At 63.5% G+C, this 458,146-nt stretch carries 422 protein-coding genes, 1 tRNA gene and 7 pseudogenes (2 of these 430 running past the window's edge); 178 read left to right on the top strand and 252 right to left on the bottom strand.

Annotated features, from left to right (window positions below):
* The 3 genes from AB7245_RS19660 to guaB form a co-directional block, all read right to left on the bottom strand.
* Positions 1-158, bottom strand: the 5' portion of a protein-coding gene (locus AB7245_RS19660; protein WP_085402226.1) for a hypothetical protein. The gene continues 139 nt to the left of window position 1, outside the view; the window shows 158 of its 297 coding nt (coding positions 1-158); its start codon is at positions 156-158; its stop codon lies beyond the left edge, outside the window.
* Between the two features lie 243 nt (positions 159-401).
* Positions 402-1,424, bottom strand: coding sequence for an NADP-dependent oxidoreductase (locus tag AB7245_RS19655; RefSeq protein WP_439034705.1), 1,023 nt, complete (start codon positions 1,422-1,424; stop codon positions 402-404).
* A 253-nt stretch (positions 1,425-1,677) separates the two neighbouring features.
* Complete coding sequence (guaB, locus tag AB7245_RS19650) at positions 1,678-3,171, bottom strand: IMP dehydrogenase (protein ID WP_028150953.1); 1,494 nt, start codon at positions 3,169-3,171, stop codon at positions 1,678-1,680.
* A 469-nt stretch (positions 3,172-3,640) separates the two neighbouring features.
* On the opposite strand from guaB, the gene AB7245_RS19645 reads away from it, so the two are divergent.
* The 3 genes from AB7245_RS19645 to AB7245_RS19635 all read left to right on the top strand — a co-directional run bounded on the left by AB7245_RS19645 (position 3,641) and on the right by AB7245_RS19635 (position 6,926).
* Positions 3,641-5,131 carry an MFS transporter gene (locus AB7245_RS19645; protein ID WP_071914852.1) on the top strand — a complete coding sequence of 497 codons (1,491 nt, stop codon included), beginning with the start codon at positions 3,641-3,643 and terminating at the stop codon, positions 5,129-5,131.
* A 239-nt stretch (positions 5,132-5,370) separates the two neighbouring features.
* On the top strand, positions 5,371-5,988 hold the full coding sequence (locus AB7245_RS19640) for a VIT1/CCC1 transporter family protein (protein ID WP_439034704.1): 618 nt from the start codon (positions 5,371-5,373) through the stop codon (positions 5,986-5,988).
* 5 nt (positions 5,989-5,993) lie between these two features.
* The gene (locus AB7245_RS19635) at positions 5,994-6,926 is read left to right on the top strand and encodes a TorF family putative porin (protein ID WP_439034703.1); all 933 of its coding nucleotides are present in this window, start codon (positions 5,994-5,996) and stop codon (positions 6,924-6,926) included.
* A gap of 1 nt (position 6,927) precedes the next feature.
* On the opposite strand, the gene AB7245_RS19630 is transcribed toward AB7245_RS19635, so the two are convergent.
* The 3 genes from AB7245_RS19630 to AB7245_RS19620 all read right to left on the bottom strand — a co-directional run bounded on the left by AB7245_RS19630 (position 6,928) and on the right by AB7245_RS19620 (position 10,668).
* Complete coding sequence (locus AB7245_RS19630) at positions 6,928-8,784, bottom strand: hypothetical protein (protein WP_439034702.1); 1,857 nt, start codon at positions 8,782-8,784, stop codon at positions 6,928-6,930.
* A gap of 116 nt (positions 8,785-8,900) precedes the next feature.
* Entirely contained in the window at positions 8,901-9,593 is a 693-nt protein-coding gene (locus AB7245_RS19625; RefSeq protein ID WP_439034701.1) for an RlmE family RNA methyltransferase, read from the bottom strand.
* A gap of 1 nt (position 9,594) precedes the next feature.
* The gene (locus tag AB7245_RS19620; protein WP_439034700.1) at positions 9,595-10,668 is read right to left on the bottom strand and encodes a Ppx/GppA phosphatase family protein; all 1,074 of its coding nucleotides are present in this window, start codon (positions 10,666-10,668) and stop codon (positions 9,595-9,597) included.
* A 212-nt stretch (positions 10,669-10,880) separates the two neighbouring features.
* Here AB7245_RS19620 and AB7245_RS19615 point away from each other — a divergent pair, with 212 nt between their 5' ends.
* Complete coding sequence (locus AB7245_RS19615; RefSeq protein ID WP_208071887.1) at positions 10,881-13,253, top strand: xanthine dehydrogenase family protein molybdopterin-binding subunit; 2,373 nt, start codon at positions 10,881-10,883, stop codon at positions 13,251-13,253.
* Between the two features lie 55 nt (positions 13,254-13,308).
* Here AB7245_RS19615 and AB7245_RS19610 read toward each other — a convergent pair whose 3' ends face one another.
* On the bottom strand, positions 13,309-14,733 hold the full coding sequence (locus tag AB7245_RS19610; protein WP_439034699.1) for a DUF5107 domain-containing protein: 1,425 nt from the start codon (positions 14,731-14,733) through the stop codon (positions 13,309-13,311).
* 18 nt (positions 14,734-14,751) lie between these two features.
* The gene (locus tag AB7245_RS19605; RefSeq protein ID WP_439034698.1) at positions 14,752-15,552 is read right to left on the bottom strand and encodes a hypothetical protein; all 801 of its coding nucleotides are present in this window, start codon (positions 15,550-15,552) and stop codon (positions 14,752-14,754) included.
* Between the two features lie 107 nt (positions 15,553-15,659).
* Here AB7245_RS19605 and AB7245_RS19600 point away from each other — a divergent pair, with 107 nt between their 5' ends.
* The 3 genes from AB7245_RS19600 (at position 15,660) to AB7245_RS19590 (ending at position 19,165) form a co-directional block, all read left to right on the top strand.
* Positions 15,660-16,163, top strand: a complete 504-nt coding sequence (locus tag AB7245_RS19600) for a YaiI/YqxD family protein (protein WP_439034697.1) — start codon at positions 15,660-15,662, stop codon at positions 16,161-16,163.
* Between the two features lie 2 nt (positions 16,164-16,165).
* The gene (locus AB7245_RS19595) at positions 16,166-17,977 is read left to right on the top strand and encodes an ABC-F family ATP-binding cassette domain-containing protein (RefSeq protein WP_439034696.1); all 1,812 of its coding nucleotides are present in this window, start codon (positions 16,166-16,168) and stop codon (positions 17,975-17,977) included.
* 108 nt (positions 17,978-18,085) lie between these two features.
* On the top strand, positions 18,086-19,165 hold the full coding sequence (locus AB7245_RS19590) for a D-TA family PLP-dependent enzyme (RefSeq protein WP_439034695.1): 1,080 nt from the start codon (positions 18,086-18,088) through the stop codon (positions 19,163-19,165).
* On the opposite strand, the gene AB7245_RS19585 is transcribed toward AB7245_RS19590, so the two are convergent.
* Positions 19,162-20,064 (bottom strand): LysR family transcriptional regulator, encoded by a 903-nt coding sequence (locus AB7245_RS19585; RefSeq protein ID WP_439034694.1) that lies wholly within the window; start codon positions 20,062-20,064, stop codon positions 19,162-19,164. The genes AB7245_RS19590 and AB7245_RS19585 overlap by 4 nt on opposite strands.
* 93 nt (positions 20,065-20,157) lie before the next feature.
* Here AB7245_RS19585 and AB7245_RS19580 point away from each other — a divergent pair, with 93 nt between their 5' ends.
* Entirely contained in the window at positions 20,158-21,375 is a 1,218-nt protein-coding gene (locus AB7245_RS19580) for an MFS transporter (protein ID WP_439034693.1), read from the top strand.
* On the opposite strand, the gene AB7245_RS19575 is transcribed toward AB7245_RS19580, so the two are convergent.
* From AB7245_RS19575 to AB7245_RS19540, 8 genes are all read right to left on the bottom strand, one after another.
* Entirely contained in the window at positions 21,376-22,596 is a 1,221-nt protein-coding gene (locus tag AB7245_RS19575) for an NAD(P)/FAD-dependent oxidoreductase (RefSeq protein WP_208089382.1), read from the bottom strand.
* Positions 22,593-23,510 (bottom strand): SDR family NAD(P)-dependent oxidoreductase, encoded by a 918-nt coding sequence (locus AB7245_RS19570; protein ID WP_439034692.1) that lies wholly within the window; start codon positions 23,508-23,510, stop codon positions 22,593-22,595. The genes AB7245_RS19575 and AB7245_RS19570 overlap by 4 nt, the downstream gene beginning before the upstream one ends.
* Positions 23,511-23,629: 119 nt before the next feature.
* Positions 23,630-24,109 (bottom strand): MaoC family dehydratase, encoded by a 480-nt coding sequence (locus AB7245_RS19565; protein WP_439034691.1) that lies wholly within the window; start codon positions 24,107-24,109, stop codon positions 23,630-23,632.
* Positions 24,110-25,825, bottom strand: coding sequence for an AMP-binding protein (locus AB7245_RS19560; RefSeq protein ID WP_439034690.1), 1,716 nt, complete (start codon positions 25,823-25,825; stop codon positions 24,110-24,112).
* Positions 25,825-26,721 (bottom strand): 3-hydroxyisobutyrate dehydrogenase, encoded by an 897-nt coding sequence (gene mmsB / locus AB7245_RS19555; protein ID WP_354117636.1) that lies wholly within the window; start codon positions 26,719-26,721, stop codon positions 25,825-25,827. Before mmsB ends, AB7245_RS19560 begins: the two co-directional genes overlap by 1 nt.
* A gap of 24 nt (positions 26,722-26,745) precedes the next feature.
* Entirely contained in the window at positions 26,746-27,813 is a 1,068-nt protein-coding gene (locus AB7245_RS19550; RefSeq protein WP_439034689.1) for an enoyl-CoA hydratase/isomerase family protein, read from the bottom strand.
* A complete protein-coding gene (locus tag AB7245_RS19545) occupies positions 27,810-28,955 on the bottom strand; it encodes an isobutyryl-CoA dehydrogenase (RefSeq protein WP_439034688.1) in 1,146 nt (381 codons plus the stop codon). The genes AB7245_RS19550 and AB7245_RS19545 overlap by 4 nt, the downstream gene beginning before the upstream one ends.
* Positions 28,956-28,978: 23 nt before the next feature.
* Complete coding sequence (locus tag AB7245_RS19540) at positions 28,979-30,475, bottom strand: CoA-acylating methylmalonate-semialdehyde dehydrogenase (RefSeq protein WP_439034687.1); 1,497 nt, start codon at positions 30,473-30,475, stop codon at positions 28,979-28,981.
* 101 nt (positions 30,476-30,576) lie between these two features.
* Between AB7245_RS19540 and AB7245_RS19535 the strand changes: the two genes are divergently transcribed.
* The gene (locus AB7245_RS19535) at positions 30,577-31,491 is read left to right on the top strand and encodes a LysR family transcriptional regulator (protein ID WP_439034686.1); all 915 of its coding nucleotides are present in this window, start codon (positions 30,577-30,579) and stop codon (positions 31,489-31,491) included.
* Positions 31,492-31,584: 93 nt separating this feature from the next.
* Here AB7245_RS19535 and AB7245_RS19530 read toward each other — a convergent pair whose 3' ends face one another.
* Together AB7245_RS19530 and AB7245_RS19525 are read right to left on the bottom strand one after the other, a co-directional pair.
* Positions 31,585-32,205 carry a TetR/AcrR family transcriptional regulator gene (locus tag AB7245_RS19530; RefSeq protein ID WP_028153393.1) on the bottom strand — a complete coding sequence of 207 codons (621 nt, stop codon included), beginning with the start codon at positions 32,203-32,205 and terminating at the stop codon, positions 31,585-31,587.
* 69 nt (positions 32,206-32,274) lie between these two features.
* Entirely contained in the window at positions 32,275-32,805 is a 531-nt protein-coding gene (locus AB7245_RS19525; protein WP_439034685.1) for a PaaI family thioesterase, read from the bottom strand.
* A gap of 156 nt (positions 32,806-32,961) precedes the next feature.
* Between AB7245_RS19525 and AB7245_RS19520 the strand changes: the two genes are divergently transcribed.
* From AB7245_RS19520 to AB7245_RS19510, 3 genes are all read left to right on the top strand, one after another.
* Positions 32,962-33,732 carry an enoyl-CoA hydratase gene (locus AB7245_RS19520; RefSeq protein WP_439034684.1) on the top strand — a complete coding sequence of 257 codons (771 nt, stop codon included), beginning with the start codon at positions 32,962-32,964 and terminating at the stop codon, positions 33,730-33,732.
* Positions 33,733-34,055: 323 nt separating this feature from the next.
* Positions 34,056-35,252 (top strand): acetyl-CoA C-acyltransferase, encoded by a 1,197-nt coding sequence (locus tag AB7245_RS19515; protein ID WP_439034683.1) that lies wholly within the window; start codon positions 34,056-34,058, stop codon positions 35,250-35,252.
* Positions 35,253-35,365: 113 nt separating this feature from the next.
* Entirely contained in the window at positions 35,366-36,661 is a 1,296-nt protein-coding gene (locus AB7245_RS19510; RefSeq protein ID WP_439034682.1) for an MFS transporter, read from the top strand.
* On the opposite strand, the gene AB7245_RS19505 is transcribed toward AB7245_RS19510, so the two are convergent.
* The 3 genes from AB7245_RS19505 to AB7245_RS19495 form a co-directional block, all read right to left on the bottom strand.
* On the bottom strand, positions 36,658-38,061 hold the full coding sequence (locus AB7245_RS19505; protein ID WP_439034681.1) for a carbohydrate porin: 1,404 nt from the start codon (positions 38,059-38,061) through the stop codon (positions 36,658-36,660). The two genes, AB7245_RS19510 and AB7245_RS19505, sit on opposite strands and share 4 nt — an antisense overlap.
* Before the next feature lie 21 nt (positions 38,062-38,082).
* Complete coding sequence (locus AB7245_RS19500) at positions 38,083-39,099, bottom strand: transporter (RefSeq protein ID WP_028157684.1); 1,017 nt, start codon at positions 39,097-39,099, stop codon at positions 38,083-38,085.
* 115 nt (positions 39,100-39,214) lie between these two features.
* The gene (locus tag AB7245_RS19495) at positions 39,215-39,997 is read right to left on the bottom strand and encodes an acetoacetate decarboxylase (protein ID WP_063983825.1); all 783 of its coding nucleotides are present in this window, start codon (positions 39,995-39,997) and stop codon (positions 39,215-39,217) included.
* Between the two features lie 226 nt (positions 39,998-40,223).
* Here AB7245_RS19495 and AB7245_RS19490 point away from each other — a divergent pair, with 226 nt between their 5' ends.
* Positions 40,224-41,399 (top strand): patatin-like phospholipase family protein, encoded by a 1,176-nt coding sequence (locus AB7245_RS19490; protein ID WP_135214333.1) that lies wholly within the window; start codon positions 40,224-40,226, stop codon positions 41,397-41,399.
* Positions 41,400-41,866: 467 nt separating this feature from the next.
* On the top strand, positions 41,867-42,667 hold the full coding sequence (locus AB7245_RS19485) for a type 1 glutamine amidotransferase domain-containing protein (protein ID WP_439034680.1): 801 nt from the start codon (positions 41,867-41,869) through the stop codon (positions 42,665-42,667).
* A 117-nt stretch (positions 42,668-42,784) separates the two neighbouring features.
* On the opposite strand, the gene AB7245_RS19480 is transcribed toward AB7245_RS19485, so the two are convergent.
* From AB7245_RS19480 to AB7245_RS19465, 4 genes are all read right to left on the bottom strand, one after another.
* Complete coding sequence (locus tag AB7245_RS19480) at positions 42,785-43,438, bottom strand: TadE/TadG family type IV pilus assembly protein (protein WP_439034679.1); 654 nt, start codon at positions 43,436-43,438, stop codon at positions 42,785-42,787.
* Positions 43,438-43,995: a TadE/TadG family type IV pilus assembly protein gene (locus AB7245_RS19475; RefSeq protein WP_063983829.1), complete on the bottom strand. Its 558-nt coding sequence runs from the start codon at positions 43,993-43,995 to the stop codon at positions 43,438-43,440. The genes AB7245_RS19480 and AB7245_RS19475 overlap by 1 nt, the downstream gene beginning before the upstream one ends.
* Positions 43,996-44,005: 10 nt before the next feature.
* Complete coding sequence (locus tag AB7245_RS19470) at positions 44,006-45,430, bottom strand: TadE/TadG family type IV pilus assembly protein (RefSeq protein WP_071917521.1); 1,425 nt, start codon at positions 45,428-45,430, stop codon at positions 44,006-44,008.
* Positions 45,431-45,809: 379 nt separating this feature from the next.
* On the bottom strand, positions 45,810-46,604 hold the full coding sequence (locus AB7245_RS19465; protein WP_439034678.1) for an IclR family transcriptional regulator: 795 nt from the start codon (positions 46,602-46,604) through the stop codon (positions 45,810-45,812).
* 237 nt (positions 46,605-46,841) lie between these two features.
* On the opposite strand from AB7245_RS19465, the gene AB7245_RS19460 reads away from it, so the two are divergent.
* From AB7245_RS19460 to AB7245_RS19435, 6 genes are all read left to right on the top strand, one after another.
* Complete coding sequence (locus AB7245_RS19460) at positions 46,842-48,002, top strand: aminotransferase class V-fold PLP-dependent enzyme (RefSeq protein ID WP_439034677.1); 1,161 nt, start codon at positions 46,842-46,844, stop codon at positions 48,000-48,002.
* 29 nt (positions 48,003-48,031) lie between these two features.
* On the top strand, positions 48,032-48,928 hold the full coding sequence (locus tag AB7245_RS19455) for an amino acid ABC transporter substrate-binding protein (protein ID WP_439034676.1): 897 nt from the start codon (positions 48,032-48,034) through the stop codon (positions 48,926-48,928).
* A 62-nt stretch (positions 48,929-48,990) separates the two neighbouring features.
* On the top strand, positions 48,991-49,785 hold the full coding sequence (locus AB7245_RS19450) for an amino acid ABC transporter permease (protein ID WP_439034675.1): 795 nt from the start codon (positions 48,991-48,993) through the stop codon (positions 49,783-49,785).
* Positions 49,782-50,474 (top strand): amino acid ABC transporter permease, encoded by a 693-nt coding sequence (locus AB7245_RS19445; protein WP_166095254.1) that lies wholly within the window; start codon positions 49,782-49,784, stop codon positions 50,472-50,474. Before AB7245_RS19450 ends, AB7245_RS19445 begins: the two co-directional genes overlap by 4 nt.
* A 40-nt stretch (positions 50,475-50,514) precedes the next feature.
* Positions 50,515-51,282 carry an amino acid ABC transporter ATP-binding protein gene (locus AB7245_RS19440; protein ID WP_166095239.1) on the top strand — a complete coding sequence of 256 codons (768 nt, stop codon included), beginning with the start codon at positions 50,515-50,517 and terminating at the stop codon, positions 51,280-51,282.
* A gap of 171 nt (positions 51,283-51,453) precedes the next feature.
* Positions 51,454-52,929: an FAD-binding oxidoreductase gene (locus AB7245_RS19435; RefSeq protein ID WP_439034674.1), complete on the top strand. Its 1,476-nt coding sequence runs from the start codon at positions 51,454-51,456 to the stop codon at positions 52,927-52,929.
* A gap of 20 nt (positions 52,930-52,949) precedes the next feature.
* On the opposite strand, the gene AB7245_RS19430 is transcribed toward AB7245_RS19435, so the two are convergent.
* Positions 52,950-53,603, bottom strand: coding sequence for a molybdopterin dinucleotide binding domain-containing protein (locus AB7245_RS19430; RefSeq protein ID WP_439034673.1), 654 nt, complete (start codon positions 53,601-53,603; stop codon positions 52,950-52,952).
* 329 nt (positions 53,604-53,932) lie between these two features.
* On the opposite strand from AB7245_RS19430, the gene AB7245_RS19425 reads away from it, so the two are divergent.
* Complete coding sequence (locus AB7245_RS19425; RefSeq protein WP_038941960.1) at positions 53,933-54,208, top strand: DUF3303 domain-containing protein; 276 nt, start codon at positions 53,933-53,935, stop codon at positions 54,206-54,208.
* A 491-nt stretch (positions 54,209-54,699) separates the two neighbouring features.
* Here the strand turns inward: AB7245_RS19425 and AB7245_RS19420 are convergent, their stop codons facing one another.
* Positions 54,700-56,259, bottom strand: a complete 1,560-nt coding sequence (locus AB7245_RS19420; RefSeq protein WP_439034672.1) for an acyl-CoA carboxylase subunit beta — start codon at positions 56,257-56,259, stop codon at positions 54,700-54,702.
* On the bottom strand, positions 56,189-57,163 hold the full coding sequence (locus tag AB7245_RS19415) for an IclR family transcriptional regulator (protein ID WP_085401976.1): 975 nt from the start codon (positions 57,161-57,163) through the stop codon (positions 56,189-56,191). The genes AB7245_RS19420 and AB7245_RS19415 overlap by 71 nt, the downstream gene beginning before the upstream one ends.
* A 94-nt stretch (positions 57,164-57,257) precedes the next feature.
* On the opposite strand from AB7245_RS19415, the gene AB7245_RS19410 reads away from it, so the two are divergent.
* The 4 genes from AB7245_RS19410 (at position 57,258) to glsA (ending at position 62,921) form a co-directional block, all read left to right on the top strand.
* Positions 57,258-57,479: a biotin/lipoyl-containing protein gene (locus AB7245_RS19410; protein ID WP_014495968.1), complete on the top strand. Its 222-nt coding sequence runs from the start codon at positions 57,258-57,260 to the stop codon at positions 57,477-57,479.
* Positions 57,480-57,646: 167 nt separating this feature from the next.
* Positions 57,647-58,810 carry a TAXI family TRAP transporter solute-binding subunit gene (locus AB7245_RS19405; RefSeq protein ID WP_439034671.1) on the top strand — a complete coding sequence of 388 codons (1,164 nt, stop codon included), beginning with the start codon at positions 57,647-57,649 and terminating at the stop codon, positions 58,808-58,810.
* 42 nt (positions 58,811-58,852) lie between these two features.
* A complete protein-coding gene (locus AB7245_RS19400) occupies positions 58,853-61,051 on the top strand; it encodes a TRAP transporter permease (RefSeq protein ID WP_439034670.1) in 2,199 nt (732 codons plus the stop codon).
* Between the two features lie 22 nt (positions 61,052-61,073).
* Entirely contained in the window at positions 61,074-62,921 is a 1,848-nt protein-coding gene (gene glsA / locus AB7245_RS19395) for a glutaminase A (protein ID WP_439034669.1), read from the top strand.
* Positions 62,922-62,936: 15 nt separating this feature from the next.
* Here the strand turns inward: glsA and AB7245_RS19390 are convergent, their stop codons facing one another.
* The 5 genes from AB7245_RS19390 to AB7245_RS19370 all read right to left on the bottom strand — a co-directional run bounded on the left by AB7245_RS19390 (position 62,937) and on the right by AB7245_RS19370 (position 69,156).
* Entirely contained in the window at positions 62,937-63,239 is a 303-nt protein-coding gene (locus AB7245_RS19390; protein ID WP_014495972.1) for a nucleoside triphosphate pyrophosphohydrolase family protein, read from the bottom strand.
* Positions 63,240-63,265: 26 nt separating this feature from the next.
* A complete protein-coding gene (locus AB7245_RS19385; RefSeq protein ID WP_439034668.1) occupies positions 63,266-63,793 on the bottom strand; it encodes a carboxymuconolactone decarboxylase family protein in 528 nt (175 codons plus the stop codon).
* Between the two features lie 95 nt (positions 63,794-63,888).
* Positions 63,889-66,126, bottom strand: a complete 2,238-nt coding sequence (locus AB7245_RS19380) for a N,N-dimethylformamidase beta subunit family domain-containing protein (protein WP_439034667.1) — start codon at positions 66,124-66,126, stop codon at positions 63,889-63,891.
* Between the two features lie 13 nt (positions 66,127-66,139).
* The gene (locus AB7245_RS19375; protein WP_439034666.1) at positions 66,140-67,744 is read right to left on the bottom strand and encodes an ABC transporter substrate-binding protein; all 1,605 of its coding nucleotides are present in this window, start codon (positions 67,742-67,744) and stop codon (positions 66,140-66,142) included.
* Between the two features lie 20 nt (positions 67,745-67,764).
* Entirely contained in the window at positions 67,765-69,156 is a 1,392-nt protein-coding gene (locus AB7245_RS19370; RefSeq protein ID WP_439034665.1) for an aspartate aminotransferase family protein, read from the bottom strand.
* Between the two features lie 139 nt (positions 69,157-69,295).
* On the opposite strand from AB7245_RS19370, the gene AB7245_RS19365 reads away from it, so the two are divergent.
* Positions 69,296-70,039, top strand: coding sequence for a FadR/GntR family transcriptional regulator (locus AB7245_RS19365; RefSeq protein WP_225005018.1), 744 nt, complete (start codon positions 69,296-69,298; stop codon positions 70,037-70,039).
* A gap of 448 nt (positions 70,040-70,487) precedes the next feature.
* On the opposite strand, the gene AB7245_RS19360 is transcribed toward AB7245_RS19365, so the two are convergent.
* The 13 genes from AB7245_RS19360 to AB7245_RS19300 form a co-directional block, all read right to left on the bottom strand.
* Positions 70,488-70,847 (bottom strand): Zn-ribbon domain-containing OB-fold protein, encoded by a 360-nt coding sequence (locus AB7245_RS19360; RefSeq protein ID WP_439034664.1) that lies wholly within the window; start codon positions 70,845-70,847, stop codon positions 70,488-70,490.
* Positions 70,844-71,980, bottom strand: a complete 1,137-nt coding sequence (locus AB7245_RS19355; protein ID WP_439034663.1) for a thiolase family protein — start codon at positions 71,978-71,980, stop codon at positions 70,844-70,846. The genes AB7245_RS19360 and AB7245_RS19355 overlap by 4 nt, the downstream gene beginning before the upstream one ends.
* A gap of 37 nt (positions 71,981-72,017) precedes the next feature.
* Complete coding sequence (locus AB7245_RS19350; RefSeq protein WP_439034662.1) at positions 72,018-73,010, bottom strand: OmpA family protein; 993 nt, start codon at positions 73,008-73,010, stop codon at positions 72,018-72,020.
* 124 nt (positions 73,011-73,134) lie between these two features.
* Positions 73,135-74,337, bottom strand: coding sequence for a CaiB/BaiF CoA transferase family protein (locus AB7245_RS19345; protein WP_208086259.1), 1,203 nt, complete (start codon positions 74,335-74,337; stop codon positions 73,135-73,137).
* 119 nt (positions 74,338-74,456) lie between these two features.
* Positions 74,457-74,663, bottom strand: coding sequence for a hypothetical protein (locus tag AB7245_RS19340; RefSeq protein WP_014495977.1), 207 nt, complete (start codon positions 74,661-74,663; stop codon positions 74,457-74,459).
* 123 nt (positions 74,664-74,786) lie between these two features.
* Positions 74,787-75,956 (bottom strand): acetyl-CoA acetyltransferase, encoded by a 1,170-nt coding sequence (locus AB7245_RS19335; protein ID WP_063983845.1) that lies wholly within the window; start codon positions 75,954-75,956, stop codon positions 74,787-74,789.
* Between the two features lie 57 nt (positions 75,957-76,013).
* The gene (gene eda / locus AB7245_RS19330) at positions 76,014-76,664 is read right to left on the bottom strand and encodes a bifunctional 4-hydroxy-2-oxoglutarate aldolase/2-dehydro-3-deoxy-phosphogluconate aldolase (RefSeq protein ID WP_439034661.1); all 651 of its coding nucleotides are present in this window, start codon (positions 76,662-76,664) and stop codon (positions 76,014-76,016) included.
* Positions 76,665-76,677: 13 nt separating this feature from the next.
* Positions 76,678-77,664, bottom strand: coding sequence for a sugar kinase (locus AB7245_RS19325; RefSeq protein ID WP_439034660.1), 987 nt, complete (start codon positions 77,662-77,664; stop codon positions 76,678-76,680).
* Between the two features lie 29 nt (positions 77,665-77,693).
* Positions 77,694-78,680, bottom strand: coding sequence for a D-erythronate dehydrogenase (gene denD, locus AB7245_RS19320; RefSeq protein WP_071914932.1), 987 nt, complete (start codon positions 78,678-78,680; stop codon positions 77,694-77,696).
* 79 nt (positions 78,681-78,759) lie between these two features.
* A complete protein-coding gene (locus AB7245_RS19315; RefSeq protein ID WP_041957744.1) occupies positions 78,760-79,635 on the bottom strand; it encodes a carbohydrate ABC transporter permease in 876 nt (291 codons plus the stop codon).
* A gap of 2 nt (positions 79,636-79,637) precedes the next feature.
* Positions 79,638-80,585: a carbohydrate ABC transporter permease gene (locus AB7245_RS19310; protein WP_063983847.1), complete on the bottom strand. Its 948-nt coding sequence runs from the start codon at positions 80,583-80,585 to the stop codon at positions 79,638-79,640.
* 67 nt (positions 80,586-80,652) lie between these two features.
* Complete coding sequence (locus tag AB7245_RS19305; RefSeq protein ID WP_063983848.1) at positions 80,653-81,966, bottom strand: ABC transporter substrate-binding protein; 1,314 nt, start codon at positions 81,964-81,966, stop codon at positions 80,653-80,655.
* 71 nt (positions 81,967-82,037) lie between these two features.
* The gene (locus tag AB7245_RS19300) at positions 82,038-83,099 is read right to left on the bottom strand and encodes an ABC transporter ATP-binding protein (protein WP_063983849.1); all 1,062 of its coding nucleotides are present in this window, start codon (positions 83,097-83,099) and stop codon (positions 82,038-82,040) included.
* A 201-nt stretch (positions 83,100-83,300) separates the two neighbouring features.
* Between AB7245_RS19300 and AB7245_RS19295 the strand changes: the two genes are divergently transcribed.
* The 6 genes from AB7245_RS19295 (at position 83,301) to AB7245_RS19270 (ending at position 89,714) form a co-directional block, all read left to right on the top strand.
* Positions 83,301-84,401: a LacI family DNA-binding transcriptional regulator gene (locus AB7245_RS19295; RefSeq protein ID WP_208086253.1), complete on the top strand. Its 1,101-nt coding sequence runs from the start codon at positions 83,301-83,303 to the stop codon at positions 84,399-84,401.
* Between the two features lie 122 nt (positions 84,402-84,523).
* Positions 84,524-86,353: an IlvD/Edd family dehydratase gene (locus AB7245_RS19290; RefSeq protein ID WP_208086252.1), complete on the top strand. Its 1,830-nt coding sequence runs from the start codon at positions 84,524-84,526 to the stop codon at positions 86,351-86,353.
* Between the two features lie 164 nt (positions 86,354-86,517).
* Positions 86,518-87,249, top strand: coding sequence for an SDR family oxidoreductase (locus tag AB7245_RS19285; protein ID WP_014495988.1), 732 nt, complete (start codon positions 86,518-86,520; stop codon positions 87,247-87,249).
* A gap of 119 nt (positions 87,250-87,368) precedes the next feature.
* Entirely contained in the window at positions 87,369-88,115 is a 747-nt protein-coding gene (locus AB7245_RS19280) for an SDR family NAD(P)-dependent oxidoreductase (protein WP_014495989.1), read from the top strand.
* 69 nt (positions 88,116-88,184) lie between these two features.
* Positions 88,185-89,318: a serine hydrolase domain-containing protein gene (locus AB7245_RS19275; protein ID WP_439034659.1), complete on the top strand. Its 1,134-nt coding sequence runs from the start codon at positions 88,185-88,187 to the stop codon at positions 89,316-89,318.
* Between the two features lie 3 nt (positions 89,319-89,321).
* Positions 89,322-89,714, top strand: coding sequence for a GFA family protein (locus AB7245_RS19270; RefSeq protein WP_208086250.1), 393 nt, complete (start codon positions 89,322-89,324; stop codon positions 89,712-89,714).
* Between the two features lie 2 nt (positions 89,715-89,716).
* Here the strand turns inward: AB7245_RS19270 and AB7245_RS19265 are convergent, their stop codons facing one another.
* The gene (locus AB7245_RS19265) at positions 89,717-90,628 is read right to left on the bottom strand and encodes a DMT family transporter (RefSeq protein WP_439034658.1); all 912 of its coding nucleotides are present in this window, start codon (positions 90,626-90,628) and stop codon (positions 89,717-89,719) included.
* Positions 90,629-90,718: 90 nt separating this feature from the next.
* On the opposite strand from AB7245_RS19265, the gene AB7245_RS19260 reads away from it, so the two are divergent.
* From AB7245_RS19260 to AB7245_RS19250, 3 genes are all read left to right on the top strand, one after another.
* On the top strand, positions 90,719-91,585 hold the full coding sequence (locus AB7245_RS19260; protein ID WP_439034657.1) for a LysR family transcriptional regulator: 867 nt from the start codon (positions 90,719-90,721) through the stop codon (positions 91,583-91,585).
* Positions 91,586-91,656: 71 nt separating this feature from the next.
* Positions 91,657-92,337 (top strand): site-2 protease family protein, encoded by a 681-nt coding sequence (locus AB7245_RS19255; protein WP_063983857.1) that lies wholly within the window; start codon positions 91,657-91,659, stop codon positions 92,335-92,337.
* A gap of 62 nt (positions 92,338-92,399) precedes the next feature.
* Positions 92,400-92,819, top strand: coding sequence for a hypothetical protein (locus AB7245_RS19250; protein ID WP_028146575.1), 420 nt, complete (start codon positions 92,400-92,402; stop codon positions 92,817-92,819).
* Here the strand turns inward: AB7245_RS19250 and AB7245_RS19245 are convergent.
* The 6 genes from AB7245_RS19245 to AB7245_RS19220 form a co-directional block, all read right to left on the bottom strand.
* Positions 92,807-93,622: an energy transducer TonB family protein gene (locus AB7245_RS19245; RefSeq protein ID WP_439034656.1), complete on the bottom strand. Its 816-nt coding sequence runs from the start codon at positions 93,620-93,622 to the stop codon at positions 92,807-92,809. The genes AB7245_RS19250 and AB7245_RS19245 overlap by 13 nt on opposite strands.
* A 9-nt stretch (positions 93,623-93,631) precedes the next feature.
* Positions 93,632-94,087: a TonB system transport protein ExbD gene (gene exbD / locus AB7245_RS19240; RefSeq protein ID WP_014495997.1), complete on the bottom strand. Its 456-nt coding sequence runs from the start codon at positions 94,085-94,087 to the stop codon at positions 93,632-93,634.
* A gap of 3 nt (positions 94,088-94,090) precedes the next feature.
* Positions 94,091-94,999 carry a tonB-system energizer ExbB gene (gene exbB / locus AB7245_RS19235; protein WP_063983859.1) on the bottom strand — a complete coding sequence of 303 codons (909 nt, stop codon included), beginning with the start codon at positions 94,997-94,999 and terminating at the stop codon, positions 94,091-94,093.
* On the bottom strand, positions 94,996-95,685 hold the full coding sequence (locus AB7245_RS19230; RefSeq protein WP_028146578.1) for a Fe2+-dependent dioxygenase: 690 nt from the start codon (positions 95,683-95,685) through the stop codon (positions 94,996-94,998). The genes exbB and AB7245_RS19230 overlap by 4 nt, the downstream gene beginning before the upstream one ends.
* Positions 95,686-95,705: 20 nt before the next feature.
* On the bottom strand, positions 95,706-98,255 hold the full coding sequence (locus tag AB7245_RS19225) for a TonB-dependent receptor (protein ID WP_439034655.1): 2,550 nt from the start codon (positions 98,253-98,255) through the stop codon (positions 95,706-95,708).
* A 424-nt stretch (positions 98,256-98,679) separates the two neighbouring features.
* On the bottom strand, positions 98,680-98,919 hold the full coding sequence (locus tag AB7245_RS19220) for a hypothetical protein (RefSeq protein ID WP_028146580.1): 240 nt from the start codon (positions 98,917-98,919) through the stop codon (positions 98,680-98,682).
* A 397-nt stretch (positions 98,920-99,316) separates the two neighbouring features.
* On the opposite strand from AB7245_RS19220, the gene AB7245_RS19215 reads away from it, so the two are divergent.
* The 3 genes from AB7245_RS19215 to AB7245_RS19205 all read left to right on the top strand — a co-directional run bounded on the left by AB7245_RS19215 (position 99,317) and on the right by AB7245_RS19205 (position 104,263).
* On the top strand, positions 99,317-100,489 hold the full coding sequence (locus AB7245_RS19215; RefSeq protein WP_439034654.1) for an efflux RND transporter periplasmic adaptor subunit: 1,173 nt from the start codon (positions 99,317-99,319) through the stop codon (positions 100,487-100,489).
* Positions 100,486-103,632, top strand: coding sequence for a multidrug efflux RND transporter permease subunit (locus tag AB7245_RS19210; protein WP_071914959.1), 3,147 nt, complete (start codon positions 100,486-100,488; stop codon positions 103,630-103,632). The genes AB7245_RS19215 and AB7245_RS19210 overlap by 4 nt, the downstream gene beginning before the upstream one ends.
* A gap of 64 nt (positions 103,633-103,696) precedes the next feature.
* Positions 103,697-104,263 carry an invasion associated locus B family protein gene (locus tag AB7245_RS19205; RefSeq protein WP_063983864.1) on the top strand — a complete coding sequence of 189 codons (567 nt, stop codon included), beginning with the start codon at positions 103,697-103,699 and terminating at the stop codon, positions 104,261-104,263.
* 151 nt (positions 104,264-104,414) lie between these two features.
* On the opposite strand, the pseudogene AB7245_RS19200 reads toward AB7245_RS19205, so the two are convergent.
* Positions 104,415-106,702: pseudogene (locus AB7245_RS19200) on the bottom strand (arylsulfatase).
* Between the two features lie 105 nt (positions 106,703-106,807).
* Between AB7245_RS19200 and AB7245_RS19195 the strand changes: the two are divergent.
* The gene (locus tag AB7245_RS19195; protein ID WP_354237928.1) at positions 106,808-107,473 is read left to right on the top strand and encodes a TetR/AcrR family transcriptional regulator; all 666 of its coding nucleotides are present in this window, start codon (positions 106,808-106,810) and stop codon (positions 107,471-107,473) included.
* Here the strand turns inward: AB7245_RS19195 and AB7245_RS19190 are convergent.
* The 6 genes from AB7245_RS19190 to AB7245_RS19165 form a co-directional block, all read right to left on the bottom strand.
* Entirely contained in the window at positions 107,455-108,174 is a 720-nt protein-coding gene (locus tag AB7245_RS19190) for an ABC transporter ATP-binding protein (RefSeq protein ID WP_014496007.1), read from the bottom strand. The two genes, AB7245_RS19195 and AB7245_RS19190, sit on opposite strands and share 19 nt — an antisense overlap.
* A complete protein-coding gene (locus tag AB7245_RS19185) occupies positions 108,171-108,938 on the bottom strand; it encodes an ABC transporter ATP-binding protein (protein ID WP_071914964.1) in 768 nt (255 codons plus the stop codon). Before AB7245_RS19185 ends, AB7245_RS19190 begins: the two co-directional genes overlap by 4 nt.
* Positions 108,928-109,899: a branched-chain amino acid ABC transporter permease gene (locus tag AB7245_RS19180; protein WP_166095039.1), complete on the bottom strand. Its 972-nt coding sequence runs from the start codon at positions 109,897-109,899 to the stop codon at positions 108,928-108,930. The genes AB7245_RS19185 and AB7245_RS19180 overlap by 11 nt, the downstream gene beginning before the upstream one ends.
* Before the next feature lie 13 nt (positions 109,900-109,912).
* Positions 109,913-110,776, bottom strand: coding sequence for a branched-chain amino acid ABC transporter permease (locus AB7245_RS19175; RefSeq protein WP_071914968.1), 864 nt, complete (start codon positions 110,774-110,776; stop codon positions 109,913-109,915).
* Positions 110,777-110,843: 67 nt separating this feature from the next.
* Positions 110,844-112,097: an ABC transporter substrate-binding protein gene (locus tag AB7245_RS19170; protein ID WP_166352468.1), complete on the bottom strand. Its 1,254-nt coding sequence runs from the start codon at positions 112,095-112,097 to the stop codon at positions 110,844-110,846.
* A 368-nt stretch (positions 112,098-112,465) separates the two neighbouring features.
* Positions 112,466-112,828, bottom strand: a complete 363-nt coding sequence (locus AB7245_RS19165) for a DUF1428 domain-containing protein (protein WP_439034653.1) — start codon at positions 112,826-112,828, stop codon at positions 112,466-112,468.
* Between the two features lie 205 nt (positions 112,829-113,033).
* Here AB7245_RS19165 and AB7245_RS19160 point away from each other — a divergent pair, with 205 nt between their 5' ends.
* Complete coding sequence (locus AB7245_RS19160; protein WP_439034652.1) at positions 113,034-114,857, top strand: caspase family protein; 1,824 nt, start codon at positions 113,034-113,036, stop codon at positions 114,855-114,857.
* Between the two features lie 162 nt (positions 114,858-115,019).
* Here the strand turns inward: AB7245_RS19160 and AB7245_RS19155 are convergent.
* The 9 genes from AB7245_RS19155 to AB7245_RS19115 all read right to left on the bottom strand — a co-directional run bounded on the left by AB7245_RS19155 (position 115,020) and on the right by AB7245_RS19115 (position 122,915).
* Positions 115,020-115,093: transfer RNA gene (locus tag AB7245_RS19155), tRNA-Gln, on the bottom strand.
* A gap of 261 nt (positions 115,094-115,354) precedes the next feature.
* The gene (locus AB7245_RS19150) at positions 115,355-115,675 is read right to left on the bottom strand and encodes a hypothetical protein (protein WP_063983883.1); all 321 of its coding nucleotides are present in this window, start codon (positions 115,673-115,675) and stop codon (positions 115,355-115,357) included.
* A 73-nt stretch (positions 115,676-115,748) separates the two neighbouring features.
* Positions 115,749-116,063 (bottom strand): hypothetical protein, encoded by a 315-nt coding sequence (locus AB7245_RS19145; protein ID WP_439034651.1) that lies wholly within the window; start codon positions 116,061-116,063, stop codon positions 115,749-115,751.
* A 147-nt stretch (positions 116,064-116,210) separates the two neighbouring features.
* Positions 116,211-117,182 carry a Bug family tripartite tricarboxylate transporter substrate binding protein gene (locus AB7245_RS19140; protein ID WP_439034650.1) on the bottom strand — a complete coding sequence of 324 codons (972 nt, stop codon included), beginning with the start codon at positions 117,180-117,182 and terminating at the stop codon, positions 116,211-116,213.
* A 58-nt stretch (positions 117,183-117,240) separates the two neighbouring features.
* Positions 117,241-118,371 carry an iron-containing alcohol dehydrogenase gene (locus tag AB7245_RS19135; RefSeq protein WP_439034649.1) on the bottom strand — a complete coding sequence of 377 codons (1,131 nt, stop codon included), beginning with the start codon at positions 118,369-118,371 and terminating at the stop codon, positions 117,241-117,243.
* A gap of 13 nt (positions 118,372-118,384) precedes the next feature.
* Positions 118,385-119,422 carry a 4-hydroxythreonine-4-phosphate dehydrogenase PdxA gene (gene pdxA / locus AB7245_RS19130; protein ID WP_439034648.1) on the bottom strand — a complete coding sequence of 346 codons (1,038 nt, stop codon included), beginning with the start codon at positions 119,420-119,422 and terminating at the stop codon, positions 118,385-118,387.
* A complete protein-coding gene (locus AB7245_RS19125; RefSeq protein WP_439035743.1) occupies positions 119,419-120,525 on the bottom strand; it encodes a four-carbon acid sugar kinase family protein in 1,107 nt (368 codons plus the stop codon). The genes pdxA and AB7245_RS19125 overlap by 4 nt, the downstream gene beginning before the upstream one ends.
* 2 nt (positions 120,526-120,527) lie before the next feature.
* Positions 120,528-121,967, bottom strand: a complete 1,440-nt coding sequence (locus AB7245_RS19120; protein WP_439034647.1) for an FAD-binding oxidoreductase — start codon at positions 121,965-121,967, stop codon at positions 120,528-120,530.
* 27 nt (positions 121,968-121,994) lie between these two features.
* Positions 121,995-122,915 carry a dihydrodipicolinate synthase family protein gene (locus tag AB7245_RS19115; protein ID WP_439034646.1) on the bottom strand — a complete coding sequence of 307 codons (921 nt, stop codon included), beginning with the start codon at positions 122,913-122,915 and terminating at the stop codon, positions 121,995-121,997.
* Between the two features lie 123 nt (positions 122,916-123,038).
* Here AB7245_RS19115 and AB7245_RS19110 point away from each other — a divergent pair, with 123 nt between their 5' ends.
* Entirely contained in the window at positions 123,039-123,872 is an 834-nt protein-coding gene (locus AB7245_RS19110; protein WP_439034645.1) for an IclR family transcriptional regulator, read from the top strand.
* A gap of 15 nt (positions 123,873-123,887) precedes the next feature.
* Here AB7245_RS19110 and rnz read toward each other — a convergent pair whose 3' ends face one another.
* The 5 genes from rnz to AB7245_RS19085 form a co-directional block, all read right to left on the bottom strand.
* The gene (gene rnz / locus AB7245_RS19105; RefSeq protein WP_439034644.1) at positions 123,888-124,790 is read right to left on the bottom strand and encodes a ribonuclease Z; all 903 of its coding nucleotides are present in this window, start codon (positions 124,788-124,790) and stop codon (positions 123,888-123,890) included.
* 66 nt (positions 124,791-124,856) lie between these two features.
* Positions 124,857-125,840: an antibiotic biosynthesis monooxygenase gene (locus tag AB7245_RS19100; RefSeq protein ID WP_439034643.1), complete on the bottom strand. Its 984-nt coding sequence runs from the start codon at positions 125,838-125,840 to the stop codon at positions 124,857-124,859.
* Between the two features lie 14 nt (positions 125,841-125,854).
* Entirely contained in the window at positions 125,855-127,252 is a 1,398-nt protein-coding gene (gene guaD / locus AB7245_RS19095) for a guanine deaminase (RefSeq protein WP_439034642.1), read from the bottom strand.
* 15 nt (positions 127,253-127,267) lie between these two features.
* The gene (locus AB7245_RS19090) at positions 127,268-128,485 is read right to left on the bottom strand and encodes a multidrug effflux MFS transporter (protein WP_439034641.1); all 1,218 of its coding nucleotides are present in this window, start codon (positions 128,483-128,485) and stop codon (positions 127,268-127,270) included.
* A 398-nt stretch (positions 128,486-128,883) separates the two neighbouring features.
* A complete protein-coding gene (locus tag AB7245_RS19085; RefSeq protein WP_166352435.1) occupies positions 128,884-129,657 on the bottom strand; it encodes an alpha/beta fold hydrolase in 774 nt (257 codons plus the stop codon).
* A 156-nt stretch (positions 129,658-129,813) separates the two neighbouring features.
* On the opposite strand from AB7245_RS19085, the gene AB7245_RS19080 reads away from it, so the two are divergent.
* The 4 genes from AB7245_RS19080 to AB7245_RS19065 all read left to right on the top strand — a co-directional run bounded on the left by AB7245_RS19080 (position 129,814) and on the right by AB7245_RS19065 (position 135,157).
* The gene (locus AB7245_RS19080) at positions 129,814-130,464 is read left to right on the top strand and encodes a GntR family transcriptional regulator (protein WP_439035742.1); all 651 of its coding nucleotides are present in this window, start codon (positions 129,814-129,816) and stop codon (positions 130,462-130,464) included.
* Complete coding sequence (locus AB7245_RS19075) at positions 130,461-131,990, top strand: aldehyde dehydrogenase (RefSeq protein ID WP_166094885.1); 1,530 nt, start codon at positions 130,461-130,463, stop codon at positions 131,988-131,990. The genes AB7245_RS19080 and AB7245_RS19075 overlap by 4 nt, the downstream gene beginning before the upstream one ends.
* Before the next feature lie 76 nt (positions 131,991-132,066).
* Positions 132,067-133,434, top strand: coding sequence for an MFS transporter (locus tag AB7245_RS19070; protein WP_439034640.1), 1,368 nt, complete (start codon positions 132,067-132,069; stop codon positions 133,432-133,434).
* A 235-nt stretch (positions 133,435-133,669) separates the two neighbouring features.
* Positions 133,670-135,157, top strand: coding sequence for an amidase (locus tag AB7245_RS19065; RefSeq protein ID WP_439034639.1), 1,488 nt, complete (start codon positions 133,670-133,672; stop codon positions 135,155-135,157).
* Between the two features lie 16 nt (positions 135,158-135,173).
* Here AB7245_RS19065 and AB7245_RS19060 read toward each other — a convergent pair whose 3' ends face one another.
* Positions 135,174-135,779 (bottom strand): TetR/AcrR family transcriptional regulator, encoded by a 606-nt coding sequence (locus tag AB7245_RS19060; RefSeq protein ID WP_439034638.1) that lies wholly within the window; start codon positions 135,777-135,779, stop codon positions 135,174-135,176.
* Between the two features lie 201 nt (positions 135,780-135,980).
* Between AB7245_RS19060 and AB7245_RS19055 the strand changes: the two genes are divergently transcribed.
* Positions 135,981-137,225, top strand: coding sequence for an efflux RND transporter periplasmic adaptor subunit (locus AB7245_RS19055; RefSeq protein WP_071915009.1), 1,245 nt, complete (start codon positions 135,981-135,983; stop codon positions 137,223-137,225).
* A 135-nt stretch (positions 137,226-137,360) separates the two neighbouring features.
* The gene (locus AB7245_RS19050; protein ID WP_354176816.1) at positions 137,361-140,564 is read left to right on the top strand and encodes an efflux RND transporter permease subunit; all 3,204 of its coding nucleotides are present in this window, start codon (positions 137,361-137,363) and stop codon (positions 140,562-140,564) included.
* Here the strand turns inward: AB7245_RS19050 and AB7245_RS19045 are convergent.
* The 15 genes from AB7245_RS19045 to AB7245_RS18975 all read right to left on the bottom strand — a co-directional run bounded on the left by AB7245_RS19045 (position 140,561) and on the right by AB7245_RS18975 (position 153,522).
* Positions 140,561-141,289 carry a sulfite exporter TauE/SafE family protein gene (locus AB7245_RS19045; protein ID WP_439034637.1) on the bottom strand — a complete coding sequence of 243 codons (729 nt, stop codon included), beginning with the start codon at positions 141,287-141,289 and terminating at the stop codon, positions 140,561-140,563. The genes AB7245_RS19050 and AB7245_RS19045 overlap by 4 nt on opposite strands.
* A 193-nt stretch (positions 141,290-141,482) precedes the next feature.
* On the bottom strand, positions 141,483-141,740 hold the full coding sequence (locus AB7245_RS19040; RefSeq protein WP_439034636.1) for a hypothetical protein: 258 nt from the start codon (positions 141,738-141,740) through the stop codon (positions 141,483-141,485).
* Positions 141,741-141,971: 231 nt separating this feature from the next.
* The gene (locus AB7245_RS19035) at positions 141,972-143,090 is read right to left on the bottom strand and encodes a helix-turn-helix transcriptional regulator (RefSeq protein ID WP_439034635.1); all 1,119 of its coding nucleotides are present in this window, start codon (positions 143,088-143,090) and stop codon (positions 141,972-141,974) included.
* Between the two features lie 108 nt (positions 143,091-143,198).
* Positions 143,199-144,311, bottom strand: coding sequence for a helix-turn-helix transcriptional regulator (locus AB7245_RS19030; protein ID WP_439034634.1), 1,113 nt, complete (start codon positions 144,309-144,311; stop codon positions 143,199-143,201).
* A gap of 144 nt (positions 144,312-144,455) precedes the next feature.
* Positions 144,456-144,689, bottom strand: coding sequence for a hypothetical protein (locus AB7245_RS19025; protein ID WP_439034633.1), 234 nt, complete (start codon positions 144,687-144,689; stop codon positions 144,456-144,458).
* Positions 144,658-144,906: a DUF6894 family protein gene (locus tag AB7245_RS19020; RefSeq protein WP_085404769.1), complete on the bottom strand. Its 249-nt coding sequence runs from the start codon at positions 144,904-144,906 to the stop codon at positions 144,658-144,660. Before AB7245_RS19020 ends, AB7245_RS19025 begins: the two co-directional genes overlap by 32 nt.
* Positions 144,907-145,041: 135 nt before the next feature.
* Entirely contained in the window at positions 145,042-146,016 is a 975-nt protein-coding gene (locus AB7245_RS19015; protein ID WP_439034632.1) for an AraC family transcriptional regulator, read from the bottom strand.
* A gap of 228 nt (positions 146,017-146,244) precedes the next feature.
* Positions 146,245-147,402 (bottom strand): helix-turn-helix transcriptional regulator, encoded by a 1,158-nt coding sequence (locus AB7245_RS19010; RefSeq protein ID WP_439035741.1) that lies wholly within the window; start codon positions 147,400-147,402, stop codon positions 146,245-146,247.
* A 292-nt stretch (positions 147,403-147,694) separates the two neighbouring features.
* Positions 147,695-148,207, bottom strand: a complete 513-nt coding sequence (locus AB7245_RS19005; protein WP_354237903.1) for a hypothetical protein — start codon at positions 148,205-148,207, stop codon at positions 147,695-147,697.
* Between the two features lie 100 nt (positions 148,208-148,307).
* Positions 148,308-148,754: a MaoC family dehydratase gene (locus AB7245_RS19000; RefSeq protein WP_014496047.1), complete on the bottom strand. Its 447-nt coding sequence runs from the start codon at positions 148,752-148,754 to the stop codon at positions 148,308-148,310.
* A gap of 387 nt (positions 148,755-149,141) precedes the next feature.
* Complete coding sequence (locus AB7245_RS18995) at positions 149,142-149,564, bottom strand: hypothetical protein (RefSeq protein WP_439034631.1); 423 nt, start codon at positions 149,562-149,564, stop codon at positions 149,142-149,144.
* A gap of 12 nt (positions 149,565-149,576) precedes the next feature.
* On the bottom strand, positions 149,577-149,798 hold the full coding sequence (locus tag AB7245_RS18990) for a hypothetical protein (protein ID WP_028146622.1): 222 nt from the start codon (positions 149,796-149,798) through the stop codon (positions 149,577-149,579).
* 105 nt (positions 149,799-149,903) lie between these two features.
* Positions 149,904-150,737, bottom strand: a complete 834-nt coding sequence (locus AB7245_RS18985; RefSeq protein ID WP_439034630.1) for a lytic murein transglycosylase — start codon at positions 150,735-150,737, stop codon at positions 149,904-149,906.
* A 119-nt stretch (positions 150,738-150,856) separates the two neighbouring features.
* Positions 150,857-151,663 (bottom strand): shikimate dehydrogenase family protein, encoded by an 807-nt coding sequence (locus AB7245_RS18980; RefSeq protein WP_439034629.1) that lies wholly within the window; start codon positions 151,661-151,663, stop codon positions 150,857-150,859.
* Positions 151,660-153,522 carry a flavin-containing monooxygenase gene (locus AB7245_RS18975; RefSeq protein ID WP_439034628.1) on the bottom strand — a complete coding sequence of 621 codons (1,863 nt, stop codon included), beginning with the start codon at positions 153,520-153,522 and terminating at the stop codon, positions 151,660-151,662. The genes AB7245_RS18980 and AB7245_RS18975 overlap by 4 nt, the downstream gene beginning before the upstream one ends.
* Before the next feature lie 165 nt (positions 153,523-153,687).
* Between AB7245_RS18975 and AB7245_RS18970 the strand changes: the two genes are divergently transcribed.
* Positions 153,688-155,313 carry a long-chain fatty acid--CoA ligase gene (locus tag AB7245_RS18970; RefSeq protein WP_439034627.1) on the top strand — a complete coding sequence of 542 codons (1,626 nt, stop codon included), beginning with the start codon at positions 153,688-153,690 and terminating at the stop codon, positions 155,311-155,313.
* Positions 155,314-155,405: 92 nt separating this feature from the next.
* Positions 155,406-156,524, top strand: coding sequence for a glycoside hydrolase family 172 protein (locus AB7245_RS18965; RefSeq protein ID WP_439034626.1), 1,119 nt, complete (start codon positions 155,406-155,408; stop codon positions 156,522-156,524).
* Between the two features lie 84 nt (positions 156,525-156,608).
* Here AB7245_RS18965 and AB7245_RS18960 read toward each other — a convergent pair whose 3' ends face one another.
* The 4 genes from AB7245_RS18960 to AB7245_RS18945 are packed head-to-tail and all read right to left on the bottom strand — an operon-like array spanning position 156,609 to position 159,274.
* A complete protein-coding gene (locus tag AB7245_RS18960; RefSeq protein ID WP_439034625.1) occupies positions 156,609-157,142 on the bottom strand; it encodes a porin in 534 nt (177 codons plus the stop codon).
* 31 nt (positions 157,143-157,173) lie between these two features.
* Positions 157,174-157,932 carry an outer membrane protein gene (locus AB7245_RS18955; RefSeq protein WP_439034624.1) on the bottom strand — a complete coding sequence of 253 codons (759 nt, stop codon included), beginning with the start codon at positions 157,930-157,932 and terminating at the stop codon, positions 157,174-157,176.
* Positions 157,933-157,984: 52 nt separating this feature from the next.
* On the bottom strand, positions 157,985-158,494 hold the full coding sequence (locus AB7245_RS18950) for a porin (RefSeq protein ID WP_085404777.1): 510 nt from the start codon (positions 158,492-158,494) through the stop codon (positions 157,985-157,987).
* 51 nt (positions 158,495-158,545) lie between these two features.
* On the bottom strand, positions 158,546-159,274 hold the full coding sequence (locus AB7245_RS18945; protein ID WP_439034623.1) for an outer membrane protein: 729 nt from the start codon (positions 159,272-159,274) through the stop codon (positions 158,546-158,548).
* Positions 159,275-159,842: 568 nt separating this feature from the next.
* On the opposite strand from AB7245_RS18945, the pseudogene AB7245_RS18940 reads away from it, so the two are divergent.
* A pseudogene (locus tag AB7245_RS18940) lies at positions 159,843-161,056 on the top strand (acyl-CoA dehydrogenase family protein).
* Positions 161,057-161,716: 660 nt separating this feature from the next.
* On the opposite strand, the gene AB7245_RS18935 reads toward AB7245_RS18940, so the two are convergent.
* The 4 genes from AB7245_RS18935 to AB7245_RS18920 are packed head-to-tail and all read right to left on the bottom strand — an operon-like array spanning position 161,717 to position 165,309.
* Positions 161,717-162,583, bottom strand: a complete 867-nt coding sequence (locus tag AB7245_RS18935) for an efflux RND transporter periplasmic adaptor subunit (RefSeq protein WP_439034622.1) — start codon at positions 162,581-162,583, stop codon at positions 161,717-161,719.
* Entirely contained in the window at positions 162,580-162,786 is a 207-nt protein-coding gene (locus AB7245_RS18930; RefSeq protein ID WP_028146630.1) for a DUF1656 domain-containing protein, read from the bottom strand. The genes AB7245_RS18935 and AB7245_RS18930 overlap by 4 nt, the downstream gene beginning before the upstream one ends.
* Positions 162,783-164,834 carry an FUSC family protein gene (locus AB7245_RS18925; RefSeq protein WP_439034621.1) on the bottom strand — a complete coding sequence of 684 codons (2,052 nt, stop codon included), beginning with the start codon at positions 164,832-164,834 and terminating at the stop codon, positions 162,783-162,785. The genes AB7245_RS18930 and AB7245_RS18925 overlap by 4 nt, the downstream gene beginning before the upstream one ends.
* Before the next feature lies 1 nt (position 164,835).
* The gene (locus tag AB7245_RS18920) at positions 164,836-165,309 is read right to left on the bottom strand and encodes a MarR family winged helix-turn-helix transcriptional regulator (protein ID WP_439034620.1); all 474 of its coding nucleotides are present in this window, start codon (positions 165,307-165,309) and stop codon (positions 164,836-164,838) included.
* 91 nt (positions 165,310-165,400) lie between these two features.
* Between AB7245_RS18920 and AB7245_RS18915 the strand changes: the two genes are divergently transcribed.
* Positions 165,401-166,627, top strand: a complete 1,227-nt coding sequence (locus AB7245_RS18915; protein ID WP_439034619.1) for an MFS transporter — start codon at positions 165,401-165,403, stop codon at positions 166,625-166,627.
* A 10-nt stretch (positions 166,628-166,637) separates the two neighbouring features.
* Here the strand turns inward: AB7245_RS18915 and AB7245_RS18910 are convergent, their stop codons facing one another.
* The 5 genes from AB7245_RS18910 to AB7245_RS18890 all read right to left on the bottom strand — a co-directional run bounded on the left by AB7245_RS18910 (position 166,638) and on the right by AB7245_RS18890 (position 171,851).
* Positions 166,638-167,546, bottom strand: a complete 909-nt coding sequence (locus AB7245_RS18910; RefSeq protein ID WP_439034618.1) for an amino acid ABC transporter substrate-binding protein — start codon at positions 167,544-167,546, stop codon at positions 166,638-166,640.
* Positions 167,547-167,695: 149 nt separating this feature from the next.
* On the bottom strand, positions 167,696-169,135 hold the full coding sequence (locus AB7245_RS18905; RefSeq protein ID WP_439034617.1) for an amidohydrolase family protein: 1,440 nt from the start codon (positions 169,133-169,135) through the stop codon (positions 167,696-167,698).
* Positions 169,136-169,151: 16 nt separating this feature from the next.
* Entirely contained in the window at positions 169,152-170,177 is a 1,026-nt protein-coding gene (locus tag AB7245_RS18900; protein ID WP_439034616.1) for an ABC transporter substrate-binding protein, read from the bottom strand.
* Positions 170,178-170,217: 40 nt separating this feature from the next.
* A complete protein-coding gene (locus AB7245_RS18895; RefSeq protein WP_014496070.1) occupies positions 170,218-170,994 on the bottom strand; it encodes an ABC transporter permease in 777 nt (258 codons plus the stop codon).
* Positions 170,994-171,851: an ABC transporter ATP-binding protein gene (locus tag AB7245_RS18890; RefSeq protein ID WP_039157079.1), complete on the bottom strand. Its 858-nt coding sequence runs from the start codon at positions 171,849-171,851 to the stop codon at positions 170,994-170,996. Before AB7245_RS18890 ends, AB7245_RS18895 begins: the two co-directional genes overlap by 1 nt.
* A 198-nt stretch (positions 171,852-172,049) precedes the next feature.
* Between AB7245_RS18890 and AB7245_RS18885 the strand changes: the two genes are divergently transcribed.
* Complete coding sequence (locus AB7245_RS18885; RefSeq protein ID WP_439034615.1) at positions 172,050-172,808, top strand: GntR family transcriptional regulator; 759 nt, start codon at positions 172,050-172,052, stop codon at positions 172,806-172,808.
* Here the strand turns inward: AB7245_RS18885 and AB7245_RS18880 are convergent.
* Positions 172,805-173,221, bottom strand: a complete 417-nt coding sequence (locus tag AB7245_RS18880) for a nuclear transport factor 2 family protein (protein ID WP_439034614.1) — start codon at positions 173,219-173,221, stop codon at positions 172,805-172,807. The two genes, AB7245_RS18885 and AB7245_RS18880, sit on opposite strands and share 4 nt — an antisense overlap.
* Positions 173,222-173,369: 148 nt before the next feature.
* Here AB7245_RS18880 and AB7245_RS18875 point away from each other — a divergent pair, with 148 nt between their 5' ends.
* From AB7245_RS18875 to AB7245_RS18865, 3 genes are all read left to right on the top strand, one after another.
* Positions 173,370-174,608 (top strand): amidohydrolase family protein, encoded by a 1,239-nt coding sequence (locus AB7245_RS18875; protein WP_439034613.1) that lies wholly within the window; start codon positions 173,370-173,372, stop codon positions 174,606-174,608.
* A gap of 73 nt (positions 174,609-174,681) precedes the next feature.
* Positions 174,682-175,887, top strand: a complete 1,206-nt coding sequence (locus AB7245_RS18870; RefSeq protein ID WP_439034612.1) for an amidohydrolase family protein — start codon at positions 174,682-174,684, stop codon at positions 175,885-175,887.
* A gap of 153 nt (positions 175,888-176,040) precedes the next feature.
* Positions 176,041-176,352, top strand: coding sequence for a hypothetical protein (locus AB7245_RS18865; RefSeq protein ID WP_247307230.1), 312 nt, complete (start codon positions 176,041-176,043; stop codon positions 176,350-176,352).
* Between the two features lie 19 nt (positions 176,353-176,371).
* Here AB7245_RS18865 and AB7245_RS18860 read toward each other — a convergent pair whose 3' ends face one another.
* Genes AB7245_RS18860 through AB7245_RS18835 form a run of 6 tightly spaced genes read right to left on the bottom strand, consistent with a single transcriptional unit; the run spans position 176,372 to position 181,257 of the window.
* Positions 176,372-177,289 carry a DUF1932 domain-containing protein gene (locus AB7245_RS18860; RefSeq protein ID WP_439034611.1) on the bottom strand — a complete coding sequence of 306 codons (918 nt, stop codon included), beginning with the start codon at positions 177,287-177,289 and terminating at the stop codon, positions 176,372-176,374.
* The gene (locus AB7245_RS18855) at positions 177,289-178,158 is read right to left on the bottom strand and encodes a hypothetical protein (protein WP_439034610.1); all 870 of its coding nucleotides are present in this window, start codon (positions 178,156-178,158) and stop codon (positions 177,289-177,291) included. Before AB7245_RS18855 ends, AB7245_RS18860 begins: the two co-directional genes overlap by 1 nt.
* A 27-nt stretch (positions 178,159-178,185) precedes the next feature.
* Complete coding sequence (locus tag AB7245_RS18850; protein WP_439034609.1) at positions 178,186-178,869, bottom strand: 4-carboxy-4-hydroxy-2-oxoadipate aldolase/oxaloacetate decarboxylase; 684 nt, start codon at positions 178,867-178,869, stop codon at positions 178,186-178,188.
* A complete protein-coding gene (locus tag AB7245_RS18845; RefSeq protein ID WP_439034608.1) occupies positions 178,866-179,579 on the bottom strand; it encodes a PIG-L deacetylase family protein in 714 nt (237 codons plus the stop codon). The genes AB7245_RS18850 and AB7245_RS18845 overlap by 4 nt, the downstream gene beginning before the upstream one ends.
* 52 nt (positions 179,580-179,631) lie before the next feature.
* Positions 179,632-180,516 (bottom strand): amidohydrolase family protein, encoded by an 885-nt coding sequence (locus tag AB7245_RS18840; RefSeq protein WP_439034607.1) that lies wholly within the window; start codon positions 180,514-180,516, stop codon positions 179,632-179,634.
* 30 nt (positions 180,517-180,546) lie between these two features.
* Complete coding sequence (locus AB7245_RS18835; protein WP_063983940.1) at positions 180,547-181,257, bottom strand: TetR/AcrR family transcriptional regulator; 711 nt, start codon at positions 181,255-181,257, stop codon at positions 180,547-180,549.
* 114 nt (positions 181,258-181,371) lie between these two features.
* Here AB7245_RS18835 and AB7245_RS18830 point away from each other — a divergent pair, with 114 nt between their 5' ends.
* The 3 genes from AB7245_RS18830 (at position 181,372) to AB7245_RS18820 (ending at position 184,503) form a co-directional block, all read left to right on the top strand.
* Positions 181,372-182,349 (top strand): tripartite tricarboxylate transporter substrate binding protein, encoded by a 978-nt coding sequence (locus tag AB7245_RS18830; protein ID WP_439034606.1) that lies wholly within the window; start codon positions 181,372-181,374, stop codon positions 182,347-182,349.
* Positions 182,350-182,359: 10 nt separating this feature from the next.
* On the top strand, positions 182,360-183,160 hold the full coding sequence (locus AB7245_RS18825; protein ID WP_439034605.1) for an ABC transporter substrate-binding protein: 801 nt from the start codon (positions 182,360-182,362) through the stop codon (positions 183,158-183,160).
* A 92-nt stretch (positions 183,161-183,252) separates the two neighbouring features.
* Positions 183,253-184,503, top strand: a complete 1,251-nt coding sequence (locus tag AB7245_RS18820) for a DUF763 domain-containing protein (protein ID WP_439034604.1) — start codon at positions 183,253-183,255, stop codon at positions 184,501-184,503.
* On the opposite strand, the gene AB7245_RS18815 is transcribed toward AB7245_RS18820, so the two are convergent.
* The 3 genes from AB7245_RS18815 to AB7245_RS18805 form a co-directional block, all read right to left on the bottom strand.
* On the bottom strand, positions 184,404-185,711 hold the full coding sequence (locus tag AB7245_RS18815; RefSeq protein ID WP_439034603.1) for a cytochrome P450 family protein: 1,308 nt from the start codon (positions 185,709-185,711) through the stop codon (positions 184,404-184,406). The two genes, AB7245_RS18820 and AB7245_RS18815, sit on opposite strands and share 100 nt — an antisense overlap.
* A gap of 89 nt (positions 185,712-185,800) precedes the next feature.
* Entirely contained in the window at positions 185,801-186,124 is a 324-nt protein-coding gene (locus AB7245_RS18810) for a hypothetical protein (protein ID WP_439034602.1), read from the bottom strand.
* 201 nt (positions 186,125-186,325) lie between these two features.
* Positions 186,326-187,099: a ferredoxin--NADP reductase gene (locus tag AB7245_RS18805; RefSeq protein ID WP_063983946.1), complete on the bottom strand. Its 774-nt coding sequence runs from the start codon at positions 187,097-187,099 to the stop codon at positions 186,326-186,328.
* 157 nt (positions 187,100-187,256) lie between these two features.
* Between AB7245_RS18805 and AB7245_RS18800 the strand changes: the two genes are divergently transcribed.
* Complete coding sequence (locus tag AB7245_RS18800) at positions 187,257-188,453, top strand: amidohydrolase family protein (RefSeq protein ID WP_439034601.1); 1,197 nt, start codon at positions 187,257-187,259, stop codon at positions 188,451-188,453.
* A gap of 125 nt (positions 188,454-188,578) precedes the next feature.
* Positions 188,579-189,262 (top strand): hypothetical protein, encoded by a 684-nt coding sequence (locus tag AB7245_RS18795; protein ID WP_439034600.1) that lies wholly within the window; start codon positions 188,579-188,581, stop codon positions 189,260-189,262.
* 4 nt (positions 189,263-189,266) lie between these two features.
* Here AB7245_RS18795 and AB7245_RS18790 read toward each other — a convergent pair whose 3' ends face one another.
* The 9 genes from AB7245_RS18790 to AB7245_RS18750 form a co-directional block, all read right to left on the bottom strand.
* Positions 189,267-189,656 (bottom strand): hypothetical protein, encoded by a 390-nt coding sequence (locus AB7245_RS18790; RefSeq protein ID WP_439034599.1) that lies wholly within the window; start codon positions 189,654-189,656, stop codon positions 189,267-189,269.
* Between the two features lie 167 nt (positions 189,657-189,823).
* Positions 189,824-190,279, bottom strand: a complete 456-nt coding sequence (locus AB7245_RS18785; RefSeq protein ID WP_063983949.1) for a MarR family winged helix-turn-helix transcriptional regulator — start codon at positions 190,277-190,279, stop codon at positions 189,824-189,826.
* A 14-nt stretch (positions 190,280-190,293) separates the two neighbouring features.
* Positions 190,294-190,998, bottom strand: coding sequence for an ABC transporter ATP-binding protein (locus tag AB7245_RS18780; RefSeq protein WP_247307205.1), 705 nt, complete (start codon positions 190,996-190,998; stop codon positions 190,294-190,296).
* Positions 190,995-191,780: an ABC transporter ATP-binding protein gene (locus AB7245_RS18775; protein ID WP_166352338.1), complete on the bottom strand. Its 786-nt coding sequence runs from the start codon at positions 191,778-191,780 to the stop codon at positions 190,995-190,997. The genes AB7245_RS18780 and AB7245_RS18775 overlap by 4 nt, the downstream gene beginning before the upstream one ends.
* A complete protein-coding gene (locus tag AB7245_RS18770; protein ID WP_071915090.1) occupies positions 191,777-193,666 on the bottom strand; it encodes an ABC transporter permease in 1,890 nt (629 codons plus the stop codon). The genes AB7245_RS18775 and AB7245_RS18770 overlap by 4 nt, the downstream gene beginning before the upstream one ends.
* 151 nt (positions 193,667-193,817) lie before the next feature.
* Complete coding sequence (locus tag AB7245_RS18765; RefSeq protein ID WP_439034598.1) at positions 193,818-195,020, bottom strand: ABC transporter substrate-binding protein; 1,203 nt, start codon at positions 195,018-195,020, stop codon at positions 193,818-193,820.
* Between the two features lie 80 nt (positions 195,021-195,100).
* Entirely contained in the window at positions 195,101-195,685 is a 585-nt protein-coding gene (locus AB7245_RS18760; protein ID WP_085404807.1) for an amino acid synthesis family protein, read from the bottom strand.
* Positions 195,686-195,700: 15 nt separating this feature from the next.
* Positions 195,701-196,597, bottom strand: a complete 897-nt coding sequence (locus AB7245_RS18755; protein WP_439034597.1) for a UPF0280 family protein — start codon at positions 196,595-196,597, stop codon at positions 195,701-195,703.
* A complete protein-coding gene (locus AB7245_RS18750) occupies positions 196,594-198,051 on the bottom strand; it encodes a 6-hydroxynicotinate reductase (RefSeq protein ID WP_175627470.1) in 1,458 nt (485 codons plus the stop codon). The genes AB7245_RS18755 and AB7245_RS18750 overlap by 4 nt, the downstream gene beginning before the upstream one ends.
* 250 nt (positions 198,052-198,301) lie before the next feature.
* On the opposite strand from AB7245_RS18750, the gene AB7245_RS18745 reads away from it, so the two are divergent.
* Entirely contained in the window at positions 198,302-198,784 is a 483-nt protein-coding gene (locus AB7245_RS18745) for a (2Fe-2S)-binding protein (protein WP_028159320.1), read from the top strand.
* The gene (locus AB7245_RS18740; protein WP_439034596.1) at positions 198,784-202,311 is read left to right on the top strand and encodes a molybdopterin cofactor-binding domain-containing protein; all 3,528 of its coding nucleotides are present in this window, start codon (positions 198,784-198,786) and stop codon (positions 202,309-202,311) included. Before AB7245_RS18745 ends, AB7245_RS18740 begins: the two co-directional genes overlap by 1 nt.
* Before the next feature lie 75 nt (positions 202,312-202,386).
* On the opposite strand, the gene AB7245_RS18735 is transcribed toward AB7245_RS18740, so the two are convergent.
* Positions 202,387-203,355 carry a catechol 2,3-dioxygenase gene (locus AB7245_RS18735; RefSeq protein WP_038955078.1) on the bottom strand — a complete coding sequence of 323 codons (969 nt, stop codon included), beginning with the start codon at positions 203,353-203,355 and terminating at the stop codon, positions 202,387-202,389.
* Positions 203,356-203,775: 420 nt separating this feature from the next.
* On the opposite strand from AB7245_RS18735, the gene AB7245_RS18730 reads away from it, so the two are divergent.
* The 5 genes from AB7245_RS18730 to AB7245_RS18710 all read left to right on the top strand — a co-directional run bounded on the left by AB7245_RS18730 (position 203,776) and on the right by AB7245_RS18710 (position 211,909).
* Positions 203,776-205,530, top strand: coding sequence for an ATP-binding protein (locus AB7245_RS18730; RefSeq protein WP_166352327.1), 1,755 nt, complete (start codon positions 203,776-203,778; stop codon positions 205,528-205,530).
* A gap of 247 nt (positions 205,531-205,777) precedes the next feature.
* Positions 205,778-208,672 (top strand): ATP-binding protein, encoded by a 2,895-nt coding sequence (locus tag AB7245_RS18725; protein ID WP_439034595.1) that lies wholly within the window; start codon positions 205,778-205,780, stop codon positions 208,670-208,672.
* Between the two features lie 274 nt (positions 208,673-208,946).
* Positions 208,947-210,719 carry a di-heme-cytochrome C peroxidase gene (locus tag AB7245_RS18720; protein WP_439034594.1) on the top strand — a complete coding sequence of 591 codons (1,773 nt, stop codon included), beginning with the start codon at positions 208,947-208,949 and terminating at the stop codon, positions 210,717-210,719.
* A gap of 114 nt (positions 210,720-210,833) precedes the next feature.
* The gene (locus tag AB7245_RS18715; RefSeq protein WP_439034593.1) at positions 210,834-211,415 is read left to right on the top strand and encodes a peroxidase-related enzyme; all 582 of its coding nucleotides are present in this window, start codon (positions 210,834-210,836) and stop codon (positions 211,413-211,415) included.
* A complete protein-coding gene (locus tag AB7245_RS18710; RefSeq protein ID WP_354117409.1) occupies positions 211,412-211,909 on the top strand; it encodes an MgtC/SapB family protein in 498 nt (165 codons plus the stop codon). Before AB7245_RS18715 ends, AB7245_RS18710 begins: the two co-directional genes overlap by 4 nt.
* Positions 211,910-211,941: 32 nt before the next feature.
* On the opposite strand, the gene AB7245_RS18705 is transcribed toward AB7245_RS18710, so the two are convergent.
* Entirely contained in the window at positions 211,942-212,109 is a 168-nt protein-coding gene (locus AB7245_RS18705) for a hypothetical protein (protein ID WP_166094532.1), read from the bottom strand.
* Between the two features lie 139 nt (positions 212,110-212,248).
* Positions 212,249-212,980 (bottom strand): Crp/Fnr family transcriptional regulator, encoded by a 732-nt coding sequence (locus AB7245_RS18700; RefSeq protein WP_439034592.1) that lies wholly within the window; start codon positions 212,978-212,980, stop codon positions 212,249-212,251.
* A 162-nt stretch (positions 212,981-213,142) separates the two neighbouring features.
* Here AB7245_RS18700 and AB7245_RS18695 point away from each other — a divergent pair, with 162 nt between their 5' ends.
* The gene (locus AB7245_RS18695) at positions 213,143-213,346 is read left to right on the top strand and encodes a hypothetical protein (RefSeq protein WP_354117407.1); all 204 of its coding nucleotides are present in this window, start codon (positions 213,143-213,145) and stop codon (positions 213,344-213,346) included.
* A gap of 43 nt (positions 213,347-213,389) precedes the next feature.
* Here the strand turns inward: AB7245_RS18695 and AB7245_RS18690 are convergent, their stop codons facing one another.
* The gene (locus AB7245_RS18690) at positions 213,390-213,533 is read right to left on the bottom strand and encodes a hypothetical protein (protein ID WP_166094525.1); all 144 of its coding nucleotides are present in this window, start codon (positions 213,531-213,533) and stop codon (positions 213,390-213,392) included.
* Positions 213,534-213,809: 276 nt separating this feature from the next.
* On the opposite strand from AB7245_RS18690, the gene AB7245_RS18685 reads away from it, so the two are divergent.
* On the top strand, positions 213,810-213,965 hold the full coding sequence (locus AB7245_RS18685) for a hypothetical protein (protein WP_166352319.1): 156 nt from the start codon (positions 213,810-213,812) through the stop codon (positions 213,963-213,965).
* Positions 213,966-213,980: 15 nt separating this feature from the next.
* Here AB7245_RS18685 and AB7245_RS18680 read toward each other — a convergent pair whose 3' ends face one another.
* Entirely contained in the window at positions 213,981-214,610 is a 630-nt protein-coding gene (locus tag AB7245_RS18680) for a ParB-like protein (RefSeq protein WP_247307139.1), read from the bottom strand.
* 335 nt (positions 214,611-214,945) lie between these two features.
* Here AB7245_RS18680 and AB7245_RS18675 point away from each other — a divergent pair, with 335 nt between their 5' ends.
* The 6 genes from AB7245_RS18675 to AB7245_RS18650 all read left to right on the top strand — a co-directional run bounded on the left by AB7245_RS18675 (position 214,946) and on the right by AB7245_RS18650 (position 219,734).
* Complete coding sequence (locus tag AB7245_RS18675) at positions 214,946-215,287, top strand: hypothetical protein (RefSeq protein ID WP_063983965.1); 342 nt, start codon at positions 214,946-214,948, stop codon at positions 215,285-215,287.
* A 210-nt stretch (positions 215,288-215,497) separates the two neighbouring features.
* Positions 215,498-215,785 (top strand): acyl carrier protein, encoded by a 288-nt coding sequence (locus AB7245_RS18670; protein WP_007592476.1) that lies wholly within the window; start codon positions 215,498-215,500, stop codon positions 215,783-215,785.
* Positions 215,786-215,795: 10 nt separating this feature from the next.
* On the top strand, positions 215,796-216,266 hold the full coding sequence (locus AB7245_RS18665) for a 3-hydroxyacyl-ACP dehydratase FabZ family protein (protein ID WP_063983966.1): 471 nt from the start codon (positions 215,796-215,798) through the stop codon (positions 216,264-216,266).
* Positions 216,263-217,468 (top strand): beta-ketoacyl-ACP synthase, encoded by a 1,206-nt coding sequence (locus AB7245_RS18660; protein WP_063983967.1) that lies wholly within the window; start codon positions 216,263-216,265, stop codon positions 217,466-217,468. The genes AB7245_RS18665 and AB7245_RS18660 overlap by 4 nt, the downstream gene beginning before the upstream one ends.
* Positions 217,469-217,515: 47 nt before the next feature.
* Positions 217,516-218,793 carry a beta-ketoacyl-ACP synthase gene (locus tag AB7245_RS18655; protein WP_439034591.1) on the top strand — a complete coding sequence of 426 codons (1,278 nt, stop codon included), beginning with the start codon at positions 217,516-217,518 and terminating at the stop codon, positions 218,791-218,793.
* An 8-nt stretch (positions 218,794-218,801) separates the two neighbouring features.
* On the top strand, positions 218,802-219,734 hold the full coding sequence (locus AB7245_RS18650) for a lipid A biosynthesis lauroyl acyltransferase (protein WP_439034590.1): 933 nt from the start codon (positions 218,802-218,804) through the stop codon (positions 219,732-219,734).
* Between the two features lie 226 nt (positions 219,735-219,960).
* On the opposite strand, the gene AB7245_RS18645 is transcribed toward AB7245_RS18650, so the two are convergent.
* The 9 genes from AB7245_RS18645 to AB7245_RS18605 all read right to left on the bottom strand — a co-directional run bounded on the left by AB7245_RS18645 (position 219,961) and on the right by AB7245_RS18605 (position 230,920).
* Positions 219,961-220,767 carry an outer membrane protein gene (locus AB7245_RS18645; protein ID WP_439034589.1) on the bottom strand — a complete coding sequence of 269 codons (807 nt, stop codon included), beginning with the start codon at positions 220,765-220,767 and terminating at the stop codon, positions 219,961-219,963.
* Positions 220,768-221,063: 296 nt separating this feature from the next.
* Positions 221,064-222,176, bottom strand: a complete 1,113-nt coding sequence (locus AB7245_RS18640; RefSeq protein WP_439034588.1) for a polyamine ABC transporter substrate-binding protein — start codon at positions 222,174-222,176, stop codon at positions 221,064-221,066.
* 5 nt (positions 222,177-222,181) lie between these two features.
* Positions 222,182-223,363, bottom strand: a complete 1,182-nt coding sequence (locus AB7245_RS18635; RefSeq protein ID WP_038932055.1) for an aminotransferase — start codon at positions 223,361-223,363, stop codon at positions 222,182-222,184.
* A gap of 7 nt (positions 223,364-223,370) precedes the next feature.
* On the bottom strand, positions 223,371-223,697 hold the full coding sequence (locus AB7245_RS18630; protein ID WP_028170872.1) for a rhodanese-like domain-containing protein: 327 nt from the start codon (positions 223,695-223,697) through the stop codon (positions 223,371-223,373).
* Positions 223,698-223,999: 302 nt separating this feature from the next.
* Positions 224,000-225,928 carry a potassium transporter Kup gene (locus tag AB7245_RS18625; protein ID WP_028146684.1) on the bottom strand — a complete coding sequence of 643 codons (1,929 nt, stop codon included), beginning with the start codon at positions 225,926-225,928 and terminating at the stop codon, positions 224,000-224,002.
* Between the two features lie 140 nt (positions 225,929-226,068).
* Positions 226,069-227,967 (bottom strand): potassium transporter Kup, encoded by a 1,899-nt coding sequence (locus AB7245_RS18620; RefSeq protein ID WP_085404824.1) that lies wholly within the window; start codon positions 227,965-227,967, stop codon positions 226,069-226,071.
* Between the two features lie 273 nt (positions 227,968-228,240).
* Entirely contained in the window at positions 228,241-229,071 is an 831-nt protein-coding gene (locus AB7245_RS18615; protein ID WP_014496126.1) for an OmpA/MotB family protein, read from the bottom strand.
* A 24-nt stretch (positions 229,072-229,095) separates the two neighbouring features.
* The gene (locus AB7245_RS18610; RefSeq protein WP_028146686.1) at positions 229,096-229,869 is read right to left on the bottom strand and encodes a motility protein A; all 774 of its coding nucleotides are present in this window, start codon (positions 229,867-229,869) and stop codon (positions 229,096-229,098) included.
* A 226-nt stretch (positions 229,870-230,095) separates the two neighbouring features.
* On the bottom strand, positions 230,096-230,920 hold the full coding sequence (locus AB7245_RS18605; protein WP_439034587.1) for an SDR family NAD(P)-dependent oxidoreductase: 825 nt from the start codon (positions 230,918-230,920) through the stop codon (positions 230,096-230,098).
* 100 nt (positions 230,921-231,020) lie between these two features.
* Here AB7245_RS18605 and AB7245_RS18600 point away from each other — a divergent pair, with 100 nt between their 5' ends.
* Entirely contained in the window at positions 231,021-231,314 is a 294-nt protein-coding gene (locus tag AB7245_RS18600) for a hypothetical protein (protein ID WP_439034586.1), read from the top strand.
* 16 nt (positions 231,315-231,330) lie between these two features.
* Here AB7245_RS18600 and AB7245_RS18595 read toward each other — a convergent pair whose 3' ends face one another.
* The 4 genes and pseudogenes from AB7245_RS18595 to AB7245_RS18580 form a co-directional block, all read right to left on the bottom strand.
* A complete protein-coding gene (locus tag AB7245_RS18595; protein ID WP_208086134.1) occupies positions 231,331-232,050 on the bottom strand; it encodes an RraA family protein in 720 nt (239 codons plus the stop codon).
* A 222-nt stretch (positions 232,051-232,272) separates the two neighbouring features.
* Complete coding sequence (locus AB7245_RS18590) at positions 232,273-233,154, bottom strand: CDP-alcohol phosphatidyltransferase family protein (RefSeq protein ID WP_283018647.1); 882 nt, start codon at positions 233,152-233,154, stop codon at positions 232,273-232,275.
* An 80-nt stretch (positions 233,155-233,234) separates the two neighbouring features.
* Positions 233,235-233,942, bottom strand: a pseudogene (locus AB7245_RS18585) (phosphatidylserine decarboxylase); the annotation flags it as partial.
* 77 nt (positions 233,943-234,019) lie between these two features.
* Positions 234,020-235,978 (bottom strand): ABCB family ABC transporter ATP-binding protein/permease, encoded by a 1,959-nt coding sequence (locus AB7245_RS18580; protein ID WP_439034585.1) that lies wholly within the window; start codon positions 235,976-235,978, stop codon positions 234,020-234,022.
* Between the two features lie 201 nt (positions 235,979-236,179).
* Between AB7245_RS18580 and AB7245_RS18575 the strand changes: the two genes are divergently transcribed.
* Positions 236,180-236,785, top strand: a complete 606-nt coding sequence (locus AB7245_RS18575; RefSeq protein WP_071915130.1) for a TIGR00730 family Rossman fold protein — start codon at positions 236,180-236,182, stop codon at positions 236,783-236,785.
* 4 nt (positions 236,786-236,789) lie between these two features.
* On the opposite strand, the gene AB7245_RS18570 is transcribed toward AB7245_RS18575, so the two are convergent.
* From AB7245_RS18570 to cysS, 4 genes are all read right to left on the bottom strand, one after another.
* Positions 236,790-237,167 carry a VOC family protein gene (locus tag AB7245_RS18570; protein WP_439034584.1) on the bottom strand — a complete coding sequence of 126 codons (378 nt, stop codon included), beginning with the start codon at positions 237,165-237,167 and terminating at the stop codon, positions 236,790-236,792.
* 122 nt (positions 237,168-237,289) lie between these two features.
* Positions 237,290-238,888 carry a citramalate synthase gene (gene cimA, locus AB7245_RS18565; RefSeq protein WP_028159349.1) on the bottom strand — a complete coding sequence of 533 codons (1,599 nt, stop codon included), beginning with the start codon at positions 238,886-238,888 and terminating at the stop codon, positions 237,290-237,292.
* Positions 238,885-239,376, bottom strand: coding sequence for a GNAT family N-acetyltransferase (locus AB7245_RS18560; RefSeq protein ID WP_063986451.1), 492 nt, complete (start codon positions 239,374-239,376; stop codon positions 238,885-238,887). The genes cimA and AB7245_RS18560 overlap by 4 nt, the downstream gene beginning before the upstream one ends.
* A gap of 115 nt (positions 239,377-239,491) precedes the next feature.
* The gene (gene cysS, locus AB7245_RS18555; protein ID WP_439034583.1) at positions 239,492-240,874 is read right to left on the bottom strand and encodes a cysteine--tRNA ligase; all 1,383 of its coding nucleotides are present in this window, start codon (positions 240,872-240,874) and stop codon (positions 239,492-239,494) included.
* 289 nt (positions 240,875-241,163) lie between these two features.
* On the opposite strand from cysS, the gene AB7245_RS18550 reads away from it, so the two are divergent.
* Positions 241,164-241,469 carry a hypothetical protein gene (locus tag AB7245_RS18550; RefSeq protein WP_166094360.1) on the top strand — a complete coding sequence of 102 codons (306 nt, stop codon included), beginning with the start codon at positions 241,164-241,166 and terminating at the stop codon, positions 241,467-241,469.
* Between the two features lie 130 nt (positions 241,470-241,599).
* Complete coding sequence (locus tag AB7245_RS18545; protein ID WP_439034582.1) at positions 241,600-242,799, top strand: DUF2865 domain-containing protein; 1,200 nt, start codon at positions 241,600-241,602, stop codon at positions 242,797-242,799.
* 54 nt (positions 242,800-242,853) lie between these two features.
* On the opposite strand, the gene AB7245_RS18540 is transcribed toward AB7245_RS18545, so the two are convergent.
* The gene (locus AB7245_RS18540; protein WP_063983984.1) at positions 242,854-243,762 is read right to left on the bottom strand and encodes a DUF2189 domain-containing protein; all 909 of its coding nucleotides are present in this window, start codon (positions 243,760-243,762) and stop codon (positions 242,854-242,856) included.
* Between the two features lie 545 nt (positions 243,763-244,307).
* On the opposite strand from AB7245_RS18540, the gene AB7245_RS18535 reads away from it, so the two are divergent.
* The 5 genes from AB7245_RS18535 to AB7245_RS18515 all read left to right on the top strand — a co-directional run bounded on the left by AB7245_RS18535 (position 244,308) and on the right by AB7245_RS18515 (position 248,838).
* Positions 244,308-245,141 (top strand): cytochrome c oxidase subunit II, encoded by an 834-nt coding sequence (locus AB7245_RS18535; protein ID WP_071915136.1) that lies wholly within the window; start codon positions 244,308-244,310, stop codon positions 245,139-245,141.
* Between the two features lie 78 nt (positions 245,142-245,219).
* Positions 245,220-246,998, top strand: a complete 1,779-nt coding sequence (locus AB7245_RS18530) for a cbb3-type cytochrome c oxidase subunit I (protein ID WP_439034581.1) — start codon at positions 245,220-245,222, stop codon at positions 246,996-246,998.
* The gene (locus AB7245_RS18525; RefSeq protein ID WP_439034580.1) at positions 246,995-247,699 is read left to right on the top strand and encodes a cytochrome c oxidase subunit 3; all 705 of its coding nucleotides are present in this window, start codon (positions 246,995-246,997) and stop codon (positions 247,697-247,699) included. The genes AB7245_RS18530 and AB7245_RS18525 overlap by 4 nt, the downstream gene beginning before the upstream one ends.
* A gap of 14 nt (positions 247,700-247,713) precedes the next feature.
* Positions 247,714-248,436: a heme-copper oxidase subunit III family protein gene (locus AB7245_RS18520; RefSeq protein WP_439034579.1), complete on the top strand. Its 723-nt coding sequence runs from the start codon at positions 247,714-247,716 to the stop codon at positions 248,434-248,436.
* A gap of 9 nt (positions 248,437-248,445) precedes the next feature.
* A complete protein-coding gene (locus AB7245_RS18515; protein ID WP_439034578.1) occupies positions 248,446-248,838 on the top strand; it encodes a cytochrome C oxidase subunit IV family protein in 393 nt (130 codons plus the stop codon).
* 153 nt (positions 248,839-248,991) lie between these two features.
* Here the strand turns inward: AB7245_RS18515 and AB7245_RS18510 are convergent, their stop codons facing one another.
* From AB7245_RS18510 to AB7245_RS18500, 3 genes are read right to left on the bottom strand one after another with little or no spacing between them, the layout of a single operon-like run.
* Complete coding sequence (locus AB7245_RS18510) at positions 248,992-250,749, bottom strand: NAD+ synthase (protein ID WP_439034577.1); 1,758 nt, start codon at positions 250,747-250,749, stop codon at positions 248,992-248,994.
* Between the two features lie 17 nt (positions 250,750-250,766).
* Positions 250,767-251,120 (bottom strand): diacylglycerol kinase, encoded by a 354-nt coding sequence (locus AB7245_RS18505; RefSeq protein ID WP_014496149.1) that lies wholly within the window; start codon positions 251,118-251,120, stop codon positions 250,767-250,769.
* A gap of 4 nt (positions 251,121-251,124) precedes the next feature.
* Complete coding sequence (locus AB7245_RS18500) at positions 251,125-252,513, bottom strand: class II 3-deoxy-7-phosphoheptulonate synthase (RefSeq protein WP_439034576.1); 1,389 nt, start codon at positions 252,511-252,513, stop codon at positions 251,125-251,127.
* 182 nt (positions 252,514-252,695) lie between these two features.
* Here AB7245_RS18500 and AB7245_RS18495 point away from each other — a divergent pair, with 182 nt between their 5' ends.
* Positions 252,696-253,592: an alpha/beta hydrolase family protein gene (locus AB7245_RS18495; RefSeq protein WP_439034575.1), complete on the top strand. Its 897-nt coding sequence runs from the start codon at positions 252,696-252,698 to the stop codon at positions 253,590-253,592.
* Between the two features lie 2 nt (positions 253,593-253,594).
* On the opposite strand, the gene AB7245_RS18490 is transcribed toward AB7245_RS18495, so the two are convergent.
* Entirely contained in the window at positions 253,595-254,905 is a 1,311-nt protein-coding gene (locus AB7245_RS18490) for an ATP-binding protein (protein ID WP_439034574.1), read from the bottom strand.
* Positions 254,902-255,564 carry a response regulator transcription factor gene (locus AB7245_RS18485; RefSeq protein WP_439034573.1) on the bottom strand — a complete coding sequence of 221 codons (663 nt, stop codon included), beginning with the start codon at positions 255,562-255,564 and terminating at the stop codon, positions 254,902-254,904. Before AB7245_RS18485 ends, AB7245_RS18490 begins: the two co-directional genes overlap by 4 nt.
* A 224-nt stretch (positions 255,565-255,788) precedes the next feature.
* Here AB7245_RS18485 and AB7245_RS18480 point away from each other — a divergent pair, with 224 nt between their 5' ends.
* From AB7245_RS18480 to AB7245_RS18470, 3 genes are all read left to right on the top strand, one after another.
* The gene (locus AB7245_RS18480) at positions 255,789-256,538 is read left to right on the top strand and encodes a COG4705 family protein (protein WP_439035740.1); all 750 of its coding nucleotides are present in this window, start codon (positions 255,789-255,791) and stop codon (positions 256,536-256,538) included.
* A 122-nt stretch (positions 256,539-256,660) separates the two neighbouring features.
* Complete coding sequence (locus AB7245_RS18475; RefSeq protein ID WP_439035739.1) at positions 256,661-256,999, top strand: hypothetical protein; 339 nt, start codon at positions 256,661-256,663, stop codon at positions 256,997-256,999.
* A gap of 69 nt (positions 257,000-257,068) precedes the next feature.
* Positions 257,069-257,860: a COG4705 family protein gene (locus AB7245_RS18470; RefSeq protein WP_439034572.1), complete on the top strand. Its 792-nt coding sequence runs from the start codon at positions 257,069-257,071 to the stop codon at positions 257,858-257,860.
* 11 nt (positions 257,861-257,871) lie between these two features.
* On the opposite strand, the gene AB7245_RS18465 is transcribed toward AB7245_RS18470, so the two are convergent.
* Both AB7245_RS18465 and AB7245_RS18460 read right to left on the bottom strand, forming a co-directional pair.
* On the bottom strand, positions 257,872-258,135 hold the full coding sequence (locus AB7245_RS18465; protein ID WP_439034571.1) for a hypothetical protein: 264 nt from the start codon (positions 258,133-258,135) through the stop codon (positions 257,872-257,874).
* Between the two features lie 187 nt (positions 258,136-258,322).
* Complete coding sequence (locus AB7245_RS18460; RefSeq protein ID WP_439035738.1) at positions 258,323-259,807, bottom strand: aldehyde dehydrogenase family protein; 1,485 nt, start codon at positions 259,805-259,807, stop codon at positions 258,323-258,325.
* Positions 259,808-259,920: 113 nt separating this feature from the next.
* On the opposite strand from AB7245_RS18460, the gene AB7245_RS18455 reads away from it, so the two are divergent.
* Complete coding sequence (locus tag AB7245_RS18455) at positions 259,921-261,003, top strand: substrate-binding domain-containing protein (protein ID WP_439034570.1); 1,083 nt, start codon at positions 259,921-259,923, stop codon at positions 261,001-261,003.
* Between the two features lie 126 nt (positions 261,004-261,129).
* Here the strand turns inward: AB7245_RS18455 and AB7245_RS18450 are convergent, their stop codons facing one another.
* A complete protein-coding gene (locus tag AB7245_RS18450; RefSeq protein WP_439034569.1) occupies positions 261,130-261,933 on the bottom strand; it encodes a response regulator transcription factor in 804 nt (267 codons plus the stop codon).
* A 418-nt stretch (positions 261,934-262,351) separates the two neighbouring features.
* On the opposite strand from AB7245_RS18450, the gene AB7245_RS18445 reads away from it, so the two are divergent.
* From AB7245_RS18445 to AB7245_RS18420, 6 genes are all read left to right on the top strand, one after another.
* The gene (locus AB7245_RS18445; RefSeq protein WP_014496159.1) at positions 262,352-263,584 is read left to right on the top strand and encodes an acyl-CoA dehydrogenase family protein; all 1,233 of its coding nucleotides are present in this window, start codon (positions 262,352-262,354) and stop codon (positions 263,582-263,584) included.
* Between the two features lie 28 nt (positions 263,585-263,612).
* On the top strand, positions 263,613-264,161 hold the full coding sequence (locus AB7245_RS18440) for an NAD(P)H-dependent oxidoreductase (protein WP_038932071.1): 549 nt from the start codon (positions 263,613-263,615) through the stop codon (positions 264,159-264,161).
* Positions 264,162-264,203: 42 nt separating this feature from the next.
* Complete coding sequence (locus AB7245_RS18435) at positions 264,204-265,004, top strand: alpha/beta fold hydrolase (protein ID WP_439034568.1); 801 nt, start codon at positions 264,204-264,206, stop codon at positions 265,002-265,004.
* A 26-nt stretch (positions 265,005-265,030) separates the two neighbouring features.
* Complete coding sequence (locus AB7245_RS18430) at positions 265,031-265,474, top strand: cupin domain-containing protein (protein WP_028159377.1); 444 nt, start codon at positions 265,031-265,033, stop codon at positions 265,472-265,474.
* A gap of 118 nt (positions 265,475-265,592) precedes the next feature.
* Positions 265,593-266,804, top strand: coding sequence for an MFS transporter (locus AB7245_RS18425; protein WP_439034567.1), 1,212 nt, complete (start codon positions 265,593-265,595; stop codon positions 266,802-266,804).
* 143 nt (positions 266,805-266,947) lie between these two features.
* Positions 266,948-267,322, top strand: a complete 375-nt coding sequence (locus AB7245_RS18420; RefSeq protein ID WP_259257940.1) for a winged helix-turn-helix domain-containing protein — start codon at positions 266,948-266,950, stop codon at positions 267,320-267,322.
* Between the two features lie 28 nt (positions 267,323-267,350).
* On the opposite strand, the gene AB7245_RS18415 is transcribed toward AB7245_RS18420, so the two are convergent.
* The gene (locus AB7245_RS18415; RefSeq protein ID WP_039150086.1) at positions 267,351-268,337 is read right to left on the bottom strand and encodes a cysteine synthase A; all 987 of its coding nucleotides are present in this window, start codon (positions 268,335-268,337) and stop codon (positions 267,351-267,353) included.
* A 156-nt stretch (positions 268,338-268,493) separates the two neighbouring features.
* Positions 268,494-268,871, bottom strand: a complete 378-nt coding sequence (locus AB7245_RS18410) for a hypothetical protein (protein ID WP_028159380.1) — start codon at positions 268,869-268,871, stop codon at positions 268,494-268,496.
* 183 nt (positions 268,872-269,054) lie between these two features.
* Between AB7245_RS18410 and AB7245_RS18405 the strand changes: the two genes are divergently transcribed.
* The 3 genes from AB7245_RS18405 (at position 269,055) to AB7245_RS18395 (ending at position 272,237) form a co-directional block, all read left to right on the top strand.
* Positions 269,055-270,464 (top strand): aldehyde dehydrogenase family protein, encoded by a 1,410-nt coding sequence (locus AB7245_RS18405; RefSeq protein ID WP_439034566.1) that lies wholly within the window; start codon positions 269,055-269,057, stop codon positions 270,462-270,464.
* Between the two features lie 67 nt (positions 270,465-270,531).
* Positions 270,532-271,092, top strand: a complete 561-nt coding sequence (locus AB7245_RS18400) for a DUF2478 domain-containing protein (protein WP_354248254.1) — start codon at positions 270,532-270,534, stop codon at positions 271,090-271,092.
* Positions 271,093-271,268: 176 nt separating this feature from the next.
* Positions 271,269-272,237, top strand: coding sequence for a helix-turn-helix domain-containing protein (locus AB7245_RS18395; RefSeq protein WP_167767998.1), 969 nt, complete (start codon positions 271,269-271,271; stop codon positions 272,235-272,237).
* Positions 272,238-272,253: 16 nt separating this feature from the next.
* On the opposite strand, the gene AB7245_RS18390 is transcribed toward AB7245_RS18395, so the two are convergent.
* The 5 genes from AB7245_RS18390 to AB7245_RS18370 all read right to left on the bottom strand — a co-directional run bounded on the left by AB7245_RS18390 (position 272,254) and on the right by AB7245_RS18370 (position 275,283).
* The gene (locus AB7245_RS18390) at positions 272,254-272,838 is read right to left on the bottom strand and encodes a TIGR00645 family protein (protein ID WP_071915153.1); all 585 of its coding nucleotides are present in this window, start codon (positions 272,836-272,838) and stop codon (positions 272,254-272,256) included.
* Between the two features lie 34 nt (positions 272,839-272,872).
* Positions 272,873-273,508, bottom strand: coding sequence for a TerC family protein (locus tag AB7245_RS18385; RefSeq protein ID WP_247307055.1), 636 nt, complete (start codon positions 273,506-273,508; stop codon positions 272,873-272,875).
* Positions 273,505-273,867, bottom strand: a complete 363-nt coding sequence (locus tag AB7245_RS18380; RefSeq protein ID WP_439034565.1) for a hypothetical protein — start codon at positions 273,865-273,867, stop codon at positions 273,505-273,507. The genes AB7245_RS18385 and AB7245_RS18380 overlap by 4 nt, the downstream gene beginning before the upstream one ends.
* 2 nt (positions 273,868-273,869) lie before the next feature.
* Positions 273,870-274,343, bottom strand: coding sequence for a TerB family tellurite resistance protein (locus AB7245_RS18375; protein WP_439034564.1), 474 nt, complete (start codon positions 274,341-274,343; stop codon positions 273,870-273,872).
* 559 nt (positions 274,344-274,902) lie between these two features.
* The gene (locus AB7245_RS18370; protein ID WP_439034563.1) at positions 274,903-275,283 is read right to left on the bottom strand and encodes a nuclear transport factor 2 family protein; all 381 of its coding nucleotides are present in this window, start codon (positions 275,281-275,283) and stop codon (positions 274,903-274,905) included.
* A 176-nt stretch (positions 275,284-275,459) separates the two neighbouring features.
* Here AB7245_RS18370 and AB7245_RS18365 point away from each other — a divergent pair, with 176 nt between their 5' ends.
* From AB7245_RS18365 to AB7245_RS18350, 4 genes are all read left to right on the top strand, one after another.
* A complete protein-coding gene (locus tag AB7245_RS18365; RefSeq protein WP_439034562.1) occupies positions 275,460-277,217 on the top strand; it encodes an MOSC domain-containing protein in 1,758 nt (585 codons plus the stop codon).
* A 64-nt stretch (positions 277,218-277,281) separates the two neighbouring features.
* Entirely contained in the window at positions 277,282-277,878 is a 597-nt protein-coding gene (locus tag AB7245_RS18360) for a redoxin domain-containing protein (RefSeq protein ID WP_354176918.1), read from the top strand.
* Between the two features lie 51 nt (positions 277,879-277,929).
* Complete coding sequence (locus tag AB7245_RS18355) at positions 277,930-279,408, top strand: PLP-dependent aminotransferase family protein (RefSeq protein ID WP_439034561.1); 1,479 nt, start codon at positions 277,930-277,932, stop codon at positions 279,406-279,408.
* A 74-nt stretch (positions 279,409-279,482) separates the two neighbouring features.
* Positions 279,483-280,112, top strand: a complete 630-nt coding sequence (locus AB7245_RS18350; protein ID WP_439034560.1) for an FMN-binding negative transcriptional regulator — start codon at positions 279,483-279,485, stop codon at positions 280,110-280,112.
* A gap of 1 nt (position 280,113) precedes the next feature.
* Here AB7245_RS18350 and AB7245_RS18345 read toward each other — a convergent pair whose 3' ends face one another.
* Positions 280,114-280,599 carry a hypothetical protein gene (locus tag AB7245_RS18345; protein ID WP_439034559.1) on the bottom strand — a complete coding sequence of 162 codons (486 nt, stop codon included), beginning with the start codon at positions 280,597-280,599 and terminating at the stop codon, positions 280,114-280,116.
* Complete coding sequence (locus AB7245_RS18340; RefSeq protein ID WP_439034558.1) at positions 280,596-281,192, bottom strand: hypothetical protein; 597 nt, start codon at positions 281,190-281,192, stop codon at positions 280,596-280,598. Before AB7245_RS18340 ends, AB7245_RS18345 begins: the two co-directional genes overlap by 4 nt.
* A gap of 202 nt (positions 281,193-281,394) precedes the next feature.
* On the opposite strand from AB7245_RS18340, the gene AB7245_RS18335 reads away from it, so the two are divergent.
* The 4 genes from AB7245_RS18335 (at position 281,395) to AB7245_RS18320 (ending at position 285,207) form a co-directional block, all read left to right on the top strand.
* The gene (locus AB7245_RS18335; RefSeq protein WP_439034557.1) at positions 281,395-282,225 is read left to right on the top strand and encodes a class II glutamine amidotransferase; all 831 of its coding nucleotides are present in this window, start codon (positions 281,395-281,397) and stop codon (positions 282,223-282,225) included.
* Between the two features lie 20 nt (positions 282,226-282,245).
* On the top strand, positions 282,246-283,472 hold the full coding sequence (locus AB7245_RS18330) for a carboxylate-amine ligase (RefSeq protein WP_439034556.1): 1,227 nt from the start codon (positions 282,246-282,248) through the stop codon (positions 283,470-283,472).
* A 26-nt stretch (positions 283,473-283,498) separates the two neighbouring features.
* Entirely contained in the window at positions 283,499-283,720 is a 222-nt protein-coding gene (locus tag AB7245_RS18325) for a hypothetical protein (protein ID WP_175618061.1), read from the top strand.
* 347 nt (positions 283,721-284,067) lie between these two features.
* Positions 284,068-285,207 carry a hypothetical protein gene (locus tag AB7245_RS18320; RefSeq protein WP_439034555.1) on the top strand — a complete coding sequence of 380 codons (1,140 nt, stop codon included), beginning with the start codon at positions 284,068-284,070 and terminating at the stop codon, positions 285,205-285,207.
* 61 nt (positions 285,208-285,268) lie between these two features.
* Here the strand turns inward: AB7245_RS18320 and AB7245_RS18315 are convergent, their stop codons facing one another.
* From AB7245_RS18315 to AB7245_RS18295, 5 genes are all read right to left on the bottom strand, one after another.
* Entirely contained in the window at positions 285,269-285,889 is a 621-nt protein-coding gene (locus tag AB7245_RS18315) for a hypothetical protein (RefSeq protein WP_071915165.1), read from the bottom strand.
* A gap of 28 nt (positions 285,890-285,917) precedes the next feature.
* Positions 285,918-286,253: a hypothetical protein gene (locus tag AB7245_RS18310; RefSeq protein WP_439034554.1), complete on the bottom strand. Its 336-nt coding sequence runs from the start codon at positions 286,251-286,253 to the stop codon at positions 285,918-285,920.
* 85 nt (positions 286,254-286,338) lie between these two features.
* On the bottom strand, positions 286,339-286,575 hold the full coding sequence (locus AB7245_RS18305) for a hypothetical protein (protein WP_259266565.1): 237 nt from the start codon (positions 286,573-286,575) through the stop codon (positions 286,339-286,341).
* 74 nt (positions 286,576-286,649) lie between these two features.
* Positions 286,650-286,853, bottom strand: a complete 204-nt coding sequence (locus tag AB7245_RS18300; protein ID WP_259257953.1) for a hypothetical protein — start codon at positions 286,851-286,853, stop codon at positions 286,650-286,652.
* Positions 286,850-287,329, bottom strand: coding sequence for a hypothetical protein (locus AB7245_RS18295; protein WP_439034553.1), 480 nt, complete (start codon positions 287,327-287,329; stop codon positions 286,850-286,852). The genes AB7245_RS18300 and AB7245_RS18295 overlap by 4 nt, the downstream gene beginning before the upstream one ends.
* Before the next feature lie 485 nt (positions 287,330-287,814).
* Here AB7245_RS18295 and AB7245_RS18290 point away from each other — a divergent pair, with 485 nt between their 5' ends.
* Together AB7245_RS18290 and AB7245_RS18285 are read left to right on the top strand one after the other, a co-directional pair.
* On the top strand, positions 287,815-288,822 hold the full coding sequence (locus AB7245_RS18290; protein ID WP_063984018.1) for an alpha/beta fold hydrolase: 1,008 nt from the start codon (positions 287,815-287,817) through the stop codon (positions 288,820-288,822).
* Between the two features lie 108 nt (positions 288,823-288,930).
* A complete protein-coding gene (locus tag AB7245_RS18285; RefSeq protein ID WP_439034552.1) occupies positions 288,931-290,226 on the top strand; it encodes a DUF892 family protein in 1,296 nt (431 codons plus the stop codon).
* 269 nt (positions 290,227-290,495) lie between these two features.
* On the opposite strand, the gene gor is transcribed toward AB7245_RS18285, so the two are convergent.
* The 3 genes from gor to rpiA all read right to left on the bottom strand — a co-directional run bounded on the left by gor (position 290,496) and on the right by rpiA (position 293,292).
* A complete protein-coding gene (gene gor / locus AB7245_RS18280; RefSeq protein ID WP_439034551.1) occupies positions 290,496-291,884 on the bottom strand; it encodes a glutathione-disulfide reductase in 1,389 nt (462 codons plus the stop codon).
* Positions 291,885-292,015: 131 nt separating this feature from the next.
* Entirely contained in the window at positions 292,016-292,564 is a 549-nt protein-coding gene (locus AB7245_RS18275) for a DUF2059 domain-containing protein (RefSeq protein ID WP_063984021.1), read from the bottom strand.
* Between the two features lie 2 nt (positions 292,565-292,566).
* On the bottom strand, positions 292,567-293,292 hold the full coding sequence (gene rpiA / locus AB7245_RS18270; protein ID WP_028146742.1) for a ribose-5-phosphate isomerase RpiA: 726 nt from the start codon (positions 293,290-293,292) through the stop codon (positions 292,567-292,569).
* Positions 293,293-293,457: 165 nt separating this feature from the next.
* Between rpiA and AB7245_RS18265 the strand changes: the two genes are divergently transcribed.
* The 6 genes from AB7245_RS18265 (at position 293,458) to AB7245_RS18240 (ending at position 299,819) form a co-directional block, all read left to right on the top strand.
* Positions 293,458-294,132 (top strand): HAD-IA family hydrolase, encoded by a 675-nt coding sequence (locus tag AB7245_RS18265; RefSeq protein WP_063984022.1) that lies wholly within the window; start codon positions 293,458-293,460, stop codon positions 294,130-294,132.
* A 153-nt stretch (positions 294,133-294,285) separates the two neighbouring features.
* A complete protein-coding gene (locus tag AB7245_RS18260) occupies positions 294,286-294,789 on the top strand; it encodes a hypothetical protein (protein ID WP_439034550.1) in 504 nt (167 codons plus the stop codon).
* Positions 294,790-294,920: 131 nt separating this feature from the next.
* Positions 294,921-295,973: a GTP 3',8-cyclase MoaA gene (moaA, locus tag AB7245_RS18255; protein ID WP_085404869.1), complete on the top strand. Its 1,053-nt coding sequence runs from the start codon at positions 294,921-294,923 to the stop codon at positions 295,971-295,973.
* A 300-nt stretch (positions 295,974-296,273) separates the two neighbouring features.
* Entirely contained in the window at positions 296,274-296,813 is a 540-nt protein-coding gene (locus AB7245_RS18250) for a TRAP transporter small permease subunit (protein WP_014496195.1), read from the top strand.
* Positions 296,810-298,411, top strand: a complete 1,602-nt coding sequence (locus tag AB7245_RS18245) for a TRAP transporter large permease (RefSeq protein ID WP_063984025.1) — start codon at positions 296,810-296,812, stop codon at positions 298,409-298,411. Before AB7245_RS18250 ends, AB7245_RS18245 begins: the two co-directional genes overlap by 4 nt.
* A 121-nt stretch (positions 298,412-298,532) precedes the next feature.
* Complete coding sequence (locus AB7245_RS18240) at positions 298,533-299,819, top strand: M20/M25/M40 family metallo-hydrolase (RefSeq protein WP_439034549.1); 1,287 nt, start codon at positions 298,533-298,535, stop codon at positions 299,817-299,819.
* 16 nt (positions 299,820-299,835) lie between these two features.
* Here AB7245_RS18240 and AB7245_RS18235 read toward each other — a convergent pair whose 3' ends face one another.
* From AB7245_RS18235 to AB7245_RS18220, 4 genes are all read right to left on the bottom strand, one after another.
* Positions 299,836-301,146 carry a sensor histidine kinase gene (locus AB7245_RS18235; protein WP_439035737.1) on the bottom strand — a complete coding sequence of 437 codons (1,311 nt, stop codon included), beginning with the start codon at positions 301,144-301,146 and terminating at the stop codon, positions 299,836-299,838.
* Between the two features lie 67 nt (positions 301,147-301,213).
* Positions 301,214-301,888 carry a response regulator transcription factor gene (locus tag AB7245_RS18230; protein WP_028146749.1) on the bottom strand — a complete coding sequence of 225 codons (675 nt, stop codon included), beginning with the start codon at positions 301,886-301,888 and terminating at the stop codon, positions 301,214-301,216.
* Positions 301,889-302,049: 161 nt separating this feature from the next.
* The gene (locus tag AB7245_RS18225) at positions 302,050-303,003 is read right to left on the bottom strand and encodes an ABC transporter substrate-binding protein (protein ID WP_063984028.1); all 954 of its coding nucleotides are present in this window, start codon (positions 303,001-303,003) and stop codon (positions 302,050-302,052) included.
* A gap of 131 nt (positions 303,004-303,134) precedes the next feature.
* Positions 303,135-304,898, bottom strand: a complete 1,764-nt coding sequence (locus AB7245_RS18220) for an adenylate/guanylate cyclase domain-containing protein (RefSeq protein ID WP_439034548.1) — start codon at positions 304,896-304,898, stop codon at positions 303,135-303,137.
* 464 nt (positions 304,899-305,362) lie between these two features.
* Here AB7245_RS18220 and AB7245_RS18215 point away from each other — a divergent pair, with 464 nt between their 5' ends.
* Positions 305,363-306,220, top strand: coding sequence for a hypothetical protein (locus AB7245_RS18215; RefSeq protein ID WP_063984030.1), 858 nt, complete (start codon positions 305,363-305,365; stop codon positions 306,218-306,220).
* Between the two features lie 170 nt (positions 306,221-306,390).
* Positions 306,391-307,515, top strand: a complete 1,125-nt coding sequence (locus AB7245_RS18210; protein ID WP_439034547.1) for an alpha/beta hydrolase family protein — start codon at positions 306,391-306,393, stop codon at positions 307,513-307,515.
* A 33-nt stretch (positions 307,516-307,548) separates the two neighbouring features.
* On the opposite strand, the gene AB7245_RS18205 is transcribed toward AB7245_RS18210, so the two are convergent.
* From AB7245_RS18205 to AB7245_RS18190, 4 genes are all read right to left on the bottom strand, one after another.
* Positions 307,549-307,899, bottom strand: coding sequence for a YunG family protein (locus AB7245_RS18205; RefSeq protein ID WP_071915180.1), 351 nt, complete (start codon positions 307,897-307,899; stop codon positions 307,549-307,551).
* Between the two features lie 524 nt (positions 307,900-308,423).
* Positions 308,424-309,515, bottom strand: a complete 1,092-nt coding sequence (locus AB7245_RS18200) for a TRAP transporter substrate-binding protein (RefSeq protein ID WP_014496209.1) — start codon at positions 309,513-309,515, stop codon at positions 308,424-308,426.
* 193 nt (positions 309,516-309,708) lie between these two features.
* Positions 309,709-310,851: an Mrp/NBP35 family ATP-binding protein gene (locus AB7245_RS18195; RefSeq protein WP_071915181.1), complete on the bottom strand. Its 1,143-nt coding sequence runs from the start codon at positions 310,849-310,851 to the stop codon at positions 309,709-309,711.
* Positions 310,852-310,959: 108 nt separating this feature from the next.
* Positions 310,960-311,397 (bottom strand): VOC family protein, encoded by a 438-nt coding sequence (locus tag AB7245_RS18190; RefSeq protein WP_071915182.1) that lies wholly within the window; start codon positions 311,395-311,397, stop codon positions 310,960-310,962.
* Positions 311,398-311,585: 188 nt separating this feature from the next.
* Here AB7245_RS18190 and AB7245_RS18185 point away from each other — a divergent pair, with 188 nt between their 5' ends.
* From AB7245_RS18185 to AB7245_RS18160, 6 genes are all read left to right on the top strand, one after another.
* Complete coding sequence (locus tag AB7245_RS18185; protein WP_439034546.1) at positions 311,586-312,458, top strand: NAD(P)-dependent oxidoreductase; 873 nt, start codon at positions 311,586-311,588, stop codon at positions 312,456-312,458.
* Between the two features lie 22 nt (positions 312,459-312,480).
* On the top strand, positions 312,481-313,758 hold the full coding sequence (nhaD, locus tag AB7245_RS18180) for a sodium:proton antiporter NhaD (RefSeq protein ID WP_071915184.1): 1,278 nt from the start codon (positions 312,481-312,483) through the stop codon (positions 313,756-313,758).
* Positions 313,759-313,895: 137 nt separating this feature from the next.
* Positions 313,896-315,491: a sensor histidine kinase gene (locus AB7245_RS18175; protein ID WP_439034545.1), complete on the top strand. Its 1,596-nt coding sequence runs from the start codon at positions 313,896-313,898 to the stop codon at positions 315,489-315,491.
* A 44-nt stretch (positions 315,492-315,535) separates the two neighbouring features.
* Positions 315,536-315,739 carry a DUF1289 domain-containing protein gene (locus tag AB7245_RS18170; protein WP_028146760.1) on the top strand — a complete coding sequence of 68 codons (204 nt, stop codon included), beginning with the start codon at positions 315,536-315,538 and terminating at the stop codon, positions 315,737-315,739.
* A gap of 28 nt (positions 315,740-315,767) precedes the next feature.
* The gene (locus AB7245_RS18165; protein ID WP_063984038.1) at positions 315,768-316,307 is read left to right on the top strand and encodes a TIGR02281 family clan AA aspartic protease; all 540 of its coding nucleotides are present in this window, start codon (positions 315,768-315,770) and stop codon (positions 316,305-316,307) included.
* A gap of 367 nt (positions 316,308-316,674) precedes the next feature.
* Positions 316,675-317,343 (top strand): outer membrane protein, encoded by a 669-nt coding sequence (locus AB7245_RS18160; RefSeq protein ID WP_439034544.1) that lies wholly within the window; start codon positions 316,675-316,677, stop codon positions 317,341-317,343.
* A gap of 52 nt (positions 317,344-317,395) precedes the next feature.
* On the opposite strand, the gene dusA is transcribed toward AB7245_RS18160, so the two are convergent.
* A complete protein-coding gene (gene dusA / locus AB7245_RS18155; protein WP_439034543.1) occupies positions 317,396-318,391 on the bottom strand; it encodes a tRNA dihydrouridine(20/20a) synthase DusA in 996 nt (331 codons plus the stop codon).
* 134 nt (positions 318,392-318,525) lie between these two features.
* Here dusA and AB7245_RS18150 point away from each other — a divergent pair, with 134 nt between their 5' ends.
* Positions 318,526-319,653, top strand: coding sequence for a site-specific integrase (locus tag AB7245_RS18150; RefSeq protein WP_354248190.1), 1,128 nt, complete (start codon positions 318,526-318,528; stop codon positions 319,651-319,653).
* A gap of 490 nt (positions 319,654-320,143) precedes the next feature.
* On the opposite strand, the gene AB7245_RS18145 is transcribed toward AB7245_RS18150, so the two are convergent.
* The gene (locus tag AB7245_RS18145) at positions 320,144-320,587 is read right to left on the bottom strand and encodes a hypothetical protein (RefSeq protein WP_354248188.1); all 444 of its coding nucleotides are present in this window, start codon (positions 320,585-320,587) and stop codon (positions 320,144-320,146) included.
* Between the two features lie 450 nt (positions 320,588-321,037).
* On the opposite strand from AB7245_RS18145, the gene AB7245_RS18140 reads away from it, so the two are divergent.
* Complete coding sequence (locus AB7245_RS18140; protein ID WP_354248186.1) at positions 321,038-322,450, top strand: sigma-54-dependent transcriptional regulator; 1,413 nt, start codon at positions 321,038-321,040, stop codon at positions 322,448-322,450.
* Here the strand turns inward: AB7245_RS18140 and AB7245_RS18135 are convergent.
* The 10 genes from AB7245_RS18135 to AB7245_RS18090 all read right to left on the bottom strand — a co-directional run bounded on the left by AB7245_RS18135 (position 322,429) and on the right by AB7245_RS18090 (position 331,777).
* Positions 322,429-323,196, bottom strand: a complete 768-nt coding sequence (locus AB7245_RS18135; RefSeq protein ID WP_439034542.1) for an amidohydrolase family protein — start codon at positions 323,194-323,196, stop codon at positions 322,429-322,431. The two genes, AB7245_RS18140 and AB7245_RS18135, sit on opposite strands and share 22 nt — an antisense overlap.
* A gap of 61 nt (positions 323,197-323,257) precedes the next feature.
* Positions 323,258-323,767, bottom strand: coding sequence for a hypothetical protein (locus tag AB7245_RS18130; protein ID WP_439034541.1), 510 nt, complete (start codon positions 323,765-323,767; stop codon positions 323,258-323,260).
* Positions 323,768-323,967: 200 nt separating this feature from the next.
* Positions 323,968-324,798, bottom strand: coding sequence for a peptidoglycan-binding protein (locus AB7245_RS18125; protein WP_439034540.1), 831 nt, complete (start codon positions 324,796-324,798; stop codon positions 323,968-323,970).
* Positions 324,795-325,895, bottom strand: a complete 1,101-nt coding sequence (locus tag AB7245_RS18120; protein WP_049826461.1) for an aminotransferase class I/II-fold pyridoxal phosphate-dependent enzyme — start codon at positions 325,893-325,895, stop codon at positions 324,795-324,797. The genes AB7245_RS18125 and AB7245_RS18120 overlap by 4 nt, the downstream gene beginning before the upstream one ends.
* A gap of 15 nt (positions 325,896-325,910) precedes the next feature.
* Positions 325,911-328,043 carry a carboxypeptidase-like regulatory domain-containing protein gene (locus AB7245_RS18115; protein ID WP_354248178.1) on the bottom strand — a complete coding sequence of 711 codons (2,133 nt, stop codon included), beginning with the start codon at positions 328,041-328,043 and terminating at the stop codon, positions 325,911-325,913.
* Between the two features lie 9 nt (positions 328,044-328,052).
* Complete coding sequence (locus tag AB7245_RS18110) at positions 328,053-329,399, bottom strand: hypothetical protein (RefSeq protein WP_354248176.1); 1,347 nt, start codon at positions 329,397-329,399, stop codon at positions 328,053-328,055.
* A gap of 6 nt (positions 329,400-329,405) precedes the next feature.
* Positions 329,406-330,089 (bottom strand): hypothetical protein, encoded by a 684-nt coding sequence (locus AB7245_RS18105; RefSeq protein ID WP_028159854.1) that lies wholly within the window; start codon positions 330,087-330,089, stop codon positions 329,406-329,408.
* A 20-nt stretch (positions 330,090-330,109) separates the two neighbouring features.
* The gene (locus AB7245_RS18100) at positions 330,110-330,712 is read right to left on the bottom strand and encodes a hypothetical protein (RefSeq protein ID WP_439034539.1); all 603 of its coding nucleotides are present in this window, start codon (positions 330,710-330,712) and stop codon (positions 330,110-330,112) included.
* 423 nt (positions 330,713-331,135) lie between these two features.
* The gene (locus AB7245_RS18095) at positions 331,136-331,342 is read right to left on the bottom strand and encodes a DUF2274 domain-containing protein (RefSeq protein WP_028159856.1); all 207 of its coding nucleotides are present in this window, start codon (positions 331,340-331,342) and stop codon (positions 331,136-331,138) included.
* A 3-nt stretch (positions 331,343-331,345) separates the two neighbouring features.
* Positions 331,346-331,777, bottom strand: a complete 432-nt coding sequence (locus AB7245_RS18090) for a TrbI/VirB10 family protein (protein WP_439034538.1) — start codon at positions 331,775-331,777, stop codon at positions 331,346-331,348.
* Positions 331,778-331,793: 16 nt separating this feature from the next.
* Here AB7245_RS18090 and AB7245_RS18085 point away from each other — a divergent pair.
* The 7 genes and pseudogenes from AB7245_RS18085 to AB7245_RS18055 all read left to right on the top strand — a co-directional run.
* Positions 331,794-332,198, top strand: a pseudogene (locus tag AB7245_RS18085) (ABC transporter permease subunit); the annotation flags it as partial.
* Positions 332,199-332,225: 27 nt separating this feature from the next.
* Complete coding sequence (locus AB7245_RS18080; RefSeq protein ID WP_439034537.1) at positions 332,226-333,530, top strand: ABC transporter ATP-binding protein; 1,305 nt, start codon at positions 332,226-332,228, stop codon at positions 333,528-333,530.
* Between the two features lie 275 nt (positions 333,531-333,805).
* Positions 333,806-334,078 carry a hypothetical protein gene (locus tag AB7245_RS18075; RefSeq protein ID WP_354237445.1) on the top strand — a complete coding sequence of 91 codons (273 nt, stop codon included), beginning with the start codon at positions 333,806-333,808 and terminating at the stop codon, positions 334,076-334,078.
* A gap of 138 nt (positions 334,079-334,216) precedes the next feature.
* A complete protein-coding gene (locus tag AB7245_RS18070) occupies positions 334,217-334,408 on the top strand; it encodes a hypothetical protein (protein WP_354113039.1) in 192 nt (63 codons plus the stop codon).
* On the top strand, positions 334,405-334,701 hold the full coding sequence (locus tag AB7245_RS18065; protein ID WP_439034536.1) for a hypothetical protein: 297 nt from the start codon (positions 334,405-334,407) through the stop codon (positions 334,699-334,701). The genes AB7245_RS18070 and AB7245_RS18065 overlap by 4 nt, the downstream gene beginning before the upstream one ends.
* 898 nt (positions 334,702-335,599) lie before the next feature.
* Complete coding sequence (locus AB7245_RS18060; protein WP_354237447.1) at positions 335,600-336,916, top strand: O-antigen ligase family protein; 1,317 nt, start codon at positions 335,600-335,602, stop codon at positions 336,914-336,916.
* 216 nt (positions 336,917-337,132) lie between these two features.
* On the top strand, positions 337,133-338,467 hold the full coding sequence (locus tag AB7245_RS18055; RefSeq protein ID WP_439034535.1) for a cellulase family glycosylhydrolase: 1,335 nt from the start codon (positions 337,133-337,135) through the stop codon (positions 338,465-338,467).
* Between the two features lie 80 nt (positions 338,468-338,547).
* Here AB7245_RS18055 and AB7245_RS18050 read toward each other — a convergent pair whose 3' ends face one another.
* From AB7245_RS18050 to AB7245_RS18035, 4 genes are all read right to left on the bottom strand, one after another.
* A complete protein-coding gene (locus AB7245_RS18050) occupies positions 338,548-340,101 on the bottom strand; it encodes a hypothetical protein (RefSeq protein ID WP_439034534.1) in 1,554 nt (517 codons plus the stop codon).
* 523 nt (positions 340,102-340,624) lie between these two features.
* Positions 340,625-341,626, bottom strand: coding sequence for a glycosyltransferase family 2 protein (locus AB7245_RS18045; protein ID WP_354237449.1), 1,002 nt, complete (start codon positions 341,624-341,626; stop codon positions 340,625-340,627).
* Between the two features lie 152 nt (positions 341,627-341,778).
* Positions 341,779-343,263, bottom strand: a complete 1,485-nt coding sequence (locus AB7245_RS18040) for an undecaprenyl-phosphate glucose phosphotransferase (RefSeq protein ID WP_354237450.1) — start codon at positions 343,261-343,263, stop codon at positions 341,779-341,781.
* Between the two features lie 322 nt (positions 343,264-343,585).
* Positions 343,586-344,251 carry a transglutaminase-like cysteine peptidase gene (locus AB7245_RS18035; protein WP_439034533.1) on the bottom strand — a complete coding sequence of 222 codons (666 nt, stop codon included), beginning with the start codon at positions 344,249-344,251 and terminating at the stop codon, positions 343,586-343,588.
* A 437-nt stretch (positions 344,252-344,688) separates the two neighbouring features.
* On the opposite strand from AB7245_RS18035, the gene gmd reads away from it, so the two are divergent.
* From gmd to AB7245_RS17995, 8 genes are all read left to right on the top strand, one after another.
* Positions 344,689-345,786 carry a GDP-mannose 4,6-dehydratase gene (gene gmd / locus AB7245_RS18030; protein ID WP_439034532.1) on the top strand — a complete coding sequence of 366 codons (1,098 nt, stop codon included), beginning with the start codon at positions 344,689-344,691 and terminating at the stop codon, positions 345,784-345,786.
* Positions 345,767-346,705 (top strand): GDP-L-fucose synthase family protein, encoded by a 939-nt coding sequence (locus tag AB7245_RS18025; protein WP_354237452.1) that lies wholly within the window; start codon positions 345,767-345,769, stop codon positions 346,703-346,705. Before gmd ends, AB7245_RS18025 begins: the two co-directional genes overlap by 20 nt.
* An 88-nt stretch (positions 346,706-346,793) precedes the next feature.
* A complete protein-coding gene (locus tag AB7245_RS18020; protein WP_439034531.1) occupies positions 346,794-348,203 on the top strand; it encodes an O-antigen ligase family protein in 1,410 nt (469 codons plus the stop codon).
* A gap of 159 nt (positions 348,204-348,362) precedes the next feature.
* Complete coding sequence (locus tag AB7245_RS18015) at positions 348,363-349,007, top strand: hypothetical protein (RefSeq protein WP_354237454.1); 645 nt, start codon at positions 348,363-348,365, stop codon at positions 349,005-349,007.
* 78 nt (positions 349,008-349,085) lie between these two features.
* Positions 349,086-351,428, top strand: a complete 2,343-nt coding sequence (locus AB7245_RS18010) for an AAA family ATPase (RefSeq protein ID WP_439034530.1) — start codon at positions 349,086-349,088, stop codon at positions 351,426-351,428.
* Between the two features lie 8 nt (positions 351,429-351,436).
* Complete coding sequence (locus tag AB7245_RS18005) at positions 351,437-352,198, top strand: hypothetical protein (RefSeq protein ID WP_354237456.1); 762 nt, start codon at positions 351,437-351,439, stop codon at positions 352,196-352,198.
* A gap of 66 nt (positions 352,199-352,264) precedes the next feature.
* Complete coding sequence (locus AB7245_RS18000) at positions 352,265-353,401, top strand: glycosyltransferase family 4 protein (protein WP_354237457.1); 1,137 nt, start codon at positions 352,265-352,267, stop codon at positions 353,399-353,401.
* Between the two features lie 162 nt (positions 353,402-353,563).
* Positions 353,564-354,382, top strand: a complete 819-nt coding sequence (locus AB7245_RS17995; protein ID WP_354237458.1) for a WecB/TagA/CpsF family glycosyltransferase — start codon at positions 353,564-353,566, stop codon at positions 354,380-354,382.
* Positions 354,383-354,586: 204 nt separating this feature from the next.
* Here AB7245_RS17995 and AB7245_RS17990 read toward each other — a convergent pair whose 3' ends face one another.
* From AB7245_RS17990 to AB7245_RS17950, 9 genes are all read right to left on the bottom strand, one after another.
* Complete coding sequence (locus tag AB7245_RS17990) at positions 354,587-354,964, bottom strand: H-NS histone family protein (RefSeq protein ID WP_084795188.1); 378 nt, start codon at positions 354,962-354,964, stop codon at positions 354,587-354,589.
* 1,430 nt (positions 354,965-356,394) lie between these two features.
* On the bottom strand, positions 356,395-357,795 hold the full coding sequence (locus tag AB7245_RS17985) for an FAD-binding oxidoreductase (protein ID WP_354237459.1): 1,401 nt from the start codon (positions 357,793-357,795) through the stop codon (positions 356,395-356,397).
* Between the two features lie 51 nt (positions 357,796-357,846).
* On the bottom strand, positions 357,847-358,446 hold the full coding sequence (locus AB7245_RS17980) for a dihydroxyacetone kinase subunit L (RefSeq protein WP_354237837.1): 600 nt from the start codon (positions 358,444-358,446) through the stop codon (positions 357,847-357,849).
* Between the two features lie 7 nt (positions 358,447-358,453).
* Positions 358,454-359,440 (bottom strand): dihydroxyacetone kinase subunit DhaK, encoded by a 987-nt coding sequence (locus AB7245_RS17975; protein ID WP_354237460.1) that lies wholly within the window; start codon positions 359,438-359,440, stop codon positions 358,454-358,456.
* 88 nt (positions 359,441-359,528) lie between these two features.
* The gene (locus AB7245_RS17970; protein WP_354237461.1) at positions 359,529-361,025 is read right to left on the bottom strand and encodes an ATP-binding cassette domain-containing protein; all 1,497 of its coding nucleotides are present in this window, start codon (positions 361,023-361,025) and stop codon (positions 359,529-359,531) included.
* Entirely contained in the window at positions 361,009-361,980 is a 972-nt protein-coding gene (locus AB7245_RS17965) for a branched-chain amino acid ABC transporter permease (RefSeq protein ID WP_439035736.1), read from the bottom strand. The genes AB7245_RS17970 and AB7245_RS17965 overlap by 17 nt, the downstream gene beginning before the upstream one ends.
* Before the next feature lie 26 nt (positions 361,981-362,006).
* Complete coding sequence (locus AB7245_RS17960) at positions 362,007-362,888, bottom strand: branched-chain amino acid ABC transporter permease (RefSeq protein WP_354237463.1); 882 nt, start codon at positions 362,886-362,888, stop codon at positions 362,007-362,009.
* 56 nt (positions 362,889-362,944) lie between these two features.
* Positions 362,945-364,102 (bottom strand): ABC transporter substrate-binding protein, encoded by a 1,158-nt coding sequence (locus AB7245_RS17955; protein WP_439034529.1) that lies wholly within the window; start codon positions 364,100-364,102, stop codon positions 362,945-362,947.
* A 72-nt stretch (positions 364,103-364,174) separates the two neighbouring features.
* Positions 364,175-365,512, bottom strand: coding sequence for an MFS transporter (locus AB7245_RS17950; protein ID WP_354237465.1), 1,338 nt, complete (start codon positions 365,510-365,512; stop codon positions 364,175-364,177).
* A gap of 232 nt (positions 365,513-365,744) precedes the next feature.
* Here AB7245_RS17950 and AB7245_RS17945 point away from each other — a divergent pair, with 232 nt between their 5' ends.
* Together AB7245_RS17945 and AB7245_RS17940 are read left to right on the top strand one after the other, a co-directional pair.
* Complete coding sequence (locus tag AB7245_RS17945) at positions 365,745-366,659, top strand: dihydrodipicolinate synthase family protein (RefSeq protein ID WP_354237466.1); 915 nt, start codon at positions 365,745-365,747, stop codon at positions 366,657-366,659.
* A gap of 25 nt (positions 366,660-366,684) precedes the next feature.
* Positions 366,685-367,641, top strand: a complete 957-nt coding sequence (locus tag AB7245_RS17940) for an IclR family transcriptional regulator (protein WP_439034528.1) — start codon at positions 366,685-366,687, stop codon at positions 367,639-367,641.
* An 800-nt stretch (positions 367,642-368,441) separates the two neighbouring features.
* Here AB7245_RS17940 and corA read toward each other — a convergent pair.
* From corA to AB7245_RS17900, 8 genes are all read right to left on the bottom strand, one after another.
* Positions 368,442-369,407 carry a magnesium/cobalt transporter CorA gene (corA, locus tag AB7245_RS17935; protein ID WP_071915189.1) on the bottom strand — a complete coding sequence of 322 codons (966 nt, stop codon included), beginning with the start codon at positions 369,405-369,407 and terminating at the stop codon, positions 368,442-368,444.
* 102 nt (positions 369,408-369,509) lie between these two features.
* Positions 369,510-370,370, bottom strand: a complete 861-nt coding sequence (locus AB7245_RS17930; protein ID WP_439034527.1) for a DUF4118 domain-containing protein — start codon at positions 370,368-370,370, stop codon at positions 369,510-369,512.
* An 807-nt stretch (positions 370,371-371,177) separates the two neighbouring features.
* Positions 371,178-371,432, bottom strand: a complete 255-nt coding sequence (locus AB7245_RS17925) for a hypothetical protein (protein WP_439034526.1) — start codon at positions 371,430-371,432, stop codon at positions 371,178-371,180.
* A gap of 26 nt (positions 371,433-371,458) precedes the next feature.
* Positions 371,459-372,793: a TolC family outer membrane protein gene (locus tag AB7245_RS17920; RefSeq protein ID WP_439035735.1), complete on the bottom strand. Its 1,335-nt coding sequence runs from the start codon at positions 372,791-372,793 to the stop codon at positions 371,459-371,461.
* An 83-nt stretch (positions 372,794-372,876) separates the two neighbouring features.
* The gene (locus AB7245_RS17915) at positions 372,877-376,035 is read right to left on the bottom strand and encodes an efflux RND transporter permease subunit (RefSeq protein ID WP_439034525.1); all 3,159 of its coding nucleotides are present in this window, start codon (positions 376,033-376,035) and stop codon (positions 372,877-372,879) included.
* 20 nt (positions 376,036-376,055) lie between these two features.
* Positions 376,056-377,285 carry an efflux RND transporter periplasmic adaptor subunit gene (locus AB7245_RS17910; RefSeq protein WP_439034524.1) on the bottom strand — a complete coding sequence of 410 codons (1,230 nt, stop codon included), beginning with the start codon at positions 377,283-377,285 and terminating at the stop codon, positions 376,056-376,058.
* Between the two features lie 518 nt (positions 377,286-377,803).
* On the bottom strand, positions 377,804-378,529 hold the full coding sequence (locus AB7245_RS17905; RefSeq protein WP_439034523.1) for an outer membrane protein: 726 nt from the start codon (positions 378,527-378,529) through the stop codon (positions 377,804-377,806).
* Between the two features lie 65 nt (positions 378,530-378,594).
* Positions 378,595-380,217 (bottom strand): outer membrane beta-barrel protein, encoded by a 1,623-nt coding sequence (locus AB7245_RS17900; RefSeq protein WP_085404209.1) that lies wholly within the window; start codon positions 380,215-380,217, stop codon positions 378,595-378,597.
* A gap of 442 nt (positions 380,218-380,659) precedes the next feature.
* Between AB7245_RS17900 and AB7245_RS17895 the strand changes: the two genes are divergently transcribed.
* The 8 genes from AB7245_RS17895 to AB7245_RS17860 all read left to right on the top strand — a co-directional run bounded on the left by AB7245_RS17895 (position 380,660) and on the right by AB7245_RS17860 (position 386,447).
* Positions 380,660-381,235, top strand: coding sequence for a hypothetical protein (locus tag AB7245_RS17895; protein ID WP_439034522.1), 576 nt, complete (start codon positions 380,660-380,662; stop codon positions 381,233-381,235).
* 437 nt (positions 381,236-381,672) lie between these two features.
* A complete protein-coding gene (locus AB7245_RS17890; RefSeq protein ID WP_439034521.1) occupies positions 381,673-383,274 on the top strand; it encodes a DUF4118 domain-containing protein in 1,602 nt (533 codons plus the stop codon).
* Positions 383,267-383,992: a response regulator gene (locus AB7245_RS17885; protein WP_439034520.1), complete on the top strand. Its 726-nt coding sequence runs from the start codon at positions 383,267-383,269 to the stop codon at positions 383,990-383,992. Before AB7245_RS17890 ends, AB7245_RS17885 begins: the two co-directional genes overlap by 8 nt.
* Positions 383,992-384,219, top strand: a complete 228-nt coding sequence (locus tag AB7245_RS17880; RefSeq protein ID WP_166352109.1) for a hypothetical protein — start codon at positions 383,992-383,994, stop codon at positions 384,217-384,219. The genes AB7245_RS17885 and AB7245_RS17880 overlap by 1 nt, the downstream gene beginning before the upstream one ends.
* A 121-nt stretch (positions 384,220-384,340) precedes the next feature.
* Entirely contained in the window at positions 384,341-384,463 is a 123-nt protein-coding gene (locus AB7245_RS17875) for a hypothetical protein (RefSeq protein WP_256376419.1), read from the top strand.
* A gap of 292 nt (positions 384,464-384,755) precedes the next feature.
* Positions 384,756-385,520, top strand: coding sequence for an outer membrane protein (locus AB7245_RS17870; RefSeq protein WP_439034519.1), 765 nt, complete (start codon positions 384,756-384,758; stop codon positions 385,518-385,520).
* 130 nt (positions 385,521-385,650) lie between these two features.
* A complete protein-coding gene (locus tag AB7245_RS17865; protein WP_166352105.1) occupies positions 385,651-385,851 on the top strand; it encodes a hypothetical protein in 201 nt (66 codons plus the stop codon).
* Positions 385,852-386,006: 155 nt separating this feature from the next.
* The gene (locus AB7245_RS17860) at positions 386,007-386,447 is read left to right on the top strand and encodes a hypothetical protein (protein WP_081369286.1); all 441 of its coding nucleotides are present in this window, start codon (positions 386,007-386,009) and stop codon (positions 386,445-386,447) included.
* A gap of 261 nt (positions 386,448-386,708) precedes the next feature.
* Here the strand turns inward: AB7245_RS17860 and AB7245_RS17855 are convergent.
* The 7 genes and pseudogenes from AB7245_RS17855 to AB7245_RS17825 form a co-directional block, all read right to left on the bottom strand.
* Positions 386,709-386,849: pseudogene (locus AB7245_RS17855) on the bottom strand (DUF3088 family protein); the annotation flags it as partial.
* A 28-nt stretch (positions 386,850-386,877) separates the two neighbouring features.
* Complete coding sequence (locus tag AB7245_RS17850) at positions 386,878-387,198, bottom strand: 4Fe-4S binding protein (RefSeq protein WP_439034518.1); 321 nt, start codon at positions 387,196-387,198, stop codon at positions 386,878-386,880.
* Entirely contained in the window at positions 387,195-388,823 is a 1,629-nt protein-coding gene (locus tag AB7245_RS17845; RefSeq protein ID WP_439034517.1) for an FAD-dependent oxidoreductase, read from the bottom strand. The genes AB7245_RS17850 and AB7245_RS17845 overlap by 4 nt, the downstream gene beginning before the upstream one ends.
* A gap of 24 nt (positions 388,824-388,847) precedes the next feature.
* On the bottom strand, positions 388,848-389,510 hold the full coding sequence (locus tag AB7245_RS17840; RefSeq protein WP_439034516.1) for a MetQ/NlpA family ABC transporter substrate-binding protein: 663 nt from the start codon (positions 389,508-389,510) through the stop codon (positions 388,848-388,850).
* Between the two features lie 150 nt (positions 389,511-389,660).
* The gene (locus tag AB7245_RS17835) at positions 389,661-389,906 is read right to left on the bottom strand and encodes a hypothetical protein (RefSeq protein ID WP_063984162.1); all 246 of its coding nucleotides are present in this window, start codon (positions 389,904-389,906) and stop codon (positions 389,661-389,663) included.
* Positions 389,903-390,733 carry a MetQ/NlpA family ABC transporter substrate-binding protein gene (locus tag AB7245_RS17830; RefSeq protein WP_439034515.1) on the bottom strand — a complete coding sequence of 277 codons (831 nt, stop codon included), beginning with the start codon at positions 390,731-390,733 and terminating at the stop codon, positions 389,903-389,905. Before AB7245_RS17830 ends, AB7245_RS17835 begins: the two co-directional genes overlap by 4 nt.
* Before the next feature lie 35 nt (positions 390,734-390,768).
* Positions 390,769-392,088 carry an O-acetylhomoserine aminocarboxypropyltransferase/cysteine synthase family protein gene (locus AB7245_RS17825; RefSeq protein ID WP_439034514.1) on the bottom strand — a complete coding sequence of 440 codons (1,320 nt, stop codon included), beginning with the start codon at positions 392,086-392,088 and terminating at the stop codon, positions 390,769-390,771.
* A gap of 250 nt (positions 392,089-392,338) precedes the next feature.
* Here AB7245_RS17825 and AB7245_RS17820 point away from each other — a divergent pair, with 250 nt between their 5' ends.
* Positions 392,339-393,745: an LLM class flavin-dependent oxidoreductase gene (locus tag AB7245_RS17820; protein ID WP_439034513.1), complete on the top strand. Its 1,407-nt coding sequence runs from the start codon at positions 392,339-392,341 to the stop codon at positions 393,743-393,745.
* A 12-nt stretch (positions 393,746-393,757) separates the two neighbouring features.
* Here the strand turns inward: AB7245_RS17820 and AB7245_RS17815 are convergent, their stop codons facing one another.
* Positions 393,758-394,612: a LysR family transcriptional regulator gene (locus AB7245_RS17815; RefSeq protein ID WP_439034512.1), complete on the bottom strand. Its 855-nt coding sequence runs from the start codon at positions 394,610-394,612 to the stop codon at positions 393,758-393,760.
* Between the two features lie 130 nt (positions 394,613-394,742).
* Between AB7245_RS17815 and AB7245_RS17810 the strand changes: the two are divergent.
* Positions 394,743-396,364: pseudogene (locus tag AB7245_RS17810) on the top strand (MFS transporter).
* Positions 396,365-396,574: 210 nt separating this feature from the next.
* Positions 396,575-397,540 carry an aliphatic sulfonate ABC transporter substrate-binding protein gene (locus tag AB7245_RS17805; protein WP_439034511.1) on the top strand — a complete coding sequence of 322 codons (966 nt, stop codon included), beginning with the start codon at positions 396,575-396,577 and terminating at the stop codon, positions 397,538-397,540.
* Between the two features lie 8 nt (positions 397,541-397,548).
* Here AB7245_RS17805 and nikE read toward each other — a convergent pair whose 3' ends face one another.
* Genes nikE through AB7245_RS17780 form a run of 5 tightly spaced genes read right to left on the bottom strand, consistent with a single transcriptional unit; the run spans position 397,549 to position 403,061 of the window.
* On the bottom strand, positions 397,549-399,258 hold the full coding sequence (gene nikE, locus AB7245_RS17800) for a nickel ABC transporter ATP-binding protein NikE (protein WP_439034510.1): 1,710 nt from the start codon (positions 399,256-399,258) through the stop codon (positions 397,549-397,551).
* On the bottom strand, positions 399,255-400,169 hold the full coding sequence (locus AB7245_RS17795; RefSeq protein WP_439034509.1) for an ABC transporter permease: 915 nt from the start codon (positions 400,167-400,169) through the stop codon (positions 399,255-399,257). The genes nikE and AB7245_RS17795 overlap by 4 nt, the downstream gene beginning before the upstream one ends.
* Positions 400,166-401,083 carry an ABC transporter permease gene (locus AB7245_RS17790; RefSeq protein ID WP_439034508.1) on the bottom strand — a complete coding sequence of 306 codons (918 nt, stop codon included), beginning with the start codon at positions 401,081-401,083 and terminating at the stop codon, positions 400,166-400,168. Before AB7245_RS17790 ends, AB7245_RS17795 begins: the two co-directional genes overlap by 4 nt.
* 3 nt (positions 401,084-401,086) lie before the next feature.
* The gene (locus tag AB7245_RS17785) at positions 401,087-402,697 is read right to left on the bottom strand and encodes an ABC transporter substrate-binding protein (protein ID WP_439034507.1); all 1,611 of its coding nucleotides are present in this window, start codon (positions 402,695-402,697) and stop codon (positions 401,087-401,089) included.
* On the bottom strand, positions 402,684-403,061 hold the full coding sequence (locus AB7245_RS17780; protein ID WP_439035790.1) for a hypothetical protein: 378 nt from the start codon (positions 403,059-403,061) through the stop codon (positions 402,684-402,686). The genes AB7245_RS17785 and AB7245_RS17780 overlap by 14 nt, the downstream gene beginning before the upstream one ends.
* Here AB7245_RS17780 and AB7245_RS17775 point away from each other — a divergent pair.
* Positions 403,020-404,350, top strand: a pseudogene (locus tag AB7245_RS17775) (LLM class flavin-dependent oxidoreductase). The gene AB7245_RS17780 and the pseudogene AB7245_RS17775 overlap by 42 nt on opposite strands.
* A gap of 13 nt (positions 404,351-404,363) precedes the next feature.
* Here the strand turns inward: AB7245_RS17775 and AB7245_RS17770 are convergent.
* Positions 404,364-405,455 (bottom strand): LLM class flavin-dependent oxidoreductase, encoded by a 1,092-nt coding sequence (locus tag AB7245_RS17770; protein WP_439034506.1) that lies wholly within the window; start codon positions 405,453-405,455, stop codon positions 404,364-404,366.
* 297 nt (positions 405,456-405,752) lie between these two features.
* Between AB7245_RS17770 and AB7245_RS17765 the strand changes: the two genes are divergently transcribed.
* From AB7245_RS17765 to epsC, 6 genes are read left to right on the top strand one after another with little or no spacing between them, the layout of a single operon-like run.
* Complete coding sequence (locus AB7245_RS17765) at positions 405,753-406,550, top strand: ABC transporter permease subunit (protein WP_208089367.1); 798 nt, start codon at positions 405,753-405,755, stop codon at positions 406,548-406,550.
* On the top strand, positions 406,547-407,275 hold the full coding sequence (locus AB7245_RS17760; protein WP_208086071.1) for an ABC transporter ATP-binding protein: 729 nt from the start codon (positions 406,547-406,549) through the stop codon (positions 407,273-407,275). The genes AB7245_RS17765 and AB7245_RS17760 overlap by 4 nt, the downstream gene beginning before the upstream one ends.
* Positions 407,276-407,294: 19 nt before the next feature.
* Positions 407,295-408,299, top strand: a complete 1,005-nt coding sequence (locus AB7245_RS17755) for an NrtA/SsuA/CpmA family ABC transporter substrate-binding protein (protein ID WP_208086070.1) — start codon at positions 407,295-407,297, stop codon at positions 408,297-408,299.
* 15 nt (positions 408,300-408,314) lie between these two features.
* Entirely contained in the window at positions 408,315-409,547 is a 1,233-nt protein-coding gene (locus AB7245_RS17750; protein WP_439034505.1) for an acyl-CoA dehydrogenase family protein, read from the top strand.
* Positions 409,548-409,591: 44 nt separating this feature from the next.
* Positions 409,592-410,164: a flavin reductase family protein gene (locus AB7245_RS17745; RefSeq protein WP_085404163.1), complete on the top strand. Its 573-nt coding sequence runs from the start codon at positions 409,592-409,594 to the stop codon at positions 410,162-410,164.
* Positions 410,154-411,071, top strand: coding sequence for a serine O-acetyltransferase EpsC (epsC, locus tag AB7245_RS17740; protein ID WP_166352076.1), 918 nt, complete (start codon positions 410,154-410,156; stop codon positions 411,069-411,071). The genes AB7245_RS17745 and epsC overlap by 11 nt, the downstream gene beginning before the upstream one ends.
* On the opposite strand, the gene AB7245_RS17735 is transcribed toward epsC, so the two are convergent.
* The 5 genes from AB7245_RS17735 to AB7245_RS17715 form a co-directional block, all read right to left on the bottom strand.
* The gene (locus AB7245_RS17735) at positions 411,068-411,934 is read right to left on the bottom strand and encodes an ABC transporter permease (RefSeq protein WP_063984176.1); all 867 of its coding nucleotides are present in this window, start codon (positions 411,932-411,934) and stop codon (positions 411,068-411,070) included. The two genes, epsC and AB7245_RS17735, sit on opposite strands and share 4 nt — an antisense overlap.
* Positions 411,927-412,784, bottom strand: a complete 858-nt coding sequence (locus AB7245_RS17730) for an ABC transporter ATP-binding protein (protein ID WP_439034504.1) — start codon at positions 412,782-412,784, stop codon at positions 411,927-411,929. The genes AB7245_RS17735 and AB7245_RS17730 overlap by 8 nt, the downstream gene beginning before the upstream one ends.
* Positions 412,781-413,839 (bottom strand): ABC transporter substrate-binding protein, encoded by a 1,059-nt coding sequence (locus tag AB7245_RS17725; protein WP_439034503.1) that lies wholly within the window; start codon positions 413,837-413,839, stop codon positions 412,781-412,783. The genes AB7245_RS17730 and AB7245_RS17725 overlap by 4 nt, the downstream gene beginning before the upstream one ends.
* Before the next feature lie 22 nt (positions 413,840-413,861).
* Positions 413,862-414,776: a TauD/TfdA dioxygenase family protein gene (locus tag AB7245_RS17720; protein WP_439034502.1), complete on the bottom strand. Its 915-nt coding sequence runs from the start codon at positions 414,774-414,776 to the stop codon at positions 413,862-413,864.
* 296 nt (positions 414,777-415,072) lie between these two features.
* Positions 415,073-416,512: an FAD-dependent oxidoreductase gene (locus tag AB7245_RS17715; protein ID WP_439034501.1), complete on the bottom strand. Its 1,440-nt coding sequence runs from the start codon at positions 416,510-416,512 to the stop codon at positions 415,073-415,075.
* A gap of 373 nt (positions 416,513-416,885) precedes the next feature.
* Here AB7245_RS17715 and AB7245_RS17710 point away from each other — a divergent pair, with 373 nt between their 5' ends.
* The 10 genes from AB7245_RS17710 to AB7245_RS17665 all read left to right on the top strand — a co-directional run bounded on the left by AB7245_RS17710 (position 416,886) and on the right by AB7245_RS17665 (position 427,044).
* The gene (locus AB7245_RS17710) at positions 416,886-417,722 is read left to right on the top strand and encodes a class I SAM-dependent methyltransferase (protein ID WP_439034500.1); all 837 of its coding nucleotides are present in this window, start codon (positions 416,886-416,888) and stop codon (positions 417,720-417,722) included.
* A 33-nt stretch (positions 417,723-417,755) separates the two neighbouring features.
* A complete protein-coding gene (locus tag AB7245_RS17705) occupies positions 417,756-419,099 on the top strand; it encodes an LLM class flavin-dependent oxidoreductase (protein ID WP_439034499.1) in 1,344 nt (447 codons plus the stop codon).
* A gap of 45 nt (positions 419,100-419,144) precedes the next feature.
* The gene (locus tag AB7245_RS17700; RefSeq protein ID WP_439034498.1) at positions 419,145-419,960 is read left to right on the top strand and encodes a MetQ/NlpA family ABC transporter substrate-binding protein; all 816 of its coding nucleotides are present in this window, start codon (positions 419,145-419,147) and stop codon (positions 419,958-419,960) included.
* 9 nt (positions 419,961-419,969) lie between these two features.
* Positions 419,970-420,296 carry a hypothetical protein gene (locus AB7245_RS17695; protein WP_439034497.1) on the top strand — a complete coding sequence of 109 codons (327 nt, stop codon included), beginning with the start codon at positions 419,970-419,972 and terminating at the stop codon, positions 420,294-420,296.
* Positions 420,297-420,509: 213 nt separating this feature from the next.
* Entirely contained in the window at positions 420,510-420,662 is a 153-nt protein-coding gene (locus tag AB7245_RS17690; RefSeq protein WP_439034496.1) for a hypothetical protein, read from the top strand.
* Positions 420,663-420,707: 45 nt separating this feature from the next.
* Positions 420,708-421,220 (top strand): Lrp/AsnC family transcriptional regulator, encoded by a 513-nt coding sequence (locus AB7245_RS17685; protein ID WP_439034495.1) that lies wholly within the window; start codon positions 420,708-420,710, stop codon positions 421,218-421,220.
* 601 nt (positions 421,221-421,821) lie between these two features.
* Entirely contained in the window at positions 421,822-423,474 is a 1,653-nt protein-coding gene (locus tag AB7245_RS17680; RefSeq protein WP_439034494.1) for an ABC transporter substrate-binding protein, read from the top strand.
* 38 nt (positions 423,475-423,512) lie between these two features.
* Positions 423,513-424,523: an ABC transporter permease gene (locus tag AB7245_RS17675; RefSeq protein ID WP_439034493.1), complete on the top strand. Its 1,011-nt coding sequence runs from the start codon at positions 423,513-423,515 to the stop codon at positions 424,521-424,523.
* Positions 424,520-425,368: an ABC transporter permease gene (locus AB7245_RS17670; protein WP_439034492.1), complete on the top strand. Its 849-nt coding sequence runs from the start codon at positions 424,520-424,522 to the stop codon at positions 425,366-425,368. Before AB7245_RS17675 ends, AB7245_RS17670 begins: the two co-directional genes overlap by 4 nt.
* Positions 425,347-427,044, top strand: a complete 1,698-nt coding sequence (locus AB7245_RS17665; protein WP_439034491.1) for a dipeptide ABC transporter ATP-binding protein — start codon at positions 425,347-425,349, stop codon at positions 427,042-427,044. Before AB7245_RS17670 ends, AB7245_RS17665 begins: the two co-directional genes overlap by 22 nt.
* A gap of 43 nt (positions 427,045-427,087) precedes the next feature.
* On the opposite strand, the gene AB7245_RS17660 is transcribed toward AB7245_RS17665, so the two are convergent.
* Positions 427,088-428,101, bottom strand: coding sequence for a DUF2891 domain-containing protein (locus tag AB7245_RS17660; RefSeq protein WP_439034490.1), 1,014 nt, complete (start codon positions 428,099-428,101; stop codon positions 427,088-427,090).
* Positions 428,098-429,021 (bottom strand): hypothetical protein, encoded by a 924-nt coding sequence (locus AB7245_RS17655; RefSeq protein WP_071915231.1) that lies wholly within the window; start codon positions 429,019-429,021, stop codon positions 428,098-428,100. Before AB7245_RS17655 ends, AB7245_RS17660 begins: the two co-directional genes overlap by 4 nt.
* An 89-nt stretch (positions 429,022-429,110) precedes the next feature.
* On the opposite strand from AB7245_RS17655, the gene AB7245_RS17650 reads away from it, so the two are divergent.
* Complete coding sequence (locus tag AB7245_RS17650; RefSeq protein ID WP_439034489.1) at positions 429,111-430,025, top strand: LysR family transcriptional regulator; 915 nt, start codon at positions 429,111-429,113, stop codon at positions 430,023-430,025.
* A gap of 25 nt (positions 430,026-430,050) precedes the next feature.
* On the opposite strand, the gene AB7245_RS17645 is transcribed toward AB7245_RS17650, so the two are convergent.
* The 13 genes from AB7245_RS17645 to AB7245_RS17585 all read right to left on the bottom strand — a co-directional run bounded on the left by AB7245_RS17645 (position 430,051) and on the right by AB7245_RS17585 (position 446,029).
* Positions 430,051-430,452 (bottom strand): VOC family protein, encoded by a 402-nt coding sequence (locus tag AB7245_RS17645; protein ID WP_063984190.1) that lies wholly within the window; start codon positions 430,450-430,452, stop codon positions 430,051-430,053.
* A 134-nt stretch (positions 430,453-430,586) separates the two neighbouring features.
* A complete protein-coding gene (locus AB7245_RS17640; protein ID WP_439034488.1) occupies positions 430,587-431,369 on the bottom strand; it encodes a class II aldolase/adducin family protein in 783 nt (260 codons plus the stop codon).
* Between the two features lie 16 nt (positions 431,370-431,385).
* On the bottom strand, positions 431,386-432,378 hold the full coding sequence (locus AB7245_RS17635) for an NAD(P)-dependent oxidoreductase (RefSeq protein WP_439034487.1): 993 nt from the start codon (positions 432,376-432,378) through the stop codon (positions 431,386-431,388).
* A 601-nt stretch (positions 432,379-432,979) separates the two neighbouring features.
* Positions 432,980-434,677 (bottom strand): GMC family oxidoreductase, encoded by a 1,698-nt coding sequence (locus AB7245_RS17630; protein ID WP_439034486.1) that lies wholly within the window; start codon positions 434,675-434,677, stop codon positions 432,980-432,982.
* Positions 434,678-434,740: 63 nt separating this feature from the next.
* Positions 434,741-436,072, bottom strand: a complete 1,332-nt coding sequence (locus AB7245_RS17625; protein WP_439034485.1) for an MFS transporter — start codon at positions 436,070-436,072, stop codon at positions 434,741-434,743.
* Between the two features lie 72 nt (positions 436,073-436,144).
* Positions 436,145-436,951: an enoyl-CoA hydratase/isomerase family protein gene (locus AB7245_RS17620; RefSeq protein WP_439034484.1), complete on the bottom strand. Its 807-nt coding sequence runs from the start codon at positions 436,949-436,951 to the stop codon at positions 436,145-436,147.
* Between the two features lie 36 nt (positions 436,952-436,987).
* On the bottom strand, positions 436,988-438,532 hold the full coding sequence (locus tag AB7245_RS17615) for an AMP-binding protein (protein WP_085404184.1): 1,545 nt from the start codon (positions 438,530-438,532) through the stop codon (positions 436,988-436,990).
* The gene (locus AB7245_RS17610) at positions 438,525-439,043 is read right to left on the bottom strand and encodes a (2Fe-2S)-binding protein (RefSeq protein WP_439034483.1); all 519 of its coding nucleotides are present in this window, start codon (positions 439,041-439,043) and stop codon (positions 438,525-438,527) included. The genes AB7245_RS17615 and AB7245_RS17610 overlap by 8 nt, the downstream gene beginning before the upstream one ends.
* Positions 439,040-439,855 carry an FAD binding domain-containing protein gene (locus AB7245_RS17605; protein ID WP_439034482.1) on the bottom strand — a complete coding sequence of 272 codons (816 nt, stop codon included), beginning with the start codon at positions 439,853-439,855 and terminating at the stop codon, positions 439,040-439,042. The genes AB7245_RS17610 and AB7245_RS17605 overlap by 4 nt, the downstream gene beginning before the upstream one ends.
* The gene (locus tag AB7245_RS17600) at positions 439,852-442,851 is read right to left on the bottom strand and encodes a xanthine dehydrogenase family protein molybdopterin-binding subunit (protein WP_439034481.1); all 3,000 of its coding nucleotides are present in this window, start codon (positions 442,849-442,851) and stop codon (positions 439,852-439,854) included. Before AB7245_RS17600 ends, AB7245_RS17605 begins: the two co-directional genes overlap by 4 nt.
* Positions 442,852-442,994: 143 nt before the next feature.
* Positions 442,995-443,834, bottom strand: coding sequence for a helix-turn-helix transcriptional regulator (locus AB7245_RS17595; RefSeq protein ID WP_014496257.1), 840 nt, complete (start codon positions 443,832-443,834; stop codon positions 442,995-442,997).
* 127 nt (positions 443,835-443,961) lie between these two features.
* On the bottom strand, positions 443,962-445,383 hold the full coding sequence (locus tag AB7245_RS17590) for a UbiD family decarboxylase (protein WP_071915242.1): 1,422 nt from the start codon (positions 445,381-445,383) through the stop codon (positions 443,962-443,964).
* A 25-nt stretch (positions 445,384-445,408) separates the two neighbouring features.
* The gene (locus AB7245_RS17585; RefSeq protein ID WP_071915243.1) at positions 445,409-446,029 is read right to left on the bottom strand and encodes a UbiX family flavin prenyltransferase; all 621 of its coding nucleotides are present in this window, start codon (positions 446,027-446,029) and stop codon (positions 445,409-445,411) included.
* A 171-nt stretch (positions 446,030-446,200) separates the two neighbouring features.
* On the opposite strand from AB7245_RS17585, the gene AB7245_RS17580 reads away from it, so the two are divergent.
* From AB7245_RS17580 to AB7245_RS17560, 5 genes are all read left to right on the top strand, one after another.
* On the top strand, positions 446,201-447,169 hold the full coding sequence (locus tag AB7245_RS17580; RefSeq protein WP_439035734.1) for a LysR family transcriptional regulator: 969 nt from the start codon (positions 446,201-446,203) through the stop codon (positions 447,167-447,169).
* A 95-nt stretch (positions 447,170-447,264) separates the two neighbouring features.
* The gene (locus AB7245_RS17575; RefSeq protein ID WP_439034480.1) at positions 447,265-448,089 is read left to right on the top strand and encodes an AraC family transcriptional regulator; all 825 of its coding nucleotides are present in this window, start codon (positions 447,265-447,267) and stop codon (positions 448,087-448,089) included.
* A 105-nt stretch (positions 448,090-448,194) separates the two neighbouring features.
* Positions 448,195-448,884 (top strand): O-methyltransferase, encoded by a 690-nt coding sequence (locus AB7245_RS17570; RefSeq protein ID WP_439034479.1) that lies wholly within the window; start codon positions 448,195-448,197, stop codon positions 448,882-448,884.
* A 102-nt stretch (positions 448,885-448,986) separates the two neighbouring features.
* A complete protein-coding gene (locus AB7245_RS17565) occupies positions 448,987-449,655 on the top strand; it encodes a siderophore-interacting protein (protein WP_439034478.1) in 669 nt (222 codons plus the stop codon).
* Between the two features lie 215 nt (positions 449,656-449,870).
* On the top strand, positions 449,871-450,911 hold the full coding sequence (locus AB7245_RS17560; RefSeq protein ID WP_439034477.1) for a Bug family tripartite tricarboxylate transporter substrate binding protein: 1,041 nt from the start codon (positions 449,871-449,873) through the stop codon (positions 450,909-450,911).
* A 110-nt stretch (positions 450,912-451,021) separates the two neighbouring features.
* On the opposite strand, the gene AB7245_RS17555 is transcribed toward AB7245_RS17560, so the two are convergent.
* From AB7245_RS17555 to AB7245_RS17545, 3 genes are all read right to left on the bottom strand, one after another.
* Positions 451,022-451,858, bottom strand: coding sequence for a bifunctional allantoicase/(S)-ureidoglycine aminohydrolase (locus tag AB7245_RS17555; protein ID WP_439034476.1), 837 nt, complete (start codon positions 451,856-451,858; stop codon positions 451,022-451,024).
* Between the two features lie 62 nt (positions 451,859-451,920).
* Positions 451,921-452,436 (bottom strand): ureidoglycolate lyase, encoded by a 516-nt coding sequence (locus AB7245_RS17550; RefSeq protein WP_354114255.1) that lies wholly within the window; start codon positions 452,434-452,436, stop codon positions 451,921-451,923.
* Positions 452,437-452,457: 21 nt separating this feature from the next.
* Positions 452,458-453,789, bottom strand: a complete 1,332-nt coding sequence (locus AB7245_RS17545) for a C4-dicarboxylate transporter DctA (protein ID WP_439034475.1) — start codon at positions 453,787-453,789, stop codon at positions 452,458-452,460.
* 224 nt (positions 453,790-454,013) lie between these two features.
* Between AB7245_RS17545 and AB7245_RS17540 the strand changes: the two genes are divergently transcribed.
* Positions 454,014-454,919 carry a LysR substrate-binding domain-containing protein gene (locus AB7245_RS17540; protein WP_439034474.1) on the top strand — a complete coding sequence of 302 codons (906 nt, stop codon included), beginning with the start codon at positions 454,014-454,016 and terminating at the stop codon, positions 454,917-454,919.
* A gap of 178 nt (positions 454,920-455,097) precedes the next feature.
* Here the strand turns inward: AB7245_RS17540 and AB7245_RS17535 are convergent, their stop codons facing one another.
* Positions 455,098-455,979 (bottom strand): LysR substrate-binding domain-containing protein, encoded by an 882-nt coding sequence (locus tag AB7245_RS17535; protein WP_439034473.1) that lies wholly within the window; start codon positions 455,977-455,979, stop codon positions 455,098-455,100.
* Positions 455,980-456,159: 180 nt separating this feature from the next.
* Here AB7245_RS17535 and AB7245_RS17530 point away from each other — a divergent pair, with 180 nt between their 5' ends.
* The gene (locus AB7245_RS17530) at positions 456,160-456,528 is read left to right on the top strand and encodes a nuclear transport factor 2 family protein (RefSeq protein WP_439034472.1); all 369 of its coding nucleotides are present in this window, start codon (positions 456,160-456,162) and stop codon (positions 456,526-456,528) included.
* A 24-nt stretch (positions 456,529-456,552) separates the two neighbouring features.
* Positions 456,553-457,389: an MBL fold metallo-hydrolase gene (locus tag AB7245_RS17525; protein ID WP_439034471.1), complete on the top strand. Its 837-nt coding sequence runs from the start codon at positions 456,553-456,555 to the stop codon at positions 457,387-457,389.
* Between the two features lie 50 nt (positions 457,390-457,439).
* Here AB7245_RS17525 and AB7245_RS17520 read toward each other — a convergent pair whose 3' ends face one another.
* Together AB7245_RS17520 and AB7245_RS17515 are read right to left on the bottom strand one after the other, a co-directional pair.
* On the bottom strand, positions 457,440-457,871 hold the full coding sequence (locus AB7245_RS17520; protein WP_439034470.1) for a RidA family protein: 432 nt from the start codon (positions 457,869-457,871) through the stop codon (positions 457,440-457,442).
* 18 nt (positions 457,872-457,889) lie between these two features.
* A protein-coding gene (locus AB7245_RS17515) for an acyl-CoA dehydrogenase family protein (RefSeq protein ID WP_439034469.1) crosses the window boundary here: on the bottom strand, positions 457,890-458,146 show its 3' end. The gene runs 922 nt beyond the window's last position; 257 of the gene's 1,179 nt are visible here — the last part of the coding sequence; its start codon lies beyond the right edge, outside the window — the gene reads right to left on this strand; it ends in the stop codon at positions 457,890-457,892.

Genomic DNA, 458,146 nt, shown 5'->3' with positions numbered 1-458,146 from the left:
GGTGGTGGCGCCGGCATCGCGGCTGGCGTGAAATCGCCCTCCTCGTCGACGTGGACGAACTTGCCATGGATGACGTCGTCGCGACGGCCCATGACGAACAGGGTCGCCCAATAGCCGGCAGCCAGAAGGATTACGCTGAAAATACCAATCTCTAACATCGCAGCACCTAAAATATGCGCGATGATTCAATGCCTTCGCTCAGCCGTCAATGAACCGACGGTCACACCTGCGGCTTTTGCGGGCAGGTGTGGCCGATCGGTCACTCTTTGTTAACCATCGATGTCCGGGGTGTGACGCCCTTGCAACTAGGCCTTGCAGCTAGAGCCCCGTTCCGGGGCTCTAGCGTCTGGTTTGGCGCGTTTTCTTCACGCGAACCGGTACCCACTTCGCTCGAAAACGCTTTACGCCTTATCTTGCCCGACCCGCACCAGCTGCTTGCCGAAATTGGCGCCCTTCAGGAGCCCAATGAAGGCGCCGGGTGCGCTGTCCAGGCCCTCGGTGACGAACTCCTTGTACTTGACCTTGCCGTCGCGGACCCAGGTGGACATGTCGCGCAGGAAGTCGCCATGGCGGCTGGCGAAGTCGGAGACGATGAAGCCGCGGAAGGTGAGCCGCTTGGTCAGCGTCGCGCGCATCATGTTGGCCGCCCATTTCGGCGGCTTGGCCTCGGTGTCGTTGTAATGGGCGATGAGGCCGCAAACCGGCACGCGCGCGAACGGATTGAGCAGCGGGAACACCGCCTCGAACACGGCGCCGCCGACATTCTCGAAATAGACGTCGATGCCTTTCGGGCAGGCAAACTTCAGCTTCGCGGCGAAATCGGTTTCGCGATGATCGAGGCAGGCATCAAAGCCGAGCTCCTTCACCACGTAGTCGCACTTGTCCTTGCCGCCGGCGATACCGACTGCACGCGCGCCCTTGATCTTCGCGATTTGCCCGACGGCCGAGCCGACCGCACCGGAGGCACCGGCGACGACGACGGTCTCGCCTTCCTGCGGCTTGCCGATGTCGAGCAGGCCCGTATAGGCGGTCATGCCGGGCATGCCGAGCACGCCGATGGAGGTCGAGATTGGACCGAGCTTCGGATCGACCTTGATCAGGCCCTTGCCGTTCGAGATTGCGTGCGACTGCCATCCGGTACGGGCTCGAACGATGTCACCCTTGGCGAAATCAGGATTGTTGGAGCCCGCAACCTCGCTGACCGCCTCGCCCTCCATCACGCCGCCGACCGGCACAGGTGCTGCGTAGGACGGACCGTCACTCATGCGCCCGCGCATATAGGGATCGAGCGAGAGCCAGATCGTGCGCAGCAGGACTTCACCCGCGCCAGGCGCCGGAATCGCGAATTCCTCCAGACGAAAATCGGATGGCTTGGGTTCACCGACGGGACGTGCGGCGAGTACGATGCGCTTGGCTTGGGACATGGCTTCCTCCGGATTTTGTTTCGACCCGGACGGAAGCGGAGGGAGCGATGCGCGTCAATACAAAAGCGGTGGCGCGGTTGGTCGCGGAGGCATGCGCTGGCGAGAGGCGGCACGCTCGCGCCACACTCTCGGTGTCATCGCCCGACTTGATCGGGCGATCCAGTATTCCAGAGGCTACGGTGATTGAGCCGAATGGCCGCGGCGTACTGGATGCCCCGGTCAAGCCGGGGCATGACAGCGGTGTGCGGAGCGCCTAACCCGCGCCCGGATAGTTCGGGCTCTCGCGCGTGATCGTGACGTCGTGGACGTGGCTTTCGCGCAGGCCCGCGCCGGTGATGCGGACGAACTGGGCCTTGTCGTGCAGGTCCTTCATGTCCTTTGCGCCGACATAGCCCATCGCGGCGCGCAAGCCGCCGGCGAGCTGGTGCATGACGTTGCCGACCGGGCCCTTGTAGGGCACCTGGCCCTCGATGCCTTCAGGCACGAGCTTGAGCGTGTCCTTGATGTCCTGCTGGAAGTAGCGGTCGGCAGATCCCCGCGCCATCGCGCCGACCGAGCCCATGCCGCGATAGGCCTTGTAGGAACGGCCCTGCCACAAGAACACTTCGCCGGGGGTCTCGTCGGTGCCGGCGAGCAGCGAGCCGACCATGGCGATGTCGGCGCCGGCGGCGAGCGCCTTGGCAAGGTCGCCGGAGAACTTGATGCCGCCGTCGGCAATGACGGGAATGTCGGACTTCTTTGCAGCCTCGACCGCATCCATGATCGCGGTGAGCTGGGGAACGCCGACGCCGGCGACGATGCGCGTGGTGCAGATCGAGCCCGGTCCGATGCCGACCTTGATGCAGTCCGCGCCCGCATCGATCAGCGCCTGCGCGCCCTCGGTGGTGGCGACGTTGCCGGCAACGACCTGGACGGAGTTGGACAGGCGCTTGATGCGATTGACCGCGTGCAGCACGTGGCGGGAATGGCCGTGCGCGGTGTCGACGACGACGAGATCGACGCCGGCATCGATCAGCCGCTCGGTGCGCTCGAAGCCGGTGTCGCCGACGGTGGTGGCGGCGGCGACGCGCAGGCGGCCCTGCGCATCCTTGCAGGCGAGCGGATGAGCGACCGCCTTCTCCATGTCCTTGACGGTGATCAGGCCGACGCAGCGATATTGCTCGTCGACGACCAGCAGCTTCTCGATGCGATGCTGGTGCAGCATCCGCCGCGCCTCGTCCTGGCTGACATTCTCGCGGACTGTGACGAGGCCGTCATGCGTCATCAGCTCGGAGACTTTTTGCCGGCGGTCGGTGGCAAACCGCACGTCGCGGTTGGTGAGGATGCCGACCAGCTTGCCGGGCGTATTCTTGCTCGCACCGGTGACGACGGGAATGCCGGAGATGCCGTGGTCGCTCATCAGCTTGAGCGCATCGTCGAGCGTGGCCTCGGGGCTGATGGTGAGCGGGTTCACCACCATGCCCGACTCGTAGCGCTTGACCTGCCGGACCTGGGCGGCCTGCCCCTCCGGGTCGAAATTGCGGTGGATGACGCCGAGGCCGCCGGCCTGCGCCATGGCGATCGCCATGCGGGCTTCGGTGACCGTGTCCATGGCGGAGGCCATGATCGGGATGTTGAGTGGAATGGCGCGGGTGACGCGGGAGCGGATGTCGACCTCGCCCGGCATGACGTCCGACAGGCCCGGCTTCAACAGCACGTCGTCGAACGTAAAGGCTTCGCGAATGCCTTGAAGTTGCACCGTGGCCATCTGCCAACTCCTTCCTGCGGCCCTGCCGCAAATAGCTATGGATGAGCGCCGCCCTCAGCGTGCCTTGCGGCATCACCGGAGAATCGGAGCCCATCGGTGGGGTTGACGCGGGTCGATAGCACGGCCACGCGACGAATCAAAGCAAATCGGACCGCCGGCCAGCCATGCACAGGCTTTTTAAGTAAATTCGGCGTGGATGGCCGGGTGGCGGCCCCCCTCGTCATTCCCCGGCGCGACGAAGTCGCGAGCCCGGAATCCATCCCGCAGCGGTCTCTGGGGCCCGATGGATTCCGGGCTCGCCAAGGGGCGCGCCCCGGAATGACGCGGGAGCGCGTGCACCCGCCGTCGAGGGTCACACCGTTGTTACGCAGGATTTAGGTGCTATGCGTTGATCCGCAATGGTCCCGGCGGAGCGGCGGTGATAAGCCGCAAGTCCACCTTTCCTTCTGATTTTCATTACCAATCCGTCATGGTCGACAAGCAACGCGTCATCCCGCTGATCGTGGCCACCGCTCTCTTCATGGAGAACATGGATTCGACGGTGATCGCCACCTCGCTGCCGGCGATCGCGGCCGACATCGGCACGAGCCCGCTGACGCTCAAGCTTGCCATCACCTCCTATCTGCTGTCGCTCGCGGTGTTCATCCCGGCGAGCGGCTGGACTGCGGACCGTTTCGGCGCGCGCATGGTGTTCGCGATCGCGGTCGGCGTGTTCATGGTCGGCTCGATCGGCTGCGCACTCTCGACCTCCGTCACCGATTTCGTATTCGCGCGCATCCTTCAGGGCATGGGCGGGGCGATGATGACGCCGGTCGGGCGCCTGGTGCTGCTGCGCTCGGTCGACAAGAGCGCGCTGGTCAACGCGATGGCATGGGTGACGGTCCCTGCCCTCATCGGCCCCGTGATCGGCCCGCCGCTCGGCGGCTTCATCACGACCTATGCGTCATGGCACTGGATCTTCCTGATCAACATTCCGATCGGGCTGCTCGGCATCTTCATGGCCTTGCGCTTCATCGATCCGATCAAGAGCGAGACGCGGGAACCGTTCGATCTTTACGGTATGGTGCTCGCGGGCGTCGGCCTCGCCGGCATCGCGTTCGGTCTGTCCGTCGCCGGGCTCAACCTTCTGCCCTGGAGCACGGTCGCGGCCCTGGTTGTGGGCGGCGCAATCTCGATGACACTGTACGTCCTGCACGCGCGGCGGACAGGTTCGCCGGTGCTGGATTTTTCGCTGCTGAAGCTGCCGACGCTGCGCGCGGCCGTTTTCGGCGGCTTCATGTTCCGGCTCGGCATCGGCGCGCTACCGTTCCTGCTTCCGCTGCTGATGCAGATCGGATTCGGGCTGTCGCCCTTCCATTCCGGCCTCGTCACCTTCGGCTCCTCGCTCGGCGCCATGGGCATGAAGACGCTGGCCGCGCGCATCATCCGCACCTTCGGCTTCCGCAATTTGATGACGGTGAACGCGATCGTCAGCGCGTTCTTCCTCGGCGTCTGCGCACTGTTCACGGTGACGACGCCGCTGCTCATCATCTTGGTGATCCTGGTGGTCGGCGGGTTCTTCCGCTCGCTGGAGTTCACCGCGATCAACACGGTGGCCTATGCCGACGTCGAGACCGCGCAGATGAGCCGCGCCACCACGCTGGTTAGCGTCAACCAGCAGCTCGCGGTCTCCGCCGGCGTCGCGGTCGGCGCGGCCTGCGTGGAAACGACGATGTGGTTCAACCATGTCAGCGAGATCGACGCCACCGTGTTCGCGCCGGCCTTCGTCGTGATCGCACTGACCTCGGCGGCGTCAAGCTGGTTCTTCTGGCAGATGCCCGCCGATGCCGGCCACGAGATCTCCGGCCGCAAGGCGGTGGAGATCGCCAGCCGCAAGGGCGCCGCAAAGAGCGCGGCGACCGCCGCCGTCAAGACGGCGACGGAGGATACGCAGGACGTGCGGGACCAGCGGCTGGGGTAAAGCGCTATCAGGTCCGAGCGACGTCGGTCAGAACCCGACGTCGTAAAATCGTCCACGATGTGGCGGGCACGGGCGGCGTCCGCCGGCCGATCGGCCCAGCACTCGTGCCCAGCCGCCTTGACCTAGCTCAAGGAGCGAAAGCCGGACATGAGCCTCGATGACACCTGCAAACGGTGATCGAAGACCAAGCCATGGCTCTATTGGGACCGGATACTCCGTTCGGGGACGTACTTGATCCGATGGAACGGATCTCGGAGACCTTGTTCGGGCTGATCATGGCCCTCACCTTCATCTGTTCGCTCGGTGTCGCGACCGGGACCAATATCAATATTCAAACAATGCTGATCGGCGCGCTCGGCTGCAATCTCGCATGGGGCATCGTTGACGGCGGTCTTTATCTGCTGGCGCGCATCAATGACCGGGGAGACAAGGTTCTGACCCTCCGCGCGATACGGAAGGCGCCGGATCCCGAAGCAGCGCGCCGCGTCATTGCCGACGCGCTGCCGCCGGAATTGTCGGCCATGCTGCCCGTAGAGCAGTTGGAATCGATGCGGAAACGGCTGCAACAATTGCCTGAGCCGGCTCCCGGTCCAGGGCTGACGAAGCGCGACTGGATCGGAGCGCTCGGCCTTTGCCTGCTGAGCTTCCTGTCGACCTTCCCGGTGGTCATCCCGTTCCTGTTCCTGAGCGACGCCAGACTGGCGCTGCGCGTCTCCTACGCCGTCGCCATCGTGATGCTGTTCTGTTGCGGTTACGTGTTCGGGGTTCGTAGCGGGCTGCGGCCTTCGGTGGCGGGACTTGCGATGGTGGCTGTCGGTAGTACGCTGGTTGGCATCGCGGTCGCTCTGGGAGGATGATCGACTTGCGGCGACACGAAACATCGCTTTGGGGTGCAAGCGGCGCCTTATTTGCCGCGCTGGCCGGATTGTGGCTTGCACCCGTGACCGGCGGTTTGGCGCTGGCCCAATCCCCGGCCGGGGCGCTCGGCCTCGGCAACCGCGGTTGGTCGGCGGCCGACACCACCCACGCAACGCCTGCCGACGAGCTCGAATTCAGCGCTCGCGCGGGGCTTGCATCCGACTACATCTATCGCGGGACCACGCTGTCCGATCATGGCCCCGCAGCCGGCGCCGCCTTCGAGACGAGATGGGGCCCGCTCTACGCCGGCACAACGGTCGCCACCGTCAAGCTGCCGACCCAACCGGCCGCCGAACTCACCTTTGCCGCCGGCGTGCGCCCGCAGATTGCCACGATCGATTTTGATCTTGGGGCGACCTATTTCGCCTATCCCGGTGAAAGACTTCCTGGCGAGACCAACGGCATCAATTATTGGGAGATCGTGGTCCGCGGCGATCGACGCATCGGCGATCAGTTCCGCGTCGCCGGCGGTTACGCCTATTCTCCGAACGTCTCGAACACCGGCGCCTGGAGCCAATATGTGGCGGCCGGAGTCGGCTTCGACGTGCCGGAGCGGCTTCTGCTGCAGAACCTGACCGTGTCGTTCACCACCGCCGCCGGCTATTCCTGGTTTGGCAACCAGACCCCGCAACTCGGCGGCTTCCCGCTGCCTGCCTATCTCAACTGGCAGGCTGGCGTGACGTTCACGCACAAGGCGCTCAACCTCGATCTGCGCTACTACGACACCAATCTGTCGAAGGAAAACTGCTTCGTCTTTACAGGCGATCCAAATGCGCGGCCGGGCGGCCGTGTCAATCCGATCACCAACCCGGACGGCCTGGTCTCGAACTGGTGCGGCGCGACATTCGTCGCCAAGGTCTGGTTTGCGTTCAACTAATTTAGGGAACCACCGTCGGCGGCAATATGCGGTAGAGCACGACACCCAGCCCGAGCGCGTCGCCCGTCAGGACGAGCTTTCCGCTATTGATCGTTCGCTGCAGCAATATCCTCTGCAGGTTGGGATCGGGGTGGGTCGGATCGGAATAGAACTTCGCCAGGTTGCTGGTATTCGCATCGATCAGGTAGCGCTCAATCGTCACGGTCGAGCCGTCGCTGAACGGCAGGTTGTCGACCTCAAGCGAAATCCCCTCCGGCGTCTCGGTCGAAATGTTGTTGCCGAAGACACGTGTCGGATCATAGTTGTAGACCATGATGTTCGCGGTCGAGTTAGCGCCATCCCAGGTCGCGAACGCGTTGAGGTGGGAGCCCGATCCGCCGGTGAGCGCAGCCTGCACGCGCTGGCCTGACATCTTGTTGTACATCTTGAAGAGGTTCGCGACCGGCTTCGGGTAGTAATCGGTCGGGTTGTCGCCGTGCGGCACCTTGTGCAGCAGGCTGGCCTGGCCGAGGAAAGGTGTGATGTTTGGATCCCCCTGGCCGTCGCCGATAATGAGGTACGACCCCATCGATATCTTCTTTTTCACGGCTTCGGACAGGAACGCCGCCGTCCAGGCCGCCCCCTTGTGCGAATAATTGACGTCAGTCGCCTCATAGGCCGTAGGGCCCCATTCCGACAGGAACAGTTTAACGTCGGGCATGTTGGCATTGTTCTTCTTCAAGGCGTCCAGCTTGGCCTTGGCCTTGTCGACCAGATTGTCGAAGAACGCGAAACCGCCGGTGCCGTCTGTCGAGCCGTAATAGTGGAACGAAAAACGATCGAGCCGCGCGTTGAATTTTGCCAAGTAAGTGTCTGCCAGCGGATTGAAGGTCTGGTCGAGGAAGACTTCCTCCAGCGTCGGAAGATTCTCCGCCGGATAATAGTTGAAGCTCAGTCCGACCAGGGCCGGCCCGGCCATTTCCAGCGTCTTGCCGTTATAACTCTGGTTGGCGGCGAGTTCGTTTCTGATGTTCACGATCGCCTGCGAGAAGACCTTCTGAACCGGCAAGAGCTGCCTGGGCAGACGGCGCGCATCGAGCCCGTAGGGGTACGACAAGGTCGGATCTTCGGCCTTGGACATCACGTGGGTCTGCAGCGGGGTCCACTGGTTGAGGACATACTTGGCCGGATCCATCCACCACAGCCAACGGCCCCATGACCCCAATGGCTTGAGCCTGTAGGCGGAAGGATTGGTGTCACTCCAGTTCTCCGGGGCTGAATCGGCGATATCAGCCTCGTTGCTGACCTCGAAGATGACGGATGACGCCCCGCCGTCGAACGATTTCTTCGCGATATATCGCACGAGAGCGTTGGCGTATTTCTGGAAAAGTGCCGGAGCCGGCCCGTTCCGATTCCAACTCTCGCCAGGTCCGTATTGCACCAGGCGCGGCGGCATGAAGGCCGCGACCGCCACGTGAGGCGAGAGCCCGCGACCCAGGGCCCACTCAAGATGCCAGGCCAGAGGCTGGCAGTCCCCCGGATGGAAAACGCCGTCCTGCGTGTACCCAAACACATCGCCGGTCTGATCGACATCGCAATAGACATCGCTGAGCAGCAGGCGCGTCCGCTTCATGCCGGTATCGGTGATGATCTGGTTGAACTGGTCGAGAGCCTGCTCGGACGGGCTGTTCGCGCTCTGGTAGATCTTCTTGAGATCACCGAGATCGTCGTTGCCGCTGAGGCCGATATTGTAAGGCCTCTGGGTGCTGATCGTGATCGACGTCCCTGCACGCGACGTCGTCGCCGAAGCAAAGCCGAGCGACGCCAACGCCAGAAAGGAGACCGAGGCAAGGGACAGGCGATGCTTGCAAACGCGCAAGCGTTGTCGATGAAGGCACGGCATGGATTGATCTCACCCGCTGAAATTGCAGATGATGGATCTATCAGCTCAAGATGTTATCGATGTGAACGTCATGCTCATGTGAGCGTGACACGTCAGCCCGGGTCCAGCTGCCCGCCGCGAAACCCCGTCGCCAGCACATAGCGCTCGGAGGAATCCTGCCTGCTGGCCGCGGGCTTCACATGCCGCACTGTCGCAAAATCGCGCTTGAGCTGGGCCAGCAGATCGGCGTCGGCGCCGCTCTGGAACGTCTTGGCCAGGAATGCCCCGCCCGGTTTCAGCACGTCGCAGGCGAACGCGGCCGCCGTCTCGATCAGGCCGACGATGCGGAGCTGGTCGGTCTTGCGGTGGCCGGTGGTGTTGGCGGCCATGTCGGACATCACGATGTCGGCGCCGCCCCCGAGCATCGCAGTGAGCTTCGCGGGTGCGTCGTTGTCCATGAAGTCGAGCTGCGCGAAATCGACGCCGGCAATCTCGGGCATGTCCAACAGGTCGATCGCGACCACCTTGCCCTTGCCGTCGACGGAGCCGACGCGCTTGGCGGCGATCTGGCTCCAGCCGCCCGGCGCAGCGCCGAGATCGACCACCGCCATGCCGTGTTTCAGCAGGCGGTATTTGTCGTCGATCTCGAGCAGCTTGAATGCGGCACGCGAACGATAGCCGAGCGCCTTCGCCTTGACGACATAGGGATCGTTGAGCTGCCGCTCCAGCCACAGCTTCGACGACAATTTGCGCTTGCCGCCGGTCTTGACCTGGACGTGCAAGCGGCCGGTGGTGTCCTTGGCCATCTCACCAGCTCCTGAGTGCGCCGTCCTCGCGCATCATCTCGACCAGCATGCCTTCGCGCAGGCCCCGGTCGGCGACGCGCAGGCGCGGCAGCGGAAAGGCGCGGCGGATCGCATCGAGGATGGCGCAGCCGGCCAGCACGAGATCGGCGCGCTCGACGCTGATGCAGCTGTTGTTGGCGCGCTCCTCGTAGCTCATGCCGAGCAGCTTGCTGATGGTCGCGGTGATGTCGGAATCGTTCATCCAGATGCTGTCGATGCGGCGGCGGTCGTAGCGCGCGAGGTTGAGATGGATGCCGGCGAGCGTCGTCACCGTGCCTGAGGTGCCGAGCAGGTGCATGTCGGCGAGATCGCCGCCGTGCGCTTCGGCGAACGGTGCGACGTGGTTGGCGACCTCCTGCTCCATCGCGGCATAGATTTCCGGCGTGACGTCGCGGCCGCCGAACTGCTCGGCCAGCGTCACGACGCCCAGCGGGATCGACATCCAGGCTTTGATGCGCGGCTCCGGATTTTGCGGATCGCGCTCGATCCGCACCAGCTCGGTCGAGCCGCCGCCGATGTCGAACAGGATCGCGCCCCTGCCCCGGGGGTCGACCAGCGGCGCGCAGCCGAGCACTGCGAGCGAGGCCTCGGTCTCGCGGTCGATCACCTCGAGCTCGATGCCGGTCTCGGCCGCGACGCGGCTGCGGAAACCTTCCGCATTCGAGGCGGCCCGGCAGGCTTCGGTCGCGATCAGCCGCAGCCGCTTGGCCTTGCGCAAATTGATCTTGTCGCGGCAGATGCTGAGCGCGGCGACGGCGCGCTCGATCGCGGCCTCGCTGATGCAGCCGGTCGCCGAGACGCCCTCGCCGAGCCGGATGATGCGCGAAAAGGAATCGACCACGCGAAAGCCGTCGCTGGTCGGACAAGCGATCAGGAGCCTGCAATTGTTGGTGCCGAGGTCCAGCGCCGCGTAGACGCCGGTTCCCGTCGCTTGCGCGGCGACGGCCGGTTCGGGGGCCAACGCCACCGCCGCCATCGACCCATCCAGCCCACCGTGCGGCGCATGGCCGTCGCGGAGCCGCGTGTGGTCATTCATACAAATTGTCTTTCCGCGGCCCGATGGGGCCGATCTGGAATTGCTTTTTCGCCTGAAACATTAGCAGCGCGGCAAGCCTGCGCAACAACGCATCACATGGGACCATGCCCATTCGTGCGTTGTCGTGAACGGGACCGTGGGTTATTTTTGGAGGGTCCGGTCCTCCAGGCGCCCCCCAAAACGCGCGATTGCCGGCTTTTCAGGTCAATTCCATGCAAGAACACACCAAATCGTCCACGCTCGAAAACGCTATTGCACTGCAAAAATACGGCGTCGGGCAGCCGGTCCGCCGCAAGGAAGACGATACGCTGGTGCGCGGCAAGGGCCGCTACACCGACGATTTCAACCTGCCCGGCCAGGCCCATGCCGTGGTCGTCCGCTCAACCCATGCCCATGGGCTCATCCGCGGCATCGGCACCGACGCCGCCAGGGCCATGCCGGGCGTGCTGGGGGTGTGGACCGGCAAGGACCTCGATGCCGCCGGCTACGGCCCCTTCACCTGCGGCCTGCCGCTGAAGAGCCGCGACGGCTCCCCCCTGCTCCAGACCAACCGGCAGCCGCTGGCGACCGACAAGGTCCGTTTCGTCGGCGATCCCGTCGCCTTCGTGGTCGCCGACACGCTGGCGCAGGCGCGCGACGCCGCCGAAGCCGTCGAGCTCGATATCGAGCCGCTGCCGGCGGTGACCGATCCCGAGGAAGCCGCTAGGCCCGGTGCACCGCTGCTCTATGACCACATCCCGAACAATGTCGCGCTCGACTACCATTACGGCGACATGGACAAGGTGAACGCGGCCTTCGCCAGTGCCGCCCACGTCACCAAGGTCGACATCGAGAACACCCGCGTCGCCGTGGTCTCGATGGAGCCGCGCGTGGGGCTCGCCTCCTACGACAAGAAGACCGAGCGCTACACCATCCAGATGCCGACGCAGGGCGTTGCGGGCAACCGCGCCAACCTCGCCAAGAACCTGAAGGTGCCGAACGAGAAGGTGCGGGTCCTCACCGCCAATGTCGGCGGCTCCTTCGGCATGAAGAACGTCAATTACCCCGAATACATGTGCATCCTGTACGCGGCCAAGGAGCTTGGCCGCCCGGTGAAATGGCTGGACGAACGCTCCACCAGCTTCCTCTCCGACAGCCACGGCCGTGCGCAGAAAATCCATGCCGAGCTGGCGCTCGACGCCGAAGGGCACTTCCTCGCGGCAAAGCTTGAAGGCTATGGCAATCTCGGTGCCTACATCACCGGCGTCGCGCCGGGGCCGCTCTCGCTCAACACCGGAAAGAACTTTTCCAGCGTCTACCGCACGCCGCTGATGGCCGTCGACATCAAGACGGTGCTCACCAACACCACGCTGATGGGCGCCTATCGCGGCGCCGGCCGGCCCGAGGCGAACTACTACATGGAGCGGCTGATCGACCGCGCCGCCGACGAGATGGGCATCAACCGGCTGACCTTGCGCAAGCGCAACTTCATCAAGCCGAACCAGATGCCGTTCCCGGCCTCCTCCGGCGTGACCTATGACAGCGGCGACTTCCAGGCGGTGTTCAACAAGGCGCTCGAAATCTCCGACCACGAGAACTTCACCAAGCGCAAGAAAGAGAGCAAGAAGATCGGCAAGCTGCGCGGCATCGCCGTCGGCTCCTATCTCGAGGTCACCGCGCCGCCGAGCCCCGAACTCGGCAAGATCGTGTTCGATCCCGATGGCTCGGTACAGCTCATCACCGGCACACTCGATTACGGCCAGGGCCACGCGTCCGCATTCGCGCAGGTGCTGTGCGCGCAGTTAGGGGTGCCGTTCGACAGCGTGAAGCTGGAGCAAGGCGACAGCGACATCGTCCACACCGGTAACGGCACCGGCGGTTCGCGCTCGATCACGGCGAGCGGCATGGCCATCGTGGGCGCCGCCAAGCTCGTCATCGAGAAGGGCAAGCGCGCCGCCGCGCACATGCTGGAAGCCTCCGAGGCCGACATCGAGTTCGCCGACGGCAGCTTCACCATTGCCGGCACCGATCGCAGCATCGACATCATGGAGCTCGCGAGGAAGCTGCATGACGGCAAGGTGCCGGACGGCGTGCCTGACAGCCTCGACGTCGACCATACCAGCGAGCCGGTGCCCTCGGCGTTCCCGAACGGCTGCCACGTCGCCGAGGTCGAGATCGACCCTGATACCGGCGTGGTGCAGATCGTGCGCTACAGCGCGGTCAACGATTTCGGCACGGTGATCAACCCGCTGCTGGTCGCGGGCCAGCTTCATGGCGGCGTCGTCCAGGGCATCGGCCAGGCGCTGATGGAGCATGTCCGCTACGACGAGAGCGGCCAGCCGATCACCGGATCGCTGATGGACTACGCGCTGCCGCGCGCGGAGGACGTTCCGAACATGACGGTCGGCGATCATCCGGTGCCGGCCACGACCAATCCGCTCGGCAGCAAGGGCTGCGGTGAAGCCGGCTGCGCCGGCAGCCTGTCGACGGTGGTGAACGCGGTGCTCGACGCCCTCTCCGACTACGGCATCAAGCACATCGACATGCCGCTGACCCCGGAGCGGGTGTGGCGTGCCATCCAGGATGCTAAGGGGAACGCGGCGTAGGGGGAGTTCCGCGATCGTGACAACGCCGGGGGTTCGAGCGGCATTCCGAAAGAGATCACTTGATCGCCGTTTCGGCGGCGATCAACTCCTTTCCCGCCGTGGTGGTGATCGTTAGCCGTATCTTTTCCCCGCTGCGGCCGTCGGCAATCGCTGCCGAAATGCGATTTCCGCTGTTCGGATCGGCGCTCACGACCCCGCTGAACAGAGCGATGTCACCCTGTTTCAACGTGACAAGCAACGGGATGGCCGGTTCGATGCTGAAGAACTCGAGAACGGCGTGAGACGCCTCGGCCGAGAAATTGATCAGGATTTTCTCGTTCGCATGCGTCACGTTGCTCATGCCAACGGTCGGGCTGTAGGTTTCCGGAATCGACACCTCACTGCGTGCGGGAAAGTCTGCGCTGTGGAAAAACTGGTCTGACACGCCCGCCCATAATTCGACATACGGCCGCCACTCGTTCGGATCCTTCCGGGCATCGGTTTCGCCGGTGAGTGACGGAAACCCCCACGTCCACATCTTCAAGCCCCGCGTGAGGGTATTGTCCGCAATGCGAATAATTCCTTCTGCATTGTCATGGTTGATGACGCCCCAGAAATTCCCGCCCTGCATATCTGGTGCAGCATAGGCGATGCCCATCGTTGGCCAGTTCTTGAAGTAGCGCAGGTTTTCGAAGCGCCGCCTGCCCATACCCGCGCTCTCGTCGCCGTCTGCCAGATTGGCCGACCAGGCAGGCGTCGTGTAAGTTCGGATCGGCGCGATGATTTCGGCGCCGCCCGTTGCCCTGGGATTTTTCGGCTCCGATCCCGGAGCGAGCGTCGTGCACGTCCAGTACTCGTATTGGACAGCCTCGTCGTTCGGATTCTTCAGCACCACGCGCGCATCGAGTGCGGCACGATCGGCCTTCAGCGTGACGTAGTAGTTCGCCTCGATGCCGGTCGCACCCCTGAACTTGCTCGGCCGCGCGGAATAGTCGAAGTCATCCCGGAACGACATCACGACCGTGACTTCGTCGGCGCCCTCCTTCACCACCCGGAAAGCCCACGGCTTCAGCCACGTCTTGCCGTGCTCGGCATCCGGGAACGTGGGAAAGATTCCGCCGTACACCATCAGCCAGTCGTAGTAGAAATTTCCGGCCTTCATGCCGTAGGGCACTCCGACTTCCGTTCGATAAAGCTGCTCGTGGCCGGTCGGCTTGTAGACGATGGAAAGAATACGCCCTCCGAATTCGGGCACGAGCGTTACCCTCAGATATCGATTCTCAAGCACGTAGGATTTGAAACTGCGTTCGACGATGATGCTTTTGTCGAGCGACCCGCTGACAAAGCCATTCTCCCCGTCGACGGCGAATTTGACGGTGCTCCACGTCGTCGTTTGCTCGCTGAGCGACACACTATCGGACACCGGTCCGGCGGCATGCACGACGCAAAGCGCCTGGAGTGACAAAATGAGTGCTATTCCAAAACAAACGAGGGCGCGCAAGGAGACCTCAACTGGCTTTCAGGCCGCCGCCTGCTCGCGCGGCTGGTAGATCGCAGTATGCTGGCAGTGCGCCAGCGGCGTCGTGCCGTTGGCTACGACCAGCGCGTCGAGCTCGACGAAGCGGTGGCCCTTCTTCTCGTAATTCGCGATGACTTTTGCCCGCGCGGTGATCTCGTCGCCGGCGCCCGCGGCCGACAGCAGCTGCATGCGGCTGCCGACATGGATCCACGGGCCCAAAATCGTGTTGTCGACGAGGACGCGGTTCATCACGCGCTGGATCAGGCCTGGATGGCCGAGCCCCTCGCGCGCAAAAATCGGATCGGCCTCCCTGACGTCGGCGAGATAGTCGGTCGCGTCCTGTCCGGCCCAGCGGCGCGGCATCGTGCCCAGCCATTTGCCGGTCTCGAAAGTCGCGGGGCTGACCGGCTTGCGTTCGGCTACGACCGGCACCGCCACATAGTCGTTCAGCGACACCACAGGCGCGGCCACCGGCAGGGAGGCCGTGCCCGTGGCACAGAGCTCGGTGCGGCTGAACACCTCGATCGTGAGCAGGCCGTTGTGCTCGGTCGCATCGACATCGGCGGTCTCGCCATCATAGACCGGCTTGATGAAGCGGGCCTCGACCAGCCCGCGCGACAGGAAATCGCGGCCCCAGCGCGCCACCGGCACGTGCATCATGTAGGCGAAGACATCGACGCCGGGGACCAGCCCGCCGGAAAAGCCGAAGCGGCGCGCCACCGTGTCGTCATGCATCTTGTTTTCGGACTGTTTGGCGGTGTTGTAGGCCTCGACGCGGTAGGTTTCGAGCCGGTTCGGCATGGCGGGCCTTTCCCTGAATTCTTGTTGTTTCAGGGTTGATCGTAGGCCCCCGGGAACACCGGTCAATCCCCTCGCCTTTGCGGCCCGAATGGGGTACCACGCGGCGAATGACTGATACCCCCACCCGCATCTATGTCGACGCCGACGCCTGCCCGGTGAAGGACGAGATCTACCGCGTCGCGCTCCGGCACGGCGTGCCCGTGAGCGTGGTTGCCGGCAATTTTATTCGCGTGCCCCAGGACCCGATGATCGAGCGGATCGCGGCCGGCGCCGGCATGGATGCCGCCGACGACTGGATCGCGGAGCGGGCCAAGCCGGGCGACGTCGTCGTGACATCGGACATTCCGCTGGCGAGCCGTTGCGTGAAAGCGGGCGCCGACGTGATCGCACCGAACGGCAAGCCGTTCACGGAAGAGTCGATCGGGATGACGCTGGCGGTGCGCAATCTGATGACGGATCTGCGTTCGGCCGGCGAGGTCACCGGCGGCCCACGTTCTTTCGCGCCACGCGACCGCTCCACGTTCCTCTCCGCGCTCGACCAGACGCTGCGCCGGATCCAGCGCCGCCGTGCCGACCAGGCCGCGACGAGCCAGAATTTGAATCAAGGCTAGTCATGGCGCCGCCCCTGATCCAACTCAAAGACATCAAGCTCACCTTTGGCGGCACGCCGCTGCTGAGCGGCGTCGAGCTCAACGTCGCGCCGGACGAGCGCGTCTGCTTGATCGGCCGCAACGGCTCGGGCAAGTCGACGCTGCTGAAGATCGCAGCCGGCCTCGTCGAGGCCGACGGCGGCACGCGCTTCGTGCAGCCCGGCGCGACCGTTCGCTATCTGCCGCAGGAGCCGGATTTCGGCGACCACAAGACCACGCTCGCCTATGTCGAGGCGGGCCTCGCGCCCGGCGATGATCCGTATCAGGCGCGCTATCTGGTCGAGCAACTCGGGCTCACCGGCAACGAGAACCCGGCTAACGTCTCAGGCGGCGAGGCCCGCCGCGCCGCGCTGGCACGCGTGCTGGCGCCCTCGCCCGACATATTGCTGCTGGACGAGCCGACCAACCATCTGGACCTCTCCACCATCGAATGGCTGGAAAAGGAGCTCGACAGCCGCCGCGGCGCGCTGGTGATCATCAGCCATGACCGCCGTTTCCTCACCAATCTCTCGCGCTCGACCGCATGGCTCGACCGCGGCAAGATCAAGCAGATCGATCGTGGCTTCGCCTCGTTCGAGAGCTGGCGCGACGAGGTGCTCGCCGAGGAAGAGCGCGACCAGCACAAGCTCGACCGCAAGATCGTCGACGAGGAGCACTGGCTGCGCTACGGCGTCTCCGGCCGCCGCAAGCGCAACGTCAAGCGGCTCGGCAATCTGCATGCACTGCGCGACCAGCGCCGCAACTATCGCGGCACGGCCGGCACCGCCAGTCTCGCTGCGTCCGAAGCGGAGCAATCCGGCAAGCTGGTGATCGAGGCCAAGGGCATCAGCAAGGCCTTCGGCGACCGCGTGATCGTCGACAATTTCTCGACCCGCATCCAGCGCGGCGACCGGCTCGGCATCGTCGGACCGAACGGCGCCGGCAAGACCACGCTGGTCAACCTGCTCACCGGCGGCGCGGAGCCCGATGCCGGCATCGTGCGGCTCGGCGCCAATCTTGAGACGGCCACGCTCGACCAGCACCGCGAAAGCCTCGATCCCAAGTCGACGCTGGCCGAGGCGCTAACCGGCGGCCGTGGCGACCAGATCATGGTCGGCGGCAAACCGAAGCATGTGGTCGGCTACATGAAGGACTTCCTGTTCGCCCAGGAGCAGCGCGGCACGCCTGTCGAGGTGCTCTCGGGCGGTGAGCGCGGCCGGCTGATGCTGGCCCGCGCGCTGGCAAAACCCTCGAACCTGCTGGTGCTGGACGAACCGACCAACGATCTCGACCTTGAAACCCTCGACGTGCTCGAGGACATGCTCGGCGACTACGAGGGCACAGTGATCCTGATCAGCCACGACCGCGACTTCCTCGACCGCGTCGTCACGTCCGTGATCGCCCCCGAAGGCAACGGCAAGTGGACCGAATATGCCGGCGGCTACAGCGACATGCTGGCGCAGCGCGGTGCCGATCTCAAGCGCGACACGACGAAGGCGCAAGCCCCCGCGGAGAAGAAAGAGGAGCGGCTGGCTGCTCCGCCCGCCACGGCAAAACGTCGGTTGAGCTTCAACGAGAAGCACGCGCTGGAAACGTTGCCGAAGAAGATCGAGACCCTGCACGCCGACATTGCCAAGCTGCAGCGCTTCCTCGATGATCCCAATCTCTACACCAAAGACCGCAAGAAATTCGACGAGACCTCCGCCGCCATCGCCAAGGCGCATGACGAATTGTCTGCCGCCGAAGAGCGCTGGCTCGAACTGGAAATGCTCCGCGAAGAAATCGAGCAAGCGTAATTTGTAGGATGGGTCGAGCGCAGCGAAACTCATCGCACAACGGGATTAGGTATTGATGGGTTTCGCTGCGCTCTACCCATCCTACGGGTCCAGAAATAGAGAGATCACATGACCACTCCCCTCGCCGCCAAAATCGCCCGTGAATATGGCACGCCCTGCGCCGTCATCGACATGGACCGGGTCGAGCGCAACATCGCACGGATCCAGAAGGCCTGCGACGATGCGGGTGTCGCCAACCGGCCGCACATCAAGACGCACAAGAACCCGACGATCGCCAAGCTGCAGGTTGCGGCCGGCGCGAAGGGCATCACCTGCCAGAAGCTCGGCGAGGCCGAGATCATGGCCAATGCCGGCATCGACAACATCCTGATCAGCTACAATCTGCTCGGCGAAGAGAAGATGGCGCGCCTCGGCGCGCTGCAGGCGAAGGCGAACATGACAGTCGCTGCCGACAACTCGACGGTCGTCGCCGGCCTGCCCAAGGCAGCAGCGGCTTCGGGTCGTCCGCTCTCGGTCGTGGTCGAATGCGACACGGGGCGCAAGCGCGCGGGCGTCGAGACCCCGGCTGAGGCGATTGCGCTGGCCCGCGAGATCGCCGGGTCCAAGGGGCTCGAATTCGCCGGCTTCATGCTGTACCCGACCGAGACCGGCTGGGCCGACGCGCAGAAATTCTACGACGAGGCGCTGGCCGGCGTGCGCGCGCACGGATTGGACGCCAAGATCGTCTCGACCGGCGGCACGCCGAACCTGAAGAATCTCGGCAAGCTCAAGGGCGGCACCGAGCATCGCTTCGGCACCTACATCTACAATGACCGCATGCAGGTCGCCGCGGGCTCCGCGACCTGGGACGACTGCGCCCTGCACATCTATTCGACGGTCGTGAGCCGCGCCGCGCCCGAGCGCGGCATTCTGGACGCCGGCTCGAAGACGCTGACGACGGACACCGGCGGGCTCGACGGCCACGGCCTGATCCTGGAGCACCCCGAGGCCAAAATTGCGCGCTTCGCGGAAGAACACGGCTTCCTCGACCTCTCACGCAGCAACACGCGTCCCAATGTCGGCGACGTCGTGCGGATCGTGCCGAACCACGTCTGCGTCGTCGTCAACATGATGGACGAGGTGGTGATGGTGCGCGGCGAGGAGATCATCGGCACGCTGCCGGTGGCGGCGCGCGGGAAGCTGCGCTAGGCGCGAATTAGAGCTTGCAGCTCCCGATCCAGTCCGTCGCGGAACAGGTTGATCGGGCGAGTCAGTCGCCCGGCCGGCGGGCGATGCACCAGCCATGCGCGCACGGCGGGATTGAACTCCCGCGCAGCGACCGGCTTGAGCTTGTCGCGAAATGCGCTGCGCTTCAGCCCGATCGGCGTGACCAGGCCGACGCCCAGGCCGCGTGACACCAGCGACAGCCGAAGCTCGCTGTCCAGCGCCTCCACAGCGACGGTGAACGGTAAATGCTCTGCATCGAAGCGGCGCTTGAGTGTGTCGCGAAATCCGCAACCGTCCTGGTTGATCACCCACGAGAGCTGCGACAGGCGCTCCAGGTCGACGGTGCGCGGAATCTTCATGTCGCGCGCGACGACGAACACCACCGGCTGCGACCCGAGATCGTCGGCGACGAGATCGGCAGGCGGCGTTGCCCCGTCAGGCAGGCAGATCGCGGCGGCATCCAGCTCGTTGCGGCTGACCCGCTCGACTTGGCTGGGCGACCAACCCGAGACGACGCGCACGCTCAGTGCCGGAAATTCGGCACGCACCGCGTCGAGCGGCGCGCTGAGTCCGGCCTCGGAGAGAAACGGCGTGAGGCCGAGCCTGAACTCGCCGCGCACAACGCCGTCATTGGCGACGCCTGACTTGAGGTCGTCCAGCATCCGAAGAAGGCGCCGGCCCTGCTCATAGGCCTCACGACCTGCGGCCGTGGGCTTCAACGGTTTCGACAGGCGGTCCAACAGCTGCGCGCCCAGCATCTCCTCGAGATTCTGGATGCGCCGGGTTACGCCAGGCTGCGTGAGATTGAGGCGCGTCGAGGCGGCAACGATTGATCCGGTCTCGACCACAGCGACGAAGGCGACGAGGTCATGGGTATTCATAACTAACTCGCATATTCTTTATAGGCTTAATTGAATTGTAGCATATTAGTCACCCCGCTTAAAGGGGACCCCGTACCCAGCCCGCGAGGTCCCATGACCATCTCCGAAACCACCAAGCTCGTATCCCCGAAGCAACTTGCCGAGCGATCCCTGATCTGGCTCGGCGCCATCACCACCGGCGTCGTCGTCACCAATTTGTTCGCGCCGCAGATCCTCGTTGGACTGATCGGCCGGTCGCTGGCCATGACCGCCTGGCAGGCTGGCCTCGTCAGCACGCTAACGCTGCTCGGCTATGCACTCGGCCTGTTGTTGCTGGTGCCGCTAGTCGATCTCATCGAGAACCGGCGCCTGATCCTGCGCACGCTCGGCTGCGCGATCTTCGCGGCGCTGGCAACGGCGCTAGCGCCGACGCCGTCACTGCTATTGCTCGCCACGTTCGTTCTCGGCGCCTCCTGCGCCGCGATCCAGATGATGGTTCCGCTCGTGGCTTCGATGGTGGCGCCCGAGCGTCGCGGCCAGGCCATCGGTGAAGTCATGAGCGGATTGATGATCGGCATCCTGCTGTCGCGGCCAGCAGCGAGCCTGATCGCAGATCTCTGGAGCTGGCGTGCCTATTATCTCGCCTCAGCCATCCTGATCACGTTCCTCGCGGGTGCGCTCGGCCGTTATCTGCCGACGCTGCGACCGGCAGCCCGCGTCGGCTACGGCGAATTGCTCCGCTCGTTCCCAAAGCTGTTGCGGGAAGAACCTGTGCTGCGCGTGCGGGCCTGGACCGCATCGCTGGTCATGGCCTCCTTCACCGCCTTCTGGTCGGCGGTCGCGCTGCGCCTGCCGGAGGCGCCATTCGGCCTCGACTCCAAGGGCATCGCGGCCTTCGCGCTGATCGGCGTCGCAGGCGCCGCGGCGACACCGCTCGCTGGCCGCTGGGGCGATAAGGGCTGGGCGCGCCCGCTGTTTCTTGTGGCGCATCTGCTCATCATCGGCTCGCTCGCGCTCTGCGCCGTGGCCGGTGCGATGGAGTCCCGCATGGCGGCACTGCTGGTATTGAGCCTCGGCACGATCCTGCTCGACGTCGGCATCACCGCCGACCAGACGCTCGGCCGCCGCGCCATCAATCTGCTGCACCCCGAGGCGCGCGGCCGCATCAACGGCCTGTTCGTTGCGCTGTTCTTCATCGGCGGCGGCGTCGGCTCCGCAGCGGCCTCGCTGGCCTGGAGTTTTGGCGGCTGGACCGCTGTCTGCGTGGTCGCGGCGAGCTTTGGTGTGCTAGGTCTTCTCACCGATCTTCTGACCAGGACCGGCACGTCGTGATCAGGACGACGCGAGCCATCGCAACACGCCCCTTCCGGCCGCCGCCCCCGTCGCAAACGACGCCTGCAACAGATAGCCGCCGGTCGGCGCCTCCCAGTCCAGCATCTCGCCGGCGGCGAACACGCCGGGCAGCTTTCGCAGCATGAAGTGGTCATCGAGCTCGTCGAAGGTCACCCCGCCCGCCGTCGAGATGGCGCGCTCGATCGGGGAAACGCCCGTGAGCTGAACCGGAATGGCGTTGATCAGCTTCGCAAGCTGCACCGGCGAGAGCGACGCCAGCGGCCGGCCGGATGCGATGGCGGCCTCCTGCATCAGGCCGATGCCGACCGGCGACAGCTGCGCCGCCTTGCGCAGGAAGTTCGCCAGCGATTGCTTGCCGCGCGTGCCCGACAGGCGCGTGGTCAGCGAGGCAGCGTCGAGGTCGGGCCGCAATGCGATCGTCAGCGTCGCCTGCCCGAGACCCAGCACCGCCTCGCGCAGCTCGGCCGACAACGCGTAGATGGCGCCACCTTCGATGCCGCTGCGCGTGATCATGGCTTCGCCGCGGACTGTATGCGCCCCGATCGTCAGCGCCACGCCCTTGAGCGGCTGGCCCTCGAAGCGGTCGCGGAACACGTCGGACCATGCGACGGTGAAGCCGGAATTGGCCGGCCGCAGCTTCGAGATCGCAACGCCTTTGGACGCAAGGATATCGGCCCAGCCGCCGTCGGAGCCCAGCCGCGGCCAGCTTGCGCCGCCGAGCGCGAGGACTGTGGCCTTGGCCGCGATGGCCTGCACGCCGTCGGCTGTTTGAAACCGAAGCCGTCCTTGGTCGTCCCAGCCGGTCCAGCGATGACGAAACGCGAAACGCACACCGGCGGCGTCGAGGCGTCGCAGCCAGGCGCGCAGCAAGGGCGAGGCCTTGAACGCCTTTGGAAACACGCGCCCGCTGCTGCCGACGAAAGTCGGCTCGCCCAGCGCCGCGCTCCAGGCGCGGAGCGCATCCGGCGAAAACGCCGCGATCGCCGCTTGCAGCATCGGCGCTGCCTCGCGATAGCGCGTCATGAACTGCGGCAGCGGCTCGCTGTGGGTGAGATTGAGCCCGCCGCGGCCAGCCATCAGGAATTTGCGGCCCGCGGACGGCATCGCATCGTAGACAGTGACGCGGGCGCCGCCCTGCGCCAGCACCTCCGCCGCCATCAGCCCGGCGGGACCGGCACCGATGACGGCGACGTCAGTCAGAGCTTGACCCCCGCCCGTGCCGCGGCCTGCGCCACGTATTTCTGCGTCTGCTCGAACGCGCCCTGCAGCGCCTTCGCCTTCGACATGTCGCTGATCTCGGCGAAATGCGCGGCGACCGCATCCGGCGTCCATTCGGATTCCGGCAGGTTGATGCCTTCGCTCTCCACAATCTTGATCACGGCGAAGGAGCCGGCACCGGCGCCCATGATGGTGCGGGTCGGTGCGTCCTCGCTCAGCATGTACTCGACAGCGGGCGTGATCGCGTTCGGCTTCATCAGTTGCAGCGCCTGCGGCGGCAGCAGCTCTTCCGTCATGCGGGTCGCCGCGGTCGGCGAGATGATGTTGACGCGGATGTCGGTCTTGCGGCCTTCCTCGGCCAGCACGTTCATCAGGCCGACCATGCCGGACTTGGCCGCGCCGTAATTGGCCTGGCCGAAATTGCCGTAGAGGCCGGAGGACGAGGTCGTCAGCACGATGCGGCCGTAATTGCGGTCGCGCATGCCGGCCCAGGCCGCCTTGCAGCAATAGAAGGTGCCGACGAGATGCACGTCGAGCACCTTCTGGAAATCGGCGGCCTCCATCTTGCCGAACGACTTGTCGCGCAGGATGCCTGCATTGGCGCACATCAGATCAACGCTGCCCCACTCCTTGGTGGCGCGCTCGACCATCGCGGTGACCTGCTCGAAATTGGAGACGTCGGCGCCGTCGGCCATCGCGGTGCCGCCTGCTTTGCGGATCTCCTCGACGACGGCTTCGGCCGGCGACAGCGAGCCGCCGCTGCCGTCACGCGCGCCGCCGAAATCGTTGACGACGACTTTTGCGCCGCGGCTGGCCAGCCCCAGCGCATGGGCGCGTCCGAGGCCATTACCCGCGCCGGTGACGATGGCGACACGTCCGTCGAACCTGATTGCCATGAGTGTGCTTCCTGGATGTTAGGCGTCATGGCCGGGCGTGACCCGGCCAGCTATCAAAATCGACAGGCTTTTGAGCAGCGATGGATGGCCGGGTCAAGCCCGGCCATACCGGCTTGGGCCTACGCGAAATAGATCAACCCGAGCCAGTCGGCGATCAGCGCCGGCTTGTCCTCGCCCTCGATCTCCACCGTGACGTTGGTGCGGGACTGCAACTCGTTGGGCTTGCGCAGCTTGGCTTCCGCCAGCACGAAACGGCCGCGGACGCGCTTGCCCGAGCGCACCGGCGAGATAAAGCGCAGCTTGTCGAAGCCGTAATTGACGCCCATCGTGGTGCCGGCGATCACCGGCATCACCTCATAGGACATGATCGACAGCAGCGACATCGTCAGGAAGCCGTGAGCGATGGTGGTGCCGAAGGCGGTCTCTTTCTTCGCGCGCTCCGGATCGACATGGATGAACTGGTGATCCTCGATCACGTCGGCATAGGTGTCGATGCGGGGCTGATCGACCAGATGCCACGACGACACGCCGATCTCCTTGCCGACCATGGCCTGATAGGCTTCGAGGGAAATCGGCGGCTTCTTCCAGACTTCGTTCACTTAGGTCTCACTCCGTGTTTTCGGCAGCTCCGGAAAATCCTCTTCCCGGAATTCGCGACCGCGCAGGGGATCGTTGCGGTCGTCGTCGCGCTCCAGCCGTCTGAGCTGCACGCGGCGGATCTTGCCCGAGATCGTCTTCGGCAGCTCGGTGACGATTTCAAGGCGGCGGATGCGCTTGAACGGCGCAAGGCGCGCGTGCAGATGCCTGAAGATGGACAGCGCGGTCTCGGGCGAGCGCTCCGCACCTGCCGTCAGCAGCACAAAGGCCTTGGGGATCGCGAGCCGGATCGGGTCCGGGCTCGGCACCACCGCGGCTTCCGCGACGAGCTCATGCTCGAGCAGCACGCTCTCGAGCTCGAACGGGCTGATGCGATAATCGGAGGATTTGAACACGTCGTCGGAACGGCCAACGAAGGTGAGATAGCCATCCTCGTCCGCGAACACGACGTCGCCACTGCGGTAGAGCGCGCCTTCCGCGCCCGAGAGCTTGCCGTCGTCGCCCTGATAGCCCTGCATCAGGCCGGCCGGACGGTCAGCACCCAGCACCAGGGCCACCTCGCCTTCCTTCGCCGGATTGCCGTCGGCGTCGCTGACCTGCACGCGATAGCCCGGCAGCGGCCGGCCCATCGAGCCGACCTTGATCTTTTGCCCCGGCGAGTTGCCGGCCAGTGCGGTGGTCTCGGTCTGGCCGTAGCCGTCGCGGATGGTGAGACCCCAGGCGGCCTGCACCTGGTCGATCACTTCCGGATTGAGCGGCTCGCCGGCGCCGCAGACCTCGCGCAAGCTCACCTTGAACGACGCAAGGTTCTCCTGGATGAACAGCCGCCACACCGTCGGCGGCGCGCACAGCGTGGTGACGCCGCAGCGGCCGATGGTGGCAAGCAGACCCTTGGCATCGAAGCGCGGCTGGTTGACCACGAACACGGTCGCGCCCGCGTTCCACGGCGCGAAGAAACAGCTCCAGGCGTGCTTGGCCCAGCCGGGCGATGAGATATTGAGGTGGACGTCGCCCGGCTTCAGCCCGATCCAGTACATCGTGGAGAGATGGCCGACGGGATAGCTGCGCTGGCTGTGCAGTACGAGCTTCGGTTTTGCCGTGGTGCCCGAGGTGAAATAGAGCAGCATCGGGTCTTCGGCGTTGGTCGGACCGTCAGCCGTAAAGCTCTGCGAAGCCTTCGCTGCCTCGTCATAGGCAAGCCAGCCATCAGAGGCCGCACCGACGACGATGCGGACGATATTCTCAGCACCGAGACTTGCGAATTTCGCGACCTGGTCTTGCGCCGCGACCACCGCCTTCGCCTTGCCGCGATCGAGCCGGTCGCGCAGCTCGTCCGCGGTGAGCAGCGTGGTGGCGGGAATCACGACGACGCCGAGCTTCATCGCCGCCAGCATCGTCTCCCACAACGGCACCACATTGCCGAGCAGCAGCAGCAGGTGGTCGCCGCGCTTCAGACCCTGCGCGCGCAGGAAGTTGGCGACCTGGTTGGAGCGCTGCGAGAGCGCCGCGAAAGACAGCTTGGTTTGCTTGTCCTGTGCGGCATCGACGATCCAGAGCGCGGGCCGGTCCTTGGCGTCCGCATCCTTCGCGAGCTCGTCGAACCAGTCGAGCGCCCAATTGAAGGGAACCGGATCGGGCCAGCGGAAGTCTTTGACCGTTGTCTCGTAATCCGTGCGGTGTTTAAGCAGAAACGCACGCGCGTCCTGAAATGTCGTCATTAGGCTTTCCCGGCTAGCCCCCTAACGTGCTTGATAATTCCGGAAAAATCCACCCCGCCCTGCCCGGCGGCATCGAAGGACTGATAGATCTCCTGCGCATGCTTGCCGAGCGGCGTGGCCGCGCCCGCGGCCTTGGCGGCGTCCTGCGCCAGCGTCAGATCCTTCACCATCAGCGCCGAGGCAAAGCCCGGCTTGTAATCGTTGTTGGCGGGCGAGGTCGGCACCGGGCCCGGCACCGGGCAATAGGTCGTCAGCGACCAGCATTGGCCCGACGAGGTCGAGGCGACGTCGAACAGCGCCTGATGCGAGAGGCCGAGCTTCTCACCGAGCGCAAAGGCCTCGCTCACCGCGATCATGGAGATGCCGAGGATCATGTTGTTGCAGATCTTTGCCGCCTGCCCGGCGCCGGCACCGCCGCAATGCACGATCTTCTTGCCCATCTTCTCCAGCACCGGCTTTGCCGCCGCAAACGCGCTCTCCTCGCCGCCGCACATGAAGGTGAGGGTCGCGCCCTTGGCACCACCCGTACCGCCGGACACCGGCGCGTCGACCGAGAGCACGCCGTGCTTGGCCGCCAGCGCATGCGCCTGACGCGCACTCTCGACGTCGATGGTGGAACTGTCGATGATCAGCGCGCCCTTGGCCATCGCCGGAACAACCTCGCTCCAGACGCCGAGCACGTGCTTGCCAGCCGGCAGCATGGTGACGACGACATCGGCGCCCTTGACCGCGCCCGCAGCACTGTCGGCAATGCCGGCACCGTCGGCCTTGGCCTGCGCGCGCGAGGCTTCGACGAGATCGAACGCCACCACCTTGTGGCCGGCCTTGACTAGATTGGCCGCCATCGGGCCGCCCATGTTACCGAGACCGATGAATGCGATCGTGGCCATATCGATATCCTCCGCTAGACGTTTCGTTGATTAGTTGAACTTCAGCTCGTCGGCGCCGATCTCGGCGAAATACGGCGCAATCATCGCCGGCGTCACATCCTCGATGCGTGGCGGCGACCAGGTCGGATTGCGGTCCTTGTCGATCACGGCCGCGCGCACGCCTTCGCGGAAATCGTCGCTGCGGAAGACCTCCAGCGCAGCGCGATATTCGCGCACCAGGCACTCTTCCAGGCTCGATGCGGTGCGCGCGAGCCGCAGCAGCTTCAACGTCACCACCATGCCGCGTGGCGATTTCTCGTTGAGCGTCTTCAGCGTGGCCTGCGCGAACTCGGAGCCGTCGCGCTTGAGCGCAGCGACGATGTCCTCCATGCGGTCGAACCCGAACAGCGCGTCGATAACAGGCTCTCTCGCGGCGACCGGTCCCGCGGTCTCACCGGTCGCAAAGCCGTTGATGAGCTTGCTGACATCGGCTGCGGTCGCCCCAGAAGGAGTCCTTGTCAGAGCCTCGCGCAGTTCCGGCAATTTCACCGCCGGCACGACAGCATCGGCGAACCTCGCATGGATCGCATCGGGCCCGTTCATGGTCTGGCCGGTCAGGCCGAAATACGTGCCGATCTCGCCCGGCGAGCGCGACAACAGAAAGGTGCCGCCGACATCAGGGAAGAAGCCGAGCCCGACCTCGGGCATGGCGAGCCTGGTGCGGTCGGTGACGACGCGGTGGCTGGCATGGGCGGAGAGCCCGACGCCGCCGCCCATCACGATGCCGTCCATGAACGCGATATACGGTTTCGGAAACTTCTTGATCCGGGCATTGAGGATGTACTCCTCACGCCACAGGATCTTGCCGAGGTCACCGTTGACCTTCGAGCTTTCCCAGAGCGTACGGATGTCGCCGCCGGCGCACAGGCCGCGCTCGCCGGCCCCCTCCAGCAAGATCACGGCGACGGCCGGATCAGCCTCGAAGCGGTCGAGCGCCTTTTCGATGTCGCGAAACATCTCCAGCGTCACGGCATTGATCGCCTTCGGACGGTTGAGCCGGATCACCCCGGCCGCGCCCTCGACCCGGGCAACCAGATCACCCTCCTCCACTGAACTCATCGCGCGCCCTCGATCAATTTGCGCGCCACGATGAGCCGCATGATTTCGTTGGTGCCTTCGAGAATCTGGTGCACGCGCAGATCGCGCACGATCTTCTCGATGCCGTATTCGCTGAGATAGCCATAGCCGCCGTGAAGCTGGAGCGCCTGGTTGGCGACCTCGAAGCCGACATCGGTGCCGAAGCGCTTTGCCATCGCGCAGAGCATGGTGGCATCGGGGTCCTTGCGGTCGAGCGCGGCCGCTGCGCGCCACAGGAAGGTGCGCGCGGCCTCGAGCTCGATCGCCATGTCGGCGAGCCGGAATTGCAATGCCTGGAATTCGTCGAGACGTTTTCCGAAAGCCTTGCGCTCCTTCATGTAGGTGCGCGCCTTGTCGAGCGCGGTCTGCGCGCCGCCGAGCGAGCATGCGGTGATGTTGAGGCGGCCACCGTCGAGGCCGGCCATCGCGATCTTGAAGCCGATGCCCACCTCGCCCAGCCGGTTGGCAACCGGCACGCGGGCATTCTCGAACATCACGGCGCGGGTCGGCTGCGCATTCCAGCCCATCTTGCGCTCATTGGCGCCGTAGGAGACGCCGGGCGTGTTGCCGTCGATCACGACGGTCGAGACGCCGCCGGGGCCGTCACCGCCAGTTCGGACCATGGCGACCAGGAGATCCGTGCCGCCGGCGCCGGAGATGAACTGCTTCTGGCCGTTGAGAACGTAATGATCGCCGTTGCGCACGGCACGGGTGCGCAGCGCTGCCGCATCGGAGCCGGCACCCGGCTCGGTCAGGCAGTAGCTCGCGATCAGCTCCATCGAGCAGAGTTTTGGCAGCCATTTGTGGCGCTGGGTGTCGCTGCCGAAGGCATCGATCATCCAGGACGCCATGTTGTGGATGGAAATGAAGGCCGAGGTGGTCGGACAGCCCGTCGCCAGCGCCTCGAAGATCAGCGCCGCGTCGAACCGCGTCATGGCGGACCCACCGACATCCTCGCGGATGTAGATGCCGCCCATGCCGAGGGTCGCCGCCTCGCGCATCACGTCGACGGGGAAATGCTTTTCCTCGTCCCAGCGCAGCGCGTGCGGCGCGATCTTCTCGGCCGCAAACGCCAACGCCATGTCGCGAACCGCGATCTGATCCTCGTTCAGAGCGAACTGCATCCCCGGCCTCGCTCTTGAGAGGGTTACTTCATCAGCGGGATCGAGAACTCCGCACCTTCCTTGACGCCGGACGGCCAGCGCGAGGTCACCGTCTTGGTCTTGGTGTAGAAGCGGACCGAGTCCGGACCGTGCTGGTTGAGATCGCCGAAGCCCGACTTCTTCCAGCCGCCGAAGGTGTAATAGGCGATCGGCACCGGGATCGGCACGTTGACGCCGACCATGCCGACATTGACCTTGGCCGCGAAGTCGCGCGCGGCGTCGCCGTCGCGGGTGAAGATGGCGACGCCGTTGCCGTAGTCATGATCCGACGGCAGCGCCAGCGCTTCCTTGTAGTCGTGCGCGCGCACGACCGAGAGCACGGGCCCAAAGATCTCTTCCTTGTAGATCCGCATATCCTTGGTGACGTTGTCGAACAGCGAACCGCCGAGATAGAAGCCGTTCTCGTAGCCCTGCATCTTGAAGCCGCGGCCGTCGACGGCAAGCGTCGCGCCTTCCTTGATGCCGATGTCGATGTAGCTCTTGACCTTCTCGACCGCCTCGCGCGTCACCAGCGGACCGTAGTCCGCCGACGGATCGATCGAGGTGCCGATCTTGAGCGACTCGACGCGCGGGATCAGCTTTTCCATCAGCCGGTCGGCGGTGGACTTGCCGACGGGGACCGCGACCGACACGGCCATGCAACGCTCGCCGGCCGAGCCGTAGCCCGCGCCGATCAGCGCGTCGACCGCCTGGTCCATGTCCGCGTCGGGCATGATGATGGCGTGGTTCTTGGCGCCGCCAAAGCACTGGCAGCGCTTGCCGGTCTGGGCTGCGCGCTCGTAGATGTATTGCGCGATCGGCGTGGAGCCGACGAAGCCGACGGCCTTGATGTCGGGATCATCCAGGATGGCGTCGACAGCTTCCTTGTCGCCGTTGACGACGTTGAGGATGCCGGCCGGCAGGCCCGCCTCGATCATCAGCTCAGCGAGCATCATCGGCACGCCGGGGTCGCGCTCGGACGGCTTCAGGATGAAGGCGTTGCCGCAGGCGATGGCCGGGGCGAACTTCCACATCGGGATCATCGCCGGAAAATTGAACGGTGTGATGCCGGCGACGACGCCGAGCGGCTGGCGCATGGAATAGATGTCGATGCCGGGGCCGGCGCCTTCGGTGTATTCGCCCTTCATCAGATGCGGGATGCCGCAGGCGAATTCCGCGACTTCCAGGCCGCGCTGAATGTCGCCCTTGGCGTCAGGCACGGTCTTGCCATGCTCACGCGCGAGCAGCTCGGCGAGCTTGTCGTAGTCGCGCTGCACCAGTTCCACGAACTTCATCATGACGCGGGCCCGGCGCTGCGGGTTGGTCGCGGCCCATTCCGGCTGCGCGGCGCGGGCGTTCTCCACGGCAGCGCGGACCTCGGCCTTGGACGCCAGCGCCACCTTGGCCTGGACGTCACCGGTCATCGGCTCGAATACGTCCGCCGTCCGGCCTGAGGTGCCCTTGACCTCCTTGCCACCGATGAAATGTCCGATTGAACGCATGGAATGATCTCCTGAGGTCGAGCGTGAACGCTTTGACAAATCCTATCGACCTGCATTTTATAGGATTCAAGTCTGAGATAATGCACCATAGATGTGCGAAAATGCTGGATCAAGGTAGCATCGACTGGGACGACTTCCGCTTCGTGCTGGCCATCGTGCGGGGCGGCTCGGTTTCGGCTGCGGCTAAACAGCTCGGAGTGGACCACGCCACCGTGATCCGCCGTGTCGACCGGCTGGAGAGACACCTCTCGGCAAAGCTGTTTGACCGGCGCAAGACCGGCTATCTCCTCACCGAGGCCGGCCAGCGCGTCGCCGACAGCGCGGAAGCCATGGAATCGACCATCGTCGCCAACCAGGAGCAGGTCGGCGGCTCGGTGGCGCGGCTGACCGGCACGGTGCGGATCGGCGCGCCCGACGGGTTCGGCACCGCCTTCCTGGCGCCGCGGCTGGCGCCGTTCGCCGACCGCTATCCCGACCTCGATCTGCAACTTGTGGCCACCGCGCGGCTGTTCAGTCTCTCCAAGCGCGAGGCCGATATCGCGATCAGCCTGACCATGCCGAAGGAAGGCCGCATCGTCGGCCGCAAGCTCCTGGACTACCGCCTCGGGCTTTATGCGGCGCCGGCCTATCTCGACCGTTTCCCGAAGATCACCTCGCGGCAGGACCTGCCGCAGCATCGCTTCGTCGGCTATATCGAGGAGCTCCTGTTCACGCCCGAGCTCGATTACCTCCCGCAGGTATCGCCGCGGATTTCGGCGCGCTTCCGCAGCGCCAATCTGATCGCGCAGCTCAATTCGACGCTCGCGGGCTTCGGCATCGCCGTGCTCCCGCATTTCATGGCGAGTGATTATCCGCAGCTGGTGGCCGTGCTGCCGGAGGAGATATCGATCACGCGGACGTTCTGGATGCTGATGCACGCGGACAGCAAGGATCTCGCGCGGATACGCGCGGTGGCCGATTACATCGGCGAGATCGTGGAGCGCGAGCGGGCGTTGTTTGCGGGGCGAACTTCGTAGGGTGGGCAAAGCGAAAGCGTGCCCACCATGTCTCTTGCAGGCGTAGAGATGGTGGGCACGGCGCTGGAGCGCCTTTGCCCACCCTACCGCAGCTCAGTTCTGCTTCGCCTTCTTCGCCGCCGTCACCTTCGGCTCGCGCTTTGCGCCATCGAGCGCGCTGTCCTTGCCGGCCTTCAGCACCTCGTCCGACAGTTCGCTGGAGCCGGCAATGCGCGCCAGCAGCATGGTGCCGGCCATCGTGGCCAGCGTCGCGATCGCCTGCTTGCGCGCGGCCTTGCGCGGCAGGTTGGGGATGAAATCGGTCATCATCTCGACCATCTCGTCGAGCTTTCCGGCAAAGGCCTTGCGCGTCTTCGGGCTCTCGCGGGCGATCTCGGCGCCGAGCGCGGGAATCGAGCAGCCGTGGCCGGGATTATCCCGATGCAGCGCCGAAAGATAGGTCTCGACGATCTGGGTCAGTTGCTTTTCGGGCGCGACCTGATCGGACTGCTTGCGCCAGTGCTCCATCGAGCGGTCCATGGCGTAGGCAAAGGCCTCGATCACCAGCGCCTCGCGCGAGTCGAAATGCGCGTAGAAGCCGCCATGGGTCAGGCCCGCCTCCTTCATGAGGTCGGCGACGCCGATGCCGTGAGCGCCTTTTTCGCGCAGCCGCACGGAGGCCTTCTTCACGATTCGGTCGTGGGTTTCCTGCTTGTGTTCCCGGGAATAGCGCATGCGGGTCTCATTGAATGTCGGAGATCATCTCATAACACAGAAATGGACCAGGCGGTGCATTAATTCATGTTAAGTTGTCGCGCCGATCATGGAAAAGGTTGCAGTTGCATGGACTGCGAGCGCGCCCTTGCCGTCGCGCACGAAACCTTCCGTGTAGCTGGTCTGGCGTCCCAGCTTGATGATCTTGCCTTCGGCCGAGATCAGCCCGGAACGGACCGACAGCGGGCGCAGGAAGGTCATTTTCAGGTCGAGCGTCACGGACGATTGCCCGGGCTCCAGCCGCGTCGAGATGGCGCAGCCCATGGCGGTATCGATCAGCGCCGCGGCGGTCGCGCCGTGCAGGAGGCCGATGGTATTTTCGAGATCCTCACGCGGCTCCAGTTCCATCACGATCCGGCCCGGCTCGACCACGGCCATGGTGAAACCGATCAATTTTGCGAAGGGCGGCGGCGGCAACCGGCCGTCGCGGATTCCCAGCATCGCGTCCATGCCTGAAAGCCCCATCGCTGCTTTTGCAACCGGCGCAGGCACCTGCCAGTCCACCACGCGCTCACGCCGCTGCGCGGGCGAAAACAGGTCGAGTTGATCGTTATAGGTCATGGCGGCCTCTTTGTATGATGTATGTCATACTATGTCACGAACTTCGCCATGGCAACTCCGCCCCCCCCCACCCGCTTGACAAGCAGGCCGTTTCGGCACCGAAGTGATCCCGACCCGCGCGCCTCGCGCATGTCCACGAAACTCCGAGATGCCCCGATGGAAATGCTCAACAATCACTGCGGCGTGACGCGCGATGCGCGCGGCGTCGTTCATGCCGCGATCTGCAACGCCGGCTCGCTGAACATTCTGGGCTCGCCCGTCACCGATGCCGTGCGCGAAGGCCTGCAGACCCTCGCGACTGACCGCAGCATCCGCGTCGTGGTGCTGCGCGGCCAGAGCGAGAAGAGCATGATCGGCGGCGCCGACATCAAGGAGATGGCCAAGCTCGACCAGAAGTCAGCCGAAGCCTTCATCAGCCGCCTGCGCGATCTCTGCGAAGCCGTGCGCCAATTCCCAGCCCCCGTGATCGCGCGAATGCCGGGCTGGTGCCTCGGCGGCGGCCTCGAAGTCGCCGCCGCCTGCGATTTCAGAATCGCTGCACACGATGCGCATTTCGGCATGCCGGAGGTCCGCGTCGGCATCCCCTCGGTGATCCACGCCGCCCTGCTTCCGCGCCTGATCGGCTGGGCCCGCGCCCGCTGGCTGGTGATGACGGCGGAGAACATCGACGCGCCGACGGCGCTGGCCTGGGGACTGATCGACAAGGTCGCACCGGAGGGTGGATTGGATGCCGAGGTCGAACACGTCGTGAAGGCGCTGCTCGAATGCGGCCCGGAGGCGCTGCGGTCGCAAAAGGCGCTGCTGCGGCAATGGGAGGAATTACCGCTGACGGAGTCGGTAAATCTCAGCGTCAAGGTGTTCGGCGAGTCGTTCCTGACAGACGAGCCGACGCGGCTGATGCAGGCGTTCGTGAACAGAAAGCGGTAGACTGCGACCGCAGTACTGAAGAGGCTCTCTCCAAGCCAGAGGTGTCATGCCCCGGCTTGACCGGGGCATCCAGTACGCCGCGGCTGATCGGTTCGATCACCACCGCCTCTGGAATACTGGATCGCCCGATCAAGTCGGGCGATGACAGTGTCGTGCGGAGCGGTCACCACGCCAAAGCCCGCGACACTCACGTCCCCTCCTCCAGTCGAACGACCAAATCTCATCCGACCCACGACAATTTCTCATGCCGGTCGCGGTTGCATTTTTTGCGCCGCATCATATGATGACCATAATCTTTTTCCGTCATCGCTGGGAGTTTCATCATGGCCGAAGCCGCCGATCCCGTCGTCATCGTCTCCGCCGCCCGCACCCCGCTCGGCCGCTTCATGGGCGAACTGTCGCCGCTGGCGGCGCACAAGCTCGGATCCCACGTCATCGGCGCGGCACTGGAGCGCGCCAGGCTCGCGCCCGAGAAAATCGACGAGGTCTTCATGGGCTGTGTGCTGCCGGCCGGACAAGGCCAGGCGCCGGCTCGCCAGGCGGCGCGCGCGGCCGGCCTGCCCGATGCCACGGGCGCGACCACGGTCAACAAGGTCTGCGGCTCCGGCATGAAGGCGACCATGCTGGCGCACGACATCATCCGCGCCGGCTCGGCCGAGATCGTCGTCTCTGGCGGCATGGAGAGCATGAGCAACGCGCCCTATCTCCTCGCCAAGGCGCGCGGCGGCTACCGCGTCGGTCATGATCGCATCATCGACCACATGATGATGGACGGGCTGGAGGATGCCTACGAGACCGGCCGCTCCATGGGCGATTTCGGCGAGGCCACCGCGGAAGCCTATCAGTTCACCCGCAAGGACCAGGATGCCTACGCGATGGAGACGCTGAGCCGCGCGCGCAAGGCGGTCGAGGGCGGCGCGTTCAAGGCCGAGATCGCGCCGATCACGCTGACCGAGAAAGCAGGCCCGCGCGTGATCGCCAATGACGAGCATCCGCTGAAGGTAGATCCTGCGAAAATCCCCGGATTGAAACCGGCGTTCCGCGCCAACGGCACCATCACGCCGGCGGCCTCGTCCGCCAATGCCGACGGCGCCGCCGCTCTGGTGCTGACGAAGCGCTCGCTGGCTGATCGCAACGGCCTGCCGGCAATCGCCGAGATCAAGGGCCACGCCACCCACAGCCAGGAGCCGCAATGGTTCACGACGGCTCCGATCCCGGCGATCCGCAAGCTGCTCGACAAGGTCGGCTGGAGCGCCGGCGATGTCGATCTGTTCGAGATCAACGAGGCCTTCGCGGTGGTGGCGATGGCGGCGCAGCGCGACCTCGGCATCCCTCGCGACAAGCTCAACATCAACGGCGGCGCCTGCGCGCTCGGCCATCCCATCGGCGCCACCGGTGCGCGGCTGATCGTGACGCTGCTGCACGCGCTCGAGGCGCAAAACCTCAAGCGCGGCGTTGCGGCACTCTGCATTGGCGGCGGTGAAGCCACGGCCATCGCCGTGGAGCGTCTGACGCACTGACCTAGAAACGTCCGAAAATGAGGGAACTCTGTCATTTTCGACAGACACGTCCCGTGCCATTCTACAAGCTCGTGCAGGTGTCTCAAAGCCTGCCCATCAAACATTGAGGCCCAATGATCTCGAACTGGCTCGCGGCGACACTCGGCCGCCGCAATATCCACTACGGCTGGGTGATGGTCGGCGTGACCTTCCTCACCGCGCTGATCAGCGCCGGCACGGTCGGCGCGCCCGGCGTCTTCATCGTCCCGCTTCAGCACGAGTTCGGCTGGAGCACGGCGCAGATTTCCTCCGCGCTGTCGATCCGCTTCATCCTGTTCGGGCTGATGGCGCCGTTCGCGGCCGCCCTGCTCAACCGCTACGGCCTGCGCAACGTCACGCTGACCGCCCAGCTCATCGTCGTCTCGGCGCTGGTCCTTTCGCTCGGCATGACTGAAGTCTGGCAGCTCGTGTTGCTGTGGGGCGTCGTGATCGGCATCGGCACCGGCATGACCGCGCTGGTGCTGGGCGCTACCATAGCGACGCGCTGGTTCGCCGCTCGGCGCGGTCTCGTTGTCGGCATCATGACCGCGAGCGTCGCCACCGGCCAGCTCGTATTCCTGCCGCTGCTCGCAAGCCTGACCGAACGTTACGGCTGGCGGCTCGCGCTCGGCTTCGTCTGCATCGCGCTCGGCGTCTCCGCCGTGGCGGTTCTCCTCGCGATGCGCGACCGGCCGAGCGATGTGGGCCTGCGCCCGTTCGGCGACGAAGGCACCGAGCCCCTGCCGGCCCCGCCGGTCAGCCATGGTTCGATCACCGGCGTGGCGCTCGGCACGCTGCGCGACGCCTCGAAGTCGCGCGCGTTCTGGATCCTGTTTGCGACCTTCTTCGTCTGCGGCGCGTCGACCAACGGCCTCGTCCAGGTGCACCTGATCCCGATGTGCCTCGATTTCGGCATCCCGCAGGTGCAGGCGGCAGGCCTGCTCGCCGCGATGGGCATCTTCGACTTCTTCGGCACCATCATGTCGGGCTGGCTGTCGGACCGCTACGACAACCGCTATTTGCTGTTCTGGTACTACGGCCTGCGCGGGCTCTCGCTGATCTTCCTGCCTTTCAGCGACTTCTCGTTCTACGGGCTGTCGCTGTTCGCAATGTTCTACGGGCTCGACTGGATCGCCACGGTGCCGCCGACGGTGCGGCTCACCGCGCAGAAATTCGGACCCGAGCGCGCCAATCTGGTGTTCGGCTGGATCTTTGCCGGCCATCAGCTCGGCGCCGGCACCGCGGCGTTCGGCGCCGGTTTCTCGCGGACGGTCTATGAGAGCTACCTGCCCGCGTTCTTCATCGCCGGCGCGCTCTGCGTGTTCGCCTCGCTGATCGTGCTGGCGCTGTCGCGGCAACCGAAGGCCGAGCCGAAGCCGGCGATGGCCTAGTACCTGATCGTGGTGGTGACGCCGAACACTGCGGCGTCACCGATCCGCGACACGCCGGTCGGATCGTTCGGATTGGGGATGCCGCCGGAGGGGCGGAACACGTATTGGAAGTAAGGCGCGATCAGCCAGCCCGGCTTGATATGCGCTTCGTAGATCATCTCGATCAGCGTCTCGTTGCTGCGCACCGGACTCTGGATGCCGGTGGAAGCCTGCGTATCAATGTCAAGATTGCGCGCGGTGTTCGAAATCCGCATATAGGCCATTGCCACGCCGAAGCGATCGAGCGGACGGCCTGGCGTGAAGCCGACGAAGCCGATGCCGCCGTCCACATAAAGGTCGATCAGATTGCGGTCCGGCGGGCTGTAGGCGATGCGGCCGAACGCGGTGACGCCCGGGATCGAGGCTGACGTGGTGTTGTCCTTCACCTCCGGCGGGCGATAGAGCACCTGCTCGATGACGGCGAAGATACCGTAATTGCCGCGAAGTCTTGCAGGTACACCGCTTCCGCCGGGATCGGCGATCGAGAGCCCCTCGGCCGTAAAACGCTGGCTGTCGAACGAGCCGTAATGCTTCCAGGCGCCCGGCGTGAAATTGCCGGCGAGCGGCCGGCCGCCGATATCGATGTCGTAGTTGAAGCGGACCTGCCCGATCACCCACGGCGGATCGTTGACGCGGAACGCCAGGCCATGATGGTCGCGCAGCTGCGGATCCTGATCGCCCGGACCTGACGGATCGCCGTTGAACACCGCACCGAACGCGGTGATGTTGTCGGTCAGCGCCGCCTTGATGCGGATACCGGGCGCAGCGATCGGCGGTGCCGGGCCGCCGGCCGGAAGGTTGCTCGCCTTGATCGCGGGCCAGCCGAAGGTGCCGTTGATGAAGAGGTCGTCGGTCTGGCTGTCGAAAAACTCGACGTCGGCGGCCTGCTGGCCGGCCCTGATGTTCAGGCGATCGCCAAAGAAGCTCTGCTCGAAATAGGCGTTGTAGAGCCGCTGGTCCGGCAATGCCTCGATCTCGCTGATGGTGGCGAGATTCATTACGTAGTTGCGGCTCAGTCCCTGCCCGTAGATCACGAACGCATTGGCGTAGAAGCGGCCGCCGGTCCAGCCGACGAGCTTGTCGAGATCGGCATCGACCGAGAGATCGAGGCGCCCGAAATGGATGGCGCCACGCTTCACGCCGCCGGAGACGTTAGTGATGTTGTCGGCGATATAGGTGGCGCCGAAATTCAGGCCTTTGTTGGCGAGTCCGTCATGCCATTCGTTGAACCATTTTGGCGCCAGCCATTCGGCCGCGCTTTCGTCCTTGGCGCCGGCGAACGCGCCGGTGCTCGCCACCGTTGAGGCCAGCACGATCGCGGCCGCATTTCGCAGCGGAAATCTGTGGGACGTCCCGATCACGGCTGATACCGGCTGCGTACGCTACCTGAAGATGCCCGTGCGCCGCATGAACAGATAGGCCGCCCCCACCGACGAGGCCATCAGGAGCGCCGCCCAGAGAAATCCGCTCTCGACGTCGGTGAGCGGCAGGCCCTTGGTGTTCATGCCGAAGATGCCGGTGATCAGGGTCGGCGGCAGCAGCAGCGAGGTCACGATGGAGAGCGTGTGGAGGTGGTGGTTGCTCTCCTCCTCGTTCTTGAAGCGCAGCTCCTCCTCGAGCAGGCGGCTGCGTTCGCGGAGCTCGACGATATCGTGATCGAGCCCGTCCAGCCGCTGCGCCAGCTTGCCGGCGTGAATGCGCAAGGCCGGCGCGAGATGATCGGTGTTCTTCTGATCGAGGCGGTGGAACAGCACGCGCAGGCCGGTGAGCTGGCGATGCAACCTGACGCAGGTCCGGCGCAGCCGGCCGAGATTGCGGCGCATCTCCGGCTTGGCGTCGTCGGCCAAAATCCGTTCCTCGATGTCGTCGATCTCCTGGCCGAGCTTGTCCGCCATCCGGTCCAGCGTGTCGGCGACCTCGTCGACGATCTTTTCCAGGAGATGGGCGACGTTGTCGACGCGGTAGCCGCCTTCGAGCACGCGGCGCGTCGCATCGGCCGAGCACAGCGCCTGATGCCGGCCGCTGACGAGAAGATGCTCGGTCATGGCGAAACGCAGGAACGCAGTCTCTTCCGTCGCACTGTCGATGTCGCGCACGAGATCGGAGAAGACACCGTAGACGCAATGGTCGATGACGTGAAGCTGCTGGAAAGTGTCGTTGGACAGCAGGAGGTCGCGCGCCAGCGGCGGCAGCTGTGACGCCGCGATCCAGGGCCGCGCGCGCGCATCGGTCAGATTGAAATGCAGCCAGAGCCGGCCGTCATGGCTGAACTCGATCGGCTGGTCGATCGGCAGCGCCTCGGCGCTGCCGTCGCCGTGCAGCCGGAACGCCCAGACCAGGCCGGGAATGGCGGGCACGGAATCCGATATCGCGCTGACAAGCTTCGCCGGCTCAGCCATGGCCAACCCCAACCGTCAACAAATGCCCCGTTTCCGGAAGATGGCTGACGGCATCCTCCGGACCTCTCGCGGGTACTCAATTACGGCTTTGTTACAGTTTGATGATGGTGCCGCCCTACTCCGCGGCCAGCCCCGTCGCGGCCATCGCCTCGGCCTCCTTGACGTAGTCGTGCACGACGCGGCCGAACGGCAGCGTGAGATCGGCGATGTAGTGGTGCGCGCCCAGGCAGCGGCGAACCGGGAAATCCGCGACCGGCGCGTTGACATGCGGCACCAGATGCAGCCGGCCGGGCCCCATCCAGGAGCCCTTCGGCACGATGTCGATGAGGTTGATCGCGACGAGCTGACAGACTTCGAGACGGCCGTCGACGCCCGGGATCATCTTCAGATTGATCTGCGTCTTCGACAGCGTCGCACGGGTGCGATCGCCGTTGCCGGCCATGCTCTCGTGCTTGTAGCCCATCGTGCCCATGGCGACGAGCTGGCCGGCATATTCCAGCGTACCCGTCAGCGTGTCCTTGACGATCTCGAGTTTCGGATGGGCGTATTTCTTGGGAAAGCCCCAGATCTCGCGGCCCGCCGCGATCGGCGGATCATCATCCAGATACATCTGCGAGACGAAATTGACCTCCTCGCCGTTGAGGCGCGCCGGAATGACGAGGCCGGATTCGGTGTAGCTGCCGAAGCCGGAGGAGTCCGGCATCTTGATCCATTCGTAATGCACGATCGGCTGGTCGATCGGCTCCAGCGGCTCAGGCAGGCCGGCGCGGATCAGCTCCGGATCGGTCTCGTAGGTGATGACGAGGAATTCGCGGTTGACGAAGCGATAGGGCCCGGCCGGATAGCTCGGCCCCGCCGCCGGCATGGACGGAAGTCTCAGCACGTCTTCCCTGCGCATCGCTGGTCTCCTGTGTGATGTCTGTGATGTCGGCCCGGCGGCTAAAGGCAAGATGCAAATTGCTAGCCGCCGTCATTGACTGCGATGTGAAGCTTTTCCGTCAGCCGCACGACCTCCCGCCATTCCCGCTGCGGTCGGCCTGCATGCAGACGATGCATCGGCGCTGAAATTGTCATCACGCCGTCACTGCCGGACGCAATCGTTTGGTCCACGCTAGGAGGCACCCATGGACGCCCGCACGTCGCAACCGGCTCATCAGACGCATCAGCCTCCCGCACGGGGCTGGCGCCCCGAACGCTGCGACCGCGTCGCGCTGGTGCTGCAAGGTGGCGGCGCGCTCGGCGCCTACCAGGCCGGCGTCTACCAGGCGCTGCACGAAGCCGGCATCGAGCCCGACTGGGTCTGCGGTGTCTCGATCGGTGCAATCAATTCCGCCATCATCGCCGGCAACAAGCCGGAGAAGCGGCTGGAGGCGCTGCGCATCTTCTGGGAGCGCATCACCAATCGCAAGATCTGGCATTACACGCCCGACGGCGACATCTTCCGCCAGTGGCGCAATCTCACCAGTGCGTGGATGACGTCGGCGATGGGCCAGCCCGGCTTCTTCACCCCGCACCAGGTCAATCCCTGGTTCAGCCCGGTCGGCGCGCGCACCGCCACCAGCTATTACGACACGATGCCGCTGAAGGAGAGCCTGCTGGAGCTCGTCGACTTCGACCTCATCAACGAGAAGAAGGTCCGCTTTGCGGTCGGCGCGGTCAACGTGCTCTCGGGCAACTTCATCTATTTCGACAACTCCCATGACGAGATCGAGCCGGAGCACATCATGGCCTCCGGCGCCCTGCCCCCGGCGCTGCCGATGGTGCGGATCGGCACCGATCATTTCTGGGACGGCGGCATCGTCTCCAACACGCCGCTCCAGCATCTGCTCGACCAGGAGGATGCGCTCAACTCGCTGGTGTTCCAGGTCGACCTGTTCAGCGCACGGGGCGTGCTGCCGCGCTCGATCCAGGACGTGATGGCCCGCCACAAGGACATCATGTATTCCTCGCGCACGCGCCACAACACCGACGTCTACCGCCGCACGCACAATCTCAAGGTTCTGCTCTACAAGGCCCTGGCGAAAGTCCCGGACGAGCAACTCTCCGACGAGGATCGCCAGCTCAAGTCGAGCCTGCGCCGCATGCCGGAGATCGCGATCCTGCACCTGATCTACCAGCAGAAGGCCTATGAGGGCGACGCCAAGGACCATGAGTTCTCGGGCACCTCGATGCGCGAGCACTGGACGAGCGGCTACGAGGACACCAAGCGCACGCTGAAGCGCCGCGACTGGATCAAGATGCCGGACGAAGGCATGGGCCTCGTGGTGCACGACGTGCACCGGGAGACGGAGAGCGCGTAAAGCACCCCGCGCGGGCTGCTCCAAACAAAAACTGCGAAAACAACCCCATGCACAGTAGCCGGCGCGTGGCGGATCAATGACTTACGTTTTGCCGAAGTAAACTTGACTCGTCGGGCAAAACAGGAGCATGATGGCATCATTGCAAAATCGCACGATGCATCCGCTCCAGGCCGATCGCGCCACATGGTCAGACTACGCCGCATCCCCTAAATTGCGCGCGGAATGACGTTGGGAGGCTGGCTTGCGCGCCATCAGCGAAGCCGCTTACTTCTTCGGCAGCGACAGATTATTCCCTCCGCAGGAGCCTTCGGGGCGAGCTTGCGGAGCGAAGCGGCGTGCTTCGCCCGATCTGCTCCAGTCGTTGCTTGAAACGCCAGAACGGTCGTCGCGTCAGGTTGCCGTTCGCGTCGGCCGGATTGTTATGAAGTTCTAACCGCAAGACGATCAAGCAAATCGCAGGAGACACCATGTCCAAAGGAAAAGTGCTCGTTGTCGGCTCCAATGCCACCCGTATCGAGATCCAGGGCGGCGGCACCGGACCGACCGGCCAATACCTCAATGAAACCGTCGTGCCGGCGATGGCCGTGATCGATGCCGGCTACGAGGTGGTGCTGGCGACGCCGAACGGCAAGCAACCGTACATCGATCCGGCCTCCGATCATGCGGCCCATTTCGGCGGCGACGAGAAGGCCTACCGGCGGGGACGCGACTTCTTCGACAAGGACCCGGCAATGACCAACGTCCATACGTTGCGCGCGATCGTGGACGGAGGACTGGATCAATACGCCGCCGTTTTTGTCCCCGGCGGGCAGGGCCCGGTCGTCGACCTCATGCAGGATCCCGAGCTCGGCAAGATTCTGCGATATTTCCACGAACGGAAGAAGATCACGGCGCTGCTCTGCCACGGACCGATCGCAACTCTGGCCGCCCTGCCCGACGCCAAGGCCTATCGCGCCGCCCTGATCGCCGGCGACAAGGCCAAGGTCGCGGAGCTGGGCAAGGGCTGGCAATATGCGGGATACAAGATGACGGTGTTCACCGCCTCGGAAGAGATACCGATCGAGGAGCAGTTCCTGCACGGCAAGATCTACTTCACCATGCCGGACGCGCTGGGAGCTGCGGGTGCCGAGGTCAGCCGAAGCGCCGTCGACTTCGAGCCTTACGTCGTCGAGGACCGCGAGCTGATCACCGGCCAGAATCCGCGGTCCGACCATCCCATCGCGGCAAAGCTGATCGCAGCGCTCGACCGCGCCACTGTGGCGGCGTAAGCGTTTACTCCAATGTCATCCGGCCCGGTGCGCAATTGCGCACAGGGGCCGGGAGGAAGTCGGGACGGAAGCGTGCCTCAGCGGCATCCGGCTTCTTTCGGACTGCGTTCCGTGAAACTAACAGGTCTTCTGCTGCAAGTGCTGCACGCAGGTGCAGGTCTTCGCCGCCGGATATTTCACGTCGTAATAGGGAAAACTCGACGTGGCGGGGGTGTTCGTCGAGCAGCGGGGGAACAGGTAATAGCTGTCGGACAGCTTCACCGTGCCGGCGATCGTGAAGCCGAGGTTGGGCGCGTAGTCGTAGGACACCTCGCTCAGAATGAGCGAGATGTTGGCATTGCTGGTGCCGCCCGGCGCGGTAAAGGACGACAAGGTCATCTGCTGACCGGCGGCCCTCGCCCCCGACGTACTGGTCGACTTGCTCCATTGCACCGTCGCGTTGCCATTGCTGTCGGTCGAGACCTCGGAGACCGTGATCGTCATCAGCGAGGTGCTGCCGTTCTTGATGGGATAGGGAGCCATGATGGAGCTCGCCGCAGCGAGAATGCCGTCCATCTGGATCGACGTGACGGCCGTGTTCTGCGAGATCATGTCGGCAACGCTGTGCGCGGTCGCGCTGACCTTGACGTTCATGGCGAGCCCGTTCCCGAGCTCGACGCCGCCGACATAGAGCACCAGCATGAACGGCGTCACGATGGCGAACTCCGTCGCTGCAACAGCGCGTACATCGGTCAACATCTGCCGAGCGCGAGACGACAGGGCGGAGATCATCAGGTAGCTCCTGGCTCGTTCTGGAACGCGGCGGACGACATGAGCAGCCGGTTGCCATTGCTAAGGTTCGAGAGATTGAAGCCGAGCGGCCCGAGCACGACCGGCCAGACATACATGACGCGGAGAACGACGATATCGCCGGAATCGCCCGGATTGTATTGCCAGCTGTTGGTCACATTGCCCGAGCCGTCGAAGGTCAGCGTGGGCGTCGCCGTGTTCGCGGAAGACCAGGACGTTGCGACCTGCATGTCGACCATCAGACCGCTGCAATTGAACAGGATCACGATCTGATCGCAGACCTTCTGCTTGAAAACCGCCTGGTTCATCTGCGCCGACTGAACCTGCCCCGTCATGACGAGACGCGCCGACTGGCGCACCACGGTTTCAAGCATCTGCTGGGCAAAGAAAACCAGAAACGTCTGGATGAGCGCGATGATGAGGGCGAGAAACGGCGCGGCAACGAGCGCGAATTCGACGGCCGTGGCTCCGCGGCTATCGCCGGCGAAGGCGGCCCAGCGGTTGCGGCATCTTTTCGTTGTCGTGACCTGTCGGGTCATGGCGCCTTCCCTACTGCACGAGGCTGGCCGTGCTGGATGCAACCTTGATGAACAGGTTGGTCAGCGCCGCGGAAATGTCGCCACCTGTCTGCACGCTCGCATACAGACCGGGCGATGCGCACGATTGCAGCCGTGTCGCGATCGTGCCGGTTGACGAGGATGGATTGTTGAACTGCGAGATGCGGCTCGTGTACCAGCTGTCGCTCAGCTGCAGATACTCGGTGTAGAGGACCGCGATGCGAATGCCGCGGTTCTTGATCGTCGTGCAGACCGTCGTGTCGAGCGGTTGCTGGCACCGCAAGGTCGTCGAGTTGGCTGTCGGAAGCGCATAGGTGGCATTGGGGTCGCAGGAGCCCCCCGTCTTCGGGATGAGCTTGTCCTCGACGCCGTCGGTGACGAGGAAGACCACTTCCTGCGGCGTATCGCCCGCCTGATTGGTGCCGGTGCCTGGCGCAGGCATCACGGTGTTGACGCCCGTGAGCCCGCCCGAGATATCCGTGCCGTAGTCGGTGGTGTAGGTGCAGTTGCCCTTGCTATCGACAATGGGGCAGTTCTGGTGGTCGACCGTCAGGAGCTGAATGTTGTTGATCTTCGTGGCGGCGGTGTCCGGCGTGGTCAGCACCTGAATCGTGTTGAGGGCGTAGTCGAAGGTGTAGATGGCGGCCTTGTAGGTCGTGTTGTTGAGCGCCGACATGCACTGCATGACGCCGCCCGTCACACCCGCCTGCGGGCACGTCCAGGGTCCCTTCAGCAATTGCGTAACGGCGTTGGTCACGAGATCGATGCGCAGCGTGATGTTGTTTGCGCGTGCGACGGTGAGATTGTCCTTGTTCGTCGAGCTGGCAGTTGCGTTGTTGGGACGCGCCTCATGGCAGGCGAACGAGCAATTCTTCGCGTAGCTGGGCTGGTTCTTCGTGGCCGCGATCATGTTGGTGATGTCGGCCTGCGTCGCAGCAAGCGCCATCGACGGCGAGTCGTCCAGCAGCAGGTAGAAATTCATGTTGGGCGCACTCGACGCCTTCGCCGTTGAGGAGCCAGAGACGTCCCAGGTCTGCTTGCCGAGAACGCTGGGGAAATTATTGACGGACTGCGCGGTGTACGAAACCGTGATGCTTCGTGCGAGGCCGGAATCCGTGACGGTGATGGTCGGCGTCGGCGTCGCCGTCAGACCGGGAAGATTCGCCTTCGCTGCAAAGACGGCTGCGGCGGTCGCCTGGACGACCGTCTTGTCGGTCTGGGTCAGCATCGCCGGCCGCACGGCTGCGATCGCGGCCGCGTCGGCGGCTGCGTTCAGTTGCTCGCGCTTGCGGACGGCCTGCGTGTAGTCGAGCGTCATGCCCAGGAGAAAGACGATCGGGACCATCGTGAGGGCGAAGATGACGGCGATGTTGGCCTTCCGGTCTCTTGCGAAACGGAGCACTACCCGGCGGAGCATGACCTTCATCCTGATTGCCGTCGTGGCGGCAGAGAGCAATTCCTAAAGTCTTTGATCGGGGCAACCGGTGGGATTACCGCTGCCGGTCAGCCCGCCAATCGCAGGCTGGAATATGGATATGGCCTTCTTAATCAACACTTACGGGCAATCCACAAACAGGGAGTGCAACGGAGTGAGATGTTCCATATCGAGAAGACATCATTAACGTCGGTTAAACGCGATCGCAGAGATTGAGGGGTAAGCGGCCTCAGGTGCGGTCGATACGGCCTCAACGCCGGCGCTGGCGGGTGCGTCCGGTGGGCTGCGCAGCATCACCGCGCAGCAGGCACGTCGGTCTGGTTGAGGGCGGCTATGGCACAGAGGCCAAGGCATCATGCCATCATTGGGCATCTGCGCCATCGTCCTCTTCAACTTGCAGAATGGTCTCGGATAGCAGAGCGGCGGCCTTTTGAAGCGGCGCTATGAACCGGTCCAGTTCGGCGAAGCTCACGCGGGCCACCGGTACAGAGACGCCGAGGCAAGCGATCAATTCCCGATCCGGTGACAGAATGGGGACGGCGCACCCCACCACCCCCTTGACGTACTCTTCGTTTGTCTTGGCCCAGCCGCGTTGTCGCGTCTCCTCGAGAACCTTCATCAGCGCGTGGACATCGACGATCGTCGTTTCGGTGAATTTGGTCAGGGGTAGCGCGCGGCACAGCTTCGCCCGGATCCGCTCGGGCAGTCTGCTCATATAGATCTTTCCGGTCGACGTGCAGTGTAACGGCGCCGCTTCCCCCGGATTGAACTGAAGACCTTGCGGCTCCGAAACGCGAACGCTGTCGACATAGGCAACGACGTTGTCGCGTACGACGCCGATCTCACACTGTTCGCCGATTTCTCCCGCGACCGCCCGAAGCACCGCATGCCGCCGCGCAGTACGAAACGCAGCGCCGATGACGGTGGCCGACAGTGTGACGAGCTGGTTGCCCACAACGTACCGCTTGGTACCCAACGCCTTCTGAAGCAATCCGCGGTCTTCGAGGTTTCCGATCAACCTGTGTGCCGTTGGAAGCGGCAGCGAAAGAGCCTTTGCGATCTCCGCGGCCGAGACGGCTTTGCGCTGGTCGGCAACATGCCGAACGATCGCGAAAGCCCGATCCAACGGTCCTTCCTTCCCAATTCGCTTCGTCATGTCCCACCCGGCCAAAACTGGAAGTGAAATCAAGATCAACGGCGAGTATTATCATTTTTCGGAATAAAACATACTGAAATTCGACATAATCGATTGTCGAAATCCTGAAAGCTCATATTCTTGACGTCACCGGCGGTTGACCAGAAATTGTGCAGTGCGGTCTCGCCGTTCCGAAAATCGCGCTCCGCCGCTTGGCCGGGAGCCAAGTTCTGCCGGCGCGCTCAACAGGAGATGTGCATGTCTCGTCATTACGACGTGGACGCCGTGAGGAAGGAATTCCCCGCCGTCGAACGGATGGTCTATCTGGATTCCGGGTTTCAAACGCCGCTCGCGCGTCCCGTGAAGGCCGCGATCGAGCTTTTCCTTCGCGAGGGCTTCGAGACAGCCGGTCCGAAGAGCATCTGGCTCGATCGGGTCGAGCAGACCCGTGCCAAGGTCGCCCGCTTTCTCGGCGTGACGGCGGATGAGATTGCCTTCACGAAAAACACGTCGGAAAGCATGAACATTGCGGCAAACGCACTGCCGCTACAGGCCGGCGACAATGTCCTGATGATCCACGGCGATCACCCGAACAACGCCTACGCGTTCCTCAATCTGCAACGGAAAGGCGTCGAGGTCCGCTTCATCCCAATGACGGAAGTCGTCGACGCCGACAGCTTTGCTCCCTTCATCGACGAAAGGACGCGTGCGATCTCGATGTCGCATGTGACTTTTCACGCCGGTCACCGCTTTGACATCGAGAGCGTCGGCGCGATGTGCGTCAGGAACAAGCTCCACTTCGTGGTGGACGTGATGCAGGCCATCGGAGTCGTGCCTGTTGACGCCAAGGCGATCGGCGCAAGCTTCATCGGCTCCGGCAGCCACAAGGGATTACTGGTTCCGCAAGGGCTCGGGCTGCTCTATTGGGACAAGACGCTCAAAGAGCTCGAGCCGACCTATCTGGCGGCTGCGAGCCTCGCCGAGATCCCGAGCGATCTCATCGCGCGTGCCGACGGGATGGCGCCCTCGCCGGCCGCCAGGCGCTTCGAGCTCGGCAACTTCAATCTGCCCGCAGTCCACGCCCTCGGTGCTTCGCTCGACATGATCGAGCAGATCGGGGTGCAGAACATCCAGAACCACTGCTTCGATCTCGGCGATCACCTGATTGCGCGCCTGGACGAGCTGGGCGTCCGCCTCGTCGGTCCGCGCGAACGCAAGCATCGCGCGCCGCACATCTACGTCATCGCCCTGCCCGCGACAGACTGGCTCGGCCATTTCGAGGAGAACGGCGTGCGCGTGTCGCCCGAACGAGATGGCATTCGCGTCTCGCTCGGCATGTTCAACACCGCCACCGACATCGATCGCCTGATCGACGTCATCCGCCGGCGAGGGCTCGGACGCCCGTCCGTCGCAGCTTGAATCTGACAAACGATGGGAAGGCAAAAACCATGAAGAAGCTCGTTCAGCTCTTGGGACTTCTCCCGGCGCTCCTGGCTGTCAACGCAAGCCCGTCCGCGGCAGCCGACAGCCCGACGCTCGACAAGATCAAATCCAGCGGCTCGATCACGATCGGCTACCGTGAGGCTTCGATACCGTTCTCGTACCTCGGGCCGGACCAGAAGCCGATCGGCTTCTCACTCGACCTCTGCGCGGCGATCGTCGATCGCATCAAGGAGGAGCTGAAGTTGCCCAGCCTGAAGGTCAACTACACGCCGGTGAACTCCTCGAACCGGATTCCCCTGATCCAGAGCGGGACTGTCGACATCGAATGCGGCGGCACCGCCAACGACAAGAAGCGGCAGGAACAGGTCTCGTTCTCGGTCGCAACGTTCGTCAGCCAGCCGCGCTGGCTCGTCAAGGCCGCCAGTGGCGTGAAGACCGCCGGCGACCTGAAAGGCAAGACGGTGGTCGCCACGCAAGGCTCCAACGCGGTGGGTTTCGCACAGAGCGTCAACACCAAGGAGCAGTTCGGCCTCAACATCGTCCAGGCCAAGGACCATGCGGAGTCCTTCCTCATGCTGAACACCGGCCGTGCCGTCGCCTTCATGGAGGACGATATCCTTCTCGCCGGGCTCAAGGCTGCGGCGCCGAATCCGGACGCGCTCCTGTTCCTTTCCGAGGGTTACGCGAAGATCTACTATGGGCTGATGTTCACCAAGGGCGACGCCGGCTTCAAGAGGCTCGTCGACGACGTTCTCTCCAAGCAGATGGCATCCGGCCAATTCGAGAAGACCTACGCGAAATGGTTCACCAGGCCGATCCCGCCCAAGGGTGAGAACCTCGCATTCCCGCTCACCGACGAGTTGATGGAGCGGATCGCACATCCCAGCGATGCCGTCGACTGATTGACGGAGCTGATCGTCCCGGAAAGTCATCCTCGTCCGCACCTGCAACCCGGAGGCTCGCGATGTTCGGAGTGCTTTTTGAACAGGCGGCAGACGGCCAGCGCTATATCGACTGGCTTCTGTCGGGTCTCGGTTGGACCCTGGCTCTGGCCTTCTTCGGCTGGTGGATCGCCTTCGGCATCGGCGTGTTCGTCGGCGTGGGCCGCACGGTCCAGAATCGTTTCGTCTCGATTCCGGCCCGGCTCTACGTCGAGATATTCCGAAACATCCCTGTCCTGGTGCAGATGTTCCTCTGGTACTTTGTTTTCCCGGAGGTGGTGCCGGCCACGCTCGGAAATGCCATCAAGCAGATGCCGCCGCCTTGGGCATCGTTCTTCCCGGCTCTCCTTTGCCTGGGACTCTACACGGCGTCTCGAATAGCCGAGCAGGTCCGGGCCGGCATCGAAGCGCTTCCGAAGGGGCAGATCGAAGCCGCCAACGCTCTCGGCCTCAGCGGCTACCTCACCTATCGCTACGTCGTCGTGCCGCAGGCCTTGCGCCTGATCGTGCCGAGCCTCACCAGCGAGGTGATGGGGATATACAAGAACACCTCCGTCGCACTCACGATCGGCTTGATGGAGCTGACCGCACAGGCGCGCCAGATCAGCGAGGCAACGTTCCAGACATTCTCGGCCTTCGGCGCGGCGACGATCATCTATCTTTGCTTGGCGCTGGTTGCGTATCAGATCATGACACTCATCGACAAGGCCGTCAGGATTCCGGGTAGCACCCCGGTGAAGCTTACTGCTGAACAGGATCTCGCCGCCGACATGCAGCAAGGTAGCGCTCTGCCTGGCGCCATGGAGACCGTGAAATGAATACACTCGATTTCTCGATCGTCGCGCAGTCGTGGCCTTATCTCTGGTCGGGCCTGCTCTTCTCGCTTTCGCTCACGGCGGCCGCATTCGCCATCGGCATGGTGCTCGGAACCTGTCTTGCGCTGGTACAGCACTTCGAGGTCCCGGTGTTCGCCCAGATCGTCCGCGGCTACGTCGCGATCATCCGGTCGATCCCGCTGATCCTGGTTCTCTTCTGGTTCTTCTTCCTGGTGCCGATCGTGCTTGGGCACCTGAGCGGCAACGGCCGCCCGATTCCGATCGGGGCGACCTACACGGCGTTCATCACCTTTGGCTTGTTTGAAGCCGCCTACTACTCCGAGATCATCCGCGTCGGACTGCGGGCCGTGAACAAGGGGCAGTTCGAGGCCTGCCAGGCGCTCGCGCTGTCGACCTACGACACCTACCGCCATGTCGTTCTGCCGCAAGTCCTTCGCGTGGCGAGCCCGATCATCCTGAGCCAGACGATCATCCTGTTTCAGGACACGTCTCTCGTTTACGTGCTGTCGTTGACGGACCTTCTGGGCGCGGCTTCCAAGCTCGCACAGCTCAATGGACGTCTCGTCGAGATGTACCTCGTCGTCGCGGTGGCCTACCTCGCCATCAGCTCGGCGGCCTCCCAGTGCGTCGCCACCCTTCGCAAGCGATACGGCCTTGCCACGGCACGATGATCATCGGGATACCAAACGGCCTCGTATTCGGGAGACGAACATGCCTCAAGCGACTGTCAGCAATGCCACGCAGCCCAGTGCAATCGTCCTCGTCGAGAATGTGATGAAGCGATTCGGCGCATTCAATGCGCTGAACGACGTCAATCTCAGGGTCGGCAAGGGCGAGAAGATCGTGCTGTGCGGCCCCTCGGGCTCCGGCAAGTCGACGCTCATCCGGTGCATCAACCATATCGAGAAACACGACGGCGGCAGGATCGTCGTCGACGGTGTCGAATTGAGCAACCGCATGGCCGACATCAACAGCGTGCGCTGCGAGGTCGGGATGGTCTTTCAGAGCTTCAACCTCTTTCCGCACCTCACGGTCGCCGAGAACTGCATGCTGGCTCCGATCAAGGTTCGCGGCATCTCGCAAGCGGAAGCGCGCGATCGCGCACTCGGCTTGCTGCGGAAGGTCCGCATCCAGGATCAGGCGGACAAGTATCCCGCACAATTGTCGGGTGGCCAGCAGCAACGCGTCGCCATCGCGCGGGCGCTGTGCATGCAGCCCAAGATCATGCTGTTCGACGAACCGACGTCCGCTCTCGACCCCGAGATGGTCAAGGAAGTGCTGGACACCATGGTCGAGCTGGCGCGAGATGGAATGACGATGGTCTGCGTGACGCACGAGATGGGATTCGCCCGCGAGGTCGCCGATCGGGTCGTCTTCATGGATCGCGGAAGCATCGTGGAGGAAGCGGATCCGGAGACATTCTTCCGGGCTCCGCGCACGGAACGGGCGAAGGGCTTCCTGAACCAGATCATCCACTAGGATTCCGCTCGGCCGAGACCAAGCGCCGTCGGTGGCGGCAGCTGCTCGGCGCGTTCGTCCACGGTCCCCCGCTTCGAGACATATTGCCATTAGACTCCCCGCCGCAAACGTGGAGAATACCCCCGCACGTTACGTGCGCAGTGCACACCAAGATGCGCCAGGGGAAACAAAATGCCGGCTGCCTTCCCGTCCTCCCTACCCACCATCCCGACCGCTCCTTTGACCGCCCGGATGCGCGATGCGTTGCGCGCGATCGTCGGCGAGAAGGGCCTGATCGAGGACGAGCACGGCAAGCAGCCGTTCGTGACGGATTGGCGCGGATTGCTGGTTGGCGGCGCGGGCGCCGTCGTTCGTCCTGGCAGTACCGAGGAAGTTTCGAAAGTCGTCCGGCTTTGCCACGAGCACGGCGTCGCGATCGTGCCGCAGGGTGGCAACACCGGTCTGATGGGCGGGGCCACGCCCTGGCCGGCGCACACCGGCATCGTGTTGTCGCTCGGCCGCATGAACCGCGTGCTGGACGTCGATGCCGTCGGCTACGCGATGACCGTCGAGGCCGGCTGCGTTCTCCAGACGCTTCAGGAGACCGCAAGCCGTCACGACAGGTTCCTGCCGCTCAGCCTTGGCGCCCAGGGCTCATGCATGATCGGCGGCAATCTGTCGACGAACGCCGGCGGCGTGCAGGTGCTCCGCTATGGCAATGCCCGCAATCTCGTCTTGGGGCTCGAAGTCGTGCTGGCCAACGGGGACGTCTGGGACGGACTGCGTGCGCTCAAGAAGGACAATACGGGCTACGACCTCAAGCACCTCTTCATGGGCGCCGAGGGAACGCTGGGCATCATCACGAAGGCCGTCCTCAAGCTATGGCCCGCGCCGAAGGACATCTGCACAGCGTGGCTGGCGATCCGCGATCCGCGCGCGGCGCTGGAGATCCTGTCCGAAGCCCATGCGGCATCAGGGGACAATGTCGGCTCCTGCGAGCTGATGAGCCGCAGCGCCATCGACATGGTGCTGCGCCATATTCCCGGCACCCAGGATCCTCTCAAGGCCGACACGCCATGGTACCTCCTGCTCGAATGGTCGTCCTCGCGGGCCCGGCAGGACGGGACCGAGGGCATGACCGAGAAGCTGGAGCAGTTTCTCGCTGATCAGCTCGAGGCCGGCCGCGTGCTCGACGCGGTGATCGCGCACACCGGAAATCAATCGCGCAACATGTGGCGCATCCGGGAAAGCGTCGCCGAGGCCTCCCGTGCCGAGGGGCCGGGACTGAGCTACGACGTGTCGGTGGCCATCTCCAGGATTCCCGGCTTCATCGACCAGGGGCTCAAGGCCGTGCTCGACATTCTCCCGACCATTCGCCCCTATCCTTTGGGGCACATCGGCGACGGCAATCTGCATTTCTCGTTCATGGGCCCCAAAGGCATGGATCAGCAGACGCTGACCCAATATTCGTCCGCCATCACGCGGGCCGTGAACGATCTCATCACTTCCATGGACGGCTCGATCTCGGCGGAGCACGGCATCGGCATCGACAAGCTCGACGAGCTCAGTCACTACCGCTCGAAGACCGAGCTCGACATCATGCGCACCATCAAGCGCGCGCTCGATCCGCAGAACATCATGAATCCAGGCAAGGTGCTGCGGCTGTGATCGACGCCGGATAGCCTCGTCTACAACGATGCCTGCCTTCGCGCGACCTCCACGCGAGCGCCGTAGTCGGACTGGCCAACGGAGAAGTGAAAAAGACTGAGAGCGTCTCGGGTCAGGACCGCGTCGCCGGACGTGAGATGATTGAGGCCAACCCAGCCATCGCGCATCCAGACCACCCCGGGCTTGACGTCGTCGGTGACGCAGGCCTTTGCCGCGAACTCGCCCCGCTGATTGTAAATCCTGATCGCATCCCCGTTGCTGAGCTGACGCGCCTCTGCATCCACCGGCGATATCCAGAGTTGCGGGGCGACATTGTGCTTTGCCAATGCCGGGAGAGCCTGGCCCTCGTCATAGAACGAATGAAAATGTGTCAGCGTCCTTCCGAAGCTCAGCGACAACGGATAAGGCGAAGCTTGGTCGCCGCCGTGCACCGGAAGTGGCGGAAGCCCGAGCCTTGCCGCCTGCGGCGAGCAGAATTCGATCTTCCCGGACGGTGAATCGAATTTCCAATCCGCATAGGCGACCGCGGGCACGTTAAGAGGCAAAAAGCCACCGGCAGCGCGCAGCGACGCAACAGTCGCATGGCCGGTTGTCGTGTCATTCAAGATGACATCGATCACCTCTTCGATCGACGCCCACGGAAAGAAGTCAGCCAGCCCGAGGGAGTGTGCCAAAGAACTCAGGATTTCATAGATCGGGCGCGTCTCTCCCTCTCGCTCCAGTGCTGAATACGGGTGTGACGCGCGCGCCGGGCAATTATGTTGCCATCCTATCAGAGACGGGATAGGTCGGCAGCCCCAATGAGTTCCCCGTTCGCGCCGCTACGGCCGTATCGTCATGTTCTCCGGCGGACGCCGGTGACACACGACCAAGTCCGCTACGGCGCCTCCATCGCACTAACCCACGGCTTCATTCGCCGTTGTTATTCGACACGCCAGCGCTATTGTGCGCGGGCGGCGCAGCCGCGGCATTCATCCAATAATTCAGATTATGGGAGAATCGCATGAAATTCATTACAACCTGGAGTGTACCTCAAGGCACCTTCAATGCGGCCGTCAGCCGTTTTCTGGAAACCGGCGGAGCGCCACCCGAAGGCGTCAAGATGCTGGGCCGGTGGCATGGCATGAACGGACAGGGATTTGCGATCTCTGAATCGAGCGATCCAAAGGCGATGTATCGCTGGCTAGCACAGTGGGCTGACCTGCTCCCATTGACCGTCACACCCTGTCTGGAGGATGGCGACGCAGGCGAAGTGATGGCCTCGCTGCCCAAGCGCTAATCGTCAATCCTCATGTCGCTGCCGCTGAAGACCGGCGGCAGTGACATCCCCGGCAGGTCTAAAATGTCGATCTGTCCGGCCGAAGGCGTGGCCGTTTGCGTGGGGGCTTACAACGAATGTGTTTGCGGGTATTTCGATAGGGCCGTCAGTGACGGCCGCGATTCCTTTAGCGCTCAGGTGGCGGGCGTGGAATCACCCATTGCTCGAGGCGATCGATTGATGCCTCCCGTTCATGCTGGCCCAGCCAAATCGTAAAGAGAACCAGCGCGGCGGCGAGAGCGCCGATGCCGAAATACAGGTTCCTCATGCGCGTTTGAATGCACAGCGCCGGAAATGGTTCCACGCATCACGACTTGCACCGCGCCGCTCCACGAGGAGCGAAGCGACGAAACAATCCAGACTGCCTCCGCGGGTAAAGTCTGGATTGCTTCGCGGAGCCCGTCATCGGGACTTCGCTTCGCGCGCCCCCGGTTGCTCGCCATGACCGCAACCTACGGCCTGATCGAAAAGTTCTCCGGCGGCCCCGCCTTCCGCAACGGCTCGGCCAGCCTTGCGAACTCGCACAGCAGCGACCGCGTCTTCCGGGGATCGATGATCTCCTCGACCCAGAATTTTTCGGCGGAGCGGAACGGCGAGCGTAGCTTGTTCAGCCGTTCCTGGATCTCGTTGAGCTTGCCCGCCTTGTCCTCGGCCGCGTCGATGTCGGCGCGGTAGGCGGCTTCGATGCCGCCTTCCAGCGGCAGCGAGCCCCAATAGGCCGAGGGCCAGGCGTAGCGGATCGAGAAGCGATCGGCGGGCTGATGCACCACGCCGGCGACACCGAAGGCATTGCGCAGGATCACGGTGCACCAGGGCACCGTGGTCTGGTTGACCGCCGCCATGGCACGGACGCCGTGGCGGATAGTGGCCGCCTTTTCGGCATCGAGGCCGATCATGAAGCCCGGGCAGTCCATGAGATAGACGATCGGCAGGTGAAAGGTTTCGGCGAAGTCGACCCAGCGCACCACCTTCTGGCACGCATCCGCGGTCCACGAGCCGCCATAGTGAAAGCTGTCGCTCGCAAGCACCATCACCGCCCTGCCCTCGAGCCGGGCGAGACCGACGATGATTGGCTTGCCGAAATTCTTGGCGACCTCGAAGAACGAGCCCTTGTCGACGACCTGCTCGACGATCGGCCGCATCTTGTAGACCTGCTTGCGGTTGCGCGGCACCGCGTTCATCAGGGCTTCTTCGGTGCGCTCCGGATTGTCGGTGCAGGGCAAGGTCGGCGGCAGCTCGTAGACCGATGACGGCAGATAAGAGAGGAAACGCCGCGCGCAAGCGAACGCCTCTTCTTCCGTATCGACGGCGTGATCGACCGCGCCGGCGCGCGTCTGGATGTCGGCGCCGCCGAGCTCCTCCTTCGAGAGGTCCTGCCCCAGCGCCTTCACCACCGGCGGCCCCGCGACGAACATCGCGGACTTCCGGGTCATGATGGAATAGTGGCTGGCGGCAAGGCGCGCCGCGCCCAAGCCCGCGACCGAGCCGAGACCGAGCGCGACGACCGGCACGCGCGACAAATTCTCCGTCGTGAAGCGATACCAGCGCGTGCCGCCGATGCCGCCCGGCAGATTGGCCGCGCCCTTGGTCTCGATGGTCTTGACCGAGCCGCCGCCGCCGGAGCCCTCGATGATGCGGACGATGGGCAGACGGAAGTCGTGCGCCATCTCCTCCGCCATCAACGGCTTGGCCGAGATCGACGCATCGGCCGAGCCGCCGCGGACGGTGAAATCGTCGCCGACCACGACGACCGTGCGGCCTTCGACGCACGCGCGGCCGAACACGCAGTTCGCCGGCGTCAATTTCTGCAGCTCGCCGCTGGAATCGTACTCACCGATGCCGGAGACGGCACCGATCTCGTGAAAGCTGCCGCTGTCGATCAGTCTGTCGATACGCTCCCGAACAGTCAGTCGGCCCTGGTCATGCTGACGCTTGACCTTGTCAACGCCGCCCATCTCCCGCGCGAAGGCTTCGCGCCGGGCGAGCTCGTCGAGTTCCGGCTTCCAGTTCATTCACTCCCTCCGAATTGATCGGCTTGTTATTGTTATGCACGGCCATTGCGACCGGTTTGCGCGAGATGCGGTTGTTGAAGACGTCGCCTTCCGCGCCCTCCATCAGGCTTCCGAGCGAGCGGCCGAGCGCGACCATCAACGGCGCGACTTCGGCATGCAGACGCTGCTCGTCATACATCGACGACAACAGCCCGATCGTGATGACGACGAAGGTCTGGTATTGCGGCGACCAGATCGGCACCGCGAGGCCGTTGATGTGCGGGCTCCACAGGCCGCAGGCCGTGACGTAACCGCGCTCGAGCAACGACTGCCTGTTGGCCTCGATGCGGGGCCGCAGGATTTTCGCAGCCTCGGGGGCTTCCCGTTCCATGTCCGTAATGAAGGCATCGCCGACTTCAGGCGCTAGCGCCGCCGTGTAGGCCGCGCCCGCGGCCGTCGAGGCCATCGAGATGCGGCTGCCGGTGCCCTCGTGCAGGCCGAGCGCCGAGGCCGAGCGCGCGAACTGCAGATAGACCAGATGGAAGCGATCGGGGACGACGAAGCCGACAGTGCCAGGCAATTGCTCGGCGACTTCCTGGAGTCGCTGCCGGATCATGCTGCGCAGCTGCGCGCCCTTCATCATCGAGGCGCTCATCGCCACCGCGCTCGGACCGATGCGATACTTTTGGTCACGCGGCAGGTAAACCAACTGCCCCATGCGCGTCAGCGTGTGCGTGAGCCGCGACACCGTCGAGCGCGGCAGGCCGCAGCGATTTGAAATCTCGAGATTGCCGAGTCGGGCCTCATGGCCCTCGAAGCATCGCAACACGTCGAACGCGCGCGAAACCACCTGGATGACATCACCCTCGCCGGCATCGCCAGCGAGCGCACCTTGCCTGCTTAACCGCTCTGAACGTCGTCCCATGTTCCCTACCGTTCGTTCCGCTGTGCGGAATTAAATTCCACTTGCAGACGACGCTACCTCAGGCATTTTGCGACGACAACAAAAAGGCGATGGCATGCCAGAAATTAAGATCGTCACGGAGGTCGCGGGTCGCATCTGCGCAACTCCCGTGCAAGTTGGAGGAACCGTCGCTGATGGCGATGACGTTGTAGTCGTCGAGGCCATGAAGATGGAGATACCTGTGCCCTCGCCCGCGAGCGGCACGATCACATCGCTGCTCGTCAAGCTCGACGATGTCGTCGCCGAAGGACAGGCGATCGCGATCGTCGCGAACTGACTGCATTATCCGTGGCTTCCGCGACAATCTGTCTGCCTCATCGCCGCGTTCGCGGTACGGCGTTGCCATCGCCTGATCGCGATGACATGATCTGTTTCAAACAAAAATCTGTTTCAAACAAAGAATGAAACTCTTCGCGGCAAACGCGAGGATCATTGGAGGGAAACATGCTTCGTGGGCTGACCATGCTCGCGCCTGCCTTGGTTGCGGGCATTTCTTTTGCGTCTACACGCTATGCAATCGCCGAAGACATCAAGCTGCCGGCGACATTGACGTTCACCGCCTATGACACCGGCACCGCCGGCTTCAACATCGCGGTCGGCGTCGGCAAAATGATGAAGGACAAATACGGCACCGATGTGCGCGTGCTGCCCGCAGGCAACGACGTCGCGCGGCTTGCACCATTGCGCGCCAAGCGCGCGGCGTCATCCGCGATGGGATCGGGCACCTATTTCGCGCAGGAAGGCGTGTTCGAGTTCGGCTCGAAGGAATGGGGCCCGCAGCCGCTCCAGATCATGCTATCGAGCGTCGATTGCAATTGCGGTTCGCTTGGGGTCGCAGCCGATAGCGGCGTGAAAGATCTGAAAGACCTGAAAGGCAAGCGCGTCGGCTTCGTGGTCGGCTCGCCCGCGCTGAACCAGAACTCGCTCGCGGTGCTCGCCTTCGCAGGCCTGACGCAGAAGGATGTCAAGGTCGTCGAGTTCGCGAGCTACGGCGCGATGTGGAAGGGCCTGATCAACAACGACACCGACGCCGCCTTCGGCACCACCATCACCGGCCCCGCCAAGGAAGCCGAGACCTCGCCGCGCGGTCTGGTCTGGCCGCCGCTGCCCGCCAAGGACAAGGAAGGCTGGGCGCGGATGCAGAAGGTCGGCTCGTTCTTCTTCCCGCAGACCGCAACCTGCGGTGCCGGCATCACCCCGGACAAGCCGATCGAGCTCGGCAACTACCCCTATCCGATCTTCGTCGCCTATGCCTCGCAAGCCCCCGACCAGGTCTATGCGATGACCAAGGCGATGACCGTCAACTACGACGCCTACAAGGACTCCGCGCCCGGCGCCGGCGGGCTCGCCGCCGACCGGCAGACCAAGAACTGGGTGGTGCCCGTGCATCCCGGCGCGGTGAAGGCCTTGAAAGAAGCCGGGCAATGGTCTGACGCTCAGGACGCCCACAACAACAAGCTGTTCAAGCGACAGGAAGTGCTTGGCGCGGCATGGGCGGATTACGGCAAGTCCAATCCGCCGTCGGACGAAAAGGCCTTCCTTGAGGGCTGGATGAAGGCGCGCGCCACGGCGCTGGCCAAGGCCGACATGCCGAACGGGTTTGACTGACCGTCAAGCTGCCTGCCGCAGAACTGTTTGAGGAGAGCGCCGATGTCAGAGACTGCGGCAGCGCCGGCGACGAAGGTTGAGTTCGCAGATCCGCATCTCAGCGCCGCCGCCGACTTGCAGGAAGCCGAGGTCACGCGCGTCCGCACATTGAAGGGCGCGTGGCGCTGGGTGTTGATGGCGGCCACCGCGGCCACCATTCTGTTGTGTGTGAACCAGCAATTCTCGCTGCGGTTCTTCATCGACTACACGCAGCTCAACACCGAATATTTCTACCTGCTGATCGCGTTGATGCTGCCATTCACCTTCCTGATCTTTCCGGGATCGGAGAAGGCGCCGCTCGACCGCATCCCCTGGTATGACCTGCTGCTGTTCGCGGCGACCTTCGGTTCGGCGATCTGGCTGATGCTCAACATCCGCAAGGCCGCGCAATTCGGCTGGGAGTTCGATGGCGCGCCTGGCAGCGTCATCGCCGCCGGACTCGTGATGTGGTTCGTGCTGATGGAGGCGCTGCGGCGCACCGGCGGCTGGAGCTTGCTGCTCAGCGTATTGCCCTTCACGCTCTATCCGCTGTTTGCGGATTCCTCTTGGCTCGGGCCGTTCCGCGGCACGCAATCGACGCTGCAGCAGACCACGTCCTATCACATGCTCTCCGGTGAGAGCCTGCTCGGGATTCCGATCCAGGCCTTCGCCGACACCGTGATCGGCTTCCTCGTCTTCGGCACCGCGCTGATGATGACGGGCGCCGGCAAATTCTTCATCAACATCGCCTTCGCGATGTGCGGCACCTTCCGCGGCGGCGCGGCAAAAGTCTGCGTGTTCGCCTCCGGCCTGCTCGGCACCGTCGGCGGCAGCATCGTCTCCAATGTTCTGACCGCCGGAACGATGACGATCCCCGCGATGAAGAAGACGGGGTTCACGCCGTCCTATTCCGGCGCGATCGAGGCCTGCGCCTCGACCGGCGCCGTGCTGGCCCCGCCGGTGCTGGGCGCCACCGCCTTCGTCATGGCGCAGTTCATGAACACCGGCTATGCCGACGTCGCGCTCGCCGCGACCATTCCCTCGATCCTCTATTATGTCGGCCTATTCGCGCAGGTCGACGCCTATGCCGCGCGCCACAAGCTGAAGGGCCTGCCGCGCGCCGAGCTGCCGCGCTTCTGGGACGCTTTCAAAGAGGGCTGGTATTATCTCTTCGTGATCGTCGTGCTCGTGGTGATGCTGCTGTACTTCAAGCGCGAGAGCCACGCGCCGTTCTATGCCTCCGTGCTGCTCGTGATCCTGCATCAATGGTCCGGGCCGGCGCGCTGGAGGCTCGGGAATACGCTGGTGCTCGCCGGTTCGATCGCGGCAACGGCTGCGATGTTCTGGTTCGGCGTGCTCAACGCCGCGCTGTGGGGCATGTGCCTGCTGGCCGCGCTGAACGAATTCTTCCCCGGCAAGAACTGGGGCGGCGCGCGCTGGCTGCATTTCCTCGAACTCAACGGCAAGACCTTCGTCGAGCTGATCGCGATCCTCGCCGGCTGTGGCCTGCTGATCGGCGCCTTCTCGCTCACCGGCGTGATCTCGAGCCTTGCTAACGACCTGCTCAGCATCGCCGGGGGCGATGCCTTCCTGCTGCTGATCATGTGCGCCATCACCAGCCTGATCCTCGGGCTCGGGCTGACCACGACCTCCTGCTACATCTTCCTGGCCATTCTGGTGGCGCCGGCGCTGGAGAAGCTCGGGCTGAACAAGATGGCCGTGCACATGTTCATCTTCTACTGGGGCATGCTGTCCTCGATCACGCCGCCGGTGGCGATCGCCTCCTTCGCGGCGGCGGGCATCGCCGGCGCGCCCGCGATGAAGACGGGCTGGGAGAGCATGTGGGTCGGCAGCATCATCTATTTCATCCCGTTCTTCTTCGTGCTCAATCCGGCGCTGCTGCTTCAGGGCAGCAACCCGTATCTGGAGGCATTCGGGCTGACCGGACTTGCCTGCTTCGGCATCGTCTTCATCTGCGGCGGCATCCAGGGCTACCAGGCTTTTGTCGGCGACCTTCGCGGCGCGGGCCTGATGGAGTGGCCTTTGCGGGTGCTGCTGGTGATCGGCGGCTTCGTCGTGGCCACCCCCGGCGGCGGGATCATGCCGCTGTCGCAGATGCAGGTCACGCTGCTGGGCCTCGCGATCCTCGTGCCCACGGTCTTGATCGCCCTGGTGCTGGTCCGGCGGCAGGCCGTGGTGCCGGACGGGTTGCGCGTACCCTGATTGCGTTGCACAAAGACAGGCGATGACAACCCACTCGCCTGCCGCCTCCGCCTGGACCCGCTCGAAGCCGCCTTTGCTGCGGTTTCTGGGCAATTGTCTCAACGAATTCTCGGCCGAGACCTCCGGCGCCGTCGCCGACTACATCCCCGAGCTGGGCAAGGCCGACCCTGCCCATTTTGGCATCAGCCTCGCGACCCTGGACGGCCACGTCTACGAGGTCGGCGACAGCCGGGTGCCCTTCACCATCCAGTCGATGTCAAAGCCGTTCGTGTTCGCGCTGGCGCTGGACCTCCTGGGCGCCGGCCGCGTCGAGAGTGCGATCGGCGTCGAGCCCTCGGGCGATCCCTTCAACTCGATCCGGCTCAATTCCGACAACCATCCGTTCAACCCGATGGTCAATGCCGGCGCGATCGCCTGCACCGGGCTGATCTATGACAGCAAGGGCCCGGACGCCTTCGAGCAGATCCGGCTCGCGCTCAGCCGTTTTGCGGGGCGCGATCTCGCCGTGGACGAGGCCGTTTACAGCTCGGAGAGCCAGACCGGCGACCGCAACCGCGCCATCGGCTACCTCCTCAAGACCAATGCGGTGATCTCGGACAATGTCGCCGGCGTGCTCGACGTCTATTTCCGCCAATGCGCGGTGCTGGTCACGGCGCGCGACATCGCGGTGATGGCGGCGACGCTCGCCAATCGCGGCGTCAATCCGGTCACGGGCGAGCAGGTGCTGACGCCCTACGCCATCTCGCGCACGCTGTCGGTGATGACGTCGTCGGGGATGTACGACTACGCCGGCGAGTGGATCTACCGGATCGGCATCCCCGCCAAGAGCGGCGTCGGCGGCGGCATTCTGGCCGCACTCCCCGCCCGGCTCGGGCTCGGCAGCTATTCGCCGAAGCTCGACAAGCACGGCAACAGCGTGCGCGGCATCAAGGTCTGCGAGGCGCTGTCCGCGCATTACGACCTGCACATGCTCAACCGCAGCGACGACGCCCGCAACGCCGTCATCGCCGATTACGACATCGGCAAGAGCCCGTCGCGGCGCGTGCGCCGGCCGCAGGAGCGCGAGATTCTGGCCGGGCATGAGCAGGAGGTGCGGGTCATCGAGCTGGTCGGCACGCTGTCGCTGTCGGCGGTCGACTATGTCTCGCGCCGGCTGGCCGGACAGCCGCGGCCGCAAATCGTGATCTTCGATCTCCACCGCGTCACCTCCACCACGCGCGCCGGGGCGCGGCTCGTTGCCGAGGCGTTCGAGGAGCTGGCGGCGCTGAACGTGACCGTCGTACTGTCGGGGGTCAGGCGTGCGTCGAAGGAATGGGACAGCCTGCGAGAATGGACGGCGGAGCTGAAGAACGTCCGCGACTTCTATTTGCTCGACACCGCGATCGAATGGGCGGAAGACCAGATCGTCTACCGCTACGGCGGCTCGATCGATTTCCACGAGACCACCGAGCTTGCCGAACAGCCGCTGCTATCAGGCATGAGCGAGGAAGAGCTGACCGACCTCGCCTCGATCTGCACGATCCGGACCTTTCCATCCGGGGAAAAGATCATCACGACAGGCGACCCCGCCGATTTCCTGTTCTTCCTGCGCAGCGGCGCCGTGCATGTCACCCTGCCCGACGGCGTGCGGCTGGCGACGCTGACCGCCGGCATGGCCTTCGGCGAGATGGCGCTGCTGGAGCCGACGCGTTCGGCCGATGTTTTCGCGGACATGGCAGCGACCGCATTCGAGGTGCCGCTGAAGGATTTCGAGCGCTTCCGCAAGCAGCACCCGAGGGCCTCCGAGCGCATCATGCGCAATCTGGCGCAGCTCCTCGCCGACCGCCTGATCGTCGCCAATGCCAAGGTCGACATTCTGACGTCGACGTGAGCACGCTGATCCGGGTCAGCGGCTCGCGGCTTCGCTCAGCCGTCGCTTGATCTTGGCCGCGCTCGCCTTGAGCAATTCGGACGGCTGCTGGCCGGTCGCGGCGCACAGGCAAGCCCAGTAGTAGATGACGTCGCCGAGCTCATCGACGAGGCCCGCCTTGTCGAGCCAGTCATCGCGCAGCAGCTTCTTGATGTGGTCGGCGACCTCGCCGGATTCGCCGGCGAGGCCGAGCCCGAGATAGGACAGCCGCTCGTTGGACGGATGCTCATCGACTTTCGCAATGCTCGCGGCCCAGACCGCGTATTCATCGATCGTCATCGGCAAACCTCGCCACAGTTTTTGGATCAGCCCACCACTTCCGTGACGGGCTGAAGGTCGATTTCAAAAGTCTCCAGAAATTTCGACGTCATGACGTAGAAGCCGACCGAAAGCTGGAGCTCGACCAGCGCGGCCGGTGTCAGCTTCGATGCGATCGCCTTGAACGTCGCATCCGTCGGCTTCTTCAGCTTCACGATCTCGTCGGTGAACGCGAGTGCGGCGCGCTGCACCTCATTGAAACAGGTCGCGGCCTGCCAATTCTCCAGCGCTTCGTTCTGCTCGTCGGTGACGCCGACATTCTTGCCGATGCGCTTGTGCGCGACGATCTCATACGGCGCCTCGCACAAAATGCCGGTGCGGGTGATTGCGAGCTCGCGCACGATGGGATCGAGCTCGCCCTTGTGGCGGATGGCTCCGCCGAGCCGGCAATACTGCTCAAAATAGCTCGGCGAGTGCGCCATCATGCGGAAGATGTTAGCGTTGCGGTTCTTATCGAGAATTTCGCGGGTGCGGTCGGACGCCTTGATCGGGTCGCTGTAGTTGATGCGGGCCATCAGTCACCTTGGGTCTTGATCTTGTTGTCGTTTGTTCGAGCAGAGGTCCCAAGAGTATTCTCGCACCGGCCCAAGAGCAACATCGTCGCGTGAGGTCATCCCCCTTGTGCGGGGGCCTTCGGCACCGGGAATGGCGTCGAATCGGCGAAGCGCCTGACGATGTTGGTCACCAGCAGGGCTGCCACGTTGTTGTAGCCGTCGACCGGCAACGCGCCGATGAAATTCATCGAGCCGACGGAGAACACCGCACCGCCATTCGGCGTCTCGAAAAAGGTCAGGTCGGAGCGGATGATGTCCTCGCGCGATGCCGGCCAGGTATGGTCGTAGCGCTCTTCGTTGACGGGCTGATAGGTCGGATCAGTGAGAACTGCGCGGCCGACGATGATCGCATGATGCGGGGTGCCAAGGCGCGTGTCCGCCCGATCCAGCTCGTGACCCGCTGCGCCGCCGCCCATGAAGCCGCGCTCGCCAAGCTTGGCACCGGGCTTCGCCAGATCCTCGATCCCCTCGCGCATGAAGGCGACGCGGGAATCGAGAATGCCATCGAGGAAGGTGTAGGGGAAACCCATATACTCCCCTTGCGTGCTGAAGCCGACGCCGACCAGCGCCTGCGGCGGGCGGCCGAGCCGCCGCCAGAGGCCGCCATAGGACCCGTCGAACGCGTGATAGCTCTCGCCGGGCAGCGTTTCCCAGAGCCGGATGCCGCCCTCGGCGCGGCGCAGCTCGAAAGCCCAGGTGCCTGTCGCATGCGGCACCACTTTCCAGTAGAAGCCGTTGCCGCCGAGATACATGAGGCGGCCGCCATTGCCGAGATAGGCGCCGAGCGCGTCGAGCGTCTCATGGGTGTGATATTCCGGATGCTGCCCGGTCAGAACCACAGAATATTTCGACAGCAGATCGACGCCTTCGGCATGGACGTCGTGATCGGTGATGACTTCGAAGTCGATACCCTTGCGGGTCAGCAGATCGGTGATGGCGCTGTCGGCGGAGATCCAGTAGAGGCCGGAACCGTAGTCGCTGGGATCGACCAGATGGATCTGGTTCACACGCTTGTCGATCAGCGGCCGGCGCATCGTCGACATCACCACGCCGCTGCCGTCAGAGTGGAAGTTGTAGGGCGAGACGCCGTACTCGGGATGACCGTCCGGCGCCTGCGCCAGCGCGCCCCAGGCCAGCGAGCGCTCCGTGATCAGGGCTTGCCTGCCCTTCTTCTGATACTGGCTGTAGACCGTGTAACTGAAGGTCGGCGCGAGAAAAGCCACCTTGGCCTGCGATCCCGGTATCCGGGCGCGGACATAGAAGACGATGTTGTCGCGCGTGCCATCCTTTTCGAGATGCAGTGCGTAGACGCCGCTCTTCCAGTCCTCCGGCACGGTGAAGGTCAGCGACGGCTGCCAGCCGGAATCGCCGATATCGTCGTCGTGGAAATGGATCGCACCCCAGAGCTTGGGTTCTTCTGTCCAGCGATGCGTCACGCCGCCGGTCCAGCGCGACCCCGTCATCGCTCGCGTCGGCAAATTGATGCAGGTGCCGTGCGCCTTGGCAGCGCCGATATCGGTCGCGGAGTCGGTCGGAATGCCGATGGAAAAATCCCATTCGGCGATGGACGGAGCCGCCGTTCCAGAAGCCTGCACGGCGATGGTGCCGTCAAGGCCGGTGCTGCCATCGGTGATGCGCGGCCGCTCGATCTTGCCGTTGAAATGGTGGACTACGCCCCGGCCTGCGCGCTCCGCTGCAATCGCCGCCGCCCCCGTGCCGGCCAACGCGGCCTTTGGCGCGCTCAGCGATTTCGTCGCGCGCTCGTCGCGATCGAGCCTGATCTTGCGAGGTGCCTGTGCGATCGCCAACGATCCGGTTGCCGGGTCGAACACGCACGCGATGTCGTGCCACGCCCGCTCGGTGAGCGCGATGCCGGCCTCGACCTCGATGGTGCCCTCGCCGGTCACGAGCCGGGCGAAAGCGCCGGTTGCGCCGACGCCGAGCGTCAGCGAGCCGCCGGTACCCGCCCAGTTCAGCACGGCCTGTTTGCCCGCGGCGAGCAAGGTCGGCCAGACAGTCGCGGCAAAGGCGATCGGGCCCGCCGGCAGCGCCAGTGCTGATACATCGACCCATGAGCCCTTGGCGATGGTCTGCTCGATGCCATCGTGCTGGCCTTCCAGGTCCCACTTGACCGGAATCTCGCGATAGCCTGGTCCCCTGGGATTCGGGTCGCCACAGATGATGCGGGCGATCCGCGCCGAATAGCGGCCGCCGCCCTTGACCGCAATCATGAAGTTGATGTCGTCGCCGGAGCGCACGCTCCAGCGGTCCGCATAACCGGTGATCGGAAGCATCGAAAATCCCTCTTCAGGCGCCGCGCACGTTCCAGAACAACGGCAGGCCCTTGAGCATGCCCGTCAGGCTCTTCTTGTAAGCCGTCGGCTGATAGAAGACACCAAGCGGAACATAGGGAACATCGATGAAGCACTGCTTCTGCATCTCGACGCCAATCTTCGTCTGCGTGGCGGCATCGGGCGCGGCGAACCAGGCATCCCGGAGCTGCTCCAGCTTCTCGCTCTTTGCCCAGCCGAAGGTCGCCTTGTCACCGCTGCCGCGGATGAAGTTATGCGCCGAGGGGTTCAGCTGCGTGACGCCCGCAGAATAAGTGCAGAAGGCGCTATATCCGCCCTTGTCCGGTGTCTCGCGGTTGCCCATGCGCCGCAGCATCGAGCCCCAGTCCATCGCCGCGTAGTCGACATTGAGACCGAGCTTGCGGAACAGATCGGCCGCGACTTCGCTCATCTGCCCGATGACAGGGAAATCGCCCGGCGCCATCAGCAGCACTTTCTCGCCTTTGTAGCCGGCGTCCTTGATGGCTTTGGCCGCGGCGGCGATATCCCGGGGGCCGTTCAGCGCGTCCATGCCGGCATCGTTCGCCATGATGCCGCCGGGCGCGAAGAAGCCGACCCTGTCGCGCCAGAGACTGGTGTCGTCGCCCGCAACCGCGGACATGAATTCCTTCTGGCTGATGGCGGAGAGCACCGCGCGGCGGATGGCCGGGTTGTCGAACGGCGGCTGCGTATGGTTGAAGCGCAGCACGCCGACATTACCGATGGGGTCGAGCAGTTCGACGGTCAGCGTCTTGTTGCCCTTCAGCTTCGGCAACAGGTCGACGATGGGCTGATCCCACCAGTCGATCTCGCCCTGCTGAAGCGCAGCCGCGGCCGTCGCGGGGTCCGGGATGACCTGCCACTCGACCCGGTCGAAATGCGCGATCTTCGGACCGGCGAGCAGGCTCGGCGTCCCCTCGGGGCGCGGCACGTAGCCATCGAAACGCGTGTAGACCAGCCGCGCGCCGGGCACGTGCTGATCGGCCTGGAATTTGAACGGACCGGAACCGATCAGCTCCTTGACCGGCGTGACGCTATCGGTCTGCGCAAGACGTTCCGGCATGATGAAGGCGATGATGGCACCGACCTTGCCGAGCGCTTCCGGCAACAGCGGAAACGGTGACTTCAGACGCCAGCGCACGGTCTTGTCGTCAGGCGCCGAGAGTTCGTCCACCAAATTGAAGAGCGAATTGCCGAAGGCATCGCGCGCGGCCCAACGTTTCAGGCTCGCCACCACATCGCGCCCGCGTACGGACTCTCCGTCGTGGAATTTCAAGCCGTCGCGCAACGTCATCGTCCAGAGCTTGCCGTCGTTCTCGACGGTATGGCCGGCGACCATCTGCGGCTGAACCTGGAATTTCTCATCGACGCCGTAGAGCGTGTCCCAGATCAGGAAGCCATGGTTGCGGTTGACGAGGCCGGTCGTGATCATCGGATCGAGGATAGCCGCATCGGCCTGCGGCACGAAGCGCAGCACGCGCGAACCTTGCGCGCGGGCCAGCCGCGGCATCGCAAGACTCGAGCCCAGGGCGACGCCGAGACCGGCGCCCAGTGTGGATCGGAGCAGGTCTCGACGGCGCATGCTATGGTCTCCTCAAGGGGTTACGCAGATGGACGTGTCTCGGCAAGCTTGGCTTCGGCGCTGAGCAAGGTCCGCGCGAACAGGTCGAGCGCCTCGTCAACTCCGGCTTCGTCGATGATCAGCGGCGGACAGAACCCGATCGTGTCGCCCATCGCGCGGATGATCAGGCCATTCTCGATTGCGAGCGCATCGAACATCGCGCCGACCTTCAGCGCGGGATCGAAGGCCTGCCGCGTCGCGGGGTCCGCGACCAGCTCGACCCCGATCATCAGTCCCTCGCCCCTCACCTGGCCGACGATGCGCGAATCCCGCGCGATCTGCTCCAGTCCGGCGCGGAGCCTCGAGCCCATGCGGCGGACGTGCGGCACCACATCCATCTCGTGATAGATCTTCAGCGTTTCGAGCGCGATCGCCGCGCCAACCGGGTGCCCGGAATTGGTGAAACCGTGGCCGAACAGCTCGCCGCCCTTGTTCATCTCGCTGAGCGCGTCCCGGATCGGACGGCCCAGCAACACGGCCGACATCGGGAAATAGGACGAGGTGATGCCCTTGGCGAGCGCCACCATGTCCGGCTTCATGCCGACCGTCTGGCAGCCGAACCAGTTGCCGGTGCGGCCGAAGCCGCAGACCACCTCGTCACCAAGCACCAGGATGTCGTGACGGCGCAGCACCGCCTCGATCTCAGCGAAATATCCCTTCGGCGGCACGACGATGCCGCCGCCGGCGTTGATCGGCTCGGCGATGAAGGCTGCGATCGTATCGGGTCCCTCGGCCATGATCATTGCTTCGAGATCGGCTGCGAGCCGGCCGACAAACGCCGCCTCGCTCTCACCGGGCCTCGTGCCGCGATAGGCATCCGGGCAATGCGTGTGCAGGAAGCCTTCGAGCGGAAGACCGAATTCGCGGTGCATGCGGGGCAGACCGCACATCGAAGCTGCAACGATCGTCGAGCCATGGAACCCGCGATCGCGGGCGATGATCTTGCGCTTTCCGGGCTTGCCGTGAACCGCGTGATACACCCAGGCGAGCTTCACCATCGTCTCGGTGGCTTCCGAGCCTGACGTTGCGAAATATGCTTGAGCATCCGGGATCGGCGAGATCTCGACCAGCTTCTCGGCGAGGTCGATCGTGTTGTCCGGCGTCTTGTGATTGAAGCTGTGATAGAAGCCGAATTTGTCGTAGGCCGCCGCTGCTGCCGCTTTCAGGCGCGTCTCGGAAAAGCCGAGCGAGGTACACCAGAGCCCGGCCATCGCTTCCAGATAACGCTTGCCGTTCGCGTCAAAGACATGGACGCCCTCGCCGCGCGCCATGATCAGCGGTCCGATTTCTGCATGTCGCTGGGGGTTGGTCTGCGAGTGCAGATGGAACGCGATGTCACGCGCCTCGGCTGAATTCGGCTTGCTGTCGAACACGCGCGCAGCCTCCATCGTCCCACCGACAGAGTATTCCCAACCCCGGTCGCGCGAAACTGGTCAGTCCAAATTGGTCTGACCAGCTTGGCTTTCGAGCGGCAGCTTGTCAAACTCAAAAAAAGGACTGATGAGCACGAAGATGTTGCACGATCCCCCGTCCAAGCCTGAACGCAGCTTCGAGATCGTTGCCCGGCGCATTGCTGCGATGATCCAGGCGAGTTACCGGATCGGCCAGCGCCTGCCGGCAGAGCGCGATCTCGCGAAGACGTTTGGCGTGTCGAGGCCGACGGTGCGCGAGGCCATCCTGTCGCTGGCGATGGCCGGCATGCTGAAGGTGCGCAGTAACAGCGGCGTCTATGTGATCAGTCGTCAGGAGGCACCTGACGTGCACGTGCTCGAAGGTTTTGGGCCATTCGAGAACCTGGAGGCGCGCCAGCTGATCGAACCGCAGATCGCGGCGATCGCGGCGCAGCGCGGCTCCGAGGCCGCCTTCGCGCAGCTCGCCGAAGCGCTCGCGATGATGCGCTGGGAACATGCGCAGGGACGCGAGGCCGACACGTCGGACCACCGCTTCCACATGGTGCTGGCCGAGGCGACCGGGAACGGCGCGCTGGTGTCGATCAGCGACTCGCTGTGGCGCGCACAGACCGAGTCCGGTATCTGGCAGGAGATTCACAACCACATGCAGATGGAGGACTACCGGCCCATGTGGCGCAGGGATCACGAGGCCATCTTCGAAGCCGTTCAAGCGAGGAACCCGCGCAAGGCGAGCCACGCCATGACGCGTCACCTCACCAACATCAGGGATGCGCTGATGGAGGCTTCGAAGGCCAAATCGATGGCCACAAAGAAACCCGCGAATTCTCGCGGGAAAATCCGATGATTCGTCGCGATTGAAGAAAGTTGCCGCAAACCCTGTGCTTCGCTACCGCAACAGCAACATCATCGAGTCAAAATGCCGCCGCATTGCTGATCGACCTTGGCACAGTCGATATTCACCGTGTGGGGACAAATCACGGTGAATACTCGCAAGGGGTGTTCCGAGTAAAAACAATTGACCGTCGGGTGCGCAGTGCGCGCAACGATGAGTCACGCCCAAGTCTAGGGAGAATAGGCATGAAGGAAGCCACCAAGGGGGCGGCCTCGGGAGCGCTCGCGCACATGCTGGCGGTGACGGCGATGCTCGTCATCGCCAGCATCTTGTTCTACGGGCGTTAGCAAAAGAGTTGCGTAGAGTGTTTTCGTCATTCCGGGGTGGCTCTCGCACAAGCCAGGCCCAGAATCCCGTTCCAGGCTCGGTCCCTCGGACCGCCCCCGAATGACGAATCCTACTATTCCCTTTTGCTGAAAAACGGCACGAGCTTGCCGGCGAACGTCGGGAAGCTCGCGGTGACCTCATCGCCGATAGCTAGATTCGTCTCGCCGTGCGCCATCATGCGAAATCCCTCGGCGCAATCGACCAGCAGGATGTTGTAGGGCACGTGCGCACGAGTCTCGGGCGTGGCGGCGCGGCAGACCAGCGAGGTCGCGTAGACCCTGCCCTTGCCGCTGGCGCGCGCATCGCGCGGATCGGGCGCGCCGCAGGCCGCGCAGAAGGCGCGATGGAAATACTGCACATGGCCGCATGCGCCGCAGGTCTGAAAGGTGATGGCCTGCTCACCCTTGGTCCAGTCCGCGATTCGTTCGCTCATCGCACGCGCTCCAGAAACATACTCACGTGGGACGACAGCACGCCGCCGTCGCCGTGCAGCAGCGCGATCGAGGCATCGCGCACCTGGCGGTGAGCCGCCCGCCCCGTCATCTGCAAATGCGCCTCGACCAGATGCGCCATGGCGCCGCCGACGCCGCAATGGCCATAGCTGAGCAGGCCGCCATGGGTGTTGAGCGGCATCGCGCCGTCGCGGCTGAAATGACCTGATCGCACGCGCGCAGCCGCCTCGCCGCGGCCGGCAAGGCCGAGGTCTTCCAGCAGCATGGCGAGCGTGATCGTAAAGCTGTCGTAGATCGCGGCGTAGCGCACGTCGGAGATCGCAAGGCCTGTGGCCTCCTTGGCGCGGGCGATGGAGATTTCAGCACCGAGCTCGCTGAGCGCGGGCGCGGCCGTCACGTGCTGATGGGTATGCGCCTGGGCGCAGCCGCGGATGCGCACACCCGCCTCGCCGGTCCGCTCACCGCTGATGACGAAGGCCGCGCCGCCGTCTGACACCGGGCAGCAGTCCAGCAGCTTGAGCGGCATCGCCACCGGCTTGGACGCCATGACATCGGCGACCGTGATGGGATCGTGGAATTGTGCGCCGGGATGGGTGCAGGCATGCGCGCGCATCAGCACGGCGAATTCGGCGAGGTCCTCTTCCGTCACGCCGTATTCGTGCATGTAGCGGGTGGCGACCAGGCCGTAATAGGCGGGAATGGTCGGGCCGAGCGGCACCTCGTAGTCGGGATGACCGACCTGCGCCAGCGCCTGGATCGAAGCGTCGCGGCTCTGCCCGGTGAGCCGGTTCTCACCGGCGACGACGAGGACGTTGCGCGCGACACCCGCCTCGACGAGGTGATGGGCCAGCATCGTCATCGCGAGACCAGTGGCGCCGCCGACCTGCACGGCATGCGCGTAGGACGGGCGGATGCCAAAATGCTCGGCGAAGACGGTCGCCAGCATGATGTGCGGCGAGACGGTGGAGTAGCCGCAGAGGATGCCGTCGATCTCGGCACGCTTGAGGCCGGCGTCGTCGAGCGCGGCTTGCGCGGCCCGGCTCATCAGGTCGAGCGAGGATGAGCCCTCGTGCTTGCCGTAAGGTGTGAGGCCGACGCCGGTGATGAAGCTCATGGTGACGTTCGTGCTCCTGCGATCTGGTAGCGGCGCGCTACTGCAACACCATCTCTACCCGGCGGTTCCGCGCACGGCCCACGTCGGTTGCGTTGTTACCGAGCGGCGCATAGCTGGCGACGCCGGCCGCCGACAGCCGCTTCGGATCGACCTTGTACGTCGTCGCCAGGGCATCCACGACCGTTTGCGCCCGTGCTTTCGACAGGGCCAGGTTGGCGTCCAGCGCGCCCTGGTTGTCGGTGTGCCCGACAATATGGACCTTGAGAGATCCATCGGACTGGAGCAACTGTGCCATCTGGTCGAGTTGAGCTTTCGACTCCGGCTTGATGACGGATTTTCCCGTATCGAAGTACAGGCCGTACAGCGCCACCTTGCCCTCGGCCTGCAAGCCCTTCGTCAGGGCCTTCACGTCCACCACCACCTTGTCGGACTCCATCGCCTTGGCCTCGACGATCTCCACGATGGTGGCCACGTACTTGCCGGACAGTGCGACCGTTCCTGGCTTCCCCGTGACAATCGCGACATGCAGCATTGCACCGGATGCGTTCACGGTCCCGTACCAGTAGCGCTCGGTCCCGGGTTCCTGCCATTGCTGGAGCAAGGTGATGGGGGTCCACCCTTCAAGCTGGGCCTTTGGCAGCGACGGGTTAGCCGGCAGCCTGCGAAGCTGGCCGAAGTCCCGTGCCCCGCAGTCCTCGGCGCAGCTATCCTGCCTGGCCGCGCCAGCGCGCTCCAACGCCTGCTCGTAGTTGCGCTGAACCTCCAGCGCCGATTTGCCGGCCGGGGCAAGGTAGAACAAGCGAGTGACACGGCCCTCGACTTTCACGACCTCACCATTCTGGCTCCCCCGCGGCATCCCGACCTGGTCGAAGCCTTGGACGTCCTGCGCCACCAGCCAGGAGCCGGCATAGCGACTGATCAGCGCGTGGTCGCGGGCATCGGGCGCATCGGCCGGCATCGCAGCACGAGCGACGGCAGGCGCGAGCACGATGCTGCACGCGATCATGAGCAGACGGGTGAAGACGATCATGAGAAGGTCCGTTTACGAGTTTGGGGAGCGACGGGAGCTTGATGCAGGCCCAGGGATCTTGTCCAACAATGGATACATTTTCACGACTGCGCCGCCGCAGAGCACGAATCGACATAGCCAATCCCTACTGGCCGGCAATAGCCCCGGTGACACCGTCGCGCACCATGGCGGCGATTTCGTCCGGGGAGTAGCCGACCTCGCGCAGAATCTCCGCGCCGTGCTCGTTGAGCCGCGGCGCGAGCCGCACCGGCTCCGCCTCCGTCTCTGACCAGGTCGCCGTCACCTTCATGCTGCGGATCGGGCCTTCGGTCGGATGGTTCACGACCGGGAAGAAGCCGGTGGCTTCCAGATGCTCGTCGTGCAGGATCGACGCGAGGTCGTGCATCGGCATCACGGGCACATCGGCCTTGGTCAGCAGGTCGATCCACTCGGCCGTGGTGCGGGTCTCGAAGATGCGCGCGAGCTCGGCATAGACGACGTCGATATTGGCGGCACGGCCGGCGAAGGTCGCGAATTTGGGGTCGGCGCGCAGATCGTCGCGGCTCGTTGCCTTGAAGAAGTTCTCCCACTGCTTGTCGTTGTAGACGATGACGCTGAGATAGCCGTCCGAGGTCTTGTAGGGCCGGCGGTCGCGCGAGAGGTGGCGGGCATAGCCGCCCTTGTCGAGCGGCGGCTCGTAGGTGAGCCCGCCCATGTGGTCGCCCATGACGAAGCCGGCCATGGTCTCGAACATCGGGATGTCGACGCGCTGGCCGCGGCCGGTGCGATCCCGATGCACGAGGCTGGCGCAGATCGCGCCGACCGCAGTGAGACCGACGATGCGGTCGACCAGCGCGTTGGGCACATAGCGCGGCACGCCATCACCCGTCTGCGCCATCAAGGCGGGGAGCGCGGTCGCGCCCTGGATCAAATCGTCATAGGCGGGTTTTGCCGCGTAGGGCCCGTCCTGGCCGAAGCCGAACACGCCGGCGTAGACGAGACGCGGGTTGATTGCGGAGACGACGTCGTAGCCGAGCTGAAGCCGCGCCATCGCCTGCGGGCGGACATTGTAGACGAGAACGTCGGCGTCCTTCAGCAGCCGCAGCACGGCCTCTCGGCCGGCGGGCTTCTTCAGATCGAGACAGATCGAGCGCTTGCTGCGGTTGGTGTTGAGGAACACCGGGCCCATGCCGGCATGGCGCATCGGACCGATCAGGCGGGTGACGTCGCCGTCGAGCGATTCCACCTTGATCACGTCGGCACCGTAATCGCCGAGCATCTGGGTCGCATAGGGACCCATCAGCACGGTGGTCATATCCACGACCTTGATGCCCTTCAGCGGCCCCATCCGTTCGCTCCCGATTGCGCGGGCTCAACCTGGCCCTGCGATTTCGGTCCAGCTAAGGGCAGCGACGCCGCACGCGCAAGGGCGGCCGGGGTATGGCCGCATGCGCGGTGCCGCGGCCGCTATTTCTTCTGGCGGGATTCGCGGATCTTGATGAGGCGGTCGAGCTCATCGTTCTGCTGGTTGATCCGGTCGGCGATGCGCGACTCGTTCTGCTCGCCGGAGGCGGCAGCGGCCTGCTCGATGAGCTGCCGGATATTGTCCTCGAGGATCGCGATGCGATCGTTGAGTGCGTCTATCGACAGCGAGTCTTCGTAATCATTGCCCATGATGCATTCCCTGCCAATCAATGAAGAGCCGCAGGATGGGCAAAGCGTAGCGTGCCCACCATGATCTAGCGCAACAAAAAGGTGGGCACGGCGCAAACGCGCCTTTGCCCACCCTACGAGAACTTACTTCAGCGGCTCCAGCACGGAAACGTAATTCGCGACCGCTGCGCCGCCCATGTTGAAGATGCCGCCAAGCTTGGCGTTCTTGAGCTGCATGCCCTCGGGCGCCTGGCCAGCGAGCTGCATCGCGGTCATCACGTGCATGGAGACGCCGGTGGCGCCGATCGGATGGCCCTTGGCCTTCAACCCGCCGGACGGATTGACCGGCAGCTTGCCGTCCTTGAGCGTCCAGCCTTCCTTGATGGCGCGGGCGCCCTGTCCCTTCGGCGTCAGGCCCATCGCTTCGTACTCGATCAGCTCGGCGACCGTGAAGCAGTCATGGGTCTCGACGAAGGAGAGATCGGTGAGCGCAACGCCCGCCTTCTCCAGCGCGCGCTGCCAAGCGACCGTGCAGCCCTCGAACTGGAGGATGTCGCGCTTGGACATCGGCAAAAAGTCCTGGGCGTGCGCGGTGGCGCGGAAGCCGATCGACTTGCTCATGCCCTTGGCGGTCTCGGCGTCGGCCAGCACCAGCGCCGCGGCGCCGTCGGAGACCAGCGAGCAGTCGGTACGCTTCAGTGGACCCGCGACGTAGGGGTTCTTCTCGCTCTCGGCGCGGCAGAACTCGAAGCCAAAGTCCTTGCGCATCTGGGCGAAGGGGTTGGCGACGCCGTTCTTGTGGTTCTTGGCCGCGATCAGCGCCAGCGCATCGGACTGGTCGCCGTATTTCTGGAAATAGGAGCTGGCGATCTTGCCGAACACGCCGGCGAAGCCGCCGACGGTGTCGCCGTCTTCCGGCAGATAGGATGCCTTGAGCAGGTTCTTGCCGATCTCGGGCCCCGGGGTGCGGGTCATCTGCTCGACGCCGACGACGAGCACGATCCTGGCCGCGCCTGCGTCGATCGCACGCAGGCCCTGATGGACCGCGGCGGAGCCGGTGGCGCAGGCGTTCTCGACGCGGGTCGTCGGCTTGAAGCGCAGCTTCGGGTCGGCCTGGAGCACCAGCGAGGCGGTAAAATCCTGCGGCGAGAAACCGGCGTTGAAATGGCCGAGCACGATCTCGTCGACGTCGGACGCGGAAATGCCGGCATCGGCCATCGCCTCGTTGGCCACGCGGGTGACGAGGCTTTCGACGGTCTCGGTGTCGAACTTGCCGAACGGCGTATGCGCCCATCCGACGATGCTGGCGGTCATGGTCATCTCCCTGGGGTCTCTTACTGACCTAAGTCTTAGCCCACCAACCGCAAGACTTCACGCGGCTTTCAGGGCCTTGAGGGTGCGCTGGCAGATGGCAGTTATGCCGGCCCAGTTCCCGGCCTTGATCTCCGCCGTCGGGCATAGCCAGGAACCGCCGACCGCGACCACGTTGGGCTCGGCGAGCCAGGTCGCCGCATTGGCCTCGCCCACACCGCCGGTCGGGCAGAACCGCACATTCGGGAACGGCCCGCCCAGCGCGCGCAGGCCCTTGATGCCGCCGGCCTGCTCGGCCGGGAAGAATTTTGCGACGTCCAAGCCGTAGGACAGCGCCAGCATCAGTTCGGACGCCGTGGCAATGCCCGGGGCAAACGGCAAGGAGCTGTCGGCGGCGACCTTCAGGAGATCGGGGGTCAGGCCCGGGCTGATGCCGAACGCGACGCCGAGCTTCTCGACGCGGACGAAATCGGCCGGATTGAGGATCGTGCCGATGCCGACGACCGCCTCGGGCACCTCGGCCATCATCGCCCTCGCCGCCTCGATCGCAACGGGGGTGCGCATGGTCACCTCCAGCGTGCGGACGCCGCCGGCAACCAGCGCTTTCGCCAGCGGCACGGCATCCTGGATACGCTCGATGGTGAGGACAGGAATGACGGTCGCGGCCTTGAACAGCGCGACGAGATGGTTCTGTTGGGCAGTCGTGGTCATCTTGGCTTTCGTTTCACTTGGTCGCCTGACGCGTGGTCGCCGGCCGGTGCCGCTTCTTCGGCGGCATGGCATAGCCCGGAATAATGGCGCCGGCATAGCAGATCACGAGGCTGGCGAGGCGGTGCCCGGCCTGGGCCGCCTCGACCGGATCGGAGCCGCCGAGCCGGGCCGCGATATAGGCCGCGGCAAAGCTGTCGCCCGCCGCTGTGGTGTCAACGACCGGCTTGGTCATCGGTTCGGCGCGGACCTCGCTGGTGCCGCCGGGAAAGCGCAGCAGGCTGACCGGCTCGGCCAGCCGGAACACCAGCTCGGGGCTCGGGATGCGCGCCATCAGCTGGTCATGGCTCTCGCCGGGATAGAGCGCGAGCAGATCCTCGGTCGAGGTCAGCACGATGTCGGCGGTTGCAAATGCCGTGGCAAAGACCTCGCGGGCGACATCGCGGTCCGGCCATCCCCGCGCGCGGAAATTGGTGTCGAACACGAAGCGGGTGCCGAGCAGGCGCGCCCGCTTGATCGCCGCGAACAGGCGCTCGCGTCCGGGCGCATCGTAGATCGAGAGCGTGATCGCCGAGAGATAGACGATGTCGTAGCTCATCAGCGAATTGAGCAGCTCGTCCGTCTCCGGCAGGCTCATCAATTGGCGCGCCGCCGCACTGTCGCGCCAGTGGAAGAACTGGCGCTCGCCCTTCGCATCCGTCTGGATCATGTAGAGGCCGGGCAGCTTGCCCGGTAGCCGGGAGACGCGGCGGGTCCCGACGCCCTCCGCATTCCAGGCCGCGATCATCTCGTCGCTCAGGGCATCGTCGCCGAGTGCGGTGAGATAGTCGACCTTGACCTCGAGCCGCGCCAGATACACCGCCGTGTTGAGGGTGTCGCCACCGAAGCCGCGCGAATACAGGCCGCCGCCCTGGCCATGCCCGCTGGACTGTCCAGCGGACTGTCCACCCTGGGCCTGCCGGAGCTCGACCATGCATTCACCGATGCAAGCAACGCTCGCCATCGTCATATCCACGCTGTTCATCGGTTCGATCAGGCGACGAAGTTGCCGCCGAGCTCGTCTTCGATGTGAATGCGGATGATGTCGTCAAAAGTCTTTTCTTCGGTAGTGAAGCCGAGCTCGCGCGCCCGCTTCGCCTCGAAATTGCGCGGCCAGCCGCCGACGATGCCGACGATGAACGGATCCAGCTCGTGCTTGATGCGCGCGGCGACTTTGTCGCCGGCCACCCGCTTGAGCGCGGCGATCTGTTCGCCGACCGTGGCCGAGAAGCCGGGCATCGTCAGGTTGCGGCGCGGGCCGACCTTGGCGAGATCCATGGTGCCGGCATGGAGCAGGAAGCCGACGGCCGAACGCGGCGTGGCGTGCCAGTGGCGGACGTCCTCGGAGACCGGGAGGATCGCTTCCTTGCCGGCCAGCGGCTCGCGCAGGATGTTGGAGAAGAAGCCCGATGCCGCCTTGTTGGGCAGGCCGGGCCGGATGCAGATGGTCGGCAGGCGGATGCCGATGCCGTCGAGGAAGCCACGGCGCGAATAGTCGGCAAGCAGCAATTCACCGATCGCCTTCTGGGTGCCGTAGCTGAGCAGCGGGGTGTGGAAGAACTCGTCGCCGATCGCATCCGGGAACGGCGCACCGAACACCGCGATTGACGAAGTGAAGACCACGCGCGGCTTGTAGCCGCCGCCGACGAGCCTGACGGCATCGAGCAGCATCCGCGTGCCGTCGAGATTGATGCGGTAGCCCTTGTCGAAATCGAGCTCGGCTTCGCCGGAGACGATCGCGGCGAGATGGAAGATCACGTCGGGGCGGCCCGCGATCAGCTTTTCGGCTGCGCCCGGCACGGCGAAATCGCCTGACACGGTCTCGACGGGGAAACCGGCCTTTTCCGGCTTCTTGGGCTCGACCACGTCGTGCATGGTCAGCTTGGTGATGTCGCTCTTGCCGAGCCGGCCGTCGCGCAACAGCCGTTCACACAATTTACGGCCGACCATGCCGGCGGCGCCCAGAACCAGAATGTGCAAGAGCCTACTCCTTCTTATTGGCCGGAGCGCGCCGCTCCTGACACGTTCTCCTGGCACGCTCTCAAGGCAGGCCCCGCGATCATTCCTTCACGGCGCCGGTCATCGCCGACACATAGTACTCCACGAAGAAGGAATAAAGGATAACTACGGGGACCGAGCCGATCAGGGCCGCCGCCATCAGCGCGCCCCAATGGTAGACGTCGCCGCTGACGAGCTCGGTGATGGCGCCGACGGGAATCGTCTTGTTCTCCGACGAGGAGATGAAGGTCAGCGCGTAGATGAACTCGTTCCAGGACAACGTGAAGGCGAAGATGCCGGCCGAGATGACCCCCGGGAGCGATAGCGGCAGCGTGATCTTGACCAGGATCTGGAGCCGCGTCGCACCGTCGATCAGCGCGCATTCCTCGAGCTCGTAGGGAATGGTGCGGAAATAGCCCATCAGGAGCCAGGTGCAGAACGGGATCAGGAAGGTCGGATAGGTCAGGATCAGCGCCAGATTGCCATCGAACAGGCCGAGCTGGAACACGATCGCCGCCAGCGGAATGAACAGGATCGAGGGCGGCACGAGATAGCCGAGGAAGATCGCTAGCCCCACATAGCGCGAGCCCCTGTAGCGGAGACGTTCGATCGCGTAGGCGGCGCACACGCTGGCGAACAGCGAGATGAAGGTGGAGGACACCGAGACGATCACGGTGTTCCACATCCAGAGCGGATAGTCGGTTTCGACCAACAGCTTCTTGATGTGCTCAATGGTCGGATTCACGATCCAGAACGGATTGTACTTCTCGTAATCGTACATCTCCGCGTCCGGCTTGAACGTCGCGACCGCCATCCAATAGAACGGGAACAGCAGGAAGAAGATGATCAGGCCGAGCGGAAAGTACACCCGCAAGAACTTCCGCGGGAAGCTCTCAAGATAATCCATTCCGACGCTTTGGTCGTCTGCGGTGCTCATGGTCAGTCCCTCCCGCCCTGCTGCCAGCGGGAGCGCTGAAGCCCGAAGAAGCTGAGCAGGATCGCTGCGACCAGGAACGGGATCATCGCGTTCGAGATCGCTGCGCCCTCCCCGAGATTGCCGCCGGTGATGGCGCGCTGGAACGACAGCGTCGCCATCAGATGCGTGGCATTGATCGGCCCGCCCCGCGTGATGGTGTAGATCAGCTGGAAGTCGGTGAACGTCATCAGCACCGAGAATGTCATCACGACCGCGATGATCGGCGACAGCATCGGCAGCGTGATGTGGCGGAAGCGCTGCATGTTGGTGGCGCCATCGAGATTGGCCGCCTCGTAGAGCGAGGGCGAAATCGTCTGCAATCCCGCCAGCAGCGTGATCGCCACAAAGGGCACGCCACGCCAGATGTTGGCGGCGACGACCGACAAGCGCGCATTCCAGGGATCGCCGAGGAAGTCGATGTAGCGCGTGATCAGGCCGGCCTTGATCAGCACCCAGGAGATGATCGAGAACTGGCTGTCATAGATCCACCAGAACGCGATCGCGGACAGCACCGTCGGCACCACGAAGGGCAGCAGCACGATGGCGCGAATCATCGACTTGAACGGCAGCCGCTCGTTGAGCAGCAGCGCGAGGTAAAGGCCGATGGCGAATTTCACGATGCTCGCGGTGAACGTATAGAAGATGGTGTTGAAGACCGAGAGCCAGAACACCGAATCCTTGGAGAGCGAGACGAAGTTCGCAAAGCCGATATAGCGCCCGGCCCCGCCGATCTTGGTGTCGGTCATGCCGAGCCAGAAGCCCAGCGCCAGCGGATAAGCCAGAAACAGGATGAGGATCGCGATCGCCGGCACCATGAACATCGCGCCGAGCCAATTCCGGCTCTCGAATGCTCTGGTCCAGAGGCTGGCGCGCTTGACCTGCGCGACAGCGGACTCGGCCATGACTGCCATGTCGGATTCCCCTCGGGAGAAAAGTCACGGCGTCCGGCGAACCGGACGCCGCGCGGATTGGCGTTGATCAGACCTGGTAGTAACGCTTGGCGCGCTCGGCGGCGCGCGCCGCCGCCTGCTTCGGCGTCGCCGAGCCGGAGGCTGCTTCCGCGAACATGTCGACGACGACGAAGTCGCCCATCACCGCGGCGGAGGCATAGCCGAGATCGCCGGCAAAGCCGTTGTCGCGGCAGCGCTTCAGGCAGTCGCGATACGGGGTGATCTTCGGATCCGACGTCCACACCGGGTTGTCGTTGTAGGCCGGCAGCGGCGGCGACACGTAGCCGTTGGAAGCGACCTCCCAGGCGTCGTAGTTCTCCTTGTCCATCATGAACTTGATGAATTCCTTGACCGCCTTGGGATACTTCGAGTGCTTGTAGCCGTAGTAGACCAGCACGTTCTGCTGCTCGGTCGACACGCCCACGGGGCCGATCGGCATCGGCGCGTGGTTCATGTCCTTGGCGATCTCCTGCTGCTTCGCATCGGTGGAGTTCTTGCCGACGGTCCAGATCGAGATGCCGTTCAGCGTCAGGCTGAGTTCGCCGTTCAGGAACGCCTTGTTGTTGTTCGAGTCATTCCACGACAGCACGCCCGGGATGAAGGTCTCGTAGAGCTGCTTGACGTATTCGAGCGCGGCGACCGTCTCCGGGGAGTCGATCACGACCTCGTTCTTGTCGTTGACGACCTTGCCGCCGAACGCCCAGAGCGCCCACTGGCACCAGCCATTGGCATCGCCCGTGGCATGGCCGAGCGCGAAGCCGGCCGGCGTGTTGTTCTTCTTCAACGCCTGGCAGAGCTTGAGGAAGCCGGCGGTGTCCTTGGGGAATTCCTCGAAGCCCGCAGCCTTCACGTGGCTGATGCGGTAGTTCAGGCAGCCGCCGGTCGCGCCCTGCGGAATGGCGATCCAGCTGTTGCCCTTCTTGCCATAACGTTCGGCAACCGGATACCACCCGCCATACTGCGCGCCGAGATAGTCGGCGACATCAGTCATATCGATCAGCTTTTCCGGGAATTTGTGGGGATCGTCGAGCGTGCCGATGATGAGGTCGGGGCCGGCGCCGACATTGGCGGCCACCGCGGCCTTGGGACGGATGTCTTCCCAGCTCTCGGCCTCGAGCTTGATCTTGACGCCGGTCTTCTCGGAGAACTTCTTGGTCTGCTCGGCGAACTTGTCGAACTCGGCCTGGATGAACTGCTTCCAGCGCAAGACGCGGATGGACGCGTTCGGTTCGGGCGTGTTGGTCCACTCCGCGGCCCGGACCGGCACGATGCCCGGGCCGGCCAGCAACGCTGCGCCGCCCAGGCCGGCCTTAAGCACACTTCGCCTGTCGAAATTGCTCATCGTTCTCTCCCTGAATTTTATATTTATATTGGGTCGTTCTTGAACAGTCGTTGGGCAATCCTTCGGCGCGGCTACATGCGTTTGCCCGTCGCCTCGTCGAACAGATGAACCAGTGACGGGTCAGGCTTCAGCTTGACCTTGTCGCCCGGATTGAACTGGTGACGCTCGCGGAAGACCGCGACGACCTGCTCGCCACCCACCTTCGCGAACACCTGCGTCTCCGAGCCGGTCGGCTCGACCACGATGATCTCGGCATCGGCGCCGTCGTCCGCGATGGTGAAATGCTCGGGTCGCACGCCATAGACAACAGGGCGACCGTCGGACGCCGCCGGCGCGTTCTTGAGCGGCAGCTTGACGCCGTTCGGCCCCTCGAAGGTCGCAACGCCGTTGACGCGCACATGGCCTTTCAGGAAGTTCATGGCCGGCGAACCGATGAAGCCGGCGACGAACTGGTTGTCGGGCTTGTCGTAGAGCTCCAGCGGGGTGCCCATCTGCTCGACGATGCCGTCATGCATGACGACGATCTTGTCGGCCATGGTCATGGCCTCGATCTGGTCGTGGGTGACGTAGACGGTCGTCGTCTTCAGCCGCTGGTGCAGCTCCTTGATCTCGGTGCGCATGGCGACGCGCAGCTTGGCGTCGAGGTTCGACAAGGGCTCGTCGAACAGGAACACCTGCGGATCGCGCACGATGGCGCGGCCCATCGCGACGCGCTGGCGCTGGCCGCCGGAGAGCTGGCGCGGATAGCGCTCGAGCAGCGGCGACAGCGCGAGAATTTCGGCGGCGCGCTTGACGCGCTTGTTGATCTCGTCGGAGCTCGCGTTCCGCAGCTTCAGCGAGAAGCCCATGTTCTCGCCGACGGTCATGTGCGGATAGAGCGCGTAGTTCTGGAACACCATCGCAATATCCCGCTCCTTGGGCTGGATATTGTTGACGACGCGGTCGCCGATCGAGATCGTACCGGACGTGATGTTCTCGAGGCCTGCGAGCATGCGCAGAAGCGTCGACTTGCCGCAGCCGGAGGGGCCAACCAGGACGACGAACTGGCCGTCCTCGATCGGAATCGAAACGCCGTGCAGGACTTCAAAATTGCCGAACGATTTCCGCACGTCGCGGATTTGCACAGACGACATCTAGCTCCCTCCTCGAAAGTCCACGACGCCTCACGCGCCGCGACCGTCTTGTTTTTCAGACTTCACCGAACGAAGCCCGATCTTAGCGAGCGACATTGTCGGCAGTTTGTGCGGTTTTGGCAATTTGTCTTTGGTTAGTCGTTGCTGGTAGCGCTGTCAACGTTCCTTTGTTTGCCGGACCGACTGTGATAAGAGCAACTAATGGGTCGAAAACGCACCAAGTCAGGTAAAATCCGGCTGGCGGAAGTTGCCGAGCTTGCCGGCGTCAGCCCGATCACGGCGTCCCGGTTCTTCCGCAATCCGGAGGCCCTGTCGGTCGCCAAGCGGACGCGGGTCGAGAGCGCGGCCAACGAGCTCGGCTATGTGCCGAACCTGGCGGCGCGGGCGCTGGCCTCGCAGCGCACCGAAGTGATCGGCGTCTTGATCCCGTCACTGACCAACAACGTGTTTTCCGACGTGCTGCGCGGCATCTACGACGCCTCCGAAGGCAGCCGGTACTCGATCCAGTTGTCCAACACACGCTACAGTATTCTCCAGGAGGAGAAGCTGCTGCGCCTGTTTCTCGCGCAGAAGCCGGCCGGACTGATCGTCACCGGCATCGACCAGACCGCGGAATCGCGCGCGATGCTGGAGGCCGCCGACTGCCCGATCGTGCAGATCATGGAGATCGGGCCCAATCCGGTCGACATGATGATCGGCTTTTCGCACTATGATGCGGCCCGCGCGGCGATCTCCCACCTGTTCGCGCAAGGCCATCGCAAGATCGGCTTCGTCGGCGCGCGCATGGATCCGCGGGTGCAGCGGCGGCTGGACGGATATGTCTCGGCCATGAAGGACGCCGCGCTGTTCGAGCAGCGCCTCGTCGTCACGACGGCGACACCGACCTCGGTGACGCTCGGCGGCACCCTGTTCACCGATCTGCTGGCGCGCGAGCCCGATATCGACTCGGTGTTCTGCGCCAATGACGACCTCGCGCTCGGCGTGCTGTTCGAATGCCGGCGCCGGGAGATCGCGGTCCCCGAGCAGATCGCGATCGTCGGATTCAACGACCTCGAATTCATGGCCTCCGCGGTCCCCACCCTCACCAGCGTGCGCACCAACCGCTACGAGATGGGCAACACGGCCGCCACCATGCTGATCGAAGCGATCGACGGACGCCGCCCCGAGCAGCCGGTGCTCGATCTCGGCTTCAAGGTGATCGAGCGGCAAAGCTCGTCGTCGCGGCGTTCGGACGACAGGCCTGCCGCTTCAGGCGCGGGCGCCGCGAACAAAATGATAGCGTTACCAAGTGGCCAAGACTAGTATCGCGCTTGTGAGGGAATGACCCGCCAACGGGCCTTTGAACCATGGATCGCGCCGTTGGGCATCGCACCAGCCGAAGCTGAGCTCCCGACGCCAGTGCGTTTGCATTGCAGGAGAAACCAATGACAAAAAAACCAACCAATGGGCATGCGCCCGCCAGCAACGGCGCTCGCCGCCACCTCCGCTCGCAGGAATGGTTCAACAATCCGCATAATCCGGGCATGACCGCGCTCTATATGGAGCGCTACCTGAATTACGGCCTCACCCGGGCCGAGCTTCAGTCCGGCAAGCCGATCATCGGCATCGCCCAGACCGGCAACGACCTTTCCCCCTGCAACCGCCACCATATCGAGCTGGCGCACCGCGTCCGCGAAGGAATCCGCGAGGCCGGCGGCATTGCAATGGAATTCCCGACCCATCCGATCCAGGAGACCGGCAAGCGCCCGACCGCGGCGCTCGACCGCAACCTCGCCTATCTCGGCCTCGTCGAGATCCTCTACGGCTATCCGCTCGACGGCGTGGTGCTGACCACCGGCTGCGACAAGACCACGCCTGCCTGCATGATGGCGGCGGCGACCGTGAACCTGCCCGCGATCGTGCTGTCGGGCGGGCCGATGCTGAACGGCTGGCATGCCGGCGAGCGCACCGGGTCCGGCACCATCGTCTGGAAGTCGCGCGAACGGCTCGCCGCCGGCGAGATCGACTATGAGGAATTCATGGAGATCGTGGCGTCCTCGGCGCCGTCGGTCGGCCATTGCAACACCATGGGCACCGCCTCGACCATGAACGGGCTTGCCGAAGCGCTCGGCTTCTCGCTGCCGGGCTGCGCGGCGATCCCCGCCCCCTATCGCGAGCGCGGCCAGATCGCCTACGAGACCGGCAAGCGCGCCGTCGAGATGGTCTGGGAAGACCTCAAGCCGTCGGACATCCTGACCCGCAAGGCGTTCGAGAACTGCATCGTGATCAACTCGGCGATCGGCGGCTCGACCAACGCGCCGATCCACATCAACGCGCTGGCGCGCCACATCGGCGTCGAGCTGTCGATCGACGACTGGCAGAAATTCGGCCACGACGTGCCGCTGCTGGTCAACATGCAGCCGGCCGGCTTCTATCTCGGCGAGGAATTCCACCGCGCCGGCGGCGTGCCGGCCGTGGTGCGCGAGCTGATGAAGCACAAGCGCATCCACGAGGACGCGGTCACGGTGAACGGCCGCGGCATCGGCGAGAACTGCGCCAATGCGCACGCGCCCGACAATGACGTGATCCGGGCCTACGACAAGCCGCTGGTGAAGGACGCCGGCTTCCTGGTGCTGAAGGGCAATCTGTTCGATTCCGCGATCATGAAGACCAGCGTGATCTCCAAGGAATTCCGCGACCGCTATCTCAGCAACCCGAAGGACCTCAACGCCTTCGAGGGCCGCGCCATCGTGTTCGAGGGCCCGGAGGATTATCACGAGCGGATCGACGATCCTTCACTCGACATCGACGAGAATTGCATGCTGTTCGTCCGCGGCACCGGCCCGATCGGCTACCCCGGTGGCGCCGAGGTCGTGAACATGCAGCCCCCGGCTGCGCTGATCAAACGCGGCATTCTCGCCCTGCCCTGCATCGGCGACGGCCGCCAATCCGGCACCTCGGGCTCGCCGTCGATCCTGAACGCCTCGCCGGAAGCTGCCGCCAATGGCGGGCTCGCGATCCTCAAGACCGGCGACAAGGTACGCATCGACCTCAACAAGGGCAGCGCCAATATTCTCATTTCGGACGACGAGGTGAAGAAGCGCCACGCCGAGCTGATGGCCAATGGCGGCTTCAAGCATCCGGCGAACCAGACGCCGTGGCAGGAGATCTACCGCAACACGGTCGGCCAGCAATCGACCGGCGCCTGCATGGAGCTCGCCACGCGCTACCAGAACGTCGCCGGCACATTTGGTGTCGCCAGGGACAACCACTAACAGCCACGTCGTCATTGCGAGCGAAGCGAAGCAATCCTGAGATATCTCCAAGGAGACAGTCTGGATTGCTTCGTCGCAACAGTGCAAAATTGCTGCGCAATTTTGTCACGAGCTCCTCGCAATGACGAGCCGATAGACAAATTCAAGCCAAGGAGAAAAACAACATGGCAGACCGCCTCAAGGGAAAGCGCGCCGTCGTCACGGCTGCAGCGGCAGGCATCGGGCGCGCATGCGCCATCGCATTCGCGCGTGAAGGCGCAACCGTCATCGCCACCGACATCAACGAGGCCGGCATCGCGGGCCTGACCAAGGAAGGCATCGCCGAGGTCGCAAAGCTCGACGTCCGCAACACCGCCGACGTCAACGCCTTCGCCAAGCGCGTCGGCAAGGTCGACATCCTGCTCAACGCGGCCGGTTTCGTGCATCACGGCACCATCCTGGAGTGCTCGGAGGAGGATTTTGACTTCTCGTTCGACCTCAACGTCAAGTCGATGCACCGGACCATCCGGGCGTTCCTGCCCGAGATGCTGGCGGGCGGCGGCGGCAGCATCGTCAACATCTCGTCCTGCGCGGCGCTGCGGCCGCCGGCCAACCGCTACGTCTACAGCGCGTCGAAGGCCGCGGTGTCGCTGCTGACGCGCGCGGTCGCGCTCGACTTCATCACCAAGGGCATCCGCTGCAACAGCATCTGCCCCGGCACCGTCGAGACGCCCTCGATGCTCGACCGCGCCGCCGCGCAGGGTCCGCAGGGCAAGGAGATGTTCGTCTCCCGCCAGAAGATGGGCCGGCTCGGCACCGCCGACGAAATCGCATCAATGGCGGTCTATCTCGGCAGCGACGAAAGCGCATTCACCACCGGCGTCGACCTTGTCGTCGACGGCGGCTACATGCTCTGATCGCTCCTCATCCTGAGGAGGCGCGACAGCGCCGTCTCGAGGATGGGCCACGGGCTTATGGTTCGAGACGCGCGCAAGTGCGCGCGCCTCACCATGAGGGATAGACAAGGGAGTTCTCGATGAACAAGATCGATCTCAACGGCCGCATTGCCGTCGTCACCGGCGGCGCGCAGGGCTTTGGCCGTGCCATCACCCGGCGTTTCATCGACTCCGGCGCCAAAGTCGCGATCTGGGATTTCGACTCGGCTCTCGCCGAGAAGACCGCGAATGAAGTCGGCGGCGAGACAAAAGTCTTCAAGGTCGACGTCACCGACCCCGCCGCCGTCGAGCAGGCGCGCGATGCGACGCTTGCCGCCTTCGGCAAGATCGACATCCTCGTCAACAATGCCGGCATCGCCGGCGTCAACAAGCCGGTCTGGGAGACCGATCTCGAGGAGTGGCGCAAGGTCCTGCGCATCAATCTCGACGGCCCTTTCATCGTCTGCAAGGCGATCGTGCCGACGATGCTCAAGCAGAAATACGGGCGGATCGTGAACATCGCCTCGATCGCCGGCAAGGAAGGCAATCCCAACGCCTCGCATTACTCGGCCTCCAAGGCCGGACTGATCGCGCTGACGAAATCGCTCGGCAAGGAATTGGCGGCACATGACATCCTCGTGAATGCGGTGACGCCGGCCGCGGCGAAGACCGCGATCTTCGACCAGATGACGCAGCAGCATATCGACTTCATGCTGTCGAAAATCCCCAAGGCACGCTTCGTGCTGGTGGAAGAGCTCGCCGCGATGGTGAGCTGGCTCGCATCCCAAGATTGTGCCTTCTCCACCGGCGCGGTGTTTGATATTTCCGGCGGACGGGCGACCTACTGAAGCTTTGGCCGCCCCTTGAAGGGGTGGACCATGCGGCTTGGACGTCGGGATTTTGGGCGTCGGGATTTCGTGAAGCTCGCAGCGGGCGCAGGCGCGCTGCCGCTGCTGTCGCGGGTTGCGCCCGCGCAACTGGCGCCCAGCCCGCCGAGCATCCGCCCGCCCTCGCCGGCCGAACGCGGCGCCATGGCGCGGCTCGCGCGCAGCTTCATGGACAAATACGATGTGCCGGCGCTGTCCTTTGCGATCGGCTATGCCGGTACTGTTGTCCACGAGGACGCCTGCGGTCTTGCCGATCGCGAGCGGAACGAGACCGTGACGCCGCGGCATCTGTTCCGGATCGCCAGCGTCAGCAAGATGATCACCTCGGTCACGATCTTCCGCCTGATCGAGGAGAACCGCCTCAAGCTCACGGATCGCGTGTTCGGCCCCGGTGCATTGCTCGGCACCGATTACGGGTCACCGCCCTACTCCGCCGGCATCGACCAGATCACGCTCGAGCATCTGCTGACGCACGCTGCCGGCGGCTGGAGCAATGACAACCGCGATCCCATGTTCACGCATCCGCGGATGGATCATGCCGAGCTGATCGCCTGGACGCTCGCCAACCGGCCGCTGAACCGGCCTCCGGGCCAGCACTACGCCTATTCCAATTTCGGCTATTGCGTTCTGGGCCGCGTGATCGAGAAGCTCACCGGCCAGGCCTATGCCGAGCACGTCCGCACCGAGGTGCTGACGCGCTGCAGTGTCACCGACATGACCATCGCCGGTAATACCCGCGACCAGCGTCAGGCCGGCGAAGTCGCCTATTACGGTCAGGGTGAAAGTCCGTATGAGATGAAGGTGAGGCGGATGGATTCCCATGGCGGCTGGATCGCGACGCCGGCGGATCTCGTCCAGTTCCTGATGCATGTCGACGGCTACACCAGACCGGCGAACATCCTGCGGCCGCGCACCATCGAGGTCATGACCACCGCACCCAGTTACAGCCCGAACTACGCCAAGGGCTTCTGTGTCAACAAATTCGACAATTGGTGGCACAATGGCAGCCTGCCGGGCACGAGCACGATTGCCGTGCGCACCCATGGCGGCTTCTGCTGGGCCGCCTTCACCAACACCAGACGCGGGAATTCCAACATGGATGGCGATCTCGACAATCTCAACTGGAGCATGGCGCGCCAGGTCGGCGAATGGCGGGTGGCCTGAGCCATGATCCGGGAAGGTGGATGCCTGTGCGGCGCGGTGCGGTTCAAGGCGGAGGGGGAGCCGCTCAACGTCCGCATCTGCCATTGCCGCCTGTGCCAGAAGGCGATGGGCTCGCCCTATTTTGCTCGCGCGCAATTCGACCAGCGCGCGCTGACCGTCGAGGGCGACACCGAGCGCTATGCCTCGTCCGAGAACATCGACCGCGTGTTCTGCAAGCGCTGCGGCACGCGCCTGTTCTCCTGGCGGCGCAACGGCACGCTGGCGGGCGTTTCGCTCACGACCTTCGACGATCGCAACGCCTTCGCGCCGACCGAGCACATCTGGGTCTCGGAGAAGGTCGCCTGGCTGAAGCTCGACGACGGCCTGACGCAATATCAGGGCACCATCCCGGCGTGATGTCAGGCTTGCCCTGACGCAGGCACTCTCGCCGCCTGAGCGCGCCGTCCCGTCGTCGTCGCGATCCAGATCCCGGCAAACACCGCGACAATGCCGGCCGCCAGATTCCAGCGCAGCGGTTCGTTCAGCAGCCAGGCGCCGACCAGCGAGGCCGTGATCGGATTGACCGTCACCGAGATCGCGACGCGCGTCGGCGTGGTCCGCTCCAGCGCGAAGGCCCAGAGATAGAAGGTCAGCGCTGCGCCGAAGGCGCCGAGATAGAAAGCCGCCAGCCATTGCGGCGCACCGAAGCCGGCGACGGGCGCAAAACTGCCGCGGATATACGAGAGCAGGATGAGGCAGACTGCCCCGGCGGCCATGCTCATGGTCGTGAAGGCGATCGGGCTGGAGCGCCGGATCAGCGGCTTCGACCAGATGCCGTACAGCGCCATGCACAGCGCAGCCGCCATCATCAGGAGATCGCCGCGCCAGGCGCCGGATGGTGCCGAGGTCAGGTCGGAGAGCAGCGCGACGGCAACGCCAAATGTCGCAATCACGACACCGATCGATTTGCGCCAGCTCAGGGCTTCGGCGCCGAGCGCGGCGCCGATCACGAGCGACAACAGCGGAAGTGTCGACAAAGCGAGCGCGCCGCGCGCGGCGGTCGTGAAGATCAGCGATGCGTTGAACAGGATCGGAAACAGCGCGAAGAACAGGATGCCGAGCCCGGTCGCGGCGGCCCAGTCCCCTCGCCCCGGCCAGCGGTCACCGCGGAGCAGCGTCAGGGGTAACAGCAGCAGGAAGCCGATGCCGAACCGGAACGAGCCGATCGCGAGCGGATCGAGGCTGCCCACGAGATAGCGCGTGGCGCCGATCGAGGTGCCGCCGAGGCCGCTCGACAGCACCGCGGCCAGAACGCCGGAGATTTCGCCCACACTCCCTCCCTTGACGAGCCCTGAACGCAGCATACGAGGCGCGCCGAAACAGGGAATGGAGTTTCCGTCATGCTGGGATAAGTTTTCGTCATGATCACGCCTGTTCTCGATCCCGATCTGCTGCAGGCCTTTCTCGCCGTCGCCGAGCATCGCTCGTTCACGCGCGCAGCCCAATTGCTCAACCGGACCCAGTCGGCGGTCAGCGTCCAGATCAGGCGCCTGGAAGAGCGGATCGGCACCAAGCTGTTTCAACGTACCAGAGCCGGTGTCGCGCTGACCGCGGCGGGCGATGAACTCCTCGTTTATGCCAGACGGCTTCTCGACCTCAATGCAGAGGCGATCGATGTGCTCCGCGCACGCAAGCACGACGCGGTGGTCCGCCTCGGCGTGATGGACGATTACGGCACGATCGTCATTCCGCCCTTGCTGGCGCGCTTTGCCCAAAACCACCCGGAGATCCGGGTCGAGATCGAAACCGGCCTGACCGCGACGATGCCGGCACGGCTCGGCGAGGCCTATGACCTCGTCATCGCCATGCATCCGGAAGGACGCGGCGATGGCGAACTGCTCCGGCGCGAGCAGGCGGTCTGGGCTGCGGCCAGGACATATCGAGCCGAAGCGCAGGACACGCTGCCCGTCGCGCTCTACCCGCCGGGCTGCCTGTTCCGGCAATGGGCCGCGGACGCCCTCGATGCCGCCGGCCGGCCCTGGCGATTGGCCTTTGTCAGCCGGACGCTGGCAGCGGTGGAAGCGATCGCGGCGCAGGGCCTCGCGATCACGGTCGTGAAGGCCGGCACCCTGCCCTCCCGCCTGCGCGTCGTGTCGAACGGCCTGCCGCCGCTGCCCGCCGCGGACATCCGCCTGCACCGCGCGCGCAACCTGTCGCAGCCGGCGGCGCTGCTGGCGGATCATTTACGGCTTGGGATTTCGGAACCCGCGTCCCATATCCTGACCTGACGCGTTGCCCCATCACCGGATCGGCCGGGTTGGCTGCAAGGCCACGAGGCACAAACCGGGACGGACGAGCCGTGAACATTTCCCTCTATGAGCTTTCTGTATGGGTGCTACCGCTGCTGCTCGCCATCACCTTCCACGAGGCCGCGCACGCTTTCGTCGCGTACCGTCTCGGTGACAACACGGCCTGGCAGCTCGGCCGCGTCAGCTTCAACCCTATCAAGCATATCGATCCGTTCGGCACCCTGATCCTGCCGGCGATGCTGCTGTTCGCGCACTCGCCGTTCCTATTCGGCTATGCCAAGCCGGTTCCCGTCAATTTCCGCAAGCTCAACCATCCCAGGCTCGACATGGTCTGGGTGGCCCTTGCCGGACCCGCCACCAACATCCTGCTGGCGCTCGCGGCGGCTCTTGCCCTGCATGCCCTGCCCCTAGCACCGGCGGCCTCGGCCCAGTGGATCTTCGACAACCTCAAGAATGCGCTGGTGATCAACGCGGTGCTGGCGGTGTTCAACATGATGCCGATCCCGCCGCTCGACGGCGGGCGCGTCGCGGTCGGGCTGTTGCCTCGGGCCCTCGCCATGCCGCTGGCCCGGCTCGAGCCATTCGGGATGCTGATCCTGATTGGTCTTCTGATCCTGCTGCCGCTCGCGGGCTCGCAGTTCGGTCTAAATCTTGATGTTATTTCAGGAATACTGCGAACGTTGACCGGTTATGTGATTCAGGCTGTTCTCTTCCTGACCGGCAACGCGTAGTTCAACAGAACACCCGAACATAAGCCGAAGGGCTCGAGGCCGACTTGGTCAAAGCTGCCGATATGCTGATCGCGCGACGCGCGGACACCCGCGCCCGCGCCGATTTTGCCACCTGGAAGATGATGGCCAAGCTCAACGGGGCCTCCGCGCTGCCTGCCGAGGCGCAGGAGTTCCTGGTCAGCTACAAGAACCTACTGGCGCGGATGAGCGAGGGCGAGGCCACCGAGGCCACGATCGGCGCGATCTACAAGGCCTACTATGCCGAGATGGGCGGCGCGGGAACTCCGCCCGACGTCCGCACCCGTCCGCCCGAGCCGGCGGCGGACAATGTTACCGCTTTCCGCCGCCCGCCTCCGAAACCGACGAAGACGGCCTCCTTCACGGCGGCGTTTAGCGGAGCCCAGAAACGGCCGCTCCCGGTGGCGCTGATCTTCGTCTGCCTGGTCGTGGTCTATGTCGGGATCCGGCTCTACTGGCGCTGAGCCGATTTCTTCTTTTTCTTCTCGTCCGGCGGCGTGAAGATGATGTCGACGGTCCGCTCGAACCGGTCTTCGGTCAGTCCGGCCGGGGGCTGCGGGATGGGATCGGACTTGCGGACAATCGAGAGCGCGGCCGCATCGTAGGCCACATCCCCCGATGACTCCACGACGTCGACGGACAGCACATTGCCCCTGCGGTTGATCGCGAAGCTGACCTTCACCTTCTGATTATTGGGCTGCTTGCCCTCAGGGTTGACCTTATGGGCCGTGAGGTGCGCGCTGATCTTGCGATTCCAGTCGGTCGTGATCCTGAGGATGTCTTTGCCGAGGCCAAGCACCGGCGCCAGGGCCTTCTCGGCCTCGCGCGCGTCCTCGTCGAGTGTCTGCCGCGCCGTTGCAACCGACTGCGGCGAAGCCTCGGCAGCGGGTGTCTCGACCGCCGCGATCTTGGGATCCTCGTCCTGCGGCTTCTTCGAGATGTTTTCGGTGACGACCCGATCGGGATCGTCGACCGGTTGCGACTGGTCCTTTGGAAGCTCGGTTTCCTTGGTCTCGGCCTTTTGCTCGGGAAGCGCCTGCTGCTCCTGCATCGCTTCGCTGTCCGGTCCCGGCGGAAGGTCGGTCTCGGGCGCCTTGGGCGAGGCCATCTCGACGGCGAACTCCGCGCCGGACGCGCCCAGGCCATCGTCGTCGTCATCGGTCCGCAGATGGGCCAGGGCGAGCGCGGCACCGCCCAGATGGAGCGCGAGCGCCGCCACCGCCGCCAAAATCCAGAGCTTCCGGGATGGTCTGGCTTCGTCCGACATCGTGCGCCTCTAAGGCTGACCGGCGCCTGCCGCAGGCGCTCCGGGAGCGCCCTCCAGCGCGACCAGCTTCACCCGGGAATAGCCGCCTGAGCGCAAGAGCTCCATGACACTCATCAATTCGCCATACGGCACCGAGCGATCGGCGCGCAGGAAGACATACTTGTCCTTGCTCATGTCGGACAGGCCGTCGAGGGTCCCGATCAACTCGGCGCGGTGGACCGGGTTTTCGCCGATCGCAAGCGTCAGATCGGGCTTGATGCTGAGATAGGTCGGCTTGTCCGGCTTCTTCTGCGGGGTCGCGCTCGAGGTCGGCAGATCGATCGGCAGGTCGACCGTGGAGAGCGGAGCTGCGACCATGAAGATGATCAGCAGCACCAGGATGACGTCGATGAACGGCGTGACGTTGATGTCATGCGTCTCGCCGAAATCGTCGTCGTCATCATTGTCTGCGAGCGAAACGCCCATGGTTCACTCCGCCGCGCGCGAATGCGCGCTGCCGTGGCTGCGGTCGAGATCGCGCGAGAGCAGCCGCCCCGCTGCGCCCGAGGCACGGCTGACGAGCTCGAGATAGCTTTTCGTCACGCGCGAGAAGTGGTTGTAGATGATGACGGCGGGAATGGCGGCGACGAGGCCGATCGCGGTCGCGAGCAGCGCCTCGGCGATGCCGGGCGCGACCACGGCGAGGTTCGTGGTCTGCGACTTCGAGATGCCGATGAAGCTGTTCATGATGCCCCAGACCGTGCCGAACAGGCCGACGAAGGGTGATGTCGAGCCGATGGTCGCCAGCACGCCCATGCCGATGCGGATGCGCCGCGCCTCCGCGCGCACGATTTCGGAAAAGCTCGAGGCCGCACGCTCCTTGATGCCGGCATCGCTGGACAGGCCGGCCGACATCCGCGCCTCACGCAGCGCCGCCGCCAGGAAGGACGGCAGAATGCCCTGCTTGGCGCCGAGCGCCATCTGCGCTTCCGCGAGCGAGCGCGCCTCCGAGATCTTCTTCAGTGCCGAACGAAGCTTGCCGGACGCGACCGACAGCTCGATCGACTTGGCGATCAGGACGGTCCAGGTCATCAGCGATGCGAAGGCAAGCCCGATCATCACCGCCTTCACGATGACGTCCGCCGACATGAACATCACCCAGGGCGACAGCTCCTTCATGGCCGGCGCGATAGCGGCCGCGTCGGGCTTCGCCACGGGCGCCACCACCGCCGGAGCGGCAGCCGGAGCCGGGCTGGCGGTGGCCGGCTGAGCCGTCGCCTGTGCCGGTGCAGGTGCCGCCGGCGGGGTCTGTGTCTGGGCAGAAACAGGGGATACGAGCCAGGCGGCCGCCAGCATCAAGGCGGCGGCAAGGCTTGCTTGGAAGGACATGATCTTCATACTTCGGCCCAGTAGCGAATGAGGTTGTGATAGATACCCGTCAATTTGACCGTTTCGGGATCGTCACGCCCGAGCCGTTCCACCAGCGCCTGTATCGCGGTGTCGAGGTCAAAGATCATGCTCCGGGCTTGATCGTCCCGTATCATGCTCTGAAGCCAGAAGAAAGACGCAACCCGCGTCCCCCTCGTCACCGGCGTGACGAGATGGAGGCTGGTCGAGGGATAGAGCACGCAGTCCCCGGCTTGCAACTTCACTTCGTGCGAACCGTAGGTGTCCTCGATCACAAGTTCGCCACCGTCATACTCTTCCGGCTCGGCCAGGAACAGCGTGACCGACAGGTCTGTGCGGATGCGAAGGCCGGTCAGGCGGTCGCCCCGGATCGCATTGTCGACATGCAGCCCGAAATGATGGCCGCTGTTCGCCGCATAGCGGTTGAACAGCGGCGGGAAGATCTGCAGTGGGATCGCCGCTGCCAGGAAACGCGGGTTCGACGTCAACGCCGAGATGATGCGGTTGCCGAGCTTGCGCGCGACCTCGCTGTCAGGCGGCAACTGCTCATTGCGCTTGACCATTGCTGACTGCGCGCCCGCGGTGGAACGGCCGTCTTCCCATTCGCTGGCGTCCATGATGCGGCGGAATTCCGCCACATCATCCTTGCTCAGGACGCCGTCTATGCATGTCAGCATGGCACCTCGTCGTTACTCCATCAGTAGCGCGCCGAGATCACCAGATAGGCGGCGCGTCCCGGTGCTTCCAGCACGAAGGGCGCGGCGCTCTGGTACAGCGCGTCATAGTAGCGTTTGTCGAAGATGTTGTTCACGAACAGCTTCAACTGCCAGTTCTTGTTGATCTTGGCTTCCGCGAACACATCGAAGCGCCAGTAGCTCGGAAGCGACGTGCCTGCGTTGGCCGCAAGCAACGAGCCACCGTAGATCTTCGAGCGGTAGACGGCCTGCCCGCCCAGTTCCCAGATATCGTTGAACTGGTACTTCGACAGCATGCTGAACGACTGATGGGCAACGTTGGCCAGAGGAAGCCCGACATTGGTGGTGTAGAGAAGCGGCGCGGGCATGTTCGCGGGCTTCACGTTGGACGCCGTAACCTCCGACTGCATCAGGACGAGGCCGCCGAACACACTCCATTTGTCGGTGATCTTGCCGCTCACGCCGAGATCGATGCCGCGAATACGATAAGCGGAACCTGCGGTGATACACGATATGTTGCCGGTCGTGCCGGCGGGATAGACGCATCCCAACGCGGACGCCGTGGCCACACTATTGACGTTCTGTGCCTCGCGCGCATTGTCCTTGGTGGTCTGAAACAGCGCAGCCGTCAGGAGCAGGTGGCGGTCGAACAGCTCCCACTTGGTGCCGAGTTCGATGGCCGTGTTCTTCTCCGGCCCGAAGATCTGATTGTTGCCGCCGGCCAGAGCGGGATTGACGCCGCCATACGCGGTGCTGGTGCCGTCGAACTCGGCGCCCACCGGGTTCGCTGAGGTCGCGTAGGCCACGTACACGCTGCCGTTTGGCGCCGGCTTCAAGGTCAAACCGAGATTGAAGTTGGGAATCAGGAAGTTTGCCGATTGCTGCTTGAGAGCGTTGCCCGCCCCGTATGCAGACGTATCGAGGTTGTAGTTGTCGTAGCGGAAGCCGCCATTGAGGATCAGGAGGTCACGATAGTTCGCACTGTCCATGACGTAGCCGCTGACAGTGTCGATGCCGATCTTGGCCGGCAGACCGGCCAGTGCGAGCGCCTTCCCGGGCAAGAACGTGTCCTGAGGGAAGAAGACGCTGACACCTGTCGGCGAGCCGCCTGGAGTGATCGGAACTCCGTTCCCTTCCGAGGTGAGCCCGAGATACTTGTCGATCGACGACCGCTCGCGATCGACTTCGATCCCGGCCAGCGCGGTGTGCTTGAAGCCGGCCCAGTCCTGGAACTTGTAGGTCGCTTCCGTCTGGTTGGCGAGCACGTCAGTGATCTGGAGACGGCTCTGCGGATTCATCGTGAGCGTCGAATTCGAAAGCGGGTTGGCGATCACCGGCTGCTCAGGCAGCGTTCCGACATAGTTCTGGGTCGAACGAGATACGCGGAACTTGTTGCTGACCATCAAGTCGGGCGTGATCTGCACTTCCGCGTTTAACGAGCCGATGTCCTGGCCGGTCCGGTAGAAGTCGCGGTTGATCTGGCCATACCAGTTGTTGCGGTTGGAGCCGAAGTCCGGGAACGGCCCACCGGCGGTCGTCGCCGTGCTCGGCCGGTAGTAGGGCACGCCGAAGTCCGGCACGCCGGTCAACTCGGTGTGGATGTAACCCCCGGTCACCCTGATCGTGTCGGTCGGCTTCCAGGTCGTGGCGACGAACGCGCCGTTGCGATTATCCTTGACGAAATCGCGACCGGCGACATCGGCGTCCTGGAACAGACCGCCGGCACGAACGGCCAGCGTCGGGTTGATCACCTGGTTGACGTCGAGCACCACACGCTTGGTCTGGTCGGTGCCAAACGTCGTGTCCATGTTGTAGAAACTGTTCTGCGTCGTCGCCTGCTTGGTGACGATGTTGATCGCACCACCGGCGACACCGCGGCCCGCGAAAGTTGAGCCCGGACCACGCAGAATTTCGACCTGCTCGGTGAAGAAGTTTTCACGGACGCTGACGCCCGCGTCGCGCACGCCGTCGATGAAGATGTCGTTGCGGGCATCGAAGCCGCGAATGAAGAAGCGGTCACCGAAGGCATTGCCGCCCTCACCCGTTCCGAGCGTCACGCCTGCCGTGCTCAGGATCGCCTGCTTCAGCGTCGTGGCGTTCTTGTCCGCGAGCACATCCTTTGTAAGCACGGTGATCGATTTTGGCGTGTTGAGGATTGGCTCAGGGAATTTACCCGACGCTTGCACTCGGGTGGCCATATAAGGCGCGGCGGGATTTGCGTACGGATCACGATCGGCAGGACCAGGGCTCGGATTGGCGACAGGCGCTTGTGCGGCCTGCTGCCGCTGCGCCGCGCGCCGCAGCGCGTTGCGCGCGCGAATCTGATCGGCGGTGGGCTTCGAAGCGGTCGGACGCGGACGCTGCTGAGGCGCATCGACGTTCACGGGGGGCAGATTGGTCTGCTGCGCCTGTGCGCCGGTCGAGACCGTCGCGACCGCGATCAGACTGGCGACCGTGGACACAGTCTTGCCGGTCGCAGCGTCGAAATTGTTGCCGAAGGATTTCCGATCCGCGACCGAACGCAACGATCGCGGTGTCTTCATCATGCCCATCACACGCCCCACAGTGCTTATGCTTCCATTGGTCGCGTTGCGACAACGCGACGCATTGGTGCTATCGGGCGTGTTCATGGGGGTCAACGCGATCTCGGCCACACTCCGTTTGAATCCGACCATTTCAAAGCAATTCTAAACTCGATGGAGGACGCCGCAGTTTTAAATGGTTCTAAACTTGAACCGTTCTAATCTGGACATTAAGCGCTGCGATCTCGTCGTGCCGCGTCAACCTTCGAGCTGATGCGCTTCATCGATGCAGAGACGCGAACGATGGGGCGGTGCTATCGGTCGGAGAAAAGCAGGTCAATGCGATTGATCTGCCAGCACATTTGAATTCATCCAGATCGGACTCGGTGCAGATTTCAATCTGGAAACATGGGCGCATGCGAGAGCTGCGCAGGCGCGAGCAGCGGCGCCGCTCTCAATCGCTGCTCGGCGGCTTCATCAGCGAGAACAATTCGTCGACGGTTTTCTGCGCGACGGCGCGCACGCGATCGGAGTTGTCCATGCCGGCGATGTTGACGCCGTTGACGACGGCTTTGATCTCGTCGCGGAAGTCGGTCAGAAATCGCAAGGGATCGCGCTGCTCGTTGGCGACGCGCGCGATCAGTCCCGTGATCAGAATCTGGCACGCGATCAGCTTGCCGTTCAGTTCGTCCATCCTGCGCTCCCGTTGTGGCGGGGCCGATATGACCGATGCCGGATTTCCTGACAACCGAAACGCCGTGCAGGCGAATTAGAACCGTTCTCACGGGAGTTGTTTCCGGCTCACTTCGCAGCGCAGCCGGGGCGCCCTTGCGGACAGCTCTGCAGGCCGCCCACACCGGCTCCGGGCATTGCCCAAGATTTGCGCGCGGATCGTTCGCGCCGGGAAAATGCAGCACTGCACACCGTAGTGTCACGGAGCTGCCTAGACAGTGCAAAGCTTTCCAATTGTTTAGGATTCCGAACCGATAGTGCTGTTTACACTGGAACTTGGCGTGTATTATACAAGCGCGCTGGAACCCTATGATTGCTCCACAATTCGTAGTTTTGGGCGTAAGAGCCAACGAGCCGACATGAAAAAAACACGGCCGATCCTCTGGATTCTGATCATCGCGGCCGTGGCCTCCGCGGGTTACTATGGCTGGCAGAAATTCGGCTCGCCCGAGGCCGGAAAAACCCAGACGGCTCAGAAGGGTCCGGCGCGCCCGTCCGCCATCCCCGTCAGCGTTTCGCCGGTCCAGAAGGCCGACTTTCCGGTATACCTGACCGGTCTCGGCACGGTTCAGGGCTTCAATACGGTACAGGTCCGGAGCCGGGTTGACGGCCAGATCGACAAGATCGCCTTCAGCGAAGGCCAGATGGTCAAGCAGGACGAGCTTCTGGTCTCGATCGATCCCCGGCCCTATCAAGCCACGCTCGACCAAGCCAAGGCCAAGAAGGCGCAGGACGAGGCGAATCTAGCCAACGCCAACCTCGAGCTCCAGCGTGCCATGAAGCTTGGCGAGTTCGCGACCGCGCAGCGGGTCGACACCCAGCGTTCCACCGTCGCGCAGCTGACCGCCCAGATCGCCGCCGACGAAGCCGCCATCTCCAACGCCCAGACCCAGCTCGACTACACCCAGATCAAGGCGCCGTTCACCGGCGTGGCCGGGCTGCGCCTGGTCGACGTTGGCAACATCGTCAACGCCTCCACGCAGACGGGAATCGTGACGATCTCGCAGGTCGAGCCGATCTCGGTGATCTTCACCGCGCCGGAAGACCAGCTGCCCTATATCAGCGAAGGCCAGAAGGCCGGTGCGCTCAAGGTGATCGCGTTCACCACCGACGGCAAGAAGACGCTGGCCGAGGGCAAGCTCGCGGTCATCAACAACCAGGTCGACACGACCAGCGGGACTATTCGGCTCAAGGCGGTGTTCGACAACAAGGAACACACGCTGTGGCCGGGCCAGTCGGTTTCGACGCGCCTTCTGGTACGCACCCTGAAGGACGCGACCGTGGTTCCGGATGACGCGGTTCAGCATTCGACCAACGGCCTCTACGCCTATACCGTCAATCAGGACAACAAGGCGGAAGTGCACAAGATCAAGGTCAGCTACGCCATCGACGGCCGTTCGGTCGTCGACGAAGGCTTGAGCCCGGGTCAGCAGGTGATCACCGGCGGCCAGTTCAAGGTCCAACCCGGAAGCCTGGTCTCGACGGCCGTAGCAAGCTCGGATCCGAGCCAGAACAAGGTACGACAGGAATGACCGAGGGCGGGATTTCGGCACCTTTCATCCGTTATCCCATCGGCACCTCGCTGCTGATGGCCGGAATTCTCTTCGTCGGTCTCGTCGCCTATCCCCTGCTGCCGGTCGCGCCGCTGCCGCAGGTGGACTTCCCGACCATCCAGATCACGGCCAATTTGCCGGGCGGCAGCCCCGAGACGATGGCTTCGTCGGTGGCCCAGCCGCTCGAGCGGCAATTCGCCCAGATCCCCGGCATCGCCCAGATGACCTCGACGAGTTATCTCGGCACCGCCTCGATCACCATCCAGTTCGACCTCAACCGCAGCATCGACGGCGCCGCCAACGACGTGCAGGGCGCCATCAACGCCGCAAGCGGCCAGCTGCCGAAGAACCTGCCCTCGCCGCCGACCTACCGCAAGGTCAACCCGGCCGACGCGCCGATCCTGCTGCTCTCGGCGACATCCGATACACTGCCGCTGACCACCGTCAGCGATGCCGTCGACGCCCAGCTTGCCCAGCAGATCAGCCAGCTCTCGGGCGTCGCGCAGGTCTTCATCGGCGGCCAGCAGAAGCCCTCCATCCGCATTCAGATCGACCCGGCGAAACTCGTCGCCAAGGGCCTGTCGCTGGAGGACGTGCGCAGCCAGATCGCGATCACCACGGTCGACAGCCCCAAGGGCAATATCGACGGGCCGAAGCGCGCCTACACGATCTACGCCAACGACCAGCTCACCCAGTCCAAGGACTGGAACGACGTCGTCATCGCCTATCGCAATGGCGGTCCGCTTCGAATCCGCGACATCGGACAGGCGGTGAGCGGCGCCGAGGACGCCAAGCAGGCAGCCTGGGCCAACGGCAAGCGTGGCGTGTTCCTGGTGGTGTTCAAGCAGCCGGGCGCCAACGTCATCGAGACCGTCGACCGGATCAAGGCCACCCTGCCCCGCCTCGTCGCGGCGATTCCGCCCGCGATCAAGATCGAGTTGATCAGCGACCGCACCACGACCATCCGCGCCGCGGTCGAGGACGTCCAGTTCACGCTGCTGCTGACCATTGCCCTCGTGGTCATGGTCATCTTCGTCTTCCTGCGCAGCTTCTGGGCGACGGTCATTCCCACCATCACGGTTCCGCTGGCGCTACTGGGCGCGTGCGCCCTGATGTGGGTGGTTGGCTATTCGCTCGACAATCTATCGCTGATGGCGCTCACCATCGCGGTCGGATTCGTCGTCGACGACGCCATCGTGATGCTCGAGAACATCACGCGCTACATCGAGGAAGGCGAATCGCCGATGGCGGCCGCCTTCAAGGGCTCCAAGGAAATCGGCTTCACCATCGTCTCGATCAGCATCTCGCTGGTCGCGGTGCTGATCCCGCTGCTGCTGATGGGCGGCATCATCGGACGCCTGTTCCGCGAGTTCGCCGTCGTGCTGGCGATGACCATCTTCGTCTCGATGTTCGTGTCGCTGACGCTGACGCCGATGATGGCCTCACGCTTCCTGCGCGCTCATGGCGAGGTGACCCACGGCAAGTTCTACCAGTGGAGCGAACGCGCCTTCGACGGCATGCTGCGCGGCTACGAGTACGTTCTCGATCATGCTCTGGCCTGGCGCCGCACCACGCTCCTGATCTTCTTCGCCACGCTCGGCCTGTCGATCTATTTGTTCATCCTGATCCCGAAGGGCTTCTTCCCGCAGCAGGACGTCGGCCTGATCACCGCGACCTCCGAAGCGTCCCAGGACATCTCCTTCGCCGAGATGCAGCGCCGCCAGGTCGAGCTCGGCAAGATCGTGATGGACGATCCCGACGTCGCCACGATCGCGATGAACATCGGCGGCAGCGGCCGCGCCGGCAACAACGGCAATTTGTTCATCACGCTGAAGCCGCGCAACGAGCGCAACGCGTCGGCGCAGGAGATCATTGCCCGGCTGCGTCCCAAGCTCGAGAAGGTGTCGGGCGCCCGCCTCTACATGCAGGCGGCCCAGGACGTCCGGCTCGGCGGCCGGCCGACGCGCACGCAGTTTGAATTCACGCTACAGGATGCCGATCTCACCGAGCTCAACGACTGGGCGCCGAAAATCCTCGCCAAGATGCAGACGCTGCCGCAACTGCGCGACGTCGCGACCGACCAGCAGACGCAGGGCACCACGGTCCAGCTCAAGATCAACCGCGACACCGCATCGCGCTACGGCATCCAGCCGCAGCTGATCGACGACACGCTGTACGACGCCTTCGGACAGCGGCAGGTCACGCAGTATTTCACCCAGCTCAACACCTACAAGGTGATCCTCGAGATCCTGCCGGAGATGCAGGGCAGTCTCGACAGCCTGAACAAGCTCTACCTGAAATCGCCGCTGACCGGCGATCAGGTGCCGCTGTCGACCTTTGCGACCTGGACCACCGATCCGGTCCGCCCGCTCTCGATCAGCCACCAGGGCCAGTTCCCGGCGATCACGATCAGCTTCAACCTCGCCCAGGGTGTCGCGCTCGGCCAGGCCACCGAGGCCGTGCAGAAGGCGATGGCCGATCTCGGAGCACCACCGACCCTGAATTCGAGTTTCCAGGGCACCGCGCAGGCGTTCCAGCAGTCGCTCGGCACCGTGCCGCTGCTGATCCTCGCAGCCCTCGTCGTGGTCTATCTGATCCTCGGCATCCTGTACGAGAGCTACATCCATCCGATCACGATTCTGTCGACCCTGCCCTCGGCCGGCGTCGGCGCGCTCCTGATCCTGATGGCTGCCGGCTTCGACTTCAGTTTGATCGCGCTGATCGGAATCATTCTCCTGATCGGCATCGTGAAGAAGAACGGCATCATGATGGTCGACTTCGCCATCGCGGCCGAGCGCGACGAACACAAGACGCCGGAGGAATCGATCCGTCAGGCCGCGCTGCTGCGCTTCCGGCCGATCATGATGACGACGATGGCCGCCCTGCTCGGCGGCGTGCCGCTGATGCTCGGCCACGGCACCGGCGCCGAGATCCGCCAGCCGCTCGGCTACGCCATGGTCGGCGGCCTGATCGTCAGCCAGGCGCTGACGCTGTTCACCACCCCGGTGGTCTATCTCTATCTCGACGAGCTCAACAACTGGTTCTCGGGCTGGGGCCGTTCGGGTGACGGCAAAGGTCACGAGGCGCCCGAGCACAGCACCGTCAAGCAGGCCGCCGAGTAAGCTTGCACCGCGGCTTCCGCGACGCTACAGCGAGGCCCTCGGTTCACGCCAACGCGGTTTCGCCATGTCCATGCAATCCAGACTTGTCGCCCTCGCCGCCGCCCTTCTGCTGTCGACAGGCGGCGCGTATGCCCAGCAGAGCGCCAAAAAGAACGCCGCTTCCCCTGCACCGGCCGCACAGCCCGCGCCAGCTCCGACCCAGCCGCAGGCTGACGGTGCGCAGCAAGCCGGATGGGTCGTGCGCTGCACCAGCGTCAGCCGCGACGCGCCGCTCGAATGCGCAATGGAGCAGAACGCGGTGCTGACCAAGACCGGCCAGACCATCGTCCTGATCAACATCCGTATCGCGCCCGACACCCGCACGCCGGTGGCGCTGCTGCAATTGCCGCTCGGCCTCAACCTGCCCGTCGGCGCCAAGCTCCAGGTCGACGAGGGCAAGACATTCGATCTTCAGATCCAGACCTGCGAGAACCGCGGCTGCTACGCCTCGACGCCAATCGCGGCGGACCTGCTCGCGGCCTTGCGGTCGGGCAAGCAGCTGAAGGTCTCCTTCCAGAACATGGCCAAGGAGGCGATCGCGATCCCGATGCCGCTGGGCGATTTCGCAGCGGCCTACGACAAGATCAAGTAAGGACCGCTCCCGTTTCCTGTTGGAGTGGACGCTCTCTCACCTCGTCATTGCGAGCGTAGCGAAGCAATCCAGCAATCTTTCCGCGGAGGCAGTCTGGATTGCTTCGCTGCGCTCGCAATGACGGCGCGGATGCTGCGCCGCCTCTTCCCTATCACTGCCGCGCCATCTGCGCATTGCCGACGGCATCGCCGTCGAGCTTCTGGTCGTTGTGCATGGTGACGGTGACGCGCAGCAGCCGCCCCTCGAACTCGAACGGCGCCTCGTAATGCGACACGGGGCTGCCGCGGTCACGGCCGATGTCGAGGCCGGACCACGAGATCAGCGTGTGGAAGCCGAGCTGGTCTGGAGCGCCCCCGCCGGCTCGCCGTCGATCAGCAGCGTGTATTCGGTGACGCCGGTGCGCGAACCCTTGGCCGGCGGCTCCTTGCGCACGAGCCGCTCGACATGCACCCCGAGCCGCCGCGCGCCTGACGGCACTTTCCGGTCCGACCGCGCGATCTGGTGGCTGCCGCCGATGTTGAGGTCGTGCACGAGATGGCCATCCCTGATGTAGAGACTGTAGCCCGACGTCGCGTCGCCATGCGAGATCAGCACGCCATCGGCGCCCTGCCCGTCGATCTCGACATGCGCCTCGATCGTGTAACTGCGGCTGCGCACGTCCGGCGCGACATCGGTCGGCACGTGACCCATGCCGGCGTGGAAGACGAAATGGTGGCGCGCACCATGGAAGCGCGCGGCGTTCTCGGCGAAGCGCGGACCGAAGCGATCGTCGAGCGGCAGCACCTTGTGCTTGTCAGCTTCCGCCCACCACGTCGCGATCATTGCGGCCAGACGCTCAGGCTCCTTCGCGGCGAAATCGTCGGTCTCGGAGAAATCCTGGTCGAGATGAAACAGCTCCCATTTGTCGTTCTCGAACGGCGTGCCAGAGGGATGGAAGGCGACCGCCTTCCATCCGCCCTGCCAGAGGCCGCGATGGCCGAACATCTCGAAATATTGCGGCGAGCTCTTTGAGGGCGCGGACGCATCCGTGATCGAGCGCGCAAAGCTCTCGCCTTCCAGCGGCATCTGCGGGCACCCCGCGATCGTGCTGGGCGACTCGACGCCGATCAGCTCCAGTAGCGTCGGCGTGAGGTCGCAGGCGTGGACGAACTGGTGCCGCAGCTCGCCTTTGCCTGCGATCTTCTTCGGCCAGTTGATGACGAAGGGATCGCGGATGCCGCCGCCATGGGTGTTCTGCTTGTAGCGCCGCAGCGGCGTGTTCGACGCCATCGCCCAGCCATGCGGGAAATTGCTGTGGGTGTCGGGCCCGCCGATATCGTCGAGACGCGCGAGCTTCTCCGCAATCGGCTCCGGCTTGAAGTTGAACGGCCCCATCGCGTTGACGAAGCCGAGCGGCCCGCCCTCCTGGCTCGCGCCGTTGTCGGACATCACGATGATCACGGTGTTGTCGCGAATGCCGGCCGTTTCCAGGAACGAGACAAGCCGTGCAAGATGCCGATCGGAATGATCGAGCATGCCGGCGAAAGCCGCCTGCAGGCGGGTGAAGACGCGGCGCTCATCGGTCGAGTGCTCCTCCCACGGCTTCACACCGTCGTTGCGCGCCGGCATCCGCGTTCCCTCAGGCACCAGCCCCATCGCCTTCTGGCGTGCCAGACGCCGTTCGCGCTCGACGTCCCAGCCGTGCGCGAATTCGGCATCATAGCTCATGATGATATCGGCCGGCGCCTGATGCGGCGCGTGGCAGGCGCCAAGTGCGACCCAGGTGAGCCAGGGAACGTCAGGACGGTCAGCGACATGGTCGCCGATGAAGCGGATCGACTGGTCGATCAGATCTTCGGTCAGATGATAGCCGTCCGCATACGTGCCCGGTGGATCGATATGCGTGTTGTCGGAGACGAGCTCCGGCGCGTACTGGTCGGTCTCGGCATCAAGGAAGCCGTAGAAGCGGTCGAAGCCGCGGCCGAGCGGCCAGCCGTCGAACGGGCCGGTGGCTCCGCTTTCGGTCAGCGGCGTGACGTGCCATTTGCCGACCATGTAGTTGCGATAGCCATGTCCGCGCAGCATCTCGGCCAGCGTCCCCGCCTCGCGCGCGATCTTGCCGCGATAGCCGGGATAGCCGGAATCGAAATTGGCAAGGCAGCCGACGCCGACCGAGTGATGATTGCGCCCGGTCAGCAGCGCGGCGCGCGTCGTCGAGCACATCGCTGTGGTATGAAAGCCGGAGTAGCGCAGCCCCTCCGCGGCGAGCCGGCCGATGGTCGGCGTCTTGATTGCCGAGCCATAGCAGCCGAAATCGGAGAAGCCGACGTCGTCGAACAGCACGACCAGGATGTTCGGCGCCCCCTCGGGCGGCTTCGGCGCATCCGGCCACCAGGGTTTTGACTCCGCGACCGTCTTGCCGACGGTGCCGCGGAACGGCGTGCCGCTGTTTGCGCTCATCTGCTCCTCCCGATGTAGCCCGGCGGCTGCGGTTGACCCGCGGCTCGGCCACGCTTAAATTATAATCCGAATTATGATTATTGTTTTAGCCGGATGCAAGCGCGGATGCGGCCAAGCTCGGACGAACCCGATTTCGACCTGCCCGGCGTTGCCCCGTCGCGGCAGAAGCGCAGCCGCGAGACGACACTGGCGCTGCTGCGCGCCGGCGCCGACATGCTGCGCACGCGCAGCCTGGCCGAGCTGTCGATCGAGGCGCTCTGCACCGAGGTCGGCGCCACCGTCGGCGCCTTCTACAGCCGCTTCGAGAGCAAGGAGGCCTATTTCAACGCACTGATGGCGCTGGCCGCGCGCGACGGCGAGCAACGGCTCGGCGACATGAGGCGACCGTCACCGGATACGGACCTCGACAAGCTCTGCCACACCATCGTCAGCGGGATCATCGCCTGGATGCGCAACCACGAGGGCGTGCTGCGCGCCGCGCTTCAGCACGACGACACGCGCCCGGACAAATGGACGCCGTTCAAGGCCCTCGCGAAGGCAACGACTGAACGCGCGACCCCTCTCCTGCTCCCGGCTATGGGCAAGGGACGCAAGGCCGCCAAGACCCGCACGATCGCCTTCGGCTTCCAGGTCGTGCTGGGCACGCTGGTGAACGCGATCCTCAACGATCCCGGGCCGCTTTCGCTTGGATCAAAAGAGATGGAGACGCGGCTGGCCGGTTGCCTGTTGCTGTTGCTCCAGGCGGAGATCAATCAGTCGACGCCGAGATAGGCCTTCTGCACCTGCGGGTCCTGTGCGAGCGCCGCGGCCGTGCCGGACAGCACGCTCTTGCCGACCTGGAGCACGGTCGCGAAGTCCGAGACTTCCAGCGCGAGCTCGATCGACTGCTCGGCGAGCAGGATGGTCAGGCCCTCGCGATGCAGGCGGCCGAAGGTCTCGTACATGGATTCGACGACCGCCGGCGCGAGGCCGAGCGACGGTTCGTCCAGCATCAATAGCTTCGGATCGCTCATCAGCGCGCGGCCGACCGCGAGCATCTGCCGCTCGCCGCCGGACATCGTGCCGGCGCGCTGGTTGCGGCGCTCCTTCAGGCGCGGGAAGATCTCGTAGACGCGCTCAAGCAAATTGGCCTGGCGTGACTTGTCGTGCAACGGCGTCGCGCCGAGCATCAGATTGTTCTCGACGCTCTGCTGCACGAACAGCCGCCAGCCTTCCGGCGACAGCGCCAGCCCCTTGCGCACGATCGCAAAGGCCTTCTGGCCGGCGATGTCCTCGCCGCGAAAGCTGATCGATCCGGAATGCACGGGAATGAGACCCGCGATTGCGTTCAGCGTCGTGGTCTTGCCGCCGCCATTGGAGCCGAGCAGCGCGACGACGCTGCCCTCCGGCACCTCCAGCGAGACGTCGGAGACACCGATGAGGTCGCCATAGCGCACCTCGAGGTGCTCGATCCGAAGAAGCGCGCCGCTCATAGGTCCCGCCCGCCCATCAGCTCGACCGGCGTATGGCCGGCCGCGGCCTTCGCCGCGCGTTTGCCGAGATAGGCTTCGATCACCGCCGGGTTCGAGGTGACCTCGCGCGGCGAGCCGCGGGCGATCTCCTTGCCCTGGTGAAACACCATCACGCGGCTCGCGAGCGACATGATCACTTCCATGATGTGCTCGACGATGACGAGCGTGATGCCGGAACGGTGGATGTCGCGCACGAGATCGATGGCGAGCCTCACCTCGTGGGCGTTGAGCCCGGCCATGGCCTCGTCGAGCAGCAGCACCTTCGGCTCGGTCGCCAGTGCGCGGGCGATCTCCAGCCGCTTGCGGCCGGGTGTGCCCAGCGAGCGCGCCGGCGCATCCGCAAGCCTGCTCATGCCGACGCGCTCCAGCACCGCGCGCGCCCTGGTCTCGGCCTCGTGGCGATGCGAGGTGCGCAGGAAGGCGCCGATCATGACGTTCTCGAGCACCGTCATGCCTTCAAAGGTCTGCGGCACCTGGAAGGTGCGCGCAAGCCCGAGCCCGGCGCGCTGCTCCGGCGCGAAGTCGGTGATGTCGGTCCCCTCGAACAGCACGCGGCCCGAGGTGGTCTTGAGGTCGCCGGTGAGGCAATTGAAGAAGGTGGATTTGCCGGCGCCGTTCGGGCCGATCAGGCCGAGAATATCGCCCTGCTCCAGCGTGACGGACGCATCGTCCACCGCCTTGAAGCTGCCGAACGCCTTTGTGATCCCGCGCGCCTCAAGGAGCATGGCCGGCTCCCTTATCTGCGCCGGGCTTGCGTCGTCCCATGAACAGGCTGAGCAGGCCGCCGGGCTGGAAGCGCGCGATCAGCACGATGATCGCGCCATACAGGACGAAGGTGAGGCCGGCCCCCTTGCCGCCAAGCCAGCTGTTGGAGATCTCCTCCAGCGGCACGAGGATCGCGGCTCCCACCAGCGGACCGAACAGCAACCCCGCCCCGCCCAGCGCCGCCATGATCAGGATTTTGACCGAGATCAGGATGCCGAGCCCGGACTCGGGATCGACGAAGCCGAACATCATCGCATAGAGCGCGCCGGCAACGCTCGTCAGCGCCGCGCTCAGCATGTAGGCGTAGAGCTTGGTCCGGCTCGCGGGTGCGCCCAGGGAACGTGCGGCCCTCTCGGAATCCTTGATCGCGCGCAGATAGAATCCCATGCGGCTGTTGGTCATCCACCAGGTGATGAACAGCGTGATCACGAGGACGACCAGGAAGAGGTAGTAGTACGGCAGCGACGACAGGAACGAGAGATCGAAGATGTTGCGCGGGACCGTTGGACCGGAAAGACCCACGGCCGCGCCGAGCCAGTCGGTGTTGGTGACGATCAGCCGCATGGTCTCGGCGACCGCGATCGTCGCCATGCTGAAATAGTGACCCGACAGCCGCAGCGTCGGCACGCCGATGATCGCGGCAAGCCCCACCGCCAGCACGATGCCGCCGGGGATGCCGAACAGTGGCGACAGCCCGAACTTGGCGTAAGACCCCATCGCGGCATAGGCGCCGCAGCCGAAGAACACGACATGGCCGACCGAGACCTGGCCGGCATAGCCGCCGACGATGTTCCAGGCCGACGCGGCGATGGCATAGAGCAGCACCAGTGCGCCCAAGCGCTGCTGGAACGGCGAGGACAGCAGCAACGGATAGGCAATCGCCAGTGCTGCGACGATTGAGAGCCAGATCAAGCGCCGCATTGCAGCTTTCTCATCAGAGCTTGCCCATCAGGCCTTGCGGCCGGAACCAGAGGAAGAACAGGAACAGGACATAGACGACGATGTCCTTGTAGACCGCACCGATCAGATAGCCGGAGAGCGACTCGATGACGCCGATCAACAGGCCCGCGACGAGCGCGCCTGGCACGCTGCCGAAGCCGCCAAGGGATACCGTGACGAAGGCGACGATGCCGAGCGTCTCGCCGACCGTCGGCACGATGTAGAAGAAGTTCGCGATCAGCGCGCCGGCAAGGCCGGTGGCGCCGGCCGCGATGGCCCAGGCAATCGCCTGCATGGTATCGGGCCTGATGCCCATAAGCTGAGCCGCGGTCTGATCCTCCGCCACCGCCAGCATTTTTGAACCAAGCGATGTGCGCGTCAGAAGCAGGTGGAGGCCGAATGTCACCAGCAGCGCGACGACACCGGCAAGCAGCCGCGAGGCTTCGATCCGCAGGCCCGCAAACGCATAGGTGCCGCCGACGATATTCGACGGCATCGACAGGAAGTTGGCGCCGAACCACCAGAACACGGAATAGCGCAGCAGCAGCGCGAGCCCGAACGTGCCGAGGATCTGCGCCAGCATCGGCCCCTTCATGATGTCGCGGATCAGGGCGAAATAGACGACGACCCCGACGGTCGCGAGCACCAGTGTCGCCAGTGGGGCGCCGAGGATGGGCCCTCCCCCCATCAGCGTATAGACGACATAGGCGACGTACATGCCAAGCATGACGAAGTCGCCATGCGCGAAATTGACGATGTTCATCATGCCCCACACCAGCGTGAGGCCCGAGGAAAACAGGGCGTAGACGGCGCCAAGCAGAAGCCCGCCGACAATCACCTGCACGAGTACGAAGGACATGAGCTGCGTTGCTCTGATCAAAACATTCTGGGAAAGGCGGGACGCGCGGTCCCGCCTTCAGGCAATCTCACCAGCCCTTGTAGGGCAGCACCGGCGCCTTCTCGGCATTGGCCTTCGGCCATACCGCGACATAGTTCTCGCCATCCTGAAGCTGGATGATGGCGCCGGACGCGAGGACATTCTGGCCCTTGTCGTCGAACTTCACGCCCTTGTAGCCGATCATGAGCTGCTCGGGCTTCAGGTCCGTCGCCTTCAGCGCGGCCTGGATCTTGGCAGGCTCGGTCGAGCCGGCGCGGTCGATGGCATCGGCCAGCACGAAGAAGCCCTGCATCTGGCGCGCCACAGTGTCGTCCATCTCCTCGCCGCTCTTCTTCTTGTACATGTCGGCGATGATGGCGGACGCCGAGCCCGGCGGTCCCACGACCCAGGACGAGCGGTTGAAGACGCCTTGCGAGATCTTGCCGACCGCCTTGGTGAAGGATGGATCGGAGTAGCCGGCATCGTCGGCCAGCAGCACGGCCGGCTTGTAGTCGAGCGACTGCATGGTCTTGGCGAACAGGATCGCATCCGACGTGTAGCTGATCATGATGACGACGTCGGGCTTCTTGTCCTTGAGCTGGAGCACCTGGCCCTGCAAGTCGGTCGCATTGACGGGATAGGCGATGTCGAGCGCGATCGGCTGGCCCTTTTCCTTGAAGGCGCCGGCGATCGTGTTGGCGACCGAGGTGCCGTATTCGGTGTTGTCATGGACCACCGCGACGCTGTCGGTCTTGGCACCCTGCGCCTTGATGTCGGCGAGGAAGTCGACATAGATCTTGGCGAAATCGGTCGCAATCGGCGTGGTGCGGAAGAACCATTTGAAGCCGCGCTCGGTGAGATTGGCGGCGACCGATTCCGAGTTCAGGAAAGGAACGCCGTATTTCTCGGCGATCGCGCTCGAAGTCAGCGTGACGCCGGACTGGTAGGAGCCGAACACGGCCGCCACCTTCTCTTCCGTGATCAGGCGTAGCGCCTGATTCTGGCCCGTCGCCGGGTTGCCCTGGTTGTCGGCGAACACAGCCTCGATCTTGGCGCCGCCGAGGCCGGCAAGGCCGGCGTTCTTCGCCAGCGGCAGATTGCCAAGCTCAGGATGGGCGTTGTTGATGATGTCCATGGCGACTTCGAGCGCCGCCTTGGCGTGCGCACCGATCGAGGCGGTGCCGCCGGACATCGGCATGATGACGCCGATCTTGATGACCTTGTCCTGGGCCTGCGCGCCGGAGCCGAGCGCAAGGAACATCGCGGCTGCGCAAAACAGCCCGGTGACGTGCTTGAAATTCATCAAATCAGACCTCCCAAAGGGTTTCCCCAACCAAGCTATTTTGGAAGCTGCAGGCTAAGCGCCCGCTTCCGTTTGTTTATGCCTGGTGGATCTAGGATGGCATGCCAGCCGGACACCGGCAAGACGAAACGGACTTGCGCAATGCTGCATGGGAGGCAGCGAACGCGCCGGCGCGGGCGGCGTTCAAATCCGGCGTCGCCCGGCGCGAACGCGGTAACCCGAACGGTGGACGTCATTGCCATCTGCAGGGGTGGGTTAACACTGCGACTGTGCCAAGCGCGGTCCGCTGGCGTAACCCGGCCCCCGTGTGTTTCCGCGAACGCAGAGGCGGTGGGTGAGGCTGTCGCCAACTCACCCTGCGAACGCCGTCAGCCGACGACGTCGCTCGCCCGCAGCAGCGTCGTGAAGCCGCCATAGATCATGCGCTTGCCGTCGAAGGGCATGTCGGCGCCCTTGAGCCGCTCATCGGCCATCACCTTCTTGTTGACGGCATCGCGGGTCTCCCGGTCACGGTAGACGATCCAGGAGAACACCACGACCTCGTCCTCCTTCGCGATCACCGCGCGCGGAAACGAGGTCAACTCGCCATAGGGCACGTCGTCGCCGATGCACTCGACGTAGTCGAGCGCGCCGTGCTCCATCCATATGGTGCAGGCGTTTCGCGCCAGCGCCTTGTAGGCCTCGATCTTGTCCTTCGGCACGGCCAGCACGAAACCATCGACATAGGGCATCACGGGATCTCCTTTGGGTTGCCTGCCCCAAGGACGTAGCGGCGCACGGCGATCCGACACGTCATCACACCCGCAAGGTGAGGCAAACTGTCGCGAGGATTTCGTGCGCTACTTCACATTTGAAGCTCGCCGCGCCGTGACATCATCCCGGACGTTTGCGCTCGCACATCGGCTACTTCAGATTGCAGTTGAGAAGGCAGCTTTCATGAGCACCCGCCTGTCATTGCTTTGTGTCCACGGCGTCGGTCACGCGGAGATCGACGCCGAGTTTCGAAAGTCATGGTCCGAGGCGATCATACGCGCCGTCCAGTCCGTCGATCAGAGCCTCAATCCGGCCATCGACTTCCTCTCGAATGACGACCTGTTCGACAAGAGCCCGCCGAATCTCATCACCTATGGCATCGCACTGGCAAAACTGCTCGCGAGCGCGACTGTCCACGGGGTCGGTGATCTGCTCGCGGGCACACGCAGCCTCGAAGATGTACCAACCCTGATCAGATGGACCGCGGGCATGGTCGCCCAGTGGTCGGTGGATGAGCAGTTGCAGGCCGCGCTGCGCGGCGCAGTCCTCGATAAGCTGAAGAGCGGCAACTACGACGTTGTCCTGGCTCACAGCCTCGGCTCGCTGATCTGCTACGACACGTTCGTGCGCAACCCCGCTGCGATCAGGGACAAAGTCTTCGTCACGTTCGGCTCGCAGATCGGCAATCCCGCGGTGCGCGACATCTTTGCAGGCCGCATTCAGGACCTTCCCTGCCGGAAATGGTACCATCTGTTCAACCGGGAAGATCACGTTCTCACCTATCCGCTCGAGATCGCCGCAGACAATTTTCAGCAGGTACTGACACCGTTCGATGTCCCCAACGATCTCCTGAATCACAACGCGACCTGGTACCTGTCGCGCCCCGAGACCGTCGCCACCGTCTGGCACGACGTGGTCCCGGTGCCGACGTCCCGCTCCATCGTCAGCGCCGCGCGGGGGATTGCCCGCATTGACACCCGGCCGACCCGCCGCGCCCTGCTGATCGGCATCAACGACTATCCCAAACCCGCGGACAGGCTCGAAGGATGCGTCAACGACGTATTCCTCATGAGCTCGGTGCTACAGGAAAGCGGCTTCAAGCCGGACGAAATACGCGTCGTGCTCAATGAGCGGGCGACGGCGCAGGGCATCATGGAAAGGCTTCACTGGCTGCTCGAGGGCGTCCGCGACGGCGACGAGCGTATGCTGTTCTACTCGGGCCATGGCGCCCAGATTCCCAGATACAGCCCGAGCGGCGCACCGGATAGCGTCGACGAGTGCCTGGTCCCCTATGATTTCGACTGGACGCCCGAGCACGCGATTCTCGACCGCCAGTTCAGCCAGCTCTACTCACAGCTTCCGTACGACTGCTATTTCGTCGCCATGCTCGACTGCTGCCATTCCGGCGGCATGACACGTGACGGCGGTCCGCGCATCCGCGGCCTGACGCCGCCCGACGATATCCGCCACCGGGCGCTGCGGTGGGAGGCAAGCGAAGGCATGTGGGTGCCGCGCGAGTTCCCTCCCCTCAACGAGAGCCTGAGCAAGAGCAAGAACGGCGCCGACTATCTCGGCGACAACGGCGCCACGCAACGGCTCGGGCGCAGCATGGCGCTCCGCACCCAGCCCGACAAGGAATACAACAAGACGCGGGCCGAGCTCGGGCATCACGGTCCTTATCTGCCGATTCTCCTCGAGGCCTGCCAGGAGCAGGAGCTGTCCTATGAATATCGTGACGGCGTCACGTCGTATGGCGCCTACACGTTCTGCATGGCGAAGGTGCTGCGCGAACAACGAGACCGCGGCGCCAATCCGTCGTTCCAGGAGCTGAGCGAGCTCGTCACGGCCAAACTCCGTCGCCTCAAATACAACCAGACGCCGAATCTCGTCGGCGCCAAGACGCGCGTCAGTGCAAAAATTCCATGGGGCGCGGCGGATGCAGGTCGCGGCCAGCGACGGGCGCCGAAAAAGCGTGCCGCCAAGACAGGCCGGAAGAAGCGCCGCTAGTCATTTCGCCTTGCATCGCCGCGCGGCGCATCGCGGGCGCCATGAGTCCGGCCAACGCGCCGAGGCCGGACCGACCAAAGGCGCGGACTGCCGACGGCACGTCAGGCTCGCGGCGCGGGCCCGATTCAGAGCAGGTTATGATCTGGGTAAATCGCCCGGAACTGGCTGGGGAACCTGGATTCGAACCAAGACAAACAGAGTCAGAGTCTGTTGTGCTACCGTTACACCATTCCCCAACGGAATAGCCGAACAAATTCAATAGCTTGCTGACTTGTTCAGCTGCGGCCGGAAGCGCGTTTGGCGCAAATCACGGCTCAGGCGTGGCAGCGTTCTACCCGCTCGGCCTTGGGCTGGCAAGCGCTGCGGTGCACGGGCCTGTGAACCGGCGGCCCGACTGCGCCGGTAACCAAGACCCGCCGGCGCAGGCAGCGCCTGATCCAGTTCGCTGATGCCTGCGGCCGAAAATCCCCCCGTCTGCTGCTTCATCAGCGCCTCAGCTAGTTCGAGCCGCAGACTCGAACCACGATCTCAGCCTTGCCGTTCGCGATCATCACCTGGCCGTATTCGTCCTGCGGCGGGCTCTCCTCGTAGCGGAGCGGGATCGTGGTGATCGCTTCCTGCGCTTCGCCACCCGGCTGCTGCGTGTTCACGTCGAGGATCAGGATCTTCGGGTTGATCCCTTGCGGCGAACGCCTGGTCAGCCGGGCCTGCCAGCCATCGGTCGGTACTCTCACGTCGCCGACCATGACCAGCTTGGGCGGCGCGCCTGGCGCCCGGTCGATCCAGGCCTTGAAGGTGTTTCTCAGCAGGACAGTCATGACACGTCTCTCCTTTGCCAAGCTGCGAATTGTCCGCCCCTCGTCCCGACACGCGGCGCCGGCCTTTCGCCTATTAAATCAGCGCAGCCTGACGGACAGATATCAGGCCCCGACAAACCACCCGATCGCCGCCTTCCCCTTCGACCAGGCTTTCAAGTCCCGGCTGCCGCCTTGGCGCGGATCGCGTTGGCGACGGCCGGAGCCTCACCGCCAACGCCTTCACGGCCGGCAAGTTTTCCGGCCCGCCGACGGCTTTGGCCGCTTCCGCAACCTTGTTGATGTCGGGGACGCTCTTCTTCACGAACGCGTCGATGAAGTCAGCGCCAGCGTATCCGGCCGCCAGGACGCTCAGGAGAAATTGCCGGCCGATTTCCTTCGGCTCGACCATAAGCCCCGCGGAGATCCCCGCCACGCAGCCGATAACGATCGACACCAGAAACGCCGACCCATCGAACACGTCCTTGAAGCGGCGGGGGCTCGTGAGGAAGCCGAGCCGACAGCGACCCGATCGTCATCTCCGGATAAGCTACCACCCCTATTCCAGCTTGATATTCGCCGCTTCGATCACCTTCTTCCACCGCTCCGTCTCGGAGGCGATGTAGGCCTTGAAAGGTTCGGAATCGACCGCAACCGCGGCCGCGCCGAGCTCGGCCATCTTCTGCACCGTCTCCGGCTGCTGCATGAAGGCGCGGATCTCGCCCGACAGCTTTTCGACGATGGGCTTCGGCGTGACCGCGGGGACGAAGAAGCCGTGCCAGGCCACGGCCTCGAAGCCCGGCAGGAACTCGGCGACGGCCGGGACTTCCGGATCGAAGGCGGCGCGCTTGGGCGTTGCAGTGGCGAGCATCGCGAGCTGGCCGGTCTTCACCTGTGGCAGCAGCAGTGGCACGTTGTCGAAGGCAAGATCGATCTGGCCGCTCAACAGATCCGTCAGCATCTGGCTGGAGCCCTTGTAGGGCACATGCACCATCTTGGTACCGGTCATCTGTTGAAACAGTTCGGCGGCGAGATGCTGCGAGGTGCCGACGCCGGCCGAGCCGAACGAGACCTTGTCCGGGTTCGCCTTCAGATAGGCGATCAGCTCCGGCACGGTGCGCGCCTTGATCTTGTTGGGGTTCACGACGAGTACGTTCGGCACGACGCTGATCTGGGCGACCGGCATGAGGTCCCTGTCCGGCTGGTAGCTGAGCTTCGGCCCGTAGAGCGTGGGGTTGATCGCGAGCGCGGAGGTGCTGGCAAGGCCGAGCGTGATGCCGTCAGGCGCCGATTTCGCCAGCCGCGTCACGCCGAGGATCGAGCCGGCACCGCCGACATTCTCGACCACGAACGGCTTGCCCAGCTTCACTTGCAGATGGTTCGACACCATGCGCGCGAAGATGTCGGCGGTACCGCCGGCGGCGAAGGGCACAATCACCGTCACCTGCTTGGACGGGTAGCCGTCCTGCGCCTTTGCCGGCGACGTCGCCAGCAGCACGGCTGACACAAGACCAAGCCACATCGATCTCATCGAAGTTTCCTCTACTGCTACTGTTTTGTTGATTGGGTGCCGCGCGCGGCGGAGGTGACTAGAACGCGACCTCGTACATGTTCAGGATCGCATCCCGGCCGAGGTCTCGCGGATTATTGTCGAGCAGGCGGCGAATGGCATGGGCCTCGTCGGCCATCACGCCGAGGTCGTCCTTGGGCACGCCGAGCGCGGACAGACGCATCTCGATGCCGAGGTTCTTGCAGAAATCGTAAGTGGCGTCGAATGCGAGCTTCGCATCGTTCTGCGCCGGCAGGCCGAGCGCCGCCAGCACCGCGACCGTCTTCGCCTCGACTGCCGGCATGTTGAAGGCCAGCGTATGCGGGAAGATCACGGCACAGGCGAGCCCATGCGCGACATGATGGCGCGTGCCCAGCGGATAAGCGACGGCATGCCCGGCGGTGGTGTTCACCGGTCCAAGGCAATAGCCGCCATAGAGCGAGGCCAGGGAGAGACCCGCGCGTGCCTCGCGATCCCCGCCGTCAGCGACCGCCCGCTTGAGATATTGCCCGACCAGCCGCGCGCCCTCGAGCGCATAAAGGTCGATCATCGGATGCGCCTTGCGGCTGGTGTAGGCCTCGACGCAATGCGCCAGCGCATCGACGCCGGTGGCCGCAGTGACCTCCTTCGGAACGGTCATTGTGAGATCAGGATCGACGATGGCGATATCAGCAAGCATGAAGCGGCTCTGCACCGCCTGCTTGTTCTGGCTGACAGGATCGGTGACGAGCGCGCGGGTGCCGGCCTCGCTGCCGGTGCCCGACGTGGTCGGGATCTGCATCAGCGGCACGCTGCGGCCGGCGACTTTTTCCGGCCCAACGATATCGGCAAAGGCCACGTCGCTCGTGCAGAGCACCGCGACCAGCTTGGCGAGATCCATCGCGCTGCCGCCGCCGAAGCCGACGACGAGATCAGGCGCGACCTCTTTCGCCATCGCCACCGCCTTCTCCAGATTAGGCAGGTCCGGTTCAGGCTTGACGTCGCCAAACACTTTCACTGCCCCCGGCAGCGCCAGCGCATCGACGCGGCACGCATTGAACGGATCGGAAATCACCAGCGGCCGCCTGGCGCCGATCCGCTCGGCGAAGCGCGCAGCAGCCGTGATGGTGCCGTTGCCGAATTCCAGGATGGTGGGACGTTGGATTTCGATGGGCGTGAAGGCGTTGGTCATCGTGCGCTAGATCTCATGACTTGGAGGCGGAGACGCCAGCGGAGAGCCGCTCGGCATAGTCGATGGCCTCGATCAGGCTGTGCTCGTTGGCAATGCCCTTGCCGGCAATGTCGAAGGCGGTGCCGTGATCGACGGAGGTGCGGATGATCGGCAGGCCCAGCGTGATGTTGACGCCGGAGAGCTCCTGCCAGCGCCCGGTCGCGGGATCGACCTGGAAGCCCAGCAGTTTGACCGGGATGTGCCCCTGGTCGTGATACATCGCGACCGCAGCATCGTACTGGCCGGCGCGCAGCTTGACGAAGATGGTGTCGCCGGGCACCGGGCCGACGACGTCGAGGCCATCGGCGACGGCCTTGGCAATCGTCGGTGCCGAAACGTCGATATCCTGCCGGCCGAACAGACCGCCCTCGCCGGCATGCGGATTGAGCGCGGCGATCGCAATCTTCGGCTTGGCGATACCGAGCCGCAGCAAGGCCTCGTTGGTGAGATCGATCACCATGCGCAGACGCTCCGGCGTCAGACGCTTCGGCACGTCTTCCAGCGCCACGTGGGTCGAGACATGGCTGACGCGCATGTTGCCGTGGGCGAGCAGCATCACCGACCCGCGCACGCCGGTGAGGTGCGCCAGCATCTCGGTATGGCCAGGGAAGTGATAGCCGGCTTTGTTGAGTGCTTCCTTGTTGAGCGGCGCGGTGACAATCGCGGAGGTCCGCCCGGCCTGGGTCAGAAGCACGCCCTGTTCGATCGCCTTGTAGGCAAAGCGGCCGCCATCGGCGCTCAAGACGCCGGGCTTGATCGGGGTGCCCTCGACATCCGCCTGGAGGAAACAGAGGTTCGGCCAGTCAGCATCGTCGGCACTCACCTCCGGAATCGCAACGGCAGCGCCGAGCGCGGCCTTGGCACCATCGAGCGCGGCGCCGCTGCCGATGATCAGGATGCGCAGATCGCCTGTCGCGATCCGGTCCTTCAGCCCGAGGCAGGCCTTGACGATGATCTCCGGGCCGATCCCGGCCGGATCGCCCATGGTAATGGCAAGATGACGAGAGGTCATGTCGGGCTCCCCGTATTGAGCAAATGATTATCCCGGAGCAGATCGCGCCACAGCTCGCTGGTGCCGAACGCGCCGGATTTCGAGATGACATCCACGCCGGCCCAGCGGCCGCCTTGCAGAATCGAGCGCGGTAGCCCCGGCACGATACGCCCCGTCACCTGGAGCGCATGCGCGCCAAGCGCAACGCATACGGCCTTCAAGGTCTCGCCGCCAGCAACGATCAAGGTTCCGGGCGGATTGAGCACCGCAATCAGCGTCGTCAGCTCGCGCGCGATCCGCTGGGCGGCCTCAGCGCGCGAAAGGCCATCCGCGAGCGCGAATTTCACCAGCGCCACGCCATCGTCAGCCAGCTTGCGTTGAACGCCTGCGCCCCCCTCACCTTCGGCCAACGCGATGGTGGCTTCGCCACATGCTGCGAGCTGGGAGGCGGTGGCGGCCTGGTCGGAACCGAACAGCCCCAGCACCGGCCGCTTCAGCCGGCTAGGCGCATCGGCGCGATGGCCGCGGGCGAGCGCGCCGGCCAGCCCGCCGCTTCCGCACCACAGCACGGGCCCCGGCATCTGCCGCGCCATTTCGACGACGCGATCGAGGTCGATGTCGCTCTCGGCATCGAAGACCTGAACACCGCCTTGCGACAGCGTATCGGCCCGGCCCTGCCGTGCATCGATGCCCTCGAGCTGCAGTTGAGCCAGGAGATTGTCACCGACACGATGCCAGTCGCCTTGGACCGTACGCGCAAATTGCTGGCCGCCCATGGTGCGGCGTCCCTGATAGTCGAAGGCCGGTGCGACCACGCATGACGCCCAATCGCCGCCGCGCAGGCAGGCGCCGAGCTCGGCCGCCCAGGCACCGCGGAGCAGGCTATCGACCTTCTTGTAGGCGATCGTCCCACCCTGAAGCTGCGGCGCCAGCCGTCCGACGATCTCGACGCTGTCGGCTTTCGACCGCTCGCGGGTGCCGCTGTCGATCGCGAGGCTTTGCGCGCTCGGAGCCGCGGGCGAATCCGCCCAGGTGACGTCGAACGGTCCGCACAGGCCGACGAACTCCGCCGCGGTGTCGAGCGCGCCGGTGAGATCGTCGGCAAGCAGGCGCACGACCGTCATCGTCATGCTGCTCCCGCGCCAAAGATCTTGCCGGGGTTCATCAGGCCGTTCGGATCGAGCAAGCGCTTGATGCCGCGCATCAGCTCGATATCGAGCGGATCGGCGACACGGGCCAGCCGGACGCGATTGGTGATCCCGATGCCGTGCTCGGCACTGATCGCCCCGCCCTGCGCTGCGGTCTCATCGTCGACGATCTCATTGATTTGCGCCACCAGGGCGGCCGTGGTCGCCGGCTCCTGACAATGCGCACGGTCGATCAGGGCGATCACGTGGATGTTGCCGTCGCCGATATGGCCATGCATCACCACGCGGGCATGCGGCACAGCGGCCATAATTCGCGCCTCGACATTGGTGACGAAGTCCGCCTGGCGCTCCAGCGGCACAACGCTGTCGTGCGAGACGACATAGCCGCTGCGCTTGTTGCCTTCGGACACGCTGTGCCTGACGGCCCAGATCGCCTTCGCCTGCGCGAGGTTGGAGGCCAGGATGACGTCTTCGGCGATGCCGGCCTCCATCGCATCCGCCAACGCCGTGGCGAGCGGCTCGTCGAGATCGACGCCCGCGAGCGTGTCCGTCAACTCAACGATCAGATACCACGGTGTCGTCAGCTCGAACGGGATGGTGACATGCGGCACGGTCTCCGCGATCGCCTCGATCTGCGAGCGCGACATGATTTCGAGGCTGCCGAGCCGGTCGCCGACCACACCGCGCAGGCGCGCCATGATCTCGAGTGCCTGCGCGACACCCTGCAATTTCACCAGCGCCAGCGCCGAGCTGCGCGGCGGCGAGAACAGTTTCAGCACCGCCGCGGTGACGATGCCGAGCGTGCCTTCCGCCCCGATGAAGAGCTGCTTGAGCGCGTAACCCGTGTTGTCCTTGCGCAGCGCGCGCAGGCCGTTGAAGATACGCCCGTCGGGCAGCACGGCTTCGAGCCCGAGCACGAGATCGCGCGTCGGGCCGTAGCGCAGGACGGCCGTGCCGCCGGCATTGGTCGAGATGTTGCCGCCGATCTGGCAGGAACCCTCGGCACCCAGGCTCAAGGGAAAGTAGCGATCGACGCTACGCGCCGCATTCTGGACCTCGGCGAGAATGCAGCCGGCCTCGACCGTGATCGTATTGGCGAGCGGACTGACGTCGCGCACGGCTCGCATGCGGTCGAGCCGGATCACGACATTGCCCGCGTGATCGTCCGGCGTCGCGGCTCCGCACATGCCGGTGTTGCCGCCTTGCGGCACGATCGCAAGGCGCCTATCGGCGCAGTATTTGACGACGGAGGCGACCTCGGCGGTCGAGCCGGGCTTCACCACCGCGACCGCCCGGCCGCGATAGCGCCCGCGCCAGTCCACCACATAAGGCTCCTGGTCGGCTCCGGACGCGATGACGTGCTTGTCGCTGACGATCGCGGCGAGCCCGGCCAATGCATCCTGGAATGAGTCGGACATCAGATCGCCTCGTCGTCCGTACCGGGCCTAGGCGGAGGCTGCGAATGCCGCAGCATTCGCAAGCAGCTCTTTCAGCTGGTCCGGCGGCAAAGACTCCAGCGGCGGCCGCAGGCGCTGCCAACCGGCATGCTTGGTGCGGTCGGCCGCCAGCGCCTTCAGCGAGGCCATCTGCGGAAATTGCGAGACCAGCTCGCGCGCCTTCACGATGCGCGCCTGCGCCGCCTTGAGCGCCGGATCGTCGTCACTGTCGCCAAAGTGCTTGAAGACATAGGCAAGACTGCGCGCGATGACATTGGAGGTCGCGGTGATGCAGCCCGCGCCGCCCCTGCGCAGCAGCGGCAGCATCAATGGATCGGCGCCGCCGAGGACAGCGAAGCCCGGGAAGCGCTCGACCATCGCCGTCATGTTGGCGAAGTCGCCGGACGAATCCTTGATGCCCGTGAACGTGGCCGGATAGGCCTTGCGCAGCCGCTCGATCAGCGCATGCGAGATCGGCTGCGCCGACATCTGCGGGTAGTGATAGAGGACGACTTTCAGGCGCGCATCACCGATGCGCTGCACCACTTCGCTGTAGGAGGCGAAGATGCCGTCATCTGTGACGTTCTTGTAGTAGAACGGCGGCAGCATCACCACGGTGTCGACGCCGACCGAGAGGGCGTGGCGCGTCAGCGCGATGGTGTCGCTGAGCGCGGCAACGCCGGTGCCGGGCAAAAGCCGCCGCGGCGCGATGCCGGCGGCCACCACCGCCTCGAGCAGCGCCGTGCGTTCGGCCACCGAAAAGGAGTTCGCCTCACCCGTCGTGCCCAGCATCGCGATGCCGTCGCAGCCTTCGTCGAGCAGATAGCGACAATGGTCCACGAAGCGCGCATGATCGGGAGCAAGCTCAGCGTCGAGCGGCGTCAACGCGGCGGAGAACACGCCATGAGGGTGCAGCGATGATGTCGACAAAACTTCCTCCGATCGTCAGAACGATGTTGTTCGGAATGCGAACATTTGTTATTTGCTGGTGCAGTCGTAAAATCAGCCCGGCCCGACGTCAAGGGCATGGCTGTCATGGTGGGGCATTCGAGCATGGCCAAGGTCGCAGGGAAGGCAGCGAAGCGCGTATCGGAAACTAGCGCCAAAAATCCCAAGAATTATGTCGCCTCCGTCGGCAAGGCCTTTGCCGTGCTCAAGAGTTTCACCAGCGAAACCTTCGAGCTGACCCTGAGTGAGATTGCCGCACGGGCCGAACTCGATCGCGGGACGGCGTTCCGCCTGATCCAGACCCTGACCGAACTCGGCTATCTCCAGGCCGTTCCGCAAAGTCGCCGGTTCCGTCTCGGCGTCGCCTGTCTCGACCTCGGCTACACCGTGCTGTCGCGCGGCTCGTTGCGGCCGATCGTCGAGCCGCTGCTGCGCGACCTCGTCCCAGCGGTCGGCGATGCGGCCTCGCTCGGCATTCTCGATGGCGGCGACGTGGTCTATCTCGCGCGCGTCGGTGCCGGCCTCGACCGTCACAAGATGGACCGCCGGCCGGGCACGCGCATCCCCGCCTACAGCGCCGCGCTCGGTCATGTCATGCTGGCGCATCTGCCACGCGACCAGCAGATCGAGCGGCTCGAGTTGCGTCCTCGCGTCAAACTGTCGGAGCGAACGCTGACCGATCTCGATGCACTGCTCGCCCGGCTCGATCAGGTGAAGAAAAAAGGCCATGCCGTCTCCGACGGCGAGAATGCCTATGGCCTGCGCACGCTGGCAACGCCGATCTTCGACGCTCAGGGTTTTGTGATCGGCGGCCTGAGCGTCACGGTCGATGCGATGCGCATGGACATGGCGGCCTTCCGCGACCAGGCGTTGCCGCGGCTGATGCAGGCGACGGCCCAAGTCCAGGATCTCACGATCAAGTCTGGATTGACGAGCTGAGTGCGGTGATGGCGATTAGATCACGATGTGATCGAAGTCGGCGGCGATCCGCGTATTCGGAAACACCCTTGTCGCTTCGGCCAATATCTCTTCATCGTCGTACCGTCCCGACATGTGGACCAGCACGAGCTGCTTGACGTTGTTGGCGGCGGCAAACGAAGCGGCTTCGGTCGCCGTGAGATGGCCGTAGTCCCGCGCGGTCGCGGCGTCACGATCGAGGAACGTCGCCTCGATCACCAGCAAGTCGGCGTCGGCGACATGTCGGGATAGACCATCAGTGGTTTCAGTGTCGCCGACCACGACGAGCTTCCTCCCGCCGCCCGGCGGACCCAGGACGTCCTCCGGATCGATGGTTCGACCGGCGATCACGACCGGCCGTCCGGCGGCCAGCTCTCCGCGCATTGGCCCGTCCGGGACACTGAGAGACGCGAGGCGCTCGGGCAGAAGGTGGCGGCGCGCGGGGCTTTGGAAAGAGAAGCCAAAGCTGTCGGTGTCGCGGTGGCGGACCGGAAAGCAGTCGATGGTGAAGTCGCCGGCATCGATGACTTGCCCCTCGGTCAGCGGTGCGAACGCCACAGGGATCGGCGCCCTGCCCGCGCCCCACAAGCCGGCGAGCATGCGAACGACGATGTCGAGCGTGCCCGGGCCCGCATGAATGGTCATCACGTCGGAGGTCTGCCGCAACCCCAGCGTCGAGAAGAGGCCGGGGATGCCGAGCACGTGATCGAGGTGCCCGTGCGTCAGCAGGATGCGGTCGAGCCGGCGAAAGCCGGCGCCGCTGCGCAGCAACTGGCGCTGCGTGCCCTCTCCGCAATCAACCAGGATGCGCTTGCCCGCGGCCTCCACCAGGAGGGCCGGATGGTTGCGCTCCACTGAGGGAACGCTTGCCGAGGTGCCGAGGAATGTCAGGGCGAACATGGTCGTCAGCGTCCAGAGACCGACCTCTCCCCGATAGCACCGCAACGGTCCGCACGGTGGATGGCCTCACCGTCCCCAATGCCATGCGAGCAGCAGCGCGTACAGGCCCATCGAGCCCGCATAGAGCGCGGCAAGCAGTGCATATCCCGCAATCTGGCGGCCGAGCGCTGCCTTCGGCTTGATCCACCAGTCGAGCGCCCTGAAGGCGGCCGGCACGAGAAACCAGCCGAGCAGCTGGGTACTCACGAGATTGCCGACGAACAGCGACAGCCAGACCGGCACGCCGTGGCTGTCGATCAGCGGCGCGCTGATGAAATAGCCCCAGAGATAGACCACGGGATAGAGCACCAGCAGGACGATGAGGTTGCTCTTCCAAATCAGGCCGGGCCCTTGCTCCGGAGCCTGCGTCTTGCCGGCCGGGAACCAGAAATTGAAGCCGTAGCTTGCCCGCTTCACGTTCATGCCGGCGTTGAAGCGCGCGCCTTCCTCAAGCAGCGTCTGCCGCAAGGGCGAGTCCAGCCACGTGTTGAGGTTGGCATCGCTGTCGAACGACAGGATGACGATCCACTCGTCGTGCAGGCCCGGGATAGGCCGCTCGATCTTGTGACGCAGGAACCCCCTGAACTCGGCCTCCGCGGCCTGGATGCGCTGTTGCCATTTGAGGAACGCATCCTCGAGTCCATCCGGGACCTTGAAGGAGATGACGGCGGAGACCGCGCTGTCGCGCTGAACGCCGGTGTCGGGAAGGATATGGACGTCCTCCGACCCGACGAAGAAGCGCTGTACGTCCGCGATCAGCCGCGCCCGTACATCGCTCTGAAGCCAGGCGCGGGCAGCGGCCGGGTTGGCGAAACGCAGGATGGTCACCCAGTCCACGTGCGCCGGCGGCTGCGGCGGCACGACCTCCTGACTGAGGAAGCCGGGCCACGCCTTCAGCGCCTCGCCGACCTCGCCGTTCCACCGCGCGAACGCGGCAAAGCCGTCGTCGGCAATGCGGCGCTGGATGACGAGGGCGACCGCCTGGGCCGCCGGATCCGGAGATGCGCTCATCGCGACCGTCCGCTTCAGCTCTGCTTGTAGAGACGCTTGCCCATCACCCAGGTCTCGTCGACGCACCGGTCGTCGCCGACCATCATGACGGCGAACAGCATGTTCGCGGCGTCGTCGACCGTGCGCGGACCAGCACCGTCGGCGATCAGCGACTGGTGCCAGGGTTGCGCCAGCTGGCCGCCATTCGGATCGAGCGCGACGAAATCGGCTTCCTTGCCGGGTTCGAAATTGCCGAGCTTGTCGTCGATATAGAGGCCTTCGGCGCCGCCGAGCGTGACCGACCAGAAACCGCGATAGGGCGAGAGCTTGTTGCGCTCGGCCTCGGCGAGATCCTTGCGCGCCGGATCAATGCTGCCGTCGAGCATCGTGTTGTTGCACATGCCGACCTTGTAGGCGTCGTCGAGCACGGAGATCATCGAGAAGCGATTGCCACCGCCAACGTCGGTGCCGAACGACATCTTCACCCGATGCTCGGGATCGGTGGCACGGCCGAGGCGGAACAGACCGCTGCCGAGGAACAGGTTCGAGCACGGGCAGAACACCACCGCGGCGCCCTTCTTGGACATGCGGCGGAACTCGTTGTTCGAGAGATAGACACCGTGGCCGCCGGAGAACTTTGGCCCGACCAGGTCGAACTTCTCGTAGACGCCGAGATAATCCTGGCAGTCCGGATGTTCGACGAGCACGCCGCTGCATTCGGCCGGATTCTCTGAGATGTGGGTGTTGACCCAGCAGTCCGGATGCTCGTGCTTGAGGCGCTGACATGCCTTGAGCAGCTCCGGCGAGGCGCCGAAGGCGAAGCGCGGCGTGATGGCATAGAGGTTGCGGCCCTTGTTGTGGTACTGCGCGATCAGACGCTTGCTGTCGCGATGGAAGTTTTCGGGCGTGTCGATGAACTCGGCCGGCGCGTTGCGGTCGATCCCGGTGAGGCCCGCGATCACGCGCATGTTGCGGCGGGCCGCTTCCTCGAACAGCTCTTCGGTCGCGACCGGCGAGGAGCTGGTGAAGGCCTGGCAGGTGGTGGTGCCGGCGGCAAGCAGTGCGTCGAGAAAACGCTTCACACCGTCGCGCGCGTAGTTGCGATCCTTGTACTTGATCTCCTCGGGGTAGATCGATTTCTGGAGCCACGGCAGCAGCTGCTCGCCATAGGCACCGAGCACGCGGGTCTGCGGCAGATGGATGTGGCCGTCGATGAAGCCCGGGACGATGATGCGGTCCTTGATATGGGTGATCTCGACGCCCGGATGCGCGGCGGCGATCTTCTCATACGGACCGAACGCCTTGATGACGCCATCCGTGACGACCATCAGGCCGTCCTGGTGAAAGCGCGCGGCAGCCTGCTCGTTGCCGATGTGCTTCCAGGGATCGTCGACGAAGTCGAAGAACGTGCCGCGAATACCGACGGTGGTCATGAATGGGTTCCTTCCTTAAGTCTGTGTGGCGTGGCGTGCCGCAGGCAACGAGATCGCAAGCAGCGTCCCTGCGACGGCGCAGAGGCCGAGATAAAGCCATCCGATCGGCGCCTGGGTCGCTTCGGGCAACACCGCCGCGATCGCCATGGCGCCGCTGACCGCGAGATAGCAGAGCGCGCTGATGAGGCCGCCGATCAGGCCGTGGTCGCGCTCGAACAGGCCGAGCGCCATGCCGTACATCATCGGGCACAGCACGCCGCAACCGCCGAGCACCAGCGCACCGCCGATCGTGATCGACATGAAATCGAGACCGACGGCCAAGCCGGTCGCGGTCAAGACCACAGCGCCGGCGAGAAAGAGCGCGAAGGCGCCAAAGCCCATCACGCGGGCCGGCATGAAGCGTGCGAAATGCGCGCAGCCGAGCTCGCCCGCGAGATTGACGCCGCCAAGGCCGAGCGCGACGAGACCGTAGACGGCCGCGGAATAACCGAGGCCGGTCTGGTAGAGGAACGGCGCGACGACGCCGAACGCCAGTTGCGCGCTGGCCGCGGCGGCAAACACCAGCACGAAGGCCAGGAAACCCGGACGGACGAGCGCTTCGCGGAGAATGCTCGCCGTGCGGCGCGGATCGAACGGCGCGCGTCGCTCGGCCGGCAGCGTCTCGGGCAGAAGCAGCACGACGATCGCAGCGACGATGGCCGCGGCGATGGCGATGATGACGAAGACCCCGCGCCAGGACGTCAGCTCGACGATGAAACCGCCGGCCGCCGGTGCGAGCACGGGTGCAAGCCCCCAGGCGGCACCAAGCAGCCCAGAGATCGCCGTGAGCTCGCGGCCGCGAAAGCAGTCGGCCGCAACCGCATAGGCGACGACGAGGCAGGTGCAGCCGCCGACGCCCTGCAGGAATCGCAACGCGAGCAGCAGCGATGCGCTGGTGGCGAGCGCACAGGCGATGCTCATCGCGATGAGAACCGATAGCCCCGCGAGCAGGACGTTACGGCGGCCGAGCGTGTCGGAGGCGATGCCGACAGGCACCAGCGCCAGACTCATGCCGAGCATGTAGGCGGTGACGGTGTTCTGCATCGACGCGGAATCGGTTGCGAGGTCCACCACCATCTGCGGCAGGCCCGGCGTATAGGCATCGAGCGGAATCTGACTGAACGGCACCACGCATAGCAGGATCGGCACGATCCCGCCCTTCGCGCGACCAGCGTCCGAAGCAACTGCAGTCATGGCTCACGCCCCCCTCGATGCCCGCGGGTCCCGTCTTTTCGTGCGCGCAATAAGAGGCGACGATGCAGGTTGCGGATATTGACGCGCGGAGCGTGCCAGAACTGTGTATAAAAACTCTTAGGAGGCCCGCTTCAATGCGGGCGGCTCATCCTCTGGTCCTCGCGGCCTGGGGATGCTCCAACAAAAAATGCGAAAACAACCCCATGCACAGTACAAATCATTGAAGAATTTCGCTCCGGCATGACGCGAGCGTGCCCCCCGAGGACGTTTGACGCGTCGGGCAACACAGGCGCAGGATTGCACCATCCCCGCTTGTGAATTCCCGCCGCACAGACGCCATTAACCGTTCGGAAGGCATCGCCGTTTCGAGCGCAGGATCGGCATCGGCCAGGCGCAGATCAAAGCAGGAAGCCCTTGAGAGCTCCGAGAAACTGCCGCGGCGACTGAAGCTGCGGCACGTGCGCGCAGCCTGGAATGACCTTGAGTTCGGCGCGCGGCAAACCGGCGGCCAGCTCGTGCGACATTGGCGGAGGCGTCGCTTCGTCGTGCTCACCGACCAGAACGAGGGCAGGAACTTTCACCGCGGCAAGTTCGGCGCGGAGATCGAGGTTTGCCAACGCGTCGCATGCGCTGCGAAACACATCGGGATCCGTCTGCAGAAAAGCTTCACGACGATCCCGCATCAGTTCGGGATGCCGCTCCTGAAACTCGGGCGCAAACAAGCGTCGCATCGCAACGTCAGTGATCGCCTCGAGGCCCTTGTCCCGCGAGACCCTCGCCATGTTGCGAAACGCCTCGCGGCCGGGCTCCGAGAACGCCGCGCCGCAATCGGCGAGAACGAGCTTGCTGGCGATCTCCGGGTGCCGGATCGCCATCTGCAAGGCGACGAAGCCGCCATAGCCATTGCCGAGCACGATCGCCGGCGCACCGCCCGCAGCCTCCTTCACGGCCTCCGCCATCCTGTCCGCGACAGCGACGAGCCCGCCCTCGACCGCGCGTGAACGGCCGAACCCCGGCAACTCCGGCACGATGGTGCGAAACGATCCCTCAAGCTCGGGCACGATCGCATCGAAGCTCGCACGGTCCGACAACAGCGAGTGGAAGAGAAACAGCGGCGGCCCATCGCCCGATTGCGCGGCGTTGACGGTCCCGTTGGCAAGAAGCCTGTCCATGTCCGGTCTTTCCTTAACTTCGTCGGCGGGATCACACCCGTTTGCGTGCCGTGGAGGCCCCCGATTGATAAATCAACTGTCAGGGAATTCAAGCATTTGGCTCTTGACGTGAAATATCAGGATTGCCAAATTGGAGCCAACGAGGTCCCTAGAATCATGCTTTTGCGCGAAAACATCTACGATCTTCTGAGGTCTGATATTTTAGTGTGCCGGTTCGCTCCGGGCGATGAAATGCGGGAACAGGATCTGGCCGAACGCTATTCGGTGAGCCGCCAACCGGTTCGGGATGCGCTTTTGAGGCTGCAGCGCGAGCATTTGGTGACGGTGCAGCCGCGCCAGGGCTACCGGGTCACGCCGATCTCGCTGTCGGACGCCCGCGACCTCCTCCGCTTCCGTCTTGCGCTGGAGCCGGCCTGCGTCGCCGAGGCGATCGAGAGCGCTCCGGACAGCGTTCTGAAATCGCTCGATGAATTTCGCCGCTTCTCCGGCAACCACGAAGACTTCATCGCCTACAATCGCGGCTTCCATTCCGCGCTGGCTCATGCGTCCGGCAATCGCCGCATGGCGACGGCGCTGTGCGACCTGATCGGCCAGGCCGACCGGCTGGTCCGCGTCAGCGTGTCCAATCTGAAGGGTCACGATCCGGCAAAGCTCGTCGCCGAGCACGTCGCCCTGATCGACGCCATGCAGAGCCGCGAAACGCGAACCGCGGCGCGCATCATCAAGGCCCATATCGGGGCCACCGAAAAACGCGTTCTGCCGGCGCTCAAGCGCAACGCCGTCATCGTCGAGGAGAGGTCATCATGAACATTCCGTCAAAACCCGCGTCGATCGACGTCGAAACCCACGGCAATTTCATCGACGGACGTGAAGTCGAAGCCGGCAACGGCGTGATGCTCGACGTTCGCAATCCCGCGACCGGCGACGTCATCGCCCGCATCCCCAATTCGACCGCCGAGGACATCGACCGCGCGATGAAGAGCGCGCGCGCAGCGTTCGAAGGCAAAGCCTGGGGCGGCATGGATACGCGCGCGCGTGCCCGGCTGGTCAACAAGCTCGCCGATGCTTTCGAGGCCAATCTCGACAGCCTGTACCGGCTGGAAACCCTCAACAACGGCCGGCCGGTCAACGAGACCCGCGCCCAGCTCTCCCGCCTGCCCGATTTCTTCCGCTACTTTGCCGGCGTTGCGCTGGCGCGTCGGGACTCCGTGATCCCGGTAGAAGGCGCGTATTTGAACTACACGCTTCGCACGCCGATCGGCATCGTCGCCAATTGCACGCCGTTCAATCATCCCTTGATGATCCTGTGCAAGTCGCTCGCCGTGGTGCTGGCGACCGGATGCGTCACCGTGGTCAAGCCGTCTGAATACACGCCGCTGACGACATTGAAGCTCGCGCAGATCTTCACCGAAGCCGGCCTTCCGCCCGGCGTCTTCAACATCGTTCTCGGCCTCGGGCAGAACGCCGGCAAGATGCTGGCCGAGCATGGCGACATCAACAAGCTGGTCCTGACCGGCGGCACCGAGGCAGGCCGCATCGCCGGCAGCGCGGCCGCAAAAGTGTTCGCGCATCAAACCATGGAGCTCGGCGGCAAGACGCCGGTGATGGTGTTCGACGATTTCGACGTCGACCGCGCCGTCAACTACGCCGCGTTCGGCGCCTTCATCGGCGCCGGACAGACCTGCGTCTGTGCCTCGCGCCACATCGTCCAGGCTTCGATCTATGACGAATTCGTCGAGAAGCTGCAGGCCAAGACCCGCACGATCCGCGTCGGCGATCCCTTCGACGCGAACACCCAGATGGGCCCCGTGATCTCCGCGCGGCAGCGCGACCGCGTTCTCACCTATGTAGGCTACGGCCACGAGGATGGCGCGCGTCTCGTCACCGGCGGCGTTGCCGCGAAGGTGCCGGGCCACGACAACGGCTATTTCGTCGAGCCGACCGTGTTCGCCGACGTCACATCCGACATGCGCATCTTCCAGGAGGAAGTGTTCGGTCCCTTCACCTCGGTGACGCCGTTCAAGGACGAGGCCGATGCGCTGCGGCTTGCCAACAACTCGCCGTTCGGCCTCGCCGCGGCCATCCGAACCCGCGACGTCGCCCGCGCGCACCGTGTCGCCGCCTCCGTCAAGGCCGGCATCGTCTGGATCAACGATCACCACCGTCTCGACCCGGCTTCGCCCTGGGGTGGCGTCGACGATTCCGGCATCGGCCGCGAATGCGGCACCGAGAGCTTCAACGACCACTTCAACACCAAGAGCGTGATGGTCGCGACCCACGAGCAGCCGTTCGACTGGTATCGCGACACGGCCAACCAACAGCGCCTGAACTAGCAAAAAACGACGAGCGGCCGACCGCCCATAGAAGGCGGGCCGCATCGACCAGAACAACAGTCAGGGGAGAGCGTATATGTCGACATTGGTGAACGCAGGCAGCCGTCTGGATCGGCTGCCGATCGGGCCATTCCACCGCCGCATCATGCTGCTGATCGGCATCGGAATGTTTTTCGACGGTTTCGACATCTATATCGCCGGGACCGTGCTCAGCGTCACGCTGAAGACAGGCTTTTCGACCCTCGCGCAGAATGCGGTTTTCATCTCCGCGACCTTCGTCGGCATGATGCTGGGATCATTCGGCACCGGCTTCCTCGGCGACCGCTACGGACGCCGCTTCACCTATCAATTCAATTTGCTCCTTTTCGGCGTTGCCTCCCTGGCCGCGGCGTTCTCACCGAACATGGCCTTCCTGATCGCCTGCCGCTTCGTGATGGGCGTCGGGCTCGGGGCGGAGAACGTCGTCGGCTATTCGACGATGACGGAATTCGTGCCCGCGCGCACCCGCGGCAAATGGCTCGGCTTCACCACCGTGTGCGTCGTCACCGGTCTGCCCGTGGCGCTATTGGTCGCGTCCGTGGTGGTGCCGCAATTCGGCTGGCGCTCCATGTTCGTGCTCGGCGGCGTCGGCGCGCTCGTGGTGTGGTACATGCGCAAGTCGCTGCCGGAATCGCCGCGCTGGCTGGAAGCCGTGGGACGCACCGCCGAGGCGGAAGCGCTGATGCAAGCCATCGAGAAGGAAGCCGCGCAGGGTCAGCCCCTGCCTCCTCCCGCGGCCACGACACCGGTCCCGGCATCTGCGGATCTCGGCACGCTGTTCACCGCGCCCTTGCTGTCGCGGATGATCGTCGGCGCCGTCTGCCTGATCACGATCAACACCCTGCTCTATGGCTTCGTGACCTGGCTGCCCGTGTTCTTCGTCAAGCAGGGCCTCTCGATCGCGACCTCGTTCGGCTATTCGCTGCTGATGGCGCTCGGCGCGCCCGTCGGCTCGGCCATCGGCGCGCTGACCGCCGACCGCTGGGGCCGCAAGCCGACCATCATCGGCGCATCCCTGATCACGGTGATGCTCGGAATCCTCTACCCCATGATCTCCGACCCGATCCTGCTGCCGGCTGTCGGCTTCGCGCTGACGGTACCGATCTACGTCCTGGTCGCCCTTCTGTTCGGCATCTATATCCCCGAGCTGTTTCCGACCGAGGTCCGCCTGCGCGCCTCCGGCATCGTCAACACGCTGGGGCGCGGCGCCACCATCGTCACGCCGTTCCTCGTCGTGTCGCTGTTCGAGACGCGCGGCGTGGCCGGCGTGATGGCGCTGATGATCGGGCTGCTGGTGGTGCAGATCATCACGGTCTGGGCGCTGGGCATCGAGCCGCGGCATCGCAGCCTCGAGGAGCTCAAGGCGGAGGAATCTGCCGCACCGGTGCTGAAGGAAGCCTCCTGAGGCTCTCCACCGCGTCATGGCCGGGCTTGTCCCGGCCATCCACGCCTTGCGACGCCGCACTGAGAACGTGGATGCCCGGAACAAGCCCGGGCACGACGACCAGATGCGATAGCGTCGTAGCCCGGATGAAGCGATAGCGTAATCTGGGTTCTGGATCCGCGTCGGGACATGTCCCGGATTGCGCTGCGCTCCATCCGGGCTACAAGGTCTCAGCCGGGATACAATGGAGCTCGTGATGACCGCAGATGCCGCTGACCTGGACTACGGCTCGATCAGCGCACTGCTGACCGCCCTGCACGCTCGCAAAGTGTCCGCGTCCGAGTTGCTCGCGCATACGATCGCGCGCATCGAGGCGCTGGACGGGCGCATCAACGCGATCATCGTCCGCGATTTCGATCGTGCGAGAGGGGCCGCACGCGCCGCCGATGCCGCGCTTGCCCGCGGCGACCAGCAGCCCCTGCTCGGCATCCCCGTAACCCTCAAGGAACCGTTCAACGTCGCCGGCCTGCCGACGACATGGGGCTTTCCGCATTTCAGGGATTTTAAGCCTGCGGAAGATGCCCTTGTGGTCTCGCGGTTGAAGGCGGCAGGCGCCATCATCATCGGCAAGACCAATATCCCGATCGGCTTGCGGGATTTCCAGAGCTACAACGAGATCCACGGGACCACGAACAACCCGTGGGACCTCGGCCGGTCACCCGGCGGCTCCTCGGGCGGATCGGGCGCGGCGCTGGCGGCGGGTTTCGGTCCGCTCTCGATCGGCTCGGACATCGGCGGCTCGATCCGGGTGCCCGCGCATTTCTGCGGTGTGTTCGGACACAAGCCGAGCCTCGGCCTGGTGCCGCTGCGCGGCTACAGCCTGCCGCCGGCACTACCCGTCCCCGGCCAGGGCGATCTGGCTGTCGTCGGGCCGATGGCGCGCACCGCCTCGGACCTCGCGCTGGCGCTCGACGTGATTGCCGGCCCGGACGAGACGCGCGACGGGATCGGCTATCGCCTGGCTCTGCCTGCCCCGCGGCATGACCGGCTCAAGGATTTCAGGATCCTCGTGATCGATACGCATCCGCTGATGCCGACGGGCGATGCCGTGCGTTCAGCCATTGGGCGGCTGGCCGACCGGCTCGACAAATCTGGCGCGCGGGTCGCGCGCGCAAGCACGTCACTGCCCGATCTCGCCGACTCCGCGCGGCTTTACATGAAGCTGTTGAACGCAGCGCGAAGCCCGCGTCTGACACCGGCCGCTCTCGCAGAGGCGCAAGGAGTTGCCGCGACACTCTCGCCCGACGACCGTAGCCTGCAGGCCGAGCGCGCCCGCGGCTGGGGCATGATCCATCGCGAATGGCTGGTGACCGACGCGGCGCGCCTGCAGTTGCAGCAACGGTGGCAGCAGTTCTTCCGCGAGTTCGACGCGGTGATCTACCCGGTCGCCGCCGTGCCGGCCTTTCCACACGACCATTCCGAACCGTTCGACGCGCGGCAGCTCGACATCGATGGCAAGCTCTACAACTACTCCGATGCGTGCTTCATCTGGGCCGACCCCGCCTCGACCTGCGGACTGCCGGCGACCGCCGTTCCGATCGAGCGCGCGCCGTCTGGCCTGCCGATCGGCGTCCAGATCATCGGGCCTTATCTCGAGGACCGCACGACGATTGCGCTCGGCGGGCTGATCGAACGCGATTTCGGCGGCTTCGTCCGGCCGCCGTCGCTGCAATCCTCAAAATGACAACGGCCGGCGGCCGTCACGTTCTGTCGGCCGACTGCGCCTCGACCGCCTGCACGGCCACGTCCGCCACCTCCCGCAACGCTTCGCGGTCGGAGCCCGAAGACGCCATCACGCCCATGCCGACTGACACCGCCGAGACATAGCGCGCGAGTGCTGCAGGATCAGACGTCGGCTTGAGATCGCCCTCGGCCTTGGCGCGGACAAAACGGTCGCGGAGTTGGTCCTCGTTCTCGGCGCGGCGGGCGGCGAGCTCGAACGGGACGTTCTCGGAGCCGCTGCCGCAGGCGATGCCGCCTTGCACGAGCAGGCAGCCGGGCGGATTGGCGGGATCGGTCTGCTTGTCGGCGATGCCCATCAGCATCCGCTCGGCAACGTCGCGGGCGGTAGGTGCGGCGACCACCTCGTTCATCCAGACGCCACGCAATTTGGTGTAACGGTCGAGCGCGGCCTTGAGCAGGCCTTCCTTGTTGCCGAAGCAGGCGTAAAGGCTCGGGGGATTGATGCCCATGGCCTCGGTGAGCTGGGCAATGGTGGCGCCCTCATAGCCATGGCGCCAAAACACTTCCATCGCCTGGTCCAACGCCGTTTCGGCGTCGAATTCGCGGGGGCGTCCCATGCCCATGTGCCTGTCTCCTCGGAATTCACGTTCTGCCTGAAGCTTAACGCCGAATCCTATCTATTTGTTCTAGCTTTATTTTCTCTGCCGTCTTCCAATTCTTGCGGTATGCCGCTACAATTTTCTTAGTGAATGGTACATAAGTATCTTGCACTGCGACATCCAGCTCCACATCTGTAGCGAACACTACATATCTGGAGCGCGCAAATGCATCCCTCGCAAAACTCCCCTCGCACCGGCCGTTTCCGCCGCCTCCTCGGCGGCGTCGCCATCGTGGGCGCCCTCGCCGTGGCCGGCTCGATCGCGACCGGCCATTACTTACGTGCCGCGCAGGCGACCGCAACGGCGGCAGCCGCCGAGCAGGCCGTCCCTGTCACGGTCGCGCTGATCGAACCGAAGCAGACCGTGCTGTGGGACGATTTCTCCGGCCGGCTCGAGGCCATCAACCGCGTCGAGCTTCGTCCCCGCGTTGCGGGTGCGATCCTTGCGACCAACTTCACCGAAGGCGCGCTGGTGAAGGCCGGCGATGTGCTGTTCAAGATTGATCCGGCGCCTTACGCAGCAGAGGTCGACAAGGCCAACGCCCAGCTCGAGGCTGCCAAGGCGCGCGTCGTGTTCACCCAGAGCGAGCTCGAGCGCGGCGCGCAGCTGGTCGGCAATGCCGTGGTCACACGGCGCGACTACGACCAGCGCGACAATGCCAATCGCGAAGCCATCGCCAACGTGAAGGCGGCCGAAGCGACGCTCCAGACCGCAAAGCTCAATCTCGACTATACCGAGGTGCGTGCACCCGTGGACGGCCGCGTCGGCAAGTTCGAGATCACCGTCGGCAATCTCGTCGCCGCCGGCACCGCCTCCCCGGTGCTGACCTCGCTGGTGTCGGTCAATCCGATCTACGCCTCGTTCGATGCGGATGAAGAGGTCGTGCTGCGCGCGCTGAACTCGATCGCGGATGCTTCCGGCAAGCGCGGCAATCTCGACCAGATCCCAGTGGAAATGACGACATCCGGCGGTCTCTCGGCGAGAGGTCATATCCAGCTGATCGACAACCAGGTCAACGGCCAGAGCGGCACCATCCGGGTCCGCGCGGTGTTTCGGAACGAGGACGGGCGTCTCATCCCCGGCCAGTTCGCCCGCGTGCGCATGGGTCAGCCGAAGCAGCAGACGCTGGTGATGATCGATGAGCGCGCGATCGGCACCGACCAGGACAAGAAGTTCGTGATGGGGGTCGGCGACGACAGCCGGGCGGTCTATCGGCCGATCACGCTCGGCGGATCGGTCGACGGCCTGCGCATCGTGACGGCTGGGCTGAAGCCCGGTGATCGCATCATCGTCAATGGCTTGCAACGCGTGCGTCCGGGTGCGCTCCTCAAGACGGAGGTCGCGGCGATGGGTGCGCGTGGACCGCAGCAGGCCTCCAACCACAGCAACCAGGACGTGGTGCAGCGCTAGTTACATCATTCCGGACCGCGTGCCCGGAATAACGACGTCATAGAGCTACCAAGACATCGCATCTCGATTCCGGGTTCGCGGGTATTTCCCGCGTCGGGGTAACGGGAGAGCTGTCTCTCTTGCAGGGGCAAGGCCATGAATCTCTCAAAGTTCTTTATCGACCGTCCGATCTTCGCCGGCGTGCTGTCCGTCCTGATCTTCCTCGCAGGCCTGATCTCGCTGTTCGCGATGCCGATCTCCGAATATCCGGACGTGGTGCCGCCCTCGGTGCTGGTGCGCGCGACCTATCCCGGCGCCAATCCCAAGGTGATCGCCGAGACGGTGGCGACCCCGATCGAGGAGCAGATCAACGGCGTCGAAGGCATGCTCTACATGTCGAGCCAGGCGACCACCGACGGCGCGATGACGCTGACGGTGACGTTCCGGCTCGGCACCGACCCTGATAAGGCGACGCAGCTGGTGCAGAACCGCGTGCAGCAGGCCGAGCCGCGCCTGCCGGCCGTGGTGCGTCAGCTCGGCATCATCACCAAGAAATCGTCCCCCGACCTCACCATGGTCGTGCATCTGCTCTCGCCCAACAACCGCTACGATATGACGTATTTGCGCAACTACGCGGTGCTCAACGTCAAGGACCGCCTGGCGCGGATCGACGGTGTCGGTGACGTCCAGCTCTATGGCGCAGGCGACTATTCGATGCGGGTCTGGGTCGATCCGCAGAAGGCGGCCGAGCACGGCCTGACCGCAAGCGATATCGTCAAGGCGATCCAGGCGCAGAACGTAGAGGCCGCCGCGGGCGTGGTCGGCTCGTCGCCGAACGTCAGGGGTATCGACCTGCAAATGTCCGTCAATGCCGAAGGCCGGCTCGCCAACGAGGAGCAGTTCGGCGACATCGTGGTCAAGACCGGCACGCGTGGCGAAGTGGTGCGGCTGCGCGACGTCGCCCGTATCGAGCTTGGCGCCTCCGAATACGGCCTGCGCTCGCTGCTCGACAACAAGCAGGCGGTGGCGATCCCGATCTTCCAGGCGCCGGGCTCCAACGCGCTGGAGATTTCCGACCACGTCCGCGCCACCATGGCCGAGATCAAGAAGAACATGCCGGAGGGCGTGTCCTACCAGATCGTCTACGATCCCACCCAGTTCGTGCGCTCCTCGATCGAGGCCGTCATTCACACCCTGCTGGAGGCGATCGCGCTGGTGGTGCTGGTCGTGATCCTTTTCCTGCAGACCTGGCGCGCTTCCATCATTCCACTGCTGGCAGTGCCGGTGTCCATCGTCGGCACCTTTGCGGTGATGCATCTGTTCGGCTTCTCCATCAACGCGCTCAGCCTGTTCGGCCTCGTGCTCGCGATCGGCATCGTCGTCGACGACGCCATCGTCGTGGTCGAGAACGTCGAACGCAACATCGAGGGTGGCCTCTCGCCGCGCGACGCCACCTACCAGGCGATGCGCGAGGTCTCCGGTCCGATCATCGCGATCGCGATGGTGCTGATCGCGGTGTTCGTGCCGCTCGCCTTCATCTCCGGCCTGACCGGGCAGTTCTATAAGCAGTTCGCGCTGACCATCGCGATCTCGACCGTGATCTCCGCCGTCAACTCGCTGACGCTGTCGCCGGCCCTGTCCGCGCTGCTGCTCAAGGGCCACAATGAGCCGAAGGACCGGCTGACGATCATCATGGAAAAGGGCCTTGGCTGGTTCTTCCGCGGCTTCAACAAGGCGTTTACGCGGTCCTCGGAGAACTACAGCGGCACCGTCACCAAGGTGATCTCGGGCAAGGCCGCGGTGATGGGCCTCTATGTGGTCCTGGTCGGCGTCACCGCCTTCCTGTTCCAGCAAGTGCCGAGTGGCTTCGTGCCGGGCCAGGACAAGCAGTATCTGGTCGGCTTCTCGCGGCTGCCCGACGGCGCAGCGCTCGACCGCACCGAAGAGGTCATCCGCAAGATGAGCGACATCGCGCTGACCCAGCCCGGTGTCGAGAGCTCGGTCGCGTTTCCGGGTCTGTCGATCGCCGGCTTCACCAACTCCTCCAATGCCGGCATCGTGTTCTCGACGCTGAAACCGTTCGACGAGCGCAAGGGTCCGGCCCTGAGCGGGAACGCGATCGCGGCCGACCTCAACAAGAAATATTCCGGCATCCAGGAAGCCTTCATCGCCATGTTCCCGCCGCCGCCGGTCAACGGCCTCGGCACCATCGGCGGCTTCAAGCTGCAGATCGAGGACCGCGCCGGTCTCGGCTATGAGGCGCTGAACGAGGCGACGAAGGCGTTCATGGCGGCGATGCAGAAGGCGCCAGAGATCGCCGGCGTGTTCTCGAGCTTCCAGGTCAACGTACCCCAGCTCTTCGCCGACATCGACCGCACCAAGGCGCTTCAGTTGGGCGTGCCCGTGACGGAGGTGTTCAACACGCTGCAGATCTACCTCGGTTCCTACTACGTCAACGACTTCAACAAGTTTGGCCGCACCTACTCCGTCTATGTCCAGGCCGACGCGCCGTTCCGCGCCCGCGCCGACGACATCAGGCAGTTGAAGGTGCGATCGTCCTCCGGCGACATGGTGCCGCTGTCGGCGCTGCTCACGATCCGCCAGAGCGCTGGGCCTGAGCGTGCGATCCGCTACAACGGCTTTTTGTCGTCCGACATCAACGCGGCCGCTGCGCCCGGCTTTTCATCGGGCCAGGCGCAGGAGGTCGCGACGCGGATCGCGGCGGAGACGTTGCCGCCCGGCTTTGCCTTCGAATGGACCGACCTGACCTATCAGGAGTTCATCGCCGGCAATTCCGGCCTCTGGGTGTTTCCGCTGGCGATCCTGCTGGTGTTCCTGGTGCTGGCCGCGCTCTACGAGAGCCTGACCCTGCCGCTCTCGATCATCATGATCGTGCCGATGGGGCTGCTGGCTGCGATGTTCGGCGTCTGGATCTCGAAGGGCGACAACAACGTCTTCACCCAGATCGGCTTGATCGTGCTGGTCGGCCTCTCCGCCAAGAACGCCATCCTGATCGTCGAATTCGCGCGTGAGCTCGAATTCGCGGGACGCACGCCGATCCGGGCCGCGATCGAGGCGAGCCGCTTGCGGCTGCGTCCGATCCTGATGACGTCGATGGCGTTCATCATGGGCGTCTTGCCGCTGGTGCTCTCGACCGGCGCCGGCTCGGAGATGCGGCGCGCGATGGGCGTTGCGGTGTTCTCCGGCATGATCGGCGTCACCGTGTTCGGCCTGTTCCTGACGCCGGTGTTCTATGTGCTGCTGCGGACCGTCACCGGCAACAAGCCGCTGGTGCATCACAGCAGCGACACCAGCGCGGCGCCGGTCCAGGGTCTCAAGCACGAAGGCGCAGGCCACTAGATCAGGGAAATCCCTGAGAGCAACAACAGAACGAGCACGGTCTTGCGAAAGACCGTCTCGTTGACCCGGTGAAAGGCGATCACACCGAGCGCTGAGCCGGCGAACAGCGCCGGCAGGCTGATCGCGAGGTCGACGAACACCTTCGACGACAGGTCCTGGTGCCCGACCAGCAGCGCAATCGCAAAGACCTGCATCGCGGCGATGAACGGCTGCACCAGGCCGCGCTGCTCGCTCTTGGGCATGCCGCGCATGTCGCACCAGATCGTGGGGATCGCGCCGGGCATCGCGGTCAGGCCGCCGACCAGCCCTCCCCCGAACCCGATCAGTGCGACCCAGTGCCGGCCGACCGCCTCACCGGCCGTCACAAGCGTCGGCCGCAGCAGCATGTAGGCCGCATAGAGCGCGACGATGATGCCGAAGCCGCGCCGGAGCAGATGCGTGTCGGAGCTCTGCAACAGCGACACCGCGATGGGAACGCCGATCAATCCGCCGACGATCAGCAGCAGGCTGCCCTCCCACCGGATGCTGCGCCGAAGCGCCCACAGATTGGTGGCCTGCACGCCGATGCTGCACGCCATCATCAGCGGCACGGCCTCCAGCGGCTGAAACACGCGCAGCAGAATCGCGCCCGCCACGGCCGAGAACGCGAAGCCCGAGAGCCCCGAGACGAAGGCGCCTGCGAACACGGCGACGCTCACGAGAAGGCTGGTCGTGATATCAGGCACGATGCGTTCTCCGGCTCAGTCGTAGGGTGTCTGCGTCGCCGGGACATCGGCAGTCCCGGTGCAGAGCTCCGCATCGTGCGAATTCAGGAGAGGCCGAACGACCGGCTGCGCGTGCGAACGCTCCAGCATTGCCAGCCCGACCAATTGAAGCGCGACGAGCGCCGCCGTCAGCGCGGCGGCGACAATGTTGACGTTACGCGCGTTCGAACGTGGTGCGGCCGGCCGCGCACTCGCGCGGATCAACTCTGTTGGCATTTTCAAAAGTATCCTCTTCATTGCAGACGGGAATAATTTCATTCAAACGCGACGTTTCATGCGGCTGCTCCAGCAAATGGCCGTAGCGCCGCAACGCGCGCTTCGCGTCGATCTCGCGCTGCGCGCGGAATGCCGCGTCGATGCGGGCGACGATGTCGCGGAACTTGCCGGCCGGAGCTGGCGACGCATTTGGCATGACAATCTCCTCTCAACTTGTGCGAGAGATTGATGAGGTTCACTTCCGCTTGCTGTGAGTTGCTTCACACGAAGATCGAACGCGTCGAACAAGAAAACGCGTGAGTTCTCGTAGAAGACAGCACGGAGAATCGCGTCATTCGATCGAACGACCCGCGATAACTTTCTAATGATGCTGCTGTTTGAACCTATCGCGAGCCGGAGCGACTCGCCTGCGCTTTCGGCATGCGCGTCAGTGCAGAACTGGATTGGAGAATCCGGCCGCGAGCTTGACGAGATCGGCCTGACGCGAGACGCCGGTCTTCGCGAACACCCGATGCAGATGCGTCTTCACCGTCGTCTCCGCGATGCCGAGCGCCACGGCCGTCTCCGGCACACCGCCGACCTCGACGATCGATTGCATGACCCTCAGCTCCGCAGGGGTCAGCTCGAACGCGCGGTCGATGAGGCCGGCACATGAGCGGCCGTCGAGTTCCGCCTTCCAGATGAACAAGGCGCCGATCGCCGACGTGCGCTCCGCCGCGCCATCACGCAACAACGACGGCAGCGCGATGACGTGCGCGACGTAGTAGGTGCCGTCATGCGACATCAGTGGAATCTTTCGCCCGGCGGCCGCGGCGACGGCAACCTCGCCTGCGTCACGGAAGATATCGCGCAGCGCCGAATTTGCCGCGGAAGATCGTGCCGCCAGCCGGCCCGCGACAGACCGCAGGACATCATCGGCGGCGAGCAACGTGTCCGCGGCAGGATTGCTGTGGACGATGTTGCAGGCCGCATCGAGCAGGATGACGCCGGCATTCAGCCGATCCACGACATCGGCGAGCGCGATCGCCCGCTGCTGCTTCCGCTCGATCGCCCGGTTGATCAGCAGCGCCCGGCTCGCATGCGGAACCAGGAATTGCATCCGCGCCCGCTGCTCCGCATCGAGCATCCCCTTGCCGGGGATCACGGTGATCAGCATCGGACACGGCGACTTCGACTGTTCCAGAACCACGCTGGCGACATCGACGCAGCCCTGGGGCCGCAGCCATTCCTGATAGAACCGCCCGCGGCGATATTCGTCGAAATTCACGAGGTCGGGGATGTTACGAACCTCGCCATAGCGAGGCAGCCGTGCCAGCGGATCGTACTGGGCGTAGGTCTCGGCATAGAGCTGGATGTAGTGCGGATCGACACCGCAGTAATAATGCGTCGCGCCGGACTTGCTGACCGGATCCTTCGAAATCAGCCCGCAAGCCTGGCTGCCGATGAACGCATTGAGCTTGACGACGACATCACTCCACAACTCAGGGTGGAGGCCCGCGTCATACATATTCTCGATCAACTCGGACTGTTTGGGAGGTCGGGACATCAGAACAGCCAATGGTGACTTGGAGATCGCGAAATGTTCGTCATGCCTGGCGGCACAATTGAGTCTATCGTGGGAGCAAAAGGTTCAACCCCGACAGCGATTGACCGATCAGTTGACGAGCGGATTGGAGAATCCGGCCGCGAGCTTGACGAGATCGGCCTGACGCGAAACGCCGGTCTTGGCGAACACCCGATGCAGATGCGTCTTCGCCGTGGTTTCTGCGATACCGAGCGCTGCCGCCGTTTCCGGGACGCCACCGACCTCGACGATCGACAGGAGCACGCGCAGCTCGGCCGGCGTGAGGTCGAAGGTCCGTGCGATCAGCTCGCCATAGGACTGCCCGCCGAGCGACACCTTGCGCAGGAGCAGCGCACCGGCGGCATCGACCACCTGCTCGCTGCCATTTCGCAGCACGGACGACAGCGGCAGGATGTGCGCGACATAACGCTCGCCGCTCGGCGAAAGCAGCGGGATCGCATGGCCCCGTGTGGCAAGCAGGGCAATTTCGCTACGGGTCGCAAGCGCCTCGCGCAGCGTCTGATTGGCCTCCGTGCTGCTGGTTACGAGCTGCCCGGCAACGGACCGAACCACATCATCGGCGGCAAGCAAGGCGTGGCCGGCCGAATTCGCATGCACCACCCGGCAAAAAGCATCGAGCAGGAAGATGCCGGACGCCAGATTGTCCAGAACATCCGCCAGCGCCGTCGCCAGTGTCAGTTGCGAGGTGATGGCGCGGTTGATCAGCAGCGCGCGGCTGGCGTGCGGCGCAATTAGCGAGAGCCGATGCTTCATCGCCGGGTCCACCATGCGCCGGCCCGACAGCACCGTCATCATCACGGGGCAGCTCGATTTCTCGAGCACGACGTTGGCCGCATCGCTGCAACCCTGGGGCTGCATCCATTCCTGGTAAAAGCGCCCTCTCCGGTATTCGTCGAAATTGACGAGATCGGGGATGCTGACGATCTCGCCATGCGGCGGCAGCACCGTCAGCGGATCGAACTTCGAATACGTCTCTGAATAGAGTTGGATGTAGCGCGGGTCGGCCCCGCAGTAATAATGGGTGACGCCGAATTTGCTGATCGAATCCTTGGAAAACAGCCCGCAGGCCTGCCCGCCGACGAAATCGCGGATGCCGGCTACGGCGTTGTTCCATAGCGAGGGATCGAGCCCCGCATCATAGATGGACTCGACCAGTTCGGGCAGCTTCCGTAGTCCGCGCATGGCTTGAAATGGCCTGAGTGATCAATATCACCAAGCATACTACAACCACAGCATGCGGCGTCCTCCGATCGGAGGAGGCGCCGGCCGGGCGGATGGGGCCCGGCCGGCGGGCATCGCGTTCAAGCCGCCAGGGCTGATGCCGGCTCAGAACGCGACGCGAACGCCACCCTTCGCCGTACCGATGCGGCTCTGGTCGGACATCATCATGCCCTCGACCGCGCCGAACACGGACACGTTTTGGGTGGTGCGGTAGTCGAAGCCAAAGCCGGCCATCGCAGCATTGTTGAGTACTTGGCGCCGCGACCTGTTGTCGGCGTTGCCGCCCCGGAAGGTGAAGCCGGGACCGTCATGCCTGGTCCCAGCCGACCTTCTCGACATTTTCTGACCAGACCGCGGCGCGATAGACCTCTCGTCCGCCGGCATCCCTGACGCGAATCCAGGCGTCGCGATCGCGCAGATCGTCACGCCAGACAAACAGATGTCTCGCCATCTCGTCGGCCACGACGAACGTGGCCCTGGCCTGCTCGAAGACCATGCCGCCCGGATCGATCTTCACGACATTGTCGACCAGGAGATCAAAGAAGAAGCGGCGCATTCACAACTCCAATTGCCGGCGCCGTCCGAAACACAGCGTCATCGTTCTACTCCGCGCGCCAGAAGACGTAGTCGGCCGAATACGCGCACTGCGATAGGCACCCGCCTGGTCGCGCGAACCGCGCACCGCGCGCAGTCACAGCGCTTCGCCGCTCCTGACGCCGCTGGGCGTCGCGCCATAGGCCCGCCGGAAACAACGATTGAAATAAGAGAGATCGCCGAAGCCCACGTCGTAGGCGATCGAGCTCACCGGCCGCCCGGCGAAGTCAGGCTCGCGCAGCATGCGATGCGCGCGTTTGAGGCGCTGCCCGGTCAGGAAGGACGAGAACGTCTTGCCGTCGGCTTCGAACAGCCGCTGAAGGTAACGTGTGGTCACGCCGAACTCCTGCGCCACAGTCGCGACCGAGAGGTCCTGATGCCAGCAATTGTTGACGATGAAGGACTTCACCTTCCGCAGCCGTGCGGCCCTGACGCCTCGGCGCCCGGCCAGCTCGTGAACCTCATCCGTCGCGCCGAGAACACGCGCCATCAGATCATGGAGATGTGCTACGGCGAGCTGGCGCAATGCGGGCACCGAGAGCGCACGCTCGCGCACCAGAGAGGTCGCGTAGTCGACCAGCAGGCGAAGTCCGGTGGCACGCTCCGGAATGATTCGCATCACCGTGTCGTCGATGTCCACGATCATGGGCGCCAGCACCCGCCGCGGCACGCGCAGCGACAGACAATTTCCAAGCGAGAGGCGTTCGTAGATCGTCGCGTCCTCCGCGCTCGTCAGAACCGCGTCACCGGGATGAAGCCTCAGATCTCGTCCTCGCGCAGATACTTCGACGATGCCGGATCGGTTGATCATCAGGCCAAGGCTGTCGTTGCCGTCGACGACCAGTTGCTTGGTACGGATAACCCGAGCTCCGACCAGCCCGCCGATCACCAGCTGGACGTCCGGCAAGCCATGGGATGTGAGGCTCGCCGCGAACGGTTTTTCGTCCGTCGGCTCGACCTCCGCCTTGAGCACGCCGCGGCAATAGAATTCGCGCAGCAGCGGCACACGCTCGTCTTCGGGAATGTGGTCCGTCGAAACATTGAGAATGGAAAATTCGTCCTTGCCGCTCACTGCAATTTCTCCAACCGACAGGCAGGCTCGCTCACGCGCTGTCGTCTTCCGCACCTGCGTCCGGTGCCGGCGCGCATTGTTCCGTGGCGCACGCCGCCCTTCTCATTCAAGAGGCGCCATATACGAAAGTATCAAATGACGCGCGTCGTACGTTCGGAGGACCTGACGATCCTGCTCATCACAATGGATTGAGATTGCATCGCCGCGCGGCTCGCGCCGTGAAATGAATCACATGGTGTCGTCGTCGCGGCGCGTTCGCTGTACAAACGGCGCGGTGAAGCCGGCGGCGATCTTCACGAGATCTGCCTGCCTGCCAGCACCGGTCTTCTCGAACAGGCGACCGAGATGCGTCTTCACCGTGGTCTCGGCAATGCCGAGCTTTGCCGCGATATCGGGAACGCCGCCGACCTCGACGATGGCCATCAGCACGCGCAATTCGGACCGCGTCAGCCTGAAGGCCGCAGCAATGGCGTCGGGCACGAGCGATGGCACCATCGCGGCCTTCTGTACGAGAAGCACCGTAGCCGCGACGTCTCTCGGCAGGCTGCGCTCCCGCTTCAATGGAAGGACTTGGACGAGATAGTGCTGACCGTCCGCCGACGTCGCGAGCCCGATGCGGCGGCGACCGGCCGGGTGAGTTTCACCATCTGCGGCAACTTCGAACAGGCCGCGGAATATTTTGTCGGCCTGGGTGTTACGGACCACGATCCGCTCGCCGACCATCGCGAGCAGGTTTGCATCGACGAACAGCTGCCGGCACGCCGCATTGGCGTGGACGACCCGGCCATCCGCATCGAGCAGGCAGATCGCCGTGCTCAGGCCGTCGAGCACATCGGCAAGATCGTCCACGGTGTGCGAGCGCGCCCTGATCTGCCGGCCCATGATCCTGGAACGCTGGATGTGGGGTGCGAGCAGCCGCATGCGTTCGCGCATCGCCTCGTCGACGGTTCCGCGGGATCGGTGGCGCAACACCTGCAAGACCGTGGTACGCGCGTCCGATCTCTCGAGCGCGACGGTCGCGAGGTCGATCGCGCCCTGCGGCTCGACCCACTCGCGATAGAAGCTCGTCGCCACGAAGTCCGCGTGCGGCATGATATCGGTCACGCCGATGGCGTGCCCGGCCGCAAAAGCGAGATGACGATCGAGCAGAGGATCCTGCTCGACATATCTGTCGCGGTAGAGCTGGCGGAAGCGGGATTCGGTGCCAAAATGCTGGTGAATCTCGATCGAGAGCCTTGCCGCATCGCGGGACAGGATGGTCGCGGCACACCCGCCGACGAAATGGGAAACCTGTTCCAGCGCGCCGCTGCGCAGCGCAGGATCGACCGCCGCATCGTAGATCTCGCCGACGAGAGACGAGAACCGGTTTGCCTGGAGGATCGTCATCGGAACGACGATGCGATCGGCGTGCGGCCCCGGTGACGAAGGGAGCTTGCGCATTGGAAATTGGCAGAGCCGACGGAGCGGTCGATCGTCGCCTTCGGCTTGGAAAAAGCAGTGCAGCGAGATGCTAAAATATCGAACATCGTCCTTGCGTAACGTCAACCGCAGGGTGCGGCTTGGACGTTTTCGCCAAAGACTAGGATAAAAGCGAACAGCGCGCGGGCTGTGTGCTATGGGTCACGCGCCCTCGCGCTGCTTCTTGCTCGATCGCGCGCGCTGTGCGCGGCGCAGCACTTTATTTCCGGTTCTCCTCGCAGAACTTCAGCGCGGCCAGCGCCTCGCCGGCGCGCGGGATCTGCATCTCGATGCTGTCCTCGTCATCGTCCTCGAAATCGAGCGAGAGACGCCTGGCCTTCGACAGCCGGTCCATGATCGACTGGTCGTATTCGAAGATGCCGCGCACGGTGGTCTTGTCCATGACCTCCCACTTCGCCTTCTTCATGATGTCGGCGTCATCGGTGCCGACGTCGGCCCGGAGGATCTCGCCGACCTTGTCCCACTCCCAACCGTCATAGATCATCACGATCACGATGGCCTTCTCGGAATAGGTGATCACGATGACGTAGTTGCGGTTCTCGTCTTCCTTGTCCTTGTAGCCGCGGCTCGCATTGCAATGCGTGTCCTGCGCGCGCTTCTCGATGGTCCAGTCGCCGACCCTGGATTGCTGCGCGAACGCCGGCCCTGCGCTCGAGACGGCTGCGCCCAAGGCGCCCGCGCTCAGCAAAGCGGCAAGAAGGAATCGTCTCATGTCAGCCTCCAGCGTTCCCCACGCGGAGATGACCACCTCAGCCTGCGGCCCGCAAGGGCTCGAGGAGGCTGATCCCGGCCGATGCTGAACATCGCCGACCCTACACCCGCCTGGGGATGATGGCGATCGGGGTGAAGGTGTAAACCTCCTCGCCGTTCTGGTTGAACATGGTCCATTTCACCAGCGCGATGCCCTGCGGCTTCGACTTCGACGGCGTCAGGCTCATGACCTCGCCGACCAGATGCAGGCGGTCATTGGGCCGTACCGGGATGGTCCAGCGCAGACCGTCAACGCCCGCGCCGATCAGCGGATGCGGGCCGAACGGGCGGGCCTGGATCGCGAGGTTCATGGCGATCGCGGCGGTGTGCCATCCTGATGCAGCCAGGCCGTTGAACAAGGTCTGCTTGGCGGCCTCGTGGTCGAGATGCATCGGCTGCGGATCGAACTCGGCTGCAAAGCGCTTGATGTCGGCTTCGGTGACTTGCACCTCGGGGGATTTGAACCGCATTCCGATGGTGAGATCGTCGAACCACTCGACCTGCGCCATGATTTTGCCTCGCAATATGACTTGCCGCCCACCCGAAAGGCCCGGCTGAAGGACTGAGCAGAGCGGGATGTAGCGGGTCTGCGGTGCACAAACCAGCCCCGGGTTCCCCGCGAAACCCGTTTCCCAAAACGACGAAACACGCCTGAAACAGATTGCCGGTTATCTGGTTGTCAAAATCATACAGGGACGGCCACCATGCAATTCTTCCTCGACCTCATCCTGGATTATGCCTGCTGCCAAAATCTCGTCTCCCAGCCGCTGCGGGAGGATGAGCTATGATCGAGCTGATCTCAGCCGTGCTCGCGCTTTGCAGCGTCGCTGTCTTCGCGGCGCATGCTTTGGATGCCTACCGCACCACGCACTCCTGATCTGTACGCCCTCCGGCCGCTAGAACGGGCGCCGGTAAAAGTGCTCCGAGTGCGTGGCCGGCGGAAACCGGTTGGCGAGCGCGATTGCCGCGTTCTCGTCGGTCTCGAGCGCGACCTTCTGCGCCAGCATCACGTCGCCGGGCACGAGAAAGCCTGACGGGACGAAGCACCATCCCATCGCCGCACGCCCCTCATCGTCGATCTCATGGACATTGGCGGCCGTGCCGTAGTGGATGCGGTACTTTTTGCCGGTATCGCAGCCGATGACATCGAAATACCGATGCTGCTCGAATTGCGCGCGCTGCGCCGGCGACAGCCATTCGGCCAAAAGCCGGCGGCCGCGGGCATCCGGCGTGTTCTCGCCGAAGAAGCGCCGATAGAGCTCGCGCAGCGCATGCAGACGCGCACGCGCCGGCGCACGGAGCCAAATTGCCGCGATCATGAGCAGCTCAGATCAACCGCCGACCAGGCGGGGATAGAACAGCGTTTCGTGCGCGGTCGGATCGAATGACTTGATGCGGGTAACTTCACCGGGTCCGGTACGATAGGCGGCGGTGAAGCCCGCTCCGGTCAGCTCACGAAAGCGCCGTTCGGCTCGCGCCAGCGCTTCGGCATTGTCAGGATCAAACTCGTGGCGCGTGTCGCCAGTCTGGTCCATCACGATCTGGGTAGCCATATTGAGTCTCCTCATGCCAGCCCTGCCCCCGATCAAAGCAAACCTCGTGCCGTCAGTTCCTTAACGCAAGAACTTTCTCGTGCGCGGCCGAGCCTTCATGCGGCCTCAACGCAACGCGGCCGCCCCTCCTCCCTCGTCGATCTGCCGTCCCATCAGGGCGATTGCCTTCTGATAGACGCCGGCAGCATTCCAAGCCTCGATAGCGGCAAAATTCGGTTCGCCCGGCTGGTAACCGGCTCCTGCGCGCCAGCCATGAGCTTTCAGGAAATTCGCCGTCGAGTTCAGCGCATTGGCGGCAACCTCGAGATTGCCGATGCCGTAGGCCAGGATGTTCTTGGGCATGAACTGGGTCTGGCCGACCTCACCGTGCATGGAGCCGCGGGTCGCGCCCGACAGCGTGCCGCGGTCGATCAGCTTGAGGGCGGCATAGAGCTGGTCGGTGAAGAATTCGGGACGGCGGCAGTCATAGGCAAGGGTCGCGATCGACGACAGCATGTTCTGGTTGCCGCGCTGGCTGCCGAACCCGGTCTCCATGCCCCAGATCGCGATCAGCGGCCCGGGCGGGACGCCGTAGCGCTGCTGGATCGAGGCGAACAAGGCGGCCTGCGACTGCTTGAGCTGCCGCCCCTTGGCCACGATGGTGGTGGCGCCGCGCTTGGCGAGGAACTGGTCGAGCGTCAGCGAGAAGCTGCGCTGGCCGCGGTCGGCCGCAATCGTGGCACCGGCGTAATTGGTCTGCATCAGCGCCGCGAGCGCGGTTTGTCCGACGCCCTTGCCCTGCGCCTCCGCGCTGAATTCGCGCTTCCAGGCCTCAAAGCCCGCCGGCGAGCTGCCGCATTGCGCGGCCTCGGCCATGGATATCAGGGACATGGGCGCCAGCGAGAGAAGCAGCGCTGCAGCGCCGATCATGGCCGTCGCAACGGTCCTGCTCTTGGTCATTCCCTGGTCCTCTCACATAAACGTGCGCGACCGGCTCGCGCGGGCCCATGATCCTACGTCGGCCCTGATCGCTCAAGCCCCATCCGGTGCAACCTGTGCCTTGACACCGGGGCAGCCGCCTACCCTTCGCCGTCGCGGCCGAGCAGGAAATCCACCATGATGTCCTGGTGCTGCTCGTACATGTCCGTACCGGTCCCGGTCACGCAGCCGACCCTGCGGGCGGCCGCGACGAAGGGCGAGACTTCAGGCTTTGTGATGACGCAGCCGCAATAGGCCGTCGGCGCAAGCCGCGCGACATCGACCGGCAGCGGATCGCCCTCCTTCATCCCGGCGGGTGTCGCATTGGCGACGAAATCGAAGCCCGCGGGATCCCCGGTGCCGACCCGCACGGGCGTTCCGCCGCGCCCGTTGAGCCGGCCGATCAGTGCGTCGCGGCGCTCGGGCGCGCTGTCATGAATCGCGAGATCGCTCACGCCGGCCTCGACCAGCGCAAGCGCAATCGCCGATCCTGCGCCGCCGGCGCCGACCAGCAGCGCCCGCATGCCCCGGGGATCGATCCCCTTCGCCCGCGCCGCACCGATGAAGCCGAGGCCGTCCACCATGTCGCCATGCCATGAGCGGTCGGCGCGCCGGCGCATCAGGTTCGCGGTGCGCAGGAAATGTGCGCGCTCGGTCGCACTGACGCAGGCCTGGTAGCAGGCAAATTTGTGCGGGATGGTCACGACGATGCCGTCGAGGTTCTTCAGCCGCGTTGCCACCGAGAGGAAATCCGGCAAATCCGCTGGCGCGACCTGAACCGGCACGAGAATGCCGTCATGGCCGCGCGCGGCGAAGGCGGCTGTCACGCCTGCCGGCGAGCGCACCTGCGCGATGGGATCGCCGACAATGACGTAGAGCCGCGTCGCGCCTGATAGACCCGGGATCATGCCGTTGAAGCCGGAACCTGAGAGCCGCCCGCCTCGGTCCCCTCAGTCAATTCCAGGCCATCCAGATTGCCTTCCTTGCGCCATTTGTCGAGCAGCCGCAGGAACGCCACCGGCCCGCGCCAGTACTGGCTGTTTCGTGCCGCGATCGGATCGAACACGCCCTCGTTGTTGTAATAGCCCGGCGTGCACTCGGCCAGATAGGTCTGGCGGCCGAGCGCGGCCTTGACGACTTCGTCGACCCAGGCGTTCTCGGCGGCGAGCGTCGGCTCCAGCGTCCGCGCCTTGCGCTTGCGCACTTCTGCGATCACATAGGCGATGTGCTGCGACTGCTCGTCGATGATGTGCGGAAAATTGGCGCTCTGGCCGGCCTGCACCGTGACGATCAGGAAGCAATTCGGGAAGCCGCGGCTGTAGAAGCCATGCAGCGTCTTGACGCCATCGCGCCATCGCTCGGACAGGCTCACGCCGTCGCGGCCGTAAACCTCGAAGCCCATGCGGCGGGCATAGTCAGTGCCGACCTCGAAGCCGCTGGCATAGATCAGGCAGTCGAGCTCATAGGCCTTGCCGTCGACCACGACGGCGTTCCCGGTGATGCGCTCGACGCCCTGCCCTTTGGTGTCGACCAGATGCACGTTGGGACGATTGAAGGTGTCGAGATATTCGTCGTGGAAGCATGGGCGCTTGCAGAACGCCTTGTACCAGGGCTTGAGCGCCGCCGCGGCTGCTTCGTCCATCACAACGGTATCGACGCGCGCGCGGATCTCTTCCATCTTGCGATAGTCGGCCTGCTCGATGACCTTCAGCGCCTCTTCGAGCGAGGTCACCGGCTGCGGCTGGCGGCGCGGCGCCAGCAGGATCTCGCCAAGCAGGCCGGTCCAGCCGTCCTGCACCAGATCCCGTTCGAACGGCTCGCCGGAGATGACCGCGGTGAAATTGTCCATGCGCTCGCGCTGCCAGCCGGGCTCGAGGCTCTGCGCCCAGCTTGCGTCCGTCGGACGGTCGTCGCGCACGCCGATCGCCGATGGCGTGCGCTGGAAGACATAGAGCTCTTTCGCCGAGCGGCCGAGATGCGGCACGCATTGCACGGCGGTCGCGCCGGTGCCGATGATGCCGACGCGCTTGTCGGCGAGAGCGGTGAGACCGCCTTCAGCCGTGCCGCCGGTGTAGCCATAATCCCAGCGGCTGGTGTGGAAGCTGTGTCCCCTAAAGGTCTCGATGCCGGGAATACCCGGCAGCTTTGGACGGCTCAGCGGGCCACCGGCGAGAATGACGAAGCGCGCGCGGATGCAATCGCCACGATCGGTCTCGACCAGCCAGCGTCCCTCCTGCTCCTGCCATTCCATCCGCGAGATGATCGTCTGAAACAACGCGCGCTCGTAGAGGCCGAAGTGACGGCCGATGCGGCGAGAGTGTTCGTAGATCTCGGGCGCGCGCGCATATTTACGCACCGGCATGTAGCCGGTCTCTTCCAGCAACGGCAGATAGATGTAGCTCTCGGTATCGCAGGCCGCACCGGGATAACGATTCCAGTACCAGGTGCCGCCGAAATCGGCGGCCTTTTCCACGATACGAAAATCCTCGATGCCGGCCTCGCGCAGGCGCGCGCCGCAGAGCAGGCCGCCGAAGCCGCCGCCGACGATGAGAACTTCGGTCTGTTCGCTGACAGCTGCGCGCGCAAATCCGGGATCGGCCCAGGGATCGTCGAGGTAGCGGCCGAAATCGCCTGCGACCTCGACATATTGCGCCTTGCCCTCGGCGCGCAAACGCCGGTCGCGCTCGTCGCGATAGCGCGCGCGGAGTGCGGAAATATCGACCGTAGATTCGCCGGCTGCACCGGTCTTGTGTCTTTCCGCTGACATCCATGTCCTCCACGGCGAACGCTGCCTCGGATCAGTTAGCCCCGAAAAAGTGACGCATGCAATCGCGTCGCTCGCTTTTTGCGTGAACGCCGCATGACGTTCCGCTAACCTCACGCGCAAATCACAACATATGCCACGCAACGACGTGGGGATCCGGAGGAGACCATGCAGGGATTGATGATGGATATGCCGCTCCTGATCAGCGGCCTGATCCAGTATGCCGCGGACTATCACGGCGAAGCCGAGATCGTCGCGCGCGAGATCGAGGGCGACATCCATCGCTACACCTACGCCGACGCCCATCCACGCATCAAGCGCATGGCGCTGGCTCTGAAGCGGCTCGGCATGAGGCAAGGCGACCGCGTCGGCACCCTGGCCTGGAATACGCACCGGCATTTCGAGATGTTCTATGCCGCGCCCGGCATGGGCTATGTGCTGCACACCATCAATCCGCGGCTGTTCCCCGAGCAGCTCGTCTACATCATCAATCACGCCGAGGACCGGCTGCTGTTCATCGACCGCGCCACGCTGCCGCTGGTCGAGGCGATCGCGCCGCAGCTGAAGACGATCGAAGCCTTCGTCGTGATGTCCTCGCGCGAGCGGATGCCGGAGACCAGGCTTGCGAACGTGCATTGCTATGAGGATCTCCTCGCCAGCGAGAACGACGGCGGTTTCGCCTGGCCGGAGTTCGACGAAAAATCCGCCTCCACCATCTGTTACACGTCGGGCACGACCGGCAACCCCAAGGGCGTGATCTACTCGCACCGCGCCGCGATCCTGCAGACCATGACCTGCTGCAATTTCGACTTCCTGCCGGGACATCTCGAAGGCGTACGCGAAGTCATGATGCCGATGGCGCCGCTCTTCCACGGCAACGGCTGGAACATGCCGTTCACCGCGCCTTACACGGGATCGAAGCTGGTGCTACCCGGCCGCAACTATGAGCCCGACAAGCTCTATGAACTGCTCGAAGGCGAGAAGGTGACGCTGTCGGCGGGCGTGCCGAGCTTCTGGCTGATCCTGCTCGATTGGCTGGGTCGCACCGGCAATAAATTCTCGACGCTGCGCGCGACGCTGTCGTCCGGCTCGGCGCCGCCGCGCGCGATGGTCGAGAAGCTCAAGCGCGACTATGACATCGACTACGTCCAGGCCTGGGGCATGACCGAGGCCCTGGGCTGCTCGATGCCGGGCTTGCGGCCCGGCTCCGAGCATCTCGGCGACAAGGAGAAATTCGACCGGCGCCAGGTGTCGGGCCGCGCCTGCTTCGGCACCGCCTTGCGCATCGTCGACGACGGCGGCAACGAGCTGCCGCGCGACGGCAAGACCGTCGGCCATCTGCGCGCGCGTGGGCCATGGGTCGCCTCGGGCTATATGAAGCTCGACGAAGGCCTCGACCGTGATGGCTGGCTGATCACCGGCGACATGGCGATGATCGACAGCCAAGGCCACGTCACGCTGACCGATCGCTCCAAGGATGTGATCAAGTCCGGCGGCGAATGGATCTCCTCGATCCAGCTCGAGGACGTCGCCTTGTCCCACCCCGACGTGCTGCAAGCCGCCGTGGTCGCGATCAACCATGAGAAATGGCAGGAGCGTCCGCTGCTCCTCGTCGTCCGCAGGAAGGGCGCGACCGTCGACGGCAAGACCCTGCTCGACCACATGCGCCCGAAGATCGCGAGCTGGTGGATGCCCGACGCCGTCGAATTCCTGGACGAGTTTCCGATGACCGGCACCGGCAAGGTGCTCAAATCCGCGCTGCGCGAGAAGTTCAGGGAGTACCGCGTCGCCTGAAGTACGCGCACCCTGCGTGCGCGGTCTTCATCTTTTGGTAGATTCGACGGCGATATATCGAGGTGTCGCTAACTCCAGGGATCGAGGACAGCATGGCGTTTTCCGGATTGGGCCTGCATCTCGGCAATCTGTCGCGCCTGTCGAATGCGCAGACGCGCTCGATCAGCCCCGAGAATTTCACCGGCGAGAAGGGCAAGGGCGGCATGTCCGTCGACGGGCCCGCCGCACGCCAGGCTCGCGATCTCGGCCAGGGCTGGAAGATCTCGCCCTACGTCGTCATCGAGCCCGGCGCTACCTTTACGCTCGGCGACATTCAGGGCCAGGGCGCGATCCAGCAGATCTGGATGACGCTGGCGCGCGGGCGCCTTCGTCACTCGATCCTGCGCATCTACTGGGACGACCAAACGCTGCCAAGCGTGGAATGCCCGGCCGGCGATTTCTTCGCCTGCGGATGGGAGGAGTTCGCGCAGGTGTCCTCGCTCGCGGTCTGCGTCAATCCCGGCCGCGCCTTCAACTGCTACTGGGAGATGCCGTTCCGCAAGCGCGCGCGCTTCACGCTGGAGAACCGCAGCGAGGAGCAGCTCACCGTCTACTACCAGATCAACTATGCGCTCACCGAGGTGCCCGAGGACTGCGCCTATTTCCATGCGCAATTCCGGCGTACCAACCCGCTGCCGTACAAGGAGGTCTACACCATCCTCGATGGCGTCAGCGGTGCGGGCCATTATGTCGGCACTTATATGGCCTGGGGCGTCAACAACAACGGCTGGTGGGGCGAAGGCGAGATCAAGTTCTTCATCGACGGCGACGGTGCATTTCCGACCATCTGCGGCACCGGCACCGAAGATTATTTCTGCGGCGCCTATAATTTCGATCCCTATGTCGCGCATGCCGGCCAGGGTCCGGCGCAACAATCCCGCTACCAGGAATTCACCACGCCCTATGCCGGCCTGCCGCAGGTGATCCGTCCCGATGGTGCCTACAAGTCGCAGCAACGCTTCGGCCTGTACCGCTGGCACATCCCCGATCCCGTGCGCTTCCGCTCCGATCTGCGCGTGACGATCCAGGCGCTGGGCTGGCTGCCGGGCGTCAAGGAGGCGAAGTATCTTCCATTGCAGGACGACATCGCCTCGGTCGCGTTCTGGTACCAGACGCTGCCGACCCCGCCCTTCCCGACATTGCCCGGCCCGGATTATCTCGAAATCGGCTAGCCGCCCTTCCCTGCGCTCCCAGCATTTTGCGCCGCCCGGACGTCGTGAAGATCGTCCGGGCGGCGCCTTCGTGTTCGGCGCCGGCTACCAGGAATACTGGAGCCCCACCCGTCCAAGGGCGCGCACGTCGCTCCACAACTGCGCCGGAAGCGCCACGCCAAACTCCGTCGCGGTCCGGTTGGACGTGGACGTCAAGCTGCCGCGATCGAGACCGAACGCGATGCCCATGGTCAGAGACAGGTTTCCCTGGATCCTGATCATTCCGACCACACCGGCGGCATGCTGCCCGTCGAAGACGGCCCAGTGCGTCGAGATCGCATAGTTGGTCCCGTCGGGCAGGAACGGATTGACGAGCGAAGTCGCCATGGCCGTTCCCGTCGCTGCACGGGTAATCTGGCGTGCGAGATCGAACTGGCTCTGCACCGTCTGCCCCGCGTTCACGCAGGTGTCAGTACCCGGTATGTAGAAGAAGTTGGCACCGTAGACCGAGCAGATCTTTTCGTACTCGACCGCAGCATGGCCGGGCGTCGGGATCGCCAGAACCAGAGCGGCAGTCGCAAGGATAGCGCGCAGGTGACGTCGGAAGACGTCTCGTGCCGCGTTGATTTGCTTCCACATGTTTGTCTCCAATCAGTGACGTTGACGCGGCTCAGTAACGAGCAACGATGGCATCGCCGTTGAAGCGGTAGTTCACGCCGAGCTTCACGAGATGAAGGTCGTGGTCGACGTTCTGGGTGCTGATCCGTGTGCTCAGCGCGATCGCGGCCGGACCGAAATACAGGTAGTCGTACTCCAGTCGCGCCGAGAGATTGCTCGTCAGCGCGTATTCAAGGCCGACGCCGCCGGTCAAGCCGGTCCGCTGGTGGTTCACGTCGAGCGGAGCAACCGTGCCGACATAGGCCTGGTAGGCGACATTGGCCCAGGCAACGCCGCCTTTGGCGTAAGCCAGTACGTTATCAAACGCGTAGCCGATGCGACCGGTGCCCGTCGCCATCGCCTGGTACGACACTGAAAGCCCGGACAAGATGGGGTTCGCGGGATCGAACGGACGATTGCCCTTCATCGACGCCCAGGAAAGATCGAGCTCGGCACCGACCACGATGTTGTCGAACTGCCAGTTGGCGCCAACCTGCGCACCTGCGAGCGCGCCCTTTGTGTCCATCGTGAAGCGATCTTGCGCGAATGCGAAGCTCGGGTCGACGAGCCGGCTGCTGCCCATGCCATAACCGCCATGAGCACCAATGTAGAAGCCGTTCCAGAGCGGCACCGGAGCGACGACCGGAGCCTTCACGGTCATGTCGGCCGCGTTCGCGGATGTGGCGGTGAGCGGCATGGCCGCGAGAAGCGGCGTGACGGCAGCAACGCAGGAGAGGAAGCGGCGCGCCGATCGCGAGAGAGAGATTGTCATGGGATGGTCTTTCAAATGTCAGAATGAATTTTAGGAGCGAGCGTCGCGTGCATCACCAGGCGTACATGAACCCCGCGCGGCCGAGGCCACGGACGTCACTCCACGATTGCGCCGGGATCGCCGTGCCGAATTCCGTCTGCGTGCGGTTGGTGAGGGACGTGAGGCTTCCCTTGTCGAGGCCGAGCGAGAAGCCGCCCGAGAACACGAAATTGCCGGAGACCCGCATCAGGCCCGAGAAGCCCGCGGCGTGCTGGCCGTCATAGGTCGCCCAGTGGGTCGAGACTGCGTAGTTGGTACCGGTCGGAAGCCACGGCGCGACGAGCGACGCGGCCATCGCGGTGCCGGTCGAAGCGCGGGTCTGCGCACGCGCGAGATCGAACTGGTTCGTCGCGATCTGGTTGGCGTTGGTGCAGGTGTCGGTGCCCGGAATGTAGAAGAAGCCGGCGCCGTACAAGGAGCAGACCTTGACGTACTCGACTGGAGCGGCGGCGTGGCTTGGTGCGGCGATCATGGCGCCGAGGCCGGCGGTGACGACTGCGGCGATCTTGGACATGGTGGACATGATGTTGTCTCCGAGGATTTCTGTTGAATGTTGTTTCGATGTGCCGGGGAATTAACGCGGGAGGCCGCCGTCGCCGTTGAAACGGACGTTGATGCCGGCCTTCACCACCTGGACGAAATGCTTGATCTCGGAGGTCGTGTCCTGGCTCACCCAATGCAGCGTTTCGGTGGGGAGAAAGATCGCGTTGTATTCGACCTTGGCGGAGACGTTGCGCAAGAAGGCCACTTCCAGGCCGACGCCGCCGACGGCACCGAACAGCTCGCGGTTGTAGTTGGTCATCTCCGGGGTGAACCGCGACGAAAGCTCCATGCGGGCATAGGCGGCACCGCCCTTGGCATAGGCGAGCCATTGGCCCGATGCGTAGCCGACACGGCCCGTCGCGGTCGCGAGGGCGGTGTAGCCGACCCCGTTGGTGGTGCTCGACGTGAGAAGGGGCGAGGTGCTGGTGTTGCCCTTCACGAAGGACCAGGAGCCGTCGACCTCGGCACCAAGGACATAGTTGCCCAGCTGCCAATTGTAGCCGAGCTGCCCGCCCGCGAGCGGTCCGTTGTAGTAGGCAGAGAACGGATTGTTGGCGGGGCTGTTGAGGGGATCGCGAAACTCCGACTTCCCCCATCCCCAGCCGCCATGGACACCGGCGTAGAATCCAGACCAGGAGACGACGGGTGCAGGCAGCGGACCGCCGGCGAAAGCAGGTGAAGTGATAATCGCGCTCACCGCTGCAACGGTGGCGGCGAGTCTGATGCGGTGAGTTACGGAACGTCCTGATTGCGTGTGCATGTCGATGTCCATTTCCTTTTCGAATTCAAGATTGATATTCTTATATTTCTCTATTTTAGATTGTGCCTTGAGACGCAACGTTTGGATCAAGCCCTTGCTTGCTTTTGAACGAACGAAACCGGCGACCGCGCAGCTTGCGGATCGACGGGACGGACTACCGGTTGTTGGAAGAACCCGCGCGCAGTCTAGGACAATGCGCTCCGCGTCCTATCGACTGGCGAACTAGGGGCGCGCGATCCGTAAGGATGTGCTTCCGTAGTCCCCTTGTGTTGTCATGACTGCTGCCCCCACTTTTGATTGAGGCCGATCTTAGGCACGACCTTTCGGATTGCCAGTCGCGTCAAAGTCACAGTTGCTGATTGTTTCCCACGCGCTTCTCATTCGGTGCACAAACGCAAGACAACGCATGAATGGGCGTCAATATCGCTACGCAACAGGTGAGCCCTGACGCGATTTGCGCAGAGCCGCGCCGATGAAAATGCGATGAGGCAAGCGCCGCTATCGCCGACTCGATTCTGATGCAGGCCGGCCCCGCGTGCAGGCGCTGCTTGATCTACAGGAGGTCCAGATGCTCTACCCGATGTCGCCCAAAGTCGTCGAGCTCAAGCGCAAGCTCGAAAGTTTCATGGATCGGCACATCTATCCGAACGAGGAGCGCTTCTATCGCGAAGCGGAAGAGCTCGGACCGTGGAAGGTCTATCCCGTTGTCGAGGAGCTGAAGCCGCTGGCGCGCGCCGAAGGTCTCTGGAATTTGTTCCTGCCGGAGTCCGGCCACGGCGCGGGTCTCACCAATCTCGAATATGCCCCGCTCTGCGAGGTGATGGGGCGCACGCATCTGGCGCCCGAAGTGTTCAACTGCTCGGCGCCCGACACAGGCAACATGGAGGTGCTGGAGCGCTATGGCACGGAGCAGGACAAGGAGCGCTGGCTGAAGCCGCTGCTCGCTGGCGAAATCCGCTCCTGTTTCGCCATGACCGAGCCCGCGGTCGCATCATCCGATGCGACGAACATCGAAAGCTCGATCGTGCGCGACGGCGACCATTACGTCATCAAAACGGGCGGAAATGGTACACGACCAACGCGACCGACCCGCGCTGCAAGATCTGCATCTTCATGGGCAAGACCGATCCGGACAATCCCGACCGCCACAAGCAGCAATCCATGATCCTGGTGCCGATGGACACGCCGGGCATCGAGGTCAAGCGTCCGCTGCCCGTGTTCGGCTTCTACGGCGTGCCCGACCGCGCTTCCGAGGTCGTCTTCACCAATGTGCGCGTGCCCAAGGAGAACATGCTGCTGGGCGAAGGCCGCGGCTTCGAGATCGCACAGGGCCGCCTCGGCCCCGGCCGCATCCATCACTGCATGCGGCTGATCGGCCTTGCCGAGCGTACGCTGGAAAAGATGTGCCGCCGCGTGCGCAGCCGCGTCGCCTTCGGCAAGCCGGTCTCGGAGCAGACCGTGACGCAGGAGCGAATCGCGGAAGCCCGCATCATGATCGAGCAAGCCCGGCTGCTGACGCTCAACGCCGCCTATGCGATGGACACCGTCGGCAACAAGGTCGCGAAGGCCGAGATCGCGATGATCAAGGTCGCCGTGCCCAACATGGCCTGCCAGATCATCGACTGGGCCATCCAGGCGCACGGCGGCGGCGGCACCTCGAACGATTTCGGTCTGACCCAGGCCTACGCGACCGCGCGCCTGCTGCGGCTTGCCGATGGGCCGGATGAGGTGCACCGAAACCAGATCGCGCGGTTCGAGCTGAAGAAATACTCGAATGCCTGAGCAGACGCTGGTTCGTCAGTCCCGAGCGGAACGCCTGAGCGTCGAAGTCTAATCGATGCTTGGCGGCTCCTGGATGGGTGCAGAGACATTTTGCTTCGAAATCGCTTCGAGCATCGCTCCGAAAATGATGATCGGCAGATAGAACGCAAGCATGATCGTATTCCTCCTGCTGTGACAACCTTGGCCTGCAGGACCAGGTTCCTCAAATTGACACTCGCCCGCCTCGGAACAATTTCGTCGCTTACCTAGCTACCGACGAAACCGAGTCGCAGGCAGTATCAGGAACGCATCGCGTCAATTGCATGGGCGATCAGAACGACTGCGCTCGCGGCAATGAGAAACACAAACAACCAGCTCATGTCCGCCTCCGATCCCGGAAGTGAACGCGGTCATCCATGCACAGTCAAAAACCATCGGTCTGGAACCGCTATTCAACGGCTGGCTGATGCTTCGCAGCAACATTTGCGTCCGCTGTCGGCTCTATCGGCAGAATGCCAGAAGAAGCAACGCACCGACGACGCAGGCTGCCAGGACTAAAAACCAAACGCCCATACGGTCCCCCGACTCACACAAGCGCGTCAGGATTAGCCCTGCGATTTGGCATTGAAACGCCTGTTGGCGGTTTTCCCCAAGCCAGGCGCGATCCATGGGCTCGTTGCGTTAGTCCAATACCTCTACCGTCGCGGAGCGGCCGGCGACGAGCGAGATGGTGTCGGGGACATTGTCCAACGCGATGCGCACGGGGACGCGCTGGGCGAGCCGCACCCAACTGAAGGTCGGGTTGACATTGGCAAGCAGGTTCGCGCCCTCAGCGCGGTCGCGGTCCTCAATGCCGGCGGCGATGCTCTCGACATGGCCCGACAGCGTGACCGTTTCGCCCATCAGGCGGACCCGCACCTTGTCGCCGGTGCGGATGCGCGCGAGCTTTGTCTCTTCGAAATAACCCTCCACGTGCAACGTATCCGTGTCGACCAGCGCCATCACGCCCTTGCCGGCCGTGACGTAAGCACCGGGACGCAGATCCATATTGGTGATGACACCGTTCACGGAGGCGTGGACCTCGCTGCGATCGAGGTTGAGCTGGGCGACCGCGCGGTCGGCGACGGCCTGATCGAACGCCGCCTTGGCCTGGAGCTGGGTGGCCAACACCTGCTCCTGCTTCTGCTGCGATACCGCATCGGTGGTCAGCGCGCTGTAGCGCTTCAAATCGGAATTGGCCTGGTCGAGCGTGGCCTGATGACCCGCCACGGATGCATCGGCTTGCCGCAAGGCCAGCGCGAAACGTTCGCGATCAATCCGGAACAGCACATCGCCGCGATGGACTTTCTGGTTGTCCTTGACCAGCACCTCCGTGACGAACCCGGAGACGTCAGGCGCGACCTGCACCACATCGGCGCGGACGCGACCGTCGCGGGTCCAGGGCTGCTCCATGTAATAGACCCAAAGTTCACGGCCGACCGCGAGCGCGGCGACGACGGCGACAACGGTCAGCGCAAGGCGGCCAAACCAGGCGAAATTCCCCTTCATGGCAAAAACTCCGAGAGATAGACGACGCCGCCGAGAAGACAGACGAAAATCGCGAAATCGAACAGCGCACGGTGCCAGACCAGCCGGTAGAGGTCGAAGCGCTGCATGAGCCGGCGCAGGATCGCGCTCAGGACATAGGCGACGATGATCCACAGCAGCAGCGCCGGCACGAGCACGCCATAGATGTCGATCACGTATCTCATGCGGCAACACTCGCGCCTGTACGCGGCCGGTAGGCCGGTGCGTCCGGGAACAGGCCGCGGCGGATGCCGACGAGGCCGATCAGAGCGTCTTCGCGCGCGCGGTCATTGGAATCCGTCACCGCCTTGGCCAGCGCCCGATCGACGCTGGTCAACAGCTCGGTCGGCATTCCTCCACCGGCATGGTTGCGGCAAGCGATCGCGAGCTGATCAAGCATGTCGTCGATGACGGCAATAGTGGTTGCGGCAAGCCCATAGCGGGCGCGGCGCAGGTCGATGATATTGATCCCGATTCGAAGCTGCACGAGGCTATCGGCATCGTGGCGATCGCTCTCGGTGAGGAAGGCGATGCGCTGCACCAGCAGCCCGAGCCGATGCAGCATGAGGCCCGCAAACTCTGCCCGATCATGCTTGCCGCGGCGCTCGGCAGCGACCGCGAGCGTCTTCCAGCTCGACAGCACCAGGCGATGGGCGACCCACTCCGCGCCCACGCCGCGCGCGATCCGCGTCACGAGCTCGGCGATGACGACGCCGACGAAGAAGGCGACCGCAGAATTGGCATAGGATGCGAAGTCGGCGCTGTAGGTCGATTGCAGCGCCAGCAGCGTGGCCGTGTTGGCCGCGAGCGCCATGCCTGTTCCCGCCGTTGCCGGCCGTCCGATCAGGAAGCCGTAGAGCAGAAAGGTCGGCGCCAGCGCGACGATCAGAACCTCAATATGGGAGATCGCGGGCACCAGCGCGAACAGATAGATCGCGACGACCACGATGGCGACCAGCGACCACAGGCCGAAACTGCGGATGAAACGTGCGGGCTCGTCCTGCGCGGCAAAGAAGGAGCACGCGACCGCCGCCATCATCGGCGCCGAGGCGCCGTCCGGCCAGCCGGTCCCGATCCAGAACGCGCAGCAGATCAGGATGGCGGTGGCCGCGCCGACCGCCGACCACAAGGCAAGGCCGCGGTCGCGATGGCGCACCGGCGCGGCGCCGGCCTCGGAACGGAAGGCCAGGTCGAGCGTCGAAACATTGCGGCTCTCGGCGATGGCCTCGCTGAGCACGCGGCAGTCGCGCGAGAGGTCGACCAGCTCGCGCAGCCGCAACAGCAGGCTCGTGGTGATGATCCGCTCCCATGAGGCGCTGTCATCGAGCACCGCCTGTCGCTCTGCGATCGCGGCGCGGATCGGCTCGGCAGGTTGCCGCGCGCCGACATCGCTCGCAATCCATTGCGCAAGATCCTCCAGCAGCCGCTTCAGCTCGGGCTGCCGGCGCAACGCCTCCTCCCCCAGCGCTGCCAGCCGATCCTCCAGCGAGGCGATCACCGGCAACAGCATCAGCATGCGCAGCCGGATCTCGCCGAGGCCAGTCACCGCATTGCGATCGGTCAGCCGGTCATACGCAAGATGAGTGGAAAGCGTGTCGATCTCGACGATGTCGGTCGCAAGCTTGAGTCGCCTGCCACGGCGCGTTTCACTCGTTCCCTGGCGAAGCAGCACCGCCTGGCTCAGGCGCTGCGCATCCGACAGCCAGGCGTCGACGCGATTGGCGACGGCTGGCGCGACGCTGCGGGGAAAGACGATGGTGGAGACGAGGCTCGCGCAGATGATGCCGAGGGAAATCTCCTCCACCCGCGCAATGGCGGTATCGAAGATGGCGCCGGGCTCCGAGACCGAGGGAAACCCGATCAATGCGACCGTGTATCCCGCCAGCATGAAGACGTAGCTGCGCGGCGTGCCATCGAGCAGCGACAGATAGAGGCAGAGTCCGACCCAGAGCGCGATCGCGAGGCAAAGCAATTCCGGCGCATCGATCAGGTTCGGCACCAGCGCCACCGTCATGGCGGCGCCGACCAGCGTGCCCATGACGCGGAAGAACGCTTTTGAGCTGGTCGCGCCCGCCAGCGGCTGCGAGGTGATGTAGACGGTCGCCATCGCCCAATAGGGCCGCGGCAAGTCCATGGCGAATGCGATGACGAGCGCCAGCATCGACGCGGCAAACGTCTTCAACGCAAAAATGACGTCCGCGTGGCGGACCAGGAACGGCTCGTCTGCGCGCATGCTATTTCGTCTCTGGACCGGTCTTGGTGTCCTGCAGGCGACTGGCCCGCTGCTCGATGCGCTGAAGAGTTTCGAAGGTTATCGCAAGTTCGTCCGCGCCGATATCCTTGAGCAGGCTCGCCCGTATCCGGCGCAGCACCCGGTTGGTCTCTTCGACCTTCGCCTCGCCCGCTTTGGTCAGATGTAACGTTTTGGCACGGCGGTCGCTCGGATCCTCGCGACGTTCAACCAGCCCTTCGGCCTCGAGCAGATCGATCAACCGGACCAGCGACGGCCCCTCGATGCCGAGCTCGTCGGCGAGCACGCCCTGTCGCACGTTCTCGCCCTGCCGCGACAGCACCAGCAGCGGAATCGCGGTCGCATAGGACAGGCCGTGATCGGACAGCGCCTGATCCGACTCACGGCGCCAGATGCGGGCCAGACGTGCGATGAGCCGGCCGATCTCGCCGTGGATATGCGCCTGCGAGGGAGCCATGCAATTTGATAGGACGCGAACTATTAGCTTGCAACTATATAATCCGACGTATCGCAATCGATCACGCAAATGCGAACGAGGACAACGCTGGATGGGACCGGGTTCCGCGACCGAGGCAAGGGAGACAATAGCGGGCGAGAGCACGCTGACGCTGGTCCCGACTTTCGTGGTCGTCGCTGTGGACGCCACGGGCATGGGAATCATCCTGCCGTTGCTGCCGTTCTATTCGCAGCGGCTCGGCGCGACGCCGTTCCTGCTCGGCGCGCTGATCTCGGCTTATGCCGTCTGTCAGCTCGTTGCCGGCCCCGTGGTCGGCATGCTCTCGGATCACTACGGCCGGCGGAAGGTTCTGGTCGTCAGCCAGATCGGGACTTTCATCGGCTTCATCCTGCTCGCATTGGCGGGCAACCTGACGCTGGTGTTCCTGGCGCGCATCATCGACGGCCTGACATCAGGCAACATCTCGGTCGCTCACGCCTATGCCGCCGAGCACAGCGCGCCGGCAACACGCAAGCAGGCACTCGGCATGACCAGCGGTGCGATCGGGACCGGGCTGCTGCTCGGCCCTGCTCTCTCGAGCTTCCTCGTGCACTACGGCCAGACCGCGCCGGTGTGGGCCGCGGCCGCGCTCTCGCTGATCAGCATCGTTGCGACGATCGCCCTGCTCCCGCCTGATCACCCGGCGTCCGAGCCGCTCTACCAGCATCGCGTGCCCGAGCCGACGCTGACCCGCAGCCTGCTCGGCATGCGCTATGCCTGGCGGCTGCTCGGCCTGCTCATCGTGTTCTTCTTCGTCAACTCGATGTTCCTGTCGCAGATCGGCCTGTTCCTGTCGGCGCGGTTCTCCTGGGACGGACATCCCTTCGGTGCGCGCGAGCTCGGCTGGATGTTCGCCTATGCCGGCTTCATCAACATGGTGGTTCAGGGTCTGCTCATCACGCGTGTGAGCATCATCGCGTCAGACCGCAGCATCGTGATGGCCGCGTTCGCTTGCATGGGTCTCGGATTTGCCGGACTTGCGGCCCGCGACAATGTCGGCCTGCTCGCGATCAACCTGACACTGATCATCGTCGGCACCATGTTCGCGCGCAGCACGCTGACGGCCGAGCTGTCGCGCTCGACCGCGATCAATCGTCAGGGCATGATTATGGGCCTGAACCAGTCGCTGATGTCGGGTGCGAATATCAGCGCGCCGCTCCTGAGCGGCGCGCTGATCGGTCATCGGCTGTTCGTTCCGTGGGCGCTTGCTATGGCCGCCATCGCGGCGATCGGCGCGGCGCTGGCTGGCCAGCTGCTGGATGCACCGCGGACGCGCTAGCGCCCTCGCCTCAGTTCACCACGTAGACGTCGGGATCGAAGCTCGAGCTCGGCTTCTTGAAGGCGTTGCGCAGGGCCGCCGACATCGGGACATTGTAGTTGAGGCCGTTCGGCGGCGTCGGCGATTCCAGCCAGCGCTTGTAGAGCACCTCGATCTCCGGGCTCGCGTAGAGCTCGGCGGTGGCGCGGTCGGCGAGCGCCTTGAACGGCGCGTCTTCCCGCCGCAGCATGATCCCGAAGGGCTCGGCCTTCGAAAACGTCTCTTCGCTGATCATGAACAGCGCCGGCTCCTTCGAGCGCGCAATCGCGACCGCAAGCTGGACGTCGTCGAGCGCGTAAGCCTGAGCGCGGTCGGTTTCCAGCAGCAGGAACGCTTCGGCTTGATCCACGGCCGGCATTATCCTGATGCCGAGATTTCGCTCGGTGTTGACCTTGGCAAGCTGATTCAGATTGACCGAGCCTGCCACCGCCGTGACGGCCTTGCCCTTGAGATCGTCGATCGTGTTGATCTTCGCGGCCTTCTTGGCCGCAAACCGCGTCGCGCTGAGGAAATGCGTGTTGGTGAAGGCGACCTGCTTCTGGCGGTCGGCGTTGTTTGTCGTCGCCGAGCAGTGCAGATCGAGGGTGCCGTTGACCATCAGCGGAATCCGGTTCGACGACGTCACGGCGAGGGTGTCGACGGCGATGTCGGGCATGCCGAGCTGCTTCTTCACGGCATCCACGATCTTGAGGCAGATATCCATCGCGAAACCGATCGGCTTCTGGTTGCCGTCGAGATAGCTGAAGGGAACGGACGCTTCCTGATAGCCGAGCGTGATCTTCTTGGTCTCCTTGACCTTCTGGAGCGTGCCCGACAGGTCCTCGGCTGAAGCTGCGCCCGCAAGACATGTCAGGGCCAGCATAACGGTGGGAAGACGCATCGGGGGCTCCTCAAGGGGATCAAGGGCTGCGCCGGCGCGCAGCCGCGCGTGTGATAGCCCAGAGCCGGACCAACCGCCAGACGAGGTTCCGCCTATCAGCTATCGCGGTTTTATATCGGCCGGACCTAAGGGGGGCGTGACGCCCCGCCCTATTCGCAGGTGAGCTGCTGCTCGAACCAGCCGGAAACCCGCTCCGACAGCGGCGGCCACATCCGCTGGAAATTCGAGAGCTTGCCGACATTGACGCGGTACATCGCCCGCAATTCCTGCTCGATGGCCGGTAGGTCAACGCCCATGCAGGCCCTGTCCTTCGCGATCGTCTTGCCGGCGACGACGACCTCCTTCACCAGCGACGCATTGCCCCGCGCGAACAGAAGCGCCATGGGGTCAACGGGCATGATCTGATCTCGGTCCAGCCGGTCGAGGTCGATCACGACGAAATCGGCGGGATTGCCTGCGACGAGCTCGCCGCTCCTAGGCGCGCCGGTGGCACGGCGCCCATTGCGGACAGCAAGCGCGAACAGCTCGGCCGGCGTCCAGGTCGCCTTGAAGCCGAGGCCGCCGTGGGCCATCTGCACCAGCCGCATCTCGCGCAGGATGTCGTCGTCCTCGTCCAGCGCCAACCCGTCAACGCCGACCGCGATGGCGCAGCCACATGTGTGTGCGGCGGCGATCGGGGCGAGTCCCGAGCGCAGATGCATGTTCGAGCTGAAATTGGTGACGATGCGCGCGCCGGAGGCTGCGATCATCTCCAGCTCATCGGGACGGGCGTGGATGCAGTGCGCCAGCGTCAGCCGCTCCGAGAGGAAGCCGATATCGCGCAGCCAGCGCACCATGTCCGGAAAATTCAGATCGGCCCAGGCGCGCTGGTACGTGGTCTCCAGCAGATGCATGTGGATGCGGCGGCCCGTCTGCGCCGAGTTCTCCGCCACCGCCTCCAGCAGCGGCTTCGAACACCATTGCACGCCGGCGGGTCCAAGCTGCACGTCGACCATCGGGCCGGAGATGGCGGCGGCAATCGCATCGGTCAGCTCGATATAGGCCTTCGGAGACATCGGCGCGCGAACGAAGAGGTCTTCGATGGTCTTGCGGTCATCACTGGGGAGGCCGGAGAGAATCGGCTCGGCATCGCCATAAACGATCGGATTCCGGTCCCGCACCGCGAGGGCAAATGCCACGCGGATGCCGACATCGGATGCCGCCCTCGCAATCGCCTTGGCTTCATCGAGCAACGGCATCGTCCCGCTTGGGCGGGTGTAGTGCACCATCATCGCAGCGCAACCAACCCTGGCGGAACGTGCCAGTGCGGAGGCCGCGGTCAGATAGGGATCGATGGGCGTGCCGAGCGCGGTGCGCAGGATCCAGCTTTCGAGGGGCATGCCGATCGCCCCGAAGGACGACGCGGTCGCGCGCGCATGGTCATGGGCGTTGACGAAGGCAGGAATGACGAAGGAGCGAGGCCCGCCAGCAGGCCCCGCTCCTTCAAGAATGTCGGTGATGATACCGTTATCGTGCCGCAGCACGACATTGTCGGTCACACCGAGATCAGGGCCACGGAACAGGCTGGTTGCCGCAATCTCCGTGGCCATGACCGTCTCTCCAAATTTAGTTGGCAGTATACACCAGCTCCCGCTCCGCACGCGGCGGCAGGAATTCGCGCGAGAACACCTCTGCGGGCGTCGGCGCGCGGGCGAGTTGATAGCCCTCGACCACGATGCCGATGGCGCGCGTCATGCGGTCATCCTTGATGTCGCCGATGCCGATCTCCTTCATCTCGGGCGAGACGATCAGCTTGTCGAAGGAATATTGCAGCCGGCGCTTCTCGACGGCGACGTCGATCAGATTGTCGTAGTTCAGCGCCGCCTTCATGCCGGCGTTCTGGTCCTTGGCCACCGCGATTGCGCCCTTGTTGATGGCGCGCACGAGCCCGGCCACCGCCTTCGGGTTCGACGCGATCAGCTTTTTCGAGACCATCACGCCGTTGGAGTAGAGGTCGAGGCCGTACTCACCGAACGAGAACCATTTGAAATCCTTGTCGGGGTCCTGGCGGTTGAGCACGAGGTTGAAGTAGCTGGTGATGTTGAACACGAGCGCGGCGTCGATGTCGCCCTTGATCAGCATCGGCTCCTGGAGGTTCGGGGCCATATTGGAGATCTTAATCTTCTCGCCGTCGAGCCCGTTCTTGCGGGTGAACACCGGCAACAGCCGCGTCGTCGGCGTACCCTGCGCGCCGCCCAGCGTGTGGCCTTCAAAATCCTTGATGGTGTTGATGCCGCTGGTTTTCTTGGCGACGATCGCGAACGGCGGCTGGTTCCACATCATGTAGACCATGACGGGCGCCTCCTGCGGCTTGGTCGAGGCGTTCTGAATGATGGCGTTGACGTCGCCGAAGCCGGCGTCATAGGCCCCCGACATCACGCGCGTGACGGTCGCGCCGGAGCCTTCGCCCTGGTCGATGACGACGTTGAGGCCTTCCTCTTTGAAGTAGCCGTTGTCCTTCGCGTAGAAGAATGCGGCATCGCTGCCTTGCGTCTTCCAGCCCAGCGTGAACTTGATCGTGGTTTCCTCGGCCGTGGCAGCGCCCGCGGACAGAGCCAATCCCAGCAGCGCGACTGTTACTTTTCTCAACATCAAGACCTCCTCAAGCTTCGTTGCATGACGGTTCAAGAATTCAGGTGGCGATCACGTCGTTCTTGCGCGTGGCCCAGCCGGTGACGCGCCCTTCGATCAACGAGAACACCGCGTAGAGCGCGACGCCAAGTCCGGCGAGCACGAACAGGCCGGCGAACACCAGCGGCACGTTGAAATTCGAGGACGCGGTCATCATGACGTTGCCGATGCCGCGGTTGGAGGCGACCGTCTCCGACAGCACGGCGCCGACGAAAGCGTAGGAGATCGCGACCTTCAGCGAGGCGAAGAAAAACGGCATGGTCCTGGGCAGACCGACATTCCAGAGGATGTCGAACTTGCTGGCGCCGAGCGCCTTCAATACGTCTTCGAGCTCGGGCTCGGTGGTCGCAAGGCCCGTGGCGATATTGACGACAATCGGGAAGAAACAGATCGACAGCGCGGTCAGCACCGCCGGCACCGTGCCGGAGCCGAACCACAGCACGAAGATCGGCACCACCGCGACCTTGGGGATCGAGGAGAAGCCGATCAGCAGTGGATAGCAGGTGTCATAGGCCGTCCTGGAGACGCCGATGATGGCGCCGAGGGCTACACCCAGCGCAACGCCGAGGACGAAGCCGAACATGGTGGTCGCGAGCGTCTGCACGATGTGCGGCCACAGCACCGGGAAGCGCTGGAACAGCGTGACAAAAACCTGCGACGGCCGCGGCAGCACCAGGTCCGACATGCCCGTCATCAGGCAGAACAGCTCCCAGGCGACGAAGAACAGCACGATCAGCCCCGCAGACCACGCCTTCTGCCTGACATCGATCCCGAACATCAGCCTGTCCCCTGTTGGGCCGCACTGCGCGCATCCTCGATGAAGGCGCGCAGCTTCTGGTTCAGCGCGACGAAATCCGGCTCGAAGGTCATTGCGACGGTGCGCGGCCGCGCGAATTCAACTCGGCTGTCGTCGAGGATGCGGCCGGGACGCGCGCTCATCACGCAGATGCGGCTGGCGAGGAAGCCGGCCTCGCGCAAATCATGCGTCACCAGCAGCACCGTCGGCTTGTGCGTCATCCAGAGGTTCTGGAGGATCGCCCACAGCTCCTCGCGGGTGAACTGGTCGAGCGCGCCGAACGGCTCATCCAGCAGCAACATGCGCGGCTCGTGGATCAGCGCGCGGCAGAGATTGGCGCGCTGGAGCATGCCGCCGGAGAGTTGCCAGGGATAACGACTGCCGAATCCCCTAAGCCCGACCTGCTCCAGCAGGGCGTTGGCCTTGTCGCGAAACTCGGTCTTGCGCAGCTTGCGGAAGTTCGAGCGGAACGGCTCGACGATCTTCAGCGGCAACATGATGTTCCGCTCGATCGTCATCCACGGCAGCATGGTCGGGTTCTGAAAGGCCATGCCGACCCGCAGCGCCCGCGCCGCGACCTCGCGGCCGCCGACAATGACGACGCCGCTGGTCGGCTGCACCAGGCCAGAGACGAGGCGCAAAATGGTCGATTTGCCGCATCCGGATGGGCCGACCAGTGCGACAAACTCACCGTCGGCGATCCGCAACGTCGTCTTCGACAGAGCCGGCACGGCGCGGTCGCCGCGCCCGAAGGTCACGGAGGCCTCGGACAGCTCGATGGCGACAGGGCCGGAGCCTTCGGGAACGGGCTGGCCGTCAAATTGAGCGTTGGGTTGCATGCGCATCACAGCCAAAGTGTATGCAAGCTAGGTGCCAGTCGGTCGTCCTCGCAAAATCAATGATTTGGCCAAACTCCCCGCCGGATGGCCGGATTCGATTTAGGCAATACGGCCGCAAAACTGCATGCAATTGGAGCGCTGGATTGGACTAAGCCTGTGCTAAAGAGAGGTTTCGACTCTCCCCGCAAGGATTCGCCAATGGCGGCGCGCACCACCAGCAAGACCTCTGAATCATCGGACAAGGTCAGCGCGATCTGCCGCGCGCTCAGGCGCGCGATCATCGAGCAGGCGCTGGAACCCGGTGCAAAGCTGCCCGAGGATGCGCTCGGCGAACGTTTCGGCGTCAGCCGCACCATTGCGCGCCACGCGCTGGGGCAGCTTGCTGCCGAAGGTCTCGTCGAGCTCCGCCGCAACCGGATCGCGGTGGTGGCAACGCCGAGCTGGCAGGAGGCGCGCGATGCCTTCGACATCCGCATCCAGCTCGAGGGCCTTGTGGTCCGCCAGCTCGCGGGCAAGCTGAGCAAGAGCCAGATCGCCGAGCTGAATGCCCATGTCGATGCCGAGGACCGCGCGCGCGGTGGCACGGACGCGGTTTCGATCCGGCTCGCCACCGAATTCCACATCCTGCTCGCGCACATGACCAACAGCCCGATCCTGGTGCGCTATGTCAGCGAGGTCGCCTATCGCTGCTGCCTGACGCTGTCGCTCTACAGCCGACCGCATTCCACCGAATGCGCGATCAACGAGCACCGCGCCATCATCGCATCGCTCGCCAAGGGCGACGAAGCCAAGGTGATGCAATTGATGCATCATCATCTGGATTCCGTGGCCAATCGTGCATTGGTGGCCCCCACCCCGCAACGTGGCCGCGACCTGCTCGATATTCTCGCGCCTTATGCGGATGAAGTGACGAGCGACCGCGTCGTCAAGCTGCCGAAAGTGGCCCGCAGGGGTTAGGCCTCAATCCCGCGCTGGACCAGGATCCGCTCGGCGCTGTCGTTCCAGACGTCCATCTTCACGATCTGCCCGCCCCGCACGACGAAGCGATCGACATAGCGATTGCCCTCGAACGGCGTGCCGTCCATCCACTCGCCATAGAGCGTGCCAACGCTGTAGACCACGGTCTCGTCCGCGCCCGGACAGACGTCGAACCGGTCCATCTTCTTCTTGACCCAGCTATAGCGTTTTGCGTTGAAGCCGGTCGGGCCGCGCGGATGATCGAACTCGCGCCCGCCGGTAAACGTGATCACCGTGCCCGGCTTCATATAGGCCGCAGCCGCATCGGGATCGGGTATCATCGAGGCGGTGAGATAGGCCTCCACGATCTCGGCGTCGGTCATCGGGCGTTCGGCTTTTGCGGGGGCGGACATGGCGGGCTCTCCGAGGTGCCGGCATTCTACAGTTCACGCCCCAAAGTGCATGCACATTTTTTGAACAATTTGGTGGCATAACTGCACACAATCTGGAGCTGCCAGCTTCCAAAGCTTCCGCTAGGCTACCACAGCTGAATCCGACGCCATGACCGCCCAACCCGCCTTCGACCTGATCTTCCGCAACACGCTGTTGCGATCATCCGCCGCACCCGTCGATATCGGCGTGAAGGGCGGACGCATCGCCGCGATCGAGCCGCAGCTTGCCTGCGAGGCCGTCGAGGTCGATGTCGGCGGGCGCCTCGCCCTGCCTGGGTTCGTCGACACCCACATCCATCTCGACAAGGCCTGCCTGCTCGGCCGCTGCGGGCACAATCACGGCAGCGTCTCGGACGCGATCCGCGCCGTGGCCGGGATGAAGAAGGACTTTACGGTCGAGGACGTCTACGCGCGCGGCGCAAAAGTGCTCGAACGCGCCATCGTGCATGGCACGACGCGCATGCGGACCCATGTCGAGATCGACCCCCGCATCGCCTTGCGCGGCTTCGAGGCGGTCAAGGCGCTGAAGCGCGACTATGCTTGGGCCATCGACCTGTCGCTCTGTGTCTTCCCGCAGGAAGGCCTGACCAACGACCCCGGCAGCGAAGAGCTGCTGGTGCAGGCGCTGCGCGACGGCGGCGAAGCGATCGGCGGCTGTCCCTACATGGACACCGACCCGAACGCGCACCTCGAGCGCATCTTTAATCTCGCGCAGGAATTCGACGTCGACGTCGACCTCCATCTCGATTTCGATCTCGATCCCTCCTGGTGGCACCTCGACGAAGTCTGCCGGCAGACCGAGCGGCGCAACTACGGGGGACGCGTGGCGATCGGTCATGCCACAAAACTCTCGGCGCTGCCGCCGGAGCGGATGAAGGCGGCCACCGCGCAACTGGCGACATCAGGCGTTGCCGTCACCGTCCTGCCCGCAACCGATCTCTATCTGATGGGCCGCGAAGCCACCCACAACGTGCCGCGCGGGCTGACGCTTGCGCACAAGCTCGCCGGCGACGGCGTGCTGTGCTCGGTCGCCACCAACAACGTGCTCAACCCGTTCACGCCGTTCGGCGACGCCTCGCTGCTGCGGATGGCAAATTTCTACGCCAACGTCGCGCACGCCTCGGTCAGCGACTTCGATACCTGCCTCGATCTCGTGACCGAACTGCCGGCGCGGCTGATGAACCTCAGTGATTACGGCATCAAGGTCGGCAACCCCGCCGACCTCGTCGTGCTCGATACCCAGGACAGCCGCTTCGCCATCGCCGAGTTGCCGGACATCGTGATGGGCTTCAAGGCTGGCCGGCAGACGTTTGAGCGGCAGCGGCCCACTTTGTTCGGGCCGGGCTGACCGACTTTCCGCGCCTTGCGCCCTACCCGCAGCTTGCGCGATGATCATCACAATCGACCAACGGAGCAACCGGATGGCCTTCGACACGATCTTCCTGAACGCGCGCTTCGACGGCGGAGCCCGGCATCACATCGCCGTCGCGGACGGCCGCATCGCCGCGATCACGTCCGTCGATGAGCCTCCCGCCGCAAACGAGACCATCGACCTCGGCAACGTCCTCGTCGTTCCCGGCTTCGTCGAAGGCCACATCCATCTCGACACCAGCTTCTATGGCGACGCCTGGCGCCCGCACAAGCCATGCACCAACGGGTTCGACGTGCATGAGCGCGTTGCCTTCCAGGCCCAGAACATGGCCGTATCAGCGCCGATGGATGTGCGCGCACGCAACCAGCTCGACCTCTGCATCGGCCACGGCACCACGCAGATGCGCAGCCACGTCATGGTCGACGGCTCGGTCGGCCTGAAATCGCTCGAGACGATTTTGCGCGTGCGCGAGGAATACAAGGGCCTGATCGACATCCAGCTCGTCGCCTTCCCCCAGAGCGGCATCCTGATGAGCCCGGGCACGCCGCAATTGCTGGACGAGGCCATCGGGCTCGGCGCCGACCTCGTCGGCGGGCTCGATCCCGCGAGCTTCGATCGCGATATCGAGAAGCATCTCGACGTCGTGTTCGGCGTGGCCGGCAAGCACGGCGTCGACGTCGACATCCATCTGCATGACATGGGCACGCTGGGCGCGTTCGAAATCGAGCAGATCGCAGCGCGCACCCGCGCGCTCGGTATGGAGGGACGCGTTGCCGTCAGCCATGCTTACGGGCTCGGCGACATCCCCATGGATCAGCTCAAGAAGATCGCCGACACCCTCGCCCGCTCGGGCGTCGCGATCATGACCAATGCGCCGGGCGCCCGGCCCTTCCCGCCGATCCTGGCCCTGCGCAATGCCGGCGTCACCGTGTTCAGCGGCAACGACAACATCCGCGATTCCTGGTGGCCCTATGGCGACGGCGACATGCTGCGCCGGGCCACGACGCTCGGCTATCGCTCGGGCTTCAATATCGACGAAGAACTGCGCGTCGCGTTCGATGTCGTCACCGTATCCGGCGCAAAGGCGCTGCGGCTCGAAGGCTATGGCCTGCGCGTCGGCGCCAAGGCCGATTTCGTGACACTGAATGCCGAGCATATTCCTGAAGCCGTTGTCGGAGTGCCGCAAGGGCGCTCCGTGTACAAGGAAGGCAAGCTCGTTGCATGCGACGGTAAGATTGTCGGGAAGCGCGGCTAATGATCGGATCTTTTCCGTTCGATTATACCGCTAGCTTTCCTCACTCCCCAATCCGGTAGAATCCCTGACCGTAAATACGCGCATTGCACGACGGGCCAAGGAGATCATACTAAGACCCGCACTGACATCTGCGTTCTCTTGGGGAAGTATGGAATGTTCAGCGCATTCAGCAGCATCGATTACCATTCCATTCGGGCCAACACGCCCGCCGAGATGGCCATCAAGCGACTGACCGGCATCGGCGAAGTCCTGTCGGGCATCGACATATCGGCAATCCGCACGCAGGACGACATGGCCCGCGCCCTGTTGACGCTCGATACGGCCGACAAATGCATTCGCACGATTCTCACCGAGTTCCGCACCGAGCGCACCACGGAAGTCGTCCGCGAAGCCACGAGCCTGATCAGCCTGATCGAGCTCGCGCGCGACGAACTCTCGGACTACGCGGCGGCAGCAGAGTCTTGAGCTGAATGCGCGCTGGATCTCAGCGCTTGATCTTCGCCAGAATGCGATCCGCCTCGGTGCGCCAATCGGCGCTGCGGGCAAATTCCTTCGTCCCCTTGATGCCGAACAGGCCGTCATCAGCGAGATCGGCGACCCACGCCTGCCGCTCGGCGGTGCCCTGCGCCGACCACGGTGTCAGCCCCGCCTCGCGCACGGTCTCCGCGACTTCACGCACCTCCTCGGCACGGCGACGGCCGTGCTCGATCACGCGCTGGAAGCAATAGGCGCCCTGCTTCTCCCAGTCGATCGCCGGAAACGTCTCCGCGAGCGAGGCCAGCACCGCATCCTCGACGCCATAGGCGCGCGCGGTGGTGAAGCTCTCGATGACCATGGCCTCAAGGCCCTTGATCATGATGCTGCGGCACATCTTCACGGCCGACGACACGCCGAGCTTGTCGCTCGCAACCTTGGCCTCGAACCCGATTGCATTCAGCAGCGGCTCGAGCTCCCTCGCGCCGGGGCCGCCGAGCAGCAGCGGCACCTTGATGCGATAAGGCGGCACCGAGGTCATCACGGCCCCCTCGACATAGCGTCCGTCAGCGCCGTCGATCAGAGCGGCGGCGCGCTGCTTGGCACCCGGCGAGGCCGAGTTGAAATCGAGGAACCAGGTGCCCTGGTTGATTGCGCCAGCGCAGGCTTTTGCAACGGGCACGGCCTGGCTCGCCGTGACCGCGGAGATGATGAAATCGGATTTCGCGGTCAGCTCGGCGTGAGACACCGCCAGCGTCACGCCGAACTTCGTCGCATGCTCCTTCAACGGAGCGCCGTGCTCGCCTCCGAGCTTGATGTCGTAAGCGGCCACCTTGATATCCTGCTGCCGCAAATCCTCAGCCAGGATCCTGCCGACCTCGCCGTAGCCGACGAGCCCGATCTGCCAGCGCCTGGGATCACCTGCCATCAATTCAATCCTCGTGTCGTCTCGTCGAACAGCTCCTCGACCGCATAGCGGCGCGGGATCAGCGCCTGCTGGAATGCGTAGTCGACGATCAGCTCCAACGGTTTTCTGTTCGCCTCGATCCCGAACGGAACGAGGTCGGGCGTCGCCGCGGGTCCCACCTGCGCCTTGTTCCGCTTCAGGAGATCATAGACGCCCGCAACCACATCGGGGCGCGATCTTGCAAGCCGCTCGGTCACGACCACGAGATGATTGACCGGGACGACACCACGACGGGTGTACCATTTGGCAGCCTCTGCGGCAGGATCGGAGAATAGCGGCTTCAACGTGGGATGATCAGAGGTCTCGCCGAGGACGGCGTCGAGGTCGCCATCGATCAGTATCTGCAGGATCTTCTTGTCGTTCGGCGCACGCTCGGTGGTGTCGATATATTCGGCAACGTGCGGATCCTCGAAGGTTACCCAGCGGATCTTGTCGAGATTGACGCCGTAATCGTTGGCGAGAATGCCCCTGATCCATGCGCCGGTCGTGGTCGTGAACGAGCGGATGCCGACGCGCTTGCCTTCGAGATCGGAGGGGCCGAGCGCTCCCCTTGCAGGGTTGTAGAGCGCGTAGGAATGCTGAAAGCGGCCGAGCATGGTGGCAGGCAGTAGCACCAGCGGCTTGCCATGCGCCTTCGCCATCAGATAGGTGACGATCGCCATCTCGCAGACGTCGAAAGCCTGCTCGCGCACCATCGGCTTGAACGCCGTGTTGGTCGGCGTGTACGCGATGAAATCGAGGTCGAACAGGTCGGAGCGGAGCTCGCCGCTCTTCACCGCCTGCACGTGAGGGTGACTGCCGAGCACGGCCTTCAACTTGAGACGATCCATCCGCCCGCTCCGCTTCTCTGGTCCCGCTTAGACGTCCTCGGGATTGTCGACATAGACGAGCCCGGCTTTCGCCAGCGCCTCGCCCATGTTGTACATGTCGAGGCCGAGCTCACCCGAGGTCAGCCGCTTGCGCTTGCCGCCCTCGTCCGCGTTGCGCTTCTTCGCCTTTTCGGCGACTTCAGCGGCATAGCGCTTGGGCACCACCACGACCCCGTCGTCATCGGCCACGATGATGTCGCCGGGATCGACGTTGACCCCGGCACAGACCACTGGAATGTTGACCGAGCCGAGCGTCGCCTTGACCGTGCCCTTGGCCGAGACGGCGCGCGACCACACCGGAAAATTCATCTCGTGCAGCGCTTTGACGTCGCGGCAGCCGGCGTCGATGATCAGCCCCTGCACGCCGCGCGCCTGCAGCGACGTCGCGAGCAGCTCGCCGAACATGCCGTCGGTGTTATCAGTGGTGCAGCCGACGACGAGGATGTCACCCTTCCTGCACTGCTCGACGGCGACATGGATCATCCAGTTGTCGCCGGGTTGTGCCAGCACGGTGACGGCGGGGCCAGCAATCGACGCCCCTGCCCAGACGGGCCGCAAGTAAGGCTTCATCAGCCCGATGCGGCCGTACGCCTCGTGCACGGTCGAAACGCCGTACTCTGCCATCCCTGCGGGATCGGCGCGCTCAATGTTGCGAACGACGACGGGCTTCATGCCAGCTCCTCCGCGACCGTCGGGAACAGGCGCTGATAGGCCTCGCCATAGGTCATGGGCACGCCGGCGTTGCGGCTGCCCTGGATGCCGCGGTTGAGCGCAACGCGCTCGTAATAGCCCCAGAGATGTTTTTGCGCGGCGAGGATCTGGAACGCCTCGTACTTCTCCTTCCAGACCTCGTCGATCTTGAGGAGCAGGTCCGGCTTGTAGTTGCACTGCTCAGGCTGGTGCGGCTCGAACAGGAACACCGGGGGCGCCGAGTATTTGTACTGCGCGCCGGGCTTGTGGCCCATCGCCTGCGCCACGACACGAGTCTCCTGCGCGAAATGCGCCGCGTTGGGATGGTCGAAATTGTAGGGGTCTTCCAGCGCGTGCGTCAGCACGAAGCTCGGATTGAGCTCGCGGTAGATGTCGACCATGCGGTCGAAATGCGCCTCGGTGAGCTTCAGCGGATAGTCGCCGCAGTCGAAGAACTCGATCTCGGCGCCGAGTAGATTCGCCGCCCGCTCCGCCTCGTCCTTGCGGCCGGCCTTGACCGATTCCAGCGTCGCGCCTTTTTCCTTCCAGGCGAACTGGCTCTCGCCGCGCTCGCCAAAGGACATGCAGACGATCTTCATGCGATAACCCTTCTTCGCATGCAGCGCGATGGCGCCGCCGGCGCGCCAGACGAAATCGCCGGGATGGGCGGTGATCACGAGACCTGTTTTCATGGGACGAACTCCCCTCTTTCCTTGATAAGCAACGTATCGATCGCGAGCACCGTCATGTGTCGAACCCAAACAGACGCGCGGGATTGTCGACCAGGATCTTCTGCTGGAATTCCAGCTCCGGCGCGAACAGCGGGATCAGGTCGACGAGGTCGCCGTCATTCGGCATCACCTTGACGTTCGGATGCGGCCAGTCGGTGCCCCAGATGACACGGTCGGGTGCGGTCTCGACGATCTTGCGCGCGAACGGCACCGCGTCCGTGAACGGTGGCCCGGCCGAGGACACCCGCTCCGAGCCGCAGATCTTGGCCCAGCATTTTTCGTCGCGCTGCATCAGTTCGATCAGGATCCTGAACGGCAGCTGGTCCAGCCCTTCCGACGCCTTCACCCGACCCATGTGGTCGATGGTGTAGCTCAGCGGCAGCTTGGCCAGCATGTCGGCATATTCGGGCAGGTCGATCGCGTCGAAATGCAGATCGATGTGCCAGCCGAGCGGCGCGACCATCGCGATGACGCGGTTGAACACGTTTCTGTCGGGGACGCCACCGAGATGGCGCACGAAATTGAACCGACAGCCGCGGAAGCCGCCGTCGTGCAGCACCTGGAGCCCACGCTCGGTGATGGTGTCGTCAATGTTGGCAACCGCGCGATAGGCGCCATTGCTCTGTGCGATCGCATCGAGCGCGACCGTATTGTCGGTCCCGTGCACGCTGGCATTGACGATGACGGCCCGCTCGACGCCGAGCTTGGCGTGCAGCGCGCGAAAATCCTCCAGCGGCGCATCCGGCGGCGTGTAGGAACGGTCAGGCGCGTAAGGGTATTTCGCGCCGGGCCCGAAGATGTGGCAATGCGCGTCGCAGGACAGCTTTGGCAGCTTGAACTTCGGCGTGCGCGTGTTCGGATCTGGCGGCGGAATGGTCGGCGTGTAAATCGTTGTCATCAGGTGAACCGCCGAGCGAGATCGCTTCTTTCAAGCCTTGCTGCTGACGACCGGCCGCCGCCGTACCGGCGCGGCCTGATCGAGCGCCGGCGCCTGGAACGCGGCGACGGTGGCCTGCACCAACTGCTCGATGGCGCTGGCGGCATCGCTGCCGTCGGCCTCGCCGCGCGACAGGCGCGAGACGCGATCCGGCGTCACCAGCGAGTAATAGAGTGCGCCGAGCAGGAAGTGGCTGCGCCAGACGATGTCGGTGCGCGGAATATGCGGCAGGCTCTCGTGGACTGCGTCGATGAAGGCATGGCTGGTGTCGTCAAAGGTCTGCGCGATGATTTTTCGCACGACCTCGTTGCCTTCGGCGGACATCACGGCGCGCAGCCGCGTGAAGCGCGCCCCGCCCCCGGCGAGATCGCTGCCCGAGGTGAAGGCCGGCACCACATAGGCGCGCACGATCGCCTCCAGCCGGTCCTGGAGGTCGCGCACGCGCTTGGCGGCGGCGAGCAGCTCGGAACGGCGCAAATTCATCGGCCCGCAATGGCGCTGGTAGATCTCCAGCAGCAGGCCGTCCTTGGTCTTGAAATGATAGGTCACGCTGCCGGGATTGGCGCCGGCGGCCTGCGCGATGTCGCGCACCGAGACGGCATTGAAGCCGTTGGTGGCGAACAGCTCCTCGGCCGCGGCAAGGATCGCCTCGCGCATGTTCGGCTTGCGGGCCGTTTCCTTGCTGGTGGGCTTGCGTACCATGTGATTTGTACTATCGTACAAAAGATCAGGTCTCGTCAACAAGAACCATGGGCGGCGTCCGGACGACTCGGAACACCGAGGCAGGATGCGAAAGCCCGCAAGGAGTGCTCGAAAATGCTGGGTTTGAACAAGACAATCGGCGGTTTGATGCTGGGTGCCGGCCTGCTGCTGGGCGGCGTCGCGCAGGCCGCCGACAATTACCCGAGCAAGCCGGTGCATATCCTTGTGCCCTACGCGGCGGGCGGTGCCGTCGACGTGCTCGCGCGTACGCTCGGCCAGGCGCTGGCGAAGACCTGGGGCCAGCAGCCGGTGATCGACAACCGTCCGGGCGCCGGCGGCATCGTCGCCTCGCAAGCGCTGACGCAGGCCGCCCCGGACGGCTACACGCTGATCCTGGTCGCGAGCGGCCATCCGCTCAACCAGTTCATCTATCCGAGCGTGCCCTACGACACGTTCAGGGATTTCACCGCGATCACCGAGGTCGCCTCCTCGCCGCTTGCGATCGTGGTCGCGAAGGACAGCCCCTACAAGACGCTCGGCGATCTCCTCGCCGCCGCAAAGAAGGAGCCCGACAAGCTCTCCTACGGCATGTCCGGCAACGGCACCTCCGCGCATCTCGCCGGTGAGCTGCTCAAATACATGTCCGGCAGCAAGATCGTCGCGATCCCCTACAAGGGCGGCGCTCCGGCGCTGACCGCCGTGATCGCTGGCGAGATTCCGCTCAGCATCAATCCGCTGGCGGAAGCGATCGGCCAGCTCGAAGGCGGCCCGGTGCGCGCGCTCGCGGTGACCTCGGCCGAACGCTCCAAGGCGCTGCCGAATGTGCCAACTATCGCGGAATCAGGCGTCCCCGGCTACGACGTCTCGGTCTGGTGGGGCGTTCTTGGGCCTGCCAAGATGCCGCCGGAGATCGTGGCGAAGCTCGAGACCGATCTGAAGGCCGCACTGCAGGACGCGAACGTGCTGTCGACGCTGGGCAAGATCGGCGCGGCGCCGGTCGGCTCCTCCGCCAAGGACTTTGACGCCTACATGCACGCCGAGGCGACCAAATGGGAGCCGGTGCTGAAGGCCGCCGACATCCGCGCGCAGTGAGGCTCGTCACATGAGGACCTCTTCCCGGCGATTTGCGCCCATCGCCCTGCTCGCATTTGCAATGACCGGCCTGCTCGGCGCGCCCGCGCGCGCCGATGGCGAAGCCAGGCTGCTGGCGCCGAGCGGCAGCTTGCGTGTCGGCATCTATCCGGGCAGCCCGACCTCGATGGTGACGGATGCGGCCGGCAAGCCGCATGGCCTCGCCTACGATCTCGGCGGCGAGCTGGCGAAACGGCTCGGCGTTGGCATCGACTATGTCAGGTTTCAGCGCGTCGCCGACATCGTCACCGCGATCCACGACGGCCAGGTCGACTTCACCGTGACCAACGCCACGCCGGCCCGCGCCAACGAGGTCAGCTTCAGCCAGCCCGTGCTGGCGATCGAGCTCGGCTATCTCGTCCCGGCGAACTCGCCGATCGGCAGGATCGAGGACATCGACAGACCGGGCGTGAAGATCGGCGTCACCAAAGGGTCGACCTCGGAACGCACATTGCCGGCGAAGTTCAGAAACGCGACCATCGTTCCCGCCGAAAGCGTCAAGGTCGCCATCGCCATGTTCGGCCGCGGCGAGATCGACCTCTACGCCACCAACAAGCCGACGCTGTTCGAGATGTCCGACCAGATGCCGGGTGCGAAAATCCTCGACGGCAATTGGGGCGCCGAGCATATGGCCATCGCGATCCCCAAGGGGCGCGAGGACGCCCTTCCCCTGCTCAACCGCTTCGTGACGGACGAGCAGTCGTCCGGCGCGCTGGACACGATCCAGCAGCAGGCGGGCCTGCGCGGCGCGTCCAAGGCGACGCGCGAGTAGCTCGCGGACCTGGGTGAGGTGTCCTCCGGCCCTGCCCAATACAGTATTCCCCCAATGCAACCGTCCCCGGATTGCGCTAATTTGCGTCGATCATGACTCGACGTACCGGCAGCGCCGATCTTCCTCTCCACACCGGGCGGGTTCCGCCATGGCTTGCGAGCCGCATGTCGTCGCTGGGCGCAATCGTCACGCAGGCGATCGTGCATCATTATGGACGCGACGCCTTCCTCCAGCGGCTGTCGCATCCGTTCTGGTTCCAGTCGTTCGGCGCCGTGATGGGGATGGACTGGCACTCCTCCGGCATCACGACCTCCGTGATCGGCGCCCTGAAGCGCGGGCTAGGCCCGCTCCAGGACGAGCTCGGCATCTATGTCTGCGGCGGCCGCGGCCAGCATTCGCGCAAGACGCCTGACGAGCTGTTGCAGCTCGGCGATCGCGTCGGCTTCGACGGCGCGAGCCTCACGCGGGCCAGTCGCCTGGTCGCAAAGGTCGACAGCGCCGCGGTCCAGGACGGGTTTGACCTTTATCTGCACGGCTTCTTCGTCACCGCCGACGGCAAGTGGACGGTGGTGCAGCAGGGCATGAACGGCGACAAGCGGCAGGCCCGCCGCTATCACTGGCATTCGGAAGCATTGAAGAGTTTTGTCGACACGCCGCACAGCGCGATCGACGGCCCGCAGCAGGGCGAGATCGTCAATCTCACCGATCACCGCGCCGATGTCTCGCGCGCCGCGCAACTCGAACTGTTGAGCGGTCTCGGCCCCGATCGCATCCTCACAGAATTCGAACGCCTCGTTGGGACGGCGCCCGAGCCGGCGCAGGCGATGCTGCCGCATCTGATCATGCCCGCGCATCATGATGTCAGGCCCAAGGACGTGTTCGCGCGCCGCCTGCACGGCACGCTGGCCGCCGCGGCCGAACGCGGCCCGGTCGATTTTCCGGAATTGCTGCTGACGCCCGGCGTCGGCGCGCGCACCGTGCGCTCGCTGGCGATGGTCGCCGAGGTCGTGCATGGCGCGCCCTATCGCTTCAACGATCCCGCGCGCTTCTCGCTCGCCCATGGCGGCAAGGACCGGCATCCCTACCCCGTCCCGATCAAGGTCTATGACGAGACCATCCGCGTGCTGAAGGGCGCGATCCAGAACGCCAAGCTCGGACGCGAGGAGGAGATGCAGGCGATCAGGCGCCTCGACGACCAGGCGCGGCGCCTGGAGCGGACTGCCAGCGGTCCGTCGGTCGAGGCCTATATCGCCGGAGAGCGTGAAGCCTCGCCCGATCTCGACGGCCGCTCCGTGTTCGGCTGGGAGCGCGATGTCGTGGCGTCACGGAAATCGACGGGCTGACTGTCCACCGCAACGACCGGCAACTCCGCGATGGCACGCATGCCCGGCCGCTTGCGCCAGTGGATTTGCGCGGGATCGACGGCGAGACCGAGCTTCGGCCATCGCGCAAACAGCGCCTCCAACGCACAGGCCGCCTCGATCCGTGCGAGCTGATGGCCGAGACAGAAGTGAATTCCCGTTCCGAACGAGATGTGGCGGTTCGGCTTGCGCGTGAGGTCGGGCCGCTCGGGCTGGTCATGCACCGCCGGATCCATGTTCGCCGCGGCGAGCATGACCATGACGCGATCGCCCTGTTTCAGCGGCACGCCCGCAAGCTCGATATCCCGCCGCACATAGCGCGGCTTGGAAAACTGCACCGGTGACACGAAGCGCAAAAACTCCTCGACAGCGAGCCCGATGCGGCTTCGGTCTTGCTCCAGCCAATCGCGCAAGCCCGGATTTCTGAGGAGCTCGTAGACCGAGCCGCTGATCAGATGCGTCGTGGTCTCCGATCCTGCCGCGAGCAGCAGAAACACCATCGACACCATTTCGTCCGGCGTGATCTGGCCGCCCTCACGCTCGACCTGAACCAGCTCGGCAATCAGGCCCTCGCCGCCCTGCACGCGCGCGACCTGCAACTGCCGTTCGAGATAGGCGCGCATCTTGCGAAACGCGAGCAGCAGGCGGAAGAAGCTGACGACATTCGTCAGCGACGACATCTTGTTGGCCCAGGCGATGAATCGTGGCCGATCGGCCGCAGGCAAGCCCAGCAATTCGCAGATCACCGACACCGGCAGGATGCGGGCGTAACGCTGGACGAGGTCGGCGGGGCTGCCATCGGCAAACAGGTCGTTCGCCAAGCCATCGGCGATGGCGCGAATGCGTGGCTCCATCGCCACGATCGCGCGGCGGCGAAATGCCTCGTCCACGATGCTGCGCAGCCTCGTGTGATCAGGCTCGTCCATCGTCAGCATGTTATTGGCGATGGTGGTGACCAGTTTTGGCATCCACCAGCGCAGGCCGGCGACTTTGCCGTCCCCCTTGCGCAGCGTGAAGGTGGTGCCGTCCTTCAGGACTTGCGCCGTGGCGTCATGGGTCGTGGTGACCCAGACATCGCCGACCAGAGGAAATCGCGTCGCGATCACGGGGCCGGACGCGCGCAGTGCCGCGATCGCCTTGGGCGGATCGCGGAAGAAGGCCTCGCTGGTGAAATCGAGGCGCGGTGTCATGGGATCACCGTATTGGTTGGTGGCGCCTCAACCAGATGGTGTGTACGCGGCGACGCGCAAGGGCCGGAACCGCGCGAAGAGAAGAGAGCCTATCCGCGTCCCGGCGAGCGCTGACCGGTCTTGCGCTGCTGATTGGTGTAGGCGTCCCAATGGCTCCAGCTACCGTTGGCGAGGCTTTGCAGATCGGTGCCGAGGGGGCGGCGCGTGCGCTTGTCGTGATCGGCGATCACGCGCTCGGAATGCGCGATCTTGCGCTTGAGTTCCGCAATCGCCTTCTGGGTCTGCCCGTCCCGCTTCGAAGACGCGATCTCGCCCATCGTGAAGCGCGCGGTCTCCAGTGCCTTCAACTCGGCGCGGTTCTTCTTCAACTGAACCCGGTGCCAGGCGATGTTGCTGTCGCTGTCCGCAACCATGTGGGAACTCCGCTGATTCGTTCCCACAGTGTATCGCGCACGGAATCGGCGCCGCAACGCCCGCCGAACGGCGGAAATACGGTCTTATTGGGCAGGAATTCCGGACCCATAGCGTTTTCGAGCGAAGTGGGTACCGGTTCGCGTCAAAAAAACGCGTCAAAATAAGACTCTAGAGCCTGCTCCGCTTCAGCGGAGCGGGCTCTAGCGCTCGGCAAAGGCCTTTTCGACCACGAATTGGGCCGGCTCGCCGTGATTGCCCTCAATGAGGCCGCGCTCGCCCAGGAGCACGCGGGTGTCAGCGACCAAGGCCGGGCTGCCGCAGATCATGACCCGGTCATGGGCGGCTTCCAGCGGCGGCAGGCCGATATCGGCGAACAGCTTGCCGGACGTGATGAGGTCGGTAATGCGGCCGCGGTTGCGGAAGGGATCGCGGGTCACGGTCGGGTAATAGATCAGCTGATCGCGGATGTACTCGCCGATCAGTTCGTCCTTCGGCAGCGTCTCGGTGATCATCTCGCCATAGGCGAGCTCCTTCACATGCCGGCAGCCGTGCAGCAGCACGACCTTCTCGAACCGCTCATAGGTCTCGGGGTCCTTGATCACGCTCAGGAACGGCGCGAGGCCGGTGCCGGTGCCGATCAGGTAGAGGTTGCGGCCCTCTTCGAGATTGTCGATCACCAGCGTGCCGGTGGCCTTGCGGCTGACGATGATCTCGTCGCCTTCCTTCAGATGCTGGAGGCGCGAGGTCAGCGGACCGTCCGGCACCTTGATCGAGAAGAACTCCAGCGTGTCCTCGTAATTGGCGCTGGCGACGCTGTAGGCCCGCAGCAGCGGCTTCTCGCCGACCTTGAGCCCGATCATGGTGAATTCGCCGTTGCGGAAACGGAAGGTCGGGCTGCGGGTGGTCTTGAAAGAGAACAGCGTGTCGGTCCAGTGGTGGACGCTCAAAACGCTTTCCTGATTGAAATTGCTCATCTCACCTTCCCTGTCGCTTCCAATGCGGTTCCGAGGCGGGCAGCTATGCGTCGTTTGTACACGATCATTCGTGTACTAATGAATAATCCTGCTTGCTCCCGGGGTCAAGGCTGCCCAAGATCGCGAGCGTTGCAGTTAGGAACAAGGAGCCCCTTCCATGGCGCATGACGCCCCCCAGGCCACCGGACCCTCGAAGCTCGTGATCCGGAATATCGGCCTGATCCTGTCCGGCGCCCTGGAAAAGCCGATCCTGGACGGCGACACCATCGTCGCCGAGAACGGCAAGATCACCGCGATCGGCCGCTTCAAGGACCTCAACACCGAAGGCGCGACCACCATCGTCGAGGCCAACGGCACCACGGTCGCGCCCGGCCTGATCGACAGCCATGTCCACCCTGTGGCGGGCGACTGGACGCCGCGCCAGAACCAGATCGGCTGGATCGACAGCAATTTGCATGGCGGCGTCACCACCATGATCTCCGCCGGCGAGGTTCACATGCCCGGCCGCCCGCGCGACGTCGTCGGGCTGAAGGCGATGGCGATCTTCGCACAGCGCGCATTCTGGAATCTGCGCCCGGGCGGCGTGAAGGTTCACGCCGGCGCGCCGGTGATCGAATGCGAGATGGTCGAGGAGGACTTCAAGGAGTTGGCCGCCGCCGGCGTCAAGCTGCTCGGCGAGGTCGGCCTCGGCGGCGTCAAGGACGGCCCGACGGCGCGCAAGATGGTCGGCTGGGCCCGCAAATACGGCATCCAGAGCACGATCCACACCGGCGGCCCTTCGATCCCAGGCTCCGGCCTGATCGACAAGGACGTGGTGCTGGAGGCCGACACCGACGTGGTCGGCCACATCAACGGTGGCCACACGGCGCTGCCCGACGACCAGATCCGCTGCATCTGCGAGGGCTGCAAGCGCGGCCTCGAGCTCGTTCACAACGGCAATGAGCGCTCGGCCCTGTTCACGCTGCGCATCGCGCGCGAGATGAACGATCTGCACAGGGTGATCCTCGGCACCGACGCGCCGGCCGGCTCCGGCGTGCAGCCGCTCGGCATCTTGCGGATGGTCTCGATGCTGTCCTCGCTCGGTGATTTGCCGGCCGAGCTCGCCTTCTGTCTTGCCACCGGCAACACCGCGCGAATGCGTCAGCTCGATTGCGGCCTGATCGAGGTCGGCCGCTCCGCCGATTTCGTCATCATGGACAAGGCCCAGCACTCGCCCGGCAAGACCATCCTGGAGAGCGTCCAGCTCGGCGACCTCCCCGGCATCGGCATGACCATCATCGACGGCATCGTGCGCACCCAGCGCAGCCGCAACACGCCGCCGGCCGGCCGGGTGCCGGAAGTGGTGGCGAAGTGACGCAGCCGGAGCAGCTCGCCGCTTCGCGTCGCGCCTCGAAGGCATTGAACAAGTCTGCTGCCTGCCGCGTCTAACGCAGGCAGCCCTCGGCGGCGGCAGTTCATTGCTGGACCATCGAGGGAGACATGAAAAGTTCGCTGCGGATTGCCGCCGGCATCGCCGGTGCGGCGGCAGGCTTCATCGCCACGATCGGGCTGCTCGAACTGACCGGCTTCGGCAATCGTGCAGACCCGATCACGACAGGGCTGGTCGCCCTGTTCGTCATCGCCCCCATCGGCGCAGTCATCGGCCTGGTGCTCGCCACCAAGCTGGCGACACGCAAGGACGACAATAGCGGCGGCCTCGCACGCAACAGCCTGAAGTCACTCGGCGTCGTCGTCCTGCTCTGCCTCGCCGCCGGTGTCACTTACGCCATCTACGCGTATGCGACCGCAACGCCCTGGCTCAACCCGAACGCCAGCAATCCCCTGCTCGTGTTCGAGGTTCGCTTTCCGGCCGGCGTCATGGTGCCGACGTCACCGCAGGGCATCGCAATCGAATTGCAGACCGACCTCAACACCATGCCGGGCGAGCTAAGTCCGGCCGGCTCCCGTCGTGATGGCGACCAACCCGTCATCGCGGGCGAAGTCGAGCTTGCCTTCAGAACCTCGCACCGGCAGCTCGCCGTCAACATCCAGGGCCAGCCGAGCCGGATCTATCCGATCGACTTGACGGCCCGGGCGCCGCATACGCCGGAGTTCGGCACGTGGCGGCGGCTCGCCGATGGCAGCGAAATCCGCTACCGCGCCAAATGGCCGGGGAAGACGTAAGGGATCAGCGCTTCTTTGCGATCTCACAGCGCACGTAGGTCTGGCGCTTGGCCTGGCCGACCGGGCCATTCTCGATCACCAGCCGGCCATCCGCCGCAACGGAGACTCGGGGATTGGAGCGAAACTTTTCGCCCTCGCCTTCGCAGGCAAGCCGCATCTTCCAGCTTTGCTTGCCGTCTGCGGTGATCTCGCCGGCGCGGCAGCGCGTCTCGTACCAATAGAGGCGGTTGCCGCCTTCGATGCTCATCCGGCTGGCGCTGTCCTGATCGCGGCAATCCTTCTTGGTCGACGCCCAGAAGCCCTCGTAGGGCTGTGCCGCGCAGGCAGGAACGCATTCGCCCGCCAGCGCCGCACCAAGACCCAAAATCAGTGTGAACCGCGTCGCCGCTCTCATATCGGAAGACCTCGACAAACCCTTCATCGAGGTTAGTCGCCAGTCCCCGCAGCTTGTTCAACTGCCGTAGGGTGGGCAAAGCGTAAGCGTGCCCACCGTTCTTCGCCAAGCCGCAGAGATGGTGGGCACGGCGCTTACGCGCCTTTGCCCACCCTACGGCACCTTACTCACCGCAGCTTGTTCAACAGCGCCATCAGCATCTCGCGCTCCCTGGCGTCGAGCGGCGCAAGCGTTTCCCGGGTGATCGCGAGCGCACTCGGCGCGACCTTCTCCGCAAGCTGCTGACCGGCGCGCGTCAGGCTGACCAGAAGCCGCCGTCCGTCCTCGGGATCCTGGCTGGTCTCGGTCAGGCCTCGTGCGGTCAGGCGGTCGATCACACCCTTGATGGTCGCGACATCCATCGCCGTCAGCCGCCCGAGCTGGTTCTGCGAGCACGGCCCGGTCTCGGCCAGCTTCGACAATGCCGCCCACTGCGTCGGCGTGAGATTGGTGCCGATGTCGCGCGAGAAGATCGAGCTGTGGCGCTGCCAGACCTGACGCAGGATGAAGCCGACCTGCTCGTCGAGCACGTAAGACGATTTTGCCGGTTTGACGCTTTTCTTCGCCGCGACGCTTCTTGCCATCCGCTCCCCGCCCCTTACAACGACAGATGCGCGTCGCGGATATCCGGACGCGCGTCGAGCTCGGCCATGGTGCCGCCGAAGCAGATACGGCCACGCTCGATGATATAGGCGCGATCGGAGATCAGCCGCGCAAAGTGCAAATTCTGCTCGGACACGACGATGCTGACGCCTTCCTTCTTCATGGTCAGGATGGCATCGACCATCTGCTCCACGATCTTCGGCGACAGGCCTTCCGAGGGCTCGTCGAGCAGCACCAGCGACGGATTGCCCATCAGCGTGCGCGCGATGGTGAGCATCTGCTGCTCGCCACCGCTCATGCGGCCGCCCGGTCGGTTCTTCATCTCACCCAAATTTGGAAACAGCGCGAACAGTTTTTCGCGGGTCCAGTGCGGGGCGTTCGGACGCTTCGGCTGCCGGCCGACCTCGAGATTCTCCTCCACCGTCAAATCGGTGAAGATGCGCCGCTCCTCGGGCACGTAACCAAGCCCGTCGCGCACGATCTCATGCGTCGGGCGCGCCGAGACATCCTTGCCCTCGAACATGATGCGCCCCGAGCGCTGGGCAACGAGCCCGACGATCGAGCGGAACGTCGTCGACTTGCCGGCGCCGTTGCGGCCGAGCAACGCCACCACCTCGCCCTCGCCGACCTCGAAACCGATGTCGAACAGGATATGCGCCGGGCCGTAATGGCTGTTGAGGTCTTGCACCGTGAGCTTCATGCGGAGGCTCCATGCCCGGCATCGTAAAGCAGGCCCTCGCCGAGATAGACGGCCTGCACCTGCGGATTGCCGCGCACCTCGGCCGGCGAGCCTTCGGCGATCAGCGTGCCGCGGTTGAGCACGATGATGCGGTCCGCATGCTCGAACACGACGTCCATGTCGTGCTCGGTGAAGAGCACGCCGATCGATTTTTCCCGCGCGATCTGCGCCGTCAGCCGCATCAGATCGACGCGCTCACGCGGCGCCATGCCGGCGGTTGGCTCGTCCATCAGCAGCAGCTTGGGATCGTTGGCAAGCGCCACCGCAAGCTCGAGCCGCTTGAGGTCGCCATAGGCGAGCTCGCCGCAGGGTCGATCCGCATAACCGCCCATGCCGACCAGTTCGAGCAGCCGCCCGGCCTCGCCACGGTCGAAATTCGGGGCCGAGCCGAAGAGATTGAACAGCTGCTTGCCATGCGAGATCAGCGCGACCTGCACGTTCTCGCGCACGGTCATCGTCGCGAAGGTCGCGGTGATCTGGAAGGTGCGCCCGACGCCGAGCCGCCAGATCTCGCGCGGCTTCTTGCCGGTGGTCTCCTCGCCGAGCAGGCGGACATGGCCGGTATCAGGCTTGTTCTGGCCGTTGAGCATGTCGAAACAGGTGCTCTTGCCCGCGCCGTTCGGGCCGATCAACGCCAGAATTTCGCCTGATCGCAGCGAGAACGAGACGCCGCGCACGGCATGGATGCCGCCATAGGATTTGGACAGGCCTTCAACCGCGAGAAGTGGGGGTGCGACGCTCATTCGACGGACTCGATCGGCTTGGCAAGCAAGGGAGATCCCGGCGGCGATGTCTTCCTGCGCCGCTGCGCCAGCATCTCCAGCGTGCCGACGATGCCCTTGGGGAAGACGACGACGATCAGCACGATGAAGCCGCCGAGCACGAGCTTTGACAGGTCGGTCTGGCTGACCAGCCAGATGTTGAGCGCCTTGTAGACGATGGCGCCGATCACCGCACCCGACACCGTCTCGACGCCGCCGAGCAGCACCATGACCAGCGCGTCGACCGACAGCGAGATGCCGAGATTGTCGGGGAAGACGCTACCCTTGAGGTAGGCGAACAGCGCGCCGCCGATGCCGGCGGTCGTGCCTGCGATCACGAACGCCGTCCACTGGATGCGCTTGGCATTGATGCCGACCGCCTCGCTGCGCAGAGGCGAGTCGCGCGTGGCCCTGAGTGCGTAGCCGAACGGCGAGAATACCATGGCCCGAAGCGCGACCGTCACAAGTGCCGCAACGCCGAGCGCCAACCAATAGAAATGCCCCGGGCTCGCCGCCCAGCTTGACGGCCAGACGCCGAGTATGCCGTTGTCGCCGCCCGTTACACTCACCCACTGGAACGCGATCGACCAGACGATCTGCGCAAACGCAAGCGTCAGCATCGCGAAATAGACACCGGAAAGCTGCACCGCGAAGAAGCCGAACACGGCCGCGCCCATGCAGCCCAGCAGCGGCCCGAGCAGCAGGCACACGACCATCGGCAGCCCTGCCATCTTGGCGAGGAAGGCGACGCCGTAGGCGCCGAGACCGAAATAAGCGGCATGCCCGAACGACGCGAGCCCGCCGACCGACATCAGGAAATGCAGGCTGACGGCGAAGATCACGAAGATCGCGATCTCCGAACCGACTGTGAGAACATAATTGCCGGCGAACAGCGGCAGCGTCGCCGCGATGACGAGCGCGGCAAGCGCCGCGAGCCGCTCGTTCGACGTCAGCGGCCGCCAGGGATTGACGGTGAGGCCCGGTGTCTTTCGCGCGGGCGCCTCGGGCTTGCCGAAGAGACCCCAGGGCCGGACGATCAGCACCACCGCCATCACCAGGAAGACCAGGATGATGGAGATTTTCGGAAAGATCAGGATGCCGAAGGCGTTGAGCTCGGAGACCAGCACCGCAGCGACGAAGGCGCCCACGATGCTGCCGAGGCCACCGATCACGACCACGACGAAGACCTCGACGATGATACGTAGATCCATCGCGTGATGCACGGCATCGCGCGGGATCTGGAGCGCGCCGCCGAGTGCGGCAAGGAAGACGCCGACCGCGAACACGGATGTGAACAGCCATTTCTGGTTGACGCCGAGCGCTGCGACCATGTCGCGGTCCTGCGTCGCCGCGCGCACCAGCACGCCCCAGCGCGTGCGCTGGAACAGCAGCCAGAGAATGCCGAGTACGACCGGGCTGAGCACGATCAGGAACAAATCGTAGCTCGGGATGTTCTGGCCGAAGAAATCGATGGCGCCCTTGAAGCCCGGCGCGCGGCGGCCGACGAGATCGTCGGGGCCCCAGATCAGCACGACGAGATCCTCGACCATCAAGGTCAGGCCGAAGGTCGCAAGCAGCTGGAACAGCTCGGGGGCATGATAGATGCGGCGCAGCAGCACCATCTCGACGATGACGCCGATCAAGGCCACGGCAAACGCGGCGATGACGATCGCGCCCCAGAAGCCGAACGCTCCCGAAAGCCTCTCGGTGAGCGTGAAGGCGATGTAGGCGCCGATCATGTAGAAGGCGCCATGCGCGAAATTCACGATCCGCGTCACGCCGAAGATGATCGACAGGCCCGAGGCCACCAGGAACAGCGACGCTGCGCTGGCGAGACCGGTCAGAAACTGTACGACATAAAAGGCCATCGGCGGTCCGGGTTAAGAATAAGTCTCAGTATGGGCTTCATCCTTCGAGACGGCGCTACGCGCCTCCTCAGGATGAGGTCCGGGACCCTCATGGTGAGGAGCGCGGCAACGCCGCGCGTCTCGAACCACGAGGCCCCGGTTCCTCTTCACATCAATCCTTCGGACGCAGCTTCTCGACTTCGGCGTCGCTGGGCAGATAGTCCGAGCCCTTCTTGTAGACGGAGTCCACCATCACGCCCTTGCCGTCCTTCAGAGCGGTCTTGCCGACATAGGCACCGAGCGTCGACTGGTGGTCGATCTTGCGGAAGGTGATCTCGCCGAATGGCGACGGCATCGACAGACCCTCCGCCGCGGCAATCAGTTTCTCAGGATCGGTCGAGCCGGCCTTCGCAAGGATCGCGGCGGCCGCCTTGATGGTCTGGTAACCGACGATCGAGCCCAGGCGCGGATAATCGTTGTACTTGGCCTGATAGGCCTTCAGGAACGCGTCATGCTCGGGCGTCTTGATCGAGTACCAGGGATAGCCGGTGACGATCCAGCCCTCCGGCGTCTCGTCCTTGAGCGGATCGAGATATTCGGGCTCGCCGGTCAGGAACGAGACGACCTCGCGCCCCTTGAACAGGCCGCGGGTGTTGCCTTCACGCACGAGCTTCACGAGGTCGGCGCCGAAGGTCACGTTGAGGATCGCTTCGGGATTGGCCGCGGCAACCGCCTGCACCACCGGACCCGCGTCGATCTTGCCCTGCGGCGGCCACTGCTCGTCGACCCACTGGATGTCAGGGCGCTTCTCCGACATCAGCTTCTTGAACACCGCGACCGCGGACTGGCCGTATTCATAGTTCGGCGCGATGGTCGCCCAGCGCTTGGCCGGCAGCTTGCTGGCTGCTTCCACCAGCATTGCCGCCTGCATGTAGTTGGAGGGGCGCAGACGGAAGGTGTACTTGTTGCCCTTGGACCAGGTGATGGCATCCGTCAGCGGCTCGGCCGCGAGGAAGAACACCTTCTTCTGGTTAGCGAAGTCGCTGACGGCGAGGCCGATGTTCGACAGGAACGTACCCGTCAGCATCGCAACCCCCTCGCTGGAGACGAGTTCATTGGCCGCGGTCTGCGCATCCGCCGGCTTGCCGCCGTCGTCCTTGGAGACGACGACGAGCTTCTTGCCGTTGATGCCGCCGGCCGCGTTGACCTGTTCGACTGCGAGCTGCCAGCCCTTGCGATAGGGCTCGGTGAACGCCGGCAACAGCGAGTAGCTGTTGATCTCGCCGATCTTGATCTCCTGCGCCACGGCCGAATGAACCATGCCACCCGCCAGCAGCGCGAAGGCCGCGCCCACAAAAGTGTTTCTCGCTCGCATCCCAACCTCCAGTTATGAACTCTCTACGTCTTCAGCGTGATCTTGTCGGAGAAGCTATGCCCGCCTCCCCGGTTCAAACTCTATTTCAAACCGTCTTCGCCCTTCACTTCCGCAACCGTCAGCCCGCCGACGCGCGGCAAGGGGCGGCCGCTATCGGTGACGGCGACCGCGACCATGATCTCGTTGGCGCGCGGCGCATCGTTGATCTGCACCTCCATGCCGTCAAAATGGCTGCGCACGAAGGCTGCGTCCTTGTGCCCGAGCGGAATGTCCAGCGTCGTGCCCGGGCCGCTGCGCTTCTTCGACGACGGGATCAGCGCCGCGCCCTTGCTCAGGACCTTGCGCACCGGGGCACCCATCTTCGGATGCAGGATAGCCGCCGCATGCTCCAGCTCGCCGTTCTCGCCGACCGCCGCGGCCTTGCCGTAGCTTTGCGCCTTCGCGCCATCGATGCCGAGCGCCGCCACCGCGCGCTTCGCCAGGAGATCGCCGAGCTCCTCGCCGATCGCGATCAGGGGCGAGAGATCCTCGACATATTTGCCGGCAAAGGGATTCTCGATCACGGCGATCGCCGCGGCGCGCCGCGTCGGCGGCGAGACCTGGCGGCCCATTTCCATCTGCGTCTCTTCGACGACGGTGACGATCTTGCGGATGATCGCGCTCATGTTTCGCTTCCCTGTTCAGGCATAGACCGCGTTCTCCAGCATGCGCGGGCGCGTTCGTTGCTGTTCTATATCCTTGGTTCCGATGACAAGCATATCACCACAAAGCTGCAACACGGCACCCTCGATCAATCCGCGATCGAACAATTGCCGTGCACATTCCGCGCCAGATTCCAGCGCGGCCGCAATCTCGCTCTGCGACAATTCACCGACATCGCGGGTGACGAGACGCGCGCCGAGATCGCTGTCGGGCTGAAGCTCGCTGGCAGGCTTTCTGATGATGGCGGGATGCCCGGGCAGATCGACGGCATTGGCGATGACCGTCGCCGCTGCATCGGCCTGCGATGCCGTGGCAGCCAGCACCGTGACCGCGTCGGCAATGCCGAGCGAAAAGCTGCGGCCGTGACGCCCGCTGGTCGCGATGCCGCGCACGGGATCACCCGAGTAGACCCTCATCTTGCGCAGCACGCCGTCACGATCAGGCCGGTCCATCAGGCCGACCGAAAAATGCTCGCCCTCGGCGAGATGCAGCGCGATATCGCCGCCATTGTTGACATAGGCCTGATCGAGCGCCGCAGCGCCCAGCATGGCGCCAAGAATCTCCTCTGCCACGCTGCCGGCAACCGCGGCCATCGGCGTAATGAAGCAATCGGCGGCATAGGGTGCGACAGCAGCGTGCATCCGACGCGCCACCACGCCCTTCAGCGAGGTCTGCTTCTCAGCAGCCGTCCGCAGTTCCGGCAATTCTGCGCAGAGTTCGTCGAGCAGTCCGGTGAAACGCCGCGCCGCCGCCTCATAGGCCGCACACACTGCGTCCGCGCGCCCCCTCGCCTCCACGATCAGATCAATCGGTCCATCCTGCAAATGCAGCCGCCGGCCACCAGACAGCAATGCGATTTGCGGGAGCCTGGTCATGCCCAGCGCCCCGGAATCGGGTTCTGCCATGGCAATTGGCGAACATCTTCGCCGTTCTGCACCTCGGACAGCGGCTTCACATGATCCATGTGCCCGCCGAGCGCGGCGTAGTCCGACAGCTTCATCGTGAACTCGATCGGCGCGACCAGCGCCGGCGTCGGAACATAACCGAATGCGCCTGAGGGCATCTGCGTCACATCGACCATGTAGGTGATGCCGCCGCCCGGCCAGACATAAACAGGCGCGCCGCCGCTAGTGACGCGCGTCAGCGCGTCCTTCACCGAACGCGTCAGCCGGACCGGATTGTCGGTGACGCCAGCGCGCAAGGAGCCGCCGGCCCCCGCCATGAACAACACCGTGCACAGCGCCGGCTCGCAATTCTCCTGGATGCGCTCGACCGAGAATTTCAGGTCATCAGGCATCTCGGTCTCGACCGGCTTCAGGGCCTCGTCGAGCACATAGTAAGACGAGTGCTCGCCGGTCGTGGAGACCATCAGCATGGAGAGGCCAGCCTTGGCTTCCTTGGCATCGAACGGCCCGAGAATCGCCAGCGGATCGGAGATGTTGGTGCCGCCCCAGCCCGTGCCGGGATCGGCGACCTGGAAATAGCGGCCGGGCGTCGAGCGGCGGCCCTTCATCTTGATGCCGGTGTCGGCGATGTCGAGCAGCTTGCCGGCCTGGTGCTCCGAGAGCACGCCGGTGATGTGGTCGTCGACGACGACGACCTCGTCGACCTTGCCGTGCCATTGCTTGGCGAACATGCCAATCGTCGCCGAGCCGCAGCCGACGCGCATGCGCTCTTCCTTCATGCCGTTGACGATCGGCGCCTGGCCGGCCTGCACCACCACGTTTGCGCCGCCGTCGATGGTGAGCTCCACCGCCTTGCAATTGGCGAGATCCATCAGCGTGTCACAGGTGACGCGGCCCTCTTTCTTGGAGCCGCCGGTGAGATGATGCACGCCGCCGAGCGACAGCATCTGCGAACCGTATTCGCTTGTCGTGACGTGGCCGACCGCCTCGCCCTGCGCGCGAACGGTCGCGGTTTCCGGGCCGAGATAGCGGTCGGTGTCGATCTTCACCTTGATGCCGCAATAGGAGAAGATGCCCTCGGTGACGACAGTCACCATATCGACGCCATCGATCTCGGACGAGACGATGAACGGCGCCGGCTTGTAGTCGGGATAGGTTGTGCCCGCACCGATCGCCGTCACAAAGGTCGAGGGCTCGTGGACGATCTTGCCGTCCCAGTCTTCGGTGCGGCTGAACGGAACGAGCTTGCCGCCATGCGAGACGGTGCGTTCCAGAATCACGTGCGGGTCGACGCGGACGAGCTTGCCGTCGTGATTGGCATAGCGGTCGCAGGCGCCCGCCGCGCCCGGCTTGATGTAGCACATCACCGGACAGGCATCGCAACGGATCTTGTCGATGGCGGCGCTCGTCGTTTCAGTCACCATGTCCAAAGCCAGTCGACTGCGGTTATCATTCGTATACGAACGATGTTGCGCGCCCTCCCGAAGGCTGTCAAGCGGCGGTGCGGCGCAAAAGGTGCGGCTGCCGCATAAAACCCCATTTGCCTATCCGCTCTGTCCACAAAGAAGGCAGTCGCGCTGCAGTGCGGCATGCGCGGCTTGCACGTTTGTGTACAAACGGTATCGTCGCGACGTAGGTTTTGACGAGCAATTGGCCACGGGCTTGGGAACGAGGATGACGCAGACACCGATCCGCCTCACCGTGAACGGCAGGATCCACGAGATCACGGCAGCGCCGCAGACGCCGCTGCTCTATGTGCTGCGCAACGATCTCGCGCTCAACGGTCCGAAATATGGCTGCGGCTTGGGCGAATGCGGCACCTGCACTGTCCTGATCGACGGGCAGGCCGCGCGCTCCTGCGTGATTCCCGTCAGCGGCTGCGCAGGCCGCGACATCCTGACGCTCGAAGGGCTCGGCACGCGCGACAAGCCGGATGTGGTGCAGCAGGCCTTCATCGACGAGCAGGCCGCGCAATGCGGCTATTGCCTCAACGGCATGATCATGACCACCAAGGCTCTACTTGCGATCAACCCGCAGCCGACCGAGCAGGAGGCGCTCGCGGCGCTGCGCTACAATCTGTGCCGCTGCGGCACCCATGTCGAGATCCTGCGCGCGGTGATGCGCGCATCCGGCCAGATCACTGAGGCCGTTGATTGATGGCCTCCCCTCTTTCGAACGGAGCTGAGCGGCAGTCGGGTTCGCTCGTCGTCGTCCGTACCGTGGACGAGATCACATCCGAGACCTTCATCCGCATCACCGCGGATGGATCGGTCTCTGCCTATAACGGCCATGTCGATCTCGGCACCGGGATCCGCACCGCACTCGGCCAGATCGTCGCCGAAGAGTTAGATGTGTCCTTTGCGCGCGTCGTCGTCGTGCTCGGCGATACCGCCGTGGTGCCGAACCAGGGCGCGACGATCGCGAGCGAAACCATCCAGATCACCGCCGTCCCCCTGCGCAAGGCCGCAGCGCAGGCGCGGCACTTCCTGATCGCGCGCGCTGCCGAGCGGCTGGAGCTGCCGGCCAGCGAGATCAAGATCGAAGACGGCCTCGTGCGCGGGCACAACCGCAGCGTCAGCTATGGCGAACTGATCGGCGGCGAGACCATTCGCCTCGAGCTTGCCGACGACGTCGCGCTCAAGCCCGTTGGCGACTACGCCATCGTCGGCCAGTCGACGCCGCGCGTCGACCTGCCCGCCAAGGCGACGGGCGAGCTGACCTTCGTGCACGACATCCGCCTGCCCGGCATGCTGCACGGCCGCGTGGTGCGTCCGCCCTATGCCGGCGTCGATGCCGGCCCGTTCGTCGGCACCAGCCTGATCGCGGTGGATGAGTCCTCGGTACGTGACATTCCCGGCATCATTGCCGTCGTGAGCATCGGCGATTTCATCGGCGTGGTCGCCGAGCGCGAGGAGAACGCGATCCGCGCGGCGGAGCAGCTCGCGGTGAGCTGGAAGCCGACACCTCATCTAACCGATCTCGCCGACGTCGAGACCGCGCTGCGCGCCAATCCATCGACTCCGCGCACGCTGATCGACAAGGGCGACGTCGATAAGGCGACATCAGGCGCGGCCACGCCGATGCAGCGCACTTATGTGTGGCCGTACCAGATGCACGCCTCGATCGGGCCGTCCTGCGCAGTCGCCGATGTCCAGGACGGCAGCATCCGCGTCTGGTCGGGCACGCAGAACCCGCATGTCCTGCGCAGCGATCTGGCGCTCCTGATCGAACGTCCCGAAAGCGAGATCGAGGTGATCCGCCTGGAGGCCGCCGGCTGCTACGGCCGCAACTGCGCCGATGACGTCACCGCAGATGCACTGCTGCTGTCGCGCGCCGTCGGCCGCCCCGTGCGCGTGCAGCTAACGCGCGAGCAGGAGCATGCCTGGGAGCCCAAGGGCACCGCGCAGCTCATCGATGTCAATGGTGGGCTCGACGCCGACGGTGGCATCGCGGCTTACGATCTCGCCACCCGCTATCCCTCGAACGCAGCGCCGACGCTGGCGCTGCTGCTGACGGGCCGGATTTCACCGGAGCCCGCAGTGCTCCAGATGGGCGACCGCACTGCGATCCCGCCCTACGACTACGACCACATGCGCGTCGTCGCCCATGACATGGCGCCGATCGTGCGCGCCTCCTGGTTTCGCGGTGTCTCGGCGCTGCCGAACACGTTCGCGCATGAATCCTATATCGACGAGGCCGCGACCGAGGCCGGCGTCGATCCGATCGAATACCGCCTGCGTTACCTGAAGGACCAGCGCGCCGTCGATCTCGTCAATGCGGTGGCCGAGCGCGCGGGCTGGACGCCCCGGCCGGTCCGTGAAGAGAAAGACGGCGAAATCGTGCACGGGCGTGGCTTTGCCTATGCGCTCTATGTCCACAGCAAGTTTCCCGGCTATGGCGCGGCGTGGTCGGCCTGGGTCGCCGACGTTGCGGTGAACAAGTCCACCGGCGATGTCAGCGTCACGCGCGTCGTCGCCGGGCAGGACTCCGGGTTGATGATCAATCCGGACGGCGTGCGCCACCAGATCCACGGCAACGTCATCCAGTCCACCAGCCGCGCGCTGATGGAGGAGGTCTCGTTCGAGCGCGGCGCGGTGACGGCGCGCGAATGGGGCGCCTACCCGATCATCCCCTTCCCCGACGTGCCCAAGATCGACGTGCTGATGCTGCCGCGTCAGGACCAGCCGCCGCTCGGCGTCGGCGAGTCCGCCTCGGTGCCGAGCGCAGCGGCGATCGCCAACGCGATCTTCGATGCCACCGGCGTGCGCTTCCGCGAGCCGCCGTTCACGCCGGAACGCATCCTGAAGGGATTGCACGGCGAAACATCGCCCGTGCCGCAGGCCCTGCCCGCACCCGCTGCGCCAAAACCGTCCCACATCTGGCAGAATCCGTTCGCCAAGCGCGCCGGCATCTTCGCGACGATCGCGGCCGTCTGCACTGCCGCGATCGGCATCGGCGCAGCCCTCCTGCCCGGGCGCGCGATCGCGCCGATCGCACGTCCCGATCCATCGGTCTATTCCGCGGCGACGATCGCGCGCGGGGAGCAACTCGCAGCACTCGGCAATTGCGCGGAGTGCCACACCAGCCTCAATGGCGTGCTCAACGCCGGCGGCCGCGCACTTCAGACGCCGTTCGGCACGATCTACTCAACCAACATCACGCCCGACGCCGAGACCGGCATCGGCGCCTGGTCCTATCCCGCCTTCGAGCGCGCGATGCGCGACGGGCTGCACCGCGACGGACGGCAGCTCTACCCCGCCTTCCCCTACACCCATTTCGCGAAGACCAGCGCCGCCGACATGCAGGCGCTCTACGCCTACCTGATGACCCAGCCTTCGGTTCGCGCCACGGCGCTGGCGAATGCGCTCGCCTTCCCGTTCAACCTCCGCCCGCTGCTTGCGGGCTGGAATGCGCTGTTTCATCAGACTCAAGAATTCAAGCCCGATCCCGCCAAATCCGAGCAGTGGAATCGCGGCGCCTATCTCGTCGAGAGCCTCGGCCATTGCAGCGCCTGCCATTCGCCGCGCAACGCGCTCGGCGCGGAGCAACGCGAAGCCTATCTCGCCGGCGGCTTTGCCGAGGGCTGGGAAGCGCCGGCGCTGACCTCGCTCTCACGCGCGCCGATCCCGTGGAGCGAGGACGAGCTTTTCGCCTATTTGCGCACCGGCCATTCGCGCTATCACGGCGTCGCGGCTGGTCCGATGGCGCCGATCGTCAAAGACCTCAAAGCCCTGCCCGACCCCGACATCCGCGCGATGGCGGTCTATCTCAATTCGTTCAACGACACCGCGATCGATACGCGGGGCCAGGATGCACTTGCCGCAAAGCTTGAGAGCGCAACGCAAGTCACGGTGGCGCCTTCCACCGGCGCGCGGCTCTATCAGGGCGCCTGCGCCGTCTGCCACGAGGTCGGCGGCCTGCCGCTGTTCGGAACGCGGCCCTCGCTCGCGCTCAACAGCAATCTGCACAGCGCGACATCGGACAATCTCGTGCAGGTCGTCCTGCACGGCATCGCTGAGCCCGTCTCCAGCGACCTCGGCTACATGCCCGCCTTCAAGAACAGCATGAGCGAAGCGCAGGTCGAAGAACTCGTCACCTTCCTGCGCAAGCAGTTCGCGCCGGACAAGCCGGCCTGGACCGGCGTCCGCGAGACGATCGCGCGCGTACGCACCTCAACGCATTGATTTTTGGAGCATGACCTGATCGGAAAGCTGCTTCACACTTTGCGCTAACGCGGCCCTTCGGGTCCGGGTCATGCTCTAGCCGTGCTTCTTCGCCTCCACCGGCGGTGTGCCGTGGGTGTGGAATGACTCGATCGTCTTCAATCCCCACGCCTGCCCCTTCTTGCGCTCCTCCTCGGTCCACACGATCGGCTTCCAGTCGGGCGCGAGGATGAGGCGCGCGCCGGCGTTGGCGACTTCGACGCGGTTGCCGCCGGGCTCGTAGACATAGAGGAAGAAGGTCTGCTGGATCGCGTGCTTGTGCGGGCCGGTCTCGATGTGCACGCCGTTCTCCAGGAAGATATCGGCGGCGCGCAAAATCTCCTCGCGGCTGTCGAGCGCGTAGGTGACATGGTGAAAGCGACCGGGCGTACCGGAATGGTCGAGCGAATAGGCAAAATCGTAGCTCTTGTTCGACATCGTCAGCCACATCGCCGCTTCCCGCCCGTCGTTGAGCACGATCTGCTCGGTGAGGCGGCAGCCGAGATAGTTTTCGAAGAACTCGCGGTTGGCCTTGATGTCCACGGCGAGGCAGTTGAGGTGATCGAGACGGCGGACGTTGACGCCGCGCGCGGGAAAGCGTTGCGCCTGGTTCTTCAGCGCAGGTCTAAGCTCCGGCGGCGCCTGGTACCATTCGGTCTCGTAATAGAGCTCGACGATATGGCCATCAGGATCGCGGCAGCGGAAGGTCGGCCCCTGCCCCATGTCGCCGTCGATCCAGCCGATGTCGAAGCCGGAGCCTTTGAGCGCGGCGACGCGGCGCTCCAGCGCCTGCTGGCTGCGCGCGCGCAGCGCCATATGCTCCATGCCTGATGTCTTCGACGCCGTCAGCTTGAGCGAATAGCGCTCGTAATCGTCCCAGCCGCGCAGGTAGACCGACTCGCCCTTCTGCCCGCTCACCGTCATGCCCATGACGTCAACGAAGAATTTCAGGCTCTCGTCAGGCTTCGGCGTCAGCAGTTCCATGTGGCCGAGATGAGCAAGATCGAGGATCGGTTCGGGCTGCATGCTTTCCTCCGGGCGTGGCTGCGATCCGCCGGACCGGATCGCGCAATCGGACGCAAGGCTGCAAACGCGCTCAAGTGTCCGGGGGCGGCATCCAGGCCGCGGGTTCATTTGTACTAATGTACAAATGATTAGGTCCCGTCAACAAATCAAAACATCGCCGCCCGGATCGAATGACGCGCCAGCCGGGATGACCTCCATCCCCGAACGGCGGACCGACTGGCCGAATGGTAAAATCTTCCTTAAGCGCTGTCGGGCCTATCGGCCTAGAAAAGCGGCATTCCCCTACCGATTCCGCCCGCAAGTATGCATTAGGAGCAAATCTCTCAACCGAATTGTCGCAGATTTAACAAAGCCCCCGCGCCTGCCGTTTAACCGTTTGTCCAGCCGCGGCACGCATAGTCAGGGTTAAACCTCTTGCTCATGCCAGGTTCATTCATCGTGACATCCTTTGGACGCGTGATTTCGGTACGCGGGTCGCTCGCCCGGGTCGGGCTGCTGGCGGCAAGCCAGATGCCGGTCTCGGAAATTCGGGCCACCGTCGGCCGTTTCGTCAGCATCCGCTGCGCCAGCTCGGTGATCGTCGCCATGATCACCGAGGTGTCCTGCGAGAACCTCTCGAACTCCGACTACATCGCCATCGCGTCGGTCGACCTGCTCGGCGAAATCCACAATGCCGCCGACAAGGCCAAGTTTCAGCGCGGCGTCACCAACTATCCGACCATCGGCGATTCCGTCGACCTGATCACGAGCCAGGAGCTGCGCACGATCTACGCGCCGACCGGATCGGACCAGATCAATGTCGGCTTCCTCCAGCAGGACCGCTCCGTCGTCGCCTATGTCGACGTCGAAGAAATGCTCTCCAAGCATTTCGCGGTGCTGGGATCGACCGGCGTCGGCAAATCCACCGGCGTGTCGCTGCTGCTCAACGAGATCCTGAAATCACGCCCGAACCTGCGCATCTTCCTGCTCGACGTGCACAACGAATATGGCCGCTGCTTCGGCGATCGCGCGCTGGTGCTCAACCCGCGGAACCTGAAGCTGCCGTTCTGGCTGTTCAACTTCGAGGAAATCGTCGACGTGCTGTTCGGCGGCCGCGCCGGCGTGCCCGAGGAGCTTGACGTCCTCGCCGAGGTGATCCCGATCGCCAAGGGCATCTACACCCAGTATCAGAACACCGATCGGCTCGGCCTGAAGCGCATCGATCCCAAGCAGGTCGGCTTCACCGTCGACACGCCGGTGCCGTATCGGCTGGTCGACCTGATCTCGCTGATCGACGAGCGCATGGGCAAGCTGGAAAACCGCTCCTCGCGCATCATCTATCACAAGCTGATCTCGCGCATCGAGGCCGTCCGCAACGACCCGCGCTACGCCTTCATGTTCGACAACGCCAATGTCGGCGGCGACACCATGGCCGAGGTGATCAGCCATCTGTTCCGCCTGCCCGCCAACGGCAAGCCGATGACGGTGATGCAGCTCGCCGGCTTCCCGGCCGAGGTCATCGATTCCGTCGTCTCGGTGCTGTGCCGCATGGCCTTCGACTTCGGCCTGTGGAGCGACGGCGTGTCGCCGATGCTGTTCGTCTGCGAAGAGGCGCACCGATATGCCTCCGCCGACCGCAATGTCGGCTTCGGGCCGACCCGCAAGGCGGTGTCGCGCATCGCCAAGGAAGGCCGTAAATACGGCGTCTATCTCGGCCTCATCACCCAACGTCCGGCCGAGCTCGACGCCACCATCATCTCCCAGTGCAACACGCTGTTCACGATGCGTCTGGCCAACGAGCGCGACCAGGCGCTGCTGCGCGCCGCGGTATCGGATGCGGCCGCGAACCTGCTGTCCTTCGTGCCATCGCTCGGCACCCGCGAAGTCCTGGCGTTCGGCGAAGGCGTCGCGCTGCCGACCCGCCTGCGCTTCAAGGAGGTGCCGCCGCATCAATTGCCGCGCGGCGAAGCCACCATCTCAAGCGTGCCGTCGGTCACCTCCGGTCACGACATGCATTTCGTCGGCGCCGTGCTCGAGCGCTGGCGCGGCGCCACCTCGCAACGCGACGTGCCGAACGATCCGGTGTTTTCGCAGCCGCCCGCGAAGACGCTCGCGACCGCCGAAGCGCCGATGCTGCAGCCCTCGATGGGGCTGGACCCGGATCGCTTCTCGCTGCTGAAGAAGCCGCTGCGGTAAGGAACGGACACCGCTTCGGCAAATTCCGCTGTCATGCCCCGGCTTGACCGGGGCATCCAGTACGCCGCGGCCTCGATTCAATCACGATCGCCTCTGAAATTTCCCGAACAGCAGAAAGTCGTGAAAGACGGGGAATGCCCCGGATATCGCGGCTCAAGGCCGCGTCTCGCGGATAGCCCAAGGCTTGTCCTTCGTGCTACCGTTGCCTTTTAGAGCCGGTTTGAGCACGCGGGGCGCGAGGATGTCCGTGGGCGGTGCCAATATTGCGGATCGTAACATCATAACGGTGCTCGCCGTCGACATGGTGGGTTCAACTCGCCACATCGCGGCTTGCGATCCCGATGAAGCTCAAGCGTTTTTGGACCAGTGGCTGGATCACATCCGCAGCTCCGTGGAGCGTCTCGGGGGACAGATTGTCCACTATGCGGGAGACGGTGGCATTGCCATATTCGGCTGGCCAACCGCATATGAGGATCATGCGGATCGTGCGTGCATCGCAGCCTGGGACATTCAGAGTCATAGCCAGTCGACCGGCCCCAGGGGAGATCCGGTCAACTTTCGCGTCGGACTTCACTCCGGCCTGGTCGGCTTACGCATAGGCGGCAAAAATGCCATCGCCCGCTTCGACGTTGCCGGAGCGACCGTGCACGTTGCTGCCAAGCTGCAGCAGGAAGCGGCGGCAGGCGAGATCAGGGTTAGCGCCGAAACCGCAAAGCTGTGCCGATCGCCACTCGAACTTGCGGCACACAAGACGACTTCGGGAATCGCCGATCGGGTCATCGAGGCCTACACGCTGAATGCCCGGCCGGACGATGTCGATCACAACGAAATCGCCAGCCGCTATCAAAATCCGATCGTGAATCGGGTCGACGAACTTGCGGCGCTTCGGGAGCTCCTCCCGCGCCCGGGCGCCAAAAGCTGCTCCGTCACGCTGCTGGGCGAACCAGGTATCGGCAAGAGCCGCCTTGCGACAGCCGTAATGACCGAGGCACTGACATCCGACGTGAGATGCTGCGTCTTTTATGGCGGCGTACAGAAACGTGCCACCGCATTCGCCGCCGCCCGCACCTTGGTGGGCGACATGCTCGCTGCAAACAGCTCATCTTCGGATGAACATATTCGCGAGGCTCTCGCGGAACTGCACGTCGAGGCAGGCGATCGCAGAAAGCTCGAAGCCCTATTCATCGCTGGAAAAGCGTCCTCTCGCCAACGATTGACTGACAATACGCAAACGCAAATTGCACGTGCACTTGTCAATGCCTTCCTCGCATTGGCGCTTGATAGACCAACTCTCTTGCTGATCGAAGACCTCCAGTGGATCGATCCGGAAAGCCGCCATTTCCTGAAATTGCTCGCGCGCGCAAGTACCCCACAGCCGCTTTGCATATTGCTGACCGGACGTCCGGAATCATCAGACCAGTCCATGGAGATTGCGGGCTCGCTCATTCATCTGCAACCGCTGTCGCGGGCCAACATGGAGGCTTTGGGACGCCAATTGTGGCCGAAAACTCGATCCCCCACCGTGTTTGCGAGAGCAATCGATCGCGCCGACGGCGTCCCCTTCGTATTGGAAGAGTTCTTGCGTTCGGCGGACGCGACGAACGCAACGAGCGAACATTCGCTGCCTCAGAGCGTCGAGTCCGTGATTCATGCGCGGCTGCAACGACTTTCTCCGAAGTTGAAGGCATTCGTGCAGACGCTCAGCCTGCTGGGACAGGAGGTCGAAATCCAATTGGCTACGACGGTGCTCGGCGTGGACGTAGGCGAGCTGCTGACTGCGTTGTTCGAGCTTGCCCGATTTGCTTTTGTCCATCCGCTTGCGGGTAACTCCGTGCGTTTCCGGCATCAGATCATCGCCGAGGCCTGTGCAAACACGATACCGCGTGGCCGGCGTCTGGAAATCCACCAGGCCGCTGTCCAGGCGATCATTCGGCGTTACCCGAATCTGGATGGCCGTTACGAACAGTTGGCCTTTCATGCAGAGGAAGCCGGAGATGCTGATGCGGCACTTGGCTATCTCTGGGAGGCCGCCGTCGAAGCGCGCCGGAACGCCGCAGCCTCGTCGCTCAGTTTGATATACGACCGGGCGCTCAAGCTCATCGAGCGTCTTGGGGAAGCCGCCGAGGAAAAATATGTCGACTTCGGTCGAATGAGCTTCGCTTCGATGCTGCAACTCGGCGAATTCAAAAAAGTAAATATGCATTTGCCACGAACGTTGGAGCTGGCGCGGCGCCAAGGCAGGATTGCTCACGTGTGCAGCGTCCAGTCGCAACTCGGGATGGTCTACTGGTTTGAGGGCCGGTATGAAGAAGGGCTGCAAATAACGAGCGAGGGATTGAGAACGGCTCGAGCGCTGAAATCGACCGCACTCATATTTTCAAATCAGACCATCATGGCAAATGTGTTGCACAGCATGGGCCACGTCCATCGCGCGATTGCGGCGATGGACGAACTGAATGAAATGCTCACAGGAGAACTCGAGACTGCCCGTCTCGGGACACCGGCCGGTCCAAAATGCACGGTTTTGGCATTCAGGAGCTGGTTCATGAATGCAACAGGTCAATATGCGGAGGCGCTCGGATTTGCATTGCGTGCATTGGAGATCGCAGTTCGTGAACAGGATTCATATGGGCAAGTGCTCGCCCGCATTACGATGGGACGAAATCTCCTCATGCTCCATCGAAATGACCAGGCTGTGGAATGCTTGTCGATTGCAAGGGAGATCGTCGAACGTAACGGCTACGATGCCAGCAAGGCCAACCTGACCGGAGCAATGGCGACCGCTCTGGCACGAACAGGCCAGGCACATCAGGCCGTCGACCTGATAGACGCTTGTATGGAGAGCGGCACGCATCTGCGGACAGGCCAGATCGAGCTCTGCCTTCTCTATGCGGGTTACGCTGAGGCTCTCGTTCGGGACGGGAAATCCGAACGTGGCCTGAGCGCCTTGGATGACGCTCTTTCCATCGCCAGGACCATCAGGAACCCATGGCTGATTGTCGAATGTCTTGGTTTGAGGGTGCGACTGCTCGCCGAGGCGAAGCCTGGCATCGCCCGCGTCGTTGAGGACCTCGCCGAGATGCACGCGATTTGCGATCAGTTTGGCATTGTTGCCTGGGACGGATCCCGGCTCGCGGTTTAGCAAGGCCGCTCGTGTCGAGACACACCAGTTCACCGGGCCCGTTTCGTGGGCTCGCCGCGCTTCAACGGGCGTGGCATGCAATCCGGGGCTCCGACCCGGACCAACGACCTTGACGGGACTTTGCCAAGAAGTACAATCTCGAGCATCGGACGGCTATTTCTGACAGCTCTCGTCGCTACCGGGCGAGCTGCGTCTCGCCCAGCTCCGCATATCTGCACAGATTCTGGTTTCGAGAAAACGGGTGGTTCAATTGTAGTTCATGGAGGGTCATGCGATGCGTCGTATCGCTTTCCTCATTGGCTTTGCGCTGGTCGCCGCCGCAAGTTCGGGAATTGAGACCGCTCTCGGCGATCCCATTTATGTCGACCAAGGCCCGACATGGACAGCGGAAGACAGGGCCGACTACTACACGCGCGACCAAGGCTCCCGCTTAATCAACCTCACCTGGTTACGGGCATTGAAAGCGAAGGACGGACAACCGTTCCTCTCGGATGGTCTGGCCCGATACGGCTTTCTCCCAAATCCGGGCAATAATACCAACCTCCCCGTCGGCCTCCATACCACGGGTCCCGCAGAGTCCCAGATGGTCGGGATAACATGCTCCGCGTGTCACACGCGGCAGGTTGAAGTTGGGGGCAAGACGTACCGCATCGACGGCGGTCCGGCCTTTATGGATTTCCAGGAGTTCCTGAGCGACCTGGACAAGGCGGTAGGAGACGTAACCGCCAGCGACACGGCATTCGCTGCATTTGCTGCGGCCGTCTCCCAACCTGCGACACCTTCTGCTGCCGATGTTGCCGCACTACGTCAGAGGGTTGATGCATGGCACCGGCGCGTTCATGCATTCGTGACCGGTACATTGCCGCCAGTTGGTTGGGGCCCCGGACGTCTGGACGCGATCGGGATCATCTTCAATCGCATATCCGGCACCGACGTTGGGCCGCCGCCCGATTATTTGATCCCGGAGAACATGAAGATTGGCGATGCTCCGGTGCGCTATCCTTTCCTGTGGAATTCACCGATGCAGAACCAGACCGACTGGGCCGGTTTTGTGTTGAATGGAAACCGCGTCTTCGCACTCGCCCGGAACACGGGACAGGCTCTCGCATTCGGCAACTTCGAACCAAGGCGCTCGTTCGGCCCGTTCTTCAACTATGCCAACTCCATCAACTTCGATGGACTGAAACGACTTGAGGAATTGCTCCTGAAGATGGGCCCGCCAAAATGGCCATCAGATTGGCCTATCGACTCGAAGCTGGCTAAAGACGGTCAAAAAATCTTCGAGAGGCAGTGCAGCAAGGGGTGTCACGAGAAGAAGGAAGTCCGTGCCCTGCGCGACCTGTTTGTTACGACGTGGGTGACGCCGGTTCAGAACGTCGGCACCGACACACGTCAATTCGACGAGCTTGGTTGGAGGGTGAAGACCGGCGCGCTGAAGGGAGCAAGTATCCCGTTGATCGCCAGGCACCTCGAGGAGGAGGATTATGCCGTCCACATGATGTTCAGTGCAGTCGCCGGAGCGATCCTCGACAATAAGCTGTATCTGGGGAGCGACGTCGGCCCCGGTGACGGCTTTGGCTCCTCGTTGCCTCCCAACGCCCAAAAGGCGCCCTCCACATCCCTCTCTCTGTCACCGGCTCCGGTCAAGGCGTCCATCGCGCCGCCCAGCAGCGCGCAACCTCCGAACCAGCCAGAAAGCCTGACGATCGAACCTGGGACGCTTCTTGAGCGGACCCTCAACAGAGGCGAGTATGAAGCTCGCGTGTTGGAGGGAATTTGGGCCGCAGCGCCTTATTTGCACAACGGCTCGGTGCCGACATTGGCGGAGTTGCTCGTACCGCCTGCGAAGCGCATGTCACAATTCAAAGTTGGCGCGAGATACGACATCAAGAATGTTGGTCTTGACGTCACACAAGAGGGGCCAACTCGTCCAGTCACCGATTGCAATGACCTCAATTCAGGAAACAGCCGATGCGGGCATGACTATGGCACGCGCTTGAGCGACGACGAAAAGAAGGCACTCCTCGAATATTTGAAGACTCTTTGAGAGCCTCGGCTCTGTCTGCACTAGCCAGGATGTAGTCCGCGCAAGCGCTTTGCGCGAAGGACTGCGATCGACTATGTTCCGCGTTTCCCCGAGAGCCCCATCCGGAACATCGTCATGTCCCCTCCTCCTTCACAACGCTTCCCCGCACCCGCCCTTGACACGCTCCCCGACGACATCCGCACGCGCCTGCTCGCCGTGCAGGAGAAGAGCGGCTTCGTGCCGAACGTGTTCCTGACGCTGGCCTACCGGCCCGACGAGTTCCGCGCGTTCTTCGCCTATCACGACGCGCTGATGGAGAAGGACGGCGGCCTCACCAAGGCCGAACGCGAGATGATCGTGGTCGCGACCTCGGCGGCCAACCAGTGCCAGTATTGCGTGATCGCGCACGGCGCGATCCTGCGCATTCGCGCCAAGAACCCTGTGATCGCCGACCAGGTCGCTGTGAACTACCGCAAGGCCGACATCACGCCGCGGCAAAAGGCGATGCTCGATTTCGCGATGAAGGTCTCGGCCGACGCACAGCGCGTCTCCGAGGAGGACTTCGCGGTGCTTGCACCGCACGGCTTCAGCGACGACGACATCTGGGACATCGCCGCGATCTCCGCCTTCTTCGCGCTATCCAATCGACTGGCAAACTTCACCGGCATGAAGCCGAACGAGGAGTTTTACCTGATGGGGCGCTTGCCGAAAAAATGACGGAGCTCGACTGGCCCGAAATCCTTGCTCGTCTCGGTGCCGCGACCGTCGCCGCCGGCGCGATCGGCCTCGACCGCGACCTGCACGGCAAGCCGATCGGGCTGAAGACGCTCGGCATCGTCGGGCTCTCCACGGCGACCGTGGTTCTGCTCGCCCTGCAGCTCGCCGAGCCAACCAAGGTCGCCGATGCCACCAGCCGCGTCATCCAGGGCATCCTCACCGGCATCGGCTTTCTCGGTGCCGGCGTCATCGTGCATCAAAGCATGGGATTTCGCGTCCGCGGACTGACCAGCGCCGCCTGCACCTTTCTCGCGGCCTGCATCGGCATCGTCTGCGGCGCCGGACAATGGAAGATCGTCACCGTCGCGCTGGCGCTCGCCTTCGTGCTGCTGACGGTGGGCCGCCACATCGAGCGACGGTTGCACCGCGTGCTCGGCGGGAAGGAGGATGCGCACACCGCGGAGACGTCTCCGGACGCGCCGCCGCGGACCTAACCGGCTGCGCCAGCACGCGGCTCTCACATCCGTCACGTTTTCCGTCGCTGGCTCCAGAAGCTTCCGACACCGACGATGGCGGTGACGAGCAGAACGGCAACGAAGGTCTGGATGATCGTGAAATTCAGGGCATCGCGCGCGACGAACAGCGCAGTGATGGCACCGGCAACGATGAAGAGAATGCGAAAGATTGCGCTCACGGTGATGCCTCCGGGTCAGCATGACTCGGAGCCACCTGCGCCCTCGACATTCAGGCAACACCGGTTCGGCAATCATGCCGACGGACCATAGCGCCCTGCACCGATAAGAATTTGCGGTAGGTCAAGTCGCCTGCGCGCCTCAAAGCATTGGCGACTGATGCAGGTAACGGCCGTCGAAATCGGCAAGTTCCAGAAATTTCCGCTCGTCCAGCACCGTGACGCGGCCGCGGTGCAGCTCGACGATGCCCTCCTGCCGCAACTGCTTGATCACGCGGTTGGCGTGCACCCCGGTGATTCCCAGAGCTTCGCCGATCTGCTCCTGGGTCAGCGGCATCTCGAAGCTGTTGCCGTCAAGACGCTCGATGACCCGGAGGCGTTCGCGCAGCTCGATCATGACATGGGCAAGCCTTGCGGGCGCGGGACGCTGGCCGACATTGACGATCCATTCGCGAAACATGGCGGCGTCGATCAGGGTGTCTCGCCAGAACATCTCGGCGACGCTTGGACTGCGCTGGTGCAATTTTCGCAGCGTTTCGTGACTGATGAAGCCGAGCGTGCATGGCGTCAGCGTCGACAAGTCGTGATCCATCACATGCAGGAACAGGCTCATCAGGTCAGGGATCTCGCCGGGGATGTGGATGGAGAGGATCTGACGCTTGCCGCTTGCTATCGTCTTGGAACGCGCACAGAAGCCGTCTGCGATCAGGCAGCAATCGGTTGCGCGCTCGCCGTCGCGCACCACGGGCGCCTCCGCCGAATATTGACGAACCGCAATCGGGAGCGCCTCGATCTCCTTCACGTCGTCGTCCGAGATGCCGGAAGATGTACGCAAACGCCTGACAAGCGCAGCACGGATCGTATCGCTGGGCACGCGAGCTAGCTCCGGTTGGTATGAGATGGGACCTGTACTGCAATCCCTGGCGCAGAGGCGCCGCTGCAATGAAAAACCCGCGATCCACGCCCCCGGTTCCAACAAAAGTTAAGGACGCCACTCGCCTCCCCATGGTTGGCTTCGCGCCGGAAAGGTCCAGCCATGACCAAGAAACGCAACCGCACGCGACCGGCCCTGTCACTCCAGGAGCGCCTGAACAAGTTCACGCAGGACGCCCGGGCCGCGGCCAAGAAGCTGCCAGCCGGCACCGAACGCCACACACTGTTGCAGAAGGCGCGCAACGGCGAGGCAGCCGCCGAAATCGAACGCCTTCTGTCCTCACCCGGCCCGCAGCACCAGAAGTGATCGTCCCACCGTTGCGTAGCGGCGACTGCGAGGCGCTACACCGCTAGCGCTGCGCCATCAACTCGAGCGCCGGAGCAAAGCGCTCGGAGAATGTCAGCGTCTTGGCGTGGCGAACTGCGGCAAACGACGCCGAGATTCCTGCTGTGGCGACTGCGAGCAAGGCGATTACGAAAACCAGACGGCGCATTTCGGCCTCCTGTGTGAGCTCGACTACCCCACAGAGATGGGGTGGCTCTGTTTCAGGACGGTTTCATCCTTGCGGAAAATGACTTCGCTCAAGCGGCTGTGATGAGATGCGGCTTCTCGGGCCGCCGCGCCGTAACCAACTAATAATCATCGTCGTTGTCTTGCGACGGTCGCGAGCGGTACCGGGAATTTCACGCCAGCGGCCACGATCATGAATCGCAAGACTGCCGCGATAAGCAGTATTCGCAGAAATGCGGAGTCATCGAGGATTGCTCAAATGAACGTCGTCATCCGGAAGCTCAATGGTCTATGGCACCTCGTCGTCGGCTCGTGCCAGATCCGAACGCCCTTCCTGGCAACCCAGGACCGCGCGTTGGTCGTGAGCTACGCCCGGCGCGTCTACCCGGGCGCCAAGATCTTCCAGCGCGACTGATGCGAGCGGTTGCGCCTAATCGTCATCCGCCGGCCCGCACCAGCCGGGCAGATAGACAGCGTCCTTGCTCTTGGCCGCGGACAGGGCCTTCTCGAGCGCCTTGTCGAAATTGGCATCGACTGCCTTGCGCGTCAGTTTCCGGCGCAGAAAGTCGGCCCACAGGAATTCCGAGAACGGCGTGGTATCCTTCGCGAAGCCGCCCATGCGGCGGAGCTCGCCGGCAAGGCTTCGGAACGGATCGTCCTTGAGATCGACGACCGATTTCGGCAGATCGCGGAACGGCCGCCGTTCGCCCTTGGAATCGTAAGGATAGACCCAGCGCTTGTTGTCCATCACGCCCCAGAAAGCCTCGCGCTCGACCATTCTGAGGTCGCCGACCACGGTCACCAGCACTTCCTTGACGCCCTCGTCGTGCAATGCGCGGCCGAGATGATGATGGTCGATCACGTAGTAGCGCTGGTCCGGTCCGTAGACGACGGGGATCATGTGATTGCCGAGCAGGTCGGCCTGCTTCTTCTTGTCGTGCTCGCGCCAGCGCTTGCGCTTCTCCTTGACCTCGCGCATCCCGACCGTCATCTGCGTCGGCCGGAGCGACAGGATCGGCACCGGATGCACTCTCGGTTCGCGCGCGTTGGTGGTGGTCATGATGAAGGCCCCTCACATGGTTGCAACCGGTGGTCCAGTTCCCTTGATTATGCCATGGGCCGCGCGGTGGCAAAATGCGTTCGATCCGGCCGCGGAGATCACAAGCGGATGTTCACGGGAGCCGACGGTGCGTGCTTCGGGGTTGTTGCAACGCAACCTCCGCTTCCTGTCACCGACCTGACAGTCGGCGGCGCGTTCGCTCGCGAGCCGTTCCGGAAAGATGCCATGCAAGATAGTGCGAAAGCGCAATGCACGTGCGCGTTGAGAAGATTTTCTGCAAGGCATTCACGACGTATGCTATCTAAAAACCGCTGCTTCGGAGTGATCCCCTCACCATGAAAACACAGCGGCCCATCAGCTCGGATGACGAGCACCGGGTGCTCCAGTTCAGGCCGCGCAACGCGTCTCCCCCGCCGGTCCAACGGGGCAGCGGTACCGTGCAGCCGCTGCGCGTCGCGCCCGAGCCGCTCGACCTGTCGCGCTACGAGAAGCCCCGCCCGGAACCGGACAATTTCCGCCACCGCATGCTCGCCAATATTGCGGCGCTCGCCTTCACCATCGCGCTGACCGCAATCGGGATCTGGCTCGCGGTGAGCATTGCCGACCTGCGCCGTACCCAGGACTGCGTGCTGATGGGCCGCCGCGACTGTGCCAAGATCACGACGCCCCATATCTAGGCTCGTCCCCCGGCCGAAGGGGCCGCCGACGGCATCCCCAGCCCTGTCGCCGGGGCCGCCCGGCTCCATTGAACTCAGGGCGGCGCTCCGATATACGGGCTTTCGACCCGGCCAGAGGGGGGGTTGAGGGCGTCATCGGGGCGCGATGCCCACCCACCGTTCCACTCTGGAACCTCAGACAAATATCAGCAATATATCAAAGGCTTAGTGATGTCCTCCACATTCGATCAGGTCGCTACGATCATCGCTGAAACCTGCGACATCCCGCGCGACACGATCACGCCGGATAGCCACGCCATCGATGACCTCGGCATCGACAGCCTCGATTTCCTGGACATCGCGTTCGCGATCGACAAGCAGTTCGGCATCAAGCTGCCGCTGGAAAAGTGGACCCAGGAGGTCAACGACGGCAAGGCGACCACCGAGCAGTATTTCGTGCTGAAAAATCTGTGCGCCCGCATCGACGAACTGGTTGCGGCCAAGGGCGCGAGCGCCTAAGCGCGCGGTCATGCAACTCGAATACTTCCACATGATCGATCGCGTCGTCGACCTCAACGTCGACGCGAAGACGATTGTCGTCGAAGCCCTGGTCCCCAAGGAGAGCACGATCTTCGAGGGGCACTTCCCGGGCTATCCCCTGATGCCCGGCGTACTCCTGATCGAATCGATGGCCCAGGCCTCGGGCTGGCTTCAGCTCGGCGTGCTCAAGTTCGAGCGCATGCCGATCCTGGCCGCCGTCAAGGAGGCCAAGGTCCGCGGCTCGGTCTTCCCCGGCGATCTCATGACCATCGAGGCGACCCTGTCGCATCAGGGCTCGGGCTATGCGGTGACCGAGGCCAAGATCAAGGTCGGCGGTAAGCTGCGCGCGAATTCGACGCTCACCTTCACGCAGATCCCCTTCCCCAATGCGGATATGCGCGGCTTCATGGACGCGGTCGCCAAACGCGTCGGCTTCCCGCAACAGGCCGGATCGCCATGACTGACACTGCTTCGAAGCCCGGCCAGACGGAAGTCTGGATCACCGGCATTGGCCTTGCCACCTCGCTCGGCGAAGGCCTGGACGCCAACTGGGCCGCGCTTCAGGACAAGCGCATCAATGTCGACGAGAAGGGCTTTGCGCCCTGCATCGTGCATCCCCTGATGCCTGTGACCTTCGACAGCCAGATCCCGAAGAAGGGCGACCAGCGCCAGATGGAAGCCTGGCAGCGCATCGGCACCTATGCCGCGGGCCTTGCGCTCGATTCCGCCGGGATCAAGGGCAACAAGGACATCCTGTCGAAGATCGACATGGTGGTGGCCGCCGGCGGCGGCGAGCGCGACCTCAATGTCGACTCCGGCGTGCTCACGGCCGAGGTCAAGGGCGCCAATGCGCCCGGCTTCCTCAACGAACGGCTGATGAGCGATCTCAGGCCGACGCTGTTCCTGGCCCAGCTCTCGAACCTGCTCGCCGGCAACATCGCCATCGTGCACGGTCTCGGCGGCACCTCGCGCACTTTCATGGGCGAAGAGGTCGCGGGTGCCGATGCGGCGCGCATTGCGCTCGCGCGCATCGCCTCGGGCGAGAGCGACATCGCGCTGATCGGCGGCTCCCACAATGGCGAGCGCAAAGACCTGATGGTCCTCTACGAATTCGGCGACTTCAACCTGAAAGACAAGTTTGCTCCGGTGTGGGCGCGCAAGGATCACCCCGGTTTCGCGTTGGGATCTGCCGGCGCGTTCCTGGTGCTGGAATCGAAGGCGCACGCGGAAGCGCGCGGCGCAAAGCCGTTCGCAAAGCTGTCGAGCGTCGTTGCCGACCTCGCCCGGCGCAAGCAACCCGGCGACACGGCCGCGACGCTGGAGAAGCTTTGGGAAAAGCTGCCCAGGCGCGAGGGCAAGGGCGCGATCATATCGGGCGCGACCGGCGCGGAGCCCGCGACGTCAGAGGAGCGCGGCTTCCTGAAGGGCCATGCTGACTTCCCCGTGCGTTCGACCGGCACGATGTTCGGCCACGCCATGGAAACGCAATTCCCGCTTGGCATCGCGCTCGCGGCGCTGTCGATCTCGCGCGGTGCGCTGTTCCCGCCGAACGATTCCACCGGGACCGAGATTGAAATGCAGGGCGCGCCCACCCAGATTGTGGTGGTGGGGGCCGGACACTGGCGCGGCGAGGGCATGGCTCTGGTCGAGGCCGTAAGCTGAAGCGCGTCGCGCTTTGGCGGATGCTCTAGCTCAATCGGGGGATCGACATGACTGCACCACGCGACAAACTCGGGCGTCCCGTCGTCGTCGTCACCGGCATGGGCATCATGACCTCGCTCGGCAACGGCAAGGCCGACAATTGGGCGAAGCTCGTGGCCGGCGAATCCGGCATCCGCACCATCACGCGCTTTCCGGTCGACGGCCTGAGGACGACGATGGCCGGCACGGTCGATTTCGTCAGCGTCGATCCGTTCTCCTCCACCGGCTTGTCCGAGCGGATGGCTGAGCTCGTCACGCAGGAAGCGCTCGCGCAGGCCGGCATCGGCGCCAAGGCCGATTTCCCCGGTCCGCTCTTCCTTGCGGTTGCACCGGTCGAAGTCGAGTGGCCGCAGCGCCGTGAGCTCGGCCGTGCCGTCGGCGCGCAGGAGATCACCTATGACGATCTGCTGCGCATCTCCGGCGGCGGCAAGTACAGCGCCTATCACCACCGCTTCATGTTCGGCTCGGTAGCAGCTTATCTCGCCGAGACCTTCGGCACCAAGGGCTCGCCGATCTCGCTGTCGACGGCCTGCGCCTCGGGCGCGACCTCGATCCAGCTCGGCGTCGAGGCGATCCGCCGCGGCGAGACCGATGCCGCGCTGTGCGTGGCAACCGACGGCACCGTGAACCCCGAAGCTCTCGTGCGGTTCTCGCTGCTCTCGGCGCTGTCGACCCAGAACGATCCGCCGCAGGCGGCCTCCCGCCCCTTCTCCAAGAACCGCGACGGTTTTGTCATGGCCGAAGGCGCCGGCGCCCTCGTGCTGGAAAGCTACGAAGCAGCGACCGCGCGCGGCGCAAAAATCCTCGGCGTGATCGCCGGCTGCGGCGAGCTCACCGATTCCTTCCACCGCACCCGCTCTTCGCCTGATGGCAAGCCGATCATCGGCTGCATGAACAAGACGCTGGCCGATGCCGGCATGACGCCGGACCAGATCGACCACATCAACGCGCACGGCACCGCGACGCCCGAGAACGACAAGATGGAGTTCAACACGACATCGGCCGTGTTCGGCGATCTCGCGCAGAAGATCCCGGTGACCTCCAACAAGTCGATGGTCGGCCACACCATCTCGGCCGCGGGCGCGGTCGAAGCGATCTTCTCGCTGCTCACCCTCGAGCATCAGCGCATTCCGCCGACGATCAACTACGACAATCCGGATCCCACGATCCTGTTCGACGTCGTCGGCAACAAGGCGCGCGATGCCCGCGTCACCGCGGTCATGTCGAACTCGTTCGGCTTCGGCGGCCAGAACGCCTCGCTGATCCTGACCCGCGAACCGGCCTGACCGGACGCATGGCGCTGTTACCTGCGAGCATCAAGGCCCGCGCGCGGGAGGCTGCCAAGTCGCTCGGCGGAAGCCTGATCGGGGCCACCACCGTCGGCATGCTGCGCACCACGCGCTATTTCGATCCGGCCAAGACCTCGGACTTCTTCTCCCGCGTGGTGAAGACGATCGGCCCGCGCCTGCGCGAGCACCGCATCGGCCGCGCCAACCTCACCGCGGCATTTCCGGAGAAGTCGCCGGAAGAAATCGAAACCATCCTGATGGGCGTGTGGGACAATCTCGGCCGCGTCGGTGCCGAATTCGCCCATATGGACCAAGTCTGGGATTACGACCGCGATCATCCGGAAAAGAGCCGGATCGAACTGCCCCAGCGCAGCATCGAGCTGTTCGACCAGATCCGCGACGACGGCAAGCCGGCGCTGATCTTTGCAGCCCATCTCGCCAACTGGGAACTGCCGGCGCTCGCCGCCGTCGCGCATGGGCTGGACACTGCGATCCTCTATCGCCGGCCGAACATCGCCTCTGCCGACCGCATCATCCAGGAGATGCGCCAGGTCAACATGGGCACGCTGATCGCTGCGGGGCGCGACGCGCCTTTGCGCCTCGCGCAGGCGCTGAAGGACGGCAAGCACGTCGCCATGCTGATCGACCAGTACCTGACCGGCGGCGTCGAGGTCACCTTCTTCGGCCGCAAGACCCGCGCCAATCCGATGCTGGCGCGCCTGCTGCGCCAGGTCGAATGCCCGATCCACGGCGTCCGTATCATCCGCCTGCCCGGCAACCGTTTCCGCGGCGAGCTGACCGAGGAGATCCCGCCGGTGCGCGATGCCGACGGCAAGATCGACATCCAGGGCACGACGCAGGCGATCACGAGCGTGGTGGAAGGCTGGGTGCGCGAGCATCCCGAGCAATGGTTGTGGCTGCATCGAAGGTGGCGGTAGCGAGCCGTCAAACGGCTAACGCGGCTACCTATTCCTCATCCTGAGGAGCGCGAAACGCGCGTCTCGAAGGATGCAGGCCCGGCCGGTGGCCTCGCCCTTCGAGACGCGCGCGAAGAGCGCGCTCCTCAGGGTGAGGGTCTGGCCTTCTCTCTACCGAAAGACTTCGTCCCAAACAAAAAGGCCCCGGCGCATGACCGGGGCCTTCGCATTCAAGCTCTCGAACCGTTCAGTACTTCGCGACCACCGGTCCACCGAACGTGTAGTTCACGCGCACCGTGCCGATGTCGATGTCCTGGCTGATGCGGTGGGTGCTTGGCGGCGCGGCGAAGGGGGCAATGGTGTTCGTGGTCACGTCCCGGCTGCCCATGAACAGATGATCGTATTCGACGGCGACGGACCAGCCCGGCGCGAAGCCGAACTCGATTCCCGCTCCCACGGTCCCTCCCCAACGCGTCTCGGAACCGACGGCACCGGTCTGGCCGGCGACGACGGCGAAGAACGGCGCGAGAGCGGCCGCGCCGGCCGGCGTCAGCGTGAGCGAGTATTTGTCGTGAACGACGGCGGCACCGCCCTTGGCATAGAGCAGCACATTGTTGAAGGCGTATCCGGCCTGCCCCGTGAACAGGCCGAAGGCGTCGACCTTCGTGACGTCGTTGAGGAGAGAGGTGGTACCAAAGACGGCATACTGGCTCGCGTTGCTGCCCCTAAAATCGGCCCAGTTGCCCTGCGCCTCCAGGCCGAACACCCAGTTGGTCGCCTGCCAGCGATAGCCGATCTGTCCACCGATGGTGGCGCCTGTCGCGTTGTGGCACCCCTCGGGAACTGACGGCACGATCGGGAAGCCGGAATCGTTGAAGATGTCCCAGCAGGTGTGCGCAGAACCGCCGCCACCGTTGATACCGAGATAGAGACCGCCCCAATTGTAGACCGGCGCCACGACAGGAGCCTTGGTGTAACGCGGGGCCATGTCAGCCGCCGACGCAGCGGCGACGAACAGCAACGAGCCGGCCGCAGCCAGAACAATTTTCTTCATCGGGGCAATTCCTATGAACGTATTCCGGTTCCATACACCGGAACCGCGCCGGACGCTGTCACCCCAAGGACACATCCGGATACCATCGCAACGACGTCAGGTTGTATGCGCAATCTGAGAAGACCGGCCGCAGATCGGCACCGCGCGCGTTGCTTCAGGTCATTGCGTCCGCGCGTCGATGAAGCCAGGCGTCATCGCGACTTAAGCACCGCCACCGCCGGCGACCCGCAGGCGACGCTTCTACTGTGCATGGGGTTGTTTTGCAGATTTTGGCTTCCGGGCGGTTCCCAGAGCGACTACCGCCCCGTCTTCACCTTCGTCCACAGCCGGTTGATGATCCGCTGCGTCGCAGGCTCACGCGCGGTGATGACGAACAGTTTTGCGAGCGTCGCCTCGTCCGGATAGATGTTCTTGTCGTTCAAAATCTTCGGGTCGACCAGCTTCTGGCTGGCGAGGTTGCCGTTGGCGTAGGACAGGAAGTCCGAGTTCTTGGCGGCGACATCAGGACGGTAGAGATAGTTGATCAGCTCGTAGGCTTCCTTGACGTTCTTGGCGTCCGCGGGGATCGCGAGATTGTCGAAGAACATCTGCGCGCCCTCTTTGGGAATCGCGTAGCCGATCTCGATGCCGCTTTTGGCTTCAGCCGCGCGGGCGCGGGCCTGCATGATGTCGCCGGACCAGCCGACCACGAAGCAGATCTCGCCGGTGGCGAGCGCGCTGAGATATTCGGACGAATGAAACTTGCGCACGGACGGGCGGACCTTGGCGACGATTTCGGCGGCCTTCTCGAGGTCGGCCTGCCTGGTCGAGTTCGGGTCGAGCCCGAGATAGTTCAGCGCCGCCGGAAAAATGTCGTCGGCGGAGTCGAGCATGTGGACGCCGCAGTCCTTGAACTTCGCCAAATTCTCCGGCTTGAAGACGATGTCCCAGCTGTCGATCTTCGCGTCGGGCCCGAGGATCTGCTTCAACTTGGCGACGTTGTAGCCGATGCCCGTCGTGCCCCACATGTAGTTGGCGGCGTAGACATTGCCGGGATCGTAGATGCCAAGGCGCTCGGTCACCACCGGCCAGGCATTTGAGAGGTTCGGCAGCTTCGACTTGTCGAGCTTCTGGAAGATGTTGGCCTTGATCTGGCGCTGGAGGAAATAGGCCGTGGGCACCACGACGTCGTAGCCGGACTTGCCGGCCATCAGGCGCGTCTCCAGCGTCTCGTTGGCGTCGAACGTGTCGTAGACCACCTTGATGCCGGTCTCCTTGGTGAAGGCATCAAGGACGTCAGGCGCCATGTAGTTGGACCAGTTGTAGAAGTTGACGACCCGCTCCTCGGCCCCTGCGGGGCCAGAAAGCAACGTCAGCGCCGCGGCGATTGCAAAACCAAGGCAAAGCCCGGGGCGGCCGACGTTCGTCATCTTTCCTACCTCTTGCGCCCGCGCACCGCGTCCGACAACCGCTCCAGCGCGGTGTCGAGCGTCTCGTCCTTCTTGGCAAAGCAGAAGCGGACCACGGAGGTCACCGCGTCCTGCTCGTAGAAGGCCGACACCGGGATCGCCGCGACCTTGTAGTCCTTCACGATCCGCCAGCAGAACTCGGTATCGCTCTCGTTGAGCCCGAGCGGCGACAGGTCCACGGTGAGGAAGTAGGTGCCCTGCGACTTCAGCACGGGGAAGCCGAGGCTCTCCAGTCCCCTGGTCAGGCGGTCCCTGCTCCGCGTCAGGTCCTTGCGCATCGACAGGAAGTAGTCGTCGGACTTGCCGAGCCCATAGGCGACGGCGGCCTGGAGGTTCGGTGCGGTGGTGAAGGTCAGGAACTGGTGCACCTTGGCGGCCACCCGCAGCAGCGGCGGCGCGGCGCAGACGAAGCCGATCTTCCAGCCGGTCAGCGAGAAGATCTTTCCGGCCGAGCCGACCTTGATGGTGCGATCGCGCATGCCGGGGATGGTGATCAGCGGGATGTGCTTGTGCTCGTCGAAGGTGACGTGCTCCCAGACCTCGTCGCAGATCGCGATGACGTCGAACTCCTGGCAGTAGCGGGCGAGCAGCTCAAGGTCCTCGCGCGGATAGACCACCGCGGACGGATTCAGGGGATTGTTGAAGAGCACCGCCTTGGTCTTTGAATTGAAGACGCTTTTCAGCATGTCCTCATTCAGCCGCCAGTGCGGCGGCTCGAGCCGTACCAGGCGCGGAATGCCGCCGGCCTGGCGGATGATCGGCAGGTAGGAATCATAGACCGGCTGGAAGCAGACCACCTCGTCGCCGGGCTGGACCACCGCGAGGATCGCCGAGGTCAGCGCCTCGGTGCCGCCGGAGGTCACCATCACCTCGCTCATCGGATCGAGCTTGAGGCCGTGCCAGTGGCCGTAATGAGTCGCGATCGCCTGACGCAGCTCCGGCAGGCCCATCATCGAGGGGTACTGGTTGTAGCCGTTCAGCGAGGCATCGGCCGCGGCGCGGCGGATGTCCTCAGGCCCGGGATCATCAGGAAAGCCCTGGCCGAGATTGATGGCATTGTTGTCGCGCGCGGCCTGCGACATCGCCTCGAAGATGGTGACGGGAAGGTCGGCAAAGACCTTGTTCAGCGAGGAGCTCTTGGTCGTCATCGCGAGGTCAGCCACCGACCTTGCTGGGAAGACCCGCCGCCTTCCACCCCAGCATGCCGCCGGCCAGATGCTTGTCATAAGGCAGGCCCGCCGCCTGCGCCGCGAGCGAGGCCGTCACCGAGCGTTTCCCGGAGCGGCAGGCGAACACGACCTCTTTTCCTTGCGGATCGGGGATCGCCTTGGGATCGAAGGTCGAGAGCGGCACGACAACGCCGTAAGGATAGGCCTCGGCGTCGACCTCGTTCGGCTCGCGCACGTCGACAAGGAGATAGCGTCCTTCCGCGACACCCTTGGAGACCTCGTCCGGGGTCAGATCTTGTACCTGATTTGCCACATCATCCTCCAACGTCCGAGCCTGCGCCGGGGCGATCCCGGCGGGCGGCAACCTCGCCTCTCGGCAGCCGAAAATCAAGCGCTACAAAGGCTTGAGCTGCATGCCGCAAGTTAAAGCTAAATCGCAGCGACTTGAAGTGCGGCTTTCAGGATGCCTGAAACTCCTGCTTCGCATCCCACCACGCGCTCGGTGTCATTCCCCGCGAAGGCGGGGAATCCAGTACGCCGCGGCCTATCGATTCAACCACAACTGTCTCGGAGTACTGGGTCGCCCGGTCAAGCCGGGCGACGACGGCGGTGGGGCTAGATCGTGACCTGAGTACCGACCTCGACCACGCGGCCGGAGGGGATCTGGAAATAGTCGGTGGCGTCGTTGGCGGAGCGGCTGAGCGAGATGAACAGCCGGTCCTGCCAGCGCGGCATGCCGGAATGGGCGGCGGGCTTGAGCGCCCGGCGCGACAGGAAGAACGAGGTCGACATGATGTCGAACTGCCAGCCAAGCTTGCGGGCGATCGCCAGCGCCTTCGGCACATTGGGCGATTCCATGAAGCCGAACTTCAGCGTCACCTTGGAGAAGGTCGGTGAGATCTGCTCCAGCCTCACCCGCTCGGCCGGATCGATCCGCGGAGTCTGCGCGGTCTCGATGGTGAGAATGACATTCTTCTCATGCAGCACTTTGTAGTGTTTCAGACTATGCATCAGCGCGGTCGGGGCGCTGAGCGGGTCCGAGGTCAGGAACACCGCGGTGCCGGGCACGCGCTGCGGCGGCCGCTTCTCCAGCATCGCCACGAGGTCGGCGAGCGGGAATTCGAGCTTGCGCGACTTCTCGAACAGCAGCCGGCTGCCGCGCCGCCACGTGTACATCAGGATGATCATCAGCGCGCCGAGCGCCAGCGGCACCCAGCCGCCCTCGAACACCTTGAGCAGGTTGGCGGCGAGGAAGGTCAGGTCGAGGAACAGGAACGGCACGATCAGGGCGGCAGCAGCGAACGGCGACCACTTCCAGACCTTCCAGATCACGACGAAACCCATCATCGCCGTGACCACCATGGTCCCGGTAACGGAGATGCCGTAGGCGGAGGCCAGCGCGCTGGAGGAACGGAACAGCAGCACCAGCAGCACCACCGCGACCAGCAGAAGCTGGTTGATGCGCGGGATGAAGATCTGGCCCGAATGGGCTTCAGAGGTATGGCGAATTTCGAAGCGCGGCAGCAACCCGAGCTGAATCGCCTGGCGCGTCAGCGAATAGGCACCGGTGATGACGGCCTGGCTCGCGATCACCGTCGCGGCGGTGGCGAGAACGACCATGCAACCGCGGAAAAAGCCTTGCGGGAACAGCTGAAAGAACGGGCTCACAATCGCGCCGGGATCGCCGAGGACGAGAGCGCCCTGCCCCAGATAGTTCAGCGCCAGCGACGGCAGCACGATGAACAGCCAGGCGGTCTGGATCGGCCGCTTGCCGAAATGGCCGAGGTCAGCATAGAGCGCCTCGGCACCGGTGACCGCCAGGAACACGGCGCCCAGCGTCACGAAACCAATGATGCCGTGATGGAACATGAAGGACACGGCGTAGAGCGGGTTCAACGCGAACAGCACCTGCGGCTGCTCGATGATCGGGTGGATTGCCGCGATCGCGATCACCGCGAACCAGACGCACATCACGGGACCAAAGAACGCGGCGACGCGGGCGGTGCCACGCGACTGCACGGCGAACAGGCCGACCAGGATGATCACGGTCAACGGAACGATGTAGGGCTCGAAGTGCAGGGTGACGTCCTTCATGCCTTCGATGGCCGACAGCACCGAAAGCGCCGGCGTGATCACGGCGTCGCCGTAGAACAGGGCGCCGGAAATGATGCCGAGCAGGACGATGGTCGCCCCGCCGGTGCCGACCGCGCGCTGGGCCAGCGCCATCAGCGCCAGCGTGCCGCCCTCGCCATTGTTGTCGGCACGGAGCAGGATCACGACGTATTTGAGCGTCACCACGACGATGAGCGCCCACAGGATCAGCGAGAGCACGCCGAGCACGGCCGCCGGCGTCGGCACCCCCTCCGCGCCCGAGGCCGCCATCACCGCCTCGCGGAACGCGTAGAGCGGGCTGGTGCCGATATCACCGTAGACGACGCCGATGCTGCCGAGCGTCAGCGCACCGAAACGGGCGGTGGTGTGGGCTTCGCCATGCCCATTGGCCGCCGCCGTTTCCGGGGCGGAAATCGCTACGTCACTTGTCATGGGAGAGCCCAGTGGCCTCTAGAATGCTTCACTGCACAACGGCGAAAGAGCGCGCGGCTTATAGTCCTGCGCTGCCGGCATAGCCTAGCCCGATTTTGGGCCCTTGCCATGCGAAATTTGCATGAGTAGGCCAATTGCGTTCAGATGGTGACTTGGGTGCCGACTTCAACCACCCGCCCGGTCGGAATCTGGAAATAGTCGGTGGCGTCGTTGGCGGACCGGCTCAGCGCGATGAAGAGATGGTCCTGCCACAGCGGCATGCCCGACTGCGCCGAGGCCTTGAGCGACCTTCGCGACACGAAGAACGAGGTCGACATGATGTCGAACTGCCAGCCCTGCTTGCGGGCGATCGCCAGCGCTTTCGGCACGTTCGGCTGCTCCATGTAGCCGAAGCGCAGCCTGACCTTGGAGAACTTGTCGCTGATCTTCTCCATGCGGAACCGCTCGGACAGCTCGACCCGCGGCGTGTGCGCGGTCTCGATGGTCAGGACCACGTTGTGCTCGTGCAGCACCTTGTTGTGCTTGAGATTGTGCAGCAGCGCGGTCGGCACGAAGGCGGGATCGCTGGTCAGGAACACCGCGGTGCCCTTGACGATGTGCGGCGGACGCTTTTCGAGGCTGCGGATCAAGTCGTCGAGCGGCACCTCGATCCGGCGCGTCTTCTGGAGCAGTATCCCCGTCCCTTTGCGCCAGGTCCAGATGGTCCCGGCCATGACCGCGCCGAACAGCAGCGGCACCCAGGCGCCCTCGAGCAGTTTGAGCAGATTGGCGCTGAAGAAACTTATGTCGACGACGACGAAGGGCACGATCACCGCCGCAGCCGTCGCAGCGCGCCAGTTCCACAGTTTCCAGATCACGACGAAGCCCATGACGCCGTCGGCGACCATCGTGGTGGAGACCGCGATGCCGTAGGCCGAAGCCAGATTGCTGGGGGTGTGGAACAACAGCACCAGCAGCATCACACCGATCAGCAGCAGCCGGTTCACACGCGGCAGATAGATCTGGCCAGCATGGGTCTCGGAGGTGTAGCGCACCTCGAAGCGCGGCAGGAGGCCAAGCTGCACCGCCTGATAGACCAGCGAATAGGCGCCGGTGATCACGGCCTGGCTCGCGATCACGGTTGCCGCGGTCGCAAGTCCAACCAGCGGCAGCACCAGACTCTCGGGCACCATGCGATAGAACGAATGCTCAATCGCGCTGGGGTCGGACAGCACCAGCGCGCCTTGCCCGAAATAGTTGATCAGGAGCGCGGGCAGCACGAAGAACATCCAGGCCGACTGGATCGGCTTGCGGCCGAAATGGCCGAGATCGGCGTAGAGCGCCTCGCCGCCCGTCACCGCCAGGAACACGGCGCCCAGCGTCACCAGGCCGATCGTGCCGTGCGACAGCAGGAATTGCAGCGCGTAATAGGGATTGATGGCCGCCAGCACCGACGGATCGTCGGCGATGTGGACTGCGCCCATCACCGCAAGAACGGTGAACCAGATCACCATCACCGGCCCGAAGGCCGAGGCCACCAGCGCCGTCCCCTTGCTCTGGACCGCGAACAGCAACACCAGGATGATGACGGTGAGCGGTACGACATAGTGGTCGAAGGCGGGGGTCACGAGCTTCAGACCCTCGACCGCCGACAGCACCGAGATGGCCGGCGTGATCATGGAATCGCCGATGAACATGGAGGCGCCGACCACGCCGAGCGCCATCAGAAACCAGCTTCGCCGCCCGAGCGCGCGCTGGCCGAGTGCCATCAGCGAGAGCGTGCCGCCCTCCCCGTTATTGTCGGCGCGCAGCAGGAGCAGGACGTATTTGGCGGTGACGACGATAAAGAGCGCCCAGAGAATCAGCGAGAGCACGCCGAGCACCATGACCCGCGAGACCGGCTCGCCATGGGCCGCGCCCCTGACCGCCTCGTGGAATGCGTACAGCGGCGAGGTGCCGATATCGCCGAAGACAACACCGATGCTTCCGAGCGTCAGGCCCCAGAAACCCGAGGTGACCGGCCCGTCCTGAGCGTCGGTCGATGTGATGCTCGCCGTCATGTGAGATGAGAAACGCTTCTTCCCGAGAATTGATCCGGCGCCTTTTGACCGTTCCGGCGCGCCTGTCAATCGGCACACCACCATAGCAGCCGCCGGGGCGGATGCTGTGACGGCGCAGCAACGATCGTCGCCAGCGCGACGACATGCCTCAGGTAAGATGGTAGCGCAAGTGCCTGGAGCCGTCCGCTCCGCGGGAAGCGGAGCGGGCCTCGAGATTCCGGGTTTGACGCGTTTTCTTCACGCGAAACCGGAGGCCGCTTCGCGCGAAACGCTCTACGGCTTCAAATTCGGCGGCAGCGGCGGATCCTCGCGCATCAGCGTGATCGTCACCCGCCGGTTGGCCGCGAGCGAAGGATCGTCCGGAAACAACGGCTGGGTGTCCGCCTTGCCGGCGACGGCGAAGATGTGAGACGGCGGCAGGCCCTCGCGTTCGAGGATCTGACGCACGGCATTGGCGCGATCGGCCGACAGGTCGAAGGCGCCATAGTCGCTGCGGGTCGGCACGAATCCGGCGGCGGTGTGGCCGGCGATGGAGACACGGAGCGGCGTTGCCTTCAGCGGGATCGCGAGCTTCTCGATCAGGCGGCGGGTGCGGTCATACGGCACCTTGGAGCCGTCGGCGAACATCGAGCGGCCATCCTGATCGACGATCTCCAGGTTGAGGCCCTGCTTGGTCTCCTCGAACATGATGTGCTTGGACATCTCGGTCAGTTCCGGCATGTCCTGCAACGCCTGGCGCAGCGAGGCGGCGGCAAGCGCAAAATTGCGGTCAACCTTGATCTTCGCGCCCGACGTGCGGTCGCGGTCCTCCTGATCCGGCGTCGGCGTGTTGGAGGCGTCCTCGGGCTGGATGTGGTCGACGTTCTTCAGCCGCGGGCGGGTCGGCAGGCCGTCGGACTCGACGATACCGGCGTAGCGCGCCTCGCTCTGCACGCCGAATGCATCGCGCATGGAGCCGGCGACGATCTTCAGCTTGTTGGCGTCCTGGGTCGAGAACGCGACGAGCATCACGAAGAAGCTCATCATCAGGCCCATCAGGTCGGCGAAGGTCACGAACCAGCCGTGACCGCCACCGTGAGCATCGCCGCGCTTCTTCTTGGCCATCTCTCGAGATCCCGGGCGGCGGCCTTACGCCGGCACCGGCTCGCCTTCGGCGTGACGATGCTTCTCCGGCAAATAGGCCAGCAGCATTTCGCGCACGAGCGTCGGGCTCTTGGAGTCGCGGATCATCAGGATGCCGTCGATGATCAGCGTGCGGTTGGTTTCCTCGTCGAGCAGCTTGCCGTGCAGCTTGTCGGCGATCGGCAGACAGAACAGGTTCGCGACGAGCGCGCCGTACAGGGTTGCGAGCAGCGCGGTCGCCATGAACGGGCCGAGCTTGGAGGGATCGGTCATGTTGGCGAACATCTGCACCATGCCGATCAGGGTGCCGATCATGCCGAAGGCCGGAGCGCAGTCGCCGATGGCGCGGTAGATCTTGCTGCCTTCGTCGAGGTGCATGAGGAAGTTGTCGCGGTCGCGCTCGAGATTGTCGCGGATGAAGTCGAGGTCGTAGCCGTCGGCGACGTAGCGGATGCCCTTGGCCAGGAACGGCTCGTCGGTCTCGACCTTTTCGAGGCCGACCGGGCCCTGCTTGCGGGCGATCTCGGCGATGCGGGCGAGCTCGTCGACGAGGTCGTGCGCCGACAGGCGGCTCATGGTGAAAGCGAACTTGGCGCCGAGCGGAAGGCCGTGCAGGAGCGCGCTGAGCGGAAAGCGGATCATGGTGGCCGAGACCGAGCCGCCGAAGATGATGATCATGGCATGTTCGGAGATGAACATGTGGAGGTCGCCGCCCATGAAGATCATCGCCGTAATGACGATGATGCCCGCAATGAGCCCGACGCTCGTCATGATATCCATGGGACACTCCAACGCGAACGCAACAACGGCCGTCCTGGCCGCTGGCGCGGCCCAACCCCGAACCGCATCGGAAACCCTAGAGTGCCCCCCTTAAAGCCGCGTAAAGGTTAAGTTGAGCCGGGGCGCCAGACCGACGCAGCGCGCTGACAGGGCGCCGGCTTTGCCCGCGACCGACGGGAATCTCAACACTTCGCTAACCATGATTGCGGGGCGCCAGGACGGCAGCTCAGGACAAAAGCCCGGTCAGCTCGAGGCTGAGTGCGCGCAGGCGCCTGCGGGCGCCGGCATCGTAGGCCTGCGGATTGGCGCGCGTCTCGTTCATGCCGTTGAAGAACATCCCGCTCTTGCCGGCGACATCGTCGCCTTCGACGAGGTGCAGGATCGCCGCACCGCCCTGCTCCACCGTCGAGATCGGCGTGATGCCGCCGGCACGCACCATCGTGGTGTTCATGTAGGTCGCCGGATGCAGCGCGTTGACGGTGATGCCCATGCGCTTCAATTCCTCCGCGAAATCGATGGTGAACATGATCTGCGCGAGCTTGCTCTGGGCGTAGGCGCGTGAACCGCTGTAGCCCTTGCTGATCATGACGTCGTCGAAATCGATCGGATGCTGACCGAGGGAGGCAACATTGACGACGCGCGAAGGTGCCGCGGACGTCAACAGCGGCAGCAGCAAGTGCGCAAGCAGGAAGCCCGAGAGGTAATTCACGGCAAAGCGCAGTTCGTAGCCGTCCGGACTCACCTGCCGTTGCGGTCCGTCATTCTGCGAGCCGATGCCGGCGTTGCTGACGAACACATCGAGACGCCTGTGATCGCGGAGAACGGCCGCGGCGAGCTCTCGCGTGCCTGACATCGACGACAAGTCGGCCTGGTAGAATGTCGGCGCAGCGTGGCCCGCCTGCACGATCTGGTCGATCAGCGCTTTCGCGCGCACGGCATCGCGGCCGTGGAGCAGGACCCTCGCACCTGCTTCGGCCAGCCGGCGCGCGACGTGGCGGCCGACGCCGTCCGTCGAACCGGTGATCAGGACGGTTTTGCCAGTCATCTTCATTGTGCGTCCTCCGACTGCGGCCCTGCGCCACATCCGCGACGAGAGATCATGCAGTATTGTATCGCCGGGCGGCATGCTCCATCGCAGGAGCCGTTTTGCCATGTTGACGCTGTTCGGTCTTCTCACCGCGCTGCCCGCGGTACTGGCGCTCCACCTGCTCGAGCCAGGGCTCGTCCTGCCGGCGTTCAGCGTGTTGCTGTTTGTCGAGGCGGGCTTTGCCGTGATCGCAGCGCGCTTGATTCACGTCTCTGATAATGCCGACGACATCACCCTCTGGGATCTCGCCGGCGGCTTCACCCTGATCGGATGCGCCGCCGCAGTCTTCGGCGAGCCGGATCAGGCCGCCCTGTTTCTGACGGAACAGGGCGGTCCACGGCCGGCGTCGCGGCCGTAACTCGTTCGGTCGCCCCTTAGTGAATCTCCGCCGAACGCTTCAACGCGGCCTTCAGCTTCTCCAGCGAGAAGTCGGGGCTGCGCGCGATCTCCAGGATCGGCGTCTCGCGGCGGCCGCAGAGCTCGGCGGCCTCGGGCAGCTTTGCGGCGATGTCGAGCGGGATCACGATGGCGCCGTGCTGGTCGGCATGGATCAGATCGTCGGATTTCACGGTCATGCCGGCGACGCGCACCTCGCCACCAAAACTTTCCGCATGCACCCAGGCATGCGACGGGCCGATCGAGCCGGCCAGCGCCTGAAAGCCCGGGGCCCATTGCGGGATGTCGCGAATCGAGCCGTCGGTGATGACGCCGAGGCAGCCGAGCGCCTTGTGCACGTTGCTCTGCACCTCGCCCCAGAACGCGCCGTAGCCGACGTCGGGACCGTCGATGTCCTGGATCACCGAGATGCGCGGACCGTGGCCGGTGCCGACATATTCGTAATATTCGATGCGGCGCTTGGACTGCTCTTCGGCCGGCAGCGAGGACTTCAGCACCGAGCGGATCGCAACCGTGCGGGCGTAACCGACGATCGGCGGCAGGTCGGGAAATGGGCAGACCAGTTGCTTGGTGGTGTAGCCGATCAACCGGCGCTCCGGCGCCACGATCTCCATGGCATTGCAGATCGTCGGGGTGTCATAGCGGCCCAGCGCTTCGAGGACGGAAGCGGGCAGCGGCCCGGTCGCTTTATCAGTCACGGCGTTCTCTCCCAGATTGGCGGCCGCTGTTGGCGCGGTGCCGCCGGCACAGGGCGATATAGCCGAGATCGGGCCTCAACCCAACTCGGCCGCCTTCATGGCAGATATCCGCGAAAACCGCTCAGAGCATGATCCGGAAAAGTGCGCAGCGGTTTTCCGAAAAGATCATGCTCAAACAACGACCTAAAGCGCGATGACGATTCAGCCAAATCTCATCGCGCTTTAGTGCAGCCGTCCAGGCCGGTCGTCATCGAGCGGCGGCTCCGACAAATTGGCCAGCGTCGGCGCCGAAGGCGGCGACGGGACCTCGCCTCCCGACGGCACGGTGGCCGCCATCGCGCGCGCCTGGTCGCGATAGGATTTGTAGCCGAGCGGCAAACCGAGCAGATACAGCACCGTGCCGATCGACAGCACGTGCCAGGGATAGGCGATCAGGATAGCGATGAAGACGATCACCGCGACGAACGCCGGCAGCACCAGCTCGGGCGGCACGCGCATGCGCTTGGTCTTGCCGGAGAATACCGGCAGGCGCGACACCATCAGGAAGGCGATCAAGAGCGTATAGGCCGCCGTCACCGCCGCGGGCAGCCGGCCGAGATCGAGAAACGCGACGTAGATCGGCAGCAGCACCGTGATCGCGCCGGCCGGCGCCGGCACACCGGTGAAGAAATTGGCGGCGAAGGCCGGCTTGTTCGGATCGTCCATGGTGGCGTTGAAGCGCGCGAGCCTCAAGCCCCCGGAGATCGCGAACACCATGGCGGCGATCCAGCCGGCATTGCCGAGCTCATGCAGCTGCCAGAAGTACAGCATCAGGCCGGGCGCGACGCCGAAATTGACGAAGTCGGCGAGGCTGTCGAGCTCGGCGCCGAACTTGGACTGGCCCTTGATCATGCGTGCGACGCGACCATCGATGCCGTCGAGCGCGGCCGCGAACACGATGGCGTAGACCGCGAGCGTCATCCGCCCCTCGATCGACAGCCGGATCGAGGTCAGGCCGGCGCAAATCGCCAGCAGCGTGATGACGTTGGGCACCAGCATCCGCACCGGGATCGGGCGGAACCGCCGGCGGCGCACGTCAGGATCTTTGAAATCGTAGGGGGTCATGGATTACCTCAAGGCGAGATATAGCAAGCCCCGTCCCCCTCCGCCATTGCGGCGGAAGGCCCTGATGCACCTACCAATGGTTAATTGGCGCGGTAGGCGCGGCTTGGGTCGTCCCCGGCAAGATCGGCCAAAATCGTCTCTCCGGCGATCGCGGTCTGCCCTTCCGACACCAGCGCCTTGGTACCCAGGGGCAAATAGACGTCGAGGCGCGAGCCGAAGCGGATCAGGCCAAACCGCTCGCCCGCCCCGATCGCCTGCCCTTCCCTGACGAAGCAGACGATGCGCTTGGCGACGAGCCCCGCGATCTGGATCACGCCGATCCGCGCCGTCGGCGTCGTGATCACGAGCGAGTTGCGCTCATTGTCCTCGCTCGCCTTGTCGAGCTCGGCATTGATGAACAGGCCCGGCCGGTAGGCGATGCGGTCCACCCTGCCCGCGATCGGGCTGCGGTTCACGTGGCAGTTGAACACGCTCATGAACACCGAGATGCGCGGCAGCGGCCGGTCGCCGAGCCCGAGCTCGGCCGGCGGCAGCGCCATGGTGATCATCGAGACGCGGCCGTCGGCCGGCGACACCACGAGCCCCTCGCGCACCGGCGTCACGCGCACGGGGTCGCGGAAGAACAGCGCGCACCACACGGTCAGGATCGTGCCGATCCACCCGAGCGGCGACCACAGCCAGAACAGGATCAGGCTTGCCAGCGCAAAGCCGCCAATGAAGGGATAGCCCTCCTTGTGGATTGGCGGGATCTGACGCTGGATCGAATCGAGGATGGACATCGCTATCTGCCGCCTGGAAGTTGATGGCGCCGGGTCGCCCCCGCGCGGTGGAGTTGTTTAGGCCAGAGTTGGGACCCGAGACAAGGTCACTCCGCGGCCGCTGACGTCGCGAGGGCGTCGTCGACCGGCGGCGGCTCCCGGTTGGGCGCCTCGCTGGAATCCGCCATCTTGGCCAGTTTCTCGCGTGCCGCCTCGGCCTCGCGCTGCCTGTTCCACATGCTGGCATAGAGGCCGCCCTGCGCGAGCAGCTTGGCGTGGGTGCCCCGCTCGGCGATGCGGCCCTGGTCCAGCACGATGATCTCGTCGGCGCCGACGATGGTGGAAAGCCGGTGCGCGATCACCAGCGAGGTGCGGTTCTTCGCCACGCGGTCGAGCGCGCCCTGGATTTCGTGCTCGGTGTGGGTGTCGAGCGCCGAGGTCGCCTCGTCCAGCACCAGGATCGGCGGCGCCTTGAGCACGGTGCGCGCGATGGCGACGCGCTGCTTCTCGCCGCCCGAGAGCTTCAGGCCGCGCTCGCCGACCTGGGTCTCGTAACCCATCGGCGCCATGCGGATGAAATGATCGATCTGCGCCAGCCGCGCCGCCTCTTCGACCTCGGCATCATCGGCATCCCAGCGGCCGTAGCGGATGTTGTAGCGGATGGTATCGTTGAACAGCACCGTATCCTGCGGCACCATGCCGATCGAGGCGCGCAAGCTGGCCTGCGTGACCTCGCGGATGTCCTGGCCGTCGATCAGGATCTTGCCGCCGGAGATGTCGTAGAGGCGGAACAACAGACGCGAGATGGTCGACTTGCCCGCCCCCGACGGGCCGACGATCGCGACCGTCTTGCCGGCCGGCACCTCGAAGCTGATGCCTTTGAGGATCGGCCGCGTCGGCTCATAGGCGAAGCGCACGTCCTCGAAACGCAGATTGCCGGCCGAGACCACCAGCGGCTGCGCGTCGCGCACGTCCTTGATCTCGGCCTCGCGGCCCAGCACGTTGAACATCTTCTCGATGTCGATGATGGCCTGCTTGATCTCGCGATAGACCATGCCCATGAAATTCAGCGGCTGGTAGAGCTGGATCATCATGGCATTGACCAGCACGAAATCGCCGACCGTGTTGGTGCCGTTGCGCACGCCGATCGCGCACATCAGCATGGTCGCGGTCAGCCCGAGCGTGAAGATCACGGCCTGGCCGGTGTTGAGCACCGCGAGCGAGGTATAGGCCTGAACGCTCGACTCCTCGTAGCGCGCGACCGACTTGTCGTAACGCTGCGCCTCGCGCGTCTCCGCGCTGAAATATTTCACGGTCTCGTAGTTGAGCAGCGAGTCGATCGCCTTGGTGTTCGCCTCGGTGTCGGAATCGTTCATCTTGCGGCGGATGCCGATCCGCCACTCGGTCGCGATGTAGGTGTAGTACATGTAGACCGCGACCGTGATCAGCGTCGCCACGACGTAGCGCCAGTCGAACTGCCACAGCAGCACCGCCAATAGCAGCGTGACCTCGACGATGGTCGGGATCAGCTGCAGGATCACCATGCGCACGATGACCTCGATACCCTCGCGGCCGCGCTCGAGCACGCGCGTCAGGCCGCCGGTCTTGCGTTCGAGGTGAAAGCGCAGCGACAGCTCGTGCATGTGGATGAAGGTGATGGTGGCGAGCTTGCGCACCGCATGCATGGCGACGCGGGCAAAGATGCCGTCGCGCCATTGCGTCAGCACCGCCATCAGGATGCGCGTCACGCCATAGCTTGCGGTCAGCAGCAATGGCGAGGCGATCACCCAGAGGTGCCAGTTGTCGGCCGCGACCGGTGCGGTGTTGGCGCCGGTCAGCGCATCCGTCGCCCATTTGAAGCTGAACGGCACGGTCAACGTGATCAGCTTGGCGGCGAGCAGCAGCACCATCGACCAGACCACCCGCATCTTCAGGTCGAAACGGTCGCCCGGCCAGATATAGGGCCACAGATGCGCCAGCGTGCCCATCAGCGTGGCTCGCTCCAGCGATCCCCCTGCGGGAGGATCGGGAACGTCTGCGCCGTCGAACGATTGAGGTTGGTCCATCAAGAAGCCTGAAAGCCCGCCGGGTGCGGGCAGCGTTACGATTTGCGGTTTTCGCCCGTCATATAGAGCCTTCCCGATGCCAGCGCACCCCGCCAGATGGCGAATCTTTGATTGTTTGTCGCCATTTACCGGTAGATTTCCGGGTGATCCGAATCACCGATTGGGCTTGACGCCCCTGCGCTGCAATGCATCATGGCACCAATGAGCACGATCAAAACTGTCTGCGTCTATTGCGGCTCCGGCCCAGGAACCAATCCCAGCTTCACCGAAGGCGCCAAGGCGTTCGGCAAGGCTCTCGCCGAGAACAACGTCCGCCTGGTCTATGGCGGCGGCTCGCTCGGCCTGATGGGCTCGGTCGCGACCTCCGTGCTCGATCACGGCGGCACCGTCACCGGCATCATTCCTGAATTCCTCCGGAAGCGCGAGAACGCGCTGACCCGCGTGCAGGAGATGATCGTCACCCCCGACATGCACGAGCGCAAGCGGCTGATGTTCGAGCGCTCCGACGCCTTCGTGGCGCTGCCGGGCGGCGTTGGCACGCTCGAAGAGCTGGTGGAGCAGCTGACCTGGAAACAGCTCGGCCGTCACGCCAAGCCGGTGCTGCTCGCCAACATCGACAATTTCTGGGAGCCGCTGTTTTCGCTGCTGTCGCACATGCGCCAGACCGAGTTCATCCGCGCCGGCCTTTCGGTCGACATCCTCAAGGCCGATCGCGTCGAGGATATTCTGCCGAAGCTGAAAGCGGCAGCGGCACAGATCGCCGAATCTGAAACGCAGCTCGCCCCGGAAGTGGCGCGCAAGCTCTAGCGCCTTACTCCGCCGGAAACGTCACCGCCTCGATCCGGTTGCCATCGGGATCGGTCACGAAGGCCGCGTAGTAGCGCACGCGGTCATGCGGACGGATGCCTGGCGCGCCGTCGGACGCACCGCCGGCGGACAGCGCCGCGGCGTGAAACGCATCGACCTCGGCCGTCGTCTTCGCCCGCAGACAGATGTGCACGCCGCTCTCCGGTGCTACGTGCGGCATCCCCTCGCGTAAGTTGATCCAGAACTCGGGATAGGTCTTGCCGAAGCCGACCGTCCGCGGCCGCACGACGAGGCGCGCGAGCCCGAGGGCCGCGAGCGTGGTCTCGTAGAATTTTGCAGAGCGATCGAGATCGGTGACGCCGACGGAGATGTGGTCGATCATATGCCGTGCTCCCTCCCCTCGTCATTGCGAGCGAAGCGAAGCAATCCAGAGTGTGTCCACGGAGACAGTCTGGATTGCTTCGTCGCTTCGCTCCTCGCAATGACGGCGCTTGCGGCGCCGCCCTACGCCGGCGCCCCCGACTTCACCAGCTTGTAGATCACCGAATCCATCAGCGCCTGGAACGACGCGTCGATGATGTTCGGGGACACGCCGACCGTGGTCCAGCGATCGCCGTTCTCGTCCTCGCTCTCGATCAGCACGCGCGTGACCGCGCCGGTGCCGCCGTTGAGGATACGGACGCGGTAGTCGATCAGCGTCAGGCCCTCGATGTACTTCTGGTACTTGCCGAGATCCTTGCGCAGCGCGACGTCGAGCGCGTTGACGGGGCCGTTGCCTTCCGCGGCCGAGATCAAACGCTCGCCGGCGACGTCGACCTTGACCACGGCAAGCGCGACGGTGACGCGCTCACCGTGCGAATTGTAGCGCTGCTCGACGTTGACGTCGAACTGCTCGACCTCGAAATAATGCGGCACCTTGCCGAGCGTGCGCCGCGCCAAGAGGTCGAACGAGGCGTTGGCGGATTCATAGGCGTAGCCCGCCGCCTCGCGCTCCTTCAATTCCTCGACCAGCCGCGTCAGCTTGGGATCGCTCTTCTCGTAGGCAATGCCGGCCCGGTCCAGCTCCGCGATGACGTTGGAGCGTCCGGCCTGGTCTGACACCAGCACCTTGCGATGATTGCCGACCAATTCCGGCAGCACATGCTCGTAGGTCTGCGGGTCCTTCAGCACGGCGGAAGCATGAATGCCGGTCTTGGTGACGAAAGCACTCTCGCCGACATAGGCCGCATGCCGGTTCGGCACGCGGTTGAGCATGTCGTCGAGGGTGCGCGAGACCTTGACGAGAGTTGCGAGCTTTTCGGGCGTGACGCTGATCTCGAAGGCGTCGGAAAACTCCTTCTTGAGCTTCAGCGTCGGGATCAGCGAGCACAGATTGGCGTTGCCGCAGCGCTCACCGAGACCGTTCAAGGTGCCCTGGATCTGCCGCGCCCCGGCGCGCACCGCGGCGAGCGAATTGGCCACCGCCTGCTCGGTGTCGTTATGGGCGTGGATGCCGACATGGTCGCCCGGGATGTGTTTCGTCACCTCGGTGACGATGGCCTCGATCTCGTTCGGCATGGTGCCGCCGTTAGTGTCGCACAGCACCACCCAGCGCGCGCCGGCCTCATAGGCGGCCTTGGCGCAGGCGAGCGCGAAGGTTGAATCCTCCTTGTAGCCGTCGAAGAAGTGCTCGCAGTCGAGCATGACCTCGCGGCCCGCTGCCTTCGCCGCCGCGACGCTGTCGCGGATTGACGCCAGATTTTCTTCCTTCGTCGTCTCCAGCGCGACGCGAACCTGATAGGCCGAGGACTTCGCCACGAAGCAGATCGCATCGGCCTTCGCTTCGAGGAGCCCGGCCACGCCGGGATCGTTGGAGACCGAACGCCCTGCCCGGCGCGTCATGCCGAAGGCGGTGAAGCGCGCATGCTTGAGCTTGGGCTTGGTGCCGAAGAACTCGGTGTCGGTCGGATTGGCGCCGGGATAGCCGCCCTCGACATAGTCGATGCCGAGATCGTCGAGCATCGCCGCGATGACCTGCTTGTCGGTCAGGGTGAAATCGACGCCGTTGGTCTGCGCCCCGTCGCGCAGCGTGGTGTCGAACAGATAGAGACGCTCCTTGCTCATTGCGCCGCTCCGAGCGTCTTCTTCATCGTGGTGTTGGCGAGCCACTCGTCGTTGATGGTGATGCTGTTACGCTGCATGGCGACATAGCCGCGCTTGGCGAAGAAGTTTTGCGCGGTGTCGCTGGCATCGACCGACAGGCTGGTCGCGCCACGGCCGCCGGCGAGCTTTTCCAGCGCGTCCACCAGCATGGTCGCGATGCCCTGACCGGTCACGGCGGGATGCACATAGAGCATATGGATGTGATCGGCCCCGCGCAGCGAGGCGAAGCCGACGGGCGAGCCCTCCAGCGTCGCGACCAGCGTCAGGTCGGCCGCGAGCCGCTTGCCGAACTCTTCGGTTTCCGCCGCTTCCATCCAGGCCTGCTGCTGCGCCTCGTTGTAGTCTTCGCCGGTCAGCTCCTCGATGCTTGCCGTGAAGATCGCGGCGAGGACCGGCACGTCATCAGGCAGGAACGGCCGCAAGCCGGGTTTTGGCAAAGTCTGTCCCATCGTCTTCACCACATCCCATAGAGTTTCAACGCCAGCGCCACGGCGGCCGCGAGCAGCAGGATCTTCAGCGCGATGTAATAGAGCCAGTGCCGCGGAAAAGGCGTGTCGGGCCGCTTCATCGCGCGACCTCCCAGGTCGTCCCGTCCTTGGAGTCCTTGATCGCAACGCCCATCGCGGCAAGCAGATCGCGAATGCGGTCGGACTCTTTGAAATCCTTGCGGCTACGGGCGGCCGTCCGCTCCGAGATCAGGCGTTCGACTTCCTTGGCATCGACCCCACTGGCCTGCTGCTTGCGCCCTTCCCACTGCGCAGCGCTTTCGGAGAGGAAGCCGAGCAGGCGCAACGAGCCCGCCAGCGCGCTCACGTCGCTGCCACGCAGGCCGTGCAGCGCCGCGATCGCCAGCGGCGTGTTGAGGTCATCGAGCAGCGGCTCGACCACGGACGCGGCCGGCTGGCCGGGCTCGGCGTCGGCCGCGACCCGATACCAGTCGTCGAGCGTCCTGGCGCTCTCCTCCAGCGACTTCAGGGTCCAGTCGATCGGCGAGCGGTAATGCGTCTTCAGCATGTTCAAGCGCAGCACCTCGCCCGGCCAGTCGGCGAGGAGCTCGTGGATGGTGACGAAGTTGCCGAGCGACTTCGACATCTTCTCACTCTCGACCTGGAGGAAGCCGTTGTGCATCCAGTAATTCGCCATGCGCTGCTGATGGAAGGCGCAGCAGGTTTGCGCGACCTCGTTCTCGTGATGCGGAAACACGAGATCGATACCGCCGCCGTGGATGTCGAAATATTCGCCGAGATGCTTCCAGGCCATGGCCGAGCATTCGATATGCCAGCCCGGGCGACCCTGCGCAGCGATGCCGGCCGGCGACGTCCATGACGGCTCGCCCGGCTTGGACGGCTTCCACAGCACGAAGTCAGTTGCGTCGTGCTTGTAGGGCGCGACATCGACGCGGGCGCCGGCGATCATCTCGTCCAGCGAGCGATTGGACAGCGCACCATAGCGCGGCAGGCCGGAATTGGCCGCGTTCATCGCCTGCGGCGAGAACAGCACATGGTCCTCGGCAGCATAGGCAAAGCCGCCCTTGATGAGCCTTTCGATGATCTCGCGCATCTCGCCGATATGCTCGGTCGCGCGCGGCTCGACGCTCGGCCGGAGCGCGCCAAGTGCATCGACGTCGGCGTGAAACTGTTTTCCTGTCTGCTCGGTGACCTTGCGGATCGCCTCGTTCAGCGGCAGGCCCGGAAAATCGCGCGCGGCGCGGTCGTTGATCTTGTCGTCGACGTCGGTGATGTTGCGGACATACGTCACGTGCGCCTCGCCATAGAGATGGCGCAGCAGCCGAAACAGCACGTCGAACACGATTACCGGCCGCGCATTGCCGATATGGGCGAAGTCATAGACGGTCGGTCCGCAGACATACATGCGGACGTTGTTCGCATCGAGCGGCACGAAGGTGCGCTTGTCCCGGCTCAGCGTATCGTAAAGGCGCAATTCCATATGGATACCCGTCGGCTGTTGGCCGGGCGTCCGAGGCTCTCAATGTTTTTGAGAAAAGACGGCTCCAGCCAGCGAATCGCTAGCTCGTAATCTCGCGGCAAATGCCACAAATGGCGAGGAGACCGTTCATGCGGGAACATATGGGCCACGAGGCGCCCCCACGTCAAGAGAGCCGCGGAAACGCCGTTTTATCTCCGCAAAGCGCGGCCGCCCCGCCTTCATGGTTCATCATCCTTAACCTTTTGAGTTTACTTGGAACCCGGCGGTTCCCTAAAGCCCCGGTGCACCCATGCGATCCCTGCTCGCGCTCGTCTCTTGTGCCTCCATCGTCGCGGCATCCAGCGCGTTCGCCGAGACCCGCGTCTTCATCATCGCCAACCAGGCGGACGGCTACGGTGTGGACCAGTGCCTCGCCAAGGGTGAGAAATGCGGCGCACAGGTCGCGCGCACCTATTGCCAGTCACGCGATTTTGCCCAGGCGTCGGCCTACCGCCGGGTCGATCCCGACGAAATTACCGGCTCTGTCCCCAAAACTGGCGCAAACTGCTCCCATGGCCATTGCGACGAATATGTCGCAATCACCTGCCAGCGCTGAATTCCCTCGGAGCTGGCGGACCTTAGGACCAGTTTTCGGCCCCTGAAACGACGTGACGATGCCGCAGGAAGCGGCTATTGGAGGGCGCGCGTCGGCCCCCAAAATCACGCCGGGCCGTGACCTCGCTAGAATGGCGGATATGCCTGAATTTTTGTCTCTCTCCCGTGCTCGCTCCATCCTTGCCTGCACCGTGCTTCTAAGCACGGTCGTGCTCGCCAACGGTGCTTTCGCGCAGGCGGGCCCGCCCGGCCCACCGCCTCAGCCCGGCCAGAACGGGCTTGGACCAAATCCGATGTGCGTGCGGCTGGAAGGCCAGCTCGTCGCGCTCGATCGTGGCGGCGGCGGTGGCGACCCCGCGCGCGAAGACCAGATCCGCCGCTATCAGGATTCCCAGGCCAAGCAGCAGGCCGAGCTCGACCGGGTCACCATGCAGGCCAAGCGCATGGGCTGCGATTCCTCCGGCTTCTTCTCGCTGTTCAACGGCCAGTCGGCGCAATGCGGTCCGGTTAACACCCAGATCCAGCAGATGCGCGCCAATCTGGACCAGATCACCGGCAATCTCGAACGCCTGCGCGGCGGCGGCCCCGGCGGCTTCAGCCCGGAGCGCGACAACCAGCGCCGCTCGGTGCTGGCGGCGCTGGCGCAGAACAATTGCGGCCCGCAATATGCCAACGCCGCGCAATCGCAAGGCGGCGGCAACTTCCTGAACAATCTGTTCGGCGGCGGCGGCAACAACCCCAACAATCCGCAAGGCGTGCCGCCCTCCGATCTCGGACCGCAATCTGGCACCTACCGCACCGTGTGCGTGCGCACCTGCGATGGCGCCTACTTCCCGGTCTCGTTTGCCACCGTGCCGGCGCGCTTCCCCGACGACGAGAAGACCTGCAAGGCGCTGTGCCCGGCCGCAGAAGCCGTGCTCTACACTCATCGCAATCCCGGCGAGGACATGAACTCCGCGGTCTCCACCAGCGGCCAGCCCTACACGGCGCTGCCGACCGCGTTCAAATTCCGCAGCGAGTTCAACCCGTCCTGCTCCTGCAAGGCCGCAGGCCAGACCTGGGCCGACGCGCTGAAATCCGCCGACGACAAGGCGGCGGCCGAGCAGCAGGGTGACATCATCGTCACCGAGGAGAGCGCCAAGAAGATGCAGCAGCAGCGGCTCAACAAGGGCACGCCTGCGACTGCCAAGAAGGGCGCGGCGCCCGCGCCGACGACGGCCAGCGCACCGGCTGCGGCAGCGCCTGCGGAGACCGGCACGGCACCCCCGTCGTCGGAGAACAAGCCGATCCGCTCGGTCGGTCCGACGTTCCTGCCGCAGCAGCAGAAGTAGGCTCTAACCCGTCATGCCCAGCGAAGGCGGCCGCCAGGTGCGGCCGTTTCGCTGTTACTGCTTACCCTCGCGGCTCCACGGGAAGAGATTGGCCGGAAAGTCCGCTGCGTAGCGCTTTCCCTTCGGGGGCGGCGGCGGCTCGTCCGGTGGATTCGGATTCGGCTCGACCACCCGCCGATAGAGGTGCCAGGTGGCATGACCGAGCACCGGCAGGACGACAGCGAGACCGACGAAGAACGGCAGCGAGCCGATCACGAGCAGCGCCGCGACGATGAGGCCCCATCCGGCCATCGCAACCGGATTCGCGGCCACCGCTCGGAGCGACGTGCGGATCGCGTCGATCGCAGTCGCATGCCGGTCGAGCATCAACGGAAACGACACGACGCTGACGCACAAGGCCACAACCGCAAACAGGAAGCCACAACCGCAACCGACGATGACGAGCGACCAGCCCTCCGGCGTCGTCAGCACGCGCGTTGCGAAGTCGGGAATGCTTGCGGCCGCCGCGTGACCGAAGATCGTGACATAGATTGCGTTCGCGACACCGATCCAGGCCCCGAACAGGACCAGCAGGAGCACGCCGAGCTCGACCATGGCGCCGAACGACGGTGCGCGCAGCACCTTGATCGCATCCCATGCATCGACCTCCTCGCCGCGCTCGCGACGCCGGCTGAGTTCATAGAGACCGATCGCGGCAAAAGGGCCGATCAAGGCAAAGCCGGCAGCCAGCGGAAACAGGAGCGGCAGCACCGAATAGCCGAGAACCATCCTGAACAGGACGAGACCGAGAACGGGATAAATCACGCACACGACGATCGCGTGGCTCGGCATCGCCTGGAAATCCTCCCAACCCAGGCGAAGGGCCTCGGTCAGGTCGGACAAGCTGATCTTGCGAATGGGGTAGGAGGCCGCTTCGCCGAACAGGTGCCGCTTTATGATGTTGTCGGGATAAAGAGTGGCCATGGACACACCCTCCTCTGCTGAAAGTCGCGGCGGCAAACGGCGCGCTTTCCGGCCGCGCGTATCCGCCCTTATGTGCGGGAGACGCGATCGAGCCGAGTACGGCAGTTCCAGGCTCAACGAGGAAGGAGCTTAGCCGGACGAAACCCGTCGCGACCTGCGCCCCGAGCTTAGCGCGCGCGATCTGGAATGACCAGCGCTCCCGGCTGGGTGAATTGTGCGTCGCATATTTTGTGCGATGCATCACATCGAGAATGCGACCGAGGCACGCCAGCTCGCACGGCAACATCGATCGCTCACGCCGCGTAAGCGTGTTGACATGCTATTGACGCCGGGTTCGCGGGGGATCATTTTAAATGCCTGGACGCCCCCAGCGGTCGCGGTCTTCCTCTTGAATATCGCGACTGGTTGAATGGGCGAGGCAAGAGGCGCGGTGATGGCGCATATGTCAGCATAGATGTCCGCGTAGAGAAAGTCCGCCATCGCGACAGACGTGAGCTCCGCCCTGGATTCGTATCCGTAGCCTTCGATGGCAAGGATGGATCAGGATGGCTGTCGCACTGATACTGCTTCTGGTCGCGATCGGCTCGGTGCTGTTTCACCTCTACAGCCCGTGGTGGTGGACGCCGATCGCCACGAACTGGGCCTATATCGACCACACCATCAGCATCACGTTCTGGATCACGGGCTTCGTTTTCGTCGCGGTCATCGCCTTCATGGCCTATTGCGTCTTTCGCTTTCACCACAAAGAGGGAAGACGGGCTGACTATAATCCGGAAAACAAAAAGCTCGAATGGTGGCTGAGCGTCGGGACCGGCGTCGGAGTCGCGGCCATGCTGGCGCCTGGCCTCGTGGTCTGGCACCAGTTCGTGACGGTGCCTGCGGATGCCACCGAAGTCGAGGTCATGGGCCAGCAATGGCAATGGAGCTTCCGCCTTCCGGGCAAGGATGGGCGGTTGGGCACATCCGATGTCCGCAACATCGCTTCCGACAATCCGATGGGACTCAATCGTGACGACCCGCATGCGCAGGACGACGTCGTGATCGAGAACGGCGACCTGCACCTTCAAATGGGAAAGCCGGTCAAGGTTCTCCTCCGCTCGGTTGATGTCCTGCACGATTTCTACGTGCCCGAATTCCGCGCCAAGATGGACATGGTCCCTGGCATGGTGACCTATTTCTGGATAACGCCGATCCGAACCGGAACGTTCGATGTTCTATGTGCGGAGCTTTGTGGCGCGGCTCATTATCAGATGCGGGCCAAGGTCATCGTCGACGAGGAGCGTGAATATCACGCTTGGCTGGAGCAACAAAAGACGTTTGCCGAATTGTCGCCGGCAAGGGCTGTCGTGAAGGCGACGTACCAATCCGGTGGCAAGTAGCAGGCTGCCGCTGCGAAGATGGATCGGGTGCACGAGGCCAACGCCTCACCCCCGATGGAAACGACCGAGGAGGTTTCTATGGTCGATATTCCATATGAAGGGATCGCAGGCATCCCGCCTGCCGAAGTACCTGAAGTCGAGCTCTATCATCCAAGGAGCTGGTGGACACGGTATGTCTTCTCGCAGGACGCCAAGGTGATCGCCATTCAGTATTCGCTGACGGCCTCGGCCATCGGGCTGGTGGCCCTGGTGCTGTCGTGGCTGATGCGACTGCAACTGGGATTCCCCGGCACCTTCTCTTTCATCGATGCCAACCAGTACCTCCAGTTCATCACCATGCACGGCATGATCATGGTGATCTATCTGCTCACCGCATTGTTCCTCGGCGGCTTCGGCAACTACCTGATCCCGCTGATGGTCGGCGCCCGGGACATGGTCTTCCCATATGTGAACATGCTGAGCTACTGGGTCTACCTGCTCGCAGTCCTGGTGCTGGCCTCGACGTTCTTCGTGCCCGGCGGCCCCACCGGCGCCGGCTGGACGCTATACCCGCCGCAAGCCATCCTCTCCGGAACGCCCGGGCAGGATTGGGGCATCATTCTCATGATGTCATCCCTGATCCTGTTCATCATCGGCTTCACCATGGGCGGGCTGAATTACGTGGTCACGGTGCTGCAGGCGCGCACCCGCGGCATGACATTGATGCGCCTGCCCCTGACGGTGTGGGGCATTTTCACGGCGACCGTCATGGCGTTGCTGGCATTCCCTGCACTCTTCGTTGCCTCGGTCATGCTGCTGCTCGACCGTCTCCTGGGAACCAGCTTCTTCATGCCCTCCCTCGTCGAGATGGGCACGCTTTCGAAATATGGCGGCGGCAGCCCGCTGCTCTTCCAGCACCTGTTCTGGTTCTTCGGCCACCCCGAGGTCTACATCGTTGCCCTGCCCGCCTTCGGCATCGTCTCCGATCTGATCAGCACGCATGCGCGCAAGAACATCTTCGGTTATCGCATGATGGTCTGGGCCATCGTGGGGATTGGTGCGCTCAGCTTCGTCGTGTGGGCGCACCACATGTATGTGAGCGGCATGTTCCCGCAATTCGGGTACTTCTTCGCCACCACGACGCTCATCATCGCGATCCCCACCGCGATCAAGGTCTACAACTGGGTGCTGACCCTGTGGCGCGGCGACATTCATCTGAGGGTGCCGATGCTGTTCGCCCTCGGCTTCATCATCACCTTCGTGAATGGCGGCCTCACCGGCCTCTTCCTCGGCAACGTCGTCGTGGACGTGCCCCTCTCGGACACCATGTTCGTGGTCGCGCATTTCCACATGGTGATGGGCGTGGCGCCGATCATGGTCGTGCTCGGCGCGATCTATCATTGGTACCCCAAGGTCACGGGACGGATGCTGAACGACGTCCTGGGCAAGTTTCACTTCTGGGTCACCTTCCTCGGCGCCTACCTGATCTTCTTCCCCATGCACTATCTTGGACTGCTCGGGGTTCCGCGCCGGTATTTCGAACTCGGCGACACGGCGTTCATCCCGTCCTCGGCCCATACACTGAACGCCTTCATCTCCGTGGTGGCCCTGACCGTCGGCTTCAGCCAGATGGTGTTCCTGTTCAATCTTGCCTGGAGCCTGTTCAAGGGTGAGGCCTCGGGCGGCAATCCGTGGCGGGCGACGACGCTGGAGTGGCAGACGCCAGAGACCCCCCCAGGGCACGGCAACTGGGGCAAGGAGCTCCCGGTCGTGTACCGCTGGGCCTATGACTACAGTGTGCCTGGTGCCGCGGAGGACTTCATTCCGCAGAACCAGCCGCCACGCGGGACGCAGCTCGTTCAGGGAGCTGCTTCGTGAGCGCCATCATCCTGTTCCTGGCTGTGCTTGCGGTGATCGCCGGATGGTGGCTGTCGCAGCAGCGGCTGATGGCCAAGCCCTGGCTGGAGGAAGGCTCGATCGGTGACTTCCCCGGCGGCGATAGCATGACCTGGCCGGCAGCGAAGGTCGGACTTGGCGTGTTTCTCGCCGTCGCGAGCGCATTATTCGTCCTCTTCATCAGCGCCTACTCGATGCGCATGAGCGTGGTGGACTGGCGGCCGCTGCCGGTCCCGCGACTGCTGTGGGTCAACACGGGCGTCCTGGTCCTGAGCAGTGTCGCGCTGCAATGGTCGTACGTGGCTGCCGGGCGACACGATACCGAGAGCGTCAAGATCGGTCTGCTCGCCGGCGGAGCATCTGCCGTGATCTTCCTCGCCGGACAGCTCCTGGCCTGGCAACGGCTCGGGGCTGCCGGATATTTCGTGGCGTCCAATCCGGCGAATTCCTTCTTCTACCTGTTGACCGCGGTGCACGGGCTGCATCTGACGGGCGGCCTGGTGGCCCTCGGGCGAACCTCGGCCAAGGTGTGGCGCGGCGCCGAGATCGCCGAGATGCGCTTGAGCGTGGAGCTGTGCGCCATCTACTGGCACTTCCTGCTGCTGGTCTGGCTCGTCCTGCTCGGTCTTCTCACGGGCTGGACCGACGATTTCGTCAACATCTGCCGTCAATTGCTGAGCTAGGGAGGCGAGACCAGATGGCTGAAACCGTGCTGACACATTCGGGCCAATCGCCTGCGCGGCTTGAAGGCTGGCGCGGCATCGCCGCCGACTGGGCGTCCGATCAGCGCGCCTTCAAGAACGTGTCCTGGGGCAAGGCCATGATGTGGATCTTCCTCCTCAGCGACACCTTCATCTTCAGTTGCTTCCTGCTCTCCTACATGACGGCGCGCATGTCCACGACCGTGCCGTGGCCGAATCCGAGCGAAGTCTTCGCCCTCAATATCGGGGGCAACCACATCCCGCTGATCCTGATCGCCATCATGACCTTCGTCCTGATCAGCAGCAGCGGAACAATGGCGATGGCCGTCAATTTCGGCTACCGCCGCGATCGCGTGAGAACCGCAATCCTGATGCTGGTCACGGCGGCCTTCGGCGCAACCTTCGTCGGAATGCAGGCGTTCGAATGGACCAAGCTGATCATGGAGGGCGTTCGCCCCTGGGGCAATCCATGGGGCGCGGCGCAGTTTGGCTCAAGCTTTTTCATGATCACCGGTTTCCACGGCACCCACGTGACGATCGGCGTGATCTTCCTGATCGCGATCGCGCGAAAGGTCTGGCGTGGAGACTTCGACGTCGAGAGGCGCGGCTTCTTCACAAGCCGCAAGGGCTATTACGAGATCGTCGAGATCACGGGCCTGTACTGGCACTTCGTCGATCTCGTGTGGGTGTTCATCTTTGCATTGTTCTATCTTTGGTGAGGTCGGCGCATGACAAACGCGGCGGTACACATGGAAGGCCAGCTCCACGCTCCGGCGCACGGCGCAGTCGCAACAGCAGCCGTGCACGCCAAGGGGCAACAGCACCCGATCAAGCTCTACCTCGTGGTCTGGGGCTGGCTGTTCGTCCTCAGCACGTGCTCCTACCTCGTCGACTACTTTGGCCTGCACGGCTACCTCAGGTGGTCGCTGATCCTGGTGTTCATGGTGCTGAAGGCCGGCCTGATCGTCGCCGTCTTCATGCACATGGCCTGGGAGCGACTGGCCCTCGCCTATGCCATCCTGCTGCCGCCGATCGCGGTGATGGTGTTTGTGACAATCATGGTGCTCGAATCCGAATACACCCACTTGCTTCGGGTGATGTTTTTCGCAACCCCGTCGTAGGGCAAGCTGATTTGCACTGTCATGCCCCGCGAAGGCGGGGCATCCAGTAACCCGTGTCGGCAGTCGGTTCCTACAATGCCCGCCACGGAGTACTGGATCATCCGCCTTCGCGGATGATGACAGGGGTGGGGCGCCATCGCCGCGCGGCTCGCATCAGCCCTCGAACGCGTCGATCGACGCCGTGCTGCCGCGCGAGACCAGCGTCTCGTCGGCCGCACGCAACGGCTCGCCCTTGTCACGAAAGCGGTTGGTGATGGGGTAGCGGCGGTCGCGGCCGAAATTCCTGGCCGTCACCTTCACGCCCGGTGCGGCCTGGCGGCGCTTGTATTCGGCGACGTTGAGCAGATGATCGATGCGGGTGACCGTCTCGCGGTCGAAGCCGGCGGCGATGATCTTGTCGAGCGGCTCCTCGCGCTCGATCAGACGCTCCAGGATGGTGTCGAGCACGTCATAAGGCGGCAGCGAGTCCTGATCGGTCTGGTTCTCACGCAGCTCCGCCGTCGGCGGACGCGTGATGATATCGGGAGGAATGACCTCGCCCGCAGGCCCTAGCGCGCCGTCGGGCTTCCAGTGGTTGCGCAGCGTGGCCAGCCGAAACACCTGCGTCTTGTAGATGTCCTTGATCGGATTGAAGCCGCCGTTCATGTCGCCATAGAGCGTGGCGTAGCCGACCGACATTTCAGACTTGTTGCCGGTCGTCACCACCATCAGCCCGGTCTTGTTGGAGATCGCCATCAGCAACGTGCCGCGGGTGCGGGCCTGCAGGTTTTCCTCGGTGATATCGGGCGGCAGATTCTTGAAGATGCCGGACAGGATGGTCTCGAAGCCGGTCACGGCTTCAGCGATCGGCAGCACCTCGTAGCGGATTCCGAGATGCCCGGCGAGCTCGCCCGCGTCCGCGATCGAGCTCGCCGCGGTGTAGCGATAAGGCAGCATCACGCCGTGCACCTGATCGGCACCGAGCGCATCGACCGCGATCGCCGCGCAGAGAGCGGAGTCGATGCCGCCGGAAATGCCGAGCAGAACGCCGGGAAATCCGTTCTTGGCGACATAGTCGCGCAAGCCCAGCACGCAGGCCGCGTAGTCGGCGTGGTCGCCCTCCGGCTGCGCGGCAATCGGCCCCGCGCAGCGCCAATCCTCGCCGTTCCTGGTGAAGCGCAATGTGGTGACACTCTCTTCGAACGCCGGCAATTGCGCCGCGAGCGAGAGATCGCCGTTGAGCGCGAAGGAACCGCCGTCGAACACCAGCTCGTCCTGGCCGCAAACCTGGTTGAGATAGACCAGCGGCAGCCCGCTCTCGGTGACGCGCGCCACGGCGACCGAGAGGCGCACGTCGCTCTTGTCGCGGGCATAGGGCGAGCCGTTCGGCACCAGGACGATCTCGGCGCCGGTCTCGGCCAGCGTCTCGACCACGTTCTCGTAATCCTCGGACTCCTCCAGCCAGATGTCCTCGCAGATCGGCACGCCGATCCGCACGCCGCGCACGGTCACGGGACCTGCGGCAGGGCCGCGCGAAAACAGCCGCTTCTCGTCGAACACGCCGTAATTTGGCAGGTTGCACTTGAAGCGCAAGGCGGCGATTTTTCCGCCATCGAGCAGCGCGCAGGCATTATGGAGCCTGCCGTCCTCGACCCAGGGCGTGCCGACCAGCATCGCCGGGCCGCCATCGGCGGTCTCGCGCGCGAGCGCCTCGATCGCGGCGCGGCAGGCGTCCTGGAATGCCGGCTTCTGTACCAGATCTTCCGGCGGGTAGCCGGCGATGAACAATTCCGGAAACAGCACGAGATCGGCGCCGTCGGACCTGGCTTGCGCGCGCGCCGCACGCACCTTCGCGGCATTGCCCTCGATGTCGCCCATGGTCGGATTGAGCTGGGCGAGCGTGACCGCGAATACGTTGAGACGTTCGGTCATGGCCGCCGCACTCCGCTTCAGAGGAACCCCAATCGCTCGACGATGGCGATGATCCAGAATGCGCCGGCCATCAGCAGCGCAACGCCGACCGCGGCCGAGCCCATGTCCTTGACGCGGCCGATCTGCTTGTCGTGATCCATGGTCAGCCGGTCGGCAAGCTTCTCGATCGCGGTGTTGAGCAGCTCGACCGTCAGCACGAACGCGACCGAACAGACCAGCTCGACCGCCCGCAGCGCCGTCGCGGCGACGAACCATGCCAGCGGCACCGACAGGATGAGCGCAAAAATCTCCTCGCGAACGGCCTGCTCCGACCGGAACGCGAAGGCCAGACCGTTGCGTGAATTGATCGTCGCCTTCCAGATCCGCAGCAAGGTGTTAGAGCCCCGCGGCGACCGGCATCGGCCTGGCCTTGCCGGCGCGTTCCTGCTTGAGGAGCTCCGCGACCAGGAAAGCCATGTCGATCGATTGCTCGGCATTGAGGCGGGGATCGCAGACCGTGTGGTAGCGGTCATTGAGATCCTCGTCGGTGATCGCGCGGGCGCCGCCGATACACTCGGTGACGTCCTGACCGGTCATCTCCAGATGCACGCCGCCGGCGTGCGTGCCCTCCGCCGCGTGGATCGTGAAGAACGACTTCACCTCCGACAGGACGCGGTCGAACGGGCGCGTCTTGTAGCCCGACGTCGAGGTGATGGTGTTGCCGTGCATGGGATCGCACGACCAGACCACAACCCTGCCCTCGCGCTTCACGGCGCGGATCAGTCCCGGCAGATGGTCGGCGACCTTGTCGGAGCCGAAGCGGTTGATCAGCGTCAGCCGGCCCGGCTCGTTGTCGGGGTTGAGCACGTCGATCAGCTTCAACAGCTCGTCGGGCTTGAGCGACGGGCCGCACTTCAGGCCGATCGGGTTCTTGATGCCGCGGAAATATTCGACATGGCCGTGATCGAGCTGACGGGTGCGGTCGCCGATCCAGATCATGTGGCCCGAGGTCGCGTACCAGTCGCCGGTGGTGGAATCGACGCGGGTCATGGCCTGCTCGTAGCCGAGCAGCAGCGCTTCGTGGCTGGTGTAGAAATCGGTCGCGCGCAGCTCGGGATGGGCCTCGAGATCGAGGCCACAGGCGCGCATGAAATTGAGCGCGTCCGAGATGCGGTCGGCCAGCTCCTTGTAGCGGCGGGACTGCGGGCTATCCTTGAGGAAGCCGAGCATCCACTCATGCACGCTGCCGAGATTGGCGTAACCACCGGTCGCGAACGCACGCAGCAGGTTGAGCGTCGCAGCCGACTGGCGATAGGCCATCAGCTGGCGCTGCGGGTCCGGCACGCGCGCTTCCTTGGTGAAGGCGATGTCGTTGACGATGTCGCCGCGATAGCTCGGCAGCTCGACGCCATCAATCTTCTCGGTCGGCGACGACCGCGGTTTTGCGAACTGGCCGGCAATGCGGCCAACCTTCACCACCGGCACCGCACCGGCATAGGTCAGCACCACCGCCATCTGGAGCAGCACGCGGAAGAAATCGCGGATGTTATTGGCGCCGTGCTCGGCAAAGCTCTCGGCGCAATCGCCGCCCTGGAGCAGGAAGGCCTCGCCGGCCGCAACGCGCCCCAGCGCCTTCTTCAGATTGCGCGCCTCGCCCGCGAACACCAGCGGCGGAAAGGTCGCAAGCTGCGCCTCGACGTCGGCCAAGGCCTTGGCGTCGGGATAATCGGGCACCTGTAGCACCGGCTTGCTGCGCCAGGACTCGGGCGTCCACCGCTCGGACATCGCAATCTCTCCGTGAAGTAAAAAAGCACAACCTGATCTGTGGGTTGCGAGGGCCGCCTTATACACAGCCCGGTCCCCGGCCGCCAGTTGTAAATCCATTTCGCACTGCAAACCCTTGCGGGGAAAGCCGAATTCGCATTTGCTGAGGGCTGGCAAGGAAACCGGCAGGACATCGGCTGCCCATGGATGCGGCGCGCGACGACGTTTTCATCGACGAGATCACCTTCCCGGCGACGGACGGGTATCCGCTGGCAGGCACCCTGTTCCTGCCGCGCGGCACCAAACGCCATGCCGTGCTGATCAACTCCGCCACCGCCGTCCCGCGAAAGATCTATCGCGGCTTTGCCTCCTACCTCGCCCATCGCGGCTGCGCGGTCCTGACCTACGATTATCGCGGCATCGGCGATTCCCGGCAGCCGGCGATGGTCGGCTACAACCAGCCGAAATCGCTGGTCGGCTTCAGGGCCTCGATGTCGGACTGGGCCGCGCAGGATGTCACCGCCGCGGTGCGCTGGATGCGCGAGCGCTACACCACCCTGCCGCTCGCCTATGTCGGCCACTCCTTCGGCGGCCAGGCGCTCGGGCTGATCGAAAACAACAGCGACATCTCGCGCGCCGCCTTCGTGGCCTCGCAGGCCGCGACCTGGCAGCTGATGGCGTCGCCGGAAAAATATCGCGTCTACGCCTTCATGAATTTCGTCGGCGTGCCGCTCGTCCACGCGCTCGGCTACGCGCCGGCGTGGGCCGGCATCGGCGAGGATCTGCCCAAGGGCGTCTTCCTGCAATGGGCCGACTGGGTCTCCAGCCCGCGCTATCTGTTCGACTCCAAATTGCCGGCGCTGGAGAACTTCGCAAAATTCAAGGGCGAGCTACGCGCGCTCTGCTTCTCCGACGATCCCTGGGCGACGCGGCCCGCGGTCGAGCTGCTCGCGAGCGGCTTCTCCGCGATCAAGCCGGAGGTGCTGACGGTGAAGCCGTCCGACGTCGGCGCCAAGGCGATCGGCCATTTCGGCTTCTTCCGCCCCGAGCACCGCGACACGCTGTGGCGCGGCGTGGCGGAATGGATCCAGGGGGAGTGACATTACGCGGCCGCCGCGGGCAGTTTGATGACGATCCGCAATCCGCTTCGTTCGCCCTCCGTGATGTTCGCAGCGTCGATCGTTCCCCCAAGTCGATCGACAATCCGCTTGACGATCGAGAGGCCCAGACCGACGCCCTCGCCTTCCGGCCGCTGCCCACGGAAGAACGGCTCGAATATCCGGCCTATCTCGTCGGGGGACACGCCTGGTCCATTGTCCTCGATCCGAAGCACAGCCATGGCGCCGTCCCGGTAGATCGCCACATCGATCCTGCCGCCCGCCGGCGTGAAACGGAGCGCGTTATCGAGAAGATTGCGGATCATGGCTGCGAGCATGACCGGCTCGCCGCGCACCGCAACAGACTCGGCCCGTTCGAAGCCGAGATCGACGCCGCGGCTGATCGCCTCCCGCAAGAGATCGGCGATGACGCTCTTCGCCGCGTGATCGAGCTCCACAACCTCCCATTGCCCGCAATCGGTGGGCGCAGCGTCGTGTCGCGCCAGCGCAAGCAACTGCTCCAGAAGATGCTTGCTGCGACTCATGCCCTGCCGAAGCGCTGCAAGGCGCTCGCGCGCGGCCGGTGGCAGTTCGACGTGATCGAGATTCTCAGCCTGTACGCTCAACGCCGTCAGCGGTGTGCGCAGTTCGTGCGCGGCGTCCGCGATAAACCTTCGCTGCTGCCCTATCATCTCGTGCATGCGCTGCAACAGGCCGTTGATGGAAGACACGAACGGATTCAGTTCGCTTGGGAGGTCGCGAAGCGGCAACGCCGTCATGTCATCCGCACGCCGTGCGTTGAGTTCGTCCGCCAGCCGGACCATCGGTCGAAGCGATCCGGCAATGACAATGGCGATCACCAGCATCAGGCAAGGGATCAGCGCGGCGATCGGAAGCACGGTGCGGAGCGCCATGTCACTTGCGATCTCATCCCTGACCCCCGTGCTCTGGGCCACGGCAAACCGGCTGCCGTCGGATCGCGTCTTCAGCACCACCCGGACCGGCTTTCCCTGTCGCGTTGCATCGCGCATCCCATCCTGAAGCCGCCACAACTGGCGTTCCTCGGGTGTGCCTTGCGGCGTCCTGCCCAGCTCCATCAGCCAGACTTCGGAGTTTTCATCGACCCCATGGAGGTCCTGAGCTCCGGTGAAGCCACCGCTCTGAACGAGGCCCGCGATCTGGATCAGCACGGAGTCCTGCGTCTCGATCGCCTCATCGAATGCCCACCGGTGTGCGAAGACGCCTCCGATGAGGCCGGTCACCAGCACGATCGTCGTCAAGCTGATGAACAGCCGGCCGCGCAGCGAGTTGATCATGGCGCGCGATCCACCATCCATCCCATCCCGCGCACGTTGCGGATCGCCTCCGTGCCGAGCTTCTTGCGGATGGTGTGGATCAGGAATTCGACCGCGTTGCTTTCGACCTCCTCGTTCCAGCCGTAAAGCTGCCGCTCGAGCTCGCTCCGCGACAGGATGGTGCCGGGGCGGGTCAACAAGGCCTGGAGCAGCGCGAACTCGCGCGCGGTCAGGAGTGCCGTTTGGCCACACAGCGACGCCTCGCGGGTCGCAGGATCGAGACTGAGCCTGCCGTTGGCAAGTACGGCGGGCGCACCGCTGCCTTCGCGGCGAAGAACCGCCCGCATCCGCGCCAGCAATTCACGTATCTCGAACGGCTTGACCAGATAATCGTCGGCGCCGAGATCGAGGCCTTCGATCCTGTGATCGACGCCATCCCGCGCGGTGACGATAATGACCGGGCACCTGCAGCCATTCGCGCGCAACTGCCGCAGGATATCCCGACCGTCCGCATTCGGCAGTCCGAGATCGAGCAGCAGCACCTCGTAAGACTCGGCTGAGGCGGCAAGCAGCGCGGACTCGCCATCCCTCACCCAGTCGACGGCGTAGGCAGCATCCTTGAGTGCCTGTTCGACGGCGGCTCCAACCATCCTGTCGTCTTCGATCAGCAAAACCCGCAAAGCTCGATCCTCGAAACCGCCGGGCATCCGGCCGTCAAAATCATGACCGTTCCGACTTAGCGCAGAGTTAGGGAGCGCCAGCAGGCCCAAAATGCGGCGAAGGCCGCCCGCATTGAAAATTCTCATCCCTAAGCCCGGCCTAAGTCGCCAGCGCGACGGTCTCGCATCGCTTCGGCTTTGGGAGATTGGGCGTGTCGCAATATTCAGGTTTTGGCGCAAGACGGATGCTGAACAAGGTGCCGGAGGTCACGGCGATCTTCTGGGCCATCAAGATTCTCTCGACCACGGTTGGCGAGACCGGCGCCGACTATCTCGCGGTGCATGTCGGCCTCGGCGCCAGCCTGACCGCGATCTGCATGAGCGGCCTGCTGGTCGCAGCCCTGCTGCTGCAACTGAACCGCTGCGTCTACGTGCCCTGGATCTACTGGCTGACCGTCGTTCTCGTCAGTATCGTCGGCACGCAGCTCACGGATCTCCTGACCGACAAGCTCGAGATCAGCCTCTACATCAGCACCGCGGCGTTCGCTTGCGCGCTCGCCGCGACCTTTGCGGTCTGGTACGGCGTCGAGCGCACGCTGTCGATCCACAGCATCGTGACGACGCGGCGCGAGCTGCTTTATTGGACGGCAATCCTGTTCACCTTCGCGCTCGGCACGGCCGCAGGCGATCTTGCCACCGAAGCAGTTGGTCTCGGTTTCCAGGTCGGCGTTGCCGCCTTCGGCATGCTGATCGCGGCGGTGATGATGGCCTATTACTTCGGCGCCAATCCCGTCCTCACCTTCTGGCTTGCCTACATTCTTACCCGCCCGCTCGGCGCCTCGCTCGGCGATCTGCTCTCGCAATCGCGCGAGTACGGCGGCATCGGCCTCGGCACGATCCAGACCAGCATCGCCTTCCTGACCGTGATCGTCGGCCTCGTCGCCTGGGTGACCTTCGAGGGCGACGGCAGGCGCCGCGCCGATCCGGCGCAATAGCTTCAACCGCGAAATCCCGCTCTCTGCATGAAGCAGGAGCTCCACCAGGAGAAACCACAATGATGAAACTGATTTCCGCCGTCGCCGTCTGCCTGCTGACGACCTTCACGGGCGAACCGCACATGCACGCGAGCCAGCACTTCACCTTCGTGCCGCTCGCGGAAGCCGCGACCGCAAAGCTCGGCGATCTCACGCCATTCCGGAGCATCGTGGTCGACGTCGCCGCGTTGATCGACAAGGGCGACCTCCCCGCCGCCAGGACAAGGATCAAGGACCTCGAGACCAAATGGGACGAGGCCGAAGCCGGATTGAAGCCGCGCGCGGCAGCCGATTGGCACACCGTCGACAAGGCGATCGACCGCGCGTTGGGGGCGCTGCGCGCGGGCGCGCCGGATGCAGCGAAGTGCAAACAGGCGGTCGCTGATCTGCTCGCGGCCATGGATACCGCCGCGAAGTCCTGACGCCTCTGCGCGCCATCATCCCGTCAGCCGCGGATTCCGGTCCGCGGCTGACGTATCAACGAGGACACCATGGAAGATCAGACCAAAAGCAATATCATCAGCGAGAGCAAGGTCCCCGAGGTCACGCTCGGTTTCTGGATCATCAAGATCGCCGCCACCACGCTCGGCGAGACCGGCGGTGACACCGTCACCATGACGCTGAACTGGGGCTATCTGGCCGGGACCTGCCTGTTCCTCGCGGCCATGATCGTCCTGGTCGCGGCGCAGGTCCGCGCGCGCAAATTCCATCCGGCACTGTATTGGGCCACCATCGTCGCATCGACCACCTTCGGCACCACGATGGCTGACTTCGCCGACCGCTCGCTCGGCATCGGCTATACCGGCGGCTCGACGCTGCTGCTCACTTGTCTCGTGCTGGTGCTCGGCCTCTGGTATCGCGCCGAGGGAACGATCTCGGTCAACAGCGTCAGCACACCGCGCGTTGAGGCGTTCTATTGGGGCGCGATCACCTTTTCGCAAACGCTGGGTACTGCGCTCGGCGACTGGATCGCGGATACCGGCGATATGGGCTATCGCGGCGGCGCATTGATCTTCGCGGCCGGACTCGCCGTTATCGCTGCACTTTACTTCTGGACCCGCGTCTCACGCGTCACGCTGTTCTGGGCCGCCTTCATCTTGACGCGTCCGCTGGGTGCGACCGTCGGCGACTTTCTCGACAAGCCGCTCGATCACGGCGGGCTGGCGCTGAGCCGGCCGCTGGCCTCGGTCGTGATCGCAGCCTTTATGCTGGTGTGCCTGCTGCTGATTCCGCAACGCGCGGGGCAGCATCCCGGCGACGCCCCAGCGACGGAGCAAGCCTGAATGGCCGAACGTTAGCGGATGATCGTCGTCAGAGACGAGTAGCGCCGGTTCGGCTTGGCCTCGCCCGGCGCAAACTGCGCGAAGGCCTCGCTGACGCGGACCGCCGGCGGCGTGTCGCTGGCGAAGCGGAATTCCTTCGGCCGCGGCGCGTAGAAGCCGGCGCTGTAATAGGCGTCGTCGAAACGCGCCTCGCCGACGCCGAACAATGCGTCGCAGACGAACAGGAGCGCGTAGACTCCCGCAACCGCCGCAACGATCTCCCTGAGAACAGACATGCCGATGCCCCAACCTTTTGCAGGCAGGATGCACGCCGGTTCCAAAGCGGAGGTTTAAGGCAGCAGCCTTCTTGTCCGCAGGGTTTTCCGCCACTGAGCGGAATGCAGACAACTTTATCGATGTCGAAAAAAGAGCCCGCCTGACCGGATGATCAGGCGGGCCCAGGATTGGCCGATCGGGAGGTTATCAGACGGCCAGATTCATCCAGACAGCCTTGGGCTCGGTGAAATTGTCGAGCGCGGCGGTGCCGTGCTCACGGCCGAGGCCGGAGTCGCGCTCGCCGCCCCAGGGCAGGCGCACGTCGGTGTAGCCATAGGTGTTCATCCAGACCGTGCCAGCGCGCGCCCGCTTGGCGAAGCGCTGGAGCTTGCCGATGTCACGGCTCCAGACGCCCGCGGCGAGGCTGTAGGCCGTGCCGTTGGCGATCCTGAGCGCATCGGCCTCGTCCTTGAACTTGATGACGCTGACGACGGGGCCAAAAATCTCCTCCTGCGAGATCCGCATCTCGTGTGCGACACCTGCGAACACCGCGGGGCTGATGAAATAGCCGCGATCGCCGACCTTCTCGCCGCCGGTGACGAGGGTCGCGCCCTCCTTCTGGCCGATGTCGACATAGTCGAGGATCGACTTCATCTGCTTCTCGGAGATGACGGGGCCGAGCACCGTCTTGCGATCGAGCGGATCGCCGATCCTGAGCGACTTTGCGCGCGCGGCCAGCCGCTCGACGACCTCGTCATAAGCCTTCTCCTGCACAAGCACGCGGGAGCCGGCCGAGCACACCTGGCCGGCATTGAAGAAGATGCCTGAGGCCGCAGCCTTGGACGCCGCTTCGAGATCGGCATCGTCAAAGATGACGTTGGCCGACTTGCCGCCGAGCTCGAGCGAGACGCGCTTGAAGTTGCTGGCCGCGCCCTTCATGATTCCGCGGCCGACGCCGGGCGAACCGGTGAAGGTCACCTTGTCCACGTCAGGGTGATTGACCAGCGCGTCGCCGACGACACGGCCCGGACCGGTGACGACGTTGAAGACACCCGCCGGCAGGCCCGCCTCGAGCGCGAGCTCGGCGATGCGCAGCGCCGACAGCGAGGTCAGCTCGGCCGGCTTCATCACGATGGTGCAGCCGCAGGCCAGCGCCGGCGCCAGCTTCCACATGCCGATCATCAGCGGGAAATTCCACGGCACGATCGCCGCGACCACGCCGACCGGCTCACGCACGGTATAAGTCAACGCATCGTCACGTACCGGCACGACGTCGCCGCTGATCTTGTCGGCCCAGCCGGCGTAGTAGATCAGCGTGTCGACCGCGGCCGGAAAGTCCTGGCGCGTCGTCGCGGAGATCGGCTTGCCGGCATCGATCGACTCGAGCTCGATGATTTCTTCCGAGTGCTGCTTGAGCAGGTCCGCCCAGCGCAGCAGGATCTGGCCGCGCTCCGACGCCCGCATCGTGCGCCACGGGCCTTCGAATGCCCGGCGCGCGGCGGCGACCGCATGCTCGACATCGGCCTCGTTACCCTCGGCGACGATGGCGATGACCTGCCCGGTGGCGGGATTGAGGGATTTGAAGGTACGGCCGGAGCTGGCGGGGACGCGGCGGCCGTCGATGAGCAGATGCTGCGGCCGGGCCATGAATTCGGTGGCCGGCGAATGCGCAAAGTCATATGCAACAGACATCATATTTCCTCCTGTTCTGGTATACCAGACTAGGCGTCTATTGGCTGGAGTAAATATGATATGGTTTGCAAATGGACGCCTCACATATGAAGCGAAGTTCATAAGGAAGACCCATGCTTCAGATCGAGATCGAGGCTGTCTGGCGGTTTCGCCGGGAAGGCAATCCGCGCACCGTGGTGGTGATGCTCGGCGTGCTCAACGAAATCCGGAAGACCGGGAAGATCACGAGTGCGGCCAGCGATGCGCACCTGTCCTACCGGCACGTCTGGAACCTGATCGAGCAATGGTCGGCGTTCTTTGGAACCCCTATGGTCGAGACCCAGCGCGGCAAGGGCTCGAAGCTCACGCCGTTCGGCGAGCGGCTGGTGTGGGCCGGCGAGCGCATGCAGGCCCGGCTCGGGCCACAGCTCGAAAACCTGGCGCAGGAGCTGGCGAGCGAGATCAAGCCGTTCCTCGAACAGCGCCCTTCGGTGATCCGCGTTCATGCCAGCCACGGCTTTGCCGTGGCAAAACTGCGCGAATTCCTCGATCGCGAGCCCGGCATCGGCGTCGACCTGCGCTATGTCAGCAACCAGCATTCGCTGGTCGCGCTGGCGCAAGGCGCCTGCGACCTCTCCGGCCTGCATCTGCCGCACGGCGCGTTGCGCGCCCAGGGCATCAAGGCGGCGCGCGAATGGCTGGACCCGCGCGAAGATCGCATCATCAGTTTCGTCACGCGCGAGATGGGGCTGATGGTCGCGCGCGGCAATCCGCTGCGCATCGCTTCGCTTCATGACCTCACCGGGCCAAAAGTCCGCTTCGTCAACCGCGACCATGATTCCGGCACGCGGCTGTTGTTCGACCAGCTGCTTGCCGCGAACGGCATCGACGAGAGCAAGATCAACGGCGCGCAGCAGATCGAGTTCACCCACGCCGCCGTCGCGGCCTATGTCGCGAGCGGCATGGCGGATGCGAGTTTTGGTGTCGAGGCGGCCGCGCGCCACTTCGGCCTCGATTTCATCCGCATCCTCACCGAGGATTATTTCTTCGTCTGCAAGCGCGCCTTCCTCGATACCGGGCCGATGCAGCGCATCCTGGAGATCATGCGCAGCGCCGATTTCCGCGCCGCCGTCGCCACCCTGCCCGGCTACGTGCCGTCGGATACCGGCAACGTAACCGGCGTGAAGGCGTTTCTGGAGCTGCACGCCGTGCGATGATGCTCGGCTCGGCAACGATCTCACGTCCGGCCGATGGGATACGCGTTACGGGCACTATCGGCAGCGTCCGACCTTCGTCGGTTCGCTCAAGCTGATCGTCAACCACATCTGACCCGGCGCGGCACCTTATTGCCGAGCGATCGGACTCAGCAGGCAGGCCGCAAGCTCGGTGCGGTTGTGCACGCCGAAGCGTCGGCACAGGTTCGCGACGTGCTCCTTCACGGTCTGATCGGAAATCCCCATCTCGCGGGCGATTTCCTTGTTGGTCTGGCCGCGGCAGACCCGGATGGCGACGTCCGCGGACCGTGGCGGAAGCGATGCCGAGAGCGTCGCCACCGGCGTCGCTGCCGGCGTCGCTGCCGGCTCGGGGACGCGGATTGCGGCAGGATGGGCGTCGATCGCGCCCGCGTTCGTCATGTTGGTCAAAGCGAGCGAGCCCGCCCGACACAGCATCTCCATGCGCTGCCGCGACCGCATCGTGTACGGCGCGTCCGTATCAGTCGTCGCCGTAAACAGCACGCCGACGATCTTCTGCCCGCACCACAACGGGCCGCCCATGTTGTATGCAAAGCCCCACTCGTGCAGCATCTCGAAGGACGGACTGTGCCGCCATTGCTGCGGACCGATCACCGTTTCGCCGTCGACCGCGCGGCCTTGGGTCATGATGCAGTCGAGCACGGGGTCGCGCTTCCAGAAGCCGGCCCTGTAATTGTCGAGCAGGCCTTCTGCGACGTGCCGGCTGTAGACCAGTTCCGGTTCGAGCCCGTCGAGCAAATAGAGGCCGACGGTCGGCGATCCCGTCAATTCCGTGATCGCCGAGCAGCAGGCAATGCCAAGGGCGCGCACCGAGCGGCTCTCGGCGATGGACATCAGCCGATCTGCGAGCTGGCGCTCGGGCAGACCATCCAAATGCTCCTGCTCGGCTCTCACCGCCACTCCTCGCGCGAACGCGCGGTGCCCTCGGACACACGCGCGTCATTGCCGATTGTTATAGGCTTAAAATTTCTGCCTCGCCTGACCTTTGGTCAAGCGAAAAGAAGCGGCAAAACACTGCTCTCCCGGCCCAGCTTTGCGGCAGAGCAGCATGGCCAACACCCCCCATGATGGGGGATTGCTGCTTTAGCCGCCTCATCTCTAGCATCCTGGCCATCGGGATCGCGTAACGACGTTCGCGCGGTTTCGACGGGGACATCTCGACACCAACGCGAGCCGTTCGTCGCGCGCACCAACAGTCTTTGGCGCGTGTGGGCGGAGTCTTGCCCGCGACCGGCGTGTTCCGCCCGACCCAGATCTTCGCGTCCAGCAGCGTTTCGCGAAGAACCAACAGCCCGACGTGGAGACACCGACCATGAGCCCTTCCGTGCAACTCGCCGTAAAGCCTTCCGCGACCCCGACGGTGGCCGAGTTCCATGCGCGCCTCGACGCGCTGCTACCGCTGGTCGAATCCAGGGCCGCGGAGGCCGAGGCACAGGGCTATCTGACTGACGACGTGGTAGCGGCGCTGCGCAAGGCCGGCATCTACACCATGCTGTTCCCGAAGGAGGTCGGCGGCGCCGAGCTTCTGCCTTACGACGCCATGACCGTGATCGAGCGGCTCGCTTACGCACACGCCTCCGCCGGCTGGTGCGTCATCGGCAACAATATGGAAGGCACGACGCTCGCCATCTACATCGAGGACGAAGGCATCAAGAAAGTCTTCGCGGGCGGGCCCGACATCACGATTGCCGGCAACGGCGTGCCGCGCGGCTTCGCCCGACCGGTCGATGGCGGTTACATGATCCGCGGTAACTGGGCCTATGGCAGCGGCATTCAGCACGCCGAGTGGGTCCATTCAGGCTGCTTCGTCACCGACGCATCCGGCAAGGACATGGTGTTCGGTCCGAACGGCCAGCCCAAGATCGTGGTCACCCACCATCCGCGCGCGACCATCAAGTTGATGGGCAATTGGGACGTGCTCGGTCTGCGCGCGACGGGAAGTTTCGACTACACTTTGAGCGAGGGCGACGAGCTGTTCGTACCCACGCACATGACCTACGATTTTGACATTGGCGCGCCGCGCCGAGGTGGCGTGCAGGGTGCGCTGGGACTGGCGGGCTACAGCGCCTGGGCGCATTCCGCCTGGGCCGTCGGTGTCGGCCGCCGCATGCTCGACGAACTCGTCAAGGTAATCGTCCAGCGCCAGGATCCATTCGGCAAGTCGCGCGACAGCGCGAGCTTCAAGTTCCAGTTTGCGCAGGCTGAAGCTCGTTTCCGCGCAGCACGTGCGTTGGTCCACGAAACCTGGAAGGACGTCTCGGAGACTTGCGCCGGCGGCGAAAGTCCGTCGCTGGAGCAGATGACGATGATCAAGCTGTCACTGCGCCACGTCCACGACGTTCTGTCGGATGTCGCCACCTTCGCGCATCGCGCCGCGCGCGGCGCCTCGCTGCACAACACGCCGATGCAGCGGTTCTATCGCGACATCCATTCGGGCACGCAGCACATCCTGATGGCCGACCAGATCGTCGAAGAGTGCGGCCGTGCGCTGCTCGGCCTCCCCGGCCCTGGTGCGCAATGGACGGTCTTCGGGGTGACAGGCTGAGCAAGCGACCAGACACGAGGGCGTCGAGGTGAGGACATCCCGCATCGTTGGCTTCTGCGGCAATAGTTGGCGCCCGGCGAAGTCGCGCATGCTGGTGGAAGCCGTCGCCGCCGATCTTCAGGCGCAGCATGGACTGAAGACCACCGTCCTCGACCTTGTCGATGCCGGTTGCGGCATCGCCGGCTTCACCCGGACCGCACTCGATGACAATGCGCGCGCCGTCGTCGAGGCCATCGAACAGGCCGACGGCCTCGTGATCGGATGCCCGGTGTTCCAGGGCTCTTATCCCGGATTGTTCAAGCACGTATTCGACTTGATCGAACCCAGCGTGCTGCGCAATCGCCCGGTGCTGCTGACCGCGGTCGGCGGCGGCCTGCGCCACTCGCTGGTGGTCGAGCACCAGCTCCGCCCGCTGTTCGGCTTCTTCGAAGCCTGCACCGTTTCGACGGCGATCTACACCAGCAGCGGCGAGATCGTACCAGGCGAGCCGCTCGCACCAATGACGGCCGCGCGGCTCGCCAACGCCGTCGAACAATTCGCCTCACTTCTCAGCGGTCGCCAGGAAGCCGCCGCATGACTCACCAACGCCCGGCTCTGCCGCCTTCAACCGGAGACGACCATGCTTGATACCGTCAAACCCTCGCCCGATCTCACCGGCTTCTCCCGCGCGGAACATACGATCAACGGCGTGCGGACCGTCGTTCACAGCATCGGAAGCGGCCCGGCGCTGGTGTTCCTGCACGGCACCGGCACCTTCACCGGCTTCGAGATGGCGCGCGATTGGGCGAAGCGGCACACGGTCATCATCCCCTATCATGCGGGCTTTGGCGACTCCGGCGACGCCGAGACGATCGACACCGTCGAGGATCACGTCCTTCACTACATGGATCTGTTCGACAAGCTTCGTCTTGAGCAGTTCGACCTCGCCGGGTTCTCCCTCGGCGGATGGCTTGCCGCGGAGTTCGCGATCCGTCAGCCGCATCGGGTCCGCAAGCTGGTGCTGGTTGCGCCCGCGGGTCTTGTGGTCGGAAGCGCGCCTGCGCCCGGATTGTTCGAGATCGCACCGCAAGAACTGCCAGCCTATCTCGCGCACGATCCGGCCGCGGCGCTCCGTTACTTTCCCAAGGCGCCCGATCCGGCCTTCGACGCCCGGCTTGGACGCGAGGTCACGGGCTTTGCCAAGCTGATCCGCAGTGAACCGCAGGGCAATCCCAAGCTCGCGCACTGGCTGCATCGAATCACGATGCCGACGCTGGTGCTGTGGGGGGCCGCAGATCGCTTGCGCCCGACCGCCCAGGCAGATGCCTGGAAAGCAGGGCTCCCCGACGCACGCGTGACGCTGGTGCCGGCGACCGGTCATCTCGTGTTCGAGGAAACGCCGTCTTCCGCACACTACGTCACCGATTTTCTCGCCGATTGATCCCGCACACAACAGAGGACACCACCATGATCGAGATGCCTCCGGGCGTGACCCCTGCCAAAGAAGGCTTTGGCAACGTCATCTGGAACATTCTGGGCCAGACCTACACGCTGAAGCAGCATTCCGAGGCGTCGATGGCCTGGCATGCCGTGTTTCCGGATGGCACCTTCGTGCCGCCGCACGTGCATCCGACCCAGGATGAATTCGTCTATGTGCTGAGCGGCCGCTACGACCTCTGGCTCGACGGCAAGGACTTTGTCGCCAAGGCCGGCGACCTCGTCCGCATGCCCAAAGGCATCCCCCACGGCATCTTCAACAAGTCGGGTGAAACCGCCACCAGCCTGTTCTGGGTCGCACCGACGCGGTCGCTGAAAGAGCTGTTCGAGCGCATCCACAATCTCCCCGATCCGCAGGAGGTCGTGCGACGTGCCGCCGAACACGAGGTCAACTTCCTGCCGCCGCCCGCCTGAGGCCACGCCGATTCCGTCGACACGCAAACCGCGAGAACCGATGATGACCATGCTGACAACAACTTGGACGTCCATCTCCGAGAACGACCGCCGTCGGATAGCCCGGTGGCAAAAAGGCATGCTGGCGCTCGCCATCCTCTGCGAGATCTTTCTCGCCGCCGACTGGTATGCCTTCGCGGCCGTACTGCCATTCGTCTCCGAGAGCCTCAAGCTCAATCCCGCCGAGGCCGGGCTTGCGCAAGGCATCTTTGCGCTGACCTACGGCATCGGCATGGTGGTGTGGTCTCCGGTCAGCCGGTCGATGACGGCGCGCAACATGCTGCTGATCGGGCTTGCGGGCACTGGTATCGGCATGGTGCTCCAGGTGTTCGTACAAAGCTACACACAGCTCGTGATGCTCCGGCTCGTGATCGGCTTCTTCGACGCCGGCATCTTCATCGGCAACATGAAGCTGATCTTCGGCTGGTTTCCGCAAAGTCGGCGTGGCTCGGTGGTAGGCATCATCCTCGCCGCCTACAGCCTCGCCATCACCATGGATTTCGCGCTCGGCATTCCCCTGACGATTGCGACCGGTTGGCGGACCTTCTTCGCCGTGCTGGCAATCGGCACGCTGCTCGTTGCAGCCGTCGACGCACTCGTCGTCCGCAACGATCCGCGCGAGCTCGGCATCGGCGGTTTCACCTGGGGCAACGAAACATCGCAGGAGCACCTGCCGCTCGGCGAGATCTTCCGCTCGAAATGGATCGCGGTCGGCGGCTTCGGCATCGTGGCCTGCACCTTCGCGATCGCCGGCACCGCCACCTGGGTGGTGCCGGCCTTCATCACAGTACAGCACATGCCGCCGGAAGCCGGCGCTGTCATCGGCACCGTCATGGGGTTGTCGCAGGTGCTATTCCTGGTGATTGGCGGCTACATGTCCGATCGGCTCGGCAAGCCCTTCATGATCAAACTCACCGCATGTCTCGCTTTCCTGACCGCGCTGATGTTCCTGTGGAGCGTGGTCACACCGATGTCGTTCGCGATGCTGGTGCTGTTTGCAGCACTCAGCGGTATCGCGCTGCTCGGCGGCGGCGCTATCTTCGCTCTGCTCAGCGAAAAATACTCCGACGCGCTCGCACCGGCCGCGATTGGATACGCCGAGGTATTTGGCATCTTCTCGGCCTTCGTGGCGCCCTGGATGATGGGCGCCATCATCAACGCCTCGGCCGGCTCGTTCACCGGCGCCTTCATTGCTTTCGCGGTGGTCGAGCTCATCATCGTCGGCCTTTTGATGATCCTCGCCCGCGAGGACGTCAGTCAGGGCGCGGTGGTCGGAAGCCCCGCGGAATAAGATGCAGCGATCAGGGCACGGGCTAAAGCCCGTGCTCTGCGGACCTCGACAAAGGTCCATCTTCTGGGAAATCGGGCGCCCTCACCTTGTCCGCGACGGGCAAGAGTGGCAATCTCGTGAGGCAGAGCCCAAGAGACCCCGTCATGCCGCGCGTTAGCGCCAAATCCCTCCCCCAGCTGAGTCTTCGCATCGACCTCGACGGCGAGGATCGGATCGGGCCCGGCAAGATCGAGCTTTTGGAGCAGATCCGCGAGCAAGGCTCGATCTCGGCGGCCGGCCGCGCCATGGACATGTCCTACAAGCGCGCCTGGGACCTCGTCGACGAGATCAACCGCATTTGCGGACATCCGGTGGTCGAGCCGCAGGCCGGCGGTAAGAACGGCGGCGGCGCGATGCTCACGCCCTTCGGCGAGAAACTTGTTGCTCGCTACCGCAAGATCGAACGCGACGCCGCCCGCGCGGTGCACAAGGAGCTGGAAGCGCTCAGGAGCGACATCGGCCGTTCGCGGAAATCGTGAACGGGCGGGCGCGCATCCTGGCGGCTCGCTAGCGCATCCAGCGTGGCAGGGGCAGATTTTTCTTGCGCAGGAATTCCGGGTTGAACAGCTTGGATTGATAGCGCTGTCCGCCATCCGCGAGGATGGTCACGATGGTTTTGCCTGGACCGAGGTCGCGCGCAAGTCGCATGGCTCCAACGATATTGATCGCGCTTGAGCCGCCCAACACCAGTCCTTCGTGCTCGATCAGGTCGAACAGGACAGGCAAGGCTTCCTCGTCCGTAATCTGATATGCCGTATCGATGGGCGTGCCTTCGAGGTTCCGGGTGACACGGACTTGCCCGATCCCTTCGGTGATGGAGTCTCCCTCTGTCGTCAGTTCCCCTTTGGTGAACCAATTGTAGAGAGCGGCCCCCATGGGATCGCTGAGCGCAATCTTGATGCCGGGATTTCGCTCCTTGAGGGCCCGCGCGATCCCACCCAAGGTACCGCCGCTCCCGACGGCACATGTGAAGCCGTCGATTCTTCCATCCGTCTGCTGCCAAATCTCCGGACCGGTCGTGCGATAGTGCCCCTCCCGATTGGCGACATTATCGAACTGATTGGCCCAGAAAGCACCGAGCTCCTCGGCGAGCTGACCGGAATAGCGCGCGTAATGACCCGGATTGGAATAGGGTACGGCCGGCACCAGGCGCAGGTCGGCACCGCACAACCGCAACATGTCCTTTTTCTCCTGACTTTGCGTGTCAGGCATCACGATCACGCTTCGATAGCCGCGTGCATTCGCCACGAGCGCTATGCCGATTCCGACATTGCCGGCTGTTCCTTCGACGATGACGCCTCCCGGCCCAAGCTTGCCGCATCGTTCGGCATCGTTGATCATGGCCAGCGCCGCGCGATCCTTGATCGAGCCGCCGGGATTGAGAAATTCGGCCTTGCCATAGATCTCGCAACCCGTGGCTTCCGACGGCATTCGCAGCCTGATCAATGGCGTGTTGCCGATAGCGTCCAGGAAACCCGTTCGAACGTCGCTCATCGCTTGCCACCTCTGCACGCCCGCAACTTTAGGCTGGCGAACAGGCAAAGCGATTCTCTAGTTCAGGCGACGCGTGCAACATTTCCGGCGTTCGACCGGCCCAATCGGCAATTCCATTCTTAGGCGGTGTTTTGTTTGCGCCTTTGGCCCAAGCCGCTAGTTCGGCCGCACCGACATTTCCGGCATCGGCTGGGTCAGCGCTTCGCCGAGTAGGCTCTGCTCGGCTTTCGGGATCGAGAAGCGCACCTTGAAGCCGTCCTCGGTCTGAAGCGTGATGATGCGCTGGGTCGTGTCGGTCGCCTGCTCGATCGCCCAGGACGCCAGCGGATAGGCGTAGCGCAGGCTCTGGTCGCCGTAGCGGGCCTTCAGCGCCGCCTCGAGCAGCCCGGGCAGCGTCATGATGAGGGCGCCGACCTGGTTGAGCGAGACGCTGACCGCGGCGGGGTTGCCCGCCAGATCCTCGAAGCCCAGCGAGATCGCGCCGCCGTCGGACGCCACCTCGCAGGTCGTGAGCTGCCTCACCTTGATTTCCATCGTCAGTCCCGGAACGCGGTTCGCTATATTCATCAAGATATATCGATATGTCCACCCGCGTCCAGCCCTGCTTTTCTGGAATCGATCGAACCGGCCGCCATGGTCGGCCCGGCGAAGTCGTGATATATAGTTCGATATAACGAGGCCCCGAACGGCCCGTTTCTGCAAGGGAGCGCAAAGCCAATGAGTGACTACAATCTTCTCATCGACGGCAAGATGGTGCCCGGCGACCAGACCATGCCGGTTCTCAATCCCGCGACCGAAGAGGTGCTGGCGCAGTGTCCGCGTGCCTCGAAGGCGCAGCTTGATGCCGCCGTCGCCGCGGCGAAGGCCGCCTTCCCGGCCTGGGCCGCGACCCCGATGGCGGAACGCCGCAAGCTCGTGAACGAGATGGCCGACGTGATCGAGGCCAATTCGGGCGAGCTCGCCCACATCCTCACCAGCGAGCAAGGCAAGCCGCTTGGCGACGCCACCGGCGAGGTCCTCGGCATGGCCGCGTTCTTCCGCTACCTCAGCTCGCTCGAATTGCCGATGAAGGTGATCGAGGATTCCGGTGACCGCAAGGTGGAAGCCTATCGCCGCCCGCTCGGCGTCGTCGGTGCCATCATTCCCTGGAACTATCCGCTGCTGATCCTCAGCTTCAAGCTGCCGTCGGCGCTGCTCGCGGGCAACACGCTGGTGGTGAAGCCGGCGCCGATCACGCCGCTCGCGACCCTGCGCTTCGCCGAGCTGATCAAGGACGTCCTGCCGAAGGGCGTTCTCAACTTCATCACCGACGCCAACGATCTCGGCGGCGAGATGACCAAGCATCCTGATATCCGCAAGATCTCGTTCACCGGTTCCTCCGCCACCGGGCAGAAGGTGATGGCGAGCGCGGCGCAGACGCTCAAGCGCATCACGCTGGAGCTCGGCGGCAACGACGCCGGTATCGTGCTCGACGATGTCGACCCGAAGAAGGTCGCTCCCGGCATCTTCGAGGGCGCGTTCCAGAACTCCGGCCAGGTCTGCCTCGCCATCAAGCGGCTCTACGTCCACGAGTCCGTCTATGACGAGCTCTGCAACGAACTGGTCGCGATCGCCAAGAGCACGGTGGTCGACGACGGCGCCAAGCAGGGCACCAAGCTCGGACCGCTGCAGAACAAGATGCAGTACGAGAAGGTGAAGACGTTCCTCGAGGACGCGCGCAAGAACGGCAAGGTGGTCGCCGGCGGTTCGGCGATGGACCGTCCCGGCTATTTCATCGAGCCGACCATCGTGCGCGACATCCAGGAAGGCTCGAGACTGGTCGACGAGGAGCAGTTCGGCCCAGTGCTGCCGCTGATCAAGTACTCCGACAAGAACGATGCGATCCGCCGCGCCAACGCCACCACCTACGGCCTCGGCGCGTCGGTCTGGTCGTCCGACATCAAGCGCGCGCACGAGGTCGCAACGCAGCTCGAGTCCGGCACGGTCTGGATCAACAAGCACCTCGACATGGCCCCGCACATCCCGTTCGGCGGCGCCAAGCAATCGGGCATCGGTACAGAGTTCGCCGAGGAAGGCCTCGCCGAATTCACCCAGCTCCAGATCATCAACGGCCCGCCGGCGGCCTGATCGCAAAACCGGGGCCGCGGCGGAAGCGTCGCGGCCCCAATTCTTTGCCGTCAAACGGAGGCCGACCATGTTCGATGCGCAATGCGACCTCGCCGCCCTCGTCTACGAGGCGCATCAGGACCCCGACGCGGTCCTGCGCAGCTTCGCGGCGGATCTGAATGCGCGTGGCTGTCGCGTCGTCGGCATGGTTCAGGCCGGCCAATGCGCGGATTCGAGCCTGTCGGCCGTGCTGCTTCACAGCGGCGAGACGCTTCCGCTCGCGCAGGATTTCGATCCGGCCGCGCGCGGCTGCCGTCTCGATCTCGCGCGGCTGCAAAATGCGGGGATGCGGATCGCGGACGCCCTCTCGCATGGCGCCGATCTCGTCATCATCAACCGCTTCGGCAAGCGCGAGCGCGACGGCAAGGGCCTGTCCCATCTGATCGGACGCGCGCTCGACGCCGACATTCCCGTGGTGATCGCGGTTGGCAGAGACCATTTCGCCGACTGGATCAAGTTCGCCGGCGGCATGAGCGTCAGGCTCGGCTGCGAGCGCGGCGCGCTGGAGGCGTGGTGGCGCAGCATCTCCACAAGCAACGCGCGGCTTGACGTCGGATCACATCCTACGGTGTGCGAAATTCTGAAGTGAACGATCTGAGCCTGCCGGACTCGCGTACTTGTCCGTGAAGTCCTCACAGCAGCGCGCCGACTTCCCCTGTCGCCGCTGCGCAGGCAGTAGTTTCCCGGAATATGGCCGACGGTCGGGCCTCTGATACGCTTGTGCGGATTAAACCCGCTCACCCCGACATGCCCTGGGATCCCGAAATGCCGGTACGTCGGCTAAAGCCATCGCGCGTCCTCGGCGTCGAGCGCTTCTCGGACTTCGACGAATTTCGCGCCAACGAGGTGCTCGGTCTCGGCACCAGCACGCCGCTCCGTCCGCGGGAATTCTCGCTGTCTCGCGCCATCCTGCCGCTCCGCGACGGGCTCTTCGTGCTCCAGCGCTCCTTTGCACGGCGGTTTGAGGCCGAGATCGGCACGGACAACGGCGTCGGCCTCGTTGTTCCCCTCACCTTTCACTCCATCGCCAATGGCCGCGAGGTCGATAGTTCGATGATCGCCGTCATGCGCGGCAAAGCCCCCGTCAAGGCGATCGAGCATCACCCCAACACTTACCTGATGCTGCGCTTCAACTCGGACATGCGCCATCGCGGCTGGGCGGATTTCGACACCGGCCTCGCCTATGTCCGCACGCAGGACGATCCGATGACGCGCCTGCGCGCGGCTATCGTGGAGATGTTCTCGCTGGCGTCGGCATGCAACGATCCCCGGCAATTCGAGGCGCTCTACCGCCCGATCCAGGAAACGCTGCTCGCCGGCCTCGACGCCACCCTGCTGCCGGCAGGCGCACGCAGCGCCCGCCCCGGTTCATTCGACAAGCACCGCAAGCTGATCGCGCATCTCGACGACGTCGTTGCGCTGTTCGGCAGCAAGCCGCTCTACAGCGACGACCTCGCCGCCGCGCTCGGCGTGTCCGTGCGCACGCTCCAGGTCGCGACGCACGCGGTGCATGGCGTGAGCCTGCATCACTATCTGCGCCTCAAACGGTTGTGGGCCGTTCGCGTCCAGCTCATGACCGGGGGCGATGGCTTGACCGTCAAGGCCGCCGCACTCGGCAACGGCTTCTGGCACCTGGGCGACTTCTCAAGGAGCTACAGACTGGCCTTCGGCGAAGCGCCGTCCGAGACGCTGGCACGCGGACGGCGTCCGTTGCATCTGGCCATCGGCGCCTGAGAGTGCGGATCGCCCCTCAGGCGTGACCGTTCTCCTTGCGGTGCCCGCTCTCGCTGATGCGGTCGACCCAGGCGATACCGATCGCGGAAATGATGAAGGTCAGGTGGATCAGCACCTGCCACATCACCCCGGACTCGGTGAAATTGCTGCGCGTGGTGCCGAGATTGCCGGCCTCGATGAAGGTCCTGAGCAGCGAGATCGAGGAAATGCCGATGATCGCCATCGCGAGCTTGATCTTCAGCACACTGGCATTGACGTGGCTCAGCCATTCCGGCTCGTCCGGATGACCGTTCAGGTTCAGGCGCGAGACGAAGGTCTCGTAGCCGCCGACGATCACCATGACCAGCAGGTTCGAGATCATGACGACGTCGATAAGTCCGAGCACGACCAGCATGATCTGCTGCTCGCTGGCGTCGAACGAGTGCGCAACCAGGTGCCAGAGCTCTTTCAGGAACAACAGCACGTAGACGCCCTGCGCGACGATGAGGCCGACATAGAGCGGCACTTGCAGCCAGCGCGAGCCAAAGATGAGCTGGGCGAATGGGCCGATTTTCGGTCGCGGCCCGGCGTGCGCCGAAGGTGCTTTGGGTTCAGGCGTCATGGATCACTCCGGATTGCAGGTAGGAATTGTCGCCTCAGAGACTCGCGATGACGGGCGCGAGTTCGAGCGAACCGCGATAGATCATCTCGAAGGCGACGTAAACGATGATGGCGAGACCGACATAGGCGATCCAGCGCTGCTTCTGCAACACCCGGCCGAGCAGATCGGCGGCGACGCCCATCATCGCGACCGACAGCAACAGTCCGAACGCGAGGATGTAGGGATGCTCGCGCGCGGCGCCTGCGACCGCGAGCACGTTGTCGAGCGACATCGAGACGTCGGCGGCGACGATCTGCAACGCCGCCTGCCCGAAGGTCTTGCGCGACGCCGGTGCGCTGCCCGCGCTGCCACCGTGGCTCAACGCGAGCTCGGTGTGCGCGGACTGCTCGCGCAGCTCGCGCCACATCTTCCAGCACACCCATAGCAACAGCACGCCGCCGGCGAGCAGCAGGCCGATCACCTGCAGGAGCTGGGTCGCGACGCCGGCGAAGACGATGCGCAAGGCTGTGGCGGCGACGATGCCGACGATAATGGCGCGGCGGCGCTGCTCGGCCGGCAGGCCGGCGGCGGCAAGGCCGATGACGACGGCGTTGTCGCCGGCCAGCACGAGGTCGATCAGGATGACCTGGAGCAGCGCGGTCAGCGCGTCGGCGGTGATGAATTCAGTCATGATTGATCATTTTTCGATGCGGACGGATCGAGCCATTGCGGCTTCTTCCGCTCGACCCAGTCAAGGACCTTGGAGCGCGAGGCGCGCAACGCGGGGACGTCTTCGGCGAGCAATGCGAGGCCGAGCGGCAGCATCCAGACTCCGAGCACCGGCAGGAAGGAGAGCACGCCGCCAACAATGAGCAGCGCGCCCGACGGGATCCTCACCCAGCGGCTGGACGGTTTCAGCAGATAGGTGACGGTGTCGCCCATGCGCGGCGGCAGGCGGCGGACGAGCTTGTCGAGACGCGGGTCGCCACCGGCCATCTGGCCGGTGGTGCCCCCATTTCCTGCCGTACGCTCGTCCGATGCTGCACTCATGCTCACTCCTGCGTGGCGGCGCGCCGTTCAGTGCCTGCGCTGCCCGGCGCCACCGGCTTTGCGCGCGGCAGCACGAGCGTCAGCAGGCGCAACAGCTTGATCGCCTGCACCTCATGGGGATGCACGTCCTCGTCCGCAGCCGCGACGCGCTCCGACAGTTCCATCAAATGGGCCGACAGCGGCAGGTCCGAGACCGGACGCAACGTGTCGATCACCACATTGGCAAAGTCGGGCTCCTCGAGCCGTTCCGCCAGTTCGTCGAATATCGCAAACAGCCGGTCGTCACTCATGTGCGGCGCCAGTCCGCGATCCCTGATGAAGCGGATCACCTCGTCGCGCTCGACCGGCGAAACGCGCCGGTCGGCGACGGCGACGAGCGCGCCGGCGATCACCAACGCGACCGCAGCCTGCTCGTTCAGCCTGGACGGTTCCGTGATCTCGATTTCGGTCGGATTTGAAGTAGCGGCGTCGGACATCGTAGCTCCCTTACGTTGCGAAATGACCGCGCGGGGCTGCGATGGGGACGATTGAGTCGGAGAGAACTCGAGAAGGCCCGACGATCGGCCGATCCATCGCATTCGCGCGGGACAGGTCATCCGACATCGCGAGGTTTTGCCGACATGGTCGGCGTCCTCGCCAGAGGGGCCCGGATTCTTGTTCGCTCCAGACATAAAGATGGGTGGGTCGGAATCAAGGCAACAAGACTGCGACCAGCCGCCGCATCGGGTTCCGTGTCAGTGGATCTGGTTAAGCAATAGTGCGCGTCTCTCCGCGTGTCCCGGACGCGCCGCAACGCCCTTCGCGTTGCTGCGCAGAGCCGGGACCCAGAAGGCCACGCATTCCGCCGCAATATGGGCCCCGGCTCAGCAGCGCAGCGCCTCTTCGGCGGTGCGCTGCGTCCGGGGCACGAGAGCACCGTTTGGCGCGCAACTGAATCAACATCGTCATTGCGAGCGCAGCGAAGCAATCCAGAATCTTTCCGCGGAGACAGACTGGATTGCTTCGCTGCGCTCGCAATGACGGAGGAATGCGGACCTACCCTACCAGCTCGACAAGATGCGCGCGCGACGGTGACGGATCGAACCTCTCACCGAAATATTGCGTCTCGTGCGCCACCAGTCCTTCGCAGAATTCCATGATGCTGACGACATAGGACGGCACGCCGTCATAGGTCAGCACGAACTCGCTCACCCAGAGATCGCCGCCGCCGACGATCCGGCGGACCGTGAAGCGCTTCTTGTTGGGCTGCACGAACCGGCTTTCCTGAATCGTCCTGCGGCCGAGGATGCGCTCGCCGGACTGCGGATAGTCGAGCACGGCGTCCTCGCGGTAGATGTCATGCTCGGCCTCGAAATCATTCGCGTCCGACGCAGCCCAATGGCGCTGAAGGGCCGCCAGTATCGCCTGATCATCCATCGCGATCTCCCGTCTTGCGGTGTCTGCTCCCCAGATCGGGGCGCAGACAGCCGGCGACAAGACCGGCTAGCAACGTCTAACAACGACTAACGGGCCAAAAATCCGACATGGATGCAGATTGGCATTGCAGCGACCTGGAATCCGCCAGAGCCGCGCCCTCACGACGGGGAACCCCCATGGCCCGCTTGCTCTCCCTCAATGTCGGCCTGCCGCGCGACATCGCGTGGCAAGGCAGGACCGTTCATACCGGCGTCTGGAAGACGCCCGTCAGTGGTCCGCGCAGGGTGCGCCGGCTCAACATCGACGGCGATGGCCAGGGCGATACCGCCGGTCATGGCGGCGAGCAGCGTGCCGTCTACGTCTACCAGCAGGACTCCTATCAATACTGGCAGGAGCACCTCGGTCGATCGAACCTCGTCCAAGGTCAATTCGGCGAGAATTTTACCGTCGAGGGCCTGGCCGACAGGGACGTCTGCATTGGAGACCGTTACAGGATCGGCTCTGCCCTGCTCGAGGTGACGCAGCCGCGCGTCACCTGCTACCGGCTGGGTATTCGCATGGAAGAGCCGGACATGGCCGCGCTGCTCGTCAGGCACGGTCGGCCCGGCTTCTATTTTCGGGTGATCGAGGAAGGCGACGTCGAGGCAGGCGACGAGATCGTGCAGGTCGCCAGCGGGCCCGAGCGCATGAGCGTGTCCGAGATCAATGCGCTGCTGTATCTGCCCCCTCACCCGCGCGACCGCCTGGAGCGCGCGCTGAAAATTCCGGCCCTGAGCGGCGGCTGGCGTCATTCCTTCGAGGCGCTGCTCGAGCAGCAGCGCAAGGACACGACAGCGGGAAACGCCGGGCTCGGCCCGGCGTCGAGCCCGCCTCCGGCCTGGCGCGGCTTCCGGCCGTTCCGCGTGGCGCGCAAGATCGCCGAAAGCGGCAACGTGACGTCGCTGATCCTCGAACCCACGGACGGACATCCCGTCGCCGCCGCCCTGCCCGGGCAGTTCGTCGTCGTGCGGCTCGGCGCCTCCACGGCACCGGCGATGACGCGCAGCTATTCGCTGTCGAGCCGTTCCGATGCCGCGTCCTGGCGCATCAGCATCAAGCGCGAAGCCCACGGCGCGGCAAGCCAATATGTCGCCGACGAGGTCAAGATTGGTGACGCCGTGCAGATCGGCGCGCCACGCGGAAGTTTCACACTGCGGCAAGATGCACCGCCCGTCGTCTTGCTGAGTGCCGGCATCGGCGTAACGCCGGTGCTTGCGATGCTGCACGCGCTCGCCGCGGAAGCATCGACGCGAGAGGTCTGGTGGCTGCACGGCGCCCGCAACGGTCGCGAACATGCGTTCGCCGCCGAGGTGCGTGGGCTGTTGACTGGGCTGGCCCACCACCACAGCCATGTCTGCTACAGCGCGCCCGATCCGGGCGATCGTCTCAATGTGGATTTCGACTCGATCGGACGTCTGGACCTCCGGGTGCTTCAAGCCCTCGGCGTCCCCTCAGACGGCGATTTCTATCTGTGCGGGCCGGCACCGTTCATGACCGATCTCTCGCACGGGCTTGCCGCATTCGGCGTCACACCGGATCGCGTCCACACCGAGATGTTCGGCGCCGGACCGTCCCTGACACCCGGCATAGCGTCCACCCCGCAGGAGCGAGCGCACTTGCCGGCCGGCGCAACCGGCCCGGGCCCGATGGTCTCGTTCGCCCGCAGCGGCCTCAATGTCTGCTGGGGACCATCATATGCCAGCCTGCTCGAACTGGCCGAAGCCTGCGACGTTCCCGTGCGCTGGTCGTGCCGCACCGGGGTCTGCCACAACTGCGAGAGCGGGCTCGTGGCCGGCGCCGTCAGCTATGCGCCGGACCCGCTCGACGCACCTGCGGACGGCAATGTCCTGATCTGCTGTTCACGGCCCCAGGGCGACGTCGTGATCGATCTGTGAGTGTCGGCAGTCACGCCGGACATGCGAGAAGACATGCGAGAGTTCGAAGACATGGGAGAGTTCAATGCGACCTGACATGACGCCGGGAGTAACCTTCCCCGATTACGAGCTCAGCGACCACACCGGTAAGCACCGAAGGCTCTCCGAGCTGCAGGGTGGCGATCCGATGGTGCTCGTTCTCGGCCGCGGCGGCTTCTGTCCGAAGGACCGCCGCCAGGCCGAAGGCCTGCTGCAACTCCATCGCGAGATGGAGGTCGGCTACTGCCGGCTGGTCACGATCACCACCGACAACATCACCCAGACCAACGAATATCGCAGCGGCGTCGGGGCGCACTGGCCTTTCCTGTCGGATTCGCGGCGGATCGTTCAGAAGGATCTCGACATCGCCGAATACACCGATCCCGTCCACAATCCGATGATCCCGCATGTCATCGTGCTGGAGCCCGGCCTGCGCGTTCACAAGATCTATAACGGCTACTGGTTCTTCGGACGCCCGACCGTCGAAGAGCTGCGCCAGGATCTCCGAGCCGTCAGCATGAATTGCCGTCCGGACTGGGACATCACCGCGCCCGGGCTGAAGGCCCTCTGGGATCAGGGCCACAAGGAGCATTTTTACCCCTACGGCAAGGCTTACGTCGAAACTCTCGGCGAACGGGATTAGAACCACATTCCGGCATCGTCCGTTCGGACGAATGCCGACCCAGGAATGTGGATGGTCCAGATGAAGACGACTCCCGGCGATCGCGCCGGCCGCATGGGCGCGCGCCAGATCTACGAAGCCCTGAGGGATCAGATTCTGACGCAGGTCTACGGGATCGACGGCCTGCTGCCGTCGTCGCGGGCGCTTGCCGGCGAGATGGGCGTGGCGCGCTCGACCGTGACCGTCGCCTATGAACAGCTCGCCGCCGAAGGTTTTATCGAGACACGCCATGGCGCGCGGCCGCGCGTTGCCCGCGCCGTCGTCGAACGCGGACGCGCGCGCGCCGCATCGCGGCCCTCGGCGCGCAAGGTACGGCTGTCGGCCTTCGGCGAGCGGCTGCGGTCGGACCCGCCGCGCTGGATCGAGCCGCCGCGCGGGCTCATCGCCAACTTCCGCTACGGCGAGCTCTCGCCGTCGGATTTCCCGGTGCTGGCATGGAAGAAGGCCGTGACGGCGGCGATGACGCGTAAGCCCGAGCGGCTCGCCTATGACGACCCCTGCGGCGCGCTGCGGCTGCGGACTGCGCTTCAGGGCTATCTGTGGCGATCGCGCAGCGTCCGCTGCGAGGTCGATCAGATCGTTGTCGTGAACGGCTCGCAGCAGGGCCTCGACATCTGCGCGCGCCTCCTGCTCGATGCCGGCGACCGCTTCGTGATGGAGGATCCCGGCTACCAGATGGCGCGGCACACGCTCGCGGCGACGGGCGCCGAGACGGTGCCGATCCCCGTTGACGCGGACGGACTGGAGACAGCGCGGCTCGACGGCATCGAGGCCCGGCTCGCCTATGTGACGCCGTCGCATCAATATCCGCTCGGCGGCGTCATGCCGATCGGACGCCGGCACCAATTGCTGGCCTGGGCACGCAAGCACGACGCCTACGTGATCGAGGATGATTACGACAGCGAGTATCGCTACGACACCAAGCCGATCCCGCCGCTGCATGCGCTGGAGGGCAGCGACAACGTGATTTATCTCGGCACCGTCTCCAAGACGCTCTCCCCGACCTTGCGGATCGGCTACCTGGTCGTGCCCGCCGGGCTGCGATCCCTGTTCGCCGCCGCCAAGCAGATCATGGACCGGCACACGCCGCTGATCGAACAGCACGCTCTCGCTTCGATGCTCGAAAGCGGCGCCTATGACAGCCACGTCAGGCGCGTGCGCCGGCGTAACGCCGAGCGTCAGCAGGCACTGATCGGCGCGTTGCGCCGCCGGTTCGGAGATCGTGTCCGGATCGAGGGCACGGCGGCGGGCCTGCACGTGGTGGCGTGGCTCGACGATCTGCCGCAGAAGCGCGAAGATGCATTGATCCAGGCGGCGCGCGCGAAGGGCGTCGGCATCTATCCCGTCTCTGCGTTGCTGGTCGGCCCAAGCCGGACGCCGAGCCGGACGCGGAAGACCGTCGGTCTCGTCATGGGCTATTCGGCGCTGGAGATCGCGCAGATCGACAGAGGCTGCAAGCTCCTCGCCCAGGCCGCCGCCGAACTGGACTGATCAGATCATAGAAAACTGGCCGTTTCATATAGGCCAGATTCCGGCTATCTCCGCAGCGAGAACGGAGACACGCCATGTACATCCCGCCCGCCTTCAAGGACGACGACATCGAGAGCATCCGCGCGACCATCCGCGGCGCCCGGCTCGCCAGCCTGGTGACGGCCACCGCCGAGGGCCCGGTCGCCACGCCCCTGCCGCTCTTCCTCGACGAGAGCGAAGGCGAGCACGGCGTGCTCTATGGGCATGTCGCCAGGGCTAACCCGCAATGGAAGCTGCCGCCGATCGGCGATGCGCTCGCCATCTTCAACGGCCCCGACGCCTATGTGACGCCGTCCTGGTATGCGACCAAGCAGGAGACCGGCAAGGTGGTGCCGACCTGGAATTACGTCGCCGTGCATGCCTATGGCCCGGTCGAATTCTTCCAGGAACCGGAGCGTTTGCTCGACGCCGTGACGCGGCTGACGAACAGGCACGAAGGCGCGCGCGCCAAGCCGTGGGGCGTCAGTGACGCCCCCGCCGATTTCATCGCCGCGCAATTGCGCGGGATCGTGGGCGTGCGCATCCCCGTGGTGCGGTTCGAAGGCAAGCGCAAGATGAGCCAGAACCGGCCCGAGGTCGATCGGGTCGGCGTCGCGCAGGGTCTCGCCGCAAGCGAGGACCACGGCGATCGCGAGGTCGCAGCGCTGATCCCGCTGCCAACCTGAGTCAGCTTGCGCAGGAATGCGCGGTGACGCGCTCGCCCCTGACAACGGCTTCCGCCAGTTTGCGCCCGACGTCACCGAAATCCGATAGGGCAAGATAGCCTTGCGCGTAGGCTTCCTGCGTCAGGCGTTCGAGGCGCTTGTCGTCTCCGGTCGACCATTGCTTGGCGATGTAGTCTGCCCCGGCTTTCCCGAAAATCTTGGGGTAGTGTTCCATGTCGTTCTGACGACGATAATAGTAGTAGTCGATATGGGCGACGAATTGCTTCCGCCCCTCTCCCGCGCAACGCGATCCATAAGGGCGCTCGAACGCCAGAGCGGTCTCGCGGCGCAAGCCAGCGCGACCGTCCACGAAGATCTCTTCGTTGGAGCCATAACCCGGACCATCGACCGGTGCTGCTGGTTGCTGGGCTGTCTTCTGCGGAGCGAATGCCCAGGCGGCGACCTGCCAGATGACAAGCGCCCAGACGATGAACCAGGCGCGGCTCATTTGAAGCTCGCCGACACCTGCTGCCGTGGCAGGCATACCGGCGACGGATCAAACAACATACCAGGCCCGGTGAACCAGAGAACGACGTCGCGGATATCCTCCGGGAAGTCTTCCTTGACGATGCCCTTTTGTTTGAACGCCTCGGCCAGCTGCGCCTTGACGCGAACGTCGAGCGGCGTGGAATACGCGGCGTTCGCCCGATCGCGCTTCTCTTCACTGCAGAACATGCCCATTCTCGGATTTGGGCAGTCGTAGATCTTCACCCAGCCCCGCGCATAGGCCTCCGTAGCCGCCCTCAGGTTCGCCTTCATGGTGTCGTCGCACGGCGACATCGCGTAAGCGGTGCTTGCCTGCAATGCGTCCATCCGCAGTGCGTCTTGCTTCGGGTCCTTGTCGCTTTGCAGGGTGTGCTCCGCTTCCCAATCCTTCCGCTGCTTGGCCTTTGAATGCTCATCGCCGAACGAGGAACTGAGCGTGGGCCTCAATTCACCGACCAGCGAAACGTGCGACACCGGAAATCCGCGCATCGCCCAGGAGACGCCCACGAACGTGGAGACGAACGCCATGCAGGTAAAAAGAACAAATCGGCTCATGATGCGCACTCAAAATTCGCGCGCAACCTAACCGTGTCGGCGTTAAGAGATGGATTAATGCGCGGGTTCCCGCAATGCAGGGTAAATGAACGTCTAAAACACCCCGCAGAAATGATCCGGACTTTGCAGAACACATCGCCTGGAACCCAACACAGGCGATCTTGTTGGTGAACCTTACGCCACATCCCGACAGGAAGGCCGCATGTGCCGCTGGATCGCATACCGGGGCGAGATGACCTCGTTCGAACCTTATGTCACCGAGCCCGAGCATTCGCTGATCGCGCAGAGCATCCGCTCGCTGCAGTCGACGGCCGGCTCGAACGGCGACGGCTTTGGTCTCGGCTGGTATGGCGAGCATCCGGAGCCCGGCCTTTACCGCGAGACCCGTCCGGCCTGGTCGGACGAAAACCTGCGCTACCTCTGCCGCCATCTGCGCTCGCATCTGTTCTTCGCCCATGTGCGCGCCGCCACCGGCACGGCGGTGACGCGGCAGAATTGTCATCCGTTCGCCTGCGGCCAGTGGATGTTCATGCACAACGGCTTCGTCGGCAGCTGGAATCGCCTGCGGCGCAAGGTCGAGGCGCTGATCCCCGATGCCTACTACCCCTCGCGGCTGGGCACGACCGATTCGGAAGCCGTGTTCCTCGCCATGATGGGCGCGGGACTCGACAGCGATCCCCTTGGCGCAACGCAAACCGTGCTGCAATCGCTCGTCGGCCTGGTCAACGAGGGCGAGCTTCGTGAGCGCCTGCGTTTCACCAGCGCGATCGCAAACGGCCGGGATCTCTATGCGTTTCGCGTCGCGGTCAACGATGCCGCCAACACGCTCTATTATCGCGAGGCCAGCGGCGGCCAGGTCGTCGTCGTGTCCGAGCCGTTCGACAAGGAAACGGACTGGACGGAAGTGCCGCCGAATCACGCGCTGGTCGCGCGCGCGTCCGAAAACGTGAAAATTGTTCCGTTCGACCTTGCAATTTCCAGTGGGTCAGACGCGGAACCGGCCCGTGTCAGGCGGATTATTGCCCGCAGGTAATACCACTGCCGGGTGGCCCTATGACATTTGCTTCGGATGTTTTGAAACTGCTGCGCCTCGATTCCTCCGATGACAAGCAGCACCTCGTCATCCGCTCTGCCGGCGGACGCGGCAAGGCGGCTGAATATTCCTTCGGCATCGAGGAGGAGTACTTCCTCGCCGATCGCCGCAGCCTCGAGGTCGCGATCGAAACGCCCAACGCCCTGTTCGAGTCGGTGAACTGGTCCACCGGCGGCCAGGCGATGCGGGAGATGCTGCAATCCCAGCTCGAGGTCGCCACCAACGTTCACGTCGATGTCAATGACGCCCGGGAAGAGCTGCGGTTCCTCCGCCGCGAGGTCGCCAACGTCGCTGCGCAATACGGCTTCGTCATCATGGCCTGCGGCACGCATCCGACCGCGGTCTGGCGCATGTCGCAGCCGAGCCCGAAGCCGCGCTACGAGGAGATGATCGAGGATCTGCGCAGCATCGGCCACCGCAACATGATGTGCGGCATGCATGTGCACGTCCAGCTGCCCGATCCCGAGAAGCGGATGGCGGTGATGCGGGCGATGCTGCCGCATCTGCCGCTGTTCATCGCGCTGTCGGCCTCCTCCCCGTTCTGGAATTCCCACAAGACCGGGCTGAAGGGCTACCGGCTTGCCGCCTATTCCGAGCTGCCGCGCACCGGCTTGCCCGAACTGTTCGAAACCAGGCACGACTACGACGAATATGTCGGCGCGCTGCAACGCTCCGGCGTGATTCCCGACGAGAGCCATATCTGGTGGGCGATGCGACCGTCCATGAGGCATCCGACCCTCGAGCTTCGCGCGCCCGACACCTGCACTTTCATCGACGACGCCGTTGCCATCGCCTCGCTCTATCGCTGCCTGACGCGCCATCTTTATCTGCGGCCGCATCGATCGAAGGAGGTCACGGTGGTCGAACGCGCGATTGCGGTCGAGAACAAATGGCGGGCGCAGCGCTACGGCACCGATTGCATCTTTGCCTCGAAGGACGGGCCGGTCACCATCTCGGAGCAGCTCGCCCGGATCATCGACGACGTCGCCGGGGACGCAGCCGCGCTGAACTGCGCCGCCGAGGTCGAGCACTGCCGGACCATCGTGGAGCGTGGCAGCTCGGCGGAGTTCCAGCTTCGTGCCTATCGCGAGAATGCGGAGGACATCGGGGCGGTCTCGCGCTGGATCGCAGCCTCGACGATCTCGGGCGCGAGCGCTCCGATCGGAAGCGTTCGTGCGCCGTCATAGCGCCCGCGCAAGCTTGGCGAACGACAATGTCGCTCCTGAATTCGGTGATCGTGGAGGAACGCGTGAATCGCGTCACGTCTTGCGCTGGCTGCGGCCACGGACTTGTACCGCTGCTTTCGGCCAAGGGCCGCGCGGAGCTCAGCTGCCTCTGGTGCGAAGGCATCGACGCGCGAACGGTGGACATGGCGAAGTGGGCGGACAGCCCGATCGGCAAGCCCGAGCGGATCACCCGTCAGCCGTTCGAATGAGCGGTTTCACATGGCCAGCCGCCGGCCTTTGCTGATCGACGCGACCTGCGCGGCTGCACGCCTGCGCCGGGGCTTGCCGACAAATTAGACAAACCGCGCCCCGTCGTCGGGGTTGCGGGCTCGGCGATGAGGCCCAGGCAAGCCAGCCTAACGCGCCGTCTAACCTCAGGTGCAATCTCGATTTTTCATCGCGCCGTGCGGGGCCACCGGGCCCGCGCATCGCGCTGCATCTCGACTGGCCCAGAATTCGCAAGGCAGCGTCAGGCCTGATTCCCTGCTCCCACGAATTGGCGCAGCAAGATGCGTGCGCCCGGAGACCGGATGAGCGGTAAAGATCGGAGAGTGCCATGAACGTGCATGCCGCCGGCGATCTCAAATTTACCGGCCTCACCCATCCGAACGGCGCGCCGCTACGCCTCAACGCCCAGGATTTCGTGGCGATCGATCGCGACAGGAATGCCAGGTTCGAGCCGACGTACCGGCCGCAAGCCCTCTACAACCGCGCGAACGAGGGCTTCCACGCCAATAACGAAACCTTCCTCCTGCACGAAGTCGCGACGAACCTCCCGATCTACCGCCCGGACACCGGCCCCACCGATTTCCATCTTCATCTTCCGCCGGGCGGCTTTCAGCTCGTGCTGGTCACCTCGGGCGCCTTCACCTTCGACTACGACGGGCGCTTCTACAATGTCGGCCCCGGCGCGGTGATGCTGCAAAGCGCGATCGTCCACCGCCAGCTGTTCTACACCTGGTCGGGACTGTCGACCGAAGAAAACCTGAAGACGCCGCAGACCGTGGTGCCCGACCCGATCTCGATGGGCTACTCCGGCAAATTCCTCGAAGCCTTCGTGACCGATCCGACGACCTTTCCGAACCCGACCATCGTCGGTCCGGACCAGATCAACGAGGCCGAGACGCCGCGCGTGGCCTGGAGCCACCCGCTGCACAACCGGCCGGCCGACGCAGGCTTCTGGCTTCAAGATCCACTCGCGCTGGATGCGTTGTTCAAGCCACTCGTCGACGGTCCGATCAAATCGGCCTTGCCGGTGTACGTGCGCGACATCGGCATCGAAGTGCCGAGCGGCCATCTCGTCACCGGCCACATCATCGCAACCGACCCGCGTGGCCAGTCGCTGCTGCCGAAGAGCACGTCGGCAGCCGCGGACGCCAGCTGTTTCGCCAAGGGCGAAATCGCAATCTACCGTGTCATTCGCGGCACGGCTGAATTCAAGAACAAGGCCGGTGAGACGTTTGAGCTTGCGGCTGGCGATGTGGTGACGGCGGGAAAGAGCTCGATAAACCTCGTCGGCCTCGGCGAGAACACGCAAGTCCTCCGGCTCGGTCTTCTGAAGGGCATGAACGACCTTCGCAGCTGGACGCCGACCCAACGCGACGAGATCGATGGCCTCGCTAGTCAAATCATCACGCAGAAGGACATCCGTCCCCTGCGCACCGAGGGCAAGCCGGTCGGGTATCTGTACGCGTAGCCGCGCAAAAAAGACGGCCCGCCGGAGCGGGCCGTCGCGATCTCATTCGGCGCAATGATCTTTAGCGAACTGATCCACCGTAGAGCTGCCGCTCCTTGCGAACTTCGTCCGCACCGTAGGGCTTGCTGGCGGGATCGAACGACTTCCATCCGGTCTTCTGCCAGGCGGCGCTGCGGTCACGCAAATTGACCGACGACTCGTTCAGGACTGCGTCAAGGCGGGATCGATCGGCATCTGCGACCCGCGCCGACACCAGCGTGCCTCCCCGACGCACGCCCTCGGCGTAGGAGTCCGCATCTTCCCGCGAAATGCCGGCCTCAGTCATCGCTCCGACGACACCGCCGGTTGCGGCTCCGGCGGCCGCGCCGACCGCGGTCGCGGCGAGCCAACCGGCCGCAACGACGGGTCCGAGGCCGGGGATTGCGAGGAGGCCGAGACCGGCGAGAAGGCCGGCAGTGCCACCCACGCCCGCACCGATGCCGGCGCCCTTGCCGGCACCTTCGGCGCGATCGTCGACGCCATCGCGGTCACGGTCCACCTTCTTGTCGGTGTTGAACCAGCTGTCCGAATTATTGGCGACGATGCTGATGTCCGAATGCGGCACGCCGGCAGCTTCGAGACGCTGAACCGCCTGCTGCCCAGTGCTGTAGTTGTCGTAAAGACGAGAAATTGTAACGGTCATTGTGTGTCCTTCTTATTTGCTTAATGGCTTACTTGGCCGAATTGACGTTGCCTTGAAAGTCGACGCTGACCGCGGTGGCAGATCCACCCTTGCTGGCATGGCCGCGCCAAACACCGTTGTCGTCCTTCTTCAGTTCGGTGACGTTGGCGTAGCCGGCATCCTCGATCTTCGACTTGGCTTGTCCTTCGGTAAAACTGTTGCGACCTGCGACAGGAGCGTCGGAGTTGTTTTGCCCCGCGCTGTTGACCGCGCTGTTGTTCGGTCCGGACTGCGCCGGTGGATTTTGCGCCGAGGCCGGAGCAGCTGCGAAGGCGGTGGCCGCCGCGAGTAAAGAAACGCAAACGATAAGCGATGGGCGCTTCATGATGGTCTCCAGTGTCTAAGGAGTGATCCAAGCCCCCATCAGAGCTTTAGTTCCTACGTCTCGCGCTGTGACATCTCCTTCACGCTCAGGTTCTGAAGAATATCATCCACGTCATCACCATGAGGATGACTGCAAGTCCCACACTCACACCCAGCAGCATCAACACGCTGGGACCGAGCTCGCCTTGGCGCGCTTCGAGCGCAGTCTCAACGATGCGGCCGCTCTTGTCTCGATCCATGTCATCTGGTCCTTGCATTCCGGGGAAAGGTCGACCGGTTGCCTGCGTCAGACCCGGCAGTGCTGCCCACGCCAAATCGTCCATGGATCTCAATCGGACCCTTGGTGGTTCGTTACTATTGGCAAACGGTGAAAGCTCGGGCTCGAGATCTGCGCTGGCTATCCAGGCAAGCGGCGTCCCGGAGCGGTCAGACAGGAGTTGATATCGGCAGCCATCTTGTTCCGGTGTGCCTTGCTCAGCAGCGCATCCCGCGCTGGGCCGGGTTCAAGGTGCGAGGCCTCTTCACGCAGCCTCAGTGCATCAGCTGCGAGACGCTCGGCAAGTGAATCCGCCTGACGCACGCGATTGCGCTTCTCATTCATGACGAACGCCCCTGCGTTGGCATCGGAATCAAATCAGCGCTTTGCGGCTGCGGTCGCGAGACCGGCGGCGTCGCGCCATCGAGCCACTCCTGCGTCTCCGCGAGAGCGAGCCAGGCATCGCCCATGCTCCTGAACCGCTTGCGCGCCGCGTCGTTGGCAGCGGTGTCTTCCAGCGTCAGGCAGTGCCCGGCATTCTGCCGAAGATGCTCGGACTGGCTCAATTGGATATCAGTGCTGCTCGTGGCATCGGCAGAGGTCTGCCAGGAGTTCTTGCACACAGGGCACCGCCACTGATTGACGAAGTTCCCGGTGGGCAAGTAGGTCGCATGCAAGGGAGCCGCCACTATTCGCCCGCAGGCGGTACAGCCGTTGGGCCGTTGTGACGGGGATTGCTGTGTCTCGTCCTGAACCGCTTTCGCGCTCCAGCGGCGATCGAACTTGCGGCAGAGATGCAGGGGATAGGAGATAACGTTCAATGCGCGCCTCCGGTTGTGGCGGGAGCGCGGCAGCGTCTCTCTGTCACCGGCGCCTGTCATGTCTGTGCGGGTGATATCCTGGATATGGTGTCGCAAATGACATTCACCAGTGCGCGGTCCCGAGAAACCACGCCTTTGCCTCCGATCTACGTCAATGGCCGACTGCGGGCTGCATCCATTGGATTAGGAACATCTCTCCATCGGATTAGGAACATCTCTCCGTCCCTCCTGTTGCGTCTGCACGACATGATCCGTGAATGCGCATGCCGGGAGGTCCGGACCAGCACTGTTCCGGGTCCCAAGAAGGCGAAATCGATCCCTGCTCGATGGTGCTGATCCGGTCTCCGAACCGCACCCGCGACGCACGGAAATCTCCTCCAGCAAGAATCCGGCGCCATCGCGGTCGTGATGCGACCAAGGGCGTCAATGCGGAAGCGTCCCTTCCCCACTCTCCAACAGCTGGCCGCGGTCAGCGAAAGTGTCACATGCGCATACTGAAAAAACGTTCGCCATCTTTGGCGGCCACGGCCCTTCATGCTCTCGCAGAACATCCCTTGGCCTCCACGATTGCCGCGACGGCCGGCCTGCTCGCAGCGGCCGCGTTCGTCAATCGGCGCCTTGCCGACAAGGCGCAGCGTGATAATCCGCCCCAAGGGCGGTTCATCGACATCGACGGTGTTCGGCTGCACTATGTCGAGCGCGGGTCCGGACGCCCGCTGGTTCTGCTCCATGGCAATGGCAGCATGATCCAGGATTTCGAGTCGAGTGGCCTGATCGATCTTGCAGCCAAGGACTATCGGGTCATCGTGTTCGACCGTCCCGGCTTCGGGCACAGTCTGAGGCCGCGCAACGTGGTGTGGACGCCGGCCGCCCAAGCCGACCTTTTCAAAGACGCGCTTGCGCACCTTGGCGTCGACAAGGCGATCGTGCTCGGACATTCCTGGGGCGCATCGGTTGCGATCGCCCTGGCAAGCAGGCACCCCTCATTGGTCGAAGCCTTGATACTGGCGTCGGGCTATTATTTCCCGACGGCCCGCACCGACGCGATGATGGCGATGGCCGGGCCGGCGATACCAGGGTTTGGCGACATCCTCAGTCACACGATCTCGCCGATCCTCAGCCGCCTGATGTGGCCGACGATGCTGCGGCAGCTGTTCGGGCCCAAATCCGTCCCGGAAAAATTCGACGGCTTCCCCAAATCACTGGCGGTGCGTCCGTCGCAGCTTCGTGCGGGTGCCGCGGAAGCGGCGTTGATGGTCCCTTCTGCGATGCTGTCGGCGAAGACTTACGGCGAATTGGCCATGCCGGTCACCATCCTGGCCGGCGAGGACGACCGCCTCATCGACATCGACGAACAGTCCGGCAGGCTGCATGACGAGATCAAGCACAGCAAGATGCGTCGCGTCCCGAATGCGGGTCACATGATCCAGCAATCGGATACGGCTGACCTGATGGCCGCTGTCGACGAAGCCGCGGCGGAAACGCTGCATTGAGCCACCTGATTCTCCCGAGAAGCATCTGGTCGCGGCACGATCCGAATTAGGAACGTCCAACACAGCGCTCAGTTGGCCCCGGTATCTCCTGTAGTCAAAGGTCTTTCCATGTATCATCACGTCAAAAAGCTCATGTTCACAGTCCGGGTCGACGAGCCCGATCCCCGGTTCGGCAATATGCTGCTGGAGCAATTCGGTGGCGCCAACGGCGAGCTTGCGGCCGCCATGCAGTATTCCATTCAGGGTCTCAATTGCGAGGATCCTGACCGTAAGGATCTCCTCATGGATATTGGAACCGAGGAGTTGAGCCACCTTGAGGTCGTCGGATCGCTCGCGCGCCTGCACTTGAAGCCCATGAAGTTCGATCGCGAAGCGGCGGAAGCCGATCCCTTGATCGCGATTGCCGGAGGCGGCGGCGTCAATCTGTTCAACTCGCAAGGCAGTGCCTGGACGGCGGATTATCTCAAGATCACCGGAGAACTCGACGTCGATCTGCGCAGCAACATCGCCGCAGAAGCTCGGGCCAAGATCGTCTATGAGCGCCTGATCAATTTCTGTGATGACGCCGGCACCAAAGACGCCTTGCAATTCCTGATGACACGGGAAATTACCCACATGAAGGCGTTCTCACGCGCGCTGGAAAGCATGAACAAGCCCGCGTTCAGCATCGGCCGCATCGCTCCGACGCCCGGTCTCGTGAACCAGTTCTTCAACGATTCGACAGGGTCCGGCGACAATGGCGAAATCGACACCAGAGGTCCCTGGAATGAAGGCGAGGACTGGGTTTTCATGGAATCACCGGCACTCCAGAACGGCGATCCCGGTGCGGCGCCTTCCATCGTTGCCGAGAGCTCGCCATCGGAACCGTCCGTTGGCCTTGACGACCTGCTGATCGATCAGCTGCGGGATCTCCTGCACGCGGAGAAGCAGTTGACCAAGGCATTGCCTCAGATGATCGAGGCTGCCCGCTACGACCAGCTCTCTGAGCTGTTCACAGTTCACCTGGCCGAAACCGAAGCGCAGATCGAGCGTCTCGACGAGTGCTTCGAACTTCTCGGGAAGAAGCCGCGCGCCAAGGCTTGCAAGGGCATGCAGGGGCTTGTCGAGGAAGGCGACGAAGTGATCAAGGAGGGCGCCAGGAAGGACGATGCCGCCGCGGATCTCGCGTTGATCGGTGCGGCACAGCGTGTCGAGCATTACGAGATTGCCGGCTATGCGACCGCCCGCAACCTGGCGCAGCAGTTGCGTCACACCGCCGTCGTCGCGCTGCTTTCCAAGAATCTCGCCGAGGAAGAGAACGCGGATCAGTTGCTCAATCAGGTCGCACGTTCGTTGATGTCGGTTGCGAAGATGCCCGCCGCCATCGAGCAGACCTTCGCCGAGGATGAGCCCGCCGGAGGCTAGGTCGGCCTTGAACCATTGACCACAAGGCAACGCGGCCCCTGCAGGGGCCGCTGCGCCACCACAGCCGGAAAGGATCTCGCATGCCCCCGAAGATCAAAGAACATACCTGCCCGCTGTGCAATGGAACCGGCTTTCCCAAATCCAAGGAGCCAACGCACCCGGGTCGCAAGATCTATCCAGTCAAATGCGAGTCCTGCCAAGGCAAGGGCAAGATATCGGAGATGACGTGACGTGATCTCAGTGCTTTGAGGTCGCGCTAAAGGCCGGTCCTACTCCGCCGCCTGCCGTACATGCCGCGCCGTCGGCGTGCGCATGGTGACGAGCTCTTCGGCCGCGGTCGGATGCAGCGCGATCGTCGCGTCGAAGTCGGCCTTGGTCGCCTTCATCTTCACCGCGATCGCGACCACCTGGGTGACCTCGGCGGCGCAATCGCCGACGATGTGGCAGCCGAGCACGCGGTCGGTCGAGCCATCGACGACGAGCTTCATCAGCACGCGGGTGTCGCGGCCCGACATCGTCGCCTTGATCGGCCGGAACGTCGTCTTGTAGATGTCGACGTGGCTGAATTGCGCACGCGCCTCGGTCTCCGTCAGACCGACCGTGCCGACCTCCGGCTGCGAGAACACCGCGGTCGGAATGTAGGAATGATCGACCTGCACCTCGCGCTTGCCGAACACGGTGTCGGCAAACGCATGCCCCTCGCGGATCGCAACCGGCGTCAGATTGTGCCGGTGGGTGACATCGCCGATCGCATAGATGTTGTCGACCGAGCTCTTCGAAAAATGGTCCACCGCGATGCCACCATTCTCGGGGTTGATGGCGACGCCGGCCTTCTCCAGGCCGAGATTGGCGACCGACGGATGGCGGCCGATCGCGAACATCACTTGGTCGGAAGCAAGGCTCGAGCCGTTCGACAGATGCGTGGTAAATTCCTCGCCGTGCCGATCGACCTTCGCCACCGTGCAGCCGGTGAGAATGGTGATGCCCTGCTTCTCCATCTCGCTGCGGACGTGGGCGCGAACGTCCTCGTCGAAACCGCGCAGGATGTTGTCGCCGCGATAGATCACGGTGACGTCGGAGCCGTAGCCGGCGAAGATGCCGGCGAATTCCAGCGCGATATAGCCGCCGCCCTGGATCACGATCCGCTTCGGCAGCTTCTTCAGATGAAACGCCTCGTTGGAGGAGATCACGTGCTCGATGCCGGGGATCGAGGCGCCGTGGTTGGGCGCGCCGCCGGTGGCGATCAGGATGTATTTTGCGCTGATCTTCCGGTCGTTCTCGAGCAGGCGGACGGTGTGCTTGTCCTCGATCACCGCGCGACTCTTGACGACCTGCGCGCCCGACTTCTCGACATTCGTCGTGTAGGCCGCTTCCAGCCGCGCGATCTCCTTGTCCTTGTTGGCGATCAGCGTCGGCCAGTCGAAGGTCGCGGGCGGAACGGTCCAGCCGAAACCAGCGGCATCTTCCAGCTCGTGACGGACATGCGATCCGATCACGAACAGCTTCTTCGGCACGCAGCCGCGGATCACGCAGGTCCCGCCCATGCGGTACTCTTCCGCGATCATCACGCGCGCGCCGTGACCGGCCGCGATGCGGGCGGCACGCACGCCGCCCGAGCCGCCACCGATGACAAAGAGGTCGACGTCGAATTCAGCCATTGTCCACTCCGACCTCTTCTTTCAGCGCATGATCCGGAGACGTGTGCAGCGGTTCTCCGATAGGACCATGCGCAAATAACATCCTAAAGCGCGATGACGCGCTTTAGGGATTTCTGATCAGATAGGTACTGTCAGATTTCCTTGCCACGCTTGCGCATCTCGGCACGGAAGGCACCCATCACGGTCTCGGAGAAGTTCTGGGCCCAGGAGTTCATGAAGGCCATGCTCAGGCCGATGGCGCGCGGCTCGGCGTCGATCAGCTTCTTGCCCAGCGGCGACTTGTAGAAGGTGACGAGGTCCTTCAGTTCCTGCTCGGTGAACTCGCTGGCATAGATCTGCGCCATGCCTTCGCCGATCTCGTTCTGGCGGCCGTTGAGCTGCTGGGCCACGATCGGCGCGACCTCGCTGAGCTCCTTCTGGTAGTTGAGATTCTGCTGGATCAGCGTGATCTTGGTCTTCTCGACCATGCCAGGCACGGCGCCCTGATACATCGCGGTGGCGTTCTTGATCTGCAGGATCTCCTTGGCCGCCGCGATCGCCGCAGGCGAGGCTTTCGGCGGGGCGGGCGCGGGAGCAGCCTTCTGGGCCGGCGCGGCCTGCTGCGCGATCGCCGGGACCGCCAAGACGGCCAGTCCAGCAGCAAGCGTCGCGGCCGGCAAGAATCTCAATACGCTCTTCATTCCTAGTCTCCTTTCGGCTTACGCCGTTCAATCACGCGAATTCCCTCGCCGCCCGCCAAAACGGCCGAGCTGGCCAAGCCGATAAACAAGCCATGCTCGACCACGCCGGGGATCGAGCTCAACGCCTTGGCGAGGCCAGGCGGATCCACGATGCGTCCGAGCTGAGCATCGAGAATCCAGTGGCCGCCATCGGTGACGAAAACGTGGCCATCCTTGTCGCCGCCTTTGGCCTTGCGGACCGCCATTTGCCCGGAAACGCCGCATTCGGCAAATGCCTTCTCGATCGCGCGGCGCGTCGCGCCGAGCCCGAACGGGATGACCTCGATCGGCAGCGGAAAGCGGCCGAGCGTCGGCACCCATTTGCTGTCGTCGGCAATCACGATCATGCGATCCGAGGCGGCCGCCACGATCTTCTCGCGCAGCAGCGCGCCGCCGCCGCCCTTGATCAGGTTGAAGTCGGGATCGATCTCGTCGGCGCCGTCGACGGTGAGGTCGAGATGATCGATCTCGTCCAGCGTCGTCAGCTTCACACCGCAGCGCTCGGCGTCGAGGCGCGTCGCCTCCGAGGTCGGTACGCCGATCACCTTGAGCCCGGCCTGCACGCGCTCGCCGAGCAGCTCGACGAAATGTTTGGCGGTCGAGCCGGTGCCGAGCCCGAGCTGCATGCCGTCACGCACCTCCTCGAGGGCGCGCGCCGCAGCCTGCCGCTTCAACTGGTCCATGTTCACGATGCGCCCGCCCCTGAATTTTAGAGTGTGCCGCCGATAGGTTGCTTGCGGCGGCCTATGTAGCCTCGTTTTTCCCGCCGGAACAGGCCTCCGGGCCGATCTTATAAGGTGAACTTATGGCTTCGGCCCTTGCGCCGATCCGGCCGGCCCGATAGCGCTGGGACCATGACCTCCCCTTACACCCTCGTCTTCGATCTCGACGGCACGCTTGTGGATACGGCGCCCGACCTGATCACCGCGCTGAATTTCGTGCTCGACCGCGAAGGGCTGCCGCCCGTGCCGATGGCCTCGGCCCGCAACATGATCGGCGCCGGCGCCCGCAAGCTGATCGAACGAGGGCTGGAGGCTGAGGGCCGCATGGTCACGCCGGCTGACATGGACCGGATGACGGCGGATTTCATCGCCTATTATGCCGACCATATCGCGGTCGAATCCCGTCCGTTCGAGGGGCTCGAGGCCGCACTCGACCAGTTTGCCGCCCAGGGCCACCGGCTGGCGGTCTGCACAAACAAGCTGGAATGGCTGTCCAAGCGCCTGCTGGACCAGCTCGACCTCACCCGCCGCTTTGCCGCGATCTGCGGCGCGGACACCTTTGGCGTCCAGAAGCCCGATCCGACCATTTTCCGCGAGACCGTGGCGCGCGCCGGCGGAGCGGTCAAAGCCAGCATCATGGTCGGCGATGCCGGAACCGACGTCGGCGTGGCCCGGCGCGCTGGGGTGCCCGTGATCGGGGTCAGCTTCGGCTATACGGACGTGCCGATCGCCGAGCTGAAGCCGGACCGGCTGATCCATCACATGCGCGACCTGCCGGCCGCGGCCCACAGCCTAATGACTGCCTAGGAACCACAAGCCTCTGAGATAACTGCCATATTCTACGGAACCCTGCGTTAACCATCTATTAACTATGCACAGCGCGCCGGTTGCTTGCTTGGAACGACGCTCGTAGGTTCGCCCGGGGATGTGGCGGTTCGTCGCAGTTAGAAGTGGGTGGTCATGCGTCGTGTCATCGCGATTGCGCTAGCGGGAGCGAGCCTTGGTGGCTGCTCCTCGATGTCTTGGGACATGTTCAAATCGGCGCCGCCGACCGTCCAGGTCCGGCTCGAATCCAATCCTCCGGGGGCTGACGCCACGACCTCGCTGGGTGCGGGTTGCAAGACCCCCTGCTCCGTCTCGGTTCCCGCCCCCGACGCCCCCTTCACCGTCGCTTTCGCGCTGCCGAAATATCAGCCGGCCAGCGTGCCCGTGAACGTGATCAAGAACCCCGGCGATTTGACCACAGCCGCCACGGTCACCACCGATCCGAATCCGGTGTTTGCGGAACTCCAGCCGGCAGTGCCGCCCAAGCCTGTGAAGAAGCCGCACCGGCCGAAGAAGCCGAAGCCGGCCGCAGCCGCCGCGGCGCCTGCGGATGCCGCACCCGCTGCGGCCCCTGCGGATGCTGCACCTGCTGCGGTGGCGGCCTCGCCGTTTCCCGATCCGAACGCAGGAAAGCGCTGATCCAAGCGCTGATTACGTATACCACCCGATTGTCCTAACCGCGTCCGATGCTTAGATTGCTTCCAGAGCACCACTGAAGCAAAGGTGCGCCCGTCGCCGTAAGTGACAAGGCATTTGGCAAGGCATCTGGTATGAACGGACCTTCCGCGAGCCCTCTCGCAGCAGCGAGCCCCCGCGACGCGCTGTCGAGCGCGATGACCGATCCGTTCGGGCGGACCATCTCGTATTTGCGCGTATCCGTCACCGACCGCTGCGATCTGCGCTGCTTCTATTGCATGTCGGAAGACATGACATTCCTGCCCAAGGCGGACCTGCTGACGCTGGAGGAGCTCGACCGGCTCTGCACGGCCTTCATCGCCAAGGGCGTGAAGAAGCTGCGGCTCACCGGCGGCGAGCCGCTGGTCCGCCGTAACGTGATGACGCTGGTGCGCTCGCTGTCCCGCCACCTTTCGAGCGGTGCCCTGAGCGAGCTGACCCTGACCACCAACGGCACCCAGCTTGCGAAACACGCCCGGGAGCTCGCCGATTGCGGCGTCCGCCGCATCAACGTCTCGCTCGACACGCTCGATCCCAAGAAATTTCGCGAGATCACCCGCTGGGGCGAGATCGACAAGGTGCTGGAGGGCATCGAAGCCGCGCGTGCCGCTGGGCTTGGCGTGAAGATCAACGCGGTGGCGCTGAAGAACCTCAACGAGGACGAGCTTCCCGACCTGATGCGCTGGGCGCACGGCAAGGGCATGGGCCTGACGCTGATCGAGGTCATGCCGATGGGCGAGATCGGCTCGGGCCGTATCGACCAGTACCTGCCGCTGTCGCTGGTGCGCGCGCGGCTCGCCCAGCAATTCACGTTGACCGATTTGGCCGAGAGCACCGGCGGGCCGGCGCGCTATGTCAGCGTTGCCGAGACCGGCGGCAAGCTCGGCTTCATCACGCCGATGACCCATAATTTCTGCGAATCCTGCAACCGGGTGCGCATCACCTGCACGGGCACGCTGCACACCTGCCTCGGCCACGAGGATGCTTCAGATTTGCGCAAACCCCTGCGTGCATCTGACGACGACATGCTGCTTGCGGATGCGATCGACCGCGCCATCGGGCTGAAGCCCAAGGGCCACGATTTCATCATCGACCGCCGCCACGACCGCCCCAGCGTCTCCAGGCACATGAGCGTCACGGGCGGCTGAGGGATTCGCGCCCTCCCCGCCATAAGCTTTTGACTCGGCGTCAATTTGCCCATTTTCCGATTGACGGCGCACAAGCCCGCTGGTTTGGTGCAGCCGCCTTTGCTTGCCCGGCAGCAATAAGCCGGCCGCGCCCCTTTGGCGGTCGCGGTCAAGACGGCAAGGCACGAGGGGAGGACTGACGCCGCAATCGCTCCGGAATATTGTCCGTGCGGTCGCGTGCTTTTCGCACGCCGGCCAGGCGATGCGTGCTGAAGCCTCCCGTAAAGTGTTGGGCCGCGACGGCGACGGAGAGAAAGTAAGATGCGTCCATTGCTGGCGGTGAGCAACGCCATCGACGCCCTCAATGAAAAGATTGGGTACGTCTGTAACATCCTGGTGCTGCTGGCGTGCCTGGTCAGCGCGGCCAATGCCATGATCCGCTATGCCTTCAGCAACTCCTCGAACGGCTGGCTGGAGCTGCAATGGTACATGTTCGCCATCCTGGTGATGTTCGGCGCGTCCTACACCTTCAAGCGCAACGAGCATGTCCGCGTCGAGATCTTCTACCTCACGCTCTCGGAACGCGGCCAGCTCTGGCTCGACATGATCGGCACGCTCTGCTTCCTGATCCCCTCCTGCCTCCTGCTCGCCTATCTGTCCTGGCCGTTCTTCATGCAGGCCTATAACGTCGGCGAGATGTCGGGCAATGCCGGCGGCCTGATCCGCTGGCCCATCAAGTTCGTGATCCCCGCCGGCTTCGTATTGCTGGCGCTTCAGGGTGTTTCCGAAGTCATCAAGCGTATCGCGGCTCTCCAGGGCTATGTGACGATCGACGCCAAGTACGAGAGGCCGACCCAATGATTACGCTGGAAATGATGCCGCCGCTGATGTTCGGCGGCCTGGTTCTGGCGATGCTGATCGGCTTCCCCGTCGCGTTCACGCTCGCGGCGGTCGGCCTCTCCTTCGGCTTCCTCGCCATCCATCTCGGATTCTTCGACCTCAACTTCCTCCAGGCGATTCCCGGCCGCGTGTTCGGCAGCGTGCTTTCCAACGAGCTGCTGCTCGCGATCCCGTTCTTCACCTTCATGGGCGCCATATTAGAGAGATGTGGACTGGCCGAAGATATGCTGGACTCGATGGGCCAGCTGTTCGGCCCGGTCCGCGGCGGCCTCGGCTATTCCGTCATCATCGTCGGTTTCATCCTCGGCGCCATCACCGGCACGGTGGCGGCGCAGGTCATCGCCATGGCGCTGATCTCGATGCCGGTGATGATCCGCTACGGCTACAACATGCGCTATATCACCGGCGTGCTCGCGGCCTCCGGCACGATCACGCAGCTGGTGCCGCCCTCGCTGGTGCTGATCGTGCTCGCCGACCAGCTCGGCAAGTCGGTCGGCGACATGTATCTCGGCGCCTGGGGCCCGTCGGTGTTCCAGATCATGCTGTTCGCCGGCTACACCTTCATCCTCGGCCTGATCAAGCCGAGCCACGTGCCGCCGGTGCCGAAGGAAGCGCGCACGCTGACCGGCTGGGCGCTGTGGAAGAAGTGCCTGATGGGCATCATCCCCTCGGCCGTGCTGATCTTCGTCGTGCTCGGCACCATGATGATGGGTCTTGCGACCCCGACGGAAGCCGGCGCGATGGGCGCGGTCGGCGCCATCGTGCTCGCCGCGATCCATCACAAGGACTTCACCTCGAAGGACCGCATGATCCTGATCGGCGGCGTGATCGCCGCCGGCGTCGGCACCATCGTCGCGATGCTGTTCACCGAGAACCTGGTCTTCAGGCTCTCGTTCGCCGTCACCTATCTCGCCGTGGCGTGGATCTGCATCCAGGCCGCACGCATCCCCGAGCTGCGCGACCTGATCAAGCAGGGCTACGAGTCCACCATGCGCCTCACCTGCATGGTCACCTTCATCCTGATCGGCTCGACCTGCTTCTCGGTGGTGTTCCTCGGCGTCTCCGGCGGCGTCTGGCTCGAGCATCTCCTGACCTCGCTGCCCGGCGGCGTGTGGGGCTTCCTGATCTTCATCAACCTCTTCATCTTCTTCCTGGCGTTCTTCCTCGACTTCTTCGAGATCGCCTTCATCATCCTGCCGATGATCGCGCCGATCGCGCAGAAGGTCCTCGCCCCGGTGGTGGGACCGGACGCGGCGCTGATCTGGTTCGGCGTGATGCTGTGCGTGAACATGCAGACCTCGTTCCTGCATCCCCCGTTCGGCTTCGCGCTGTTCTATCTGCGCGGCGTGGCGCCGAAGGAAGTGAAGAGCTCCGACATCTATTGGGGCGCAATCCCCTGGATCGGCCTGCAGCTGATCATGGTGCTGCTCGTGATCATCTTCCCGATCACGGTGACGGGCCTGCTCGACAAGCCGCTCAACGTCGACCTCGACAAGGTCAAGATCGAGGTGCCGCAGATCGACCTGCCGCCGCTGGATCTCGGACCGCCGCAGAAGTAGCGGCCATAACCATCGCCGTCATGTTCCGCCTCGGCGGTTCATGACGCGCGCGCCCGCGCACGTGACAAGCGCCGGAAACACGGGCATACCGGGCCATCCTCCAACTGATGGACCGCCGCGCATGTCCCGATCGCTCCCTGCTCCGTCGCTCGCTCCCTTGATCGCATCGCTCTGGCTGGCATGTGCCGCAACGTTTGCGCATGCGGAACCGATGACCGATGTCCATGCGCTGGCGCAAAAGGAGCAGCAGCCGCTGCTCGACACGCTGCGCGACCTCGTCAGCGTCGAATCCGGCAGCAAGGACATCGACGGCCTGAACCAGATCGCCGAGCGCGTTGCCGGCCAGCTCAAGCAGCTCGGCGGCACGGTGGAGATTTTACACCCCACCGATGTCTATCGCCTCGACGACACGCCCGAGACAATCGGCCCGGCCGTGCACGCCGTGTTCAAGGGCACCGGCAGCAAGAAGATCATGCTGATCGCCCACATGGACACGGTGTACCTGAAGGGCATGCTGAAGGATCAGCCGTTCCGCGTCGACGGCGACAAGGCCTACGGCCTCGGCATTGCCGACGACAAGCAGGGCGTCGCACTCATTCTCCATACCGTGGCGATGCTCCAGAAACTGAGCTTCAAGGATTACGGCACGCTCACGGTGCTTACCAATGGCGACGAGGAGATCTCCTCGCCCGGCTGGCGCAGCACCATCACCAAATTCGCCGCGGATCAGGACGTGGTGTTCTCGTTCGAGGGCGGCGGCACCGACGGCACGCTGCGCCTTGCCACCAGCGGCATCGGCTCGGCCTATCTTACGGTGCACGGCAAGTCCTCGCACGCGGGCGCTCGGCCCGAGGGCGGTATCAACGCGCTGTACGAGCTCTCGCACCAGGTGCTGCAGATGAAGGACCTGTCCAAGCCCGAGCAGGGCCTGAAGCTGAACTGGACGGTCTCGAAGGCCGGCACCAACCGCAACGTGATCCCGGCCGACGCTTCGGCCCAGGCCGATGCGCGTGCGCTCAAGGTCGCCGACTTCGACGAATTGCAGAAGGCGCTGCAGGAGAAGATCAAGAATCGCCTGCTGCCCGACTCCAGGGTCGACTTGAAATTCGAGGTGCGCCGCCCGCCGCTGGAGGCCAACGACGCCTCGCGCCGCGTCGCAGCCTACGGCAAGACAATCTATGGGGAAATCGGACTGTCCCTCAAGGTCGACGAGAAGGCGACCGGCGGCGGCACCGACGCCGCGTTTGCCGCGCTCAAGACCAGCGGCGCCGTGGTGGAAGGCATGGGCCTGTCAGGCTTCGGCGCGCATTCCAACGATGCCGAATATGTGCAGATCAACAGCATCGTGCCGCGGCTCTATCTGGCCACGCGCATGATCATGGACCTGTCCACAGGCAAGCTGAAATAGCGGCGTCTTCCCGTGGTCAGCTTTGGCCAACCGGGTGCGCGGCTCCCTCCGCCAGCCGAAACCGCAGCGTGAACTCCGCGCCGCCGCCTGAAAGATTTTCCACCGCCACCGTCGCGGCATGATCGTCCGCGACCCCGCGCACGATCGAGAGCCCGAGGCCCGCGCCGTCGCTGCGCTGGCGGTCGGCGCGCCAGAAGCGCTGGAAGATCAGCTCGCGCTCGGCCTCCGCGATGCCGGGGCCGCAATCGCGCACGCGCACCGAACCGTCGTCCCCGACCTCGACGTCGACCGAGGTATCCTTCGCCGTGAACTTGATGGCGTTTTCGGCGAGGTTGAAGATCGCGCGCTGGAGCATCTCCGCATTGCCGTGGATCAGCACCGGCGCGTCGGCGCCCTTCAGCGCGATGTCCTTGTGCTGCGCGATCGCGAACGGCGCGATGGAGCCGACCACCTCGGCGCAGACGGCGCGCAGGTCCGCGGTCTCGCCGGGATCGAGCACCAGGGTGTCGAGCTCGGCGATCTCCAGCAGCTGGGCGACGATGCGGCTCATGCCTTCGATGTCGTCGTGCAGCGCCTGCCTTGCGGCGCCATCGCCCAGCGTCTCGATCCGAGTGCGCAGGATCGTGAGCGGCGTGCGCAATTGATGCGCGGCATCCGCCGTGAACTGCCGCTGCACCCGAAAACCGTCCTCGAGCCGGTCGAGCGCCTGGTTGACGGCGATGACGAGCGGCATGATCTCGCGTGGGATCTGCTCCGTCGGCAGGCGGATGTCGGTGCGCGCCGGCCCGATATTGCTGGCCTCCTCCGACGCCTTCCACAATGGCGCGATGGCGCGGCGGAAGATGATGATGTCGGCGGCGAGCAGGATCAGCAGGATTGGAATGGTGATCCACCCGACCCGGCGGAAGAAGTTCGAGATGATGTCGTCGATGATGACGTCGCGATGCGCCAGATCCTCGGCCACGCGGATGCGCACGATCTTGCCGTCGATGATGCGGGTGACGCCGGCGCCGGAAATCGTCTCGGAAAGTGTCGGCGGCGCCGACACGGCCGCTCCCGTCTTGCGGCGGGACGAAAACAGCAAACGGCCGTCGGCATCGCGGATATCGTAGAGATAGCGGCCGTAGGCTTCCGAATAGAGGCCCCGCAGGCTGTCCGGCAGGTTGAACGTCAGCAGGCCGTCCGGCGCGGCGACAATGCGCTCGGCCAGCACCTCGGCCTGCGCCCGCATGGCTTCGCGGTGCAGCTGGTCGACTTCGGAATTGAGCAGCCAGAACAACACCAGCGGCAGGAAGATCGCGACGACCGCGACCGCCACGATGTGCATGAACACGATGCGCCAGATCAACGATTTGAATGTCGGCGATCTGCCATAGGCCCCGGCGGCCGCCACGCTATTTCTCCTCGGACATGAGATAGCCGACGCCGCGGATGGTGTGGATCACGACCTTGGCGCCGTGCTCGGTGAGCTGCTTGCGCAGCCGCGAGACGTAGACCTCGACCGCGTTGGAGGCGACCTCGCCTTCGAGCCCGAAGATATGGTCCTCGACGTTCTTCTTAGGCACCACCCGCCCCTGCCGGCGCAGCAAAATCTCCAGCACCGAGGTCTCGCGCGCGGAGATGATCCGCGGCTGGTCGTCGACGAAGATCTGGCGGCTTTCGGTGTCGTAGACGAGATTGGCAAGGCGCAACGAGCGGCCGAGCAGCTGGCCGGGCCGGCGCAGGATCGCCTCCAGCCGCGCCACCAGCTCCTCCATGGCGAACGGCTTCGCGAGATAGTCGTCGGCGCCGCTGCGCAGGCCGCTGACGCGGTCCTGCAGGCCGCCGCGCGCGGTCAGCACCAGCACCGGCAGCGGCTCCATCTGCCGGCGCAGCTCGCGCAGCACCGACAGGCCGTCGCCGTCGGGAAGGCCGAGGTCGAGGATCATCGCAGCGTAGCTGACGCTGCTGACCGCCTCGCGTGCCTCGGCCGCGGTGCTCACGATGTCGCTCTGGTAGCCGGCGGCCGACAGCCCGGCGGCAACGAGCCGCGACAGCTCGACATTGTCCTCGACGATCAGAAGGCGCATCGCAGTCCCGCCGGATGTTCCGGTGCAATCACGGCTCGCGCCGCATCTTCGCTCTCTTCCACCATTCCGGCCGCCTCGGCCAGCGAAAAAGCGCGTGGCAGGCTCGCCCGCGCCTCCTGTCAGGTTCGTGTAAGCCGATCTGGGCGCGTTCCCATGATGGTTTACTCGATCACCTCATCCGCGCCGGCAATGACTGCCGCGGAGAACGGATGGCCGAGCAGTTTCGCTGCCTTCAAATTGACAACGAGCTCCACCTTCGTGACGAGCTGAACCGGAAGATCGGAAGGCTTCTCGCCCGACAGAATGCGTCCGGCATAGATACCCGCGCGACGGTGCGACTGCACGAAATCTCCCCCGTAGCTCATCAAACCTCCAGCCACGGGAAAGTCTCGGGTCTGCGTGATTGCGGGCAATTGATATTTCATCGCGAGAGCCGCCAGCCGGGCACTGCGAAATGCAAAATAAGGGTCGGAGGTAAACACAACTCCGCCTGGCCCGTCCCTGGCAACGGCCGCGAACACGGATTCAAATTCATCCTCCTTGCTTGCGCTATAGATCTGCAGTTGAACCCGCAGGGTTTCTGCGGCCGCCTGAAGCTTCTGCAATTGTGATGGTGCGGTCGGACTTGTCGGGTTGGCGACCACCGCCAATCTGGTCGCCGTGGGCAACAGGTCGCGCATCAGCTCAAGCCGCTTTGGCGACACATCGACGCTCAGGCTCGATACCCCCGTGATATTTCCGCCCGGCCGCGACAGGCTGTCCACCACGCGTAGCTGAACGGGGTCGCCGCCCATCTCGAACACGATGGTCTTGGTCGTACCCGTACCCTTCGCGGCAAGTGCCACGGGAGCCCCGCCAGGAGCCACGATCAGGTCTACATTTCTGGCGACCAATTCGGCAGCCAGGGCTGGCAATCGAGAATATTGTCCGGCGGCCCACTGAAAGTCGATCGCCACATTGCGCCCCTCGACGAAGCCGGCTTCCTCCAGTCCCTGTCGGAAAGCCTCAAGTCGACTGCCAAAGAGCTCGGGTGACTCCGGGCAAAGATATCCGATGACCGGCATGGAGGGCTTCTGCCCATACGAGACGGTCGTCCACGTCGCGGCGCCTGCCATCCAAAGAAGAAAATCACGCCGTCTGGCGCGTCTGCGTAGCGTTGCTGCTTCAGAGTTGGCGCACCTCATGCCCACGGACCCGCTGCCGTCAGCCGTTTGCCGGAGCATAGCCCCGGATACGCGGACAGTCTCTAGCGGATTGTGCCGGGCATCCCGCGGCCACTCGGCTCGAGAGCCTCGAAGGATATTCCGAAGACTGGAATGGCTTCGTCAAATCCTTTGATCTCGCGGCCCCCGAGATCCTCAAGGGGCCGCCTGCCCTTGACGTCGGCGGCGACTTTGGCGTCGATCAGGATTTCCTTGTCTGCGGCAGATGCGCACAGCCGGGCCGCAAGATTCACGACGCTTCCAATGGCGGTGTAGTCGAGCCGGTCCTCGTATCCGATCCGGCCGACAGTCGCCGGCCCGCTGGCAAGGCCGATTCCGAAACCAATGTGGTAGCCACGCGATCGCCAGCCGGCGATGAGGGCTTGCACGTTCGTCTGCATGTCGATGGCGAGATCGATGGCTCTCAATGCAGGCTCTACGACCGGGACAGGCGCGTTCACCAGCACCATCAGTCCGTCTCCGGAGAAATTGATCAGCGTTGCCTCGAATTTCGTGATGACCCTGCCAAGGCTTTCATAATATTCCGACAATAAGCTCATGACGTCCTCGGGCGCGGCGCCTGCTGAAAACGCGGTGAACCCCCTCAAATCGCAGAAGACAACGACGACTTCCGTACGGCGGCCGTCCAGCACGCTGTCATCGCCGGCTCGATCGACGAGATCGGCGACCTGCGGAGCAAGGAACCGCTTCAGCTTGGCGATGCGCTCCTGGTGCTGCTGCGCCAGCGCCAGCTCGGACGCCATTCTGTTGAAACTGTTTGCAAGACGCTGGAACTCGTCCCCGGTGTGGATCGAGATGCGGTGGTCAAAGGACCCGGCACCAATCCTCTCCGTGCCCTCCTCGAGCAGCTTGATCGGCTCCGTCATCCGGTGCGCCAGTGCATAGGCAAGTATCCCTGCGAGCATGGTGCTGATTGCGAGGAGCATTGCCGTCCGCCACAGGGCGGAATAGATCGGCGCGTAAGCTTCGGATAGCGGCTGCACGACCACGACTGTCCAGTCGGGGCCCAGTACGGGAGCAGCGCTGGCGGCAACATAGTGTCCTTGCGCATCCCGGCTCGTTGCGAAGCCCGCTTTCGACCCTATCGCGTCCCGCACAGCCCGAAATGGTTTGGAGGTTGCTTCCTCCGCCCCGCGGAGCACGAGGCTGATGTCGGGATGGGCGATCAGGCGACCCGATCGGTCCAGGACGAAGGCGGAGCCGGTCTTTCCGACCTTGATCGCCGAGATCACGTCCCAAATCAGCTTGAGGTTCACTTCGGCTATGACCGCGCCGACAGCCGGCCGGTTGCCGGCAATCCCGACCGTCAAGTACGGTTCGGAGCCTCGATTGTAGCTGACGTCGCTGAACCAGATCTGAGCTGCGCGGGCACCAACCAGGGCGGGATCGGCTGATCGGTCCGTGCGGCTCTCGATACGATTGAGGCCGATCCGCGAGATGTAGAGACGCTCCAGGCCATTGCCGTCGAGGAGTGTGAGACTGACGATGGCGGGCGCTTGTCGAAGCAGGCGCAACGCGTCGGTCCGCCGGCGTTCGTCGAACTCGTCACTCCATGGAAGCTGAACCAGCCAGCCAAGCTGACTCGTGATGCCGTGGATGAAATCGTGAATTTCGGCGGCCGCGGATGCGGACTGGAGGCTAAGCCACTGGTCGAGCCTCGCGCGCTGATCGCGATAGCCGAACCACGCCTCAATGACGCCGTTGAATGCAAGTGGGATCGCGACAGCCACGAAAAGCGCGAACAGATATTTATGAAAAAGGCCGCGAAACCGATCCTGAGGAATCATGATCCGGTCTCCTGATAATCACATAAATACAATGACCCAGAATAACATGTCGCTCCGCCGTCGGGTGGGGTTCATTCGAACCCGAGCGTACCGGTGCACCCTCCGCGCTTTCTAGGGCGGACCAGCCACGCGGTCTGGCGACAAATTGGCGCCATGGCTGAATTGTCGGCCGATGTCAGCCTCCGGCTGACTGGCCTTCGCGCCGCACGCCGGCTTTTGACCACCCTGAACGGGCGTTGCTGCCGGGCAGACGTAGCATGCGCCGCAGCCACGTTGATCTAGGTCAAGCATCACCCCAGCCTTTGGCCTCACGTCATGTTCAGCCCATTTCAGGCGGCGACGTCGCCTTTCAGTTCGCTGGCGCCCGGCAATTTCCAGCTCGGCGTCGCATTCTTCCAGTGGCCTCCTCTCCCTCCTGATCCTGCAGCAGGCTTACTGGGGGTTCGTCGACGAGGACCTTGCTCATGATAACAATTCCAGAACTGACGTCCCAGGCGCTCGGTGCGTTCCTCATCTCGGAGACAAAAGGCCGCTTCGGCTCATCGCATGCCAGCTTGCCGGAATTGCTCCCTTACGCGGCGAAGCTGGCCCTGGAATGTATCGGCAACAGCGATGCATTGTATCACAACGTGGAGCACACCCTGTTGGTCACGCTGGTGGGGCACGACATCCTGATCGGCCGCTCACTTCTGAGGCAAACCACGGCCAGCGATTACGCTCACTTTATCCTGGCCTGTCTGATCCACGACATCGGCTACGTTCGGGGCGTCATCTACGGAGACCAGGAGGGTGCCTATGTCGTTGATGGTACCGGCCGAACGGTTGAGTTGCCGGTCGGCTCCTCCGATGCAGCGCTTGCGCCCTATCACGTCGATCGCTCGAAATTGTTCGCGGTGGAGCGCCTCGACGCAGTCGACCAGATCGACGCCGCGCGCGTTGCCCAAGCCATCGAATATACCCGCTTTCCCTATACAGACGCACCAACGAGCGAACTCAAGGATGATCTGGACGAGGAAGAAGGTTTGTTGCTGCGCGCCGCTGATCTGATCGGCCAGCTCGGCGATCCGAACTACATGAAGAAATCAAATGCGCTCTTCTATGAATTCGAAGAGATAGGGCTCAACAAATCGCTCGGATACGCCACACCCGCGGACGTGGTGCACAAATATCCGCAGTTCTACTGGACCAAGGTCGCACCGCAAGTCCCGACGGCGATCCGTTATTTGAACGTAACCTCGAGCGGAAGACAATGGATCAGCAACCTGTATGGCAATGTCTTCCGCGCCGAGCGAGAGGTTAGACTATCTGGTCCGCAGCTGTAGATCGGTGGTCTTGAACGGTGATTTCCGGCGCGACCAACACGCGCGCGGGTCCGGCTCGGACGTCACGTCCACATGGCAGTCAAAAGCGAGTGACCGGTTGAACGAAGGCTGGATTACACGCTAGATTGCCGAAGCCCGCTTTGACAAGGCGCCCCGTTCTGGAGTTTCACGTGCGGATCCTGATCGCGCTGCTTCTGTCGTTCGCCACCGTTGCTCATGCCGAAAACCCCGGGCTCATGTCCGGCCTGATCAGTGCGCCCATAACATTGCCCGTCAGGATGTTCGGCAAGGATTTGACGCTGGACGGCTATGTCGTTCGCCCGGATCGTCCCGGCCGATTTCCGTTGGTGATCATGACTCATGGCACCCCAGGGGGATGGGATGACGCGTTCTTCCGCAACATTGCCAAGCGTACTCCGACCGCCTTCAACACACCGGCCGTAGCTCTGGCCCAGCGTGGCTACGCGACCTTGTCCATCATGCGTCGTGGCTTCGGCCTGTCTGGAGGGAGCTACTCCGAGGAACTGCTAAGGCCGTGTGATTACCTCGCGGCCGAGCGCATTGCGGCAGACGACATCATTGTGGCGATGGCGGCGGCCCGACGTGAGCCCTGGGTCGATCCCGACCACATCCTGCTGCTCGGCCACTCAACCGGCGGGCTAACCATGCTCGCCGTCGCCGAGCGAAATCCCGCCGGCGTCGTAGGCGTTCTGAACTTCGACGGCGGTTATCATGCGATGGCCAAGCCGGACGAAGCCTGCAGCCCCGATCGTCTCGTGGGCACAGTGGCATCACTCGGCCGAACCGCCCGCGTACCGGCGCTTTGGCTCTACGCCGAAAATGACCGGTCATATGGCCCCGAACTCGCGCATCGGATGATCGCCGCATACACGGCCGGCGGCGCGCCGGCGCGATTGCAGATCCTGCCGCCCTTTGGAACCGACGGTCATGACCTCATCATAGGGGCAGCGGCCGAAACCTGGCTCACAGTCGCTGAGCCGTTCCTTGCCGAGCTTAAACTGCCGACCGCGGTTACGATCGATCTGCCAGAGCCTGCACCGCTTCCAACACCAACCGGTCTTTCGCCGGACTGCCAGAGGGCGTTTGCCAGCTATGTGGCCATTCGCAGCGACTTCAAGGCATTTGCCATCGACGATAAGGGAGCCTGTGGCCTGGCACCCGCCAGCCGGACGGCAACGGAAGCGCGCGACAGGTCTGTCGCGGAATGCAAAAGCAATACTTCCGGCACAGCCTGCCATGTCTATGCCGTCGGCCAACGTACGACCGAGAACTGAACGACGCAATATGCGTCGATCCCAACAAGCTGACTAAACTGATTTAGTACGGTGCCGCAGAAAAGCGGCTCTGAGTTCGGCCAGTTGGTCGCTCGTTGCTCCCAGCTCTGCGTCGGCTCGATCTGTGAGCAAGTCGACGTAGGCAATCGGCTGATCGAACTGGCTCGCTGTGAAGTCGTACCGCCGTCCTTCGATCCGATTGTAGAAATGATCGCCCGCCGGCAGAGGCGTCTTCAGCAGCTCGCCGCCGAAGAGTTCGTGAACGAGCAGCGCCGTGACGTTGCACTGCCCTGCCGCCGGATTGTTCGGCGTCCATTGGCTGGAAGTCGACAGCGACCATGCCTTGCGCAGCGCGCGTTGAACCTCATCGGGATCGAAGCTCATCGTCACCTCACGGGATCGGCACCGAAGCGCCAATTTCGGATTATGCGATGTTGGCTTTTTGCCACTGTTTTGCCCGACGTGTCAAACGGGTTCGTTGCTGGGTTGAGCCCCAACTCCATCCACTCGTCATTGCGAGCATAGCGACTTGTCCGCCGAAGCCTCGGCGAAGGCGGAAGCAATCCAGAGTCCATCCGCGGTGACGGTCTGGATTGCTTCTTCCCAAAGGCTCTTCGCAATGACGATGCGGGAACGGACGCGCGGCAAATGACGATGTCATTCCAGATGCCGCGATCAGGCAAAATCGCCGCGTTGGCTCCGGCTGCGCGACGATTGCCCCTTCCTGCTGATTTGCCCCAACGGTCCAAATGGTTAGCAGCATTCACAGGGCAACCTGCCCTCATCGCGCTTCTACTGTGCATGGGGTTGTTTTTCATATTTTTGTTTGGGCGGCCGCTGGCTGCAAAAGAAAAAGCCCGGCCTCGCAAACGAGGCCGGGCTCTGTCGTCTTGCGACGTTTCGAAAGATCAGCCGCGGGTGCGCGAGCGGATCATGAAGCTGTCGTAGGTGTATTCGGCGACCTGCCACCACAGATATTCGTCGGAGCGGTAGGCCTGCATGGCGTCGATCGACTTCTTGAAGTCGGGGTTCTTGGCCGAGATCTCGCCCCACAGCTCGTTGGTCGACTTGAGGCAGGCCTCGAGCACTTCGTTGGTGAAGGGACGAAGCTGGGTGCCGCCGGCGACCAGACGCTTCAGCGCCGCCGGGTTCTGCATGTCGTAGCGCGCGGCCATCCAGCTGTTGGCGTTGGCCATCGCGTTGGTGAGGATCGCCTGGTAGTTCTTCGGCAGCGAATTCCACTTGTCCAAATTGGTGAAGGCGTGGACGGTCGGACCACCTTCCCAGAAGCCGGGATAGTAGTAGTACTTGGCGACCTTGGCGAAGCCGAGCTTCTCGTCATCGTAGGGGCCGACCCACTCGGCGGCGTCGATGGTGCCCTTCTCGAGTGCCGGATAGATGTCGCCGCCGGCGAGCTGCTGCGGCACGACGCCGACCTTCTGGAGCACCTGGCCGGCGATGCCGCCGATGCGCATCTTGAGGCCGGAGAGGTCCGCAACGGTCTTGATCTCCTTGCGGAACCAACCGCCCATCTGGGTGCCGGTGTTGCCGCAGGGCTGACCGATCACGTTCGACTTCTTGAAGAACTCGTTGCCGAGTTGCTCGCCGCCGCCCTGGTACCACCAGGAGTTCTGCTGGCGCGCGTTGAGGCCGAACGGCACCGAGGCGTAGATCGCCCAGGTCGGGTCCTTGCCGACATAGTAGTAGGAGACGGTGTGGCACATCTCGACCGTGCCGTTCGAGGTCGCATCGAGCGCCTGGAGGCCGGGGACGATTTCGCCGGCGGCGAACACCTGGATCTGGAATTTGTTGTCGGTCATCTCGGCGACGTACTTCGCCAGCTGCTCGCCACCGCCATAGATGGTGTCGAGCGACTTCGGGAAGCTCGACGTCAGGCGCCACTTGATCTCGGGCATGGACTGCGCGATCGCCGGCGAGGCCACCGCGGCGGTCGCCGCCGCGCCTGCTGCCGACACTTTCAGGAAATCACGACGCTTCATCTTCAGGTCTCTCCTTGTTGGGGCGTTTCCCCTAAACTTCCTCGTTGTCGCCGCTCGTTCCGGCGACGCGTTTTTGTCGCGTCGAACCGAAGGGGCTTGACTGCCGTGGCCTTTAACACGGAAGCCCCGCTTTCGGAACGCGACAATGGCATGACGGGGCTCTACGAAAGTCGCATGTCCCCAAAAGACCGGCTCAGGCCGCGGCGATAACGCCTTTGAGCTGGTCCCGGACCTGCCCCGCAATGGCGCGATAGATCGCCGCATGAGGGCCGTCCGGCTCGCTGTCGACCACGGGATTTCCGGCATCCGAGGTGGCGCGAATCGCCATGTGCAGGGGGATCTCGCCCAGGAACGGTACCCCGAGCTTCTCGGCCTCGTGGCGCGCGCCGCCATGGCCGAAAATATCCGATTTCGTGCCGCAATGCGGGCACTGGAAGTAGCTCATGTTCTCGACGATGCCGAGCACGGGCACGTTGACCTTCCTGAACATCGCAAGCCCCCGCCTTGCATCGATCAGGGACAGGTCCTGCGGGGTCGAGACGATCACGGCACCCTTGAGCGGCACGTTCTGCGCGAGCGTGAGCTGGGCATCGCCGGTACCGGGCGGCATGTCGACCACGAGTACGTCGAGGCTCCCCCATGCGACGTCGCGCAGCATCTGCGTCACCGCCGACATCACCATCGGACCGCGCCAGATCATCGCGGTCTCTTCCTCCACCAGGAAGCCGATCGACATGATGGCGAGGCCAAAACGCTTGAGCGGAATCATCTTGCGCTCGCCGTCCAGCGCCGGCTTCTCGTGCAGGCCCGTCAACCGCGGCACCGAGGGGCCGTAGATGTCGGCATCGAGCAGCCCGACCCTGAGGCCGAGGTCGCGCAGGCCCAGCGCCAGGTTGAGCGCGGTGGTCGACTTGCCGACGCCCCCCTTGCCCGAGGCAACCGCGATCACGGCAGCGACACCCGGAATCTCGGACTGGCGAGCCATCGGCGATTGGGCGCCGCCCTGCGGCGGTGGCTTGTGGGCGTGGACCGGCTGCACGCCCGGCGTGCCGCGGCTCGGCGTTGGCGGCGGAGGTGGCGCGGCGCCCGGCTTGCGCTCGGCGGTCAGCGCCACCATCACGGTGGTGACGCCGGGAATGGCGCGCACGGCGGCTTCGGCTTCGGCCCGGACGGATTCCCAGGCCCGCGCCTCGGCGGCATCGACGTTGATCGAGAAGAACACCTTGCCGTCGGCCGCGCTGATCGCGCTCAGCACATTGGCATTGGTGAGCGCGACCCCGCGGGGCGACTTGATCCTGGCGAGGCTGTCGAGAACCTGTTGCTGCGTCACGCTCAAAGCGCATCTCCTGAACAGAGCATGATCCGGAAAAGTGTGGAGCGGCTTTCCGATCAGATCACGCTCAAGGCTTGAGGATGCCCCATTAGAGCGGAAACGGCCAAAAGGCTACTGCTTGCCGATATCGTCTGCCATCTCCGCGGGGGCAGCCCCCTGCTCCGCAGCGGCCTCGTAATTGAGCTCGATCATGACCCCGTTGGGGTCGTGGACGAAGATCTGCCAGAGGTCGCCGCCGGGCACCTGGCGGGAGTCGAATTTCATGCCCTTGGACGTCAACCGCTGCTTCATGCCGTCGAAACCGCGGCTGACGAAGGCGACATGGTGGACAACGCCGGAATCCGGCTTTTGTGGCTCCGAGGTCGGGGAAATATCGACGAGGTGCACCACCGGCTTGCCCTCGCTGTACATCCAGGCCCCCGGGAAGGCGAAATCGGGCCGGGCGCCTTTTTCCAGGCCCAGCACGTCCTCATAGAAGCGGACCGTCTCGGCCAGATTCCGGGTCCGGATGTTGAAATGATCGAGGACACCAACGCTCACGCCGCCCATGCTTTCGCTCCCTTTTTTATGTAGGACCTTAAGTCCCGCCATCCTAGCACAGGCGGCTGCCAAACGAAGCCGTTGCCCTCTGGCCTCAAGGGTTTATGGTGCGCTCCTAATCCGCCCTCATAGCGGAACCGGGCGCCCCCTCGCCCGGCAAAAACCGTAAAACCCAAACTACGGACAAGGTACCACACATGGCTAAAGTCGCTTTCCTCGGTCTCGGCGTGATGGGCTTCCCCATGGCCGGACACCTCGTGAAAAAAGGGGGCCATGAGGTCACCGTCTATAACCGCACCGCGGCCAAGGCGAAGGAATGGGCGGACAAGTTCGGCGGCAAGACCGCGGCGACCCCGAAGGCGGCAGCCGAAGGCCAGGACTTCGTGATGTGCTGCGTCGGCAACGACAACGATCTGCGCGCGGTCGCGAACGGCCCCGACGGCGCGTTCGCCGGCATGAAGAAGGGCGCGACCTTCGTCGACCACACCACCGCCTCCGCCGAGGTCGCACGCGAGCTCGACGCTGCCGCCACCAAGGCCGGTTTCAAGTTCATCGACGCTCCCGTTTCCGGCGGCCAGGCCGGCGCCGAGAACGGCGTGCTGACGGTGATGTGCGGCGGCGCGCAGGACGCCTATTCCGGCGCCGAGCCGATCATAACGGGCGCTTATGCGCGGATGTGCAAGCTGCTCGGGCCCGCCGGCTCCGGCCAGTTGACCAAAATGGTCAACCAGATCTGCATCGCCGGTTTGGTGCAGGGCCTCTCCGAGGGTATCCACTTCGCCAAGAAGAGTGGCCTCGACGTCGCCGCCGTGATCGAGACCATCTCCAAGGGCGCAGCGCAGTCCTGGCAGATGGAGAACCGCTACAAGACCATGAACGAGGACAAGTATGATTTCGGCTTCGCGGTCGAATGGATGCGCAAGGACCTCTCGATCTCGCTGGCCGAAGCCCGCCGCAACGGTGCCAATCTGCCGGTGACCGCGCTGGTCGACCAGTTCTACGCCGAGGTCGAGAAGATGGGCGGCAAGCGCTGGGATACGTCGAGCCTGCTCGCGCGCTTGAACCGCTGACACCTGTCGAACTGATCCCGCCTTGCTGATCGCGATCGCCGTCATCTTCGTTCTGGCCTATGCGGCGATCGCGCTCGAACACCCGCTCCGGATCAGCAAGAGTGCCACGGCGCTGATCGGCGCCGGGCTGCTCTGGGCGATCTACGCGGCCACGATCGGCGACCACGCCATGGTCGGCCGGCAGATCGACGAATCCGTCGTTTCCACCGCGCAGATCGTGTTCTTCCTGATCGGCGCGATGACCATCGTCGAGGTGATCGACGCCCACGACGGTTTCGAGGTCATCACCTCCCGCATCAGCACGACGAGTCAGGTCCGCCTGATGTGGCTGATCGGCTTCGTGACCTTCTTCCTCAGCGCGATCCTGGACAATCTGACCACCACCATCGTGATGGTCTCGCTGATCCAGCGGCTGATCGCCAGGCGCGACGACCGCCTGCTGTTCGCCTCCCTCATCGTCATCGCCGCCAATGCCGGCGGCGCCTGGACCGTGATCGGCGACGTCACCACGACCATGCTGTGGATCGGCGGGCAGATCACGCCGCTGAAGATCATGGGTTCGGTGTTCCTCCCCTCGCTGGTCAATCTGCTCGTGCCGCTCGCCTTCATCAGCCTTCTGGTGAAGGGCAAGACCATCGCACCGCCGCCCAAGGACGACGGAGTTCAGCTCGTCGGGTCGTTCGAGCGCAACCTGATGTTCTATCTCGGGCTCGGCGTATTGATCGCCGTGCCCGCCTTCAAGGCGGTCACGCATCTGCCGCCCTTCATGGGCGTGCTGCTCGGGCTCGGCATCGTCTGGCTGGTCGGCGAGGTCGTTCACCGCGACAAGGACGAGCATGTTCGCCGTCCGCTGACGCTCGCGCATGCGCTGACGCGGATCGACATGAGCTCGATCGTGTTCTTCCTCGGCATTCTGCTGGCGGTCGCCTGCCTCGAACATGCGGGCCTCCTGTCGATGCTGGCGCGCTGGCTGGAGGCGACGATTGGCCGCCAGGACGTCATCGTCGTCGTGCTCGGCCTGCTCAGCGCCGTCATCGACAACGTGCCGCTGGTGGCGGCGACCATGGGCATGTACGACCTCGGCCACTACCCGACCGACAGCTTCCTCTGGGAGTTCATCGCCTATTGCGCCGGCACCGGGGGCTCGATCCTGATCATCGGCTCGGCCGCAGGCGTCGCCGCCATGGGGCTCGAGCGGATCGAGTTCCTCTGGTACGCTCGCCGCATCGCCATCCCCGCGCTCGCGGGCTATCTGGCGGGCGCGGTGGTCTACGTCGCCCAGCATGCGGCACTGCACTGACCGGCACTGCGCGCGTTCAAAATTAACGCCGGGTTAACGTAATTCTTTAGCTCCTTAAGTCACCTCTTAAGGATTTCTTGCCAGAGATAGACAATGCAGAAGGCCCGCCTTTGCGCAGGCAGGAATGTTGTTGTTCGATGAGTAAACCCGCTGAAAAGCCAGAGGTCGTACAGCTTCCGGCCGAGCCGGTGAGCGCGCCATCGGCGAGCAGCCGACGGGCTGCGTCGCAGCGGGTACGCGAGGCGCGCGACAAGTTAACGTCGACCAGCGGAACCCGGCCGGCTTTCGACGCCGAGATGCTGCGCCAATATGCCCAGACGCGGCTGTCGGCCTCCTATGTCGTGATGCTGCTGGTGGTCGCTACCGGCGTGCTGTTCGGGCTGTGGATGCAGCCGATCCCGGCCGCGGCCTGGACCGCCGGCATGCTCTGCATCCACGCCGCGATGATCCGCAGCTGCCACCGTTTCCTGGCAGAGGGCTCCTCGCCCGCGGCGACGCGCACATGGCGGACGCACTTCGTCGTGCTCGACCTGCTCTATGGCCTGTGCTGGATGGCGATCCTGATCCATCCCGTGCTCGACATGGTCACGGAAACGCTGATGATGTTCCTGATGCTGCTGGTGATCGCGGTGTCGAGTATGCTGGCCGCCAATCTGCCGATCGCCGCCCTCGCAGCCACGGCGCCGGTCGCGGTCGCAATGGCGCTGAGCTTTGCAATCACCGGCGCGCTCGACAATTACATCCTAGCGGCGCTCGCGCTCGCAGCCGAAGGCTATTTCGTGCTGCTGGCGCACCGCCTGCACTCCTCGACCTTCGCCACGCTCGAGGCACGCGCCGAGAAGGACGCGCTGATCGGCGAGCTCGAACAGGCCAAGGCGATCTCGGACGAAGCGCGCCACCGCGCCGAATCCGCCAACGTCGCAAAATCGCGCTTCCTCGCGCAGATGAGTCACGAGCTGCGCACGCCGCTGAACGCGATCCTCGGCTTCTCCGAGGTGATGAAGAGCGAAATTTTTGGCGCGCACGCGGTGCCGGTCTACAAGGAATATTCCGCCGACATCCATAATTCCGGCGTGCACCTGCTCAACCTCATCAACGAGATCCTCGATCTGTCGCGGATCGAGGCTGGCCGTTACGAGCTCAACGAGGAAGCGGTGTCGCTGGTCGGCATCGTCGCCGACTGCCATCATTTGATGAAGCTGCGCGCCTCGAGCCGCGGCATCACCATCCATGAGGTGTTCGAGCAGGCCATGCCGCGGCTCTGGGCCGACGAGCGGGCGATCCGCCAGGTCGTGCTCAACCTGCTCTCCAACTCGATCAAGTTCACCCCGCAAGGCGGCGAGATCTGGCTCAAGGCCGGCTGGACCGCCTCGGGCGGGCAATATCTCTCGGTGAGGGATTCCGGCTCCGGCATCCCCGAGGACGAGATCCCGATCGTGCTCGCCTCGTTCGGCCAGGGCTCCAACTCGATCAAGTCGGCCGAACAGGGTGCAGGGCTCGGCCTGCCCATCGCCAAGAACCTGATCGACCTGCATGGCGGCACATTCACGCTGAAATCGAAGCTGCGCATCGGCACCGAGGTCATCGTCACCTTCCCGCCGGAGCGCGTGATGAGTGCGCTGGCGCCGATGTCGGACGATTCTCCGCCGCTCCAGCCGGACAGTTCCGCGGTGCCCGACGAGAAGCGCCGGCCGCGCCACAAGCCGATCATGAGCGCAGGTACGGGCTCTTAACGAGATGCTTGCAGACATGCCCGACGATCCCCCACTATGTCCACATGAGCAAAGAAACGCCGTGCGTCGCCGTCTGCATGATCGATCCGAAGACCAGGCTGTGCTTCGGCTGCGGCCGGACCTTGCCGGAGATCGCGCGCTGGCACGCCATGGAGAGCACGGAACGGCTCGCGGTGATGGCGCTGTTGCCGGCACGCATGGCGGACGCGGGTTTGCAGCCGATCGCGGGATCGCCGAAACGCGCCTGACCGCCCTGCGTCGCCTCGGAGGCGCGCAATGATCCGCTTCCTGCTCGTTCTCGTCATGCTCGCCGGCACGGCCGGTGCCGTTGTCGCCTATGGCGATCCCGACCGGATCGCGCGCGCAAGCAACAAGGTCTCGCACATGTTTCGCGCGCAGATCGCCTCCCCGGCCCCGGCCGTGCAGATCCAGCGCGGCCAGGGCGGCGAATTCGCGCTACGTGCGAAGATCAACGGCGTCGCCGCACCGATGGTGATCGATACCGGCGCGACCTCCGTGGTGCTGACCTGGGAAACCGCGAAAGCGATCGGACTGCCTCTCGAGATGCTCGAATACGACGTCGATCTCGAAACCGCGGGTGGCCACACCAAGGCGGCCCGCCTTACGCTCGACCGTCTCTCCGTCGGCCACCTCGTCGAAAAGTCGGTGCCGGCCCTCGTCGTGCCGCGCGGGCAGATGAAGACCAATCTGCTTGGCATGAGCTTCCTCGACCGCCTGGAGAGCTGGGGTGTGCGCGCCGACAAGCTGATGCTCACCGGCTACCCGGAATTGCCGGATCGCCGCGCGCTCCGATAATCCGCTTCGCTGCGCACCCCATGCGCACGATCAAGGCCCAATCAGCCGCGACTGCCTGAGACGCACAACGCGATCGGCGTTTGTCAAATCGCTCCTTGGCCGCTCTGGCGCCAGTCAAACTGACGGAGCCGCTCCATCCAGGCAGCCCCGCTTGATCCAGTCCGCGAGGCCACCTTTGCGCCAGCGCGCTGCGCAACATCGGCGCGGCTGCCGGCCAACCGCCTAACCCCGAGCCCCGCGAACAATCCATCGATGTGGCATTTCCTCTATTTACAAACCGCCTAGTCGGTTTATAACGATCCCATTCCCGGATCGGGGTTGGACAAGGCTGCTCCGTGAGGTGCGGCCAAGTGGGAGATTGAGAATCATGACTGCCAGAGCCGCCTTACGCCGCACGATGCGCGCCCTGCCCTTTGCCGCGGTGTTCGCCGCGAGCAGCGCCTGCGCTGCCGACCTGTCGCCGCGCTACGCCGCGCCCTCCTCCGCCTACACGGCGCCGCAGCCGGTGTATTCGTGGACGGGTCTCTATGCGGGCTTCAACGCCGGCTACGCAGAGAGCGGCGACGACGCGTTCAATAATCTCGTCGGCATCAGTGGCGGCAAGGTCAAGGGCGCCGTCGGCGGCGTGCAGATTGGCTACAACTACCAGCTCTCGCCGATGTTCGTGGTCGGCATCGAGAATGACTTCCAGGGCGGCGACATCAAGAACCACGACGCGCTCAACAGCGCCGCGGTGAGCATCCCCTGGTACATGACCGGCCGCGCCCGCGCCGGCATCGCGACGATGGATTCACGGCTGCTGTTCTTCGGGACCGCGGGTCTTGCCACCGGCGAGTTGAAGGACGGGCCGATCAACAAGATGAAGATGGGTTGGACCGCGGGCGGCGGCGTCGAATGGGCGTTCCTGCCGAAATGGTCGGCCAAGGCCGAATATCTCTACACCGAGTTCAAGCACGACAATCTGCCGGACTGGAACGCCGCCAAATTCCACACCTTCCGCGTCGGCGTGAACTATCATTTCGATCTGCTCCGCTGAGGCGGATCGACGAGGAGCCGGATTTTGCGATCCGGCTCTTCACCCGTTTGGGCTAGGCCGCGGCCTCCGCCGGAGCGCGCGCACCGACACGCGCGATCGCATCGCGCAGCACGTCCACACCGGCGCCCGGCTTCACCCCCTGCTCGGCAAGATGGCGGCGGAAGGCGCGCGCACCGGGCACGGCGTGGAACGCCCCGACGAAATGCCGCGTGATCGCATGCAGCCGCGTGCCCCGCGCGAGCTGCTGCTCGATATAGGGCATCATCGCTTCGAGCGCGTCCTGCATCGTCGCATGCGGCGCCGCTTCGCCGAAGATGTCTTGATCGACGGAGAGCAGCCGCCATGGCTCCTGATAGGCGGCGCGGCCGAGCATCACGCCGTCGACGTGCTCGAGATGCGCTTTCGCCTCGTCGATACCGGGGATGCCGCCGTTGATGATGATGGGCACATCAGGCATCGCGCGCTTGAGGCGATAGACGCGGTCATAGTCGAGCGGCGGGATGTCGCGGTTCTCCTTCGGCGACAGACCGTTGAGCCAGGCCTTGCGGGCATGCACGATCAGCGCATCGCAGCCTGAGGCGACCACTCCGCGCGCAAGCGTATCGAGCGCGACCTCCGGATCCTGATCGTCGATGCCGATGCGGCATTTGACGGTGACGGGAATGGAAACCGCGCCCTTCATCGCGTCGACACATCGCGCCACAAGCTCCGGCTCCGCCATGAGGCAGGCTCCAAAGCGGCCATCCTTCACACGATCCGACGGGCAGCCGACATTGAGGTTGATCTCGTCATAGCCGAACTCTTCGCCGATCCGCGCGGCCTGTGCGAGCTCGCGCGGATCCGACCCGCCAAGCTGAAGCGCCACCGGATGCTCGACCGCGTCGAACCCGAGCAGCCGCTCCCGGTCGCCATGAATGATGGCGCCGGTCGTCAACATCTCCGTATAGAGCAGCGCCCGCCGCGTCAGATGGCGATGGAACACCCGGCAATGCCGATCGGTCCAGTCCATCATCGGAGCCACAGAAAAGCGATAGTGTTGCGATTTCAATGATTTACCTTATGCTTCAACAAGATGAAACATGAACGTGTGCACTCCAAACTAGTCGAAATTGCACACGTTTGTACCCGCTTTGACCTCTTAGTGCACACGTAGCGCACACGATTTGGGGAGTGCACACGACCGTGGCCAGCTTCACTCAGTTGCCGTCCGGGAACTGGCGCGTCCAGGTCCGCCGCAAGAACCGTTACGTGGCAGAGACCTTCCGTCGGCGCAAGGACGGGGAGGAATGGGCACTCGATATGGAGTGCAACATCGATCGTAGCGGATCACCTAAACCCCGCGCTGCCGTCAGAGCGAAGACGTTCGGCGACATCATCGATCTGCACATCGAAGACATGCTGGAGGTTGGTCGCCCTCCCCGCAAATCGAAGGCAGCCGTCTTGGAGGCGTTGAAGGAGGACCTCGGATCAACGAAGCTTCCCAGGCTCAACCGCGAACGGTTGATTGAATATGGCCGAAAGCGAGCGAAGGAAGGTGCGGGACCAGCGACCCTTGCGATCGACATATCGTTCATCAGAACCGTCGCTACACACGCAGCCGCTGTTCACGGGGTCGAGGTTTCTGCCGAAGAGGTTCGCCTGGCACGCGTGGCGTTGAAGTATTTAGGTCTCGTTGGAAAGTCCGATGAGCGAGACCGGCGACCAACTCAGGATGAGCTTGACGAGCTCATTGAATACTTCGAATCCAATAATCGGCAAGCCATCCCAATGGGCCGCATCGTCCGATACGCGGTCGCAACGACCATGAGGCAGGAGGAGATTTGCCGGCCCGACTGGCCGGACGTCGACATGAAGAAGCGGATCATATTGATACGAGACCGCAAAGATCCGAGGGAAGAGGATGGCAACGACCAACAAGTGCCACTCCTGAACCTCACAGGCTATGACGCCTGGGAGCTCCTGCTCCAGCAGCGGATCATCACCAGGGGTCTGGGTCGAGTATTCCCGTACAATCACCGTTCAGTGAGCGCGGCATTCACGCGCGCTTGCGACAAGCTGAAGATCGAAGATCTCCATTTCCATGACCTGCGGCACGAAGGCACTAGCCGCCTCTTCGAAGCAGGATTGACGATCGAGAAAGTAGCGCTTGTAACCGGTCATAAAGATTGGCGTACGCTACGGCGATACACAAAGCTAAAACCCGAAGAGCTTCATAAGCTGCAAACCGTGCCTCAGCCGTCACTGGAAGAATTCATGGAAGCGCTTGACGCAGGGACGTCGCATAGCTTCCCTAGCGCCCGTTGTGATTGAAGAACCTTCGATGGCGACTTTCCATCTGGGCAAACCAAACACTATTTTTTGTCGCCTCGCGTTGACACGTCACATACTCATTGATGCGAGTATCGCAACGGTATTCGCTTGTCCGACCGATAAGTTTTCCGACCAAAGCTTATCAGTCAACTAACCGAGCCCCACTCTTTGGGCCTTTACTCTCAATCGATGTCACCTTTGGCACTGGCACCGGACATTGCGCGCGGCCGTGATCGCGACGCATTTTCGATTCCGCGACGCCGTCGCCTCTAAATGTCTCACGACGATCATTTCGCACATTGCCACTCGCTTTATACGAGTATCACGTTTTAATCTACGCGTTACTACCTCCGGTTAGTAAGAACTGCTGACCAGAGTTCATGCGTTCGTTGATCCCTTTTGGCAATCACCTGCCCGCGATATCGTCGCGACATGACGAACAGGTCCATCGCAGCGAAAATCTTAACGTCTCGGATTGCGGAACCCGGGCCTACAAACATAAGCGGAGCGGATTAATTTCATCACTGACTGCGTCGGGTGCTCCGTCTCGGGCCGCATTATGCGCCTGTTGGACGCGCGCCAGGCCCTGATAGATCAACTGCCTGATCTTCAGCTCGCGTTCGTGAGCTTGCCTGGCGGCGGCGCGAGCAGTGTCCGCGTGGCGCTCGGTTCCGAAATAGTAGCCGGTCACGGTCCCCAGGAGTCCGAGAGCCAGAGAAAGGATTTCTTTCTGACGATCAAAGGTATCCGCCGTTGTCTTGGCCCCACAATAAACATCCCAGAGGAGAAGTAGAGCGAGGCCCACGATTAGCAGACTGATCACTGTCGTGACGAGTTCGCGAAGAATCTCGCTCCAGTTCTGGCACCTACAAGTACGGACAATCCCGTTCGGGGCTGGCACGGCATCATTCGATGCATTTGGCGGGACCGACATAGTTCCTCCTTGTCGCAAGATGAACGCGGCGGGGTTAGTTCACTTCATCGGACATTTGCGCTGCCCGATCGAACCGTTGAATCATACCATCCGCAATACCCGTATCGGTTGCATATCCACTAATCTACCCGAGTGAGGCGGCGTGTGCGTGTTGCTCGAGACGAGGTTCACACGCAGCTGCATTCACACGTGTTGCTGCTGTTGCCCCAGGGAAAAGGAGACTGGCCGGCGAAGTGTCGAGGCTCACTTCTTCATTTGTGATGGAGCCATTCTCGGAATTGGAGTATAGTCGAACGATTTCGCCGACTGCGAGAATTCAAGATAATTGCAGGAACGGCAGCGCTCCTCACAAAATCATGCTGCAGTTCGGACGATTGCGAACTCAGCTGCGGTAGGAAGAAGCGCGTCAGCTGACTACGAGCTAACTCCGCGAACGTCGGGGGCGTGGTTGTGACGCTGTCGATTTGGTTCAAGAGTTTTTCTGGGGAAGCCGCGGTGGCCACAGCGGTCACCAAAAGGCTCGCGCATTTTGGATTGACCGTTCGATCGGACGAATCCTTTTTTCATGACGGCGACTGTTGCCTTGCGGCTGTTTCAGCCGTTGATGCGACCGTGATCGCCGATCTCGAGAAGCTGTCGCGCTCATTCCATGTCGTGGTGCTGTCCGTTCCAAAATCGTTACCTCGGGAGTCGCGATGGCAGCTGCTCCACGCAGGTGTAGCCGACGTCCTTGACTGGACCGATGACCGTATCTTCGCTGAACAGATCGTGGCTCGTGTTCATCGTCACCTGGAAATCGAGCGGCTCGCCAATGACGACTCTATCCGCAATCTACTGGTTGGGGACTCTCCGGCCTGGCGCGAACTGGTGCGAAGGCTAGTGGAAATCGCCAGCTTTTCCGGCGGCACTTTGTTGGTCGTTGGTGAAACCGGAACCGGGAAAGAGCAGATCGCGAGGGCCCTTCACCTCCTCGACAGGCGCGACCATAAGCCCGACCTTGTCATCGTCGATTGCACGACCTTGTCGCCGGAATTGTCGGGCAGCGAGTTGTTTGGTCACGAACGCGGTGCCTTTACCGGGGCGGTTGCCGCGCGCGACGGCGCCTTCGCGCTCGCAGACGGCGGCACATTACTGCTCGATGAGATCGGTGAATTGCCGATGCCGCTGCAGGCTCAGCTGTTGCGTGTCATTCAGGAGCACACCTACAAGCGCGTCGGCGGCAACGTGTGGCACAATACCGAGTTCCGTCTGATATGCGCGACCAACCGAGATCTCGAGCAATGCGTGAGGAATGCTACATTTCGCGCGGATCTTTATTATCGCCTGGCGGACTGGATTTTGCGGCCACCGCCGCTGCGCGAGCGGCGCGAGGATATTCCGTTGCTGGTCCGACACTTTCTCGAGCACGCAGCGAATGGCGGCTCCAAAGTCGAGGTCGACCCGTCGCTTGCCGATTTTCTCCTTTGCCGCGACTACCCGGGCAACGTACGGGACCTCAAGCGGATCGTGATGCGCCTTCACGCGCGTCACGTGGGACCAGGACCAATCACAATTGGTGCGCTGCCGGCCGACGACCGACCCGATGGCGCCACACTTATCGAACCGTGGGCGGAGCCCGGACTTCTGCTGGCTCTCCAGCGTGCGCTGGACCAGGGCATCGCCCTCAAAGAAATCGGCCGGGCCGTCACCAATGTTGCGATACGCATGTCGCTCGCACAGGAGAATGGCAATCTCCAGCGCGCGGCGAAACGCCTGGGCGTAACGGACCGCGCATTGCAGATGCGACGCGCGAGCCATGGCGGCCTTACCTCGGATTTAGCCACCCGCTACGACAACGTCGTTCAGCGCTCCGGCGGGGGATGAGCCAGACGTGCTTCTGTGCGTTGATAGCGGAGCACTCGAATCAAGTTGCCTCCGAGAATCGCGGCCTGGTCGCCGGGGTTCAGATTGAGGGCATAGATTTTCGCAATCTCCACTGCCGGGTGCAGCCAGGGCCCATCGGTGCCGAACAGAACCTTGCGGGCACCTGCCCGCCTCACGGCTTGCTCAAGGATATCAAAGCGGCGCACGCCTGCGGTGTCCGTGAAGATATTCGGGTGGCGTACCAGATGATCGACGAACGCGGTCTGTGCGTGCCAGTCGTCCGCGAAGCTTCCGAGGTGCGGGATGATAAAGGCAACATCGGGATATTCCTCGGCCAGCATTTCCGCCACGGACACCTCGCCCATCACATCATAGAGGATTGGCAGGCGATAGCGACGCGCGGCTTCGCAAATTTCGCGCGTGATCCGGCCGTCGTGTCGGTGGACCTTGATGCCTACGAGCCCGAGATCGGTGACGGCCTCGCGGACCATGGCATCGACGCGCCCCTTGTCGGCGAGCGGATGAAGAAAGGCGAAGCCGAGAAGCCGTTGGGGATTGCGAGCAACGATTCGGGCGACCTCTCGGTTGGCACGAAGATAGCCCTCCGAGAACGCGGCAAATATGACGGTCCGATCGATACCCGCGGCGCGCGCGCGCTTGAGATATTCGTCGAGCGGGGCGGCCGTGTCGGCCGGTTGGGTGAGCCCATCGCCTTTTCCGGCGTGACAATGGCAGTCGATGATCATGGCGCGCCCCGTCTTTCACCCTCGGATCCTTCTGACCGCTCGCGGGCTCCGGCGGCTCCGCTCAGACGCCATCGAGCACAATCGTGTTGCCGCGGCGCCACCAGCGGCCGCTTCCTGTTGAGGCAGGAAGCAATGTCTGTTCGCTTAGCGTGGGAAGTGTTGCACTTGGAATGTTGCGACGAACCGCCGACGCCAGGGCCGCCCGCGCGGCCACTTCCGGCGACGCGGCTCCGAGCGTCTGGGTTAGATTCAGGATTGCGCTACTGAGGACGCGGACAATTCGGCGCGCCTTCTCGATGTTGGCTTGTGCGGGATCCATACCCGTGTATTCCAGTTCGAGCGCGTCGGCGGCCGCGCGGCCAAGCGCTCCCCCGATCATGGTGCCGACTCCGGGGATCGGAATGAACGAGCCGAGAGCTCTTCCGGCAATCGGAAGGGCAACCTTGGCCAGTGACCTCAGCGCTGGCAACGCGATCCTGCCGACCGACTTGAGGCCGCGGCCGATGCTCTTTGCGAGGTTGCCGAGGAACTGCTCCATCTCATATTCGTTGTTGACGGAGAGCAGCTCCATGGCGAGCTCCAGCTCCTCCTGTTCGGACATTTCACCGCTCTCGAACGATTCGTATTCGAGCTCGAACTCGCCTGTCCTTCCAGACATGCAGTTTGGACATGTGCAACTTACCGGATGCATGGTCGCCTCCATCGTTGGATACAGGTCGTCAGTTTCTGCAATTGTCTCGACGCGATTTGCACTGTCGCCGGAGCAAGCCGTCAGAGCCTGCTCAATTGGATAAACTCCAGTTCGGTGGTCCTGTTCAGCCGAAGGCTGTTGTTCTTGTGGTACCTATTGATCGCAGCCTCGATGCTGCGAATCTGCTCGCTGGTCTTGCCCGGCATTCGGCAGAGTACGAGCCGATGGTTTTTGGTCTCCATGCCGAAATGCGAGAGGCACCACAGGTGCTGGATGATGCGTCGACGAAGATCGGTCGCCATACCGGTGTAGAACCGTCCATCGGCGGCAAAGAAGCGATAGAGCCCAGGGACCGGTGGTCGTCCAAGTGCCTTGAGGACAAACCGGATGGGCAGCGCTTTGCTCCGCGACAGTGCGGCATCCACCGCTAGAACATCGTCGCCCGATCCGGTCTCCCGTTCGAACTCGGGTTGTTCGCTTTCGGAGCCGGCTCCTACGCGCCGCAGGGCCGCTTCGGTGTCCGGACCGATATAGCCGCTCGCGGGCAGCTGGTTGTTGCGCTGAAACTCTCGGATCGCATCGCGCACGGCCGGGGACATGGCGCCATCCATCGGGAGGGTCCCGCCAATCGCGCGATTGAGCGTAGCTTGCAGCCAGCGGACATATTCCGGCGATCCGGCCGATGGCGGCGGCTCGGGCTCCGCCTGCGGTTCTGCGGCGCTGTCGGGCGCCGCTCCTCCCCATCCGCCGTAAATCGATGGGGTGCGTAGAATGCGTCGCTTTCGGAATGACGGCCACGGCTTGGAAACTGGACGTCGCGACATGCTCCGCACGCCGCGAGCGGATCGCGCCCCGGCCTCAAGCTCGTGCCGGAAGGGTTCGACCTCGAACATTTCGGCTGTCATACTCATGCGGCCTCCACTCTCTGATGATAAGCCCGCGAGGCTGCGTCCATGGCACGGGCAAGCCCCGCCGCGGCGCGGGAAATGTTGGCAGTCGTGTGGCGCGCTGTGATCAACAAGGTAAGACTCGGCAGGCCGCCCAGGCACGATCTGGTCACGAGCCCGTAGATGCAGCCTTCGTCCAGGGACGCGAGCACCGCTTTGGCCACGCGAAGGGACGGCATCGCGATTGCCTGCACGGGAATCGGTAGCTCGCTGCGCGACTGCAGGCCCAGTTTCTCCAGCTCCTTCCGCAATTGCTCCACGAGACGCACGACGCGCGCGCGCCGCCCCTCCCCCTGCGCTCGATTGATGGTGACCGCGTTTTGCCCCGCTGCGACATCCGCTGCCGACGCCGCGCTTGTATGGATGCGTGTCTGCCCTTCGCGCGCAAGCTGCTTCATGATTGTCGACGCGCCGCTCACGATCGCGAACGGTGCGCCGAACGCCTTGGCGAGCGATGCTCCCACGATCGTGGCCTGAGAGCGAAGGCCATACCACGCGAGTGTTCCGCCACCGCCGATGCCGAGCGGCGCTATCGGCGAAGGCTCGCGTCCGAGCACGCCAATTGCCTGGGTGTCATCGATCACGAGACGCCCGCCGGCGTCGGCGGCAAGACGCGCAAGCGCGGGCAGTTGCGCCGGCCGGCCGCAGGACGGGCAGAGGCCGTCGACCACGATCAGCGGCCGTTGCCCCGCGCGTCGCGCCTGTCGCACGCGCCGTTCCAGCGCAATCAGATCACGATGTGGGAAAGTCTCGATCGGAATTCCATTGACTGCCGCGCCATCCGCGCCCCAGCGCGCGATCGGATAAGATGCCCCGTCGAACAAGATCAGCGTGCCCTTTGGGGCTGCGACCTGGAACAAATCCCGAAACAGATGCAACGTCGATGGATACAGAAGGCCGGCTTCACCGCCGATGAGCCGCGTCAATTCCTGCGCCAACGCTCGGCCACCAGCCGACTCTGCGAGCGCGGCTGGACGACCAAGGGTCAATGCTTCCCAGGGCGGGAGCGAGGCGCTCGGATGGGCGAATCCGAGATACAGCGCCGAGGTGAAGTCCGGCATGGCACATCCCCGGCATTAGACTCTTTGACGCTGCTCTGACAAGCGCTTCACGAGATGCACCGATGGCATCGTGGTGTCGATCCGCGCATTGGTAACATCGACAGAGAGATCGACTCCGGTAACCGAGCGGTAGGCGTGAAGGTATCCCTGGACTTGCGGGCGCCAGTATCGCGCCCAGTTCACCGCGCTCACCGGTTCGTAGATGCTGTTCCAGTTGCCATAGCGAACCCCGAGGACGATCTCCTCGCCGAAAATCGCCAGGTTGCGGAAATGCAGCACGCTGGTGTCGGTCCAGCCCTGCAGCTTCTTCATGGCATCGACCCGATCCATCCACGGCTCCGGGTAGGCGACCATGATCCGCGTCGGAATGAACTCGCGGAATTCCGGGCGCGCCAGGATCCACTGTAGCATCAGCATCTCGATGCGCGCGGTCGACGGCAGGTCGCCGAACTGGTTGTGCGCGCCCTGCGACAGGATTAAGTGCGCCTCCTTGAGCGCGTTGAGCACCGGGAATCCGTCGGCCACCATCGTGGTGTCGTCGTCCCGCTTGTAGAAGGCCGCAAGCGTACTCAGGAGCGTGTGGAACGCTTCCAGAAACTTCGACCGGCTGTCCGCCGTGCGCGCATTGTTGACCGCCTTGCCGGCCAGCCGCAGCCCATATTGGTGATCGTACTCGTAATTGCGGCGGACCACGCTCAGCCGATGCTGCTCATCCTGTATCCAACCCCAGATCAAGTTGTTCAACGGCCGCAGCGGATCGACCTCGAGATTGGCGAGCGGATCGTTTGGCAGCGGACCTCGCATGTTCTGGAACCGACGGGTGATTGCGTTGATCGTCTGGACCAGCATGCCCTCCTCGTTCCAGTACGACCAGATCAGCTCATGCAGGCACGGGCAGGTGAGTTTCTCCCGCAGGACGCCGTAACAGGCGGCTACAGGATCGCTGCCGGTACCATGGGGCGGCCATGTGCTCTTGTTGCGAAGCCGCAAGTCGCCGATATCCGAGTTCTTGAGTCTTTCATCCACGAGCTTGGCCCGTATCACCGCCAGGTACGGAAGAAACCCGTCCGGCTTGGTGTAGTCGGTGAGCAACGCCATAGGATCCGTTGTCAGATCGACGGCGACGTGATCCGCGATATACGACGCCTCGTCCGTCTCAAGGTCGTAGATACAGCAATTGGCCATCACGAATGCTTCGGTGGCCGCCTTGATGTTTCGATAGCCGTCGGTATCGGTGAACGGCAGGAAGCGTCTGCGGTCGAGCTGAGCCAGCTTCGAACTATAAGACGTCGTGAGAGCGCTGTCGTTTCTTCCATCGCCGCAAAATATCCAGTTCATGAAGTCCATGTAGCGATCGAACGAGAGGGCATCGGAAGCCCGGCGGATCATGGACGAAAGCGCGAGATCACTGGTTTGGGAGCTGGCGGAGCGCTTCAAGGAAATGGAAAGGTCGCCTTGCACAGACGTGATGGGCGGCGGCTTAACAGATGGCGCGAGGACTCCTGGACGAGACTGTAGACTGGTCAGAGCCGGAGCCGAACCGGTGGATGCAGCCCCGAGCAGGTACGCAAATTGCGGTGCTGTGGGAAGCACAGCAGCATAATACTCATGATCTTGGACGCTCGCTCCTGGCGGCGGAGGCGCAGGGCTGACTGTTGCGCCGCTCGCGAAAACGGCGACCGTCGTCACGGGGCTACCGGAGGGCCAGGTGACTCTGAACCACGTCGGTTTCCCGAAGTGCAGGTTGCAGAGACTACCTTCCGCGTAATCAGCTCGACAATGCGTCTCTGAGACGGCGACCTTGAACCCCGCCAGTTGCGGCACTTGCACCGTCGCTTCGATCGTGTCGTCTCCGCAGATGTGGAATGGAGTCGACGAGACTTCTTTTCCTCCTGCGAACGTTGCGCGCGCCTGGTAGGTTCCTGCTGGCAGGGGAGTGCTGTAACGTCCGTCACTATCTGTCGTCCCTTTGCTAATGCATTCTCCCTGGGGTGGTTTCTTGGAGACTCTGCTGGGGGATGGTCCGGTGGCATCGGCCGCCCCGTCGGCGATCTTGAAGATCTCAACATCCGCCTCGACCAGCGCGAAGGGAAAGGAGTCGACGGTGCCGAGCACGTAAATGATCACGTTTCCTTGTTTCTCGCTCATCTCATCCTCCTAGTGGATGGTCAGACTGTGGGATTGGTGTTGACGGGCGGCCGCACGCGATTGCCGCAAACGCCCGCTCATCAGGGCGCATTCGTAGCTGGTGTCGAGCACCGTCTTGAGCGCCCAGAATGTGAGCAGCTTGCCGATCAGCACACTCTCGTCTTCGGGCGAAAGACGGCCGTCGGCGCGCGCCTGTCCGAGCACTGCGAAGACCAGCGTCGGGCGTGCGCGATACATTTCAGCCGGCGCCTCGGACCATGCTGAGAACAATCGCGTGAGTTCGGTCGGAGCGCGGCTCGAAACCGTCAATACTTCCGGCAGTGTGCGGCCGCGGAGCTTGGCGGGACGGTGGCCCGCAAGCAGCGCGACGAATGCCGGCATGAGTGCTTCGAGGCGCTCGAATAGCGCCCCGCGTTCAGGATCGAGCCCCTTGCGAGGATAAAGCTCCTCCCAAAGCGCCGCGAGACGCGCCCATTGCGGATCCGGGTAGAGCGCCTGTCCCATCGCCGCGCTGAGCTTGACGCGCAGCCATGGCGAAGGGTGAGGATCGTTGAGATCGACGCGGAAGACGAACGCACGCGGCAGGCTGACGACGCCGATGAGTCCGAGTGTCGCGATGACGCCGACGCGCGCGACCGACCAGAAATCCGCGACGATCTCGGAAATCCAGCGCTCCCATACCGCCCACATGTCGCGATTGGCAGTGTCCGTGCGTTGCAATCCCTGCAGCGCGCCCCGAAGCGACGGTACGAGATCGAGCAGGGCGGCGCCCTGATGGCCCACCTCGTGGATAAGTGAAGCTGCAATCCCGCTCCCCACCATGCGCTCGCGGGGCACCTTGATGAGGGCAACCGGATTCCAGTAGCCCCCCGGAAGTCGCGTGCGAGCGCGCCGAATGGCTGCTCCCGGGCCGCGGTCGAGATAGCAGATGATCGGCGGCAACTCGTAGAATTGACCAGGCATGCTGAGAGCATCAGCGGCGACGATGTCGAGACCGGAGAGCCACGTTCCGTTGTCCTGTTCGCTCCTCTGCGTAATCGCGTCGCTGAACATGTCGAACTCGTTGAGCACAGCGTGAAACCGCAAGCGCAGAATCGCGAGACGGCGCTGTGCCTGTTCGGCCGTTGCAACCGATTTCGATCTTCCAAGCCAGGCGAGGAAGCCGCGGATGAGACGCCGCAGCTCTCGCCGCCCTTCGACCATGGCCTGCTCGATCGCCGATTGCGCATTTGGATAAAGGCTGGCTGCCGGAACCATCGGCTCGAGCAACGCGAAAGGCTTGATGCGATCGAGGCGAGTCATGAGCGCGCGAGCCTCTTCTTCGAGCAACCGGGCGGCGAGCGGAACGATGGTCATGACGCCTCACACCCCGAACAGCACGATCTGGTGGCCGCGACGCAGCCAGCGGCCCGACTTTGGTCGATGTCCCATAAGGGGCGCTGCCATACCCACGACACCGCCCGTGCCTGGACTCCAACCGACGAGGCCGGGAGCAAATTTGCGAGCGGCCGCAAGCGCTGCACTTTGTGCGGCAAGGCGTGGATCGGCGCCGGCCGCAGCAGCGGCGGCAGCCTGCCGGGCAGTGTTGGAGGCCAGGCGAACGAACTGCCGCGCGCCGGCGAATTCTAATTCCTCGCTCTCGCCGAATTCCTGCTCGAGTCCGATCGCCTTGCCCGCGGCGTTGGCCAGTCCGTTGCCGATCTTTGCACCGAGCGGTCCGCCGATGTAGCCGCCGAGCGCCGCTCCCGCCATCGGCAGGGCCTTCCTGGCAACGCTCTTGAGCACGCCCCCGATCGCCTGACCGATGGGCGACTTGGCAATCTGGCCTACCGTGCTCACGGCGCGCCTGATGAAACTTCCGAGAAACTGCTCGAGCTCCTGCTCGTTGTTCACGGCCAGAAGCTCGTGCGCGAGCTGGATCTCCTCTTGCTCGCTCATCTCGCCAGCCATCGCTCCTAACTCGAACTCCTGGAGCTCGAATTCCTCCTGCTGGAATGGACCCGCCTCTTGGCTGTATTCGAGCTGCGTGCGATCGATGTCGTGCATGGTGATCTCCTCAGTTGGCATCATACGAAGGTACGACGAACGGCCCGACGCAATCTGAAGCCGGGATAGTTCGGTTTGACTGTGCCGATCAGGCCTGGTGCGTAGCGGCGCGCGGCAGTCCGCTCGGCGAAGGCCGCGACGACAGCGGGGCTGTGCCCAGGACGCGCTCTAGCCGCAACGCGCGCAGCTTCCAGCGCAAACCGCACGAAGAGACGCGCGGTCTCGAATTCCTGATCCTCACCGCTCAAGCCCTCGAGTTCGGCGCCGAAGATGCGTTCGGCGCTTTCGGCCGCCAATTCGGCTTGACTGCCAGGCAGAATGATTTCGTGAGTGCTCAGTAGTCCCCGGATCGCCGACGCCTTGGGAACAAGACGTGTGCCAAGAGCGCGAGCAAGTTGATCGCGGATCGGATTTCCGGCTTTGATACTCCCATATCGGATCAGTCGATCTATCAGCACGCCAAGTTCGGTAGGATTGCCTGTGTCCAGAAATGCGCTCGCAAGCTCGAGCTCGGCAAATTCCGCTGATCCGACTGTAGGCCGGCGCTGGATAGCGCCGAAGAGCAGCGCTTCGCCTTCAGTGCCATAACCTTCTGGGTTGTAATCAATGAGCCGGCGGTTCATGCGCGCGCTCCAACTTGCCCATGGTCAGCTGGCGACCTATCTTTGTGGATAGTGGAGCAAGCGGCGTGCCAGATCGGAGTGAATGAAATACTGCGGCTTTCGGCAGTGAGAGGCGAAGCGAATTTCGCGCGCGGCAAGAAAGATCGTGTTTTGGCGAAACCGGATTCGCTTATGAAGCGTGCTCGGTGCGGGGTTCGATCCCTTGTGCGCCCACCATAGATTTCAATGGGTTACTCCCAGTGGCGCGTTCCCAGAATTCTGACTCACGGCACCCTGACAGCACAGACCCATCCGGTGCAGCGATTGTCACCGCAAGAAGTCTGAACTTGAAGAGTTGCTGCAGGAACTTGAAAATGGAGCCACGAGCGTCAGATCGGCGCTTGCATTCCTCGAGCGTCGGGCTCGTCATTCAACGAACGGCAACTAGGCATCACTCTTAATTCGCTTGAAGGCTTTATCCCTATCAAGAAATGCCTCGAGGATGAACGGTATCAAGTCGGCCACCTCCTCCCTGTTGCCGTAGGTTTCCGCATAGAAGTTGGCATACTCTCGTAGCCTCTGCGCGAGGCCCGGCGTGAAAATAACGCTCATCTTTACCGGCGTCCGATCAGGAAGTTTTGCAAGCTTCATCCCTCACCTCCCCTTCGCCGCTGCCTGAAGGTCCGAGTACGGCTTCAGCACCAAATCCTTCGAAACAATCACCCTCAACGGCCAGCCCGGTCGGACTGTGATCGTTGGCTGCACATCGAGCTCGCGCTCCACCAGTCGCTGACCGGCGCGATTGGTCGTCTGCTGCGCACTTTCCCGCAGCGCCTTCACGAGATCGCTCTCGTCATTGCTGAGCGACAGCTGCGTCCCGACACCGATCAAAGTCGCGAGCGCCACCCCCTTCAGCAATTGCCAGGTATGAAAGTCCACCTCATCTTCGAGCCCGGCATAGCCCGCGACATCCGTGGCCGGTAAGCTCTCGATCACAATCGAATTGCCGTTCGGCAGAATGAGACGTGCCCACACGACCAGCGCCCTCTTCTGGCCGAAGGCGACGACGCTATCGTACTTGCCCACGAGCCTAGTTCCCTGGGTGATGATCCTGGGCACGCAGTGGTACATCCTGTTCAACGTGATCGCGGGCGCGAGCGCCTTTCCGACCGATCTGCGCGAAGCCGCCGGCAGCTTCCATCTCCGGGGATGGCGATGGTGGTTCAAGGTGATACTGCCCGGCGTCTTTCCTTATTACATCACCGGCGCGATCACGGCGTCCGGCGGCTCCTGGAATGCGTCGATCGTCGCGGAGGTCGCAAGCTGGGGCGACACGCATCTGAAGGCCACCGGGCTCGGCGCCTATATTGCTTCCGCAACGGAAGCCGGCGATTTCCCGCGCGTCGTGCTCGGAATTGCCACGATGTGTATTCTGGTGACGTTGTTCAATCGACTGATCTGGCGGCCGCTCTACGCGTTCGGCGAGCGGCGTCTGCGCCTTGGCTAACGAGACTTGAGTAGAGGAGAGCCTATGATGCTCGACCAAACTGCCACATTGATCGATATCCGCTGCGTCTGCCGCTCCTTTCCAAAGGGTAGCGGCGATGAATTGCTGGTGCTTGAGAACGTCGACCTAACGATCCGGCCAGGAGAGATTGTTGGACTGCTCGGCCGCTCCGGGTCCGGCAAATCGACACTTCTACGGATCATCGCCGGACTGGTCAGCCCTTCGTCAGGCGAGGCAACGTGCCGCGACCAAACCATCATTGGTCCACCGAACGGCGTTGCCATGGTGTTTCAATCATTCGCACTGTTTCCCTGGCTGACGGTTCTGCAAAATGTCGAGCTTGGACTGGAAGCGCTAGGCGCCGATGCCGCCGAACGCCGCAAGCGTGCTCTGGCGGCGATCGACCTGATCGGCCTCGACGGCTTCGAGTCGGCCTTCCCGAAAGAACTGTCGGGAGGCATGCGCCAACGCGTGGGCTTTGCTCGCGCTCTTGTTGTGCACCCCGACTTGTTGTTGATGGACGAACCCTTTTCGGCACTCGACATCCTCACCGCCGAGACGCTGCGGACCGATCTGATCGATCTCTGGATCGAGGGTCGACTACCCATCAAGTCGATCCTGATGGTGACGCACAATATCGAGGAGGCAGTCCTGATGTGCGATCGCATCCTGATATTTTCATCCAATCCAGGGCGTGTCGCCGCCGAGATCAAAGTCGACCTGCCTCATCCACGCAACCGGCTTGATCCGCATTTCCGCCAGCTTGTCGACAGCATCTATGCCCGCATGACCCAGCGCGCCGAGCCGAAGGCATCTTCGATCGAAGGCATTCCCGGGACCGGTATCGGCATGACTCTGCATCACGTCTCATCCAACGTGCTGTCCGGCCTGATCGAGACGCTGGCGGGACCGCCCTATCACGGACACGCCGACCTGCCCGTGCTCGCAAGCCAGCTCCAGCTCGAAACAGACGAAATCCTGCATCTCGGCGAATCTCTTCAGCTTCTGCGGTTGGCCCAACTCAGCGAAGGGGACTTGATGCTGACGGAAGCAGGCAAGCGTTTCGCTCATCTCGAGACCGACGCACGCAAAAGGTTGTTCGCCGAACATCTCGTCGCATACGTTCCGGTGATGGGATTGATCCGCCGCGTGCTCGACGAACGTCCCTCGCACACTGCGCCCGTGGCGCGGTTCCGCAACGAGCTCGAAGACTATATGTCCGAGGATTATGCGGACGAAACGCTCAAGACGGTGGTGTCCTGGGGCCGTTATGCCGAGCTGTTCGCCTATAACGAGCAGTCCGAGACTTTTAGCCTTGAAAATCCGGGCTAATAAGCTGCTGGGGTCGATCTCGGCGCGCGGGTGTTCGAAGCCAGCAAAGCGCCGCTGGGCGCATCTCGATCAACGGAAAGGCGGGCCTTGCCGCCAAGCTGCCGCAACAGCATCCGGAGAGTCTCGAGCGCCTCAAGCGCGGATCGATGGTCTGACGATGTGCGGCTATCGGATATTGAGTCGAAATTCGTCTGTCAGGCTTGCGGCAGAAGAGGCGCCGATGTCCGACCAGACTTCGATTGGAATACGCCGACAGTGCCAGCTATGGGGTACCGATGAAACCCGCCACCGAACGATCCTTCGCCAACCCGGAAGTCGCGACTCGCAAGCTGGTAGAACTCGCGACGTCTATTGAAGCGGTCGAGGACGGCCGCATCCACATTGAGAAGATAAACGCGCCCTTCCTTTACACGCTAAAAGCCAGTGGCTCGGAGTTTGGGGCCGGCATCAAGTATGCAGTTGAATGCGGCTGGCTCGAGCTGCATGAGAGCGGGACCTATGTCCGGCTGATCGGCACCAGCGCAAAAGCGGCCCCAGCAAAAGACTAAATTGCCGGGGCCGTTTGAAGGTACCTTGGCGGTAATGGGGTCGCCAGGTGGCCATGAGCATAGGAAAAAACGGCAATCAAATCTGTCTGCTTTTGCACAAAGCGTTATAGTTCCAGATCGGGAACGGAACCGATCACCATGAAAGACATGCAGCCTCAGTTGGAAAAGCTGCGCACGGATGCTGCCGAGTGCGCCTTGATTCGTGATCTGGCAACTGAGCCCAGGAAGCGAGAACTGTTCACCAAGCTGGCCGAGCATCTGACAATCCTGGCCGATGAGGTTGAACGCGCCATTGGTGCCGCGGGACATGATCTGAAGCGGAAGGAATGACCGAACGAGGCTGGGGTCGGCGTTTCAAGGATCCGGTCACGATCGGCAATCAGGTACTGGTGACGCTGCTCGACGCCGGCGAGTACATCGCCACGCTGCCGAAGAAAGAGCACGCCGTACCGGAGTGGCAAGCGGCGATGGAAGCCTTGATCGTGGTGGCGGAAGGTGGCGGCCCGACGATGTTTGCCCGCATCGGGGTCATGCGGGCATTGAACCGCCACTATGTCCCGGAGCTTAGCCCGAAGGGCAAAGAGCCTCATTGGGGCCGGCGAAAGCTGACGAGGGATCAATAAGAGGTCGTCTCAGTTGGCGGCCTCAAAGCTTGAACAACAAGATTGCCACTAGAACGACGGGGAAAAGCCCGACCAAGCAAATGAAAAACCGAAACGCCCATTCCTCACGCATCACCTTAGCGTAGCTGGGGCTTTCTTCCTTGGCATGCAGTCTGTGCCACCGGCCGCCAGGTGGCAGCTCGAACCCTCGTGAAATCGGAAAAGCCGCAGCGTGGTTCCAGCCCCCACTGCGGCATTCCCGGAATAACGAAAAAACTTGGTGCTCAAATCGCGCCGGTGTTCCTTCAGTAGAACACCCCGTTCCAAAAATGGAGTCCGGACAACTACCGGACTCCGGTTTTCTACGCATTGTCACTTGGAGGGCCAACATGGCACGCCATGGCAATTCCAGCCCCAATGCTCCCGGCTGCCGATCCAATTGCGGATTAGAGCGCCGGGAGTGCTAGGCCCGCCAGCGCTCGAAAGCTTCGCAGGAAACTCAACTGAGGCCGCCAGCTGAGGCTGCCTACGTCACGCTTGCGGTGGCGAACCATCTCCCAGAGATTGCCACGAGTAGACCGCCTAAAACGGTTCGAGGGTGACGGCGGGACAAAAGACCGACCGCGGCAACTCGGCCATTTTAAGCTTGTTTCGCAAATACTTAATTATTTATTTCCCTGGTATTTAAAATGTGCTGTAGCAATATTCGGGGAATCCTCGTCGTTTACGATTTGTCGCCCACTGAGACATTCGCGTCCTGACGACCTCTCAGCGTTCGTCGCGCAAGACCAGTTGGATCATGCAACGGAATTCGGTTTTTCAAAAACGCAACTTCTATCGGCTCAAGCTTCAGCGACCTACAGAAAATTCGGGACCGCCCTCGGTTCCGTTGCCGGTCACGATCATTTCCGGAATTTGCATGATCGCGATGATCGGCGGATTTGCGCTGCAGATTGCCGGCATCGACACTGGCCGTCCGATGGACCTCGGTGCAGATGGCTCCCTTCGCAGCCAAATCGTGCTGAGCTTGTGCTATTTGGTTGCGATTCTTCTCCTGATCTCGTCCAATTTCTGGACAACCGTTCGTCATAGCTGGCCTGTATTTATCCTCCCTCTGCTGGGCTTCCTATCAATGTTGTGGTCGCCAGACCCGCTGTTGACTCTGCGAAAGAGCGTTGCCCTGTCCGGGACCGTACTTTTTGGAATTGCCATTTGCTCAAAGTTTGGAACGGTGGGCTCGCTGCGTTTATTCCTCTGGACGCTGTCCTCTATTATCGTTGCAAGCTTTGTCTGGGTCTTTGTTTTTCCTTATCAGGGTGTCCATCAGGCCACAGATGTTTTTCCTTTTGAGGCGGTCCACGCGGGTTCCTGGCGCGGGGTGATTGGCCATCGGACCGCCTTGGGGCAGCTGGCCGCGCTGTCGTTCGTACTCGTGCTCTTTTATGGTCGCGTTGCCTTCACAAGTTATGCAGTTCGCGTTGCCATCATCACTATCAGTCTGGTGTGCCTGTACGGAGCCAACTCCGGTGCCGCCTACGCCGTAGCGGGTTTCATGCCCGTCCTGCTGGCCACGCTGATGCTCGTGGGTCGATGCTCATTTCAAATACGAATAGCCGCATTGCCGTTCCTGACGCTTGCGCTTCTGATGATCGCATTATTCGGCGGCGATCTTGCAACGCTCACACTTAATGCTCTTGGAAAGGAGCCCGATTTGACGGGCCGCGTTCCGCTGTGGGGCTACCTGATTGGGCTAGCCGACCAGCGCCCGCTCCTTGGCTACGGTCTCGCAGCAGGTTTTACCAAGATAATATCACCTCAGATCGAAGGAATAGGATACGGTCAGTTCCTCAACGCGCATAATGGCTTTATGGAGATACTAATTTCGTTCGGGTATGTTGGTCTCGCATTATGCTTGGTCCTGCTCGCCTGGCAATTTTGGATTGCGGCGCGACTTCTGATATCTGGGGATGAAGAGAAGTCGCACATCAACGCGTTTCCGTTGGCGATTTTCATTTATATGATTGGGGCCAACGTTGTAGAGTCGGCGTTTCTAGCGCCAAATAGCTGGTATGCGGTCTTGCCGGCGATGGCGATGGTGACCGCGAGCTCCGAGCTTTCCGCATTGAGACGCTTGGGCGCGCGTTCTAGATCGCTCAACAGTCCCCCCGGACTGCCCAAGCGCCAGTACAGGCGAGAGCCTAAACGACGATTGGGAGTTAGCTCCAACCGCGCCTAGCCGACCGCGCCGGCTCCAATCAACTCCTAACGCCCGGAAGGTCCGCCGAGATTGTCCAGCGGCCGTTAGAAATCAAATTTGTCTACGCCGAAATGTTCTCCGCTGGCCGCAAGATATCAAAGCGGAGGGAGGTCAGACATCCACGGAGTCGTCGATAACCTAAGATTGGGCATTCCGTTGAACGCTTGTCACTTTCGAGAACTACGGACGATGGCGATGGCCACAGCTCTTGCCATCTGCTGCTCGGGCCTTCCCTCTCACGCGTCAATGCAGAAACCGCAACTGAGCGATGGCCCTGCCTTCTCCGATAACCACAAGACCCTGGTCTGCTTAAACACATTTCAGCCGTTCGGATACGGCTTGTCGATCGGCCCCCCAGGATCGGCTGCTTACGACGAGGATCCCTTTCGAAACGGCGGCTCCGACCAAGCAGTCATGCCAAAATCGCGGCTCGCTTTGATCAACTCGTCTGGCTTTGACTGCCTCAGAATGGTGATAGACGTTGGCGCGTTGATGTCGGCTCGCTCCGAAAACTTACTTGGTGCATTAGTTGCGCAGATAATGATCGGCATTTCCCGGAGAGTAGACAGTGGACTGAGGGTCATAGTGGATATTCATCCCTTCCCTCGAGGAGCTCACCCGGTCTCCGGCTTCGCGGATGTCGATCTGCTGGATGGCGAGACCGGGGAAAAGTTTCAGCGCTTGATCCACGTCGTCAGCAAGCTTGCCATTTCCATCGGGGCGCGCTTTCCGCCAGCTCTGGTTGCTATCGAGCTTTTCAACGAACCCCCGTCACCCACTTCATTCAACGGTCAGCGCCCCTGGAACGAGCAAATCGAATTCTACTGGAAGCAGATCCGCCTGATCCTGCCAACTCACACATTGATCGTGGCCGGAACCGGCTTCGCGGAGCTCGACGGATCGGTCAGCGGGGACTCGTCAGCGGGTGTTGTCAATTTAAGACCCGACCGCTTTGACGCGAATACCGGCTATGCGATCCACCCTTACGAGTCCGCCACCTTCACGCATCAAGGGTATGCTGGATTCTTCTCTCATGTCGGCGGCCTTGAGTTTCCTGCTGCAATGGACAGAGATGGTAAGCTCGCCGCAGAAAATACCTTTCGAAGAAACGTGGCGGCAGATCCAAATCTGACCCACTCGGCAAAATCGCAACTAATCTACGACTTTCTGTATCGAACGGTTCACAGCTACAGCTTCGAAAAGTACAGGACAACCTTTGGCAATGCGGAGTTGTTGCTGAAGCGAATGAATGTCGTAAACACCTGGGCCGACCTTCATCACTTGTCACGCAAGCAAATCATGAATACGGAGTTTGGCGTAAATCGCGACCAAGCTGGTTGCGTCGGAAAGGCTCCCTCGAAAAGCGCCTTCAATTTCGTCCGGGCGATACGGGACAACTCATTTGCAAGCGGTATAGGACTGATCACTATCCATCAGATGCAAGGCGATTGTTTTGCGATCTCCTCTGCAGCTCCTCCGTTCGCATTTGAGGCGGATATGCTGGAGGCCCTGAGGCTGCCCGGAAGGTAGGTTCTCGAAGAGCACTTTCACTTTAAGCGACCGAAGCCATGACTCGATCAAACGGCGCCTGAGGGCGAGCCCACCTATCCCTATCGGGCCCAACGCGTGATCGCGCGACTCAGGGACTGCAGGGACGACGGCATGGTCAGACTGAGACTCGTGACCTCATCCTTACGCAGTGGGCGTACAACAAACACCGTCAAAAAGAAGAGACCTGTAGCCAGCACGGCCAAGGTTAGGTTTCCGAAGTCTGGTCGGGCGTAGCGAGCAAGCAAAGCAAATAGAACGGAGCCGCCTGCCGCTGTTCCGACCTGGAGCGAGCGAACGGGGTCTATTGCCCGCCATGTCTCGACGCGTCGATGGGCAAGCATGATGATTCCGATACGGATTGCACTTTCTGTGAGCGGAATGAACAGGACTGCGAGAAGGCCCCAACGATCTGCAGTCAAGTAGAGAGCTGCGACCCCCAGCAGCGATACCGGCCAGAGCGCCAGGAAGACGGTGTGCTTAAGCTGAACGCTCGTAACAATCTCGCATATCCGGTAAATGGTCTGAAACAAGAGGATCAACATGACCAACGGGAGCAAGTAGTAGTACGGAGCATACTCCGGCCGTGATACAAGCGCGATGATCTCTCGTCCCGCGAGGCCAGTAAGAATTGAGAAAGCCAAAAAGCAGACCAACTCAAGCTTGAACACCAGCGAAAGCGAGGAAAACACTCGCGCAGGCGCCATCGTGAACCTGGCGAACAAGGGCTCCAGACTTGGGAGGATCATCAGACCGGGAAACGCCCTTTGAATCGAAACGCAAAGCCCTTGCACAAACGAAAATGCGGAAAACGTAACAATATCGAGCCCGCCTTTGGCAAATATCCTGACAACCGAGGGACTGGTAATCAACCAGCCAATGTTGGACGCGTAGATTGATGCGGCGAAAAGCGGAGCATCCTTCGCGCTCAGGCGGGGCAGTCGCTGCTCGTTGGTCGCGATCAGAAGACTTGAGATATGCGGCCTGAGCCGGATCAATTTTAAGAGTATGATGATCACCGCAACAAACGTCGTCACAGCCGATATTGCGATCACTGTAGCACCGCTGATTTCATGACCGGAAAGTGCAAGAAGGAGTACGCACGCGCTTCGCAAAAGGACATCGATCGTTCCCGATATCGCGGTCGTCGCGTGCACGATCCAGCTTTGCGCCAACATCTCCAAATCGGTCGTCACCGCATAGCCCGCATACCAAACAGCGAACGCGCAGATCGTAAGTATCCCTTCGCCCATCAGCAACGTGTCTCGCGCGAACGTCGCGAGCAGACCAATTGCACCCAGCGCCACCAGGATAGATCCCCCCCTTACGAGAGCCACCCTCTTCAACAGAGCCGCGAGGCCTTGATAGTCACCATCCGCTGTAAGCGATGGAACATAACGCAGCAACGTACGATCAATGCCGAACGAAAGTAGCCGCTCCATCGTCAAAAGGATTGCAAGGAAGATCGCATAGGTCGCGTAGCCGCTCGGCGGTAGCGTTTTCACCACAAGGATCTGAAAGAAGAATCCCAGGAACAGATTGATGAACTTGAACGCGTAGTGGATCTGGAACGCGCGATGAATATTGATGTGCTTATGTGGTCCTTCGGTATTCACGGCCTGTCGAATCCGCACAGAGACTCCCGATCGAGGTCACAGGCATCGCGAACGTTCACGTCGATCGCCACCTTCGACCTTTCACTCTCCGTCGTGAGCGACAGAGCGCGCACTCTGGCTCCATCTGGAATGCTTACTCCGCCGAAAACCACTGCATAGCAACCAAACTCGACGCCGTTTCCCACTGAAGGGACCGCACTTGAGCTCTCGCCCTTGTTTCCCAACGTCACTCCGTGCCGCAAAATGCAATCGTCGCCGATCCGAACGTCAGGGTGAATGCATATGCAAAAGGGATGAAATATCCGCAAGCCCCAACCAATCCGTGTTCGCGCCAAGATATCGATCTTGAAGAAGAAGCAAACCGTTTTGTAAATACAGTTGGACAGAGCGTAGAGGACACGCGTCTTGTCAAACTCAAAGAAAAAATTAGTCAGACGAAAGCCGGCAATAAACACCTTTACTCGGATCGATCTATTTCTCCGCAGCTCCCTTCGCAAATTAACAAGGAACATTTTTTCCCTCATTATCGCGACAACCGTAGCGTTTCGACCGTGAGCGGCTTGAGGGGAGAGATTCTAGGCCTGAAGAGCCCGAAGAGCATGCCTATCGTGAAAACATGCCAGCCAATAACCATATAGGTTCCATTCGAAAAGGATTTTTTCCAAACTGTTAGGGCCACGATGATGGCGGCAACTCCAAGAAGAGCCAAGGCGGCAAACGCTGCTCCGTAGGACGTGAACAAAGCAAGCAACGCGAAGGCAGACCAGTATCCAAGCACAGCGACCCAGAGCTTAAATTCGCGAAGCGATCGTATCACACGCGCGAAGTAGCCAGCGTTGATCGATGCACGCAGCATTTCGCCTGGTGCGAAAATGTATCCCATCTTCACACGGTGAAAGAGCAAGCGATATGTGCTACTAGTATGACCAAAGTGCTTGGCGGCCGGGACATTCAACCGCACAAGTTTCCAACCGCTAGACCGAAGTCGCGCTCCAAGGTCGAACTCCTCGTACCCGTGTAGATTTCGATCCGTTAAGTAGCCGAGTTCATCGATCGCGCTCCGTCGATAGAGCCCCCCGCCTGCAAGGCGATCAACCTCACCTAATGGATTCAAGTGAGAAAGATTCCGTGCGCGGTTCTTGAATTCGATATTCTCCGTCGACATTTCGTCGATCCTGCCCCCTACCCCAGCCACGTCGGGATGGTCGTTGAGGAAGGCTAGAGCAGTCTTTATAAACTCCTTGTCCAGAACCATATCTCCATCCATGAGACAGAGAAAGTCGCCTTTGGCGTGTGCATAACCGATCTGCGGACCTGCTCCACAACATCGCTCACTGGCGTTCGCGATCCTGAAAATCGAGATTGGATAAGGGAGGGCGCACTCAAGCGTCTTGTCTACAGAAGCGCTATCTACGAGCACCACCTCGCCTTCCGGGCTCGGAAGCGCCGCCAAGGCGCTCTCGATTGCCGAAGCGATATGCACTTCCTCATTGTAGGCTTTAATAATAATACTGACGCGGGTCACGAGAAACTCACCTGATTCAGCGTATCGGAGAACTACGAAGCGTTCGCGGCTTTCAAAATGCAAGAAGCCACAGACTGCGTCGAACGCGGTTGCGGTGTGCCGCCAATTTAACGTTTGATTACGAAATGGCGAGTCCCGGAGCGTCGGGATGCTTAATAGGCGTTTCGCGCGCTCGCAACCTCAATGCACGTCCTCAACAGGATCTTCAGATCCAACAACAGGCTCCAGTTGTTGATATACCAGAGATCGAGCTCCACCCGGCGCTGCATTTGTTCGACTTGACGTGTCTCGCCCCGGAATCCGTTCACTTGGGCCCAGCCAGTGATGCCCGGCTTGACGTGATGGCGAAATGCGTAGTCCGACATTATTTCCCCATACTGGATGTCATGCACCAATGCATGCGGTCGCGGACCAACCAGCGACATATCACCCTTCAGGACGTTAAAGAGTTGCGGAAGCTCATCGACGCTCAAGCGGCGCAAGTGACGACCTACTCGTGTTACTCTCCGATCGAAGCGCGTCGCTTGGACAACCTTGTCAGCGTCTTCGGTTACGGTCATAGTACGGAATTTTAGAATCCTGAACTGCTTGGCGTTGAAGCCGTTTCGTCGCTGACGGAACAGGACCGGTCCCGCGGAATCCAACTTGATTGCAATCGCGGCAATGAGAATCGGCGGCCAGAGTAGAAGGAGGAGCACCAAGGCACCAACGACGTCAAACACACGTTTCAAAAGATGCTCGACGCGGGAGAGCGGACCGCGCTTGATTTCGATCGCAAAATTTGGCTGCCAAGCAAATGTGAGATTCCGCGTCAGACCCCGAACAATCCGATCCGGTAGCAATTGAACTGGAAGTGGCGAAGCCCGCATGCTTTCGCGTATGAGTTCCAGCCTCCGCGACTCACTCCAGGAAACTGCCAATACGATCGCTTCGGCCCCTTCTTGCCTTGCGCTATCCATAGCTAGATTGAGCACGCTCAGTTCGCTGCGGGTCAGCTGCATGGTCGACAGGCTTGGGCTTGGAAGAGTTAAGCGGTCGATTTCGCTCAGGCCGAAATCTCCCAATAACTGCTCGCCGTCCAACGCCGCCAACTCATCCCGCGATCCAACGAGGACGGCTCGACGACCAGCCAGCAGTCCTTCGGAAACGACAACTTTAATGGCGCGCGTGACGGCCCACCGCGCGACCAGCAATAACGTGGCTGTCAGAGCGACAAAAGTGACAATCGAACCACGCGAAAAGATCGCGCCAACCTTGAGCAGGAAAGCCAGCAGGGCCAGTAAAAGACCAACGACAAGCCAACGATTGATGATTTTCCGGTAAACGGCATGTGACGAGACAATGGAGCCGAATTGGTAGAATCCCGCCGCGTGCGCCATCCACAAGTAAAGGATCGCGGCGACGCTTCCCGACAGCGCAAAGGCATCAAAATTACTAACAACCAGGCCTGAAAACGCTTGATAGATAGAGCAACCTAGAATGCTCGACACGATAATGACGAGAAAATCGACCCCGGCGCAAAAGTACCCAGCCATCGCGTGAGGAAATCGGAGCCGTGACTCCTTCCTTGCCGAGCCGACGCTGTCACGAGAGAGGATCGCCTCGCTCGACGCCAACTCGCCGCTACTGTTTGGCATGAAATCACTCAAAAATATGTGGTTCGAAAATTCGCCCGTTAAACAAGCGTGCTTTGAGCATATTTTTGATTGACTGTTAAATTAACTTTCGATTAATTCTGATTTAATTTTGAACGCGACATGCCGCAGCGCGCCCTTTACGTCGACTTCTACCTCAAATGGATGTTGGCGCCGCTTCTCCGTTAGGGTTGTAATTGCGACAACTGAGCCAGCGCGGCTTGCCGCATTCGATTGCGACTGCGGAATGGTGGACTTCCGCGTTCCAAGGAGCCGGGCATCAATTCCGCGCTGAGACTTGCGGCCATGGCACCAGATGGAGATATTAATCGAGGCCAACCTTAGCGGCCTCGAGACTTGCCGTCCGCTCAGGTCTTGAGCTCCACGACACGATGGTAGCCCAAAGCCTAGCATTTCCTGGTGTTTGCATGCGGGCGAACCGATAAGGCGTCTTCGACCAAACTCGGATTTCGGCGGTTAGGTTATCGAGAACGAGGTCTGCCGACGCCGTCCGCACCACCAGAACAAGGTGATGCTCGCCTGAGGAAGTAATCACCTCGCTCAAAAGCAAGGCGCGCGCCGGCCAACCTCGCGCCAGTAGCTCATGCCGCTTAGTCACCGCATAGTCGTTACAGTCGCCAGTTCGGGGGCCAACGATCCAGGTTTCAGTTGCAAGGCCGCCGAGGTTGGCCGTTGGCACAATCGTGCCATTTACAGTGTTGTTGACTTGGACGACATCGGACCATCGCGACGAAGTCAGCTTAACGGGCCCGCCGCGAAAGATCAGTCTTCGAACTGTGCATTCTGCAGGGTAATCCATGCAGAACCTCACATGAGCCATCGGCGCCAACGCCGGCACGCTGAGCTGAATTCGTTCCAATTGCGCCCGCAAGCCGCGCGACATATTGGAAATTCCCGCATTTGCTCCATCGGAGATTGCGGCGGATAGCAGCGCAATCATCACCGCGGTAATTTTTGGAATCTCACGCATGTCGAATTGCTCCCCCGCATTACCGAGAGCATCATGCGCATGGGCAATTTGAGAATTGGCCCTACTTTGTCGAAGCTTTTTACTCAACTGTCGCGAACTTTATTAACCAACCGCCTCGCCTGCTACACCCGCGCTTGCGATGGCTACGGCGAATGTCGCTCCGCATGCAGCGAGCCGACACCGAGAGGAAGATGCCTTGTGCAGCGCGCGGCTGGCGAAAGGTGCTTGACCGAGGCTGAACACTTCAAGCTGCCGCAGTTTCCAGCGGCACCCTTCCTTAAATACCGGCAGCATTTAATTTGAGGCGGCGCCGCTGAGGGCGCATTGAAATTCGCCGTTGAGAATTAAGTATTTTGGTCGATTTGACGCAAAATAGAACTATACCCCGCTATGTTGATCTACGGACATGAGGTTGCGAAGAAATTACGAGGAGATGAATGCTCTCGGGAACTACACCCAAGGCCTCGAAACAACGTGTTGCGTTGATTAGCGGCATTACTGGACAGGATGGAGCCTATCTGGCCGACTACCTTCTAGGCCTCGGCTACACCGTGCACGGCATCAAGCGGCGGTCGTCCTCGTTCAATACCGCGCGGATCGATCACCTCTACAAGGATCCGCACCACGGCAACGTGCCGTTCTTGCTGCACTATGGTGACATGACGGATTCGACCAACCTGATCCGGCTCATGCAGCAGGTCAGGCCGACCGAGATCTACAACCTCGCGGCCCAGAGCCATGTCAGCGTCAGTTTCGAAAGTCCAGAATACACGGCAAATGCCGACGGGATCGGGGTTTTGCGTATGCTGGAAGCGATTCGGATTCTCGGCATGGAGAAGGAAACGCGATTCTATCAGGCATCGACCTCAGAGCTTTACGGCCTGGTACAGGAAGTGCCGCAAAGGGAAACGACGCCGTTCTATCCCCGATCGCCCTATGGTGTCGCCAAGCTATATGGCTATTGGATCACGGTGAACTACCGAGAGGCGTACGGCATGTATGCTGCGAACGGCGTCCTGTTCAACCACGAGAGCCCGATACGCGGCGAGACCTTCGTAACGCGCAAGATCACGACCGGCGTGGCTCGTATCGAGGTCGGCCTCGAAGGCACGCTCTATCTCGGCAACCTCGAGGCCAAGCGCGACCGGGGCCATGCGCGCGATTACGTCGAAGGCATGCACCGGATACTGCAGGCAGACGCGCCTGACGACTTCGTGTTGGCGACCGGAGAGACGCGCTCGGTTCGCGAATTCGTTGAACTGGCCTTTGCGGAGGTCGGCCGTGCAATCGAATGGCGCGGCAGAGGCGTCGAAGAAACTGGTGTAGACCGAACTTCGGGCAAGACTGTCGTGCGGATCGACCCCAGGTATTTTCGCCCGACAGAAGTCGACCTCTTGATCGGAGACGCAAGCAAGGCGCGCGAAAAGCTGGGATGGCAACCAAAGATCCCGTTCGCTCAGCTGGTGAAGGAGATGATGGCAAGCGATCTAGCGATCGCCAAGCGGGAGGTCGCCAATGGCAGACATCCCGTTTGAGCTCCAGGGCCGGCGCGTCTTCGTCGCCGGCCACCGTGGGATGGTCGGATCTGCGCTAGTGCGCCGGCTGGCGCGCGAAAATGTGGAACTGCTGACCCTGCCCCGCAGCGAGGTCGACCTGCGCGATCAGACCGCGGTAAATGCCTGGTTCGCCCGCAAACGCCCGCACGTAGTGTTTCTAGCGGCAGCGAAAGTCGGCGGTATCGCTGCCAACGACAAGCTGCGCGCGGAATTCCTTTACGACAATCTGGCGATCGCAGCCAACGTGATACACGCGGCCCACGTCGGTGGGGCCGACAAGCTGATGTTCCTCGGCTCGTCGTGCATCTATCCCCGGCTGGCGCCGCAGCCGTTGCGCGAGGACTCGATACTGACCGGTCCGCTTGAGCACACCAACGAGCCTTATGCGATTGCCAAGATCGCTGGCATCAAGATGGTCGAGGCCTACCGTAGCCAGTACGGCGCCGATTTCATCAACGTGATGCCAACCAATCTCTATGGCGTCGGCGACAATTATCATCCCGAATACAGCCACGTGGTGGCCGCTCTAATCCGCCGCTTCCATGAGGCGAAGGTCTCCGGTGCCAAGAACGTTGTGGTCTGGGGGACGGGCACACCGCGCCGGGAATTCCTTTGTGTCGAAGATCTTGCGGACGCCTGCATTCACCTCATGAAGACCTACTCCGGCGATGAGCCGGTCAATATCGGCACCGGCGAGGACATCACCATCTCTGACTTCGCCCGCCTGGTCGCCACCGTGGTCGGCTATACAGGCGGGATCAGCTTCGACCCATCAAAGCCCGACGGCACGCCACGCAAACTGCTCGATATTGAAAAGATCACCAAACTCGGCTGGCGCGCTGTCACTCCGCTTGCTGAGGGTATCGCGCTCGCCTACCGGGCGCATCTCGATCGGTAACGACGAACGCATATATTCTCAAGTCGGCGAAAAGAGGTACGACCAATTTCGTCGTGCAAGCCAACGACGAGGTTAAAGCGGAATTCTATTGACGTCGCATCAGGGGGAGATCGGCACGTTTGCATTGATGTCGCAGACTCGAGTTTCAGCGCGGATATTATTCCTTGTCGTAGCTCTAGCACCCCTGCCCTTCGGGTCGATGGATGCTTGGGTCGAGGCGCTTTGGTGTATCGTTCTCGGCGTCGCCGCAATTGCAGCCTCCCCCGACCGCCTCCGGCGCCATCACGTCCCCATCTTTTTCGTCCTCGGGATCGTTGTTGTTGCCTACGCGGTGGTTCTGCATGAACAACTTGCAATATCCCCCTGGTTTGGTGCTTCGCGTCCCTCGCCCTTGTGGACGCGAACCAGCGAGTTGCTGGGTGTTCCGTTGGCTTCCACGGTATCTATTGCACGCCATCAACCGATCTATGCACTTGGAGCTCCCTTTATCGTTATTCTCACCATCATCTGCGGCATCATCGTCGGGAGCGACCGAAGCTTGGCGACCCAACTACTCAAAGTTGTTGCTTGGTCCGGAGCTACGTACGCGATATTCGGCCTTGCGTCGTTCCTGATTGATCCGACAAGGGTGCTGTGGGTCGAGAAAGAGGCTCATCTCAGTTACTTGACTGCTACGTTCACCAACCGGAACACTGCAGCCGTGTATTTCGGCAGCTGCTCGATTGTATGGCTTCTATTTACGTCCGAAAGCATTCGTACTTTCGCTAAACACAACGGGCTCGCTTGGGGGCAGGTCTTTTCTCGGATTCTCTCGGAGGCACCTCGCGACGTCCTGCTACCGTTCTTCATGTTGTCACTTTGCGTAACAGCGATGTTCATGACGGGCTCCAGGGCTGGGATTGTTTTCTCCCTCGCCGGCCTCGTCCTCGCGCTGCTCCTGTACTTCTATCGAGATCTACCGGGGCGGTCCGGAGCCCTCATTGCCTTCGCTATCAGCCTCAGTGTGGTGATCGCCCTCTTCCAGATCTTGGGGGCCAGCGTAAGCGGACGATTCAGTGCCGAAGGACTTTCTGATGCGATGCGGCTCGATACCTACCGGTCAACCGTAGCGAGTATCGCGGATCATCCCTGGCTGGGTACCGGCATTGGAACCTTTCCTTCGATGTTTCCTGCTTATCGGTCCCTGCACGGATCGATGTGGGGGACGTGGGACCGCGCTCACAACACGCTGCTGGAGCTTGCCTCTGAAGGAGGTCTCCCGCTTACGATGACGATCGTTGCAGCCTGGGGTTTGGCGCTCGCTGTCCTGATCAGAGGGATAAAGGTGCGCAGGCGAGATCGTATCGTTCCCATTGCCGCATTGGCGATTTCAGCGGTCGCCTTGGCTCATTCCCTGGTGGATTTCTCGATCCAGGTACCCGGATTTGCAATCACGGTATTTGGGCTTCTCGGCGTGGGACTGAGCCAATCCTTCTCGAGCGGCAATCGGGTTCAATGAGCCCCGCGCTCCCGGCCCAGCACCTATCTGGCAGGATTTACGATATTTAAACTTCAACCGCCCGCCGAGCGATCGGGCGCGCGGACCAATTGTGTCTGCCTCCCCACCGTGATATTGACTTTTAATTAAACTTTTTCGTAAGTTAATGGGAGATTTAACATGCCATTTGATTTTTGTCGCAAATGTGCATTTGCCGCCACTGGCTGGATCCTGTTACTGGCTGCCGTGGGGCTCTCCACGCATGGAGCTACGGCACAGCCGTCCCTGACCTCGGCCGATTTTCAGAGCAATCCCGGAAGCGTACTCGAGCGAAACAAGGATGGAGGCGCCATCCTGCTGACATTAATTCGAAATCTCGCGGTCGACGATCCGGCGACGCTAGCATCGATTTTAAATCTGCTGTCGACCGCCAACAAGGATCAAAAATTGGCGATCGGTGGCGGGCTCGCTCAAGCAGCCAAGATCGTTATCGTCTCTAATCCAACCTACGCCAACGAAATTCAACAGGCGATAATCCGGACAAAGGATCAGGACGTCGTTCTCGCTTTTGCAGCCACATCCGGAGATCAGCCGACTGGCGAAACGGGTGCGGGTGGCGGCGCGGGCGACACCGGCGCCGGATCGGGTGGCGGATCTGGCGGGCAGACCGGCTCCACGAGCTCTAGGTTCGGGACGCCGTCTGCGCCATCGATCGGACAAGGTGGTGTGACGATCGGAAACTTCTCAATCTCATCGGCCGCATCCAGCGCGTCAGCCCCCAGTTCAAACACGACAAATAGGATATCGAACAGTGTAAGCCCCTAGCCCCGCACTGACTCCCGATAGCCAGCATTCCTCGATTAAGCGCTACGCTCGTCGAATATTCGGCGACGAGATTTCCCATTGGAACGCCGGCGCGCCTTGACGCAACACGTCGATCATCCGAAAGTCCCCATGCTATATTCTGAAAAATCACGGGTCGATTTTGAGTTGCCGCGACCGCCCGAATCGGCGGCAGAAGGCCTCAATCGCCTTGTTGGATTCTTGCAACGCCAGTACTTGATCATATTGATCACAGCGCTCTCGATCCTTGCTCTCGGCCTCGTGTACGTGGTGACTGCGCCCCCTCGTTTCACAGCCCAGACCACCCTGATCATAGACACCCGCAAGGTTCAGCTCTTTCAACAGCAGTCCATTCTGGGAGACATCCCGATCGACTCGGCGTCAGTGGAGAGCCAAATAGAAATATTGAAGTCGGAAAAGGTAGCTCTCTCCGTAATTAAAACACTTCATTTGATCGAGGATCCGGAATTTTCCGGATCACGATCCGGACTTTTTTCCTCGGCTTTTGGTTTGGTGTCCGCCGTGCTCGGCTCAAGGGACACCGCCTCAAACTTTGAGCTTACGCGGTCGGCGATCCGGACCTTTCAGTCTCAACTCACCATTAAGCGGATTGGCCTGTCATATGTGATTGAGATCAGCTTCAAGTCGCTGAGTCGCGATCGCGCTGCGGAGATCGCCAACGCCGTAGCCGAAGCCTATATCGTCGACCAGTTGGAGGCGAAGGACCAAGCAACCCGACGGGCAAGTGCCTGGCTGCAGGACCGCATCGGTGAACTACGAAATCAGGCAACCTTGGCGGAGCGTGCGGTTGTCGACTTCAAGGCAAAGAACAACATCGTAAACACCGGTGGCTCCGGCGGGCGGCTCGTCACAGAGCAACAGGTATCCGAACTCAACAGTCAGGTCGTGGTCGCGCGGGCGCAAACCTCGGAAGCCAAGGCCCGGCTTGATCGGATCGAAGCGGTATTGCGAGCCGACTCTCCCAATTCAACGGTCAACTCAACGGTAGCAGACGCCCTCAAGAGCGAAGTGGTGACAAAGCTGCGTTCGCAGTACCTGGACATCGCAAATCGCGAAGCGGATTGGGCACGCCGGTACGGAACGGGTCACGAGGCAGCCGTCAACCTTCGAAGTCAAATGGCTGAGATTCAGAACTCAATTCTCAACGAACTTCAGCGCCTCGCCGAAACCTACAAAAGTGACTTTGAAATCGCCAAGCAACGCGAGGTCGGCGTTCAACGTGAGTTGGAGAATGCGGTCAGCCAATCGAAGGCGACGAACCAGGCCCAGGTGTCATTGAAAGAGCTAGAGAGCGCTTCCCAAACCTACCGAACTCTCTATGACAACTTTCTGCAGCGCTACATGGAATCAATTCAGCAGCAATCCTTTCCAATCAGTGAAGCGCGCGTAATCTCTCAGGCAGCACCTCCGACGCAGAAAAGCGATCCAAAGCCAGCGCTAGCGCTCGGTCTCTCCGGAATCGGAGGACTGATTCTAGGACTTGGCCTGGCGATCTTGCGCGATCTTTCGGATCGGGTGTTCCGAACCGCCGAACAAGTCGAGGCGGAACTCAACGCCACATGTATTTCACTCGTTCCAAAGATCAGCGCCGGAAAGACCCCTCGCGATACTTTGGATAATCGGGTGGGAACAAGCGATCGCGCCAACCGAACAATCACGAGAAATCGAGGCTTGATTTGGACCGCTTCGAACAATCCATTCTCGCAGTTCTCGGAAGCGGTCCGCGCAATTAAGCTGGCTATTGATGTAAGTTGGGATGCGAAATCCTCCAAAGTTATCGGAATAACCTCGGCGATTCCTAACGAAGGCAAATCGACGTTGTCGGCGTCGCTCGCACAGCTCATCGCCCAAACCGGAGCAAAGGTCTTATTGGTTGACTGCGATTTGCGAAACAGTGCGCTCTCCAACCGCATCGCTCCGGCAGCCGAATTTGGGATCATCGATGGGATAATGGGCAGAAAGCCGCTTTCCGAGCTTCTGTGGCGGGATTCGAAGACGAATATGTCTTTTCTGCCGGGCGCTGTCAGCTGGGACAATGAAGTGCATCCCAATGAGCTTCTGAATTCGAGTGAAGCCAGGCAATTCTTCGACGTCCTCCGCAAGAACTACGATTACGTTGTGGTCGATCTTTCGCCGCTTGCGCCGATCGTCGATATACGTGCGACCACACAACTCATGGATGCCTATGTTCTTGCGATTAAGTGGGCGCATACGAAATTTGATGTCGTCACCCAAGCGCTCAGGTCGGCGCCTACGATTCAAGATAACATGCTCGGAGTAGTGTTGACGCAGGCTGACGCTAAAGTGCTGCAACTCTATTCGGGATACGGGAATGTCTATTACGGCGAGAGGCCGGCCTCGTCAGTTTCCACTGCACGATAAAGATTTGAATGCTCGAACTGTCTAGAACACAAGTGTCATTGCTTGTGCGCGCCTTTGTTGGCGGCTTTGCCCTGATCGCGATACTTTGGGGATGTTGGGCGCTCCCGCTGTTTTGGAATCAAGGCTTCGATGAATCGGTCGCGCGCGGAATAATTTCTGGTCGCGCGTTTCGGCCCGAAATCCTTTCACAGCTCAAGTCGGACCTTGATGCGATCGAGCAGTCGCCGTTCTGCAGAGCTTCCGCCACGAGAAGCGCAGCAATCATTCGACTGAGGATTGCCGAGCAGACGCTCTCGGTAGGCAAGCCCGAGACCATCGATCAGGAGTTCGATGCGCTGCGGAGTGCCCTCGTCACCACACTGTCCTGCTCGCCGGCCGACCCATTCTCATGGCTCGCACTCTTTTGGCTGAGCAACAACCAGATTGGGTTCAAGTCCGAAAACCTCCAGTACCTGCGTCTGTCTTACGAGCTTGGTCCTAGTGAAGGATGGATTGCGCTGAAGCGCAATCATATCGCATTTTCCGTTTTCGAGGCGTTGGATCCCGCGTTGGCGAGGACGGCGATCAGAGAATTTATTCAGATTTTGAATACCGGTCTCTACATGGAAGCCGTTGAGATATTCACCGGTCCAGCGTGGCGCGTTCGCGATCAGATATTGCCACTGCTAACCGAAGTTCCGATACGCAACCGCGAAATCTTCGCGGATGCACTTCGCAATCGGGGCTCCGAAGTCATTGTGCCGGGCGTATCCGACCGACGGCATCCTTGAACCTCACGCGGATCGATTTGACATGCGGAGACCAATTTGATTTCGCCCTCGACCCAAGATGATTCAATGCTCCGCAGCGGCGAAGGACGTAGTTTGCACCTGATTGAAGGACGACTTCGCGTCGCTGTTGCCACGCCGCTTGGTCTCGATGGGCGCGGTGGTATCGATCGCTTAAACGACAGCATATTTGAGACCATTGAGCAGCAACAACCGCACTTGAACGTTGAGGCAAGTCGCCTAGTCACGCGAGGTCAGCGCGGACTCATTGTGGCTCAATTTGTTTTCGCCATTGCTCTGTTGAAATTCGCGTGGCTGGTCCTCTTTCGACGAATTGACGTGCTGCACATACACCTATCGAACTGGGGAAGTAGCTATCGAAAGACGGTTATGGGGGCAGCAGCTCGTCTCTTGAGGGTTCCCTACGTGGTCCACTTGCACGGATCTGGATTTGACGAATTTCTGGCGGTTGCCCCAACCAGGTTGGCGAGAGCCGTTGACCTTCTCTTTCTGAAGAGTGTGCAGATCGTCGTACTGGGCGAGTATTGGGCTCACGCCGTTCTGATGCGTGTACCTCAGGTTCGCGACAAGATCACAGTTCTGCCCAATGCCACGAAGCTAAGTTCGAAACCGCAACTTCAAGCCCCTGATTCCCGGATAAGAATCACGTGCTTGGGGCAACTAGGCGAGCGCAAAGGTACCCCGCAGCTGATAGCTGCATTGCAGATGTTGTCGCAGAGACAGGACTGGACGGCAACGATTGCAGGCGACGGATCCGTTGAAGAAAGCCGCAGGGCTGTAGCGAAACACGGTCTCGTCGGCAGGGTGCTTATTCCGGGCTGGTTGAACTCTGAGCAAGCCGACGATCTTCTTTGCAAAACCGATATCCTGGCGCTCCCCTCGTACGCCGAAAACCTCCCCATGGTGATATTGGAAGCATTCGCCCACGGCGTGCCCGTGATATCTACCCCCGTTGGCGCAATTCCGGAAGTCATTGCCCCTGAACGAAACGGCTTCCTGGTGCCGGCGGGTGATGTGTCGGCCTTGAGCAGAGCGATCGAACGATTGATCGAAGATCCCGAGCTACGGTTGCGATTGGGAAGCACCGCTCGCGAAGATCAAGCTCAACGATACGAAATCAACTCCTACGTCGAGAAACTAACCGCCGTCTGGCGGAAAGCGTCCTTTATTCGCAAGTCCATGTGACCGCAACAACACCGAGAATAGTGGTCAACCGGCGGACTGCACAATTTTAGATTGCTCAGCAAGGCCGCCCTCCCCTTTGGCGTTAAATCCAAGCAAATCAAACCACGCATCTAAAGTCTATTTATCTTCCTCATTAAATATGCATTAAATCAGATATATAAATTGCAGATTTATATCTTGGGTGTTTTCGTGAATATTAATGTTGATGTGTCAGCGGCGAATTGCGTACCACTATCTCAGGCATTGCTGGTAGGCACTCCCGTCTCGACAATCAGTCTGGACCAACTCCTCGCTGCTTTTGAGACATGGACCCTGGACTCGCAGGACCGATATGTGGTCTTTCGCGATGTGCACGGCATCATCGCTGCGCGCAACAATGCTCAGTTGGATCTTGCTCACCAAACCGCCGATATTGTTGCACCTGATGGAATGCCGTTGGTTTGGGCCCTTCGAGCGGCGGGAGATGGTCCAGTGTATCGCGTCTGCGGCCCGGATGTGCTGCCCGCGGTCTGCCAGCACGGATTGTCGCGAGGCTGGCGTCACTATTTCTACGGAGGCGCCGAGGGCGTCGCAGATCTCCTTGCTGAAGCACTCGTCAAGAAATACCCCAACCTAAAGATTGCAGGAACGCAATGTCCACCTTTCCGGCCTCTCACCCCTGAGGAGGATGAGATCGCTTGCGCGAAAATCCGAGCTGCTGCGCCTGACTTCGTCTGGGTAGGACTTGGAACGCCAAAGCAAGAGATCTGGATGGGCCAAAACAAGGGGCGATGCGGTGGCGCAACTATGCTCGGCGTTGGTGCAGCGTTTGATTTCCACGCCAATCTGGTTCGGCGGGCGCCATCTTGGATGCAACGGAGTGGGCTGGAGTGGGCCTATCGCCTTTTCACCGAGCCAAAGAGGCTTTGGAAAAGATACCTGGTAATGGCGCCCATATTCGTGGTGTTGGCGGCGCACGAGATAATCAGAAGGCGATGGTAGTCAGGAAAGATCGGGGACCACGATCGCGCCATGCACAGCAAGCCAATGCTTTTTCTAAGGATCGCTCGTAGCCGGCTCGATAGCACCTGGGGCAACTTACAGGCTACAGCAGCCCGACAGACGTACACTCGCGCTGACCATTGAGAGCCCATGGCCTACGTCGAAACTCGCACAGCGCTCTGCGTCAACCGCAGATCCAAATCGTCAAGCGGATTTACGACGCCCAGTTGCATTGCGCTTGTTTGTGCTGATTAGAAAATCAACCAACTTCCGACCTGCCTTGAGATGAGGAACCAGCCACTTTGGTTGCTTACCGCGACCGGACCACGTCTCGGATGGGTCGTTGGGATTTTGGTACTTGGGAAGCACCGGCGGATACTTCCGGCGATCGTTGGCCTTCAGCGGCCTGCCTGAGATCCTAGGCTTTTCGATCTGGGCGCCGCCACTGAGCTTCGCGAGACGCTCTTCTAACCCCTGCTTTTCAAGCAAGATCCGGTCAGACAAAATACTGCAAACTTCCTCGTGAAGTTTCCAGAGTTCGTCGATAGATAGTGATTTCAAATCGAACGTGCTTGGCCGCATTTTTCGCTCACAATTGATGAAACAAACCTCGTTCCACCAAATCCCGTAATAGTGGTTCGATCTATTCCGGCAACGCACCAGAAGTTGCAGCGTTTCTACTGCCCGTCCACCTTATGTAAACAGCAGGCGATTCGGGCAATATTGCGCATGCGCGAATTGGAAATACTCTGCCGTTCGGAAATAAATTGGTAAAGTCTCTTCCTTGAATTGATCCGATCGCTTGGGCGAATGCTCTTGCTGCCTAAAATGTCCCCGCGCCCTGATTAAACCTTGCGCAATCAGTTGGCACCCAATGTAGCGCGGGAGTTGCCGGCACAACCGCATTCGGATTTCCGGATTTTTCGCTACAGCAATAGTCTATTTAAAGTATCCCGGCGACAACAATTAAATGGATCGATACCACTTCTTTGGAGTACCCCGTTCTCGCAGGTCTACAACGGTTGGCGTTCCGCTGCTGAGACGACATAACTTCGGCAAATATCTGCGACGACCCAAAGAACGGCGGTCTATCTTGCGAGCGCCAATTGAACGGTACCATGCTCCTCAGGCGAGAGGTGGCTGTCGGCTCGGGGTAAGGTTGACTTATTAGCTTAACGTATGGATTTAATTGCGTTGCCGCTCGAATATATTATCGGTCGGTGGGAGACAATTGCCACCTCTACTTCAACATTGGCAAAGCACGCAACTGCATATTTGGCTCGGCTTTACAGCCAGCTATCAGAAGAAAAGAAAACGGTTTGGAATCGCATGGAACACATTGATTTAGCTCAACAATTTCGAGAGTTGGTCGATTTGCGAAGGAGGGTCGGTGAAGCGGAAGCGAATAAACTCAGGCAATCTTCTCAATTGAGGCGCAACGTTCTTCAGAAGCCAAATCGGGGCCCTTCAAGACGCGTAAAACGGCCAAGCAGCCGTGTATCACGCTAGCGTGCCAGCAGATGATTACCGTAAAAACACGGGAATCAAAATCTTACAAGCGCTGCATTAAATTGAGAGCTACCCGGAAGAACGCTGCGCCAAGCAGGGGAGCCGAGGCTTAAGTCCGGCTACCCCAACCGCATGGCACGCCTATACTCCATTTAATTGCATTCGCTCATTTGAGAACCTCAGAATCGTGTGGCTGTTTATTGGCTTGTCGCTCACCTTACTGGTCTTCGTTGCAGCCGCTTTCGTCGTATACGTCGCGTTTAATCTTCCTGAAGATATCTATTTCGACGAGGATTAGAGAGGAGAGCAGCTACACGAAGCTGTTCACCTATCCAGCGCGCTACCTTCAGCAAACGCTGTCCTGGATTATTCGTCTCAGCTTTCCTGCGGTCGGCTGCACTTCCGTTGACGTTACCCTCCCCACGAGGTCACGTTTCGAGCCTTATCAGGGTCTGGCATTGGGATAGCCAAATCGGTCCTCTCCCAGCTCCGAAGACTGTGGCTTAAGGATAGAGCTTGCCGGGATTCATAATCCCGCTGGGATCGAGGGCGCCTTTGATCGCCTTCATCAGCGCCACGCCCTCACCGTGTTCGATCTCCATGTGGACGATCTTGTGCAACCCGACGCCGTGCTCGCCGGAGCAGGTGCCACCCATCCCGATCGCTCGCCGCGCGGTGCGGAATGCGAGCGCTTCGGCACGTTCGGTCTCATCGGCATCGTTGGGATCGAACAGAATGCCGAGATGAAAATTGCCGTCACCGACATGGCCGACGATCGGCGCGGTCAGACCGGAGGCGACGATATCCGCCTTGGTCTCGAGCAGGCAGGCCGGCAGCGCCGAGATCGGCACGCAGGCGTCGGTGCCCATGTTGTTCTTGCCGGGGCTCAGCGCCATCACCGCCTGATAGGAATTGTGGCGCGCCTTCCAGAGGCGATTGCGATCCTCGGCGCGCTCGGCGAACTGGAATTCGCCGCCACCGTGATCCACGGTGATCGCCTGCATCATCTCGACCTCCTCCCGCACGCCGGCCGGCGTACCGTGGAATTCGAGGAACAACGTCGGCGTCTCGACATAGTCGAGCTTCGAATAGCGGATCGCCGCGCGCATCTGCACCTCGTCGAGCAGCTCGATGCGCGCCATCTTAAGATTGGACTGAAGCGCCGCCACGACCGCCCCAACCGCTCCCTCTAGCGAGGCGAACTGACAAACCGCGGCGACGATCGTCTCCGGCAGGCCGTAGAGCTTGAGCTGGATTTCGGTGATGACGCCGAGCGTGCCTTCGCTGCCGACATAGAGGTGAGTGAGATCGAGGCCGGCGGAGGATTTTCGCGCCCGGCTGCCGGTGCGCACGATGCGGCCGTCGGGCGTGACGACGGTGAGGCCGAGAATGTTCTCGCGCATGGTGCCGTAGCGCACCGCATTGGTGCCGGATGCCCGCGTCGAGGCCATGCCGCCGATCGAGGCGTTGGCGCCGGGATCGACCGGAAAGAACAGGCCGGCGTCGCGAATGTGTGCGTTGAGGGCTTCGCGCGTAACTCCGGCCTGGACCCGGCAATCGAGGGAGTCCGGCGAGACGTCGAGGATCTTATCGAAGCGGCCCATATCCAAAGACACACCGCCGGCAAGCGCGGCAAGCTGGCCTTCGAGCGAGGACCCCGCGCCAAACGGCGTCACGGGAACGCGACGTTCGTTGCAGAGCGCGAGGACGAACGCGACCTCCTCGTTGGTTTCTGGGAAGACCACGAGATCGGGCACCCCAACTGCCGGCAGGCCCTCGCCATGGCTGTGCTGGTCGAGCACCGATTGAGTGACCGTGACCCGCGCACCAAGACGCTCGACGAGCCGCGTCCTGACCTCAGCAATGATCGCGGGCGCCGGGCGCGGCAGGGCATGGGCGTTCATGTCGGCCTCCTTTTTCTCCCTGCCCCCGTTTGCACGACGGTGGCGCGCGATTCAAGCCGCGACGGCGGTCAGCAGACGGGAAAAGGCGAGCATGCCGGGATCATCGAGCCCGACGGTGCGCTCGCCGAACATGCGGGCGCGGCCGAGCTTGTTAGGCCGGTCGCGGAATGTCGCGAGCGTTTCGCGGGCGGCATTCTGTGCGGCTTGAGAGGCCTCATCGCGAGTCTTGCACGCGTCGAGCGCAATTGCGACCGCGTCGATCATGTCGACCACGGTCTTGTCGCCTAGCTTCGCCCCGCCGCGCGCCATCATCTGATCGCGGACGGATGCGAGGAGGCCACCAAGCTCATCCCAGCCGATCTCGCCGCGTCCCTTGGTCGCCTTCGCAAGCGTCATCATCGCGACCGTCACCAGTGTTCCGAGGCTGGACCCAGTGCCGCTGGCACAGGCCTTGGCGCAGGCCTGGAAGACGTTGCTGATATCCGCCTCCTGATCAGGAATGGCGGCGGCAACGGCCTCGAACAGCCGGCGCAGCATCACGCCGGTGTCGCCGTCACCGATCTTGCCGTCGGCGGCGTTGAGGTCATCTTGCGCAAGCGCGGCCGCCTCCTTTGCGCGGATCGCCGCGTGGCGCAGTGTATTCGCCGTCATCGCCACGTCACACCCTCCAGAACGGGCAGGCGCAGGGCGCGCCCAGAAGCTTTTCGCGCTCGGCGTCGAGGTGGATCATGCTGATCGACAGGCCCGCCATCTCCATCGAGGTGACGTAATGCCCGACCAGCGGACGCATGATGGTCAGACCTTCCTTCTTCAGAAGCGCGGCGACGCGGCGATAGATGATGAACAATTCCTCCAGCGGCGTCGTGCCGAGGCTGTTCACCAGCACGGACACGCGCTCCGATTTGTGAGCGACGGGGTCGGCCAGCAGGCGCCGCACCATCTCGTCGGCGATCTCGTCCGCCGGCCGCAGCTTGTCACGCCAGATGCCGGGCTCGCCATGGATACCCATGCCCATCTCGATCTCGTCGGCGCCCAGCTCGAAGGTCGGCTTCGCCGCGCCGGGGATCTGGCAGGGCGAGAGCGCGACGCCGATGGTGCGGCAGGCATCGACAGCGGCTTGCGCGGTGGCCGTCACGTCCGCGAGACCCGCGCCGGTGTCGGCCTTCGCACCCGCGATCTTGTAGGCATAGATGATGCCGGCGACGCCGCGACGCTTGGCGCCATCCTTCGGCGCGGCCGAGGCGATGTCGTCGGTGCCACGCACGGTCGCGCTCTCGATGCCGTCCATCTCGACCATCTCGCCGGCGAGGTCGAAATTCATGCGGTCGCCGCCATAATTGCCGTAGAGCCGCAGCACGCCGCAGCCGCCGTCGGCGGCGCGGATCGCCTGGATGCAGGAATCGACGGAGGGACCTGCGAACACGTCGCCGATGGCGCAGGTATCGAGCAGGCCGTCGCCGACATAGCCGGTGAACAGCGGCAAATGACCGGAACCGCCACCGGAGACGATGCCGACCCTGCCTTTTTTCGCCCCACCGGAACGGCGAATGACGCGCCCCTCCTGCACCAGTGACGGATGGGCGGCGACAAGGCCCGCAAGCATCTCGTCGACGAAGGCGTCGGGCGAATTCATTAGTTTCTTCATTGCACAACTCCTGAGACGAATATCGGCACGACGATGCCGTGCCTGCCCGCGACCTCTCTTGCGATCGTGAGCACTGAATGCGGTCCAGTTATTCGGCGGCCTCGCCGTGGCCGAGATAGGCGCCCGTCAGGCGCGGATCGCACGCGACCTCGGCCGCGCTGCCCTCGGCGACGATACGGCCCGAGCTCAGCACGTAGCCGCGATGCGCGACCGACAGCGCCATGCGCGCGTTCTGCTCCACCAGCAGGATCGCCGTTCCCTGCCGGTTGACCTCGACCAGCTTGCCGAAGACCTGCTCAACCAGCAGCGGAGCCAGGCCCAGCGACGGTTCGTCGAGAAGCAACAAACGCGGACGGCTCATCAACGCGCGTGCGATCGCCAGCATCTGTTGCTCGCCGCCGGAGAGCGAGAAGGCGAGCGATGCCGACAGACGCCTCAGGTTGGGGAACAGCTCCAGCATTTCCTCGATCAGCCGAGCCAATTCGGAATGCGGCCGGCCATAGGCGCCGATCTTGAGATTCTCGATCACGGTTAGGCCACCGAACAGGCGGCGGCGTTCGGGCACGAGCGCGAGGCCCATACCGACGAGGCGCTCGGTCGGCTCCTTCGTCAATTCATGGCCGGCAAAACGCACCGAACCGGACGCCTGCGCAAGACGCGCGATCGCCTTCAACGTCGAGGACTTGCCGGCGCCGTTGTTGCCGAGCAGCGCCACGAACTCGCCGGTGCCGACGTTGAGCGAGACTTTGCGAACGGCTTCGATGTCACCGTAGCGGACGGTGAGATCGGCAACTTCGAGCAGCGGCGCGCCGGTGCCCTCGGCGGCACGGCCGACTTGCGTATGCAGCTCCGCCTCACGGTCGGCGCGGCCGAGATAGGCCTCGATCACGGCGTCGTTGCTCTGGATCTCCGCCGGCGATCCCTCGGCCAGAACCTTGCCGAAATTGAGCACGGTGATGCGGTCGGCGAGCGTCATCACCACCTCCATCTCGTGCTCGATCAGCAGGATGGTCATCCCGCGCGCATGCATCTGGCGGATCACCTCGATCAGCCGCGCCGTCTCGGCGTGGTTGAGGCCGCCATGCGGCTCGTCGAGCAGAACCAGGCGCGGCTCCAGCGCCAGCGCCTTAGCGATCTCGAGCAGCCGCCGCTGCCCCTGCGGCAATGACGCCGCACTGGTGTCGGCAACATCGGCCAGGCCGACGAACTGGATGATCTCTTCGACCCGGCATGCGTTCTCCCGGTCGAAGCGCCAGGGATGCGACCGGCCGTGCCGCGCGGCAAGCACGTTCTGGCGCACGGTCATCGAGGCGAACAGGCGGGTGTTCTGGAACGTGCGCGCGAGCCCCATCGCCGCGAGCTGATGCAGCGGCTTCGATGTCACCACAGCACCTTCGAAGCGGACCTCGCCTTCGGTTGGTATATAAATGCCGCTGATGATGTTGAACAGCGTGGTCTTGCCGGAGCCATTGGGCCCGATGACGGCGTGGATCGTCCCTTGCGTGACCGAAAGTGAGATGTCTTCGAGCGCGGTCAGGCCGCCGAAGCGTTTGGTGACCTCAGTGAGTTCAAGCAGCGCGTTCATGATGCGTCACATCCGATCGAGCATAGGATTTCTCGCGCCGGCGAAGGCTGCGGAAGGCAGAAAGGACCAGTCCGGAAAGCCCAGCGGGGAGGAACGTGATCACGAGGATCACCATCACGCCGAACACGGCGAAGTAATATTCCTGCATGAAACGCAGCAGCTCCGGCACGAAGGTGTAGAGGATCGCGCCAAGTACAGCGCCGAGCGGGCTGCCGAGGCCGCCGACCACGGCCATGGCGAGGTAGGAGAAGGTCGACTGCCAGGAGAAGACGTCGGGGCTGATATAGCCGCGCAGCAGCACGTAACAGATGCCGGCGAGCCCGCCATAGGCCGCCGAGATCACGAACAGCATGATCTTGAGCCGCGAGATATCGACACCGACCGCCTGCGCCGCGAGCGGATCGTCGCGCAGCGCGCGGATGCGCAGGCCGAGCGGACCGTTGGCGATCCAGACCTGGAGCAGATAGGCGATGGCGACCACGGCGAGCAGCACCCACAGCATCTTGTCGTTCTCGCCGGCAAGCCCGATGCCGGGGATCGCGGTGATGCCGTTGGCGCCGTTGGTGAGGCCTTCCCAGTTCACCAGCAGCCGTTCGACGATCAGCGCGAAGGCGAGTGTGCAGAGCGCGAGGTAGTGGCCCTTCAGGCGCAGGGTCGGCCAGCCAAGCGCCATCCCGACCGCGGCGGAGAGCGCGATCGCGCCGATCGCGGCAACAGGCACCGGCATGCCGGCGGCCTGGAGCAGTGTGAAGGCGTAAGCGCCGATGCCGAAGAAGGCGCATTGCGCCAGCGACATCTGGCCACCGAAGCCGAGAATGAAGTTGAGCCCGAGCACCAGCAGGATGTTGATCAGGGTCACGTCGGCGACCTGGAGATAGTAGACCGACAGGAACCGCGGCAGCAGCAGGCCGCAGAGGATCGCGGTCGCGATCACCAGGACGGCGAGCGTACGCATGGTCAATGAGTTTGCCTCGGCCGACATCATGGACGCTCCAGTTCGAGTTCGCCAAAGAGGCCCTGCGGGCGGAACATCAGCACCGCGATCAGCACGCCGAACGCGATGACGTCGATATATTCCGACGAGATGTAGAAGGATCCAGCCGACTCGATCACGCCGAAAGCCAGACCGCCGACCAGTGCGCCGGGGATCGAGCCGAAGCCGCCCAAAATGGTCGCGGCGAAGGCACGGAGCGACAGGTTCACGCCCATGTCGGACGAGACATAAGAGAGCGGTGCGATCAGCCAGCCTGCGAGTGCCGCAAGCATGGTGGCATAGGCGAAGATGAAGGCGATGATGCGCGCGGTGGGAATGCCCATCAGCCGCGCAGCTTCGGCGTCCTGCGCGGTGGCGCGCATCGCGCGGCCGAGCGCGGTGTGCTGGAACAACACGTGCTGGATCGCCATCATCGCCGCGAGCGCGGCCAAGATGACGAGATATTGCGCGTAGATCGTCGCGCCGAACAGGTGCACAGAGGTCGTGCCGAGGGGACCTGCGAAATTGAGCGGCTGCGGCCCCCAGACGATCACGGCGATGTTCTGCAGCGCCATGGACAGGCCGAGCGTCGCCACGATCGCCGACAATTGCGGCGCGTTGCGCAAGGGATGGTAGATGCCCCAGGCGAGCCCGGCGCCGAACAGGCCTAGGATCACCAGCATCGTCACGAGGTTGAGCCAGAGCGGCATGCCGAGACGGTTGGCGAGCCAGCCGACCGAGACGAACGCACCCAGCATCACGAGGTCGCCTTGCGCGAAATTGACCAGGGAGACCGCGTTCCAGATCAGCGTGTAGCCGAGCGCCACCAGCGCATAGGCGGCGCCGACCGCCAATCCCACCAGCACGATTTGAATGAACGTCTGCAACATCGCATGATCCCATCGCGGGTGTCGGCCGCCGGATGTCCGGCGGCGCGACAGGCACGTCAGCTGGTGATGACCTTGACGATCTCCGGCTTGCCGCCGGCGACCTTGGTGATGATGCCGGAATGGGTCATGTCGCCATTGTCGGTCCAGCCGTAGCGGGTGACGATGCCCTGGAAGTCGCGGATTCCAGTGAGCGCCTGCTGGATCGCTTCGCCCGAGATGGTGTCGGCGCGCTCCATTGCCGCAATGATCAGCTTGGCCGCATCGTGATAGACCGTGGCGTAGAGCTCCGGCTCGTCGCCGTGATAGGCGGCCGCATAGAGCTTCTTCCAGGCCTGCACGCGCTCGTCGGGATTGTCCTTGACGAATTCGCCGATCGCCATGCAGCCGTCGGCGCCTTCACCGGCAAGGCCAAGGAAGATCGGCTGCGAGAACGCGGTGTTGCCGGCGATGCCGAATTTCACGCCGAGCGTCTTGCTCTGCTTGGCGATCAGGCCGGCCGGCTGGTCGTCGGTCCAGACGATGATGCCATCGACATTGGCCTGCTGGAAGGCCAGGATCTGCGACGTAAAATCCTTGGTCGCATCGGTATGGGCCTGCACCAGCACCGGCTCGACATTGCGCTTGGTCAAGGACGCCTTGACCACGGCTATGCCGGACTGCCCGAACGCGGTGTTGACGTAGCCGAGCCCGATCTTCTTCCATTGCAGATCTTCGGTGACGTATTTGACCAGGAGATCCGCACCGATCGCGTCGTTGAGACGCACGCGAAACACCCAGGGGCTGCCCTGCTGGGTGACGACCGGACCGGTCGCGCCGGTCAGGGCCGGGATCTTGTATTTCCCGAGCAACGGCACGTTCGGCAGAATCCCGGGCGTGTAGTGCGGCCCGACCAGCGCCACCACCTCGTCCTGCGTCGCGAGCTTGGTGACGGCATTGGCCGCTGCGGTCGGATTCGGACCCAGATCATCGGCGATCCGCACCTCGATCATGCGGCCCTTGATCCCGCCCTTGTCGTTGACCTGCTTCACCGCAATGGCAACGCCGTTCTTCATCCACTGGCCGTTCTGGGCGAACTGGCCCGTCATCGGGCCGGAGATGCCGATACGGATGGGATCGGCCGCTTGTGCGCGGCCGAGGATGGCCGGCGTGGCGAGCGGCGCAAGCGCCATCGCCTTGATCAGACTGCGTCGTGAGACGTGCACGGGAGACACCATGGAACTTCCTCCGATGTTTTCGTTGGCCCCCGCCTCGATCGGGCGGGTGATTTTCGAAAGGTGGAATTGGCCTCAGGCGCCCGCGCGAAGCGGGCGGAGACCGAAGGTGCAGGCAGCCGAGAACAACGCCATCGCGGCCATGTAGAAGGCGACCCAGGAGGGCGAGCCATATGCGGCCAGCAGCGTCGTCGCGATCAGCGGCGACAGGCCGCCGCCGAGGATCGGACCGAGCTGCTGCACCAGCGACAGACCGCTGTAGCGGATGCGTGCGGGGAACAGCTCCGAGAAGTAGGCGCCTTGTGCACCGTAGACCGAGCCATGGCCGAGCGCGAGACCGAGCGCGATGGCGAGCCAGATCATGCCGGTATGCCCGGTGTTGAGCATCTGGAAGAACACCAGCGCTAACGCGGCCTGGAACAGCATGCCGCCGACATAGACCGCGCGCCGGCCGATCCGGTCCGACAGCGCACCAAAGAAGGGCAGCGTCAGGCATTCCAGCGCACAGCCGACGAGAACGCCGTTGAGGATGGTCTGGCTGGGCAGGCCGAGCTTGGTCTTGCAATAGGTGATGGCGAACACGGCATAGATGTTGAACAGCCCGCTCTCGGCGATCTTGGCGCCGATGCCGAACAGGATGTTGCCTGTATGATTACGCACGGCTTCGACCACCGGCACGCTGGCGGCACCCTCCTCGTTCAGCACGCGCTTGAACGCGGGCGTCTCGGAGATGCGGAAACGGATGAAGATGCCGATGCCGACAAGCACGATCGAGAACAGGAACGGAATCCGCCAGCCCCAGGCCAGAAAATCGCCCTCGCTCATCGAGGTCGACAGCAGGCCGAGCAGCGCGATCGGGATCAGGAAGCCGGCGGGCACGCCGACATGGACGAGCGAGGAGAAGAAGCCGCGGCGGTCTGCGGGCGCATGCTCGACGGTCATCGTCATGCCGCCTCCGTACTCGCCGCCGATGCCGATGCCCTGGAGCAGACGCAGTCCGATCAGGCAGATCGGCGCGAGTACGCCGACCTGCTCATAGGTCGGCATGAATCCGATCAGGAACGTACCCAATCCCATGATCAGGATGGTGAGGAGCAGCGCGGTCTTGCGGCCGACGCGATCGCCGAAATGGCCGAACAGCACGCCGCCGAGCGGCCGTGCGCAATAGCCGACGAAGAAGGTCGCAAAGGCCAGCAGCGAGCCGACCAGGGGATCAGTGCTCGGAAAGAAGATCTTGTTGAACACGAGCGCGGTCGCGGTCGCGTAGAGCGTGAAGTCGTAATATTCGATCATGTTGCCGATGGCGCTCGCCACCGCAACCTTGCGGATGTCGCTGGACTGCCGCGCCTTGGCGGCGGCGGACTGCTGATCCGCGACCCTGCCGGATCCGATCGACCCAACCATTTCGCTCATGACGTTACCTCCGGCTGCGGCAGGGGAAACACCCTGCGCGGACTTTTGTCCGTATTGCGGACATCATGAGCAGTGACTTATCCCACATGTCAAGAGGATTTTTCAGCCCGGCTTGCGATCCATTCTAATTCATAGCCCTAAAAACCTATTGCATGACTAGAGCCGCTTGACGCCGCGCGATCATTTGTCGTAATCGTTTGTCCACATTCCGAACAACCAAAAGGAGGATAACGTGCCAGCAAAGATCACCGGAATCATTCCGCCCCTCACCACGCCGTTCGACCAGAATGGCGACATCGACGAGAAGGCGTTTCGCCGCCAGGTGAAGTTCCTGCTCGAGAAGGGCGTGCACGGCGTCTGCGTCGGTGGCAGCACCGGCGAAGGCCACACGCTCACGGCCGACGAATTCCGCCAACTGATCGAGGCCTGCGCGGAAGAGCTGAACGGCAAGGTCCCGCTTGTCGCCGGCATCATCGCCAACTCGACCCGCGAAGCCATTGCGCGCGCCCGCGCCATCGAGCACGTTAACGTCGCCGCGCTCCAGATCACGCCGGTACATTATCTGTTCAAGCCGGACGAGGATGCGACTGTCGGTCACTTCAAGACGCTGTCGGAAGGGGTCAAGCAGCCGGTCATCATCTACAACGTCGTGCCGTGGAACTATCTGAGCCCGGCGCTTCTCCTGCGCATCATGAACGAGCTGCCGGGCGTGATTGGCGTCAAGCAGAGCGCCGGCGACCTCAAGCTGATGGCCGATTTGCTACTCGACGTGCCCACCGGCAAGGTGGTGCTGACCGCGGTCGACGCGCTGCTCTATCCGTCATTCGCGCTCGGCGCACATGGCACGATCGCGGCCAATCCGGCCGCCGTCCCTGGCGCCTGCGTCGCACTGTGGAACGCCGTCCAGCGCGGTGACCACACCACCGCCCTCGAGATCCATAAGCGCCTGCTGCGGTTCTGGAACACCATCGTTGGCGACAACCTGCCAGCCTGCGTTAAGCACGCCCTCACCCTCCAGGGTTCGCCGAGCGGCCTGCCACGGCAGCCGATGCCGGCGCCGACCAGCCGGCAGAAGGAAGCAATCGCAGCAGCTCTCAAGCCGCTGATGGAGCTCGACGGCGGCGTGAGGCTCGCCGCGGCCGAGTGAGTATTCGACAACGGGCGCGGCCGCATTGCCGCCGCGCCCGATTCCGTCTAAGTCGGGTGAGGATCGCGGCTTGCGCTTTATAAGGCCGCATCGCCCGGAAGGTCCCGATATGACGAGCGCTGACGGCAGTCGACAAAGCGTGAAGTCGCTCTTCAAGATGCTCGAAGTGCTCGAGGCCTTTTCCTCGAGCGACCCGGAGCTGAGCGTCGTCGAGATCGCGCGACGCACCAACCTGCCCCGCACCACCGTCCATCGCATCGTCGACAGCCTGCGCAGCGTCGGCTTCCTGGAGCAAGACGCCAGCCGCGACCGTTACCGACTTGGGCTGAAACTATTCGAGCTCGGCGGCAATGCGCTGACGAACCTACCGCTTTATCGCGAGGCGCCGCCCTTCGTTGACACGCTCGCCAAGCTCAGCGGCGAGGATGTGCATCTGTGCATCTTCGATGGCGCCCAGATGGTCTTCGTCAACCGCCGCAACCAGATTGCCCGCCCCCACAACACCGTGATCACAATGGAAGCGTCGCCCTGCCATTCAACCGGCGTCGGCAAGGCTGCCCTCGCCTTCCAGAGCGATGCCGTGATCGAACGCGTGATCCGCGCCGGGCTGGCCTACTTCACGCCGAAGACGATCGTCGAGCCGAAACGGCTCAAAGCCGAGCTTGCTGCGATCAGAGCGCGCGGATATTCGGTAGACGATTGCGAGCATGAGCCGGAGCTGCGGTGCGTCGGCGCACCAATCCGTAACAGTGCCGGCCGCGTCTTCGCCGCAATCAGCGCGAGCGGCCCGAGCCGGCGCGTCACGCCCGAACGGGTACCCGAGCTCGCGCGGGCCGTGATGACGCATGCAGAGCTTCTCTCGATACGTCTTGGATATGAGCCAAGCATGCAAAAGCCCGACACAGGTTTTTCGAACGAACACGGCGGCTCAGTTGATGAGGCCAGGCACGCGAGCCGCGCAACAAAGACACCGGCCGAATAACTGTCCGGTCTCGAGATAGTGGATGTAGAAATAGGAGCGCTCGATATGCAGCCAGCGCGCGCGAGAGACCGATAGAAAATGCCCGCCTGAATCGCCTTCGCCCTGAGCTCACTTGCGACGGCCTCCTTCGCCTCGCGCGCGCACCGGAGCGAACGGTGCCTCTGCTAATCCGCGCCTCGACCGAAATCATCGGACAGTCGAGCGCCCGGTGCGGCATCACCCACACCGAAGGCCTGATCACGTGAGCTGTGATGAGATTTTTCTTGATCTCCCGGTGCACACGTCGTGCACACACGACCTCCTAATCGATTGAAAAACCTGAACTCTCGCTCCGGTCCATCATGGGTGCCACGGAAAATTTCCAACGCAAGTCATTCATTTTATTGAACTATTTTATCTAGAATCGACCCCGCATGTGACTGGATCGACTGAGAAATCTGGCACGACGAGGCTTTCGCAGATTGCTCCTTCTAGGCTCATCTATGTCCGAATTGGAAGCGAAAATCTGGCCTTCGGATTCTCACCACGCACACGAAAACCCCATGTACAGGTCACTCGCGCAGCGCTCGCCCTTTACGCGGGTCACATTGAAGGCGAATTCGCGCAAACCGGGTCGACATTTGGCCGGCACGTTTTGCGGGAGATCACAAGTGGGAAGAGGTGGTACGCAGCACTCACGGCGATCTTGTGTTGGTGGCAGATGTCTACGAGTCGCGAGCTCTCCGAATTTCCACAACTGAGCTTTGCCGCGGTGCGATCTATGAACTAGCCCAACCCGGCAATCCGACGGGTCACCAGCATCAGAGCCATCGGGCGCGTTTGAAGCGCAGGTAAAGCACCCCGCAAAGCAGGATGATAACGCCCACCACGACAAAGTAGCCGTATTGCGTCTTCAGCTCAGGCATATTTTCGAAGTTCATGCCGTAGATTCCGGCAATCGCGGTGGGTACGGCCAGTATGGCGGCCCAGGCGGCCAACTGCCGCGTGATCACGCCCTGACGCTGCTGCTCCAACAGATTGCTCACCTCGAAAACCGAAGTCAGAACGTCTCGCAGGGAGTTCACCATCGCTTCGACGCGCCGCACATGGTCCAGGACGTCCTGGAAATAAGGACGAGCGTTGGCGTCAAGACACGGCGTCTCGAGGTGCACGAGCCGGCCGCAGACCTCCGTCATCGGGCCGATAATTCGCTGGAAGCGGATCAGTTCTTGGCGAAGCCCGAAGAGCCGTTTGACGTCCGCACGGCTAAGAAAGCTGTCGAGCGCGCTTTGCTCCATGTTGAGAACGCGTTCCTCGATCGTCTCGACCACCGGAAGATAGCCGTCGACGATAAAGTCGAGGATGGCATGGAGAACGTAGTCGGGGCCATAGCCCAGCAGGCTGGGGGCTGCTTCGAGCTGGGCGCGGAGATTGCTATGCGCGCGCGCCGAGCCATGCCGAACCGTGATGATGAAATTCTTCCCGACGAAAATTGCGGTTTCACCATAGGCGATGCGGTCGTGCTCGAGATGGGCTGTGCGCGTCATCACAAACAGCTGGTCGCCATAAACGTCGACCTTCGGCAATTGGTTCGCTTTCAGCGCATCTTCAATCGCAAGAGGATGAAGCCCATAGTTCTTCTCGAGCTGTTCAAGCTCTCGTTCCGGAGGCTCGAATAACCCGATCCAGACAAACTCGGATTTGCCCTTGCAATCGATAGGCTCGTCCAATGAGACGGCTTTTGCCTTCTTGCCATGACGATACAAATGGGCTGCTACAACGCTCACAACGAGCTTCCTCCAAACCTGTCGAGCGGTGTGCACCACCCCGTCACCTTAAATCGCCTGCCTTCATTTTGTTGCAGGCTTGGAGCGCGGGATGGTTCGGATTCAATCTAACGGTCGGGCATCGCGTTTGACCCGCGCATGTTGACGGTCAAGCACCAAGGCTAAGATGCGCACGACGACGTCGATCTGCGCATCCGGTGACGAAGGGCGTTCATCAGGGTCGAATGCGATTCCAACCGCGGCATTCCGGCCTTCGTCCGTCTCCACGGGCCAGAAATCAAAGCGGGAGGCCAGATTGGGGTAGATGCCACTGCGTATGACAGTTCCAGTCGCCAGGGACGATCGTGCCGCCTCCAACTCGGCCTCCTGCGGCTCCACGTCTCCGACTTGCTCGAGGGAAACCACCCTGCCCTCCCTAACGAGCATCACGATGACGGGAACCTGGAAGAGCGTTGCCAGTGCCCGGGACGTTACCGAGACGATCGCCTTCGTATTGTCGGCCGCGACGACATCACGGCAATAGCCTTGCAGCAAGGTCGCGCGCCTTCTTGACAGCCTCGCTTCGGTCGCCCTCTGCCGGGAGGTGAAGGCAACTGCACTCACGATGACCCCGACGACGAACAGCAGCCCAATCGCCCAGATGTTCGCGGGGTCATCGACCGCTAATGAGTAGCGTGGCTCGGTCAGGAAGAAATTGAATGCCAGAGCACCTGATATCGCTGAACAGAGTGACGGACCGAGGCCGAGACTCACACCTGCGATGATCACTGGAAGTACGAAGATAAGCGACAGGTTGGGGATAGTGACGCTGCTGTCAATACCGACAGCGATGACCGTTGCGGCGGCGGTCATGGCGATCGAAACAAGGTAGCGCGCCACTTCCGATGCTACCGGACCCAGAAGGGGCTCGGCATCAGGCGCCGGCGCGATGTCCTGCGGCAGCTTCGATTCAACTTCCGTCACCACTTGAACTCCCGCCTGGCAGGCGACACACGTCGGCCGAAAAGCAAGCCCGTCAGCGTGCGCTCGCAGCGCTGATGGCTGACCGAGCATACAACAACTCCATCCACATGTGAGCCGCATGAAAGGCAAATTCAACGTCGCGCGAAGCGCGCCGTCGCCCAGACTGTCAGGTATTTGATCTTCCGGCTGGCTGAGGCAGCGCCGCGGGTCAGCCATGAGCGCGCGATCATTCCTGTCGAGGACGCGAAGAGGTGATCGACCGCGTGGGGGGAGAGACAGACTCGGCCAGATATTTCGCACGCCATTTCGGCCCTGGGCCGCGCATGTAATGATTTTCCGGCCGGTATCTGGCGGACGGTCCGTACCAAGCCGGAAACAGGAACGTCGTCAGCACCTCAAGGGCGCGATAAGTGAGGAGCATCAGCCTAGCGAACGCTTCCCTTGCCATATTGCCTCCGAAGATTCGCCAGACGCCGCCGATACCCGCGTTCGCACTCTTGGTTCGCACTCCTGGGAGTGAGATCGCGGTCAATCCGGAATGAATTGGTTCGATCCTCGAGAGCAGACCGGCTGCGATGGTGATCGCCACCTAGCCATTAGTCTCCACGAACGGATATCGCATGGAAGCATGTAGGTGATCGGATAGGAAATCGAGATAGCCCGGCGTCCGCTCATATAGGCGCCGCATAGTGGGCACGACTGGCCGAGAACCGGAGTTTCATCAGTTGCCGTCGCGAGCAACGGCAGACGTTTAGCGGCCGTGACGGTCGTCGCAATGCTGGCAAACGGTCGTCGGCCGGCGGTGCGCTAGTTCTTCTTCTTGGACGCCTTTGTATCCGTGGCGCGAGCGCCACCCCAGGGATCGTACTTCTCGTCAGGGACCGGAATCCTGTCCAGCGCGGCCTTGTAAGCCTTCTCGTCGACCTTTGGCCGGCTTTCGACGGGCGGACCTGAGTTGCCGCGGCCTCGGCCAAAACCCTGTGCGTGGGCCATGAAAGTGGCGGCCAACACCGCCGCGACGGCAACAACGAGAGCCGGGAGTGCGCGCCTTCCGCCGATCATGCTCATTCCTCCTGCGGCGCGAACGCCTATTGTCCGGATGGTGTGCGGACGCCGTGCCAAGCGTCGCGCACCTGGTGATAGTGGGCCTCCGGCAGATAATCCGGCGTATCGAGATTGAGCGTGCGGACATCCAGCCGGCCGACGGCGCTGAGCAGCGTGTAGGAAGCGATCACCCGGTCGCGCTGCGCCTGGATCTGACGCGAACGGGCCGCGGTGAGGTCCTGCTGAGCGTTGAGCACGTCGATCGTGGTGCGCTGGCCACCGGCGGCCTCGCGGCGAACGCCCTGCAATGCGACGTCTGCCGCCTTAGCCTCCGACTCGGCCGCTGTCAGTGCGACCTTGGTGCCCTCATTGGACACCCACGCGCCGACAACCGCCGTCCGCGACTGGCTCCTGACCTGCTCAAGCACCAGACGGCTTTGCGAGGCGAGTTCCTTGGCTTGGCGCGTCTGGGAGGCGGCGGTACCGCCGTCATAGATTGGTACGTTGATCTGGCCGAGGATCGAGGCCTGATCGGTCGCAAACGTGCTCAGCGTCGAATCCGAATCCTTGGAGCGGCTGGCGTTCGCCTGTACGGCAACCGTCGGGAGCAGACTGCCTTCTGCGACCTTGATCGTGGTCTGCGCGACATCCACATCGTAGCCCGCACCGAGCACCGCCGGATGCTCGTGATTGGCGGTCTCGATCGATGCCGGCATCGTCACGGGTGATAACCGATCGACTGGCGTGGCCGGCGTCAACTGACCGGGCGGCCCGCCGATCACCTGGACGTAGGTCGCTTTGCTGATGGCAAGCGTCACCTCAGCGGCATTGAGATCGGCAAGGCCCCGACTGAGGCGCGCCTCGGCCTGGGCCGTATCGGTCGGCGTCACATCGCCCGCATCGAGACGCTTCTTCGTCGTCGCCTGGATCTCACGCAGCACTGCGACGTTGGTGCGCTGCGCCTCAACCAGGGCCTGATTGGCCAATACGTTCATATAGGCCGTGACGGCGTCGAGCAGCACGCCCTGCCCGGTGTTACGCAGCGCCTCGCGCCCCGACAGAACCTGATACTCGGCGACGCGCACGCTGTTGGCGGTCTTGAAGCCGTTGAACAGAACCTGGCTGACGGTCACGCCAATCGTCCACGGACGCAGCGTCGCGCCCTGGATCGTATTGTCGGGCAGCGTATTCCTGACCGCCTGCAAACCCGCGCTGAGGCTCGCGACCACCTGCGGCCGGTAGCCGGCGAGCGCCTGCGGCACGTTCTCGTCCGTGCCGCGCTGCCGGGCACGATCGGCGTTGAGCTGCGGGCTCGACTGATAGGCCCGGACCAACGCCTCGGACAGCGTTTCCGCGCGCGATGGCACGCAAACCGTCATCGCCGCCCCGGCAAGGAAAAGTACCAGTGTCCGGCCGGACGCTCGCACAGCCCCCCTGACGATCTTGTTACGCACGCCCCACCTCATTCTGCCGGCGCCAACTGAGGCTGCGCCGCCAGGCCCGGCCGGGTCCGTCGCGAGAACATCGAGATCAGCGCTGGCAGCGTGACCAGAATGACGATCGGCGCCAGCATCATTCCGGCGACGACCACGACCGCAAGCGGCTTCTGCACCTGCGAACCGATGCCGCTGGAGAGCGCCGCGGGCAGGAGCCCAATGCCCGCGACCACGCAGGTCATCAGCACCGGACGAAGCTGAAGCTCGCCGGTGCGCAGGATGGCAGCACCGCGTTCCATACCCTCGTCGATCAGCGCGTTGTACTGGGACAGGATGATGATTCCGTCCATCACCGAGATGCCGAACAGTGCGATGAAGCCGATTGCAGCCGAGACGCTGAAGGGAATGCCGGTCACGAGCAGGCCCAGGATGCCGCCGAGCACGGCCATCGGGATCACACTCATGGTCAGGACGGTGTCGATGATCGAGCCGAAATTGAACCAGATCAGCATGGCGATCAGCGCGAGGCTGATCGGCACCACGATCGACAGCCGCCGGATCGCATCCTGCAAATTGCCGAATTCGCCGACCCATTCGAGATGCGAGCCCGCCGGCAATTGCACGTTGGCCGCGACCTTCTCCTGCGCCTCCTGGATGGCGCTGCCAAGATCGCGCTCGCGCACCGAGAATTTGATCGGCAGATAGCGTTCCTGCTGCTCACGATAGATATAGGCGGCGCCGGACAGGACCTTGACTGTCGCGACCTCGCTCAGCGGCACCTGCGTGACGCCGTTCGGCCCCTGCGCCCCAATTCGCAAATTCTGGATTGCCTCGGCGCTCTTCCGGAACTGTGGTGCAAGGCGGACGATGATCGGGAAATGCCGGTCGGAGCCCGGCTCGTAGAGGTCCCCGGCGCTGTCGCCACCGATCGCGGTCTTGATCGTCGCATTGATATCGCCCGGCGACAGTCCGTACCGCGCGGCGCGGGCACGGTCGACATCGATCTGGATGGTCGGTTGGCCGAGCGAGGTGAAGACCGCAAGGTCGGTGATCCCCTGAACGGTGGCGAGCTGCGCCTTGATCTTGTTTGCGGTGTCCGTCAACGCCTGGAGGTCACTGCCATAAAGCTTGATCGAGTTCTCGCCCTTCACGCCCGACACGGCCTCCGACACGTTGTCCTGGAGATATTGCGAGAAGTTGAACTCGACGCCCGGAAACTTTTCCTGAAGCTGCCCCAGCAGCATGGCGGTCAGCGCGTCCTTGTCCTCGCCCTCAGGCCATTCCTTGGCGGGCTTGAGCGGCGCAAAGAATTCCGCATTGAAGAAGCCGGCGGCGTCGGTACCGTCGTCCGGCCGGCCATGTTGCGATACCACCGACTCGACCTCTGGCCGGGCAGCGATCACCTTGCGCATCTGGTTGACGTAGGAGTTACCCTCCTGGAGCGAGATGGTCGGCGGCAAGGTTGCGCGGATCCAGAGATTGCCCTCCTCCAGCTTGGGCAGAAACTCGAGCCCGAGCAATCGTACGGCGACGACCGTGATCAGGACCAGGACGGCGCCGCCCGCCAGCACGACGCGGCGATGCGCGAGCGATCGCGCCAGCACCGGCATATAGAGCCGATGCACCCAGCGCATCAGAAACGTCTCGGTCTCCTCGACATGGGCCGGAAGGATGATGGCGCTCAGCGCCGGCGTGACCGTGAAGGTTGCAAGCAGGCCACCAGCGAGCGCATAGGCATAAGTCCGCGCCATCGGACCAAAAATATTGCCTTCGACGCCGCTCAAGGTGAACAGCGGCAAAAAGGCCGCGATGATGATGGCTGCGGCGAAGAAGATCGAGCGCGACACGTCGGAGCCGGCCGTCAGGATGGCATGATGCTTCATGTCCATGACGGTGCGCGACGAGATCGTCGCCCGCTCGCCCGGCGTCAGCCGCTCGGTATGCGACAGGCGCCGGAAGATCGCCTCCACCATGATCACGGTCGCATCCACGATCAGCCCGAAATCGATCGCCCCGACCGATAGCAGATTGGCGGATTCGCCTCGCAGCACGAGGATGGTGACCGCGAAAAACAATGCAAACGGAATCGTTGCGCCGACGATCATCGCACTGCGCAGGTCCCCGAGGAAGATCCACTGCAACAGCACGATCAGGCCGATTCCGACCACCATGTTCTCCAGCACGGTGTGGGTCGTGGTCTGGATCAGGTCCTTGCGGTCATAGATGCGCTCGATGCGCACGCCAGGGGGCAGGATCGACGAATTGTTGATGCTGGCGACGAGCTCTTCGACGCGCGAAATGGTCGGCGAGCTCTGCTCTCCGCGGCGCATCAGGACGATGCCCTGAACGATATCGTCGTCCTGATCCTGGCCGGCGATGCCGAGCCGCGGTTGCTCGCCGACGGTGACGGTCGCGACGTCGCGGACCAGCACCGGCGTGCCGCCATTGGAGGCCACCATCGTATTTTCGAGCGCGTGGATCGAACGGATCAGGCCGACGCCGCGAACAACGGCGGATTGCGGGCCGATATTGACGGTGTTGCCGCCAACATTGACGTTGGCGTTGTTGATGGCCTGTTGAAGTTGCGGGAGCGTCAAGTCGCTCGCCACGAGCTTGTTGAAATCAGCCTCAACCTCGTAGGTTTTGGTCTTGCCGCCCCAGCCAGTTACATCGATCACGCCCGGGACAGTGCGGAAGCGCCGTTGCAGGACCCAATCCTGCAACGTCTTCAGATCGAGCACGGAGTAGTTGGGCGGCCCCACCAGCCGGTAGCGGTAGATCTCGCCGATCGGGCTCAGCGGCGAGATCTGCGGCTGCGCATTGTTCGGCAGTGGCGGTAATTGCGAGAGGCGATTCAGGACCTGTTGGAGCGCCTGCTCGTAGGTGTAGTCGAATGAGAACTGCAGCTTGACGTCGGACAAGCCGTACAACGAGATGGTCCGGATCACCTTCATGTTCTTGATGCCGGCGACCTGAGTCTCCAGCGGGATCGTGATGTAGCGCTCGATCTCCTCGGCCGACAGCCCCGGACTTTGCGTCACGATGTCGACCATCGGCGGCGTCGGATCGGGATACGCTTCGATGTTGAGCTGCTGAAACGCGATCAGGCCGCCGACCAGCATGGCGGCGAACAGGCCGACCATAAGGAAGCGGCGACTGACTGCGAAGGCGACGAGACGTTCCATGTGAACCGGCTTGCCTTGAGTTAGCTGCCGGAAGCGGCACGGTCGATGAACAGGCTTCCGCGTGTGACGATCTTTTCGCCGGCCTTCAGGTTGCCGCGTGCCTCAACGAGGTCGCCATTGGTCAACCCGATCTGGATTTCGCGCAGCTCGACGGAACCGTCGTCGCGCGAAACCCAGACCCGAACACGATCGCCCTCGAAGATCAGAGCCTGCTTCGGCACGCCGACCGAGGGACGGTTTTCGCCGGCATAGACGGTAACGTTGGCGAACATTTCCGGTTTGAGCGATCCGTCCCTGTTGTCGATGGTGGCGCGGACCATGAGACGCCGCGTCGACGGATCGATCGCGGCGGCGACGTAATCCACACGCGCCTTGAACTCGCGACCGGGAAGCGCCAGCACCGTAAAGGCGATATCCTGTCCGATGGCGATGTCCGCAGCCTCGCTCTCGCGCACGAAGGCCGTGAGCCAGACCGTCGAGAGGTCCCCGATCACGAACACCGGATCGCTCGCGCTGCTGCTGATGAACTGGCCGGGACCGATCTTGCGCTGCACGACCGTGCCGCCGATTGGCGAAGTGATCGGCGTCTCGGCGCTGATCTGGCGCGTCTCCTGGAATTTGGTGATCTGCTCCTCGGACCGCCCCAGGATGCGCAGCCGATTATGCGCCGCCTCGAGCGCGGTCTCCGCCGAGCGCATGTCATTCTGCGCTGTGATGAGATCGGCCTGCGCCTGCTGCCAGTCCTTGAGAGGCACCGCTTTGCCGGCATAGAGGTCGTTGGCGCGCTTCTCGACGATTTGCGCGAGGTTGAGCTTGGAGCGCGCGGTATTGAGGCTGCCGAGCGCCGTCACGAAATCGTTCAGGCCCTGCACGGTGTCGGTGGCTTCGACCACGAACAGCGGCTGCCCGCGCTCGACGACATCGCTGGGTTTCACCAGAAGTTTCACGACACGGCCCGCATAGGGCGAGAAAATCGGCGTGGAGCTGTCTTCGTTGACGGCGATCTTGCCCTCCGTGACGTGCTCCGCACGAAACACCCGCTCCGTCACCGGCGCAATCGAGAGCGTTGCCAGCTCAGATGCGGTCGGAACGTAGCGCGGTGGCTTTACCTTGGCCTGGCTCGACATCTCCATGGATTTTCCATGTGACGCGAGCATCCGCGTCGCGCCGATGGTCGCAATGGCAAGCGCGATCGCCGCAGCCGCAAGCGTAACGATTCTTTTCCGGCTAAGGCTCGAACCGGCGTTCATGATGCAAACGTGCGCATTGACTCATGCACTCCCGTGCCTCCTGCGAGGCCTTGGCTTACTCGCCCAAACGGGGCTCAATTCTGAACGCGGCCGCGCCACATCGGCGATCTCGACCCGCGGTAGTACCGCATCGGACCGTGATTGCCGGACATGCCGTCGGCGATCCGCCGTGATGCTCCCAGGCTGTCATGGCGTCGGCAGCGCGTAGCATGGTTCGCTTGCACAGAACTGACAGCACGTCCTCACAACATCACGCTCGCGGCAACAGAGATCACGATCCGCACGGCGCGTCCGCTCACAGGGTACGCCGTGCCGATCGATCTCATTGGCTCGGCCACATCGGATATTTGGGCCCGCCATAGTAGCGCATCTGGTGAGTACCCGGCGCATCTGTTGCGGTGGCACCGAGATCGCTCACGCATCCGGCAAGGCAAGCGCCAAGCCCGACGAGAGCGATCATCGCCGCAACTTTCAGTCTTCGTCTCGAGCCGATCATGCAGTCCCCCTGCCTCCCGGCGTCAATACTTCGCGACCACCGCGTTGCCGCCGAACTTGAAGTCGAGCCCGACCATTACGGTCGAATAGGTGTTGGCCACCGTGTACGGCAGCACACCGTTGGTCGGTGCATCGCGATGGAACGTGCCGTAGTCGAAGTAGCGATACTCGAACTTTCCGATCAGATTGTTGGTGAACGCATAGGCGATGCCACCGCCGGCGGTTAGGCCGCTCCGTGTGGCCTTGAACGTGTCCACCCCGACGCCGGGATTGGTGTTGGTGTGCGTCAGCTCGCCATAAGCCCAACCGCCCGTGAAGAACAGCAACAAGCGGTCGACCGCGATGCCGCCGCGTCCCCGCAGCGTGGCACCCCAGCCCAGCTTTGTCGCGTCGTTCCAGCCGAGCGCGAAATTGTCGTTGCCCTTGATGTCAGCGCCAAAGCCGTCTGCTTCGATGCCGACGACGATGTTGCCGCTCTGCCAGTTGGCGCCGATCTCGCCGCCGCCGAAGCCGCCCGTCGATTCGTAGTTCGCCGTGAAGTTGGCAAAGCCAACCGGGCCGGTGGCGTTGTTCACGTTGTGATTGCCGAGCCCCCAGCCGCCGAAGACGCCGACATAGAAGCCGGACCAGTCATAGGCCGGCGCCGCGACTGGCGGAGCCTTGCCGTAGATCGGGAGATCGGCGCCAAACGCCGGCGACATCGCCGTCAATGCGCCCAATGCAACCGTTGCGAGAAGAATCTTTTTCATTGCTTGCCCCTGTCGAATGTCTCTTCCGAAGCGGGCGGCGCTCGCGGCGCCACCCGTCCGCAGGATCAGAAGTGGATGATGATGTCAGCCGAACCGATGACGGCTGTCTTTTTGTTCGGGGGAATGCCGAAGTTGGCGTTACCGTTGAACGCCGGCGCGTCCAGCGCGTGATACACCGACACTTCGGGCCGGATCTCGATCTGCGGCGAGAACCAGTGCTGCCAGCCGATCCCCGTTTCGACGTAGCGCGTCTTCACGCCAGTACGCTGTCCCTGCTTGTCGTCGAACCACTCGAGACGATAGGAGATGTTGTCCATTTTCGTCGGGCTGTAGTTCACGTAGGTCAGGAAGGTCTGGACCGACGCCGTGCACGAGAGCTGGGTTGCGTTGCCGCAATGCGCGCCGAACGGTGCGTTCCAGGGCATGACGTCGAGCGAGAACGGTGTACCGCTGGCCACGAGCGCGACCGAGGCCGGATTGTCGAGGTTGAGCACGTTGTTCTGGTGCTCGTTGTAGGTCTCGAACGAGATGTGCCACTGATCGTTGAACTTGTGATAATAGGTCAGCCCGTACCACTGGAGATTGTTGTAGCCCCAGGTGCCGTTGTTGATGCCGTTGGCGATCACGTAGACGCCGTCATTGCCGCTGTCGGTTACATAACGAACGGCCGCACTGAAGGTCGGCTGCGCGCCCGGATCTTTCAACATGGTGCTGTCCGGGAACAGCGGATTTGGATTCGCATTGGCGATCTTGGCGCCGACATGCCACGGCATTGCTTCGGTGCCGACCGAGAAGCCTCCCTGGATCATCCAGTTCTTGTTCAGCGCGAGCGAGGCGTTGATGCCGGTGTTCGTGTAGTTGTCGAACGTATACGTCATCGAATGCGTATACATGTAGTTGTTCGGCGCGAGCTGCGCCTCGATGTCCGGGATCGAGATGTAGCGGCCGAACCTCAGCAGAAGGCCGTCGGCCAGATAGGGAATGAAGACCTCGCCATAGGCCATCGGCATGTCATAGCCGTAGTTCCTGTTCTGCTGGAGGAGCTGATTGCTCCACAAGCCGTAAGCCGTGGTGTAGCGATAGTTCTCGCCATAGATCGGCGCGATGCGGAAGCCCCAGTCGATGTGGTCCTTCTGGACTGTGTCGGGTAGTCGCTCGATATAGACCACGGCCTGATCGAGCTGAACCGTGTTCGGATTGTAGTCGTATGCCGCCGGCGAATTGCCGCCGCGGACGGTGTTGTTGCTGAGGTTGCCGCCGGCGTTGACCCAGCCATAGACCTGAATGTGCGCGTCGTTCATCCACTGCCCGACGGCCGTGTTGCTCATCGCGTTCATCAGCGGGCTGTCGACCGAGTTCGGACGCGTGACGCCGATTGCGGTCGCACCGCCATAGGGCCATTCGGTGAACGGCATCGGCGGAATGCTCTGCGGTGTCGCGGGCCAACCGTCGCGGCGCGACGCCGCCGCCTTCGGATCGGACGGCGCGGCCTCATGGCCCCATTCGAGCCGATAGTAGTTGATGAAGCGGGTCATGAAGTCCTGACCCAGATAGGAGTCCATGCACGCATAGTTCTTGTAGGGATCGCAGAACGTCTTCCCCACGGGCGGAAGCGTGTCCGCTGCATTGGCGGCGCCGCCAATCCCCATCGCGACCAGCGATACGCCCGCCAAAAGATAGTTTCTCATCATATTGCCCCAAGCTGTTGGACCGACGCCTTCCAGGCGCTCTTTCGGTTTGGTTAAGCTTCAGGTGCAATCTTTCGTGAGGCGGGCAAAAAAAAGCGATGCGGTTTGCGGCGCGCGTTCGTTAAAATAAAATAGCGCGAGGCGCCTCGCGGGCATCATTTGCATTCGTAAGCATCAGATGCTCACCGCGTTTGCTCAAATCGTCAGCGAAAAAGTGGTCTTTTGCCGTTAGAACGATGATGCAGCGCAAACGTTCACTTCGCGCTGTGTCATTTTCGTCATAGTGCGCGACGCGCTGTGCTCGACTTACTCGCAACCAAGCGCCGTTTGCTTGCCACAGCTATTATTTTGCTACGTATGTGCGCCAGATTGTCGATCGAAGATATATGCCTGGACTCGCTAAGCTCGCCACGTAGGCAAATTTGCTTCGCGAGGTTTGATCATGGAAGCCGTGACTTGTGCAGCGCGCGCCAGCGACAACACAACAGCGGACAGTGTCGCGTTCGACCTCGGCTTCCTGCCGAAGGACCTGACGCGGCAATGTTGCAGCTTGATCGAATCGTATCACGAGGTTCACGGCTTCGCCTCGTTGCCCAATATGCTTTGGCACTTTCGCTTGGGCCCGCTGATCGAACGGCACACTGAGCTTCGCCGAATCCTGCGCCGCGCCTCGACGACCCGCAGCTCGAAGAAGGCCAATGACGGCTTCGTGCAGATCGCGACCACAATTCTCTCCCTGGAGATTCTGGCGAGCAGCTTCGCCGGATGGACCGCGATCTATCCGGTCGCCGGCGAGACCGCGCGTGACGTCCTGAAACAGAGTGCGCACGGGCCGCATATGCCGCTGATGGACTTCTATCTCTATCCGCCCAAGCAGATCAGCGCCGCGGCGGTCGCGGCCCTTGCGCTGCCTCAGACCCGCTCGGCCGACGAAGCCGGCCTTTACCGGGCATCTAGGCCGGAGCTTCTCGGCGAGAAGCGCGCCCTGCAATATGCGAGCTTGGTCCGGCAGGCATAAGACGCCTCACCGCCACGAATCGCGGCGTTGCCCTGAGGCCCGGTACGATCGTTGAGGGAATCAGAACCCGACTTCGCCTGACGCGGAGTCCGGAGCGAACCTTTTCCGTAGAACTACGGAGGCTGTGGCTATTTCTTTTTTATGTTGAACCACTCCCAACATCATAGATTTTCTACGTCGATCTGGAACATCGTTCCTTCGCCGGGTAGTTGACGACATCGAAGAGTCTGCATCACGACATTGAACGGGTTCTGGTGCGCGCCGTTGGTCGACGCATGCCGATAACTATCGAATTTCCGAACATTGTCCGATCGGGTCTTGTTTGACCATTGATCCGTTGCGGCCGACGCGGCCGACGCCGGATCTTTCGATGTCGCCGTCGGCAAGGGCATGTACGTACTTTGATTCTTCATCCACCTCTGGGCCGCATGTTTTCGATGACGAGCGGGCGGCAGACCGGTTCCAAATTGCCTTCCTCGGGGATACCGGCCCTGGATGAGGTCGCGTCGCTGCGTGTCGTCGTGTGGCGCAACGTGATCCCGGTGTTGCTGTCGGTTCTGAGCATCGGACTGGTCACCACCGCGCTGTTCGCACTCAGCACGACCTTGGCGTCAAGCCTGGTCCCGATCGCCTACCTCGTTCCAGTCATGTATGCTGCGACTCGATGGGGCGTCTGGCCGGCAATGACGGCATCGATCACGGGCACGGCAGCCGCGGATTTCTTCTTCTTCGAACCTCTTTACAGCTTTCGCGTCGACAACCCGCAGGAGGCGGTCGATCTCCTGCTGTTCCTGATCGTTGCGCTGGTGAGCAGCAATCTGGCCTCGCGGCTGCGCAAGGAAACGGACACGTTGCGACAGCGCGAGAAGGAGATGCATGCGCTCTATGACTTCTCGCGTCGCCTCGCGTCCTGTTTTACGGTCGCGGACTTGATTTCCGCCATCCGCCAACATTTCGAGGGCGCCTTCGGCCACGCGGCAACTTTGTTCGTGACGACCGCGGACGGGCATTTCGAACCGCCTGAGTCCCGCTTCGCGCCACTTTCAGTGCAGGCAACTGCGGCAGCGATGAATTCCGGAGCGGGTCCAGGGTTGCAGACCATCGTCGACGAGCAGCGCGCCGAGATCTGGCTGCTCAGGGCGATCTCGTCAGATTCCGCTATTCACGGCGTGATCGCGGTCAATATCGGTCTGGGTTCCCAGCCAGCGATTGAACGGCGGACTCGACGGATCCAATCAATCCTCGACGAGACCGCGCTGACGCTGCAGCGCCTCGACATCGGCAAGGTGATGGAGAGCGCGCGATTGCGCCTGCAAGCGCAAATGTTGCGCGACGCCTTCCATGGAACACTGTCGCACGAGCTTTGCACGCCGCTCGCGGCGATCCAGGGTTCGGCGAGCGTGCTGGAGACCATTCCGGCCATACGTGGGGACGCGCGCATAAGAACGCTGGTCGAGGCGATCTCTGACGAGGCGAGCCATCTCGACGGCTATATCAGCAACCTGCTCAGCGCGACTCGCGTCACCGCCGGCGGACTGAGTCCGCGCCGCGAATGGGCGGACCCCAGGGATATCGTCAACGGCGCCACCACGCGCCGGGCGCGACGGCTTTCGGCGCATCGGATAGAGGCGAATTTCGCAGATGATCTTCCGCTGCTCCACGTCGACTCGGGCCTGGTGGAGGAGGCTTGCGGGCAGATCCTGGAAAACGCCGCAAAATATTCGCCGTCCGGTTCGACGATCACCGTGGACGTGCGTTGCGAGCCCCGTCGCGTGCACGTCGTCGTGTCCGATCAGGGCGTCGGCATCACCGCCGATGAACAGCAAAAGCTTGGCCAGCGATCCTTTCGAAGCGCGCGACATCAGGCGTCGGTGCCGGGGTCGGGCCTCGGTTTCTGGATCGCCTCGACCTTCATCCAGGCCAATGAGGGCGCGATCACGGTTCATAGCCGCGGCCAAGGACAGGGAACAACGGTATCGATCTCCCTGCCCGCGCTCGAGCCATCCACCTCCGAACCGATCGCGCTGACAGATGAGTAAGCCCGCAAACGTCGTTCTCCTGATCGACGACGAACCGAAGATCAGGCGCTTCCTCCGCGCCGGCTTCGAGCTCAACAGCTTCGCCGTGCTCGAGGCCGAAAACGCCACCGAGGCGTTGAAGCTCGCGACCTTCAGTTCACCTGACCTCATCGTTCTCGATCTGGCGCTACCCGATCTTCACGGCGCGGAGGTGCTGGAGCGGATCCGTGCGTGGTCCAACGTGCCGATCATCATCCTTTCCGTCGCTGCCGGCGAGGACGAGAAGGTACGTCTGCTCCAGGCCGGCGCCGACGATTACGTCGTCAAGCCGTTCGGCATGGCCGAACTGCTGGCGCGAAGCGAGGCCGCCCTGCGGCGGTACTTCAAGTCGGCGACGGAAAATCCGGTCGTGGTCGCAGGCCCGCTATCGGTCGATCTCGTGACCCGCACGGTCTCGCTGAACAACAATCTGGTCCGCCTGACCCGCAAGGAATATCGGCTGCTTCACGTTCTCGCCATGCATGTCTGCCTCGTCGTCACCCACGATCAGCTCCTGAAGGATATCTGGAACGGCAATCAGCGCGACAACATCCAGTACCTTCGGATCCTCGTGCGCAAGCTTCGCCAGAAGATCGAGGCCGACCCCAACCAGCCACGTCTCCTGGTGACCGAGTCGGGTGTCGGCTATCGCCTTCAGAATCGGCTGGATGCGCAACCGGCCATGGCTCGCGTAACCTGATGCTGCGCCCTTCGCCAAGACGGTCCTTTTACGTCGTCGTGTCCTGGTCCGGCGATGCAGGTCAGGATTGGTCCTGGGAGATCCGGCGCAAGCGCAGGCCGATGGGCATCAGGCTTCGTGAAGCCGGGTTTCGCTCGCACCGGGCTGCACACGAGGCCGGACGCATCGCGCTCGAAGATTTCCTCAACGGACTGGTCATCGAGCGCGCCTCGCGATCGGCGCTCTGACCAGGGCGGACCCACATCTTGCGCCGCCCGCCTGCGCACGACGCGCAGAACACCCATCGTATAAAAATAATATATTTCCATTCCCGAACCGCGTAGCTTGCCCAACAAAAGGGCGAGTGCCGTGGACTTCCTCATTCAAACATTTAGCGTTTTTGGCATCGACGCCCAGTACTGGATGCTTGCGGGCGCGGCCGTTGTCGCAATCTTCATCATCTTCGCCTGGCGAACGCGCGACAGGGATTGACGGGATTGCGCACCGGACCATCGGCACAAACACAGTGATACAATCTCAGGCGACCTTCGACGTATCGCGCGGCCATGTCCGGCGTCTCAATTTACCGAAACCACTCCGCGAGTCCGGAAGCTATTTTTCCTTAATTCTTTTCGGCATTTTGCGATGTCGCGAGCGTACAACGCGCGCGCAAAAAGCGACCTCTGCGCGCTCAAGCAGCCCTTTCGGCATCGCGGAATCCGTGCGCTGTCCCTAACATCATCTCCGAAGAAGAATTGGCCTCATGGCCATGCAGGGGGCTCGAATGTACGGACGATTGAAATCTCTTGTTGTCGCAAGTGTGCTGATCGGGCTCGGCGCGGCGAGCGCCGCAGTCGCTGCCGATCTGCCGTTGAAGGCGCGGCCAATGGCTGCCGCTCCGCACTACAACTGGACCGGCTGCTACCTCGGCGCCAATGTCGGTGGCGGCTGGACACGGCTGAATACGGCCCGCGCCCTCGACGTCGGCGGCGTGGCTGCACCGAACGAGTACGGCCGCGAGAAGGACAGCGGCGTGATCGGCGGCGGCCAGGTCGGTTGCGATTTCCAGACCGGCAATCTGGTGTTCGGCGTCGGCGGCAGCTTCGATTTCGGCAATATCAAGGGCAGCCACGCCTTGACCGACTTCCCCGCCTTCTCCGAAGCGAACAACCTGAAAGAGATCTACACCGCGACCGGCCGCATCGGCTATCTCTGGACGCCGCAATTCCTCGGCTATCTCAAGGGCGGTGCGGCCTTCATTCGGGAACGCAACCAGGTCTTTGCGCCCGGTGGCGCGCTGATCGAGTCCGCAAGCTTCATGCAGCCCGGCATGACCATCGGCATCGGCGCCGAATGGATGTTCGCGCCGAACTGGTCGGTCTTCGCCGAGTATAACTACATGTGGTTCCTCGACGACAGCGCGCGGGCGTTCACACTGGCTGGCGGCGGCGCGGGTGAAGTCATCAACGTCCAGCAGCGTGCCTCGACCGCGCTGGTCGGCGTCAACTACAAATTCCATTGGGATGCCCCTGTCGTCGCCAAATACTGAAGTCTCTCGGCAAACCTCCAACCACTCGAGCCCCGGCACGTCCGGGGCTCCTTTTTTGAGCGAGGCTCCGGTTCAGGCCAGCCCTCCAATTGTCCGATCTGTGCAACGCCACCAGGGATGGGGAAGTCTCATGGGTTTGCGCTCTTGGCTTCTCATCCTGGTGACGGCCGCCGTCGCGCACGTCATTCTTCATGCCTTGGATCGCCAGATTGACGCCGGCATCCATCGCCTGTCGGAGGCAACGATCAACCATCCTGGTGCAGGCAGCAGTGCGGAGCCCGACCTGAGATCGGTGACGGCACGAAGCGCCTACATGCGCAACGAACGTTGAACGCACCTCAACCTCGTCCCGATCCTATGCCGTTCCTACGAGATAAGCTTGCCTGTCCCCTCGAAATCATACTGGCCGCGAACGATATTGGTCGCGCCATTCAAGGCAAATTCTCGTTCCAGTGCGCCCGCGCACCTACTGTAAGGAGTATCTTCGTGCTCCACCCCGCTCCCTTCACCGATCGCGACCAGGTGGTCGAGACCATGATCTCGCTCACCCATCTGTCGAATCTCAATCGCGCGATCGTCGCGGGCCGTGGAAGCGCCGAACTCTATCAGGCGCTGCGCCAGCGCGGCTTCACCCGAATTGGACTGCCCTCCATCTTCTTGCGTAAGCCGGCCTTTTCCGTCGGCCTCATCACCGTGCAAGACATGTTCAGTGAGTTCGAGATGGCGCTGTCCCAGATCGCACCATCTCTCGGCACGACCGCTGCAATCGCGGTGCTGATCAAGTCGAACGAGGCGGGCTTCGCGCTCAAGGTCCGCAAGAAGCTCGAACAGCTCGGCTTCCGAATCGAGGCCGGGGTCAGATGCCGTCAGGGCTTCGTGATGTCCGCCTACCGGCAGGATTCTGCCCAGATGAAACGGGCAGCCTGAAACGCGGAGCTGCGGCTGAGTGCGTCCATATGAGTTTCCTATGCGGCGACGCCGCAGGCGCTCTCGCTTTCCTACATCCCGCACGTCATCATGCTGCAGCAGGCACGTTGCGGCGAACGATCGCGATGTATTGGGAGCCTCATGACGTCGCCCTACTACCTCGCCATGGCCGCCTTGTTGGGCCTGGTGACAACGTCCTCCTCCCTGATCGGCGCCGCGATCGGACTTCACGCTCCCTTTTCAAAGTGTCCCCAGGCACAGCACCTCAATCTGTGTTGCCAGCCCTAGAAACGACGCCAGCAACCCCTCAATCGCATTGCAGTGCGAGCAGACGAAGAAGCGGCCCGGCCGCTCGGGATCCTCAAATCCGGGCTTCAACAGGAACAGGCGATCTCCAGTCATGTCCGTTCTCCCGAAGTCGATGGAAACTTCAATGGCCGAACAGCCGGTAGCTCCGATCCGCATCGCGCAAGTGCCGGCTCTCATCGGTCCAGCCGACTGCACGCCGATAGCTGCCGAGCACTGCGGCTTCCTTCAACGCGGCGACGTCGACCTGTTGCGGCGCGTCGGCGAATGGCGAGACGAACAGCGCGTCCTCGGGGCAGTAGAGCTCGCACAGGAAGCAGGTTTGGCAATCGCTCTGGCGCGCGATCCTTGGAATGTCGTCGGTCTTGTCGAAGACATTGGTGGGGCACACGTTGACGCAGATGTCGCACGCTGTGCAGCGCTCGACATCGATGACCTCGATCATTCCGCGGCCTCCGCGTACTGAGAGGAACGCAGCGGGCGCGCCGAGGTCCAGACGTCGTCGAGCCCTCCGGTCGTCACGTAGTGGCGATAGCGGTCGTCCTGCTGGGGATAGTCGTCGCGGCGATGCATACCCCGGCTCTCCTGACGCGCCAGCGCGCTCCGATACATCCAGCGCGCCGTTGCGAGCATGGCCGTGGCCTCACGTGCGCGAAGCAGATCCTGCTCGTCTGACGCGTCGGCATTCGATGCCTCAGACCAGAAGCTGTCCAGACGCCATAACGCCTCGCTGAGCCGCCCGGCTTCGCGGAAATAGTTCAGCTCGTACGGAAACACCTCGTTCTGAACGTTCCGGGCGAGCTTGTCAGCCTGAAGCGGTCGCCCACTGCCGGAGCGCAGCGCAACGCTGCCGCGCCGAAATGCCTGACGCCCGCTTGTGGTGCCCAGTTGATGCGCGAATTCGGCGGCGCCCTGACCGGCCCAATACCCCGACGACATTGCCCAGGCCGCATTGTGGCTACCGCCCCCGGTGAAACCACCGCAGATCAGCTCGCGGGTTGCCGCGTCGCCCGCAGCGTAGAGACCGGGAACGGTAGTCGCGCAGCTGTCGTCAACGATCCGCAGGCCACCCGTGCCGCGGACGGTCCCCTCGAGGCGAAGCGTGATCGGAAAACGCTGCGTGAACGGATCGAGGCCGGTCCGGTCGAACGGCAGGAAGAAGTTCGGCTGAGATACCCTCATATGCCGCTGGGTCTCGGCGTCGGCCTCGTCGAGCCGGGCGTACACCGGGCCCTTGCGCAACGCCCGAGCAATAATCGACCGGCCGCCCTTGGATGACGCCCCTGGGATCACACTGCCTTCCTCGTCGGTGAAGCTCGACCAGCTGTAGAACAGGGTCTTGGTCACGGAGCCGAATGCCGGCGAGATAGCATAGGCGTTGGAGAACTCCATGCTGGTGAATTCCGCGCCGGCCTCGGCCGCCAGGAGATAGCCATCGCCAGTCAGAACGTTCGAGCCCAACGTCTTGCTAAGGAACGCGCATCCGCCGGTGGCGATCACCACGGCCTTCGCATTGACCACCCAACGGTCGCCTTTCTGCCGTCGCAGGCCTGCGGCGCCGGCCACCACGCCGTTCTCGTCCACCAAAAGCTCGAGCGCTGGCGAGTGATCCAGAATGGTGACGCCGGCTTGCTTCGTTCGCTTGCGCATCAGCCGCATGTATTCCGGACCCTGGAGCGAATTCCGCTGCGGCTTGCCGTCGTCGTCCGAAGGATAAGGATAGCCCCAGTCGGCGAGCTGGTTGCTCTGGGCGTAGGTCCGGTCCAGCACGCGCGCCATCCAGCGACGGTCCTGGAGGTGGCCACCGAGTTTCTCACGGCTGGCCATCGCGGCCTCACGGCGTTCCGGAGCGGGGTCGACGTACCAGACACCGGTGCCGGCCGCCGCGGTCGCGCCTGAGGTGCCGCAAAACCCCTTGTCCGCTAGCACGACGCGCGCGCCGTGGCCGGCGGCGCTGATCGCCGCCCATGTGCCCGCGGGACCGCCACCGAGCACCACCACATCGGCATCGAACACGACGGATCCTGCCGAACTCGATAGCTTCTCGGCACGGCCAGGTAGGTTTGTCATCGCTCGTCTCCGGATTGAACCTGTTCAGAACGCGGGTATCTGACCCGGCAGTTTGTCCTTGATGGTCTGGCGGACCGTATCGTTCTGATAGGCGCGCACCAGCTTCGCGACCCAGGGAGCATCCTTGTTCTTCTCGCGAACGGCGATGAAGTTGTTGTAGGGATTGTTGACCGAGGATTCGATTGCGATGGAATCCCTGCCGAGAATGAGGCCGGCGGGGACGGCGTAATTGGTGTTGATGACCGCAGCATCGACGTCGTCCAGGCTGCGCGGCAGTTGGGCGGCGTCGATTTCACGGATCCTGAGCTTCTTTGGATTTGCGGTCACATCGAGCGCGGTCGGCAGGATCCCCACGCCGTCCTTGAGCTCGATCAGCTTTTCGGCCTGAAGCAGCCGCAGGGCCCGGCCACCGTTCGACGGATCGTTGGGGATGCCGATCGACGCCCCCTCCTTGATCTCGGCAACCGACTTCGCCTTGCGGGAATAGAGCCCGATCGGTGCGACGATCGTCTCGCCGACGGCGACGATCTTGTATCCCCTGGTCTTGATCTGGTTGTCCAGGAACGGCTTGTGCTGGAAGGAATTCGCATCGAGATCGCCGACATCCAGCGCGGCATTGGGCAACAGATAATCGTTGAAGACGACGACCTGCACATCGAAGCCGTCCTTGGCCGCGATCTCCTTCACCTTCGCCCAGATGATTTCGGGATATCCCGACCTTGATCTTCTGATCCGCGGAGGCCGGCGCGGTGAATAGTGCAAAGGCGGCCATCACGAGCAACAAGCGACGTCTCATGGTCTACGATCTCCTTATCGAGCGATAATCTGTTCCGACGTCTAGCCGACGCGGGCAACCAGGACGTCCGCCGTGGCATCCGCGAACTCAGACGACATGTCGTTGAAGAGAGCAAGTTCCTGAACCGTCGCAGCACGCGGACGATGGTTCGAACCCTTGGAGCCTTGAAGGAAGAAACGATCCATAGCCTGCACAAACCCCGGCGAGCCTGCAATCTCCGATGCGTGCCTCTCACTTCCCGCCACGAAGGCAAAGCTCATCTGATTGACGTCGACGACATAGATCATGGTGCAGTTTCCCAACGGACGGCGCTCTCCTTGCTGCTGAACCCCGCCGGGATGAAGGCCGGGATCTTCTCCTCGATGAACTGCTTCACTTCCGGCGAGTTGAACACCTGGATAAATGCCTTCAGGCGCGGATCGTCCTTCTTGTCGGGCCGGGCCGTGAAGCGCAGCACGAGCCCGTCATCAACGGTGCGGTCGATGATGAGCGCAGATTTGGGATCCCCGCCGGCCGGAATGAGGTAGGTGATGTTGACGAGCGCCAACGTTACGTCGTCGAGCGACCGATAGGTTTGGGCAGGGTCGAGCTCGACGATCTTGAGGTTCTTTGGATTCTCGATGATGTCGAACTTGCTGACCGAGAAGCCCTTACCGGGCGCCAGCTTGATCAGCCCGGCCCGCTCGAGCAGGATCAGCCCGCGTGCGCCGTTGAGTGGCTCGTTCGGAATGGCGACGCTGTCGCCGGACTTGATGTCGTCGAGCTTCTTGATCTTCTTCGAGAACAGACCGACCGGCGCAATGACGCCGACCTTGTCGACCTGCACAAGGTTGAAGCCGCGCTGCCTATTCTGAAGCGCGAGATAGGTTGCATGCTGAAACAGATTGGCGTCGACATCGCCGCTGTTCACGACCTCGTTCAATGCCACCCAGTCCGACAGCTCGACGATCTTGACGTCCTGCCCTTTCTCCTTGGCGAGCTTGGCGGCAAAGGACGCCAATTGCCCAACCGGGCCGGCGCTGGTCGCGATCCTCAGCGGCTCGCCGGCGAAGGCGGCCGCCGTGAGAGCAAGCCAGAGACCTGCGGCCTGGGCGGTGCGACGAAGAATTTTCATGATCTCAAGTCCCATTACGATTCAGATGATGTGCTTCACGCAGCCTTGCGCGCCCCAACGTCGGCATGTGCGAGCGCCTGACCGAGATCCGCCAAGATGTCGTCGGGATGCTCGATTCCCACCGACAGGCGTACGTAGCCGGGCGTGACCCCGGCGGCGAGCTGCTCGGCTGCGGTCAGTTGCTGATGCGTCGTCGATGCAGGATGAATGGCTAACGACCTGGCATCGCCGATATTGGCGACGTGATAGAACAGCTTGAGTGCGTCGATGAAGCGACGGCCGGCCTCGACGCCTCCTTTCAGCTCGAAGCCGACCAGCCCGCCATAGCCGCCCTTCAGATAGGCGTCCGCCCTGCGCCGGTTCTCTCCGTTTTGCAGACCGGGGAAGATCACGTTCGAGACCGAGGCGTGCTTGGCGAGGAAGGTCGCGACCTTCACCGCATTCTCGTTGTGCTGGCGGATGCGCAGCGGCAGGGTTTCGAGGCCCTGGATGAACTGGAAGGCATTTTGCGGCGCGATCGATGCGCCGAGGTCGCGCAGCAGCTTGACGCGGGCTCGCAAGATGTAGGCGATCGGGCCAAGCGGCTTCGCGGCCTCAGTCCAGATCGCGCCGTGGTAGGCCTCGTCGGGCTTGTTCAGAAGCGGAAAGCGATCGGCATGCGCGGCCCAGTCGAAGTTGCCTCCGTCGACGATGGCGCCGCCGATCGCGGTGCCGTGGCCTCCGATATACTTCGTGGTCGAATAGACCACTACCGCAGCGCCATGCTCAAACGGGCGTGCGATCAGCGGCGACGCCGTGTTGTCGAGGATCAGCGGCACGCCAAGCGAGCGGCCAATGTCCGCGACCTCCTTGATCGGGAATACGTGCAGCTTGGGATTCGGAAGCGTCTCGCCGAAATAAGCGCGCGTCTTGGCGTCGGTCGCGCGACGGAAGTTTTCGGGATCGGCGGGATCGACAAAGCGCACTTCGATGCCGAACTGCTTCAGGGTCTGCGATAGCAGCGTCCAGGTGCCGCCGTAGAGATCGGTCGAGGACACGATATTGTCGCCGGCCTGGGCAATGTTGAAGATCGCGAAGGCGGAAGCCGTCTGTCCAGAGGCAACTGCGAGGGCGGCCGCCCCGCCCTCGAGTGCAGCAAGCCGATCCTCAAAGGCCTGCTGGGTTGGATTGCCGATACGGGTGTAGATCGGTCCGAGCTGCTCGAGCGCGAACAGGCGCGAGGCGTGATCGGCGTTCTCGAACTGGAACGACGTGGTCTGATAGATCGGAACCGCGACCGCGCCGGTGGCGGGGTCGGAGCGGTAGGATCCGCCATGCAACGCCAGCGTCTCGAAGTTCCGGGTCTCCAAGGTCATCTGCAATTCCCTTTCGATCTCGAGAGCGCGCCATGCGCGGCAAGCCGTGCTTGTCGACGAAAATGATGCGGTCGGATTCTGCTGCTGTCGAGCGTGTCTGAAAAATAGCGATGCGCGTGCTGCGTCATTGCAGCTTCGCAACGCGTTTGTTCCCGGTCCTTTGCTGAATTGGAAACAAACTCGCTCGCGCAGAATGCTAAAAATGCTCACGCGAAGAGATGTTCTTTGCGATTGACGATTGGGCCCGACCATGACGAGACCGCGCGACCTGCGCTTTAACGCTTTCAACATGACTGCGCCCAGCCACAATTGGGCGGGCCTGTGGTCTCATCCGCGCGATGCGTCCATCGACTACAACACACTCGATTATTGGGTCGACTACGCCAGGACCGCGGAACGCGGACTGCTCGATGGCATCTTCCTGGCAGACGTGTTCGGCGTTTACGACGTCTATGGCGGCACGGCCGATACCGCCGCCCTGCATGCGGTGCAGCTTCCGAACGCGGATCCGACGCTGCTCGTATCCGCCATGGCGCTCGTCACCAGCCATCTCGGCTTCGGCATCACATCGAACCTGACCTTCGAGCATCCCTATCAACTCGCACGTACCTTTTCGACGCTCGACCATCTCACCAAGGGCAGGATCGGTTGGAACATCGTCACGGGCTATCTCGACAGCGGCGCGCGTGGGATGGGCCTTCCGGCTGGTCGCGCCCATGACGAGCGCTATGACGCGGCCGAGGACTTTTTGACCGCGGCTTACAAGCTATGGGAGGGAAGCTGGGAGGACGATGCGGTTCGCCGCGACCGCGGCAGCCGCGTCTTCACGGATCCCGCCAAGCTTCACCGGGTTCTGCATGATGGTCCCTACTTCAAGGTTGACGGCATCCATCTCGCCGAGCCCTCGCCACAGCGAACGCCGTTGCTGTATCAGGCCGGCACCTCGAAGCGCGGCCGCGCCTTCGCCGCCCGGCACTCGGAAGCGATCTTTCTCAACGGTCAGACCAAGCCAATCCTCGCACGCGCTGTCCGCGAGATTCGAGAAGCGGCCAAGACCTATGGCCGCGATCCCTACGACATCCGCCTGTTTGCCGGCGCGACCGTGATCGTGGCGCCGACGCGGTCCGAGGCGAATGATCTGCTCGAGGACTACGCACGGCATGTCGATCAAACCGGCCAGCTCGCCTTGTTGTCGGGCTGGACCGGCATCGACTTCTCGACCTACCGGCCCGACCAGCCGATCGAATATGTCGAGAGCAACGCCATCCAGTCTATGGTCGAGAATTTCACGGTCCGGAGCGACCGGCCGGTCAATGTCGGCGACCTCGCCAGATTGAGCCGCGCCGGCGCCCGCTCGCCCTTCGTGGTCGGCTCGCCGCAGGACGTCGCCGACGAGCTGATCGCTTGGGCTGACGAGACCGACGTCGACGGGTTCAACCTGTTCCGCCTGGTCGCGCCGGAGTCGCTGAACGCCTTCGTCGACCTCGTGGTGCCGGAGCTGCAATCGCGCGGCGTCTACAAGACCGCCTATCGCGACGGCACGCTACGCGAAAAACTGTTCCCGGGACGCGGGCCGCGGTTGCACACGACACATCCCGGCGCGAGCTTCCGGCGCGCGCCTTCGACGACTGCGCTCCAATCCGACGCCGCCGAATAGCAAGGACGGAGCTCACGCCTGCGTGCGATGCTCGCGGAACGCGGCTGCCAGCGCCCCCAAGGCGGCCCGTGACCGCCGATCGGTCAAGGACGAATGAAGCACGACCTCGGACGGCGGCAGCTTGGGAAGCCCAAGCTTCTCGCCGATGTCGATCGTGCCACTCGGCGCGATCCGATACGACAGCGGCGCGATGGCGAGCCCCGCCACGACGGCGGCGTGAACCGCCGAAGAGCCGCCTCCCAGGAACACCTCGATCCATTTGATGCCGACCGCATCCAGCGCCTGCGTGGCTACGTTGCGCACGCCGCAGGTCGGAGCCAGCGCAGCGAGACGTAAGGGCTCTCCCGGCCTGTGCTCGAACCCCTGCGCCGCAAACCAGCCGAAGCGCTCACGCGCCAGCGTCTCGCCATCCCGACGATCGTCCTCGCGCTGGACGATGGCAGCATCGAGCCGTCCCTGGTCGAACAGGTCGAGGAGGTTGCGCGAATTGTCGAGCTGGACCTCGATGGTCAAATTCGGATCGTGCGCGTGGAGACGTGACAGCAGGGCTGGGACTTCCGGCCCGGCGACATGCGCAGCGATACCAAGTCCGAAGTGACGCGGAGACGTATTGAGCCCCGCGATCGCGCGTTCGTGAGCAACGATCAGCTCCCGCGCGCCCTGCAGAAAGGCCGTCCCTTGCGCAGACAACCGGACCGATCGCGGCGTCCGCTCGAGCAACCGATGCCCGATGCGATCCTCGAGCCGCTTCAGCTTGACGCTGATCGCGCCTTGCGTCGTCCCCAAAGCCTTGGCGGCGCGCGTGAAGCTGTGAAGGTCGGCCACCATCACAAAGGCTCTGACGGCATCGACATCGAGCGAGAGCATTCCATCATCCAGCTTTGTTGTCTCTGAAATCTATATCGATCGGATTTTGTTGTGGTCAAGGGCCCCCTATGTTCGCTCAGCCTGACGCGGGCCTAAGCGCACGGGACACCCATCCCTCCCGGAGCGAGCGATGGCGCATGCGTGCTGGCAATCGACACCATGTTTGGAGGTCACGGCCTTGACGGTCTTATCATCACGACGAAACACGATCGCCCTGGCCGCAGCGTGCCTCGCGTCCCTCATGTTCGGCCTGGAGATATCCAGCGTACCGACGATCCTGCCGACGCTCGAGACGGTGCTGCACGCCAGCTTCCAGCAGCTGCAATGGATCATGAATGCCTACACCATCGCGGTCACGACGGTGCTGATGGCAACCGGCACGCTGGCAGATCGCTATGGCAGAAAGCTTGTATTCGTGGTCAGCATCGCCGTGTTCGGCCTCGCCTCCCTGATCTGCGGCCTGGCGGAAGACGCGCTCCTCCTCATCGTCAGCCGCTTCTTCCAGGGCATGAGCGGTGGTGCGATGCTGATCTGTCAGGTCGCGGTTCTCTCCCATCAATTCCAGGAAGGCCCCGAGCGCGCACGCGCCTTCGCCGCCTGGGGGATCATCTTCGGCATCGGTCTTGGTTTCGGACCGATCATCGGCGCGACGATCGTCGCGGTCTCCGGCTGGCAATGGGTGTTCCTGATCCACGCATTCATCGCAATCGTCACGATCGCGCTCGCCGTGACCGGCGTGCGGGAGTCGCGCGATCCCGAGGCAAAGCACCTCGACATCGCAGGCATTGCGACGCTCTCGACGTCGGTGTTCTGCGTCGCCTTCTATATCACGGAAGGCCCCGACTTCGGCTTTACTGGCCAACCGGCCTTACGGTCGCCGCGACGGCCGTTCTGAGCTTCATCGCCTTCGTGTTGGCGGAGTTGCATAGCGCCCGCCCGATGTTCGACTTCTCCGTGTTCCGGATACGCGCCTTTTCGGGCGCGCTGCTCGGATCGGCCGGCATGAATTTCAGCTTCTGGCCCTTCATGATCTACCTACCGATCTTCTATCGCAGCGCCCTTGGTTACGACAACGTCGCAGCTGGCCTTGCGCTTCTCACTTACACGCTTCCGACGCTTGTGATTCCGCCGCTCGGCGAACGGATATTGCTGAGGTTCGGCGGCGGCATTGCCATCCCGTTCGGCCTGTTCGTCATCGGCCTTGGTTTCATGTTGATGTGGGTTGGCAGCAGCCTCGCGCATGTCACGTGGCTGACGCTGGCGCCCGGATGTCTGGTTGCTGGCGCCGGCCTCGCCCTCACCAACACGCCGGTGACCAACGTCACGACGGGTGCGGTGTCGAGCACGCGGGCCGGCATGGCATCGGGCATCGACATGAGCGCCCGCATGATCGCGCTCGCCATCAACATCGCCTTGATGGGCTTCATCCTGATCGCCGGCATTTCCTCCCGGCTGAGCAGCGCGCTTCCCGGTGCGCTCGATGCCGGCCGTCTGCAACACCTTGCGGAGCGGATCGCCGGCGGCACCGCAGGCATGTCCGACTTCTCCGAGCTGAGCCTCCTGCCGGCAGCGGAAACTGCCGTGCAAGATGCGCTGATCCACGGCTTCAGGCTGATGATGCTCTATGGCGGACTGTCCGTCTGGATCATGGCGCTGGTAAGCTTCGCGATTTCCGGCGAGAGCTACGCCGCACGGAAGCGCTCCGCGCAGAACAGCGATGAGCCAAGCTGTGTTCCCCGCTCATCGCCCTGATCGGATGCGTCCAGGCAGGGCGCTACGACAACATCCTTTCCGCGCCGATAACTCCATTCTCAATTCCGAACGCACGAGAGAATGTTCGTTCCCTTCTGCGCCCGACTGCGAAATTGCCACGCGGACCCGTTTGCCGTCAAAGTGAGCCGTCCAATCTCCCCAAACAGACGTCGAGACGGCAAGGCAGTTTCGTTGAACAGGATACCCGAAATGCATCATCTCACGTTCCGCCTGCGAGCCCTTGCCGCGGTTGCGCTCGGCTTCTTGGCCGTGGCGTCCGTTCAGCCCGCGAGGTCCGAGGAGATCCGCATCGGCTATCAAAAATCCTCGACACTAACGGCGATCCTGAAGACGAACGGGGAGCTGGAGAAGGCGCTCGCGCCGCTCGGCGTCACCATCACGTGGCACGAGTTCAGCAGCGGCCTGCCGCTGCTGGAAGCCATCAACATCGGCAGCATCGATTTCGGCGCGGACGTCGCCGACACCGTGCCGATCTTCGCGCAGGCCGCTGGCGCCAAGCTCGCCTATATCGCGGAAGAAGCCGCCTCGCCGGCAGCGCAAGCGATCGTCGTTCCACAGTCTTCAACTATCAAGACCATTGCTGAGCTCAAGGGCAAGAAGATCGCCGTCACCAAGGGCGCCGGCAGCCACTATCTGCTGCTTGCGGCGCTGGCGAAATCCGGACTCAACTTCAAGGACATCACGCCCGCTTATCTGACACCCGCCGACGGCCGCGCTGCGTTCGTTAGCAACAACGTCGATGCCTGGGTGGCCTGGGATCCGTTCCTGACCAGCGCCTTGCACCAGACAAAGGGCCGCATCCTGACGGACGGCAGCAACGGTCTCGCGAGCTACAAGCGCTACTATCTCGCTTCGGCCGCGTATGCGGACAAGCACGCCGAGGTGCTCAACGTGATCTTCGCAAAACTCTCCCAGACGGGAAAATGGGTCAAGGCCCAGCCGAAGGACGCGGCCACATTGCTCGCCGGGCTCTGGGGTATCGACGCCGCGACCGTCGAAGAGGCCAACAGCCACCGCTCCTATCAGGTTGGCGCGGTGACCGGCCCGGGCCTGTCCGAGCAGCAGCGCATTGCGGACGCGTTCCACGCCGAGGGCCTGATCCCCGTGAAGATCGATACCACGGCGATCAAGATCTGGGCGCCGAAGGGGTCCTGACTTCCAGCTTAGGCCGCGCTCAAGCCACGCTGGATGTCCGGCACGGATGCCAGCAGGCTCCTTGTGTAGGCGTGCTGCGGTTGCCTGAGCACGGCCTCGGCGCCACCCTGCTCGACGATGCGGCCGTTCTGGAAGACCAGCACGCGGTCGCACAGATGCTCGATGACGCCGAGATCGTGCGAGATGAACAGCAGCGCCGTTCCGAGCCGCGATTGGAGCTCGGCCAGGAGATCGAGCACCTGGGCCTGGATGCAGATGTCGAGCGCCGAGACCGGCTCGTCGCAGACGATGATGGCGGGTTCAGCCGCTAGCGCCCGCGCGATCGACACCCGCTGACGCTGGCCGCCGGACAATGATCGCGGCACGCGGTCGAGATGATCGGCACTCAGGCCGACCAGTTCGAGCAGCGACACGATCCGGTCCAGGCGCGCGATGCGGCTATCGGCGCTCGGAAGATTTTCCGCAATGATGTTCCTGACGCGATAGCGCGGATCGAAGCTGCTAAGTGCGTCCTGCGGGATGTATTGCAGCTTGCGACGAAGCCGGCGGCGCCCCGCTTCCGCGACCGAGGACCAGGGCTCTCCGAGCAATGTTACCTCACCGTCATCCGGGTCAAGCAGCCCGAGCACGACCTTGGCACAGGTGGATTTTCCCGAGCCGGATTCGCCGACGATACCGACGACCTCGGCGGCCCTGACATCGAAGCTGATGTCCTGCAGGACCACCGACTTCGCCCGTCCGGCGGCTTTCGGCGCAATGAAACTCTTCGAGATCTCCTTGACTTCGAGCACGACCTCGCCTGCCGCCTGTCGCTGCGGCAAGGGCTCCCGCACGATGGAGACCGCCGTCGCATCGCTCGCACCGGGCTCGAACCTCGCCGACGCGAGCCTGGACCCGCGCGACCGCCCCGACGGAATCGCCGCGATCAACTGCCGCGTATAGGGATGGCGCGGATGGGTAAGGACATCGCGAGTCGGCCCACTGTCGACGACCCTGCCGTCGCGCATCACGATGACACGGTCGGCGATGCCGGCGACCACCGCGAGATCGTGACTGATGAGCAGGAGACCCGCCCCCTCCCGGATTCGCTCCGCCAAGACCTGGAGCACCTGCGCCTGGACGGTGACGTCGAGCGAGGTCGTCGGCTCGTCCGCGATAATGAGATCGGGGTCAGCCGCGATCGCCGACGCGATCAGCGCGCGCTGGCGCAGGCCACCGGACAATTGATGCGCATATTGCAGAGCACGATCAGCGGGGTTGGGAATGCCGACCTTGCCGAGCGTCTGCAGCGTCCGGTCCCGGATAGCGCCTGCATCGGTCAGAATGCGATGGCTCGAAATGACCTCGGCAACCTCCTGGCCGATCGTGCGCAAGGGATCGAGCGAGACTAGGGCATCCTGCATGACGAGCCCGGTCACGGTCCCGCGCAGCTTGCGCCAGTCGGCTTCGCCGAAGCTGCGAGCGTCGCGTCCCTTGATCTCGAACCGGTGCACGGCGGTCTTCGCACCGTCGCCGGCGAGATTGAGCAGGCTTCGCGCGGTGATGCTCTTGCCCGACCCGGATTCACCGACCAGGGCAACGCATTCGCCGGGCCTGATCGTCAGATCGAAATCAACAACGATCGGCTTGCCACCATTGGCGCCGGCAAAGCCGATGCTCAGTCCCTGCACCTCGACGATCGGCGCTGCCCGATCTATCTGCGAACCTTCGCTGCTCATGCGAGCCGCCCTTCAAATCTCTGTTGTAGGTGATTGCCGATCACGCTGAAGGCGATCACCGTCGCGGTGATGGCGAGGCCCGGGAAGACTCCAGGCCACCAGGCGACGCGCAGCACATCCCGGCTCTCCGCCAGCATCACGCCCCATTCCGGCGTCGGCGGCTGCGGTCCGAGCCCGAGGAAGCTCAGGCCGGATACGATCAGGATCGTCGAGCCTATATAGACGGTCGCGATGATCGGGATGGCAACAAGAACGTTGGGCAGGACGTGCCGGATGAACACTTGCCAGCGGCTCAACCCGTAGATCGCGGCCTGCGTCACGTAATCGGCATCGCGTATCAGCTGGGTCTGCGCCCGCACCACGCGACCAAATTTCGGGATGCCGGCGATGCCGACCGCGATGGCGATGTTGAGCATGCCTTGGCCGAGGAAGGTCACGATCAGCATGGCGAGCAGCACGCCGGGAAATGACGACAGCATATCGAACAGGCGCGACACGGCCTCATCCAGAATGCGATTGCGCTGGCCCGCGATGATGCCGAGGACAATGCCTGCTCCGAGTCCGACCGCAACACCGCCGAACCCGATCAGGAGCGAGTAGCGCGTTCCGAAGACGGTCCGCGCGAAGACGTCGCGGCCGAGCCGATCGGTCCCGAACAGATGCGCCCAGCCCGGCGGCTTCAGGCCCTCGCTGAAATCGCCGACGAGCGGATCGAAGTGCGTGAACAGCGAAGGCGCGATCGACGCCGCGATCAGGAACGCGACGAAGACGAAGGACAGGACGAGCCCGAACGGCAGACGGCGCCGAACAGCGATTGCAGCCAGAGAATGTGACGCCTCGAAGCCAACGAGGTCTTGCGGGGCCTCGAGCGGTACGGCCGTGTCGAAGGAGCGATGCGACGGCGCGGTCATTGGGCCCTCAATCTCGGGTCGATCAGCACATAGAGGATGTCGAGCAGCGTGGACGCGGCAACGTGGATGAAGGCTGCGAGCAGCACGACGGTGAGCACGACCGGTACGTCGTGGGTCAGCACCGCGCCCAACGTTACCGTGCCGAGGCCTGGCCGGCCGAACACCTTCTCGGTGATGACCGCACCACCGAGCAGGCCGCCGATCAGCCAACCGCCTAGCGTCACCGCCGGCAAAAGAGCGTGCCGCAACACGTGACGCCAGCGAATGACGAGTTCGCCGACGCCGCGCGACCGCACGGTCGTCACGAAGGGCTGGTCGAGCGTCTTCTCCATGGCTTCACGCAGAACCTGCGTCAGCAGGCCGGCGGTCGGCAATGCCAGGGTGATCGCCGGCAGCACGAGGGAATTCCACCCCTCCGCGCCCGATACTGGAAACCAGCGCAGATTGAACGAGAATGCCATCAGCAGGAGGATGCCGAGCCAGAAGACGGGCGTCGAGGCGAACACCAGTTCGACGAACGAGGTCAGCTCGCGCGAGAACCGCCCTCGCCCCGCAGTTAGCAGCGCGATGAAGCCGGCAATCACGATCGCAAGCACGCCGGCCGTGAGCGCAAGCTCGACGGTCGGCAGAAGCTGCGATCCGACGACCTCGATCACCGGCTGGCGCAGCACATAGGACGTGCCGAAATCGCCGCGGAGGATGCGCGACAAGAACTCGACGTATTGCTCGGGCAACGAGCGATCGAGGCCCCATTCGGCTGCGATCGCCTCACGGAGACCGGGATATTCGACGTCACCGGCGAGGATGTCCTGAATGCGGCCGGGCAGCGCATGCAACGCGAGAAACGTTGCTGTCACGCTCGCCCAGGCCACCACCAGGCTGGTGAACAGCCTGGAGACGATGCGAGACCACATGGCCTACTTCTTCGCGATCCAGAAATCGTAGGCGCTGGACGGCGAGTCGAGGCCGGCCTCGAAGCCCAGACCGTTGACGTTGCTCTTCGCCGCCAGGAACCAGCTCGGCGCGAACAACGGCACGATGAAGGCCTGGTCCACACCCCGCTTCTGAATCGCGTCGGTGAGCTGCCGCTTGCGGACGGGATCGGTCGTCCGCAACGACTCGTCGATCTGGCTCGTGATCTCCTGGTCTGGATTGGGAATGTTGGAATAGAGGAAGCCCTTCGATCCCAGCATGTCCCAGAGCTCGCGGGCAGGATCGGACGGATTGTCCGTATTGGGATAGATCACCCAGGTGCCGTTGGCGTTGTTCTTGGCGTATTCGCCCGCCGTGATCAGGCGCAGGTTGAGATCGAGGCCGACATTCTTGCGCAACGCCGCCTGGACGCCCTGGATAAGGATGTCGCGATTGTCGCGCACATAGGGCTGCGGATAGCCGACCTCGATCGAGAGGCGCTTGCCGTCCTTGGTGCGGAAGCCTTCGGAATCGCGGCCAGTCCAGCCGGCTTCGTCGAGCAGCTTGTTGGCGCCAGCAATGTCGTTGCCCCAGGAACCGACCAGTGCCTTGTTATAGGCGGGATTGGCCGGGCCGATGATCGACCAGGCGCGCGGCACGGTGCCGAGATAGACCTGCTTCACGATCGGCTCCAGATCGAAACCGTCGCGCAGCGCGCGGCGCACGCGAACATCGTCCGCCGGCGGGCGCGTGTAGTTGATGTTGAAGGTGAAGGACGTGCTGGCGCCGGACGGGCCGGTCAGCAGCTTGAAGCCCGGCTGCTCCGCGAACAGCGGCGCATCGGTCGGCTGCACGCCCTCGATCAGATCCACCTGCCCCGAGGTCAATGCGCCCGTGCGAACGGCATATTCGGGGAGGAAGCGGAGAGTGACGCGGTCCAGATGAGCAGGTCCGTTATGCGCGGCATTGCCAGGCGCCCAATTATAGGCCGCGTTGCGCGCGAACACCGCGGACTGGCCGCGCGTGTAGCTCTCGAACACGAACGGTCCGGTGCCGGCCAACCCGCGTCCACCTCCGCAGAGATCACCCTTCGCCAGCGATTTCGGCGAGATCAGGCCGAGCTTCGCATTCGAGGTCGACTCCAGGAAACTCGAATCCGGCGTCGACAACACCAGTTTGACCACATAGGGCGAGACCACTTCGGCACGATCGTAGGCCTGGAGCAGCGAGACCGCGGTGACCGCGTTCTCGGGCTTCTTGACGAAATCGTAGTTGGCCTTGACCGCTGCAGCGTCGAACTTCTCGCCGTCGTGGAAGACGACGTCTTCCCTCAGTTTGTATGTGTATTCCTTGCCGTCGGTCGAAATCGACCACTCGGTCGCAAGCCAGGGTGCGAACGTGCCATCCGCCTTCTTCGCGATCAGCGAGTCGATGTAATTGCGGGCCACGAAGAACGCGGCCTGCTGTGACGAATAATGCGGATCGAAGCATGATGGCTCGGTCGTCACGCCCCACCGCAACGCGCCTCCGGAAACCGGCTTGTCTTCGGCATACGCTACATTCGACGCAAGCAAGGCAATCGCCACGCCGCTCACCAGCAAATTATTCTTCTTCATCCGCGTCACTCGCAATCGTTTCTGCTGTTGCCCCTGCAATCGGCGCATCGAACATCATCAATTGAAGGATGACGTACGTTCGCGCTTCATCCGATCTGCACGAGGCGTTATCTCTTGTTGCATCGCGATGTAATTCGTCGTCGCGCGCAAACGCAACATGCAAACGGTCGCGACGACGGCTGCACATGAAGTTTGAAAAATTATTCGAGCCCTCACGCCGACGGTGGATGAAATCGACGACATCGAACGCCAATCCGACAATTCGATGCTGCACGATCGTTGCGCATCGTGACCCGACAACCAGCTGACCTTTGGAATCCCCATGTCGCCACGCCAATTGCACCTGAACGTCAACCTGCTTCACTCCGGCGTATATCCGTCAGCCTGGCGACTGCCCGACAGCGATCCACGCGCCTTCTTCGATCTCGGTCATTATGTGCGCGTGGCTCAGATTGCCGAGCGCGGCAAGTTTGACGCAATCTTTCTGGCGGACTCGCCAGCCGTGAACGACCGCATCGACTACCGGTCGTTCACGTCGATGGAGCCGACCATCGTGCTGGCAACAGTTGCCGCAACGACCAGGCACGTCGGTCTGATTGGAACGGTGTCGACGACCTACAACGAGCCCTACAACATCGCACGCCGTTTCGTGACGCTCGACCACGCCAGCGGCGGCCGCTCGGGATGGAACGCGGTCACCACGGCAGATGCCGCTTCAGGCCGCAATTTCGGTCTGTCGTCGGTAACGGAACACAAGGCACGCTACGAACGCGCCAAGGAGTTCACGGAAGTCGTCCACGCATTGTTCGACAGCTGGGAGGACGACGCCTTTGTGGGCGACAAGGCGAGCGCGCGATTTGTTGATACGTCGAAAGTGCACCCGATCGCGCACCGCGGCCCGCATTACTCGGTGGCAGGACCGCTGAACGTCCCACGCTCACCACAGGGGCGACCGGTCACGGTGCAGGCGGGTGGCTCGAATGACGGGCGCGATTTCGCGGCAGCCTATGCAGAAGCCGTATTCACGCTGGCGCAGAGCATCGAGGAAGGCGTCGCGTATGCGCGCGATCTGCGCGCACGCGCCGCGTCCTATCGTCGTTCCGGCGATTCCATCGTGATTCTGCCCGGGCTCGCCACCGTCATCGGCAGCACCGAGGCCGAAGCCAAGCGGCGACAGGACGAGCTCTGGGAACTGGTGCCGATCGAATACAGCCTGGCGCGGTTGGCCGGCACGCTTCAGATCGACCCTACCTCGACAAGCCCCTGCCGGATCCCCTGCCGCTTCCGGTCAATGCCAACCACACCATGTTCCAAGGCACCGTGAATATCGCACGGCGTGGCAATCTCACAGTCCGACAGCTGATCCGCGCGCTCGGAGGCGGCGTCGGACATCGCATCATCGTCGGCACGCCGGAGCAGATCGCCGACGACATCGAGGCTTGGTTCAAGGCGGGTGCCGCCGACGGTTTCAACCTCATGCCAGACGTACTGCCGTCCGGTCTGGAGACCTTCGTCGATACCGTCGTGCCCATCCTACAGAGTCGCGGGCTGTTCCGCACCGAGTACGCCGGCTCGACGCTGCGCGATCATCTTGGCCTGCAGCGACCAGTGAGCCGATATGCGAAGCGGTCGCTCGAGGTCGCATCAGCCTAGCTGTCCCGACTATCTATCCCAGAGATCGAGCCCGCCCGTCGGCGGGCTTGGCCGATCGCCTGGCCCGCACGCGCGGAATTACGTCGAGTGCAAATCGCCGCATCTCGGCCTCGAACGGCTGGAATTGCAGCATGAAGAGCTCGATGCCGGCCGCATGGAACGCCTCGATGCGCTCCGCCACCTCGTCATAGCTCCCGACCAGCCCCGCGGCGGTACCGCCATTGCTGCCAACGCGCGGCGTCTTCTGCATGGTCTGCATCATCATGACCTTGGGGTCGGTGTTGTGCTTCTGGATCGCCTTCATCGGCGCATCCTTTGCGGCGAGGCTCAGCAACCGCTCGTAAGCGGCCTGCGCCAGCTCCCGGGTTTCGCGTGCGACGACGAAGGCCGACAAGCCGAAACGGAGCGGCGGCGCGGCATCGCGCGGGCGCACTGCGACATCGGCAATCAACCCGGCCACATCCTCCAGCGGCTGGCCATTGATAAACCAGACGTCGCCATGGCCTGCAACGAGGCCGCGCGCCGGCTCGGACTCACCGCCGACATAGATGGCCGGACGCTTGCGATACAGGCTGGTCGGGCGCAGGGCATAGTCCGTGACGTTGAAATGCTCGCCCGCATAATTGAGACGTTCGCCTTCCATGAGGCGCGAGACGACAGATATCCACTCGCGGCCGTAGGCATAGCGAGCGTCATGGTCCGGGAAGCCGATCCCGGCCTTCTCCAGTTCGGGACGGTTCCAGGCATTGACCAGATTGATCGCAAACCGGCCACCGCTGATGTTCTCGATCCCGAGTGCGAGCTTCGCCAGCACCACGGGGTGATAGAGATAGGGCTTGATCGCAGCAATGATCTCGATGCGCTTGGTCAGCGCCGCGATCGCTGCCGCGGCACTCCAGGCCTCGAGCTGATCGAGGTCTTCCTGATGCGGGTTGATGGTGTGCTGCGCGATCAGCGTTGAATCATAACCGAGCTCTTCGGCTGCAAGGATGAGATCGCGATTGCGCTCCCAGGACGCATCATAGGGCTCTTCGGGATCCTGATGCGCCGCGCGCGGCCCATGCACCAGCGCCCAAATGCCGAAGCGAAGAGGTGCAGTCGCCATCGTGCTCTCCTGTGACTTTCTCTCGTCAAGTTCTCGATCGTCGCCTGTTCTCGCCAAGGCCTGACGCAAGATCAAGCACATCCGCCTCAAAAGATTTTCTTTGTCGCGCAGCGGCACCGTGGCGACAGCAGATCACTCCGGAGCGAACGACAATTGAAATAGCGCTCTATTTCTGTCGGCACGATTTCATGGGACATTTTGCGCTGAACAAGGTTTCACGTCTTGAGCAATATCGAACTGAGCCAAATCGACCGCACGACAATCGTCGCTGACAACGCGCCGTCATCGCAAGGCAGCATGAAATCGCCTGCGGCGGCAAGCAAGCTTGGCGCTCGCGGCCTCCAGCTTCTGTCCTGGGTTGCACCCCTGCTGCTCGTTGTCGTTTGGGAAGCACTTGCACAGGCGGGATGGCTTTCGCCGCAGGTGCTGCCTGCACCAAGCAAGGTGATCCGAACGGCGTACAAGCTCGTAACCACCGGGACCCTGTTGAACGATCTCGGCGTCAGCCTGCTGCGTGCCGCGGCGGGCTTTGCGATCGGGTCTGCGGTCGGCGCCACGCTCGGCATCCTTGTCGGCTTCTCACGGATCGCGGAAGCCGCGATCGACCGCAGCGTGCAGATGATCAGGGCCATCCCTTTTCTCGCCGCACTCCCTCTGGTCATCGTCTGGCTGGGCGTCGGCGAGACGCAAAAAATCTTCCTTGTCGCGCTCGGCGTCACGTTCCCGATCTACATCAATACCGTGCTCGGCATCCGCCAGGTTGATCCCAAGCTGCTCGAGCTGGGACGAGTCCAGGGCCTGAGCTCGCTCCAACTGATCCGCCGCATCATTCTTCCCGGCGCGCTGCCGTCGATCCTGACCGGCGTTCGTTATGCTCTTGCCACGGCTTGGCTCGCGCTGGTCGTGGCTGAAACCATCGGCGCGCAGTCGGGGATCGGCTTTCTCGCGATGGATGCGCGCGAATTCCTGCGCACCGATGTGATCGTCCTGACGATCGCAATCTACGCGCTGATCGGCGTCGCGGCCGACGCCATTGCGCGCTTTCTCGAACAGCGCCTCCTCGCCTGGCATCCGAATTACGGAGCAGCGAGGTGAACGTGCACGTCGCTCCGCAGCCTTCCGCGCCGTTCGAATCCGGACCGGCCGTCGTTGTCAGCAACCTCGTCCGCAGCTACGGCAGCCGCGTCGTGATCGAGAAGCTGAACCTGCGCATCGATCGCGGCGAATTCGTCGCCCTGCTCGGCGAGAGCGGGTGCGGCAAGACAACATTGTTGCGGGCGCTGGCCGGGTTGGATCCCATCCAGGGTGGCCGTATCGCGGCGCCCCGCCGGCCGGCCGTGGTGTTTCAGGAGCATCGGCTGCTGCCCTGGGACAATCTCTGGCGCAATGTGGCGCTCGGCTTGCAGGTTCCGGATCCTCGCGAACGCGCCGCCGAAGCGCTCACCGAGGTCGGCCTCGGCGACAGGCTCGACGACTGGCCGCGCAATCTGTCCGGCGGACAAGCCCAGCGCGTCGCGCTCGCCCGCGCGCTGGTGCAGCAGCCCGAGCTTCTGCTGCTCGACGAGCCGTTTGCCGCGCTCGATGCGCTCACCCGTATCCGCATGCACGAGCTGGTCCGCGAGCTGGTGGCCAATCATCAGCCCGGCGTCCTGCTCGTCACCCACGATGTCGACGAAGCCATCGCGCTGGCCGATCGCATCCTCGTGATGCGCGACGGCGCAATCGCCTTCGAGCATCGCGCCGGGCGTGGAAGCTCGGCATCCATCTCGCGCGCCGAACTCCTTAGCGAGCTTGGCGTGGTCTCCCATTCTCCCAGCTAGGTCATCCGGAAGGCAAAAAATGTCCGACTCATCGATCGCCAAACCATCCCGGCGCAGCTTCCTCGGCTCCGCAGCTTTTGGCATTGGCGCGCTCGCCGGCATGAATATCAGCGAATTCGCCCAGGCCGCGCCTGGCCGTACCACCGACACGGTCCGCCTGACCTGGGGCCTGAGCGGCCTCAATCTGATCGCCAAGGAGCGCGGCGAGTTCGAGAAGGTGCTGGCCAAGGATGGCATCAAGGTCGAATGGCTCGGCCCCTTCCCTAATCATGCGCCAACCTTGCAGGCGGTGACCGGCGGCAGCGCAGATTTCAGCTTCGGCGGCAGCACCACGCCTGCGCTCGCCGCTATCATCGCCGGCTCGCCGCTGGTGTTCACCCAGTTCGTGGTCTACGAGCCCCGCACCACGGCGATCATCGCCAAAGACGGGTCCGGCATCGACAAGGTCGAAGACCTCGTCGGCAAGTCGGTCGCGGTCAATCGCTCAGGCCTCGGCGAGTTCCTGCTGGTCGCGGCGCTCGAGAAACACAAGGTCGACCGCTCCGCGGTGAAGTTCGTCTATCTCAATCCTCCTGATGCGGCGCCGGCGCTCGCCTCCGGCAAGGTCGACGCCTGGTCGATGTGGAGCCCTGGCGTCGACATCGCCCGGCTCGAATACAAGGCGCACGACATCTTTCTGGAAGGCCGCGATCTCGAATTCCAGATCGACTACACGTCCTATCTGACCACCCGCAAATTCGCGACCGACAATCCCGCCCTCGTCCGCGCGGTGAACGACGCCTTCCGCGCCGAAGGCAAGTGGATTTCGGAGAACAGCAGGGATGCCGAGTACATCGCCCAGAAGGCGGGGAAATACAGCGATCAGGTCCGCGACCAGTTCATCGCGATGAACCGCAAATACCGCTACTTCGCGGTCAACGACGAGCGCTTCATCAGCGAGCTGCAAAAGGCCGCCGACTGGCTCGCGGCCCGCAAGGTTCTACCCGAGCCGGTCAAGGTGACCGACCATCTCGCCCAGCTCTAATAACAGGCCAACACTATGAACAAGACCGTGTCCGCCCCCTCCCTCGGCACACCCGAACCGCTCAAGACCGGCTCGCCGGAGCTGGAGGCGCTCCTTAACCAGATCGCCGAGGGCGCCAGTGACCGCGAGCGCGACCGCATCCTGCCGTTCGAGGTCATCGATCTCATTCGCCGGGCTCGCCTTGGCGCGTTGCGGCTGCCGTTGGACGCCGGTGGCGCCGGCAGCACGATCCGCGATCTCTTCGCCTTCGTCATTCGCCTCGGCGAGGCCGACGCCAATGTCGCGCATATCCTGCGCAACCATTTCAGCGTGGTCGAGCGCCTGGTGCGTTCCCCCAAGGACGAGCAGAGCCGGCAATGGCAGAAGGCGGTCGCCGAGGGCGCCATCATCGGACTTGCGACGACCGAGCTTGAAAGCCCGCGCGTCGGCAATGTCACGCCCGGGACGACGTTCACGCCCGACGGGAACGGCGATTATCTGCTGAACGGCACCAAATACTACAGCACAGGCACGTTGTACTCGGATTATGTGCTGGTGCGCGCGGCCGATCCGTCCGGAGCGACGGGCGCCACGATCGTGCCGATCAAGCGCGAGGGAATCGAGCTGGTCGACGACTGGGACGGGCTCGGGCAGCGACTTACCGCAACCGGCACGACGCACTTCCGTAACGTCAAGGTCAGGCGCGAGGAAGTGGTGTTCGATACGCCGGACGGCGGTTATGGCGTGCCCTATTCCAACACGTTTGCACAGCTCTTCCTGACGGCGGTCGTTGCCGGCATTGCACGCGCGACGCTGCGCGATGCGACAGCCCTGGTCCGCTCGCGCAAGCGTACGTTTTACTACGCGCCCACCGAGATCCCGACCGACGATCCGCTCCTGCAACAGACGGTCGGCCAGATCGCCAGCGGCGCTTTTGCGGCCGAGACGGTGGTGCTCGCGGCCGCCGAGGCGCTCGACCTTGCAACCGATGCGTTCGACGCCGGCGCGGCGAACGCTACAGAGGCGGCGCACACCGCCGCGCTGCTCTCGGCAAAGGCCAAGATCATCGCCGATGATTTCGCCATCCGAGGTGGCAGCCTGCTGTTCGATGTCGGCGGCGCATCGGCGACCAAGAAGGTCACCAACTTCGACCGTCACTGGCGCAATGCGCGCACGCTCTCTTCGCACAATCCGACCACCTACAAGGCGCGTTCGATCGGCGAACACGAGATCAACGGCACGCCGTTGCCCGCGAAGGGCTTTTTCTGAGAGCGAACAGGCCGATCCACGGCGTCCGATGCGAGGAGCGACAGATGGGAAAGTCCGACATTCATCTTGTCAGCGGCGATGACGAGGTCGAGCATCAGTTTCGAGCCGTGATGCGGCGCCTGGCCGGCGGCGTCACCATCATCACGGCCGGTCGCGACGAGGACATCACCGGCATGACGGTGACGTCCCTGACATCGCTCAGCGCCAGTCCGCCCCGGCTACTAGTCAGCGTCAACCGGCAGGCCTCGTCCTTTGCTCGAATCGCGCGCTACGGCGTATTCGGCGTCAACATTCTGGGATCGGATCAGCAGGCCCTCGCCGGGCGCTTCAGCGACGGAAGCTTGAAGGGCCACGAGCGCTTCGACGGGATCAGATGGTCCGCGGGGGCGGCCGGCGTGCCGCTGCTTGGCGACACTCTCGCAACCATCGAATGCAAGGTCGAGGAAATCATCGAGCGGCACTCGCATGGCATCATCATCGGCAGCCTGTTGAGCTTCGAGCTGTCCCGCGAACTGTCGGGCCTGGTGTACTGGAACGGCCAGTACATCAGGATCACCCATGACTTCGACCTCGACCTCCTCGCCGAGATCAGTATTCCGTTGGCCCATGTCAGATAACCCGCCGGAATCGCCCAGCGGCGGGCGCTGGCAGCTTGACAGGATTGTCGCCGAGCTTCGCCTCTCGCGCGAAGAAACACACAGCATAAGGCGCGACGGAGAGGCGCGACGCGCTCCCTCGCGCGAGGCGCTTCAGGCCATTCTGGATGGCCTCACCGAGGCGCTGTTTCCGAGGCATTACGGTCAGTTCGACCTCGACGGCGAGAATATCGACTATTTCGTCGGCAATCGCCTGAGCATCGCCCTCGACGGCCTTTGCGACCAGATCCACCGCGGCGCACGATTCGTCGGTGACGAGCTGATCCCGGGCTACCGGCGCGAGGACGCGGTCGAGCTGACGCGGCAGTTCGGCGAGCGCCTGCCGGTGGTGCGTGGACTCCTGATCTCCGATCTGAGAGCCGCCTTCGTCGGCGATCCCGCAGCCAGGAACTTTCCGGAGATCCTGATCGGATATCCGGGCATGACGGCGATCATCCATCACCGGCTGGCACATATCCTTGATGGGCTCAATGCGCGCTTGATCGCCCGACTTGTCGCGGAGATCGCTCATACGAGAACCGGGATCGACATTCACCCCGGCGCCAGCATCGGATCCGGCTTCTTCATTGATCACGGGACCGGTGTGGTCATCGGGGAGACCGCAATCATCGGCGACAATGTCCGGATCTATCAGGCCGTGACGCTCGGCGCGCGCCACTTTCCAACCGACGACGATGGCCATCTGATCAAGGGCGATGCACGGCATCCGATCGTCGAGGACGACGTCGTGATTTATGCCGGCGCAACCATCCTCGGGCGGATCACGATCGGCCGAGGCGCGACGATCGGCGGCAACGTCTGGGTCACCCAGGACGTGCCGCCGAACAGCATCGTGACGCAGGCCACCGCCCGCAACAAGCAGGGTTAGGCGGCCGGCGCCTTCCAGCGCATCAGGCGGCGTTCCAGCGTCTCGAGGATCGCGTTGAAGACGAGGCCGATCACGGTAATGCCCAGGATGCCAAAATACATCTGGGGGATCAGGAAGCTGTATTGGCTGTTGATGATGAGATAGCCGAGCCCCGATTTCGCGCCGACCATTTCTGACGCCACCAGGACCAGCATCGCGGATGCGCTCGCCAGACGGATGCCGACGAAGATCGTCGGCAATGATGCCGGCAGGATCACCTTCCGGAACAACTGGCTCGGTGTCGCGCCCATCGTCCGCGCTGACTTGACCAGCAGCGGATCGACCTGGCGCACGGCTGCGATCGTATTGAGAAGTAACGGCCAAGCGCAGCTATAAACCACCATGGTGACCTTCGAGAGCTCACCAATGCCGAGCAGCAGGATGAAAACAGGGAGCAGCGCAAGTGGCGCCGTGTTGCGCGCGATCTCGATGATCTGGTTCAGGAAGTCGCCGAGCCGGGCGTACCATCCCGTCAGCACACCCAACGGCACGAACAGGACAATGGCGATCAGGAAGCCGCTCAGGGCTCGCAGCAGGCTTGCACCGACGTCGTCATAGAGTTCACCGCTCTGCGCGAGCTGCCAGCCCGCTGCGATCACCTCGGAGAACGGCGGCAGGAACGTCACGTCGATCAACCCGAGGCGCGGCGTCGTCTCCCAGACAGCCAGGAACACCAGCAGCAGCAGGGATCGTTGCCCGATGGTGCCGAACCATCGCACCAGGCTGCCCGTCGCGGCGGCAACCGCGCCGGCGCGTGGTCTGACCCGATCCTTCGGACTCCCCTCGGCGAGTTCCAGCAGCGTCAGGATCTCCAGATTAGACATGAGCCAACTCCTTCTTTCCTGCGCGCTCGCCGTCCGGCGCGGGCACCTGGGAGCCCTGCGCCTTCAACACTTCGTCGCGCAGCAAGGACCACACCTCGTGCCTGACCTGCCCGAACTCGGGCAGCGAGCGGACGTCCTCGGTCTCGCTGTGCAGCTCGGCGGGAATATCGACAATCTGCTTGATCCGGCCGGGGCGCGAGGTCATCACGGCCACGCGCTGGCCGAGCACGACGGCCTCGTCGATGCCGTGCGTGATGAACAGGATGGTTTTCCCGGTCCTGCGCCAGATCCGCAGCAGCTCGCCTTGCAGCGTCTCACGCGTCTGTGCGTCGAGCGCGGCAAAGGGCTCGTCCATCAGCAGCACCTCCGGATCGTAGGCAAGGCTTCGCGCGATCGCGACGCGTTGCTTCATGCCGCCGGAAAGTTCGTGCGGATAGCGGTCGGCAAAGCCGGACAGTCCGACCAGATCGAGATAATGCAGGGCCCGCTCGCGCCGCTCCCTGGCTTTGAGACCCGCGATGTCGAGCCCGAACTCAGCGTTCTGCGCGGCTGTGCGCCAGGGAAACAGCGCATATTGCTGGAACACGATACCGCGGTCGCGCGCCGGGCCCTCGATGACCTTGCCATCGAGCAGGACGCGTCCGCTGCTCGGCGCCGTCAGTCCGCCGAGCAGATCCAGCAAGGTCGACTTGCCGCAGCCGCTCGGCCCGACCAGCGCCAGGAATTCGCCGGCACGAACATCCAGCGTGACATCATCGAGCGCGGTGAAGCTCTGCGCCGGCCCGCCATCCTTGCCGCGGACCAGGAACTCCTTGCGGGCGTGCTCGAAGCGGATCTTGGCCATGGTCATTTGGCCTCCGCGGTCTTGCCGGGGCGGAAATGGTTGAACTCGTTGGTATAGATGTCCGATGGCTTGAGCTGGTCCTGCTTCAACAGACCGTCCTTGACCAGCCAGTCGATCCACACCTGGAGCTCAGCATCGCCGATCACCCCGCCCCTGGTCGCGACACCCGTGCTCTTCCAGTATTTGATGGGTGTTGCGTCCTCGTTGCGCTTGCGATCGGCAATGATGCGTTCGAAGCGGGCGCGGACCTCCTCGGGCGGCGTCGTCTGCGCCCAGGCGATGGCACGGGACACGCCCTCGATCAGCTTGCGAGAGGAGTTGGGGTTGTCCTTGATGAACTTGTCCCGCAGCACATAGGACCCGCCGGTGAAGTTTCCGAAGATGTCCGAGTCCGCGAACAGCCTGCGGATGCCGCCGCGCTCCAGCGCCTTGTCGCGCAGCACGCCGTTCAGCGTGCTGACCTCGACCTGCCCCTGCCGCAGCGCCTGCTCACCGGTGACCGGCGGGATTGCAACCAGCGTCACTTGCTTCGCCTCCGCCGGCGTCAGGCCATTGCGGGCCAGATACTCGCGCAGCACGAATTCGAGATGCGCCCCCAGCGTGTTCACCGCGACCTTCTTGCCGATCAGGTCGCGCGCGGTCTTGATCGGACTGTCCTCCTTCACGTAGTAGCCGTTGTAGGTGTTGTCGTCCGAGCCGTAATAGCCGACAACAGCCTTGATCGGCGCCCTGGCTGCGATCAGCTTGATGATCGCGCCATAGAACGCGCCGCCGATATCGATGTCGCCGGTGACGACGGTCTGGATGTCCTGCGGACCGCTGATGGTGTTGCCGACCCATTTGAGCTTGAGCGGCGCGAGATAGCCGAGATCGTCGGCCAGTTCGATGAACGTCACCTGCCCGGCCCAGCCCTGGTAACGAATCTCGGTCTTTTCGAGCTGCGCCTCGGCCATGGCACTGCTGGCGAGAGCCGCCAGGCCGAGGCCGGCCAGACCGAGTTGCCGCCCTCTTGCCCGCAGGCCGGCAACCAGACGACGCAACGCAGAGATAGCGATCTTCATTGTGTTCACTCCATTGCTCGCTTCAGGCGGCCTTCGCCGCCTTGACGCGGGTCACGCTGCTGCGGCCCTCGATGCTGACCGGCACCTCGCCATCGATGGTGGCACGCCGGACCACGCGGTGCTGGTGGCCGTAATCGTTGACCGCGTAGTGCTGGGTCGCGCGATTGTCCCAGATCACCACGTCACCCTGCCGCCAGCTCCAGCGCACGGTGTTCTCGGGTGCGGTGATGTGCGACTGGAACAGGTCGAACAGTTTCTGGCTGTCGTATTTCGAAAGGCCGACAAAGCGCTGGACGAAATTGCCGAGCACCAGCGTCCGTTCCCCGGTTTCGGGATGGACGCGAACGACGGGATGCTCGGTCTCGTAGACGGTCGCCGTGAAGACCTCCTCGAATTGCTTCCGGTCAGCCTCGCTCGCACGGGTCTTGACTGCATAGTCGTAGGCATTGCTGTGCACCGCCCACAGCTCGTCAGCGAGCTTGCGCAGCGGAGCCGGCAGATCCAGATAGGACGCCGCCGTGTTCGACCAGATCGTGTCGCCGCCGAACTCGGGGATCACGACGCCGCGCAAGACTGAGATCTTCGGATAAGCGTCGACGAATGTGACGTCGGTGTGCCACTGGTCGGCGCGCCCGCCTCCGCGCGCGGAGTCAAGTTCGAGGATCGAGGCCGTTCCCTTGGTAGCGCCGACCGTGGGATGTGGCACCAGCTTTCCGAGCCGATGGGCAAAACGCTCCTGCTCGGCATCGTCGAGATGATTCTGGTCACGGAAGAAGATGACTTTGTGCTCGAGCAGCACCTGGTTGATCGCCGCAATCGTCCGATCCGGAAGATCGCCCGAAAGCTTGATGTTCCTGATTTCGGCGCCGATACGGGCCGATCGCTTGACGATATCCGAACGCGGAATGACGTTGTCGATGGTGATTCCGTCTGTCATGTCATCTTCCCCGAGACCGCGATCCATTTGACAAGGCTCCGCCGTTCGCCGATCGCTGCTGCGATGGCGGAGTGAAAGGCAGTGATGTTGCGATCGATCCTCTTGCGAGACCGCCGTCTGCTCTGGCGACAATCGCGTCTGGCGGGATCTTCCCCAGGGGCTGCATCGATGCAGCCCCTTGTTCAGTCACAGGATGCTAACTCAAGGACTTCGGAAATAGCTTCCAAAGTTCGAGGCCGTTAAGAAACAGACGCATCCACGATCATGGCGTGTCCAGTTGCTACTTGCACTCTGCTCTATTCTGCCGCGACGATATTCGGCGACCGCCAGACGGCCGACGCGTAAAGGGCCGGCTCGAAGTCGTCGGCGATCGGCCCGTTGATCCGCGCCTCGTGCGCCGGAAGGTCGTCAAGGAACAGATCCCTGCTGATCCGCGCCACGACGCCCGGAATATCGCGCTTGAAGCTCGGCACGTCCCCAATCGGCAGGCCGAAGCTGACGAATGCCGCGGGGTTGAACACGTGGATGTTCCGCAAGTAAGGCGCGCGGCCGGGCCCCTTCTCCAGGAATTCATGGCCCGCACCGAGATAAGGGTGTGCGCCCAGGGCCTCGTCCTGCTCGTCCGCGGCCGGAGAATAGCGGTCGCGCCATAGCAGGATCTCGTCGGAGAAGGCGGCGAGCTCAGGCCGCTTCGCCAGATCGACCTGGTAGCCCGTACCGGCGATGACGAAATCGAATGCGATATCGCCCTGCGGCGTGGTCGCGAGCAGCCGCCGTCCGAACGGCTTGGCTGACGTCCACGACGCTGCCAGATGAAGGTGGAAGTTGGGGAACTTGACCGCACGCGCGATTGCATCGGGCGGCGGCGTCGATCCCGCGCGACGGAAGCGAATGGCCTGATGCCAGCGCACCGCGTCCGGGAGCGCCCCGTAATTGTCGTATGCGCCCGGATATCCACGCGTCCTGATCACCGGCTCCGAGGCCACCCTGCCGCGGCGTGCAAAGAGATGCACCTCCCTCGCCCCTGCTTCGAGCGCAACTGCCGCGGCATCGAACGCGGAGGCCGCACTGCCCAGCACCGCGACCGACTTGTCGCGGAGCCTGTCGAAATCGATCGCCTCCAACGTATGCGCGTAAAGCTCCTTTGACAGATTGCGGGAGAGCACGTCGGGGACGGACGGACCGCCGTTGCTTGGGAAACCGCTGGCAAGGATGATCTTGCGGGCCGTTTCCGTCTTCGCTTCGCCCGCAATATCGAGATGAAGCCGCAGGTGGTCCTGCGCCGGTTCGATACGAACAAGCTTGGTACGATAGCGCACCTCGATGCCGAGCGTGTTGCGATACCAGTCGAGGTAGGCGGCCCAATCCACGCGAGCAATACGATCGATCGCTTCATATGCGACCGCGCCATGGCGGGCTTCATACCAAGCCTGAAAACTCAGCCCCGGCAGACCAAGCTCCGGTCCGGGCAGCCCCTTCGGCGTGCGCAGCTTGTGCATGCGCGCGCTGCTCAGCCATGGACCGGACGACGCCGCGTCATGTGATGCATCGATCACCGTGACACTGCCGATGCCGGCACGGCGCAATGCAAAGGCGAAAGCGCTTCCGGATTGCCCGCCCCCGATGATGGCGACGTTGTGGTCGCCCCCATGACGATCCGGAACCCAGTTCTGCGGATCTGGACCAATCAGACGCAGGGTTTCGCGAGCCGCGTCATTGACATCAGACTGAAACATGTTGCACCCGGATTTGTCTGCATCAGATGCGACCAAATCGTAGAAGCCAACGACACTCAGTCAATGAAATGGAATCGGTTTTGTTTTGCGGCCCGAACAACGAACAGACCGCGAGGTCACGCGGCGTTGAAAGATTTGCGCCGACAGCGGCGCGAGCCAGAAGACACGACCGGCCATTCGCTCGCCAGATCGACTTTCAGTTGAGACGATCGGTTCGCGACGTTATCTACTGAATGCGCTCCCGCCGCTAGATTCATGCTCGCATCGCACCGAACAACGCAAATCCATTTCATCGACTTTTCTCACCCCGACAACATAGAGTTCGTCTCGATCAAGCCGTCTCGACGGCTCGTTGGAGATTTTGGAAAGCACGATGTCGACCGCCGGCGTCATCAGCCTTGAACGGGACACGCCCGAGCTTGCACGGACCTACGAGCAGGCTGGCGTCCTCCAGTTTCACCATGGTAAATTCCTCATCGGGCCGCTGGCTTTGAAGTCCGGGGATCGCGTGCTCGATATCGGCGCCGGCACCGGCCGCCTGACCGAATTCGTCGCGGGACTTGTCGGCCCGACCGGGCGCGTGATCGGCATCGACCCGTTGGAGAACCGGGTCACCATCGCGCGTCTGCGCGCCTCGGGGACGCTGACCTTCGATGTCGGCCGTGCCGAGGACCTTTCGCGCTTTGGACCCGCGGAATTCGACGCCGTCTACCTCAACAGCGTCTTCCACTGGATCGCGGACAAGCGGCAGGCGCTGCGCGAGATCGAACGCGTCCTCAGGCCGGGCGGCCGGATCGGGCTGAACGTTCAGGATCCGACCAAACCTCACGAGTCGCGAACCCTGCTCCGCCAGGCGATCGAACAGGCCGGCTTCGGCGAGAGAAGCAGCGAGCCGCATCGCGTGCTCGGAGCAAGCGACGACGAGCTCAGAGCCCTGTTCGCCGAGGTCGGGTTCGTCGATTACCGAAGCGACCTGCGCTCGCTCGTCGATCTGCACGGCGACGTGACGTCGGTGCTGGGATGGTCCGAGGCCAGCGCCTTCGGCAACTTCCTTGGCAGCTTTTCGCCGGCGGAGCGGGCAGCGATCGACGCGGCCTTTGCAGCGCTAGTCGAGGCGAGGCGTACCCCGGAGGGCCTGCGCCTGGAGCGATATCTGCGTTTCGCCTTCGCGCGAAAGCCGAGGTCGCGAACGGCTCCATCCGCCTCCTAATTTCTCCGGCAATCGCATCTGGACATTCGAACCATGGGCAATCAACGGCAGCTTGTTCTCAATCTCTTCATCTATCCCGGCGGCCACCACGAAGCCGCGTGGCGCTACAAGGGATCGTCGGCGGAACGCATCCTCGACATCACCTTTTACCAGGAGCTGGCGCAGCGGGCCGAGGCCAGTAAATTCGACGCCATCTTCTTTGCCGACGGTCCGGCCCTCGCCGACAACGTTCGCTATGCCCAGCGCTTTCGCTTCGAGCCGATCACCTGGCTGGCTGCGATTGCCGCAGTGACGAAACGCATCGGCCTCATCGCAACCGCGTCGACCACTTATACCGAGCCTTACAACCTCGCGCGCCTGTTCGCCTCGCTCGACCATCTGAGCCAGGGTCGCGCCGGCTGGAATATCGTGACGACCAGTGCGCCACAAGCAGCGCAGAACTTTGGCCTGCCCGAACACCCCCCGCATCACGAACGCTACGAGCGCGCCCGCGAATATCTCGACGTGATCTCGCGGCTCTGGGACAGCTGGGAGGATGACGCGCTCGTCAACGACCCCATCTCGGGCATTTTTGCCGATACCAACAAGATCCACACGCTCGACCATGTCGGCCAACACTTTCGCGTGCGCGGCCCGCTCAACATTTCGCGCGTGCCGCAAGGCCGGCCGGTCTATGTCCAGGCCGGCGCCTCCGACGACGGCCGTGCCTTCGCCGCCCACTTTGCGGAGGCGATCTTTACCGCGCATCAAACCGTGGACTCGGCGAAGGCGTTCTATACCGACATCAAGCGCCAGGCCCGCGCCTTCGACCGCGGTCCGGATGAGATCAAGATCCTGCCGGGCATTAGCCCTTTCATCGGCAGCACGCAGTCCGAGGCGGACCGGCTCCAAGAAGAATTCAACGCGCTGATCCAACCGGAATATTCCCTGACCCAGCTGCGCCAAATGATCGGCGTCGATCTCACCGGATATGATCTCGACGGCCCCGTCCCGCGCCATCTCATCGACACCGCGAGCGCGCGCGGCGTTGCCAGCCGCTTCAAGCTGGTGGCCGACATCGTCGATCGTGAGAAACCGACGATCCGGCAGCTGGTGCAGCGCCTCGCCGGCGCGCGCGGCCACTGGGTGATTGCGGGCACACCGGAAAAGATCGCCGACAACATCCAGACCTGGTTCGAGGGCGGTGCGGCGGACGGATTCAACGTGATGCCGCCCTGGCTGCCCGGCGGCTTCGACGTCTTCGCCGAGCAGGTCGTCCCGATCCTGCGCAAGCGCGGCCTGTTCCGTGAGGACTACACCGGTACGACCCTGCGCGAGCATTACGGCCTGGCGCGTCCCGCCAGCATCTACTCCAACGCGGTCAAGGCGATCGCCTGACACCGCTTCCGCACTGACATCCCAACTCAAGACCAGTAAGAAGACATGAAGACAGCGTTGTTTCTCCTCTCCGGCCTTTTGGCTCTTTCCCCTTTCGCCGCCGAAGACGCCTTGGCACAGCAGCCCGCGAAGCCGGAGCTCCGGGTCGGCTTCGTGCCGGGACCGTATATCGACGAGTTCAAGATCGGCGTCGAGCCCGAGCTGAAGAAGAAGGGCTACAAGATCCGCTATGTCGAGTTCTCGACAGGCCTTGAAGCCAACAATGCGGTATTCAAATCCGAGATCGACGCCAATGTGATGCAACACACGATCTTTCTCGATTCCTACAACGAGCGGCAGAAGACTGATCTCGTCGGCATCGTCCACGTCCCCACCCCGCCGATGGGCCTCTATTCGAAGAAGCATCCGCTGGGCACGCCGATCAAGCCGGGCTCGAGCGTCGCCGTGCCGAACGATCCGGTCAATCTGCAGCGCGCGCTGTGGGTGCTGCGTGACCTCGGCCTGATCGAGATCCGTGATAGCAAGTCGGTCGACGTCACCGAGCTCGATGTCATCAAAAATCCCGGCGGCATCAAGATCGTGCCGCTCGAGGCCGCACAGGCGCCACGGGCGCTCGACGACGTCGATTTCGCCGCCGTACAGGGCAATTTCGCGATCTTCAGCGGGCTGAAGCTGACCAGTGCCTTTGCGCTGGAGAAGATGACCACGCCCTACATCAACGTGCTCGCGGTGAAGAAGGCTAACGCCAATGCCGAATGGGCCCAGGACATCGTCGCCGGTTACAAGTCGCCGACGTTCAAGACGGCAATCCGGGCCGACCGGTTCTATGACGGCTTCACTTTGCCCGACTACATGAAGTGAGGGGATCGCATGTTCGATTTCACGCTTGAATGGGCCAGCCGCCGCTCCGCCGCCGAGCGCGCGATCGACGCGCGGGCGATGACCGACAAGCTTCGTTTCCAGGAGGCTTTCGTCCTCCCGCTGGTCTTGCTGATCACCTTCCTGTTCGCACTGGGCATCATGACAGGAGCTCATTTGAACGGACGAGCAAACCACGCTTTGCCGTATCTCGTGTCGGGGGGCATGGGTATGCCCATGCTCTATCCCGCATCGGAGTCCTGTCGCAGGCCATCGAACCTCGGTTCCCTGCCGCGACTCCGGCAGGCTGAAGTGCTTGCGCTACTGACGGCCGACTAGCGGCAAGACTATGCCTTCCATGCTTTCGGCGCGGCGGTGGACATCAAAATCATCCATCTCAGCCGAGCATCGTGGAATTTTCCAGCCGCTCTCGCGACGACGCCAGCATGATTCAACCAAACTGATTCCGACGAGTGTGTAGCAATGTTCAATTCAACCCCTGCCGTGATAGCTTTTCCGGGTTCTCGTCCTACACCGTCGTCCGGAGTGAACATGCGCTACGTCATCTCGCTGCATTCAGGCTTCGCTCGTTTGATCGAACAGGCACGTGGATGGTTCCGGCGCTCGCTGCGGCTACGGACAGGCGGCTCGGACAACACGCAGGACGATCTCTACGAGATCTTCCTGTTCGGGCCCCACGGCTGACGCCCGGCAACGCGTCCAACTTTTCATCACACTGAGGTTTATGACATGACCGACGCTGCGTTGCAGCTCGCCGAGACTGGCCGCCGCCTCGACGCCATCGACCGCAAGATCCTGACGGTGCTTCAGGAGGATGCTTCGCTCTCCGTGGCCGAAATCGGCGACCGGGTCGGCCTGTCGTCCACGCCCTGCTGGAAGCGCATTCAGCGGCTCGAAGCCGACGGTGTCATCGTCAAGCGCGTTGCGCTGGTGGACCAAAACAAGATTGGCCTCGGCCTTTCGGTGTTCGTCTCGGTGGAGAGCGCGGATCACTCCGACGTCTGGCTGAAGCGTTTCGCCTCAGCAGTCTGCGCAATGCCCGAGGTGATGGAATTCTACCGGATGGCCGGCGACGTCGACTACATGCTGCGCGTCGTCATTCCGGACATGCCGAGCTACGACGTGTTCTACAAGAAGCTGATCCACGCCGTCCCGCTCAAGAACGTCACCTCGCGCTTCGCGATGGAGAAGATCAAGTCGATCACGGCGCTGCCGATTCCAGCGGCTGTGACGGTGGAATAAATGCTGACGAACCGCGAGCCTATGTCACGCGACGAGTTTGCCGATAGCGCACCAAAGCATCCCGACTGACGCTACCCCCTTGGACTAGAGTTTTTTGGTGAACCTACCAACGGACAGTTGCCATCGCCTGTCGCCACGCCACATATCCCGCTGCTCTCAGACATCGCGCGGCCTGCTGGAAGAGCGCTTAGTCCACTTTTCAATGTCTGCTCACAGTGGCCTTGATGGGATTTTTCTTGATCTCCCGGTGCACACCAGCGCTCGGCTTTCTGCAGAATGTCTTTTCAATTTGGTGATGCGCCACGCGACATAATGCGCCTGAGAGGACCGTCGCGCCGCCGAACTCGGGTTGACGCGCGAATGAAGCGGCAATCGTTGCGCTGTTCGGTCACGGGCAAACCTAGATCGGGCGCGTTCGCAATGAAAACAAAATGACCATCGCGTCCACTGCCCCGCCCCGAAGCTTTTGTTGTCTGTCCCGAGTGAAATTTGGAATGGCCAGGTCCCTTTGTTTCGCTTCTCCTACGAGGAAACGCTGATCGTGCCGTAACGCTTTCGCGAAACGGTGACCTGATCGCGCATCAATCATCAGGGGCTCTTCATGACCGCACGTTTCCCAATGTTTTCGCTCTCCCGGCGCCGCCTCCTCGCTGCGGCCTCCGTGATTGCAGCAGCGACCGTGACGGCAACGGCGGGCCTCTCTCCGGCGCGAACTGCCGGCGCTCCACCGAGCGGCGGCGACATCACCTTCCTCATCGACTCGCTCGGCAGCACCTGGATTCCGAACAACAGCGCAATCTCCAGCTTCCAGGGCCACATCTGGGGCCACGTGACCGACAAGCTCGTCTATGTCGATGCCGACGGCAAGGTCAGCCCCTGGATCGCCGAAAGCTGGGAGCAGAACGGCGAGGCCACACAGTTCACCCTGCGCCTCAAGAAGGGTGTGACCTTCTCCGACGGAACACCGCTCGACGCGTCAGCCGTGGTCGCCAATCTCGACATCTGGTACGCAGGCCGGCGGAACGAGGGGATCAATCCGATTGGCCTCTTCCCGAAGACTTACGACCACGCCGAGGCGGTCGATGCAGCCACCGTGAAGGTTGTCTTCAAGGCGCCGACGCTCGGGTTTATCCCGACGCTCGGCTATCACGGCTCGATCCTCATCTCCCCGAAGACGATCGCGCAGCCCGCCGCGCAGCAGGCTGATCTGGCCAAGACATCCGGCAGCGGCCCGTATGTGGTCGCTTCCTGGAAAGAGGGCGACTTCGTCAAGCTGGTCAAGCGCAAGAACTACAATTGGGGGCCGGCAGCCGTCGGTCACACCGGTCCGGCCTACCTCAACTCGATCACCTACAAACTCGTGACCGAGCCGTCGCTGCGGGTCGCCGCTGTCCAGTCGGGACAGGCCGATGTCGCCTACAGCCCCTCACCGCAGGAACTGAAATCGCTCAAGGAAGCGGGCTTCACGGTCGCGACCCCGCGCTATCTCGGTTTCGTCAACGGCCTCGCGATCAACACCAAGCTGGAGCCATACAATGACTTGAAAGTGCGCCAGGCTCTTCAGGCCGGCATCAACCGGAAGGAGATCATCGACACCGTCTATACGCCTGACTGGAAGCTGGCGACGTCCTTCATCCAGAGCAACGTACCGGGTGCAACCGACCATAGCGAGCTCCTGGCCTACAACCCCGGCAAGGCGGAGAAGCTTCTCGACGAAGCCGGCTGGATCAAGGGTGCTGGCGGCATCCGGACCAAGGACGGCAAGCAGCTGTCGCTGACGCTCCACTCCAACCCCTATCTTGCGACGGCAAAGTCGATCGACGAACTCATCGCCCAGCAACTCGGCAAGCTCGGCTGGAAGGTCACCATTCGCGCCTACGACGTCGTGACGTTCGGCGAGAAGGTCCGGTTCGGCGGGCCGGCCGTGCCTGCCTACGAGGTGACGCGCAGCTTCATCGACGCCGGCACGGTGGCCAGCATCCTCACCGACGCCAACAACGGAGAGAACTGGTTCAACCTCGGCGACAGCGACAAGAAGCTCAATGAACTGCGCGACAAGATCGCCGGCGCGGCCTCTCTCGACATTCGCAATCCGCTGCTCGACGAGTTGCAGACCTACGTTCTCCAGCAGGGCTATTTCATCCCGCGCACGCAGATCGTCCAGCGGATCTACGTGCAGTCCCCGAAGCTCAAGGGGGAGGTCTACAACGGCATCGCCTACGCCAGCTATTACACGGCAACGATCGGCGAGTAATCCGCAGTGCAAACAAGCAGCGTGAGGAGGCGACCGGCATGAGAAGCGCCTACCTGTCCTATGCCGCGAAGCGCTTCGCCCAAGCCGTCGTCGTCATCCTGCTGGCTTACGTCTTCACCTTCGTCGTCGTCAGTATTTTGCCTGGTGACCCCATCACCAACGTGCTGCGCGACCCGCAGAATGGATTCAGCGAGGATCAGATCAAGGAGATCATCGCCGCCCAAGGCCTGGACCGGCCAATTCCGATCCAGCTCTGGGCGTCCTTGTCCAACTTCGTGACCGGCGACCTCGGCCTGTCGATGCGATCCAACCGGCCTGTGACAACCCTGATCGCCGAGGTTCTCCCTTCGACACTGATCCTCGCATCCGCAGCTTTCGCCATCGCGCTGCTGCTGGCGGCTACGATCGCCTACGGCACCCAGTTCCTTCCGAAACGGTTTGGCCAGGGCTTGCTGCGTGGCTTCCCATCGTTGTTCCTGTCGGTGCCGAACTTCGTGATCGGCCTGGTGCTGATCCACATCTTCGGCTTCCAGCTCGGGTTCTTTCGCGTAATCGCGCCGGACAGCTTCTGGGCGACCTTCTTCGCCGCGGTCGCGCTCGGCATCCCCATCTCCGCACGGATCACCGAGGTGCTGATCGCGAACCTCGACAACGAGTCCGAACAGGAATACGCCGCCGTTGCGCGCAGCCGTGGGCTCGGGCAGATGCACCTCTTTGCCAAGCACCTGCTCAAGCCGTCTTCGCTCCCGGTCATCACCGTCATCGCACTCGCCATCGGTGAGCTGCTCGGCGGTTCGCTGATCACCGAGACGGTGTTCGGACGCACCGGCATCGGCAGCCTGGTGCAGCGTTCGGTGAGCACGCAGGACCTGCCTGTCCTGCAAGCGGTCGTCTCGCTTGCGGCAGTGGTGTTTGTGCTCGTCAACCTGATCGCCGACCTCGTCTACCCGCTGCTGGACCCGCGCGTGAAGCTGATCGGCGGTCCCAAGGTCCGCCCGACTACCGCTGACGAAGGCCCCGCTGGCATGTCCCCGGCGGTGACATCATGACACTCGTCTCCGTTTCCTCCTCGCCACGCATCACGGCGATCAGCCGGCTCACAGCCCTTCGGGTGCCGCCAACCGTCGCGCTCGCATTCGTGGTCATCGCGATCGTAATCGCCTGGTCGCTCGCGCCGAGCTTGTTCACGAGTCATGATCCCGCCAGCGGCGTCCCCGCTGACAAGCTGCTCAGCCCCAGCGCAGCGCATTGGTTCGGCACCGATCACCTCGGTCGCGACCTCTATACCCGGGTCGTCTATGGCACGGCCTCCTCGGTGACGAGCGCGCTCATCGCGGTCGTCATCGCCGCGGTTGCCGGTGGGCTCATCGGCCTTCTGGCCGGCTTCCTCGGCGGCTGGATGGACATCGTGCTCGCCCGCCTGGTGGATGTGCTGCTGGCGATCCCGAACTTCCTGCTGGCGGTCATCGTCGTCACCGCGATCGGTTTCGACACCACGAACGCTGCGGTTGCGACCGGCGTCTCGGCGGTCGCCGTGTTCGCGCGGGTGATGCGCTCGGAAGTGATCAAGACCCGGCAGGCCGTTTTCGTCGAGGCATCGTTCCTGATGGGCGGCTCGCGCTGGCACATTCTGTTGCGGCACGTGCTGCCGAATGCATCGCGCTCGGTGCTCCCGCTCGCGGTGCTGCAGTTCGGCCTGTCGATCTTGGTGATCGCCAGCCTTGCTTTCCTCGGCTACGGCGATCCGCCTCCCGCCTCCGACTGGGGCCTGCTGATCTCGATCGGCAAGGACTACCTCAAATGGCCGTGGCTGGTGTACGCCCCCGCCTTCGTCACGATCGCGACCGTCCTCTCCGCAAACAGGATCAGCCGATGGCTCCGCAAGACAGACTGACCGCCACGTTCACCCGCGCCGAGCGCGTCGCGCCGACGCCGCTGCGGTCGATTCCGCAGCTCCGGGTCGACGGCCTGTCGGTCTCCTATGGGCCGCACGAGGTCGTAACCAACGTGAGCTTTGAACTCGGCCGCGGCGAGAGCCTCGCCCTCATCGGGGAGTCCGGCTCCGGCAAGTCGACGATCGCCCGCGCGGTGCTGCGGCTGCTCCCCAGCGGCGGGCACGCCACCGGCCGCGTCGCGTTCGACGGCCAGGAGGTGCTGGGGATTTCCGAGCGCGGCTTCCGGCCGCTGCGGGGACGAGCCATCGGGTTCGTCCCGCAGGATCCCGCCAACTCACTCAACCCGGTACGGACAATCGGTGCCCAGGCGCAGGAGGCGGCTGCGCTGCTCGACGAGCCCGACAAGGCGATCCGCAAGCAGCTCATCCTGGAGACGTTCGCCCAGGTTGGGCTCGACAACCCCCTGCGTGTCTACGACTCCTACCCGCACCAGCTGTCCGGCGGCATGCTCCAGCGCGTGCTGATCGGCCTTGCGATCCTGCCACGGCCGGCACTGCTGGTCGCGGACGAGCCGACCTCCGCGCTCGACGTCACGATCCAGAAGCGGATCCTCGACCTGCTCACGCGGCTGCAGCACGATCTCAAGATCAGTCTGCTGCTCATCACGCACGACCTTGCAATCGCCGCCGAGCGAGCGGACTCGCTCGTGGTGCTCAAGGACGGCGTCATCCAGGAGGCTGGCCGGACCGCTTCCGTCTTCTCCTCGCCGGCGTCGGCCTACGCAAAGAGGCTGCGCGCGGATGTCCCGGCCCTCAACCCCGACCGTTACGCCGCACTGCGCGACACGGGCTTCCGTTCCCTCAAGACCGGCCAGGCACCGAAGATCGAGGTCAGCGCCGTCACGAAGACCTTCACAGTCGACGGCAAGGCGCTGACGGCCGTCGACGATTTGTCGTTCAGCGTCCCTGCTGGCACCACGCACGCGCTGGTCGGCGAATCGGGCTCGGGAAAGACCACGACGGTCCGGCTGCTGCTTGGACTGGAGGGACCCGACACCGGGAGCATCTCGGTCGCAGGCGAACAAATCACCGGCCGCTCGCCCGAGGCACTGCGGACGGTGTGGCGCCACCTTCAGCTGGTCTACCAGAACCCCTTCATCTCGCTCGATCCGACCTGGACGATTGAGCGGCTCGTGCGCGAGCCGCTCGATCGATTCAAGATCGGAACGCGAAAGGAACGGGATGGGCGCGTCCGCGAAGCGTTGGCCGATGTCGGACTTGGCGAGCACCTGCTCTCCCGCAAGCCCGGGGCCCTGTCAGGTGGCCAGCGCCAGCGCGTGGCCATCGCCCGGTCGCTGGTCCTCAAGCCCGACGTGATCGTGCTCGACGAGCCCACGTCCGCGCTCGACGTCAGCGTCCAGGCCGGCATCGTCGAAGTCCTGCTCTCGCTACAGGCTACCCTGGGCCTGACCTACGTGTTCGTGTCTCATGACCTGGCGCTGGTGCGTCAGCTCGCCCACACCGTCTCCGTGATGCATCGCGGACGCATCGTCGAACACGGGACCGTCGCCGACATCTTCGATAACCCTCAGCAGCCCTATACGAGGTCGCTGCTGGCGTCGATCCCGTCGGGTGGCGACGATGTCGCACACATGCGCACGCGCGCCTTCGGTTGATCATGACCGCAGATTGAATGAGCCGCGGAAGGCCCCTGCCCGCTCAGTTCTCATCATCCAGTGCGAGCACAGCAAAGCTCGCGAGCCAGTGCTCTCCCATGTAGTGACCGGCGATATGGGGGAGGCCTGCGGCCAGATGCTCGCGCGCCGCTTCATGAGCAACGACGCGGCGGGGGTCTCTTGCCGGCAAGGCGTCGCCGAGAGAGCGCCAGCACCAGGCGCGGCTGAGATTGAGTCCGTCGAGATGAGCGATCTTGCCGTCGGTGCGATCGGTGACCGTCGCAGGCTTGAACAGCGTTGCGGGCCGTTGTTCGACCAGCCGCGGCAGAAACCGATCGAACCAGGGCAGGAACGCGTCCGGAGGCAACAGGCGCCGCATGCATTCGGCCTCGATAAGAGCCGAGGACTGGAAGTCGTCGCCGCTCGGCTCACCCCAGGCGGGGCAGTCGCTGTCCTCACCATACCAGCGCTGGCCAGTCTCGTGCAGCAACCTGGCGAGCGCTTCATCCTTTTTGATGCCGGCGTAGTCTGCCGCCATCCGCAGGCCAAACGCCGTATTGAAATGGGTGCCGACGCGTACGGGATAGAACGCCAACGGCAGGAAGTCGCGAAAGCGTTGCGCGATGATTTCGGCCAGCGGCGCGAGATTGCGGCTCCAGCGATCGTCAGGGTGGAGCGCCAGTTCAGTCGCGAGCTTCAGGAGCCAGGCCCAGCCATATGGCCGCTTAAAGCCGCGGGCAGTCGGGCGGGCGAAGTAAGCACGTTCGGCGGCAACCTTCTCGGGCACGAATTGCGTATCGAAGAGGGCGCGGATGTCGGAGGCTGCCGCAAAGTCGGGAAACCTGCGCAGCAGTCGCGCCAGCATCCAGTAGCTGTGGACGCAGGAATGCCAGTCGTAGCTGCCGTAGAAGATCGGATGCAGTTGGCTCGGCGTGCGGGCATCCGCGGGTTCAGCCAGCGCGTGGTCAACGTTATTGGGATATTCGCGCCCGACATGGCCGAGCGCGATGTTGGCAAAATGCGAGGCATGTTCGCGGGTAAGACGGGGCGTAGTCACTGCTTGGCCTTTCCAGTGTTCCGGCCGATCAAAGTCTCGATCAGGCGCGGCAGGAGGTAGATCGGAAATTGCGTCGCCGCGAAGTATAGCGCCATGCGTGGCGAGGCGGCAGCACCCAGCGCCGACCAGACCAGGCCGACATTGCGGTTACCGAGGATGAGCCCGACGGTCAGCCGCTGGCCCAAATTGCCCGGCAGCAGCACGACACCAGCTGCTTGAAGGGCGATATTGCATGCAAAGGCGAGCCCAAGGCAGAGCGTGGCGGCCTGCACATCCGCCGCGATCTGCGCGCGAATGTCAGCCATCGTCGCCACCGCAAAGACGAGAAGCGCCGCGACGATGATCCCGTCGACCATCCCGCCATGGGCCGCCAGCACCGGGGCTGCATGCCGGCGGACCAGGAAAGCCACTCCTTCGGCGCCGCCGATCAACAGCGCCAGACGAAGCGCAAGCTCGAGCGCGCTGATCTCGAGCCCGCCGAACCAGCCTGCAAGAATCGGCACGGTGACCGGAGCCAGCACCATGGACAACACCGTCACCACGAGCGGCACCGCCCCGTCGAGCCCGAGCATGCGTGCCACCGCTGCCGTTCCGCTCGATGGCGGCGCCGAGACGGCGAGCACCGCCGCAAGCGCGATCTCCGGACCAAGGTTCAAGGCGTGACCGGCAACACCGATCACGAGCGGACAGGCCACCATGACGACGGCCGGCAAGAGCACGGAAAGCGATGGCCGTCGCAGCGTTGCGACGACGGCCTGACTGTCGATCCGCAACAGCGTTCCCAGCACGATCAGGAAGATCGTGGTTGGCATCAGGGGGCGAGCGAGGTCCGCAAGAGCCGGAAAGACCAATCCAAGCAGGACGCCAAGCGCCAGCAATGTCGGTCCGCGCGGGATGAAGTGCAGGAGTGAGGATCGCATACGCCGCGCCCAATCATGTCGTCTCCGCCAGGAGACCACACCCCGCATCATTCTTGAAATCGATTATTACTATATCTATCATCGTTCAAATGAATTTGGCTTCCGTCGACCTCAACCTCCTGGTCGCCTTCGAGGCGCTGATGGAGGAACGCCATGTGACCCGCGCCGGCCAGCACATCGGCCTGGCGCAACCTTCCATGAGCAGCACGCTGACGCGGCTGCGTGCGCTGTTTGGCGATGAGCTCTTCGTGCGCTCGGCCTCCGGCATGCAGCCGACGGCCAAGGCGCTGGCGCTGGCGCGGCCGATCAGCGACGCTCTGGGCCAGATCAGGGGCGTGCTCGAACCCACATCAGCCTTCAATCCGGCAACAGCCCGTCATCGCCTGTCTATCGCGGCGACCGACTATGGCGACCTCGTCGTGGTGCCGCGACTGGTCGAGGCATTGCGGCGGGAGGCGCCTGGTATCGATCTCGTGGTGCGCCCCATCATTGATCCGGCCGCGAGTGTCGCGAGCCTGGAACACGGCGATGTCGACGCGCTGATAGGTGGCCATCTTCCCGCTTCCCCGCGCATCATCCGATCCACGCTTTTCACGGAGAGATTCGTCTGCATTCGCGACGCCAAACGCGCCACACTGAAAGCCCGTCTCACCAAGGACGATTACACGCGGCTCCCGCATGTGCTGTTCTCCTCCGCCGGCGGCGACGGGCTTCCCGGCGCAATCGACACGATGCTGAGCCGGCACGGACGCAAGCGCCGGACCGCGATCACGCTCGCCCATGTCGTCGCGGTGCCGTTTGCAGTCGCCGGCACCGATCTCGTGGCAACTATGGCCGAACGCGTCGCGCGCCGCTTCGCGACAGCCGCCGGCGTATCTGTCGTTCCGATTCCCTACGATGTGGAGCCATTCACCATCGACCTTCTCCACACGCGCCGCGCCATGGCCAATCCGGCGCTGCGCTGGTTCATCGAACTGGTCAATCGCGTCTGCGGGACGCTGTAGCGATCGGCGGGCCGGCAGCAGGCTGCTATTTCCGCTCAATCAGCTGCGCGATCTCCCAGACATGGCCTGAGGGGTCGGCAAAGGACGCAGTTCGTCGCCCCCACGGACGGTCGATCGGGCCATTGAGCAGATCGACGCCAATCTCCCGCAGGGCTGAACAGACCTGATCGACGTCGACGACCCTGATCGTCAGGAGTGCGCGCGCCCCTGCGGAGGACTGCGCGACACGCAGCGGCTCGACAAGCGGCGGTGCCTGAGACGCGTCGAGAAGATTGACCAGGAGCCCACCAAATCGAAGCACTGATGAGACCGCATCTTCCCAGACCGTCTCGGACGCGAAAACCTTGGCGTAAAACGCTTTCGACGACGCAATGTCATCGACGAACAATGTGATGACTTCTACTTCGCTTGGCAGACCATTGACCATGTCGCCGTGCTCCTCACCGTTGCTGCGGCAGCCTGCACAAGCGTGACAAGCCGCCTGCCGCTATATCTCACGATGTTAGAGCGTGGCGCAATTCGGCTAGCCGGGTCATCGACCCGGCTTGGAAGCCTCGATCCCTAATTGAATAGATCCGGTTCCGCCTCGGTGATCCAGTCCCACAACGGCTGGAAGCTGAAATAGCCACCCTTGTGCGTACCGACCTGCCGCGAGGTCAGGCTGGCGATCTCGTGGGGGATCGGCTTTGGCGTTCCGGCGGCCTCAGCGAGCAACTGGGCGCGCGCTGCGTTGTCCATGGCGATGTACCACCAGGCGGCGGCCTCGATAGTCGGTCCGACTGTGAGCAGGCCGTGGTTCTGCAAGATGGCCGCCTTCTTCGATCCCAGCGCTTGCGCGATCTTGCGGCCCTCTTCCGCCTCCAGCACGACGCCGGAGAACGGATCGAACAGCATGTGATCCTCATAGAAGGCGCAGGAATCCTGCGTCAGCGGATCGAGCAGGCGGCCGAGCGCCGACCAGGCCTTGCCATAGGTCGAATGGGTGTGCGCGGCCGCGATCACCTCAGGATGCGCGGCGTGGATCGCGGAGTGAATCACGAAGCCGGCTTGGTTGATCGGCTTGTCACCGATCAGGATGTTGCCATCGTGATCGACGAGCTGAAGATCCGATACCTTGATCTGGCTGAAATGCTTCGACAGCGGATTGATCCAGAACCGTTTGGGAAACTCCGGATCGCGCACGGTGACGTGGCCTGCGAGCCCCTGATCGAAACCGTAGCGCGAGAACAGGCGGAATGTTGCGGCAAGCCGCTGTTTGCGGTGCAGCCGCTCTTCCTCGAAGGTCGCGGCCGGCGTGCGCTCGACCAGAGAGTACTTCTTGGGCTTCTCGACGACCTTGTTCATTGTTGCCTTTCCTTTTTTAGTATTCGAGATTCTTGTCGAAGACGTCGGCCAGCGCCACGCCATGAGCGTAGGCGTCGAGGTTGACCAGCGTCTTATCGGCCAGCCGCTTGGCATCCTCGCCACCCGTCCATGACACATGCGGGGTCAGGACGACCTTGGGATGGCGATAGATCGGATCGCCCTCCGGCGGCGGCTCGGGATCGGTGACGTCGAGCGTCGCGCCGGCAATCCGCCCCTCGTCGAGCGCCTGCAACAGCGCACCCTGATCGACGATCCGCCCACGCGCGACGTTGATTAGGTGCAGCGACGTCTTGGCCCGCGCCAGCACATCGGCGTTGATCAGACGCGCGGTCTTGGTCGTCGCCGGCAGAGCAAGGACGAGATGATCGGAAACCGCGACCAGCTCCTCGACGCTATCAACCGGCTGGATGCCCGGAAGGACATATGGCCAGGCCGAGCGCCTGAGAACCCTGATGTTGACACCGAACGGCTTGGCCCGCTCGGCGACTGCGCGGCCGATCGCGCCGAAGCCGGCAATCCCGATCGTCTTGCCGGTGAGCGAGCCCAGCGGGCTGATCTTCCACTGCTCGCGGCTGCGCGGCCGGATGTCATGGATGCGCTTCTCGAAGCCGAGAATCGCCGCAAGGACATATTCCGCGATCGGATCAGCCGAGATGCCGCGGCCGACCGTGACCACCGGACCGTCGAGCAGCCATGCCGGAAAGAAATCGACGCCCGTCGAAGCGGTCTGGATCCAGCGCAGGCCGAACGGCCAGCCGGCCGGCTTCTCCGCAGGCGCCTTGTGCCAGCCCACTAGCGGCCGCGTCAGCAGCACGTCGGCTTCGGGAGCAACCTCCCAGGGCGCGCGATCGGCGGGATGATCGATGATCAGCGGGCGCGACCAGTGATCGACCAACGCCGCACGAACGTCCGGGCCAAGCTGATTGACGATGATCGGCGATCGCACGCTGGTGGAGGCGCGCTGGCTTTCAATTCGGGGAGTGTTCATGTCACGCAGTCACGTTGGCAACGATCCGGATATGCTAGGCGTTTGCTGCAAGATAGTCCTTTCAAAGATGACGGGTGTCTTGCAACAAGAGGACGACGCGCTTCGGCAAGACATAAGAATTTGTCTCCGGAGCCTTGGCGCTTCTGCGGGGGCTCGCGCCCGACGCGGCAAAGGCTCGAACCCGAGCCCCGCTGATTAAGAGCCAGTTGGTCTCATCCCAGGACGTCGCGTCATTGATCAAATAGGTCGCAGTTAGCTGCGTGAGTGCAAAGCAGCTGCGCTTTCCGCGACCAATCCGCCTACTTCAAAAACGCCTGCTCACGTTGGCCTGCGCAAGATTTTTCTCGATCTCCCGGTGCATACGTCATGCACACGCCGCCCTTTAACTGATTGAAACAATCTAACCCTCGCTCCAATCCATCACGGGCCACTTTCGGCTAACAACAGCGAAGAAGAGCGAGCCCGGTCTAACGTGAACCGCTCGATGCCGCAGTCGGTCGTCGCGGCGCTTCCTGTTCAGGAGCCGAATCTAATGGAGTGACCTCGTGGAACTCGAATACCTAACGCAGGAGGGCGTTTCCGCGCTGGCGCAGCACAAAGCTTAATTTCGCGACAGCAGGGCATCACTGATCTTCTCGGCCGCCATGATCACGGGGATGTTGGTATTGGCCGTCGGCAGCCGCGGCATGATCGAGGCATCCGCCACAAAAATGTTCTCGCTGCCGATCACCCTGCCCTCGGACTCGACCACCGCCATCCGGTCGGCGGGATCGCCCACGCGGCATGTCCCCACTGGATGCCAGACTCCGAACACGCTTTGCCGTACGAAGGCTTCGAGGGCACGGTCGTCGGCAAGCGTCGCCTGGAAGGCCGTGCCGTTGAGCAGCACGAGCCGGATCACAAGCGCCCTGAGGCCCGCGGGTATGTCGAGCATTGGCCCGAGGATGGACGCAACGATGCGATTGACGGTGCCGTACCGGCTCAGCCGCTTGATACGCGGAGAAAAGGAAGCCGGGAAGAAATCGCCCGCCTCCGGGTTGAGCGCGGGATGAACGACAAGTTTCGCGAGCAGCCGGACGGCCGCGACCATCCGTTCGAGATCGCGTCGGTCGGACAGCAGGTTGAAATCGACCACTGGATAGGTTTTCGGGTCGCGGCTCGCCAGCATGAGCGAGCCGCTCGAATACGGCCGGTTGCACCAGAGAAAGTAGAGACCAAGCCGCGTGCCCAGCGCATGCCACCCGCCGCGCGCCGAGGCCGTGATGTACATGTCGGAGGCGTCGCAGCCGGGATGTTCGGACGAGAAGCGCATCGCCGCGAAATTGGGACGCCGCCGGGCAAGCGGCAAGCGCAACCGCCGCGGCAAATATTGACAGAAGGTCAGTGCGGGGTGATCGCGCAGATTGCTGCCGACGCCGGGCAGATCGATCGCCACGGGAATGCCGAGCGCTTGCAGCGCCGCACCCGGGCCGATGCCCGCCCGCATCAGGATCGCCGGCGATTGCAGCGCGCCTGCGGTGAGGATGACACGGCCGGCGCCAATGGTGAGCTTATGACCGCCGCGCGAAACCACCACGCCCGTCGCATGGCGGCCGTCGAGCTGAAGCTGCTCGACCTCGCTCTCAGCCCAGATCGTCAGGTTCGGTCGCGCACGCGTTGCTGCGTCGAGATAGCCGGCGGCGGTCGAGACGCGCCGGTCGTTACGGTTCGAAAACGCCGGCGGAAAGATGCCGTCCTCGAATTCGGCGTTCTGGTCTTTCCGGAACGGCAGGCCGGTTGCCGACAAAGCCTCTCCCACGGCCTTGCCAAACGGCGGCATCGCCTCGCGCGCGATGCGGCGGATCGGGATCGGGCCGTGCTTGCTGTGCAGCGGGCCGTCGAAATCCAGATCAGTCTCGAGCTTGAGGAAGTACGGCAGCACATCCGCCCAGCCCCAGCCCCGCGCGCCGAGATCGAGCCACTCGTCATAGTCGCGCGGCAGGCCGCGATTGGCCGATTGCACGTTGATGCTGGAACCGCCGCCCATTACCCGCCCCTGTTCGTAGGCGCGAACGACCGGCTTGCCCTCGGCATTGCGGCCGGCGGCCGCTGACAGGCCCGGCCAGATGTATTTGTCGCCGAAGAACAGCGTCATCGGATAGCTGTCGAGGATTTCCGGCGGCGTCGCCTCGGGCGGCGTGTCCATCCCGGCTTCGATCAGAAGCACGCGGCGGCTTCCGTCTGCGGAAAGCCGATTGGCGAGCACGCAGCCCGCCGATCCGCCACCGACGATCACGTCGTCGAAATGCAGCCCATCCATTCCCGTCTCATCGCGCAATTCGATGGATCGGCGCGGCCACGAATGCGGCCGCGCCGATTTGGCTCAGCGGAAGTTACCCTTGGTCTCGGGGATCACGACCGCACCAATCAGGTAGATCACGAACACGCCGACTGCGAAGTAGGCCAGCGACATCGGGATCTCCGCAGGGCTGCCGCTCACCAGCGAGACGAAGGTCGGCATCATGCCGCCCAGCGCAAAGCCGATGTTCCACGACAGACCCGTGCCGCTAGCGCGCAACGCGGTCGGAAAACGCTCGTTGAGGAAGATCAGCACCGGCGCATAGCCGGCATTGCCGATGAAGGCGATCGCGAGCGCATAGAGCGTGATTTGCGTCGTGTCCTTGGTCGCCGCGAGATTGAGATAGCACAGCGGCAGCAGCACCGCGGCCAGGACGCCGATGATGAGGAACGTCTTCTTGCGGCCGATACGATCGCTCAGCGCGCCGACCAGCACGGCCGAGAAGAACGCCGACACGCTCGCGCCCATCAGGATCAACGACGAGGTCTGGTTCGGGACCGCATTGATGACTTTCAGGAAGCTCGGCAGATAACCCGAGGTCAGATAATAGCCGGCACCACCGCCGAAGGTGATGAGAAGGTTGACCAGCAGCACGCCGCGATACTCGCCGGAGAACACGTCCTTGACCGGCGCCTTCGAGACCTTCGCCTGCTTGTTACCCTGCTGGCGCTTGAGCTCCTTGAAGTAAGGCGACTCCTCGAGGTTGCGGAAGATGAACCAGCCGAGCAGCGAGCTCAGCAGCCCCGAGAAGAACATGAAGCGCCAGCCCCACACCGCGAAGGCATCGCCGGGGAAGATCGAGGACGTGATCAGGAAGATGAAGGACGCGAGCAGCGCGCCGATGCCGGCGCCACCGCCGCCGACCAGGCCCGACATCGCGCCGCGCCATTGCGCCGGCACAGACTCGGTGCCGATGGTGTGCGTGGAAGCCACGACGCCGCCGACGAAGATGCCCTGCACCAGCCGCAGGATCAGGAAGATGATCGGCGCGAGAATTCCAACCTGGGCGATGGTCGGCAGCAGGCCGAAGGCGGCCGTGCTGATGCCGACGCCGATGATGGCGATCAGCATGGCCTGCTTGCGGCCGTGCACGTCGGCATAATGCCCGAACACCGCCGAGCCCAGCGGCCGCATCAGGAGCGTCACGGCGAACGAGCCGTAGACCGCAGCCAGCGACAGCGCTGGGTTGCTCGACGGAAAGAACAGCGCGCCGACGACCGGCGCCACGTAGAGCAAAATGAACAAATCGAACAGATCCAGCGCCCATCCGAGCACCGATGCGATGATCGCATTGACCATCTGCTTGTTATCGGCCGACGCCTGTGCGCCCGCGACCGGCATATCCATCTCAGCCATGTTGTTTTACCTCCCCCGTTTTGATAGAGCCGCGGCCCGCGTCATTGCGAACCGCGGCAGTTTTGTCGCGCATCAGTGCCCGGTGAACTTCGGCGGACGCTTGGCGTTGAAGGCTTCGACGCCTTCCTTGAAGTCTTCCGACTGGCGCAGGCGGCTGTAGCAATGGCCTTCGAGCTCGATCGCGATGGCGAGCGTCGAATCCTCGGTGTCGTTGAGGAGCTTCTTCGCCGTGCGCTGCGCCAGCGGCGAGAAGGTGCGGAGCTCGTCGACCAGCTTGTCGGTCGCCTTCTCCAGCTCGGCATCCGGCACGCATTCGGTGGCGATGCCCCAGTCATAGGCCTGCTTCGCCGAGATGCGCTTGGAGCGCATCACGATGTCCTTGGTGCGAGTGATGCCGACCATCTTCTGCAGGCGCGCCGAGCCGCCTGAGCCCGGGATCTGGCCGAGCTTCTGCTCCGGCAACGCGTACTGCGTGGTCTCCGAGGCGATGCGGAAGTCGCAAGCGAGTGACAATTCGAAGCCCACGCCGAAGCAATAGCCGCGGTTGGCAACGATCACGGGCTTGGCGCAACGCGCAGGCGCGGCGATGTTCCAGGCGAGCTTGGAGACGTGCTCGGGGCTCGCCTCCATGAAGCCGCCGATATTGCCGCCGCTGGAGAAATGCTCGCCCTCGCCGCGCACCACGATCACGCGGACGCGCGGATCCTCGTCCAGCGTCTCGAAGGTCAGGCGCAGCTGGTCACGCTGCGGCATCGCCACGACGTTGTAGGGCGGCCGGCCCAGGATGATATCGGCCCGCTCATGCGCCTCATCGATCTCGACCTTGAACCCGTCGAGTTTTGCGAGTCGAGGATCGGTAAAATTGTAGGCTGACGGCATGTTGGTTTCCTTCTGTTGATTGTTGATGAGTGATGATCAGGCGGCGTCTGATGGCGGCAGGCGCTCGGCTTCGTACTCACCGGCGACGAGCAGTCGCCGCAGCAGTTTGCCGACCGGCGATTTGGGAATGGCGTCGACGAAAACGTAACGTCTAGGCCGCTTGAAATTGGCGAGGCCCGTGGTCCGGCAGAACTGCTCCAGCTCGACGTCCGACACAGGGCGATTGCGCTTGACGAAGGCGGCAACGACCTTGCCCCATTTCTCGTCGGCGACGCCGACCACTGCGACCTCGTCGACCGCCGGATGCAGCGACAGGCAGCTCTCGATCTCGACCGGCGAGACGTTCTCGCCGCCGGTGATGATCATGTCGTCGACGCGCCCGGTGACGAACAGGTCGCCGTCGGGATCGACGAAGCCGGTATCGCCCGTAAAGTACCAGCCCTCGCGCAGCGACTTGGCGTCGGCTTCAGGGCGGCGCCAGTAGCCCTCGAAGGCCTCGTCGCCAGCGAGCGTCGCGATGATCTCGCCCTCCTCGCCGACCGCAGCAAGCTCCGCGACCGACTTCGCGCCGATGCGCACGACCTTGACGTGCTGGTTCAGCCCCGCCTTGCCGGCCGAGCCGGGCTTTGCGGCGGCGTTCTGGTCGATCGTAAAGGTGTAGATCTCGGAGCTGCCGTAGTGATTGACGAACAGCTCCGGCTTGAATGCCTCGTTCAGCTTCTTCAGCAAACCGTCGGTCATCGACGCGCCGGCAAAGCCGAGCTTGCGGACGCTGGAGACGTCGGTTTTGGAGAAGGCCTCGTGATGAACGAGGTCGTGATAGAGCGTCGGCACCAGATAGAGGTTGGTAATCTCCTCCTCCTCGATCAGCGCCAGCGCCTGGCGGCTGTCATAGCGCGGCAGGCAGATGAAGCTGCCGCCGATCAGCGACATCGCCAGCAGCGAGCGGACGCCCATGGTGTGGTAGAGCGGCATCACGCCGAGCGTGCGCTCGCCGCGGCCGTAGAGATTCTGCGCGACATGGGCGATCGCCGCGGCGCGTTCGGCCCGATGCCGCCGCGGCACGCCTTTTGGCCGCGAGGTCGTGCCCGACGTGTAGAGCATGATCGACCAGGCATCGGTGCCGACGCGCGGCTCGGCGTCCGGCGCGCCGTCCCTGATCAGATCGGCAAAGCTGGTGGCCTCCCCCGTCCCGGGATCGACGGAAACACGCAGCAGCTTGCCTGCCAACCCCGAGCCCTGCACCGCCTCGGCAGAGATATCCTGATAGACGATCGCGCAGGCTTCGGCGTTCTCGATGCAGTAATCGAGCTCGTCGGCCTTGGCGCGCCAGTTGATTGGCGTGATCACCAGGCCTGCGAACTGGCAGGCCCAGTGCAGCGTCGCCGCCTCCCAGCGGTTTTGCAGCAGCGTGACGACGTGATCGCCGGGCTTGAGGCCAAGGCGGTCGAACGACGCCACCAGTGCGGAGATCTCGCCGTACCATTGCCGGTAGGTCAGGCGCAGATCACCGTCGACAAGCGCAATCGCATGGGGATCGCGCGCGGCGCTGGCGATGAAGCTGCTGGCGAGATCAAGCATCGGACGTCTCTTTTTTGGATGAAGCGAGTTCGGCGGCGGCTTCGAGCGCCGCCTGGATGATCGGTGTGTAGCCGGTGCAGCGGCAGATATGCCCGCTGAGGAGGTCGCGGATCTCGGCCTCGGTCGGCACCGGGTTCCTGGCGAGATAGTGGTCGAGCGACATCAAAATGCCAGCGGTGCAGAAGCCGCACTGGAGCGCGTGGTTGCGGCGGAACGCCTGCTGCAGCACGCCGAGCCGGTCCGCCGACGGTGCGAGGCCCTCGACGGTCCTGAGCTCGCAACCATCGACCTGCGCAGCGAGCGTGAGGCACGACCGCGTCAGCATGCCGTCGACGACAACAGTGCAGGCGCCACAGACGCCGTGCTCGCAGCCGACATGGGTGCCGGTCGCACCCAGCTGGTGGCGCAGGAAATCGGAGAGCAGCATGCGCGGCTCGGCTTCGGCTTCGACGGACTTACCATTGAGCGTGAAGCTAACGGCATGTCGCTGATCTGCCTTGAGACGGGTCATTGCAGTACCTCGCCGATCAGGTCGCGGCCGATCATGCGCACGAGATCACGCCGATAGCGCGCGCTGGCGTGGACGTCGTCACGGGCCCCGAGTTCGTAAGCGAAAGCATTCAGCGCATCGTCGAGCGCGCCGCCCTCCAGCTGCGGCCAGTCGCGCGCGGTCGGAACGTCGGCGACGCCGCCGACTGTGAGGCGCACGCCCGTCGGTGTCTTCATCGCGGCGCAGGCGACGATGGCGAAATCGCCATGGCGTCGCGCGACCTCGCGGAAGGCGAAGCGCGATCCCTTGACGGCGGGCAGCGAGATACCTTCGATCAGTTCGTCATCGGCGCGCGCGGTCAGCATCATGCCGGCGAAGAAGTCCTTGGCGGCAACGCGCCGCCGCCGCTTGGCGCTGCGCAGCAACACCTCGCCGCCGAGCGCAACCAGCGTCAGCGGCATCTCGGCGCTGGGATCGGCATGCGCGAGCGAGCCGCAGATGGTGCCGCGGCTGCGGGTCTGCACGTGCCCAACCCATGGCAGCGCCAGCGCGACCAGCGGCAGCGCCTCGGCGAGGTCAGGCCATGCCAGGAGGTCAGCCTGGCGCACGCCGGCGCCGATGGTGACGGCATCGCCCTTCCGCTCGATCTGGCGCAGCTCCCTGATGCGCATGATGTCGATCAGCAGTTTTGGCTTGGCGAGGCGCATGTTGAGCATCGCCATCAGCGACTGCCCGCCCGCGAGCACGCGGGCGTCGCCGCCTTGTTGAGCGAGTCCTTCGAGGACGTCGCCGACAGTCTCGGCCCGGAGATAGTCGAATGCGGGCGGCTTCATCGGCGCCCTCCGAACAGGCCTGCGAGCTTCGCCAGCAGCGCGAACAGCGAGAAGCCGCCCTCCGCACCACCACCGCCAGCCTTGCGGGCCAGCGCGGTGAAGAACTGGCCGATGATGACGCGCGTGGCGCCGTCGAGCAGACGGCCGCCGATGCTCGCGACCTTGCCGCCGATCGCGGCGTCGTAGCTGTAGGTCAGCTTTGTGCCGCCATTGCCGTCGGGCGCGAGCGTGATCCGCCCCTCGGCGTTGCCGAAGCCGAGCGCGCCGGTCGCACCGCCACGCAGGGTGACCGCGCGTGGCGGATCGAGATCGAACAACTCGACATCCGCGCGATAACGCCCGCTGACCGGGCCAATGCCGAGCGTGACGTCGGCGCGGAAATGCGTGTCGGTGATCTTGTCGACGCGCTGGCAGCCGGGAATGACGGATTGCAGCGTAGCGGGATCGAGCAGCATCGCCCAGACCTGCTCGGGGGGCCCCTTTACCGAGGCCTGCCCCTCACCGCGCAGCCGCCGGTCGCCTTCGCGCACAGGCGCAGCAGTCGCGCCGCCAGCGGGAGGCGGCGGTTCGGCACCGCGCACCAGCTCTGCAAGTCGCGCCGGCACCAGCGGCAAGGTGATATCGGCAATGCCCAGCGCATCCGCGACCGCATTGGCAAGGCAAACCGGCGTCGACATGCAATTGCCTTCGCCGACGCCCTTTGCGCCAAGCGGCGTGAACGGCGACGGCGTCTCCATGTGGATGATCTGCGGCTCCGGCACCTCTGTCGTGGTCGGCAGCAGATAGTCGGCGAGCGTTCCCGTCAGAAAGCTGCCGTCCTCGGCGTAGGCATATTCCTCGTAGAGCGCGGCGCCGAGCGCCTGCGCAAAGCCACCGCGGATCTGGCCGTTGACCATGGCGGGATGCAGGATGGTGCCGCAGTCGTGCATGGTGACGTAGCGGTCGATTCGCGTCTCCAGCGTCGTCGGATCGATCTCGACGCCGCAGAAATCGAAGATGAAGCCGTGGCAGAGCGAGGAGTTGATGCGGTCCTCGTCGTCGGGCGGCGTCAGCTCCGGCGGCGTCCAGAACACGGTCTCGCGGATGGTCTGGCCGGCATCATCAGGCAGCGAGCCCGGCGACCAATGGCTGAGCGCTGCGACGCGCGAGAACGCGATCCGGTTCTCCGGATTGTGCCTGGAGGCAACGAAGCCTTTCGCAAACACGATGTCGGCGGCTTCGACGTTCAACTGGCTTGCGGCGATGCGGGCGAGCCTGCCGGCGACGCGTTCCGCGGCGATCTTCGCCGTGCCGGCCACGGCCGATGCGAAGCGGCTGGCGTAATTGCCCGAGGCGATCGACCATGCGTCCTTGGCCGTGTCGATCTCGGTGTTGACCCGGATATCCCTAGGTTGGAGGCCGAAGACGTCGGCGACGACCTGCGACAGCACTGTGCGATGGCCCTGCCCCTGCGGCACGGAGGCGACGTGAACCGTGACGCTGCCGACCGGATCGAGGCCGACGGTTGCGGTTGCCTGCGCGCCGTTCTTGGGACCTGCCTTGCGGCGCTCGGCCGCCGTCAGCACGGTGGTGATGTAGCCCATGTTGGAGACGCTGGGCTCGACCACCGCGGTGAAGCCGATCCCGTAGAGCCGCCCCTGCGCTCGCGCCTCGTCCCGCTTCGCCTTGAGCTCAGCGAGCCTGCCCTGCTCGACTGCGAGCGCAACGGCGTCCTGGTAGTTGCCGGAGTCGAGCAAGGCACCGGTCGCCGTGCGATAGGGAAACGCGCCGGCGTCGATCAGATTGCGCTTGATGACATCGAGCGGATCGAGGCCAAGGCCGATCGCGATCCGCTGCACCAGGCGCTCCAGTGCGAAATAGACCTGCGGGCCGCCAAAGCCCCGGTTGAGACCGGTCGGCGTCTTGTTGGTGACGACGACGCGGTTGCGGATCTTGACGTGACGGATGTCGTAGGCGCCGGTCAGATTGCCGTGCATGCGGTAGAGCGTGGCAGGCTCAGGCGCGCGCAGATGCGCGCCGCAATCCTCGACCTGGTCCCAGTCCAGCGCGAGGATCTTTCCGTCCGCTGCAACCGCCGCCGACAACGTCGTCGCGCGGTTGGTCGCAGACACCGACGCGGTAAGATGCTCGAGCCGGTCCTCGATCCACTTGACGGGCCGGCCCGTGACACGCGCGGCCGCGGCGATCAGCACGATATAGGGAAACACGCCCTGCTTGACACCAAAGCTGCCACCGGAATCCGGCGGCGTACGCAGCCGCAACCGGTTGCCCGGCACTTTCAACGCGCGCGCAATCACGGTGTGGATGCTGAAGGGGCCCTGGAAATTGGCGAGCATCTCATAGGCATCCTCGCCCGCATCGTGCGATGCGACGACGCCATAGGTCTCGATCGGCGTGCAGGAATTGCGGGGATAGCGGATGTCGATGGAGAAGCGATGCGGCGCCTCCGCAAAGGCCTTTTCAGGATCGCCGTAACGGAAATGGCGGTCGCTGGCGAGATTGCCGGGAAAGCCATCGTGGAGCACGGGCGCGCCCGGTGCGAGCGTCCCAAGCGGATCGACGACAGCAGCCCGCGGGCGATATTCGACATTGATCAGCTCAGCCGCATCCTCGGCGCGCGCACGGTCAGTTGCGACGACCAAAGCGACCGGCTCGCCGACATAGCGCACGCGGTCCATCGCGATCGGCCAACACTCCACCGGCGCCTTCACGCCAACGACGAGGCTCGTGGTGACGGCCTTGACGTCGCTGCCGGTCAGAACGGCTGCAACGCCCGGCAGACGCTTGGCGGCTTCAACGTCGATCGAAAGAATATCGGCATGCGCATGCGGCGAGCGCAGGATCGTCGCGTGCAGCGTGCCGGGCTGGACACCGAGATCGTCGATGAAGCGGCCGCGGCCAGAGAGCAGCGCGGCGTCTTCGACGCGCTCGATCGAACGCCCGACCCACGGCTCATCGCCACTTCCCGGATTTGCGGATTTGACCGCCTGCAACATGTCCCGGCATACCTCCCGACGCGTTCTTTGACGCGACGATGACGTTTGTCAGGACTGGGGGTGCGGGAGCCATACCGCCCGCTCTCACGACTTACCAAATCGTCTCATTCGAGAGCGTGCAGCGCAATATCGGCCCGCAAGACTCAACCCGCAAGACGCGAGACGTTGCGAAACTCGCGCGGGCTGACGCCGGCATGGTCGCGGAAGAAGCGCGTGAAATGCGCAGGCTCCGGAAAGCCAAAACGCTCGCTGAGCTCGCCGAGCGGTGTGTCCTCGCGCATGACAGCATCGAGCGCGCGCTCCATGCGGACGACGTTGAGATAGAGCTTTGGCGAGACGCCGAGCGAGGTCTCGAACAGGCGGAAGAACTGCGCGCGCGAGAGGCCTGCGCCCTTCACGAACTGATCGACGTTGGCATAGGAATCATGCACGCGCATCGCGTCCATCGCGCGGCGGATGCGCCAGTCGCAGCTCACCGCGCTCATGCCGCGGATCGAGGTCGGGAAGCTGCGCCAGGGCGTGAAGCGCTCGATCACCGCGATCATGAGATCCGAGAGCGTTTGCTCGTGGGTCCGCACCGCATCCGGATTCGCCATCATTTCGGCCGCCAGATGCAGCGTGAGCTGGCGGATGCGCGGCGACACCTCGCCCGACGGCCGCTCGAAAAAGCCCGGCGCACCGCTGGCCGCCCAGCCGGGACGGAACTCCTTCAGCCATTCCGGCTCGATATAGAGCGCCATGATCAGCGTGCGCGGACGGTTGGCGTCGTGCACATAGGCATGCGGCTTCCAGCCGTCGACGAGCACGGCGGCCGTGTCCGTCAGCGGCGTGACCTGGTCGCCCACAAGAAACTGCGTGTCGGAGCCCTCGACCTTGAGCAGGACGTGGCAGTGATGATGAGCGTGGCGGACCAGCGAACGGTCCATGTCGAGCAGAGCGACCCTGCCGAAAGCGCCATGAGCGATGCGCAGGGCCGTCGACATCAGTTTCTTCCTCCCGGCAGCGTTGCGCTGCAAAATGATTGCTTCATTGGCGCGGCACTATAAGCAGCACCCGCTTCATATTCCAACGGCGCGAACCGACGCAAGTTGCTTCCGAGCGGTAATCCGCTCATGCGCGCGTCTCCGAAAGAAACCGCGCGACCGCAGCGCCGGGGTCAGCCTGCAAGGCAGTGGCGAGATCGACCTCCTCCTCGCCCTTGACGCGAATGCGCTTGAAAGCGAGCTCCGGCGCGTTGACCGGCGCGGTCGCATCGAGACCCATCTTGGCGCTGATGCCGTTGTCGGTGGTCGGATCGAGCTTGGAGCCGAGCGCGCCGGCGACGACCATGAGGTCGCGGTCGGCCTGGAAGCGCGTCGCCACCGCCCATTCGATTTCCTCGGACGAGGAGATGTCGACGTCCTTGTCCACCACGATCACCTGCTTGATGTCGTAATGGGCGCCGAAGGCGCACATCATGATGTTCTTGGGCTCGCCGTCGTTCGCCTTGTCGATCTTGATCGCGAGGTGGTAGCGGCAGGTGCCCCCGCGCGTGAGGCGGACGTCGATCACGCCAGGAAAACTGCGCCGCAGATGCTGGAGCAGCGTCGCCTCGCGCGGCACGCCGCCGAGGATCAGGTGCTCAAAACCGCCGCCCACGATGGTATGGAAGATCGGTTTCGCACGATGCGTGATCGCATCGACCTCGATCACCTCGCGATTGGCGCGCGGACCATAATATTGGGGGAATTCGCCGAACGGACCTTCCGGCTCACGCACGCCCTGAAGAATGCGTCCCTCGATGACGATCTCCGCGTGGGCGGGGACGCGGACTGAATTGGTGCGACACTTCACGACGTCGACGGGCGCGCCGAGCAGCGCGCCGGCAATCGCCATCTCGTCCTCATCGAGCGCCGCGATCGCCTGCGAGGCCAGCATCAAGGCCGGATGCGCACCGATGACGATCGCGATCTCCAGCGCCTGGCCCAGCTCTTCCGCGAGGCGGTAGTAGGAGAAGGTGTGCCGCGGCAGCAGCAGCACGCCGATGCGGTTCCTGCCAGAGATCTGGCAGCGGTGGATCGAGACGTTCTGTGCACCGGTCTTCGGGTTGCGCGCGATCAGCAGGCCGGCCGTGATGTAGGGACCGCTGTCGCGCTCATTGTGCTTGGGCACCGGGAGTTGGCGCAGCAGATCGACGTCCTCGTGGACGACGTCCTGCACCGGTCCGCTCGCGACCTCATGCGTCGGCAGTGGATGGTTTGCGGCAGCCAGGAACCGTGGCAGCAACTGGTCCTCGGTCACGCCGATGGAATCGGCGACCCAGTCGCGTCCGGCGAAGAGATTGGCGACGACGGGAATTTCATGCCCATCGGGGCGCGGGAAGAGCACCGCGCTGTCGCGCTCCAACCGCTTGGCGACGGCGGCGAGCTCGTCAGCGAGCCCAATGCCCTCGCGGGCGATCGCGAGCTTGCCGCGCTCGGCGAGAAACGCGAGCCAGGCGCGCAGATCGGCGGGCGCGTTCGCGCCTCTCCTCGCAACATTTTCCATTCGCATACGGGTCATTCCTCAGGTCTTCAGGTCAGGGCGCGATCTTGCGCAGCGGCGGCGAGCGGCGCTTGAGCGCCTCGTCCTCGCCCCAGCGGCGCACAACGCCGATATCGATGTCGAACAGGTCGAGCACACGGCCGACGGTGTGCTCGACCATGTCGTCGAGGTTCTCGGGTTTTGCGTAGAAGGCCGGCACGGGCGGGGCGATGATCGCGCCCATCTCCGACAGGGCCGTCATCGTCCTGAGATGCCCGGTGTGCAGCGGCGTCTCGCGCACCATCAGCACCAGTCGCCGGCGCTCCTTGAGCACGACGTCGGCAGCGCGGGTCAAAAGCGTCGTGGTCACGCCGGAGGCGATCTCGGACATCGAGCGCATCGAGCACGGCGCCACGATCATGCCGGCGGTGCGGAACGAGCCGCTGGAGATCGCCGAGGCCATGTCGTCGATCGCATGGCAGACATTGGCGAGCTCCCTCACCTCCGCGATCTTCAGGTCGGTCTCGTAGGCAAAGGTCAGCTCAGCGGTCTTCGACATCACCAGATGCGTCTCGACGCCGGCATTGCGCAGGAGCTGCAGCAGGCGAACGCCATAGGTGACGCCGGAGGCGCCGGAAATGCCGATGATCATCCGCTTGGGTGTGGCGTCCTGCATATGTCTGATTTCGCTCCCAGACGGCGCGGCCCTTGAGGCCTCGCGGTCCGCCACGAGACTAGGCAATCCCACCCATCACTACAAATAATGATTGATTATATCATCCATCATCTGTGATGATGGCCGCGCAAGGAACAGCGAACAAAGGACAGCTCCGTGGAACTCAGGCAGATGCAATATTTCCTTTGCCTGGCCGAGGAAAAGAACGTCACCCGCGCCGCGCGCCAGCTCAACATCGTGCAGCCGGCGCTGAGCATGCAGATCGCCAAGCTCGAGGCCGAACTCGGCCAAAAACTGTTCGACCGCAGCGTCCAGGGCATGACTCTGACCAGCGCCGGCGAGGCGCTGGTGCGGCTGACCGCGCCGATCGTGCGTGACGCCGAGTACGCGCGGCAGGAGATGGCGCAGCTCGGCGGGCGCATTTCGGGGCGGGTCTCGGTCGGCCTCATCACGTCGGTAGCGCAGAGCACTATGGCCAGTTCGTCGGCGACGGTCGCCAGTCGTTATCCCGAGATCACGCTGTCCGCCTGCGAGGGCTATACCGAGACGCTCGTGGACTGGGTCAACACCGGCCAGCTCGATTTCGCGCTGATCAACGTGCCGCGCCGGAAGACGCCGCTGTCCGCGCATCACATCATGGACGAGGAGATGGTGTTCGCCTGCCGCAAGGACAGCCCGGTCAGGCCACCGGCAAAGCTACGCTTCGACCACGTCGCGAATTTCGACCTCGTGCTGCCGTCCAAGCGCCACGGCCTGCGGCTGATCCTGGATGAGCACGCCGCCGCCGTCGGCATCGACCTGCGGCCGCGGCTCGAGCTCGACACCCTCCCCGCGCTCTGCGACGTGATCGCGACCACCGACTTTGCCACAGTGCTGCCGACCATCGCGCTCCGGCAATCGCTCGCGAGCGGCGCCATCCGGGCGCATCGCTTCGACCAGCAACGGATCGTGCGCTCGATTGCCTGGGTGCATCACCCGCGGCGAGCGGTGTCGGTCGCGGCCAAGGCGGTGCTCGATGTCATCAGCCAGGATCTCGCGCAGGCCGCCGCGGTGGCGCGAGAGTTCGTGGTGCCCTCCGCCGGCGGGGCTAGCTTGCCCTCCCGCAAGGAGCGCAGGAAGCCGCGGAAGCGAGCTGGTTAGAACTGATCGAGATTCGCGCCATCTGCGTTGAAACTCTCAATCGCAGGCCGATATTGTCTGACGCACGCCACCGCGTCCGGACCAATCACCGCCCAATGCCTTTCTTCCGGCTCAACGACGACCATATTCGCCCCGATGATCTCGGGGATTTCGACCCCGAGACCGTGCCACGCGCCCTCGCCGCCTTCGGCGGTCACATGGTCACGAAGGGCATGGAGCTGGCCATGCACGAGCATCGCAAGGACGAGCTTGTCCTGACCTTGCGGGGCATCGTCAGGCTGGAGGCCGGACACGGCGTCTGGATCGTACCGCCGCGCTGTGCGGTATGGATTCCCGGCCGTGTCCCGCACAGCGTGACCGTCGTAGGCGATGTCGAGATGTATTGCCTGTTCGTCGAGCCGGATGCAGCATCAGGGCTGCCGAGACACTGCTGCGCTCTGTCGATCTCGCCTTTGCTGGCAAATCTGCTGGTGCATGCGACCCACATGCCTGTCATGTACGATGTCGATGGCGCCGACGGCCGGATCGCTACGGTGCTGCTTGACCAGCTGTCGACGGCGCCCGTCGAGGAACTGCGCTTCCCGATGCCTGTAGATGCCAGACTGCGCCGGATCGCCAGCGCGATGATGGCAAATCCTTCCGATCGCGCGACGATCGACGATTGGGGCCGGCGCATCGCCGTTGCCCCGAGAACCCTCACCCGCATCCTGCAACGCGAGACCGGCATGAGTTTTGGCCGCTGGCGCCAGCAGCTTCACATCCTCATCGCGCTTCAGCGCCTCGACCAGGGCGCTTCCGTCCAGGCCGTGGCGCTCGATCTCGGCTATGAGGGCGCGAGCGCCTTCGTCACCATGTTTCGCAAGGCGCTGGGCAAGCCGCCGGCACGTTATCTCGCCGAGCGTCGCATCGGCGTACACTGACCGGAAATCGCAATCGATTGTCCCGTTCGCGGAATGCGGTCAGAGGCACGATTTCGTATCGAGGCTCCGAAGCGCCAGTGGGCGCATTGCAAGGAGCCGACCAAGATGGATTCACTCAGCACGGGCCTCGTCGCAGACGTCCTTCATCGCCTTCACCAGGAGGCGAAGATTGCCGACGCGCCGCTGATGCAGACCTTCGCGCGTGAGGCCAGCAGTCGCGAAGAGATGATCAGCCAGGCCATCGCGGCCGAAAGCCGCGATCTCAATGAAGTCTACCAGAGATTTGCGGACAACTTCCTGAGCGTCTCTCCGCGGTTCGGACGCTTCCTCTACATGTGCGCCCGTACCTGCAAGGCGAAGCGCATCGTCGAGTTCGGCTCCTCGATGGGGATTTCGGCGATCTACATGGCGGCAGCGTTGAGCGACATGGGCGGCGGCCGCCTGATCGGGACCGATCTCGAACCCGGCAAGATCGAGCGCGCCCGCGCGAACGTTGCCGCCGCGGGGCTCGCGGACTTTGTCGAATTCCGGCTCGGCGATGCCCGCGAAACGCTCGGCTCCGGCCTCGGCGAGATCGACATGGTGATGCTCGATGGCGCCTTCACGCTCTATCTTCCCATTCTCAAGCTGCTGGAGCCGCAGCTCAAGCCCGGCGCACTCATCGTCGGCGAGAACGCGTTCGAGGAAGCTTCGGGCTATATCGACTACGTCAGAGATCCCGAGAATGGCTACCTCTCGCTGTCGCTGCCGTTCGACCCCGGCCGCGGCAATGAACTCACGATCAAGACCAGATAATCCGGGAGCCAAGCCTTGATCGAGCCCAGCCCGGCACCACAAATCTCCGAGTCATCACAGGCACCGCAGGGACGTGTCACACGCATGTTACTGCGATGGCTGATGCGTCCTGCGCGCGTTGCAGCCATCGAGACACTCTCGCCGCGCTTTCGGCTCATCGAACTCAAAGGCGAAGCGCTTAAGGACGTCAAATGGACCGCCGGCCAGAAGATCCAGATCGCGATGGGCGCGGGCCTGAGTGCGCGCACCTATACGCCGATATCGTGGGACACAGGCAACGGCAGAACACGCCTCGTCGCCTTCGTACATGGCGACGGCCCCGGCAGCCGATGGACGAGTGGCTTGCGCGAAGGCGATACCTTCCAGTTCTTCGGGCCGCGCCGCTCGCTCGATCTTGCCGGCTTTGAGGCGCCAGTCGTCCTGTTCGGCGATGAGACCTCGTTCGGCATTGCCGCAGCTCTCCGCAACAATTTGCAGGCCGGCGGCGCGCTCCACATGTTCGAAGCCACTGATGCCGCGGAGTCGCGGCAGGCGCTCGAGGCTATTGGCCTCGGCCAAGCAAGATTGATCGCTCGCAGCGACAGCGACGACCATCTCGCGACCGTTGAGGCGGAAATGCTGCGCCTTGCTGCAAACGGGGCGCAGTTCGTCCTGACAGGTAAGGCCTCATCGATCCAGCGCGTCAGCCGCGCGCTGAAAGCTGCGGGCGTCGCATCATCGCGGATCAAGACCAAAGCCTATTGGGCGCCGGGCAAGAGCGGGCTGGATTAGGCGTCGCTGTCGTCGTACTCGGACAAGATGTCGCGCCCACTGCAAAATGAGACGGGTTGGTAAGTTTTGAGACGTGCAGGCATGACGGTCGTAGCGGCCTGCTAACTACGGTCCAGGCGCAGAAAAATGCGACCTGGCGCTCATCCCCGACGACTCCCGTCCCGGACGCTCCCTGGGCTCGCAGAACAAGACACAGTCGGGAGATTCAGTCCGAGATGGCACGGTTCGATCGCAGCAAGATCACAGATGGCGCTCATCAGCAGAACGAGGGATTTCGTCCTGACCGGAGGTCGCTGCTCTCGCTCGGTGGTGGCGCCCTGCTCGCAGCAACGGGAATGCGGCATGCAAACGCGCAAGACTATCCGACCCGCCCGGTCCAGGTGCTTGTGCCCTTCGCCGGCGGCAGCGCCAGCGACGTCATCACCCGCATCCTGCTCAACCGCATGTCGATGTCACTCGGGCAGGCCTTCGTGGTCGACAATCGTCCCGGCGCCGGCGGCAATATCGGCACCGCGGCCGCGGCACATGCCGCACCCGACGGCTACACGCTGCTTATGAGCACCTCCGGTCCGCTGGCCGCGAACAAATCGCTGTACAAGGAGCTGCCCTATGATCCGCAGAAGGATCTCGTCCCGATCGGCCTGTTCGCGACGTTACCGAATGTCATCGTGATCAATTCGAGGCTGCCACCGAGATCACTGAACGAGCTGATCGACTATGCCAAGGCGCATCCGCGGGAGCTGAACTACGGAACGGTCGGCGTCGGCTCGTCGCAGCATCTGGCGGCCGCCTATTTCGAGCAGCTCACGGGCACCGAGATCACGCACGTTCCCTATCGCAATATCGCCGCCTACACGCCGGACTTCATCGCGGGCCAGGTCCCGCTTGGCTTCCAGCTCTTGCCGAACGTCATCAGCCTGATCAAAAGCGGCGATGCACGCCCGCTCGCGGTGGCCAGCGACAAGCGCATGACCGCGCTGCCGGATGTGCCGACCGCGGCGGAAGCAGGCCTCAAGAATTACGAGAGCGCCGCTTGGCTTGCTCTGCTCGCGCCCGCGAGCACAGGCAAGGCCGTGCTCGACAGGCTCTATGCAGCAATGGCGGAAGCCGTGAACGATCCGAAGGTGCGCGCCCTCTTCGTCGAGCAAGGCGCCGAGCCCATGGTGATGGACCCACAAGGCCTGAAGGATTTCATGACATCGGAAACGACGAAATGGGCCGCGGTCATCAAGAAGATCGGCATCGAGCCGATGTAACGCCGAGCTTTTATCCAATTATCAGCATCGTCCGGATGATCCGTCCGCGATAGCTCGCCAAAAAGCGCCTGCAATAGATCGATCCCGACGTCGCTGCGTCAACGCCGAACCTACGCTGCCGTGAAGGGCCGCAGATCCATGTGTCGATTGACATCCTTATAGAGGAGATAACGGAACCGACCTGGGCCCCCAGCGTAGCACGCCTGCGGACAGAACGCCCGCAGCCACATAAAATCTCCTGCCTCGACCTCGACCCAGTCCTGGTTGAGCCGGTAGACGGCTTTGCCCTCCAGAACGTAAAGACCGTGCTCCATGACATGGGTCTCTGTGAAGGGGATAGATGCGCCCGGCTCGAACGTGACAATATTGATGTGCATGTCATATCGGATATCGGCCGGATCGATGAAGCGTGTGGTCCTCCATCTCCCATCCGCATCTGGCATTAGCGTCGGTGCGACCGAGTCCTCGTTGGTCACGATGACGTCGGGGTGAGCAAGCCCCGGTACGCCCTGATACAGCTTGCGGATCCAATGAAAATGCGCGGGGCTCGAGCCGCGATTGCGAATGCTCCAGCCGCGGCCGGGTGGAAGATAGGCAAAGCCCCCGGGTCGCAGCTCCCGCTCCTTGTCCGCCACCTCGAGGCTCAATTTGCCACCCGCGACGAACAGCGCGCCTTCGGCATCCTTGTCCGGCTCCGGCAACTCGCTTCCCCCACCCGGTGCCACCTCCATAAGATAATGGGAAAATGTCTCGGCGAAGCCGGAGAGCGGTCGCGCCAGCACCCACACACGCGTGTTATCCCAATGCGGCAGATGGCTGACGACGATATCGCGCTGCACACCGCCGGGTATGACCGCATATGCGTTCGTGAAGACCGCCCGGCCGCTCAAGAGCTCCGTCTGGGCCGGATGGCCGCCCTGCGGCACGTGATAGGTTTGCGATGGCATGGACGTGGCCTCCGATAGGTTTCCCGTGTGGTGTGTCGTTGCGCGGCTCTGCTTGCCGCGCGTCATTTTCCGAGAATGCTGTCCGGCGCAAGATCGAGCTGCATCACCTCTTCCAGCCAATATTCCTCAAGATTGTCGCCCCCGCCCTTCCGGTCGACGACGAAGAACGGACTGGAGTCTTCCAGAACAAGCAGCGGATGGTGCCAGCAGTTGCGGGCATAGTTTACGCCCTGGTGTCCCGTTGCAGCGAAGGCCCGATAAGTCGAGGCGATATGCGGATTCGTGCAGACGACGATCAACCAGTCCTTGCGGTTCAAGGGCATGAACAATTGACTTCCAAGCGGATGGCGCTCCATCAACCGGATCGCGATCGGCGCAGGCCGGGTGGAGGCGACAAACCAACTGATGTTGATCTGTCCGCCTTGCGCGGTGACGTCGATCGTGGCGAGATCGTTGAAGCGCCGGGCAAAGCCTTCGTTGATCGGCAGGGGCGTCAACCCATCCGTATCGACGACATCGCCAAACGGCGCAAATGCCTTCCTCGTTAGAGGCTCAATCGAAAGCGTCAGCATCGCCATATTCCAACCAACACTCGCGCTTCACGCCGTCTGTGCACTCGGGACGGGCTCATCTCCGCCGGCGGCATCGACCAGCCCCTCACTTGAGGGATCAATCTCGCCGTTCAGGATACGATGCGCCTTTGCCCTGTCGATGTCGCCTTCCCAGGACGCGACGACGACGGTGGCAACGCAGTTTCCGACATAGTTGCCGAGGGCGCGGGCAATGCCGATGAACCAGTCGACCGACAGGATGAGCACAAGGCCAATCGCCGGAATGGCCGGGATAGCGGCAAGCGTCGCGGCGAGCACGACGATGGCCGAGCCCGGAACGCCGTGCGCGCCCTTCGAGGTGAGCAACGCGATGCCAAGGATGGCCACGAGATCGCCTGTCGCAAGCGGCGTGTTGGTCGCCTGTGCGATGAAGACTGCGGCCAGGGTCAAGTAGATGGAGAACGCGTCCAGATTGAACGAGTATCCGGTCGGTATAACGAGACCAACCGTCGACCGCTTGATGCCGAGCTGCTCGAGCTTTCGCATGGTTTGCGGCAGAACGCTGTCACCTGCGGCGGTGCCGAGAACGATCATCAACTCTTCGCGCAAGTAGGCGAGCAACTTGAACAGGCTGAAGCCGGACAGTCGCATGATCGCGCCGAGCACCACGATCGCAAACAGGACCACGGCCAGATAGAATAGGCCGACGAGCCCGCCGAGTTGCTTGAGCGAACCAACGCCGTACTTCCCGACCGTGAAGGCGATGGCACCGAAGACGCCGATCGGCGCGAGCCGGACCACGAAATTCATCATCTTGAAGATGATCTCGTTCACGCGCTCGATGAACTCGACGACCGGCTTCGCTCGCTCGCCGCACAAGGACACGGCGCAGCCGAACATGATCGAGACGATCAGCACCTGCAGGACGTCGCCGGAGCTGAAGGCCCCCACAATCGTCGAGGGGATGAGCTTCATCAGGAATTCGGAGACGCCGCCTCCCGCGACCTGAGCCGCGGTCTGGCTGAATCCGCTAAGGGCCTTGGCGTCGAGCGTCTTCGGGTCGATGTTCATTCCTGCGCCCGGCTCGAAATAGTAGGCGAGCCCAATGCCGAACACCAGTGCGACGGTGGTGACGATCTCGAAATACAGGAGAGAGCGGATGCCGACCCTTCCAACCTTCGACAGGTCTCCCGCCGCGGCGATACCGTGCACGACGACGCAGAACACGATCACAGGCACCAGCATCTTGATCAGCTTGATGAAGCCGTCGCCGAGCGGCTTCATCTGAAGGGCGAGGTCGGGATTAGCCATGCCGAGGGCGATGCCCAGCATGAGCGCAATGATGACCTGGAAGAAGAGTGACTTGAATATCTTGGGCACGGCTTTTCCTCGCTTGGCTGGTCTTCGACTGGCGCGGCTTGGTGGGCCCTCAGGCCCCCGCCTATCTTGTTGTTTGGTGGTGACGTGTCGTCGTACGTACAAAGGAGCGCGCTTGCCGTGATCGCGGACCGCGCCCGGCTCGCAGAGGGCTCCGTCGGGCATTCGTTGACCATCGCGGATCTCAAGTCCAATATATAGAACGACACGATTGATAGGTTTTCCAAATGGATCTCCGCCAGCTCCGATATTTCATCGCCGTCGCCGAAGAACGCAGTTTCACCCTCGCCGCTCGGCGACTGAACCTTTCCCAACCACCGCTGAGCCAGCACATCCAGACGCTGGAGGCCGAGCTCAAGACGCAGCTTCTCCACAGGACCAGCCGCAGGGTCGAACTGACTAAGGCCGGCGAAGCCCTGCTGGGCCGAGGTCGCGCCATTCTCCAGCAAATCAAGCTCGCGGAAGACGAAGTTCAGTCGATCGGCGCTGGCCTTATCGGCACGCTTGACGTTGGTGCAACCGGCTCCATCCTGCGCGGTCGGCTGGCGGAACTGCTTGCCGCCTACCGAAAGGTTGCTCCGTCGGTGAAAACCACGGTGCATGAGCAGGCGCCTGCATTGCAGATCGCAGCACTCCTCAACCGCACGACCAACATTTGTCTCATTCGCAGCGTTCCGACCGAACACGGCCTGACCAGCAAGCTTGCTTGGCGGGAAGAGGTGGTCCTCGCACTGCCGCACGCGCACCGGTTGGCCGGGCGCAAGCGGGTTGCGCTTAGCGAACTAGCATCGGAGGATCACATCGTCCTCGACCCCAATAGATCCGAGTTCGCACGCTACATCCAGAAATGCTGTGTCGATGCCGGCTTTTTGCCGCGGGTATCCCAGCAGGTCGTCGACGCCCAGTCGATTCCGAGCCTGATCGTGGCGGGCTTCGGCGTGGCACTGGTGCCCCAGTCCATTGCGCGCTTCACGACAGCCGACATTGTATTCCGGCCCATCAGACCCTCACCACCCTCGGCCGATGTGTTTTTGGTGTTCCGAGAGGATGAGACGTCGATGGTCGTGCGCAATTTCATCAAATTGGCCGTTCGGTACCTAAGCCACTGCAAAAGCCCGAGGCAAGCCTCCTGAAAGAGCACGACGGTCGTCGTCGCCATCGGCGGTCGGGTCTGGGTGGCTTCCGGACATCCCGGCGTTGAACGCTCGACGGATTGTCGACGACTGCATCGCGACCCACGCGGGCCCTGATGGCGTTCGGATTCGATTTCAGCGACGGTTCCACTATATAGTTCGTCGCGTTGAATTGTGGTTAAGAGGCTCGCAGCGCGTTCGTTAGTGCAGACAGCGCAGCTGGCTGATGCTGACGACTGGGGTAATACATGAAGAAGCCGGGAATCGGCGGCGTCCAATCTTCCAGCACACGGATAAGGCGACGTTTCGCAACATGCTCTGCGACCTGCTCTTCGAATGCGAGTCCCAGGCCGGCGCCAGCGAGTGCGGCCTGAATCACCAGGTGGGTATCATCGATGATGAGCGGGCCATTCACGCCGACCGTGACCGCCTTTCGTCCTTTCTCGAATTCCCACCTGTATGGGCCGCCCGGAAGACGCAGGCTTATGCATCGATGGTCATTTAGATCCTTGGGTTTCCGGGGAATGCTTCGTGATGAAAAATAGCCGGGCGATCCGACCACCGACAATCTCAACTCCTGGGTGACCCGCACCGCGATCATGTCTTTCTGAATGTACTCGCCAAGTTGAATACCGGCGTCGAACTCACCCGCAACGAGGTCGACGGGGCCAGTGACGGTAACAACGTCAAGAACGATGTCGGGGTAAGCTTCCGCGAATGCCGTGAGCCGCGGCAACAATACCATCACGGCAGCCGACCGGGACATTACAATCCGAAGGCGCCCTGCAGGCCGGTGCCGAACGTTTCGGGCTTCGTTGATGGCACGAGTAATCTGCTCGAGTGCCGGAGACAATTCCTTCAAGAGAGCTGCCCCCGCGGCGGTTGGTGCGACGCTCTTGGTCGTTCGAGCAAGAAGCTGCAGCTCGAGCCGTTGCTCAAGTGCCCGGATTGTGTGGCTCAGGGCAGACTGAGACACACCGATCTTTGCCGCAGCCCGCGTAAAGCTCCGTTCTCTGGCGACGATTGCAAACGTAGCGAGTTCGTTCAGCTCGTTTCTCATGATTTATGAATATTCCTCATAAGCTCTTGTTGTTCAACACGCCTATCCTCATAAGCTACTTTGTCCTAGGTTCGGTCAGCAAGGAAGACTTGAGGCAACCTTCTCCAGGTTTCGGCCGGAGACCAGGCTTCCAGCCACGCGCAGTTTCTTCCCATTCCCAAGCTGATGGACAACAGGCCTATGGATACCGATGCTCGTGCCTTGCGCTCCCTGGCGCATACCTATTTCGACAGTGCCTATGAAATGGATGCCGACAAATTCGGGTCTATATTTCATCCCTCGAGTTCAGTGACCAAGGTCGGCGACGACGGCAACGTGAGCGTGACGCCAATTGCGACGTGGCTGGCAGCTGTCCGTAATTTGAAAGCTCCGAAGCAACAGGGCCTGGAGCGCAAAGATCAGATCCTCTCAATTGACGTTGAAGGAGAGCTCGCGCTCCTGAAGCTGAAATTGCAAATTCCGCCGCGATACTTCACCGACATGCTGTCGTGCCTGAAGGTCGACGGAACCTGGAAGATCGCTCAGAAAGTGATGACTTCGAAACTCTGACGGTTTCGGTGCCGTTTTGAGAATGTGAATCAAACGCTTGTCAGGTTGTCCGTGAAAGCTCTGTCACAAAGCGCCAACACCTTGGGCTGCGCGTCGGGATCATGGAGGATTTGGTCACTCTCTGATGGATATGTCGACCTGCCCGCCGAATCCCTCAAATATCCAAACGACAAAGTAGGCAGGCAGACCGAACCGCCTCAGCGGCACGCTTCGCTGGTTCGATTGCCGGTCAACTGCTTCCTATTCGATCGCTCTGGCATGGATCGCGTCTTGATCGATTGTGGAGCGGGCGGGAGTTGGGAGCCGTCCATGGGTCACCTCGCGGAGGCGATGGCGGAGGCAGGCATAGACACGTCATCGATCACGATGATCGCCCTCACTCATGCTCATGGCGACCACATCAATGGTCTCCTGATGCCCGACGGTCGACGCGCATTTAATGGCCTGAGGAAGATTGTGATAGGGGAAGACGCCGTCGGAGAGTTTCTTGCCGAGCCCATGCTGGAGCAGTTTCGTTCGCTCCTTGCCCCCATTAACGGAGGAGATCGGCTGGCCGATCATTTACTGGCGGTGGATATACCTGGGCACGCTCGGGGCCATATGGGTTATCTCCTCAACACTGACGAGGACGATGTCTTGTTCTGCGGCGACCTCATCCACGTTCCCGCCGCACAGTTTGCCTGTCCCGAGCTTACCTGGGCCTATGACGATGACGAAGCCGTGGCGAGGGCCAGCCGGATCAGGTTGCTCCGGGACGCAGCAAATGCGCAGACGTGGCTGGCCGGCGCTCATCTAGGTCGACCAGGCATCGGCAGAGTGGTCGAAGAAGGGCAAGGATATGCGTTCATTCCGGTCGCGTAGCGGCCCATGAGCCCGCGCGATCGGCGGCAGCACCTTCACGCACGCCCTCGTCAGCGCGGGACGACGGCAGTCGCTTCGATCTCGACGCGCGCGGATGGCTCGACGAGGCGCACCACCTGCACGAGCGCCATGCTGGGGTAGTGGGTGCCAACCACCTCGCGATAGGCCTTGCCGAGCGCCTTCAGATTCGCGGTGTATTCATCCATGTCGACGACATACCATGTCAGGCGCACGAGATGGTCCGGCCGGGCGCCGCCTTCCGCCAGGATCGCAACGATGTTTTCGAGCGTCTGCCGAACCTGCGCGACAAACCCGTCGGCGAACCGACCTGCGATATCCCAGCCGACGACACCACCCGTCACAACGAGACGTCCATCGGCCATGATGCCGTTGGCATATCCCTTCGGCTGCGGCCAGCCGCTGGGCTGAAGCACTTGCAGACCGCTCGTCGCGGGGGCCTCTGGCTTTTTCATCGTACTCATGCGGAGTTATCAATCCTCTCAGCGCGGCTTCAGGAGATCGCGCGCGACAATCAGCTTCTGGACCTCGGTCGCGCCCTCGTAGATGCGCAGCGCGCGGATTTCGCGGTAGAGGCTTTCGACGATCTCACCCTTGCGCACGCCGCGGCCGCCGAACATCTGGACGGCGCGGTCGATGACACGCTGCGCGGTCTCGGTTGCCGTCAGCTTCGCCATGGCAGCTTCGCGCGTCGTCGGAAGCTTCTGGACGTCGCGGCGCCAGGCCGCGCGGTAAGTCA

The sequence above is a fragment of the Bradyrhizobium sp. 604_D8_N2_3 genome, assembly GCF_051810765.1.
GTDB lineage: Bacteria > Pseudomonadota > Alphaproteobacteria > Rhizobiales > Xanthobacteraceae > Bradyrhizobium > Bradyrhizobium barranii.
Note: the sequence above shows the minus strand (reverse complement) of the source record. Positions and strands in the feature narration are given on the sequence as shown.

Coding starts and splice junctions, on each gene's coding strand:
- AB7245_RS19655 (WP_439034705.1), bottom strand. CDS start 1,424: ATGTCCCAAGCCAAGCGCATCGTACTCGCCGCACGTCCCGTCGGTGAA.
- guaB (WP_028150953.1), bottom strand. CDS start 3,171: ATGGCCACGGTGCAACTTCAAGGCATTCGCGAAGCCTTTACGTTCGAC.
- AB7245_RS19645 (WP_071914852.1), top strand. CDS start 3,641: ATGGTCGACAAGCAACGCGTCATCCCGCTGATCGTGGCCACCGCTCTC.
- AB7245_RS19640 (WP_439034704.1), top strand. CDS start 5,371: ATGGAACGGATCTCGGAGACCTTGTTCGGGCTGATCATGGCCCTCACC.
- AB7245_RS19625 (WP_439034701.1), bottom strand. CDS start 9,593: ATGGCCAAGGACACCACCGGCCGCTTGCACGTCCAGGTCAAGACCGGC.
- AB7245_RS19620 (WP_439034700.1), bottom strand. CDS start 10,668: ATGAATGACCACACGCGGCTCCGCGACGGCCATGCGCCGCACGGTGGG.
- AB7245_RS19615 (WP_208071887.1), top strand. CDS start 10,881: ATGCAAGAACACACCAAATCGTCCACGCTCGAAAACGCTATTGCACTG.
- AB7245_RS19605 (WP_439034698.1), bottom strand. CDS start 15,552: ATGCCGAACCGGCTCGAAACCTACCGCGTCGAGGCCTACAACACCGCC.
- AB7245_RS19600 (WP_439034697.1), top strand. CDS start 15,660: ATGACTGATACCCCCACCCGCATCTATGTCGACGCCGACGCCTGCCCG.
- AB7245_RS19595 (WP_439034696.1), top strand. CDS start 16,166: ATGGCGCCGCCCCTGATCCAACTCAAAGACATCAAGCTCACCTTTGGC.
- AB7245_RS19590 (WP_439034695.1), top strand. CDS start 18,086: ATGACCACTCCCCTCGCCGCCAAAATCGCCCGTGAATATGGCACGCCC.
- AB7245_RS19585 (WP_439034694.1), bottom strand. CDS start 20,064: ATGAATACCCATGACCTCGTCGCCTTCGTCGCTGTGGTCGAGACCGGA.
- AB7245_RS19580 (WP_439034693.1), top strand. CDS start 20,158: ATGACCATCTCCGAAACCACCAAGCTCGTATCCCCGAAGCAACTTGCC.
- AB7245_RS19570 (WP_439034692.1), bottom strand. CDS start 23,510: ATGGCAATCAGGTTCGACGGACGTGTCGCCATCGTCACCGGCGCGGGT.
- AB7245_RS19560 (WP_439034690.1), bottom strand. CDS start 25,825: ATGACGACATTTCAGGACGCGCGTGCGTTTCTGCTTAAACACCGCACG.
- AB7245_RS19550 (WP_439034689.1), bottom strand. CDS start 27,813: ATGAGTTCAGTGGAGGAGGGTGATCTGGTTGCCCGGGTCGAGGGCGCG.
- AB7245_RS19545 (WP_439034688.1), bottom strand. CDS start 28,955: ATGCAGTTCGCTCTGAACGAGGATCAGATCGCGGTTCGCGACATGGCG.
- AB7245_RS19540 (WP_439034687.1), bottom strand. CDS start 30,475: ATGCGTTCAATCGGACATTTCATCGGTGGCAAGGAGGTCAAGGGCACC.
- AB7245_RS19535 (WP_439034686.1), top strand. CDS start 30,577: ATGCTGGATCAAGGTAGCATCGACTGGGACGACTTCCGCTTCGTGCTG.
- AB7245_RS19530 (WP_028153393.1), bottom strand. CDS start 32,205: ATGCGCTATTCCCGGGAACACAAGCAGGAAACCCACGACCGAATCGTG.
- AB7245_RS19525 (WP_439034685.1), bottom strand. CDS start 32,805: ATGACCTATAACGATCAACTCGACCTGTTTTCGCCCGCGCAGCGGCGT.
- AB7245_RS19520 (WP_439034684.1), top strand. CDS start 32,962: ATGGAAATGCTCAACAATCACTGCGGCGTGACGCGCGATGCGCGCGGC.
- AB7245_RS19515 (WP_439034683.1), top strand. CDS start 34,056: ATGGCCGAAGCCGCCGATCCCGTCGTCATCGTCTCCGCCGCCCGCACC.
- AB7245_RS19510 (WP_439034682.1), top strand. CDS start 35,366: ATGATCTCGAACTGGCTCGCGGCGACACTCGGCCGCCGCAATATCCAC.
- AB7245_RS19500 (WP_028157684.1), bottom strand. CDS start 39,099: ATGGCTGAGCCGGCGAAGCTTGTCAGCGCGATATCGGATTCCGTGCCC.
- AB7245_RS19495 (WP_063983825.1), bottom strand. CDS start 39,997: ATGCGCAGGGAAGACGTGCTGAGACTTCCGTCCATGCCGGCGGCGGGG.
- AB7245_RS19490 (WP_135214333.1), top strand. CDS start 40,224: ATGGACGCCCGCACGTCGCAACCGGCTCATCAGACGCATCAGCCTCCC.
- AB7245_RS19485 (WP_439034680.1), top strand. CDS start 41,867: ATGTCCAAAGGAAAAGTGCTCGTTGTCGGCTCCAATGCCACCCGTATC.
- AB7245_RS19480 (WP_439034679.1), bottom strand. CDS start 43,438: ATGATCTCCGCCCTGTCGTCTCGCGCTCGGCAGATGTTGACCGATGTA.
- AB7245_RS19475 (WP_063983829.1), bottom strand. CDS start 43,995: ATGACCCGACAGGTCACGACAACGAAAAGATGCCGCAACCGCTGGGCC.
- AB7245_RS19470 (WP_071917521.1), bottom strand. CDS start 45,430: ATGCTCCGCCGGGTAGTGCTCCGTTTCGCAAGAGACCGGAAGGCCAAC.
- AB7245_RS19465 (WP_439034678.1), bottom strand. CDS start 46,604: ATGACGAAGCGAATTGGGAAGGAAGGACCGTTGGATCGGGCTTTCGCG.
- AB7245_RS19460 (WP_439034677.1), top strand. CDS start 46,842: ATGTCTCGTCATTACGACGTGGACGCCGTGAGGAAGGAATTCCCCGCC.
- AB7245_RS19455 (WP_439034676.1), top strand. CDS start 48,032: ATGAAGAAGCTCGTTCAGCTCTTGGGACTTCTCCCGGCGCTCCTGGCT.
- AB7245_RS19450 (WP_439034675.1), top strand. CDS start 48,991: ATGTTCGGAGTGCTTTTTGAACAGGCGGCAGACGGCCAGCGCTATATC.
- AB7245_RS19445 (WP_166095254.1), top strand. CDS start 49,782: ATGAATACACTCGATTTCTCGATCGTCGCGCAGTCGTGGCCTTATCTC.
- AB7245_RS19440 (WP_166095239.1), top strand. CDS start 50,515: ATGCCTCAAGCGACTGTCAGCAATGCCACGCAGCCCAGTGCAATCGTC.
- AB7245_RS19435 (WP_439034674.1), top strand. CDS start 51,454: ATGCCGGCTGCCTTCCCGTCCTCCCTACCCACCATCCCGACCGCTCCT.
- AB7245_RS19425 (WP_038941960.1), top strand. CDS start 53,933: ATGAAATTCATTACAACCTGGAGTGTACCTCAAGGCACCTTCAATGCG.
- AB7245_RS19420 (WP_439034672.1), bottom strand. CDS start 56,259: ATGAACTGGAAGCCGGAACTCGACGAGCTCGCCCGGCGCGAAGCCTTC.
- AB7245_RS19415 (WP_085401976.1), bottom strand. CDS start 57,163: ATGGGACGACGTTCAGAGCGGTTAAGCAGGCAAGGTGCGCTCGCTGGC.
- AB7245_RS19410 (WP_014495968.1), top strand. CDS start 57,258: ATGCCAGAAATTAAGATCGTCACGGAGGTCGCGGGTCGCATCTGCGCA.
- AB7245_RS19405 (WP_439034671.1), top strand. CDS start 57,647: ATGCTTCGTGGGCTGACCATGCTCGCGCCTGCCTTGGTTGCGGGCATT.
- AB7245_RS19400 (WP_439034670.1), top strand. CDS start 58,853: ATGTCAGAGACTGCGGCAGCGCCGGCGACGAAGGTTGAGTTCGCAGAT.
- glsA (WP_439034669.1), top strand. CDS start 61,074: ATGACAACCCACTCGCCTGCCGCCTCCGCCTGGACCCGCTCGAAGCCG.
- AB7245_RS19390 (WP_014495972.1), bottom strand. CDS start 63,239: ATGACGATCGATGAATACGCGGTCTGGGCCGCGAGCATTGCGAAAGTC.
- AB7245_RS19385 (WP_439034668.1), bottom strand. CDS start 63,793: ATGGCCCGCATCAACTACAGCGACCCGATCAAGGCGTCCGACCGCACC.
- AB7245_RS19380 (WP_439034667.1), bottom strand. CDS start 66,126: ATGCTTCCGATCACCGGTTATGCGGACCGCTGGAGCGTGCGCTCCGGC.
- AB7245_RS19375 (WP_439034666.1), bottom strand. CDS start 67,744: ATGCGCCGTCGAGACCTGCTCCGATCCACACTGGGCGCCGGTCTCGGC.
- AB7245_RS19365 (WP_225005018.1), top strand. CDS start 69,296: ATGTTGCACGATCCCCCGTCCAAGCCTGAACGCAGCTTCGAGATCGTT.
- AB7245_RS19360 (WP_439034664.1), bottom strand. CDS start 70,847: ATGAGCGAACGAATCGCGGACTGGACCAAGGGTGAGCAGGCCATCACC.
- AB7245_RS19355 (WP_439034663.1), bottom strand. CDS start 71,980: ATGAGCTTCATCACCGGCGTCGGCCTCACACCTTACGGCAAGCACGAG.
- AB7245_RS19350 (WP_439034662.1), bottom strand. CDS start 73,010: ATGATCGTCTTCACCCGTCTGCTCATGATCGCGTGCAGCATCGTGCTC.
- AB7245_RS19345 (WP_208086259.1), bottom strand. CDS start 74,337: ATGGGGCCGCTGAAGGGCATCAAGGTCGTGGATATGACCACCGTGCTG.
- AB7245_RS19340 (WP_014495977.1), bottom strand. CDS start 74,663: ATGGGCAATGATTACGAAGACTCGCTGTCGATAGACGCACTCAACGAT.
- AB7245_RS19335 (WP_063983845.1), bottom strand. CDS start 75,956: ATGACCGCCAGCATCGTCGGATGGGCGCATACGCCGTTCGGCAAGTTC.
- eda (WP_439034661.1), bottom strand. CDS start 76,664: ATGACCACGACTGCCCAACAGAACCATCTCGTCGCGCTGTTCAAGGCC.
- AB7245_RS19325 (WP_439034660.1), bottom strand. CDS start 77,664: ATGGCGAGCGTTGCTTGCATCGGTGAATGCATGGTCGAGCTCCGGCAG.
- AB7245_RS19315 (WP_041957744.1), bottom strand. CDS start 79,635: ATGAGCACCGCAGACGACCAAAGCGTCGGAATGGATTATCTTGAGAGC.
- AB7245_RS19310 (WP_063983847.1), bottom strand. CDS start 80,585: ATGGCAGTCATGGCCGAGTCCGCTGTCGCGCAGGTCAAGCGCGCCAGC.
- AB7245_RS19305 (WP_063983848.1), bottom strand. CDS start 81,966: ATGAGCAATTTCGACAGGCGAAGTGTGCTTAAGGCCGGCCTGGGCGGC.
- AB7245_RS19300 (WP_063983849.1), bottom strand. CDS start 83,099: ATGTCGTCTGTGCAAATCCGCGACGTGCGGAAATCGTTCGGCAATTTT.
- AB7245_RS19295 (WP_208086253.1), top strand. CDS start 83,301: ATGGGTCGAAAACGCACCAAGTCAGGTAAAATCCGGCTGGCGGAAGTT.
- AB7245_RS19290 (WP_208086252.1), top strand. CDS start 84,524: ATGACAAAAAAACCAACCAATGGGCATGCGCCCGCCAGCAACGGCGCT.
- AB7245_RS19285 (WP_014495988.1), top strand. CDS start 86,518: ATGGCAGACCGCCTCAAGGGAAAGCGCGCCGTCGTCACGGCTGCAGCG.
- AB7245_RS19280 (WP_014495989.1), top strand. CDS start 87,369: ATGAACAAGATCGATCTCAACGGCCGCATTGCCGTCGTCACCGGCGGC.
- AB7245_RS19270 (WP_208086250.1), top strand. CDS start 89,322: ATGATCCGGGAAGGTGGATGCCTGTGCGGCGCGGTGCGGTTCAAGGCG.
- AB7245_RS19260 (WP_439034657.1), top strand. CDS start 90,719: ATGATCACGCCTGTTCTCGATCCCGATCTGCTGCAGGCCTTTCTCGCC.
- AB7245_RS19250 (WP_028146575.1), top strand. CDS start 92,400: ATGCTGATCGCGCGACGCGCGGACACCCGCGCCCGCGCCGATTTTGCC.
- AB7245_RS19245 (WP_439034656.1), bottom strand. CDS start 93,622: ATGTCGGACGAAGCCAGACCATCCCGGAAGCTCTGGATTTTGGCGGCG.
- exbD (WP_014495997.1), bottom strand. CDS start 94,087: ATGGGCGTTTCGCTCGCAGACAATGATGACGACGACGATTTCGGCGAG.
- exbB (WP_063983859.1), bottom strand. CDS start 94,999: ATGAAGATCATGTCCTTCCAAGCAAGCCTTGCCGCCGCCTTGATGCTG.
- AB7245_RS19230 (WP_028146578.1), bottom strand. CDS start 95,685: ATGCTGACATGCATAGACGGCGTCCTGAGCAAGGATGATGTGGCGGAA.
- AB7245_RS19225 (WP_439034655.1), bottom strand. CDS start 98,255: ATGGGCATGATGAAGACACCGCGATCGTTGCGTTCGGTCGCGGATCGG.
- AB7245_RS19220 (WP_028146580.1), bottom strand. CDS start 98,919: ATGGACGAACTGAACGGCAAGCTGATCGCGTGCCAGATTCTGATCACG.
- AB7245_RS19215 (WP_439034654.1), top strand. CDS start 99,317: ATGAAAAAAACACGGCCGATCCTCTGGATTCTGATCATCGCGGCCGTG.
- AB7245_RS19210 (WP_071914959.1), top strand. CDS start 100,486: ATGACCGAGGGCGGGATTTCGGCACCTTTCATCCGTTATCCCATCGGC.
- AB7245_RS19205 (WP_063983864.1), top strand. CDS start 103,697: ATGTCCATGCAATCCAGACTTGTCGCCCTCGCCGCCGCCCTTCTGCTG.
- AB7245_RS19195 (WP_354237928.1), top strand. CDS start 106,808: ATGCGGCCAAGCTCGGACGAACCCGATTTCGACCTGCCCGGCGTTGCC.
- AB7245_RS19190 (WP_014496007.1), bottom strand. CDS start 108,174: ATGAGCGGCGCGCTTCTTCGGATCGAGCACCTCGAGGTGCGCTATGGC.
- AB7245_RS19185 (WP_071914964.1), bottom strand. CDS start 108,938: ATGCTCCTTGAGGCGCGCGGGATCACAAAGGCGTTCGGCAGCTTCAAG.
- AB7245_RS19180 (WP_166095039.1), bottom strand. CDS start 109,899: ATGCGGCGCTTGATCTGGCTCTCAATCGTCGCAGCACTGGCGATTGCC.
- AB7245_RS19175 (WP_071914968.1), bottom strand. CDS start 110,776: ATGTCCTTCGTACTCGTGCAGGTGATTGTCGGCGGGCTTCTGCTTGGC.
- AB7245_RS19170 (WP_166352468.1), bottom strand. CDS start 112,097: ATGAATTTCAAGCACGTCACCGGGCTGTTTTGCGCAGCCGCGATGTTC.
- AB7245_RS19165 (WP_439034653.1), bottom strand. CDS start 112,828: ATGCCCTATGTCGATGGTTTCGTGCTGGCCGTGCCGAAGGACAAGATC.
- AB7245_RS19160 (WP_439034652.1), top strand. CDS start 113,034: ATGAGCACCCGCCTGTCATTGCTTTGTGTCCACGGCGTCGGTCACGCG.
- AB7245_RS19150 (WP_063983883.1), bottom strand. CDS start 115,675: ATGACTGTCCTGCTGAGAAACACCTTCAAGGCCTGGATCGACCGGGCG.
- AB7245_RS19145 (WP_439034651.1), bottom strand. CDS start 116,063: ATGGTCGAGCCGAAGGAAATCGGCCGGCAATTTCTCCTGAGCGTCCTG.
- AB7245_RS19140 (WP_439034650.1), bottom strand. CDS start 117,182: ATGAGATCGATGTGGCTTGGTCTTGTGTCAGCCGTGCTGCTGGCGACG.
- AB7245_RS19135 (WP_439034649.1), bottom strand. CDS start 118,371: ATGACCAACGCCTTCACGCCCATCGAAATCCAACGTCCCACCATCCTG.
- pdxA (WP_439034648.1), bottom strand. CDS start 119,422: ATGACCTCTCGTCATCTTGCCATTACCATGGGCGATCCGGCCGGGATC.
- AB7245_RS19125 (WP_439035743.1), bottom strand. CDS start 120,525: ATGACGGTCGTGCGCCTGCTTGCCGACGATCTCACCGGCGCGCTCGAC.
- AB7245_RS19120 (WP_439034647.1), bottom strand. CDS start 121,967: ATGTCCGACTCATTCCAGGATGCATTGGCCGGGCTCGCCGCGATCGTC.
- AB7245_RS19110 (WP_439034645.1), top strand. CDS start 123,039: ATGGCCAAGGTCGCAGGGAAGGCAGCGAAGCGCGTATCGGAAACTAGC.
- rnz (WP_439034644.1), bottom strand. CDS start 124,790: ATGTTCGCCCTGACATTCCTCGGCACCTCGGCAAGCGTTCCCTCAGTG.
- AB7245_RS19100 (WP_439034643.1), bottom strand. CDS start 125,840: ATGAGCGCATCTCCGGATCCGGCGGCCCAGGCGGTCGCCCTCGTCATC.
- guaD (WP_439034642.1), bottom strand. CDS start 127,252: ATGACCACCGTCGGTATTCGCGGCACGTTCTTCGACTTCGTCGACGAT.
- AB7245_RS19090 (WP_439034641.1), bottom strand. CDS start 128,485: ATGACTGCAGTTGCTTCGGACGCTGGTCGCGCGAAGGGCGGGATCGTG.
- AB7245_RS19085 (WP_166352435.1), bottom strand. CDS start 129,657: ATGGACAGGCTTCTTGCCAACGGGACCGTCAACGCCGCGCAATCGGGC.
- AB7245_RS19080 (WP_439035742.1), top strand. CDS start 129,814: ATGCTTTTGCGCGAAAACATCTACGATCTTCTGAGGTCTGATATTTTA.
- AB7245_RS19075 (WP_166094885.1), top strand. CDS start 130,461: ATGAACATTCCGTCAAAACCCGCGTCGATCGACGTCGAAACCCACGGC.
- AB7245_RS19070 (WP_439034640.1), top strand. CDS start 132,067: ATGTCGACATTGGTGAACGCAGGCAGCCGTCTGGATCGGCTGCCGATC.
- AB7245_RS19065 (WP_439034639.1), top strand. CDS start 133,670: ATGACCGCAGATGCCGCTGACCTGGACTACGGCTCGATCAGCGCACTG.
- AB7245_RS19060 (WP_439034638.1), bottom strand. CDS start 135,779: ATGGGCATGGGACGCCCCCGCGAATTCGACGCCGAAACGGCGTTGGAC.
- AB7245_RS19055 (WP_071915009.1), top strand. CDS start 135,981: ATGCATCCCTCGCAAAACTCCCCTCGCACCGGCCGTTTCCGCCGCCTC.
- AB7245_RS19050 (WP_354176816.1), top strand. CDS start 137,361: ATGAATCTCTCAAAGTTCTTTATCGACCGTCCGATCTTCGCCGGCGTG.
- AB7245_RS19040 (WP_439034636.1), bottom strand. CDS start 141,740: ATGCCAAATGCGTCGCCAGCTCCGGCCGGCAAGTTCCGCGACATCGTC.
- AB7245_RS19035 (WP_439034635.1), bottom strand. CDS start 143,090: ATGTCCCGACCTCCCAAACAGTCCGAGTTGATCGAGAATATGTATGAC.
- AB7245_RS19030 (WP_439034634.1), bottom strand. CDS start 144,311: ATGCGCGGACTACGGAAGCTGCCCGAACTGGTCGAGTCCATCTATGAT.
- AB7245_RS19025 (WP_439034633.1), bottom strand. CDS start 144,689: ATGTCGAGAAGGTCGGCTGGGACCAGGCATGACGGTCCCGGCTTCACC.
- AB7245_RS19020 (WP_085404769.1), bottom strand. CDS start 144,906: ATGCGCCGCTTCTTCTTTGATCTCCTGGTCGACAATGTCGTGAAGATC.
- AB7245_RS19010 (WP_439035741.1), bottom strand. CDS start 147,402: ATGACGATCCTCCAGGCAAACCGGTTCTCGTCTCTCGTCGGCGAGATC.
- AB7245_RS19005 (WP_354237903.1), bottom strand. CDS start 148,207: ATGAGACGATTCCTTCTTGCCGCTTTGCTGAGCGCGGGCGCCTTGGGC.
- AB7245_RS19000 (WP_014496047.1), bottom strand. CDS start 148,754: ATGGCGCAGGTCGAGTGGTTCGACGATCTCACCATCGGAATGCGGTTC.
- AB7245_RS18995 (WP_439034631.1), bottom strand. CDS start 149,564: ATGATCGCGGCAATTTGGCTCCGTGCGCCGGCGCGTGCGCGTCTGCAT.
- AB7245_RS18990 (WP_028146622.1), bottom strand. CDS start 149,798: ATGGCTACCCAGATCGTGATGGACCAGACTGGCGACACGCGCCACGAG.
- AB7245_RS18985 (WP_439034630.1), bottom strand. CDS start 150,737: ATGACCAAGAGCAGGACCGTTGCGACGGCCATGATCGGCGCTGCAGCG.
- AB7245_RS18980 (WP_439034629.1), bottom strand. CDS start 151,663: ATGATCCCGGGTCTATCAGGCGCGACGCGGCTCTACGTCATTGTCGGC.
- AB7245_RS18975 (WP_439034628.1), bottom strand. CDS start 153,522: ATGTCAGCGGAAAGACACAAGACCGGTGCAGCCGGCGAATCTACGGTC.
- AB7245_RS18970 (WP_439034627.1), top strand. CDS start 153,688: ATGCAGGGATTGATGATGGATATGCCGCTCCTGATCAGCGGCCTGATC.
- AB7245_RS18965 (WP_439034626.1), top strand. CDS start 155,406: ATGGCGTTTTCCGGATTGGGCCTGCATCTCGGCAATCTGTCGCGCCTG.
- AB7245_RS18960 (WP_439034625.1), bottom strand. CDS start 157,142: ATGTGGAAGCAAATCAACGCGGCACGAGACGTCTTCCGACGTCACCTG.
- AB7245_RS18955 (WP_439034624.1), bottom strand. CDS start 157,932: ATGACAATCTCTCTCTCGCGATCGGCGCGCCGCTTCCTCTCCTGCGTT.
- AB7245_RS18950 (WP_085404777.1), bottom strand. CDS start 158,494: ATGTCCACCATGTCCAAGATCGCCGCAGTCGTCACCGCCGGCCTCGGC.
- AB7245_RS18945 (WP_439034623.1), bottom strand. CDS start 159,274: ATGCACACGCAATCAGGACGTTCCGTAACTCACCGCATCAGACTCGCC.
- AB7245_RS18935 (WP_439034622.1), bottom strand. CDS start 162,583: ATGAAGGGGAATTTCGCCTGGTTTGGCCGCCTTGCGCTGACCGTTGTC.
- AB7245_RS18930 (WP_028146630.1), bottom strand. CDS start 162,786: ATGAGATACGTGATCGACATCTATGGCGTGCTCGTGCCGGCGCTGCTG.
- AB7245_RS18925 (WP_439034621.1), bottom strand. CDS start 164,834: ATGCGCGCAGACGAGCCGTTCCTGGTCCGCCACGCGGACGTCATTTTT.
- AB7245_RS18920 (WP_439034620.1), bottom strand. CDS start 165,309: ATGGCTCCCTCGCAGGCGCATATCCACGGCGAGATCGGCCGGCTCATC.
- AB7245_RS18915 (WP_439034619.1), top strand. CDS start 165,401: ATGGGACCGGGTTCCGCGACCGAGGCAAGGGAGACAATAGCGGGCGAG.
- AB7245_RS18910 (WP_439034618.1), bottom strand. CDS start 167,546: ATGCGTCTTCCCACCGTTATGCTGGCCCTGACATGTCTTGCGGGCGCA.
- AB7245_RS18905 (WP_439034617.1), bottom strand. CDS start 169,135: ATGGCCACGGAGATTGCGGCAACCAGCCTGTTCCGTGGCCCTGATCTC.
- AB7245_RS18900 (WP_439034616.1), bottom strand. CDS start 170,177: ATGTTGAGAAAAGTAACAGTCGCGCTGCTGGGATTGGCTCTGTCCGCG.
- AB7245_RS18895 (WP_014496070.1), bottom strand. CDS start 170,994: ATGTTCGGGATCGATGTCAGGCAGAAGGCGTGGTCTGCGGGGCTGATC.
- AB7245_RS18890 (WP_039157079.1), bottom strand. CDS start 171,851: ATGCAACCCAACGCTCAATTTGACGGCCAGCCCGTTCCCGAAGGCTCC.
- AB7245_RS18885 (WP_439034615.1), top strand. CDS start 172,050: ATGGCGGCGCGCACCACCAGCAAGACCTCTGAATCATCGGACAAGGTC.
- AB7245_RS18880 (WP_439034614.1), bottom strand. CDS start 173,221: ATGTCCGCCCCCGCAAAAGCCGAACGCCCGATGACCGACGCCGAGATC.
- AB7245_RS18875 (WP_439034613.1), top strand. CDS start 173,370: ATGACCGCCCAACCCGCCTTCGACCTGATCTTCCGCAACACGCTGTTG.
- AB7245_RS18870 (WP_439034612.1), top strand. CDS start 174,682: ATGGCCTTCGACACGATCTTCCTGAACGCGCGCTTCGACGGCGGAGCC.
- AB7245_RS18865 (WP_247307230.1), top strand. CDS start 176,041: ATGTTCAGCGCATTCAGCAGCATCGATTACCATTCCATTCGGGCCAAC.
- AB7245_RS18860 (WP_439034611.1), bottom strand. CDS start 177,289: ATGGCAGGTGATCCCAGGCGCTGGCAGATCGGGCTCGTCGGCTACGGC.
- AB7245_RS18855 (WP_439034610.1), bottom strand. CDS start 178,158: ATGGATCGTCTCAAGTTGAAGGCCGTGCTCGGCAGTCACCCTCACGTG.
- AB7245_RS18850 (WP_439034609.1), bottom strand. CDS start 178,869: ATGAAGCCCGTCGTCGTTCGCAACATTGAGCGCGCCGATCCCGCAGGG.
- AB7245_RS18845 (WP_439034608.1), bottom strand. CDS start 179,579: ATGAAAACAGGTCTCGTGATCACCGCCCATCCCGGCGATTTCGTCTGG.
- AB7245_RS18840 (WP_439034607.1), bottom strand. CDS start 180,516: ATGACAACGATTTACACGCCGACCATTCCGCCGCCAGATCCGAACACG.
- AB7245_RS18835 (WP_063983940.1), bottom strand. CDS start 181,257: ATGGTACGCAAGCCCACCAGCAAGGAAACGGCCCGCAAGCCGAACATG.
- AB7245_RS18830 (WP_439034606.1), top strand. CDS start 181,372: ATGCTGGGTTTGAACAAGACAATCGGCGGTTTGATGCTGGGTGCCGGC.
- AB7245_RS18825 (WP_439034605.1), top strand. CDS start 182,360: ATGAGGACCTCTTCCCGGCGATTTGCGCCCATCGCCCTGCTCGCATTT.
- AB7245_RS18820 (WP_439034604.1), top strand. CDS start 183,253: ATGACTCGACGTACCGGCAGCGCCGATCTTCCTCTCCACACCGGGCGG.
- AB7245_RS18815 (WP_439034603.1), bottom strand. CDS start 185,711: ATGACACCGCGCCTCGATTTCACCAGCGAGGCCTTCTTCCGCGATCCG.
- AB7245_RS18810 (WP_439034602.1), bottom strand. CDS start 186,124: ATGGTTGCGGACAGCGACAGCAACATCGCCTGGCACCGGGTTCAGTTG.
- AB7245_RS18805 (WP_063983946.1), bottom strand. CDS start 187,099: ATGAGCAATTTCAATCAGGAAAGCGTTTTGAGCGTCCACCACTGGACC.
- AB7245_RS18800 (WP_439034601.1), top strand. CDS start 187,257: ATGGCGCATGACGCCCCCCAGGCCACCGGACCCTCGAAGCTCGTGATC.
- AB7245_RS18795 (WP_439034600.1), top strand. CDS start 188,579: ATGAAAAGTTCGCTGCGGATTGCCGCCGGCATCGCCGGTGCGGCGGCA.
- AB7245_RS18790 (WP_439034599.1), bottom strand. CDS start 189,656: ATGAGAGCGGCGACGCGGTTCACACTGATTTTGGGTCTTGGTGCGGCG.
- AB7245_RS18785 (WP_063983949.1), bottom strand. CDS start 190,279: ATGGCAAGAAGCGTCGCGGCGAAGAAAAGCGTCAAACCGGCAAAATCG.
- AB7245_RS18780 (WP_247307205.1), bottom strand. CDS start 190,998: ATGAAGCTCACGGTGCAAGACCTCAACAGCCATTACGGCCCGGCGCAT.
- AB7245_RS18775 (WP_166352338.1), bottom strand. CDS start 191,780: ATGAGCGTCGCACCCCCACTTCTCGCGGTTGAAGGCCTGTCCAAATCC.
- AB7245_RS18770 (WP_071915090.1), bottom strand. CDS start 193,666: ATGGCCTTTTATGTCGTACAGTTTCTGACCGGTCTCGCCAGCGCAGCG.
- AB7245_RS18765 (WP_439034598.1), bottom strand. CDS start 195,020: ATGCGAGCGAGAAACACTTTTGTGGGCGCGGCCTTCGCGCTGCTGGCG.
- AB7245_RS18760 (WP_085404807.1), bottom strand. CDS start 195,685: ATGAGCGCGATCATCCGCAAGATCGTCACCGTCGTCGAAGAGACGCAG.
- AB7245_RS18755 (WP_439034597.1), bottom strand. CDS start 196,597: ATGACCAGGCTCCCGCAAATCGCATTGCTGTCTGGTGGCCGGCGGCTG.
- AB7245_RS18750 (WP_175627470.1), bottom strand. CDS start 198,051: ATGGTGACTGAAACGACGAGCGCCGCCATCGACAAGATCCGTTGCGAT.
- AB7245_RS18745 (WP_028159320.1), top strand. CDS start 198,302: ATGACGCAGACACCGATCCGCCTCACCGTGAACGGCAGGATCCACGAG.
- AB7245_RS18740 (WP_439034596.1), top strand. CDS start 198,784: ATGGCCTCCCCTCTTTCGAACGGAGCTGAGCGGCAGTCGGGTTCGCTC.
- AB7245_RS18735 (WP_038955078.1), bottom strand. CDS start 203,355: ATGCAGCCCGAACCGATCCTCGATCTTGCTCATCTCGGCCACATGGAA.
- AB7245_RS18730 (WP_166352327.1), top strand. CDS start 203,776: ATGCCAGGTTCATTCATCGTGACATCCTTTGGACGCGTGATTTCGGTA.
- AB7245_RS18720 (WP_439034594.1), top strand. CDS start 208,947: ATGCGTCGTATCGCTTTCCTCATTGGCTTTGCGCTGGTCGCCGCCGCA.
- AB7245_RS18715 (WP_439034593.1), top strand. CDS start 210,834: ATGTCCCCTCCTCCTTCACAACGCTTCCCCGCACCCGCCCTTGACACG.
- AB7245_RS18710 (WP_354117409.1), top strand. CDS start 211,412: ATGACGGAGCTCGACTGGCCCGAAATCCTTGCTCGTCTCGGTGCCGCG.
- AB7245_RS18695 (WP_354117407.1), top strand. CDS start 213,143: ATGACCAAGAAACGCAACCGCACGCGACCGGCCCTGTCACTCCAGGAG.
- AB7245_RS18690 (WP_166094525.1), bottom strand. CDS start 213,533: ATGCGCCGTCTGGTTTTCGTAATCGCCTTGCTCGCAGTCGCCACAGCA.
- AB7245_RS18685 (WP_166352319.1), top strand. CDS start 213,810: ATGAACGTCGTCATCCGGAAGCTCAATGGTCTATGGCACCTCGTCGTC.
- AB7245_RS18680 (WP_247307139.1), bottom strand. CDS start 214,610: ATGACCACCACCAACGCGCGCGAACCGAGAGTGCATCCGGTGCCGATC.
- AB7245_RS18675 (WP_063983965.1), top strand. CDS start 214,946: ATGAAAACACAGCGGCCCATCAGCTCGGATGACGAGCACCGGGTGCTC.
- AB7245_RS18670 (WP_007592476.1), top strand. CDS start 215,498: ATGTCCTCCACATTCGATCAGGTCGCTACGATCATCGCTGAAACCTGC.
- AB7245_RS18665 (WP_063983966.1), top strand. CDS start 215,796: ATGCAACTCGAATACTTCCACATGATCGATCGCGTCGTCGACCTCAAC.
- AB7245_RS18660 (WP_063983967.1), top strand. CDS start 216,263: ATGACTGACACTGCTTCGAAGCCCGGCCAGACGGAAGTCTGGATCACC.
- AB7245_RS18655 (WP_439034591.1), top strand. CDS start 217,516: ATGACTGCACCACGCGACAAACTCGGGCGTCCCGTCGTCGTCGTCACC.
- AB7245_RS18650 (WP_439034590.1), top strand. CDS start 218,802: ATGGCGCTGTTACCTGCGAGCATCAAGGCCCGCGCGCGGGAGGCTGCC.
- AB7245_RS18645 (WP_439034589.1), bottom strand. CDS start 220,767: ATGAAGAAAATTGTTCTGGCTGCGGCCGGCTCGTTGCTGTTCGTCGCC.
- AB7245_RS18640 (WP_439034588.1), bottom strand. CDS start 222,176: ATGACGAACGTCGGCCGCCCCGGGCTTTGCCTTGGTTTTGCAATCGCC.
- AB7245_RS18635 (WP_038932055.1), bottom strand. CDS start 223,363: ATGACGACCAAGAGCTCCTCGCTGAACAAGGTCTTTGCCGACCTTCCC.
- AB7245_RS18625 (WP_028146684.1), bottom strand. CDS start 225,928: ATGACAAGTGACGTAGCGATTTCCGCCCCGGAAACGGCGGCGGCCAAT.
- AB7245_RS18620 (WP_085404824.1), bottom strand. CDS start 227,967: ATGACGGCGAGCATCACATCGACCGACGCTCAGGACGGGCCGGTCACC.
- AB7245_RS18615 (WP_014496126.1), bottom strand. CDS start 229,071: ATGGCCAAGAAGAAGCGCGGCGATGCTCACGGTGGCGGTCACGGCTGG.
- AB7245_RS18610 (WP_028146686.1), bottom strand. CDS start 229,869: ATGGATATCATGACGAGCGTCGGGCTCATTGCGGGCATCATCGTCATT.
- AB7245_RS18605 (WP_439034587.1), bottom strand. CDS start 230,920: ATGAAGATGACTGGCAAAACCGTCCTGATCACCGGTTCGACGGACGGC.
- AB7245_RS18600 (WP_439034586.1), top strand. CDS start 231,021: ATGTTGACGCTGTTCGGTCTTCTCACCGCGCTGCCCGCGGTACTGGCG.
- AB7245_RS18590 (WP_283018647.1), bottom strand. CDS start 233,154: ATGACCCCCTACGATTTCAAAGATCCTGACGTGCGCCGCCGGCGGTTC.
- AB7245_RS18580 (WP_439034585.1), bottom strand. CDS start 235,978: ATGGACCAACCTCAATCGTTCGACGGCGCAGACGTTCCCGATCCTCCC.
- AB7245_RS18575 (WP_071915130.1), top strand. CDS start 236,180: ATGAGCACGATCAAAACTGTCTGCGTCTATTGCGGCTCCGGCCCAGGA.
- AB7245_RS18570 (WP_439034584.1), bottom strand. CDS start 237,167: ATGATCGACCACATCTCCGTCGGCGTCACCGATCTCGATCGCTCTGCA.
- cimA (WP_028159349.1), bottom strand. CDS start 238,888: ATGAGCAAGGAGCGTCTCTATCTGTTCGACACCACGCTGCGCGACGGG.
- AB7245_RS18560 (WP_063986451.1), bottom strand. CDS start 239,376: ATGGGACAGACTTTGCCAAAACCCGGCTTGCGGCCGTTCCTGCCTGAT.
- cysS (WP_439034583.1), bottom strand. CDS start 240,874: ATGGAATTGCGCCTTTACGATACGCTGAGCCGGGACAAGCGCACCTTC.
- AB7245_RS18550 (WP_166094360.1), top strand. CDS start 241,164: ATGCGATCCCTGCTCGCGCTCGTCTCTTGTGCCTCCATCGTCGCGGCA.
- AB7245_RS18545 (WP_439034582.1), top strand. CDS start 241,600: ATGGCGGATATGCCTGAATTTTTGTCTCTCTCCCGTGCTCGCTCCATC.
- AB7245_RS18540 (WP_063983984.1), bottom strand. CDS start 243,762: ATGGCCACTCTTTATCCCGACAACATCATAAAGCGGCACCTGTTCGGC.
- AB7245_RS18535 (WP_071915136.1), top strand. CDS start 244,308: ATGGCTGTCGCACTGATACTGCTTCTGGTCGCGATCGGCTCGGTGCTG.
- AB7245_RS18530 (WP_439034581.1), top strand. CDS start 245,220: ATGGTCGATATTCCATATGAAGGGATCGCAGGCATCCCGCCTGCCGAA.
- AB7245_RS18520 (WP_439034579.1), top strand. CDS start 247,714: ATGGCTGAAACCGTGCTGACACATTCGGGCCAATCGCCTGCGCGGCTT.
- AB7245_RS18515 (WP_439034578.1), top strand. CDS start 248,446: ATGACAAACGCGGCGGTACACATGGAAGGCCAGCTCCACGCTCCGGCG.
- AB7245_RS18510 (WP_439034577.1), bottom strand. CDS start 250,749: ATGACCGAACGTCTCAACGTATTCGCGGTCACGCTCGCCCAGCTCAAT.
- AB7245_RS18500 (WP_439034576.1), bottom strand. CDS start 252,513: ATGTCCGAGCGGTGGACGCCCGAGTCCTGGCGCAGCAAGCCGGTGCTA.
- AB7245_RS18495 (WP_439034575.1), top strand. CDS start 252,696: ATGGATGCGGCGCGCGACGACGTTTTCATCGACGAGATCACCTTCCCG.
- AB7245_RS18490 (WP_439034574.1), bottom strand. CDS start 254,905: ATGATCAACTCGCTGCGCGGCCGGCTGTTCATCAGCTTGACGACGATC.
- AB7245_RS18480 (WP_439035740.1), top strand. CDS start 255,789: ATGCTGAACAAGGTGCCGGAGGTCACGGCGATCTTCTGGGCCATCAAG.
- AB7245_RS18475 (WP_439035739.1), top strand. CDS start 256,661: ATGCACGCGAGCCAGCACTTCACCTTCGTGCCGCTCGCGGAAGCCGCG.
- AB7245_RS18470 (WP_439034572.1), top strand. CDS start 257,069: ATGGAAGATCAGACCAAAAGCAATATCATCAGCGAGAGCAAGGTCCCC.
- AB7245_RS18465 (WP_439034571.1), bottom strand. CDS start 258,135: ATGTCTGTTCTCAGGGAGATCGTTGCGGCGGTTGCGGGAGTCTACGCG.
- AB7245_RS18460 (WP_439035738.1), bottom strand. CDS start 259,807: ATGTCTGTTGCATATGACTTTGCGCATTCGCCGGCCACCGAATTCATG.
- AB7245_RS18455 (WP_439034570.1), top strand. CDS start 259,921: ATGCTTCAGATCGAGATCGAGGCTGTCTGGCGGTTTCGCCGGGAAGGC.
- AB7245_RS18445 (WP_014496159.1), top strand. CDS start 262,352: ATGAGCCCTTCCGTGCAACTCGCCGTAAAGCCTTCCGCGACCCCGACG.
- AB7245_RS18435 (WP_439034568.1), top strand. CDS start 264,204: ATGCTTGATACCGTCAAACCCTCGCCCGATCTCACCGGCTTCTCCCGC.
- AB7245_RS18430 (WP_028159377.1), top strand. CDS start 265,031: ATGATCGAGATGCCTCCGGGCGTGACCCCTGCCAAAGAAGGCTTTGGC.
- AB7245_RS18425 (WP_439034567.1), top strand. CDS start 265,593: ATGCTGGCGCTCGCCATCCTCTGCGAGATCTTTCTCGCCGCCGACTGG.
- AB7245_RS18420 (WP_259257940.1), top strand. CDS start 266,948: ATGCCGCGCGTTAGCGCCAAATCCCTCCCCCAGCTGAGTCTTCGCATC.
- AB7245_RS18415 (WP_039150086.1), bottom strand. CDS start 268,337: ATGAGCGACGTTCGAACGGGTTTCCTGGACGCTATCGGCAACACGCCA.
- AB7245_RS18410 (WP_028159380.1), bottom strand. CDS start 268,871: ATGGAAATCAAGGTGAGGCAGCTCACGACCTGCGAGGTGGCGTCCGAC.
- AB7245_RS18405 (WP_439034566.1), top strand. CDS start 269,055: ATGAGTGACTACAATCTTCTCATCGACGGCAAGATGGTGCCCGGCGAC.
- AB7245_RS18400 (WP_354248254.1), top strand. CDS start 270,532: ATGTTCGATGCGCAATGCGACCTCGCCGCCCTCGTCTACGAGGCGCAT.
- AB7245_RS18395 (WP_167767998.1), top strand. CDS start 271,269: ATGCCGGTACGTCGGCTAAAGCCATCGCGCGTCCTCGGCGTCGAGCGC.
- AB7245_RS18390 (WP_071915153.1), bottom strand. CDS start 272,838: ATGACGCCTGAACCCAAAGCACCTTCGGCGCACGCCGGGCCGCGACCG.
- AB7245_RS18385 (WP_247307055.1), bottom strand. CDS start 273,508: ATGACTGAATTCATCACCGCCGACGCGCTGACCGCGCTGCTCCAGGTC.
- AB7245_RS18380 (WP_439034565.1), bottom strand. CDS start 273,867: ATGAGTGCAGCATCGGACGAGCGTACGGCAGGAAATGGGGGCACCACC.
- AB7245_RS18375 (WP_439034564.1), bottom strand. CDS start 274,343: ATGTCCGACGCCGCTACTTCAAATCCGACCGAAATCGAGATCACGGAA.
- AB7245_RS18370 (WP_439034563.1), bottom strand. CDS start 275,283: ATGGATGATCAGGCGATACTGGCGGCCCTTCAGCGCCATTGGGCTGCG.
- AB7245_RS18365 (WP_439034562.1), top strand. CDS start 275,460: ATGGCCCGCTTGCTCTCCCTCAATGTCGGCCTGCCGCGCGACATCGCG.
- AB7245_RS18360 (WP_354176918.1), top strand. CDS start 277,282: ATGCGACCTGACATGACGCCGGGAGTAACCTTCCCCGATTACGAGCTC.
- AB7245_RS18355 (WP_439034561.1), top strand. CDS start 277,930: ATGGTCCAGATGAAGACGACTCCCGGCGATCGCGCCGGCCGCATGGGC.
- AB7245_RS18350 (WP_439034560.1), top strand. CDS start 279,483: ATGTACATCCCGCCCGCCTTCAAGGACGACGACATCGAGAGCATCCGC.
- AB7245_RS18345 (WP_439034559.1), bottom strand. CDS start 280,599: ATGAGCCGCGCCTGGTTCATCGTCTGGGCGCTTGTCATCTGGCAGGTC.
- AB7245_RS18340 (WP_439034558.1), bottom strand. CDS start 281,192: ATGAGCCGATTTGTTCTTTTTACCTGCATGGCGTTCGTCTCCACGTTC.
- AB7245_RS18335 (WP_439034557.1), top strand. CDS start 281,395: ATGTGCCGCTGGATCGCATACCGGGGCGAGATGACCTCGTTCGAACCT.
- AB7245_RS18330 (WP_439034556.1), top strand. CDS start 282,246: ATGACATTTGCTTCGGATGTTTTGAAACTGCTGCGCCTCGATTCCTCC.
- AB7245_RS18325 (WP_175618061.1), top strand. CDS start 283,499: ATGTCGCTCCTGAATTCGGTGATCGTGGAGGAACGCGTGAATCGCGTC.
- AB7245_RS18320 (WP_439034555.1), top strand. CDS start 284,068: ATGAACGTGCATGCCGCCGGCGATCTCAAATTTACCGGCCTCACCCAT.
- AB7245_RS18315 (WP_071915165.1), bottom strand. CDS start 285,889: ATGACCGTTACAATTTCTCGTCTTTACGACAACTACAGCACTGGGCAG.
- AB7245_RS18310 (WP_439034554.1), bottom strand. CDS start 286,253: ATGAAGCGCCCATCGCTTATCGTTTGCGTTTCTTTACTCGCGGCGGCC.
- AB7245_RS18305 (WP_259266565.1), bottom strand. CDS start 286,575: ATGGACGATTTGGCGTGGGCAGCACTGCCGGGTCTGACGCAGGCAACC.
- AB7245_RS18300 (WP_259257953.1), bottom strand. CDS start 286,853: ATGAATGAGAAGCGCAATCGCGTGCGTCAGGCGGATTCACTTGCCGAG.
- AB7245_RS18290 (WP_063984018.1), top strand. CDS start 287,815: ATGCGCATACTGAAAAAACGTTCGCCATCTTTGGCGGCCACGGCCCTT.
- AB7245_RS18285 (WP_439034552.1), top strand. CDS start 288,931: ATGTATCATCACGTCAAAAAGCTCATGTTCACAGTCCGGGTCGACGAG.
- gor (WP_439034551.1), bottom strand. CDS start 291,884: ATGGCTGAATTCGACGTCGACCTCTTTGTCATCGGTGGCGGCTCGGGC.
- AB7245_RS18275 (WP_063984021.1), bottom strand. CDS start 292,564: ATGAAGAGCGTATTGAGATTCTTGCCGGCCGCGACGCTTGCTGCTGGA.
- AB7245_RS18265 (WP_063984022.1), top strand. CDS start 293,458: ATGACCTCCCCTTACACCCTCGTCTTCGATCTCGACGGCACGCTTGTG.
- AB7245_RS18260 (WP_439034550.1), top strand. CDS start 294,286: ATGCGTCGTGTCATCGCGATTGCGCTAGCGGGAGCGAGCCTTGGTGGC.
- moaA (WP_085404869.1), top strand. CDS start 294,921: ATGAACGGACCTTCCGCGAGCCCTCTCGCAGCAGCGAGCCCCCGCGAC.
- AB7245_RS18250 (WP_014496195.1), top strand. CDS start 296,274: ATGCGTCCATTGCTGGCGGTGAGCAACGCCATCGACGCCCTCAATGAA.
- AB7245_RS18245 (WP_063984025.1), top strand. CDS start 296,810: ATGATTACGCTGGAAATGATGCCGCCGCTGATGTTCGGCGGCCTGGTT.
- AB7245_RS18240 (WP_439034549.1), top strand. CDS start 298,533: ATGTCCCGATCGCTCCCTGCTCCGTCGCTCGCTCCCTTGATCGCATCG.
- AB7245_RS18235 (WP_439035737.1), bottom strand. CDS start 301,146: ATGCACATCGTGGCGGTCGCGGTCGTCGCGATCTTCCTGCCGCTGGTG.
- AB7245_RS18230 (WP_028146749.1), bottom strand. CDS start 301,888: ATGCGCCTTCTGATCGTCGAGGACAATGTCGAGCTGTCGCGGCTCGTT.
- AB7245_RS18225 (WP_063984028.1), bottom strand. CDS start 303,003: ATGGCAGGCGCCGCGACGTGGACGACCGTCTCGTATGGGCAGAAGCCC.
- AB7245_RS18220 (WP_439034548.1), bottom strand. CDS start 304,898: ATGATTCCTCAGGATCGGTTTCGCGGCCTTTTTCATAAATATCTGTTC.
- AB7245_RS18215 (WP_063984030.1), top strand. CDS start 305,363: ATGATAACAATTCCAGAACTGACGTCCCAGGCGCTCGGTGCGTTCCTC.
- AB7245_RS18205 (WP_071915180.1), bottom strand. CDS start 307,899: ATGAGCTTCGATCCCGATGAGGTTCAACGCGCGCTGCGCAAGGCATGG.
- AB7245_RS18200 (WP_014496209.1), bottom strand. CDS start 309,515: ATGAAGCGTCGTGATTTCCTGAAAGTGTCGGCAGCAGGCGCGGCGGCG.
- AB7245_RS18190 (WP_071915182.1), bottom strand. CDS start 311,397: ATGGGCGGCGTGAGCGTTGGTGTCCTCGATCATTTCAACATCCGGACC.
- AB7245_RS18185 (WP_439034546.1), top strand. CDS start 311,586: ATGGCTAAAGTCGCTTTCCTCGGTCTCGGCGTGATGGGCTTCCCCATG.
- AB7245_RS18175 (WP_439034545.1), top strand. CDS start 313,896: ATGAGTAAACCCGCTGAAAAGCCAGAGGTCGTACAGCTTCCGGCCGAG.
- AB7245_RS18170 (WP_028146760.1), top strand. CDS start 315,536: ATGAGCAAAGAAACGCCGTGCGTCGCCGTCTGCATGATCGATCCGAAG.
- AB7245_RS18165 (WP_063984038.1), top strand. CDS start 315,768: ATGATCCGCTTCCTGCTCGTTCTCGTCATGCTCGCCGGCACGGCCGGT.
- AB7245_RS18160 (WP_439034544.1), top strand. CDS start 316,675: ATGACTGCCAGAGCCGCCTTACGCCGCACGATGCGCGCCCTGCCCTTT.
- AB7245_RS18145 (WP_354248188.1), bottom strand. CDS start 320,587: ATGTCGGTCCCGCCAAATGCATCGAATGATGCCGTGCCAGCCCCGAAC.
- AB7245_RS18135 (WP_439034542.1), bottom strand. CDS start 323,196: ATGATCATCGACTGCCATTGTCACGCCGGAAAAGGCGATGGGCTCACC.
- AB7245_RS18130 (WP_439034541.1), bottom strand. CDS start 323,767: ATGGAGCTGCTCTCCGTCAACAACGAATATGAGATGGAGCAGTTCCTC.
- AB7245_RS18125 (WP_439034540.1), bottom strand. CDS start 324,798: ATGAGTATGACAGCCGAAATGTTCGAGGTCGAACCCTTCCGGCACGAG.
- AB7245_RS18120 (WP_049826461.1), bottom strand. CDS start 325,895: ATGCCGGACTTCACCTCGGCGCTGTATCTCGGATTCGCCCATCCGAGC.
- AB7245_RS18115 (WP_354248178.1), bottom strand. CDS start 328,043: ATGAGCGAGAAACAAGGAAACGTGATCATTTACGTGCTCGGCACCGTC.
- AB7245_RS18110 (WP_354248176.1), bottom strand. CDS start 329,399: ATGACCATCGTTCCGCTCGCCGCCCGGTTGCTCGAAGAAGAGGCTCGC.
- AB7245_RS18105 (WP_028159854.1), bottom strand. CDS start 330,089: ATGCACGACATCGATCGCACGCAGCTCGAATACAGCCAAGAGGCGGGT.
- AB7245_RS18100 (WP_439034539.1), bottom strand. CDS start 330,712: ATGAACCGCCGGCTCATTGATTACAACCCAGAAGGTTATGGCACTGAA.
- AB7245_RS18095 (WP_028159856.1), bottom strand. CDS start 331,342: ATGAAGCTTGCAAAACTTCCTGATCGGACGCCGGTAAAGATGAGCGTT.
- AB7245_RS18080 (WP_439034537.1), top strand. CDS start 332,226: ATGCTCGACCAAACTGCCACATTGATCGATATCCGCTGCGTCTGCCGC.
- AB7245_RS18075 (WP_354237445.1), top strand. CDS start 333,806: ATGAAACCCGCCACCGAACGATCCTTCGCCAACCCGGAAGTCGCGACT.
- AB7245_RS18070 (WP_354113039.1), top strand. CDS start 334,217: ATGAAAGACATGCAGCCTCAGTTGGAAAAGCTGCGCACGGATGCTGCC.
- AB7245_RS18065 (WP_439034536.1), top strand. CDS start 334,405: ATGACCGAACGAGGCTGGGGTCGGCGTTTCAAGGATCCGGTCACGATC.
- AB7245_RS18060 (WP_354237447.1), top strand. CDS start 335,600: ATGATCGCGATGATCGGCGGATTTGCGCTGCAGATTGCCGGCATCGAC.
- AB7245_RS18055 (WP_439034535.1), top strand. CDS start 337,133: ATGGCCACAGCTCTTGCCATCTGCTGCTCGGGCCTTCCCTCTCACGCG.
- AB7245_RS18040 (WP_354237450.1), bottom strand. CDS start 343,263: ATGCCAAACAGTAGCGGCGAGTTGGCGTCGAGCGAGGCGATCCTCTCT.
- AB7245_RS18035 (WP_439034533.1), bottom strand. CDS start 344,251: ATGCGTGAGATTCCAAAAATTACCGCGGTGATGATTGCGCTGCTATCC.
- gmd (WP_439034532.1), top strand. CDS start 344,689: ATGCTCTCGGGAACTACACCCAAGGCCTCGAAACAACGTGTTGCGTTG.
- AB7245_RS18025 (WP_354237452.1), top strand. CDS start 345,767: ATGGCAGACATCCCGTTTGAGCTCCAGGGCCGGCGCGTCTTCGTCGCC.
- AB7245_RS18015 (WP_354237454.1), top strand. CDS start 348,363: ATGCCATTTGATTTTTGTCGCAAATGTGCATTTGCCGCCACTGGCTGG.
- AB7245_RS18005 (WP_354237456.1), top strand. CDS start 351,437: ATGCTCGAACTGTCTAGAACACAAGTGTCATTGCTTGTGCGCGCCTTT.
- AB7245_RS18000 (WP_354237457.1), top strand. CDS start 352,265: ATGCTCCGCAGCGGCGAAGGACGTAGTTTGCACCTGATTGAAGGACGA.
- AB7245_RS17990 (WP_084795188.1), bottom strand. CDS start 354,964: ATGCGGCCAAGCACGTTCGATTTGAAATCACTATCTATCGACGAACTC.
- AB7245_RS17985 (WP_354237459.1), bottom strand. CDS start 357,795: ATGAACGCCCATGCCCTGCCGCGCCCGGCGCCCGCGATCATTGCTGAG.
- AB7245_RS17980 (WP_354237837.1), bottom strand. CDS start 358,446: ATGACGGCGAATACACTGCGCCACGCGGCGATCCGCGCAAAGGAGGCG.
- AB7245_RS17975 (WP_354237460.1), bottom strand. CDS start 359,440: ATGAAGAAACTAATGAATTCGCCCGACGCCTTCGTCGACGAGATGCTT.
- AB7245_RS17970 (WP_354237461.1), bottom strand. CDS start 361,025: ATGAACGCGCTGCTTGAACTCACTGAGGTCACCAAACGCTTCGGCGGC.
- AB7245_RS17965 (WP_439035736.1), bottom strand. CDS start 361,980: ATGCGTACGCTCGCCGTCCTGGTGATCGCGACCGCGATCCTCTGCGGC.
- AB7245_RS17960 (WP_354237463.1), bottom strand. CDS start 362,888: ATGTTGCAGACGTTCATTCAAATCGTGCTGGTGGGATTGGCGGTCGGC.
- AB7245_RS17955 (WP_439034529.1), bottom strand. CDS start 364,102: ATGGTGTCTCCCGTGCACGTCTCACGACGCAGTCTGATCAAGGCGATG.
- AB7245_RS17950 (WP_354237465.1), bottom strand. CDS start 365,512: ATGAGCGAAATGGTTGGGTCGATCGGATCCGGCAGGGTCGCGGATCAG.
- AB7245_RS17925 (WP_439034526.1), bottom strand. CDS start 371,432: ATGATCGGCGGAAGGCGCGCACTCCCGGCTCTCGTTGTTGCCGTCGCG.
- AB7245_RS17920 (WP_439035735.1), bottom strand. CDS start 372,793: ATGACGGTTTGCGTGCCATCGCGCGCGGAAACGCTGTCCGAGGCGTTG.
- AB7245_RS17915 (WP_439034525.1), bottom strand. CDS start 376,035: ATGGAACGTCTCGTCGCCTTCGCAGTCAGTCGCCGCTTCCTTATGGTC.
- AB7245_RS17910 (WP_439034524.1), bottom strand. CDS start 377,285: ATGAACGCCGGTTCGAGCCTTAGCCGGAAAAGAATCGTTACGCTTGCG.
- AB7245_RS17905 (WP_439034523.1), bottom strand. CDS start 378,529: ATGAAAAAGATTCTTCTCGCAACGGTTGCATTGGGCGCATTGACGGCG.
- AB7245_RS17900 (WP_085404209.1), bottom strand. CDS start 380,217: ATGAGAAACTATCTTTTGGCGGGCGTATCGCTGGTCGCGATGGGGATT.
- AB7245_RS17895 (WP_439034522.1), top strand. CDS start 380,660: ATGGAAGCCGTGACTTGTGCAGCGCGCGCCAGCGACAACACAACAGCG.
- AB7245_RS17890 (WP_439034521.1), top strand. CDS start 381,673: ATGACGAGCGGGCGGCAGACCGGTTCCAAATTGCCTTCCTCGGGGATA.
- AB7245_RS17885 (WP_439034520.1), top strand. CDS start 383,267: ATGAGTAAGCCCGCAAACGTCGTTCTCCTGATCGACGACGAACCGAAG.
- AB7245_RS17880 (WP_166352109.1), top strand. CDS start 383,992: ATGCTGCGCCCTTCGCCAAGACGGTCCTTTTACGTCGTCGTGTCCTGG.
- AB7245_RS17870 (WP_439034519.1), top strand. CDS start 384,756: ATGTACGGACGATTGAAATCTCTTGTTGTCGCAAGTGTGCTGATCGGG.
- AB7245_RS17865 (WP_166352105.1), top strand. CDS start 385,651: ATGGGTTTGCGCTCTTGGCTTCTCATCCTGGTGACGGCCGCCGTCGCG.
- AB7245_RS17850 (WP_439034518.1), bottom strand. CDS start 387,198: ATGATCGAGGTCATCGATGTCGAGCGCTGCACAGCGTGCGACATCTGC.
- AB7245_RS17845 (WP_439034517.1), bottom strand. CDS start 388,823: ATGACAAACCTACCTGGCCGTGCCGAGAAGCTATCGAGTTCGGCAGGA.
- AB7245_RS17835 (WP_063984162.1), bottom strand. CDS start 389,906: ATGATCTATGTCGTCGACGTCAATCAGATGAGCTTTGCCTTCGTGGCG.
- AB7245_RS17830 (WP_439034515.1), bottom strand. CDS start 390,733: ATGAAAATTCTTCGTCGCACCGCCCAGGCCGCAGGTCTCTGGCTTGCT.
- AB7245_RS17825 (WP_439034514.1), bottom strand. CDS start 392,088: ATGACCTTGGAGACCCGGAACTTCGAGACGCTGGCGTTGCATGGCGGA.
- AB7245_RS17820 (WP_439034513.1), top strand. CDS start 392,339: ATGACGAGACCGCGCGACCTGCGCTTTAACGCTTTCAACATGACTGCG.
- AB7245_RS17815 (WP_439034512.1), bottom strand. CDS start 394,612: ATGCTCTCGCTCGATGTCGATGCCGTCAGAGCCTTTGTGATGGTGGCC.
- AB7245_RS17805 (WP_439034511.1), top strand. CDS start 396,575: ATGCATCATCTCACGTTCCGCCTGCGAGCCCTTGCCGCGGTTGCGCTC.
- nikE (WP_439034510.1), bottom strand. CDS start 399,258: ATGAGCAGCGAAGGTTCGCAGATAGATCGGGCAGCGCCGATCGTCGAG.
- AB7245_RS17795 (WP_439034509.1), bottom strand. CDS start 400,169: ATGACCGCGCCGTCGCATCGCTCCTTCGACACGGCCGTACCGCTCGAG.
- AB7245_RS17790 (WP_439034508.1), bottom strand. CDS start 401,083: ATGTGGTCTCGCATCGTCTCCAGGCTGTTCACCAGCCTGGTGGTGGCC.
- AB7245_RS17785 (WP_439034507.1), bottom strand. CDS start 402,697: ATGAAGAAGAATAATTTGCTGGTGAGCGGCGTGGCGATTGCCTTGCTT.
- AB7245_RS17770 (WP_439034506.1), bottom strand. CDS start 405,455: ATGGCGACTGCACCTCTTCGCTTCGGCATTTGGGCGCTGGTGCATGGG.
- AB7245_RS17765 (WP_208089367.1), top strand. CDS start 405,753: ATGAAATCGCCTGCGGCGGCAAGCAAGCTTGGCGCTCGCGGCCTCCAG.
- AB7245_RS17755 (WP_208086070.1), top strand. CDS start 407,295: ATGTCCGACTCATCGATCGCCAAACCATCCCGGCGCAGCTTCCTCGGC.
- AB7245_RS17750 (WP_439034505.1), top strand. CDS start 408,315: ATGAACAAGACCGTGTCCGCCCCCTCCCTCGGCACACCCGAACCGCTC.
- AB7245_RS17745 (WP_085404163.1), top strand. CDS start 409,592: ATGGGAAAGTCCGACATTCATCTTGTCAGCGGCGATGACGAGGTCGAG.
- epsC (WP_166352076.1), top strand. CDS start 410,154: ATGTCAGATAACCCGCCGGAATCGCCCAGCGGCGGGCGCTGGCAGCTT.
- AB7245_RS17735 (WP_063984176.1), bottom strand. CDS start 411,934: ATGTCTAATCTGGAGATCCTGACGCTGCTGGAACTCGCCGAGGGGAGT.
- AB7245_RS17730 (WP_439034504.1), bottom strand. CDS start 412,784: ATGACCATGGCCAAGATCCGCTTCGAGCACGCCCGCAAGGAGTTCCTG.
- AB7245_RS17725 (WP_439034503.1), bottom strand. CDS start 413,839: ATGAAGATCGCTATCTCTGCGTTGCGTCGTCTGGTTGCCGGCCTGCGG.
- AB7245_RS17720 (WP_439034502.1), bottom strand. CDS start 414,776: ATGACAGACGGAATCACCATCGACAACGTCATTCCGCGTTCGGATATC.
- AB7245_RS17715 (WP_439034501.1), bottom strand. CDS start 416,512: ATGTTTCAGTCTGATGTCAATGACGCGGCTCGCGAAACCCTGCGTCTG.
- AB7245_RS17710 (WP_439034500.1), top strand. CDS start 416,886: ATGTCGACCGCCGGCGTCATCAGCCTTGAACGGGACACGCCCGAGCTT.
- AB7245_RS17705 (WP_439034499.1), top strand. CDS start 417,756: ATGGGCAATCAACGGCAGCTTGTTCTCAATCTCTTCATCTATCCCGGC.
- AB7245_RS17700 (WP_439034498.1), top strand. CDS start 419,145: ATGAAGACAGCGTTGTTTCTCCTCTCCGGCCTTTTGGCTCTTTCCCCT.
- AB7245_RS17695 (WP_439034497.1), top strand. CDS start 419,970: ATGTTCGATTTCACGCTTGAATGGGCCAGCCGCCGCTCCGCCGCCGAG.
- AB7245_RS17690 (WP_439034496.1), top strand. CDS start 420,510: ATGCGCTACGTCATCTCGCTGCATTCAGGCTTCGCTCGTTTGATCGAA.
- AB7245_RS17685 (WP_439034495.1), top strand. CDS start 420,708: ATGACCGACGCTGCGTTGCAGCTCGCCGAGACTGGCCGCCGCCTCGAC.
- AB7245_RS17680 (WP_439034494.1), top strand. CDS start 421,822: ATGACCGCACGTTTCCCAATGTTTTCGCTCTCCCGGCGCCGCCTCCTC.
- AB7245_RS17675 (WP_439034493.1), top strand. CDS start 423,513: ATGAGAAGCGCCTACCTGTCCTATGCCGCGAAGCGCTTCGCCCAAGCC.
- AB7245_RS17670 (WP_439034492.1), top strand. CDS start 424,520: ATGACACTCGTCTCCGTTTCCTCCTCGCCACGCATCACGGCGATCAGC.
- AB7245_RS17665 (WP_439034491.1), top strand. CDS start 425,347: ATGGCTCCGCAAGACAGACTGACCGCCACGTTCACCCGCGCCGAGCGC.
- AB7245_RS17655 (WP_071915231.1), bottom strand. CDS start 429,021: ATGCGATCCTCACTCCTGCACTTCATCCCGCGCGGACCGACATTGCTG.
- AB7245_RS17650 (WP_439034489.1), top strand. CDS start 429,111: ATGAATTTGGCTTCCGTCGACCTCAACCTCCTGGTCGCCTTCGAGGCG.
- AB7245_RS17645 (WP_063984190.1), bottom strand. CDS start 430,452: ATGGTCAATGGTCTGCCAAGCGAAGTAGAAGTCATCACATTGTTCGTC.
- AB7245_RS17640 (WP_439034488.1), bottom strand. CDS start 431,369: ATGAACAAGGTCGTCGAGAAGCCCAAGAAGTACTCTCTGGTCGAGCGC.
- AB7245_RS17635 (WP_439034487.1), bottom strand. CDS start 432,378: ATGAACACTCCCCGAATTGAAAGCCAGCGCGCCTCCACCAGCGTGCGA.
- AB7245_RS17630 (WP_439034486.1), bottom strand. CDS start 434,677: ATGGATGGGCTGCATTTCGACGACGTGATCGTCGGTGGCGGATCGGCG.
- AB7245_RS17625 (WP_439034485.1), bottom strand. CDS start 436,072: ATGGCTGAGATGGATATGCCGGTCGCGGGCGCACAGGCGTCGGCCGAT.
- AB7245_RS17620 (WP_439034484.1), bottom strand. CDS start 436,951: ATGCCGTCAGCCTACAATTTTACCGATCCTCGACTCGCAAAACTCGAC.
- AB7245_RS17615 (WP_085404184.1), bottom strand. CDS start 438,532: ATGCTTGATCTCGCCAGCAGCTTCATCGCCAGCGCCGCGCGCGATCCC.
- AB7245_RS17610 (WP_439034483.1), bottom strand. CDS start 439,043: ATGACCCGTCTCAAGGCAGATCAGCGACATGCCGTTAGCTTCACGCTC.
- AB7245_RS17605 (WP_439034482.1), bottom strand. CDS start 439,855: ATGAAGCCGCCCGCATTCGACTATCTCCGGGCCGAGACTGTCGGCGAC.
- AB7245_RS17600 (WP_439034481.1), bottom strand. CDS start 442,851: ATGTTGCAGGCGGTCAAATCCGCAAATCCGGGAAGTGGCGATGAGCCG.
- AB7245_RS17595 (WP_014496257.1), bottom strand. CDS start 443,834: ATGTCGACGGCCCTGCGCATCGCTCATGGCGCTTTCGGCAGGGTCGCT.
- AB7245_RS17590 (WP_071915242.1), bottom strand. CDS start 445,383: ATGCGAATGGAAAATGTTGCGAGGAGAGGCGCGAACGCGCCCGCCGAT.
- AB7245_RS17585 (WP_071915243.1), bottom strand. CDS start 446,029: ATGCAGGACGCCACACCCAAGCGGATGATCATCGGCATTTCCGGCGCC.
- AB7245_RS17580 (WP_439035734.1), top strand. CDS start 446,201: ATGCAATATTTCCTTTGCCTGGCCGAGGAAAAGAACGTCACCCGCGCC.
- AB7245_RS17575 (WP_439034480.1), top strand. CDS start 447,265: ATGCCTTTCTTCCGGCTCAACGACGACCATATTCGCCCCGATGATCTC.
- AB7245_RS17570 (WP_439034479.1), top strand. CDS start 448,195: ATGGATTCACTCAGCACGGGCCTCGTCGCAGACGTCCTTCATCGCCTT.
- AB7245_RS17565 (WP_439034478.1), top strand. CDS start 448,987: ATGCGTCCTGCGCGCGTTGCAGCCATCGAGACACTCTCGCCGCGCTTT.
- AB7245_RS17560 (WP_439034477.1), top strand. CDS start 449,871: ATGGCACGGTTCGATCGCAGCAAGATCACAGATGGCGCTCATCAGCAG.
- AB7245_RS17555 (WP_439034476.1), bottom strand. CDS start 451,858: ATGCCATCGCAAACCTATCACGTGCCGCAGGGCGGCCATCCGGCCCAG.
- AB7245_RS17550 (WP_354114255.1), bottom strand. CDS start 452,436: ATGGCGATGCTGACGCTTTCGATTGAGCCTCTAACGAGGAAGGCATTT.
- AB7245_RS17540 (WP_439034474.1), top strand. CDS start 454,014: ATGGATCTCCGCCAGCTCCGATATTTCATCGCCGTCGCCGAAGAACGC.
- AB7245_RS17535 (WP_439034473.1), bottom strand. CDS start 455,979: ATGAGAAACGAGCTGAACGAACTCGCTACGTTTGCAATCGTCGCCAGA.
- AB7245_RS17530 (WP_439034472.1), top strand. CDS start 456,160: ATGGATACCGATGCTCGTGCCTTGCGCTCCCTGGCGCATACCTATTTC.
- AB7245_RS17520 (WP_439034470.1), bottom strand. CDS start 457,871: ATGAGTACGATGAAAAAGCCAGAGGCCCCCGCGACGAGCGGTCTGCAA.